At 69.7% G+C, this 449,924-nt stretch carries 429 protein-coding genes, 1 tRNA gene, 3 rRNA genes, 1 pseudogene and 1 riboswitch (2 of these 435 cut by a window edge); of the genes and pseudogenes, 180 read left to right on the plus strand and 254 right to left on the minus strand.

From position 1 onward, the window contains the following. A protein-coding gene (locus ACQPYZ_RS25710; protein WP_433160602.1) for a DUF5937 family protein crosses the window boundary here: on the minus strand, positions 1-972 show its 5' portion. 63 nt of this gene lie to the left of the window's left edge; only the first 972 of its 1,035 coding nucleotides appear in the window; its start codon is at positions 970-972; its stop codon lies beyond the left edge, outside the window. Between the two features lie 27 nt (positions 973-999). Continuing rightward, a complete protein-coding gene (locus ACQPYZ_RS25715) occupies positions 1,000-1,473 on the minus strand; it encodes a GyrI-like domain-containing protein (RefSeq protein ID WP_433160603.1) in 474 nt (157 codons plus the stop codon). 113 nt (positions 1,474-1,586) lie between these two features. Between ACQPYZ_RS25715 and ACQPYZ_RS25720 the strand changes: the two genes are divergently transcribed. After that, positions 1,587-2,897: a glycoside hydrolase domain-containing protein gene (locus ACQPYZ_RS25720; protein WP_433160605.1), complete on the plus strand. Its 1,311-nt coding sequence runs from the start codon at positions 1,587-1,589 to the stop codon at positions 2,895-2,897. On the opposite strand, the gene ACQPYZ_RS25725 is transcribed toward ACQPYZ_RS25720, so the two are convergent. Further along, positions 2,894-3,265, minus strand: coding sequence for a cupin domain-containing protein (locus ACQPYZ_RS25725; protein ID WP_433160606.1), 372 nt, complete (start codon positions 3,263-3,265; stop codon positions 2,894-2,896). The two genes, ACQPYZ_RS25720 and ACQPYZ_RS25725, sit on opposite strands and share 4 nt — an antisense overlap. A 63-nt stretch (positions 3,266-3,328) precedes the next feature. Here ACQPYZ_RS25725 and ACQPYZ_RS25730 point away from each other — a divergent pair, with 63 nt between their 5' ends. Continuing rightward, complete coding sequence (locus tag ACQPYZ_RS25730) at positions 3,329-3,793, plus strand: MarR family winged helix-turn-helix transcriptional regulator (RefSeq protein ID WP_433160608.1); 465 nt, start codon at positions 3,329-3,331, stop codon at positions 3,791-3,793. Here the strand turns inward: ACQPYZ_RS25730 and ACQPYZ_RS25735 are convergent. The 3 genes from ACQPYZ_RS25735 to ACQPYZ_RS25745 form a co-directional block, all read right to left on the minus strand. Further along, on the minus strand, positions 3,790-5,055 hold the full coding sequence (locus ACQPYZ_RS25735; protein WP_433160609.1) for a serine hydrolase domain-containing protein: 1,266 nt from the start codon (positions 5,053-5,055) through the stop codon (positions 3,790-3,792). The two genes, ACQPYZ_RS25730 and ACQPYZ_RS25735, sit on opposite strands and share 4 nt — an antisense overlap. Positions 5,056-5,171: 116 nt before the next feature. Beyond that, complete coding sequence (locus ACQPYZ_RS25740) at positions 5,172-7,979, minus strand: DEAD/DEAH box helicase (RefSeq protein WP_433160611.1); 2,808 nt, start codon at positions 7,977-7,979, stop codon at positions 5,172-5,174. 9 nt (positions 7,980-7,988) lie between these two features. Then, on the minus strand, positions 7,989-8,954 hold the full coding sequence (locus ACQPYZ_RS25745; RefSeq protein WP_433160612.1) for an alpha/beta hydrolase: 966 nt from the start codon (positions 8,952-8,954) through the stop codon (positions 7,989-7,991). Between the two features lie 80 nt (positions 8,955-9,034). Between ACQPYZ_RS25745 and ACQPYZ_RS25750 the strand changes: the two genes are divergently transcribed. Further along, positions 9,035-9,562 carry a MarR family winged helix-turn-helix transcriptional regulator gene (locus ACQPYZ_RS25750; protein ID WP_433160614.1) on the plus strand — a complete coding sequence of 176 codons (528 nt, stop codon included), beginning with the start codon at positions 9,035-9,037 and terminating at the stop codon, positions 9,560-9,562. 15 nt (positions 9,563-9,577) lie between these two features. Here the strand turns inward: ACQPYZ_RS25750 and ACQPYZ_RS25755 are convergent, their stop codons facing one another. Genes ACQPYZ_RS25755 through ACQPYZ_RS25770 form a run of 4 tightly spaced genes read right to left on the minus strand, consistent with a single transcriptional unit; the run spans position 9,578 to position 11,851 of the window. Then, a complete protein-coding gene (locus ACQPYZ_RS25755) occupies positions 9,578-10,390 on the minus strand; it encodes a diacylglycerol/lipid kinase family protein (RefSeq protein ID WP_433160616.1) in 813 nt (270 codons plus the stop codon). A gap of 59 nt (positions 10,391-10,449) precedes the next feature. Then, a complete protein-coding gene (gene tatC, locus ACQPYZ_RS25760) occupies positions 10,450-11,271 on the minus strand; it encodes a twin-arginine translocase subunit TatC (RefSeq protein ID WP_433160618.1) in 822 nt (273 codons plus the stop codon). A gap of 25 nt (positions 11,272-11,296) precedes the next feature. Next, positions 11,297-11,599, minus strand: a complete 303-nt coding sequence (locus ACQPYZ_RS25765; RefSeq protein ID WP_433160620.1) for a twin-arginine translocase TatA/TatE family subunit — start codon at positions 11,597-11,599, stop codon at positions 11,297-11,299. A gap of 60 nt (positions 11,600-11,659) precedes the next feature. Next, complete coding sequence (locus tag ACQPYZ_RS25770) at positions 11,660-11,851, minus strand: hypothetical protein (protein WP_433160622.1); 192 nt, start codon at positions 11,849-11,851, stop codon at positions 11,660-11,662. Between the two features lie 232 nt (positions 11,852-12,083). On the opposite strand from ACQPYZ_RS25770, the gene ACQPYZ_RS25775 reads away from it, so the two are divergent. Continuing rightward, a complete protein-coding gene (locus ACQPYZ_RS25775; RefSeq protein WP_433160624.1) occupies positions 12,084-13,274 on the plus strand; it encodes a winged helix DNA-binding domain-containing protein in 1,191 nt (396 codons plus the stop codon). 34 nt (positions 13,275-13,308) lie between these two features. On the opposite strand, the gene ACQPYZ_RS25780 is transcribed toward ACQPYZ_RS25775, so the two are convergent. Next, the gene (locus ACQPYZ_RS25780; RefSeq protein WP_433160626.1) at positions 13,309-14,280 is read right to left on the minus strand and encodes a helix-turn-helix transcriptional regulator; all 972 of its coding nucleotides are present in this window, start codon (positions 14,278-14,280) and stop codon (positions 13,309-13,311) included. After that, on the minus strand, positions 14,277-15,233 hold the full coding sequence (locus ACQPYZ_RS25785) for a helix-turn-helix transcriptional regulator (protein ID WP_433160628.1): 957 nt from the start codon (positions 15,231-15,233) through the stop codon (positions 14,277-14,279). Before ACQPYZ_RS25785 ends, ACQPYZ_RS25780 begins: the two co-directional genes overlap by 4 nt. Before the next feature lie 87 nt (positions 15,234-15,320). On the opposite strand from ACQPYZ_RS25785, the gene ACQPYZ_RS25790 reads away from it, so the two are divergent. Together ACQPYZ_RS25790 and ACQPYZ_RS25795 are read left to right on the plus strand one after the other, a co-directional pair. Next, positions 15,321-16,421 (plus strand): DUF3866 family protein, encoded by a 1,101-nt coding sequence (locus ACQPYZ_RS25790; protein WP_433160630.1) that lies wholly within the window; start codon positions 15,321-15,323, stop codon positions 16,419-16,421. Positions 16,422-16,452: 31 nt separating this feature from the next. Then, complete coding sequence (locus tag ACQPYZ_RS25795; protein WP_433160632.1) at positions 16,453-16,896, plus strand: hypothetical protein; 444 nt, start codon at positions 16,453-16,455, stop codon at positions 16,894-16,896. A 115-nt stretch (positions 16,897-17,011) separates the two neighbouring features. Here ACQPYZ_RS25795 and ACQPYZ_RS25800 read toward each other — a convergent pair whose 3' ends face one another. The 3 genes from ACQPYZ_RS25800 to pafA form a co-directional block, all read right to left on the minus strand. Continuing rightward, the gene (locus tag ACQPYZ_RS25800) at positions 17,012-17,977 is read right to left on the minus strand and encodes an FKBP-type peptidyl-prolyl cis-trans isomerase (RefSeq protein WP_433160633.1); all 966 of its coding nucleotides are present in this window, start codon (positions 17,975-17,977) and stop codon (positions 17,012-17,014) included. 142 nt (positions 17,978-18,119) lie between these two features. Next, positions 18,120-19,415: a GNAT family N-acetyltransferase gene (locus tag ACQPYZ_RS25805; protein ID WP_433160634.1), complete on the minus strand. Its 1,296-nt coding sequence runs from the start codon at positions 19,413-19,415 to the stop codon at positions 18,120-18,122. Positions 19,416-19,466: 51 nt separating this feature from the next. Beyond that, positions 19,467-20,828 (minus strand): Pup--protein ligase, encoded by a 1,362-nt coding sequence (gene pafA / locus ACQPYZ_RS25810; protein WP_132323127.1) that lies wholly within the window; start codon positions 20,826-20,828, stop codon positions 19,467-19,469. A 93-nt stretch (positions 20,829-20,921) separates the two neighbouring features. On the opposite strand from pafA, the gene ACQPYZ_RS25815 reads away from it, so the two are divergent. Then, positions 20,922-21,830 carry a hypothetical protein gene (locus ACQPYZ_RS25815; protein ID WP_433160636.1) on the plus strand — a complete coding sequence of 303 codons (909 nt, stop codon included), beginning with the start codon at positions 20,922-20,924 and terminating at the stop codon, positions 21,828-21,830. On the opposite strand, the gene ACQPYZ_RS25820 is transcribed toward ACQPYZ_RS25815, so the two are convergent. The 7 genes from ACQPYZ_RS25820 to ald all read right to left on the minus strand — a co-directional run bounded on the left by ACQPYZ_RS25820 (position 21,831) and on the right by ald (position 29,054). Then, positions 21,831-22,565: a pseudouridine synthase gene (locus tag ACQPYZ_RS25820; RefSeq protein ID WP_433160638.1), complete on the minus strand. Its 735-nt coding sequence runs from the start codon at positions 22,563-22,565 to the stop codon at positions 21,831-21,833. Further along, entirely contained in the window at positions 22,558-24,459 is a 1,902-nt protein-coding gene (gene scpB, locus ACQPYZ_RS25825) for an SMC-Scp complex subunit ScpB (RefSeq protein WP_433160639.1), read from the minus strand. The genes ACQPYZ_RS25820 and scpB overlap by 8 nt, the downstream gene beginning before the upstream one ends. Next, a complete protein-coding gene (locus tag ACQPYZ_RS25830) occupies positions 24,456-25,430 on the minus strand; it encodes a segregation and condensation protein A (RefSeq protein WP_433169756.1) in 975 nt (324 codons plus the stop codon). Before ACQPYZ_RS25830 ends, scpB begins: the two co-directional genes overlap by 4 nt. Positions 25,431-25,432: 2 nt before the next feature. Beyond that, entirely contained in the window at positions 25,433-25,780 is a 348-nt protein-coding gene (locus ACQPYZ_RS25835; protein WP_433160640.1) for a hypothetical protein, read from the minus strand. After that, complete coding sequence (locus ACQPYZ_RS25840) at positions 25,777-26,688, minus strand: ParA family protein (protein ID WP_433169758.1); 912 nt, start codon at positions 26,686-26,688, stop codon at positions 25,777-25,779. Before ACQPYZ_RS25840 ends, ACQPYZ_RS25835 begins: the two co-directional genes overlap by 4 nt. A 327-nt stretch (positions 26,689-27,015) precedes the next feature. Further along, entirely contained in the window at positions 27,016-27,942 is a 927-nt protein-coding gene (xerD, locus tag ACQPYZ_RS25845) for a site-specific tyrosine recombinase XerD (RefSeq protein WP_433169759.1), read from the minus strand. After that, the gene (gene ald, locus ACQPYZ_RS25850; protein ID WP_433160642.1) at positions 27,939-29,054 is read right to left on the minus strand and encodes an alanine dehydrogenase; all 1,116 of its coding nucleotides are present in this window, start codon (positions 29,052-29,054) and stop codon (positions 27,939-27,941) included. The genes xerD and ald overlap by 4 nt, the downstream gene beginning before the upstream one ends. Positions 29,055-29,593: 539 nt before the next feature. On the opposite strand from ald, the gene ACQPYZ_RS25855 reads away from it, so the two are divergent. Together ACQPYZ_RS25855 and ACQPYZ_RS25860 are read left to right on the plus strand one after the other, a co-directional pair. Then, positions 29,594-30,424 carry an LLM class F420-dependent oxidoreductase gene (locus ACQPYZ_RS25855; RefSeq protein WP_433160644.1) on the plus strand — a complete coding sequence of 277 codons (831 nt, stop codon included), beginning with the start codon at positions 29,594-29,596 and terminating at the stop codon, positions 30,422-30,424. Between the two features lie 127 nt (positions 30,425-30,551). Continuing rightward, positions 30,552-31,247 carry a hypothetical protein gene (locus ACQPYZ_RS25860; protein WP_433160646.1) on the plus strand — a complete coding sequence of 232 codons (696 nt, stop codon included), beginning with the start codon at positions 30,552-30,554 and terminating at the stop codon, positions 31,245-31,247. Here the strand turns inward: ACQPYZ_RS25860 and ACQPYZ_RS25865 are convergent. Continuing rightward, the gene (locus ACQPYZ_RS25865) at positions 31,244-31,657 is read right to left on the minus strand and encodes a cupin domain-containing protein (RefSeq protein ID WP_433160647.1); all 414 of its coding nucleotides are present in this window, start codon (positions 31,655-31,657) and stop codon (positions 31,244-31,246) included. The two genes, ACQPYZ_RS25860 and ACQPYZ_RS25865, sit on opposite strands and share 4 nt — an antisense overlap. A 105-nt stretch (positions 31,658-31,762) precedes the next feature. On the opposite strand from ACQPYZ_RS25865, the gene ACQPYZ_RS25870 reads away from it, so the two are divergent. Both ACQPYZ_RS25870 and ACQPYZ_RS25875 read left to right on the plus strand, forming a co-directional pair. Next, entirely contained in the window at positions 31,763-32,923 is a 1,161-nt protein-coding gene (locus ACQPYZ_RS25870; RefSeq protein WP_433160648.1) for an MFS transporter, read from the plus strand. A gap of 79 nt (positions 32,924-33,002) precedes the next feature. Further along, complete coding sequence (locus ACQPYZ_RS25875) at positions 33,003-33,731, plus strand: peptidylprolyl isomerase (RefSeq protein WP_433160650.1); 729 nt, start codon at positions 33,003-33,005, stop codon at positions 33,729-33,731. A 44-nt stretch (positions 33,732-33,775) separates the two neighbouring features. Here ACQPYZ_RS25875 and ACQPYZ_RS25880 read toward each other — a convergent pair whose 3' ends face one another. The 13 genes from ACQPYZ_RS25880 to ACQPYZ_RS25940 form a co-directional block, all read right to left on the minus strand. Further along, the gene (locus tag ACQPYZ_RS25880; protein ID WP_433160652.1) at positions 33,776-34,426 is read right to left on the minus strand and encodes an NUDIX domain-containing protein; all 651 of its coding nucleotides are present in this window, start codon (positions 34,424-34,426) and stop codon (positions 33,776-33,778) included. Further along, positions 34,423-36,138 carry a CTP synthase gene (locus ACQPYZ_RS25885; RefSeq protein WP_433160654.1) on the minus strand — a complete coding sequence of 572 codons (1,716 nt, stop codon included), beginning with the start codon at positions 36,136-36,138 and terminating at the stop codon, positions 34,423-34,425. Before ACQPYZ_RS25885 ends, ACQPYZ_RS25880 begins: the two co-directional genes overlap by 4 nt. A 21-nt stretch (positions 36,139-36,159) precedes the next feature. Next, positions 36,160-37,185 (minus strand): glycosyltransferase family 4 protein, encoded by a 1,026-nt coding sequence (locus ACQPYZ_RS25890; RefSeq protein WP_433160656.1) that lies wholly within the window; start codon positions 37,183-37,185, stop codon positions 36,160-36,162. Next, positions 37,182-38,819, minus strand: a complete 1,638-nt coding sequence (gene murJ / locus ACQPYZ_RS25895) for a murein biosynthesis integral membrane protein MurJ (RefSeq protein ID WP_433160657.1) — start codon at positions 38,817-38,819, stop codon at positions 37,182-37,184. Before murJ ends, ACQPYZ_RS25890 begins: the two co-directional genes overlap by 4 nt. After that, the gene (locus ACQPYZ_RS25900; RefSeq protein WP_433160659.1) at positions 38,816-39,628 is read right to left on the minus strand and encodes a hypothetical protein; all 813 of its coding nucleotides are present in this window, start codon (positions 39,626-39,628) and stop codon (positions 38,816-38,818) included. Before ACQPYZ_RS25900 ends, murJ begins: the two co-directional genes overlap by 4 nt. Before the next feature lies 1 nt (position 39,629). Continuing rightward, positions 39,630-40,577: a copper transporter gene (locus ACQPYZ_RS25905; protein ID WP_433160660.1), complete on the minus strand. Its 948-nt coding sequence runs from the start codon at positions 40,575-40,577 to the stop codon at positions 39,630-39,632. Continuing rightward, positions 40,574-41,755: a putative cytokinetic ring protein SteA gene (gene steA / locus ACQPYZ_RS25910; protein ID WP_433160661.1), complete on the minus strand. Its 1,182-nt coding sequence runs from the start codon at positions 41,753-41,755 to the stop codon at positions 40,574-40,576. Before steA ends, ACQPYZ_RS25905 begins: the two co-directional genes overlap by 4 nt. A 97-nt stretch (positions 41,756-41,852) precedes the next feature. Beyond that, complete coding sequence (recN, locus tag ACQPYZ_RS25915; RefSeq protein ID WP_433160662.1) at positions 41,853-43,583, minus strand: DNA repair protein RecN; 1,731 nt, start codon at positions 43,581-43,583, stop codon at positions 41,853-41,855. 3 nt (positions 43,584-43,586) lie between these two features. Next, positions 43,587-44,564, minus strand: coding sequence for an NAD kinase (locus tag ACQPYZ_RS25920; protein WP_433160664.1), 978 nt, complete (start codon positions 44,562-44,564; stop codon positions 43,587-43,589). Between the two features lie 69 nt (positions 44,565-44,633). Next, positions 44,634-45,449 carry a TlyA family RNA methyltransferase gene (locus ACQPYZ_RS25925; RefSeq protein WP_433160665.1) on the minus strand — a complete coding sequence of 272 codons (816 nt, stop codon included), beginning with the start codon at positions 45,447-45,449 and terminating at the stop codon, positions 44,634-44,636. Beyond that, positions 45,450-46,514: a hypothetical protein gene (locus ACQPYZ_RS25930; RefSeq protein WP_433160666.1), complete on the minus strand. Its 1,065-nt coding sequence runs from the start codon at positions 46,512-46,514 to the stop codon at positions 45,450-45,452. A 1-nt stretch (position 46,515) separates the two neighbouring features. Continuing rightward, positions 46,516-47,061, minus strand: coding sequence for a phasin family protein (locus ACQPYZ_RS25935; protein ID WP_433160668.1), 546 nt, complete (start codon positions 47,059-47,061; stop codon positions 46,516-46,518). A 377-nt stretch (positions 47,062-47,438) separates the two neighbouring features. Next, a complete protein-coding gene (locus tag ACQPYZ_RS25940) occupies positions 47,439-48,557 on the minus strand; it encodes an HAD-IIA family hydrolase (protein WP_433160670.1) in 1,119 nt (372 codons plus the stop codon). Between the two features lie 24 nt (positions 48,558-48,581). Between ACQPYZ_RS25940 and ACQPYZ_RS25945 the strand changes: the two genes are divergently transcribed. Beyond that, the gene (locus ACQPYZ_RS25945; protein WP_433160671.1) at positions 48,582-49,754 is read left to right on the plus strand and encodes a DUF1015 domain-containing protein; all 1,173 of its coding nucleotides are present in this window, start codon (positions 48,582-48,584) and stop codon (positions 49,752-49,754) included. Positions 49,755-49,779: 25 nt separating this feature from the next. Here ACQPYZ_RS25945 and ACQPYZ_RS25950 read toward each other — a convergent pair whose 3' ends face one another. The 9 genes from ACQPYZ_RS25950 to ACQPYZ_RS25990 all read right to left on the minus strand — a co-directional run bounded on the left by ACQPYZ_RS25950 (position 49,780) and on the right by ACQPYZ_RS25990 (position 63,472). Continuing rightward, a complete protein-coding gene (locus ACQPYZ_RS25950; protein WP_433160673.1) occupies positions 49,780-50,760 on the minus strand; it encodes a hypothetical protein in 981 nt (326 codons plus the stop codon). Positions 50,761-50,834: 74 nt separating this feature from the next. Beyond that, positions 50,835-51,698 (minus strand): hypothetical protein, encoded by an 864-nt coding sequence (locus ACQPYZ_RS25955; RefSeq protein WP_433160675.1) that lies wholly within the window; start codon positions 51,696-51,698, stop codon positions 50,835-50,837. A gap of 1,562 nt (positions 51,699-53,260) precedes the next feature. Continuing rightward, positions 53,261-53,842, minus strand: coding sequence for a dihydrofolate reductase family protein (locus tag ACQPYZ_RS25960; protein WP_433160677.1), 582 nt, complete (start codon positions 53,840-53,842; stop codon positions 53,261-53,263). A gap of 65 nt (positions 53,843-53,907) precedes the next feature. Beyond that, entirely contained in the window at positions 53,908-54,747 is an 840-nt protein-coding gene (locus tag ACQPYZ_RS25965; protein WP_433160678.1) for a helix-turn-helix domain-containing protein, read from the minus strand. A 349-nt stretch (positions 54,748-55,096) separates the two neighbouring features. Continuing rightward, positions 55,097-55,214 (minus strand): 5S ribosomal RNA (gene rrf, locus ACQPYZ_RS25970). A 170-nt stretch (positions 55,215-55,384) separates the two neighbouring features. Beyond that, positions 55,385-58,512: ribosomal RNA gene (locus ACQPYZ_RS25975) — 23S ribosomal RNA — on the minus strand. 474 nt (positions 58,513-58,986) lie between these two features. Further along, positions 58,987-60,506 (minus strand): 16S ribosomal RNA (locus tag ACQPYZ_RS25980). The 16S, 23S and 5S rRNA genes sit together here, the layout of an rRNA operon. Positions 60,507-61,080: 574 nt before the next feature. Beyond that, the gene (tyrS, locus tag ACQPYZ_RS25985; protein WP_433160680.1) at positions 61,081-62,385 is read right to left on the minus strand and encodes a tyrosine--tRNA ligase; all 1,305 of its coding nucleotides are present in this window, start codon (positions 62,383-62,385) and stop codon (positions 61,081-61,083) included. Positions 62,386-62,434: 49 nt separating this feature from the next. Beyond that, complete coding sequence (locus ACQPYZ_RS25990) at positions 62,435-63,472, minus strand: App1 family protein (protein ID WP_433160682.1); 1,038 nt, start codon at positions 63,470-63,472, stop codon at positions 62,435-62,437. 142 nt (positions 63,473-63,614) lie between these two features. On the opposite strand from ACQPYZ_RS25990, the gene ACQPYZ_RS25995 reads away from it, so the two are divergent. Then, positions 63,615-64,562, plus strand: a complete 948-nt coding sequence (locus ACQPYZ_RS25995; protein WP_433160683.1) for an LLM class flavin-dependent oxidoreductase — start codon at positions 63,615-63,617, stop codon at positions 64,560-64,562. 332 nt (positions 64,563-64,894) lie between these two features. Here the strand turns inward: ACQPYZ_RS25995 and ACQPYZ_RS26000 are convergent, their stop codons facing one another. The 8 genes from ACQPYZ_RS26000 to argC form a co-directional block, all read right to left on the minus strand. Beyond that, the gene (locus ACQPYZ_RS26000; RefSeq protein ID WP_433160685.1) at positions 64,895-65,713 is read right to left on the minus strand and encodes a DNA-3-methyladenine glycosylase; all 819 of its coding nucleotides are present in this window, start codon (positions 65,711-65,713) and stop codon (positions 64,895-64,897) included. Between the two features lie 110 nt (positions 65,714-65,823). Beyond that, a complete protein-coding gene (gene argH / locus ACQPYZ_RS26005) occupies positions 65,824-67,239 on the minus strand; it encodes an argininosuccinate lyase (protein ID WP_433160687.1) in 1,416 nt (471 codons plus the stop codon). Positions 67,240-67,251: 12 nt separating this feature from the next. After that, positions 67,252-67,761: an arginine repressor gene (locus ACQPYZ_RS26010; RefSeq protein ID WP_433160689.1), complete on the minus strand. Its 510-nt coding sequence runs from the start codon at positions 67,759-67,761 to the stop codon at positions 67,252-67,254. Next, complete coding sequence (argF, locus tag ACQPYZ_RS26015) at positions 67,758-68,693, minus strand: ornithine carbamoyltransferase (protein WP_433160691.1); 936 nt, start codon at positions 68,691-68,693, stop codon at positions 67,758-67,760. Before argF ends, ACQPYZ_RS26010 begins: the two co-directional genes overlap by 4 nt. Beyond that, positions 68,693-69,892, minus strand: a complete 1,200-nt coding sequence (locus tag ACQPYZ_RS26020) for an acetylornithine transaminase (RefSeq protein WP_433160692.1) — start codon at positions 69,890-69,892, stop codon at positions 68,693-68,695. The genes argF and ACQPYZ_RS26020 overlap by 1 nt, the downstream gene beginning before the upstream one ends. Continuing rightward, complete coding sequence (argB, locus tag ACQPYZ_RS26025) at positions 69,889-70,764, minus strand: acetylglutamate kinase (protein ID WP_433160694.1); 876 nt, start codon at positions 70,762-70,764, stop codon at positions 69,889-69,891. Before argB ends, ACQPYZ_RS26020 begins: the two co-directional genes overlap by 4 nt. Beyond that, positions 70,761-71,963, minus strand: coding sequence for a bifunctional glutamate N-acetyltransferase/amino-acid acetyltransferase ArgJ (gene argJ, locus ACQPYZ_RS26030; protein ID WP_433160695.1), 1,203 nt, complete (start codon positions 71,961-71,963; stop codon positions 70,761-70,763). Before argJ ends, argB begins: the two co-directional genes overlap by 4 nt. Then, positions 71,960-72,991 carry an N-acetyl-gamma-glutamyl-phosphate reductase gene (argC, locus tag ACQPYZ_RS26035; protein ID WP_433160697.1) on the minus strand — a complete coding sequence of 344 codons (1,032 nt, stop codon included), beginning with the start codon at positions 72,989-72,991 and terminating at the stop codon, positions 71,960-71,962. The genes argJ and argC overlap by 4 nt, the downstream gene beginning before the upstream one ends. 410 nt (positions 72,992-73,401) lie before the next feature. Between argC and ACQPYZ_RS26040 the strand changes: the two genes are divergently transcribed. Then, the gene (locus ACQPYZ_RS26040) at positions 73,402-73,782 is read left to right on the plus strand and encodes a nuclear transport factor 2 family protein (RefSeq protein WP_433160698.1); all 381 of its coding nucleotides are present in this window, start codon (positions 73,402-73,404) and stop codon (positions 73,780-73,782) included. On the opposite strand, the gene ACQPYZ_RS26045 is transcribed toward ACQPYZ_RS26040, so the two are convergent. Further along, entirely contained in the window at positions 73,748-74,623 is an 876-nt protein-coding gene (locus tag ACQPYZ_RS26045) for an alpha/beta fold hydrolase (RefSeq protein WP_433160700.1), read from the minus strand. The genes ACQPYZ_RS26040 and ACQPYZ_RS26045 overlap by 35 nt on opposite strands. A gap of 65 nt (positions 74,624-74,688) precedes the next feature. On the opposite strand from ACQPYZ_RS26045, the gene ACQPYZ_RS26050 reads away from it, so the two are divergent. Further along, positions 74,689-75,207 (plus strand): N-acetyltransferase family protein, encoded by a 519-nt coding sequence (locus ACQPYZ_RS26050; protein WP_433160701.1) that lies wholly within the window; start codon positions 74,689-74,691, stop codon positions 75,205-75,207. Between the two features lie 138 nt (positions 75,208-75,345). Here the strand turns inward: ACQPYZ_RS26050 and ACQPYZ_RS26055 are convergent, their stop codons facing one another. The 7 genes from ACQPYZ_RS26055 to ACQPYZ_RS26085 all read right to left on the minus strand — a co-directional run bounded on the left by ACQPYZ_RS26055 (position 75,346) and on the right by ACQPYZ_RS26085 (position 91,567). Beyond that, positions 75,346-81,132, minus strand: coding sequence for an Ig-like domain-containing protein (locus tag ACQPYZ_RS26055; RefSeq protein ID WP_433160703.1), 5,787 nt, complete (start codon positions 81,130-81,132; stop codon positions 75,346-75,348). Between the two features lie 104 nt (positions 81,133-81,236). Beyond that, on the minus strand, positions 81,237-83,459 hold the full coding sequence (locus tag ACQPYZ_RS26060) for a hypothetical protein (protein WP_433160704.1): 2,223 nt from the start codon (positions 83,457-83,459) through the stop codon (positions 81,237-81,239). Continuing rightward, positions 83,456-84,427 carry a glycosyltransferase family 2 protein gene (locus ACQPYZ_RS26065; protein WP_433160706.1) on the minus strand — a complete coding sequence of 324 codons (972 nt, stop codon included), beginning with the start codon at positions 84,425-84,427 and terminating at the stop codon, positions 83,456-83,458. Before ACQPYZ_RS26065 ends, ACQPYZ_RS26060 begins: the two co-directional genes overlap by 4 nt. Before the next feature lie 74 nt (positions 84,428-84,501). Then, a complete protein-coding gene (locus tag ACQPYZ_RS26070; RefSeq protein WP_433160708.1) occupies positions 84,502-86,049 on the minus strand; it encodes a gamma-glutamyltransferase in 1,548 nt (515 codons plus the stop codon). A 73-nt stretch (positions 86,050-86,122) separates the two neighbouring features. Continuing rightward, positions 86,123-88,714, minus strand: a complete 2,592-nt coding sequence (locus ACQPYZ_RS26075) for a phenylalanine--tRNA ligase subunit beta (RefSeq protein WP_433160710.1) — start codon at positions 88,712-88,714, stop codon at positions 86,123-86,125. Further along, a complete protein-coding gene (gene pheS, locus ACQPYZ_RS26080; RefSeq protein WP_433160711.1) occupies positions 88,714-89,823 on the minus strand; it encodes a phenylalanine--tRNA ligase subunit alpha in 1,110 nt (369 codons plus the stop codon). The genes ACQPYZ_RS26075 and pheS overlap by 1 nt, the downstream gene beginning before the upstream one ends. Before the next feature lie 223 nt (positions 89,824-90,046). Then, positions 90,047-91,567, minus strand: coding sequence for an MFS transporter (locus ACQPYZ_RS26085; protein ID WP_433160713.1), 1,521 nt, complete (start codon positions 91,565-91,567; stop codon positions 90,047-90,049). 55 nt (positions 91,568-91,622) lie between these two features. On the opposite strand from ACQPYZ_RS26085, the gene ACQPYZ_RS26090 reads away from it, so the two are divergent. After that, positions 91,623-92,330 (plus strand): TetR/AcrR family transcriptional regulator C-terminal domain-containing protein, encoded by a 708-nt coding sequence (locus ACQPYZ_RS26090; RefSeq protein ID WP_433160715.1) that lies wholly within the window; start codon positions 91,623-91,625, stop codon positions 92,328-92,330. 21 nt (positions 92,331-92,351) lie between these two features. On the opposite strand, the gene ACQPYZ_RS26095 is transcribed toward ACQPYZ_RS26090, so the two are convergent. The 5 genes from ACQPYZ_RS26095 to infC all read right to left on the minus strand — a co-directional run bounded on the left by ACQPYZ_RS26095 (position 92,352) and on the right by infC (position 95,577). Continuing rightward, positions 92,352-93,254: a CehA/McbA family metallohydrolase gene (locus ACQPYZ_RS26095; protein ID WP_433160717.1), complete on the minus strand. Its 903-nt coding sequence runs from the start codon at positions 93,252-93,254 to the stop codon at positions 92,352-92,354. Then, positions 93,251-94,063: a TrmH family RNA methyltransferase gene (locus ACQPYZ_RS26100; RefSeq protein ID WP_433160719.1), complete on the minus strand. Its 813-nt coding sequence runs from the start codon at positions 94,061-94,063 to the stop codon at positions 93,251-93,253. Before ACQPYZ_RS26100 ends, ACQPYZ_RS26095 begins: the two co-directional genes overlap by 4 nt. Positions 94,064-94,091: 28 nt before the next feature. Continuing rightward, a complete protein-coding gene (gene rplT, locus ACQPYZ_RS26105) occupies positions 94,092-94,484 on the minus strand; it encodes a 50S ribosomal protein L20 (RefSeq protein WP_131367113.1) in 393 nt (130 codons plus the stop codon). Between the two features lie 95 nt (positions 94,485-94,579). After that, on the minus strand, positions 94,580-94,774 hold the full coding sequence (rpmI, locus tag ACQPYZ_RS26110) for a 50S ribosomal protein L35 (RefSeq protein ID WP_132207807.1): 195 nt from the start codon (positions 94,772-94,774) through the stop codon (positions 94,580-94,582). A gap of 89 nt (positions 94,775-94,863) precedes the next feature. After that, positions 94,864-95,577: a translation initiation factor IF-3 gene (gene infC, locus ACQPYZ_RS26115; RefSeq protein WP_433169761.1), complete on the minus strand. Its 714-nt coding sequence runs from the start codon at positions 95,575-95,577 to the stop codon at positions 94,864-94,866. Positions 95,578-95,885: 308 nt separating this feature from the next. Here infC and ACQPYZ_RS26120 point away from each other — a divergent pair, with 308 nt between their 5' ends. Then, on the plus strand, positions 95,886-96,263 hold the full coding sequence (locus tag ACQPYZ_RS26120; RefSeq protein WP_433160721.1) for a DUF1844 domain-containing protein: 378 nt from the start codon (positions 95,886-95,888) through the stop codon (positions 96,261-96,263). A gap of 43 nt (positions 96,264-96,306) precedes the next feature. Here the strand turns inward: ACQPYZ_RS26120 and ACQPYZ_RS26125 are convergent, their stop codons facing one another. The 5 genes from ACQPYZ_RS26125 to ACQPYZ_RS26145 form a co-directional block, all read right to left on the minus strand. Next, the gene (locus ACQPYZ_RS26125) at positions 96,307-96,552 is read right to left on the minus strand and encodes a helix-turn-helix domain-containing protein (RefSeq protein ID WP_433160723.1); all 246 of its coding nucleotides are present in this window, start codon (positions 96,550-96,552) and stop codon (positions 96,307-96,309) included. Next, complete coding sequence (locus tag ACQPYZ_RS26130; protein WP_433160725.1) at positions 96,552-97,031, minus strand: DUF2975 domain-containing protein; 480 nt, start codon at positions 97,029-97,031, stop codon at positions 96,552-96,554. Before ACQPYZ_RS26130 ends, ACQPYZ_RS26125 begins: the two co-directional genes overlap by 1 nt. Positions 97,032-97,128: 97 nt before the next feature. Continuing rightward, entirely contained in the window at positions 97,129-98,043 is a 915-nt protein-coding gene (locus ACQPYZ_RS26135; protein WP_433160727.1) for a carbohydrate ABC transporter permease, read from the minus strand. Then, positions 98,040-98,918, minus strand: a complete 879-nt coding sequence (locus ACQPYZ_RS26140) for a carbohydrate ABC transporter permease (RefSeq protein WP_433160729.1) — start codon at positions 98,916-98,918, stop codon at positions 98,040-98,042. The genes ACQPYZ_RS26135 and ACQPYZ_RS26140 overlap by 4 nt, the downstream gene beginning before the upstream one ends. After that, complete coding sequence (locus ACQPYZ_RS26145; protein ID WP_433160731.1) at positions 98,918-100,210, minus strand: ABC transporter substrate-binding protein; 1,293 nt, start codon at positions 100,208-100,210, stop codon at positions 98,918-98,920. Before ACQPYZ_RS26145 ends, ACQPYZ_RS26140 begins: the two co-directional genes overlap by 1 nt. A 101-nt stretch (positions 100,211-100,311) precedes the next feature. On the opposite strand from ACQPYZ_RS26145, the gene ACQPYZ_RS26150 reads away from it, so the two are divergent. Together ACQPYZ_RS26150 and ACQPYZ_RS26155 are read left to right on the plus strand one after the other, a co-directional pair. After that, positions 100,312-101,328: a LacI family DNA-binding transcriptional regulator gene (locus ACQPYZ_RS26150; RefSeq protein WP_433160733.1), complete on the plus strand. Its 1,017-nt coding sequence runs from the start codon at positions 100,312-100,314 to the stop codon at positions 101,326-101,328. A gap of 38 nt (positions 101,329-101,366) precedes the next feature. Beyond that, positions 101,367-102,536: a glycoside hydrolase 5 family protein gene (locus tag ACQPYZ_RS26155; protein WP_433160735.1), complete on the plus strand. Its 1,170-nt coding sequence runs from the start codon at positions 101,367-101,369 to the stop codon at positions 102,534-102,536. Here the strand turns inward: ACQPYZ_RS26155 and ACQPYZ_RS26160 are convergent. Beyond that, on the minus strand, positions 102,525-103,241 hold the full coding sequence (locus ACQPYZ_RS26160) for a TetR/AcrR family transcriptional regulator (protein WP_433160737.1): 717 nt from the start codon (positions 103,239-103,241) through the stop codon (positions 102,525-102,527). The genes ACQPYZ_RS26155 and ACQPYZ_RS26160 overlap by 12 nt on opposite strands. Positions 103,242-103,374: 133 nt before the next feature. On the opposite strand from ACQPYZ_RS26160, the gene ACQPYZ_RS26165 reads away from it, so the two are divergent. Further along, complete coding sequence (locus ACQPYZ_RS26165; protein ID WP_433160738.1) at positions 103,375-103,818, plus strand: DUF1707 SHOCT-like domain-containing protein; 444 nt, start codon at positions 103,375-103,377, stop codon at positions 103,816-103,818. On the opposite strand, the gene ACQPYZ_RS26170 is transcribed toward ACQPYZ_RS26165, so the two are convergent. Next, entirely contained in the window at positions 103,791-104,282 is a 492-nt protein-coding gene (locus ACQPYZ_RS26170; RefSeq protein ID WP_433160740.1) for an SseB family protein, read from the minus strand. The two genes, ACQPYZ_RS26165 and ACQPYZ_RS26170, sit on opposite strands and share 28 nt — an antisense overlap. A gap of 171 nt (positions 104,283-104,453) precedes the next feature. Between ACQPYZ_RS26170 and ACQPYZ_RS26175 the strand changes: the two genes are divergently transcribed. Together ACQPYZ_RS26175 and ACQPYZ_RS26180 are read left to right on the plus strand one after the other, a co-directional pair. Further along, positions 104,454-104,948: a hypothetical protein gene (locus ACQPYZ_RS26175; RefSeq protein ID WP_433160741.1), complete on the plus strand. Its 495-nt coding sequence runs from the start codon at positions 104,454-104,456 to the stop codon at positions 104,946-104,948. After that, entirely contained in the window at positions 104,935-105,600 is a 666-nt protein-coding gene (locus tag ACQPYZ_RS26180; RefSeq protein ID WP_433160743.1) for a uridine kinase family protein, read from the plus strand. Before ACQPYZ_RS26175 ends, ACQPYZ_RS26180 begins: the two co-directional genes overlap by 14 nt. Here the strand turns inward: ACQPYZ_RS26180 and ACQPYZ_RS26185 are convergent. The 3 genes from ACQPYZ_RS26185 to ACQPYZ_RS26195 are packed head-to-tail and all read right to left on the minus strand — an operon-like array spanning position 105,554 to position 107,973. Further along, positions 105,554-106,381 (minus strand): class I SAM-dependent methyltransferase, encoded by an 828-nt coding sequence (locus ACQPYZ_RS26185; RefSeq protein ID WP_433160744.1) that lies wholly within the window; start codon positions 106,379-106,381, stop codon positions 105,554-105,556. The genes ACQPYZ_RS26180 and ACQPYZ_RS26185 overlap by 47 nt on opposite strands. After that, the gene (locus ACQPYZ_RS26190) at positions 106,381-107,613 is read right to left on the minus strand and encodes an RNA polymerase sigma factor (protein WP_433160745.1); all 1,233 of its coding nucleotides are present in this window, start codon (positions 107,611-107,613) and stop codon (positions 106,381-106,383) included. Before ACQPYZ_RS26190 ends, ACQPYZ_RS26185 begins: the two co-directional genes overlap by 1 nt. Before the next feature lie 6 nt (positions 107,614-107,619). Beyond that, a complete protein-coding gene (locus ACQPYZ_RS26195) occupies positions 107,620-107,973 on the minus strand; it encodes a YciI family protein (RefSeq protein WP_433160747.1) in 354 nt (117 codons plus the stop codon). Positions 107,974-108,069: 96 nt separating this feature from the next. Here ACQPYZ_RS26195 and ACQPYZ_RS26200 point away from each other — a divergent pair, with 96 nt between their 5' ends. Continuing rightward, positions 108,070-108,963: an aldose 1-epimerase family protein gene (locus tag ACQPYZ_RS26200; protein WP_433160749.1), complete on the plus strand. Its 894-nt coding sequence runs from the start codon at positions 108,070-108,072 to the stop codon at positions 108,961-108,963. Here ACQPYZ_RS26200 and ACQPYZ_RS26205 read toward each other — a convergent pair. The 4 genes from ACQPYZ_RS26205 to ACQPYZ_RS26220 are packed head-to-tail and all read right to left on the minus strand — an operon-like array spanning position 108,941 to position 111,306. Next, positions 108,941-109,402: a PH domain-containing protein gene (locus ACQPYZ_RS26205; protein ID WP_433160750.1), complete on the minus strand. Its 462-nt coding sequence runs from the start codon at positions 109,400-109,402 to the stop codon at positions 108,941-108,943. The genes ACQPYZ_RS26200 and ACQPYZ_RS26205 overlap by 23 nt on opposite strands. Position 109,403: 1 nt before the next feature. Beyond that, the gene (gene hisG, locus ACQPYZ_RS26210; protein ID WP_433160752.1) at positions 109,404-110,252 is read right to left on the minus strand and encodes an ATP phosphoribosyltransferase; all 849 of its coding nucleotides are present in this window, start codon (positions 110,250-110,252) and stop codon (positions 109,404-109,406) included. Between the two features lie 48 nt (positions 110,253-110,300). Then, entirely contained in the window at positions 110,301-110,564 is a 264-nt protein-coding gene (locus ACQPYZ_RS26215) for a phosphoribosyl-ATP diphosphatase (protein ID WP_337011548.1), read from the minus strand. Positions 110,565-110,604: 40 nt separating this feature from the next. After that, positions 110,605-111,306 (minus strand): MBL fold metallo-hydrolase, encoded by a 702-nt coding sequence (locus tag ACQPYZ_RS26220; RefSeq protein ID WP_433160753.1) that lies wholly within the window; start codon positions 111,304-111,306, stop codon positions 110,605-110,607. Between ACQPYZ_RS26220 and ACQPYZ_RS26225 the strand changes: the two genes are divergently transcribed. Next, positions 111,305-112,267: a P1 family peptidase gene (locus ACQPYZ_RS26225; RefSeq protein ID WP_433160755.1), complete on the plus strand. Its 963-nt coding sequence runs from the start codon at positions 111,305-111,307 to the stop codon at positions 112,265-112,267. The genes ACQPYZ_RS26220 and ACQPYZ_RS26225 overlap by 2 nt on opposite strands. A 112-nt stretch (positions 112,268-112,379) precedes the next feature. Here ACQPYZ_RS26225 and ACQPYZ_RS26230 read toward each other — a convergent pair whose 3' ends face one another. Then, a complete protein-coding gene (locus tag ACQPYZ_RS26230; protein ID WP_433160757.1) occupies positions 112,380-113,018 on the minus strand; it encodes an NAD(P)-dependent oxidoreductase in 639 nt (212 codons plus the stop codon). A gap of 69 nt (positions 113,019-113,087) precedes the next feature. Between ACQPYZ_RS26230 and ACQPYZ_RS26235 the strand changes: the two genes are divergently transcribed. After that, complete coding sequence (locus tag ACQPYZ_RS26235; protein WP_433160759.1) at positions 113,088-113,573, plus strand: MarR family transcriptional regulator; 486 nt, start codon at positions 113,088-113,090, stop codon at positions 113,571-113,573. Here the strand turns inward: ACQPYZ_RS26235 and ACQPYZ_RS26240 are convergent. Further along, entirely contained in the window at positions 113,561-114,529 is a 969-nt protein-coding gene (locus tag ACQPYZ_RS26240; RefSeq protein WP_433160760.1) for a helix-turn-helix transcriptional regulator, read from the minus strand. The genes ACQPYZ_RS26235 and ACQPYZ_RS26240 overlap by 13 nt on opposite strands. A gap of 61 nt (positions 114,530-114,590) precedes the next feature. On the opposite strand from ACQPYZ_RS26240, the gene ACQPYZ_RS26245 reads away from it, so the two are divergent. Beyond that, positions 114,591-115,556 (plus strand): hypothetical protein, encoded by a 966-nt coding sequence (locus ACQPYZ_RS26245; protein ID WP_433160762.1) that lies wholly within the window; start codon positions 114,591-114,593, stop codon positions 115,554-115,556. A 105-nt stretch (positions 115,557-115,661) separates the two neighbouring features. Here the strand turns inward: ACQPYZ_RS26245 and ACQPYZ_RS26250 are convergent, their stop codons facing one another. From ACQPYZ_RS26250 to ribD, 6 genes are all read right to left on the minus strand, one after another. Further along, a complete protein-coding gene (locus ACQPYZ_RS26250; RefSeq protein WP_433160764.1) occupies positions 115,662-116,846 on the minus strand; it encodes an MFS transporter in 1,185 nt (394 codons plus the stop codon). Between the two features lie 116 nt (positions 116,847-116,962). After that, entirely contained in the window at positions 116,963-117,433 is a 471-nt protein-coding gene (gene ribH, locus ACQPYZ_RS26255) for a 6,7-dimethyl-8-ribityllumazine synthase (protein WP_433160766.1), read from the minus strand. Then, positions 117,433-118,683 carry a bifunctional 3,4-dihydroxy-2-butanone-4-phosphate synthase/GTP cyclohydrolase II gene (locus tag ACQPYZ_RS26260; RefSeq protein ID WP_433169763.1) on the minus strand — a complete coding sequence of 417 codons (1,251 nt, stop codon included), beginning with the start codon at positions 118,681-118,683 and terminating at the stop codon, positions 117,433-117,435. Before ACQPYZ_RS26260 ends, ribH begins: the two co-directional genes overlap by 1 nt. A 2-nt stretch (positions 118,684-118,685) precedes the next feature. Then, on the minus strand, positions 118,686-119,354 hold the full coding sequence (gene pnuC / locus ACQPYZ_RS26265) for a nicotinamide riboside transporter PnuC (protein WP_433160768.1): 669 nt from the start codon (positions 119,352-119,354) through the stop codon (positions 118,686-118,688). Then, positions 119,351-119,956: a riboflavin synthase gene (locus ACQPYZ_RS26270; RefSeq protein ID WP_433160770.1), complete on the minus strand. Its 606-nt coding sequence runs from the start codon at positions 119,954-119,956 to the stop codon at positions 119,351-119,353. The genes pnuC and ACQPYZ_RS26270 overlap by 4 nt, the downstream gene beginning before the upstream one ends. Then, positions 119,957-120,985 (minus strand): bifunctional diaminohydroxyphosphoribosylaminopyrimidine deaminase/5-amino-6-(5-phosphoribosylamino)uracil reductase RibD, encoded by a 1,029-nt coding sequence (ribD, locus tag ACQPYZ_RS26275; protein ID WP_433160772.1) that lies wholly within the window; start codon positions 120,983-120,985, stop codon positions 119,957-119,959. It abuts the gene before it with no gap. A gap of 157 nt (positions 120,986-121,142) precedes the next feature. Beyond that, positions 121,143-121,276: riboswitch (FMN riboswitch) on the minus strand. A 141-nt stretch (positions 121,277-121,417) separates the two neighbouring features. Between ribD and ACQPYZ_RS26280 the strand changes: the two genes are divergently transcribed. Beyond that, positions 121,418-122,611 (plus strand): serine/threonine-protein kinase, encoded by a 1,194-nt coding sequence (locus ACQPYZ_RS26280; protein ID WP_433160774.1) that lies wholly within the window; start codon positions 121,418-121,420, stop codon positions 122,609-122,611. A gap of 63 nt (positions 122,612-122,674) precedes the next feature. Here the strand turns inward: ACQPYZ_RS26280 and ACQPYZ_RS26285 are convergent, their stop codons facing one another. Further along, the gene (locus ACQPYZ_RS26285) at positions 122,675-124,720 is read right to left on the minus strand and encodes a vWA domain-containing protein (RefSeq protein ID WP_433160776.1); all 2,046 of its coding nucleotides are present in this window, start codon (positions 124,718-124,720) and stop codon (positions 122,675-122,677) included. Positions 124,721-124,892: 172 nt separating this feature from the next. Between ACQPYZ_RS26285 and ACQPYZ_RS26290 the strand changes: the two genes are divergently transcribed. From ACQPYZ_RS26290 to ACQPYZ_RS26315, 6 genes are all read left to right on the plus strand, one after another. After that, positions 124,893-125,660, plus strand: coding sequence for a DNA-binding protein (locus ACQPYZ_RS26290; RefSeq protein WP_433160777.1), 768 nt, complete (start codon positions 124,893-124,895; stop codon positions 125,658-125,660). Between the two features lie 244 nt (positions 125,661-125,904). Continuing rightward, positions 125,905-126,651 (plus strand): phosphotransferase family protein, encoded by a 747-nt coding sequence (locus ACQPYZ_RS26295; protein WP_433160779.1) that lies wholly within the window; start codon positions 125,905-125,907, stop codon positions 126,649-126,651. Positions 126,652-126,863: 212 nt separating this feature from the next. Beyond that, positions 126,864-127,718: a substrate-binding periplasmic protein gene (locus tag ACQPYZ_RS26300; RefSeq protein WP_433160781.1), complete on the plus strand. Its 855-nt coding sequence runs from the start codon at positions 126,864-126,866 to the stop codon at positions 127,716-127,718. After that, a complete protein-coding gene (locus ACQPYZ_RS26305; RefSeq protein ID WP_433160782.1) occupies positions 127,718-128,482 on the plus strand; it encodes an amino acid ABC transporter permease in 765 nt (254 codons plus the stop codon). Before ACQPYZ_RS26300 ends, ACQPYZ_RS26305 begins: the two co-directional genes overlap by 1 nt. Continuing rightward, positions 128,466-129,209 (plus strand): amino acid ABC transporter ATP-binding protein, encoded by a 744-nt coding sequence (locus ACQPYZ_RS26310; RefSeq protein WP_433160784.1) that lies wholly within the window; start codon positions 128,466-128,468, stop codon positions 129,207-129,209. Before ACQPYZ_RS26305 ends, ACQPYZ_RS26310 begins: the two co-directional genes overlap by 17 nt. Before the next feature lie 115 nt (positions 129,210-129,324). Next, positions 129,325-130,053, plus strand: coding sequence for a polysaccharide deacetylase family protein (locus tag ACQPYZ_RS26315; protein ID WP_433160786.1), 729 nt, complete (start codon positions 129,325-129,327; stop codon positions 130,051-130,053). Here the strand turns inward: ACQPYZ_RS26315 and ACQPYZ_RS26320 are convergent. From ACQPYZ_RS26320 to ACQPYZ_RS26355, 8 genes are all read right to left on the minus strand, one after another. Further along, on the minus strand, positions 130,050-130,841 hold the full coding sequence (locus ACQPYZ_RS26320; RefSeq protein WP_433160788.1) for an HAD-IIA family hydrolase: 792 nt from the start codon (positions 130,839-130,841) through the stop codon (positions 130,050-130,052). The two genes, ACQPYZ_RS26315 and ACQPYZ_RS26320, sit on opposite strands and share 4 nt — an antisense overlap. Before the next feature lie 27 nt (positions 130,842-130,868). Beyond that, positions 130,869-131,531 (minus strand): ribulose-phosphate 3-epimerase, encoded by a 663-nt coding sequence (rpe, locus tag ACQPYZ_RS26325; protein WP_433160790.1) that lies wholly within the window; start codon positions 131,529-131,531, stop codon positions 130,869-130,871. Positions 131,532-131,541: 10 nt separating this feature from the next. Further along, on the minus strand, positions 131,542-132,264 hold the full coding sequence (locus tag ACQPYZ_RS26330; protein ID WP_433160792.1) for a cobalt-precorrin-6A reductase: 723 nt from the start codon (positions 132,262-132,264) through the stop codon (positions 131,542-131,544). Beyond that, positions 132,261-133,001, minus strand: a complete 741-nt coding sequence (cobM, locus tag ACQPYZ_RS26335) for a precorrin-4 C(11)-methyltransferase (RefSeq protein ID WP_433160794.1) — start codon at positions 132,999-133,001, stop codon at positions 132,261-132,263. Before cobM ends, ACQPYZ_RS26330 begins: the two co-directional genes overlap by 4 nt. 31 nt (positions 133,002-133,032) lie before the next feature. After that, positions 133,033-134,232 (minus strand): precorrin-6y C5,15-methyltransferase (decarboxylating) subunit CbiE, encoded by a 1,200-nt coding sequence (cbiE, locus tag ACQPYZ_RS26340; RefSeq protein ID WP_433160795.1) that lies wholly within the window; start codon positions 134,230-134,232, stop codon positions 133,033-133,035. After that, the gene (locus ACQPYZ_RS26345) at positions 134,225-134,605 is read right to left on the minus strand and encodes a pyridoxamine 5'-phosphate oxidase family protein (RefSeq protein ID WP_433160796.1); all 381 of its coding nucleotides are present in this window, start codon (positions 134,603-134,605) and stop codon (positions 134,225-134,227) included. The genes cbiE and ACQPYZ_RS26345 overlap by 8 nt, the downstream gene beginning before the upstream one ends. Before the next feature lie 94 nt (positions 134,606-134,699). Beyond that, entirely contained in the window at positions 134,700-136,559 is a 1,860-nt protein-coding gene (locus tag ACQPYZ_RS26350; protein ID WP_433160798.1) for an alpha/beta hydrolase, read from the minus strand. 97 nt (positions 136,560-136,656) lie between these two features. Beyond that, complete coding sequence (locus ACQPYZ_RS26355) at positions 136,657-137,340, minus strand: NBR1-Ig-like domain-containing protein (protein WP_433160800.1); 684 nt, start codon at positions 137,338-137,340, stop codon at positions 136,657-136,659. Between the two features lie 107 nt (positions 137,341-137,447). Here ACQPYZ_RS26355 and ACQPYZ_RS26360 point away from each other — a divergent pair, with 107 nt between their 5' ends. Next, on the plus strand, positions 137,448-138,143 hold the full coding sequence (locus ACQPYZ_RS26360) for a CHAP domain-containing protein (RefSeq protein ID WP_433160801.1): 696 nt from the start codon (positions 137,448-137,450) through the stop codon (positions 138,141-138,143). A gap of 39 nt (positions 138,144-138,182) precedes the next feature. On the opposite strand, the gene ACQPYZ_RS26365 is transcribed toward ACQPYZ_RS26360, so the two are convergent. Both ACQPYZ_RS26365 and ACQPYZ_RS26370 read right to left on the minus strand, forming a co-directional pair. Then, on the minus strand, positions 138,183-138,905 hold the full coding sequence (locus ACQPYZ_RS26365; protein ID WP_433160803.1) for an alpha/beta fold hydrolase: 723 nt from the start codon (positions 138,903-138,905) through the stop codon (positions 138,183-138,185). 28 nt (positions 138,906-138,933) lie between these two features. Beyond that, entirely contained in the window at positions 138,934-139,983 is a 1,050-nt protein-coding gene (locus ACQPYZ_RS26370) for a LacI family DNA-binding transcriptional regulator (protein WP_433160804.1), read from the minus strand. A gap of 101 nt (positions 139,984-140,084) precedes the next feature. On the opposite strand from ACQPYZ_RS26370, the gene ACQPYZ_RS26375 reads away from it, so the two are divergent. From ACQPYZ_RS26375 to ACQPYZ_RS26385, 3 genes are read left to right on the plus strand one after another with little or no spacing between them, the layout of a single operon-like run. Continuing rightward, positions 140,085-141,041: a carbohydrate ABC transporter permease gene (locus ACQPYZ_RS26375; RefSeq protein WP_433160806.1), complete on the plus strand. Its 957-nt coding sequence runs from the start codon at positions 140,085-140,087 to the stop codon at positions 141,039-141,041. After that, positions 141,022-141,939, plus strand: coding sequence for a carbohydrate ABC transporter permease (locus ACQPYZ_RS26380; protein ID WP_433160807.1), 918 nt, complete (start codon positions 141,022-141,024; stop codon positions 141,937-141,939). The genes ACQPYZ_RS26375 and ACQPYZ_RS26380 overlap by 20 nt, the downstream gene beginning before the upstream one ends. Before the next feature lie 15 nt (positions 141,940-141,954). Continuing rightward, the gene (locus tag ACQPYZ_RS26385; RefSeq protein WP_433160809.1) at positions 141,955-143,256 is read left to right on the plus strand and encodes an ABC transporter substrate-binding protein; all 1,302 of its coding nucleotides are present in this window, start codon (positions 141,955-141,957) and stop codon (positions 143,254-143,256) included. A gap of 63 nt (positions 143,257-143,319) precedes the next feature. On the opposite strand, the gene egtD is transcribed toward ACQPYZ_RS26385, so the two are convergent. The 5 genes from egtD to ACQPYZ_RS26410 form a co-directional block, all read right to left on the minus strand. Further along, positions 143,320-144,285, minus strand: coding sequence for an L-histidine N(alpha)-methyltransferase (gene egtD, locus ACQPYZ_RS26390; protein ID WP_433160811.1), 966 nt, complete (start codon positions 144,283-144,285; stop codon positions 143,320-143,322). After that, positions 144,282-145,013 (minus strand): ergothioneine biosynthesis protein EgtC, encoded by a 732-nt coding sequence (egtC, locus tag ACQPYZ_RS26395; RefSeq protein WP_433160813.1) that lies wholly within the window; start codon positions 145,011-145,013, stop codon positions 144,282-144,284. Before egtC ends, egtD begins: the two co-directional genes overlap by 4 nt. 11 nt (positions 145,014-145,024) lie before the next feature. Beyond that, positions 145,025-146,359 carry an ergothioneine biosynthesis protein EgtB gene (gene egtB, locus ACQPYZ_RS26400; protein ID WP_433160814.1) on the minus strand — a complete coding sequence of 445 codons (1,335 nt, stop codon included), beginning with the start codon at positions 146,357-146,359 and terminating at the stop codon, positions 145,025-145,027. Then, complete coding sequence (locus tag ACQPYZ_RS26405) at positions 146,356-147,576, minus strand: glutamate-cysteine ligase family protein (RefSeq protein ID WP_433160816.1); 1,221 nt, start codon at positions 147,574-147,576, stop codon at positions 146,356-146,358. Before ACQPYZ_RS26405 ends, egtB begins: the two co-directional genes overlap by 4 nt. A gap of 124 nt (positions 147,577-147,700) precedes the next feature. After that, positions 147,701-148,360 (minus strand): (2Fe-2S)-binding protein, encoded by a 660-nt coding sequence (locus ACQPYZ_RS26410; RefSeq protein ID WP_433160817.1) that lies wholly within the window; start codon positions 148,358-148,360, stop codon positions 147,701-147,703. Positions 148,361-148,396: 36 nt separating this feature from the next. On the opposite strand from ACQPYZ_RS26410, the gene ACQPYZ_RS26415 reads away from it, so the two are divergent. Further along, positions 148,397-149,026: a hypothetical protein gene (locus tag ACQPYZ_RS26415; protein ID WP_433160819.1), complete on the plus strand. Its 630-nt coding sequence runs from the start codon at positions 148,397-148,399 to the stop codon at positions 149,024-149,026. Here the strand turns inward: ACQPYZ_RS26415 and ACQPYZ_RS26420 are convergent. The 3 genes from ACQPYZ_RS26420 to folP are packed head-to-tail and all read right to left on the minus strand — an operon-like array spanning position 149,019 to position 151,297. Continuing rightward, positions 149,019-149,699 carry a class III extradiol dioxygenase subunit B-like domain-containing protein gene (locus ACQPYZ_RS26420; protein ID WP_433160820.1) on the minus strand — a complete coding sequence of 227 codons (681 nt, stop codon included), beginning with the start codon at positions 149,697-149,699 and terminating at the stop codon, positions 149,019-149,021. The two genes, ACQPYZ_RS26415 and ACQPYZ_RS26420, sit on opposite strands and share 8 nt — an antisense overlap. Further along, complete coding sequence (locus ACQPYZ_RS26425; RefSeq protein WP_433160822.1) at positions 149,700-150,422, minus strand: pyrimidine reductase family protein; 723 nt, start codon at positions 150,420-150,422, stop codon at positions 149,700-149,702. Then, a complete protein-coding gene (gene folP / locus ACQPYZ_RS26430; protein ID WP_433160823.1) occupies positions 150,422-151,297 on the minus strand; it encodes a dihydropteroate synthase in 876 nt (291 codons plus the stop codon). The genes ACQPYZ_RS26425 and folP overlap by 1 nt, the downstream gene beginning before the upstream one ends. 119 nt (positions 151,298-151,416) lie before the next feature. Between folP and ACQPYZ_RS26435 the strand changes: the two genes are divergently transcribed. The 3 genes from ACQPYZ_RS26435 to ACQPYZ_RS26445 are packed head-to-tail and all read left to right on the plus strand — an operon-like array spanning position 151,417 to position 154,450. Continuing rightward, complete coding sequence (locus ACQPYZ_RS26435) at positions 151,417-152,742, plus strand: L-fuconate dehydratase (RefSeq protein ID WP_433160825.1); 1,326 nt, start codon at positions 151,417-151,419, stop codon at positions 152,740-152,742. Next, on the plus strand, positions 152,739-153,491 hold the full coding sequence (locus ACQPYZ_RS26440; RefSeq protein WP_433160826.1) for an SDR family NAD(P)-dependent oxidoreductase: 753 nt from the start codon (positions 152,739-152,741) through the stop codon (positions 153,489-153,491). The genes ACQPYZ_RS26435 and ACQPYZ_RS26440 overlap by 4 nt, the downstream gene beginning before the upstream one ends. After that, complete coding sequence (locus ACQPYZ_RS26445; RefSeq protein WP_433160828.1) at positions 153,488-154,450, plus strand: aldo/keto reductase; 963 nt, start codon at positions 153,488-153,490, stop codon at positions 154,448-154,450. Before ACQPYZ_RS26440 ends, ACQPYZ_RS26445 begins: the two co-directional genes overlap by 4 nt. Positions 154,451-154,977: 527 nt before the next feature. On the opposite strand, the gene ACQPYZ_RS26450 is transcribed toward ACQPYZ_RS26445, so the two are convergent. From ACQPYZ_RS26450 to ACQPYZ_RS26465, 4 genes are all read right to left on the minus strand, one after another. After that, a complete protein-coding gene (locus tag ACQPYZ_RS26450) occupies positions 154,978-157,059 on the minus strand; it encodes a copper-translocating P-type ATPase (RefSeq protein WP_433160830.1) in 2,082 nt (693 codons plus the stop codon). A gap of 121 nt (positions 157,060-157,180) precedes the next feature. Continuing rightward, a complete protein-coding gene (locus tag ACQPYZ_RS26455; RefSeq protein ID WP_433160831.1) occupies positions 157,181-157,435 on the minus strand; it encodes a VOC family protein in 255 nt (84 codons plus the stop codon). Between the two features lie 277 nt (positions 157,436-157,712). Further along, on the minus strand, positions 157,713-159,293 hold the full coding sequence (locus ACQPYZ_RS26460; RefSeq protein WP_433160833.1) for an ABC-F family ATP-binding cassette domain-containing protein: 1,581 nt from the start codon (positions 159,291-159,293) through the stop codon (positions 157,713-157,715). Between the two features lie 207 nt (positions 159,294-159,500). Then, the gene (locus tag ACQPYZ_RS26465) at positions 159,501-160,172 is read right to left on the minus strand and encodes a FadR/GntR family transcriptional regulator (RefSeq protein ID WP_132326041.1); all 672 of its coding nucleotides are present in this window, start codon (positions 160,170-160,172) and stop codon (positions 159,501-159,503) included. 446 nt (positions 160,173-160,618) lie between these two features. On the opposite strand from ACQPYZ_RS26465, the gene ACQPYZ_RS26470 reads away from it, so the two are divergent. The 3 genes from ACQPYZ_RS26470 to ACQPYZ_RS26480 are packed head-to-tail and all read left to right on the plus strand — an operon-like array spanning position 160,619 to position 165,362. Next, positions 160,619-164,455: a multifunctional oxoglutarate decarboxylase/oxoglutarate dehydrogenase thiamine pyrophosphate-binding subunit/dihydrolipoyllysine-residue succinyltransferase subunit gene (locus tag ACQPYZ_RS26470; protein WP_433160834.1), complete on the plus strand. Its 3,837-nt coding sequence runs from the start codon at positions 160,619-160,621 to the stop codon at positions 164,453-164,455. Between the two features lies 1 nt (position 164,456). Then, on the plus strand, positions 164,457-164,633 hold the full coding sequence (locus ACQPYZ_RS26475) for a DUF6104 family protein (RefSeq protein WP_433160835.1): 177 nt from the start codon (positions 164,457-164,459) through the stop codon (positions 164,631-164,633). A 9-nt stretch (positions 164,634-164,642) separates the two neighbouring features. Beyond that, a complete protein-coding gene (locus ACQPYZ_RS26480; protein ID WP_433160837.1) occupies positions 164,643-165,362 on the plus strand; it encodes an AAA family ATPase in 720 nt (239 codons plus the stop codon). On the opposite strand, the gene ACQPYZ_RS26485 is transcribed toward ACQPYZ_RS26480, so the two are convergent. Then, the gene (locus ACQPYZ_RS26485) at positions 165,359-165,715 is read right to left on the minus strand and encodes an ArsR/SmtB family transcription factor (RefSeq protein ID WP_433160839.1); all 357 of its coding nucleotides are present in this window, start codon (positions 165,713-165,715) and stop codon (positions 165,359-165,361) included. The genes ACQPYZ_RS26480 and ACQPYZ_RS26485 overlap by 4 nt on opposite strands. A gap of 114 nt (positions 165,716-165,829) precedes the next feature. Here ACQPYZ_RS26485 and ACQPYZ_RS26490 point away from each other — a divergent pair, with 114 nt between their 5' ends. Further along, the gene (locus ACQPYZ_RS26490; RefSeq protein ID WP_433160841.1) at positions 165,830-167,065 is read left to right on the plus strand and encodes a sodium:proton exchanger; all 1,236 of its coding nucleotides are present in this window, start codon (positions 165,830-165,832) and stop codon (positions 167,063-167,065) included. A 14-nt stretch (positions 167,066-167,079) separates the two neighbouring features. On the opposite strand, the gene ACQPYZ_RS26495 is transcribed toward ACQPYZ_RS26490, so the two are convergent. From ACQPYZ_RS26495 to ACQPYZ_RS26510, 4 genes are all read right to left on the minus strand, one after another. Then, the gene (locus tag ACQPYZ_RS26495) at positions 167,080-167,379 is read right to left on the minus strand and encodes a WhiB family transcriptional regulator (protein ID WP_433160843.1); all 300 of its coding nucleotides are present in this window, start codon (positions 167,377-167,379) and stop codon (positions 167,080-167,082) included. 146 nt (positions 167,380-167,525) lie between these two features. Continuing rightward, entirely contained in the window at positions 167,526-168,029 is a 504-nt protein-coding gene (locus tag ACQPYZ_RS26500) for an N-acetyltransferase family protein (RefSeq protein WP_433160845.1), read from the minus strand. Further along, the gene (locus tag ACQPYZ_RS26505) at positions 168,029-168,997 is read right to left on the minus strand and encodes a zinc-binding dehydrogenase (RefSeq protein WP_433160847.1); all 969 of its coding nucleotides are present in this window, start codon (positions 168,995-168,997) and stop codon (positions 168,029-168,031) included. Before ACQPYZ_RS26505 ends, ACQPYZ_RS26500 begins: the two co-directional genes overlap by 1 nt. Before the next feature lie 22 nt (positions 168,998-169,019). Beyond that, a complete protein-coding gene (locus ACQPYZ_RS26510) occupies positions 169,020-169,379 on the minus strand; it encodes a MerR family transcriptional regulator (RefSeq protein ID WP_433169765.1) in 360 nt (119 codons plus the stop codon). A 98-nt stretch (positions 169,380-169,477) separates the two neighbouring features. Between ACQPYZ_RS26510 and ACQPYZ_RS26515 the strand changes: the two genes are divergently transcribed. Then, positions 169,478-170,800, plus strand: coding sequence for a hypothetical protein (locus ACQPYZ_RS26515; protein WP_433160849.1), 1,323 nt, complete (start codon positions 169,478-169,480; stop codon positions 170,798-170,800). Here the strand turns inward: ACQPYZ_RS26515 and ACQPYZ_RS26520 are convergent, their stop codons facing one another. Continuing rightward, positions 170,801-172,015 (minus strand): NAD(P)-dependent malic enzyme, encoded by a 1,215-nt coding sequence (locus ACQPYZ_RS26520; protein ID WP_433160850.1) that lies wholly within the window; start codon positions 172,013-172,015, stop codon positions 170,801-170,803. It lies immediately after the preceding gene. A gap of 314 nt (positions 172,016-172,329) precedes the next feature. Between ACQPYZ_RS26520 and ACQPYZ_RS26525 the strand changes: the two genes are divergently transcribed. From ACQPYZ_RS26525 to ACQPYZ_RS26545, 5 genes are all read left to right on the plus strand, one after another. Then, positions 172,330-173,184, plus strand: a complete 855-nt coding sequence (locus ACQPYZ_RS26525; protein ID WP_433160852.1) for an ABC transporter substrate-binding protein — start codon at positions 172,330-172,332, stop codon at positions 173,182-173,184. Continuing rightward, a complete protein-coding gene (locus ACQPYZ_RS26530) occupies positions 173,181-174,008 on the plus strand; it encodes an amino acid ABC transporter permease (protein WP_433160854.1) in 828 nt (275 codons plus the stop codon). The genes ACQPYZ_RS26525 and ACQPYZ_RS26530 overlap by 4 nt, the downstream gene beginning before the upstream one ends. After that, a complete protein-coding gene (locus ACQPYZ_RS26535; protein ID WP_433160856.1) occupies positions 174,008-174,763 on the plus strand; it encodes an amino acid ABC transporter ATP-binding protein in 756 nt (251 codons plus the stop codon). Before ACQPYZ_RS26530 ends, ACQPYZ_RS26535 begins: the two co-directional genes overlap by 1 nt. A 125-nt stretch (positions 174,764-174,888) precedes the next feature. After that, positions 174,889-175,281 (plus strand): ATP-binding protein, encoded by a 393-nt coding sequence (locus ACQPYZ_RS26540; RefSeq protein WP_433160857.1) that lies wholly within the window; start codon positions 174,889-174,891, stop codon positions 175,279-175,281. Beyond that, on the plus strand, positions 175,278-176,072 hold the full coding sequence (locus ACQPYZ_RS26545) for an RNA polymerase sigma factor SigF (RefSeq protein WP_433160859.1): 795 nt from the start codon (positions 175,278-175,280) through the stop codon (positions 176,070-176,072). The genes ACQPYZ_RS26540 and ACQPYZ_RS26545 overlap by 4 nt, the downstream gene beginning before the upstream one ends. Here the strand turns inward: ACQPYZ_RS26545 and ACQPYZ_RS26550 are convergent, their stop codons facing one another. Next, complete coding sequence (locus ACQPYZ_RS26550; protein ID WP_433160860.1) at positions 176,073-176,483, minus strand: hypothetical protein; 411 nt, start codon at positions 176,481-176,483, stop codon at positions 176,073-176,075. A 454-nt stretch (positions 176,484-176,937) separates the two neighbouring features. Here ACQPYZ_RS26550 and ACQPYZ_RS26555 point away from each other — a divergent pair, with 454 nt between their 5' ends. Continuing rightward, positions 176,938-177,189 (plus strand): WhiB family transcriptional regulator, encoded by a 252-nt coding sequence (locus ACQPYZ_RS26555; RefSeq protein WP_012922773.1) that lies wholly within the window; start codon positions 176,938-176,940, stop codon positions 177,187-177,189. Positions 177,190-177,248: 59 nt separating this feature from the next. Here the strand turns inward: ACQPYZ_RS26555 and ACQPYZ_RS26560 are convergent, their stop codons facing one another. Beyond that, positions 177,249-178,727: a sensor histidine kinase gene (locus ACQPYZ_RS26560; RefSeq protein WP_433160862.1), complete on the minus strand. Its 1,479-nt coding sequence runs from the start codon at positions 178,725-178,727 to the stop codon at positions 177,249-177,251. 104 nt (positions 178,728-178,831) lie between these two features. On the opposite strand from ACQPYZ_RS26560, the gene ACQPYZ_RS26565 reads away from it, so the two are divergent. Then, a complete protein-coding gene (locus tag ACQPYZ_RS26565) occupies positions 178,832-179,737 on the plus strand; it encodes a DUF2785 domain-containing protein (protein ID WP_433160863.1) in 906 nt (301 codons plus the stop codon). Here ACQPYZ_RS26565 and ACQPYZ_RS26570 read toward each other — a convergent pair. Beyond that, the gene (locus ACQPYZ_RS26570; protein WP_433160864.1) at positions 179,734-180,702 is read right to left on the minus strand and encodes an endonuclease/exonuclease/phosphatase family protein; all 969 of its coding nucleotides are present in this window, start codon (positions 180,700-180,702) and stop codon (positions 179,734-179,736) included. The two genes, ACQPYZ_RS26565 and ACQPYZ_RS26570, sit on opposite strands and share 4 nt — an antisense overlap. Positions 180,703-180,782: 80 nt before the next feature. Between ACQPYZ_RS26570 and ACQPYZ_RS26575 the strand changes: the two genes are divergently transcribed. The 3 genes from ACQPYZ_RS26575 (at position 180,783) to ACQPYZ_RS26585 (ending at position 183,452) form a co-directional block, all read left to right on the plus strand. Beyond that, entirely contained in the window at positions 180,783-181,064 is a 282-nt protein-coding gene (locus tag ACQPYZ_RS26575; RefSeq protein ID WP_433160865.1) for a DUF3311 domain-containing protein, read from the plus strand. Beyond that, positions 181,061-182,716 carry a monocarboxylate uptake permease MctP gene (mctP, locus tag ACQPYZ_RS26580; protein WP_433160867.1) on the plus strand — a complete coding sequence of 552 codons (1,656 nt, stop codon included), beginning with the start codon at positions 181,061-181,063 and terminating at the stop codon, positions 182,714-182,716. Before ACQPYZ_RS26575 ends, mctP begins: the two co-directional genes overlap by 4 nt. Before the next feature lie 118 nt (positions 182,717-182,834). After that, positions 182,835-183,452 carry a DUF5317 domain-containing protein gene (locus ACQPYZ_RS26585; RefSeq protein WP_433160869.1) on the plus strand — a complete coding sequence of 206 codons (618 nt, stop codon included), beginning with the start codon at positions 182,835-182,837 and terminating at the stop codon, positions 183,450-183,452. Here the strand turns inward: ACQPYZ_RS26585 and ACQPYZ_RS26590 are convergent. Together ACQPYZ_RS26590 and ACQPYZ_RS26595 are read right to left on the minus strand one after the other, a co-directional pair. Further along, positions 183,414-184,682, minus strand: a complete 1,269-nt coding sequence (locus ACQPYZ_RS26590; protein ID WP_433160870.1) for an HD domain-containing phosphohydrolase — start codon at positions 184,680-184,682, stop codon at positions 183,414-183,416. The genes ACQPYZ_RS26585 and ACQPYZ_RS26590 overlap by 39 nt on opposite strands. Positions 184,683-184,696: 14 nt before the next feature. Then, positions 184,697-186,043: an HD-GYP domain-containing protein gene (locus tag ACQPYZ_RS26595; protein ID WP_433160872.1), complete on the minus strand. Its 1,347-nt coding sequence runs from the start codon at positions 186,041-186,043 to the stop codon at positions 184,697-184,699. Between the two features lie 274 nt (positions 186,044-186,317). On the opposite strand from ACQPYZ_RS26595, the gene ACQPYZ_RS26600 reads away from it, so the two are divergent. The 3 genes and pseudogenes from ACQPYZ_RS26600 (at position 186,318) to ACQPYZ_RS26610 (ending at position 189,172) form a co-directional block, all read left to right on the plus strand. Continuing rightward, on the plus strand, positions 186,318-186,392 hold the full coding sequence (locus tag ACQPYZ_RS26600; RefSeq protein ID WP_369759046.1) for a 50S ribosomal protein bL37: 75 nt from the start codon (positions 186,318-186,320) through the stop codon (positions 186,390-186,392). 317 nt (positions 186,393-186,709) lie between these two features. Continuing rightward, positions 186,710-187,585, plus strand: a pseudogene (locus ACQPYZ_RS26605) (helix-turn-helix domain-containing protein); the annotation flags it as partial. Positions 187,586-187,753: 168 nt separating this feature from the next. Continuing rightward, positions 187,754-189,172 carry a tetratricopeptide repeat protein gene (locus ACQPYZ_RS26610; protein ID WP_433169767.1) on the plus strand — a complete coding sequence of 473 codons (1,419 nt, stop codon included), beginning with the start codon at positions 187,754-187,756 and terminating at the stop codon, positions 189,170-189,172. A gap of 16 nt (positions 189,173-189,188) precedes the next feature. Here the strand turns inward: ACQPYZ_RS26610 and rsrA are convergent, their stop codons facing one another. The 5 genes from rsrA to ACQPYZ_RS26635 form a co-directional block, all read right to left on the minus strand. Then, entirely contained in the window at positions 189,189-189,467 is a 279-nt protein-coding gene (rsrA, locus tag ACQPYZ_RS26615) for a mycothiol system anti-sigma-R factor (RefSeq protein WP_433160874.1), read from the minus strand. Next, positions 189,464-190,078, minus strand: a complete 615-nt coding sequence (locus ACQPYZ_RS26620) for a sigma-70 family RNA polymerase sigma factor (RefSeq protein ID WP_132207908.1) — start codon at positions 190,076-190,078, stop codon at positions 189,464-189,466. Before ACQPYZ_RS26620 ends, rsrA begins: the two co-directional genes overlap by 4 nt. Before the next feature lie 112 nt (positions 190,079-190,190). After that, entirely contained in the window at positions 190,191-190,832 is a 642-nt protein-coding gene (locus ACQPYZ_RS26625; protein ID WP_433160876.1) for an alpha/beta hydrolase family protein, read from the minus strand. An 80-nt stretch (positions 190,833-190,912) separates the two neighbouring features. Beyond that, positions 190,913-191,713, minus strand: coding sequence for an SOS response-associated peptidase (locus ACQPYZ_RS26630; RefSeq protein WP_433160878.1), 801 nt, complete (start codon positions 191,711-191,713; stop codon positions 190,913-190,915). A 132-nt stretch (positions 191,714-191,845) separates the two neighbouring features. Then, positions 191,846-192,658 carry a hypothetical protein gene (locus ACQPYZ_RS26635; protein ID WP_433160880.1) on the minus strand — a complete coding sequence of 271 codons (813 nt, stop codon included), beginning with the start codon at positions 192,656-192,658 and terminating at the stop codon, positions 191,846-191,848. 268 nt (positions 192,659-192,926) lie between these two features. Between ACQPYZ_RS26635 and ACQPYZ_RS26640 the strand changes: the two genes are divergently transcribed. From ACQPYZ_RS26640 to ACQPYZ_RS26655, 4 genes are all read left to right on the plus strand, one after another. Then, positions 192,927-195,182 (plus strand): sigma-70 family RNA polymerase sigma factor, encoded by a 2,256-nt coding sequence (locus ACQPYZ_RS26640; protein ID WP_433160881.1) that lies wholly within the window; start codon positions 192,927-192,929, stop codon positions 195,180-195,182. A gap of 247 nt (positions 195,183-195,429) precedes the next feature. After that, positions 195,430-196,719 carry an aspartate--tRNA(Asn) ligase gene (gene aspS, locus ACQPYZ_RS26645; RefSeq protein ID WP_433160883.1) on the plus strand — a complete coding sequence of 430 codons (1,290 nt, stop codon included), beginning with the start codon at positions 195,430-195,432 and terminating at the stop codon, positions 196,717-196,719. Further along, positions 196,719-197,588 carry a phosphotransferase family protein gene (locus ACQPYZ_RS26650; protein WP_433160884.1) on the plus strand — a complete coding sequence of 290 codons (870 nt, stop codon included), beginning with the start codon at positions 196,719-196,721 and terminating at the stop codon, positions 197,586-197,588. The genes aspS and ACQPYZ_RS26650 overlap by 1 nt, the downstream gene beginning before the upstream one ends. A 74-nt stretch (positions 197,589-197,662) precedes the next feature. Further along, the gene (locus ACQPYZ_RS26655) at positions 197,663-198,910 is read left to right on the plus strand and encodes an ArgE/DapE family deacylase (RefSeq protein ID WP_433160886.1); all 1,248 of its coding nucleotides are present in this window, start codon (positions 197,663-197,665) and stop codon (positions 198,908-198,910) included. Between the two features lie 12 nt (positions 198,911-198,922). Here the strand turns inward: ACQPYZ_RS26655 and ACQPYZ_RS26660 are convergent, their stop codons facing one another. Next, positions 198,923-199,759, minus strand: a complete 837-nt coding sequence (locus ACQPYZ_RS26660) for an aminoglycoside phosphotransferase family protein (protein WP_433160888.1) — start codon at positions 199,757-199,759, stop codon at positions 198,923-198,925. Positions 199,760-199,828: 69 nt separating this feature from the next. On the opposite strand from ACQPYZ_RS26660, the gene ACQPYZ_RS26665 reads away from it, so the two are divergent. The 4 genes from ACQPYZ_RS26665 to rsgA all read left to right on the plus strand — a co-directional run bounded on the left by ACQPYZ_RS26665 (position 199,829) and on the right by rsgA (position 203,563). Further along, entirely contained in the window at positions 199,829-200,554 is a 726-nt protein-coding gene (locus ACQPYZ_RS26665) for a DsbA family oxidoreductase (protein WP_433160890.1), read from the plus strand. A gap of 74 nt (positions 200,555-200,628) precedes the next feature. Next, positions 200,629-201,234: a DoxX family protein gene (locus ACQPYZ_RS26670; RefSeq protein WP_433160891.1), complete on the plus strand. Its 606-nt coding sequence runs from the start codon at positions 200,629-200,631 to the stop codon at positions 201,232-201,234. Between the two features lie 71 nt (positions 201,235-201,305). Beyond that, a complete protein-coding gene (gene aroA, locus ACQPYZ_RS26675) occupies positions 201,306-202,580 on the plus strand; it encodes a 3-phosphoshikimate 1-carboxyvinyltransferase (protein ID WP_433160893.1) in 1,275 nt (424 codons plus the stop codon). After that, positions 202,580-203,563 carry a ribosome small subunit-dependent GTPase A gene (gene rsgA / locus ACQPYZ_RS26680; protein WP_433160894.1) on the plus strand — a complete coding sequence of 328 codons (984 nt, stop codon included), beginning with the start codon at positions 202,580-202,582 and terminating at the stop codon, positions 203,561-203,563. Before aroA ends, rsgA begins: the two co-directional genes overlap by 1 nt. On the opposite strand, the gene ACQPYZ_RS26685 is transcribed toward rsgA, so the two are convergent. Beyond that, the gene (locus ACQPYZ_RS26685) at positions 203,564-204,058 is read right to left on the minus strand and encodes a DUF2231 domain-containing protein (RefSeq protein WP_433160896.1); all 495 of its coding nucleotides are present in this window, start codon (positions 204,056-204,058) and stop codon (positions 203,564-203,566) included. It abuts the gene before it with no gap. A 143-nt stretch (positions 204,059-204,201) separates the two neighbouring features. Here ACQPYZ_RS26685 and hisN point away from each other — a divergent pair, with 143 nt between their 5' ends. The 4 genes from hisN to ACQPYZ_RS26705 are packed head-to-tail and all read left to right on the plus strand — an operon-like array spanning position 204,202 to position 208,065. Continuing rightward, a complete protein-coding gene (gene hisN, locus ACQPYZ_RS26690) occupies positions 204,202-204,981 on the plus strand; it encodes a histidinol-phosphatase (protein WP_433160898.1) in 780 nt (259 codons plus the stop codon). A gap of 35 nt (positions 204,982-205,016) precedes the next feature. Beyond that, positions 205,017-206,303: a M16 family metallopeptidase gene (locus tag ACQPYZ_RS26695; protein WP_433160900.1), complete on the plus strand. Its 1,287-nt coding sequence runs from the start codon at positions 205,017-205,019 to the stop codon at positions 206,301-206,303. Further along, on the plus strand, positions 206,300-207,649 hold the full coding sequence (locus tag ACQPYZ_RS26700; RefSeq protein WP_433160902.1) for a M16 family metallopeptidase: 1,350 nt from the start codon (positions 206,300-206,302) through the stop codon (positions 207,647-207,649). The genes ACQPYZ_RS26695 and ACQPYZ_RS26700 overlap by 4 nt, the downstream gene beginning before the upstream one ends. Before the next feature lie 50 nt (positions 207,650-207,699). Further along, a complete protein-coding gene (locus ACQPYZ_RS26705; RefSeq protein ID WP_433160903.1) occupies positions 207,700-208,065 on the plus strand; it encodes a DUF4190 domain-containing protein in 366 nt (121 codons plus the stop codon). A 1-nt stretch (position 208,066) separates the two neighbouring features. Here the strand turns inward: ACQPYZ_RS26705 and ACQPYZ_RS26710 are convergent, their stop codons facing one another. Both ACQPYZ_RS26710 and ACQPYZ_RS26715 read right to left on the minus strand, forming a co-directional pair. After that, positions 208,067-208,492 carry a CBS domain-containing protein gene (locus tag ACQPYZ_RS26710; protein WP_433160904.1) on the minus strand — a complete coding sequence of 142 codons (426 nt, stop codon included), beginning with the start codon at positions 208,490-208,492 and terminating at the stop codon, positions 208,067-208,069. 106 nt (positions 208,493-208,598) lie between these two features. After that, on the minus strand, positions 208,599-209,234 hold the full coding sequence (locus tag ACQPYZ_RS26715) for a hypothetical protein (protein ID WP_433160905.1): 636 nt from the start codon (positions 209,232-209,234) through the stop codon (positions 208,599-208,601). Positions 209,235-209,363: 129 nt separating this feature from the next. Between ACQPYZ_RS26715 and ACQPYZ_RS26720 the strand changes: the two genes are divergently transcribed. The 3 genes from ACQPYZ_RS26720 (at position 209,364) to ACQPYZ_RS26730 (ending at position 212,781) form a co-directional block, all read left to right on the plus strand. Continuing rightward, on the plus strand, positions 209,364-211,313 hold the full coding sequence (locus tag ACQPYZ_RS26720; RefSeq protein ID WP_433160907.1) for a histidine kinase: 1,950 nt from the start codon (positions 209,364-209,366) through the stop codon (positions 211,311-211,313). Between the two features lie 10 nt (positions 211,314-211,323). Further along, complete coding sequence (locus tag ACQPYZ_RS26725; protein ID WP_433160909.1) at positions 211,324-211,959, plus strand: response regulator transcription factor; 636 nt, start codon at positions 211,324-211,326, stop codon at positions 211,957-211,959. Between the two features lie 150 nt (positions 211,960-212,109). Next, positions 212,110-212,781 carry a hypothetical protein gene (locus ACQPYZ_RS26730; protein ID WP_433160911.1) on the plus strand — a complete coding sequence of 224 codons (672 nt, stop codon included), beginning with the start codon at positions 212,110-212,112 and terminating at the stop codon, positions 212,779-212,781. Between the two features lie 10 nt (positions 212,782-212,791). Here the strand turns inward: ACQPYZ_RS26730 and ACQPYZ_RS26735 are convergent, their stop codons facing one another. From ACQPYZ_RS26735 to ACQPYZ_RS26755, 5 genes are all read right to left on the minus strand, one after another. Then, entirely contained in the window at positions 212,792-213,535 is a 744-nt protein-coding gene (locus ACQPYZ_RS26735; protein ID WP_433160912.1) for a phosphotransferase family protein, read from the minus strand. Positions 213,536-213,587: 52 nt separating this feature from the next. After that, positions 213,588-214,415, minus strand: a complete 828-nt coding sequence (locus ACQPYZ_RS26740) for a carbohydrate ABC transporter permease (protein ID WP_433160914.1) — start codon at positions 214,413-214,415, stop codon at positions 213,588-213,590. After that, positions 214,412-215,257: a carbohydrate ABC transporter permease gene (locus ACQPYZ_RS26745; RefSeq protein ID WP_433160916.1), complete on the minus strand. Its 846-nt coding sequence runs from the start codon at positions 215,255-215,257 to the stop codon at positions 214,412-214,414. The genes ACQPYZ_RS26740 and ACQPYZ_RS26745 overlap by 4 nt, the downstream gene beginning before the upstream one ends. Positions 215,258-215,380: 123 nt before the next feature. Further along, on the minus strand, positions 215,381-216,742 hold the full coding sequence (locus ACQPYZ_RS26750) for an extracellular solute-binding protein (RefSeq protein ID WP_433160918.1): 1,362 nt from the start codon (positions 216,740-216,742) through the stop codon (positions 215,381-215,383). A gap of 219 nt (positions 216,743-216,961) precedes the next feature. Further along, positions 216,962-217,993, minus strand: coding sequence for a hypothetical protein (locus tag ACQPYZ_RS26755; protein WP_433160920.1), 1,032 nt, complete (start codon positions 217,991-217,993; stop codon positions 216,962-216,964). Between the two features lie 101 nt (positions 217,994-218,094). On the opposite strand from ACQPYZ_RS26755, the gene ACQPYZ_RS26760 reads away from it, so the two are divergent. From ACQPYZ_RS26760 to ACQPYZ_RS26770, 3 genes are all read left to right on the plus strand, one after another. Continuing rightward, entirely contained in the window at positions 218,095-218,691 is a 597-nt protein-coding gene (locus ACQPYZ_RS26760) for a TetR/AcrR family transcriptional regulator (RefSeq protein WP_433160921.1), read from the plus strand. 81 nt (positions 218,692-218,772) lie between these two features. Next, positions 218,773-219,585: an ABC transporter ATP-binding protein gene (locus ACQPYZ_RS26765; RefSeq protein WP_433160923.1), complete on the plus strand. Its 813-nt coding sequence runs from the start codon at positions 218,773-218,775 to the stop codon at positions 219,583-219,585. Next, the gene (locus ACQPYZ_RS26770) at positions 219,582-222,068 is read left to right on the plus strand and encodes an FtsX-like permease family protein (RefSeq protein WP_433160924.1); all 2,487 of its coding nucleotides are present in this window, start codon (positions 219,582-219,584) and stop codon (positions 222,066-222,068) included. Before ACQPYZ_RS26765 ends, ACQPYZ_RS26770 begins: the two co-directional genes overlap by 4 nt. Positions 222,069-222,242: 174 nt before the next feature. Here the strand turns inward: ACQPYZ_RS26770 and ACQPYZ_RS26775 are convergent, their stop codons facing one another. After that, positions 222,243-222,857 (minus strand): NADPH-dependent FMN reductase, encoded by a 615-nt coding sequence (locus ACQPYZ_RS26775; RefSeq protein ID WP_433160925.1) that lies wholly within the window; start codon positions 222,855-222,857, stop codon positions 222,243-222,245. A 57-nt stretch (positions 222,858-222,914) separates the two neighbouring features. Continuing rightward, complete coding sequence (locus tag ACQPYZ_RS26780; RefSeq protein WP_433160927.1) at positions 222,915-223,589, minus strand: DedA family protein; 675 nt, start codon at positions 223,587-223,589, stop codon at positions 222,915-222,917. A gap of 132 nt (positions 223,590-223,721) precedes the next feature. Between ACQPYZ_RS26780 and ACQPYZ_RS26785 the strand changes: the two genes are divergently transcribed. Further along, complete coding sequence (locus ACQPYZ_RS26785; protein ID WP_433160928.1) at positions 223,722-224,996, plus strand: sensor histidine kinase; 1,275 nt, start codon at positions 223,722-223,724, stop codon at positions 224,994-224,996. Next, a complete protein-coding gene (locus ACQPYZ_RS26790; RefSeq protein WP_433160930.1) occupies positions 224,987-225,646 on the plus strand; it encodes a response regulator transcription factor in 660 nt (219 codons plus the stop codon). The genes ACQPYZ_RS26785 and ACQPYZ_RS26790 overlap by 10 nt, the downstream gene beginning before the upstream one ends. A 10-nt stretch (positions 225,647-225,656) precedes the next feature. Here ACQPYZ_RS26790 and ACQPYZ_RS26795 read toward each other — a convergent pair whose 3' ends face one another. Next, entirely contained in the window at positions 225,657-226,409 is a 753-nt protein-coding gene (locus ACQPYZ_RS26795; RefSeq protein WP_433160932.1) for an SDR family NAD(P)-dependent oxidoreductase, read from the minus strand. Positions 226,410-226,459: 50 nt separating this feature from the next. Here ACQPYZ_RS26795 and ACQPYZ_RS26800 point away from each other — a divergent pair, with 50 nt between their 5' ends. Together ACQPYZ_RS26800 and ACQPYZ_RS26805 are read left to right on the plus strand one after the other, a co-directional pair. Further along, positions 226,460-227,032, plus strand: a complete 573-nt coding sequence (locus tag ACQPYZ_RS26800) for a TetR/AcrR family transcriptional regulator (RefSeq protein ID WP_433160934.1) — start codon at positions 226,460-226,462, stop codon at positions 227,030-227,032. Between the two features lie 14 nt (positions 227,033-227,046). Next, positions 227,047-227,352 (plus strand): ArsR/SmtB family transcription factor, encoded by a 306-nt coding sequence (locus ACQPYZ_RS26805; protein ID WP_433160935.1) that lies wholly within the window; start codon positions 227,047-227,049, stop codon positions 227,350-227,352. Positions 227,353-227,474: 122 nt separating this feature from the next. On the opposite strand, the gene ACQPYZ_RS26810 is transcribed toward ACQPYZ_RS26805, so the two are convergent. Beyond that, the gene (locus tag ACQPYZ_RS26810; protein ID WP_433160937.1) at positions 227,475-228,098 is read right to left on the minus strand and encodes an antibiotic biosynthesis monooxygenase; all 624 of its coding nucleotides are present in this window, start codon (positions 228,096-228,098) and stop codon (positions 227,475-227,477) included. 170 nt (positions 228,099-228,268) lie between these two features. Between ACQPYZ_RS26810 and ACQPYZ_RS26815 the strand changes: the two genes are divergently transcribed. Then, a complete protein-coding gene (locus tag ACQPYZ_RS26815) occupies positions 228,269-228,979 on the plus strand; it encodes a hypothetical protein (RefSeq protein ID WP_433160939.1) in 711 nt (236 codons plus the stop codon). A gap of 40 nt (positions 228,980-229,019) precedes the next feature. Here the strand turns inward: ACQPYZ_RS26815 and ACQPYZ_RS26820 are convergent, their stop codons facing one another. The 6 genes from ACQPYZ_RS26820 to ACQPYZ_RS26845 form a co-directional block, all read right to left on the minus strand. After that, positions 229,020-229,544: a DUF3995 domain-containing protein gene (locus tag ACQPYZ_RS26820; RefSeq protein WP_433160940.1), complete on the minus strand. Its 525-nt coding sequence runs from the start codon at positions 229,542-229,544 to the stop codon at positions 229,020-229,022. Then, complete coding sequence (locus ACQPYZ_RS26825; protein WP_433160942.1) at positions 229,531-229,983, minus strand: hypothetical protein; 453 nt, start codon at positions 229,981-229,983, stop codon at positions 229,531-229,533. The genes ACQPYZ_RS26820 and ACQPYZ_RS26825 overlap by 14 nt, the downstream gene beginning before the upstream one ends. 94 nt (positions 229,984-230,077) lie before the next feature. After that, on the minus strand, positions 230,078-230,428 hold the full coding sequence (locus tag ACQPYZ_RS26830) for a VOC family protein (RefSeq protein ID WP_433160944.1): 351 nt from the start codon (positions 230,426-230,428) through the stop codon (positions 230,078-230,080). A 2-nt stretch (positions 230,429-230,430) separates the two neighbouring features. Next, on the minus strand, positions 230,431-231,252 hold the full coding sequence (locus ACQPYZ_RS26835) for a MerR family transcriptional regulator (RefSeq protein ID WP_433160946.1): 822 nt from the start codon (positions 231,250-231,252) through the stop codon (positions 230,431-230,433). 97 nt (positions 231,253-231,349) lie between these two features. Beyond that, a complete protein-coding gene (locus tag ACQPYZ_RS26840; protein WP_433160948.1) occupies positions 231,350-232,714 on the minus strand; it encodes a ricin-type beta-trefoil lectin domain protein in 1,365 nt (454 codons plus the stop codon). Continuing rightward, entirely contained in the window at positions 232,714-234,600 is a 1,887-nt protein-coding gene (locus ACQPYZ_RS26845) for a ricin-type beta-trefoil lectin domain protein (RefSeq protein WP_433160949.1), read from the minus strand. The genes ACQPYZ_RS26840 and ACQPYZ_RS26845 overlap by 1 nt, the downstream gene beginning before the upstream one ends. 234 nt (positions 234,601-234,834) lie before the next feature. Here ACQPYZ_RS26845 and ACQPYZ_RS26850 point away from each other — a divergent pair, with 234 nt between their 5' ends. Beyond that, positions 234,835-236,061 carry a ricin-type beta-trefoil lectin domain protein gene (locus ACQPYZ_RS26850; protein ID WP_433160950.1) on the plus strand — a complete coding sequence of 409 codons (1,227 nt, stop codon included), beginning with the start codon at positions 234,835-234,837 and terminating at the stop codon, positions 236,059-236,061. A 58-nt stretch (positions 236,062-236,119) separates the two neighbouring features. On the opposite strand, the gene ACQPYZ_RS26855 is transcribed toward ACQPYZ_RS26850, so the two are convergent. Further along, positions 236,120-237,307 carry an ROK family transcriptional regulator gene (locus ACQPYZ_RS26855; protein WP_433160951.1) on the minus strand — a complete coding sequence of 396 codons (1,188 nt, stop codon included), beginning with the start codon at positions 237,305-237,307 and terminating at the stop codon, positions 236,120-236,122. A 235-nt stretch (positions 237,308-237,542) separates the two neighbouring features. Here ACQPYZ_RS26855 and ACQPYZ_RS26860 point away from each other — a divergent pair, with 235 nt between their 5' ends. From ACQPYZ_RS26860 to ACQPYZ_RS26890, 7 genes are all read left to right on the plus strand, one after another. After that, positions 237,543-238,586, plus strand: a complete 1,044-nt coding sequence (locus ACQPYZ_RS26860; protein ID WP_433160952.1) for a LacI family DNA-binding transcriptional regulator — start codon at positions 237,543-237,545, stop codon at positions 238,584-238,586. Between the two features lie 164 nt (positions 238,587-238,750). After that, on the plus strand, positions 238,751-240,433 hold the full coding sequence (locus ACQPYZ_RS26865) for an ABC transporter substrate-binding protein (RefSeq protein ID WP_433160954.1): 1,683 nt from the start codon (positions 238,751-238,753) through the stop codon (positions 240,431-240,433). 83 nt (positions 240,434-240,516) lie between these two features. Continuing rightward, positions 240,517-241,554 (plus strand): ABC transporter ATP-binding protein, encoded by a 1,038-nt coding sequence (locus tag ACQPYZ_RS26870; RefSeq protein ID WP_433160956.1) that lies wholly within the window; start codon positions 240,517-240,519, stop codon positions 241,552-241,554. Then, positions 241,551-242,531, plus strand: coding sequence for an ABC transporter permease (locus tag ACQPYZ_RS26875; protein ID WP_433160957.1), 981 nt, complete (start codon positions 241,551-241,553; stop codon positions 242,529-242,531). The genes ACQPYZ_RS26870 and ACQPYZ_RS26875 overlap by 4 nt, the downstream gene beginning before the upstream one ends. A 4-nt stretch (positions 242,532-242,535) precedes the next feature. Continuing rightward, entirely contained in the window at positions 242,536-243,567 is a 1,032-nt protein-coding gene (locus tag ACQPYZ_RS26880) for an ABC transporter permease (RefSeq protein ID WP_433160959.1), read from the plus strand. 115 nt (positions 243,568-243,682) lie between these two features. Beyond that, positions 243,683-244,687, plus strand: a complete 1,005-nt coding sequence (locus tag ACQPYZ_RS26885) for an ABC transporter ATP-binding protein (protein ID WP_433160961.1) — start codon at positions 243,683-243,685, stop codon at positions 244,685-244,687. 28 nt (positions 244,688-244,715) lie between these two features. Next, the gene (locus ACQPYZ_RS26890; RefSeq protein ID WP_433160963.1) at positions 244,716-246,113 is read left to right on the plus strand and encodes a GH1 family beta-glucosidase; all 1,398 of its coding nucleotides are present in this window, start codon (positions 244,716-244,718) and stop codon (positions 246,111-246,113) included. A 109-nt stretch (positions 246,114-246,222) separates the two neighbouring features. Here the strand turns inward: ACQPYZ_RS26890 and ACQPYZ_RS26895 are convergent, their stop codons facing one another. Next, positions 246,223-248,025: a bifunctional metallophosphatase/5'-nucleotidase gene (locus tag ACQPYZ_RS26895; RefSeq protein ID WP_433160965.1), complete on the minus strand. Its 1,803-nt coding sequence runs from the start codon at positions 248,023-248,025 to the stop codon at positions 246,223-246,225. 226 nt (positions 248,026-248,251) lie between these two features. Between ACQPYZ_RS26895 and ACQPYZ_RS26900 the strand changes: the two genes are divergently transcribed. Beyond that, positions 248,252-249,844 (plus strand): beta-N-acetylhexosaminidase, encoded by a 1,593-nt coding sequence (locus ACQPYZ_RS26900; RefSeq protein ID WP_433160966.1) that lies wholly within the window; start codon positions 248,252-248,254, stop codon positions 249,842-249,844. A 51-nt stretch (positions 249,845-249,895) separates the two neighbouring features. Here ACQPYZ_RS26900 and ACQPYZ_RS26905 read toward each other — a convergent pair whose 3' ends face one another. From ACQPYZ_RS26905 to ACQPYZ_RS26925, 5 genes are read right to left on the minus strand one after another with little or no spacing between them, the layout of a single operon-like run. Beyond that, positions 249,896-251,962, minus strand: a complete 2,067-nt coding sequence (locus ACQPYZ_RS26905; protein ID WP_433160968.1) for an NPCBM/NEW2 domain-containing protein — start codon at positions 251,960-251,962, stop codon at positions 249,896-249,898. 32 nt (positions 251,963-251,994) lie between these two features. Then, positions 251,995-253,977 carry an alpha-galactosidase gene (locus tag ACQPYZ_RS26910; RefSeq protein WP_433160970.1) on the minus strand — a complete coding sequence of 661 codons (1,983 nt, stop codon included), beginning with the start codon at positions 253,975-253,977 and terminating at the stop codon, positions 251,995-251,997. Then, the gene (locus ACQPYZ_RS26915) at positions 253,974-254,795 is read right to left on the minus strand and encodes a carbohydrate ABC transporter permease (RefSeq protein WP_433160972.1); all 822 of its coding nucleotides are present in this window, start codon (positions 254,793-254,795) and stop codon (positions 253,974-253,976) included. The genes ACQPYZ_RS26910 and ACQPYZ_RS26915 overlap by 4 nt, the downstream gene beginning before the upstream one ends. Further along, positions 254,792-255,733, minus strand: coding sequence for a carbohydrate ABC transporter permease (locus tag ACQPYZ_RS26920; RefSeq protein WP_433160973.1), 942 nt, complete (start codon positions 255,731-255,733; stop codon positions 254,792-254,794). Before ACQPYZ_RS26920 ends, ACQPYZ_RS26915 begins: the two co-directional genes overlap by 4 nt. Further along, positions 255,730-257,013, minus strand: coding sequence for an ABC transporter substrate-binding protein (locus tag ACQPYZ_RS26925; protein WP_433160974.1), 1,284 nt, complete (start codon positions 257,011-257,013; stop codon positions 255,730-255,732). Before ACQPYZ_RS26925 ends, ACQPYZ_RS26920 begins: the two co-directional genes overlap by 4 nt. Positions 257,014-257,231: 218 nt before the next feature. Here ACQPYZ_RS26925 and ACQPYZ_RS26930 point away from each other — a divergent pair, with 218 nt between their 5' ends. From ACQPYZ_RS26930 to ACQPYZ_RS26945, 4 genes are read left to right on the plus strand one after another with little or no spacing between them, the layout of a single operon-like run. Continuing rightward, entirely contained in the window at positions 257,232-257,954 is a 723-nt protein-coding gene (locus ACQPYZ_RS26930; RefSeq protein ID WP_433160976.1) for an SDR family NAD(P)-dependent oxidoreductase, read from the plus strand. Next, on the plus strand, positions 257,951-258,706 hold the full coding sequence (locus tag ACQPYZ_RS26935; RefSeq protein ID WP_433160978.1) for a FadR/GntR family transcriptional regulator: 756 nt from the start codon (positions 257,951-257,953) through the stop codon (positions 258,704-258,706). The genes ACQPYZ_RS26930 and ACQPYZ_RS26935 overlap by 4 nt, the downstream gene beginning before the upstream one ends. Beyond that, positions 258,703-259,848 carry a galactonate dehydratase gene (dgoD, locus tag ACQPYZ_RS26940; RefSeq protein WP_433160980.1) on the plus strand — a complete coding sequence of 382 codons (1,146 nt, stop codon included), beginning with the start codon at positions 258,703-258,705 and terminating at the stop codon, positions 259,846-259,848. Before ACQPYZ_RS26935 ends, dgoD begins: the two co-directional genes overlap by 4 nt. Continuing rightward, on the plus strand, positions 259,842-260,648 hold the full coding sequence (locus ACQPYZ_RS26945; protein WP_433160982.1) for a hypothetical protein: 807 nt from the start codon (positions 259,842-259,844) through the stop codon (positions 260,646-260,648). The genes dgoD and ACQPYZ_RS26945 overlap by 7 nt, the downstream gene beginning before the upstream one ends. 5 nt (positions 260,649-260,653) lie before the next feature. On the opposite strand, the gene ACQPYZ_RS26950 is transcribed toward ACQPYZ_RS26945, so the two are convergent. Continuing rightward, positions 260,654-262,489 (minus strand): exo-alpha-sialidase, encoded by a 1,836-nt coding sequence (locus ACQPYZ_RS26950; protein WP_433160983.1) that lies wholly within the window; start codon positions 262,487-262,489, stop codon positions 260,654-260,656. A gap of 148 nt (positions 262,490-262,637) precedes the next feature. Here ACQPYZ_RS26950 and ACQPYZ_RS26955 point away from each other — a divergent pair, with 148 nt between their 5' ends. The 3 genes from ACQPYZ_RS26955 (at position 262,638) to ACQPYZ_RS26965 (ending at position 264,526) form a co-directional block, all read left to right on the plus strand. Beyond that, on the plus strand, positions 262,638-263,258 hold the full coding sequence (locus tag ACQPYZ_RS26955; protein ID WP_433160984.1) for a bifunctional 4-hydroxy-2-oxoglutarate aldolase/2-dehydro-3-deoxy-phosphogluconate aldolase: 621 nt from the start codon (positions 262,638-262,640) through the stop codon (positions 263,256-263,258). Between the two features lie 32 nt (positions 263,259-263,290). Then, on the plus strand, positions 263,291-264,223 hold the full coding sequence (locus tag ACQPYZ_RS26960; protein WP_433160986.1) for a sugar kinase: 933 nt from the start codon (positions 263,291-263,293) through the stop codon (positions 264,221-264,223). 96 nt (positions 264,224-264,319) lie between these two features. Then, on the plus strand, positions 264,320-264,526 hold the full coding sequence (locus tag ACQPYZ_RS26965) for a hypothetical protein (RefSeq protein ID WP_433160988.1): 207 nt from the start codon (positions 264,320-264,322) through the stop codon (positions 264,524-264,526). Here the strand turns inward: ACQPYZ_RS26965 and ACQPYZ_RS26970 are convergent. The 4 genes from ACQPYZ_RS26970 to ACQPYZ_RS26985 all read right to left on the minus strand — a co-directional run bounded on the left by ACQPYZ_RS26970 (position 264,523) and on the right by ACQPYZ_RS26985 (position 270,077). Beyond that, the gene (locus ACQPYZ_RS26970; protein ID WP_433160989.1) at positions 264,523-265,026 is read right to left on the minus strand and encodes a hypothetical protein; all 504 of its coding nucleotides are present in this window, start codon (positions 265,024-265,026) and stop codon (positions 264,523-264,525) included. The two genes, ACQPYZ_RS26965 and ACQPYZ_RS26970, sit on opposite strands and share 4 nt — an antisense overlap. A gap of 68 nt (positions 265,027-265,094) precedes the next feature. After that, a complete protein-coding gene (locus tag ACQPYZ_RS26975; protein ID WP_433160991.1) occupies positions 265,095-266,561 on the minus strand; it encodes an ATP-binding protein in 1,467 nt (488 codons plus the stop codon). Further along, positions 266,561-268,222 (minus strand): FAD-dependent oxidoreductase, encoded by a 1,662-nt coding sequence (locus ACQPYZ_RS26980; protein ID WP_433160993.1) that lies wholly within the window; start codon positions 268,220-268,222, stop codon positions 266,561-266,563. The genes ACQPYZ_RS26975 and ACQPYZ_RS26980 overlap by 1 nt, the downstream gene beginning before the upstream one ends. Before the next feature lie 94 nt (positions 268,223-268,316). Continuing rightward, positions 268,317-270,077, minus strand: a complete 1,761-nt coding sequence (locus ACQPYZ_RS26985) for a chitinase (protein WP_433160994.1) — start codon at positions 270,075-270,077, stop codon at positions 268,317-268,319. Between the two features lie 116 nt (positions 270,078-270,193). Here ACQPYZ_RS26985 and ACQPYZ_RS26990 point away from each other — a divergent pair, with 116 nt between their 5' ends. The 5 genes from ACQPYZ_RS26990 to ACQPYZ_RS27010 all read left to right on the plus strand — a co-directional run bounded on the left by ACQPYZ_RS26990 (position 270,194) and on the right by ACQPYZ_RS27010 (position 275,433). Continuing rightward, entirely contained in the window at positions 270,194-270,973 is a 780-nt protein-coding gene (locus ACQPYZ_RS26990) for a class I SAM-dependent methyltransferase (RefSeq protein WP_433160996.1), read from the plus strand. A 555-nt stretch (positions 270,974-271,528) separates the two neighbouring features. Continuing rightward, positions 271,529-272,629 carry a helix-turn-helix domain-containing protein gene (locus ACQPYZ_RS26995; protein WP_433160997.1) on the plus strand — a complete coding sequence of 367 codons (1,101 nt, stop codon included), beginning with the start codon at positions 271,529-271,531 and terminating at the stop codon, positions 272,627-272,629. 19 nt (positions 272,630-272,648) lie between these two features. Continuing rightward, positions 272,649-273,776, plus strand: a complete 1,128-nt coding sequence (locus ACQPYZ_RS27000) for a branched-chain amino acid aminotransferase (protein ID WP_433160998.1) — start codon at positions 272,649-272,651, stop codon at positions 273,774-273,776. 39 nt (positions 273,777-273,815) lie between these two features. Further along, the gene (gene ligD, locus ACQPYZ_RS27005; protein ID WP_433160999.1) at positions 273,816-274,796 is read left to right on the plus strand and encodes a non-homologous end-joining DNA ligase; all 981 of its coding nucleotides are present in this window, start codon (positions 273,816-273,818) and stop codon (positions 274,794-274,796) included. Positions 274,797-274,800: 4 nt separating this feature from the next. Continuing rightward, positions 274,801-275,433 carry a nucleoside/nucleotide kinase family protein gene (locus ACQPYZ_RS27010; RefSeq protein WP_433161000.1) on the plus strand — a complete coding sequence of 211 codons (633 nt, stop codon included), beginning with the start codon at positions 274,801-274,803 and terminating at the stop codon, positions 275,431-275,433. Here ACQPYZ_RS27010 and ACQPYZ_RS27015 read toward each other — a convergent pair. Beyond that, entirely contained in the window at positions 275,421-276,161 is a 741-nt protein-coding gene (locus ACQPYZ_RS27015) for a TetR/AcrR family transcriptional regulator (RefSeq protein ID WP_433169769.1), read from the minus strand. The two genes, ACQPYZ_RS27010 and ACQPYZ_RS27015, sit on opposite strands and share 13 nt — an antisense overlap. A gap of 92 nt (positions 276,162-276,253) precedes the next feature. On the opposite strand from ACQPYZ_RS27015, the gene ACQPYZ_RS27020 reads away from it, so the two are divergent. From ACQPYZ_RS27020 to ACQPYZ_RS27030, 3 genes are all read left to right on the plus strand, one after another. Next, entirely contained in the window at positions 276,254-277,153 is a 900-nt protein-coding gene (locus ACQPYZ_RS27020) for an ATP-binding cassette domain-containing protein (protein WP_433161002.1), read from the plus strand. 15 nt (positions 277,154-277,168) lie between these two features. Continuing rightward, a complete protein-coding gene (locus ACQPYZ_RS27025) occupies positions 277,169-277,942 on the plus strand; it encodes an ABC transporter permease (protein WP_433161003.1) in 774 nt (257 codons plus the stop codon). A gap of 296 nt (positions 277,943-278,238) precedes the next feature. After that, the gene (locus ACQPYZ_RS27030) at positions 278,239-278,472 is read left to right on the plus strand and encodes a hypothetical protein (RefSeq protein WP_433161004.1); all 234 of its coding nucleotides are present in this window, start codon (positions 278,239-278,241) and stop codon (positions 278,470-278,472) included. Here ACQPYZ_RS27030 and ACQPYZ_RS27035 read toward each other — a convergent pair. From ACQPYZ_RS27035 to ACQPYZ_RS27060, 6 genes are read right to left on the minus strand one after another with little or no spacing between them, the layout of a single operon-like run. Continuing rightward, positions 278,397-280,202, minus strand: coding sequence for an ATP-binding cassette domain-containing protein (locus tag ACQPYZ_RS27035; RefSeq protein WP_433161006.1), 1,806 nt, complete (start codon positions 280,200-280,202; stop codon positions 278,397-278,399). The genes ACQPYZ_RS27030 and ACQPYZ_RS27035 overlap by 76 nt on opposite strands. After that, entirely contained in the window at positions 280,199-280,990 is a 792-nt protein-coding gene (locus ACQPYZ_RS27040) for an ABC transporter ATP-binding protein (protein WP_433161007.1), read from the minus strand. The genes ACQPYZ_RS27035 and ACQPYZ_RS27040 overlap by 4 nt, the downstream gene beginning before the upstream one ends. Beyond that, a complete protein-coding gene (locus ACQPYZ_RS27045; protein WP_433161009.1) occupies positions 280,987-281,832 on the minus strand; it encodes an ABC transporter permease in 846 nt (281 codons plus the stop codon). Before ACQPYZ_RS27045 ends, ACQPYZ_RS27040 begins: the two co-directional genes overlap by 4 nt. Further along, entirely contained in the window at positions 281,829-282,773 is a 945-nt protein-coding gene (locus ACQPYZ_RS27050; RefSeq protein WP_433161011.1) for an ABC transporter permease, read from the minus strand. Before ACQPYZ_RS27050 ends, ACQPYZ_RS27045 begins: the two co-directional genes overlap by 4 nt. Positions 282,774-282,778: 5 nt before the next feature. After that, positions 282,779-284,401, minus strand: a complete 1,623-nt coding sequence (locus ACQPYZ_RS27055) for an ABC transporter substrate-binding protein (protein WP_433161013.1) — start codon at positions 284,399-284,401, stop codon at positions 282,779-282,781. Between the two features lie 9 nt (positions 284,402-284,410). Further along, the gene (locus ACQPYZ_RS27060; protein WP_433161015.1) at positions 284,411-285,508 is read right to left on the minus strand and encodes a C45 family autoproteolytic acyltransferase/hydolase; all 1,098 of its coding nucleotides are present in this window, start codon (positions 285,506-285,508) and stop codon (positions 284,411-284,413) included. A gap of 82 nt (positions 285,509-285,590) precedes the next feature. Between ACQPYZ_RS27060 and ACQPYZ_RS27065 the strand changes: the two genes are divergently transcribed. Genes ACQPYZ_RS27065 through ACQPYZ_RS27075 form a run of 3 tightly spaced genes read left to right on the plus strand, consistent with a single transcriptional unit; the run spans position 285,591 to position 287,808 of the window. Beyond that, on the plus strand, positions 285,591-286,478 hold the full coding sequence (locus ACQPYZ_RS27065) for a MurR/RpiR family transcriptional regulator (RefSeq protein WP_433161017.1): 888 nt from the start codon (positions 285,591-285,593) through the stop codon (positions 286,476-286,478). A gap of 3 nt (positions 286,479-286,481) precedes the next feature. Next, the gene (locus ACQPYZ_RS27070; RefSeq protein WP_433161019.1) at positions 286,482-287,468 is read left to right on the plus strand and encodes a proline racemase family protein; all 987 of its coding nucleotides are present in this window, start codon (positions 286,482-286,484) and stop codon (positions 287,466-287,468) included. 16 nt (positions 287,469-287,484) lie between these two features. Continuing rightward, the gene (locus tag ACQPYZ_RS27075; protein ID WP_433161021.1) at positions 287,485-287,808 is read left to right on the plus strand and encodes a putative quinol monooxygenase; all 324 of its coding nucleotides are present in this window, start codon (positions 287,485-287,487) and stop codon (positions 287,806-287,808) included. Here the strand turns inward: ACQPYZ_RS27075 and ACQPYZ_RS27080 are convergent. The 4 genes from ACQPYZ_RS27080 to ACQPYZ_RS27095 all read right to left on the minus strand — a co-directional run bounded on the left by ACQPYZ_RS27080 (position 287,801) and on the right by ACQPYZ_RS27095 (position 291,187). After that, positions 287,801-288,220, minus strand: coding sequence for an SgcJ/EcaC family oxidoreductase (locus tag ACQPYZ_RS27080; protein WP_433161022.1), 420 nt, complete (start codon positions 288,218-288,220; stop codon positions 287,801-287,803). The two genes, ACQPYZ_RS27075 and ACQPYZ_RS27080, sit on opposite strands and share 8 nt — an antisense overlap. Beyond that, complete coding sequence (locus tag ACQPYZ_RS27085) at positions 288,217-289,305, minus strand: flavin-containing monooxygenase (RefSeq protein ID WP_433161024.1); 1,089 nt, start codon at positions 289,303-289,305, stop codon at positions 288,217-288,219. The genes ACQPYZ_RS27080 and ACQPYZ_RS27085 overlap by 4 nt, the downstream gene beginning before the upstream one ends. A gap of 93 nt (positions 289,306-289,398) precedes the next feature. Beyond that, on the minus strand, positions 289,399-291,003 hold the full coding sequence (locus tag ACQPYZ_RS27090; protein WP_433161026.1) for a LuxR C-terminal-related transcriptional regulator: 1,605 nt from the start codon (positions 291,001-291,003) through the stop codon (positions 289,399-289,401). A 10-nt stretch (positions 291,004-291,013) separates the two neighbouring features. After that, positions 291,014-291,187 (minus strand): hypothetical protein, encoded by a 174-nt coding sequence (locus ACQPYZ_RS27095; RefSeq protein WP_433161028.1) that lies wholly within the window; start codon positions 291,185-291,187, stop codon positions 291,014-291,016. A gap of 204 nt (positions 291,188-291,391) precedes the next feature. Between ACQPYZ_RS27095 and ACQPYZ_RS27100 the strand changes: the two genes are divergently transcribed. After that, a complete protein-coding gene (locus ACQPYZ_RS27100; protein ID WP_433161030.1) occupies positions 291,392-292,129 on the plus strand; it encodes an endonuclease/exonuclease/phosphatase family protein in 738 nt (245 codons plus the stop codon). A 50-nt stretch (positions 292,130-292,179) separates the two neighbouring features. Here ACQPYZ_RS27100 and ACQPYZ_RS27105 read toward each other — a convergent pair whose 3' ends face one another. From ACQPYZ_RS27105 to ACQPYZ_RS27135, 7 genes are all read right to left on the minus strand, one after another. Further along, a complete protein-coding gene (locus tag ACQPYZ_RS27105; RefSeq protein ID WP_433161031.1) occupies positions 292,180-292,356 on the minus strand; it encodes a hypothetical protein in 177 nt (58 codons plus the stop codon). Between the two features lie 176 nt (positions 292,357-292,532). Then, positions 292,533-293,756, minus strand: coding sequence for an FUSC family protein (locus ACQPYZ_RS27110; protein ID WP_433161033.1), 1,224 nt, complete (start codon positions 293,754-293,756; stop codon positions 292,533-292,535). A gap of 32 nt (positions 293,757-293,788) precedes the next feature. After that, the gene (locus ACQPYZ_RS27115) at positions 293,789-295,138 is read right to left on the minus strand and encodes an NAD(P)/FAD-dependent oxidoreductase (protein WP_433161034.1); all 1,350 of its coding nucleotides are present in this window, start codon (positions 295,136-295,138) and stop codon (positions 293,789-293,791) included. A gap of 20 nt (positions 295,139-295,158) precedes the next feature. Next, positions 295,159-296,106, minus strand: coding sequence for an aldose 1-epimerase family protein (locus ACQPYZ_RS27120; RefSeq protein WP_433161036.1), 948 nt, complete (start codon positions 296,104-296,106; stop codon positions 295,159-295,161). Further along, on the minus strand, positions 296,103-297,536 hold the full coding sequence (locus tag ACQPYZ_RS27125; RefSeq protein ID WP_433161038.1) for a glucose-6-phosphate dehydrogenase: 1,434 nt from the start codon (positions 297,534-297,536) through the stop codon (positions 296,103-296,105). Before ACQPYZ_RS27125 ends, ACQPYZ_RS27120 begins: the two co-directional genes overlap by 4 nt. Next, a complete protein-coding gene (locus tag ACQPYZ_RS27130; RefSeq protein ID WP_433161040.1) occupies positions 297,533-298,972 on the minus strand; it encodes a sugar porter family MFS transporter in 1,440 nt (479 codons plus the stop codon). Before ACQPYZ_RS27130 ends, ACQPYZ_RS27125 begins: the two co-directional genes overlap by 4 nt. 610 nt (positions 298,973-299,582) lie before the next feature. Beyond that, positions 299,583-299,659: transfer RNA gene (locus tag ACQPYZ_RS27135), tRNA-Met, on the minus strand. A 115-nt stretch (positions 299,660-299,774) separates the two neighbouring features. Between ACQPYZ_RS27135 and ACQPYZ_RS27140 the strand changes: the two genes are divergently transcribed. Together ACQPYZ_RS27140 and ACQPYZ_RS27145 are read left to right on the plus strand one after the other, a co-directional pair. Continuing rightward, the gene (locus ACQPYZ_RS27140) at positions 299,775-300,740 is read left to right on the plus strand and encodes an N-acetyltransferase family protein (protein WP_433161041.1); all 966 of its coding nucleotides are present in this window, start codon (positions 299,775-299,777) and stop codon (positions 300,738-300,740) included. 116 nt (positions 300,741-300,856) lie between these two features. Further along, on the plus strand, positions 300,857-301,441 hold the full coding sequence (locus tag ACQPYZ_RS27145; protein WP_433161043.1) for a hypothetical protein: 585 nt from the start codon (positions 300,857-300,859) through the stop codon (positions 301,439-301,441). 149 nt (positions 301,442-301,590) lie between these two features. Here ACQPYZ_RS27145 and ACQPYZ_RS27150 read toward each other — a convergent pair whose 3' ends face one another. Genes ACQPYZ_RS27150 through ACQPYZ_RS27170 form a run of 5 tightly spaced genes read right to left on the minus strand, consistent with a single transcriptional unit; the run spans position 301,591 to position 307,067 of the window. Continuing rightward, entirely contained in the window at positions 301,591-304,572 is a 2,982-nt protein-coding gene (locus ACQPYZ_RS27150; RefSeq protein WP_433161045.1) for a UPF0182 family membrane protein, read from the minus strand. Beyond that, the gene (locus tag ACQPYZ_RS27155) at positions 304,569-305,186 is read right to left on the minus strand and encodes a PPA1309 family protein (RefSeq protein ID WP_433161046.1); all 618 of its coding nucleotides are present in this window, start codon (positions 305,184-305,186) and stop codon (positions 304,569-304,571) included. Before ACQPYZ_RS27155 ends, ACQPYZ_RS27150 begins: the two co-directional genes overlap by 4 nt. Before the next feature lie 43 nt (positions 305,187-305,229). Beyond that, positions 305,230-306,267 (minus strand): YlbL family protein, encoded by a 1,038-nt coding sequence (locus tag ACQPYZ_RS27160; RefSeq protein WP_433161048.1) that lies wholly within the window; start codon positions 306,265-306,267, stop codon positions 305,230-305,232. After that, positions 306,264-306,611, minus strand: a complete 348-nt coding sequence (locus ACQPYZ_RS27165; RefSeq protein WP_433161049.1) for a hypothetical protein — start codon at positions 306,609-306,611, stop codon at positions 306,264-306,266. Before ACQPYZ_RS27165 ends, ACQPYZ_RS27160 begins: the two co-directional genes overlap by 4 nt. A gap of 30 nt (positions 306,612-306,641) precedes the next feature. Further along, positions 306,642-307,067 (minus strand): molybdenum cofactor biosynthesis protein MoaE, encoded by a 426-nt coding sequence (locus tag ACQPYZ_RS27170; protein ID WP_433161050.1) that lies wholly within the window; start codon positions 307,065-307,067, stop codon positions 306,642-306,644. Positions 307,068-307,323: 256 nt separating this feature from the next. Between ACQPYZ_RS27170 and ACQPYZ_RS27175 the strand changes: the two genes are divergently transcribed. Both ACQPYZ_RS27175 and ACQPYZ_RS27180 read left to right on the plus strand, forming a co-directional pair. Beyond that, complete coding sequence (locus ACQPYZ_RS27175) at positions 307,324-308,601, plus strand: zinc-dependent metalloprotease (RefSeq protein ID WP_433161052.1); 1,278 nt, start codon at positions 307,324-307,326, stop codon at positions 308,599-308,601. 235 nt (positions 308,602-308,836) lie between these two features. Continuing rightward, positions 308,837-309,388: an NUDIX hydrolase gene (locus ACQPYZ_RS27180; RefSeq protein ID WP_433161053.1), complete on the plus strand. Its 552-nt coding sequence runs from the start codon at positions 308,837-308,839 to the stop codon at positions 309,386-309,388. Between the two features lie 1,060 nt (positions 309,389-310,448). Here the strand turns inward: ACQPYZ_RS27180 and ACQPYZ_RS27185 are convergent. From ACQPYZ_RS27185 to ACQPYZ_RS27205, 5 genes are all read right to left on the minus strand, one after another. Further along, positions 310,449-311,231, minus strand: coding sequence for a hypothetical protein (locus ACQPYZ_RS27185; protein WP_433161055.1), 783 nt, complete (start codon positions 311,229-311,231; stop codon positions 310,449-310,451). An 86-nt stretch (positions 311,232-311,317) separates the two neighbouring features. Then, the gene (locus ACQPYZ_RS27190; RefSeq protein ID WP_433161056.1) at positions 311,318-313,096 is read right to left on the minus strand and encodes a helix-turn-helix domain-containing protein; all 1,779 of its coding nucleotides are present in this window, start codon (positions 313,094-313,096) and stop codon (positions 311,318-311,320) included. A 5-nt stretch (positions 313,097-313,101) separates the two neighbouring features. Beyond that, complete coding sequence (locus ACQPYZ_RS27195) at positions 313,102-314,403, minus strand: MFS transporter (RefSeq protein ID WP_433161058.1); 1,302 nt, start codon at positions 314,401-314,403, stop codon at positions 313,102-313,104. A gap of 14 nt (positions 314,404-314,417) precedes the next feature. Then, the gene (locus ACQPYZ_RS27200; protein ID WP_433161060.1) at positions 314,418-315,149 is read right to left on the minus strand and encodes a 3-hydroxybutyrate dehydrogenase; all 732 of its coding nucleotides are present in this window, start codon (positions 315,147-315,149) and stop codon (positions 314,418-314,420) included. An 80-nt stretch (positions 315,150-315,229) separates the two neighbouring features. Continuing rightward, the gene (locus ACQPYZ_RS27205; protein ID WP_433161062.1) at positions 315,230-317,557 is read right to left on the minus strand and encodes a rhamnogalacturonan lyase; all 2,328 of its coding nucleotides are present in this window, start codon (positions 317,555-317,557) and stop codon (positions 315,230-315,232) included. Between the two features lie 181 nt (positions 317,558-317,738). Here ACQPYZ_RS27205 and ACQPYZ_RS27210 point away from each other — a divergent pair, with 181 nt between their 5' ends. Next, positions 317,739-320,000 carry an FdhF/YdeP family oxidoreductase gene (locus tag ACQPYZ_RS27210; RefSeq protein ID WP_433161063.1) on the plus strand — a complete coding sequence of 754 codons (2,262 nt, stop codon included), beginning with the start codon at positions 317,739-317,741 and terminating at the stop codon, positions 319,998-320,000. Here the strand turns inward: ACQPYZ_RS27210 and ACQPYZ_RS27215 are convergent. Then, positions 319,975-321,153, minus strand: a complete 1,179-nt coding sequence (locus tag ACQPYZ_RS27215; RefSeq protein WP_433161065.1) for an MFS transporter — start codon at positions 321,151-321,153, stop codon at positions 319,975-319,977. The genes ACQPYZ_RS27210 and ACQPYZ_RS27215 overlap by 26 nt on opposite strands. Positions 321,154-321,265: 112 nt before the next feature. Between ACQPYZ_RS27215 and ACQPYZ_RS27220 the strand changes: the two genes are divergently transcribed. Further along, positions 321,266-321,823 carry a CGNR zinc finger domain-containing protein gene (locus tag ACQPYZ_RS27220; RefSeq protein ID WP_433161067.1) on the plus strand — a complete coding sequence of 186 codons (558 nt, stop codon included), beginning with the start codon at positions 321,266-321,268 and terminating at the stop codon, positions 321,821-321,823. Here ACQPYZ_RS27220 and ACQPYZ_RS27225 read toward each other — a convergent pair. The 3 genes from ACQPYZ_RS27225 to ACQPYZ_RS27235 form a co-directional block, all read right to left on the minus strand. Further along, positions 321,807-322,256 (minus strand): hypothetical protein, encoded by a 450-nt coding sequence (locus tag ACQPYZ_RS27225; protein WP_433161068.1) that lies wholly within the window; start codon positions 322,254-322,256, stop codon positions 321,807-321,809. The genes ACQPYZ_RS27220 and ACQPYZ_RS27225 overlap by 17 nt on opposite strands. A gap of 153 nt (positions 322,257-322,409) precedes the next feature. Continuing rightward, a complete protein-coding gene (locus tag ACQPYZ_RS27230) occupies positions 322,410-324,599 on the minus strand; it encodes an MMPL family transporter (protein WP_433161070.1) in 2,190 nt (729 codons plus the stop codon). Positions 324,600-324,817: 218 nt separating this feature from the next. Further along, a complete protein-coding gene (locus tag ACQPYZ_RS27235; protein WP_433161072.1) occupies positions 324,818-325,354 on the minus strand; it encodes a YgjP-like metallopeptidase domain-containing protein in 537 nt (178 codons plus the stop codon). Positions 325,355-325,877: 523 nt separating this feature from the next. Between ACQPYZ_RS27235 and ACQPYZ_RS27240 the strand changes: the two genes are divergently transcribed. Together ACQPYZ_RS27240 and ACQPYZ_RS27245 are read left to right on the plus strand one after the other, a co-directional pair. Further along, the gene (locus ACQPYZ_RS27240) at positions 325,878-326,036 is read left to right on the plus strand and encodes a DUF5679 domain-containing protein (protein ID WP_012922897.1); all 159 of its coding nucleotides are present in this window, start codon (positions 325,878-325,880) and stop codon (positions 326,034-326,036) included. A gap of 127 nt (positions 326,037-326,163) precedes the next feature. After that, entirely contained in the window at positions 326,164-327,483 is a 1,320-nt protein-coding gene (locus ACQPYZ_RS27245) for an ABC1 kinase family protein (protein ID WP_433161074.1), read from the plus strand. Here ACQPYZ_RS27245 and ACQPYZ_RS27250 read toward each other — a convergent pair. The 5 genes from ACQPYZ_RS27250 to ACQPYZ_RS27270 form a co-directional block, all read right to left on the minus strand. Beyond that, positions 327,480-328,943: an MFS transporter gene (locus ACQPYZ_RS27250; RefSeq protein ID WP_433161076.1), complete on the minus strand. Its 1,464-nt coding sequence runs from the start codon at positions 328,941-328,943 to the stop codon at positions 327,480-327,482. The two genes, ACQPYZ_RS27245 and ACQPYZ_RS27250, sit on opposite strands and share 4 nt — an antisense overlap. A gap of 86 nt (positions 328,944-329,029) precedes the next feature. Next, a complete protein-coding gene (locus ACQPYZ_RS27255; protein WP_433161077.1) occupies positions 329,030-329,197 on the minus strand; it encodes a hypothetical protein in 168 nt (55 codons plus the stop codon). Between the two features lie 152 nt (positions 329,198-329,349). Continuing rightward, a complete protein-coding gene (locus tag ACQPYZ_RS27260) occupies positions 329,350-329,568 on the minus strand; it encodes a hypothetical protein (protein ID WP_433161079.1) in 219 nt (72 codons plus the stop codon). Positions 329,569-329,598: 30 nt separating this feature from the next. Then, complete coding sequence (locus tag ACQPYZ_RS27265; protein ID WP_132151798.1) at positions 329,599-329,886, minus strand: WhiB family transcriptional regulator; 288 nt, start codon at positions 329,884-329,886, stop codon at positions 329,599-329,601. A 148-nt stretch (positions 329,887-330,034) separates the two neighbouring features. Continuing rightward, positions 330,035-330,232 (minus strand): hypothetical protein, encoded by a 198-nt coding sequence (locus ACQPYZ_RS27270; RefSeq protein WP_433161081.1) that lies wholly within the window; start codon positions 330,230-330,232, stop codon positions 330,035-330,037. A gap of 427 nt (positions 330,233-330,659) precedes the next feature. Here ACQPYZ_RS27270 and ACQPYZ_RS27275 point away from each other — a divergent pair, with 427 nt between their 5' ends. Continuing rightward, the gene (locus tag ACQPYZ_RS27275) at positions 330,660-331,610 is read left to right on the plus strand and encodes a YihY/virulence factor BrkB family protein (protein ID WP_433161082.1); all 951 of its coding nucleotides are present in this window, start codon (positions 330,660-330,662) and stop codon (positions 331,608-331,610) included. A 10-nt stretch (positions 331,611-331,620) separates the two neighbouring features. Here the strand turns inward: ACQPYZ_RS27275 and ACQPYZ_RS27280 are convergent, their stop codons facing one another. Continuing rightward, entirely contained in the window at positions 331,621-333,726 is a 2,106-nt protein-coding gene (locus tag ACQPYZ_RS27280; RefSeq protein ID WP_433161084.1) for an ATP-dependent DNA helicase UvrD2, read from the minus strand. A gap of 102 nt (positions 333,727-333,828) precedes the next feature. On the opposite strand from ACQPYZ_RS27280, the gene ACQPYZ_RS27285 reads away from it, so the two are divergent. Together ACQPYZ_RS27285 and ACQPYZ_RS27290 are read left to right on the plus strand one after the other, a co-directional pair. Beyond that, positions 333,829-334,068: a mycoredoxin gene (locus ACQPYZ_RS27285; protein WP_433161086.1), complete on the plus strand. Its 240-nt coding sequence runs from the start codon at positions 333,829-333,831 to the stop codon at positions 334,066-334,068. A 135-nt stretch (positions 334,069-334,203) separates the two neighbouring features. After that, entirely contained in the window at positions 334,204-336,570 is a 2,367-nt protein-coding gene (locus ACQPYZ_RS27290; protein ID WP_433161087.1) for a hypothetical protein, read from the plus strand. On the opposite strand, the gene nudC is transcribed toward ACQPYZ_RS27290, so the two are convergent. Then, positions 336,571-337,506, minus strand: coding sequence for an NAD(+) diphosphatase (nudC, locus tag ACQPYZ_RS27295; RefSeq protein ID WP_433161088.1), 936 nt, complete (start codon positions 337,504-337,506; stop codon positions 336,571-336,573). Between the two features lie 39 nt (positions 337,507-337,545). Here nudC and deoD point away from each other — a divergent pair, with 39 nt between their 5' ends. After that, complete coding sequence (deoD, locus tag ACQPYZ_RS27300; protein ID WP_433161090.1) at positions 337,546-338,259, plus strand: purine-nucleoside phosphorylase; 714 nt, start codon at positions 337,546-337,548, stop codon at positions 338,257-338,259. Positions 338,260-338,414: 155 nt separating this feature from the next. Continuing rightward, positions 338,415-338,792, plus strand: coding sequence for a hypothetical protein (locus ACQPYZ_RS27305; protein ID WP_433161092.1), 378 nt, complete (start codon positions 338,415-338,417; stop codon positions 338,790-338,792). A gap of 3 nt (positions 338,793-338,795) precedes the next feature. On the opposite strand, the gene ACQPYZ_RS27310 is transcribed toward ACQPYZ_RS27305, so the two are convergent. Beyond that, the gene (locus tag ACQPYZ_RS27310) at positions 338,796-339,461 is read right to left on the minus strand and encodes a TetR/AcrR family transcriptional regulator (protein ID WP_433161094.1); all 666 of its coding nucleotides are present in this window, start codon (positions 339,459-339,461) and stop codon (positions 338,796-338,798) included. 156 nt (positions 339,462-339,617) lie between these two features. Here ACQPYZ_RS27310 and ACQPYZ_RS27315 point away from each other — a divergent pair, with 156 nt between their 5' ends. From ACQPYZ_RS27315 to ACQPYZ_RS27325, 3 genes are read left to right on the plus strand one after another with little or no spacing between them, the layout of a single operon-like run. Further along, complete coding sequence (locus ACQPYZ_RS27315; protein WP_433161095.1) at positions 339,618-340,424, plus strand: SDR family NAD(P)-dependent oxidoreductase; 807 nt, start codon at positions 339,618-339,620, stop codon at positions 340,422-340,424. 2 nt (positions 340,425-340,426) lie between these two features. Continuing rightward, on the plus strand, positions 340,427-341,551 hold the full coding sequence (locus ACQPYZ_RS27320; protein WP_433161097.1) for a DUF5938 domain-containing protein: 1,125 nt from the start codon (positions 340,427-340,429) through the stop codon (positions 341,549-341,551). Positions 341,552-341,561: 10 nt separating this feature from the next. After that, positions 341,562-343,121 carry an acyl-CoA synthetase gene (locus tag ACQPYZ_RS27325; RefSeq protein WP_433161099.1) on the plus strand — a complete coding sequence of 520 codons (1,560 nt, stop codon included), beginning with the start codon at positions 341,562-341,564 and terminating at the stop codon, positions 343,119-343,121. 17 nt (positions 343,122-343,138) lie between these two features. Here the strand turns inward: ACQPYZ_RS27325 and ACQPYZ_RS27330 are convergent, their stop codons facing one another. Continuing rightward, on the minus strand, positions 343,139-343,819 hold the full coding sequence (locus ACQPYZ_RS27330; RefSeq protein WP_433161101.1) for a GOLPH3/VPS74 family protein: 681 nt from the start codon (positions 343,817-343,819) through the stop codon (positions 343,139-343,141). Between the two features lie 164 nt (positions 343,820-343,983). On the opposite strand from ACQPYZ_RS27330, the gene ACQPYZ_RS27335 reads away from it, so the two are divergent. Next, on the plus strand, positions 343,984-344,571 hold the full coding sequence (locus tag ACQPYZ_RS27335) for a GNAT family N-acetyltransferase (RefSeq protein ID WP_433161102.1): 588 nt from the start codon (positions 343,984-343,986) through the stop codon (positions 344,569-344,571). 1 nt (position 344,572) lies between these two features. After that, positions 344,573-346,333 (plus strand): IucA/IucC family protein, encoded by a 1,761-nt coding sequence (locus tag ACQPYZ_RS27340; RefSeq protein ID WP_433161104.1) that lies wholly within the window; start codon positions 344,573-344,575, stop codon positions 346,331-346,333. Here the strand turns inward: ACQPYZ_RS27340 and ACQPYZ_RS27345 are convergent. Continuing rightward, positions 346,314-346,898: a TetR/AcrR family transcriptional regulator gene (locus ACQPYZ_RS27345; RefSeq protein ID WP_433161106.1), complete on the minus strand. Its 585-nt coding sequence runs from the start codon at positions 346,896-346,898 to the stop codon at positions 346,314-346,316. The genes ACQPYZ_RS27340 and ACQPYZ_RS27345 overlap by 20 nt on opposite strands. A gap of 60 nt (positions 346,899-346,958) precedes the next feature. Between ACQPYZ_RS27345 and ACQPYZ_RS27350 the strand changes: the two genes are divergently transcribed. The 4 genes from ACQPYZ_RS27350 to ACQPYZ_RS27365 all read left to right on the plus strand — a co-directional run bounded on the left by ACQPYZ_RS27350 (position 346,959) and on the right by ACQPYZ_RS27365 (position 349,784). After that, entirely contained in the window at positions 346,959-347,591 is a 633-nt protein-coding gene (locus ACQPYZ_RS27350; RefSeq protein WP_433161107.1) for a mycothiol-dependent nitroreductase Rv2466c family protein, read from the plus strand. A gap of 102 nt (positions 347,592-347,693) precedes the next feature. Then, positions 347,694-348,527, plus strand: a complete 834-nt coding sequence (locus tag ACQPYZ_RS27355; protein ID WP_433161108.1) for an SAM-dependent methyltransferase — start codon at positions 347,694-347,696, stop codon at positions 348,525-348,527. Between the two features lie 65 nt (positions 348,528-348,592). Next, positions 348,593-349,099: a Uma2 family endonuclease gene (locus ACQPYZ_RS27360; RefSeq protein ID WP_433161110.1), complete on the plus strand. Its 507-nt coding sequence runs from the start codon at positions 348,593-348,595 to the stop codon at positions 349,097-349,099. 139 nt (positions 349,100-349,238) lie between these two features. After that, positions 349,239-349,784, plus strand: a complete 546-nt coding sequence (locus ACQPYZ_RS27365) for a Uma2 family endonuclease (RefSeq protein WP_433161112.1) — start codon at positions 349,239-349,241, stop codon at positions 349,782-349,784. Here ACQPYZ_RS27365 and ACQPYZ_RS27370 read toward each other — a convergent pair. From ACQPYZ_RS27370 to ACQPYZ_RS27390, 5 genes are all read right to left on the minus strand, one after another. Beyond that, the gene (locus ACQPYZ_RS27370) at positions 349,781-353,014 is read right to left on the minus strand and encodes a UvrD-helicase domain-containing protein (RefSeq protein ID WP_433161114.1); all 3,234 of its coding nucleotides are present in this window, start codon (positions 353,012-353,014) and stop codon (positions 349,781-349,783) included. The genes ACQPYZ_RS27365 and ACQPYZ_RS27370 overlap by 4 nt on opposite strands. Then, positions 353,014-356,241 carry an ATP-dependent helicase gene (locus ACQPYZ_RS27375; protein ID WP_433161116.1) on the minus strand — a complete coding sequence of 1,076 codons (3,228 nt, stop codon included), beginning with the start codon at positions 356,239-356,241 and terminating at the stop codon, positions 353,014-353,016. Before ACQPYZ_RS27375 ends, ACQPYZ_RS27370 begins: the two co-directional genes overlap by 1 nt. A 109-nt stretch (positions 356,242-356,350) precedes the next feature. Beyond that, positions 356,351-356,650: an MGMT family protein gene (locus ACQPYZ_RS27380; RefSeq protein ID WP_433161118.1), complete on the minus strand. Its 300-nt coding sequence runs from the start codon at positions 356,648-356,650 to the stop codon at positions 356,351-356,353. 24 nt (positions 356,651-356,674) lie between these two features. Continuing rightward, entirely contained in the window at positions 356,675-357,514 is an 840-nt protein-coding gene (locus ACQPYZ_RS27385; RefSeq protein ID WP_433161120.1) for a TIGR03560 family F420-dependent LLM class oxidoreductase, read from the minus strand. A 10-nt stretch (positions 357,515-357,524) separates the two neighbouring features. Beyond that, on the minus strand, positions 357,525-357,791 hold the full coding sequence (locus tag ACQPYZ_RS27390) for a DUF2277 domain-containing protein (protein WP_433161122.1): 267 nt from the start codon (positions 357,789-357,791) through the stop codon (positions 357,525-357,527). Between the two features lie 87 nt (positions 357,792-357,878). Here ACQPYZ_RS27390 and ACQPYZ_RS27395 point away from each other — a divergent pair, with 87 nt between their 5' ends. Both ACQPYZ_RS27395 and ACQPYZ_RS27400 read left to right on the plus strand, forming a co-directional pair. Next, positions 357,879-358,514: a TetR/AcrR family transcriptional regulator gene (locus tag ACQPYZ_RS27395; protein ID WP_433161123.1), complete on the plus strand. Its 636-nt coding sequence runs from the start codon at positions 357,879-357,881 to the stop codon at positions 358,512-358,514. Positions 358,515-358,516: 2 nt separating this feature from the next. Further along, positions 358,517-359,302, plus strand: a complete 786-nt coding sequence (locus ACQPYZ_RS27400; RefSeq protein WP_433161124.1) for a maleylpyruvate isomerase family mycothiol-dependent enzyme — start codon at positions 358,517-358,519, stop codon at positions 359,300-359,302. 17 nt (positions 359,303-359,319) lie between these two features. On the opposite strand, the gene moeZ is transcribed toward ACQPYZ_RS27400, so the two are convergent. The 3 genes from moeZ to ACQPYZ_RS27415 all read right to left on the minus strand — a co-directional run bounded on the left by moeZ (position 359,320) and on the right by ACQPYZ_RS27415 (position 364,115). Beyond that, entirely contained in the window at positions 359,320-360,510 is a 1,191-nt protein-coding gene (gene moeZ, locus ACQPYZ_RS27405) for an adenylyltransferase/sulfurtransferase MoeZ (protein ID WP_433161126.1), read from the minus strand. A gap of 148 nt (positions 360,511-360,658) precedes the next feature. Then, positions 360,659-362,929: a Calx-beta domain-containing protein gene (locus tag ACQPYZ_RS27410; protein ID WP_433161127.1), complete on the minus strand. Its 2,271-nt coding sequence runs from the start codon at positions 362,927-362,929 to the stop codon at positions 360,659-360,661. Positions 362,930-363,200: 271 nt separating this feature from the next. Continuing rightward, entirely contained in the window at positions 363,201-364,115 is a 915-nt protein-coding gene (locus ACQPYZ_RS27415) for an alpha/beta fold hydrolase (RefSeq protein ID WP_433161129.1), read from the minus strand. Between the two features lie 72 nt (positions 364,116-364,187). Between ACQPYZ_RS27415 and ligD (ACQPYZ_RS27420) the strand changes: the two genes are divergently transcribed. From ligD (ACQPYZ_RS27420) to ACQPYZ_RS27440, 5 genes are all read left to right on the plus strand, one after another. Then, positions 364,188-365,114, plus strand: a complete 927-nt coding sequence (gene ligD, locus ACQPYZ_RS27420) for a non-homologous end-joining DNA ligase (protein WP_433161131.1) — start codon at positions 364,188-364,190, stop codon at positions 365,112-365,114. A 44-nt stretch (positions 365,115-365,158) separates the two neighbouring features. Further along, a complete protein-coding gene (locus ACQPYZ_RS27425; protein WP_433161132.1) occupies positions 365,159-365,365 on the plus strand; it encodes a hypothetical protein in 207 nt (68 codons plus the stop codon). Between the two features lie 158 nt (positions 365,366-365,523). Further along, entirely contained in the window at positions 365,524-366,153 is a 630-nt protein-coding gene (locus tag ACQPYZ_RS27430) for a TetR/AcrR family transcriptional regulator (protein WP_433161133.1), read from the plus strand. A 123-nt stretch (positions 366,154-366,276) separates the two neighbouring features. Next, positions 366,277-366,504: a DUF3107 domain-containing protein gene (locus ACQPYZ_RS27435; protein ID WP_132326680.1), complete on the plus strand. Its 228-nt coding sequence runs from the start codon at positions 366,277-366,279 to the stop codon at positions 366,502-366,504. Positions 366,505-366,650: 146 nt separating this feature from the next. Continuing rightward, positions 366,651-366,926 (plus strand): GlsB/YeaQ/YmgE family stress response membrane protein, encoded by a 276-nt coding sequence (locus ACQPYZ_RS27440; RefSeq protein WP_433161135.1) that lies wholly within the window; start codon positions 366,651-366,653, stop codon positions 366,924-366,926. Between the two features lie 67 nt (positions 366,927-366,993). Here the strand turns inward: ACQPYZ_RS27440 and ACQPYZ_RS27445 are convergent, their stop codons facing one another. After that, the gene (locus ACQPYZ_RS27445) at positions 366,994-367,674 is read right to left on the minus strand and encodes a ferritin-like fold-containing protein (protein WP_433161136.1); all 681 of its coding nucleotides are present in this window, start codon (positions 367,672-367,674) and stop codon (positions 366,994-366,996) included. A gap of 353 nt (positions 367,675-368,027) precedes the next feature. On the opposite strand from ACQPYZ_RS27445, the gene ACQPYZ_RS27450 reads away from it, so the two are divergent. Further along, positions 368,028-369,677: a DEAD/DEAH box helicase gene (locus ACQPYZ_RS27450; protein ID WP_433161138.1), complete on the plus strand. Its 1,650-nt coding sequence runs from the start codon at positions 368,028-368,030 to the stop codon at positions 369,675-369,677. Between the two features lie 115 nt (positions 369,678-369,792). Then, positions 369,793-370,701 (plus strand): DUF4349 domain-containing protein, encoded by a 909-nt coding sequence (locus ACQPYZ_RS27455; RefSeq protein ID WP_433161140.1) that lies wholly within the window; start codon positions 369,793-369,795, stop codon positions 370,699-370,701. Position 370,702: 1 nt separating this feature from the next. Here ACQPYZ_RS27455 and ACQPYZ_RS27460 read toward each other — a convergent pair whose 3' ends face one another. Then, positions 370,703-371,452: a ParA family protein gene (locus tag ACQPYZ_RS27460; protein ID WP_433161142.1), complete on the minus strand. Its 750-nt coding sequence runs from the start codon at positions 371,450-371,452 to the stop codon at positions 370,703-370,705. 85 nt (positions 371,453-371,537) lie between these two features. On the opposite strand from ACQPYZ_RS27460, the gene ACQPYZ_RS27465 reads away from it, so the two are divergent. After that, on the plus strand, positions 371,538-373,079 hold the full coding sequence (locus ACQPYZ_RS27465) for an MFS transporter (protein WP_433161143.1): 1,542 nt from the start codon (positions 371,538-371,540) through the stop codon (positions 373,077-373,079). Positions 373,080-373,098: 19 nt separating this feature from the next. Further along, on the plus strand, positions 373,099-373,956 hold the full coding sequence (locus ACQPYZ_RS27470) for an alpha/beta fold hydrolase (protein WP_433161144.1): 858 nt from the start codon (positions 373,099-373,101) through the stop codon (positions 373,954-373,956). 1 nt (position 373,957) lies between these two features. Here the strand turns inward: ACQPYZ_RS27470 and ACQPYZ_RS27475 are convergent, their stop codons facing one another. Beyond that, positions 373,958-375,022, minus strand: a complete 1,065-nt coding sequence (locus tag ACQPYZ_RS27475) for a hypothetical protein (protein WP_433161145.1) — start codon at positions 375,020-375,022, stop codon at positions 373,958-373,960. Then, positions 375,019-375,525, minus strand: a complete 507-nt coding sequence (locus ACQPYZ_RS27480) for an RNA polymerase sigma factor (RefSeq protein WP_433161147.1) — start codon at positions 375,523-375,525, stop codon at positions 375,019-375,021. The genes ACQPYZ_RS27475 and ACQPYZ_RS27480 overlap by 4 nt, the downstream gene beginning before the upstream one ends. Before the next feature lie 344 nt (positions 375,526-375,869). On the opposite strand from ACQPYZ_RS27480, the gene ACQPYZ_RS27485 reads away from it, so the two are divergent. From ACQPYZ_RS27485 to ACQPYZ_RS27500, 4 genes are read left to right on the plus strand one after another with little or no spacing between them, the layout of a single operon-like run. After that, on the plus strand, positions 375,870-376,514 hold the full coding sequence (locus tag ACQPYZ_RS27485) for a hypothetical protein (RefSeq protein WP_433161149.1): 645 nt from the start codon (positions 375,870-375,872) through the stop codon (positions 376,512-376,514). After that, a complete protein-coding gene (locus tag ACQPYZ_RS27490; protein ID WP_433161150.1) occupies positions 376,511-376,822 on the plus strand; it encodes a hypothetical protein in 312 nt (103 codons plus the stop codon). Before ACQPYZ_RS27485 ends, ACQPYZ_RS27490 begins: the two co-directional genes overlap by 4 nt. Positions 376,823-376,824: 2 nt before the next feature. Next, a complete protein-coding gene (locus ACQPYZ_RS27495; RefSeq protein WP_433161152.1) occupies positions 376,825-377,136 on the plus strand; it encodes a hypothetical protein in 312 nt (103 codons plus the stop codon). 43 nt (positions 377,137-377,179) lie between these two features. Further along, entirely contained in the window at positions 377,180-377,449 is a 270-nt protein-coding gene (locus ACQPYZ_RS27500; protein ID WP_433161154.1) for a hypothetical protein, read from the plus strand. A 9-nt stretch (positions 377,450-377,458) separates the two neighbouring features. Here the strand turns inward: ACQPYZ_RS27500 and ACQPYZ_RS27505 are convergent, their stop codons facing one another. The 8 genes from ACQPYZ_RS27505 to ACQPYZ_RS27540 all read right to left on the minus strand — a co-directional run bounded on the left by ACQPYZ_RS27505 (position 377,459) and on the right by ACQPYZ_RS27540 (position 386,167). Then, entirely contained in the window at positions 377,459-379,951 is a 2,493-nt protein-coding gene (locus ACQPYZ_RS27505) for a DUF222 domain-containing protein (protein ID WP_433161156.1), read from the minus strand. A gap of 55 nt (positions 379,952-380,006) precedes the next feature. Then, complete coding sequence (locus ACQPYZ_RS27510; protein WP_433161158.1) at positions 380,007-380,969, minus strand: ABC transporter ATP-binding protein; 963 nt, start codon at positions 380,967-380,969, stop codon at positions 380,007-380,009. A 3-nt stretch (positions 380,970-380,972) separates the two neighbouring features. Then, the gene (locus ACQPYZ_RS27515; RefSeq protein ID WP_433161160.1) at positions 380,973-381,788 is read right to left on the minus strand and encodes an ABC transporter permease; all 816 of its coding nucleotides are present in this window, start codon (positions 381,786-381,788) and stop codon (positions 380,973-380,975) included. Beyond that, a complete protein-coding gene (locus tag ACQPYZ_RS27520) occupies positions 381,781-382,578 on the minus strand; it encodes an ABC transporter permease (protein WP_433161161.1) in 798 nt (265 codons plus the stop codon). Before ACQPYZ_RS27520 ends, ACQPYZ_RS27515 begins: the two co-directional genes overlap by 8 nt. A gap of 227 nt (positions 382,579-382,805) precedes the next feature. Beyond that, positions 382,806-383,675: an alpha/beta fold hydrolase gene (locus ACQPYZ_RS27525; RefSeq protein WP_433161163.1), complete on the minus strand. Its 870-nt coding sequence runs from the start codon at positions 383,673-383,675 to the stop codon at positions 382,806-382,808. An 80-nt stretch (positions 383,676-383,755) separates the two neighbouring features. Beyond that, positions 383,756-384,670: a RecB family exonuclease gene (locus ACQPYZ_RS27530; RefSeq protein WP_433161164.1), complete on the minus strand. Its 915-nt coding sequence runs from the start codon at positions 384,668-384,670 to the stop codon at positions 383,756-383,758. A 1-nt stretch (position 384,671) separates the two neighbouring features. After that, positions 384,672-385,289, minus strand: coding sequence for a MarC family protein (locus tag ACQPYZ_RS27535; RefSeq protein WP_433161165.1), 618 nt, complete (start codon positions 385,287-385,289; stop codon positions 384,672-384,674). After that, complete coding sequence (locus tag ACQPYZ_RS27540) at positions 385,286-386,167, minus strand: PHP domain-containing protein (RefSeq protein WP_433161166.1); 882 nt, start codon at positions 386,165-386,167, stop codon at positions 385,286-385,288. Before ACQPYZ_RS27540 ends, ACQPYZ_RS27535 begins: the two co-directional genes overlap by 4 nt. A 106-nt stretch (positions 386,168-386,273) precedes the next feature. Here ACQPYZ_RS27540 and ACQPYZ_RS27545 point away from each other — a divergent pair, with 106 nt between their 5' ends. Continuing rightward, positions 386,274-386,678, plus strand: coding sequence for an NUDIX hydrolase (locus ACQPYZ_RS27545; protein WP_433161168.1), 405 nt, complete (start codon positions 386,274-386,276; stop codon positions 386,676-386,678). Further along, a complete protein-coding gene (locus ACQPYZ_RS27550) occupies positions 386,657-387,445 on the plus strand; it encodes a GNAT family N-acetyltransferase (RefSeq protein ID WP_433161170.1) in 789 nt (262 codons plus the stop codon). Before ACQPYZ_RS27545 ends, ACQPYZ_RS27550 begins: the two co-directional genes overlap by 22 nt. On the opposite strand, the gene ACQPYZ_RS27555 is transcribed toward ACQPYZ_RS27550, so the two are convergent. Then, positions 387,421-387,831 (minus strand): DUF4267 domain-containing protein, encoded by a 411-nt coding sequence (locus ACQPYZ_RS27555; protein WP_433161171.1) that lies wholly within the window; start codon positions 387,829-387,831, stop codon positions 387,421-387,423. The two genes, ACQPYZ_RS27550 and ACQPYZ_RS27555, sit on opposite strands and share 25 nt — an antisense overlap. A gap of 88 nt (positions 387,832-387,919) precedes the next feature. Between ACQPYZ_RS27555 and ACQPYZ_RS27560 the strand changes: the two genes are divergently transcribed. Then, positions 387,920-388,492: a TetR/AcrR family transcriptional regulator gene (locus ACQPYZ_RS27560; RefSeq protein WP_433161173.1), complete on the plus strand. Its 573-nt coding sequence runs from the start codon at positions 387,920-387,922 to the stop codon at positions 388,490-388,492. Here ACQPYZ_RS27560 and ACQPYZ_RS27565 read toward each other — a convergent pair. Further along, positions 388,460-389,038: a histidine phosphatase family protein gene (locus ACQPYZ_RS27565; RefSeq protein WP_433161174.1), complete on the minus strand. Its 579-nt coding sequence runs from the start codon at positions 389,036-389,038 to the stop codon at positions 388,460-388,462. The two genes, ACQPYZ_RS27560 and ACQPYZ_RS27565, sit on opposite strands and share 33 nt — an antisense overlap. A 103-nt stretch (positions 389,039-389,141) precedes the next feature. On the opposite strand from ACQPYZ_RS27565, the gene ACQPYZ_RS27570 reads away from it, so the two are divergent. From ACQPYZ_RS27570 to ACQPYZ_RS27595, 6 genes are read left to right on the plus strand one after another with little or no spacing between them, the layout of a single operon-like run. Beyond that, positions 389,142-390,167 (plus strand): LacI family DNA-binding transcriptional regulator, encoded by a 1,026-nt coding sequence (locus tag ACQPYZ_RS27570; RefSeq protein ID WP_433161176.1) that lies wholly within the window; start codon positions 389,142-389,144, stop codon positions 390,165-390,167. 17 nt (positions 390,168-390,184) lie between these two features. Beyond that, positions 390,185-391,477: a sugar ABC transporter substrate-binding protein gene (locus tag ACQPYZ_RS27575; protein ID WP_433161178.1), complete on the plus strand. Its 1,293-nt coding sequence runs from the start codon at positions 390,185-390,187 to the stop codon at positions 391,475-391,477. Positions 391,478-391,483: 6 nt separating this feature from the next. Beyond that, the gene (locus ACQPYZ_RS27580; RefSeq protein ID WP_433161179.1) at positions 391,484-392,449 is read left to right on the plus strand and encodes a carbohydrate ABC transporter permease; all 966 of its coding nucleotides are present in this window, start codon (positions 391,484-391,486) and stop codon (positions 392,447-392,449) included. Further along, positions 392,449-393,261 (plus strand): carbohydrate ABC transporter permease, encoded by an 813-nt coding sequence (locus ACQPYZ_RS27585; RefSeq protein WP_433161180.1) that lies wholly within the window; start codon positions 392,449-392,451, stop codon positions 393,259-393,261. The genes ACQPYZ_RS27580 and ACQPYZ_RS27585 overlap by 1 nt, the downstream gene beginning before the upstream one ends. Before the next feature lie 21 nt (positions 393,262-393,282). After that, positions 393,283-394,860 (plus strand): glucoamylase family protein, encoded by a 1,578-nt coding sequence (locus tag ACQPYZ_RS27590; RefSeq protein WP_433161182.1) that lies wholly within the window; start codon positions 393,283-393,285, stop codon positions 394,858-394,860. Positions 394,861-394,883: 23 nt separating this feature from the next. Beyond that, entirely contained in the window at positions 394,884-396,707 is a 1,824-nt protein-coding gene (locus ACQPYZ_RS27595; RefSeq protein ID WP_433161183.1) for a GH39 family glycosyl hydrolase, read from the plus strand. Here ACQPYZ_RS27595 and ACQPYZ_RS27600 read toward each other — a convergent pair. After that, positions 396,610-397,374, minus strand: a complete 765-nt coding sequence (locus ACQPYZ_RS27600) for a FadR/GntR family transcriptional regulator (protein WP_433161185.1) — start codon at positions 397,372-397,374, stop codon at positions 396,610-396,612. The genes ACQPYZ_RS27595 and ACQPYZ_RS27600 overlap by 98 nt on opposite strands. A gap of 195 nt (positions 397,375-397,569) precedes the next feature. Here ACQPYZ_RS27600 and ACQPYZ_RS27605 point away from each other — a divergent pair, with 195 nt between their 5' ends. Genes ACQPYZ_RS27605 through ACQPYZ_RS27620 form a run of 4 tightly spaced genes read left to right on the plus strand, consistent with a single transcriptional unit; the run spans position 397,570 to position 401,948 of the window. Next, complete coding sequence (locus tag ACQPYZ_RS27605; protein ID WP_433161187.1) at positions 397,570-398,844, plus strand: ABC transporter substrate-binding protein; 1,275 nt, start codon at positions 397,570-397,572, stop codon at positions 398,842-398,844. Then, complete coding sequence (locus tag ACQPYZ_RS27610; RefSeq protein WP_433161189.1) at positions 398,844-399,791, plus strand: carbohydrate ABC transporter permease; 948 nt, start codon at positions 398,844-398,846, stop codon at positions 399,789-399,791. Before ACQPYZ_RS27605 ends, ACQPYZ_RS27610 begins: the two co-directional genes overlap by 1 nt. After that, entirely contained in the window at positions 399,781-400,629 is an 849-nt protein-coding gene (locus ACQPYZ_RS27615) for a carbohydrate ABC transporter permease (RefSeq protein ID WP_433161190.1), read from the plus strand. Before ACQPYZ_RS27610 ends, ACQPYZ_RS27615 begins: the two co-directional genes overlap by 11 nt. Positions 400,630-400,652: 23 nt before the next feature. Continuing rightward, positions 400,653-401,948: an alpha-L-fucosidase gene (locus ACQPYZ_RS27620; protein WP_433161191.1), complete on the plus strand. Its 1,296-nt coding sequence runs from the start codon at positions 400,653-400,655 to the stop codon at positions 401,946-401,948. Positions 401,949-401,951: 3 nt separating this feature from the next. On the opposite strand, the gene ACQPYZ_RS27625 is transcribed toward ACQPYZ_RS27620, so the two are convergent. Both ACQPYZ_RS27625 and ACQPYZ_RS27630 read right to left on the minus strand, forming a co-directional pair. After that, entirely contained in the window at positions 401,952-402,455 is a 504-nt protein-coding gene (locus ACQPYZ_RS27625; RefSeq protein WP_433161193.1) for a MaoC family dehydratase, read from the minus strand. A gap of 124 nt (positions 402,456-402,579) precedes the next feature. Then, positions 402,580-403,119 carry a general stress protein gene (locus tag ACQPYZ_RS27630; RefSeq protein ID WP_433161194.1) on the minus strand — a complete coding sequence of 180 codons (540 nt, stop codon included), beginning with the start codon at positions 403,117-403,119 and terminating at the stop codon, positions 402,580-402,582. Between the two features lie 77 nt (positions 403,120-403,196). Between ACQPYZ_RS27630 and corA the strand changes: the two genes are divergently transcribed. Together corA and ACQPYZ_RS27640 are read left to right on the plus strand one after the other, a co-directional pair. After that, positions 403,197-404,303: a magnesium/cobalt transporter CorA gene (corA, locus tag ACQPYZ_RS27635; protein ID WP_433161196.1), complete on the plus strand. Its 1,107-nt coding sequence runs from the start codon at positions 403,197-403,199 to the stop codon at positions 404,301-404,303. A gap of 170 nt (positions 404,304-404,473) precedes the next feature. Then, a complete protein-coding gene (locus ACQPYZ_RS27640) occupies positions 404,474-405,505 on the plus strand; it encodes an ArsR/SmtB family transcription factor (RefSeq protein ID WP_433161198.1) in 1,032 nt (343 codons plus the stop codon). A gap of 67 nt (positions 405,506-405,572) precedes the next feature. Here the strand turns inward: ACQPYZ_RS27640 and ACQPYZ_RS27645 are convergent, their stop codons facing one another. Both ACQPYZ_RS27645 and ACQPYZ_RS27650 read right to left on the minus strand, forming a co-directional pair. Next, on the minus strand, positions 405,573-406,763 hold the full coding sequence (locus tag ACQPYZ_RS27645) for an acyl-CoA dehydrogenase family protein (protein ID WP_433161200.1): 1,191 nt from the start codon (positions 406,761-406,763) through the stop codon (positions 405,573-405,575). A gap of 106 nt (positions 406,764-406,869) precedes the next feature. Continuing rightward, entirely contained in the window at positions 406,870-408,351 is a 1,482-nt protein-coding gene (locus tag ACQPYZ_RS27650; protein ID WP_433161202.1) for a serine/threonine-protein kinase, read from the minus strand. Between the two features lie 120 nt (positions 408,352-408,471). Between ACQPYZ_RS27650 and ACQPYZ_RS27655 the strand changes: the two genes are divergently transcribed. Next, entirely contained in the window at positions 408,472-409,134 is a 663-nt protein-coding gene (locus ACQPYZ_RS27655; RefSeq protein ID WP_433161203.1) for a peptidylprolyl isomerase, read from the plus strand. A 7-nt stretch (positions 409,135-409,141) separates the two neighbouring features. Here the strand turns inward: ACQPYZ_RS27655 and ACQPYZ_RS27660 are convergent, their stop codons facing one another. Further along, the gene (locus tag ACQPYZ_RS27660) at positions 409,142-410,101 is read right to left on the minus strand and encodes an HpcH/HpaI aldolase/citrate lyase family protein (RefSeq protein ID WP_433161205.1); all 960 of its coding nucleotides are present in this window, start codon (positions 410,099-410,101) and stop codon (positions 409,142-409,144) included. A 98-nt stretch (positions 410,102-410,199) separates the two neighbouring features. Here ACQPYZ_RS27660 and ACQPYZ_RS27665 point away from each other — a divergent pair, with 98 nt between their 5' ends. From ACQPYZ_RS27665 to pspAB, 5 genes are read left to right on the plus strand one after another with little or no spacing between them, the layout of a single operon-like run. Then, positions 410,200-410,727: a hypothetical protein gene (locus tag ACQPYZ_RS27665; RefSeq protein WP_433161207.1), complete on the plus strand. Its 528-nt coding sequence runs from the start codon at positions 410,200-410,202 to the stop codon at positions 410,725-410,727. 30 nt (positions 410,728-410,757) lie between these two features. Beyond that, positions 410,758-412,020 carry a magnesium transporter MgtE N-terminal domain-containing protein gene (locus ACQPYZ_RS27670; protein ID WP_433161209.1) on the plus strand — a complete coding sequence of 421 codons (1,263 nt, stop codon included), beginning with the start codon at positions 410,758-410,760 and terminating at the stop codon, positions 412,018-412,020. Beyond that, positions 412,010-412,531, plus strand: a complete 522-nt coding sequence (locus ACQPYZ_RS27675) for a DUF1003 domain-containing protein (RefSeq protein WP_433161210.1) — start codon at positions 412,010-412,012, stop codon at positions 412,529-412,531. Before ACQPYZ_RS27670 ends, ACQPYZ_RS27675 begins: the two co-directional genes overlap by 11 nt. A 48-nt stretch (positions 412,532-412,579) precedes the next feature. Next, positions 412,580-413,476, plus strand: coding sequence for a zinc metalloprotease HtpX (gene htpX, locus ACQPYZ_RS27680; RefSeq protein ID WP_433161211.1), 897 nt, complete (start codon positions 412,580-412,582; stop codon positions 413,474-413,476). Positions 413,477-413,479: 3 nt separating this feature from the next. Continuing rightward, a complete protein-coding gene (pspAB, locus tag ACQPYZ_RS27685) occupies positions 413,480-414,043 on the plus strand; it encodes a PspA-associated protein PspAB (protein ID WP_433161213.1) in 564 nt (187 codons plus the stop codon). Here the strand turns inward: pspAB and ACQPYZ_RS27690 are convergent, their stop codons facing one another. Next, complete coding sequence (locus ACQPYZ_RS27690) at positions 414,044-415,549, minus strand: Fic family protein (protein WP_433161215.1); 1,506 nt, start codon at positions 415,547-415,549, stop codon at positions 414,044-414,046. It lies immediately after the preceding gene. A 200-nt stretch (positions 415,550-415,749) separates the two neighbouring features. On the opposite strand from ACQPYZ_RS27690, the gene ACQPYZ_RS27695 reads away from it, so the two are divergent. Genes ACQPYZ_RS27695 through ACQPYZ_RS27705 form a run of 3 tightly spaced genes read left to right on the plus strand, consistent with a single transcriptional unit; the run spans position 415,750 to position 418,992 of the window. Further along, on the plus strand, positions 415,750-416,895 hold the full coding sequence (locus tag ACQPYZ_RS27695) for an Mrp/NBP35 family ATP-binding protein (protein WP_433161216.1): 1,146 nt from the start codon (positions 415,750-415,752) through the stop codon (positions 416,893-416,895). 45 nt (positions 416,896-416,940) lie between these two features. Then, positions 416,941-418,041 carry a GNAT family N-acetyltransferase gene (locus ACQPYZ_RS27700; protein ID WP_433161218.1) on the plus strand — a complete coding sequence of 367 codons (1,101 nt, stop codon included), beginning with the start codon at positions 416,941-416,943 and terminating at the stop codon, positions 418,039-418,041. A 30-nt stretch (positions 418,042-418,071) separates the two neighbouring features. Next, positions 418,072-418,992: an alpha/beta fold hydrolase gene (locus tag ACQPYZ_RS27705; RefSeq protein ID WP_433161219.1), complete on the plus strand. Its 921-nt coding sequence runs from the start codon at positions 418,072-418,074 to the stop codon at positions 418,990-418,992. A gap of 3 nt (positions 418,993-418,995) precedes the next feature. Here the strand turns inward: ACQPYZ_RS27705 and ACQPYZ_RS27710 are convergent, their stop codons facing one another. From ACQPYZ_RS27710 to ACQPYZ_RS27740, 7 genes are all read right to left on the minus strand, one after another. After that, positions 418,996-419,340: a sec-independent translocase gene (locus tag ACQPYZ_RS27710; RefSeq protein WP_433161220.1), complete on the minus strand. Its 345-nt coding sequence runs from the start codon at positions 419,338-419,340 to the stop codon at positions 418,996-418,998. 107 nt (positions 419,341-419,447) lie between these two features. Continuing rightward, complete coding sequence (locus ACQPYZ_RS27715) at positions 419,448-420,989, minus strand: S1C family serine protease (protein ID WP_433161221.1); 1,542 nt, start codon at positions 420,987-420,989, stop codon at positions 419,448-419,450. A gap of 79 nt (positions 420,990-421,068) precedes the next feature. Next, on the minus strand, positions 421,069-422,124 hold the full coding sequence (locus tag ACQPYZ_RS27720; protein WP_433161223.1) for a sigma-E factor regulatory protein RseB domain-containing protein: 1,056 nt from the start codon (positions 422,122-422,124) through the stop codon (positions 421,069-421,071). Between the two features lie 2 nt (positions 422,125-422,126). Next, entirely contained in the window at positions 422,127-422,738 is a 612-nt protein-coding gene (locus ACQPYZ_RS27725; RefSeq protein ID WP_433161225.1) for an anti-sigma factor family protein, read from the minus strand. Continuing rightward, a complete protein-coding gene (gene sigE / locus ACQPYZ_RS27730; RefSeq protein ID WP_433161227.1) occupies positions 422,735-423,403 on the minus strand; it encodes an RNA polymerase sigma factor SigE in 669 nt (222 codons plus the stop codon). Before sigE ends, ACQPYZ_RS27725 begins: the two co-directional genes overlap by 4 nt. Positions 423,404-423,556: 153 nt before the next feature. Further along, positions 423,557-423,811 carry a biotin/lipoyl-binding carrier protein gene (locus ACQPYZ_RS27735; RefSeq protein ID WP_433161228.1) on the minus strand — a complete coding sequence of 85 codons (255 nt, stop codon included), beginning with the start codon at positions 423,809-423,811 and terminating at the stop codon, positions 423,557-423,559. A gap of 5 nt (positions 423,812-423,816) precedes the next feature. Next, entirely contained in the window at positions 423,817-424,362 is a 546-nt protein-coding gene (locus tag ACQPYZ_RS27740) for a CGNR zinc finger domain-containing protein (RefSeq protein ID WP_433161229.1), read from the minus strand. Positions 424,363-424,431: 69 nt separating this feature from the next. On the opposite strand from ACQPYZ_RS27740, the gene ACQPYZ_RS27745 reads away from it, so the two are divergent. Then, entirely contained in the window at positions 424,432-425,610 is a 1,179-nt protein-coding gene (locus ACQPYZ_RS27745) for an MFS transporter (RefSeq protein ID WP_433161231.1), read from the plus strand. Here the strand turns inward: ACQPYZ_RS27745 and ACQPYZ_RS27750 are convergent. Further along, the gene (locus ACQPYZ_RS27750; RefSeq protein ID WP_433161233.1) at positions 425,597-426,460 is read right to left on the minus strand and encodes an SIS domain-containing protein; all 864 of its coding nucleotides are present in this window, start codon (positions 426,458-426,460) and stop codon (positions 425,597-425,599) included. The two genes, ACQPYZ_RS27745 and ACQPYZ_RS27750, sit on opposite strands and share 14 nt — an antisense overlap. A 119-nt stretch (positions 426,461-426,579) precedes the next feature. Between ACQPYZ_RS27750 and ACQPYZ_RS27755 the strand changes: the two genes are divergently transcribed. The 3 genes from ACQPYZ_RS27755 to ACQPYZ_RS27765 all read left to right on the plus strand — a co-directional run bounded on the left by ACQPYZ_RS27755 (position 426,580) and on the right by ACQPYZ_RS27765 (position 429,144). Then, the gene (locus tag ACQPYZ_RS27755; protein WP_433161234.1) at positions 426,580-427,362 is read left to right on the plus strand and encodes a DeoR/GlpR family DNA-binding transcription regulator; all 783 of its coding nucleotides are present in this window, start codon (positions 426,580-426,582) and stop codon (positions 427,360-427,362) included. A 167-nt stretch (positions 427,363-427,529) separates the two neighbouring features. Next, complete coding sequence (locus tag ACQPYZ_RS27760; protein ID WP_433161236.1) at positions 427,530-428,231, plus strand: O-methyltransferase; 702 nt, start codon at positions 427,530-427,532, stop codon at positions 428,229-428,231. 100 nt (positions 428,232-428,331) lie between these two features. After that, positions 428,332-429,144 (plus strand): Fic family protein, encoded by an 813-nt coding sequence (locus tag ACQPYZ_RS27765; protein ID WP_433161237.1) that lies wholly within the window; start codon positions 428,332-428,334, stop codon positions 429,142-429,144. 17 nt (positions 429,145-429,161) lie between these two features. Here ACQPYZ_RS27765 and ACQPYZ_RS27770 read toward each other — a convergent pair whose 3' ends face one another. Genes ACQPYZ_RS27770 through glgC form a run of 8 tightly spaced genes read right to left on the minus strand, consistent with a single transcriptional unit; the run spans position 429,162 to position 437,111 of the window. Then, positions 429,162-429,887, minus strand: a complete 726-nt coding sequence (locus tag ACQPYZ_RS27770) for an alpha/beta hydrolase family protein (protein ID WP_433161239.1) — start codon at positions 429,885-429,887, stop codon at positions 429,162-429,164. Then, entirely contained in the window at positions 429,884-430,879 is a 996-nt protein-coding gene (locus tag ACQPYZ_RS27775; protein ID WP_433161240.1) for an amidohydrolase family protein, read from the minus strand. The genes ACQPYZ_RS27770 and ACQPYZ_RS27775 overlap by 4 nt, the downstream gene beginning before the upstream one ends. A 2-nt stretch (positions 430,880-430,881) precedes the next feature. Continuing rightward, the gene (locus tag ACQPYZ_RS27780) at positions 430,882-431,400 is read right to left on the minus strand and encodes a 3-hydroxyanthranilate 3,4-dioxygenase (RefSeq protein ID WP_433161242.1); all 519 of its coding nucleotides are present in this window, start codon (positions 431,398-431,400) and stop codon (positions 430,882-430,884) included. 3 nt (positions 431,401-431,403) lie between these two features. Beyond that, entirely contained in the window at positions 431,404-431,817 is a 414-nt protein-coding gene (locus ACQPYZ_RS27785) for a RidA family protein (RefSeq protein ID WP_433161244.1), read from the minus strand. Continuing rightward, positions 431,814-433,316, minus strand: a complete 1,503-nt coding sequence (locus ACQPYZ_RS27790; protein ID WP_433161245.1) for a 2-hydroxymuconic semialdehyde dehydrogenase — start codon at positions 433,314-433,316, stop codon at positions 431,814-431,816. Before ACQPYZ_RS27790 ends, ACQPYZ_RS27785 begins: the two co-directional genes overlap by 4 nt. After that, entirely contained in the window at positions 433,313-434,611 is a 1,299-nt protein-coding gene (locus ACQPYZ_RS27795; RefSeq protein WP_433161247.1) for an FAD-dependent oxidoreductase, read from the minus strand. The genes ACQPYZ_RS27790 and ACQPYZ_RS27795 overlap by 4 nt, the downstream gene beginning before the upstream one ends. Beyond that, on the minus strand, positions 434,608-435,858 hold the full coding sequence (gene kynU / locus ACQPYZ_RS27800; protein WP_433161248.1) for a kynureninase: 1,251 nt from the start codon (positions 435,856-435,858) through the stop codon (positions 434,608-434,610). Before kynU ends, ACQPYZ_RS27795 begins: the two co-directional genes overlap by 4 nt. Next, positions 435,855-437,111: a glucose-1-phosphate adenylyltransferase gene (gene glgC / locus ACQPYZ_RS27805; protein ID WP_433161250.1), complete on the minus strand. Its 1,257-nt coding sequence runs from the start codon at positions 437,109-437,111 to the stop codon at positions 435,855-435,857. The genes kynU and glgC overlap by 4 nt, the downstream gene beginning before the upstream one ends. Before the next feature lie 64 nt (positions 437,112-437,175). On the opposite strand from glgC, the gene ACQPYZ_RS27810 reads away from it, so the two are divergent. Together ACQPYZ_RS27810 and glgA are read left to right on the plus strand one after the other, a co-directional pair. Continuing rightward, a complete protein-coding gene (locus ACQPYZ_RS27810; protein WP_433161252.1) occupies positions 437,176-437,721 on the plus strand; it encodes a GNAT family N-acetyltransferase in 546 nt (181 codons plus the stop codon). Between the two features lie 18 nt (positions 437,722-437,739). Then, a complete protein-coding gene (gene glgA, locus ACQPYZ_RS27815; protein WP_433161254.1) occupies positions 437,740-438,903 on the plus strand; it encodes a glycogen synthase in 1,164 nt (387 codons plus the stop codon). Here glgA and ACQPYZ_RS27820 read toward each other — a convergent pair. The 3 genes from ACQPYZ_RS27820 to ACQPYZ_RS27830 form a co-directional block, all read right to left on the minus strand. Further along, entirely contained in the window at positions 438,894-439,346 is a 453-nt protein-coding gene (locus tag ACQPYZ_RS27820; protein ID WP_433161256.1) for a group II truncated hemoglobin, read from the minus strand. The two genes, glgA and ACQPYZ_RS27820, sit on opposite strands and share 10 nt — an antisense overlap. Next, positions 439,346-440,863, minus strand: a complete 1,518-nt coding sequence (locus ACQPYZ_RS27825) for a leucyl aminopeptidase family protein (protein ID WP_433161258.1) — start codon at positions 440,861-440,863, stop codon at positions 439,346-439,348. The genes ACQPYZ_RS27820 and ACQPYZ_RS27825 overlap by 1 nt, the downstream gene beginning before the upstream one ends. Positions 440,864-441,004: 141 nt before the next feature. Next, on the minus strand, positions 441,005-441,172 hold the full coding sequence (locus tag ACQPYZ_RS27830; RefSeq protein ID WP_012923066.1) for a DUF3117 domain-containing protein: 168 nt from the start codon (positions 441,170-441,172) through the stop codon (positions 441,005-441,007). Between the two features lie 164 nt (positions 441,173-441,336). Here ACQPYZ_RS27830 and ACQPYZ_RS27835 point away from each other — a divergent pair, with 164 nt between their 5' ends. Beyond that, on the plus strand, positions 441,337-442,155 hold the full coding sequence (locus ACQPYZ_RS27835) for a PaaX family transcriptional regulator (RefSeq protein ID WP_433161259.1): 819 nt from the start codon (positions 441,337-441,339) through the stop codon (positions 442,153-442,155). A gap of 33 nt (positions 442,156-442,188) precedes the next feature. After that, the gene (locus ACQPYZ_RS27840; RefSeq protein ID WP_433161261.1) at positions 442,189-442,980 is read left to right on the plus strand and encodes an enoyl-CoA hydratase/isomerase family protein; all 792 of its coding nucleotides are present in this window, start codon (positions 442,189-442,191) and stop codon (positions 442,978-442,980) included. Between the two features lie 303 nt (positions 442,981-443,283). Here ACQPYZ_RS27840 and ACQPYZ_RS27845 read toward each other — a convergent pair whose 3' ends face one another. The 6 genes from ACQPYZ_RS27845 to ACQPYZ_RS27870 all read right to left on the minus strand — a co-directional run bounded on the left by ACQPYZ_RS27845 (position 443,284) and on the right by ACQPYZ_RS27870 (position 449,819). Beyond that, positions 443,284-443,844: a DNA-3-methyladenine glycosylase I gene (locus ACQPYZ_RS27845; RefSeq protein ID WP_433161263.1), complete on the minus strand. Its 561-nt coding sequence runs from the start codon at positions 443,842-443,844 to the stop codon at positions 443,284-443,286. Further along, complete coding sequence (locus ACQPYZ_RS27850; protein WP_433161264.1) at positions 443,841-444,320, minus strand: SRPBCC family protein; 480 nt, start codon at positions 444,318-444,320, stop codon at positions 443,841-443,843. Before ACQPYZ_RS27850 ends, ACQPYZ_RS27845 begins: the two co-directional genes overlap by 4 nt. A gap of 11 nt (positions 444,321-444,331) precedes the next feature. Continuing rightward, complete coding sequence (locus tag ACQPYZ_RS27855; RefSeq protein WP_433169771.1) at positions 444,332-447,061, minus strand: DivIVA domain-containing protein; 2,730 nt, start codon at positions 447,059-447,061, stop codon at positions 444,332-444,334. A 75-nt stretch (positions 447,062-447,136) separates the two neighbouring features. After that, positions 447,137-447,943: a TIGR00730 family Rossman fold protein gene (locus ACQPYZ_RS27860; RefSeq protein ID WP_433169773.1), complete on the minus strand. Its 807-nt coding sequence runs from the start codon at positions 447,941-447,943 to the stop codon at positions 447,137-447,139. A gap of 127 nt (positions 447,944-448,070) precedes the next feature. After that, a complete protein-coding gene (gene dapE / locus ACQPYZ_RS27865; RefSeq protein WP_433161266.1) occupies positions 448,071-449,132 on the minus strand; it encodes a succinyl-diaminopimelate desuccinylase in 1,062 nt (353 codons plus the stop codon). After that, the gene (locus ACQPYZ_RS27870) at positions 449,133-449,819 is read right to left on the minus strand and encodes a VOC family protein (protein WP_433161268.1); all 687 of its coding nucleotides are present in this window, start codon (positions 449,817-449,819) and stop codon (positions 449,133-449,135) included. It lies immediately after the preceding gene. Between the two features lie 55 nt (positions 449,820-449,874). On the opposite strand from ACQPYZ_RS27870, the gene ACQPYZ_RS27875 reads away from it, so the two are divergent. Next, positions 449,875-449,924 carry the 5' end (the start) of a maleylpyruvate isomerase family mycothiol-dependent enzyme gene (locus tag ACQPYZ_RS27875; protein WP_433161270.1) on the plus strand. 625 nt of this gene lie beyond the right edge of the window, so the window shows 50 of its 675 coding nt (coding positions 1-50); its start codon is at positions 449,875-449,877; its stop codon lies beyond the right edge, outside the window.

The following is a 449,924-nucleotide window of genomic DNA, read 5'->3' on the forward strand; positions in this document are numbered from 1 at the left end:
GTAGGCGACGAAGCGGCCTTGGCGTTCGGGCGTGACCAGGCCGGCTCGGGTGAGGGCTCTGAGGTGCCGGGTGACCTGGGTGGGGTGGAGGTTCCAGAGGGCGGCGATCTCGCCGGCTGTGCGGGGTTCGCTGGCGACGGCGCGGCAGACCTGGAGACGGTCCGGTGTGGCCAGGGCCTCGAGCCTGGCGCGGATCTGCTGAGCCGTCGGTACGGCGGGCCCGCGACCGCCGGCCGGATAGATCACGGTCAGCGGTGAGCCGGGAACTTCGCCGAGGAACAGATGCGGCGCGATGTAGTTGCTGGGGACAAGCAGCAGCCCGCGCGACGCCAGGTCGATCCGCTTGTTCTGCACCTTCTGCACGATCACGCTGTCGTGATCACGTATGTCGATGGAGCCGTCCAGCGACCGCAGCATCGCCCCGACGCCGTCCCGCAACGCCAGATCCCGGTCCTGCCGACCACGGGCGGCCAACGCGTCCCGCGACTCCTCCCACACCTCCCGGAACCACTCCGACCAGCAAGCGTCCAGCACATCGACGAAACGCCGTACGGGCTCAGCCGGGTCGGTCAGCAGGCCCTCGACGAGAGCGGCCACAGCGCGCCCCCGGCTGCGTGCCCAGTGGAGTACGGCGTCCGCGTCCGGGCTGCCGCCGCGCAGAGACCGACCGCGCAGCGGCCGGACGAGCTCGGCGGCCAGGTCCTCCGGCGGGCGGGACCGCAGCGCCCCGAGTTCGTCCTCCCAGCGCGGCGCACCAACGGCATCACTCGTCGCGAAGAAGCGCGCCCGGACCGCCCGCACGGTCCACGTCCACTGCGACAGCTCCTCCCGCAGTACGGCGGGCAGCCGTACGCCGGCCGCCCACTCGACCCGATCGTGGTGTCGCGGCTCCGCCAGGACGTGGAGCGCGCAGCCGAGCTCGATCAGAGGTGAGGCGACGTGACGGATCCGGTCGGGGTCGAGCCGGCTCACGCCCGCGAGAACTGTCGGCAGAGCTGCTCAGTCCTTCAGCTTGAACTCGAGGTCGGTCTCCCAGTCGTTCAGGTCGGGGACCTCACGCGGATCGGACTTGTAGATCTCGAGCCGGGCGGTCCAGCGGTCGCCGTCGGCGTCCCACTCGAGGCCCTGCTCGGACGCCCACTCGAGCAGGTCGCGGGTGGCGCCGAGCAGGCCGTCCGGGTGCCCGTGGTGGGTGACGCTCGCGTACCGGCCGGCCGGGAGTACGCCGGTGACGATCTCCCCCTCGCCGTGGTGCAGGTCGTCGACCGGGAAGCCGATCTCCATCACCAGGCCGGCGTCCATGTCGACCACGTCGTACTTGAAGAACGGCGCGTCGTTCGGGGCGATCTCGTGGGCGGCCAGCCAGGCCACCACCTCGCCCATCCGGTCGGCGAACGCGCCGATCCCGTCCATCGCGACCTTCCCCCGCAGCGCGACGTACGGCCGCTCGTCCCGCTTCACGATCTCCGGCATCCCACGTCCTCCCGATCGGTGCTGCCTTCAACGTAACGCCTGCGTCGGCCATTATCGTCAGACCTGGCGCCCGGCCGTCCTCGGGCGTCTACTGGGACCCAGGGGTGGGCATGATGAGGCGTTTCAAAGTCGTCGTGGGGGTGCCGGCCGCGGTCGCCGCGGTGGCCGTGCTGCTCGTCGGGCCGTCGTCGACCGCCGTCGCCGAGCCGACGACGCCGATCACGTACGCCTCCGGGACGACGGCGACCCGCTTTACCGGCCTGGCGTTCGACACGTGCACGGCGCCGTCGGTCGCCCAACTGTCGGCGTGGAAGGCCTCGCCGTACAAGGCGATCGGGATCTACATCGGCGGCGTCAACCGCAGCTGTGCGCAACCCCAGCTGACGCCGAGCTGGGTCAGCAGCGTGACCCGGATGGGTTGGCGGCTGATCCCGATCTACGTCGGGTTCCAGGCGCCCTGCACCTTCCGGACGACCGCGGTGAAGATGACCGTGCCGTCCGCGACGTTCCAGGGCGGCCTGCTGGCGCGGGATGCGGTGAAGGTGGCCCGCGCGCTCAACCTGCTGCCCGGCAGCGCAATCTACAACGACATGGAGCACTACGACGCGACGGACGCGACCTGCAAGGCGACCGTACTGCGGTTCCTGTCGGCGTGGACGAAGGAGCTGCACCGGCTCGGGTACCTGTCCGGCGTGTACGCGCACCAGAACTCCGGCGCCCCGCACCTCGCCGCGGCCTACAACTCCTCGTCGTACGCCCGGCCGGACGCGCTGTGGATCGCCCGCTGGGACGGCAACAGCTCGCTGACCGGCTGGCCGACGGTGCCGAACACCTTCTGGGCCGTGGGACAACGCGGCAAGCAGTACCTCGGGGACCACAACGAGACGCACGGCGGCGTCACGCTCAACATCGACAGCGACCGCTTCGACGCGCCGGTCGCGAGCGTCTGGTACACCTACACGGCCCGGACGACGATCCACTCCTACAGCGGCCCGTCGACCGCGTACCCGGTCCGTTCGACGATCCCCGCGAACGCCGGCGTCCGCATCGTCTGCCAGACCTTCGGCCCGAAGATCGGCACCACGACCGTCTGGAACAAGCTCGTCGACGGCACCTACGTGACCGACTACTACGTCCGGACCCCGAACAAGCCCGGCTACTCAGCGCCGATCCCGGGTTGTAGCAATGCCTACCAGACGATTGTCGACAATCTGGCCAGGCGACGCGGCCCAGGGACGTCGTACGCCGCTTACCCGGGCCTGCTCCCGATCGGCTCGCTCGCCTGGGTCACCTGCCAGCGTGCCGGCTCCAAGGTCGGTACGACGGCCGTCTGGGACCGCCTCAGCGACGGCAGCTGGGTGACCGACTACTACGTCGCCACCACCAGCAAGACGACGTACACCGCCCCGATCCGGCGCTGCTAGACCGCCCACGGAGGCTGGATCGTTGTGCCGTCGGCCATCGTCCCGGTGAAGCCGGCGGTGATGGCGACGTACAACTCGGCCGGCTCCGCACCGAGATTGGTCAGCCGGATCGGCTCACCCGCCGGTACGACGACCGCGTCGCCGGGACCGAGCTTCTCGCCGTCAGGCGTCACCTGGACGGACCCGCTCAGCACCATGAACACCTCGTCCCGGTCGAGCGTGTGCGGCTCACCGCCGCCGGTGCCGGGCTCGACCGCGAGCTTCCACGTACACAGCCCCGCGGACCCGCGGCTCGGCGCCGCCAGCCCCGTGAACTCGACCCCGGGCAACTGGAACTTCGGCGCCTCATCTGCGCGAATGACCTGCATGACCCTCCCCTTCACAAATAGTCAAGCTGACTTGACCAAGCCAGCTTGACTATCATGAGCGCCATGACGCGTTCGGGCAAGCTCGATTTCGGAATTCTGCTGCTGCTCGCCGATCAGGAGTTCGTCCGCGCGCTGCGGGCCGCGACGGCCGGGCAGGGGTTCGACGACCAGGGGCGGTCGGACGGGTTCGTGCTGCGCACGTTGAGCGCCGGGCCGACGAGTATCAGCGGGCTCGCGGAGCGGCTGGAGATCACCAAGCAGGGTGCGAGTCAGATCGTCGACGACATGGAACGGCGTGGGTACGTCGAACGCCGCCCGGACCCGGCCGACGCCCGCGCCCGCCTCCTCCACCTCACGGCCCGCGGCGAGGCCGCGCTCACGGCGGCCCGGCGATTCCACCAGGCCTACGAACGAAAGCTCCGCCGCCAGTTCGGCGACGGAGCGATCGACAGCGTGCGCGAGGTGCTGACCGCGATGGCCGGCGAGGCCCAGATCAGCAACCCACACTTCCGGGCACTGATGTTCTAGCTGAAGTACTTCGGGAAGTAGTCGTGGGTGGGCCAGGACTTGACGCCGTTGGCGGCGGTCCACATCGCGCCGTCGATGTCGGCGTACGACTTCCCGCTGGCGTCGTCGCGGCGGTTGAACAGTGCCGCCCAGCTCATCCCGGAGTACGTCCGGACGAGCAGGCTGTAGCTGCCCGGCAGGCTGCCGGTGTGCCAGGTGTTGCGACCGGTGCCGCCCGACGTCGGCCGGACCTGCCAGCCGAGGCCGTAGTACCAGCCGTTGCTGACGCCGGTCTCGGGCTTGGCCCAGATCGCGTTCAGCGACGTCGCATTCAGCACCGAGGACGACGCGTCGAACATCCGCGCCCAGCGCACCAGGTCCGGGGCACTCGCGATCCAGCCGCCGTTGGCGTCGTGGATCCGCATGCTGAAGGTCCCGTACGGCGCTGCCACGGTCGCGCCGGTGGTGTCGAGCACGGTGCGGCCGGTGTACTGCGACTCGTACGGCAGCTCACCGGCGTGCTTCGCGATGCTCCAGCCGAGCGCCATCCGCTTGATCTTCAACGGGGTCAGCAACTTCTGCTGCACGTAGGTGGCGTAGCTCAGGCCACTGACCTTCTCGATCACCCGGCCGGCCAGCAGGTACCCGAAGTTCGAGTAGACGGCCTTGCTGCCCGGCGTGAAGTTCAGCTTCTGGCCGGCCATGTACTTGATCACGTCGGCGTGGTGCAGCTCCATCGGTACGCCGAGCGCCTGGGAGATCGTGGCGTCCTTGAAGTTCGGGTCGCCGGACAGGTCGCGGTCCCAGCCGCCGAGGTGCTGCAGCAGCCGCTTGATCGTGATCGCCGGCCAGCGGGTGTCCCGGCTCTGACCGGCCGGCGGGGTGATGCCGAGGATGCTGGTCACCGGCGTGGACAGGCTCAGCTTGCCGTCCTGCACGAGTTTCATGATCGCCGCCGCGGTGACCGACTTCGACAGGCTCGCGATCCGGAACAGCGACGTCGGCTGGACGTCCAGCGAGGTCGACGTACTGTAGCCGCGGGCAAGGACCAGCCGGCCCTTGTAGGTGACCGCGAGCTGCCCGCCGGTGATACCGCGGGCCTGCATGAACGACTTCATCTGGCTGTCGAAGCCGGCCAGGGCCGAGACCGCGGTCCCGGTCGTCTTCCAGGTCGCGGCGGCATCGGCGGACCGGCTGAGCACCGTTCCCGCTCCGGTGCCGGCGGCGGCGACCGCTCCGGTGGCGACAGCGAGCTTGCCGAGGTTCCGGCGGGTCAACTCCACGAACGTGTTCTCCTTCGGCTCTTACCAGGCAGGGGATCCGAAGGAGTCTCTCATCGCAAGGGTTCTAGGGTGTGTCTGACAATTCAGCGCCCGGCGATGGATTGTCAGACACGCCCTTAGTCGACGATGGTTGCGTACGAGATCACACCGCGGCGGATCTGGTCGACGACGGCCCGTGCGGTAGCGCGCAACGCAGTGTCACCGGCGGCGTCCGCGACCTGCTCGGTGAGGTCGATCAGTTGCTTCACCCAACGAACGAAGTCACCGGCGGCCAGGTCCGACTCGTACAGCACCTCGGCCAGCGACGCGCCCGACGCCCACCGGAACGCGGGCCAGCAGAACCCGAGGTCCATCGACCGCAGGAAGTCCACCCGCATGTCCCGCTCCAGCGCGGACAGCTCCCGCCAGATCGATCCCATCCGCTCCAGCGCCTGCCGTACGTCGCCGCGCGGCAACCGTGGCGAGGTCGGCTCGTCCTTCGACCGCGCCTCGTACACCAGCGCGGCCAGGCACGCGGCCAGCTCCGGCACGGTCAGGTCGTCGAAAACTCCTTGCCGGAGGCACTCGGCGGCGACCAGGTCGAGCTCGGTGTAGATCCGCGCCAACCGGTCGCCGGCCTCGGTCGTCTTGTCGCCGTCCAGGTAGTGCAGCGCGTTCAGCACCTGGCAGACCCGGTCGAACTGGCGGGCGATCGTGTTCGTCCGCGCCTCGATCTTCCGCTGCACCTCGCGGTTCTCCCGGTCGAGCCGGAAGTACCGCTCCGCCCAGCGGGCGTGGTCCTCGCGGTCCGAGCAGCCGTGGCACGGGTGCGCGCGCAACTGCGCGCGCATCTCCTGCAACTCCGGGTCGTCCGCGTGCGTGACCACGTCGCGACCGCGGGAACGGGACGGCGGACCGTCCTCGCCGAGCATGTCGGTGCGATTCCGCAGTACCTGGGCCAGCTCACGGCGCTGCTGCGGGTTGCGCGGGTTGAACTTCTTCGGGATCCGCAGTGAGTCGATCGCCTCGACCGGCGTCGGGAAGTCGATCATCGACAGCTTGCGGACCTGACGGTCCAGCGTCAGCACGGTCGGCCGCGGGCCTTCGCGCTCCGACCGCATCCCCGGGTCGAGGACGAGCGCCCAGCCGGCGCTCCGGCCGGCCGGGATCCGGACGATGTCGCCGATCCGGAGCTTCTCGATCGACTCCTGCGCCTCGACCCGCCGGTCCAGCTTGCGCCGCTTGGAGCCGGACGACTCGCGCTCACCGATCCGCCGGCGCAGGTCGGCGTACTCGAGGAAGTCGCCGAGGTGGCAGTCGATCGACTCCTTGTATCCCTCGAGCGCCTCGGTGTTGCGCTGCACCTGCCGAGCCAGCCCGACCACGGCCTGGTCGGACTGGAACTGGGCGAACGACAGCTCGAGCATGTCCCGCGACCGCGAGCGTCCCACCTGGCGGACCAGGTTGACGGCCATGTTGTACGACGGGGAGAACGACGAGCGCAGCGGATACGTGCGGGTCGAGGCCAGCCCGGCCACCGCCCGCGGGTCGAATCCCGGCTGCCAGAGGACGACCGCGTGTCCCTCGACGTCGATGCCACGTCGCCCGGCCCGGCCGGTGAGCTGGGTGTACTCCCCCGGCGTGATGTCGACGTGCGCCTCGCCGTTCCACTTGCTCAGCTTCTCCAGCACGACCGTGCGGGCCGGCATGTTGATGCCCAGGGCAAGCGTCTCGGTGGCGAACACGACCTTGATCAGGCCGCGCGCGAACAGCTCCTCGACGACCTCCTTGAAGGCCGCCAGCATGCCCGCGTGGTGCGCGGCGATCCCGCGGCTGAGCGCCTCGGCGAAGTCGTGGTAGCCGAGCACGCCGAGGTCCTCGTCGGGCAGGTCGGCGGTCCGCTCGGCGAGCACCCGCTTGATCTCGTCCCGCTCGTGCGGCTTGGTCAGCCGCAGACCCGACCGCAGGCACTGCACCATCGCGTCCTCGCAGCCCTTGCGGGAGAAGATGAAGTAGATCGCCGGCAGCAGCGCGCCGGCGTCCAGCTCCTCCACCACGTCCGAGCGGTACGGCGTGAAGTGCGTCCGGGACGGCCGGTTCTTCGGCAGGTCGCGACGCCGGCGTGGTTTGCGCGAGTCGTCGCGGAAGATCCGGTTGTCGTCCCGGGCGATCCGGACCAGCTGCGGGTTGACCAGATCCTTGATGTCGACCTGGTTCGCCTTCGCCGGATTACCTGACTTCGAGGGAGCGCCGACCCGCGCGGTCGGCGCTTCGCCGGCGAACAGGTCGTGCAGCCGCTTGCCGACCATCACGTGCTGGAACAGCGGCACCGGCCGCTTCTCCTCCAGGACGACGACCGTGTTGCCGCGGACCGTCTCCAGCCAGTCGCCGAATTCCTCGGCGTTGCTGACGGTCGCCGACAGCGAGACCACCGACACCGAGTCGGGCAGGTGGATGAGCACTTCCTCCCACACCGCGCCACGAGACCGGTCCGCCAGGTAGTGCACTTCGTCCATCACGACGTACGACAGGCCGAGCAGGGTGTTCGAGCCGGCGTACAGCATGTTGCGGAGGACCTCGGTCGTCATCACGACGATCGGGGCCTCGGAGTTGATCGAGTTGTCACCGGTGAGCAGGCCGACCTTCTCGGCGCCGTACCGGCTCACCAGATCGCCGTACTTCTGGTTGCTCAGGGCCTTGATCGGGGTGGTGTAGAAGCACTTTTGCCCACGCTGCAGGGCAAGGTGGACGGCAAACTCGCCGACCAGCGTCTTGCCGGAGCCGGTCGGCGCCGCCACCAGCACCTGGTGACCGTCCTCGAGGGCGGCACAGGCGCGCAACTGGAACTCGTCCAGCTCGAAGTCGTAGAGCGCCCTGAACTCCTTCACGGCCGGATGCTCCTGGTCCGAGCGGAACGAGGCGTACTTCTCGGACGGGGTGCTCATGGCCCCAATCTATGCGACCGCACCTACAAGAAACGTCGCGGCGCGGTCCAGAGCCTGGTCGGCCTCGTCCATCACGCCCACCATCAGCGGGTAGACGTGCGGCGCGCCGGCCACCACGTCCAGGCTGACGTCGACCTCTTGTTCCGCTGCCCGGACCGCGAGCCGGAGCGCGTCGTCGAGCAGGACCTCAGCCGATCCGACCTGGATCAGCAGCGGCGGGAGCCCGCTCAGGTCGCCCAGGAGCGGACTGGCCAGTTCGTCTTTCGGATCATGGCCGGCGAGATACGCCTCGGCGTACTCCTCCATGTGTGCGCGGCTGAACAACGGGTCGAGGTCACCGCGGCTGTCGATACTCGTTCCGGACAGCGTCAGGTCGGCCCACGGCGAGAACACGACCGCGGCTTCCGGCAGCCGCAGACCTTCGCGCCGCGCCGCGAGCATCGTCGCCAGCGCCAGCCCGCCGCCCGCTGAGTCGCCCGCGATCAAGATCGGACGGCCGGTTTCCACCAGCTCCTTGTACGCCGCCAGCGCGTCGTCGAGCGCGGCAGGGAAGGGATTCTCGGGCGCCAGCCGGTACTCCAGCGACACCGCCGGCAGCCCGGTACGGCGAGCGAGCGGGACCGCGAGGTTGGCCCCGGTCCGCGCCGACCCGACCACGTAACCGCCGCCGTGCAGATAGAAGATCACCGCCTCAGCGCCGTTGTGAGCCCGGGCGGCCGCGCCGACACCGTCCGCGCCGGCGCCGCTGTCAGCTCCGGCGGGCGCGTCGGCACCGTCAGCGCTGTCGATGCGGACGTCCAGGGCCGGGACGCCGCCCAGGGTGCGTGGCGTCAGCGTGACGTCGTCGCCGAGCGGGCGGCTCGCGAACAGCTCGTCGAACTCAGCCCGCTGCTGCGCCGGCGTCCGGCCGAGCTCGCCCTTGGTGATCAGACCGCGCGCGAACGCGCGTTGTTCCTGCGTCATCGTCGTCTCCATCGGTGATAGATTCCAAGGAATGTACTTCCTGCTAACTACATTCCGAGGAATCTAATTCCGGGGAATCTTGGAGCCGCTCTGTGACTGATCTCACAGCTCTGTTCACGGATCTGGTCCGGCTGGAGACGCGGCTCTACAACGTGCTCGACGCCCGGCTGAAGGCGGAGCACGACCTGCCACTCGGTCAGTTCGAGTTCCTGCGCTTCCTCGCGGACCGGCGGACGGCGCGGGTCTACGACCTCGCCCACCAGATGGCGATCACCGTCGGCGCCACCAGCAAGGCCGTCGACCGGCTCGAGGCCGCCGGCCGCTGCCGCCGTACGGCGAACCCGGACGACCGGCGCTCGTCCCTGGTCACGGTCACCCCGCAGGGGCAACGCGACCTCGCGGCGGCGACTCCCACGGTCGAGGCCGAGCTGCAGACGTGGATCGGCTCGGTCCTCCCGGCGGAAGTCCTGGAGAACCTCGCGGTCAGCCTCTCGATGCTGCGGCAACGCGCCGAGGCCGACCACCGGACCGACCGCCAGGAACCCGGACGCCCAGGCCATCACAACGCACCGATCCCGCCCCGGCCCACGCTCGGCCAGGACGGCGACGCGCAATTGTGATGGCCTGGCGGTCCGCTAGGCGAAGACGGTCAGGGCGCCGGGGGCGATGGTGACGTCCACCGGGAGGGCGCCGAGGGGCTCGCCGTCGGCGTACGCCGTGATGCCGGGCGACTCGATCCGGACCATCCGGCCGCGCAGGGTGCGCACCATCGGGTGGCCGACGTGGGTGCCCTTGGACAGCTTCGGGAACATCTGCAGCAGGGTCAGCCGCGACACCGGCTCGATGATCGTCACGTCGAGGAGACCGTCGTCGATCTCGGCGCCGGCCAGGATCTGCAGTCCGCCGCCGTACGTCGGGCCGGTGCCGACCGCGACCAGCATGGCCCTGGTCTCGATCACGTCGTCGTCGACGGTCACGACGTACTCGAGCGGCTTGAACGTGCGTAGCTCGGCGAGCGTGGCCAGCGTGTAGCGGGAATTGCCCTTCGGCCAGCTCATCGCGTTGGCGCGCTTGTTCACGAGTGAGTCGAAGCCGCCGGCCAGGACCGTGGTGATGTACTCGTCCTTGGCCACCGCCAGGTCGATCGCCCGCGTCCGGCCGGCCACGATCAGCTCGGCCGCCGCGGCCGGGTCGTTCAGCGGTACGCCGATCCCGCGGGCGAAGTCGTTGCCGGTGCCGGCCGGGATCACACCGAACGGCATCCCCGACTTCGCCAGCACCTGGGCGCCGAGGTGGATCGTGCCGTCGCCGCCGATCAGCGCGACCGCGTCCGCGCCGGAGGCGATCACGTCGGCGGAGATCCGGCCGACGTCCTCCGCACACGTGGTCGCGTGCACGTCGACGGTCAGCCCGGCCGCCGCCAGCCGGCCGCGCACGACCGGCGCCACCCGGCCACCAAGACCTTTGCCGGAGGTGGGATTCACCACCAGCGCGACCCGCCGCCCCATCAGTCGGCCAGGAGTTCCTCGGTCTTGCGGGCTCGCCGGCGGTCGTTGAGCCGCGAGATCACCTCCGCGACGAAGAACAGGATGCACATCGGGATCGCCAGCAGGCACATCGTGAACGGGTCACCGGACGGGGTGGCGACCGCGGCGAAGACGAAGATCACCAGCACGATGTACGGCCGGAACCTGCCGAGGGCCGCGCCGGCGACGATGCCCAGCATGTTCAGCAGGATGACGACCAGCGGGATCAGGAACGCCACCCCGAAGACCAGCATCGTGCGCAGCACGAAGTCGAGGTAGTCGGGCAGCTCGACCAGGTTCTGGATGTCCAGCGGGGTGAAGCCCAGCAGGATCTCGATGCCCTTCGGCAGCGTCCAGTAGGCCACCCAGATGCCGCCGGCGAACAGCGGGGTGGCGAGCGCGGAGAAGACGTAGGCCCACTTGCGCTCGTTGCGGTGCAGCCCGGGGGCGATGAAGGCCCACAGCTGGTACAGCCAGACCGGCGCGGCCAGGATCAGCCCGAATAGGGCCGAGATCTTGATCCGGAACGTCAACGGGTTGCCGACACCGGGAAAGGTCAGCTGCGGCAGCTTGTCGCTGCCGGCGTCCTTGGCCAGCTCCGTCACGCTGGTGAGGAACGGCTTGGTCAGGAAGTTGAAGGCCTCGTCGTAGAAGATCCAGCCGACCACGGTCCCGACCACGATCGCGAGCACACTGATCACCAGCCGGTTGCGCAGCTCGATGACGTGCTCGCGCAGGGTCATCCGACCCTCGTCGTCCTTCGGGCGGCGTTCCGGTTTCTCCTTGCGCCGTCCGATCTTCACCAAAGACACCGGCGGTGTGCTCGGCTCAGTTGGCCGTGTGCGGCGGCAGGCCGTCGCCCGGCGCCTGGCCGTTCACCTGGTTCGGCTGCTGCGCGGCCTGCGCCTGCGTCTGCGGCGCCTGCTGGGTCGGGCCCTGGGCGGGCTGGTTGGTGCCCTCGGTCAGCTCCGGGTCCTTCTTCTTCGGACCGACCTCTTCCTCCCAGATCTTCTTCGACTTGCCGAGCTGCTTCACCAGAGCCGGCAGCTTGGCCGATCCGAACAGCAGCACGACGATGGCGAGAATGATGAGCCACTCCGCGCCCTGGGGCATGCCGATGAGCGGTGCCATGTCGATCTCCCTTTCACAAAACTTCCGACTCGTGGCTCGAGCGTGAGAACTGGGCCGATACTACGCCGGAGCGCGCTCATCCTCGCGGGTCTGTCCAGACCCGGCCGGGGACATCGCGGCGTCCAGCTTGGACTGGGCGGCGACCAACTCACGCGTCAGCGCCTTGCCTTGGCCCCACAACCTCCGCGCGAGCAGGGCGAGGACCAGCGTCCACACCGCCACCACGCCGAGGAACAGCAGGAACCAGTACATACCCAGGAGCCTAGCCGGTTCCCGGTGATCGCCCACGCCCCGCGTGGCGTCTCGGCGGACAACGGTGTCGGAACGTGATGGTAAAACCGGGTGTCGCCGGGCGGACACGGCCTGCGGCTGCCGGTCGGCCGGTCAACCGGCAGACTTCTCCCTCTGGGCGCGCCCGCTGTCTGTACGGCGCGCGGGGCGCGGGACACGGACAGGTTTGGTACGGCGAGGGGGCGGCACACGGATGTTGCGGATCGGGGTCGAGGAGCGGCGGACACGGATCGGCCGGCGGCACCGGCTCGGACCGGCCGTCCAGGCGGCCGACCCGGTCGAGGCGGCCACGGCCATGGTCGCGCTACATGCCACCGACCCGGCCACGGTCCACCTGTCGGTCGCGGCACGGGTGCCAGGGAGTGAGGTGGCCGGCACGGAGCGTGCACTGTACGACGACCGGACGCTGATCCGGATGCTCGGCATGCGGCGGACGGTGTTCGTCGTACCGACGTCGTTCGCGCCCGTCGTCCAGGCGGCGTGCACGGACGACATCGCGGTCAAACAGCGGAAACTGCTGGTCAAGCACCTGACCGAGGCCGGGGTCGCTCTCGACACCGACGCCTCCGCGACCTGGTTGCGCGCGGTCGAGGAGTCGACGGCCACCGCGCTGACGCTGCGTGGGTCGGCGACGGCTCAGGAGCTGTCCGCGGACGAGCCGCGGCTGCGGACCCGGCTCAGCATGGCGGAGGGCAAGGCGTACGCCGCTCAGCCGTACGTGACGAGCCGAGTGCTGTTCCAGCTCTCCGCCGAGGGCCGGATCGTGCGCGGGCGCCCGCTGGGGACGTGGCTGAGCAGCCAGCACCAGTGGTCACCGGCGGACGACTGGCTGCCGGGTGGGCTCGGTGACAAGCTGACCGCCGATGAGGCGCGGGTGAGACTGGCGAGGGCGTGGCTGTCGTCGTTCGGCCCGGGTACGGCGGCCGACCTGCAGTGGTGGACCGGGTGGACGGCCGGGCAGACGAAGAAGGCGCTGACCGCGGTCGAGGCGATCGCCGTGGACCTCGACGGTCAGGTCGGCTACGTGCTGCCGGGTGACGAGGCGCCGGAGGTCCCGGTGGAGCCGTGGGTGGCGTTCCTGCCCGCGCTGGACCCGACGCCGATGGGCTGGAAGGAACGCGACTGGTACCTCGGCGAGCACAAGGCGAAGCTCTTCGACACCACCGGCAACGTCGGCCCGACGATCTGGGCCGACGGCCGCATCATCGGCGGCTGGGGCCAGCCCGAGTCCGGCGAGGTCCGCTTCGAACTCCTCGAGGACGTCGGCCGCGAGATCACCCAACTCGTCGAGGCCGAAGCCGCCCGCTGGACCACCTGGCTCGCCGGCGTCCGCGTAACCCCGCGCTTCCGCTCCCCCCTCGAAAAACACCTCAGCCAACCCTGACCCCGCCCCGCCCCGGCCCGCCGCACGGGGGGAGTCAGTCGTCGTAGGCTTTGAGGGCTTGGCGGGCGGTGGCTGCTATCTGGGTGGTGAGGTCGGGTGGGTCGAGGACCGTGGCGGCGCCGCCGAGGCGGAGGACGAGGCGTTGGAGCCAGCCGGTGTCGGCCACCCGGAGCCTGACGATGAGCGAACCTTCGGGGCCTTCCTCGACCGACTCGTTCGGGTAGTACTCGGCGACCCAGCGGGCCGGCGGCGCCAGCCGGACGGTCGCGAGCAGGTCGCGCTCGGACGGCTGGAACATGCCGTTCGACAGGTCGCGCGGGGTCGCTTCCGGCGGCGGCTGACTGGGCAGGTCCAGCAGCTTCACGGCGGCGATCCGGTCCAGCCGGAAGAGCCGGACGTCCTCCGCCAGCCGGCACCAGGCCTCCAGGTACGTCCGCCCCTCCGACACGACCAGGCGCATCGGATCCACGTCGCGCTCGGTGGTCTCGTCGCGCGACGGTACGTCGTACGTCAGGTGCAGCCGGCGCTTCCCGGCCAGGCCTCGGTTGACCGTCTCGGCGATCTCCGGGTCGGCCGGCTCGACGTGTACGTGGGCCGCCCGGCCCTCACTCGCGGCCGCGGCCTCCCCCGCGGCGCGCTCGAGTTTGGCGATCGCCCGGTCGACGGCGTCCCGGTCGGGCCCCGCGGTCACCTCGCGGAGGGTGCGGAGTGCGGTCAGCAGCGCGAGTGCCTCGTCGGCGGCCAGCCGCAGCGGGCGCGCCAGGTAGTCGGCGTTGTTGATGTGGATGACGCCTTCGCCCTCGGCCGCCTCGATGTCGATCTCGATCAGATCGCCCATCTGCGCGCCGGGCAGACCGCAGAACCACAGCACCTTCAGGTCCGCGATGATCTGCTTCGGCCGGACGCCGAACTCCTTGGCGACGTCGTCGACCCGGGCGCCGTCGTTCTCCCGCAGGTACGGCACCAAGGCCAGCAGCCGCTGCACCTGATCACGCGCGTTACTCATGCGTGGGCAACCGTCCTCAGCCGCCACAGCACTCCGTCGAGTACGTCGCCCGGACCCTCGACCACCGCGTCCGGGCCGTACGACGCGATCTCCTCGGCCAGTACGCCGGAGTCGCCGTACGGGACGTGCAGGAGGTCCCAGCCCTCCTCGTACGGCTCGATCGCGTTGGCACGCCGGCGCAGGCTGACACACGAGCCGGTGCGGGCCCGGACCTTCGCCTCCGACGTCGGCCGCGGCGGCGCGAGCTCCTCGACCAGTGACCGCAGGTCGGTGCCCTCCGGGACGGTGAACGCGTCCGGCTCCCCCACTGTCCTGACGTCGCCGCGGATCCGCGAGAGCCGGAACATCCGGGTCGCCTGACGGTCCCGGTCGCGACCGACGACGTACCAGCGGCCGTGCCAGGAGACGATGCCCCACGGCTCCAGGGTGCGCGTGGTCGGCTCGGACGCGCCGCTGCGCAGGTGCTCGAAGCGCACGACCTGGCGGGCGACGACAGCCGACCACAGCGGGTCGAATGCCGGCTCGGACGCGCCGACGTGCGGCTCGATCGCGCTCAGCGCGGACTGGTCGGTCTGGATCCCGGCCGCCTTCAGCTTGAGCACGGCCGACGTGGTCGCCTCGGCCAGGCTGGCGTGCTGCCAGACCCGGGCGGCGACGCCCAGCACGGCGGCCTCGTCCGGCTCGAGGTGGACCTCGGGCAGCTCGAACACGTCCCGGCGGATCCGGTAGCCGACCTCGTCGGAGAAGAACTTGTCGATCGTGCCCATCTCGATCGGGATGCCGAGATCGCGCAGCTCGTCCTTGTCCCGCTCGAACATCTTCTCGAACGCGTCGTCGGTCTGGCCCGCGTACCCCTCGACCACCTCGCGGATGCGTTCCTTGGTCACGTAGGTGCGCGCGACCAGGAGGCAGATGACCACGTTGAGCAGTCGCTCACTCTTCCGCGCCGACACCCGACCACCTTACGGCCTCCGAGCGTCAAATCCCGCCCTCCCGCACCGAAATCTTCGAACACCGGTTCGACGCACTACAGTCGGGCTGTGATTCGCTGGCGGGACGGTGTGGTGCTCGAGGTCGGCCGGAGCTGGGCCGGTGCGCTCGAACTGACTGTGACGGTCGATTCGCAGTCCGTACGCGCTCTGGCGTACCCGGAGCTCGTCGGTACGCCGCTGGCGGGCGACCGCGTGCTGCTGAACGTCGGGGCGCTCGACAAGGGACTCGGGACGGGCGGGTACGCGCTCGTGGTCGCCGTACCGGATCGGCTGCCGGCAGACCCGCCCGAGCACGGGCACCTGGTCAAGGCGCGCTACACGCCGTTGCAGGCGATGGTGCTCGGTGCGGACGAGCAGGACTCCCCGGACCACGACGTACTGCGTGATGCGGACGACCTGTTCGGTACGCCGGTCGTCGTGGCGGACCTGCACTCGGCGCTGCCCGCCGTACTGGCCGGGGTGTACGAGGCTCGGCCGACCACTCGGGTGGTGTACGTGATGACCGATGGTGGGGCGCTCCCACTCGCGTTTTCGCGGACTGTGGCGGCGTTGCGGGACAGCGGCTGGTTGAGCGCGACTGTGACCGTCGGGCAGGCGTACGGCGGGGATCGGGAGGCTGTGACCGTACACACCGGGCTGTTGACGGCGGTGCACGTGCTGGCGGCCGAGGTCGTCGTACTGACGCAGGGGCCGGGCAATCTGGGGACCGGCACGCGGTGGGGGTTCTCCGGGGTGCAGTCGGGTGAGGCGGTCAACGCGGTTGGGACGCTGGGCGGACGGGCTGTCGCGTCGCTGCGGATCTCGGAGGCGGATCCGCGCCCGCGGCACCGGGGGATCTCGCACCACAGCCTGACCGCGTACGGGCGGGTGGCGTTGCAGCCGGCGGATGTCGTCGTACCCGATCTGCCGGGTGAGTTCGGTGACGCGGTGCGGGACGCGGCCGAGCCGTTGAAGGCGCGGCATCGGGTCGTGCGGGTAGGTGTCGACGGGTTGTACGAGGCCATGCGAGCGGCGCCGGTGAAGTTGTCGACGATGGGGCGGGATCTGGACGGCGATCGCGCGTACTTCGAGGCTGCTGCGGCGGCGGGGCGGCATGCGGCCGGGCTGGTGGACGTACCTCCACCGGGGCTGGGGTCTCAGTACTCCTGATCCGGGAGGCGTTCGCGGTGAGGCTGGAAGCATGGCAACCATTGCTCCCTCCTCAGCCCCGCTGACCGCACGTTGGGCGACCCTGATGTGGTTGCTCGCCGTCGGCGCGGGTGTCGCCGAGTCCGTCGTCGGAGCCGTGCATGCGGTGGCGGACGGCATCTCCGTCCCCGGTCTGGTAGCCCAGTTGGCCGTGCGGGTGCTGGTGTACGGCGGTCTGTTCGTCGTGATCGACCGCTACTTCCGGCACGGCGTCCCCTGGTCCCGCTACCTGCTGGCCGGCCTCCTAGGCACCGTCGGGCTCGCGTCCCTCCTCTACGAACCCATCACCTGGCTCCAGGCCAACAACCTCACCGCCATCCCCTGGTCCCCCACCTTCCTCCTCACCGCCCTCCTCCGAACCCTCCACCTGACCACCCTCCTCACGGCCTTGACCCTCACCCTCCATCCAGCCACCATCCGCTGGTTCCACCGCTAGCACCACAAAGACCGGCCTCCCCGAGGGGAGACCGGCCTTCGGCACAACTCTGGAGCTACTGGCCTTGCTGCTTGGGGGCCGGGAAGCAACCCTTACTGCCCGGCCGGAGGCCGGTTTACTGGCCCTGCTGCTTGGGGGCGGGGAAGGCGTTCAGGATGTCGATGACGGCGAAGGCGTTGATGGCCTTGCCCTTGTCGTCCTTGGACGGAGGCAGCTCGACGAGCACGCGGCTGCCGATCGGGATGCCGGCGAGGCCGTCGAGGGCGCCGCTCTGGCCGTTCGGGCCGGGGCCGACCTGGAGCTGGTCGGTCGGCGCACCCGGCTGCGCGGGCTGGCCCTGCGCGGCGGGCTGGCCGTCCCACGTGCTGGCCTGCTTCTTGCCGGTGTAGTCGTAGACGACGTACCGCCCGATCAGCTGGCTGCCCTTGTCCACCGGCTTGCCCTTGCCGAGCGCGAACACGACCGGCTTGCCCGGCTTCGCCGGCGCCTTGGTGCCGGCCGGGACCGCGACCTTCGGCTCCGCGTTCAGCTCGCCGGTGACCTTGATCTTGCTCGCCGCCGAGGTGGCCGGGGTCGCGTCCAGCGGGGTGTCGTTGGCGGCCGCGCCGACCAGGTCGACGACGAAGATCAGCGTGTCGTCACCCTTGATGCCGGCCTGCTCGTTGCCGCTCTCCTTGTAGCCCTTGTCGGACGGGATGGACAGCAGCACCCGGCTGCCGATCTTCTTCCCGACCAGACCCTCGTCCCAGCCGGCGATGACGCCACCGACCCCGATCGGGAACGACGACGGCGCGCCCCGGTCGTAGGAGTTGTCGAAGACCTTGCCGTCGCGCCAGATCTGACCGAGGTAGTTCGCGGTGAGCAGCTCACCCTTCTTGACCACCGGCCCGTCGCCCTCCTTGAGGACCTCGGTCACCAGCGTCTTCTCCGGCTCGCCCTCGCGGTGGGTGACGGTCGGCTTCTGGCCGAACTCCGAGGTCACCTTGATCCCGCCGGCACCGAACTCCGGCTCCTCGGAGCCACAGGCCACCAAGCCGGCACCGAGCGCCGCCACCGCGACCAGACTCAACAACTTGCGCACGAAACGAGCACCTCGAAACATCCCGGCGCGGTCCGCGCCGCTCGACTCACGGTCAACAACGCGCCCACCCTAGCCTGCACGCGCAACAACACCAGCGTCCGCCTGCGTCACCGTTGGGTCACACCACGTACAGTCACAGCGCTCAGAAGCCGACAGCGTTGTACGGCGCCCGCTCCTGTCGCAGCAAGGCGTCCAGCCGGGACGCAGCCCCCGCAGTGTGCTCAGCAAGCCGCCCGGCGTGCAGCAACACCACAGCACTCATCCCGCCGAGGTACAGCGAGCCCAAGTCGGCCACCGACAGGCTGAGGTCCGCCGACTCCCCTGACACCGCCGTACACGTCGCTCCCTGCGGTGAAGCGTCCAGCCGCCAGCGGCCACCGTTGGAGCCGAGCAGATCATCCGCCACGTCCAGGACCAGCACATCGGCGACGGCGTACGCGCGCGCCTCGAGAGCCCGGCGTACGTCGAGGATCCGCAGCCAGAGGTTGTCACGAGTACGCGTGATCTTCGGCGCACGTGAGTTCGTCAACATCCACCGCAGTGGCTCGTCGACCGGACGCCTGGCCGCCACCACGCGATTCGTGAGGTCGAAGTCCGTCAGCAAGCCCCACAGCGCCCGATACGCAGCCAGGTTGAGCGCCTCGAACGCGGACACCTGCAACGCACCGGCCTGAGCAGGGTCCAGGGACCACGGCAGCCGGAACACCGCGGCACCGTCCACCTCACCACTCGCGTTCCGATGCAGCAGGTGATGAGCCGGACCGGTGCCGTCCGCCGGCAGTCCGGCCGACGCAAGTCCCTCCCACTTCCCCGGCAGCGCGCTGATCTCCCCCACCCGCACAGCCCGGACCTGCTCGTGCAGCGTCGCCCACACCTCGGCCGCGACCGACGCGTCGACCAACTTCAGTGACCCCGGGTCCTCGAAGTCATCCCGGAAGGCAGCGTCAGTACGGCGCATCTCCCACCGGTGCTGGAACGTCGCCGGCCCGAACCCGTACCGCCCGTAGATCGTCGCCTCACTCGCACTCAACCCGGCCAGGAACTCGCCCCGCTGCACGCAGTCCTCGAGCATCGCGGTCATGATCTTCCGCAACAGCCCACGCCGCCGGTACGTCGGCAGGACGCCGGTCGACGTGACGCCGCCGAGCGCGACCTGCCGCTGTCCGGGGATGGTCACTTGGACCGAGACGATCCCGGAGGCGCCCGCGATCGTGCCGTCCACGAACGCCGCCTGTGGCCGGTACCAGTCGCTCTGGACCTCGTCGACGTACCGAACGAGGTCGGCCTCGGTCGCCGGGACCTGCGGCGGCCAGGCGGCCTGACCGGCGTACCAGGCCGAGGGCTCGGGTTCTTCCTGCGGGAGGCCGTTCACGAACGGCAGGACGCGCAGGTACTCCTTGGTCTCGGCCCTGGTCACCGGCCGGATCTCGATCGCCATGCCGCCCGTTCTACCCGGGCGGGTCCCTACTGGCGATCCGTTTTCCGGCCGTCACATGCTGGCGATGAGCTTCTCCACCCGCTCGTCGTGCGACTTGAACGGGTCCTTGCAGAGGACCGTGCGCTGGGCCTGGTCGTTGAGCTTGAGGTGGACCCAGTCGACGGTGAAGTCGCGGCGGCGCTCCTGCGCGCGCTTGATGAACTCACCGCGCAGCCGCGCCCGGGTCGTCTGCGGCGGCACCGACTTGGCCTCGAAGATCCGCAGGTCGTCGACCACCCGGGTGACCGCGCCCTTGCGCTCGAGCAGGTAGTACAGCCCGCGCGGCCGGTGGATGTCGTGGTACGCCAGGTCGAGCTGGGCGACCCGCGGGCTGGCCAGGCCGAGGTTGTTCTGCTGGCGGTAGCGCTCGATCAGCCGGTACTTGATCACCCAGTCGATCTCGCGCTCGATCCCGCTCAGGTCGCCGGACTCGATCGCCTTCAGCGTCCGCTCCCACAGCGACAGCGCGCGCTCGACGGCCGGCGTCCCGAGCTCGCGGCGGTCGACGAAGTCGCGGGCCTTGGTGAGGTACTCCCCCTGGATGTCGAGGGCGCTCGCCTCGCGGCCGTTGGCCAGCCGGACCTCGCGGCGGCCGGTCATGTCGTGGCTGATCTCGCGGATCGCCCGGATCGGGTTGTCCAGGGTCAGGTCGCGCATCACGATGCCGGCCTCGATCATCCGCAGCACCAGGTCGGTGCTGGCCACCTTGAGCAGCATGGTGGTCTCGGACATGTTCGAGTCGCCGACGATCACGTGCAGCCGGCGGAACCGCTCGGCGTCCGCGTGCGGCTCGTCGCGGGTGTTGATGATCGGCCGGGACCGCGTGGTCGCGCTGGACACGCCCTCCCAGATGTGCTCGGCCCGCTGGGACACCGAGTACACCGCGCCGCGCGGCGTCTGCAGCACCTTGCCGGCCCCGCAGATCAGCTGCCGGGTGACCAGGAACGGAATGAGTACGTCGGCCAGCTTGGCGAAGTCGCCATGCCGGCTGACCAGGTAGTTCTCGTGGCAGCCGTAGCTGTTGCCGGCCGAGTCGGTGTTGTTCTTGAACAGGTAGACGTCACCGAAGATGCCCTCGTCGTGCAGCCGCTTCTGCGCGTCCACCAGCAGACCCTCGAGGATCCGCTCGCCGGCCTTGTCGTGCGCGATCAGGTCGGTGACCGAGTCACACTCACCGGTCGCGTACTCCGGGTGGGAGCCCACGTCGAGGTAGAGGCGTGCCCCGTTGCGGAGGAAGACGTTGCTGCTCCGCCCCCAGGACACGACGCGCCGAAACAGGTACCGCGCCACCTCGTCGGGGGTCAGTCGGCGCTGACCGCGAAAGGTACACGTGACGCCGTACTCGTTCTCCAGACCGAAGATTCGCCGGTTCACACACCCACACTACGTGCCCCCTCCGACAACCGGGCCAGGTCCCAGGCGCGCCGTTCGGGTAACTTTCCGGCGGCGGTCCGCATCGACCTGGGTATGAGGACACTTCCAGGGTTGGCCGGCACGCTGAGCGCCGTACTGCTGGCAGCGACGCTCGTCCCGACAGCAGCGGCCGCACCGGACAGTACGACGGCCGTGTGCGGGCTCCGGCTCGGGTCGGTGACGGCGTCGGGCGGTCATCGGCTGCAGCAGATCTCCGCCACCACACCACCGCGGGTCGTGCAGGCTGTGGACGGGCCGAAGGATCTGTTCCCGGACGGGCAGGTCCGGCTGGCCACCGCGGTCGGCTGGGAGCCCGTCGCAGGAGGTGAGAGCCGCTTCGCCACCGTGACGATCGGCAACAGCCTGTACGACGTCTATTACCACGTCGGCAAGAACCTGGTCGACGTCACCCCGGAGACGTACGAACAGACCCTCATCGGCGGCGGGTGGTCGCCGAGCATCACCTACCTGGAGGAGTCGTTCTACTTCCCCGACCCCGGATCCCACCGCGCCAACCATTACGCCCTGTGGTCCGGCTCGATCCACCGCTGGAACCAGGGCTGGGGCGGGCGGACGGTCTTCAAGGGGTACGACGCGGTCAAGACGATGACGCTGATCAGCCAAACCGCGACGTACGACACGTTCCTCGCCAACACCCACGGCGGCGCGCTCTACACGATCCGGATCCCGCTGTCGGGTGCACCTGTGGTCAAGAAGGTGCGGACCCGGACGTGGCAGGGGTTCGAGGTCCTGATCGCGGAGAAGTGCGGCCGCGCGAGCACGCTGCTCCTCGGCATCGACAAGGACACCGGCTCCGGCTATCTGTACGCCGTGAGCCACGCCAACGGCGCCGCCACCGTCATCAACTCGCTCGGCAAGGTGCCCGCGAGTTTCACCGACCCGGCGTACTTCCGCTTCCGCCGTACCATCACCGACCCGTCGGGGGCGTTGAACGGCGAGTAGTCACAGCTCGACGAGGTCGAGGAGCTGGCCGAGTTCCTTGGGGTCGAGCTCGCGGAGCTCGCCGGTGTGCAGGTTGCCGCGGCGGACCGGGCCGATCGCGGTGCGGGTCAGGCGTTTGACCGGGTGGCCGACGGCGTCGAACATCCTCCGGACGATGCGGTTGCGGCCCTCGTGCAGGCTGATCTGGATCAGCGTACGGCCGCGGATGCTGGAGATCACCTTGACGGTGTCGGCCCGGGCCGGACCGTCCTCGAGCTCGATGCCGTCGAGGAGCTGGCGCAGTACTCCCGGTTTCACGTTGCCGTCGACCTCGGCGACGTACGTCTTGGAGACCTCGTACGACGGGTGCGTGAGCCGGTGCGCGAACTCGCCGTGGTTGGTGAGCAGCAGCAGCCCCTCGGTGTCGGTGTCGAGGCGGCCGATGTGGAACAGGCGCTCCTGGCGGTCCTGGACGTAATCGGCGATGCACGGCCGGCCCTGCGGGTCCGACATCGTGGTGACGACGCCGCGCGGTTTGTTGAGCACCAGGTACACGTGGGCGCCGGTCGGCGGGATGCGTTCACCGTCGACCCGGATCACCGACACCGCCGGATCCACCCGCACACCGAACTCGGTCACCACCCGGCCGTCCACCTCGACCCGGCCCTGCTCGATCAGGATCTCCGCATTCCGCCGGCTCGCCACCCCCGCCTGAGCCAACACCTTCTGCAGCCGAACCCCCTCCCCCTCACCCATCCCGAGCCCCACCCCGCCACCCCGCCACCTCGGCAGCCCCGTCCACAGCCTCGGCGCGCTCGTCCGCCCCGGCGCGCTCGTCCGCCCGCTCTGCAGCTCCGTCCGACTCGGCGGCTTCGTCGTCGGCTCCAAACTCCTCCGACGGCGTCAGCTCTTCCGGCTCGTGCTCAACGTCCAACTCCACGGGTTCCTCGGTCTCCAGGTCTCCGTCGATCCCGGCGTCCTCGCCGCCCGGCTCGTCCGTCGGCCCGGCGACATCGTGGGTGGACTCGTCGGTCGGCTCGGCCGGCTCGTCCGCGTGCTCGGCCAGGTCGTCGGCCGACTCGGTGGGCCTGTCGGCTCCGAACTCCTCGGACGGCGTCAGCTCTCCTGGCTCGTGGTCGACGTCCAGCTCGGCCGGCTCCTCGGTCGCCACGTCCCCGTCGATCCCGGCGTCCTCTTCGCCTGGCTCGTCGGTCGGCTCGGCGGTCTCGTCCGGCTCGACCGCCCCGTCCACCACCTCGCCAGCGCCATTCGCCGGCTCTGCAGCTCCGTGGGCCGACTCGGCTACGTCGTCCGACCGCTCAGTGGCCTCGTCGTCGGCTCCGAACTCCTCGGACGGCGTCAGCTCTCCTGGCTCGTGGTCGACGTCCAGCTCCACCGGCTCCTCGGTCGCCAGGTCCCCGTCGATCCCGGCGTCGTCGTCGGCCAGCTCGTCCGTCCGCTCGGCAGGCTCGTGCGTCGGCTCGGTGGTCTCGGACGGCTCGTTCTCGCCGGTCTGTTCGGCGGTCGTCGGCTGCTCGGCGCCTTCGGCCGACGTACGCGCGAGCTCGTCGGGCTCCGCCGGCGTCGTACCGTCCGTCTCGGTGGGCGTCGTACTCCCAGCACCTGCGGGCGTCGTACCATCCTCGGACGACGTGGGTGGGAGGGTCTGGGCGGCTAGTTCTTCTTCGATGTCGTCCATGTCGGGGAGGTACGGCGCGAGCTCGGGGAGGTCGTCGAGGGACTGCATGCCCATGCGTTCGAGGAAGTAGGACGTGGTGCGGTAGAGCGTCGCCTGGGACTCGGTGTCCGCGCCGGCCTCCTCCACGAGACCGCGGGCGATCAGCGTGCGCATGACGCCGTCGACGTTCACACCACGGATCGCGGAGACTCGCGCCCGGCTGACGGGCTGCTTGTACGCGACCACCGCCAGCGTCTCGAGCGCGGCCTGCGTGAGCCGCGCTTGCTGCCCGTCGAGCACGAACCTCTCGACGTACGGCGCTGCCTCCACGCGGGTGTAGTAGCGCCAGCCGCCGCCCACCTCACGCAGCTCGAACCCGCGGCCCTGCTCGGTGTACTCGTCGGCCAGCGTGAGGAGCGCCGCCGACACGTCCCCGGTCGGCCGGCCCACCGCGCGCGCCAGGGTGAGCACCGGCAGCGGCTCGTCCGTCACCATGAGGATCGCCTCAAGCGCCCGCCGCATAGTCTCGTCGTCGACGACAACCTCGTCCCCCACCGGCACTTCGGTCTGCCCCGGCGGCAGGTAGTCCTCGTCCTCCCCCGCCGAAGCCCCGTCCTCCACAGCGTCAGCAGCGGACGCCTCCTGCACGGCTTCAGGATCCGCGGCCGCGTCCGCCCCAAGATCCACCGAAGCCTCCGGCGTCGCGTCCCCACCGACCTCCGCCGAGACCTCCGCGCTCGCGTCGCCGCTCTGCGCCGAGCCTTCCGCGGTCGCGTCGCCCGCAACCTCCGCCGAGCCCTCCGGAGTGGCGTCACCGCCGAGGTCCGCCGAGCCCACCGGGGCCGCCTCCCCGCCGAGATCCGCCGAGCCCTCCGGCGTCGCGTCTGCCGCGTGGTCTGCGGAGGGTTCAGGTGTGGCGTCCGGGCCGAGGTGCGTGGGGTCTTCGGTCGGGGTGTCGGGGTGGTCGGTCACTGGGTCACCGTCTCGTCGGGGCTGTCGGCGGGGTGGGCGGTGTCGTCTTCGGTCAGGGTCTCACCGGGTTCGAGGAAATCCACCTCGTCGGAGACCTCGGGTGCCTCACCGTCGCCGGACTCGGGGTTCGCGACCTCGTCGAACTCGTCGGACACGTCGATCTCGCCCTCGTCGGAGCCGGTCCACCGGATGGTCAGCTCCCCCAGCGGCGTCACCTGCTCGAACGACACCGCCGCCTCCCGGAACAACTCCAGCAGCGCCAGGAACCGGCAAACCGTCGTCACCGTGTCCGGCGAATCCGCCACCAGCGCGCGGAACGTCGTACTGCGCTGCCGCCGCAACCGGTCCACGATCACCACGGCCTGCTCGCGGACCGTCACCGCCGGCGCGTGCAGGTGCGCCAGCGACACGCCCTCGGGTACGTCGGTCTTCGGCGCGAGCGCACGCGCCGCCAGCGCCGCCAGCCCGGCCGGGTCGATCCCGAGCAGCACCTCCGGCAGGAGCTCCGCGAACCGCGGCTCCATCCCGACCGCCCGCGGGAACCGCTTCGACTCGGCCGCCATCCGCTCCTGCGTCAGCGCCGCGATCTGCTTGAACGCCCGGTACTGCAGCAGCCGCGCGAACAGCAGGTCACGCGCCTCGAGCAGCGCCAGATCCTCGGAGTCCTCGACCTCGCCCTTCGGCAGCAGCCGGGCCGCCTTGAGGTCGAGCAGCGTGGCCGCGATCAGCAGGAACTCCGACGTCTGGTCGAGGTCCCACTCCGGGCCGAGCGCCTTGATGTGCGCGATGAAGTCGTCGGTGACCTGCGACAGCGCGATCTCGGTGATGTCGAGCTTGTGCTTGCTGATCAACTGCAGCAGCAGGTCGAACGGCCCCTCGAAGTTCACCAGGTGAACGCTGAACCCCTTGCCCTCAGCAACAGCCGGGCCGCCGTCCGACCCCAGGTCCAGCGGTAACGAGTCCGAGGACACGCTCACTCCGAGGCCTTGAGCCGCCGTACCAGCACCGAGTCCGGGCCGTGGTCGACGAAGTCGGCCAGCAGCACGTCGATCGCCTCGCGGACGATCCGGCCACGGTCGGCGGTCAGGCCGTGCTCGGCGCGCAGCGCGAGTCTGGTCTGTTCCAGGCCGAGCAGCTCCTCCTCCGTCACGTACACGGTGATCTTCGTGTCGTGACGGATCCGACCACTCGACTTCCGGTCGTCGGCGACCGTCGTACGGGACCGTACAGTCGACGGCCCGTCGGTGGTGGTGCGCTTCTCGGGTCTGGTCTGCTTCGGTGCCGCACCCCCGAAGAGTTCACTGGCACCTGGCAGGCTCACCCGGCGGGACAACGCGCCAGCACCTCCTTGGCGAGATCGCGGTACTGCGTGGCCGCGGACGAGGACGGGGCGTACGTCGTGATCGGTTCGCCGACGACCGTGGTCTCGGGGAACTTGACGGTACGCCGGATGACGGTGTGGAAGACGCGTTCGTCGAAGGCCTGGACCACCCGGTCGAGGACCTCCCGGGCGTGCGTCGTGCGCCCGTCGAACATGGTGCCGAGGATGCCGACGATCTCGAGCTTCGGGTTCAGCCGGTCCTGCACCTTGCCGATCGTGTCGGTCAGCATCGCCAGCCCACGGAGCGCGAAGAACTCGCACTCCAGCGGTACGACGATGCCGTTGGACGCAGTCAGCGCGTTCACGGTGAGCAGGCCGAGCGACGGCGCGCAGTCGATCAGGATGACGTCGTAGTTCGGGATGATCGGCTCGAGCACGCGCTGCAGCGTGTACTCGCGGGCGACCTCCTGGACGAGCTGGACCTCGGCCGCGGACAGGTCGATGTTGGCCGGCAGGAGGTCGAGATTCGGCACGCTGGTCGGCCGGATCACCTCGTCGGCGGTGATGTCGCGCTGCATCAGCAGGTTGTAGACCGAGATGTCCAGGTCGTGCGGCTGCACGCCGAGGCCGATCGACGCCGAGCCCTGGGGGTCGAAGTCGATCAGCAGCACCTTGCGACCGGTCTCGGCGATCGCGGCGCCGAGGTTGATCGTGGTGGTGGTCTTGCCGACGCCACCCTTCTGGTTGCACATCGCGATCACCTGCGCCGGGCCCGTCTTGGTCGGCGGCTGCGGCACGGGCAGGTCAGGGACCGGCCGGCCGGTCGGCCCGATCTTGTTCCTCGGGCCGTGCGCGTCATTCACAGGTGCGATGTCCTCCGCGGTGAGCTTGGCCGTCGGCCGGGGCATCTCCGCATAGTTCTCGGGTGGGGTCAGGTTCCGCTGCGGCTGGGGGGCGGCAGCAGGCTGGGAGACCGTCGGCGCGATCGGTTGGGCCGGCGACGGGAACTGCTGGGTGCCCGGGAATGTCGACTCGTTCATGACTCGTCAAACCTTTCAACCGATACGGGCGATCCCAGCGACTGTAAGCGTGCATTCAAGCACTCTCAACCAGCCACTCCGCACCGGGGTGGGGTGGTTTGTCGACAAAGCTCCGAACCCGGCCGATCACCCCTTCACGATGACCAACCGTCACCAGATGATCGCACACCGTCCACCACTCCCCGGTATCGGGGTCTACAGTGCGCGAGGGTGGGAGGTGGCGTAGACCTCGCGGAGTTTGTCGACCGTTACCAGGGTGTAGACCTGGGTGGTGGTGACGGAGGCGTGGCCCAAGAGCTCCTGGACGACACGGACGTCGGCGCCGCCGTCCAGGAGGTGGGTGGCGAACGAGTGCCGCAACGTGTGCGGGGAGATTTCCTTGGCGATCCCGGCCCGTTGGGCGGCGCGGCGCAGTACGGTCCAGGCGCTCTGCCGGGACAGCCGGCCGCCGCGCGCGTTCAGGAACAACGCGGGCGTGCCGCGCCCCCGGCCGACGAGGTCGGGCCGGCCACGGACCTGGTACGCCGCCAGCGCGTCGCGGGCGTACGACCCGACCGGGACCACCCGCTCCTTGCTGCCCTTGCCGCGCAACAGCACCGCGCCGGCGTCGAGGTCGACGTCGTCCACGTCGAGCCCGACCGCCTCGGAGATCCGCGCGCCCGTGCCGTAGAGGAACTCCAGCAACGCCGCGTCCCGGGTCGCGAGTACGGCGGGCTCCGCCTCGGCGCCGGCCGCCGCGGACAGAATCCGGGAGACCTCGTCGACGGACAGGGCCTTGGGAAGGCGTTGCGGCGGCGCCGGAGGTTTCACGGCCGCGGCCGGATCCACCGCGGTCAGGCCCTCTCGCAGGCAGAACTTGTGGAACCCCCGGACCGCGACCACGGTCCGCCCGGCCGAGGACGCGGTCAGCGGCGGATGGTCGGCGTCGCCCTCCCGCAACCGCATCAGGAAGTCGCTCACCACGGCCTCCGAGATGCTTCCCAGCGACGAGATCCCGGCCGACTCGAGGTAGGCGCCGTACCGGCGGAGGTCCCGCCGGTACGACGCCAGGGTGTTCGCAGCCAGGCCGCGCTCGACCGTCAGGTGGTCGAGGTACGCGTTAACCGCCCGGGCGATGCTCAGACCAGCACCTCGTCGAGCTTCAGCTGGGACACGTCGTGGGCCTCGGCCACCGGCCCGTACGTGACGTGACCGTCGAAGGTGTTCAGCCCGAGCGCGAGGCTGTGGTCCTGCTTCAGCGCCTCCCGCCAGCCCAGGTTCGCCAGCTCGATCGCGTACGGCAGCGTCACGTTGGTGAGCGCGTACGTCGACGTGTTCGGCACCGCGCCGGGCATGTTCGCGACGCAGTAGAACAACGAGTTGTGCACCTGGTACACCGGGTCGGCATGCGTGGTCGGGCGCGAGTCCTCGAAGCAGCCGCCCTGGTCGATCGCGATGTCGCAGAGCACGCTGCCCGGCTTCATCCGGCGGACCATGTCGTTGGTGACGATCTTCGGCGCCTTCGCGCCCGGCACCAGGACCGCGCCGATCACCAGGTCGGCCTCGAGCACCGCGCGCTCGATCTCGTACGAGTTCGCGGCGATCGTCAGCAGGTGGCCCTGGTAGATCCGGTCGGCCTCACGCAGCCGGGCGATGTTGCGGTCGAACAGCTGGACCTGCGCCTGCATGCCGAGCGCGATCGCGGCCGCGTTCATCCCGGCGACTCCCGCGCCGATGATCACCACGCGGGCCGGGTGCACGCCGGAGACGCCGCCCATCAGCACGCCGCGGCCACCGCCGCTGCGCATCAGGTGGTAGGCACCGGCCTGCGGGGCGAGCCGGCCGGCCACCTCGCTCATCGGCGCCAGCAGCGGCAGCGAGCCGTCCGGGAGCTGCACCGTCTCGTAGGCGATGCCGGTGATGCCGGACTTCAGCAGCGCGTCGGTACAGTCACTGCTCGCGGCCAGGTGCAGGTAGGTGAACAGGACCTGGTCCCGCCGCATCCGGTGGTACTCCTCGGCGACCGGCTCCTTCACCTTGAGCACCAGGTCCGCGTCCGCCCAGACGTCGTCGGCGGCCGGCACGATCCGTGCTCCGGCCGCGACGTACTCGTCGTCGGGGATCAGCGAACCGGTCCCCGCGCCCTGCTCGATCAGAACCTCGTGCCCGTTGCCCACGAACTCGTGGACGCCGGACGGGGTGATCGCCACCCGGTACTCGTGGTTCTTGACTTCCTTCGGAACTCCGACCTTCACAACTCGCCCTTCTTTCACATTCCAGGTGTGCGGCCCACATCGTTGTGTCCGCGGCCCGGCGGTGAGGGGTGTGCTGCCAGGTCGCTGCCGAGTGTAAGCCCGCGAGGTTCATACCACCTGATCGGATGGTCCTATCCGGTGAAGACTCGCGGACCGGAGCCCGGCGGGTCACACTCTCGTACGACGCCGTGGCGGCCCGTGACGTTCACACCGGAATCCCTTGCCCCCACAGGCTTTGCGCAATCTTGACGCAATCTCCATTTCTCTCTTCACGCCAGTCTCGCACCGCACCGAAGTCCCGGCTTCGGGTACTTCTCGGTACCCCTGATCGAAACGCTTCATGGCCGGTCTCGACCTGGACGAGCGCCGCCGTTCATGGACTGCTCAACTACCTCGCCGGCGCAGGTCCACATACTGGTTGCGTGGGCAATGATCATTGACGGTCCCTCGGGGTCGTCAGGGATGCTTCACGTAGCACTGGAACGGAGCCCGCCCGCTCCTGGTTGCAGCCTGAGAACGGTTCGACGAGAGGAGTACGCGTGGCGGTAGAACTTGGACGCTTCGGGGTCTGGCACGGACCGCAGCACTGGGGGCCGGAGCTGGCGGCCGGGCTGGAGCAGGCCGGGTACGGCGCGCTCTGGCTGGGCGCCTCACCGGACGCCGGCCTGCGCGACGCGGAAGTGTTGCTGGCGTCAACGAACTCCGTTGCCGTCGGCACCAGCATCGTCAACATGTGGAAGTCGCCGGCCGCCGACGTCGCGGCGTCGTACCACCGGCTGGAGGAGGAGCACCCGGGCCGGTTCCTGCTCGGCGTGGGCATCGGTCACCCGGAACGCACCGGCGAGTACAGGTCGCCGTACCGGACGATCCTCGACTACCTGGACGAGCTGGACGACGCCAAGGTGCCGGCCGACCGGCGGGCGCTGGCGGCGCTCGGGCCGAAGGTGCTGCAGGTCGCCGGCAGTCGTACGGCGGGCGCGCTGCCGTACCTGACGACACCGGAGCACACCCGCGAGGCCCGTCGTACGCTCGGCGGCGGCGTGCTGCTCGCACCCGAGCAGAAGGTGGTGCTCGAGACCGACGACGAGATCGCCCGGTCGACGGGCCGCGACTACCTGGCGTCGTACCTGCAGCTGAGCAACTACCGGTCGAACCTGAAGCGCCTGGGCTTCACCGACCACGACCTCGACGACGGCGGCAGCGACAAGCTCGTCGACGCCCTCGTCCTGCACGGCTCGGCGGTGGAGATCGCGGAGGGCCTCCACGCCCACCTGGAGGCCGGCGCCGACCACGTCGCGATCCAGCAGCTCGGCCGCGAAGGCATCGACCTGCTGCCCGGTTACGAGGCCTTGGCAACCGTTCTCCAGTAGGTCGTGACGGGACCGTCCGGCGGTGCGCCTGTGCGCCGGACGGACCCCTCTTGACGACCGCTCGCGGCGGAGGAACATCAGCAGTAGGCGCACCCATTCGCGGTGCGCGCACTGGAGGTGTTTCCCCATGACTGAGCGACACGAGTTGCGTTGGGGCGGCTTCGCCGGGCTGGCCTTCGTCGTCCTGGCACTCCTGGGCAGGTTCCTGCCCGGCAACCCTCCCAGGGTCGACGAGTCCGAAGGCACCATCACGGGCTTCCTCGGCGACGCCCGGACCTCGATGCTGATCGGTGCACTGATGTGGGCCGCCGCGGCCGGACTGATCATCTGGTTCGCCGCCGCCTTCGCCGAGGCGATCCGGGAGCGCGACGAGCGCAGCGACGTCCACTTGGCGTTGCTCGCCGGATCCGTGCTGGTCGGCAGCGCTCTCTTCGTCGACGCCGGACTGACCGCCGCGACCGCGTTCAGCATCGACGGCCGGGGCGCGGCGATCACCGTGATGCTGTACGAACTGACGGCGGTGATGACCACGATGATCGGCTTCGCCGCCACCCTGCCGCTGGCCGCTGCCGGGATCGGCGTCCTGCGCACCCGGCTGATGCCGAACTGGCTCGGGTACCTGGCGCTGCTGGCCGCGGTGGTGTCGTTCGCCGGCGCGTTCGGCGTGTTCGCCACCGACGGCCCGTTCATTGCCGGCGGCACCTTGATGACCACGGTCCCGTTGCTGGTCTCCGCCGTCTGGATCGCCTGCGCCGGCGGCTACATGATCCGCGAGCACCTACCGGAGGTGAGCACGGGCGAGACGATCGTCCCGCAGACCTAACGCATCGCGAAGTCGGCGAAGTCGAAGCCGGGCGAGACGATGCACGACACCAGGACGGGCTGATCGCCGGCCGGTCTCGCCGACTGCCAGGCACCCGCAGGTACGACGGCCTGCGGGTGCTGGCCCGCGGCCACGTCCGGGCCGAGTGTCACCGTGGTCACCGGCTCCTCGCCGTACTCGAGGGTGAGCGGTCCACCTGAGTGCCACAGCCAGACCTCGGCCGACCGCACGCGGTGCGACCGGGACTCCTCCCCCGGCGCGAGCAGAAAGTAGATCGCGGTCGCGCTGGCCCGCTCGCCGTCGTACCCCTCCGGTGTGAAGGCGACCTCCGACCGCCAGGTCTCCTTGTACCAACCCCCTTCCGGGTGCGGCTCCAGGTCCAGCAACTCGGCCAATTCCGGCTTGTCCATGAGGACCATTGTCGGCAGAGTCGCGCAGCCGGTGCTGCCCGACTGAAGTGCTTCGAGCCGGCCGGCCCTGAGATTCTGTCGGTGGCCACACCTACGGTGAAACGGGTGGACGCCAAACGCTCGTTGGTGCCGATGGCCGCGGTGGTCGTGCTGCTGGGCGGCGCCGACTCGATGACCGGGACCTATCTGGTCCTCTTCGCGTCGGAGGAAGCCGGGTTGTCGCCGCTGCGGACGGGCTTGTTCATCTCCGCGATCGCGTTGGGCGGCATCGTCTTCAGCACCGTCTTCGGGCGCGCGTTCGACCGCACACCGGCGCGGCGCTGGGCCGCGATCGCCGCCGGTGCCGGAGCCATCGGCTTCGGGCTGCTGCCGGGGGTGACCGATTTCGCCGTACTGATCCTGGTCGCGCTGAGCCTGCTCGGGATCGCCGGCGCCGGCTACCCGCAGGTGTTCGCGCTGGCCGACGTCAGGTTCACCGGCCGGGTCAGGCAACGAGCCACCCCGCTGCTTCGGTCCGGCTGGTCGCTGGCGTGGGCGGTCGGGCCGTTGCTCGGCGCGTGGATCCTCGCGGAGAGCGGGTACGACGGGCTGTTCCGGGCATCGGCGATCGCCCTGCTGCTGACCGTCGCCGCGATCTTCGTCATCCCCCGGGGCGACCAGGTCCCCGATCGGACACCCGATGCACGGCCGGCAACAGCTCGGTCCGCGCACCGGCTGTCCATCGTTCTGCTCACGGCGAGCATGGTGCTCGTACACACCGCGATGTTCGCCGGATCCGTGGCCCTGCCGCTGTTCGTCACCGGCGAGCTGGACCGCACCGGCAGTGCGGTCGGCGTTCTGTTCAGCCTCTGCGCCGTGGTGGAGATCGTCGCGGCGCTCGCGCTGATCTGGCTGATGCCCCGGATGAACGGCCGGCTGCTGATCCTGCTCGGTCTCGGTCTGTTCGTCGCCTACTTCCTGCTGATCGCGCCGGCCGACGGGTTGGTACTCCTGCTGATCGGTCAGGTTGCCCGGGGGACGGCGATCGCCGTCATCGGCACCGCTGGGATCCAGCACTTCCAGGCTGTGCTCGCGCCCGCCAGCGGCACCGGCACCGCGCTGTTCGCGAATTCCGCGACTGCCGGGTCGCTGGTGTCCGGAGTCCTCGCGGGCGGTCTGATCGAGCTGGCCGGGACGCGAATCACGATGCTCGTCTGCGGCGGGCTCAGTCTGCTGGCGGTCGCGGCGTTCGGGGCTTCCCGGCGGGCAGGACACCGGTTAGCGTGACGCTGCCGAAGAACCGTGACCTGCGGATCTTCACCTTGGCCACCGGCTGATCCCGAGCGCCCCTGAAGGAGATCTCACGATGAGAGCCACCCGTGTCATCGCCGCCGCCAGTTTGACCGTCGCCGGTCTGCTGTCCGCCACCGGTACGGCGTCCGCCGCGCCGGCCACGCCGGTCACCACCGACGGGCCGTGCGGGTACACCGCGACCCCGGACGACCCGTCGCCGCGGCCGGTCAGCCTGCCGCCGGACCCGACGCCGACGCCCAGCAAGGGGATCGTGCGTGTCATCGTGGTCACGAACCAGGGCCCGATGCTGCTCACGCTCGACCGCGCCAAGGCACCGTGCACCGTCCAGAGCTTCCTGCACCTCGCCCGGAGCCGGTTCTACGACTTCACCACCTGCCACCGGCTGACGCTCTACCCGACGCTGAAGGTCCTGCAGTGCGGCGACCCGAGCGGCACGGGCGAGCGCGGCCCCGGCTACTCCTACAAGGACGAGCTCCCGACCGACCTGCCCAACTGGCCGGACGACCCGACCGGCACGCGGAAGGTCTACGCCCGCGGGACGCTGGCGATGGCCAACGCCGGTCCGAACACCAACGGCAGCCAGTTCTTCCTGGTCTTCGGCGACTCGCGCCTTCGTCCGGACTACACGATCTTCGGCTCGGTCGACCGCCTCGGGCTGAAGGTCCTGGACCGGGTCGCGGCCGGCGGCATCGTCCCCACGCCCGACGACCCGGCTCCGGTCGACGGCGCGCCGCAGCGGAAGACGGACATCCTGATCGCCCGCTCCCTCGGCGGCCGTTAGGGGAGGTCACCCGGCCAGAGCAGTCCTCAGCCGGCCGAGAGCCGTCAGCGGTCCTTGGCCGGCCAGGGGGAGTCGGCGGGGCGCAACTGGTCGAAGCCTGGACCGTTGAGCGCGGTCCAGGCCGCCAGCGCGCCCATCACCAGGATCGGGTTGTGCAGGTGCCCGGCAAGGACGGCGCCGACCACGTCCACCAACGGAGCCCATACGGTCTCCATGTCCGCCTCCTCGTGCAGGCGGTCGTACGCCTCGTCGGCCGGTGACAGGTCGCGGGCCAGGAAGATCCGCACCGCCTCGTCGGTGAGCCCGGGCGACGTGAACGCGTCGACTAGCACCCGCCAGTCGGCCGCCTTCGTGCCGGTCTCCTCCCAGAGCTCCCGCTCGGCGCCCAACCGGTACTGCTCCCCCTGGACGTCGAGCAACCCGGCCGGCGGCTCGAGCAGCCGATGCCCGACCGGGTGCCGGTACTGCCGAACCAGCAGCATCCGGTTCGCCGAGTCCAGCGCCACGACCCCGACCGCGCCCGGGTGTACGACGACGTCGCGCACGAAGCCGTCGCGACCAGGAGGATCGATGTGGTCCCGCCGTACCGAGATCACCCGGCCGGTCTCGTGCACCACCTCCGACGACGTGACCGGCCACCGCTCCGGTACGTCGGCCAGGCCCGCACCGAACCGCAGTTCGGGGTGGTCGGTCATCGAGCTTTGGCCGGAGTCTTGGCGACCGTCTTCTTCGCCACTGTCGGCTCCTCGACCGGCAGCCGGGACTCGCGCTGGCGGACCAGGGCGGCCGCGATCAGGCCGGCGAACAGCGGGTGCGGCTTGGTCGGCCGAGACCGCAGCTCCGGGTGCGCCTGGGTGGCGACGAAGTACGGGTGCTGCGCCTTGTCGAGCTCGATGAACTCCACCAGCTCGTTGTCCGGCGACAGGCCGCTGAACACCAGGCCGGCGGTCTCCAGCTTGTCGCGGTAGGCGTTGTTCACCTCGTAGCGGTGCCGGTGGCGTTCCTGCACCGACGGGGCGCCGTACAGCTCGCGCACGATCGAGCCGTCGGCCAGGTTCGCCGGGTAGAGGCCGAGGCGCATGGTGCCGCCGAGGTCACCGGAGCCGGAGACGATGTGCTTCTGCTCCTCCATCGTCGCGATCACCGGCTGCTCGGCGTCCGGGTCGAACTCGCTGGAGTTGGCGTCGACCAGGCCGGCCAGGTCCCGGGCGACCTCGATCACCATGCACTGCAGACCGAGGCACAGGCCGAGGATCGGGATACCCTGCTCGCGGGCGAACCGGATCGCGCCGATCTTGCCCTCGATCCCGCGGATGCCGAACCCGCCCGGGATGCAGACCGCGTCGACCTCGCCGAGCAGCCGCGCGGCGGCCTCGGGGGTGGCGCACTCGTCGGAGGCGATCCAGCGCAGGTTCACCTTGGCGTCGTTGTCGAAGCCGCCGGCCCGGAGCGCCTCGGCGACCGAGAGGTAGGCGTCCGGCAGGTCGATGTACTTGCCGACCAGCGCGACCGTGACCTGGTCCTTCGGGTTGTGGACGACGCGCAGCAGCTCGTCCCAGCGGGTCCAGTCGACGTCGCGGAACGGGAGGTTCAGCCGGCGGACGACGTACGCGTCCAGGCCCTCGGTGTGCAGCACCTTCGGGATGTCGTAGATGCTCGGCGAGTCGACCGCCGCGACCACGGCCTCCACGTCGACGTCGCACATCAGCGAGATCTTCCGCTTCACACCGTCCGGGATCGGCCGGTCGGCGCGGCAGACCACGGCGTCCGGGGCGATACCGATCGAGCGCAGCGCGGCGACCGAGTGCTGGGTGGGCTTGGTCTTCAGCTCGCCGCTGGGGGCCAGGTACGGGACCAGGGAGATGTGCAGGAAGAAGACGTTGTCCCGGCCGACGTCGTGCCGGACCTGGCGGGCCGCCTCCAGGAACGGCAGCGACTCGATGTCGCCGACCGTGCCGCCGATCTCGTGCAGCACGACGTCGACGTCCGGGCCGGCCATCGCCAGCATCCGTTCCTTGATCTCGTTGGTGATGTGCGGGATCACCTGGACGGTGTCGCCGAGGTACTCGCCGCGGCGCTCCTTGGCGATCACGCTCGAGTAGACCTGCCCGGTGGTGACGTTCGCGACCGCGGACAGATCGCGGTCGAGGAAGCGCTCGTAGTGGCCGATGTCCAGGTCGGTCTCGGCGCCGTCGTTGGTGACGAACACCTCGCCGTGCTGGAACGGGTTCATGGTGCCGGGATCCACGTTCAGGTACGGATCCAGCTTCTGCATGGTGACCCGGATGCCCCGTGCCGTCAGCAGACTGCCGAGGCTGGACGCTGTCAGCCCCTTGCCGAGACTGGATGCCACGCCACCGGTGACGAATACGTGCTTGGTCTGCTGGAAGTTCGAAGCCCTGTCCACGGGCCTTCAGCCTACCTCTTGTCAAGCACTCGTCGCGACGAGACCCGCGTAGATGTCCAGCAGATTCTTTGCCACCGCGTCCTCGTCCGGCCACCTGGCGGACAACTCCCGGCCCCGTGTCCGCATAGCGTTCGCCGTCTCAGGCTCCGCGAGCACCGCCCGTACGCCGTCCGCCAGCCCGTCGGCGTCCCCCGGGAACGCCAGTACGGCGCTGTCGCCGACCAGCTCGGGGACGCCGCCGACCGCAGTCGCCACCACCGGTACGCCGACCTGCAACGCCTCCTGGATCACCAGGGCCCGCGCCTCCCAGTGAGAGGTCAGCAGGAACACGTCAGCCGCCCCCAGGAGATCCGCGACGTCGTTGCGGTGACCGAGCAACCGCACCGGGAGACCCTCGGCGTCGATCCGCGCCTGGAGGGTCTCGCGCAACGGACCGTCGCCGACGACCGCGAACACCACGCCCGGGTTGGACTCGCGGACCAGCGCGGCCACGGACAGTAGCGTCGGGTAGTCCTTCTGCGGAGCGAGCCGCCCGACCGCCAGCACGAGGGGTTGTTCGGCGAGGCCCAGTGCCTCCCGGACCTCATGGCGCGGTGTGCGGACCTGAGGGATCGCTGGAGCCGCTACCGGCGCCAGTCTGGCCTGCCGGGCGCCAAGGCGCTCCGCAAGCTCCACGAGGTCGTTGGAGGCCCCCAGAGTCAGGTCTGCTCCCCTGGCCACCAGTCTTTGGCCCAGCCGCATCACGAGTCCGCGCGGACCCGGGGCGATCACCGCGTTGTGCCAGGTGACGACCAGTGGCCGCAGCCGCGACCTGTCCCGCAAAGCGGTCATCCCGGCGCGGTAGCCGTGGGCGTGCACCACGTCGACTCCGCGCAGGGCAGAGGCCTGTGTGACCACGGTCGCGGCACCGAAGTCGAAGTGCTCGGCCGTGCCAGGCGGTGCGCACACCACCACCTCGTGCCCGGCGTTCCGGAAGCGCGGCACCAGCGAGACGACGTGCTGCCCGATCCCGCCCCGCGACTCCGCGAGCAGCAGGCCGATCCTCATTGCGTCTCCTCCACAGCGTTGGGGACGCCCCGGCGCAGCAGAGCGCGGGCGTCCGCGCGGTCCAGGACCATCACGACCGCGGCGTACACGACAACGACGGCCAGCCCGGACAGCACCGAGAACACGACCGCACTTCCTACTCCGGCGTCGCCGGACGGTATCGACACCGCCCAGCCCGCCGCACCGGCCAGCACGGCAGCAGTCAAGGCGGCAAGCGTGGCACGAGGCAGCCCGGCCAGCGCGTCGGCCCCGGCGTCGCGTCCCAGCGCAAGCACGAGAACCACGGCGCCCAAGACCATCCCGATCGACATCGCCGCAGCCAACGCGGGCACCGCGTCCCACTGCGCGGTCAACACCACACCGGCGACCGCCACCACGACCCAGGCGGCCGACGTCACCACTGCGACCTGCCGACCCGCGTGCCGCGCGTACAGCACCCGGCCCACGTGCATCAGGACCGCGAACCCGATGGCTGCCGGCGCGAACGCGAACAATGCGTCAACCAGGGATGCTGCGGTCGACTCCTGCACCGCGCCGTCGTCGTACGCGAAGATCCGCGCGACGGGGACGGCGGTCCCCACCAGGAGCGCGGCGCCCGCACCACCCGCCAGCATCACCGCCCGCGTCGACGTGGCTGCAAAGTAGTCGAACCGCTCACCCGACTCGTACGCCGCCGCGAGCCGCGGGAACACCGCGGTGGTGATCGGCACCGCGAGTACGGCGTACGGCAGCAGGTAGACCGCGTTCGCCCAGGTGTAGACGGCGATGCTGCCCGGAACGCCTCGGTGGTTGGCCAGGTAGGTGGTGACCACGAACGTGAGTTGCTGAGCGATGAGTACGGCGAGGCCGGCCAGCGCGAGCCTCCGGAGGACCGGACCTACGCCGGGGTCGAGTCGAAGCGTGGGCTTGACCGGGAGGCGCAGTACCAGCATCGGAACGAGCACGGTCAGCGCGAGCGCGGCGACGCCGGCCGTCGTACCCCAGGCCAGCAGGTCGGCCGCGCCGCGCGAGGCCGCGTCGGCCTCCGGCGCGGCCGCGGCGAAGGCGAGATAGGTGCCTATGACAACAAGACTGGAGACCAGCGGGGCCAGCGCGCCGGCCGCGAACCGCTTGTGCGACTGCAGGAGCGCGGTGGCGATGACGGCGATCGCGTAGCCGAAGACCTGCGGCACGAAGATCGCCAGCATCCGGGCCGCCGTCGCGGCCGAGCCGCCGCACTCGGCCCCCGGCGCCAGCATCACGTCGGTGTAGGTGGACGCGAGAATCCAAGCCAGCAAGGCGAACGGCGCCAGCAGCACGAACGACCAGGTGAACAGGGCACCGATGATGCGGCCCTGCGCGGCCCGGTCGCCCCGCGCCACTGGGCCTGCGAGCACGGGGATGACCGCACCCGCCAACGCACCGCCCGCGACGATCTCGAACAGGATGTTGGGCAGTTGGTTCGCGGTCGCGTACGCCTCGGCGAGACAACCGGCCCCGACGGTCTTGGAGAAGACCAGCCACCGGCCGAAGCCGACGACCCGAGCCAGCACGGTGATGGCGGCCACCAGCAACGCGGCCTGTGCGATGCGTGCGCCGGTGCCTGAGCCGCCGCCCCCGGCCGGGCGCTCAGCGCCCGAGCCGTCCGTACTCACCTGGGCCTACGGCCCCACTGGTCGATCTTGTCGAGCACCGGGGTCTCGGCGATGACCTTGGTGAAGCTGACCTTCTCGCTGGCCAGGTTCAGCGCGACGACCACGCCCAGCGCCAGCACCTTCAGCGGACGCGGCAGCGCTGCCGCGAGCGCCGTACCGGTGAGAGCGCCCAGGCCGTTCGCACCGCAGTCGCCCAGCATCGAACGCTCACCCAGGTCGGACGGCGCCGCGGCCGCGGCCGCACCGACCACCGCGCCGGCCGGACCATTGACGACGGCGAGCGGCGCGTTCACGGCGGTGACCGCCTTCAGCGCGCGGCCGGGCCGCAGGTCGAGAAGGTTGGTGAGATTCGCCGTCCCGGCGATCAAGGCGCCGTCGGCAACGATCCCGGCGACTGCCTTCACCCCGGACGACTTCCGCGGCAGCATCGCGGCGGCGATCAGACCGGCGACTCCGACCCCGAGGATCTTCACCGATCCGCTGGTCACCTCGCCGCGCTGCAAGGCGGTCAGGTGACCCCGGAAGCCCTTGGCCTGCGTCGTTCCGCGCAGGTCGTCGTACGCGCCGACCGCCCCGGACACCGAACCCGCGACCAGCGCCGCGGCCTTGACCTTGCCCGGGGTCTTCGGCGACACCGCGACCCCGGCGAGCGCACCGAGCACCGCGACCGGGCCCTCGAGCAGCGTCACCGGCTCCCCGCGGTGGTTGGTCCGCTCGAACGGTTCCCGGTTCTCCTTGGGCAGTTTCGCCGTACCTCGTTCGAGCACGGCGGTGGCGGCTGCCGCGACGGCAGCGCTCAGAATTCCCACGTCAGTTGTCCTTCGTCTGTACGTCCGACGGCGCTACGCCGTTCTTCGCGTCGACCGCACCGTACTGCCCCGCCTTGCCGCCCGCCTGCTCCGCCAGCGAGAAGACGACCGTCGCCTGCCCGGCGGGGATGTCGGCCACGTCCACCGAGGAAACGATCTTGGCGGCGTCGGAGTCACTCCGCAATGCCTTGAGCAGGCCGCCGTCCTCCGCGGTCACCGGCGTACCGGCCACCACGACCCCGCTGCTGCCCTGGTCGAGGCCCTCGACGAAGTCCACCGCGTCGTTGTACGACGAGTTGTCCGGCACCGGCGTCGGCGGCTTCGCGGCCACCACGACGACCAGGCTCGCCCGGTCCTTGATCTGCGACGGCTTCAGCGACAGCAGCTTGGAACCGGTCAGCCCGCTGAGGATCTTGGTCGACTCGGCGTCGGCGGCCTTGCCCTCCTCCTTGGCCGCGAGCCCTCGGGCGAGGATCAGGCCGGCCCGCTGGTACGTCGTACTGTCCGCGGGGAAGTCGATGTCGGCGGTCACGAGCTCGGTGACCAGTTGCTCGACCAGCTGACGCTGACCGGCGTCGAACAGCTTGCTGTCCAGCGCGACCCGGGTGGTGACCTGACCGCCGGCCGTCTCCAGCTCCTCGGTCAGCGTGTTCGCCAGGTCGCCGTCGGCGTTCGGCATGGTGACGACGGCGATCTTCCGGCCGGCCAGCTTGCCGTCGGTCAGGCCGGCGGTGACCTTGGCGACGTAGTCGTCGCGGTACTTGTCCAACGCCTTGGCCTCGTCCAGCTTGGCCCGCGCGTCGGCCAGCTGCTGCCGATCCCGCTCGGCCTGGCTCGCGACGATCTCGCTGGTGGTGCCCTTCAGCGGGCCGGCCCCCAGCACCACACCGGCGCCCAGGGCGAAGAAGATCGCCACGATCGAGACGATGTGGTAGCGAAAGTCGATCACGTGAACAGCTCCCGGATCCAGTAGACGAAGTCGCTCCAGCGCGCCCGCAGGATCGACCAGAGCACATCGTCGGCACCGCTCGCGACCAACGCCATGCCGAGTGCGAACAGGCCGGCCACGGCCAGCGCGACCACCTGCAGAGTGGACACCCGGCTGCGGTACAGCCGGCCGACACCCTTGGCGTCCACCAGCTTGGCACCGACGCGCAACCTGGTGATGAAGGTGCTCGCCATCCCGGCGCGCCCCTTGTCGAGGAACTCGACCAGCGAATTGTGGGTGCCGACCGCGACGATCAGCGAGGCCCCCTTGGAGTCGGCCAGCAGCATCGCGACGTCCTCGCTGGTGCCGGCCGCCGGGAACTCGATCGACTCGACCCCGAGCCGCTCCAGCCGCTCCGACCCGGGCGCGCGGCCGTCGCGGTACGCGTGCACGACCACCTCGGCGCCGCTCTTCAACGTCTCGTCCTTGACCGAGTCCATGTCGCCGACGATCAGGTCCGGGGCGTAGCCGTTCTCCACCAGCGCGTCCGCACCGCCGTCGACCCCGATCAGCACCGGCCGGTACTCGCGGATGTACGGGCGCAGCGCGACCAGGTCCTCGCGGTAGTCGTACCCGCGGACCACGATCAGCACGTGCTTGCCTTCCATCTGCGTGTGGACGTCCGGTACGCCGACGCCGTCGAGCAGCAGGTCGCGTTCGCGCCGCAGGTACTCCAGGGTGTTCGCGGTGAACGACTCCAGCTGGGTGGACAGCCCCGACCGGGCGTCGTCCATCAGCTCGGCGACCGACGTACTGTCCTGGGAGACGCCCTTCGCGACGACCTCCTCCCCGCGGTACAGGCAGCCTTCGTGCAGCCGGACCCGCTCGCCCTCGTGCAGGATCGCGAACACCTCGCGGCCGACGCCGTCGACCAGCGGGATACCCGCCTCGACGAGGATCTCCGGGCCGAGGTTCGGGTAGCGGCCGCTGATCGAGTCGGCCACGTTCACCACCGCGGCGACCCGGCAGTCGACCAGCGCCTCGGCGCTGACCCGGTCCAGGTCGACGTGGTCGATGACCGCGATCTCGCCCGGTTTCAAACGTTTGGTGAGATTCTTGGTACGGCGATCCAGCCGGACCACTCCGGCGATCCCGGGCAGTTCAGTGGGTCGTGCTCTCCGCAGGCTGGGCAGTTTCATCGCGCTCTCATCCTGCCATGTCAAGAGCCCCCTCCCGGTCCATTTACCCAGGCGGGCCGTCGTTCACGCTGCGAAATAACGGTGACTTTGCGTCAAATCATCCTTTGGAACGAGCCTTTTTGCGCGGTGTGCGGCGTTCGGCGGCGAGTGCGAGCAGTTCCTCGGCGTGGGCCTGGGCGGCATCGGAGTGCTCCAGGCCGGCCATCATCCGAGACAGCTCCTTCAGCCGGGCGTCGTCGTCGAGCGCGACCAGACCGCTCGTGGTGACGGAGCCATCGTCACTCTTCAGCACCATCGCATGACGATCCGCGAACGCGGCCACCTGCGGCAGGTGCGTCACCACGATGACCTGGGCCTTCTCGGCCAGCCGGGCCAGCCGTTTGCCGACCTCGACCGCGGCCCGGCCGCCGATCCCGGCGTCGATCTCGTCGAACACCAGCGTCGGCACCGGATGCGTGTCCGACAGGATCACCTCGAGCGCGAGCATCACCCGGGAGAGCTCACCACCGGATGCGGCCTTCTGCAGCGGGCGGGCCGGGCTGCCCGGGTTCGCCGCGAAGCAGAACTCGACCTCGTCGATCCCGAACGGGCCTGCCGCGGCCTCGTGCACCTCGATCGACAGCTTCGCGTGCGGCATCGCCAGACCGGTCAGCTCCTCCGACACCGCCACGCTCAACCGCTCGGCCGCCTCGATGCGCGCGGCGCGGATCTGCTGACCGAGGTCGGCGAGCTTCGCGTCCAGCTCGGCCAGCTCGGCGGTCAGGTGCTCGACCCGCTCGTCACTTCCGTCCAGCTCGGCCAGCCGCGTGGCCGACCGCTTCGCCCAGTCGAGCACCTCGTCCACGGTGCCCTGCTCGGCGCCGTACTTGCGGACCAGGCTGGTCAGCAGCGACCGCCGTTCACTCACGACCGCCAGGCGTGCCGGGTCGGTGTCGACGTCCGCGGCGTACGACGAGAGCTCCTGCGCGAGGTCGGCCGCGAGGTACCCGAGCTCGCCGGCGCGGTCGGCGAGCTCGGCCAGCTTCGGGTCGTGCTGCCGCTCCGCGTCCAGCACCTGCTTCGCCAACGCGAGCAGCCCGAGTACGTCGTTGGGCCGGGTGGAGTCGAGATCCTCCGACGCCAGCGCGTCGGCGGCGGTCGTGGCCGCCGTCCGCAGACCGTCGGCGTACGCGAGCCGGTCCTCCTCGGCGGCGAGCTCGGTGTCCTCACCCGGCAGCGGCTCCGCCTTCGCGACCTCGTCCAGCCCGAACCGCAGCAGGTCCGCCTCGGCGAGCCGATCGCGCTGCCGGGTGGTCAACTCGGTGAGCTCGGCCTCGACCTCACGGTGACGCTTGTACGCGGCGGCGTACTCCTGCAGGGGCACGAGCACCGGCTTCCCGGCGAACGTGTCCAGGGTCTCGCGCTGCCGCGACGGCTGGAGCAGCCGCCACTGCTCGGCCTGCCCGTGGATCGCGACCAGGTCACCGGACACCTCGCCCAGCACCGACACCGGGACCGAGGCACCGCCCAGGAACGCCCGGGAGCGACCTTCCGAGGACAGCTCACGCGCGATCAGCAACTCGTCGTCGTCCAGCTCGCCGCCACGCTCCTCGGCCTGCCGCACGATCGCCTTCGGTACGGCGCTGGCCCGGCCCTCGACCCGGGCGCGCCGCGTCCCGTGGCGGACCAGCCCGCTGTCGGCGCGGCCGCCGAGCAACATGTTCACCCCGGTGACGACCATCGTCTTGCCGGCGCCGGTCTCGCCGGTGACCGCGGTGAACCCCGGATCGAGGTCCAGCGTGGCGTCCTCGATCACGCCCAGCCCGGTGATGCGAATCTCCGAGAGCATGCTCTAGGTCTCCTGTTGTCGGTTGCCGTTGGAGCTGGAGTTGGTCGTGCTGTTGCTATTGCCGGTGCCGTTGCGCTTTCGCTCGGCGGCGCCGCGCCAGCCGAGCACGGGAAGGTCGAACTTCGCCACCAGCCGGTCGGTGAACGGCGCCTCGTGCGCCCGCGCCAGCCGGACCGGCCGCGTCCCGCGGCGCACCTGGATCTCCGCCCCCGGCGGCACCTCGACCATCCGGCGGCCGTCGCACCACAGCACGCCGCGGCCGTGCCACGACGGCACCAGCTCGATCGACAGCTGCGACGTCGGCGCCACCACGATCGGCCGGGAGAACAGCGCGTGCGCGCTCAGCGGCACCATCAGGATCGCCTCGACCTCCGGCCAGACGATCGGACCACCGGCGGAGAACGAGTACGCCGTACTGCCGGTCGGCGTGGCCACCACCACCCCGTCGCAGCCCCAGCGCGACAGCGGCCGGTCGTCCACCTCGACCATCACCTCGAGCATCCGCTCGCGGGCCGCCTTCTCCACGCTCGCCTCGTTCAGCGCCCAGGTGTCGAAGATCAGCTCGCCGGCCAGCCGGACGTCGACCGCGAGCGTCATCCGCTCCTCGACCGTGTAGCTGCGGTCCACCACCACCTGGACGATCCGCTCCAGGTCGTCCACCTCGGCCTCGGCCAGGAACCCGACGTGGCCGAGATTCACCCCGAGCACCGGCGTACCGTGCGGACGGGCCAGCTCGGCACCGCGCAGGATCGAGCCGTCGCCGCCGAGCACCATGATCAGCTCGACGTCCAGCGCCGCCTTCTCGTGGTCGTCGACGAGCTCGGCGGGGTCGAGCTTGAGCGCCTCGGCCTCGTCCGCGAGCAGCCGGACCTGCAGACCGGCGCCGGTCAGCAGCCGGTGCGCGTCCCGCGCCACCTCGACCGCCTGCTCCCGCCCGGTGTGCGTCACCAGCAGCACGCGCCGCGGCTCGTGCTCAACCACGCTGCCTCCTCCGTACCGCTGCCTCTCCCGCCCGGTCAGGGCTGCTGCCTTCCGCCCCACCGCCGCCGGTCAGGGCGGACCGCTCTCGATCGCGGTCTGGAGCATCGTCTCATCGAGAGGCGGCGCGGAACGGCGTATCCACAGGAAGTATTCGACATTTCCTGACGGACCGGGCAACGGGCTGGCGGCGACGCCCTCGATGCCCCAGCCCAGCTCCCGCGCCTTGGCCGCGACTCCACGGACGGCGTCCGCGCGCAGCTCGGGATCGCGGACGACGCCGCCCTTGCCGAGCCGCTCCTTGCCGACCTCGAACTGCGGTTTCACCATCAGCACCAGGTCACCGTCGGGTTTCACCACCCCGATCAGGGCCCGCAGGACGAGCGTGAGCGAGATGAAGCTCAGGTCGGAGACGACGAGGTCAACCGGTTCACCACCGATGTCCTCGAGCGTGAGCGTGCGGACGTTCGTCCGGTCCATCACCGTGACGCGCTCGTCGGTCTGCAACGACCACACCAGCTGCCCGTATCCGACGTCGACCGCGATCACGTGCGCCGCGTCGTTGCGCAGCAGTACGTCGGTGAAGCCGCCGGTGGACGCGCCCGCGTCGAGGGTCCGCCGTCCCTTCACCTGGACCGCGGGGAAGGCTTCGAGGGCGCCGATCAGCTTGTAGGCGCCGCGGCTCGCGTACCCGGGGTCGTCGGCGGCGGACGTGTCGACCACGATCGCCGCATCCAGGCCGACGCCGGTGGCCGGCTTCGTGGCGACGGTCCCGGCCACCTTGACCTTGCCCGCGGCGATCAGGTCGCTCGCGTGCTCACGGGACCTGGCCAGGCCCCGCCGTACCAGCTCGGCGTCGAGCCGCGAACGCTTGACTCCCTTGGCCACTCAGACCGTCTGGCCCCGGTCACCCGGCTCGGCGTCCGCCTCCACCAGCGCACTCTGCAACCGCTCGTGCAGGTCGGCGTACACCTCCGCATGCTCCCCCACCGGCCGATCCCGCAACTCCCCCAACCGCCCCATCGTCTCCTCCACCAACGGATGCGCGCGGTCGTCGTCGCCCACCGCAACGTTCGCGACACCGTCCCCCGCCGAGTACTCCGCCACAGCTTCCCCCGCCGACTCCGCCCCGGCTGCGAAGCTCCCGACCTGCTCCGGCTCCTCCGCTTGCGCCGAATATTCCGCCACGGCCTCACCCACCGGCTCCGCCTCGGCTCCACCCGCGCCCGCGGACTCCGCCTCGGCTCCACCCGCGCTTACGGGCTCCGGGTCGACTTCACGCGCGCTTACGGGCTCCGCGTCGACTTCACCCGCGCTCGCGGACTCCGGGACGCCTTCACCCGCGCTCGCGGACTCCGCCTCGGCTCCACCCGCGCTTACGGGCTCCGGCTCGGCTCCACCCGCGCGCGCGGGCTCCGCGTGCTCCGGCACCACGGACCCGGCGGCGTACGGGTGCTCGTGCTCCTCCCCCGGCGCCCGGGCGAACTCCGGCCCGAACTCCACCTCCGCCGGATCCACATGCCCACCGGCCTCGCCAGCGTCGCCCGACTCCCCGCCCGCAGCCTCACCGGACCACGCCGGCGCCTCCTCAGCCGCACCAGCGAACTCCCGCTCACCGCGCCGCTCATCGACTTCCGACTCACCGCGCCGCTCGTCAGGCTCCCACTCACCGCGCAGGTCGCCGGCTTGCGGCTCACCGGTCTGCGCCTCGGACCCGGCAGCCGCCGGCTCGGCGGACCATCCCGCGTGCTCCGGCTCGGCCGGGTTCTCGAGGGACGCTTCGAAGGCTGCCTCGGTGTCCGCGGCCGGCTCGGCGTCGGCGGCGTACGAGAACTCCTGCGGGGCGGGCTCGGTGTCGTAGTCGGGGGTTTCGGGGGCCTCCTCGGACGGGTAGCCGGGCTCGACGTCGGGGTCGACGTCCGGCGGGAACTGCTCCCCAGGGTGCTCGGTCACGTCAGGCCTTCTTCGCCGTCTTCTTCGCCGCCGCCTTCTTCGCGGCGATCTTCTTGGCCGGCGCCTTCTTCGCCGCCTTCTTCGCCGCGGCCTTCTTGGCAGCAGACTTCTTCGCAGCCGTCTTCTTCGCCGCTCCCGGCGCCGCCTCCGCCAGCACATCACCGGCCGGCTCGACCGGCGGCGCCGACACGGACTGAGCGGGCACCGGCGCAGCGGCCGCGGCGGCCCGCGCCTCGGCCAGTTCGCTCTCCAGGTTCTGGACCCGGCGGGTCAGCGCGGCGACCTCCTCGGCGCGGACGAACCCGAGCCGCGCGACCGCACCCTCGACCTCGTTCGTCACGATCGCCTGCAGCAACTGCCGATTGCTCTTGCTGGTGGCAACGATCTCGTCGGCCAGGTCACTCACCTTGGTGGTCAGCCCGGTCGTCAGCTTGTCGGCACCGGTCTGCTGGAGCAGCGCCTTCGCCGCCGCCTCGGCCCGCTGCTTGGTCACCTCGGTCAGCCCGTTCGCCAGCTGTACGTAGCCGCGCAGTGCGTCCATCACCATGACTGCCTCCTCGCGTCGTTCCAGCAACGGTATCGCCTCACCCCCGCAATACCACCCACCCCCGCACCACCACCCACCCGCACCACCCCGCTCCCCCAGCCCACCGCCCACCCGCACGACCCCGCACCCCCGCCCCAACTTGCCTGGTGGACCCCTCAGTTCGTGGGTTCTCCACCGCGATTCCGGCTGCAGAACCCACCATTTGGCTGGTGAACCACTCAAATGGGAGCCGCGCCAAGGCGAGCCGCGCCGACGGGAAGTCGCGCCGATGGGAGCCGGGCCGAGGGGATTCGCGCCAAGGGGAGCCGCGCCGACAGGCGTCGCGCCAACGGGAGCCTCGCCACCGGGAGTCGCGTGGATCAGAGTCGCGGCCTGGGTCAGGAGTCCAGGCCGACGCGGTGCAGGGCGGCGTCGATGGCGATCGACCCCGGCTCGGCGGCCGGCTTCGGGAGCGGCCGGCGGCTGCGCCCGGCATTCTTCGCGGCCTTGGCGACCGGCTTGACCGGTTTGGCCGGCGCGTCGACCGCGGCCCACACCGCCGACAGGATCGCCCGCAGACCGTCGTACGGCGCGCCCTCGCCCTTCACGCTGACCGCATTGTTCACGACCTCCGCGGTCCAGCCCGCACACGTGTGCCGCCCGCTCTCGACCGTCACCCCGGGCTGCTTCTCCGCCAGCGCGCCGAGCCCGGCCGCGACGTACGTCGGCCGCTGGTGCCTCGGTGCCCGGGCGAGATCATGCGCGTCGTGGACGCCGGTGGCCACCCACAGGCTCGCGATCCCGACCGCGTTCGCACCCTCGATGTCGGAGTCCAGCCGGTCGCCGATCATCAACGGCCGCTCGGCCTCGAGTCGCTCGATACTCGTTTCCAGCAAGGGTTTCTCCGGCTTGCCGGCCACGATCGGATCCACCTCGACGGCGGCCCGGATCGCCTGCACGAGCGTCCCGTTGCCCGGCGCCATGCCCGCCGCGGTCGGGATCGTCAGGTCGAGGTTGGTCGCGTACCACTTCGCGCCCTCGTTGATCGCGTGCGCGCCGTCCGCGAGCATCACCCAGTTCACGTCCGGGTGGAACCCCTGGACGACGGCCACCGGGTGCGCGTCGCTGCTGCGGACCGGCTTCAGCCCGTACTCCTCCAGCGCCGACGTGAGCCCCTCGCCGCCGACCACGAGCACCGGCGAGCCCTTCGGGAACTCGCCCGCGATCAGCTTCGCGGCCGCCTGTGCCGAGGTCACCACGTCGTCGGCGATCACATCGAGCCCGAACGACGCGAGGTGCTCGGCGACGACCCGCGCCGGCCGGCTCGCGTTGTTGGTGATGTAGCCGATCCGCAGGCCTTCCTTCGCGGCCTTGCGCAGGTTCTCCGGCGCGTCCGGGACCGGGTCCGGACCGACGTACACGACGCCGTCCAGGTCGAGCAGCGCGACGTCGTACCGGCCGGCGAGCGGTTCGTCACACTCCGACAGCGGTGCGGGTGCGGTGCGTTCCGTGCTCATGCTTCCCCCCGTACGATTCCGCCCATGCCGGCAAGCGGGACGGGTCCGAACGGGAGTGTGCTGCGGCTCGAACCGCTGCGCGCCTGGCGGTTCGTGGCCGGCAAGGTCAGCGCGCTCGGCGCCGTCACGTCCCCGCCGTACGACGTACTGGAACCCGCCCTCGTCCGGCGGCTGACTGACTCTGATCTGCACAACATGGTGAGGCTCATCCTTCCACGCGATCCGGACCTCGGTCCCCGCCGGTACGACGAGCCCGCGCGACGGCTGGCGGAGTGGCAGCGCGCCGGCGTGGTCATCCAGGACCAGCGCCCCGCCCTGTACGTCTACGAGCAGCGCCTGGGCAACGCGCTGCTGTGCGGCCTGGTCGGCTCACTCGGCCTGGACCCGGCCCGGCGAGTAGTGCTGCCGCACGAGAACGTCATGCCGCACTGGGTCGACGACCGGCTCGAGCTGATGGAGGCCACGGACGCCGACCTGGAGCCCATCCTGCTCGCGTACGGCGACGGCGGCGCGGCCAGCGACGCGGTCGATCTCGCCCGGTCCGGGGAGCCATGGCTGGTGGCCGACACCGAGAACGGCGCGCAGCACCGGATCTGGCGCATCGACGACCCAGCTGTGCTGGCCACCATCGCTGAAGAGTTGGCCGGGCACGAGGCGCTGATTGCCGACGGCCACCACCGCTATGCGGCGTACCTGGAGCGTCACCGGCGTGAACCGTCTCGTGCGAGCACTGAGGTCGGTCTGGCCATGCTGGTCGACTACAACCGCCATCCACTCACGCTGGAGCCGATTCACCGCGTCGTACCGGGCCTGGACCTCGCCACCGTCTCCACGCGTACGCCGGACGGCTGGCAGGTGCTGCCTGGGCGGGTGGACGACGTACCGGACCGGATAGCGGTGTCTGACGGCTCGGACTGGGTGACACTGCGCTCCACCCGCGGTCAGGAGGCTCCGACGGTCGCACTGCTGCACGAGGTGCTACTTCCGGCGTGGGGAGTGGTGGAGGCGGACATCACCTTCCACCACGCGCTGGCCGACGCACTGGCCCTGGCTGGACCTCAGCAGGCCGTTGTGGAGCTCGCCGCACCCAAGCTGGACCAGGTACTGCGCTCAGCCGTGCAGGGCGTCGTACTGCCGCAGAAGGCCACGTCGTTCGGCCCCAAGCCCCGAGTGGGACTGCTGTTCCGGACGCTGTGACTCGACACTCCGCGGCCGACCGCCCCTAGTCGTCCTTGTCCGACCGCTCGCCCGAGGGCTCAACCTCCCCATCGAGCGCATCGTCAACAATCACCTCATCGACCGCCCGAAGCTCGTCGTCCAGCTCATCGCGCTCGTCGTCGGCCTCGTCGCGCTCATCGTCGGCCTCGTCGCGCTCATCGTCGGCCTCGTCGCGCTCATCGTCGGCCTCGTCGCGCTCATCGTCGGCCTCGTCGCGCTCGTCCTCGGCCTCATCGCGCTCATCGTCCACCTCGTCGAGTTCGTCGTCGGTCTCGTCGAGTTCGTCCTCAGCCTCGTCGAGGTCGTCGTCCGACTCGTCCTGCTGGTCGTACGGCTCGTCGTCGTAGTCGTCCTCATCGAGATCGGTGAACTCCAGGCCTTCCAGCTGAGCGGCGCGCTCAGCGGCTCCCGTGGCCCCGTCGGCGTCAACCCCGGCAGCGCGGTGGAACCAGATCAACGCCTCCTCCGTACGGCCGGCCTCCTCGAGCGCATCGGCGTACGCGTAACGCAGCCTCGGCAGCCACTCGGCCCGAGTCCGCTTAGTCAGCTCCGGCACCTCGAGCGTCTGGACCGCCGCCGCGGTCTGCTTCATGTCGCGCCGCGCACCGGCCGCCACGATCAGCAGCTCGATCTGCGTCGCCTCCGACAGATCACGGACGTGCTTGTCCCGCGTCAGCGTCAGTGCCTTCTCCGGCCGCCCAAGCGCGCGCTCGCAGTCCGCCATCATCGCGAGCACCTCATGGTTGCCCGTCATCCGCCGTACGGCGCGGAACTCCGTCAACGCCTCGTCGTAATGCTCAGCCAGGTACGCCGTGATCGCCATAGCCTCACGTACGCCGCCAAGCCGCGCAGCCAACCGCCGCGCCGTCCGCGCATGCAGGTACGCCCGCTCGGGGTCGTCGTCCAGGAACCGCCCTGACGCGACCAGGTGCTGCGCCACCAGATCCGCCAACCCACGCGGCAGCGAGCGCAGCTCGGCCTTCACCGACCGATCGAGCTCAGCCCCGGTGATCCCCTCCGGAATCGCCGGATCATCCCGCCGCGGCCCAGCCTTCTCTTCTACGTCCCGCTCACGCCGGCCGCCCCGCTCATCCCGCCGGAACCCACCGCGAGCCCCACCCCGCTCATCCCGTCGACCACCACGCTCACCAGCAGCCCCCCGCCCGGCCGCAGCCCCTGCCCCACGCCCTGCACCACGAGCCGCCCCGCGCCCGCCAACTGCCCCAGCCCCGCGCGCCGGACCACGCCCGCCAGTAGCGCCAGCCCCACGAGCCGACCCAACCCCGGATGCACCGGCCCCACCCGGCCCACGCCCACCGCCCCGCTGATCCCGCCCATACCCGCCGCCGGCGCCTCCGCGGTCGCCAGACCGATCCTCAGACCGCCGATACCCACCGGCCGACCGCTCGTCACGCCCACCAGAACGCCCGTAACCACCAGCGCGGTCGTCCCGAGACCCCCCACCCCGATAACCACCCGACCGTTCATCGCGGGAGTCCCCACCCCGATAACCACCCGACCGATCGTCCCGGGAGTCTCCACCGCGGTAACCACCAGCCCGGTCATTGCGGGAGTCCCCACCGCCATAACCACCCGACCGATCGTCGCGAGAGCTCCCACTGCGGTAACCACCAGCCCGGTCATCGCGGGAGTCCCCACCGCGATAACCACCCGAACGGTCGCTCCGGTTGTCGCCACCGCGATAGCCACCTGACCGGTCGTCGCGGCTGTCCCGACCGCCATAGCCGCTGCCGGACCGGTCGTCGCGCCTGTCTCCGCCGCGGTAGCCGCCGCCCGAACGGTCGTCGCGGCTGTCGGTACGCCGGTAGCCCCCAGAGCGCTCGTCGCGGCCGGAACCACGTCCGCCGCGGTCGTCACGCTCCCCACGACCGGACAGCTGACCACCGAACGGATCACGCTCACCCTTGTCATCCCGCCGAGAGCCCGCGAACCCACGCCTAGCCTCGCCGCGATCGTCCGACCCACCGGCGCGCGAACCACCCCGCGGCGCACCCGACCGAGGACTGTCACCCCGGCTCGACGCCCCGCGGTACCCGCCGCCAGACGCCCGGCCACCCCCCGAACCCGCTCGACCACCGGCGCCCTCGGACCGCCCGCCACCCGCACGTCCCCCGGACCCCGATTGACCAGACCCAGTTCCCCCGCCAAAACCCGAACGACCCGAGCCAGACCCCCCGCCGAAGTTCGAACGACCGGAGCCGGCGCGCCCGCCACCGTCACGGCCGGAACGGCCGCCGCCTCCGGAGGAACCGCGACGGTCCCCGGAACCGGAGCGAGGATTGCGAGGTGGCGTCGCCACGTTGACTCCTAAGGTGCTGAGGTGACTGAAGCTCGATCGAGCAACGCGCGCCACAGTCCCCTGCAGCACACGGCAAAGAACAAAGGTACCGCCGCAACCCCCGTCCCCAGACATCCACTCCCCACGCACCCACGCCGAGCCGGTCCGACGCCTACCACCCGTCACCCGTCACCCGCCACCAATTGCGTCCAGCAAGTGGTGTACGGCGAGATCCCGGCGGCGCGGGGTGGAGACGTGAGCATGAGGCGCGTGCCGCGAGCGTTGAGCGCTAGGCGCGAGCCGCGGGCAGGGGAGCCGCGGGCACGCGGTCAGCGGAGCGGCGGTCAGCGGGCGCCGGACGCTGCCGCGAGCCGCGGGCAGCGGAGCCGGGAGCCGCGGGTAGCGGAGCCGGGAGCCGCGGGTAGCGGAGCCGCGGGTAGCAGGCGCTGGCCCAGCCGCCGGCGCGAGCAGCGGATGGTGGACGCGAGCCACGGGCAGCGGGCGGTGGACGCGAGCCACGGGCAGCGGGCGGTGGACGCGGGCAGCGGAGCCGCGGGTGGAGGGTGGCGGGTGGCGGGCTGGACGCTGCCGCGAACCGCGGGCATCGGGCGCTGGACGAGTTGCGTCCAGCAGAGTGGTGTACGGCGAGATCCGGTGATGCGGGGTGGAGACGTGAGCATATGCCGCGTGCCGCGAGCATGGGGCGCTAGGGCGAGCCGCGGGCACAGGAGTCGCGAGCCGCGGGCAAGCAGAGCCGCGGCGGGGCGCTGGCCAAAGCCGCGGGCACGCGGCCAGCGGGCGCCGGGCGCTGCCGCGAGTCGCGGGCGGTGGACGCGAGCCACGGGCAAGCGGGCGGTGGACGCGGGCAGCGGAGCCTCGGGTAGCGGGCGTTGGACGCTGCCGCGAGCCGCGGGTGGCGCGCCGTCGGCGGTGGGCCTCGCTGACGATCGAGCTCATCGAGGCGGTCAGCGTCGGGTCCCTAAGGTCGCCACGCTCGGCCGCACGCTGAGCAGGCGAGCTGTCAGCCGAAGCGTTCGGCGGCCGCTGAAGCGTTTGCGCGCCTCCGCCTTTGGCTCCGCAACCTCACCAACTCCTCGCCCGATTGCTACTCGACGCGCAAACGAAGCCGGAGGCGCGATCTTGTGTCGCCGTTCGCACCGGGACTTCGCGGACTTGCTTAGATCCGTTAGCGGCGGACCTGGTAGCGCAGGTGGAGTACGCGGTTGCCTTGGATCATTACGTCAGGGTCCTCGAGTAGGTGCTGCGCGTCGACCGAGCCGAAGTAGCGCTTGCCGGACCCGAGCACGACGGGTACGACGTCCATGCGCACCTCGTCGACCAAGCCCGCGGCAAGCACTTGGCCGCCGACGTCTCCGGCGGCGACCTCGACGATGCGGTCGCCCGCAAGCTCCTGTGCCTTGGCCACGGCTGCCTCGACGCCGTCGATGAAGTGGTACGGCGCCTCGGGGTACCAGCCCTCGGGCCTGCCTCGGTGGGTCACGATGACCACATGGTCGATCCCGCCCGGAGGCTGTCCGTCCCAGCCGTTGGTCATATCGAAGACGTGGCGGCCGGCGATTGTCGCCCCGATCTGGTCCCAGTACTCCTTGGTGTAGTCGTACGACGTCTTCGACACCTTCAACACGCCGCTGTCGTCCAACGGGACGTCGCCGCTGGTCAACCAGTCGAACAGCGGACCGGGCTGGTCGTTCTCGTCCGCGATGAAGCCGTCGACCGACACCGAGTTGTACATGACTACCTTGCCCACGGGGCTCTCCTTTGCATTCGGGTGCCCCAAATTAGCGTGCTGCGAGCCGTCGCTCTTGTAAGAAATCAATCGGCCGGCAGCGGCCAGCTGTTCAGCACATGGCCGGGATGTTCGCGCAGGAACCGTCGCCGGACTTCGACGTACCGGGTCGGAGTGAGCCCGGTGAACGCCCGGAACTCGTGGCCGAAGTGGGCCTGGTCGAAATAGCCTGCCCGGGCAGCGAGCTCGCCCCAGTCGATCGGTCCGGCGGGGTCGATCGCGAACACGGTGGCGGCAAACCGGTAGCTGCGGGCGAGCCGCTTCGGCGTGATGCCGACGAGCTCCTTGAACCGCTGTGCCAGATGAGTGCCGCTGACACCGGCTGCCATGCTCAGGTCGCCGATCGCCACCGTCCCGCTGGTCGCCTCGATGAGGCTGCTCGTATGGCGAACCAGCCCTAGGCCGGCGGTCTCGCAGAGCCGTCGCATCAGCTCCTCCTCGAGCAGCGTCAGCATCTCGTGAGGTCCGTCCGCCATGGCCAGCCGGTCTTGTAGTTCAGCAATGGCGGCCCGGCCCCAGACCTGCTCTATCGTCACCGGCCGGTCACAAAGTTCGGCCGCAGGCATCGGCAGGAACGGAGCCGGTCCCCACGGCTTGAAGTGCACGCCGACGGACCGGGTCGGGAGTGGGTAGCAGAACTCGAAAGCGCGGGTGGGCATGGTGATCACGCAGCCGTCGGCGTACTCGGCCGTCTCGATGTCGATGCCGGCGCGGATGCGGAAGGGCGCGCCGAGGTTGACGATCAGCAGGGCCGACGGCGACGGCGGCAGCATCAACCGGGCGTACGGCGGCGCACCCGCCAGGTAGTAGAGGTCGTCGATCAGCCCGTTCAGCGGCGGCCGCGGCACTCTGGACACGTACTCCACGCACACAGCATCGCCGCACGCACAGCGATCGTCCACATGCGCCGCTCGAGCCATGGGCCGTGGGTTGCACCTGACCGGGCTCGCGCCGACGGGCACGGAGGGCGCAGCCAGCGCCACCTGAGGTCACGGAATCGTCGCCCGTCGGATCCACCGCGCTGGGTCACGTGTGTGGCACTCACCGGGGGCCGGCCCATGATCTCCGACGTTCCGCCGCTTCGTAGACGCTGTACTTCTTCGGTGTGCGGTGGAGGATGCTCCGGCCTGGGTCGAGGTGCGGTGGGTGCGCCGCTACGTCGGGACAAATGTTAAGGGCCACCCCCAACTGGGGGTGGCCCTTAACTGTGTGAATGTCCGGCGGCGTCCTACTCTCCCACGACCTCCCGGTCGCAGTACCATCGGCGCTGTCGGGCTTAACTTCCAGGTTCGGAATGGAGACTGGGTGTTTCCCCGACGCTATGGCCACCGTAACTCTATGAAAATATCAACCAACCCTGCTCGGGTCACAACACCCCGGGGTGGTTCCGGTGGGGTGTTGGGTTGCTGGGGTTGACCGTATTTCGGGAACCGTACAGTGAACGCGAGTGTCTTCGTTAACGCAGTGTGGTCTGTTGCCCTCACCCCGCTAGGGGTGTGGGTGTGTGACAAGCCCTCGGCCTATTAGTACCAGTCAGCTGCACACGTTGCCGTGCTTCCACTTCTGGCCTATCAACCCAGTGGTCTACTGGGGGCCTTACCCGGTTGTCCCGGTGGGAGACCTCATCTTGAAGCGTGCTTCCCGCTTAGATGCTTTCAGCGGTTATCACTCCCGAACGTAGCCAACCAGCCGTGCTCCTGGCGGAACAACTGGCACACCAGAGGTTCGTCCACCCCGGTCCTCTCGTACTAGGGGCAGCCCTTCTCAAGTCTCCTGCGCGCGCAGCGGATAGGGACCGAACTGTCTCACGACGTTCTAAACCCAGCTCGCGTGCCGCTTTAATGGGCGAACAGCCCAACCCTTGGGACCTACTCCAGCCCCAGGATGCGACGAGCCGACATCGAGGTGCCAAACCATCCCGTCGATATGGACTCTTGGGGAAGATCAGCCTGTTATCCCCGGGGTACCTTTTATCCGTTGAGCGACGGTGCTCCCACATGCCACCGCCGGATCACTAGTTCCGACTTTCGTCCCTGCTCGACATGTCTGTCTCACAGTCAAGCTCCCTTGTGCACTTACACTCGACACCTGATTGCCAACCAGGCTGAGGGAACCTTTGAGCGCCTCCGTTACCTTTTAGGAGGCGACCGCCCCAGTCAAACTACCCACCAGGCACTGTCCCTGATCCGGATAACGGACCAAAGTTAGACAGCCAGAACAACCAGAGTGGTATTTCAACGATGACTCCACCCGAACTGGCGTCCGAGTTTCACAGTCTCCCACCTATCCTACACAAGTTGTACCGACCACCAATACCAAGTTGTAGTAAAGGTCCCGGGGTCTTTCCGTCCTGCTGCGCGTAACGAGCATCTTTACTCGTAATGCAATTTCGCCGAGTCCATGGTTGAGACAGCGCCCAAGTCGTTACGCCATTCGTGCAGGTCGGAACTTACCCGACAAGGAATTTCGCTACCTTAGGATGGTTATAGTTACCACCGCCGTTTACTGGCGCTTAAGTTCAAAGCTTCGCCGGCCGAAACCAGCTAACCTGTCCCCTTAACGTTCCAGCACCGGGCAGGCGTCAGTCCGTATACATCGAATTACTTCTTCGCACGGACCTGTGTTTTTAGTAAACAGTCGCTTGGGCCTGGTCTCTGCGGCCATCACCGCGTCCCCCAGCAAGTGGGGTAACGGATCCGGCCCCCCTTCTCCCGAAGTTACGGGGGCATTTTGCCGAGTTCCTTAACCATGGTTCACTCGATCGCCTCGGTATTCTCTACCTGATCACCTGTGTCGGTTTGGGGTACGGGCGGCTCTAACACTCACTGCGAAGTTTTTCTCGGCAGCATGGGATCATCCACTTCCCCTGAACGGGTCCGCCTCGGCTCTCAGGCTTCATGAGGCACGGATTTGCCTATGCCTCGCCCTACCACCTTGCCCGCGGATCAGCTTGCGCCTACCATCGCCGCGGTTGGACTACCCTCCTGCGTCACTCCTCAGTGCACCTACTACCACCTCGGGCCGGAACATCCACACCTCAACCCGAAGGTCTCAGCACTTCAATTCCTTAGCATCAGCGGGTTCGGTCGGGTCGTGTCAGTGCCGGTACGGGAATATCAACCCGTTGTCCATCGACTACGCCTGTCGGCCTCGCCTTAGGTCCCGACTTACCCAGGGCAGATTAGCTTGACCCTGGAACCCTTGATCATCCGGCGGACGGGTTTCTCACCCGTCATTCGCTACTCATGCCTGCATTCTCACTCGTGCAGCATCCACAACTCCATCACTAGGCTGCTTCACACGCTGCACGACGCTCCCCTACCCATCCACACACCTGGACCACACCCAAAAGGGTGAGGCCGGGTACGAGTGTGAATGCCACAGCTTCGGCGGATTGCTTGAGCCCCGCTACATTGTCGGCGCGGAATCACTTGACCAGTGAGCTATTACGCACTCTTTCAAGGGTGGCTGCTTCTAAGCCAACCTCCTGGTTGTCTGGGCAACTCCACATCCTTTTCCACTTAGCAATCGCTTAGGGGCCTTAGCTGGTGATCTGGGCTGTTTCCCTCTCGACTACGGAGCTTATCCCCCGCAGTCTCACTGCCGCGCTCTCACTTACCGGCATTCGGAGTTTGGCTGATTTCGGTAAGCCGGTAAGCCCCCTAGACCATCCAGTGCTCTACCTCCGGTAAGAAACACACGACGCTGCACCTATATGCATTTCGGGGAGAACCAGCTATCACGGAGTTTGATTGGCCTTTCACCCCTATCCACAGGTCATCCCCCAGGTTTTCAACCCTGGTGGGTTCGGTCCTCCACGCGGTCTTACCCACGCTTCAACCTGCCCATGGATAGATCACTCCGCTTCGGGTCTAGAGCATGCGACTCAAACGCCCTATTCAGACTCGCTTTCGCTACGGCTACCCCACACGGGTTAACCTCGCCACACACCACTAACTCGCAGGCTCATTCTTCAAAAGGCACGCCGTCACACCCCACAAGGAGATGCTCCGACGGATTGTAGGCAACCGGTTTCAGGTACTATTTCACTCCCCTCCCGGGGTACTTTTCATCTTTCCCTCACGGTACTAGTCCGCTATCGGTCACCAAGAAGTATTTAGGCTTAGCGGGTGGTCCCGCCAGATTCACACGGAATTTCAAGAGTCCCGTGCTACTTGGGAAAACACTCGGAAGTCGCTGTCTTACACCTACGGGGCCATAACCCACTACGGCTCAACATTCCAGAAGATTCGGCTTCAACAACGATTTATAACTCCCCGACACCACGGCATTAATGTCAGAATGCTCCCACAACCCCACATGCGCAACGCACGCCGGCTATCACACACACATGGTTTAGCCTCATCCGCTTTCGCTCGCCACTACTCACGGAATCACAATTGTTTTCTCTTCCTGCGGGTACTGAGATGTTTCACTTCCCCGCGTTCCCTCCAGAACCCTATGTGTTCAGGCACTGGTAACTGGCTTTAGAATGCCAGCTGGGTTTCCCCATTCGGACACCCCCGGATCACAGCTTGGTTGCCAACTCCCCGGGGCTTATCGCAGGCTCCAACGTCCTTCATCGGCTCTTGGTACCAAGACATCCACCGATTGCCCTTAGTAGCTTGTCACAACAACAAAACACACAAAACGCTACAAAGAGATGCTCGCGTCCACTATACAGTTCTCAAAATACGGGCAGGAACACCAGCTCCACCGCCACCACCTATCGGCACCGCGAGCACCCGCCCCAGGGAAACAACACACCCAGAACAAACACCCACACCAACGGTTTGGTGAGAGCCGGCCCCAGCCACCCACCACACCAAACAAACCCAGTGTGGCCGTGACCCAGAAAAACCAGTCCACATCCCCCAACAGGGGACCCGGCCCGATTCCTCAGGACCCAACAGCGCGCCTCGACGATCCACTCGGCCACCTCAACGTTCCACACCCACCACAGTGGGTAGTACTAGCTTCAGCAGCTCCGCTGCACATCTAATGGTCAATGTTCCACAGTCCGAAGCACCATCACCCCGAGACGCACGCTCGAGCAGTGATGAATGGACAACCACGCAGAACGTGGCTGCCGCAGCGCTCCTTAGAAAGGAGGTGATCCAGCCGCACCTTCCGGTACGGCTACCTTGTTACGACTTCGTCCTAATCGCCAGCCCCACCTTCGACGGCTCCCTCCCACAAGGGGTTAGGCCACCGGCTTCGGGTGTTGCCGACTTTCATGACGTGACGGGCGGTGTGTACAAGGCCCGGGAACGTATTCACCGCAGCGTTGCTGATCTGCGATTACTAGCGACTCCGACTTCATGGGGTCGAGTTGCAGACCCCAATCCGAACTGAGACCGGCTTTTTGGGATTCGCTCCACCTTACGGCTTCGCAGCCCTTTGTACCGGCCATTGTAGCATGCGTGAAGCCCTGGACATAAGGGGCATGATGACTTGACGTCATCCCCACCTTCCTCCGAGTTGACCCCGGCAGTCTCCTATGAGTCCCCACCATAACGTGCTGGCAACATAGGACGAGGGTTGCGCTCGTTGCGGGACTTAACCCAACATCTCACGACACGAGCTGACGACAGCCATGCACCACCTGTATAGGACCCTTACGGACCTCCCATCTCTGGGAGATTTCCCTATATGTCAAACCCAGGTAAGGTTCTTCGCGTTGCATCGAATTAATCCGCATGCTCCGCCGCTTGTGCGGGCCCCCGTCAATTCCTTTGAGTTTTAGCCTTGCGGCCGTACTCCCCAGGCGGGGCGCTTAATGCGTTAGCTGCGGCACGGAGGACGTGGAATGTCCCCCACACCTAGCGCCCAACGTTTACGGCGTGGACTACCAGGGTATCTAATCCTGTTCGCTACCCACGCTTTCGCTCCTCAGCGTCAGGTAAGGCCCAGAGAGCCGCCTTCGCCACCGGTGTTCTTCCTGATATCTGCGCATTCCACCGCTACACCAGGAGTTCCGCTCTCCCCTGCCTACCTCTAGTCTGCCCGTATCGGAAGCAGGCTCGGAGTTAAGCTCCGAGTTTTCACTCCCGACGCGACGAACCGCCTACGAGCCCTTTACGCCCAATAATTCCGGACAACGCTCGGACCCTACGTATTACCGCGGCTGCTGGCACGTAGTTGGCCGGTCCTTCTTCTGCAGGTACCGTCACTCTCGCTTCGTCCCTGCTGAAAGAGGTTTACAACCCGAAGGCCGTCATCCCTCACGCGGCGTTGCTGCGTCAGACTTTCGTCCATTGCGCAATATTCCCCACTGCTGCCTCCCGTAGGAGTCTGGGCCGTGTCTCAGTCCCAGTGTGGCCGGTCGCCCTCTCAGGCCGGCTACCCGTCGACGCCTTGGTAGGCCATTACCCCACCAACAAGCTGATAGGCCGCGAGCCCATCCCCAACCGCCAGAACTTTCAACCACAAGCCATGAAGCCCGTGATGATATCCGGTATTAGACCCCGTTTCCGAGGCTTATCCCGAAGTTGAGGGTAGGTTGCTCACGTGTTACTCACCCGTTCGCCGCTCGTGTACCCCCGAAGGGGCCTTACCGCTCGACTTGCATGTGTTAAGCACGCCGCCAGCGTTCGTCCTGAGCCAGGATCAAACTCTCCGTTGAAAAATATAGACAAACCAACCCCACAAAAAGGGCCAGTATCGTCAACACATCGAGTGATCCTTTGAATCAGAAACAAACCAAAACTGGCTTGAATCCAGAAAATATTTCAAAGGAATCCGCCACAGAACACAAACAAAAACCCACACCCACAACCACAAGAGCCGGGGCCAGGAAAATGTTCAATGCCCTATGAACGGGGTTAATGCATCTATCGGCATTGACTTTCGGCACGCTGTTGAGTTCTCAAAAATCGGACGCACACCGCATCATGACCTTTCGGCCAGGATCCCGGGGCAACCTGCGCTACCTTACCGGAGCAGATCCACCGAGTCAAGCCCGACTTTTCTGGCTCCCCGCCCATCGGCGCTACCGACCCGAGTCAGACGACGCGGTTCGGCTCAGCTAGCCTTGGGGGGTTCGGAGCGACCGGCCGCTTTCGCGTCCCGCGCCTCGCTCCAACAAGAAGAACATTACGTGGCTCGCAGGTAGCCGGTCAAATCGGTTCCCGGTGGGCAGCATCACATGGTTGTAATTTGCTCTCGGCAGCCGGTCTGTGGGAGTGGAGCCGGCGCTGTCAGCTCCCCGCCGACGACGCCAGAACCCCTGCGAACGAACGCTTTCCGCGGCGCAGGACCAGCACGCCGCCCGGCAGCAGGTCGTCGGACCCCGGCACGTACTCGGCGTCCTTCACCTTCTCGTTGTTGAGGTAGCCACCGCCCTCGGCCACCGTCCTGCGCGCGGCCGACTTGCTGGCGACCAGGCCGGCCTTCACCAACAGGTCGCCGTACGTCGGCATCGGTTCGCCGGCGCCGAGCTCGACGTGTGGGGCTTCGCGGAGTGCGGCGACCAGTGTGGAGCCGTCGAGGGAGGCGAGTTCGCCCTGGCCGAAGAGCGCCTTGGACGCCTCCTGCACTCTCCTGGTCTCCTCCTCACCGTGGACGAGCGTGGTGAGTTCCTCGGCGAGGAGTCGTTGTGCCTCGCGGGCCTGGGGTCGTTCTGCCGTCGCCTGCTCGAGTGCAGCGATCTCCTCCGGCGTCCGGAAGGTGTAGAACCGCACCAGCTGCATCACGTCGCGGTCGTCGGTGTTGAACCAGAACTGGTAGAACGCGTACGGCGACGTCAGCTCGCGGTCCAGCCACACAGTGCCGGACTCCGTCTTGCCGAACTTCGTGCCGTCGGCCTTCGTCACCAGTGGGGTGGCCAGTGCGTGCGCCTTGCCGGCCTCCGTACGGCGAATGAGCTCGACGCCGGCCGTGAGGTTGCCCCACTGGTCGCTGCCACCGGTCTGCAGCGTGCAGTTGTGGCGGCGGTAGAGCTCCAGGTAGTCCAGCGACTGCAACAGCACGTAGCTGAACTCGGTGTAGCTGATCCCCTGCTCCAGCCGCGCCTTCACCACCTCGCGGCCGAGCATGCGGTTCACCGGGAAGTGCTTGCCGATGTCACGCAGGAAGTCGAGGGTGTTCAGGTCCTTGGTCCAGTCGTAGTTGTTGACGATGCGACCGGGGTTCGGCAGGGCGGGGTCGAAGTCGATGAACTTCTCCACCTGGCCGCGCACCTTCTCGACCCATTGCTGTACGACGTCCTTCGGGTTGAGCACCCGCTCGGAGCTCTCCTTCGGGTCACCGATCAGCCCGGTGGCGCCACCGACGAGCCCGATCGGGTTGTGGCCGGCCAGCTGGAGGCGTCGGAGCGTCAGCAGCTGCAGCAGGTTCCCCATGTGCAGGCTGGGCGCCGTGGGGTCGAAGCCGACGTACGAGGTGATCGGTCCGGCCGCCATTGCGGCCCGCAGGGCGTCGGGATCGGTGGAGTGCGCGATCAGGCCACGGCTCTCCAGGTCGTCGAGCACCTGGGTGCGGCGTGCGGTCCCGCTGTCGGTCACTTGTCTCTCCTCGAGTACGTCGGTCAGCTACAAGTGTCCTGTATGTAGGTCAGCCGGCGTCCGGGCGGGTCAGAACGGCCTGTAGCTGCGGCCGGAGCGCGTGGCCGTCGGGAGCGTGCACAGTGACAGCGTTGGGCCGGTGGGGGTCGTGGGCGCCCGGGTCCGCGTTCGGCACCGGGAGACCGTGGGACAGCACCTGCTCGGCAGGGGTCAGCTGACGGATACCGATCGCCCGGACGTGATCCGGGTGGGTCTGCGCGAAGTCGCCGTACAGCTGCGGGTCGTGCTGGCCGTCGTCGCCGATCAGGACCCAGCGGACGTTCGGGAACTCGGCTGCGAGGCGGCGGAGCGAGTTGCGCTTGTGCTCCTGACCGCTGCGGAACCAGCCAGTGTTGGTCGGCCCCCAGTCCGTGAGTAACAGCGGGCCGGCCGGGTAGCCGTGTCGGGCGAGGAAGCGGGTCAGCGTCGGTGCGGTGTTCCAGGCTCCGGTGGAGAGGTAGAAGATCGGCGCACCGGGGTGGTCTGCCAGCAGGGCGCCGTACATCTCGGCCATGCCTGGTACGACGCGACGCGCCTGCTCATCACGGACGAACGTGTTCCACGCGGCGATCAGTGGACGTGGCAGCATCGTCAGCATCACGGTGTCGTCGATGTCGCTGACCAGGCCGAGTGTCGCGTCCGGATCGGGCACGTAGACGCGGCCGCGGGCCTCACGCTCGCCGTGCACGCCCAGGTTGATCTCGTGCCACCCGGGCGGGAGCGCCACCGGCACGGTCAGGTCGACGAAGCCGCCGCGGTCCGTCATGGCGTCGAACGTCTCCCCACCGACGGTGACCGTCACCTTCACCTTGGTCGCCGGTGCGGTCACGAAGACGCGCCAGCCGCGGACCACCTGGTCCTCGTCGTACCGGGGTTGGCTGCGGGGGTCCCGGCTGAGTACGACGCGGGCGAGCACCCGGACGAACTGGGTGGTGCCGTAGCCGACGTGCGGGATGATCCGTTCCCGCCAGCCGCGGCGCCGCAGGATCGCCTGCACTCCCAGGTTGAACCAGTCCTCGAGACGGGACGCGTAGTGCGGACGGGCCATAGTCCGCAACCTACCCGGACACCGGGCCGATACGCCTGTCGCCCCGCGTCCTGGAAGGACCTTTACCGAACTGCGCGAAGGCCGTGGAGAACTGCGGGAAGGCGGTCGAGAACTGTCGGACGTGGCGTCTACGGTTCTGCGCATGACACAGATCGGCATGTGCTTCCCGCGGACCTACCCCGCCGCCCTGGTAACCGACGTGGCCCGCCGCCTGGACCAGGGCGGTGCGGACGAGCTGTGGATCATCGAGGACTGCTTCTACACCGCCGGGCCCTCGCTCGTCTCGGCCGCGCTCACCTCGACGGAGCGGCTGACGGTCGGTCTCGGCATCGTGCCGGCGGTCGCGCGGACGGCTGCGGTCACCGCGATGGAGTTCGCGACGCTGGACGCGCTTGCGCCTGGACGGTTCCTGCCGGGGATCGGTCATGGAGTGCAGGAGTGGATGGGGCAGATGGGGGTCCGGCCGAAGTCGCCACTGACAGCGCTCGAGGAGGTCACCACGGCGGTCACTCGGCTGCTGGCCGGCGAGAACGTGACGGTCGAGGGCAAGACAGTCCAACTGCAGGACGTGCAGCTGGACGCGCCGCCGGCCGAGGCGCCGCCGATCCTGCTCGGCGTGATGGGACCGAAGTCGATGGCGCTGGCTGGGCGGGTCGGCGGTGGGATCGTGTTGGCCGAGCCGGCCACTCCGGCGTACGTGCGGCAGTCAATCGAGTACGCCGGTTCGCCGGAGGGGTTCGTGGTCGCGGTGTTCAGCGCGTTCTGCGTGCGGGACGACCGGAAGGCGGCGTACGAGTGGACCGCGCCGTGGTTGGGGGCGCGGCTGGACGACCACCATCCGGGGTTGAAGGCGCTGCCGTTCTACGAGGACTTGCGGAAGGTGTACGACGAGGACGGGACGGACGGGCTGGTGGGGATGCCGGCCGACTGGTGGACCGCGATCGGCGCGGTCGGGACGCTGGACGATGCGGCCGCGCACATCGAGGCGCTGGAGGCGGCCGGGGTGCACCACGTCGGGCTGTTTCCGGATCCGGAGGTGGAGCACGGGATGCCGCAACTCGACCACGTGCTCGCCCTCGCCAACCGCTGAGCCACAGCTGCGGCCACGGCTGGCGGGCCGACCGCAGCTGGCGGGCTGACTGCAGCTGGTGGGCTGACCGCGGCTGGCGGACCGACCGTGGCTGCGGGCCGGCCATGGCTGGCGGGCCGGCCCCTTTGCCGGGTCGGGGCGTGGTCAGCTGCGGCGTTTGGTGACGTGGGGGCGGGGGTCAGCTGCGGCGTTGGCGACGTGGGGTCAGGTGCGGCGTTTGGCGACGTGGGGGCGGTACGGCGAGGCGTGGGTCAGCTGCGGCGTTGGCGACGTCGGGGCGTTGGTCAGCCGCGGCGTTTGGGGACGTGGGGTGCAGTGCGGCGGGGCGGGGGTCAGGTGCGGCGTTTGGGGACGTGGGGGCGGTACGGCGAGACGGTGGGGTCGTCGGGGATCCAGAAACGCCACGGACGGTCGGCGGCTTCGCGGAGGCCGACGCGCGGGCCGGTGGACGGTTCGCCGTCGAAGCCGGGGCCGGGGAGCAGCTGGATGTGGGACGCCCCGGACAGCAGGTCGACGCCGTTGTCGTCGCGGCCGATGCCGAGCGCCACGCACATGCGCGCCGGGCCGCGGGCGAGGTCGCGGTCCGGGTTCCCGTTCGCCCGCTTGGCCACCGGCCCAGGCTGCACGCCGTCCGCAGCAGCAGACCAGCCGGGCGCCACGCCTTCTCCAGGCAAGGCAGCCCGGCCGGGCGCCACGCCGTTCCCGGCAGCGGTCCGGTTGGGAGCCACGCCCTTTTCGCGCTGAGTGGCGGACAGGGCGGGCGAAGTGCCGGTGGACTGGTTGAACTTGCCGGCGGGGGTCGCGGGGATGCGGCGGGTGCGGGCCAGGTCGAGGCCTTCGACGATCTCGCCGGCGCGGAGGAGGACGGCCGAGGGTTGCCCGTCGGGGCCGGCGCTGACGTTCATGCAGAAGTGCATGCCGTAGGTGAAGTACACGTACAGGAAGCCGGGTGGGCCGAACATCACCGCGTTGCGGGGTGTCTGGCCGCGGTACGCGTGCGAGCCGGGGTCGGACGGGCCGTCGTACGCCTCGACCTCGGTCAGGCGTACGGCGACCGTGCCCTCGTCGGTGGTGCTGCGCAGGACCATGCCGAGGAGCTTCGGGGCCACGTCGAGCACAGGTCCGGCGAGCAGCGAACGGCGTACAGGCATGCCCAGCACCCTAGGCGACCCGGCGGCCAGTAAGGCGACCCGTCCGACAGTCAGGCGACCCGTCCGACAGTCAGGCGACCCGGCGGACAGTACGGCGACCCGGCCGACAGTCAGGCGAGCCGGTCGGCGTGGGCGGTGGCCCGGGCGCGGAGCTCGGTCAGCTGTTCGGCCACGCGGTCGCCCGCCGTGCCGCCGCGCGTGTTGCGGGACGCGAGCGAGCCCTCGACCGTCAGCACCGAGCGCACGTCCGGAGTGAGCGCCGGTGAGATCGCGGCCAGGTCGGAGTCGGACAGGTCCCACAGCTCGATGCCGCGCTTCTCGCATTCCTGGACGCACGCGCCAGCGACCTCGTGCGCGACCCGGAACGGCACCTTCTGGCGCACGAGCCACTCCGCGATGTCCGTGGCGAGCGAGAACCCCTGCGGCGCCAGCTCCTCCAGTCGCGAGGTGTTGAACCGCAGCGTCCGGACCATTCCGGTGAACGCGGGCAGCAGCACCTCGAGGGTGTCGATGGAGTCGAACACGGGTTCCTTGTCCTCCTGCAAGTCCCGGTTGTACGCCAGCGGCTGCGCCTTCAGCGTCGCCAGCAGCCCGCTCAAGTTGCCGATCAGCCGGCCGGCCTTCCCGCGGGCGAGCTCGGCGATGTCCGGGTTCTTCTTCTGCGGCATGATGCTCGACCCGGTCGAGAACGCGTCGTCCAGCTCGACGAAACCGAACTCCTTCGTCGCCCAGATGATCACCTCCTCGGCCTGCCGGGACAGGTCGACGCCGAGCTGCGCGGTGACGAACGCGAACTCCGCCACGAAGTCCCGCGCGGCGGTCCCGTCGATCGAGTTCGCCGAGGAGTTCGTGAAGCCCAGCTCCACAGCGACGTACTGCGGGTCCAGGCCGAGCGAGCTGCCGGCCAGCGCCCCCGAGCCGTACGGCGAGTCGGCCGCGACCCGGGCGTCCCAGTCGGCGAGCCGGTCGAGGTCGCGGATCAGCGGCCAGGCGTGCGCGAGCAGGTGGTGCGAGAGCAGCACCGGCTGCGCGTGCTGCAAGTGGGTGCGGCCGGGCATCGCGACGCCGAGGTGCTTCTCGGCCTGCTCGGCGAGCGCGTTCACCTGGTCGAGTACGAGCCGGCCGATGATGCGGCCGTGCTCCCGCAGATAGCCCTTGAACAGCGTGGCGACCTGGTCGTTCCGCGACCGGCCGGCCCGGAGCCGTCCGCCGAGCTCGGCGCCGAGCCGCTCGAGCAGACCACGCTCCAGCGCGGTGTGCACGTCCTCGTCGTCCTCGGCTGGCAGGAACTTCCCGGCCAGTACGTCGGCCAGCAGCTCGTCCAACCCGGCCAGCATCGCGGACAGGTCCTCGTCGGTCAGCAGCCCGGCGCGGTGCAGCACCTTGGCGTGCGCCTTCGAGCCGGCGATGTCGTACGGCGCGAGCCGCCAGTCGAACTGTGTCGACTTGCTCAGCGCAGCCAGGGCGTCCGCCGGCCCACCCGCAAACCGCCCACCCCAGAGGGCGGCACTTTCTCCGGTACTCAACTCAGAAGATCCCTACTTGGGTTCGCGCGCGGCCAGGGACAGGAAGCGGGTGGCCAGGGCGGGGCCGCCGGTCGGGTTGCGGGAGACGACCATGACGGTGTCGTCGCCGGCGATGGTGCCGAGTACGTCGTCCAGTCCCACGTGGTCGATCGCCGACGCGAAGTACTGGGCCGCACCCGGCGGGGTTCGCAGGATGACCAGGTTGGCGCTGCCCTCCGCGGACACGAGCAGCTCGGACGCGACCCGGGCCAGGCGGGCCTCGAACGCGGCCGCCTCGCCGGCTCGCGGCGTACGGTCGCCGCCCTCCCCTGGTACGGCGTACACGAGTTGACCGCTCGAGTCGCGGACCTTGACCGCGCCGATCTCGACCAGGTCGCGGGACAGCGTCGCCTGACCGACCACGAGCCCGGACGCCGCGAGCAGGTCGGCGAGCTCGGTCTGCGACCGCACCGGCTGGCGCCCGAGCAGGTCGACGATCCGCTGCTGCCGCGCGGTCTTCGTGGTCGGCACCACCACGCTCATACCTCGAAGCTCCTTGCCAGCAGCCACGACAGCAGCGCCTTCTGGGCGTGCAGCCGGTTCTCCGCCTCGTCCCAGACGACCGACTGCGGGCCGTCGATCACGGCCGCCTCGATCTCCTTGCCCCGATAGGCGGGTAGGCAGTGCAGCACGATCGCGTCGGCGCTTGCCTTGGACATCAGTTGCTCGGTCACGGCGTACGGCACGAACGGCGCTTCGCGGTCGGCAGCCTCGGCCTCCTGCCCCATCGACACCCACGTGTCGGTGGCAACGACATCGGCTCCGTCCACGGCCTCCAGCGGATCCGCCGTCCACGCTGCGGACCCGCCCGTCTCGGCAGCGATCTCCGCGGCACGCCGTAGCACCGCGGGATCCGGTTGATACCCCGCAGGCGATGCGACGACCAGATGCATCCCGGCGGTGACACCGCCGAGCAGGTACGAGTGCGCCATGTTGTTCGCACCGTCGCCGAGGTAGACCAGCTTCAGTCCGGCCGTCGAACCCTTGTGCTGCCGCACTGTCAGCAGGTCGGCCAGGATCTGGCACGGGTGGAACTCGTCGGTCAGCGCGTTCAGCACCGGCACCCGCGACGCCGCGGCCATCTCCTCGATCCGGGTCTGCGCGAACGTCCGCCACACGATCGCCGCCACCTGCCGGTCGAGCACCCGCGCGGTGTCCGCGATCGGCTCCCCCCGGCCCAGCTGCGACGTCTGCGCGTCGATGATCAGCGGTACGCCGCCCAGCTCGGCGATCCCGACCGCGAACGAGATCCGCGTCCGGGTCGACGTCTTGTCGAAGATCACCGCGACCGTCTTCGGCCCGGCCAGCGGCTGGTGCCCGAACCGGTCGCCCGCCAGCTGCGCGCCCAGCGTCAGCACCTCGTCCTGCTCGACCGGGCTCAGGTCGTCGTCGCGCAGGAAGTGCCGCACGGTCATCAGGCCTCCACCTGGTCCAGCAGCCCGGGAAGGGCCGCGACGAAACTGTCGGCATCAGCCTTGCTCAGGATGTACGGCGGCGCCAGCCGCAACGCGTTCGGGACCGGGTTGTTCACCACGAATCCGGCCTCCAGCGCGGACGCCGCCACCAGGTCGGAGACCGGCCGGGTGAGCTCGATCGCCAGCAGCAGGCCCCGGCCCCGGACGCCGGCCACCATCGGGTGGTCGAGCGCGATGATCGAGGACGCGAGGTGGTTGCCGACAGCATTGACCTGCGCGAGCAGCCCGTCCCGCTCGATCACGGTCAGGACGGCGAGACCGGCGATCGCGGCCACCGGGTTGCCGCCGAACGTCGTCCCGTGGTTGCCCGGCTGCAGCAGGTCGGCCGCCGGCCCGAGACCGATGCAGGCGCCGATCGGGATGCCCGCCCCGAGGCCCTTGGCCACGGTCACCACGTCCGGCGTGATGCCGTCGGCCTCGTACGCGAACCACGTCCCGGTCCGCCCGATACCGGTCTGGATCTCGTCGATCCACAGCAGCGCGCCGCGTTCGGAGGTGATTCGCCGGGCCGCCTGCAGGTAGCCGGCCGGGGGTACGACGACGCCGTTCTCCCCCTGGATCGGCTCGAGGATCACCGCCGCGGTCCGGTCGTCGACCGCGGCGGCCAGCGCGTCGGCGTCGCCGTACGGGACGAACTCGACGTCACCGGGCAGCGGCTCGAACGGCTCGCGGTACGCGGGTTTCCAGGTCACCGCGAGCGCGCCCATCGACCGGCCGTGGAAGGCGCCGACGGTGGAGACGATCTTCGTCCGGCCGGTCCGGCGGGTGAGCTTGAACGCGGCCTCGTTCGCCTCGGTGCCGGAGTTGGTGAAGAACACCTTGCCCGGGGTGTCGAAGAGGCCGAGCAGCTTCTCCGCCAGCGCGATCTGCGGCGCGGACGCGAAGAAGTTCGACACGTGGCCGAGGGTGGCGAGCTGCGAGGTCACCGCGGACACGACGAACGGGTGCGCGTGGCCGAGGCAGTTGACCGCGAGCCCGCCGAGCAGGTCGAGGTACTTGTTGCCGTCGGCATCCCACAGGTATGCACCCTCGCCACGGACGAGCACCCGCTTGGGCGCGCCGAAGGTGTTCATCAGCGCACTGGAGTACCGCTCGGTGAGCGCGCTCTGCGTACCGTCGACGGTGAGCAGTTCGGTCATGACGGGATCACCTGGGTTCCACTTCCGGCGTCGGTGAAGATCTCCAGCAGCAGCGAGTGCGGCACACGGCCGTCGATCACGGTCGCCCGGGAGACGCCGGACTCGACCGCGCGCAGGCAGGCCTCCATCTTCGGCACCATCCCGGACGCCAGCGACGGCAGCAGCTCGGCCAGCTCGGCGGTGTCGATCTGGGTGATGATCTCGTCGCTGTCCGGCCAGTTCCGGTAGAGGCCGGCCACGTCGGTCAAGACGACCAGCTTCTCGGCCCCGAGCGCGGACGCCAGCGCCGCGGCGGCGGTGTCGGCGTTCACGTTGTGCGCGAGCCCGTCCTCGTCCGGCGCGATCGTCGACACCACCGGGATCCGGCCCGCGTCGATCAGGTCGACGACGGCTTCCGGGCGTACGTCGACCACGTCGCCGACCAGCCCGATGTCGACCGACTCGCCGTCGACGATCGCCGTCCGGCGCTCCGCGGTGAACAGGCCGGCGTCCTCACCGGACATGCCGACCGCGAACGGTCCGTGCGCGTTCAGCAGGCCGACCAGCTCGCGGCCGACCTTGCCGACCAGGACCATGCCGACGACGTCCATCGCCTCCGGCGTGGTGACCCGCAGGCCGCCGCGGAACTCGCTGTCGATCCCGAGCCGGCCGAGCATGTCGCTGATCTGCGGTCCGCCGCCGTGCACGACGACGACCCGGACCCCGGCGTACCGGAGGAAGACGATGTCTTCGGCGAACGCGCGCTTCAGCTTCTCGTCGACCATCGCGTTCCCGCCGTACTTCACGACGACGGTCTTGCCGTGGAACTGCTTCAGCCACGGCAGCGCCTCGGTCAGTACGGCGGCCTTCTCGACCGCGTCCACATACGTCATGAGGAGTACGCCGAGTTCTCTTCGACGTACGCGTGGGACAGGTCGGTGGTGAGCACGGTCGCCGAGGCCCGGCCGGCGTGCAGGTCGATCACCACGTCGATCTCCGGGCCGCTCAGGTCGGCCTCGGAGCGATCGACCCCCTTGCCGCCGGCGACGCAGATCGGCGCGCCGTTCAGGGTGATGTCGAGCAGCGACGGGTCGAAGGCCGTGGGCGCGTTCCCGACCGCCATCGCGATGCGGCCCCAGTTCGGGTCCGAGGCGAAGAAGGCGGTCTTGCACAGGTTGTCCTCGGCCACGACCTTCGCGGCGGCGACCGCCTCGGCCTCGGTGGCCGCGCCCTGGACCGTGATGCTCACGTGCTTGGTGACGCCCTCGGCGTCGGCCTGCAACTGCCGCACCAGATCGGCGGCCAGCGTGGTGAGCGCGGCCTCGAACGCGTCGGGATCCACCGTCACCCCGGAGGCGCCCGAGCTGAGCAGGAGGACGGTGTCGTTGGTCGACGTACCGCCGTCGACGTCGAGCCGGTTGAACGTCTTGTCGACGGCGTTCCGCAACGCGTGGTCGAGGTGCGGCTGGTCGAGTACGGCGTCCGTCGTGATGACGCTGAGCATGGTCGCCATGTTCGGCGCGCACATCCCGGAGCCCTTGGCGAAACCGCCGATGCTCCAGCCGTCCGGATGCTGCAGCACCGCCTGCTTCGGCACGTTGTCGGTCGTCATGACCGCAGTCGCGGCGGCCAGGCCGTGGTCCGGCGTGCTGCCGAGCGCCTCGACCGCGGCGTCGATCCCGGACAGCAGCGCGGGCATCGGCAGCCGCTCGCCGATCAGCCCGGTCGAGCAGACGCCGATCTGGGCCGCGCCCACGCCGAGCACCGCGGCCAGCTTCTCCGCGGTCTTGTGCGTGTCCTGGAAACCTTCCGGACCGGTGCACGCGTTCGCACCGCCGGAGTTCAGCACGACGGCCGTCAACTTACCGGCGGTAAGTACCTGCTGGGACCACAGCACCGGCGCAGCCTTCACCTTGTTGGTGGTGAACACGCCGGCCGCCACGTCGTGCGGGCCGTCGTTCACGACCACGGTCAGGTCCGGCGTGCCGGCCGGCTTGATCCCGGCGATCACCCCGGCCGCGCGGAAGCCGGCCGGCGCGGTGACCCCGGCGCTCCGATCGACCTGGGCGTCCGGGGTGACTGCAACACTCACGGAGCAACTCCTACGAGGGGAAGGGCCAGGGTCTCGTCGAGCCCGGTGGCCAGGTTCATGCACTGCACGGCGGCGCCGGCGGTGCCTTTGGTGAGGTTGTCCATGGCGGCCACGACGACGGCGCGGCCGGTGCGCCCGTCGAGCGCGACCTGGACCTGCACGGTGTTCGCGCCGAGGGTGGCCTGCGTCTGCGGCCACTGCCCGTCGGGGAGCACGTGCACGAACGGCTCGTCGCGGTAGGCGTCCTCGTAGACCTTCCGCAACCCCGCCAGGTCGGTGCCGTCGGCAACCGGTGCGCTGCAGGTGGCGAGGATGCCGCGGGCCATCGGCACGAGCACCGGCGTGAACGAGACGCTCACCGGCCGGTCGGCGTACGGCGTGAGGTTCTGCTCGATCTCCGGGGTGTGCCGGTGGACACCGCCGACGCCGTACACGGTGGCCGACCCCATCACCTCCGCGCCGAGCAGATGCGGCTTGGGGGCCTTGCCGGCACCCGACGTACCGCTGACGGCGACGACGACCAGTTGCGCCGGGTCGACGAGCCCGTGCTGTACGGCGGGGAGCAGCGCGAGCGTGGAGACGGTGGGGTAACAGCCCGGCACGGCGACCCGGTTCGCCCCGCGGAGCTTGTCGCGTTGCCCCGGGAGCTCCGGCAGTCCATACGGCCAGGAGCCGGCGTGCTCGCCGCCGTAGAACTCGGTCCACACCTCGGCCTCGGTGAGCCGGAAGTCCGCGCCGCAGTCGATCACGGTGACGTCCTCGCCCAGTTGCTCGGCGATTCCGGCGGACTGTCCGTGCGGCAAGGCCAGGAACACGATGTCGTGACCGGCGAGGTTCTCCGCGGTGGTCTCGACCAGGAGGCGCCCGGCCAAGGGCACAAGGTGTGGATGGTGCTGCCCGAGCGGCGTCCCGGCGTTCCCGCCGGCGGTGAGCGCACCGACCTCGACCTCGGGGTGCGCACTCAGCAGCCGCAGCAGCTCACCACCCGCATAACCACTGGCCCCGGCGACCGCCACCTTCACACTCATGTGAATGAGTATGCCATGAACTGGAAAAACATCCAACCGCGCCGAGGTCTCGCAGCAGTCCCTACCCACCGTCCGGCGGTGGAACCACATGGTGTGAGCCAGGTCATGTCACACGGTCCACTCACGCGCGTGTCCGCGAGGGGGACGACGACTGGAGGCTCTGATGCGCGGAGACGTGGCTGCGCTGGTCCGGCGTCGACCACGCCGAGGTTCGCGACACCCGCGCGTACCTGATCCGGATCACCACGCGGCTCGCGCTCAACCGGCTGCGCCAGCAGAAGGCGCGGCGGGAGGTCTTCGACCTGCCGTACGACGAGATCGCGGACACCCTCGGGCGGTCGGAGAGCGCGGTCCGGCAACTCGTCCACCGAGCCCGCGGGCACGTGCACGCGCGGCAACCCCGGCACCGCGTGGACAAGGACCGGCACAACGAGCTGACCACGCGGTTCATGGCCGCGGCCGGATCCGGCGACTTCGACCAGGTGGTGTCGTTGCTGGCGCCGGACGCGCTGCTGATCAGCGACGGCGGCGGCAAGAAGAAGGCCGCGCTGCGGCCGATCCGGGGCGCGGAGAAGATCGCCCGCTGGGTGTTCGCCGTGATCGAGGAGAACCCGGGCTTCGAGGTCCGGCCGGCCACGCTGAACGGCGAGACCGCGTTCGTCGCGTACTACGCCGACGAGCCCGACACCGTCGTCTTCTTCCGGACCGCCGACGACGTCATCACCGGCCTGTACCTGATCCGCAACCCCGACAAGCTCACCACCGTCCCGACCCTCCACGAACTCGGCTGAGGAACGGCCGGACAGCGGCGACCACCTGGTCGAGGTGCGTCTCGAGCAGCCAGTGCCCACCGTCCTCGAACAGGTGCAGCTCGGCGTCGGGTACGTCGGCCAGGTACGCGCGCGCCGCCTCGGCCGGCATGTACCCGTCCTGCGGTCCCCACACGATCAGCGTCGGCGGCCGGTGCTCGCGCAGGTAGGCCTGGTACTGCGGGAAGCGCCGGACGCTGTCCTCGATCTCGGCGAAGAAGCCGATCATGACGTCGCGGTGCTCCCGCATCAGCGGCCAGGACAGGTTCCACAGGTCCGGACTGATCCGCTGCGCGACCTCGGGCGCGACCTCACCGAGGATCTCTTCGCGCAGCCCGTCGTAGGAGACCGCCTCGGCGAGCCGGTCGCGCCGCGCGTCCGACGGGTCGGCCCAGTAGTCCTGCAGCGCCTGGTACTTCGGGCCGAGGGTCTTCTCGTAGGCGTCGCCGTTCTGGATGATCAGCGCGACGATCCGGGCCGGGTTCCGGACCGCCAGCTGGAAGCCGGCCTGCGAGCCGTAGTCGAAGAGGTAGAGCGCGAACCGGTCGACGGCGAGCGTGTCCAGGAAGCGTTCGAGCAGGTCGGCGTACCCGGGGAAGCTGTAGTCGAAGTCCGCCGGCGCCTCGCTGTACCCGAAGCCGGGGAAGTCGGGCGCGAGCAGGCGCCACTCGTCGGCCAGGGCGGGCATCAGGCCCCGGTACTGGAAGGACGAGGACGGGTAGCCGTGCGGCAGCAGTACGACGGGAGCGTCCGGCGGACCGGCTTCGCGGTAGAAGATCTCGACGTCGCCGACGGCGACCGTCCGGTGCGTGACGTTGACCATGCAGACGCTGTACCCGGGCTCGGCGGTCGTAGACTATCTGCAACTCAGTCGCAGGTGGAGGTGTGGTGGAGTACCTGGTGGTAGGGCCCGACGACGTGGGTGAGCCGGGGTTGCGGGCGGACCTGCTGGACACGTGGATCGCGGCGACCGATGCGGGCGGGGCGGTCGGGTTCACGGCACCGGCTCCGGTCGGGCTGGTCGCGGAGACGCTGGACGAGGCGCTGGGTCGGGTCGCGGCCGGGCTGGATCTGCTCGGCGTCCTGCACAACGGCGAGCGGTACGTCGGCATGGGGCTGCTCGTGAGCCGGCGCACCGCGCTGCAGGCTCACTGGCGGACGGTGCTGCGGTTGATGGTGCATCCGAAGTACCAGGGCAACGGTGCGGGTCGGATGCTGATGGAGGGTTTGCGTGGGTCGGCGGTCGAGCTGGGGCTGGAGCAGTTGCAGCTCACGATCCGCGATGGGTTGGGGCTGGAGCGGTTCTACGAGCCGCTCGGCTACCGCGTCGTCGGGCGGCATCCACGCGCGGTCCGGGTCGCCCCGGACGACTACCGCGACGAAATCATGCTCGTCCAAGACCTCTGACGACGACACCGCCGCTCCACAGCCATCAGCAGTCCGGCGACCCCGAACTGCCTGCCGGACCGGCGCTCCACAGCCTCAGCCAGACCGGCGATCCCGAGCGCTCCACAGCCTTAACCGGATCGGCGCGTTCGGAGGGCGTCAGCGGGAGCGGCGGGCGAGGGCGGCCAGGGTTGCGCCGAGGGCGACCAGCAGCCCGCCCAGCGTGAGCAGGACGGGCGAGGGCCCACCGCTCGCGGGGATCTCGGCCTGACGGACCGATCGCACGTCCGCGCCCGGCCGCGCCCCGACGGTGAACTTCACCGGCGCTGCGACGGTGCCGCCGGCTGCGTCGGCCTGCTCGTAGATCGCCTTGGCGTTCCCGGTGAAGCCGGCCGCCGGCGTCAGACTGATCGTCCCGTCCGGAGCAACGGCCCAAGTGCCCGACGCGTCGGTCATCCGCTTGGAGCAGCTCGCGGGTCCACTTCGCAGACACACCGTGCGACCGTCGGGCGCGCCGCTGTCGTTCAGCAGCGGGTTGACCGCGACCGGGCTCCCAGGCGTTCCGGTCGCCGTGTCCGTGGTCGCCTTGACCAGGATCGGCGGCGCGACGGTGACCTCGACGAGCGCGGTGTTCGAGGTGCCGTTCTCATCGCTCACCCGATACGCGACGGTCCGCGTCGTACCGCTGAAGCCCTTCGCCGGCGTGAACGTGACCTTCCCGTCCGTGCCGGCCGCGAATCCACCCTCGTCCGGGACGGTCACCGACTTCTTGTCCTTGCCGTCGGCCGGATCCCGCAGTACGACGGAACCCGACACGAGCGGCGCGGACGCGTCGCCCGCCGTGTCGTTGCCGAGGACGTGGACGACGACCGGCTTGCCGTAGTCGGTCCGCGCGCTGTCGTCGACAGTCACCGGACGCACCGGCACGACCGTCACCGTGATCGTCGCGCGGGCCGCGTTCCGATTGCTGTCCTTCACGACGTACGCCGCCGGCCGCGCGGTCCCGGTGAACGTGGCGACTGGTGTGAACGTCACCTTGCCCTTGGCAACGGCCCAGTCACCTTCACCCGCAACTGTCACCTGAGTGACGAGCGCCGCGTCCGGACCGACCAGCAGCAGCGTCTCCGGATCCAGCTTCGCGCCCGGCCCAGGCTTGTCGTTCGCCAGCGGGTCGATCACCACCGCAACATGCTGCTTGGTCCGCGCCGCGTCCGGCGCCGCCACCGGCCGGGCCTGCACCGTGATCGTCAATGCAGCCGACGCGACCGTCCCGTTGCGGTCGGCCACCTGATATCCGACCGGCGTCGCCGTACCGACGAACCCGTCGACCGGCGCGAACCGGATCCCACCGTCCGGCTGTACGACGTACGTCCCCTGCCCCGCCACCTCAAGCGACGACACCGGATCACCGGTCGCCGGGTCCACGAGCCGCACCTCGTCCAGCGGCGCCGACGTATCACCCGGCTTGTCGTTCGTCAGCACCGCGACCGTCACCGCGGTGCCGTACGGCGTCGCGACCGTATCGTCGGCCACCACCGGAACGATCGCCTGCACAGTGAACGCAACCGTCGAAGCGGTCGTGTTCCGGCTCGTGTCCGTGACCCGGTAGGCGATCGAGGTGACCCCGCGGAACGTCGGCACCGGGTCGAACGTGATCCGCCCGGTCACCTCGTTCACCGTGAACACGCCCTGCCCGGACACGGTCGCCTGCCGGCCCCAGCTCCGCACGCCCACGCCGTACAACTGGACCGACGTCTTCTCGAGCTCCGCGCCGGTGCCCGCCTTGTCGTTGGCGAGCGGGTCGATCGACGCGGTGACGTTCTGCTTCGTGGTGACCGTGTCGGCGGCCGCCTCGGGGCCCTTGCCCACGGTCAGGAAGAGCAGCCCTTCGGCAGTCGTCCCGTTGTCGTCGGTGATCCGGTACGTCGCCGGCGTCGTCACCCCCTGGTAGTCCTTGACCGGCGTGAACGTGACCGACCCGTCGTCGCCCGCGGTGTAGGTCCCTTCACCGGCTTGGGTGACGCTCTTCCGATACCCGCCGGCCGGATCCTTCAGCACCAGGCTCGACCGGACGAGCGGTGCGGACGCGTCGCCGGCCCTGTCGTTGGCGAGCACGTTGACCGTGATGGGCTGGTTGTACGGCGTGATCGCGGAGTCGTCCAGGGTCACCGGCCAGACCGGGCTGACGGTCATCGTCAGGGTCGAAGCAGCGACGGTCTGGTTCGAGTCGGCGACCCGGTAGTTGATCGCCAGCGCCTTCCCGCGGAAGGCGGGTAGCGGGTCGAAGGCGACCGCCCCGCTCGGCTGGACCGAGTACGTGCCCTGGCCGGCGACCGTCACCTTCTTCAGGTAGCCGGCCGTCCGGGCCGCCGGGTCGAGCAGGCCGACGGAGGAGGGGTCGAGCTTCGCGTCGGCGCCCGGGCTGTCGTTGGACAGCAGGTTCACCGTGACCGGGACGCCCTGCAGCGTCGACGCGGTGTCCGCGACGGCGATCGGCGGCAGCCCGACCGTGATCCAGAGCTTGGCCGTGGTCAGCGTTCCGTTGCTGTCGGCCACTTGGTAGGTCAGCTGCGTCCCCGGACCGCGGAACGTCGCGCCTGGATCGAAGGTGACCACTCCCCCGGCGGCCGTGTACACGCCCTCGTTGCGGATCGTCACGGACGCCTTCAGCACGCCGTCGGCCGGGTCGGTGAGCAGCAGGCTGCCCGGAACCAGCGGCGCCGACTTGTCACCCGGCGTGTCGTTCGCCAGCACCTTGACCGCGACGGTCTTCTCGTACGGCGTCTTCGCGGTGTCGTCGACCGCGACCGGCGTGATCGGCGTGACCGTGACGGTGATCGTCGACCGGGTCGCCTGGTCGAACCAGTCGGACACCCGGTAGGTCAGCGGGGTCGCCGTACCCGTGAAGCCCGGCAGCGGGTCGACGATGACCGTGCCCTCCGGATTCACCTGATAGCTGCCCTGGCCGGGGATCTTGACCAGCTTCTTCATCGAACCGTCCGCCGGGTCGATCAGCACCAGGCTGAGCGGGTCGAGCCCGGTGCCCTGCCCGGCCGTGTCGTTGGCGAGCGGATCGAGCAGCAACCGGACGTTCTGCTTGGTCGTACCGGTGTCGGTCTTCGCGGTCGGTGGCGGCGGCTTCGCGATCGTGACCGTCAGCGTCGCGGTGGTCGGGGTGCCGTTGACGTCGGACACGAGGTAGGTGACCGGCGCCGCGACGCCGGTGTACGTCGCGAGCGGGTCGACCTCGAGCTTCCCGTCCGCCGTCACCGTGTACGTCGCTTCGCCGTCGACGAGGACCGCGGTCTTCGGCTTCCGCGTCTTCGGGTCGAGGACCCGCAGACTGCTCGGCACCAGCGGGACCGCCGGGTCACCCGGACTGTCGTTCGCCAGCACGTTGACGGTGACGTTCGCGTCGTACGCCGTACTCGCGGTGTCGTCGGTCGCGTCCGGCTGCACCTTGGTCACGGCGACCGAGAGGGTCGCCTTCCCGAGCGCGCCGTTGCCGTCGGCAACCTGGTAGGTGACCGGTTTCGCCGGGCCACTGAACGCGGGGAGCGGCTCGAACAGGATCTTGCCGTCCGGCTTCGCGGTGTACTTGCCCTGCCCGGGGACGATCAGCGTCGTGGCCGGCTCACTGCGGGTGGGCGGGATCAGCCGGACGCTGCCCGGCACCAGCGCCGAGCCGGTCGGGCCGGGCTTGTCGTTGTCCAGGACGGCGATCACGATCGAGCCGCCCTGCCGCGTCGTGATCGTGTCCGGGTTCGCCACCGGCGGACCGGGCGCGTCGACCGAGACCGTGAGCTCGGCCCGCGCGGGCGTGCCGTTCTTGTCCAGGACCTGGTAGGTCAGCGGCTTCCCGACACCCTGGAACCCGCGCACCGGGCGGAACGTCACCTTGCCGCCGGCAACCAGATACACACCCTGCCGCGCCACGGTGACCGTGTCGACGAGCTTCTTGCTGGCCGGGTCGACCAGCAGGAGGCTGGCCGGGTCGAGCGGAGCGTCCGGTGACCCGGGCACGTCGTTCGCCAGCACGGGTACGACGACGTCGGTGTCGAACGCGGTGGACACGGAGTCCCCGTGCGCGACCGGAGTGACCGGCGTGACCGTGACCGTCAGGGTGGACTCGGCGGTCTGCTGGGTGGTGTCGGTGACGCGATATCCGAGTTGCGTGCCGACGCCGGTGAAGCGAGGCAGCGGGAGGAAGTCCACGGCGCCGTTCGGCTTCGCGACGTACTCGCCCTCACCGGCGATGACGACCTTCTTCTTGAACGCGGCGTCGGCCGGATCGCGGAGGACGACCGAGGCTGGGACCAGTCTGACCCCGGGTGCCGGGCGGTCGTTGGCCAGTGGCTTGATCGCGAGGCTGACGTTCTGCGGGGTGGTCGCGGTGTCGGCGGTGGCCACCGGGCGGGCCGGGAGGGCGACGGTCAGGGTGAGCTTGGCGGTCGCTGTGGTGCCGTTGCCGTCGGCAACGCGGTACGTGACCGGCTTGGCCGGGCCGAAGAAGCCGGGCACCGGTTCGACGTCGATCCGGCCGTCCGGCTTGGCGACGTACTTGGCCTGACCGACGACGTTGACCATCGCGACGCATTGCTTGGTCTCGAGCAGGCACAGGGTGCCGGGTTTGAGCGGCGTCCCCGGGTCGCCGGGTTTGTCGTTGGCCAGCACGTTGACCGACGTACCGGTGTTGAACGCGGTGGTCGCGGTGTCGTCGGCCAGGACCGGCGGGGGCGGCGGCGCGATCTGGATCGGGTGGTCCTCGACCTCACCGGAGTCGGCGGCTCCGGTCGGCCTGTCGAGTTGGGCGTTGTTGTAGCCGACGCGGACCCGGGCGTACGACGCTCCGGCGGCCGGGCGGGCGTACTTCGCCCAGTTGAGCGTGACCGCGCTCTGGCCGGGGGCGAACGTGGTGCAGGCACGTTCGGCCGGCTCGAAGGTTCCGTCGCGGTCGAGGTCGATCCAGGCGCACGCACGGCCGGCCTTCGACGCCCCGGTCAGGGCGAGCTCGGCGGAGTACGCCGTGGAGGTCGTCCGCAGGGGCTTGAAGGTGACGCCGTCGTCGGCCTGGTCCGGCGTGGCCGGGCCGGTGGTTCCGTTGGCGACGGTCGCGTTGTCCTCGGTGACCTCCTTGCCGAGCCGTACGTCGCTGAGCACCGACCAGGCCGCGCCGTACGACGCCGGGGCGTCGCCGAAGTCCTCCCCGGTCGAGGCGAGCACGGAGAACGCGTCGCCGGAGGAGGCGGTGTTGAACGCCGGCAGCTTCGGGTGCTTGGTGAAGAACGCGGTGACGTCGAAGGTGATGGTGGTGGCCACGCCGTTCACCCGGACCGAGCCGCAGGCGGCCGTCGCGGAAGCGTTCGGACCGGTGCCGGTCTTGGTGTTGATGCAATTCGGGCCGGCGTCGTGGTTCGTCGCGGTGACGGTGTCGCTGGTGACGGTCAGGTTGTTGCCGGTGCCGACCTTGGTGAGGCTCAGGCCGGCGGTGGTCAGCTTCAGGACCGAGTGCACCTCGGACTGCGCCTTCGGCGTGCCGTTGACGGTCTGGGTGACGGAGCCGCCGAGCCCGGCAAGATGCAGGACCGGGTTGCGGACCGGCTGGCTGAACGCGATCGTCACCGTGCCGCGGTCCCCACAGGTCCCGGTCGACGCGCAGGTCCCGGTGTTGACGACGAGGTCCTGAGCCGGAGTCGTCCGGGCGATCGGCGGCGCGTACGTCGCCGGCCCGGTCCCTCGGATCCCGGCAGTCGTTGCGTCCAGCAACGCGGTCTGACCGGTGACGGTGATCGTCTGCCGGAGCCCTGACCCGGGCATGACCGCCGACGCCGAGTCGCCCTGGGTGAACGGCACCGACGGCACCTGATACGCGGCGCCGTCGACTGCTGTCAGGGTGAGCAGACCGGTGACCAGCACGATGGACAGGCTCGGTCGTGTGCCCCGCATGTTGCAGCCCTCCCGAGCGTTCACGGCGTGCGCGTGCGTCGGCCGCGGGGCGGGCGGGCCAGCGTAGAAGTAACGGTCTACGCCGACTTGATGTTACGGCCTAATCACTCTCCGAGGTCGTAGATCCGGACCCTGCCCACGCTGTGTCGCCGGACGGCGAGCCGGTCGAGCGCCGGCGACACGGTCCCGTTGCGGGCGTCGGCGTACAGCCATCGGACGTCGTACTCCGCCCGCAGTCGCCGCAGCACCTCGGGCGTCGGCGCCGCGACAGCCTGGTTCGTCAGCGCGACCCGCTCCGGCCAAGGCGACGGCTGCTCGGTGTACCGCCGGCCGCCGACGCCCTGGTCGGCCATTGCCTGGTTCGTGTACGCCCAGCCTTCGATCAACGTCCGGCGGCCCGCGATCCCGCTCACGAGGTAGCCGCGCGCGTCGCATCCCGGCGTCAGCTTCCCGGCCGGGCGGCACCAGGTGTTCGCCGCGACCACGTCGGTCGGCGCCGAGTTCCGCGCGAGCCACCTCGCCGCCGACTCCTCGTCTGGATACACCCACCACCGCGGCGCCGTGAACGTCCGCGCCCGCTCGGTGTCCCCGTGCACCGCGCTCTGCCCGACCGACTTGAGCGGCACCACGGCCAGCAGAGCCAGTACGACGACCAGCCCGGCACCCGGCCGCCTCCGGAGGAACCAGCCGAGCCCGACGAGTACCAGGAACGCCAACACCGGCCGGGCGACCAGCAACAACTGGTGTCCCGGCGACCCCGTCGGCTTCGCGTCAGCGACCAGCAGCACGCCGCCGGTGACCGCGCCGAGCACGAGACCGCCGGCCGCGGCCGTGAGCAGCGAGCGTCTTCTCGTCCGCGGGGAGAGCTCGCGCGCGAAGGTCGCGGCGAGCCAGCCGGCGGCGGCCAGCCCGAAGGGGAAGGCGGTGTGGATGAAGTAGGACTCGCTGACGGAGGGGTGGTCGATCAGGAGGTAGCCGGCCCAGCCGGCGATCAAGGCGCCGACCAGGAACCACGCGACCGGCTCCCGCCGCAGCTTCCCGAGTACCGCGAAACCGACGACCGCGGTCGCCTGATTGATCAGCAACACACAGAGCAGCACGACCGTGCCGACCACCGCGCCCTGCGCGAGCGCCGGCAGGATCAGCCCGCCCTCCCCCGCCGGGGTCGTGTCCCCGGTCGCGGCCGCGTAGTCCCCACTCGACTTCAGGACGGCGAGAAACTGCAGCCCCGACCCGCTCGTGCTTCCGGCCACCGTCAGCATCGTCCCGACGCCGGCCGCCACGAGCAGCGCGCCGCCCACGACCGCACGCATCGGCAGCCGCCGCGTCTGCACGAGCATCGCCACTGCGGCCAGCCCGACCGCTCCGACCAGGATCGGCAGGACCGTCGGCTTCGATCCGCCGCCCATGATCGCGACCGCGAAGGCGACCACCCAGAGACCGCCGCGGGCATGCCGGAAGAGCAACTCGATCAGGAACACCGCCGCCGCGACGCACGCGATCATCCCGAACGTCTGCGACGGACTGAGGAAGCTGAGGGGCGCGGACAGGTTCACGCTGGTGTCCACCAACAGGTACAGCTGCGGCGCCGCCAACGCAGCGGCCGCGAGTACGCCGGTCCACCACGCGCGGCTGACCGTCCGGGCCAGCGTCGCGCACACCAGCAAGGCGACCACGAGCCACGGCAGCAGCCACAGCCGGAACAGCACCATGGCCGGCTCCAGCCGAGTGATGTCCGCCGCTGCCGCCATGTCCGCGTTGGCGATCCAGTGGTACTCGAGCCGCTCCCCCGCCACCTGAGGCAACTCCGGCGGGACGGCCCGCATCAACTCGTTCACCATCGACAGGTGGTAGAGCAGGTCCTGGTAGTACGACGACCCGTGCGGTGGCAGCTCGTGAAACGCCATCACGCCGAGCGTGGTCGCCCCGAGCACGACCGCCGAGGCGATCGCCAGTCCCCAGGTCCACCACACCGGCAACGGCTGCGGCTCACCGATCCGCCAGTACGCACGCAAGCGTCGTACCAGGGCAAAGGCGACAAGGACCAGGGCGGGCCAGACGATCAGCCAGCGCTGCCCGCCGAACGCGGTGAAGATCGCCCAGCCGATCAGCTGCCAGGTCGCTCCGACGACGGATCCGAGTCCGAGATCCTCGGCCCAGTTCCCCGTACTCCGCCAGACCGCCCGCAGCAGCAGGGTGCCCGGAAGCGCGATCCCCAGCGCGAAGTAGGCGCAGTACTTGACGATCGGCCCGGGTGGTACGTCGATCACCGCAAGCCCGCCGACCGCGACCGCCAACGGCAGCAGCCACGGGAGGAACCGCCTCATCCCTGACGGACCGGTTCCTGATGACCGTGGTCGTCGAGGCTGTCGTAGCCGACCAGGAACTGCGGTCGGCGTTGGCTCGACTGGAAGAGGCGGGCAACGTACTCACCCAGCAGGCCGAGACACAGGAGCTGGATCGCGCCGATGATGCTCACGGCCAGCACGGTCGACGTCCACCCCGGGATGCTCCGGCCGGTCAGCTTGATGATCAACGCACCGACCACGAACAGCCCGGACATCGCACCGCCGAGCAGCCCGAGCCAGGTCGCCAGCCGCAGCGGCGCGGCCGAGAACGCAGTCACGCTGTCGAACGCCAGCCGCAGCATCTTCGACAGGTTGTACTTCGTCGTCCCGGCCGCACGCTCCGCCCGGACGTACGGCACCTCAGTGCTCGGGAAGCCGAGCCACGGGATGACCAGCCGAAACACCCGGCCGTCCTCCGGCAACGCGTTCACCGCATCCACCACTCGGCGCGAGACCAGCCGGAAGTCGGCGGCGTCGAACGGGATGTCCTTGCCGACGAGCCGGCACATCAGCCGGTAGTAGAGCCGGGCCGTCGTCCGCTTCGGCCACGAATCACTCGAGCGATCCGACCGGACGCCGTACACGACGTCGACGTCCTGCTCGCGTGCGGTCCGCAGGAACTCGGCGATCACCTCGGGCGGGTCCTGCAGGTCGGCGTCGATGGTGACGACGTACCGGCCACGGGCGCGGCGGAAGCCGGCGGACTGCGCGGCCTGGTGACCGCTGTTGCGCAGCAATCGGACGACGCGCAGCTGCGGCCAGTCATTCGCGGCCTCCAGCAGGAGCGCGGCTGTCCTGTCCCGGCTGCCGTCGTCGACGACCAGCAACTCGTAGCTGATCCCGAGTCCGTCCAGCAGCGGGTGCATCCGGTCGAAGAAGATCGGCAGCACGTCCTCCTCGTCGTACATCGGTACGACGACGGAGAGCTCGGGGTCGGTGTCCCGCATGCTGCAGACCTTCCGGTTCAGGTGGGTGTCGAAGGGATGACCTTACTAACGACGCAGGCAGTGGATCGGCACGATCAGAGCGGCGGCGAGATCGCGACCGCTCCGGTCCGCCGCGGATCGCCGACCGCGAGCAGGCCGTCGGCCGGATCCCAGAACGCGGCCGCGACGCCACCGAAGTACATCGAGTGCGGCGGCATCGGCCTCGTCGACAGGGACGTCGAGCCCGACACCGGCAGCTCGTCCTCGTAGTCGACCACCACGTCCTTGCGCACGCGGACGTGCAACCGCGGGTGCTCGACCGCCTCGGCCAACGGCAGCCCGCCATGGGTGTAGAGCGCGTAGACCTGGGCAATCGCGGTCGGGATCCGGTCCGAACCGGGCGAGCTGATCGCGAGCACCGCGCCGTCGCTGTCGCGGCGGGCGACACTCGGCGCCATGTTCGACGTCAGCCGCGTCCCCGGCGCCAGGCTGTGCGGGCCGCCGTGCAGCAACTCCTGCTCGCCGAGGGCGTTGTTCAGCCAGATGCCGGTGCCCGGAGTCAGTACGCCGGAGCCGTAGCCGGACGACACCGTGATCGCGCACGCGTCGCCCTCGTCGTCGACGACCGAGACCGTCGCCGTACTGGGTGAGCTGAGCGCGCGGAGGTCACCGGACGCGGCCAGGTCGAGCAGCCGCTGACCTTCCAGCTGGCGCTTGTCCTCCTCGTCCAGCTCGGCCAGCCGTGCCCCGAGGACGGCGTACTGCACGTCGACGAGTCGCTCGATCTCGGACTGACTCCAGCTCCCGTTCGCCGGTACGCCGTCCAGCAGCGCGAGCATCGCGGCCACGGCGACCCCGCCGACCGCGGGCGGCGGGTTGGTCGCCAGGCGCCACCCGTTCTGCCGGACCATCAGGGCCGGGCGGACGACGGCCTCGTACGCGGCCAGGTCCTCAGCCGTCAGGATGCCCTCGTTCGCGGCCATGTCGCGGATGAGCAGCTGCGCGAGCTCGCCGGTGTACATCGTCTCGGCGCCGTCGCGGCCGATCAGCTCGAGCGCGTCCGCCAGCTCCGGGATGACGACCGTGCTGCCGGCCTTGATCACCGAGCCGTCGTCGGCGTGCACCACCCGGTGACTCGGCTGGTGCCAGCCGAAGATGATCTCGTGGGTGTACTGGAGGTAGTAGCCCGACGTCCGGCTCAGCTGGAAGCCTTGCCGGGCGATGTCGATCGCTGGCTGGACGACCTCGCGCCACGGCGCCTTGCCGGAGCGCCGGTGGGCCAGGTCGAGCGCCTTCATCCCGCCCGGCGTGGCTACCGATCCGTGGCCGACGGTGGTCGTCGTCCCGCCGCCGTAGTCGGTGGTGACGTCCCAGACGCCGCGGCCGAAGTGTTCGGTCGCCAGGCCGCGGCCGGGCATCTCCACCCAGCCGTCGATGGTGACCGCATCGCCGCCGGCGACCTGCAGGGTGACGAACCCGCCCGACGCCGGCGAGACCACGCCGATCTCGTTCACCATCGTCACCAGCGTGGCCGCGATCGCGGCGTCGACGGCGTTGCCGCCCTCGGCCGCGACCCGCACCCCGGCCTCGGCCGCCGCCGCGTTCGGCGCGGCCACCGCCACCCGCGGGTGCCCGCCGCTCATGCCGCGCCCCGCCCCGGCCGCGCCGAGCCGCCCCGGCCCATGACGTCAGCCGACCCGCCCCGGCTCATGGCCGTCAGCCGACCCGCTGGACGGCGCCGAAGCGGTCGACCGCGACCTGGACGGCGGCCTGCCGCGCGTCCGCCACCTCGTTCTCCTTCAGCGTGCGGTCGGGCGCCCGGAACCGGAGCGCGAACGCCAGCGACTTCTTGCCCTCGCCGATCTGCTCGCCGGTGTACAGGTCGAACAGCCGGATCGACTCCAGCAGCGCACCCGCACCCTCGACCAGCGCCGCCTCGACCTCCGCCGCGGCCACGTCGGCCGGGACGATCAGCGCCACGTCCTCCTTGGCCACCGGGTACGACGAGAACGGCTCGGCCACGACCGACGCCGGCGCGGCCGCCATCAGTACGTCGAGGTCGAGCTCGAGCGCACCCGACCGCGCGGGCAGCCCGAACGCCTGGCACACCTTCGGGTGCAGCTCCCCGGCGTGACCGACGACCTTGCCGTCGACGGACAGCTCCGCGCACCGGCCCGGGTGCCACGGCGCGACCTCGACGTTGCGCACGACCGGCTCGACCCCGACCGCGTTCGCCACGGTCCGGGCGAGCTGGACGGCGTCCGACCAGGTGGTCGGCTGAGCCTTGCCCCACCAACCGGCCGGCGTCCGCGCACCCGTCAGCACGGCGCCGACGTGCAGCGGCTGGTCCGGCAGTGCGTCGTACAGGGACTTGATCTCGGCGTCGCTCGGGCGCTGCGCCACCGACGGCAGCGGGGCGGGCTTCGGCTCGGCCTTGGGCAGGAACACCAGGCCGGTCTGGAAGATCGCGAGGTCGGTGTTGCCCCGGCCGACGTTGCGCTCGGCCGTCCGGAGCAGCGTCGCCAGCAGCGTGGTCTGCATCGACGGCTCTTCGTCGGACAACGGGTTCACCAGCTTGACCGTCGTACGACGTGGGTCGTCGGCGGGCAGGCCCATCGCGTCGAAGTCGGCGTCCCCGGCGAACGGGTACGAGACCACCTCGGTCAGGCCGGCGCCGACGAGCGCGGTCGCGATCCGGCGGCGGCGCGTCTGCGACACCGTGAGCCCCTGACCACCCGGCGCGGGCGGCAGCACCGACGGCACGTTGTCGTACCCGAACAGCCGGATGACCTCTTCGGCGAAGTCGTTGGGATCCCGCAGATCCGGCCGCCACGCCGGCGGCGTCACCGTCAGCAAGTCATCACCGGCCAACCCCGCAAGCCCCTCCGCCGCCACACCACCAACCGCAGCAGCGCCCGCGACGACCAGGGCAGGAGCGTGGACGCCTGCTGCGAGTGGTGCGGGGGTTGCGCCGGCGGGGGCCGGGTCGACCTTGCAGCCGACGGACTCGAGGTGACGGACGGTCTCCTCGATCGTGATCGGCGCACCCGCGACCCGCGCCGCGTGGTCGGCGCGGAAGGTGACCGGCTCCGGCACCCCGTGGGTGTCGACGACGGTCTCGTCGGCCTCGATCGTGCCGCCGGCAAGCTCGGCCAGCAGGTCCGCCACGCGCTGGGCGGCGTACCGCGGCAGCAGCGGGTCGACCTCGCGCTCGAACCGCCGCGACGCCTCCGAGGACAGCTTGTGCCGCCGCGACGCCCGCGCGATCACGATCGGGTGGAAGTGCGCCGCCTCGATCACCACGTCGCTGGTCGACTCGGAGATCTCCGTGGTCGCGCCACCCATCACCCCCGCGATCCCGATCGGGCCGGAGTCGTCGGTGATCAGCAGGTCCTCGGCGTCCAGCTCCCGGGTCTGGTCGTCGAGCGTCATCAGCTTCTCGCCGGCGTTGGCCCGCCGGACGACGATCTCGCCGGACAGTCGGGCCTTGTCGTACCCGTGGATCGGCTGACCGAGCTCGAGCATGACGTAGTTCGTCACGTCGACCCCGATCGAGATCGGCCGCATCCCGGTCGCCAGCAGCCGCTTCTGCAGCCACCGCGGCGACGGCGCCTTCGGGTCGATCCCGGTCACCGTGCGGGTGACGAACACACTGCACGCCCCGGCGTCGTCCACGCGCACCGGATACCCACCGGAGCCGGCCCCCGTCAGCGTCACCGCGGCGGGGTCCTTCAGCGGTACGCCGTACGCCGTCGCGGCCTCCCGCGCCACACCCCGGATCGACAGGCAGTAGCCACGATCCGGCGTGACCGCGATGTCCAGTACGTCGTCGCGCAGCGAGAGCAACTCGATCGCGTCGTCACCGGGCTTGGCCTCACCCGGCTCGAGGACGACGATGCCGTGCGTCCCGTCGTCGCCCAGGCCGAGCTCGGAGCTGGAGCAGATCATGCCGTTCGAGACGTGCCCGTACGTCTTCCGCGCGGAAATCGCGAAACCACCCGGCAGCACCGCACCCGGCAGGACGACGACGACCAGGTCGCCGACCTCGAAGTTGTGCGCGCCGCAGACGACCCACTGCGGCTCGTCCTTGCCGATGTCGAGCGAGCACCAGCGGATGGTCTTGCCGTTCTTCTGCGGCTCGTTCTCGTACGTGAGCACCTTGCCGACCACGAGCGGGCCGGACAGGTCCGACTCGTCGACGGTCTCCACCTCGAGGCCGGCCCGGATCAGCTTCTCGGCGACGCCGCGGCCGGTCACGTCCGCCGGCAGGTCGACGTACTCACGAAGCCATGACAGTGGGACCCGCATCAGATCTCCATCCCGAACTGGCGGCTGAACCGCACGTCACCCTCGACCATGTCCCGCATGTCCTCGACGCCGTTGCGGAACATCAGTGTCCGCTCCAGGCCCATGCCGAAGGCGAAGCCGGAGTACCGGTCGGTGTCGATGCCGCAGGCCTGCAGGACGCGCGGGTTCACCACGCCGCAACCACCCCACTCGATCCAGCCCTCGCTGCCACAGGTGCGGCACGGACGGTCCGGGTTGCCGACGGACGCGCCGCGGCAGACGAAGCACTTGAGGTCCACCTCGGCCGACGGCTCGGTGAACGGGAAGAAGTTCGGCCGGAGGCGCGCCTCCAGGCCCTCGCCGAACATCGACACGACGAAGTGGTCGAGGGTGCCCTTGAGGTGCGCGAGCGTGATGCCCTCGTCGACGACCAGGCCCTCGACCTGGTGGAAGACCGGGGTGTGGGTCGCGTCCAGCTCGTCGGTGCGGAACACCCGGCCAGGGCAGATCACGTAGATCGGCGGCTTGCGGGTCAGCATCGACCGCGCCTGCACCGGGGAGGTGTGGGTCCGCAGCACGGTGCCGGAGCCGGCCGGCTCGACGAAGAACGTGTCCTGCATTTGCCGGGCCGGGTGGTCGGGCTGGAAGTTGAGGGCGTCGAAGTTCAGCCACTCGGCCTCGATCTCCGGGCCCTCGGCGACGTCCCAGCCGAGCGCGGTGAACACGTCCGCGACCTGCTCGGAGATCAGCGACAGCGGGTGCCGGGCGCCGAGGGCCGGCGTGTGCCACGGCAGGGTCACGTCGACCCGCTCGGTGGCGAGCATCCGCTCCTCGTGCTCGGCCTCGAGCACGGCGAGCCGGGCCGCGAAGGCCTCGTTGATCGCCTTCCGGGCCGCGCCGATCCGTTGGCCGGCCTCCTTGCGGCCCTGCGGCGGCAGCGCGCCGATCTCACGGTTGGCGAGCGCGATCGGCGACTTCTCGCCGAGGTGCGCGGACTTGGCCTCCTGCAGGGCGGCCAGATCGGCCGCCTTGGCAAAGGCCGTCAGTGCCTGGTCCCTGGTCCGCTCCAGCTCTTCGGCGTGCAACGGCGTCACTTCGACCGGGTCGTAATCAGTGTTGGGACCGGACATGGCTCGCTCTCGGTTTCGGAACTCCTGCGGAAGCAGTCTAGGAACCTCCGGCCCCGGAGCGTGAATCGGCTGTCCACAAGCCTGCGTGCCCGGCGTGTGGCGGCCGTGAAAGCAAGTTGAAAGTTGGTGGGGTCATGATCGGTGGCAGGGACTCCGCCTGCCTCGGCGTCCCGCGAAGCGCTGAGGCGGGCGGACCTCGCCGGGCGGGCGGAGCCCGGCGAGCTCAGACGTCCACGGGTTCAGCGGCGGCCGGCTCCTGCGGCGAGCTGCTCGCCTTCCGGCGGGGTAGGGCGAGCAGCGCGACCAGGGCGCCGGCCAAGGCGCCGATCAGGCCGGCCGTCATGGCGATCGACATCGCGTCGGTGAACGCGGCCCGCGCCGCCGTGACGAAGTCCGGGCCCAGCGCCAGCGTCTCCGCGATCGAGTTCCGCGCCGCCTCCGGCACCGAGTCAGGCAGTGACGACGAGTACGCCGCCGCCAGCACGCTCCCCAGCACGGCGACCGACAACGCCGCACCCGTCTGCTGCACGGTGTCGTTCATCGCCGAGCCGACGCCCCGATGCTCGGCCGGCACCGACTGCATGAGCAACGTGTACGCCGCCGGCCCGGCCAGACCACCGCCGACACCCATCACGAGCAGCCCGACGATCAGCAGCCCGTAGCCGGACGACGTACCGACCTGGGTGAGGATCCCGAACCCGGCCGCGATCACCACCAGCCCCGTCGCGATCAAAGTCCGGTCGGCCAGCTTCTTCCCGAGCGTCGCCCCCAGACCGTTGAACAGCATCGCGGACGCGGCGTACGGGATCAGCGCGAGACCCGCCTTCAACGGTGTGTACCCGAGCACGAACTGCAGGTACTGCGTCAACGCCAGCAGCAACCCACCGGCGGTGAAGGACAACAGCACGATCGAGAAACTCGTCCCGCTGAAGTTCCGGTCCCGGAACAGCGCCAGCGGCACCATCGGATGCGCACTCCGCTTCTCCCACAGCGCGAACCCGGTCAGGGCGACCACGCCGAGCGCCAGCCCGCCGAGCACCTTCGCGGACCCGAGCCCGTCGGCCGGAATGGAGATGATCGCCCACACGACCGCGGTCATGCCGACCATCGACAGCACCGCGCCGCCGGGGTCGACCGCCCGCGCCGGTCCCCGCGACTCCGGGATCAGCGCGACCGCGCCGATGATCGCGACCACCGCGATCGGCACGTTCAGCAGGAAGATCGAGCCCCACCAGAAGTGCTCGAGCAGGACGCCGCCGACCGTCGGGCCGGCCACCACGCCGACCATCGCGACCGTGGACCAGCCGGCCATCGCCTTGCGCTGCTCCTCCGGCGGGAAAACGGTGAACAGCAGCGACAGCGTGCTCGGCATCAGCAGCGAGCCGCCGACACCCATGAGCGCGCGGCACGCGATCAACTGCCAGGGCGTCTCAGCCAGCGTGGCCAGCAGCGAGGCCAGCCCGAACAGCACCAGCCCGAGGATCAGCATCTTCCGCCGCCCGAACCGGTCGGACAGGCTGCCCGCGGTCAGCAGCAGCCCGGCGAACGCCAGGATGTAGGCGTCGATGATCCATTGGACGTCGGCGGGAGTGGCGCCCAGGTCGCGCATCAGCGACGGGATCGCCAGGTTCAGCACGGTGTTGTCGACCACCAGCACCATCAGCGCCAGGCAGAGGATCAACAGGATCCACCAGCGTCGCGGATGACCGGTCGCCGGAGTGGACTCGAACGGTGTACTAGTCACTCGCACACTGTACGACAAACTCGTACAGTGTGCGAGCCCAGGCTAGGATGACGCCATGAAGGAGTCGATCTGGACCCGCCGGCGGGCCGCCGCACCCGCCCGGGAAACGCTCAGCCGGGAGCAGATCGTGAAGACCGCGATGGAGCTCCTGGACACCGAGGGCCTGGCCGGCCTGAGCATGCGCAAGCTGGCCGCGAAGCTGGACGCGGGCGCGACCAGCCTGTACTGGCACGTCCCCACCAAGGACGACCTGATCGACCTCCTGATCGACGAGATCTGGGGCGAGATCGACGTACCCGGTCCCGAGCTGGCCGGCTGGCGGAACGGCGCCATGCTCTTCGGCCACAGCCTGCGGTCGGCCGTCCTCCGCCACCCGTGGCTGCCCGAGGTCATGTACACCCGGCCGAGCGTCGGCCCGAACGCGATGACGCTGGGCTCCCGCGGCCTGGTGCTGTTCGGTGCCGCCGGGTTCACCGAGCGCGAGATCGACCTGGCGATGAGCGCGGTGATGTCGTACGTGCTCGGCACCGCGAACTCCGAGGTCGCGACCCGCGAGATGGTCCGCAAGTCCGGTCAGTCGCTGCAGGAGTGGGCCGGCGACATGCTCGTCCAGGCCGAAGCCGTCGCCACCGACCACCCCGAGATGCGCGCCTCGGTACGCCGCCGCGCCCACGAGGACCTGAACCAGTCCCTCACCGAACACTTCGTCTTCGGCCTGGAAGCCCTCCTCGACGGCCTCGAGTCCCGCATCACGAAGAAGTAGGGCCGCCCGGCGGACGACGGATCAGGAGCTCGGCCGGATCGGGTTGGTCCAGGCTCGGGCGCCGGCGGGGTCTTCGACGGTGACGCGGTAGTGGGTGCCGTGGAACATGGTCAGGGGGAGCTCGCACTCGGTCAGGTTGGTGCCTTGGGCAACCTCTGCGCCGGGGACGCCGCCGGTGAGCAGGATCTTGCTCACCGGGGAGCAGTGGACCGCGACCACGTCGGCCTCGATGCGTACGTCGTACAGCTCGGGGCCGGTGCTGGAGTAGAAGTGGCCGGCTTGGAGGGCGGCCAGGAGGGAATCCGGGTCGAGGATCTCGGCGCGGACCTGGACCCAGGCCTGGCACGGGGGTGGGTCCTGGGGTTGCAGGTGGGCGTCGTCGGCGGCGTACGCCGTGAGCCGGTGACCGCGGTTGAGCAGGACGTCGGTCAGGTGCCAGCTGTCGCCGCGGTTCTCGCGGTCGGCGAGCGCGTTGTAGACCTCGACCGAGTGGGCCGCGTCCAGGCTCTCGGCGTCGACGGCGGTCAACAGGGAGGCCGACGGATGCGCCATCCCCACGAAGGCCCCGGCGGCGCGCGCCCGCCGCGCCAGCTCCGGGCCGGTCTCCGCGTCCGCCGGCGGCGCGAAGTCCAGCGGGAGCCCCGCGGCCACGATGTGCCACTCCTGCCCGGCCTCGGTCCGCGGCGCGTGCAATTCGGCGCCGATCAGCGTGGTGAACCCGTCCGACCGCAACTCCCGCGTGTCCGTGACCGGGAATCCGTACTCCGGCCGGAAGTGGTCGGTGATCGCCAGGAAGTCGTACCCGGCCTCCCGATACACCCGCGCCGTCTCCGCCGGTGACAGCGCACCGTCCGAGCGGTCCGAGTGCGTGTGCAGGTTCCCGCGCCAGAACCGTCCCTGCAGGTCGAACGGCAGCCCGGTCACCGGCGTTGCTCGCGCGCCGAGGCGTAGAGGCAGATGGCGGCCGCGGTGGCCAGGTTGAGTGACTCGGCGCGGCCGTAGATCGGCACCTTCACCGAGCGGTCGACGATCGCGTCGTACCCGTCGGGCAGGCCGTGGGCCTCGTTGCCGAACAACCAGACGGTCGGCTTGGCGAGGGTGCCGTCGTCGATGCAGCTGTCCAGATCGCTGGAGCCGTAGCCGTCGGCCGCGAGGACCTGCAGGCCTTGGTCGCGCCACGACTTGGCAGCCGCGGGGACGTCCACGTCGACGGTGATCGGCACGTGAAAGACACTGCCCACGCTCGCGCGCACGGCTTTCGGGTTGTGCGGGTCCACGGACTCCGACGACAGCACGACCGCGTCCGCCCCGGCCGCGTCCGCCGTACGGATCAGGGTGCCGACGTTGCCCGGATCACGGACCTGTACGCCGACCGCGACCAACCGGGCCGTACGTCGTACCGACGCGTCCAGCGGGACGTCGACGAGCGAGCACACCGCGACCACGCCCTGGGAGGTGACAGTCTCACTCAGGGCCTCGATCGCGGCCCGGTTGACCTCGAACCACGGCACGCCCGCGGCGCCGGCCAGATCGCGGAGATCGCGATGGCGGGTGGCGACGTCGGGCTCGGCGTACACCTCGAGGACGAGTTCGCGGTGCTCGAGGGCCTCCCGGACGGTCTGCGGGCCCTCGGCCAGGAAGCGGCGCGTCTTGCGCCGGAACGCACGAGTGGCGAGCCGCCGGGCCTGCTTGATCCGCACGGACTGTGCGGTCAGCAGACCAGGGCTCGCCACTTCGGGGTGCTGTTTCAGGAAGGGGTGCTCAGGCCGCGGCGTCGGACTTCGGCGCGTTCACGTCGGCCGGCAGCGCCGCCTTCGCGACCTGGACCAGCGCGGAGAACGCGGCCGGGTCGTTCACCGCCAGGTCGGCGAGGATCTTCCGGTCGACCTCGACCTCGGCCAGCCGCAGACCCTGGATGAACCGGTTGTAGGTCAGGTCCTCGGCGCGGACCGCGGCGTTGATCCGCTGGATCCACAGCTTGCGGAAGTCGCCCTTGCGCGCCTTGCGGTCCCGGTAGGCGTAGACGAGCGAGTGGGTGACCTGCTCCTTGGCCTTGCGGTACAGCCGCGAGCGCTGGCCGCGGTAGCCGCTGGCCTGCTCGAGTACGACCCGGCGCTTCTTGTGGGCGTTGACTGCCCGCTTCACGCGTGCCATGAGGTGTTACTCCTTGTATTTCTGCGCCGGAGAGAGATGGTGCCCCCTCGGCGGGGGTGTTCGGGGGAAAGGAACGGGTGCCGAATCTCCAGCACTCAGAGGCCGAGAAGCTTCTTGGCCTTCTTCACGTGCGACGGCGCGACCTCGACGGTGCCGGACAGGCGACGCTTGCGCTTGGTCGGCTTCGCCTCGGCGAGGTGGCGCTTACCGGTCTGCTCGCGGCGCAGCTTGCCCGAGCCCGTGATCCGGACGCGCTTCTTCATCCCCGAGTGGGTCTTCATCTTCGGCATGGCTGTTGTGCTCCTGATTGTCTTTCGTTGACTCGATCGTCGGTTGACGGTGCTCCGGCAGCAGCATCGCGGCCGGCCGGAGCTGTTCGTCACTCCGGGTCGAGGTTGTCTGCCGGACCCTTCGGCTTCTTCGTGGCGCCGGCGGCGCGCTCGGCCTCGTGCGCCTGAGCCTGCTCGGCGCGCTCGGCGCGCTCCGCCTGCTCCTCGGCCTCACGCTCGGCCTTCTTCTTCGCCTTGTCGGCTTCCACGTCCACGCGCGCCTCGGACTTCTTCTTGTGCGGCCCGAGCACCATGATCATGTTCCGGCCGTCCTGCCGCGGCGAGGACTCGACGAAGCCGAGCTCGCTCACGTCCTCGGCCAGCCGCTGCAGCAACCGGAAGCCGAGCTCCGGCCGCGACTGCTCGCGGCCGCGGAACATGATGGTGATCTTGACCTTGTCCCCGGCACGCAGGAACCGGACGACGTGACCCTTCTTGGTCTCGTAGTCGTGCGGGTCGATCTTCGGCCGCAGCTTCATCTCTTTGATGACCGTGTTGGACTGGTTCCGGCGGGACTCGCGCGCCTTCTGCGCGGTCTCGTACTTGTACTTGCCGAAATCCATCAGCTTGCAGACCGGAGGCCTGGCGGTCGCCGCGACCTCGACCAGGTCGAGATCTGCCTCCTGTGCCAGCCGAAGTGCGTCCTCGATCCGGACGATGCCTACCTGCTCACCGTTCGGTCCGACCAGTCGCACCTCGGGAACGCGGATGCGCTCGTTGACGCGCAGTTCAATGGTGATGGGTCCTCCTGGGTTGTGCTCGATTCCGTGCCACCTCGCGACCGCCGCGGACCTTCGGCTTCACCTCGCCGGAAAACGACGAAGGCCCTCGTGCGATCACACGAAGGCCCAATTCCCAGATCGACGACCCACCGTCCCTCGCGGGAGGTACGCCGTACGATCGCCTCGGCACCCGGATGGCTCCGGAACCTCGGCGTGACCGGGACCCGCCGACTGTTCATCGACTGGGTGGGAGGTGGCCCTCCGCTTTGACCAGAACCGCTGGCAGCCCGCGAGTATTCCACTCAGGGGTCACCACCGGACCAGGTCGGTCGCCGTGCAAGAGTAGCAGCATGACCGACGAACTCTCCACTCCGCCGTCCGACCCGATGTCCACGGTGTCCCGCGACATCGCCGACGTACCCAGTGTGGAGATCATCTCGACCGCCGCCCTGCACCTGATGAGCGCCGCCGCGGTCAACCTCGGCCTGGCCGAGGACCTCCCCGAGCACAAGGACCTGGACGAGGCCCGCTCCCTCATCGACGCCCTCGCCGGCCTGCTCGACGCCGCCGCCCCCTCCCTCGGCCACCACCACGCCGCACCGCTGCGCGACGGCCTCCGCTCCCTCCAGCTCGCCTTCAAGGAGGCGTCCACCATCCCCGACGAACCCGGCCAAGCCCCCGGGGAGAAGTACACCGGTCCCGTCCACCCCACCGCGGCACGCAGGTAGTCCTCCCGCGCTGCGCCGGTGGCGGCCGCGGGTGCGGTCGCGGTCAGGCGGTGCGGGTGTTCGGGGGGTCGGCGGGGACGGATTCGTCGTCGACGTACTCGAGCAGGTCGCCGGGCTGGCAGTCGAGGACCCGGCACATGGCTTCGAGGGTGCTGAAGCGGACCGCCTTGGCGCGGCCGTTCTTGAGGACGGCGACGTTCGCGGGGGTGAGCCCGATCTTCTCCGCGAACTCGCCGACGCCCATCTTGCGCTTCGCGAGCTCGACGTCGATGCGCACCACGATCGGCATCAGATCACCGCTTCCATGTCGGTCCGCAGCGTCGTCGCCTGCCGCAGCAGGGCGCGCATGACCACCATCAGCAGGACCAGTACGCCGCCGACGAGAACCATCCCGAACATCAGGATCGGCAGCCCGGGGTCGTCGGCCAGGAAACCGAGGTACAGGAACACCCCGAGGAACAGCACCCAGCCGACGCCGAGCGACCAGATGATCGCGTCCACCCACGCGAACGCCTCCTCGCTGAAGATGCGGTCGGAGGCGACCAGGGTCAGGAGTTTCCAGGTGCAGACGATGACGACCTGGATGCAGAGCAGCTCGAGGATCGACCAGACGGTCAGCGGCCAGCGCAGGTACGCCAGCTCAGGCTCCTCCTTCGCCATGTGCGCGAACTGCCCCGGCATGCTCATCACCTGCGCCACCACCAGCCCCGCGAACAACATCACCAACAGCACCCGCAGCGGCACCACGACCCGGTTCACCAAGTTCATGCATCGACTATCAACCGCCATCTATCGAAAGTCAATCGACCCCGCCGACCAGCCCGGCGCGATGAGCCGGAGGGCGGGCGGAGCACGCGTGGGGTGATCAGGTTTTGACTGCGCCTTCCTCGACGCCTTTGAAGAAGAAGCGTTGGAGGGTGGCGAAGACGATGACGATCGGGATGAAGGCGATCATCGTGCCGGCGGCGATCAGGCGGGGGTTGTTGCTGAAGGTGCCGGACAGGTACTGCAGGCCGACCGTCAGCGTGTACTTGTCCGGGTCGGTGAGCACGATCAGCGGCCAGAGGAAGTCGTCCCAGGCGCCGATGAAGGCGAAGATCGCGACCACGCTGATCGTCCCGCGCACCGACGGCAGGCCGATGTACACGAACCGCTGCCACGCGTTCGCGCCGTCCACGATCGCGGCGTGGTCGACCTCGACTGGCAACGACCGGAACGCGTTGTACATCAGCAGCACGTTCAGCGCCCCGATCATGCCCGGCAGCGCGACCCCGAACAGCGTGTTCGCCAGGCCGAACTCCCGCACCGTGACGTACTGCGAGATGATCGTCACCTCACCCGGCAGCACCAGCGTGGCCAGGAACAGCCCGAGCACCAGCCGGCGCCCGCGGAACTGCAGCCGCGACAACGCGAACCCCGCCAGCGACGCCCCGATGACGTTGCCGCCGACAACCAGTACGGCGACCACGAGCGAGTTCTTCGCGTAGTCCCAGACCGGGATCGTGTCGGCCACCGCGCCGTAGTGCTCGAACGTCGGCTCGGCCGGCAGCAGCCGCGGGATCCGGGTGTAGATGTCCTCCCCCGATCCCTTCAGCGAGGTGGACAGCTGCCACAGGAACGGCCCGATCGTGATCAGCAGGACGAACACCAGGAGCACGTACCGGAGCACCTTCTCCCGGGTGGAGATGGTGTTGAAGCCGAAGGATCCACGCCGGCGGGCGGGCGGCGTACCCGGAGCTTCCACAACCGCCGGCCGCGCCGGATCGGTGACCAGACTCATGCTTCGGCTCCCCGGCGGTTGAGGCGGGCCAGGACCAGCATCGGTACGACGGTGACGAAGAACAGCACGATGGACAGCGCCGACGCGTACCCGAGATTGCCCTCGAATCCCTGGCTGTACTGCTGGATCAGCATGACGACCGAGTTGTCCCGGCCGCCCGGACCACCCTTGCCGCCGGTGAGGATGAACAGCTCGGAGAAGACCCGCAACGCCGACACCGAGATCAGGATCGAGATCAGGATCATCGTCCCGCGTACGCCGGGCACCGTGATGTGCACGAACCGCCGGAAAGTCCCGGCGCCGTCGACCGCGGCCGCCTCGTGCAGCTCGCGGCCGACGTTCCCGAGGGCGGCGAGGTAGATGATCATGTAGTACCCGAGCCCCTTCCAGATCGTCAGACTGATGGCGCTCAGCAGCAACAGCCACTGGTCGGACAGGAACGGCAGCGGCCCGGAGATCACGCCGAGCTTCTCGGCCAGGCCGTTGACCAGACCACGATCGTCCAGGATCCACTGCCAGATCAGCGCGACCACGACGGCCGAGGCGACCACCGGCGTGTAGAACGCGGTCCGGAAGAACGTGATCCCGGGCAGCTTCTTCTCCACGAGTACGGCGAGCAGCAGCGGGAGGATCGTGAGGAACGGCAGGCACACCACCATGTAGATCACGCTGTTCAGCAACGCCCAGCGCAGCTGCTCGTCCTGCAGCAGGGTCTCGAAGTTCTTCAGCCCGACGAACGTCCCACCACCGAGCGGCTTGGCGTTGGTGAACGACAGGATGACGGTGTTGACGGACGGCCAGAGGTTGAAGACCAGCAACCACGTGAGTGCCGGGATCACCAGCACCCACGGGGTGAACCAGCGTTGATACCGCATCACTGGGTGAGTAGCTGGTTGGCCTTCGCCACCGCGGCGTCGAGGGCCTGCTGCGACGAGATCTTGCCGGAGATCGCGAGCGAGATCTGCTGGCCGATGAAGTCGTTGGTCGCGCCGCTGATCACCGGCGGCTGCAGCACCTTGGCCTTGGCCAGCGACTCGAACGCGAGCACCTTCGCGTCACTCTCCGGCGTACCGTCGCTCTTCGAGAAGTACGGGTCCTCGGCGGACGCCTTGGTGGACGGGAAGATGTTCACGATCTTCGCGAACGCGGCCTGGTTCTCGGCGTTGGTGACGAACCGGGCCAGCGCGATCGCGGCCGCCTGGTTCTTGGTCTTGGCCGACACCGACAGGCCCTGGACGTACAGCGGCGGGGTGTCCAGCGCGGGCGACGGGACGATCTTGCCCTTCAGCGACGGGTTGTCCTTGACGAAGTCCTGGATCGCGTTGCCGCCGCCGGTCGTCCAGGCGACCTTGCTCTGGGTGAAGAGCTTGGAGTTGCCCAGGTACTCCTGGGTCAGGATGTCGCGCGGCAGGTAGCCGGCCTTGTACGCGTCGCGGTACTTGTCCAGCAGCGCGGCGGCCTCGGGGGTGTTGAAGACGAACTTCTTGCCGTCGTCGGAGAGGATCTTGACGCCCGCGTTGGTGAAGTCGCCGATGCCGGGCAGCCGGCTCATCAGGTACTCCTTGCCGCCGGTCTTGTCGTGCATCACCTTGGCGGCCGCGAGCAGCTCGTCGAACGTCTTCGGCGGGTTCTTCACGTCCAGCCCGGCCGCGGCGAACTTGTCGGCGTTCCAGTAGTCGATGTCGGTGTTCAGGTACCACGGGTAGCCGAACGTCCCGTTCATCCCCTGGTACTGGTACGCCTGCACGCCGCCTTCGACGTACTCCTCCTTGATCTTCGGGTCCGCGGCGCCGACGTCGAGGAGCAGGTTCTGCTTGGCCAGCGAGAGCGCGAAGTCCGGCGGCAGGTTGGTCACGTCGGGGAGCTGACCCGCCGAGGCCTGGCTGAGCACCTTCTTGTCGTAGCCGTCGCCCGGCTGGTCCAGCCAGGTGACCTTGGTGCCCGGGTACTTCGCCTCGAACGCCTTGATCACGCCTTCGACGTACGCGGTGAACTTCGGCTTCAGCGCCCAGGTCTGGAAGCTGACCTCACCGGTCACCTGCGCGTTGGCGTCGACGGTCGGCGTGGCGCCGCTGCCGGAGTCCTCGGCCGATCCGAGGCCGCAACCAGCGAGGGAGAGAGCCGCGGCGGCCAGGACTGCCACCACTGCCGGACGACGTCTACGCATGGAATCTCCTGGGTTTGATAAACCGGTATAGCTCCTGCACTATCCGGGATCGTAGAATCCGCTGTCAAGGGTTCCCAGAGACCCGGTGAAGGATGGTGGACGTGGCGAGACCGACGATCGCGGACATCGCGCAGCGGGCCGGGGTGTCCAAGGGCGCGGTGTCGTTCGCGCTGAACGGGCGGCCCGGGGTGAGCGACGCGACCCGGGAACGGATCCTGCGGATCGCCGAGCAGATGAGCTGGCGGCCGCACAGTGCCGCCCGCGCGCTCGGCGCCTCCCGGGTGGATTCGGTGGGCATGGTGATCGCCCGGCCGGCCCGCACCCTCGGCGTCGAGCCGTTCTTCGCCCACCTGCTGTCCGGCGTGCAGTCGGGGCTGTCCGCGGAGTCGATCTCGCTGCAGTTGCTGATCGTCGAGGACAGCGCGGCCGAGATCGAGGTGTACCGCCGATGGGCCTCGGAGCACCGGGTGGACGGCGTCATCCTGGTCGACCTGACCGTGAAGGACCCGCGGATCGACGAGCTGAAGGCGCTCGAGTTGCCGGCCGTGGTGATTGGCGGTCGTGGCGGCAAGGGCGCGCTGCCGTCGGTCTGGGCCGACGACCGCGAGGCGATGCTGTCGATCGTGGAGTACCTGGCCGCCCTCGGGCACCGCCGGATCGCCCACATCGCCGGTACGCCGAACTTCCAGCACACCCAGCGCCGGATCCGGGCCGTCCGCGACGCCGCCCCGCGGCTGGGCCTGGTCGACGCGCCGTCGCTGACCACGGACTTCAGCGACGCCGAAGGCGCCGCGATCACCCGCAAACTGCTGTCCCAGCCGCAACGGCCGACCGCGATCGTGTACGACAGCGACGTGATGGCCGTGGCCGGGCTCGGCGTCGCGATGGAGATGGGTGTCTCGGTGCCCGGCGACCTGTCGATCGTGGCGTTCGACGACTCGATCCTCACCCAGCTGATGCATCCGGCGCTGACCGCACTCTCGCGCGACACCTTCGAGTTCGGCCGGCAGGCCGCCGAGGTGCTGCTGGAGGTCATCGCCGACCCCGGCCAGGTGCTCAACCGCCGCAGCCCGGACCCGATCCTGACGGTCCGCGAGTCGACCGCTCCCCCGCCCTGAGTTGCCGCGGTCTCCTAAACCGATTTAGCATCGTCCGCATGCTCTCGGATCCCGTCTCGCCGCGGTTCGGCGCGAACTACGTCCCCTCGGCCGGCTGGTTCTACAGCTGGCTGGACTACGACGGCGCGGCGGTCCGGCGGGACTTCGCCGACCTGGCCGGGCTCGGCCTGGACCACGTCCGGGTGTTCCCGGTCTGGCCGTGGATCCAGCCGAACCGGGCGATCATCCGGGAGCGCGCGATCGCGGACCTGCTGGACACCGTCGACGCCGCCGCCGAGCACGGCCTCACCGTCGCGGTCGACCTGATCCAGGGCCACCTGTCCAGCTTCGACTTCCTGCCGTCGTGGGCGCTCACCTGGCACAAGGCCAGCCTGTTCGAGGATCCGGCGGTCCGGGACGGCCTGACGGCGTACGTCGACACCGTGGCGCGCGCGGTCGCCGCGAAGCCGAACGTCTTCGCGATCACCCTCGGGAACGAGGTGAACAACCTCTGGCCGGACAGCCCGACCAGCTTCGAGACCTCGACCGCCTGGGCGCAGGACCTGCTGACCACGGTCAAGAAGGCGGCTCCCGACGTACTGGCGTTGCACTCGGTGTTCGACGACGCCTGGTACCGGGCGGACCATCCGTTCCATCCGGCGGACGTGGTGGAGCTGGGGGATCTGAGCACTGTCCACTCCTGGGTGTTCAACGGGGTCTCCAGGGTGGACGGTCCGCTCGGGCCGGCGACGCTCAGCCATGCGGACTACCTGGTGGAGTTGGCCGCGGCGACGTCGCTGGACCCGGCGCGGCCGGTGTGGCTGCAGGAGATCGGCGTACCCGGGCCGGACATCCCGGACGAGCTCCAGGCCAAGTTCACCCGGCGGACGCTCGAGTTGGTGCTGCCAAACCCGGCGTTGTGGGGTGTCACCTGGTGGTCGTCGCACGACATCGACCGGCGGCTGCTGGACTTCCCGGACCGGGAGTACGACCTCGGACTGTTCACCGTGGATCATCAGCGCAAGCCGGCCGCGCAGGCGTTGGCCGACGTCATCGCCGACGTCCGCGCGCACGGCGTACCAGCGCAGGAAGCGACCACACTGACCGCGCCGGTCAACCTGCGTACGGAACCGGAGCGCCGTCCGGAAGTTGCCCCTGGCAGCGAGTTCCACCTGCAGTGGGTGGCCGCGCGAGCCGACCGTCCGGTCCGGATCGCCTTACCCGATTAGCGTCTCGATGCCGTCCAGGATGCGGGTGAGGCCGAAGTCCAGGTCGTCGTCGACCTCGTCCTCGTACTCCTGGTTGGTGTACAGCGCGGCCACCTGCTCGAGCCCGGCCTCCTGAAGCCGAGGCACCAGGAACGCCCCGACCGCCGGCGCCTGCACGGGTACGTCGACGTTGGCGGTCAACTCACGCACCATGGCCGAATAGCTGCGGGCGTACCCGGACAGCAGCACCGCACACCCGAGCGCATCGTGCTGACTGAGTGACGTCTCCGCCAGCACCCGCAGCAACACCTCCAGCCAGTGCAGCTGGTTCGGCGTCGCCGGCGCCCCCTGGATCGGTACGTCGAGCAGCCACGGGCGCTCGGCGTACCGGTCGACCGAGGCCCGCACCCAGGCGTCCGCACCGGCCCGCCACCCGTCGGTCTCGAGGATCGACCCGGGTGGCCGGCCGACGGCCTTGTCCTGGACCAGCACGATCAACTCGTCCTTGGACCGGACGTAGCGGTACATCGCGTTGGTGGTGACGCCCAACCGCGCCGCGATCCGCTGCAGCGAGATGGCTTCGAACCCGTGCCGGTCGCCGAACTCGATCCCGGTGTCGACGATCTGTTCGACCGACAAGGCCGGCTTCGGCCCACGGCGCTGCACCGGCTGCACACCCCACGACAGGGCGAGCCCGGGCGGCAGTTCCCCGTGGTCGTCGGTCATGGCTCCCATCCTCGCGTACGCCGGCCGGCAGGGGTGTTAGCACCACCTGGAAACGGGTTCTGACCACCCCGCGCCGGAACTGTGCAATCCCTACGCTTTTCAGCAGACGACCTCACGAAAGCAGGTACTCCTGATGAACACCATCCTCGACCCGCTGTTGTTGCCGGACCACGTGGAGCTCTCCGACACGGACCGCCGGGCGGCGTCCGCCAAGCTCGAGAGCGCCGTACGGCAGGGAACCCTCACGCCGCCGCAGTCACTGGACCGGCACGACCTCCTGGACGCCGCCCAGACCCGCGGCGAGCTCCGCCAGGTCTTCGCCGGCGTCGACGACGCACTCCCGCCGCGGAGCCTCACCGTGGCACTCCGGGCGACGACCGCCGTCTGGCTGATCAGCTGCGTGGTGCAGTTCGCCGTCTGGCTGTCACTGGCCTTCTTCGGCCACTTCGACTGGCCGTGGTGGCTGTACTCCGACATCGGTCTCGGCCTGGTGGTCGGCATCCTCTGGTGGATGCACGAGTCGTACCACCGCAAGAACGCGGTGCTGCGTCAGTTGACCGGCTCGATCCACCCGTAAGTGCCGTCCTCGAGGCGGACCACCTGGAGACCGGCGGCGAGACGCCGTACGTCGTCGGTCTCGATCACCCCGACCGCCGGGCCGGCCACGTCCAGCACGATCGCCGCCGCACCCTCCTGGATCGCGGCGGTCGCCACCAGCTGTGACTGGGCCGGCATCGGGCGGGCGTCCGCGCTCCACCGGGCCAGGCTCTCGGTGCCGGTGAACGCCAGCAGCGCGTTGCGGCCGTCCTGGCCCTGGAGCAGCGCGACCGCCATGTCCGACGTCTTGTCGTGCGCCAGCCCGTTCTCGTCGTACTCGACCTCGCCGAGCATGGCCACCACCGGCACCAGCAGCCGGGCCTTCGTCAGCGCGGCCAGCATCGCGCCATGGTCGCCCGCCGCGAGCGCCGCCGCCAGCGCCGGGTCGGCCGAACCGTCGTCGTTGTCGAAGCCGGTGAAGGCCAGCCGGCGTTCTGGTTGCATGCCGTCGATTCTGCCTGCGGACCGCCACGCCATCACAATCGCCCCCGCCCCGGCCCGCCAGGCTCGGCCCGGCGCCGCCCGGCCTGTTGTGATGGCCTGGGGGTCCGGTTCAGGGTGGTGTCAGGGCTCTTCCCCTCTTGGATCGGGCGCTGACTGTGCGAGCCTGGGTGTGTGCCTGACTTCAACGATCTGACGCTGCTGCCGTTCTGTGTGGGCCTCACGCTGCTCGGCCTGATCGGCTCGTGGGCCGCCTGGCGGCGCCGCGGGGCGGCGGCCGGCACCCGTGGCGTGGCCTGGTCCCTGTTGCCGGTCTCGCTGTACCTGACCGGCCTGCTCGAGCTGGTCTGGGACGTGGTGCGCTCGTCGGTGAGCTGGGTCACCCACCTGATCTTCTCGCCCACGGTGTGGGCCGGGGTCGCGCTGTTCGGCGTCTCGGTCGTGCTGTACGTCGTCTCGGGTGTGGCCCGGGGCCGGGGCGGGAACCGGGCGCCCAAGGAGAAGGCACAGTCGAAGCCCGGGGGCGAGCTGACCGCGACGGGTCCCGAGCCCGCGTCGGCCGCTACCGGAAAAGCTGCCAAGCCCGCCAGGGGGTCGAAGGCGAAGCAGCAGGAATCGTCGGAGTTCGACGAGATCGAGGACATCTTGAAGCGCCATGGAATCAACTGAGACGAACGACATCGCCCCGCTCACCATCGACTCCCTGCTGGACCACGTCCAGGCCGCCCCGCCCCGTCTCGGCGCCACCCGGCTGATCGGCATCGACGGACCGGCCGGCTCCGGCAAGTCCACGCTCGCGGCGCACGTCGCCGCCCGGGCCGAAGCCCGCGGGCTGCTCACCCGGGTCATCCACATGGACGACCTGTACGACGGCTGGGCGGGCGCCGTCCGCGGATTCGGGCTGCTGCGCGACCACGTGCTGCAGCGGATCGCCGACGGCCGCGAAGGACGGTACCGGCGCTACGACTGGCACGCCGGCGCGTACGCCGAGCTCCATGTCGTGCCGGTGACGGTCGAGCTGCTGATCGTCGAAGGAGTCACCTCGTGCGACCGCGACGTCGATCACTGGCAGTCGCTCCGGCTGTGGATCGAGACGTCGAACGAGGTGCGGCTGGAGCGTGGGATCGCCCGCGACGGCGAGGCTTTGCGCGACCACTGGCTCGAGTGGATGCGGTGGGAACGCGACCACTTCGCCGAGCAGGCGACCCGCTCCCGGGCGCACGTGATCGTCGACGGCGATCCGTCGGTCCCGCACGACCCGGCGCTCGAGCTGGTCACGAAGTCGGTGGCGTTGCCTCCGCACGACTCGGCGGCTTCCTGACCAGGATCAGCCGAGCCCGCGGGTGGTGCGTCCATTCGCCGGCCGGCGCCGCGGCGACGTACCGCTGCCTGAGCTCGGCGATGTAGGCGTCGCCGCGCGCGAGGGCGAGGGCTCGCATCGGTCCGGCGCGATCGGCGGCGTCGAAGTACGTCGCCGCGTCCGGGTGGGTCATCGGGAAGTCGACGAACTCGTCCCTCTCGACCGTCCCGGCGTCCAGCGCGCCGACGAGGCGGTCCTCCCAGGAGGAGTCGCTCCGGTCGCCGATCACCTTGGCCAGCAGGGCGAACGGCCCGTCGTCCTCGGTCTTCCCGGGCCAGTAGACGACGCACATCCGTCCGCCCGGTGCCAGCGCGTCCACCCACGAGCGCAGCGCCGCCTCGGGATCGGGCAATTGCTGCAACCCGAAGACCGACACGACGGCTGCGCAGGCGCCCGACCACCGCGGATCGAGGGTGCCGGCATCACCTTGGACGACCTCGACATCGGCGGACCCGAGCCGGGCGGCCCGCTCCCGGGCCCGGCGAACCATGCCGGCCGACAGATCGATCCCGGCGATCGCCCGTGCCGGGAATCGCTCGACCAGCAACTCGAGCTCGGGAAACGTGCCGCAACAGGGCACCAGAATCGGCCCGTCCGACAGCTGTGCGGTCCGTGAGCCGGACGTGAGGGAGTCGACGGCTGTCCGCACCCACGGCGCGAAGCGCGGCACGAAGTACTCCTCGTAGCCGTCCGCCGCCTCGTCCCAGCCTTGGGCCACCCGCGCCAGGCGCTCGTCGGTCATCAGGGCGTCTCCTCGGCGAGGGCCGCCAGCCGGCGGCGCAGGTGGTCTCGTTCGGGTTCACTGCCGGCCAGCGCGAGCGCCTGCCGGTACGCCGCCGTTGCCTCGGGCAACCGCCCTAGCCGGTGCAGCAGGTCGGCCCGGGCCAGCACGTACGGGTGGTACTCGCGCAGCCGCGGCTCGGCGGCCAGGCCGTCGAGCAGCGCCAGTCCGGCCTCGGCCCCGTCCCGCATCGCGATCGCGGCCGCCCGGTTGAGCTCCACCACCGGCGACGGGTCCATCGCGATCAGGACGTCGTACAGCGCGACGATCTGCGGCCAGTCGGTGCCAGAAACGTCCGGGGCCTCGTCGTGCAACGCGGCGATCGCGGCCTGGACGCCGTACGGGCCGGCCGGGCCGCCGGTCAGCGACGCCACCACCAGCTCGCTTCCCTCGTTGATCAGGTCGCGGTCCCAGAGCGTGCGGTCCTGGTCGTCGAGCAGAACCAGCGAGCCGTCCGCCCCCGTGCGGGCGTCCCGGCGGGCGTGGATCAGCAGCATCAGCGCGAGCAGACCGGCGACCTCGCGCTCGTCCGGGAGCAGCCGCCGCAGGATCCGGGCCAGCCGGATCGCCTCCTCGGCGAGGTCGAGTCGCTGCAGGAACGGCCCCGAGCTCGCGGCGTACCCCTCGGTGAAGACGGAGTAGATCACCTGCAGCACGCCCGGCAGCCGCTCGGGCAGCTCGTCCGGGCCGGGGACGCGGAACGGGATCCGCGCCTCCTTGATCTTCTTCTTCGCGCGGACGATCCGCTTGCCCACCGTCGCGGTCGGCACCAGGAACGCCCGGGCCACTTCCGGCGTGGTCAGCCCGGCCAGGCACCGGAGCGTGAGCGCGCCGCGATCCTCGGCCGCGAGCGCCGGATGCGAGCAGGTGAAGAACAGTTGCAACCGCTCGTCCGGAAGTTCGTCGCCCACGGCCGGCGGCCCGGCCCGGTCGGCCTCGACCTGCAGTACGGCGAGCTTGGCGGCGTACACCTGGTCGCGGCGCAGCCGGTCGACCGCCTTCCGCCGGGCCGTGGTCATCAGCCAGGCACCCGGGTTCGGCGGTACGCCGTCGGCCGGCCACTTCACCAGCGCCGCCTCGATCGCCTCCGACGCCACCTCCTCGGCGAGGTCGAGGTCACCGAACCGCCGGGCGAGCGCGGCCAGCAACCGCCCGCGCTCCTCCCGGAACACCGCCTCGACCTCCGCGTGCATGGCGGCTCAGGCCCCCGGGAACTCGGCGACCGGCCGGACGTCGATCGACCCGCCGCCGCGGGAGCCCGGGCACTTGGCCGCCCACTCGAGCGCGACGTCGAGGTCGGGTACGTCGATCACGTAGTACCCGCCGAGCACCTCGCGGGTCTCCGCGAACGGCCCGTCGGTCACGGTGCGCTTGCCGTCGTTGGCGACCTGGACCCGGGTCGAGGTGACCAGGTCGGCCAGCGACTCGGACGAGACCACGACCCCGGCGTCCTGGATCTCCTTGTCGAACCGCATCCAGTCCTCCGGCTCACACCCGACCGCGCCGCCGCTCTGGTCGAGCTCACCGGCGTTGATCAGCAGCATGTACTTCATCTCGGTACCTCCCGTTGGCGTGTGTACAGCATCTCTACGAACGGGTCAGTCCCCGATGGACACCACGGTCGCAGAAAGTTTGTGAGGATGGAGGGCATGAGCACACAGGTTCTGCCGTCCGGGGAACAGTGGGAACTCAGTGCGGGCGAGTGGTCCGCGACCGTGGTGAGCGTCGGCGGCGGTCTGCGCGGCGTCTCGCACGGCGGGCGCCAGGTCGTGCTCGGGTACGCCGAGGACCAGGCGGCGTACGCCGGGATCGGGCAGCACCTGATCCCGTGGCCGAACCGGATCACCGACGGGAAGTACACGTTCGAGGGTGTCGACGAGCAACTCGACCTGAGCGAGCCGGACCGGCAGAACGCGATCCACGGCCTCACCCGCTGGGCGAACTGGGAGCGCGTCGACGACGGCACCGACCCGGCCGTGGTCGAGGCCGGCCACCGGCTGCACGGCGCGCCCGGGTACCCGCACCAGCTCGATCTGCGCCTGCGATACCATCTCGCCGACGGCCTCACCGTGACCGCCACCGCGACCAACGTCGGCACGAGCGATGCGCCGTACGGGTACGGGATGCATCCGTACCTGAGCGTCGGCCGGGTGATCGACGACTGCGTGCTCGAGTTCCGTGCGGCCGAGTGGCTGGAGGTGTCGCCGGAGCGGATGACGCCGATCGGGCTGTCGCCGATCCACGACTCGCCGTACGACTTCAGCTCCGCGCGGACGATCGGAGAGGTGGAGATCGACAACGCCTTCACCGGACTCGGCGGGGCCTCCTGGTCGGTGACGCTGACCGACCCGGACACCGGCCATCGCGCGATGCTGACCAGCGACACGCCGTGGATGCAGCTCTACACCGGCGGCGCGGTCGACCGTACGGCGCTCGCCGTCGAGCCGATGACGTGCCCGCCGAACGCGTTCATCACCGGGCAGAACCTGGTGGTCCTGAAGCCCGGGGAATCGCACCGCACTACGTTCCGGGTGTCGGTCTAGGTCCGGCGCCCTGGGAGCGGGCGACCGCGGCCAGCTGCCTGGCCGCCTTGCTGGCCCGGGCACCCTCGGCGGCCTGGACCGCGAGGATCCCGAGACGGTTGCCGTCCGCATCGAACAGCTGCAGCCAGGCGTCCCCCGGCCGGAATCGCAGCGCGGTCACCTCGGACCACGACAGCGTGTACGACTTGAAGACGTTGCGCACGTACAGCCGGTCCGGGTACGCCGACACCCGCAGCGTCGTCATCCGGTAGAGGATCCACAGGATCACGCCGAAGAACGCCAGCAACGTCAGCCGCTGGAACCAGCTGAACGTGTCCCGGGCGTCCTCCGACAGCCGGAACCAGATCACCCCGAACACCACGATCAGCGACAGCCCCATCCCGCCGGACATCACCGCGACGATCCGCGGGTGGAAGGTGTACAGGCGGTCGCCCCTCATGTCAGATCCGGCAGGCGTGGATGTCGGTGGTGAGGATGGCACGCGCGCCCACCTCCCACAGCTGGTCCATGATCCGCTGGGCGTCGGCCCGCTGCACCATCACCCGGACGGCGACCCAGCCCTGGCGGTGCAGCGGCGACACCGTCGGCGACTCGAGCCCCGGCGCGACCGCGGTGGCGGCGTCGACCTGCTCGGCGCGGATGTCGTAGTCCATCATCACGTAGTTCCGGGCGATCAGGACGCCTTCCAGCCGGCGGACCAGCTGCTGCAGGCCGTTCGGCGGGGTCTCGACGCCGTGCCGCTTGATCAGCACCGCCTCGGACTTCAGGATCGGGTCGCCGAACACTTCGAGCCCGGCCTGGCGCAGCGTCGTACCGGTCTCGACGACGTCGGCGATCACGTCCGCGACGCCGAGCTGGACGGCCGTCTCGACCGCGCCGTCGAGCCGGACCACCGCGGCGTCGATCCCGTGCTCGGCCAGGTGGTCCTGCAGCACCCCGGCGTACGAGGTGGCGATCCGCTTGCCGGCCAGGTCCTTGATCGAGGCCGCGGCCCCGGGCCGGCCGGCGAACCGGAAGGTGGACCCGCCGAAGCCGAGCTCCATGATCACCTCGGCGTCGGCGTGCGAGTCGAGCACCAGGTCACGGCCGGAGATGCCGACGTCCAGGGTGCCCTCGCCGACGTACACGGCGATGTCGCGGGGGCGCAGGTAGTAGAACTCGACCTCGTTCGCGGCGTCGGTGAGCGCGAGGTCCTTGGCGGTCCGGCGCTGCTTGTAGCCGGCCTCGGTGAGGATTTCGATGGCGGCCTCGCTCAGCGAGCCCTTGTTCGGTACTGCGACGCGCAGCATGACGACTGCCCTTTCTCGGGGGGTGAACCGGTGTCTGCGGAGGCGTGCCTACAGATGTCGGTACACGTCGTCGAGATCCAGGCCGAGCGCGTGCATCATCACCTGCGCGTGGTAGAGCAGCTGGGACAGCTCCTCGGCGGCCCGCTCCTTGCTCTCGTGCTCGGCGGCCATCCAGGACTCGGCGGCCTCCTCGACCAGCTTCTTGCCGATCGCGTGCACGCCGGCGTCCAGCGCCGCCACGGTCCCGGATCCCTCCGGCCGCGTCAGCGCCTTCTCTCCCAGCTCGGCAAACAGTTCCTCGAAGGTCTTCATCGCGCGCCCAGCCTAGATGCCCGGCGAAGGCGGCCGCCGCTCAGGTCCGCCTACCGGGACCTCGTGGCGGTGAGTGAGCGTCGACGTACCAGGTGTGGTTCTCGGCGAGCAGGCGTTTGACCATCGCGTGGTCGATCGTGTCGGTGTCGGCCCGCAGGTGGAACGGCGGCGGGTAGAACGCGTCGCCCAGGAGGATCACCCCGGAGTCGGTCGCGACCAGCGAGTCGGACGCGTGCTTCCCGCCGACATGACGCAGTACGACGCCCGTCGGCAGCGTCAGCGTGTCGTCGAAGGTCAGGTCCGGCAGGACGATCCGGAAGTCGGTCCAGTCGCAGACGGCGAGGGCACGGGCCCGGAAGGACGGGCCGAGCCGCGGGTTCGCCTCGACCTGGTCGCGAAGGTAGCGGTGGCTCCACGGGCGCTCGGCCTCGGCGGTGAGAAGCTCGACCGCGGACGAGTGCGCGACCACGGTCACGTCGGGCCAGGCGGACGCTCCCCAGACGTGGTCCCAGTGGTGGTGTGTGTAGACCAGCCAGCGAGGCGTGGGCAGTCCGGCTTCGGCGATCGCCGCCTGGACGGTGCGGGCGTGCTCCGGACTGTTGCCGGCGTCGATAAGGACACTCCCCCGGTCGTCGGCGATCACCGCGACCGACGGCCTGACCGCGTCGGCGTCGGGATCGTGCGGGTAGAGCCACACCCGGACGTTCAGCTGTTCCAGCACGTGGCCGACGATAGCTGTCATGCAGACACCCCGGAGAGTCCGCGACCTCGGCGTGGTCGTCGGCGCGCTGTCGACCGGCCCGCTCAACGCGATCACCGACGTACCCGGGGTCCGGGTCGGTCAGACCACGATCTCCGCGGGCGAACTGCAGACCGGCGTGACCGCGATCGTGCCGGACTGGTACGCCGAGGGCCTGCCGGCCGCGGTTGCGGTCGGCAACGGGTACGGAAAGCTCGTCGGCTCCACGCAGGTGGACGAGCTCGGGGTGATCGAGACGCCCGTTCTGCTGACCGGCACGCTGAGCGTCTTCCGGGTCGCCGACGCACTCCTCACCTGGCTGCTGGACCGAGACCCGCGCGCGACCAGCCTCAATCCGGTCGTCGGCGAGACCAACGACGGCCACCTGTCCGACATCCGCCGCCGTCCGATCACCCCCGACCACGTCCACGCGGCGCTCGACTCCGCGTCTGCGGACCGTCCGGCCGAGGGCTGCGTCGGTGCGGGCACCGGCACCACCGCCCTCGGCTTCAAAGCAGGCATCGGTACGTCGTCCCGCGTGGTCGGGTCGGGGACGGTCGGGGCGTTGGTGCAGGCGAACTTCTCGGGGACGTTGACCGTCCTCGGCCGACCGGTCCCGGCGACGCCGATCGATGCCGACGGCAACTCCTGCATGATCGTCGTCGCGACCGACCTCCCGCTGGACGCGCGCCAACTCGGCCGGGTCGCGCGGCGGGCGGTGTTCGGGATGGGCAGGGTCGGCTCCGATTTCTCCCCTGGCAGTGGCGACTACGCCATCGCCTTCACCACGAACCGCTCCCCCGGCTCCGCCTTCGCCGACCGGGAGCTCAAGCCTGTCTTCCAAGCCACCATGGACTCCGTCGAGGAGGCCCTACTCAACTCCCTGACCATGGCAACAACCACCACCGGACACCGCGGCCGGACCGCCCGAGCCGTCCCCCACGACCTCATCCGCCTGGCATAGTCACCCGAGGCTCATGTACGACACTCCGGCGGACCTCCGCCACCTGCTGACTCGCGGCTTCCGGCGGGGTCACCTGGCTCGGGATCTCAGGACCCGGTGATCCTGAGTCCGGTCAGTAAGCGATGCCGACGGGCCGGTCCACGAGGGCCGGATCGTCGAGCGCCGCGAGCATCAGGTGGGCGACGTCGGCACGGGAGATGACGTAGCCGCGGGCCACCGTGCCGCCCACGACCGTGCGGTACTTCCCGGTCAGCGACCCGTTGGTGAGCTTGGGCGGCCGCACGATCGTCCAGTCGGCCGAACTCTTCGCGATGTCCGCTTCCATCGCGCCCAGATCGGCGTACGTGTCGGCGAGCACGGCGTTGATGAACGGCAGCAGCACCCGGCGGTTGAGGAAACCCTCGTCCGGCGCCTCCGGCCCGACCGGCGCCGCGCTGACGGCGACGAAACGTCGTACGCCGGTCTCCGACAGCGCCACCAGGATCGAACGAGTGCTGCCGGACGCGACCGGACCGTCCTTGCGGCGCCGCGGTCCGACACCGGAGATGACCGCGTCGCTCCCGTCCACCGCCTCGAGCAACGGCCCGGCCTCGGTCAGTCCGGGCACCCGGTACACCTCGAGCGACGGATCCTCGACCGGGTACGACGACGCCGCGCGAACCACCGCGGTCACCTTGTGCCCCGCTGCCAGCGCCTGCTGGACGACGTGTCCGCCGATCCCGCCGGTCGCCCCGAACACCGTGATCTTCATGCCGGCTCCTCCGTCGTGCGCTACCGTGAAGTCTCTTCTGTAACTCATATAGTACGGAAATCATAATATATGAAACAGACACAAAAGGGTGACCCGCGTCACCGCCGACGGACCGGCAACGAGATCAAGGCCGCGCTCCGCGACCTGCGGATCCAGCTCGCCCTGCTGAACCACCAGGTCGGCGGCAAGCTGGCACTCAAGGACGTCGACCTCGACTGCCTCGACGTCCTGGCCCGGAGCGGACCACTGACCCCGAGCGCGCTGGCGCGGCAGGCCGGGCTGCACCCGGCCACGCTGACCGGCATCCTGGATCGACTGGAGAAGGCGGGCTGGATCGCCCGGGACCGGGCGCCCGGCGACCGGCGCAGCGTGACGATCCGGGTGCTGCCCGACCGGGGCATGGAGGTGTTCCGGCTCTACCAGCCGATGATCGGCGCGGTGGACGAGGTCCTTGACGGCTACACCCAGGACGAGCTCGACCTGATCGCCGACTTCCTCCGGCGCAGCACCGAAGCCGGCCGGACCGCGAACGACAAGCTGGGTCAGGACTCGTAGAGGTCGAGCACTGTCCGGGCGAGGTTCGCGAGCTCGGCGCGGAGCTCTGGCGGTTCAAGGACCTCGAGGGCGTTGCCGAAGCGGCAGAGGGACGCGGCCGCGTTGCCGACCGACTCGATCGGGATCGTGACCACGACCGACCCGTCCTCCGCGGGCTCGGCCGCGGCGACCGCCTTCACCAGGGTCGGGAACGACACGTCGTGCATCCGCGCCGCCATCCGGGCAGACACGCGGACGACGGCCTCGGCGGTGAAGCGGGTGTGGTCGAAGTCGGCCAGGCGCTCCTGCCAGAACCCGGCGAGGTCGAAGTCCGGCGACCGGTCGAACACCTCGTCGGTCGGAGTCAGTTCCAGGATGCTCGCGACCCGGTACGTCCGCATCCCGCCGGCGGTGGCGGCGACGACGTACCAGGCACCGTTCTTGAGGACGAGGCCGTGCGGCTCGAGCACCCGCTCGACCTCGCGCGGTGCCTCCCAGCGCCGGTAGAGCACTCTGATCCGGCGGTCGTGCAGGACCGCATCGGCGACCGCGGAGAGGTGTGGCGAGTTCTCGGCGTCCTGGTACCAGGCGGGCAGGTCGAGGTGGAAGCGGTTCTTCAGCCGCCCGGCCCGGTCGCGCTGGTCCGGGGCGAGTGCCGCGAGCAACTTCAGCTCGGCCGCGCTCGTCTCCGCGGTCATCCCGAGCGCCGCGGCCGGTCCCGGCATGCCGACCAGGAACAACGCGGCCGCCTCCTGCTCGGTCAGTCCGGTCAGGCGGGTGCGGTAGCCCTCGACCAGCCGATAACCGCCGGCGCGCCCCTGATCGGCGTACACCGGTACGCCGGCCGCGGCCAGCGCCTCCACGTCCCGGTAGATCGTCCGCAGCGACACCTCCAACTCGTCGGCGAGCTCGCGCGCGGTCAGCTGCCTGCGGGTCTGCAGCAACAGCAGGATCGACAGCAGCCGGCTCGAACGCATGTCCCGAGGTTAGCCCGGAACACTGCCACTCGCTGTCAGGTATCGATCGGATGCTGGCTGGATGACGACATGGACCAAGGTGACCGGCGACTTCGACTTCCTCAACGGGTACTTCGATGTCCGGCACCGAACCCTGAAGCAGGTCTTCGCCGGGTGCGACGAGTGGAACGAGTTCGAGGGGACGACGACCGCGCGGACGCACTTCGACGGTGCGATCAGCATCGACGAGATGCGGTTCCCGACCCAGCAGCGGTACGGGATGTCGGTGCGGCTGTTCGACCCGGTCGAGCGGGAGTGGCGCATCTGGTGGATCGACGGCCGGACGATGAAGCTCTACCCGCCGGTGCGCGGCCGCTGGTCGGAGGACGGTACATCCTGCTGGCTGGTCGGCGACGAGGAGGAAGTCGACGGCGAGAAGGTCATGGTCAGCTACCAGTGGTCCGGCATCACCGAGCGGACCGCGCACTGGGAGCAGTGCTACTCCAACGACGGCGGCCAGACCTGGGAGCTCAACTGGGTGATGGACTTCACCCGCCGGGACACTCCTCCGCCGCCGCTCGACGTACCGAAGCTCACCGGCGATTTCGACTTTTTGGTCGGTCGCTGGGACATGCAGAACAGCCGACGCCGGCCGGCGCTGGGTGAGGACGCGGAGTGGTACGAGATGCGGTCCGAGATGGCAGTCACGACGTACTTCGACGGCGCGGTCAGCTTCGACGAGGGCTGGTTCCCGACCGAGGGCTTCCGCGGCGCGACCCTGCGGATCTACGACCCCTCGTCCGAGACGTGGGCGATCCACTGGATCAACAGCCTCCGCGGGCAGTTGGAGACCCCGGTCATCGGCTCGTTCGGCGACGACGGCATCGGCATCTTCGAAGGCCCGGACGAGTGGGAGGGTACGCCGATCGACGTCCGCTTCACCTGGACACCTGGCACCGACAAGGCCGCCTGGGAACAGTCCTTCTCCACCGACGGCGGCCGCACCTGGACCCCCAACTGGAAGATGCAACACACGAGAATCGGCTAGTCCGCCGCCCTCTCCTGGCCTGCGTTTTGGGGAGGATCTTGCCCCCAGGACGGGCGACGATTCTCCCCGAACCTGCTCGAGAGCGCGGAGACGAGCGGGGGGACGTCAGTGGATCGGCTCGGCGACCTCGTCGTACTTGCGGGATCGCGCCACCAGGAGGTGGAGCGTCAGGGTGAGGCCGAGTACGGCGGCGGCCACCACCAGCAGGCCGGACGGGGGTGCGCCGGCTGCGAGGGTGATGCCGCCGAGGCCGCCGCCCAGGGCGACGCCGAGTGAGATGGCGCTGCCGTTGAGCGCCATCACGATCGCCGCCGAGTCCGGCGCGAAGGACGCGAGCCGCGCTTGCTGCGGTACGGCGGCGCCGCCGTTGCCGATGCCCGCGGTAAAGAACCAGATCAGGCCCGCCACGCCCAGCACCGCACCGACCGGGACGAACCGGAACACGAACGCCCCGAGGACCGCGTCCACCAACAGGCCGGCCAGGACGATCGTCAGCACCCGCAGCGGGGTGAACCGGTCCGCCAGCCGCCCGGTGACCGCGTTGCCCAGCATGCTGGCCAAGCCGTAGCCGAACATGATCAGGATCATCATCCACTCGGCCGGGAACGCCGGCCGCAGGATCAGCGTGGCGTAGGTGAAGCAGGTGTAGCTGCTGCAGAGGATGCCGGTCGTGACCAGCAGCCCGGCGATCAGCCGAGGCTGCCCGAGCGGGCGGAGGCGCTCGGCGAGGGTCGCGGACGGCAGATGCAACCGCGGCAACTTCAGCAAGATGCCGGCCAGCGCGATCGTGCCCACCACCGCGACCAGGAGCATCGGGAATCGCCAACTCGACTGCCCGAGCAACAGGCCGACCGGCACACCGAGCGCCGTCGCCGCCATCCACCCGCCGAGCACGAACGACAACGCCTTGCCGTGATCCTTCACCGGCGTCAGCGCGATCACGTAGCCGGTGACAGCGGCGTTCAACAGGCACGCGCCGAGCGCCGCGACGATCCGCCCGCCGAGCGCGATCGCGTAGTTGGTCGCGAGTCCGACGATCAGGTTGCCCAGCACGAACACGCCGAGCGACCAGGCGATCGTACGACGCCGTTCCCAGCGGCTCGTCGCCGTACTGAGCAGCGGTGCCGCGACCGCGGACGTCAGCGCGAACGCCGACACCAGCTGCCCCGCCGCGGCTTCGACAACTCGCAGGTCACCGGCGATCGCGGGCAGCAGGCCGGCCAGCACGTACCCGTCGATCCCGGTGGAGAACGTCGCCACCGCAAGCCAGATCAGCGGTCGGTAGTTCATCGCACCTCGCCAGCCTTAACGTTTAACCCCTCCGGCAATCAGCCGATCTTAGGTGCCCGGCCCGGCACGGCGCGACGCTCTGTCCAGATGACGGCCGCGAATCTCAATCGCTGAAGCTAGAGACCACGGACGGCCACCAGGGTCGCCAGTGCGGCCTGGGTCGCCTCGTAGCCCTTGTCCTCCCGGCTGTCCGGAAGACCGGCCCGGTCCAGCGCCTGGGGGTCGTTGTCGCAGGTCAGGACGCCGAAGCCGATCGGTACGCCGGTGGTCACGCCGACCTGCATGAGGCCGTCGGTCGTGGCCTGGCAGACGTACTCGAAGTGCGGGGTGTCCCCGCGGATCACCACGCCGAGCGCGATCACCGCGTCGTACCCGCTCTTTGCCGCGTGCAACGATGCGACCGGAAGCTCGAACGATCCCGGCACCCGGATCACCGTGTAGTCGGTGACCCCGGCCTCGTCCAGGGCCCGGATCGCGCCGGCCACCAGCGCGTCGGTCACCTTCGGGTGCCACTGCGCGCCGACGACCGCGACCCGGGCGCCCTCGGCCCGCGGGGTTTCGATGGTGGGTGCTCCACTGCCCGACATCAGCCGGCTCCGTTCTCTTCGGCAAGTACGCCGCCCAGTGCACCGGCGGGCAGGTGGTGGCCCATCCGGTCGCGTTTGGTCCGCAGGTACCGCAGGTTGTGCTCGGTCGGGTCGATCGAGATGCCGCGCCGCTCGACCACGTCGATGCCGTGGCCCTGGACGCCGGCCAGCTTGTCCGGGTTGTTCGTCAGCAGCCGCGCCTCCTTGACACCCAGGTCGGCCAGGATCTGGGCGCCGGTGCCGTAGTCGCGGGCGTCGGCGGGCAGCCCGAGGTCCAGGTTGGCGTCGATCGTGTCGCGGCCCGCGTCCTGCAACTCGTACGCCTGCAGCTTGTGCAGCAGGCCGATCCCCCGGCCCTCGTGGCCGCGCAGATACACGACCACTCCGCCCTCCGCGGCGACCTGACGCAACGCCTCGTCCAACTGCGGTCCACAGTCGCACCGCAGCGAGCCGAACACGTCGCCGGTCAGGCACTCCGAGTGCAGCCGGACGAGCGTCGGCCCGTCCCCGATCTCACCGCGGACCAGCGCCAGCTGCTCCGACCCGTCGACGACGTTCCGGTAGCCGTGGGCAACGAAATCGCCGTACCGGGTGGGCAGCGTGGTGGTCGCGACCCGCTGGATCTGGCTCTCGGTACGCCGCCGGTAGCGGATCAGGTCGTCGATCGACACCAGCACCAGACCGTGCTCGTCGGCGAACTCGCGCAGCTCGGGCCCGCGCTTCATCGTGCCGTCGTCGTTCACCAGCTCGGAGATCACCGCAGCCGGCGTCAGCCCGGCCATCCGGGCCAGGTCGATCGACGCCTCGGTGTGCCCCGGCCGGACCAGGACGCCGCCGCCGCGGCCGCGCAGCGGGAACACGTGCCCCGGCTGCACCAGGTTGTACGCCTCCGACGCCGAGTCGGTCAGCACCCGGATCGTCCGGGCCCGGTCCGCGGCGGAGATCCCGGTGCTGATGCCGTCCCGCGCGTCGACCGAGATCGTGTACGCCGTCCGCATCCGCTCCCGGTTGTGCGGGGTCATCAACGGGATGCCGAGCCGGTCGAGCTCGGAGCCCTCCATCGGGACGCAGACCACGCCCGAGCTGTACCGGATCAGGAACGCCAGCAGCTCCGGGGTCGCCTTGGACGCGGCGAAGATCAGGTCGCCCTCGTTCTCGCGGTCCTCGTCGTCGACCACGATCACCGGCCGGCCGGCCCGGATCTCCTCGATCGCGTGCTCGATCGTGTCGAGTTTCAGCACGTTGCCCATCGTCATCCCACCACCACCGGCTCGGGGGGCGCGACGCGCTCCCGGTTCTGGATCCGCCACCAGGAGACGAAACCGACCACGCAGAACAGCCCGTAGACGATGTACATCGCCGCCGACGGGTAGAACTTCGCCTGCAGCAGCAGCGGTACGCCGACCACGTCGACCGCGATCCAGATCAGCCAGAACTCGACGAACCCACGGGCCATCCCGTACGTCGCCAGGATCGAGCCGGTCAGGATCCACGCGTCCCACTGCGGTCCCCACGAGCCGAGCTCGCGCAGGACGACGTACGAGATCCCGTACAGGACGACCGCGAGACCGAGCAGCTCGAGCCGCTCCCGGGCCGTCGCCCAGCGCGGCTGCACTCCGGTCGCGGCGCCGCCGTGGCGGGTCTGGTACCAGCGGTACCAGCCGTAGAGGCTGACCAGGGCGAAGAACACCTGGCGCCCGGCCTGACCCCACAGGTCCTTGTCCTGCGGGGTGTCGAAGATCCCGCCGATGAAGACGGTGAACAGCAGGATGTTGCCGACGATGCCGACCGGCCAGGCGGCGACCAGCCGGCGCATGCCGAACAGCGCGCTGCCCAGGCCGAAGACGTTGCCGACGATCTCGCGAACCAGCACCGGCGAGCCGGCGATGGTGACCTCGGAGTGCAGCAACCAGTCGATCACTTGGTGCCTCCCTTGATGAGTCGCTCGACGTACTTGGCGATCACGTCGACCTCGAGGTTGACGGTGTCGCCGACCTGGTTGCGGCCGAGCACGGTGAGTTCGAGAGTGGTGGGGATCAGGCTGACCCCGAAGGTGCCGGTCGCGTCGTCCACGTCCGTGACCGTCAGCGAGACGCCGTCGACGGCGATCGAGCCCTTCTCGGCGACGTACCGGAGGATCTCGGGGGTGGTCGCGACCCGGACGTCCTCCCAGTGCTCGGACGGGGTCCGGCTCGCGATCGTGCCGGTGCCGTCGACGTGGCCCTGGACGATGTGCCCGCCGAGCCGGGCGTGGGCGGCGACCGCGCGCTCGAGGTTGACGTGCGAGCCCTTCTCCAGGCTGCCGAGGCCGGTCCGCCGCAGGGTCTCCTGCATCACGTCGGCGGTGAAGGTGTCCTCGCCGTGCTCGACCACCGTCAGGCAACAGCCGTTCACGGCGATCGAGTCGCCGTGACCGGCGTCCTCGGTCACCTTCGGACCGCGGATGGTGAGCCGGGCCGCGTCCCCGTCGAGCAGGTCCAGGGACTCGACCGTGCCGAGTTCCTCGATGATGCCGGTGAACATCTACTTCCCTCCAAGAGGAGTCAGGATCAGCCGGACGTCGTCGCCGAGGCGGGTGACGTCCGCTAGCTTGAACCGCCGCAGGTGGTCGATCGATTCCGCGCCCAGGTCGCCCACCGCCGCGAACCCCGAGCCGAGCACGGCCGGGGCGACGTACGCGACGATCTGGTCGACCAGCCGGGCGCGGAGGAAGGCGGCGGCCAGCGTCGGGCCGCCTTCGAGCCAGAGGTGCCGGATGTGCTGGTCGTCCAGTTGCCGGAGCACCTCGGCGGGGTCGTGGGTCGGCAGCAGCAGGGTCTTGGCGCGGTCGTTGCGGACCCGCGCGGTCGGCGGGATCTCGCGGTCGCCGACGACCACTCGCAGCGGTTGCCTGGCGGCGGGTACGTCGTTCTCGTCGCGGACCGTCAACTCCGGGTCGTCGTCGAGCACGGTCTGGGTGCCGACCGCGATCGCGTCGCACTCGGCCCGCTTCCGGTGGACGTCCGCCCGCGCGATCGGGCCGGTGATCCACTTGCTGGTCCGATCCGGCGCCGCCGACCGGCCGTCGAGCGTGGTCGCGAACTTCCAGGTGACGAACGGCCGGCCCATCCGGACGCTGTGCAGCCAGACGTGGTTGACCGCCTCGGCGTCGCTCTGCAGGACCCCCTGCTCGACCTTGACGTTCTTGCTGGCCAGCTTCTCCGCGCCGCCGGCGGCCTGCTTGTTCGGGTCCGGTACGGCGTACACCACGCGGGCGATCCCCGCCTCGATCAGCGCGTCCGCACACGGCCCGGTCCGGCCGGTGTGGTTGCAGGGCTCGAGCGTCACGTACGCAGTACCGCCGCGGGCCCGGTCGCCGGCCATCGTCAGCGCCTCGACCTCGGCATGGGGGCCACCGGCAACGGCGTGGAAACCCTCACCGACCGGATGGCCGTCGCGAGCGGTGATCACACAGCCGACCACCGGGTTGGGGTGCGTGCTGCCGATGCCCTTCGCGGCCAGCTCGACCGCACGCCGCATCCAGGCGACGTCGATCGGCGAAGCGTTCTTCACTGACGGTCCCTCGTTGTCACGGACGCACTCCGGGGTTCGTGACAACCGGCTGGTGCACGCACTGCCGTCCGGGTGCTGCCGTCGAGCCCGACCACTGCTCGTCGTACTCCGCTCGCCTCGCAGGGCTCACGACCGGACGCCAGAGCACACCCGCCGATCGCGTGCGCCTCCCATCCGGACTTTCACCGTCGGTCCTGGAATTCCACCAGGTCAACCGACCGCTCAACCGCAGCGGCCGGGTCGCGGACTGTCACCGCCGGCTCGGAATTACACCGACCCCGGAGCACGCGAGTGGGTTCACTCGTGCTTCCAGTGTGCCACTGCTGTCCCAGCCCGCCACGACCCAGGTCACATCCTGAGCGTGACCGGCGTCTTTCAGCGTCGCCGGACGAGGTCGTGGATGCGGTCTGGTGGGGCGGTAGGTTCTTGCCGGTGGAGGCGTTTGCTGGGCGGTATCGGCTGATCGACCTGATCGGGACCGGTGGCATGGGCTCGGTCTGGCGGGCGTGGGACCTGCGGCGGTCGGCGTACGTGGCGGCGAAGGTCCTCGGCCAGCACGACGCGGCGACGCTGCTGCGGTTCGTCCGCGAGCAGTCGCTGCGGATCGAGCACCCGCACGTGGTCGCGCCCCACGGGTGGGCGGCCGACGACGACAAGGTCGTGTTCGCCATGGACCTGGTGCGCGGCGGCTCCGTCGCGACCCTGCTCGGCGACCACGGCCCGCTCCCCACGTCGTACGTCGCCGTGCTGCTCGATCAACTGCTGCACGGGCTGTCCGCGGTCCACGCGGCCGGCGTCGTACACCGCGACCTGAAGCCAGCCAACCTCCTGCTCGACGTCACCGGGAAAGGCCGCCCGCACCTGCGTCTGTCCGACTTCGGCGTCGCCGGGCTCCTCGACGAACCCCGGATGACGCGCCACAGCACCGTCCTCGGCACGCCCGGCTACATCGGCCCCGAGCAGCTGGCCGGCGCCGACCCCGATCCGCGCCAGGACCTCTACACAGTCGGCGCGGTGGCCGCCGAACTCCTCACCGGCGAACGACCCGGCGCTGACGGCAAGCTCCCACCCGTCGATGGGCCCTTCGCCGAGTTCATCCACCGCAGTACGGCGACCGACCCCACCCAACGCCCTGCCTCCGCCCACGCCGCGGGCCGCCTCCTGGCCGAGTCCGGGGCGCTCCCTCCCGCGTCGGCCACCCCATGGGCCACGCAACCCGACTCCCCCGAAGTCTTCGACCAACTGCCGCCCCTCCCACCCACCTGGACCCCCACCGACCCTGCCCCTCACCCCCAACGGCCCGCCACCCCGCCACGACCCACACCATCCGACCAGCGGCCCGCCACCCCGCCACGACCCGCACCATCCGACCAGCAACCCGCCACCCCGACACGACCCGCACCATCCGATCAGCGGCCCGCCACCCCCCACGCCGCCACCAACCAGGCCGCCGACCAGCCGAGCTCCGTGTCACAGCACCCCGGCCCGATCGGCCCGTCTGCACCCACGCGCACCGCATCTACCCGCATCCAGACGCGCACCCGAGCGTGGCTCGCCCTCGCGGTCCTCTCCTTCACCGGTGCATTGGCCCTCCTCACCACCGCCGCCTGGCTCCTCCTCACCTGACCCACCCGCAGCAGACTCGTCATGAAGGCAGGGCCCGGGCCATCGGCCCGGGCTCTGGGTGAGTCAGCGGTTCGGGGGCTGCTGGCCGCCGTGGTTCGGGTAATGCTGGGGCGGCTGGTTGTGGTGCGGCGGTACGTTCCCCGGATGCTGTGGAGCAGCTGACCAACCGCCAGGCTGGACGGCGGGCTTCCTGCGGAGACGGAGGACTGCGAAGACGCCCAGCAACAGAAGAGCCACGCCGCCCCCGGAGAGGCCCGCGACGAGCGCGAGCGGGGTGCTGTCGCCGGAGTCGGTGTCGTTGCTGTTGCCCTGAACAGGCCCACCGGCCTGGTTGCCGTTCTCGTCACCGGAGTCGGCCGGCTCCGACGGGTCGGCGGTAGGCGTGGGAGTGACCGAGGTGCCCGCGACGGGAGTGGCGCCATCGACGTACTCGGGCTTGCCGGTGCCGGCCGTTCCTTCCAGACCGACCGTGAGGGTCACCGGGATGGTGAACGCCCGGTCGTCGTCCTTGCGGGTCAGCGTGACCGCGAGGTAGTACTCACCCGGCATCGACGTCCCGGTGTCCTGGTTGTTGGCACCGTTGCGGTTCAGGTACCGGATCTCCTTGGTGGTGAGCGCCTGGATCGTGCCGTCCTTGGTCAGTACGCCGCGCTTGCCCGACCCACCGGGGACCTTCTTCGCGAACACGGAGTACACGTCCTCGCCGATCGGCGAGATGACGGCGGTGTCGAGATACCGGATTCCGCCCAGTGCCTTGCTCGTCGCCGCGCCGAGCTTCGGCACCGTGAACTGCGCCTGGATCCGCTGACCCCAGTCGGCCTTCACCCGGTACAACTGGAGCTCACCCGGCATCAGCGTGGTCTTGTAGCTGCCGGGCTCGAGCAGCGGCGCGTCCGGGAAGCTCGAGCCGGGAACGATCTCGCGCGGGGTCGTGCCGGGCATCGAGGTCCACGTCGGGTCGCCGGCCTCCTCGGGCAGGTTCGCCGTGGACGACACCGGCGGCTCCTCGTCGATCCGCAGCTCGAACGGCACACCCTTGAGCTCGCGGTAGTCCTTGCCCGGTGAGACGGTCAGCACCATCTGATCGGAGTCCGCGCACTCCTCCTGCCAGTCGGACCAGCTCGAAGCGGTGCCGGTGGCCAGCCCTTGGTCGCTGCCGAACACGCGCGGGTAGCTCCAGCCGCAGCTGTCACCGGCCAGCGTCTTGAGCTTCACCTCCGCCTGGATCACCAGCTCCTTGCCCGGCACCCGCCGGAAGCTGACGCCGGCCCGCAGGGTCGAGCCCTTGATGCTGCGCTTGATCAGGTAGTACTTCGCGGTCTCGTCGCCGCCAAAGGTGTCCGAGTAGTGGCCAGGGGCAACCACCGGGGCGCCTTCCTGCTGCGGGCCGCCCTCGATCGGCGTGCCGGAGATGCGGAACGGCCGGAACGCCCGGGTGGACAGGCGGTCGAGCCCGGCTTCGAGGTCGATGGTCGAGTCGGCGTCGTAGTAGTCGCCGCGACCCTCGCGGGCCACGCACTGCAGCTGGCTACGCGCCGTCCCGCCGACCCGGAAGCCGACGACGTCGATCTTCAGGTCGATGCCCTGCTTGGCGATCGACTGCGCCACCACGCACGGGTCGGGTGCGCAGGTGGCCTCACCGTCGGAGACCAGCACGATCGTGCGCTGACCGGTCGGGCCGAGATCCTTGGCAGCCTGCTGCAGCGCGTATCCGATCGGCGTCTCGCCGTACGGCTTGTACTTCGCGATGGCTGCCTGCAACTGCGGCCGGTTGTCCCTGCCGATCGGCACGGACAGCTGGGTGTCCGTGCACGCACCGGCCTGGGTGCGCTTGAACACGGTCGCGCCGTAGACGCGCAGGCCGACCTCCGCGTCCGTCGGCAGCTTGGTCACCACCTTGGTGAGCGCGGTGCGCGCGGCGGCGATCTTGGTCTGCCCGTCGCCGGCCGGCTCCTTCATCGAGCCGGACGAGTCGAGCACCAGGACCAGCTTGCCGCCCGGCTCCGGGTCGGCCTGGGCGGTGGGGGCCGTCAGACCGGCGAGCAGTGCGGTCAGCGTGATGGCGAGGATCGCCCCCACCCCGGGGCGGCGGTGTCCCTGCATCGTCATCGTTTCCTCCAGTGAGATTCGCTGCCGCAAACACTCGCAGTTTGCGATTGCAAATGTCAAGTCGCTGCCTCCAAGTCGGGGCACCCAGAGCCGAAGTGGAAATTTGCGTTCGCGACTGCGAAGATGTTTGCAGTCGCTACCGACAAGGCGGCGTCACGAGGGGATCACGCGGATGGACCAGACGGCACTCAACCTGCAGCAGCAGACCGAACTGTACGGCGAACCGCTCGGCGAGCTCGTCCGCCGGGTGATCGGGCCGCTGCAGCTGACGCAGGGTGCGCTGGCGCAGGTGATCGGGCTGTCCGCGCCGATGCTGTCGCAGCTGATGAGCGCCCAACGGGTGAAGATCGGCAACCCGGCGGTGGTCTCCCGGCTGCAGGCGCTCGACCAGCTCGCCCACCTGGCGTACATCGGGGAGATCGATCCGGACGACATCCCCGCCGAGCTCGACCGGATCCGCGGCGCGACCGGCGCCTTCACCCGTTCGGACCCCACCGCCCAGCTCCCTCGCCCGGCCCAGATCGCCCACGATCAGGCCACAACTCCGGGCCAGACCCCGGCGCCCGGCCAAACCCCCGCGTCCGGCCAGACCCTCGCATCCGGCCAGACCCCCGCGTCCGGCCAGACCCTCGCATCCGGCCAGACCCCCGCGTCCGGCCGGACGCCGGCTCCCGGGCAGGGCACACCGTTCGCCACTCCGCCGGCCATGCAGGCTCCGGCAGCGGCGCCCCAGCCCACGGTGAATACGCCGCCGTCCGCGCGCGCCGTCGTCCGCGAGATCCAGGACCTCTTCCGCGCGGTCGCGTCGGCCGACGAGATCCAGAACGCGGCCAACGCCATCGCCGCTGACTCCCCTGCCCTCGCCGACCTCCTGCTGACCTACGGCACCGGCCGGACCGCTGATGCCCTCGCGCACTACGAGCGCCACCAGGGCGGATAGATCGCGGTTGACCCCTACCCGTCCGTGTGCCAGCCTCACCGAGTGCGGGAAGGGTAGGACTTCAGATCAGGTGGGGCCGGCCGAGCGGTTGTTACGCTGGGCGGTCGGAGAGTTGGGCGGCGCTGTGGTCCGGTCCGTGCACGCGCTGCACGGCGATCAGGGTCCGTGGCGGCTGACCGTCGACGTACAGGGGCGGCGGTTGGATGTCGTGTTGCGGTCTGTTACGCCTCGGGTTGATGCGGCGATGGTGGCCACGGGGGCTGCTGCGCTGGAGGTGGCCGAGCGGCACGGGCTCGCGGCGCCGCGATTGATTGCCAAGGATCTCGATGGGCGCGTGGCCGGCGTAGCGGCGAGCCTGGAGACGTTCGTCGACGGGAGCACAGCGTGGCCAGGTGCTTCGTCGAGCGAACCGCCGGCCGGCCCTCGGTCTGGGCGAGCGGCCCGGCCGGAGGCGGTGTCTGACCGGCGCGATTGGGGTCGGGTGGCGGGTGCGGCGCTGGCGCAGATCCACGCGGTCGCGCTCGCGCCGCAGCCGCACCTGCCGTTCAGGCCGAGGCCGATCGCGGTGGACGACTTCGCGGCTGATCGGCGGGAAGGCAGGATGCCGACCACGCCTCTGCTGCAGAGAGCGGACGAGTTGATTCGGAGCATGCCCGAGCCGCGAGACGCGACGGTGTTCGTTCACGGTGACGTGTGGTTCGGCAACCTGTTGTGGGCAGGCGACCCACGCTGCGTGTTCATCGACTGGAAGACGGCCGGAGTCGGCGACCCAGGAGTCGACCTCGGGGAGCTCCGGAAGCAGTTGGCGATCACCTATGGGCCCGAGGCAACCGCCGGGATAGTGACCGGTTGGGAGCAGGCCACCGGACGACCCGCGACCGACGTCGCCTACTGGGACGCGGTCGCGGCCCTCAACACCCCGACCGATCTCGGACCGATGACCGCACGACGTGATGCGTTCCTCAGGTCGGCCCTCGCCCAACTGAGCTGACCTCGAAACGTCGGCCGTGATCCTCACCACGACGAGAGGTCCGAAAGATGTGCGCGCGGTCACTCCGGAGCACGTCGGTTAACACAAGCCCGACGAGGATTTCCGCCTGTCTCACAGGATGTCAGGCCGGAATGGCGTTCTCGGAGCCGGTGTTGGGATCGGACGGCGGAGCGGTCGCTCCGTGCTGAACCAACGGTTGTGAGGAGAGAGCTGTGCGCGCCTTCAGCGCCTTTCGACGGGTCGTCGCGGTGGGAGCCGCTGTCACGCTGGCCGTTTCGATGGTCGCCTGCGGCAGCGAGGACGACGCGGCGTCGAACGGTCCGGACCTCGGGCTGATCAAGTCCGGGACGTTGCGGATCGGGACGCTGACGGATGCGCCGCCGAACGTGTACGTGCAGGACGGCAGGTTCACCGGGTTCGACAACGACCTGATCACCGCGGTCGCGGCGAAGCTGAACCTGAAGCCGGAGTTCGTCGGCACCGACTTCTCCGCGCTGCTGTCGCAGGTGAACGGCGGTCAGTACGACCTCGGCAGCTCGTCGATCACGGTCACCGAGGCCCGCAAAAAGACGGTTGCCTTCAGCAATGGGTATGACTTCGGGTACCTCGGGCTGAACACCACGAAGGACTCCGGCATCACGACGTTCGACCAGCTTCAGGGCAAGCGCGTGGTCGTCGTCCAGGGCACCGTCCAGGACGACTACGCCACCCAGAAGGATCTCGACCCGGTCCGGGTGCCGAACTACAACGCCGCGCTCGGCCAGCTCAAGGCGGGTACAGCGGACGCGTGGGTCTCCCCTGCCGAGATCGGCGAGAAGATGGCCAAGGAGCAGGGCGGCGGCACGGTGATCCTGGCCGCGAAGGAGCTCAGCGATGCCCCGATGGCGTTCGCGGTGGCCAAGAGCAACGACGAACTGCGCGAGGCGGTCAACAAGGCGCTCGACGAGGTGATCGCCGACGGCACGTGGACCAAGCTGGTCGAGCAGTACTACCCGGGCCGCGCCGTACCGCCGAACTTCAAGCCGGGCAGCGGCACCGTCAAGTTCACGACGCCCGCAGCCGGCTGATGGACATCTGGTCCACGCTGAACGACACCTTCCTCGACTGGGGGTCGATGAAGGAAGTCCTGCCCGAGATGCTCACGGTAGGACTGGTCAACACTCTCGTGCTGGCGGCCGCCTCGGTCGTGCTGGGCACCCTGCTCGGCATGGTCGTGGCGGTCATGGCCCTGTCGCGGAAGCGCTGGCTGCGCTGGCCGGCGAAGATCTACACCGACATCTTCCGCGGACTGCCGGCCATCCTGACCATCCTGCTGATCGGCCAGGGCCTCTCGCCGATCACCCGGCACTGGTGGGGCCCGAACCCGTATCCCCTCGGCATCCTGGCCCTCTCGCTGATCGCCGCGGCGTACATCGGTGAGATCTTCCGCTCCGGCATCCAGAGCGTGGAGAAGGGCCAACTCGAGGCGGCCCGGGCGCTCGGGTTCAGCTACCCGGCCGGGATGCGGCTGGTCGTCATCCCGCAAGGAGTACGGCGGGTGCTGCCGGCGCTCGTGAACCAGTTCATCGCCCTGGTGAAGGAGTCCAGCCTGGTCTACTTCCTCGGGCTGCTGGCCAGCCAGCGGGAGCTGTTCCGGATCGGCCAGGACGCGGCCGCGACGAACGGCAACCTGTCGCCGTTGCTGCTGGCCGGCATCTTCTACTTGGTGATCACCGTGCCGCTGACCCACCTGGTGAACTACTTCGACAAGCGCCTGCGCGAGGGCCGGCCGGCCGACGAGAACCAACCAGACGTCGTACGGGAGGAGTTGGCGCATGCAGACCACCGTTGAGGCGGCGGCCAGCCTGGACGTCGAAGGGGTCGAGCTGGCGTTCGGCAGCAACAAGGTGCTGCGCGGCGTGGATCTGTCCGTGCCGGCCGGGCGTACGGCGTGCGTCATCGGGCCGTCCGGATCCGGGAAGTCGACGTTGCTGCGCGCGATCAACCGGTTGCTCGAACCGGACGCCGGGGACGTCCGGCTGGCCGGCGAATCGGTGCTGAGGACCAACCCGGACGTGCTGCGGCGGCGGATCGGGATGGTGTTCCAGCACTTCAACCTGTTCCCGCACAAGACCGTGCTGGACAACATCACGCTGCCGTTGCGGAAGATCGACAAGCTCGGCCCGGACGAGGCGCGGGCCGCGGCGCTGGCGCAGCTCGAGCTGGTCGGCCTGAGCAGCAAGGCGGCCGCCCGCCCGGGCAACCTGTCCGGAGGTCAGCAGCAACGCGTCGCGATCGCGCGGGCACTGGCGATGAAGCCCGAGGTCATGCTGTTCGACGAGGCCACCTCCGCGCTCGACCCGGAGCTGGTGAAGGGGGTCCTGGGTCTGATGGCCGAGCTCGCCCAGGCCGGGATGACGATGGTCGTGGTCACCCACGAGATGGGCTTCGCCCGCGAGGTGGCCGACCAGGTCGCGTTCATGGACCACGGGGTCGTGGTCGAGGCCGGCGTACCGGACCAGATCTTCACCGCCGCGGAGTCGCCCCGCCTCCGGCAGTTCCTCTCCCAGGTGCTCTGAACGTCCGGTATTCGTAGTTCGTTGACGCGGCAGCGGCGTGGGTGCTCGCTTTCCGGCGGATCGTGCCGATGGTGGACGGGTGAGGAAGTGAGCCCACCACCGCCCTGGGGGACACATGGCATTGACGCGCGCCGGGAACCGCTTGGTCGGACTGGCGATGATGGCGGCTGTCAGCACGGTGATCGGCTCGGTGGTGGTCGCCGCCGCCCGTACGCCGGCTCCGCCACCGCCCAACCCGGCCCCACCGGCGGCAGCGGCGGCTCCGGCCCAGGTCGCGCTGCCGGCCAAGTACGTCGTGCTCACGTTCGACGACGGCCCGGACCCGGTCTACACCCCACAGGTCCTCGACATCCTGGCGAAGTACGACGCCAAGGCGACGTTCTTCGAGGTCGGCCAGAAGGTGACGCAGCACCCGGCGCTGACCAAGCGGATCCACGACGCCGGGCACAGCGTGCAGAACCACACCTGGACGCACGCCGACCTGCGGAAGCTCTCCGCCGCCGCGCTCATCCGGCAACTCCAGTCCACGGATCGCTCGATCAGCGCGCAGACCGGGGTGGTCCCGCGGTGCGTCCGGCCGCCGTACGGCGCGATGAACAGCGCGGTCGCCCGGCACGCCAAGGCCCTGCGGAAGAAGCTGGTCATCTGGGACGTCGACTCGCGTGACTGGACCAAGCCCGGTACGGCGGCGATCGTGAAGCGGGTGCTGGCCGGCGTACGCAACGGCTCGGTGATCCTCATGCACGACGGCGGCGGGAACCGCAGTCAAACGGTGGCAGCGCTGCCGGCGATCCTGAAGGCGCTCAAGGCCAACGGGTACGGCTTCCGCACGCTGACCTGCTAGGCGAACGCCTCGACCAGCGGGACGACGTCCGCGATCGACTCGACGATCCGGGTCGGGCGGTACGGGAAGCGATCGACCTCGTGCTCGCCGGTCGAGCCGGACAGCACGAGCACGCTGCGCAGGCCGGCCTCGAGCCCGCTGATGATGTCGGTGTCCATCCGGTCGCCGATCATCACCGTGGTCTCGGAGTGCGCCTCGATCCGGTTGAGCGCGCTGCGCATCATCAGCGGGTTCGGCTTGCCGACGAAGTACGGCGCGACGCCGGTGGCGCGGGTGATCAGCGCGGCCACCGACCCGGTCGCGGGCAGCGGGCCCTCGGTCGACGGGCCGGTCGGGTCCGGGTTCGTGGCCAGGAACCGGGCGCCGGCGGAGATCAGCCGGATCGCCTTGGTGATCGCCTCGAACGAGTACGTCCGGGTCTCCCCGAGGACGACGTAGTCCGGCGCCCGCTCGGTCAGCACGTAGCCGATCTCGTGCAGGGCCGTGGTCAGGCCGGCCTCACCGATCACGTACGCCGTACCGCCCGGACGCTGGTCGTCGAGGAACTGGGCGGTGGCCAGCGCACTGGTCCAGATTGCGGCCTCGGGTACGTCGATGCCACCGGCAAGCAACCGGGCGCGGAGGTCGCGCGGGGTGAAGATCGAGTTGTTGGTCAGCACCAGGAACTTCTTCCCGGACTTCTGCAGCGAGCCGATGAACTCACTCGCCCCGGGGATGGCGCGCTCCTCGTGCACGAGGACGCCGTCCATGTCCGTCAGCCAGCTCTCCACCGGCTTGTGCTCCGACATGGGCTCATCGTAGAGGAGCGGCCGGATTCAGCCGGCGGCCTGCTGCGCGAGGGTGCGGAGCTCGTCGACCATCGCGTTCGGGTCGTCGGCGGCGTACACGGCCGAGCCGGCGACGAAGACGTCCGCGCCGGCGTCGGCGCAGCGCTCGATCGTGTCCACCGAGACCCCGCCGTCGATCTGCACCCACAGGTCGAGACCGTGCTTGTCGAGGAGCTGCCGGGTCCGGCGGATCTTCGGCACGACCACGTCCAGGAACTTCTGGCCGCCGAACCCGGGCTCGACGGTCATGATCAGGATCATGTCGAGCTCGGGCAGCAGGTCCTCGTACGGCTCGATCGGGGTGGCGGGCTTCAGCGCCATCGCCGCGCGGGCACCTTTCGCGCGGATCTCCCGCGCGGTCCGGATCGGGGCGCGGCACGCCTCGACGTGGAAGGTGACGCTCGAGGCGCCGGCCTCGACGTACCCGGGGGCCCACCGGTCGGGGTCCTCGATCATCAGGTGGCAGTCGAGCGGCGTGTCGGTCGCCTTCGCAAGCGACTCGACCACCGGCATCCCGAGGGTGAGGTTCGGGACGAAGTGATTGTCCATCACGTCGACGTGCAGCCAGTCGGCGTTCGACACGGCCGCGGCCTCGTCGGCGAGCCGGGCGAAGTCGGCGGACAGGATGCTCGGCGCGATCTGAATCCCCATGGGCGTCAATCTACCGACGGGCCCTGACCCACTCGACGACCCGGTCCACCGAGTCCACCACGTCGACGCCCGCGGGCAGCGGCGGACGGCGGATCACCACCACGGGTACGCCGAGCTCGCGAGCCGCCACCAGCTTCGCCGACGTCCGCGGACCACCGCTGTCCTTCGTCACCAGTACGTCGATCCGGTGCCGCCGCAGCACCCCGACTTCGCCGGCGACGTCGTACGGGCCGCGGTCGAGGATCAGCTCGCACCACGTCGGGACCAGCTCCGGCGGATCCACACAGCGCGCGATCGTCCACAGACCGGTCGTGCTGAAAGCGTCCAGACCTTGGCGCCCGATGGTGAGGAACACCCGGCTGCCGATCGTCGGCAGCATGCCGGCAGCTGCCGCAGCGGTGTCTGCCCAGTGCCACACGTCGCCAGGCTGCTCGGTCCAGCCCGGTCGGCGGAGCACCAGCAGTGGCAGGCCCAACCGGCCGGTCGCTGTCAACGCGTGCTCGGTCATCGTCGCGGCGAACGGATGGGTGGCGTCGACCACCGCGTCGACATCGTTGGTCCGCAGCCAGTCGATCAGACCTTCGACGCCGCCGAAGCCGCCCTGCCGGACCTGACCTGCAGGCAGTCGCGCGTCACTGATCCGCCCGGCCAGCGACGACACCACCTCAGCGTCGGTGAGCACGTCCGCCAGCTCGCGCGCCTCGCCGGTGCCGCCCAGCAGGAGCAGCTTCATCGAGATCGCGTCGTCGAGTACAGGTGGCTGTCCCGGAACGCCGTCGCCGACAGCACCTGGCCGACGATGATGACCGCGGTACGACGGATGTCCGCGGCCCGCACCTGGTCGGCGATGTCGGCGAGCGTGCCCCGCAGGACCACCTCGTCCTCGCGGGACGCCCGGGCGACCACGGCGACCGGACAGTCGGCGCCGTACGTCGGGGTGAGCCCGGCGACCACGCGGTCGATCGCCTGGACCGCGAGGTGCAGCACCATCGTCGACCGGCTGGCGCCGAGGGTCGAGAGGTCCTCGCCGGGCGGCATCGCGGACGCGCGGCCGGCGATCCGCGTGAGGATCACGGTCTGGCCGACCTCGGGGACGGTCAGCTCACGTCCGAGGGTGGCCGCGGCGGCGGCGTACGCCGGGACGCCCGGGGTCACGTCGTACGGGATGCCGAGGTCGTCGAGTCGGCGCATCTGCTCGGCCATCGCGCTGAACACCGACGGGTCGCCGGAGTGCAGCCGGGCGACGTCGAGTCCGTCGGCGTGCGCGGTCGCCAGCTCGTCGATGATCTGGTCGAGGTCCAGGTTCGCCGTGTCCACCGTGCGGGCGCCGGGCGGGCAGTGGTCGAGGAGCTCGATCGGGACGAGCGCGCCGGCGTACAGGCAGACGGGTGCGGACGCGATCAGGTCACGGCCGCGGACGGTGATCAGGTCGGCGGCCCCGGGCCCGGCACCGATGAAGTGCACGGTCACGGAGCCCCCCGATGCGCGTCGTTCGCTGCCCTCACTTGGTCACGCTCCAGATCGTCACGAGCATGGCGGGTCGCCAGCCGGTCATGGTTCCGACCGGCGCGGCCCGTTGGACGTCGAGGCGGACGAGGTCACCGCCGAGTTCGCCGTACCAGTGCGCGATCAACGCTTCGGTCTCGAGCGTCACGCCGTTCACGACCAGGCGACCGCCGGGAGCGAGGGCGTGCCAGCACGCCTCGATCAGACCCGGTGCCGTCGCTCCCCCGCCGACGAAGACCGCGTCGGGAGTCTCCAGGCCATCCAATGCGGCAGGTGCTTCGCCGAGCACGGTCCTGACGGTGACGCCGAGAGCGGCCGCGTTGCGGTCGAGGCGCTTGGCCCGGTCCGGATCGCGTTCGATCGCGATCGCCCGGCAGGTGGGGTGATGCCGCGACCACTCGATCGCGATGCTGCCGGCGCCGCCGCCGACGTCCCACAGGAGGTGTCCGGGCACCGGTGCGAGCCGTGACAGCGTGACCGCGCGTACTTCGCGTTTGGTGAGCTGCCCGTCGTTCTCGTACGCGTCGTCCGGCAGCCCGGGCACAGTCGGCAGCAGCGCAGCACCCGCGTCCGCCGCGCACAGTACGCCGATCACGTTGAGCGCATCGACGTCACCCGACCAGTCCGCAGCCGTAGTCGTCCGCACGCGCTCGGACGGCCCGCCGAGCTGTTCGAGCACAGTCATCGAGCTAGTGCCGTAACCACGCGCTTGGAGCAGTGCAGCGACCTGTGCCGGGGTGTGCGCACCCCAACTCAGCACCAGCAGCCGACGGCCCGGCTGGACATGCGGATGCACCAGCTCCACCGGGTGCCCGACCAGACTGACCACTTGCACCTGGTCCTGCGGCCAGCCGAGTCGCGCACACGCCAGCGACACACTTGACGGGTGTGGGATCACCCGTACGCCGTCCGCGCCGAGCAACCGGGTCAGCGTCGTACCGATGCCGTGGAACGTCGGGTCTCCGCTGGCCAGCACGCATACTCGCCGACTGCGGTGCTCGTCCAACAGGCCCGGCAAGGACTCCGACAACGGCGACGGCCAGGGCACACGCTTCGCATTCGAGCCCGGCACCAACTCCAACTGCCTCGTGCTACCCATCAGCACTTCAGCTGCGGACACGGCATTCCGGGCAGCCGGTGACAGCCCGTCCCACCCGTCTGCACCGATCCCTACGACGGTGACCGGCTCACGCATTGCCCAGCACCTTGGTCACGGTGATCTCGATGACCACCCGCTTCGGGTTGACCCGCGGCTCTCGGTAGCGCTTGGCGTACCGCCGTACCGCGTCCTCCACCCGCGCGGGGTCGTCGCTGACCACCGCACGTCCCTCCAGCGACGACCACCGCCGTCCGTCCACCTGCGTCACCGAAACCGCGGCAACCCCGGCCTTGCGGATCGTCCGCGCCTTGTACGACGTCCCCGAGCAGATCACCCGCACGAGCCCCGCCTCGACATCCAGCGTCGCCCCGACCGGCGTCGAGTGCACCGTCCCGTCCGCGCGGACCGTGCTCAGCACACACAGATGCCGCTCGGTCCAGAACTCCACCAACCCGCCACTCCACCGCACCCCGCGATCGTAGGCCAGCCACCACCCAGCCGGCGGAACCCACCCACGTGCAGCCGTGAAGGGCCCGGCGCGGGGGCCGGGCCCTTCTGGGCGGCTAGCGGAGGGTGCCGGCGGCCACTGTGTCCAGGGCCTGGCGGAGGAGGGGGTTCACCTTGTGGTCGGTCTTGGACTTGGGGAGGCGTACGGCGTTGCCGTCCACCGGGCCGTTGACCGCGTAGACGGACAGCTCGGCGGGCAGGGGGGACGTGCCGCAGACCTGGTTCTTGCCGGGGAGCTCGCCGGTGAACACGAAGGTGTCACCGATCTCCTCGGCGCAGGACGAGGCCGAGCCGACGTACTGCCCGTGCTGGCCCTCGTCGTCGATGGCGACGAACCGGGTGGCGCGGGCGGTGTCCTTGTGGGTCCGCAGCGCACCCTCGTACGCCGTCGCCGGGTCGAGCTCGCCCTGGATCATCAGCATCCGCGGCGAGCCCTTGAGGTCCAGCTTGCGGTCCTGCGGCTCGTACGGCCAGAAGGCGCAGAACGGTACGCCGTTCATGTAGCCGAAGAAGTCGTACTTGGCGGCCATCCGGTCCGCCTCGCGCAGGTAGAACCGCGGGTCGCTGTTCCACTTGGTGTCGTTGCAGCGGACCGTCGTACCGATCGCGCCGAGGTTGACCACGGCGTCGCCCTTCGACTTGGCCGCGGCCGCGCGGGCGTCGGCCAGGATCGACCGGGTCGAGTCGACCCGCAAGGCCGCCGCGGTGGTGGAGGCGGCCGGCGTCACACCGTACCGGGCCCGCATCGCCGCGAGTGTGTCGAAGGCCTGCAGTTCCGGCGAGATCCGGGCCCAGGCACGGTCGACGTGCCGCAACTCGATCTGCCCCGACGCCGACGGGTCCTTCAGGTACTCGTCGTGGATCAGGATGTCGAGCGTCCCCCGGATGAAGCGGACGTTGCCGTACTGGACGCTGTAGATGATGCCGTCCAGGTCGTCACCGCGGACCGACGACGTACCGGCCTTGACCCGCGCGACCAGGCCGGCGCGGATCCCGTTGTACGTCGCCCGCACCTGGCGGAACGTGCTGCCGAGGCCGGAGATCTGGTCGGCGTGCCGGGCGATCCACGGGAACAGCTGGGTGTCGCGCCGGCGCTGGCCGGAGAACGGGTCGAAGTTCACGTTCTCCCACTGGGTGTGGGTCCAGTCCATGTTCGAGTCGATCACGAACCGGCCGACCTTCGACGGGTAGGTGTCGGCGTACCAGCCGCCGAGCCAGGTGCCGTAGCTGTAGCCGATCAGGTTCAGCTGGCGCGCCTCGAACAGCGCCCGCAGGAACTCCATGTCGTACACGGTCTGCTGGCTGCTGACGAACTGGCCGAACTCGGTCGCTGAGCAGGCGTCGGCGTACAGCTTGGCCTCGGCCACCTCGACGCGATGCGTCTGCCGGGTGCGCTCCTTGTAGTCCGGCGTGGTCGGCAGCGCGTTCAGCGCCTCGGTCGTGGTCAGGCACTGCAGCGGCGTGCTCTGGCCGAACCCGCGCGGGTCGAAGCCGAGCAGGTCGAAGTCACTGAACAGCTGGGGCTTGTCGATCGCCAGCGAGGCCGACAGCGTCAGGCCGGCGCCACCCGGGCCGCCCGGGTTGGTCGTCATCAGGCCCTTCGACGTACCGGTGGCCTTGCTGTAGGCGATGGCGACCTCGACGTCGGGGTGCGCGTCCGGGTCGGCCCAGTCCATCGGGACCTTCACCTTCGCGCAGTTCGTGGTCGGCGCCTGCGGATAGAGACTCTTGACCGTGGCGTCGAACGAGCAGACCGACCAGTTGATCGGCTGGTCGAGGTACTTCTGAGGGATGGACGGGACCGGCGGGTCCACCGGTCCTTTGGCAGGGGGCGCTGCCGAGGCCGAACTGATGGCCACCTGGGGCACGACGAGTGCCGCAGCCAGGGCCAGGGCGATCTTCGGAAATCTGATCACGCTGCCTACTCCTGTTGTCCGGGCGGGTTACAGGGCAGCAACGTATTCCGGAACGGGGCGTCCGCAACACCCGTCGAACGAAGGTCAAGGGCAATCCCTAAAGTTCGTAGACGGTGAAGATCGTGCAGTACACCGGCGGCGACTCCAGTCCGGGGTAGTACAACCGCCCGGCGTCGTCGGTGATCTTGAAGTACGCCGTCGACGCGCCGACCTGCGACGGCGCCTGCAACCGCATCGCCACGGTGACGATCTCCCCCGGTACGGCGTCCGGCAGCCGGGCGCGATGCGGTGACCGCAACCATCCCGGCGTACCGGCGGCGCCCTGCCGGGTCAGCCAGCGGTCGCGCCACGGACGTTCACCGCTGTTGCGGAGCTCCCAGGTCTTGTCGAACTCCTGGTCCCGGCACACCCGGGTCCCGTCCGGCACGGTCTCCCCGACCAGCTCGGCGCGGTCCTCCGGGTGGTGGTCGACCGGCACCGATCCGCCGAGCATCACCGGCTGGACGTGCCGGCGCAGGTCCCGCTGGGACACGTCCCGGCCGGCCCGGACCGCCGCGTCCAGCTCCACCAGCTGGTTGACCAGCGCCTGGCCGGCCCCGAACGAGGCGTCGTACCACTCGATCAGCTCGCGGCTCGGCTTGGTGTGGCCGCGCTCGACCCGGGACAGGTGGCCCTTGTCCCAGCCGGACAGGGCGGCCGCGCGCGACAGCGGTACGCCGGCCGCCTCCCGGAGCTCACGCATCCGGCAGCCGATCAGGAAACGCGCCTGCGCTGGTCTCACGGCGGACTCCCGGGTCGATCGTTGCCCACTGCGACAACACCGTAACCCTCTGATTCTCTGTAAGTCAGTGCCAGTTCGCCACTGACTCAGCGAAAAGGACAAACACCATGCGTACCGCCCTCCTGCGCATCACCGCCCGCCTCACCGCCGTCACCCTGCTCGCCGCCGGCGCCCTGGTCGGCGCGGGCACCCTGCCTGCCAGCGCCGCAACCGGCACGGTCGTCACCGACAGCGGGCTCGGCGTGACCATCCGCTCCGGCAACGCGACCACCTTCAGTGCGGTCGGGACCCAGCCGAACGGCCCGGTCGAGATCGACTGCCAGATCTACGGCGAGCCCGTGACCGGCAAGTTCGGCCGCAGCCTGATCTGGGACCACATCCCGGGCAAAGGCTTCATCTCGGACGCCTACGTGAACACCGGCAGCTCCGGCCTGGTCGCGCCGCTGTGCACCAGCAACCCGCGGGCCGACAAGGCCATCGCCTGGTTCGCCGCCCGCAACGGCTCGACCGCCTACCAGGGGTACTGCGAGATGGCGGCCGAGAACTCGTACGGCAAGACCGGGATCTACGCCTCGGCCAAGGCGAACTGGAACGACGCCGTCGCCCGCGGCGCCGCCCACCGCGGCGACCTGAACCCGCCGAAGGGCGCCCTGGTGTTCTGGGACCTCGCCGCCCCCTACGGCCACGTCGGGGTGGCCCGCGGTGACGGCTACTTCTGGGCCACCAGCGTCAACGGCAAGATCGGCCTGGCCAAGCTCCCGTACTTCTCCAGGTACCTCGGCTGGGCCTGGCCGAACTTCTGAGCCGACTGATCGCGAGCACCCGGACGCGCGTTCCGCCCCTCACGCGTCCGGGTGCTCGAGCCGGTCCAGCCAGTCCGCGACCAGCGCCCGATAAAGAGCCGTGCTCCGGACCGGCAGTTCATGTCCTTCCTGGTCGAGTACGACGTACGTCGCGTGCGGGTAGTCGTCGAGGATCGACCAGGCGTCGGCGTACCCGGTGATGGTGTCCCGGCGACCGGTGACGATCAGGGCCGGGCCGTCGAAGCGGGTCGCCGGGTCCTCGCTGAGCGCATACGCGCGCACGTCGGCCTGGATCCGGCCGAGGAACTCGAGATCCGCCTGTGCCTCGGCGACGTCGTAGTACCTGCGCTGCTTCTCGTGCCAGGCAGGCGTCCTGGTGACCTCGTCGGCCGGCAGCGTCCGTCGGGTGCGGTCGACGACGATGCCGGGGACGCGGAGCAGGAGTCCGAGGACGCGGGCCGGGTTGCGTTTGACGATGCCGCGGGCGTGCAGGCCGCCGGCCGACGTACCGGCGAGGGCGAAGCGTCCGGCGCCGACGACCTCGTCGATCAACTCCAGGATGGCTGCGAGCACCCCGTCCTGGTCGGTGATAGCGGGGTCCGCGGGCGACTTGCCGGTGCCGGGTGGGTCGACGTAGATCCGCCGCCAACCGGCGCGGCCTTCGAACACCGGCTCGTGGACGTCTCTGCCTTCGCCGGCGTCCCCGCCCCAGCCGGGCAGGAAGACGATCGGCGTGCCGTCCCCGAACGATTCGTAGTGCACGGCTCGACCATAGGCCGCGCCGTCAGGGTCAGCGCGGCTTTCTCTTCGGAGCAGAATCCGGTGGCCGCTCACCCGAGCCGCGCTGGATCAGGGCGCAGGGAAGCACGATCCGCTGCGGCGGCCGCGGGTCCGCGCCGGAGGCTCGAGCCAGCAGCAGGCGTGCGGCGGACCGGCCGAGCTCGGCGATGTCGGAGGCAACGACCGTCACCGGGGTCGGCAGCATGTCGGCGAGCCGGAAGTCGTCGAACCCGACCACGGCCGGCTCCCGGCCGATCTCGCGCAACGCCCGCAGGACGCCCTCGGTGAGGAAGTTCGTCGACGCGAACACCGCGGTCGGCGGATCGGGCTGCAGCATCAGCTCCAGCGTCGCCTTCTCCGCGGCCTCGGCGTTGCCCTCGGGCAGCTGCACGACCAGCGACTCGTCGACCGCGATCCCCGCGGACCGATGCGCGCGGCGGTACCCGCGCAACCGCCGCCCGGTCGTGTAGTACGACGGGGCCAGCAGGATCGCGATCCGCTCGTGCCCCTGGTCGAGCAGGTGCTCGGTCGCGAGCCGGCCGCCGCCCTCGTTGTCGACCATCACGATGTCGGCGTCGATCCCGTGCGCCGGCCGGTCGACGAACACCACGGGTACGCCGGCACCGGCCAGGAACGAGTGGTCGCCCTGGTCGGGGACGATCATCAACCCGGCGACCTGCCGGCTGACCAGCTCCTGGATCGCCCGCTTCTCCCCTTCCGGATCCTCGTCGACACTGCCGAGGACGACGGCGAACCCCGACTGCCCGGCGACCTCGAGCGACGACTTCGCGATGGTCGCGTAGAACGGGTTGGTCAGGTCGCCGAGCACGAGCGCGAGACTGGACGACTTCTTGCCCGGCCGCAGCGCCCGGGCGACCTCGTTGCGCTGGAAGCCGAGCTCGGCGATCGCGGCCCGGACCCGCTCGGCGGTCTCGTCCCGGACGCCGTGGCCGCCGTTCACCACCCGCGACACCGTGCCGAGCCCCACCCCGGCGCGGCGGGCCACGTCGATCATCGTCGGGCGGCTCGCCTCGGCCTGCCTTGGAAACGTTTCGGTCACGGGGTTGACTTCCTTTTCACGACACGGCATCGTCCAGCCAACAGTAAATCTTGGAAACGTTACCGTCCAGGAGGCCGGATGAATCCTTCGACGAGGCCGGCATGAGCACGGCCGTCCAGGGCGCGCGCCGGCGCCCGCGGCGCAGCCGGGCCGGGATGAGCCGCAACGCGGGGTCCGACGTCAAGGCGGCGTACCTGTTCATCGCGCCGGCGATCATCGGGTTCACCGTCTTCGTGGTGTATCCGCTGATCCGTTCCTTCTACCTGTCGCTGACCCGCTACAACGGCCTGACCGACCCGGTGTTCGTTGGCCTGGGCAACTTCCGCCGGCTGTTCACGGTCGACCCGGCGTTCTGGCCGTCGCTGCGGGCGACCGGGTACCTCGTCCTGCTCTACGTGCCGTTGTCGCTGATCCTCGGCCTGGCGCTGGCGATGTTCTGCAACCAGCGGTTCGCCGGTGTACGGCTGGTCCGGACGCTGGCCTACCTGCCCGTCGTACTGCCGGCGATCGCCACCATCACGCTCTGGAAGTTCATCATGAACCCCCAGGTCGGGCTGCTGAACACGATCCTGGAACGGCTCGGCCTGCCGACCAGTCTGTGGCTGCAGAGCCCGGCGATGTCGATGCCGTCCGTCGTCATCGTGATGCTGTGGGGCGTCGGCGGCACGATGATCATCTTCCTGGCCGCATTGCAGGCGGTCCCGACCGAGCTGTACGAGGCCGCCCGGGTCGACGGCGCCGGGTCGGCCTCGGTGTTCTTCCGGATCACCCTGCCGATGATCAGCCCGATCATGCTGCTGCAGGTGATCCTGCAGACCACCGCGGCCCTGCAGACGTTCAACCAGCCGAAGATCCTCACCAACGGCGGCCCCGGCTTCAGCACCAACGTGCTGATGCTGTCGATCTACAACAACGGCTTCCCGAACCTCGGCCGGATCCCGCAGCTCGGGTACGCGTCCGCGCAGGTGTGGGTGCTGTTCGTCCTGATCATCGCCGTGATCGCCCTGACCGCGAAGTTCACCTCGCTCTGGACCTACAGTGACAACACTCCCGACTGAAGCCGCCGCCCCGGTCGTCCCGGTCACGGAACCACCGGCGCCGCGTCCCCCGAAGAAGCCCCGCCTGGTCGGTACGACGGCGTGGTACGTGACCGCGTTGTTCATCTGCGCGGTGATGGTCGTCCCGCTGCTGTGGATGATCACCATCGGGCTGAAGAGCCGGACCGCGGTCTTCGACATCCCGCCGAAGCTGCTGCCGACCGAGTGGACCTGGAGCAACTTCGTCAACGGTCCGGAGGCCATCCACTTTCCCCGGCTGTTGCTCAACTCCACCATCATCACCGCGCTCAGCGTGCTCGGCGGTGTGCTGACCGCGATGATGGCTGGGTACGCGCTGGCCCGGTTGCGGTTCCCCGGCCGGAAGCTCTGGTTCTACCTGTTCGTCGGCAGCATGCTGCTGCCCGGCGTGGTCGGCCTGATCCCGTTGTTCCAGCTCTACAAGAGCATCGGCTGGTACGACACCTGGCTGCCGCTGATCGTGCCCGCCTTCCTCGGCGGGAACCCGCTGTTCATCTTCCTCGCCCGGCAGTACTTCCTGGCGATCCCGTACTCCATCGACGAGGCCGCCAAGATCGACGGTGCCGGCCACTTCCGGATCTTCACCCAGGTGATGCTGCCGCTGACCCGGCCGGCCTGGATCACGATGGCGATCCTGGCGTTCCAGGCGTCCTGGAACGACTTCCTCAACCCGCTGGTCTACCTGTACTCGTCCGAGAAGTGGCCGCTCTCGGTCGGGATGGCGTCGTTCATCTCCGCCTTCGCCGGGCAGACGCCGGACTGGAGCTACTACATGGCCACCAACCTGCTCTACATGCTGCCGCCGCTGATCGTCTTCTTCGCCGCGCAGCGCTACTTCATCCAGGGTCTCGGCGCTCTCGGCAGCACGAACCAGAAATAGAGAGGGGATGTTCTCGTGAAACAGCTCGTCATCGGCACCGCGCTGGCGTGTGCCGGGTTGCTGACGGCAACCGCCTGCAGCGGGTCCGACTCCGGCGGCGGGTCGGGCGACGGCCCGGTCACCGTGACCGTGATGACCTGGGAGTCGGCGCAGACCAACGCGGCCATCAAGAAGGCGCTCGCCGACTTCAAGGAAGAAGGCATCACCGTCGAGTTGCTCGACACCCCGAGCGGCAACTTCGGCGACAAGCTCGCGTCGCTGACGCAGGCGAAGAAGCTGCCGGACCTGTTCTGGTGCGGCAACGACACCGAGCAGCAGTACACCACGCAGGGTCTGCTGGTCGACTGGACCGAGAAGATCAACGAGGGCGACGGCGACTTCAAGGCCGACAAGTTCGTCCCGTCCGCGATGGAGAACTGGAAGACCGCCGACGGCCAGATGGGCGGCCTGCCGTCGCTGATGAACGCGTACGGCGTCTGGTACAACGCCGACGCGTTCACGGCGGCCGGCGTACCCGTGCCGAAGGCCGGCTGGACGTGGGACGAGATGTACGCCGCCGCCGCGAAGCTGGCGAACAAGAACGGCGCGAAGTACGGCCTGGTCGCCGATCAGCTCACCGGCCCGGACGGACCGTTCACGATGAGCATGTACTCCGTCTCGGCCGGCGGGGCGCCGTTCACCGACAACGTCAACCACCCGACCAAGGCCGAGGCCGACGGCAAGTACACCGAGGGCGTGCAGAAGCTCGTCGACGCGGTCAAGAACGGGTCGGTCTCGCCGCCCGGGTACGACGCCTCGAACGTGCAGTCGCTCTTCGCGGCCGGCAAGGTGCCGATGATGTTCGGCGGGCAGTGGCTGGCGGCCGGGTTCCAGACGGACAAGCCGAAGGTGAAGTACGGCTTCGCGCCGTTCCCGCAGGTGGACACGCCGGTGACGCTGTACGACTCGGTCGGGATCTGCACGCCGCAGTACACCAAGAACCAGGACGCGACGTTCAAGGTGCTGCAGTACATCAACACCAAGGTGTGGGACGCCGTCCTGCCGGCCTCACCGGTGGCGCCGCCGGCCTACACGCCGGCGCAGGCGAGCTACTTCGACGCGCTCACCAAGGCGCAGCAGACGACCGTCGTCGACACGGTCAAGGCCGACCTGGCCGCGGAGAAGACGGTCGGCGTCCGCTTCACCACCCAGTGGGCGCAACAGGTGGGTGACCTGACGACGGCGACGTACCAGCCGATCCTGAGCGGCAAGAAGCCGATCTCCGAACTGCAGACCTACGTCACCAAGATCAACGACCTGATCAAACAGGGCGGCTGACGAACCGCGCGTCCGGCGAGCAGCGCTCGCCGGACGCGCGGGAGTAGGTCAGCCGCAGGTCTCTCAGATTGCTTGCCAGAGGGAGAGGGCGAAGCGGGCTTGGGGGTCGGTCCACCAGGCGGCGTCGGTGAAGTGGGCTCTGGCGAGCTCGGCCTGGACGGTTTGGTGGTGGAACTTGGCGGAGATCTCGGTGCTGAGCTCCTCGCCTTCGGCGAAGTCGACCTCCAGGTGGATCTCCGGGATCAGCACCCGCATCGCGCGGTCGGCGCGCAGGTGCATCTCGATCCACTCGTTCTCGGCGTCCCAGATCGCCACGTGGCTGAACGCGTCCACGTCGAAGTCCGCGCCCAACTGCCGGTTGATCACCCGGAGCACGTTCCGGTTGAACTCCGCGGTGACGCCCGCGCTGTCGTCGTACGCCGCGACCAGGGTCGCCGGATCCTTCACCAGGTCGGTGCCGAGCAGCAACCACTCCCCCGGCTCGAGGACCTCGCGGACCGATGCGTAGAAGATCTCCCGCTCGGCCGGCAGCAGGTTGCCGATGGTGCCGCCGAGGAACGCGACGATCCGCGGCGGATCGCCCGGGAGCTTGTCGAGATGAGCGGTGAAGTCACCGACCACCCCGTGGACCGCGAGCGCCGGGTAGTCGACGTTGATCGCGTCGGCCGCGTCCCGCAGCGCGGACTCAGAGACGTCGAGCGGCACGAACGTCGTCAGCGTGCCGAAGTCGCGCAGCCCGTCGAGCAGCAGCCGGGTCTTCTCCGACGAGCCGGAGCCGAGCTCGACCAGCGTGTGCGCCTTGGTGATCTTCGCGATCTCGCCCGCGCGCGCCTGCAGGATCTCGCGCTCGGCGCGGGTCGGGTAGTACTCCGGCAGGCGGGTGATCTGCTCGAACAGCTCGCTCCCGCGGGCGTCGTAGAACCACTTCGGCGGCAGCCATTTCGGGTCCCCGGTCAGGCCCGCCCGGACGTCCTCCCGCAGCGATCGCGCGGCGTAGTCCGGGGTGAGGTGTACGTCGATCTGGGTCACTGTGGTCCTTCCATCGGCGTGATCCGCAGCGTCGTCGCGGTAGCCACGAGCAGCGAGTAGTCGGGTACTTCGTCCCAGCCGCCGTCACCGAACGGCTCGGAGCTGACGGTGAGCGAGTCCGCGGTCGAGCGGACCCACAACGAGTGCGTCCAGGTGGTCGCGACCAACTGCTCGCCGTCGGTCAGCAGCACGTTGAGCCGCGAGCCCGGCGCTACCGCCTCCACCTCTCGTACGACGGACGCCACCGCGTCGGCCGGGGTTGTCCCGGCACGCAGACGGTGGGCGATGAGCGCGCTGAGCAGCGCGGAGTCGGTCGGTGCGTCGAGGCGCAGCAGGTCGGCCGCCGGGAGTTGCTCAGCCAGCTTCACCGTGGAGTCCGGATAGCCGGTGATCATCCCGTTGTGACTGAAGAACCAGTCGTCCACCATGAACGGTGCAACCGCGGACTCCCCCAGTTGCATCCCGACCGTCCCGTTCCGCACCGCGGCCACCACCGCCCCGGACCGGATGCTCGCCGCCAGCCCGGGGAGGTTGTCGTCCGCCCAGATCGGCACGTTCCGCCGGTACCGCACTGCGGTGCCCTCGGTGTACCAGGCGAGACCGAAGCCGTCGGCGTTGACGGTGCCACCACCGCGCATGTCGTTCGGCGCCCAGCTCTGTTCGTACAACGCATGCGCCGGGTCGAGGACCAGCGAGGCGAGGGTTACCGGTGGGCCCAGGTAGGCCAAGTGACGGCACACTAGGCGAGCTCCTCGGGCCGAGGATCGCGGGCGCAGCGGAAGCCGGCGAAGATCTGCCGGCGGATCGGGTAGTCCCAGTTGCGGAAGGTGCTGCGCGCCACCACCTCGTCGGCGCCGAAGGACCCACCGCGGAGCACCTTGTAGTCGCTCCCGAAGAAGACCAGCGAGTACTCGTCGTACGGGAACGCCCGGAACCCCGGGTACGGCCGGAAGTCGCTCGACGTCCACTCCCACACGTCGCCGATCAACTGCTCGACGCCCAGCGGCGAGGCGCCCGCCGGATACGCCCCGACCGGCGCCGGACCGAGGTGCCGCTGACCGAGGTTCGCGTGCTGGGGACCCGGGCTCTCGTCGCCCCAGGGGAAGCGCCGCGTCCGCCCGGTCGCCGGGTCGAACCGCGCCGCGAACTCCCACTCCTCCTCGGTCGGCAGCCGCTTCCCGGCCCACTTGGCGTACGCCTCCGCCTCGTAGAAGCAAACGTGCATCACCGGCTCGTCCAGCGGCAACCGCTCGCGGTGCCCGAACCGCAGCCGCCACCACTCGCCGTCCGCGAGCTCCCAGAACCGCGGGCCTACCAGCGACGCCTTCCGGACGTGCGCCCACCCGTCCGCGGACCACCACTGCGGATCGTCGTACCCGCCGCTCAGCACGAAGCGCAGGTAGTCGCCGTTGCTGACCGGCACGGTGTCGATCACGTACGGCGCGACCCGTACGGCGTGCGCCGGCCGCTCGTTGTCCAGGGCCCACGGCTCGACCGACGTCCCCATCTCGAAGACGCCACCCGGGACCAGGACCTCCGGCGCGGCCAGGCGCCGGCCCGGCGGTGGCGGTGGCGCGTCGAGCACCGGGACGCCGGCCCGCAACTGGTGGGTCGCCAGCATGGTCTCGTCGTGCTGCTGCTCGTGCTGGACGATCATCCCGAAGGCGAACGCGTTGTCGACCAGCTCCCGCCCGCCGTCGAACCTGACGTGGTCGAGCACGTCGAGCACCTTGTCGCGGACCTCCACGACGTACCTTCGGGTCTCCGACGGACCGAGCAGCGGCAGGGCCGGCCGATCCGCGCGCGGGTGCATGAACGCGTCGTACAACTCGTCGATGTCCTGCCGTAGCGGCTCACGGCCGCCGACGTCGCGGACCAGCCAGAGCTCCTCCTGGTTGCCGACGTGGGCGTAGTCCCAGATCAGCGGGGACATCAGCCGGGAGTGCTGCTTGACCAGGTCGTCGGTGTCGACCGCGTCGGTCAGCTGGACGGTCCGTGCCCGGGACCGCTCGAGCTGCTCGGCGACGTACGCCCGCAGCCCTTCGGCGGACAGTTCGGACAGCTGGTGGGTCATGAGGCTCGCCTTCCGTGGGTGTCGTCGACGATGCGATGCAGCCGGGTCGCGACGCGATCGCTGAGTTCGGGGTCTACGCCGGTCCGGTCCAGGACGTCGGTGCCGAGCTCCACCACCGCCCGCGCGGCCTCGAGGACGAGCTTGTCCTCGAGCCCTTCACGGGCGGCCGGGAACCAGCGCCCGGCCGCGGGCTCGGCGGCCGCGAGCACCTGGTCGAGCGGGCCGGACATCAGCGCGGTGAGCAGCAGGGTCGGGTCGATCCACCCGTCACCGGTCTGCGCGTCGAGGTACCGCACTTCGAGGTACCCGCGCGGCCGGACCGGCGGGAACAGCGTGGACAGGTGGTAGTCGAGGTCGTCGTACGTCGGTCTGTCGCCGGGCAGCGCGCCGTCCGCCCAGGCGCCGAACGTCAGCCCGGCCGGCGCGTCCCAGGAGTCACCGCGGCGGAAGCACAGCACGGGCGCCTCCATCGCCGTCCGGGCCCAGGCGGCGGCCGGGTCGCCGTCGAGCGGCGGTGGCTCGGTGAACGGGGCGCAGGTGCCGAACGTCGCCTCGGTCCGCGCGGACGCCCAGCCGGTGTCCGCGCCGGCGCGCCGGCGGGAGTTGGCGAACAGGCCGACGAGGGCCGGCCCGAGATCGTGCAGCGCGCGCCAGCGGAGCGCGGTCTGGCCGGCTTCGCCGGCGTCGAGGCAGATCTGCAGGCCCGCGGTGCTGCACATCATCCGTGGACCGTGCGGGCCGAGGCGCCGGAAGGCGGCCTCCATGGCGGCGTAGCGGGGCACGGTCAGGATCCGGCGGGGAGTGCGGAAGGCGTCCAGGCCGTGGTCGCCCGGGACGAGGTCCGCGTCGAGAAGGTGGGCGGTCAGCTCGGCCGCGTCGGCGGCGGTGTCGTCGATCAACCGCGGGATCGACGCCGAGGCGGGGCCGGAGATCTCCACCTGGCCACCCGGCTCCACCGTGACCAGTGCACCCCGTCCGAGCGGCAGTTGCGGGCTGCCGCGGACCAGGGTGGCGGGCGCGTGCGCGCCCAGGGCCTTGCGTAGTCGATCGGCGTCGAGCGGCCGCTGCGGGTCGTCCGCATGATGCACCGTCCACTCGAGCTCGACGCCGTGCAGTTGCGGAGGACCGTGCTTGAAACAGACCATCGCGACGAACCCCTCCGCCTCGGCCCGGGAGCCGATCGGAGTCGTCGCCGGAACATCACCGGACGAGGTCACGACTGCGAACCTAGCCTCGGACCTGCGGCCGGACAACCGACAGCGGGTTACCTGCCGGTGACGCCGTACACCTGGAAGAAGTCATGCCGGCCATCGTGCCCGGGCCCACCGACAGTTTTCGGCGTCAGCGGAAACGGGGGCAGGTGCTGCAGGCTTTGATGTTCGGAAGTGCATAGAAATAGCAGCACGAGATCCGGAACTTCTCATCGAGCGACACGTCGAAGGCGGCCGCGGCCTCGTCCGCGTAGGGCGCCTCCACCGGCATCCGGATCGCCTGCCGGAGCTCGTCCTTGACCACACCGAACCGCTGCAACGACCCCAGCTTCACCTCGGGCCGGTACGTCGTCAGAAACGCCCGAGTGTGCTCGTCGAGCTGCTCGGCCGCCTCACCGACCGTCACGACGCGGTCCGTCAGCAGCGCGACCTCCACCGGGTAGTGCGCGGTCGGATGCAGCCGAAAGGCCAGGGAGGAGGCCGACACATCCGGACACCTTCCGGTCACCGCGCCGGTCACGCCCGCCACGATCGAGGGCACCTGGACGTACCACATCAGCGTGATCATGGCCGCGATCTGCGCCGGCGGCTCGACGCCGTACTCACGCCCGTAGTTCTCCCGCAGCGTCCGCCGCCACTCGTACGTCGGATCACCACCGGCCCGCTGACCCGCGACTACGTCCGCGCACGCCACCCACTCCGGCCCGGGCACTCCATCGGCAACCCGCACGTCGACCCACTCCACCGCGTCCTCCACGATGGCGGCCAGGCGACGGGCGTCGTACTCCACCCGGCAAGCCTACGGTCCGCTGGGTAGGGTCGGCGTGTGACGGCTCTGACGCGGTGGCATGTCGGTCCGTGGACCACGCGAGGTAGTGATCCCGGTGTGCCGGGGCGGACCCGGACGCTGGACGAGCTGCACTTCGACGTTGTCGGGCTGGCGCGGATTCTGGGCCGACGGCTGGACGGTCGCGGTGAGCTGCAGGTGCGGCTGTGGCAGAACGAGCTCAGGCCGACGCACACCCGCCAGTGCGGGATTCACACGCTGGCTGACCCGGACGACGCGCGGCTGCTGCGCGAGACGGCTGAGCAGGCGCTCAGCTGGTTGAAGGAGCGAGCGCCCGCGGGGTACGAGTTCGTGCTGACCGATGCGGTCGAGCTGCAGCCCGTGCTGGACCTGGAGGCGGAGGTCGTGGCTGTGGACGCGGTCATCCAGCTGGCGGGCACGCACCTGACCGCAGCCCGTCTGGCGGCGTCGCACGTACGCCAATCGCCCACAACAGGTCAGTGGTACGCCGGAGACGCGGTCTGCAACTGGTCAGGGCCGCACGACACCGCCGACGATGCGGTGGCCGTCGTACAGGAGGCACGGCTGCAGTTGGTCGAGCAGTTGCGGGCGGCCGGCCGAGACGACCTCGCCGGCACCGCTGACCGGTGGCCGCCGGTCCCTAGGTGAAGCTGGCGACGAAGTAGCCCACGCCATAGGGCGCCGCGTGATAAGTCAGCTCACCGGTCAGTCCACTCTCCAGCACGCCCGCCAGCACCTGCCACGGCGCGCGACCCGCGGCCTGCAGCTCGTCAGCCAGGTCAGGATCCAGAGCAGCGAGTACGGCGGCATCCGCCGCACCCAGCGCGGTCGCGACGGTCGTATCGAAGATCTCGGCGCGCGGGTGCAGGTGGACCGGCGAGTGTTCGCTGCGCCGGGCCGAGCCGTCGCCCATTACTAGCAGCCCGATCCGGTCGTTGCCCGCAGCCAGCCCCCGCCCGAGCTCCAGGCAACGCATTGGTGGCGTGTCCGCGGCCACCGACTGGTAGGAACGTGGCAGCTCCGCCACCTTGGTTTGCTCGATCAGCCAGGCGCCCATCGCCAACGACAGCGGCAACACCGGGTCGCCGGTCCCGACCCGCACGCCGGGAGCGCCGTACGCGCCGAAGGATCCGCCGGCTGAGCCGTCGTACTGTTGGCCCGGTCCTGAGCCGACGACGAGCAGGCGGTCGGCCCCGGAGAGATGCTCGATCGCGGCCAGGCACGCCGCCCGCAGGTCGTCCAGCTCCGGCGCCGCGCCGGAGGCGACTTCGGGGACGAGCAACGGCGGATGCGGGCAGACCGCCGCGCTCACGACGGGCACTCACGCCTCCCGCAGGTAGCGGAGGAACACGTACCCGTCGTCGGCCGTCAGCACGGACGTCAGCGTCATCCGCCGGGTCACCGACGTCGGACCGGCCGTGATCCGTCCGGATCCCGGCCCGGCCAGCAGCGGCGCCAGCGTCAGGCACAGCTCGTCGACGAGATCGAGCTCCGTCAGCGACCCGAGCAGGTGCGGACCGCCCTCGCACAGGATCTGCGGCATCCCGCGCTCTCCCAGCTCGTGCACCACGGCCTTCAGATCGACCTCGGTCGTCCCCAGCACGAGCACCTCGGCCACCTCGGCGAGCGCCTCGCGCCGTTCATGCGGTGACGCGGAGTGCGTGACCACGATCGGCCGGACCGCCGACTGGAAGATCGGGTTCACCGGGCTCAGCTCGAGCCGGGAGGACACCACGACGAGGGTGGGGTTCTCCGGCAGCCCTGACGCCCGGCGCCACTCGCGGCTCGCCGCCGACAGCCGCAGCGGGTTGTAGCCCTCGTCCCGGATCGTGCCGGCACCGACCATGACCACGTCGGCGAGCATCCGGATCCGGCTGAACAGCCGGCTGTCCGACTCACTGGACAACGCCTTCGACTGCCCGTCGATCTCGACCGCGCCGTCCAGGCTGCTGACGAAGTTCGCCCGCAGGTGCGGCGCCGACCGGTCGCTCGGCTCGTAGGCCGCGGCCAGGTCCGCGTCCGTGAGGTCTTCCAGGCGGCGCATCAGGCGAGGCTCCTTCGGGTTCCGGCGGGCTGACGGGTGCCGCGCAGTACGGCGACCAGGTCGAGCGCCTGGCGGGCCGCGGGTACGTCGTGAACGCGGAACACCCGGGCTCCGAGCCAGGCCGACACCGTGAGCGCGGCCAGCGTCCCGTTGCCGCGCCGGCCGGGTGGGAGCTCGAGCGTCTCGCCGATGAAGTCCTTGTTCGACACTGCCACCAGGACCGGCCAGCCGGTGGCGGCCAGCTCGTCCAGACGGCGGGTCAGTTCAAGGGACTGCAGGGTGTTCTTGCCGAAATCGTGGGTCGGGTCGACCAGGATCCCGTCCGGCCGGACTCCGGCGGCGACCGCGCGGTCGGCGAGGGCGGTCGTCGTACGGATGACGTCGGCGACCACGTCGTCGTACGCCATCCGGTGCGGGTCGGTGCGCGGCGAGAGCCCGCCGACGTGGCTGCAGACCAGCCCGGTGCCGAACTCGGCGGCCGCGGCGGCCACCTCGGGGTCGGCGCCCGCCCACGTGTCGTTGATCAGGTCGGCGCCGGCCTCGGCCACCCGGCGGGCGACGCCGGAGCGGTACGTGTCCACGCTGATCACCAGGTCCGGGTGCCGGGCACGGATACCGGCCACGAAGTCCACGGTCCGGCGGAGCTCCTCGTCCTCGCTGACGGGCTCGCCGTACCCGGCCTTGACGCCGCCGATGTCGACCAGGTCCGCGCCCTCGGCGACCGCCTGGTCGATCGCCTGGTACGCCGCGTCGGTCGCGAAGGTCGCGCCCCGGTCGTAGAAGGAGTCGGGGGTCCGGTTGACGATCGCCATCAGCGCGAACTCACCCTCGGCGAACGACCGGCTGCCCAGTCGCAGCACCCCGCGCTCTCCCATGTGGTCGACTCTAACCGGGCACCCGATCCGGTCCGGCGGGTGACCTCCACTGCCCATTCGGCCACATATCCTATAGGATTCACCGCGTCAGACCGCCCACAGCAGCAGATCGGGTCCTCATGCCACGCTTCACCGAGCTAGAGACGTACGACGTCCGGTTCCCCACGTCGCTGGACCTGGACGGCTCCGACGCCATGAACACCGACCCGGACTACTCCGCGGCGTACCTGATCGTGCGGACCGACGCGGACGACGGGCTGGAGGGGCACGGCTTCGCGTTCACCATCGGCCGGGGGAACGACGTCCAGACCGCGGCGATCGAGGCGCTCCGCGACCACGTCGTCGGGCTCGACGTGGACGCGACCCTCAAGGACCTCGGCGGCTTCTGGCGGTCGCTGGTGCACGACTCGCAACTGCGCTGGCTCGGCCCGGAGAAGGGTGTCATGCACATGGCGATCGGCGCGGTCGTCAACGCGGTCTGGGATCTGGCCGCCAAGCGGGCCGGCGTGCCGCTGTGGAAGCTGCTCTCCGATCTCTCCCCGGAGCAGATCGTCGACCTGGTCGACTTCCGCTACCTGACCGACGCACTCACCCCGGACGAGGCGCTGGAGATCCTGCGCGCCGCCGAGCCGGGGCGGGCCGCTCGCGAGGCCCTACTGCGGGACCGCGGCTATCCGGCGTACACGACCACCCCCGGCTGGCTCGGGTACGACGACGCCAAACTCGTCCGGCTCTGCCACCAGGCCGTGGCCGAGGGGTTCACGCAAATCAAGCTCAAGGTCGGGGCGAACCTGGACGACGACATCCGCCGGATGCGGCTCGCCCGCGAGGCGGTCGGCCCGGACGTCCGGATCGCCATCGACGCCAACCAGCGCTGGGACGTGGCCGACGCGATCCCGTGGGTCCAGGCGCTGGCGCCGTACGACGTCTGGTGGGTCGAGGAGCCGACCAGTCCGGACGACGTCCTCGGGCACGCGGCGATCGCGGCCGGCATCGCGCCGATCCGGGTCGCCACCGGCGAACACGTGCAGAACCGGGTCGTCTTCAAGCAGTTCCTGCAGGCCGAGGCGTTGACGGTGCTGCAACTCGACTCCGCCCGCGTGGCCGGGGTGAACGAGAACATCGCGATCCTGCTGCTGGCGGCGAAGTTCGGCGTACCGGTGTGCCCGCACGCCGGCGGGGTCGGGCTGTGCGAGCTCGTCCAGCACCTGTCGATGTTCGACTTCGTCGCGGTCAGCGGGTCGGTCGACGACCGCGTGATCGAGTACGTCGACCACCTGCACGAGCACTTCCTGGACCCGGTGGTGATCAAGGACGGTCACTACGTCACGCCGCTGCGGCCCGGGTTCGGGGCGGAGATGGATGCCGAGACGCTGTCCGGCTACCGGTACCCGGGTGGCAAGATCTGGACGGACCTCACTAGTTCGAAGGAGAGCGGCACGTGACCGACTTCGCCGGCCTGAAGGCCGTAGTCACCGGAGGTGCGTCCGGGATCGGCCTCGCCGCCGCCACGCAACTGGCGGCCCGTGGTGCGCAGGTGGTCGTGTTCGACCTGAAGCCCGACGTCGCCGAGCCGCTGACCGGGATCGCCGCGGACGTGACCGACGACAGCTCCGTCCGGGACGCGGTCGCCGCGGCCGCGCTCCAGCTCGGCGGCGTCGACATCGTGGTGAACAACGCCGGCATCGGCGCGCAGGGCACGGTCGCGGCCAACTCCGACGAGGAGTGGCATCGGGTGCTCGACGTGAACGTCGTCGGGATCGCCCGGGTGACGCGGGCCGCGCTGCCGTACCTGCGCAAGTCGACGGCCGCGGCCGTCGTGAACACGTGCTCGATCGCGGCCGTCGCCGGCCTGCCGAACCGGGCGCTCTACTCGGCGTCCAAGGGCGCCGTCCTCGCGTTGACCATGGCGATGGCCGCCGACCACGTCCGCGAGGGCATCCGGGTCAACTGCGTGAACCCCGGTACGGCGGACACGCCCTGGGTCGGCCGCCTCCTCGACGTGGCCGACGACCCCGCGGCCGAGCGGGCAGCCCTGGAAGCGCGTCAGCCGATGGGCCGGCTCGTCACCGCCGACGAGGTCGCCGCGGCGATCGCGTACCTGGCCAGCCCACTGTCCGGCTCGACCACGGGTACGGCGCTCGCGGTCGACGGCGGCATGCAGAACCTGCGGCTCCCGGCGGCCCGCTCGTGAAACTCTTCCCCGACGACCAGCGGGTCGGGCTCGGCGGCGCACCGATCGGCAACCTGCTCGGCGAGGTCAGCGACGCCGAGGCCGTCGCCACGGTGAACGCTGCCTGGGACGAGGGCTGGCGGTACTTCGACACCGCCCCGCACTACGGCCTCGGCCTGGCCGAGGAACGGCTCGGACGCGGCCTCGACGGCAAGCCGCGGGACGAGTACGTGCTGTCGAGCAAGGTCGGCCGGATCATCTACACGGCGGACACGCCGTCCCCGGACGACGAGGGCTTCGACCTCAGCACGACCCGGCGGAGGCGGTGGGACTTCTCCCGGGACGGCGTACTGCGGAGCATCGAGGACTCGCTGCGCCGGATCGGCACCGACCGGCTCGACGTGGTGTTCGTCCACGACCCCGACGACCACTACGAGGAGGCGGTCGCGACCGCCTTCCCGACCCTGATCGAGCTGCGCGACCAGGGCGCCATCGGGGCGATCGGGTCGGGGATGAACCAGTCGGAGATGCTCACCCGGTTCGTCCGTGAGGTCGACATCGACGTGATCATGCTGGCCGGCCGGTACACGCTGATCGACCCCGACGGGCTGGACGACGTCCTCCCGGCCTGTCTGGAGAACGACGTCCAGGTGGTTGCCGTAGGCATCTTCAACTCCGGCCTGCTGTCCCAGCCGCGGCCCGCGCCCGGAGCGACCTTCAACTACGCGCCGGCCGATCAGGCGCTCGTCGACAAGGCGAACAAGCTCGCCGACGTCTGCGAGGCCCACGGCGTCACGCTTCCCGCGGCGGCCCTCGCGTTCCCGCTCGCCCACCCGGCCGTCGCCGGCATCGCCGTCGGCTGCCGCACCCCCGCCGAGGTCCACACCAACGCGACCCTCACCCGCACCGCCGTACCCCCAGCCCTCTGGACCGACCTCAAGTCCGCCGGCCTCCTCCGCGAGGACGCACCCGCGCCGTAGACGTCGTCGGGTTGAGACACCGACTGGTGGGCTGAGACACGTTATTCCTTGCCCGCGCCCACCAGATCCTGTCCCAGCCCCCGCTTCGGCAACAGTCCGTACTGCGTCGCCCGACTAGAGCGTTCCCGGACTTCGTCCGCCAGACCGTGGACTGCGGGGCGCCGCTCCCCATCGACTACCTCGAGGAGGCCTACGGTCAGCCTCGGACGGCACTGGCCGGTGCGGCGGATCCGAAGGTGCGCGCCGCGGTCGCGCAAGCCTGGTCCGACCGGCCGGTCGCGGTGCAGCTGAAGTTCCTCGCCGACCCGGATCGCTGGTCCGTGCGGTCGCCACCGAGTGCGCGCAACCGGGGGTTCCGCCGCAGTGGATGGACCGTTGCCTTGCGGACCCAGCCACACGAGTCAACGTCGCGCGCTACGTCCCGCTCACGATGGACCAGTTCGCACAGTTGTTGCGAACCCAGGACGAAGACGTCTATGAAGCTGTCGCCTGTAACCCACACCTGTCCGCGGACATGGTCGTCCGGCTCAGGTGGCAAGGGTGGCTGGGTCCAGGGTCAGGCGGCGGAGGAGTTGGGCGTTGAGGGCTACGACGATGGTGGAGACGGACATCAGGACGGCGCCGACGGCCGGGGAGACGAGGATGCCCGCGAAGGCGAGTACGCCGGCGGCCAGGGGGACGGTGATCACGTTGTAGCCGGTGGCCCAGGCGAGGTTCTGCCACATCTTGCGGTAGCTGGCCCGGGAGAGCTCGATCACCGAGAGGACGGCGCGCGGGTCGTCGGCGGCGAGGACCACGCCGGCGGACTCGATGGCGACGTCGGTGCCGGCGCCGATCGCGATGCCGACCTCGGCGCGGGCGAGGGCCGGTGCGTCGTTGACGCCGTCGCCGACCATCGCGACCTTGAGACCACGGGACTGGAGCTCGGCGACCTTGGCGTCCTTGTCCTGCGGCAGCACCTCGGCGAACACCTCGTCGATCCCGAGCTCCGTCGCGACCGCCTCGGCGACCTGATGCGCGTCACCGGTGATCATCGCGACCTTCACCCCACGCCGGTGCAGCGCGTCCACAGCCTGCCTGGACTCCTCCCGGACCTCGTCCTCCAACGCGACCGCGCCGAGCACCTGCCCGTCACGCAGTACATGAAGAACGGCCGCGCCCCGCTCCTTCCATGCGGCGACCTCGGCCGCGAGCTCGTCCGGCTCGGGTACGCCGTTCTCCCGCAGCAAAGCCGGTCCACCGACGGAAAGCTCGCTGCCACCCACCGCAGCCTGAACACCTCGCCCGGTGAGCGACCGGAAGTCCGACGCGGTCACTCCGCTCCGACCCCCGGCCGGAACGCGGTCGGCGTGCGCCCGGACGATCGCCTTTGCCAACGGATGCTCGCTGTCCGCCTCGACCGCGGCCGCCAGCTCCAGCAACTCGTGCTCGGTCACCGAACCGGTGCCCGCGACCCCGGTGACGACCGGCCGGCCCTTGGTCAGTGTGCCGGTCTTGTCGAACAGGACGACGTCGATCGTCCGCATCCGCTCCAGCGCGAGCCGGTCCTTCACCAGGACCCCGGCCTTGGCGGCGCGCTCGGTGGAGATCGCGATCACCAGCGGGATGGCCAGGCCGAGGGCGTGCGGGCAGGCGATCACCAGCACCGTGACGGTCCGGGTGACGGCCTCGTCGAGCTCGCCCAGCAGAGTCCAGACCAGGAAGGTGATCACGCCCGCGACCGACGCGAAGTAGAACAGGAACGCCGCCGCCCGGTCGGCCAGCGCCTGCGCCCGGGACGAGGACGCCTGCGCCTGCGCGACCAGCCGCTGGATCCCGGCGAGAGCGGTGTTCTCGCCGACCGCGGTGATCTCGATCCGCAGCGCGTTGTCGGTGGCAACGGTCCCGGCGACGACGGGATCCCCCACGGCCCGCGCGACCGGCCGGGACTCCCCCGTGATCATCGACTCGTCGACCTCTGCCTGACCGTCGACCACCCGCCCGTCGGCCGGCACACGACCACCCGAGCGGACGAGTACCACGTCGCCCTCGCGCAGCTCCGCCAGCGACACCTCGACCACACCGTCGTCGGTGACCTTCTCGGCCGAGTCGGGCAGCAACGCGGCCAGGGCGTCGAGTGCACCCGAGGCGGCGCCGAGCGCCCGCATCTCCAGCCAGTGCCCGAGCAGCATGATCACGATCAGCAGCGCGAGCTCCCACCAGAAGTCCAGGTCGAACCCGCCGAGGTCCAGCGTCGTCACCCAGGAGGCGACGAACGCGACCGTGATCGCCATCGAGATCAGCAGCATCATTCCGGGCCGGCGGGACCGCAGTTCGCCCCAGCCGCCGGTCAGGAACGGCTGCCCGCCGTACAGGAAGATCACCGTGCCGAGCACGGGCGCGATCAGGTTCGAGCCGCCGAACTCGGGCGGCATGTACCCGAGCAGGTCGGCGAACATCTCGCTGAAGAACACCACCGGCACCGCCAGCCCCAGGCTGATCCAGAACCGGTCCTTGAACTGCGCCGCGTGATCCCCATGCGCGGCGTGCCCGGCGTGACCGGCATACCCGTGGTCCACGTCATGGCCGGCATGCTGCCCGTGGCTGTCGTGCTTGTGCTGCTCGTCCATACCGCGCAAGATACCCCCGAGGGGTATTCCTCGACAAGCCGCGCCACCGAAACCGCCCCGCCATCCAGGACGGATGACGGGGCAGTCGCGCAGGACAGGCAGTCGGCGGCGTGCGGGCGTGCTACTCCAGGCGCCCCGTCCTCGACACGAACTGGCTGGCGGTGAACGTCGCACCCTGCGGATCGGCGATGACGGTGATCCGGATCGTGTACGTGTCCGTGGACCAGGGGGCGTCGAACGGCGGGACGAGCACCCGGCCGCCCAGCTCGACGGCCTTCGCGGCCGTGGCGTCGGGATCGGCGGAGGCGAACGTCACGCCCCAGTGTGGCGGCGTGCCGGACTGGTCGCCGGCGATCGGAATGACGCTGCCGACCACGTTCTCGAACCCCTCCGGGGCGCCGGCCGCCTGGCCACGGCGTCGTCGGCGCTGTCGATCCAGAAGTACGTCGTCCAGATCGCCATCGACGGCGCGTCCGCGGGGACCGATCGGATGGCGGCGACATCGCCGACCCGCAGGGCACCCGACATGTCGAAAATCGAGGAACTCGCCGCCTGACCTCGCGCGACGAAATACCTGCAGGCCTCCGAGCCCGGCGGCATGATGTCCTCGAACTCCCACCCGAACAGACCGCCGTGTGCGCCGGCTCCGCGCGTCAGAGCGGGTCGATGTCGGTGAGGGTCTGCGGGGTGAGCTCCACCCACCGGGTGATGCCGATGTCGCGGAGGAAGGGGAGGTCGTGACTGGCTATCACCAGAGCACCGCTGTACGACGACAGGGCGTCCTTCAACTGGGCGACGCTGGCGAGGTCGAGGTTGTTCGTCGGCTCGTCCAGCATGAGCAACTGCGGCGGGGGCTCAGCCAGTAGTAGGGCCGCCAGGGTTGCGCGGAAGCGCTCGCCGCCGGACAGCGTGCTGACCAGCTGATCCGCCGCCCGCCCGCGGAACAGGAACCGGGCCAGCCGCGACCGGCGGTCCTGGTTCTCCGTGCTCGGCGCCAGCAGGGCTAGGTTGTCGACGATCGACAGGTCGTCCTGCAGCAGGTCCAGCCGCTGCGGCAGCAGCCGGTACGGCACCAGCGGCGACTCGCTCGCGACGATCGACTCGAGCAGCGTGGTCTTGCCGGCACCGTTCGGGCCGGTGAGCGCGATCCGCTCCGGTCCCCGGATCTCCAGGTCGACGTGCGCGCCGGTCCGCAGGACGTGGTCCTCGAGGCGCAGCACGATCCGCCCGGCCGGCACGGCGGTCTTCGGCAGGTCGACCCGGATCGTGTCGTCGTCGTGCACCAGCGACTCCGCCTCGGCGAGCGCCTCCTGCGCCGACTCGAGCCGCTCGGTCTGCATGCCGAGGTGCTTGCCGGCCGACACCTGCGCCGACCGTTTGAGCCCGCCCGCGATGATCTTCGGGATCCCGCCCTGCTCGGCCGCCTTCTGGCCCCGGGCCCGGCGCTGGTCCATCTTCATCCGCGCCTCGATCAGGTCGCGCTTCTGCTTCCGGACGTCTGCTTCGGCCGACCGGACCATCCGCTCGGCCGCCTCCTGCTCGACCGCGACGGCCTCCTCGTACGCGGTCAGGTTGCCGCCGTACCAGGTGAGCTCGCCCTTGCGCAGGTCGCCGATCTGGTCCACCCGGTCGAGCAGCTCGCGGTCGTGGCTGACGATCAGCAGCGCACCGCGGAACTGGTCGACGGCGTCGTACAGGTGCCGCCGAGCGCGCAGGTCGAGGTTGTTGGTCGGCTCGTCGAGCAGCAGTACGTCGGGACGCCGCAGCAGCTCGGCGGCCAGCCCGAGCAGGATCGTCTCGCCGCCGGACAGCTCGCCGACACTGCGGTCGAGCCCGATCGACCCGAGACCGAGCTTGCCGAGCAGCGCCTCGGCGCGCTCCTCGACGTCCCACTCGTCACCGATGACGGCAAAGTTCTCCTCCGACGCGTCACCCGACTCGATCGCGGTGATCGCGCGGCGGACGGCGTCGATGCCGAGCGCCTGGTCGACGCGCAGCGTGGTGTCGAGGGTCAGGTCCTGCGGGAGGTAGCCGAGCTCGCCGCTGACGCGGATCGCACCGCGCTGCGGGGTCAGCCGGCCGGCGATCAGCCGGAGCAGCGTCGACTTGCCGGCGCCGTTGCGGCCGACGAGCCCGGACCGCACGGGTCCGGCGACGAAGCTGAGGCCGTCGAACAGGACGTCGCCGTCCGGCCAGGCGAAGAAGAGGTCCGTACAGGACAGGGAATGACTCATGTGCGTGTACTCCAGGAAGAGGTCTCGGACGAGAACGCGCACCGCGACGGGTGGCGATCACCGGCTGAAGAAAAGACCTCGGAGTTACAACGCAGACCCCTGACCTCGGGAATGGGACGCGTCCCAGCGTAGGCGCCCCGCTTCACCAGTTCAACTATTTATCCATGGTGCTTGCGCCCGGCAACTATCACCGCCTGGGCGGCGCCGCTACGGCGCCTTGCGCAGCCAGGTTTCGACGCCGGCGATGTGGGCGGTCATCCAGGCCCGGGCGGCCTCCGCGTCGCCGATCTCGATCGCGTCCAGGATCGCGGCGTGCTCCGACAGGGTCCGCTCGACCGCGCCGGCCTGGGTGACACCGCGCCAGATCCGGGCCCGCTGGGTCGCGCCGGAGATGCCGTCGAGCAGCGAGCAGACCACCTGGTTCCCGGTCGCCTCGGCGATCGCGCGGTGGAACCGCAGGTCGTTCGCCACCAGCTCCTCCACCGGCGCGTCCGGGGTCAGGTCGCTGCACAGCAGCCGTAGCTCGGTCAGCTGCTCCTTGCTGATCCGTACGGCGGCCAGGGCGGCCACCCCGGGCTCGAGCAGCCGCCGTACCTCGAAGAACTGCAGGACGGAGTCGTCCCGGTGCAGGTCGACCATGAAGTTCAGCGCGTCGAGCAGATGGGCGGAGTCGAGACTGGTGACGTAGGTGCCGTCGCCGTGGCGGACGTCGAGCACGTTCACCAGCGTCAGCGCCTTGACCGCCTCCCGCAGCGAGTTCCGTGACAGGCCGAGCCGGGCCGCGAGGTCGGCCTCCTTCGGCAGTCGATCCCCCGGACCCAGCTCCCCCGAGGTGATCATCCCTTTGATCTTGACGATCGCCTCATCCGTCAACGCCATCACGTCAGTATGCCGCCTCCCGGCTCAGGTGAGCCCAGTAGCAGGCGACTGGACTGATCCACAGCGTGAGCTTCGCCACACTTCGAGCGGCGACCGACCGCGAGCGGAGCGCTGCGCACAGTGGCCGTCCGCGCTGGATCGGTGCACCCAGAGTGACTGTGGACGGCGCCGGAATCCCACCTCTGTAAGGCGTCCCGGGCTCCGGCCGGGAACCGGTTCGCGAGCTCACGTCGCCGGGGGCGGTCTGTGAGCTGAAACACCTGCCAGCACAGTGTTTCAGGGCTCGATCGATCCAGTCGGCAGGGCCTGACCACTCGACGCACTGGTCCGGTGGTCCCGGGCTGTGGAAGTGGTCCGGGTGCTATTAGCCTTGCTCTGGGGACGCCCCCATAACATCAGCATTAACCACCGCGGTACCGGACCGATCGGAAGAGGCGAACTGCCCAGTGGCCACCGAGCCATCAGACACAAATCCACTAGCAGCCTTCGGTGCGAACGAATGGCTGGTCGACGAGCTGTACGAGAAGTACCTGCAGGACCCCAAGTCAGTGGATCCGGCGTGGCTCGACTTCTTTAAGGACTACACCCCAGGTGACGCGAAGCCGGTGACCAAGACCCCGGCCGACGCTCCCCGGCCCGACGCGGTGTCGGAGAACAAGACCCCCGAGGCGCCGAACCGCGGCACGACCGCGTCCACGCCCTCCTCGAGCGAGCCCGCGGCCGCGGCGGCCGCGGCCGCTCCCGCCGCCGCGGCTCCGGCCCCGGCGGCCGCCGCCCCGCCGGCCGCTGCGCAGGCCGCCGTACCGAAGGACCAACCCGCAGCGAAAGCGGCGCCGGCTGCCACCAGCGCCACCCCGACCGGAGGCACGGTGAACCAGCCCCCCGCCGCCCAGCCGAAGCCCGCGCCGACGACCAGCGCGGACGCCGAGCGGCAGATCCTGCGCGGCGCGCCCGCGCGGACGGCGCAGAACATGGAGACCAGCCTCCAGGTCCCCACCGCGACCAGCGTCCGGCAGGTGCCGGTCAAGCTGCTGATCGACAACCGCATCGTCATCAACAACCACCTGAAGCGCGCCCGCGGCGGCAAGGTCTCGTTCACCCACCTGATCGGCTGGGCGCTGGTGAAGGCGCTCAAGACGCTACCGGAGATGAACGCGTCGTACGCCGAGACCGACGGCAAGCCGACCCTGGTCCAGCCGGCCCACATCAACCTGGGCCTGGCCATCGACATGCAGAAGCCGGACGGTACCCGGCAGCTGCTGGTGCCGTCGATCAAGGCCGCCGAGACGATGACGTTCGCCGAGTTCTGGATGGCCTACGAGGACATCGTCCGGCGGGCCCGGGACAACAAGCTCGCGCTGCCGGACTTCCAAGGCACGACGATCAGCCTGACCAACCCCGGCACGATCGGCACGCAGCACTCGGTGCCGCGGCTGATGACCGGTCAGGGCTGCATCATCGGCGTCGGCGCGATGGAGTACCCGCCGGAGTACCAGGGCGCCGCCGACGAGACGATGGCCAAGCTCGCGGTCAGCAAGGTGATGACGCTGACCTCGACGTACGACCACCGGATCATCCAGGGCGCCCAGTCGGGTGAGTTCCTCCGCCGGCTGCACCAGCTGCTGCTCGGCCAGGAGGGTTTCTACGACGAGATCTTCCAGTCGCTGCGGATCCCGTACGAGCCGATCCGCTGGGCCGCCGACCTCCCGCACAGCCACGAGGAGGACATCAGCAAGCAGGCCCGGATCCTCGAGCTGATCCACGCGTTCCGGGTGCGCGGCCACATCATGGCCGACACCGACCCGCTGGAGTACAAGCAGCGCAGCCACCCGGACCTGGACGTGGCCACCCACGGCCTGACCCTGTGGGACCTGGACCGCGAGTTCGCCACCGGCTCGTTCGGCGGCGCGGACCGCAAGTTCATGAAGCTGCGGGAGATCCTCGGCATCCTGCGCGACTCGTACTGCCGGACCACCGGCATCGAGTACATGCACATCCAGGACCCCGAGCAGCGCAAGTGGATCCAGGAGCGGGTCGAGCGGCCGCACACCAAGCCGCCGCGCGAGGAGCAGCTGCGGATCCTGGCCAAGCTGAACGAGGCCGAGGCGTTCGAGACCTTCCTGCAGACCAAGTACGTCGGCCAGAAGCGGTTCTCGCTGGAGGGTGGCGAGACCACCATCCCGCTGCTCGACGAGCTCTGCGAGGAGGCGGCCGGGGCCGGCCTGGACGAGGTCGTCATCGGGATGGCCCACCGCGGCCGGCTGAACGTGCTGGCCAACATCGTCGGCAAGTCGTACGGCCAGATCTTCCGCGAGTTCGACGGCAACATCGACCCGCGGACCGTGCAGGGCTCCGGCGACGTCAAGTACCACCTGGGCGCCGAGGGCGAGTTCGTCTCCGAGTTCGGCGACAAGATCAAGGTGTCGGTGGCGGCAAACCCGTCCCACCTGGAGACCGTCGACCCGGTGCTCGAGGGCATCGTCCGGGCCAAGCAGGACATCCTGGACCGCGGCTCCGCGTTCCCGGTGCTGCCGGTGCTCGTGCACGGTGACGCGGCGTTCGCCGGCCAGGGCGTGGTCGCCGAGACGCTGAACCTGTCGCAGTTGCGCGGCTACCGCACCGGCGGCACGATCCACGTGATCGTGAACAACCAGGTCGGCTTCACCACCTCCCCGGCCTCGTCCCGCTCGTCGATGTACAGCACCGACGTCGCCCGGATGGTGCAGGCGCCGATCTTCCACGTGAACGGCGACGACCCCGAGGCCTGTGTCCGGGTCGCCGACCTGGCCTTCGAGTACCGGCAGGCGTTCAACAAGGACGTCGTCATCGACCTGGTCTGCTACCGCCGCCGCGGTCACAACGAGGGTGACGACCCGAGCTTCACCCAGCCGCTGATGTACGACCTGATCGAGCAGAAGCGGTCGGTCCGCAAGCTCTACACCGAGGCCCTGATCGGCCGTGGCGACATCACGGTCGAAGAGGCCGAGCAGGCGATGCGGGACTTCCAGCAGCGGCTGGAGCGGGTGTTCACCGAGGTCCGTGAGGCGAAGAGCCAGCCGGACACGCCGGCGCCGTACGTCACTGTCCCGGTCTACCCGGACAAGCCGGAGGGCCCGGACGCGACCGCGACCACGCCCGAGGTGCTGAAGAAGATCGCCGACGCGTACACCACGCTGCCGGAGGGCTTCACCGTGCACCCGAAGGTGCTGCCGCAGATGCAGCGCCGGGCGGCCGCGATCACCCAGGGCCCGATCGACTGGGCCAGCGCGGAGATCACCGCGTTCGGCTCGCTGCTGCTGGCCGGGCGTCCGGTCCGGCTGGCCGGCCAGGACAGCCGCCGGGGCACCTTCGTGCAGCGGTTCGCGGCGATCATCGACCGGGTCAACGGGCAGGACTGGGTGCCGTTGCAGCACCTGGACGAGGAGCAGGCGAACTTCCACGTCTACGACTCGCTGCTGAGCGAGTACGCCGCGCTCGGCTTCGAGTACGGGTACTCCGTGGCCCGGCCGGACGCGCTGACGCTGTGGGAGGCGCAGTTCGGCGACTTCGTCAACGGCGCGCAGTCGATCATCGACGAGTACATCTCGTCCGGTGAGGCGAAGTGGGGCCAGAAGTCCGGGGTCGTGCTGCTGCTGCCGCACGGCTACGAGGGCCAGGGCCCGGACCACTCCTCGGCCCGGATCGAGCGCTTCCTCCAGCTCTGCGCGGAGAACGCGATGACGGTGGCGCAGCCGTCGACGCCGGCGTCGTACTTCCACCTGCTCCGCCGGCACACGCTCGGCGAGGAGCACAACCCGATGATCGTCTTCACGCCGAAGCAGCTGCTGCGGCGCAAGGAGGCGGTGTCGCAGCCGGAGGAGCTCACCCACGGCACGTTCCGGCCGGTGATCGGCGACGTCGCGGCCGAGGAGGCCGCGGCCGGGATCGAGCGGGTCATCCTGGCGTCCGGGCGGATCGTGTACGACCTGCTGGCCGAGCGGAAGAAGGCCGAGCCGGACAAGCTCAGCACCGCGATCGTCCGGGTCGAGCAGCTCTACCCGCTGGCGGCCGAGGAGATCGCCGCCGAGCTCGCGAAGTACCCGAACGCGACCGAGGTCCGCTGGGTCCAGGACGAGCCCGCGAACCAGGGCCCGTGGCCGTTCATGGCGCTGAACCTGACCGAGCACCTCGGCGGCAAGCCGTTCTACCGGGTCTCCCGGCCGGCCATGTCGGCGCCGTCGGTCGGCGCGCACGGCGTGCACGTCGCCGAGCAGCAGACGCTGCTGAAGCAGGCGTTCAGCTGACGTGTACTTCACCGACCGAGGGATCGAGGAGCTCGAGGGCCGGCGGGGCGAGGAGGACGTCTCGCTGGCCTGGGTGGCCGAGCGGCTGCGTGAGTTCGTCGACCTGAACCCCGAGTTCGAGACCCCGATCGAGCGGTTCGCCACCTGGCTCGCCCGCCTCGACGACGAGGACGAATAGACTCGGCGGATGCCCTTCGCCACGCACCCCGTACGCCGGGTTGCCGCGGCGGAGGGCGTTCGTCCGTCCGGCACCTGGCCGCACACGATCCCGGCCGTTCGCCAACTGCTCACCGACGGGCTGGACCTCGAGCCCGGCGTGACGTTCCTGGTCGGTGAGAACGGCACCGGCAAGTCCACCCTGGTCGAGGCGATCGCCGTGGCCTTCGGCCTCTCTCCCGAAGGCGGCTCCACCGGCGCGCGGCTGACCACCCGCGCGACCGAGTCACCGCTGGCCGACGACCTGCTGCTCACCCGCGGCGCCGGCGCCAAGCGCGCCGGCTTCTTCCTGCGCGCCGAGACCATGCACGGCTTCTACACCTACCTGGAGCAGAACCCGGGCGCCCGCCCGGAGCCGGTCTTCCACGAGATGAGCCACGGCGAGAGCTTCCTGACCCTCATCAACGACCGCTTCACCCGGCCCGGCTTCTACTGCCTGGACGAGCCCGAGTCCGCGCTGTCGTTCTCCAGCAGCCTGGCCGTGGTCGGCGTACTCAATCGGCTGGCCGAGTCCGGCTCGCAGGTCCTCTGCGCGACCCACTCCCCCGTCATCGCCGCTCTGCCCGGCGCGACGATCCTCGAGGTCGGCGAGTGGGGCATCCGTACGACGACCTGGGACGACCTGCAACTGGTCGCGAACTGGAAGGCGTACCTGCAGGGGCCGGAGAGGTACCTGCGGCACGTCCTCTAGTCCGTGTGCGGAGGTCTGGTCCGGCGGGGTGGGTCGGGGGCGAGGGAGCCGTCGGGGGCGATGTGCTCGAAGATCTGGTCGACCAGGTTGAGGACGTGCGGGTCGTCGACGGTGTAGATGTGCCGCCGGCCCTCGCGCCGGGCGGTGATGATGCCGGCCAGCCTGAGCTTGCCGAGGTGCTGGCTGGCGGTCGCGATGCTCACGCCCGCGCGCTCCGCGAGCGTGCCGACGTCGTACTCGCCCTGGGCCGCCAGCGAGACCAGGTGCAGCCGCACCGGGGCGGACAGCATCGCGAAGGTGCCGGCGGCGGATTCCAGCTGGGCCTTCGTCGGTTCGGGCGTCGGTGTCGTCATCGCGCAGTCATTGTGACCGGTGGACCGGCCAGGCGGCAGCGCGGCAGGCCGGGGTGACGACGCTCTCATACTTTCGCAATTGCGAAAGTATCAAAACGATGGCACGCTGGAGATATGGTTCGAGCCCTGCGCCCGGTGCTGCTGTCGCTCGTGGCGGCGATCCCGGCCGTCGCCTTGCGGCTCACCGGCACGCACCCGCCGGCGCTCGCGTCGATCCTGCTCTTCGGCGCCGCCGTCGTGGCCGCGTCGTTCGTGCTGGCCTGGGCGGCGGAGGCGGCCGAGGTGGACATCTCCGGCGGCCTGGCGATCGCACTGCTCGCGGTCATCGCCGTCCTCCCGGAGTACGCGGTGGACCTGTACTTCGCGCACACCGCCGGCAGCAACCCGGAGTACGTCCAGTACGCGGCCGCCAACATGACCGGGTCGAACCGGTTGCTCCTCGGCCTCGGCTGGTCGAGCGTCGTCCTGATCAGCCTGTACGTCGCCTCGCGCCGCAGCCGGCGGACGGTCAGGGCCCTGGTGCTCGACTCCGGCTACCGCCGCGAGCTCGGGTTCCTCGCGATCGCCGCGGTGGTCGCCTTCGTCATCCCGGTGACCGGCGAGATCCACCTGGTGCTCGGGATCCTGCTGCTCGCGTTCTTCGCCTACTACCTCTACCGCGCGGCGGCGTCGGAGCACACCGACGAGCCGGACCTGATCGGCCCGGCCGCGACCATCGGCGGACTGCCGACGGTGCAGCGGCGGATCACCGTGATCGGCATGTTCCTGGTCTCGGCCGGCGTGATCCTGGCGGCCGCGGAGCCGTTCGCGGACTCCCTGGTCGAGGGCGGTCATGCGCTGGGGATCGACCAGTTCCTGCTGGTGCAGTGGCTCGCGCCGCTCGCGTCGGAGTCGCCGGAGTTCATCGTCGCGCTGCTGTTCGCCTGGCGCGGCAAGGGTGGCGCCGCGCTCGGTCTGCTGATCTCGGCCAAGGTGAACCAGTGGACGCTGCTGATCGGCAGCCTGCCGGTCGCTTATCTGCTCGGCGGCGGCCGGCCCGCGCTGGACCTGGACGCGCGGCAGGTCGAGGAGTTCCTGCTCACCGCGACGCAGACGCTGCTCGGTCTCGCCGTGCTGCTGAGCCTCCGCTTCCCCCGGTGGGCGGCCTGGACGCTCCTGGGGCTGTTCGCGATCCAGTTCGCCGTACCGGGACAGACCGGGCGGTACGTGCTGTGCGGGATCTACCTCGTGCTCGCGGTGGTCGCGATGGTCCGCAACCGGGAACACCTGCTGCCGACGATCACCTCGCCGTTCCGGCGGACCCCGAAGCCCGCCGACGCGGAGCGCGCCGACGAGCTCGTCGGGGTCTGACGGCTGTTTCCGCCTCAGCTCGCCTGCTGGGCTTCTTCGACGACGACCGGACGGCGGCGCTCCTGCGGGCCGGGACGGCCCCGGCGGCGGCCGGACAGAAACTTCTCGCCGGCCGCGGTCCCGGTGAACTTGGTCCGGCGGGCCCACTCCCGGCACTCCTCGATCACCGGGCAGGCCGTCAGACAGACCGCCTGGGCCTTGCGCTGCTCCCACTGGCTGGCGGTCTCGTCGTACGCCGGTGCCTGGCCGACGCACGCCGCCTTCGTCATCCAGCGGTCGGCGGGGTCGGCGATCACCGTCAAGATCGGCCTCATGGGCTCTCCTGGTCGCTCGTCGATCGGGCGGATCGAAACCGCGGGGGTTTCCCGCGGTAGGACCAAGACTGAGCCCCTTCGATTGCCCCGGTGAGACGCTGGTGTTTCCGGCGTGCAACGTGACCCGGCACAGCAGTGCCGTGGCACTACCGGCGGACCAGGCGGATCTCCATCAGGCCGAAGTACGGGTCGTGCTTGCGGGCGCCGTCGGCGACGAAGCCGTTGCGGCGATAGAAGGTCAGCGCGCGCAGGTTGTCCTCGAACACCCACAGACTGGCCTGGTCTTTGCCAATGGCAACCTCCAGCAACCGGCGGCCGAGCCCACTCCCCCACTGCGCTTGCCGGGTGTAGATCGCCTCCAGTTCGAGCGTCACCGGAGCGTCCTCGTCGCGTCCTGAGCCGGCTGCCGAGAAGCCGATCACCTGATCCTCGACAGCGGCTGCCGGGTCAGGGTTGAGCGCGATCCAGCGCTTCCGGCCCTCCTCGAGGTTCGTCACCCAGCGCTCGGTCCGGCGGTCGATGTCGCTCGTTCCCTCGAGCAGACGATCCGCCGGCACGAGGTCGGCGTACGCCTCCCGCCAGCAGAGCAGGTGACACCAGGCGGCGGCCTCGGCGTCCTCGACGGTGGCGGGGCGGATCTCGGGAAGCATCAGACCGTGAAGACGACTTTCCCGAACAGGTCGCCCTCGTTCATCTTGGCGAACCCCTTCCGGGCGTCGGCCAGCGGCAGCACCGAGTCGATGTGCGGCGAGAGGCCGGCGTTGGCCATGAACTGCACGAGCTCGGCCAGCTCGGTCCGAGTCCCCATGGTCGAGCCCTGCACCCGCAACTGGAGGAAGAAGATCCGGTTCAGCTCGGCCGACTTGGGCGCCTGGCCGCTGGTCGCGCCGGAGATGACCACTGTGCCGCCCTGTTTCAGTGACTTCAGCGAGTGCGACCAGGTCGCCTGACCGACGGTCTCCATCACCGCGTCGACCCGCTCCGGCAGCCGCGCTCCGGACTCGAACACGTCGTGCGCGCCGATCTCAAGCGCCTTCGCGCGCTTCGCGTCGTCCCGGCTGGTCGCCCAGACCCGGATCCCGGCCGCCCGTGCCAGCGTGATCAGCGCGGTCGCCACGCCGCCGCCGGCGCCCTGCACCAGCACGGTGTCGCCGGGCTTCAGACCGGACTGCGTGAACAGCATCCGGTACGCCGTCAGCCACGCGGTCGGCAGGCACGCGGCCTGCTCGAAGCTCAGCCCGGCCGGCTTCGGCACGACGTTGTGCGCCGGTACGGCGACCTTCTCGGCCAGCGTCCCCTGGTAGCGCTCGCTCAGCAGCGACCGCTTCGGGTCGAGCGTCTCGTCCCCCTTCCACCCCGGGTCGGAGATGACCGCGTGCACGACGACCTCGTTGCCGTCCGGGTCGATCCCGGCGGCGTCGCAACCGAGGATCATCGGCAGACTCTGCTCGGCCAGGCCGACGCCCTTCAGCGACCACAGGTCGTGGTGGTTGAGCGCGGTCGCCCGGACGTCGATCGTCACCCAGCCGTCGGGCACGGTGGGGTCGGGACGCTCGCCCACCTCCAGGGCGGCGATCGGGTCGTCGGCGTCGAACCTGGCGGCGTAGGCAGCAAGCATGCGTACCACCTTAGGACCTGGTCTACGCGGAATCAGTTACCGAATTCACGATCGGCGTCGACAGGACGCCGTCCAGCAACTGCCGGGACTCCTCGAGCGCCCTGATCGACGCGCTGATCCGGTCGCGTTCGTGCTGCAGCTTGTCGATCAGCACCGGGCAGGTCGGCTCGAGCTTCTCGGTCACGCACGGCAGCACCTGTGCGATCGTCGACGTCGACAGGCCGGCCGCCAGCAACGTCCGGATCCGCCCGACCAGGTCGACGTCGCTCGCGGCGTACTCCCGGTACCCGCTCGGCAGCCGCTCCGGCTTCAGCAGCCCCTGGTCCTCGTAGTACCGCAGCAGCCGCTCACTGACCCCCGTCCGGGCCACCATCTCCCGCATACGCACGCCCTGACTCCTCACTCCGACATCCGTGTCAGAGTTTAGCCCGCGCCGTCTCCGGCAATAACGGACTTGACCGAAATTCTCCAGGAGGACCGATGCTCCGCGCACTGCTGGCCGTCACCCTGCTGATCGGACCGGCCACCCCCTCCCCTGCCGCCCAGGCCACGCAAGTGACCGGGGCGTACCTGCAGATCACCGCCGAGGGCGTAGCCACCGGGCGCGGTTTTGAGGGCGCCTCGCACGCCCACGCCGCGCTGGCAGCCATGTACGACGTGACCGGTGACCCGCAGCAACGCCGAACCGCCGACGAGCTTCTCGACTACCTCCTGCAGCGGAGGCCGGGTCACATGAGCACGGACCTCGCCCTGCAAGTCCTTCGGAGCCCTTATCTGCAAGGCGATTCACGGCTGACCACCAATCTCGAGACCTATGTGACCTCGGTGCTCGACCTGTACGCCGCGCAGCCGGACACCGTTCTCCGCACGGGCGACATCCGCACCCTGACCGGGCGGGCCGAGCTGTTGGTCAACTACGCCGAGCACCTCGAGCGACGGTCCGGCGACCCCGCCCGGATCCAGGCCGCCGACACCGCGGCCCAGGCGATGCTCGACCGGGTCGCGGCCCTGCAGTACACCCGCTCCGAAGCGGTCGCGGCCTTCGACAACGACCGGTACGTCGGCGCCTTCCCGCACTTCGTCACCGGCGACGACGGCAGCATGGGCAGCTGGGACGTCGAGCACTGGGCCCCCGCCATGCTGTCCCTCGACCAGTACGCCGCGGTCCGCGCACTCGCCACCGGCTTCGGCCGGTTCCATGTCGCCACCTACAACAACGCCGCCGCGTCCGGGACCCGGCACCTCCTCGGTACGACGGAGATCGACCCCGGCCTGATCTACGCCGGCGCACCGGCCGGGTTTCCGCTCGACGGGGCGACGTACGAGATCGGCGAGGAGACCGGCGAACATCCCTACCTGATCACCTACGGCTGGTCGCCGAACGCGATCGCCCAACTGGGGACGGCGTTGAAGGCGGTCCGCGACAACCGGGTCAAGGTGCCGCACTCCTCCGCCTGGCTGGCGTCGTACTGGCGGGGCACTCCGCCGCGCAGCGTGCTCGCACCGGGCCTGTTCTGGCACGGGCTGGACGCGAAGGTCGCGTACACGCACCGCTCGATCGAGGCCACCCAGCTTCCGGTCCCCGCGGACTTCCCGTGGCTCGACCTGGACCGCACCACCTTCCCCGGGACCGGCGACGACGCCGTCCGCCGCGACGGTTGGTACGACGGCTCCGGCCGGGGCGCGATGTCCGCGGTCTACTCCCGCCTGGCGATGACCGGGTACGTCGAGTCCGGCGGCCGCGACCTGGACACGCTGGAGCGGGCCGGCCGGTGGTGGGAGCGCATGGTCGTCCGCGGTTGATCAGGCGCGGGCGACTCCCTCGGCGTGAGCAGCCTCCGCGACCGCGGCGGCGACCGCGGGCGCGACCCGGGCGTCGAACGGCGACGGGATGATGTAGTCCGGCCGCAGGTCGTCCGCGGAGATCAGGCCGGCCAGCGCGTCGGCCGCGGCGAGCTTCATCCCCTCGGTGATCCGGGACGCGTTCGCGTCGAAGGCGCCGCGGAAGATGCCCGGGAACGCGAGCACGTTGTTGATCTGGTTCGGGAAGTCGGAGCGGCCGGTCGCGACCACGGCGGCGTGCCGGTGCGCGATGTCCGGGTGCACCTCCGGGTTCGGGTTCGCCAGCGCGAAGATCATCGACCCGTCGGCCATCCGCGCGATCGCCTCTTCCGGCACCGTGCCGCCGGACACCCCGAGGAACACGTCGGCGCCGTCGAGCGCGTCCACCAGCCGGCCGGACAGCCCGCCGGTGTTGGTGTCCCGGGCCAGCGACAGCTTCACCGGGTTCAGGTCGGGGCGGTCCTCGTGCAGCACGCCCTTGCTGTCGACGACGGCCAGGTCGCCGACGCCGGCCTGCAGCAGGATCCGGGCACATGCGACCCCGGCCGCGCCGGCGCCGGAGATCACCACCCGGATGTCCTCGATCGACTTGCCGGTGACCCGCAGCGCGTTCCGCAGGGCGGCCAGGACGACGACCGCCGTACCGTGCTGGTCGTCGTGGAACACCGGGATGTCGAGCCGCTCCTTCAGCCGGCGCTCGATCTCGAAGCAGCGGGGTGCCGAGATGTCCTCGAGGTTGATCCCGCCGAACGTCGGCGCCAGCCGGACCACGGTCTCGACGAACTCGTCCACGGCGGTGCAGTCGAGCGCGATCGGCACCGAGTCGACCCCGCCGAACTCCTTGAACAGCAGGGCTTTGCCCTCCATCACCGGCAACGACGCGGCCGGCCCGATGTCGCCGAGGCCGAGGACGGCGGTGCCGTCGGTGACGACCGCGACCACGTTGGACTTCCAGGTGTAGCGCCGTACCAGGGCCGGGTCCTCGGCGATCGCCGTACAGACCCGGGCGACCCCGGGCGTGTAGGCCTTGGACAGGTCGGCGGCGTCGGTGACGTGGATCGACGACGTGACCTCGATCTTGCCGCCGCGGTGCAGCTCGAAGACGGGATCACCGGCGTACCGGTCGATCTCGGCAGCGGGGACGGCGGAAACGGACGGATGCGGCTGGGCGACCATGCGGGGACCCTTCGGAGAAACAGCGAGCAGGCGGTCGATTACAGTGAGTGGGCGGCTCGATCAGAGGGTGCGTCGAACCACGCCGCGGCCAGGGGGTCACCCGTCGCACCGAGTAAACCACACACCGCACTGGTCTGCTGTGTGCGGGTTCACACCTGACCCCCGGGGGATGCGGCGGAGCGGCAACAGGGTGACGATGAGGTCTCAGCCGCAGCCGGTAGCCGACACGCGCGTGGTTGCTGTGTCAGGATGCGGCATCCGGCCCGGTACCGACCGGTTCGGAGTACCAGTTCCAGTGTCGAGGAGTATCAGCGATGAACATCGTCTCCACCCTCCGCAAGAGTCGCGCCCGCACCGTCGTCGCCGCGGCCGCCGTGCTCGCGCTCACGCTCTCAGCCTGCGGCAGTGACGAGTCGGGCTCGGGCAGCAGCGGTGGAACCGAGGACAAGGCCGCCGCGGCCGGCATCACCCTGGTGAAGTCCGGCAAGCTGATGGTCTGCACCCACCTGCCGTACAAGCCGTTCCAGTACAAGGACGGCGCCGACGTGGTCGGCTTCGACGTGGATCTCCTCGACCTGGTCGCCAAGGATCTCGGCCTGGAGCAGGAAGTCGTCAACATCGAGTGGGCGCAGGTCACCTCCGGGGCCGCGTTCAAGGCGAAGAAGTGCGACATGGGCATGGGCGCGATGACGATCACGCCGGAGCGCCAGGCCGCGATCAGCATCACCGACCCGTACATGGACGCCACCCAGGTGCTGATGGTCAAGAAGGACTCCGGCATCAAGAGCCTCGCGGACCTGCGCGGCAAGAAGATCGGCGCCCAGGCGGACACCACCGGCAAGAAGTACGCCGACGACAACGCCAAGGCCAACGGCTACACGGTGATCCCGTTCAACGACCTCGCGATCCAGACCAACAACGTGAAGTCCGGCCGGGTCGATGCCGCGATCAACGACAACGGCGTGCTGTACGACTTCGTCAAGGCGAACCCGGACATGGAGATCGCGACCGAGTTCAACACCGGTGAGCAGTACGGCTTCGCCGCCCTCAAGGACGGCAGCGGCCCGAAGCTGGTGGAGAAGTTCAACGAGGTGCTGGCCAAGGCCAAGTCCGACGGCCAGTACAACGAGATCTACAAGAAGTGGTTCGGGGTTGAGCCGAAGAAGTGAGTGCGACCACCGAAACCGACACCGTTGAGCGGAAGGGGCTGAGCCCGCGGCAGCGGGCCCAGCGCTCCCGCTGGATCCAGTACGCGGTTCTCGTCGTCGTCGCCCTGGTCGCCGCCTTCAGCGCGGACTGGGGCCAGATCGGCAGCGTCTTCTTCAAGCCGGAGTTCATCGAGAGCGCGTTCCGCGACGGCCTGCTGACGGCGCTGCTGAAGACGATCGAGTACACCGCCGGCGCGTTCGTGATCGGCCTGATCGGCGGCACCGTGCTGGCGCTGATGAAGCTCAGCCAGGTGGCGCCGTACCGGTGGATCGCGACCGCGTACATCGAGTTCTTCCGCGGCCTGCCGGCGATCGTGGTGTTCATCGCGTTCAGCCTGCTGCCGCTGGCCTTCGAGGGCCTCACCATCCCGTGGGACCCGTACGGCGTGGTCTGGCTGGCGCTCGGGATCGTCGCCGCGGCGTACATGGCCGAGGTGATCCGGGCCGGCATCCAGGCGGTGCCGAAGGGACAGGTCGAGGCGGCCCGCTCGCTCGGCATGCCGGCCGGCCTGGCGACCCGGAAGATCGTGCTGCCGCAGGCGTTCCGGATCGTCCTGCCGCCGCTGACCAACGACCTGATCCTGCTGGTCAAGGACTCCTCGCTGGTGTTCATCATCGGCGTCGCCGCGGACGGGTACGAGCTGACCGGGTTCGGCCGCGACCTGGCCAACACCTACTCGAACCTGACCCCGCTGGTGACCGCGGGCTTCTGCTACCTGATCATCACCCTGCCGCTGGGCATCCTGGTCCGCAGGCTCGAGGCGAAGGCGGCGAGGGCACGCTGATGGCACTGGTCGAGATCAAGAACCTGCACAAGTCCTTCGGCAGCAACCACGTCCTGCGCGGGATCGACTTCACCGTCGACCAGGGCGAGGTGGTCTGCGTCATCGGCCCGTCCGGGTCGGGCAAGTCGACGCTGCTCCGCTGCGTCAATCTGCTCGAGCAGCCGCAGGAAGGACAGGTGTTCGTCCGCGGTGAGGACATCACCGACCCGGACTGCCATCTGGACGCCGCCCGGCAGCAGATCGGGATGGTGTTCCAGCAGTTCAACCTGTTCCCGCACCTGTCCGCGCTGGCCAACTGCACGGTCGCCCAGACCACCGTGCTGAAGCGCAAGCCGGCCGACGCCGACCGGATCGCCCGGGCCAACCTCGAGCGGGTCGGCCTGCACGACAAGATGACGGCGTTCCCGGCCCAGCTGTCCGGCGGGCAGCAGCAGCGGGTGGCGATCGCCCGGGCGCTGTCGATGGACCCGGCGCTGATGCTGTTCGACGAGCCGACGTCGGCGCTCGACCCCGAGCTGGTCGGCGACGTACTGACCGTGATGCGCAAGCTGGCGCTGGACGGGATGACGATGCTCGTGGTCACCCACGAGATGGCGTTCGCCCGCGAGGTGGCCGACCGGGTGGTGTTCATGGACGGCGGCGTGATCGTCGAGCAGGGCCCGCCGGCCGAGGTGATCGGCAACCCGTCGCACGAGCGCACCCGGACCTTCCTGCGCCGGGTCCTCGACCCGACGCACGTCGAGCCGACCGGCTGAGGTTCGCGCCGCGAAAGGCCCGGTCTTGTCCACAAGGCCGGGCCTTCGCCGTGCAAAGCGGCCTGCGAGAGTGGAAGATGTACGGCGTGGTGGGGCGATCACCCGCCGGACACGAGGGAGGCAGTGTGGGCAGCACCGGACGATCCGCCGAGGTCCGTCTGAGCATTCCGGCGGACAGTGCGTACATCGCGGTTCCGCGGTCGGTGGTCGGCAACCTGGCGGCCCGCAACGACTTCACCGTGGACGCGATCGACGACCTGCGGATCGCCGTCGACGAAGCCTGCGCGCTGCTGCTGCCGCAGGCCTCCGACGGCGTGCTGGACTGCGTGTTCGAGATCGACCCGCCGCAGCTGACGGTGCGCACGAGCGCCGTCGTACCGAACGGCTGGCGTCCGGACACGTCGTCGTTCGGCTGGACCGTGCTGACCGCGCTGGTCGAGTCCGCGGCCGCCGAGACGATCGACGGCCGGCTCACCATCACCGTGACGGCAACCGCCACCGCCGCGGAGACCGCGTGAGCGACCGACCTGTCCTGGGCGAGCCCCAGGAAACTCCAGATCTGCGTACCCGGACGGCGGAGCTCTTCCGCGCGATGGCGGCCGGCGGCCCCGGTGACCCGGCGCGGACGCTGGCCCGGGACGGCCTGGTCGCGCTGCACATGCCGCTGGTCGAGCACCTGGCCCGCCGGTTCCGCAACCGCGGCGAGCCGTACGACGACCTCGTCCAGGTGGCCACCATCGGCCTGATCAAGGCGATCGACCGTTTCGACTCCGACCGCGGGGTCGAGTTCTCGACGTACGCGACCCCGACGATCCTGGGCGAGATCAAGCGCTACTTCCGGGACAAGGGCTGGGCGATCCGGGTGCCGCGGCGGCTGCAGGAGCTCCGGCTGTCGCTGACCGCGGCCACGGCCGAGCTCACCCAGGAGCTGGGCCGGGCGCCGACGGTCGCCGAGCTGTCCGACCGGCTCGGCCTGTCGCCGGACCTGGTGATCGAGGGCCTGGAGTCCGCGAACGCCTACAACACCTTGTCCCTGGACGCCCCGGACCAGAACGAGGCGGACGCGACCACGGTCCTGGACGGCCTCGGCGGCGAGGACGAGGCGCTGGAGAGCGTGGAGTACCGGGAGTCCCTGAAACCGCTCCTGGCCCAGCTGGACACCCGGGAGAAACGCATCCTGACGCTGCGGTTCTTCCGCGGGATGACGCAGTCCCAGATCGCCGAGGAGATCGGCATCTCGCAGATGCACGTCTCCCGCCTGCTGGCCCGCACCCTGACCGAGCTCCGCGCCGGCCTGCTCAAGGAGTAGTCAGAGCACCGGGCGGTCCTTGGTCGGGTCGTCCGCGAGCGCCTCGGTCGACGACCGCTGGAAGATGCCCACGAGTACGCCGACCGCGGCCAGGGCGAGCGCGATCGCGACCGGCCGGGTGGAGCCGCCCCAGAAGCTGTACGCGACCAGGAGCTGGATCAGCTGGGCGAACACGGCCGGCCCCCGGCTCCAGGTGGACGCGCGCCAGAGGCCGCGAGCGACGATCAGCAGGCCCCCGCCGTACAGGACGAAGAAGGCGGTGGTGGTCAGTCCCAGGACCAGCCGCGAGCTCTGGATCGTAAATGCTTCGGCAATTCCGAGAACGACCAGCACAAGGCCTTCCGCAGCCACCACACCGGCGGCTAGCTTGAGCGGTCTCGGTACGGCGGTGGCTGGGGAGTCGGTCGGCACTTCGCCAGCTTAGTGCTCCGTGCCGTTGCTGTGTTTCGGGCGCAAGGGACGACCACCCGCTCTTCCCGCGAGCCCTGGGTCCGCGGGAACCCCAGCCCCACAAGGAACTGAGGTCGTGCGTAACCAAAAGGCGGTTGGATCGGTTACTTGCAGTGAACGGGTGAGTGCATGAACGATGCTCCGTCCGGTTAACGGACGGGGAGCTCCACTGCGCACCGGTTCGTAGTGTTAAGGAAGTGTTGTGATCTGATCGACAACTCCAGAACCCTTGTTTCACCCAGCTGAGATTGGGAACATGGTCTCGTTCGTGAAAACGTTCACAACACGTTCCTGCAGCGAACACCTCGCACGCCGAGACCCCCTGGTGCGAGCTGAATCACGAGAGTAAAGCCGCGCTGACTGGGCACCGACCAGATTCAGCGTACGACAACTACTGAGAGAGATGGGATCCGCCATGGATTGGCGCCACCGGGCCGTTTGCCTCGATGAGGACCCGGAACTGTTCTTCCCCATCGGCAACACCGGGCCCGCGATCATGCAGATCGAGGAGGCCAAGCAGGTGTGCCGTCGCTGCGACGTGCGTGAGCAGTGCCTCGCCTGGGCGCTGGAAGCCGGCCAGGACCACGGTGTCTGGGGCGGCCTCAGCGAGGACGAGCGCCGGGCGCTCAAGCGGCGTAACGCCCGCGCCCGCATCCGCACCGCCTGAGCAACTCTTTCGAGGCCCCGCGGACCATCCGCGGGGCCTTTCGCTTTCCCCCTGCGCCCCTAGTCCTTCACCGGGATGTCGAGGGTGACCTGGGTGCCGGGGCGGCCGTCGTGGCGGGAGCCGAAGTCCAGGGTGCCGTCCAGTTCGCCGAGCACCAGGGTGCGGACGATGGACAGCCCCAAGTTGCCGGACAGTTCGGAGTCGAAGTTCGCCGGCAGCCCGTGGCCGTCGTCAACGACGGTGACCCGCAGCCGGCCCACCGACCGCTCGGCGGACAACTCGATCGTGCCGGTCGCCTCGTCCCCGTCGCGGGACCGGAAAGCGTGCTCCACCGAGTTCTGCATCAACTCCGTCAGCACCATCGCCAGCGGCGTCGCGATCTCGGAGTCGAGTACGCCGAAGCTCCCGGAGCGCCGGGTCTCGACCGACGTGGCGACCGTGGACACGTCGGCCACCATCGCGGCCACCCGGTCGGCGACGTCGTCGAAGTCCACGTGCTCGTCGAACGACTCCGACAACGTCTCGTGCACGATCGCGATCGAGCCGACCCGGCGGACCGCCTCGGCCAGCGCGGCCTGGCCCTCCGGCACCGCGATCCGCCGGCCCTGCATCCGGAGTAACGCCGCGACGGTCTGCAAGTTGTTCTTGACGCGATGATGAATCTCCCGGATGGTCGCCTCCTTGGTGACCAGCTCCCGCTCCCGGCTGCGCAGCTCCGTCACGTCCCGGAGCAGGATCAGCGCCCCCACGTGCTGCCCGTCGGCCCGCAGCGGGATCGCGCGCAGGAACAGCGTCGCGTCGGCGTTCTCGATCTCGAGCTCCTTCGCCGCGCGCCCGGTCAGTACCGACGCGAGCACGTCGTCGACCTTGTGGCCGGCCTGCAGCAGCTCACCGGTGACGTCCTTCAGCCGGCTCCCGACCAGGTCGGTGACGAGCCCCATCCGCCGGTACGCCGACAACGCGTTCGGGCTGGCGAACGTCACCATCCCGTGCCGATCGACCCGGATACAGCCGTCGCCGACCCGTGGGGTGGTGGACAGCAGCCGCTCCCCGCCGTACGGGAAGACGCCGTCGGTGATCATCCGGGCCAGGTCGGTGGCGCTCTGCAGGTAGGCGATCTCCAGCCGGGACGGGGTGCGGACGCCGAGCAGGTTGGTGTTCCGGGCGATCACCGCGATCACCCGGCTGCCCCGCCGGACCGGGATGGTCTCGACCCGGACCGGGACGTCGTCGCGCCACTCCGGGTCACCCTCCCGGCAGATCCGGCCGCCGTCGTACGCCTGGTCCAGCAGGTGCCGGCGGCCGCGCGGGATGAAGCTGCCGACGATGTCGTCCAGGTACGCCGTCGGCCCGGTGGTGGGCCGCATCTGCGCCCCGGCCCAGAAGCCGAGACCCTCGGTGTCCGGCAGCCAGAGCACCAGGTCGGCGAACGACAGGTCGGCCAGCATCTGCCAGTCGGAGACCAGCAGCTGCAGACGGTCCAGGTCGGCCTGGTCCAGGGTGGTGTGGTTCCGGGCCACGTCGCTCAGAGACGGCACCCCTCGATGCTACCGACGCCGGCACCGGTCCCTGGGGTGGTCCGGCTTGATTGAAGGGCGCGAATGGGTGTTGATTGATCAGGCACGGATGAAAGGATGCTTCGGTGGAGTCGACGTACTGGCAGGACGTGATGGCCGCGGACTACGCGGTACCGCGCGACCGTGCGCTGACCGACCTCACCGAGGAGCTCGTCCGCGGCCTCGCCAGCACCAACCCGCAGATCCGCGACGCGCTCGCGTACCCGACGCTCGCGACCTGGCTGGAGCGCGGGGTGTACGACGATCTGCTGCCGGGGTTCGGTGACGGCCTGTGTGCCGGGCTCGCGTACGGACTGGGTGAGGACGGCACGGACACCGTGTTCCGCCGGTCCTTCACCGCACTGACGCTGGCGGAGGTGATCCACCGCGACAACGCCGAGTTCCTCGTGCACGACGAGGTGGTGATGCGCTGGGGCGACCGGCTGGCGACCTGGTTGCTGCGCGAGCGCGACCTGCGCGGCTACGTGCCGGACTGCGGCTGGGCGCACGCCGTGGCCCACGGCGCGGACGCGATCGGTGCACTGGCCCGGTCGCGGCACTGCGACGCCGGTGTGCTCCGGGCGCTGCTCGACGTACTCGCCGACCGGATCGTGAAGGACACGCCGTACCGCTGGGTGCACGAGGAGCACGACCGGGTCGCGCACGCGGTGATGACGATCCTGCACCGGAACATGCTGACCAGCGACGAGCTCGAGCGCTGGCTGAAGCCGGTCGCTGCGACCGCGGCCCAGCAGCCGTTGATGCACGACACGTTGCCCGAGTGGCCGACTCCGCCGGTGTTCAACGCCCGCGGCGTACTGCACGTCCTGCTGAGCCAGCTGGCGATCGGGGTGAAGGGCTTCCCGATCCCCGGTGACGACGAGCTGTTCGGCCGGCCGATCGAGGCCCGAGCGGACATGCTGCTGATGCTGACCGAGGCCGTGCAGGCGTCCCAGCCCTACATCTACAAGCCGGCCGCCAACCAGTCCTAGGGTACGGCGACCGTCGCCACGACTGCGCGGTGATCGCTGCCTTCGATCGCGTACGTCGTGAAGCGGCCCGGCTCGAGTTGCCGGGTGATGAGCACGTGGTCGATCTGCGTCCGGGTCACCGCCGGCCGGTCCGACGGCCAGGTGCCTTCCAGACCGGAGCCGGTGAGGGACGCGACGCTGCGGCAGTTCGTGCCGAGCGCGTACCGGAAGTCCGCGTGGTCGGTGGTCGCGTTGAAGTCGCCGGCCACGATCGTCGGCGGGTTCTGCGCGCACCACTGCCGCAGTACGCCGAGATCCTTCTTCCAGGTGGTCACTTCGGACGGCAGCGGCGGGAACCCGTGGTACGCGATCAGCCGGACCTCACCGAGGGTCCCGCCGGTGACGACGATGTGCCCGAAGGTCGTCGCGGACGCGTCCTTCGCGAACCGGACCGCACCGAGTGACGACGCCACCAGCACACTCGTCGCGCTCTCCACCGCCGCGCTCGGCTGCAGCGTGTAACCGTTGTAGGCAAGGCCCTGCAGGTGCGCCCGGATGTCCTCCCGGACGTCGACCTGGGCCTCCGGCAACGAAACCAGGTCCGGCCGGCGCTCCCGGATCACCTTGGCCACCGCTCCCGCGTCGGCGCCGCCACCGAGCACGTTGGCGACCATGATCGTCAGCACCCGGGACCCGGCCGGCACCGGATCCGCCTCCGAGAACTGCCGCGGCGCCGTCAGTGCGGCACCGACCAGCGCGAGCGACAGCACGAGTACGGCGGCGATCCGCCAGCCCCGCCGTACCAGCATCACCAGCCCCAGCGCCAGGACGACGGCCAGCCCCTGCGGGCGGAACGCCACCAGCTGCGCGAACGGCGTGACCTCGTCGAGGCCGAACAGCTCCGGGTAGAGCGGCACGGCAACGATCACCAGGAAGAGAACGGACAGCACGACCCGCCGGACGAACCATGCTCGTTCGTTATCCATGATCCACCCTGAAGATCTGGTCGCTTGTTCGGACGAACGGTAGCGTGCTCCGTTGCGCCTGTGTCCCGAGGAGGTTTGCAGTGTCCCGATTGTCCGCGGTCAAACCCGCGTACTGGATCTCCGGCGTCCTGCTGGCGGTCGCGGTCGTCGTACCGCTCCTGGTGTCCACGTACGCCAAGGACGAGCCCAGGCTGTGGGGCTTCCCGTTCTTCTACTGGTACCAGTTCCTGTGGGTCTTCCTCTCCGCCGGGCTGGTCAGCATCTGCTACAAGCTCGTGATCACCGAGGAGCGCAAGCGGCGCGCCGCCGAAGGGCTCGGCGACCCCGACAAGGCGGACCGGGCGAAGGAGGGCGACCAGTGAACCACAGTGTCGACTGGGTCCAGCTCATCATCGTCATCCTGATCTTCGGCGCCGTCACCGTGATGGGCTTCATGGCGGCCCGCTGGCGCAGCTCGGGCAGCCTGGACAACCTGGACGAGTGGGGTCTCGGCGGCCGCGGGTTCGGCACCTTCATCACCTGGTTCCTGCTGGGTGGCGACCTCTACACGGCGTACACGTTCATCGCCGTACCGGCCGCGATGTACGCCACCGGCGCGATCAGCGGCTTCTTCGCGGTGCCGTACACGATCGTGGTCTATCCGATCATCTTCGTCTTCATGTCCCGGCTGTGGTCGGTCTCGCACCGCAACGGCTACGTGACCCCGGCGGACTTCGTCGGCGGCCGGTACGGCAGCCGCGCGCTGTCGCTGGCGGTCGCGATCACCGGCATCCTGGCGACGATGCCCTACATCGCCCTGCAACTGGTCGGCATGCAGGCCGTGTTCGAGACGATGGGTCTCGGCGGCGACAACCTGCTGGCCAAGGACCTTCCGCTGCTGATCGCGTTCGCGGTGCTGGCGGCGTACACCTACTCGTCGGGTCTGCGGGCGCCGGCGATGATCGCGTTCGTCAAGGACGGCCTGATCTACCTGGTGATCGCGGTGGCGATCTTCTACCTGCCGAGCGTGCTCGGCGGTTGGGGCTCGATCTTCGACGCCGCGGAGGCCAAGCTGACCGCGACCAACCCGAACACCGGCAAGCCGGTCGGCGCCTTCATCCCGGGTGAGTCCGGCTACTCGGCGTACTGGACGCTGGCGCTCGGCTCGGCGATGGCACTGTTCATGTACCCGCACTCGGTGACCGCGGTGCTGTCGACGAAGAACCGCAACATCGTCCGGCGGAACGCCGCGATCCTGCCGGCGTACTCACTGCTGCTCGGCCTGCTCGCGCTGCTCGGCTTCATGGCGATCAAGGCAAACGTCGACGTACGGGGCCTGGACGGGCTGCCGAACCCGCAGCTGGCGATCCCGCGGCTGTTCGACCAGGAGTTCCCGTCCTGGTTCGCCGGGATCGCGTTCGCGGCGATCGCGGTCGGGGCGCTGGTGCCGGCGGCGATCATGTCGATCGCGGCCGCGAACCTGTTCACCCGCAACATCTACCGCGACTTCATCAAACGCGACGCGACCCCGGCGCAGGAGGCCAAGGTCTCCAAGATCGCGTCCCTGCTGGTGAAACTCGGTGCGCTCGCGTTCGTGCTCACGCTGGACAAGACGCTCGCGCTGAACTTCCAGCTGCTCGGCGGGATCTGGATCCTGCAGACGTTCCCGGCGATCGTGGTCGGCCTGTACACCCGGTGGTTCCATCGCTGGGCGCTGTTGGCCGGCTGGGCGGCGGCGATGCTGTTCGGCACGATCGAGGCCTACAACGTGATCAACCCGGCGACCGGGAAGCACTTCGGCGGCTCGCTGGCGAACGTGCCGTTCACCGACACCCAGTCGTACATCGCGCTGACCGCGTTCGCGCTCAACGTGATCGTGGTCGTCGTCCTGACGCTGGTGTTCCGGGCGCTGAAGGTGCCGAACGGCGTCGACAGCACCCACGCCACGGACTACCGCGCCGACCAGGGCGACCCCGGTGTGAAGGACCTGCCGGAGCTGCTCGACGAGGGCGGCGCCTCCCCGGCGAAGCCCTAGTACGCTGACGGGCGGTCCTTCCCAGGGAAGGACCGCCCGTCACTCTTTGCTGTTATGTCGACACGCTGCGGGATCAGCTTGCCCGGGATTCCGCCCGGGGCGCGGCAGAATCGCGAGGGTGTTGCTGGTCCTCCTCGTCATGCTGCTCGCCGCCGCCGCGGCCTGGGCGACCGGTGGACGCTTCACCCGGCTGGCCGACAACTCGTTGACCGGCGTGCACTGGCTGGCCGCCGCGGCGATCGGCCAGTTCCTCGGCTCACTGGTCGGAGGTACGGCGTACCCGGTCGGCCTGATCGGGTCCGCGGTCTGCATCGCGGTCTTCCTCCGCCAGAACCTCCGCCATCCCGGCGTCGGACTACTTGCCCTGGGCTTCTTCTGCAACGCCCTGGTGGTCGCGCTGAACGGCGCGATGCCGGTGTCCGCCGACGCCCTCGCCCGCGCGGGCGTCGACACGTTCATGAACTCACCACGCCACGAACTCGCCGATGCCTCGACCACGCTGCCCTGGCTGGGCGACGTCGTACCCGTGGCCCTGCCGGGCATCGGTCAGGCGGTCAGCCCGGGCGACGTACTGATCGCCGCCGGCGCCGGGCTCCTGCTGTACGCCGGAATGGGCGGAACGCACCGGGTCCCGGCCGGAACGGCGCCCGGGTGGGACGACCTCTCCCCGTGCCACGGAGCCCCGGCGATCCTCCGGCTAAAAACGGAATCCCCGGCCGATCACCCGTCGGAGTGACTCGACCACGACCGGGTCGTACTCGGCCCCGATCCCGAGCCCGATCGACTCCATCGCCTTCGCCGGCGACTGACCGTTGCCCTCCCCCACCAACTGCTCGTACGCCAGCGCCACGTTGACGATCCCGCTCTCCACCGGGATGTCCGCGTTGTTCGCCCGCCCCTGCCGGTACGGATCGTTCGAGTGCCGCACGATCTCGGCCACATGATCCAGCACCCCCGACCGCTCGATCACCGCGGCCCCGATCTCCGCCGCCCGCCGCCGTTCCTCCCGCGTCCGCAGCAGACTCGCCCCACCCGGACTCGGATCCGCCAGCGCCAACTGCCCGACCCCCGACAACAGAGCGGCGTACTCCAACGCCTCCATCCGCGCCGGCGTCAACCCCAGATCGTGGCCCAAAGCAACCGCCAACTGCGCCGTCCGCGCATTCTGCCCGGGACTACTGAACCCGGCAATCTCAGTACTCCGAGCCATCGACCGCACCGTAGTCCGATAAGTCCGCTGAGCCGAAGCAAACCGCCGAAACGCAAACTGAGTCAACAACAACGGCACCACCACCAACGGCGGCGCCCACAGGCCCAACAGCGCCGTACCGGTGGCGAGCAGGATGCCGCTGATACCCATCGCCAGCCCGATCCTTCCCATCACCGACAGTTCGTCCCGCAGCGCGGCGGGGAACGGTCTGTTGTGGCGTTCCGTCGCCTGCCCCGCGCCGATCAGGGCGTCGCTGACACCGGCACTCAGCACCCCGAGGAGCATCGCGCCGGACAGCCACAACGCATCCTGCCAACGACCCGTCCAGGCCAGGTCGGCGGGCGCCAGCAGAGAGAAGACTGCGGCCGCACAAGCGACCGAGATGCCTCGCCGGCACGACACGACGATGTCCCATCCAAGCCCCGCGATCGCTCTCGGCAAGAGCCCTGCAACGGTGGCCACCGCAGTCACTGCCACGACCTGTGCGACATCCGGAGGTACGCCGACCGACGGTCCACGGAGCATCGCGTACCCCAGGGCGGCGCTGGTCGCGATCGGTGCCCGGTTGCGGATCCGGTCGACCCGGAACTGCACCATCTCACCGATCGCGATGAGGGCTCCGAAGGTGACGGCGTACGACCACTCGGTCATCCCGTCGCGGGCGGTGAGCACGATTGCGATCAAGGCCAACGCGGCGCCGGCAGCCACGATGACGACCCCGCTGCCCATCCTCCGCAGCTCAAGGCCTTCCGTCATGCCGCCGCCGGCCATCACTCCGGGCCTGCCGCGTTGCCGGTCGCCCCGCCACCGCTGCCGAGGCTGAGGTCGTCATGGTCGATCGTCACCACCACCGAGCCGTCCGGAGCAGGCTGGTCGACGGTCTTCCAGCCCTGCTTTCTGATGACGTCGACGAAGGCGTCCACCAAGTGTGGATCGAAGTGTGTGTAGCGGTCCTGGATCAGGATCTGCAGCGTCTCCTCCACGCCACGGGCCGGCCGGTACGACCGTGTCGACGTCAGGCAGTCGAACGCGTCCACGATGCCGATGATCCTGGCGAAGTACGGGATGTTGTCGCCGCTGAGGCCGGCCGGATAGCCGGTGCCGTCGTACTTCTCGTGGTGGTGCAGAACCGCGGACTTGACCTCCTCCAGAAAGGGGATGTTGCCGATCAACTCCACTCCGCGAGCAGGATGGAGCCGGATCGCGTCCATCTCCGAGTCGTCCAGCCGACCGGGTTTGCGGATGATGCTCGTTGGCACACCGACCTTGCCGACATCATGCAGTAGACCGGCATGTTCGAGCGCGCTCTGCCGGTCGTCCGCCAGCCCCAGGTGGCGGCCGAGCATTCCGACGCCCTCGCTGACACGTTCGGAATGACCTCGAGTGTACAAGTCCTTGGCCTCGATGACCTGGATGAACGCACGCATGGTCGCGGCCTGCGCCCGCCTCTCGGCCTCGTACTGCGACAGCGCCCACCTACTGACGTACAGCGGCACGAAGATGAGAAGGATCGACAGGAAGCCGAGACCGGACAGCCATGCGACCGCGAGCAGGAGTCCGAGCAGCCCGTAGCCGAGCAGGGGTGGAGAGGTCGGCACCGCCACCTTCCGCAGGAACGTCGCCGGGCTGGGGTCGCCCGCCTCGAGCGAGAGCACCACGCACAGCAGAAGAGCGTTCACGACCAGCCAGGTCGCGTTGGCCGCGGTAGTGGTCCAGATCGCGTCCCACGGGCGCGACAGCACCTCATCGCCGGTCGGGCCGCCCGCGAAGTGGAACACCAATCCGCCCGCCGCCGCGCAGATGACCGACTGGGCGCCGTTGAAGACCTTCTTGACCATCGGATGCCGACGATCCTGCGACAAGGCACCGACGGCGCCGACAAGGATCGCGGACCCGACTCCTGACAACAAGTAGAGCGCAATGACGAGTACGTAATCGAGTGAGGTCCGGTATACCTGCCCGACACGAGGCCGGAGCACCGTCCCCGCCAGCATGAGCAGGCCCAGGCAGATGGTGGGCGCGTCAATCGTTGCGTGTGCTGCAGCCAGTACCAGAATGGCAACAGCCAGTATGGTCGTGGTGACAACCACCAGCCGAAGCAGCACCCGCCGGTTCACGCGCGCAACGCTACCCGGACAGACGTCTTTGGACTACCAGTCCCAACCGTCGGCGAGCATGTCGCACCTCCGTTCAGCGGTCGCGGTCTTGCGCCCCGCCGGCGGCGGCAGGACGCAGGGGGGCAGACAGCACATCGCTGACTGATCAGTATTTTGCTCATATGGCCTGCGCCGAAACACTGTAAGCCAGACCGTGACCCGCCGCACGACGTGAAGAGCGATGCATGGTATGAGAGACTGTGACTCTTTGCAGTTGTTTCAAGGAGGCTTAGGAATGGGCAAGACCGGCCGCAAGCGCCGCGCACGCAAGAAGAAGGGCGCAAACCACGGTAAGCGCCCCAACGCCTGACCCAGGCGGCTGCTACAGACAGCGAGGACCCCGGCTAAAACCGGGGTCTTTGCAATTTGGTTACGGGTGAGTTCAGACCAGTCCCGCCCCAGGTCTTGCATCCAGAGCGTTTGCGGCTGAATACTCAAAGCGACTTTCAAACGACCGTTTATGCGTCGTGACGTGTGATCTCCGGCACTCGCGCGATCAACGCCAAACCGGTCCAGTCGGCGTTGTGGATATCGCCTGCAGGGGATCAGGCGAGCCTCCTAGAGTTGGCCCCGATCTCCGGCACCGACCGTAGCCGGACAGTTGCCGATGCGTGAGGAAGGTAGGACGTGGCTGCACACAGCCTCAGTGATCTGCTGCGCAGATACCGGGCTCGGTCCGGTCTCACGCAGGCCGCCCTCGCCGAGAGAGCGGGCCTCAGCGAACAGGCCATCAGCGTTCTCGAACGTGGCACCCGGAGCCGTCCGCGCATCGACACCGTCAAGGCCTTGACCGCCGCCCTCGAGTTGAGCAGTGCCGAGGCCGCGGAGTTCGAGACCGTTGCACGCAGCAAAGGTCGGAAGGTCAAGGCGGCTGCCACGTCCACGGGCGCGCCAGGCGCGGACTCGCTGCCGCTGCCTTGGCAACTGCCGCCGGCTCTTTCGGACTTCACCGGTCGCGCCGCGCAGATCGAGGCCGTCCTGACCGCACTGCGCGAACCCGGACGGAATCGAACTGTCGGCCTGGTCGCGCTGACAGGGATGGGTGGAATCGGTAAGACCGCGCTCGCAGTTCAGGCCGCCCACAAGCTGGCCGACAGTTACCCCGACGGTCACCTGTACCTCAACCTGCGTGGATACGGTCCCAGCGAGCCGATGACCACCGCGGACGCCTTGCACCAGTTGCTTCGTTCCCTCGCGCTCGACCCGCAACTGATCCCCGACGGGGTGGAGGAAGCGGCCGCCTTGCTCCGATCCCAGCTGACAGGCCGCCGCGTGCTCTTGCTGCTCGACAACGCGACCGACGTTCGGCACGTGCTGCCACTCCTGCCAGGAAGCCCAGGATCGGCGGTGATCATCACGAGCCGAGGATCGATGGCGGCACTCTCGGGTGCGCGGCAGATCCGCCTCGACGCGTTGTCGGAGACCGAGTCGGTCGACCTGCTGGCCGGCATCGTCGGTGCCGAGCGGATCGCCGCCGAGCCGCAGGCCGCCGAGGATCTCTCGTTGCTGACCGGGTGCTTGCCACTGGCTGTTCGGCTGACCGGCGGCCGACTCGCCGCCCGGCCGTCGTGGCCTGTCCAGCACCTGGTAGATCTCCTCCACGACGAGGGGAGGAGGCTCGACAGCCTGGGAGCTGACGAAACCGGCGTACGGGCGAGCATTGCCAGCTCGGTGCGCTTCCTGGAGACCAGCGACCACGCCCTCGATCGTGAGGCCGCACAGGCCCTACCGGTGTTGAGTCTCCTCGACGGGGCGGACCTGATCACCGCTGTCGCCGCCGCCTTGCTCGACGTTCCGGTCCGGCAAGCCGACGCCGTGCTGGAGCGGCTGGTAGATCTCAACCTGCTCGAGTCCGTCGCGCCGGAGCGATACAGGTTCCACGACCTCATCCGGACGTTCGGCCGCGAGCTTGCTGACAAGAGTCTGACCCCGGCGGCACAGGACGCCGGCCTCGAGCGAGTCCTGCGCTTCTACACAGGCTTCGCCTGGGCGTGCCAGCGTCTCACGCACGCCACCAGTCCGCGGCTGTCCCTCGCCGAGTCCTCGACCGGTCCGATGCCGGCGCTGGACAGTGCGGCGACGGCCGTGCGCTGGCTGGACGACGAACAGCGCAACCTGATGGACCGGTTCCATCAGGCAGCGGCCTCCTCGCTGGCCGGGTCCGCGCTCTTCCCGGAGTTGGCCCTCGCGATGTTCGGCTACAACGAATCCCGCTCGCGCTGGTTGGAGATGCGCGATCTCTGCCTGACCGGAGTCGCGATCGCGCACCAGCTCGACCTGCCACTGATGGCCGCCTGGCTCGAGCACGACACCGCGATCCCCGAGGTCGAGAACGGGACTCTCGAGGTCGCAGTGGTGCATCTCTTCAAGGCGCTACAGATGTTCCGCGATCTGTCGGACGGACCCGGGCAGGCCCGCTGCTGCTCGTCGCTCACGCACGTCCTCGGTCGGCTCGGCCGGTTGGACGAGGCGCTCCAACTCGGTACCGAGGCACTGCGGCTCAGTCAGGAACTCGGCCAGCGGACCATCGAAGGCGTCTCGTACATCGCTCTTGGAGGTCTGTACGACCGTAAGGGCGATGCCGAGCAGGCCGACCAGGCGTTCGCACAGGGGATCCACTTGGCTCGCGACATGGGCGACACCCGCTCGCTGGCCAAGCGGTACCTCAACGTCGGGTTCTCGCACCTCCTGGTCGGTCGGGTGGAAGACGCGAAAGCCCCGCTCTACGAATGCTTGAAGATCGCCGAAGCAGTGAGAAACGACGATCAAGTCACCCAAAGCCTGCAATGCCTTGCTGCGGTCTTCGCGAGCCAGGGCGAGTACCCCAAAGCACAGGAATACCTCGCAAGCGCACTAGCCCTCGCCCGCCAGTTGGGCAACCGCCTGCGCGAAGGCTGTTTTCTCCTCGAGCTCGGCAAGATCAGTGCCGCGACCGGTCATCGGGATGCCGCGATAGCGCACCTCAACGCAGCACTCACCATCCTGCACGGCAAATCACCGTACTTCGAGACCGCCGCCCGCCAACTCCTCGCACTCATCGACCGAGGAGGCGACTACACCTACAACTTCGACGATTCCAACATCGTCTGAATCGAATTCACGATCCTCAGTCGGTGGTGGGGATGGTGGTTTCTACTTGGATTTGGGTTAGGCGGAGGAGGATTTTCTGGCGGAGGGCGTCGGGGGCGTGGTCGGAGCCGCAGGAGCGGTGGACCAGTTTCTTGACGCAGCGTTCCAGGTCGTACTCGTCGAGGCAGGGGGCGCACTCTTCCAGGTGCTGCCGGATCTCCTCGGTGCTGGCGTCCTCGAGTTCGTCGTCGATGAAGACGTAGACACGCTGCAGGATCTCGCTGCAGTCGACGTCGTGGTGCTCGCCGCAGCTCACGACTCCTCCTCGGTTCCGGTCTCGTCGGACGGGATCAGGCCCCGGTCGCGCGCGTAGTCGCCGAGTAGGTCACGCAGCTGGCGACGGCCGCGGTGCAACCGCGACATCACGGTGCCGACCGGCGTCCCCATGATGTCGGCGATCTCCTTGTAGGCAAAGCCCTCGACGTCGGCCAGGTAGACGGCCAGCCGGAAGTCCTCCGGGATCGCCTGCAGGGCTTCCTTGACGTCGGAGTCGGGCAGGTGCTCGAGGGCGACCGCCTCGGCCGACTTCAGGCCGCCGGGGGTGTGCGACTCGGCGGCGGTGAGCTGCCAGTCCTCGATCTCCTCGGTCGGCGACTGCGTCGGCTGGCGCTGCCGCTTGCGGTATCCGTTGATGAACGTGTTCGTCAGGATCCGGTACAGCCACGCCTTCAGGTTGGTGCCGGGCGTGAACTGGTGGAACGAGCTGTACGCCTTCGCGAAGGTGTCCTGGACCAGGTCCTCGGCGTCCGACGGATTGCGGGTCATCCGCATCGCCGCGGCGTACATCTGGTCGAGGAAGGGCAGCGCCTCGCGCTCGAAGCGCGCGGTCCGCTGCTCGGGTGTCTCGGTCGTGGTGGGAGTGGGCATCGTGATCGAGAATACCGGGGTCTTCCCGGTGGTCCTCGCCGGAGCCTCTCTCGTCGCCGTCATGTACGGCACAACACGCCCGGCCGCGGGGGCATTCCCCGTCAGCGGCCCACTATCCGGACACCTCGCGGCTGACCCATTCGAACACGGCTTCGACCAGGACGTCGTACGCCTCCTGCTGGGTCAGCTCCGCCCGCTTCGGCACCTTGAACGAGTGTTCCGCCTCCGGTACGACGGCCATCTCGGTGAGCGGCGGGAACTCCTCCGGGGTCCCGAACGGGTCCCGCTCCCCCTGGACCACCAGCGTCGGCAGCCCGGCGCCCTGCAGCTCGTCGACCCGCGACTTCTCCGGCTTCCCCGGTGCATGCAGCGGAAAGGCCAGGGCGAGTACGCCGGACGCGCCGAGACTGCTCGCGGTCCGGCAGGCCACCCGGGCCCCGGCGCTGCGGCCGCCGACGACCAGCGGAGTGCGGATCCGGAGCTGGCCGATGATCGCGATCCAGGCCTCGTCGAGGGCCTTCGGACCGGGCGCGAGTTTCCGGCGGGCGTGCCGCCAGGGCTGCTCGATCAGGAACACGTTGATGTCCTGTTTCGGCAGCCGAGCGGCCAGCGCGGCCAGGTCACCCGACTCGATCCCGCCGCCGGCGCCATGACCGAGCGCCAGCGTCGCCACCGGCCGCCGGGCCCGATGCGCCACGATCCGGGCGTCCCCGTGCGGCGTCCCCACAATCCGTTCGTCGGTCACCCGCCCCATCCTGTCATCAGCCCGCGCCAAGACGGGGCAGGAAACGGCGCAGAACGGCACGGAAACGGCGCGGGTCAGAAGAGAGCGCGTCAGAAGAGAGTGGTCTCCTCCGGCTCCTCCGGCCGGTCGATCGGGTCGACGCCGTCCGGCGGCAGCGGGTCGACCAGGTGCGGCCCGTTGTTCTTGACCGAGCTGACAGCCTTCGAGACGGCGTACGCCTCGAGCCGGCCGGGCGCGGCCGGGACCAGCAGGTCGAGCAGGTCGTCGGGGTCGGAGCTGAGCGGGTCGAGCCAGGCGTCGTACCGCTCCTTCTCGACCAGCAACGGCATCCGGTCGTGGATGCGGCCGAGGTCGTCGGTGGCCGTGGTGGTGAGGACCGTGCAGGTCCACAGCCAGGCCTCGTCGGCGTCCGCGTCCTCGACCGACTTGTCCCGCCAGATCTCGTACAGCCCGGCCATCGCCAGCACGCCGCCGTCGGCGGGGCGGATGAAGTACGGCTGTTTGACCGGTTTGCCGTTCACCTTCTGCTCGGACTTGTACCACTCGTAGTAGCCGTCAGCGGGCAGGATGCAGCGCCGGGTCGCGAACGCCTTCTTGAACGCCGGCTTCTCGGCGACCGTCTCCATCCGCGCGTTGATCAGCCGGCTCCCGATCGAGGTGTCCTTCGCCCACGACGGCACCAGCCCCCACTTGACCGTGGTCAGCTTGCGCACCGTCTCGTCCGGCACCTCGCGGTTCTTCCGCTCGACCACGGCGATCACCTGGTCGGTCGGCGCGACGTTGTAGTTGTCCGGGAGCTCCTGGACGGACTCGCGCACGTTGCCCGCCTCGATCTCGAACTCGACGACGAGATCGGACGGGTCCCGGCTGGAGGCGTATCGACCGCACATGGAGACCAGCCTAGACAGCCCCACCGACAGTGGCGACCGGCGAGCGGCGGCGGATCGCCCACCCCGTGATGGGCGATCCGCCGCCTGCGTGGTGCGTCCGGGCACCCCCCTGTTGGCGTCCGGACGCAGGTCCTACGGTCTGGCCAGCTCGTCGAGCACACGCCCGGCCATAGCGTCACTGGCCGGGAGTCCTTCGATCCAGATCCGGGCGAGCTGGGGTACGTCGGTGTCCAGCCGCCACTGCGTGATCAGGGTTCGTACCGTCTCGACCTGCTCCGGCAGGTTCGGCTCGCGGCCGACGAGCGCCGCCGCGCGGTGTGAGCCGACGCGGCCCAGTACGTCACCGCCGTAGAACACGATCCGCAGGCACTCCGCGACGTCGACGAGCCGGAGCTCACGGTCGAACGGCGTCGTCCCGGGCCGAGTGAGCGGCTCGACCACCACCAGTGCGTGGGTCTGCGGTACGGAAGTTCCACGGAACTCCGCCTCTCGGTAGAGCTCTCCCAGCCGGGACCGCAGGTGCGCCAGGCTGGACAGCCCGGTCAGCGGGTCCTCGCAGGACAGCGTGTGCAGGTAGATCAGGGAGGCCTCGGCCCAGCTGGAACTGAGTGCGCGTACCGCGGCGAAAGCCGGCTCGCCCCCGGCGATCGAGCAGTACAGCGCACTCAGCCCATCAAGTGCCTCGAGCAACGAGACTCCGTCGGCCGCCAACTGCCGGCCGACCTCGTCGCTCGCAGGCACGACGTCGGCACCGTCCTGCAGCGCCTCGGCGATCGCGAGATAGGCGCTGTGGTCGGTACCAGCTGTGCCGTGCGAGTCCCTCCACTCGCACGGTTGATCGGGGGACGACGCCTCCGGCCGGGTCCGGGCGGGCGACCCCGCCAGGTTCAGGGACTTGGCCGGACGCAGGTCGAACCGTCGGCGGATGTCCGCGAACAGCGACATGGCCCTCCTCGAATAGCCCCGTCAGTCTCCCGACCGGCCGGCCGGAAGCGTCGTTCCGGAGGTGAGACAGTGGGCGCCGGGGTTCATGACGCGGATTCGCGGAAGTTTTTCGCGTAACTTCCGCCCTACCGTTCTCGTCAGGAAAGAGGCACAGTTCCGCGTCAGGAAACGTGCGCTCGGCCGTCCCACGTGGGAGCCTTGTTCCCGGCAACAATGTGACGGACCGTGACAGCGCCGCACGGACAGTCGTGACACCACGGGGAGACAGATGGAGACGCCGGAAGGACCGAGCGACGCCGAACTGATCGCGCGTGTCCGCACCGGCGATCTCGAGGCGTACGGCGAGTTGTTCGGCCGGCACCACCACGCGGCCGAGCGGATGGCCCGCCAGCTCGTCCCGGCCAACGACGCCGACGACCTGGCCAGTGACGCCTTCGCCAAGGTGCTGGACGCGCTCCGCGGCGGCGGCGGTCCCGACGTCTCCTTCCGCGCGTACCTGCTGACGACGGTACGGCGGGTGCACGTCGACCGGATCCGGTCCGGCCGGAAGGTCCAGGCGACCGACGACATCGCGGCGTACGAGCGGGAGCCCGAGACCTTCGACGACCCGACGGTGACCGGCTTCGAGAGCGGCGCGGCGGCGAAGGCGTTCGCGAGCCTGCCCGAGCGCTGGCAGGCCGTCCTCTGGCACACCGAGGTCGAGGGCGAGAAGCCGGCGGCGATCGCTCCGCTCCTCGGCCTGACCGCGAACGGCGTGTCCGCGCTCGCCTACCGTGCCCGCGAGGGTCTGCGGCAGGCGTACCTGCAGCAGCACCTGGCCGACGTCGCCGGTGACCGCTGCCGCTGGACCACCGAGCGCCTCGGCGCCTACGTTCGCGGCGGTCTGACCAAACGGGAGAACCGCAACGTCCGCGAGCACCTGGACGACTGCGCCAAGTGCACCGCGGTCTACCTCGAGCTGGTCGAGGTCAACAGCGCGCTGCCGGCCCTGCTCGCCCCGGCCCTGCTGGGCACCGCGGGCCTCGGCTACCTGGCCGCCGCGTCTGGTGCGAAGGTCGGCCTGGTCGGCTTCTTCGTCACCGGCTGGAAGAAGGCGACGGAGAACAGCACGCGTACGGCGGTCAGCGCCGGAGCGGTCGTGGTCGTCGCAGTCGCCGCCGTGCTGGCCGCGATCGCGCTGACCGGCAACGACACTCCCCCGGCGGCGATCAACAACCCGCCGGCGCAGCAGCCGACCCAGCCGCCGGGCGAACCGCCGACCGTGCCGCCGGTGAAGCCGTCGACGGTCAAGCCGCCGTCCGCCCAGCCGACGACGGCTCCGACCACCGAGCCGCCGACCGCGCCGACAGAGCCGGAGCCGACGGAGACGCAGGAGCCGAGCCCGACCCCCACGCCGTCGGAGCCGACCGCCGCGACGCCGACGCCGACCCCGCCGGAGCCGACGACACCGATCCTGGACGAGGGCATGGTGACGATCAGCATGCCGTCCGGTGGCGGCGGGCCGTCCACCCGCGCGGTGAGCACGCAGGCCGCGGGCGTGCGGTTCGTGATCACGATCAAGGTCCCGGCGGCGAACGCCAAACCGGTTATCGTCGGCATCAAGTACGGCAAGGGCCTGAGGTGGCCGCTCAGCGGCAACCCCACCGGCTGGACCTGCGCCCCCGCGGCCGGGACCTGTACGGCGACCAACCCGGCCACCCCGGCATCACTGCCGGTCACCTTCGACGCGCCGACCGGCGGATCCGCCACCGAGCGCACCTTCACGGTCTCGGCGAAGAGCGGCCGGCTGTACGACGACGACTCGGAGACACTGATCGCCCCGCCGCGGACCGACGAGAACCTGCTGAGGATCGTCGCCGGCAAGGTCGATCCCGACGTCCACCACCGCGTCCTGACCGTTGCCCCCGGCACCGGCCGGTCGAGCGTGACGCTGAAGATCGGCTACGGCTCGTCGCTCGAGTGGCCGATCGCGGCGAACCCGGTCGGCTGGCGGTGCTCGGCCAAGACCCGGACGTGTACGGCGCTCACTCCGGCCAGGCCGGCTCCGTTGCCGGCCGCGTTCGACGTACCGGTGGACGGCTCGACGGCGGCCCGGACGTTCACCGTGGCCGCGACCGCCGGGCTGGTGAGTGACACCGACGCGCAGGTGCTGGCCGGGATCCGCCTGGACGAGACGCTGCTGCAGATCGTCACGCCGACGCCGCACACCGACCCGAACCCGTTCGTCTACAACCGGTTCCTGAAGGTGAACGGGGTCGCGAACCGGCGGGTGACACTGGAGATCTCCTGGGGGCGGAACCTGTCGTTCCTGTCCGCGCTGGACAAGGGCTGGACCTGCTCGCGCTCGAGCGACATCCGGCGCGCGACCTGCTGGACGGACGACTACCGCAAGCCGTTCAATTCCGAGTGGACCGCCTGGCTGCCCGGCACCGGCACCGGCAACCGGATCACCGTGTCCGCGCGGGTCGGTGGCCGCGAGGACACCGACACGGACCAGATCCCGCCGACCGGCAGCCGGCGCTGAAAACGGGTTGCCGCCTGCCCTAGTCTGGAACTGTTCGCGCTGACGGAACCGAGTAGCGCCGTACACCATGTCCGAGAGAGTCGCCGGTTGCTGTGAGGCGATACATGGAGCGGTGGTGAAGACACTCCCGAGCGAATGCACGGCAAGAGGCCGGGTCGACCCGATCCGGTGAAGGTGTGGTGGCACCGCGAGTTCCCCTTCGCCCACACCTCCGGGGTACGAGAAACGACCTGGAGGTGAAACAGCAATGCGCATTCTCAGCCATGAGATCCCCTCAGCAGTGGGCCAGACCGTCACGGTGGCCGGCTGGGTGCACCGAAGACGACGGCTCGCCGCCGTCAGCTTCCTGATCCTGCGCGACCGGTCCGGCCTGAGCCAGATCGTCGTGAAGACGCCGGAAACCCAGGCGCTGCTGGACGAGCTCGGTGAGGAGACCGTCGTCCAGGTGACCGGTACGGTCGCCGCCAATCCGCAGGCGCCCGGCGGCGCCGAGATCGTCGACCCGGTGATCGAGCCGTTGACCGAGCCCGCGAGGACTCCGCCGATCGAGCTCTGGCGGCCCACGGTCGGTGCCGGTCTGCCCGTCGTCCTGGACAACGCGCCGGTGGCCCTGCGGCATCCGGCGGTCCGGGCCGGCTGGGAAATCGCGGCCGCGGCGATCCACGGGTTCCGTACGGCGCTCGACGGGCAGGGGTTCACCGAGATCCAGACGCCGAAGATCGTGGGTACGGCGACCGAGTCCGGAGCGAACGTGTTCGCGCTGGACTACTTCGGCGGACCGGCGTACCTGGCCCAGTCGCCGCAGTTCTACAAGCAGACCATGGTCGGGGTGTTCGAGCGGGTCTTCGAGGTCGGGCCGGTGTTCCGCGCCGAGCCGCACGACACGGTCCGGCACCTGGCCGAGTACGTCTCGCTCGACGCGGAGTTCGGGTTTATCACCGACCACCGCGACGTCCTCGCCGTCCTGCGGTCGACGATCGCAGGCATGCTGGCGGCGGTCGGTGAGCGCGCAGCGCTGGCGCTGGAGCGGCTCGGGGTGGCACTGCCGGAGATCCCGGTCGACGTACCAGTCCTCCACTTCAGTGAGGCGCTCAAGATCGCCGGGGCGGACCCGGACGAGCCGGACCTCGCGCCGGCCGACGAGCGCGCGATCGGCGAGTGGGCGTTGCGCGAGCACGGCAGCGAGTTCGTCGCGGTCGAGGGGTACCCGATGGTGAAGCGGCCGTTCTACACGCATCCGCAGCCGTCGGACCCGCGCTGGTCGAACTCGTTCGACCTGCTGTTCAAGGGGGTCGAGCTGGTGACCGGTGGGCAGCGGCTGCATCGCTACAGCGACTACGAGGCGGCGCTGGCCGAGCGGGGCGAGTCGGCGGAGGCGCCGGCGTACAGCTCGTACCTGCAGGCGTTCAAGCACGGGATGCCGCCGCACGGCGGGTTCGCGATCGGGCTCGAGCGGTTCGTGGCGCGGCTGACCGGTGCGGAGAACGTCCGCGAGGTCACGCTGTTCCCGCGCGACCTGCACCGGCTGACGCCGTAGTGGACACCACCGCATCCGTCGTCGCCGAGCTCAACGTTGCCCTGGGCACCGATTATCGGCTGGTCCGGCAACTGCCGGGTGGTCTGCAGTCGAGTGCCTACGAGCTCAGCGACGGCGGGGCCCGGGTCGTCCTCAAGTGGAGCGACGACCCGGGCTGGGCCCCGCGGGTCCGGCGGGCGGCCGAACTGGTCCGGCGGGCGCGGGCGGCCGGGTACCCGACTCCCGCGTGGCTGGCCGTCGGGACGACCGCGGCCGGGTCGCCGTACCAGTTGCAGGAGTTCGTCGAGGGCGGCGGGATGGCCGATGCGTCGGTGATCGGGCCGTCGCTCGCGCGCGAGCTGATCGGCATCTGCGAGACCCAGCGCGGGCTCGTCCCGGACCAGGACTCGAACTGGTCGGCCTGGTCGGCCGGCGTCGTTTTCGAGGGCTGGGACGGGGTGTGGGACCGGGTCCGCGCGTACGGCGGCGAGGCCGGCGAGCTGCTCGAGCGGTACGGCGTGCTGTGCCGGCCGTACCGGGGTGTGGAGCTTCCGGGAGACGATCTCGTCCACGGTGATCTGAACGTCGGCAATGTGATTGTCGACAATGGACACATCGCCGGGATCATCGACATCGAGGCGGTCAGTGGTGGGTCGCGGGCGTACGACCTGGTCTCGCTCGCGACCTCGGCCAGCCGGGACGGCGCGCAGGCCGGCGTCGACGAACTGTTCCTGGAGGCGGCGCTGCGGGCCGGCGGGCGGGCGACGGTCGCGGTGTGTGCGGCCGCGGCGTACGCCACCATCGCCGAGTTCGTCCGCGACCGGTCGACGTACTCGCAGGACCTAGTCGCCCAGGGCGCCCGCCGCTTGCTCGAACTGCTGGACGCATGACGGGTGGATGGGCGTCTGGATCCGGTCGACGCGACGTGCCCGCGCTGCGTCGTGCGATCGAGCATGATGGGCGCATGACGGGTGGGGTCGAGGAACGGGTGCTGGGGGCGATCGACGACAAGCGGATTGTCGACGATCTGCGGGAGTTGGTGCGGATTCCGAGTGTGGACGGGACCGCGGCGGAGAGCGACGTACAGGCCTGGTGCGCGCGCCGGATGGCCGAGCTCGGCCTGGAGGTCGATCACTGGCGCATCGACCTGCCCACGCTGACCGAGGACCCGGACTTCCCCGGCATGGAGGTCGAGCGCGACCAGGCCTGGGGCTGCGTCGGCATCCTCGGTGGAACCGGCACTCCGGGTCTGATTCTCAACGGGCACGTAGATGTGGTGCCGCCCGGGAAGCTGCGGCTGTGGGTGGACGAGGACCCGTTCTCGGCGCGGATCGTCGACGGGGTGATGTGGGGGCGCGGGACCTGTGACATGAAGGGTGGGGTCGCGGCGATCCTCGGGGCGGTGGCGGCGATCGTTGCGGCGGGCATCGAGCTGCGCAAGCCGCTCGCCGTGCACACGGTGATCGGCGAGGAGGACGGCGGCGCCGGGACGTTCGCGACCCTCGAGCGCGGTCACACCGGCGAGGCCTGCCTGATCGCCGAGCCGACCGCGGGCTGCGTGATCCCCGCCAACTCCGGCTCGCTCACCTTCCGGCTGGAGGTGCCGGGTCTCGCGACCCACGGCTCGACCAGGACCCGCGGCGTCAGCGCGATCGAGAAGTTCGGCCTGATCCAGTCCGCGTTGCAGGCCCTGGAAGCCGAACGCAACCGCGACCCGCATCCCCTGCTCACCCACCTCGACCTGGCCAACCCGCTGTCCGTCGGCACGGTCCGCTCCGGCGACTGGGCCAGCACCGTCCCCGACGTACTCGTTGCCGAGGGCAGGTACGGCGTACGCCTCGGCGAACCGCTCGCCGCGGCCCGCGACACCTTCGAGGCCGCGATCGCCGAAGCCTGCGCCAAGGACGACTGGCTGCGCGACCACCCCGTCAAGGTCACGTGGCCCGGCGGCGCCTTCGCCTCGGGCATCCTCCCCGACAACGACCCGCTCCTGACCGACACCCTGCAGGCTGCCGGTCAGCCAACCCCCGGAGTCAAGGGCGCGCCCTACGGCTCGGACCTCCGCCAGTACGCCGCCGCCGGCATCCCCACCCTGCAGTACGGCCCCGGCGACGTCCGCTACGCGCACGCGACCGACGAGCACGTCCGCCTGGACGACGTACTGCATGCGGCCCGCACCTACGCCCTCCTGGCTCTGAGGCGCTGCGGCTGATCCGGGCGGCCGTCACACAAGGCGTGCCAGCGCCCGCCGCCCGGCCGGCAGCCAGGTCGGTTTGCCGCCGGGCAACCCCTTCTCGCCCGCCTCGCCGACCGAGATCAGCGCCAGCGCCTTCCCTACGGCCCAAGCGCGCGCACGAGTGATCATGGCGTCGTCGGCGAGCGCGTAGGCGTCGAAGAACCGCTCCGCCGCGCCATCCGGCAGCAGCACCCACGCGGCGGCGAGGTCGGTGGCCGGGTCGCCGATGCTCAGGTCACCGAAGTCGATCACCCCGGACAACGCACCGTCGTCCGTGACCACGACGTTCGCGGGATGCAGGTCGCCGTGCAGCCACTTCGGCGGCCCGGCCCACTCCGGCGCGGCGACACCGTCGTCCCAGACCTTGCGTACGGCGGCATCCGCGTCGGGCGGGAACCCCAGCGTCCTCATCGGGACACCGCGGTCCCGGCTGACGGGCCCGTCCGCCGGCGCATCCGTGTGCAGTGCCCGCAGGAACTCGGCCAAGGTGTCCGCGGACTTCTCCGCGCTGATCGGCGTACGGTCGGCCGGCTCGCCGTCGACCCAGGTGGTGACGAGCCAGGAGTGCGGGAATCGCTCGGTCGGCTCCCCGAGCCGCTGCGGCACCGGCACCACCAGCGGCAGCCGGGGAGCGAGCTCCGGCAGCCAGCGGTACTCCTTCCGCAGCAACTCCGGACCGCGCTCGGTCCGCGGCATCCGGATCGCGAGCTCCTCCCCGAGCCGCCAGACCTGGTTGTCCCAGCCGCCGACGACCTGCCTGAGCTCGAGCTCGGCGAGGTCCGGACACTGCTCCTGCAACAGACCGCGTACCAGTTGTTCGTCCACGAGGCGTCAGACGCGTCACACCGGCATCTGGTTGGGAATGCCACCCAATCCGCCGAGGTTGCTCCGGACATGCGAATCGATGTGTGGTCCGACGTGGTCTGTCCGTGGTGCTACATCGGGAAGCGGCGCCTCGAGCAGGCGATCGCCGAGACCGGTGACCAGGCCGAGATCGTCTGGCACAGCTTCCAGCTGGATCCCTCCGCGACGAACGACGACCCACGGGACCTACCGACCCGGCTCGGCGAGAAGTACGGCCGCGGCCGCGAGTGGGGCGTGCAGGCCAACGCGCATGTGACCGAGGTGGCCGCTGAGCTCGGCCTCGACTACCACCTCGACCAGGCGAAGTCCGCGAACACCGTCGACGCTCACCGCCTGCTCCACCTCGCCCGCGACCTGGCCGCCGCCGGCGAGGTCCCGGCCGACACCCAGGGCCGCCTGAAGGAGCGACTCCTCAAGGCGTACTTCACCGACGGCCTCCCGGTCGGTGACCACGCCACCCTCACGGCCCTCGCCGAGGAGGTCGGTCTCCCGGCCGACCGCGCCGCGGACGTGCTCGCGGGGACGACGTACGCCGACGACGTCGCCGCCGACCAGGCCCAGGCGCTCGCGTACGGCGCCAACGGCGTCCCGTTCTTCGTGATCGACGAGAAGTACGGCGTCAGCGGTGCACAGCCCGTGGAGGTGTTCCGCGAGGCGCTCCGCCGGGCGAACGCGGACCGCAAGCCGGTCACCCTGATCAGCAGCCCGGACGCGACCGACGACGCCGCCTGCGGTCCGGACGGCTGCCCGATCTGAGGCCGGCCGGCCGGGGCTGAACGGTTGAGGCCTGGGTACAGGGAGTCATCGCCAAGGTGGTGTATGAAGGAGGCATGACTGTCGTGCGTGCACTGGCCAGGCCGCTGCTGTCGATGATCTTCGTCGTGCAGGGGGCGAACTCGATCCGGAACCCCGAGCCGCTGGTGCCCAAGGCCCAGCCGGTGGCGGACCGCTTGGTGCCGATGGTGAAGCGGGTCGCCCCGCCGCAGGTCGGTGACCGCATCCCCGAGACGACCGTGAACCTGGTCCGGCTGAACGGCGCCGTCCAGGTGCTCGGCGGACTCGCGCTGGCGACCGGCAAGGGCCGGCGGCTGGGTGCCGCGGCGCTGGCGACCACGCTGGTGCCGGCGACCGTGGCCGGGCACCCGTTCTGGCAGGTGAAGGACAAGGAGGCCCGCCAGGTCCAGCGGATCCAGTTCATGAAGAACCTCAGTCTGCTCGGCGGGCTGCTGCTGGCGGCGGTCGACACCGAGGGTCAGCCGGGGATCGCCTGGCGGGCCACGCACGGCGCCCGGGCGGCCAAACGCGAGACCAAGCGTGGCGTCAAGGCGGCCAAGCGGGAGACCGAACGCGGCGCCAAGGCCGCGAAGCGGGAAGCACGCCAGCTGGCGCACGAGGCCAAGCAGGCCGCGCGCCTGGCGAAGGCTGAGCTGACCTGACGCTGACCTGAGGCTGACCCTGAGGCCTATGCCCTAGGCTCGGAGCGAGAAGTCCGAGTCGAGGGAGTGGGATGAGCGATCAGCAGGGTTGGGCGGCGCCGCGGGCGAAGGGTCCGGTCACCGGCCGGGTCACCGTGCCCGGATCGAAGTCGATCAGCAACCGCGCGCTCATCCTGGCCGCGATCGCGGACGGCCCGTCTCACCTCACCGGCCTGCTCGCCGCCCGCGACACCTCGTTGATGCGGGCCGCCCTGGTCTCCCTCGGCGTCGGCATCACCGAGAACGGCGACACCGTCACCGTCACCCCCGGCTCGCTCAAGGGCCCGGCGAGCGTCGACTGCGGTCTGGCGGGCACCGTGATGCGGTTCGTCCCGCCGGTGGCCGCGCTGGCCGACGGCGTGGTCGAGTTCGACGGCGACCCGTACGCCCGCGAGCGCCCGATGGACGTCATCCTCGGTGCGCTGCGGACCCTCGGCGTACGGATCGACGACCACGGCACCGGCCGGATGCCCTACAGCCTGTCCGGATCCGGGGCGGTCCGCGGCGGCAAGGTCACGCTGGACGCGTCCGGATCGAGCCAGTTCGTGTCCGCGCTGCTGCTCGCCGGCGCCCGGTACGACGATGGCGTTGACATCCGCCACGACGGGAAGCCGGTGCCGTCGCAGCCACACCTGGACATGTCGGTCGCGATGCTGCGCGAGCGCGGCGTCCAGGTCGACGACAGCGAGCCGAACCGCTGGGTCGTTGCCCCTGGCCCCATCCGGGCGACCGACACCGCGATCGAGCCCGACCTGTCGAATGCCGCGCCCTTCCTGGCCGCGGCCGTGCTCACCGGCGGCGCGGTGACTGTGACCGGCTGGCCGGCGCGGACCACGCAGCCGGGTGACCAACTGCGCGACATCTTCACCCGTTTCGGCGCCTCGGTCGCCCGGGTCGACGACGGTGAGCTGACGGTTCGCGGCACCGGCCGGGTGCAGGGCGTCGACCTGGACCTGGGCGAGGTCGGGGAGCTCACCCCGGTGATCGCCGCGGTGGCCGCGTTCGCGGACGGGCCGTCGTACCTGCGGGGGATCGCGCACCTGCGCAACCACGAGACCGACCGGCTGGCGGCGCTCGAGCGGGAGCTCAACGCGCTCGGCGGGGACGTGACCCAGACGGCCGACGGGCTGGAGATCCGCCCGAAGCCCTTGCGGGGCGGGCTGTTCGGCACCTACCACGACCACCGGATGGCGCACGCGGCCGCCGTCCTCGGGCTGCTCGTCGACGGCCTGCAGATCGAGAACATCGGGACCACGGCGAAGACCCTGCCGGAGTTCCCCGAGCTCTGGACCGGACTCGCCGGCTGATGTCGCGGTACGACGAGGAGGCCCGGTACGACCGGCCGAAGCGCCGGACCCGGCCCCGGACGAAGGACCGCCCGTCGTACGACGACGCCGTCACCGGATTCGTGATCACCCGCGACCGCGGCCGCTACACCTGCTGGGTCGACGGCTCCGGCACAGGTCGGCAGGTGACCGCGATGAAGGCCCGGCAGCTCGGCCGGAAGGGCGTGATCGTCGGCGACCAGGTCAAGCTCGACGGCGACGCGAGCGGCGACGACGGCACGCTCGCCCGGATCGTCGAGGTCCTCCCGCGCGCGACCCTGCTGCGCCGCTCGGCGGACGACGACGACCCGGTCGAGCGTCCCCTGGTCGCGAACGCGGACCAGCTCGTCATCGTCGTCGCGGTCGCGAACCCCGAGCCGCGAACCGGCCTGATCGACCGCTTCCTGGTCGCCGCGTACGACGCCGGCATGCGGCCGCTGCTCTGCCTGACCAAGACCGACCTGGCCGATCCCGACCCGCTGCTCTCGATCTACCGCCCACTCGGTGTCGAATCGGTGGCGACCCATCAGAACGGCGATCTGAGCGCGCTCCGCGAGCAGCTCCACGACCGCAGCAGCGTGCTGGTCGGCCACTCGGGCGTCGGCAAGTCCACCTTGGTCAACGCGCTCATCCCGGGCGCGGACCGCGCGATCGGCGTGGTCAACGAGGTCACCGGCCGCGGTCGGCACACGTCCACGAGCGCGCTGGTACTGCGGCTGCCCGACGGCGGCTGGATCATCGACACCCCGGGGATCCGCTCGTTCGGGCTGGCGCATGTCGACGCGGACAAACTCATCCACGCGTTCCCCGACCTGGCCGAGATCGCCGAGGACTGCCCGCGTGGCTGCTCGCACGCCGCCGACGCCCCCGACTGTGCGCTCGACGAGGCGGTCGCCGAAGGCCGCGCCGATGCCGACCGGGTCGCCTCCTTCCGCCGCCTGCTCGCCAGCCGCGAGGGCTCCTGACTACTTCGGCGGTAGCTGGCCGTCCCAGACCGCCTTAGCGCCGGCGTCGCCGGTGCGGACGGTCTGCCAGATGACCAGGACGCCGATGACGACGACCGCGGCGCTGGTGACGAGTTCCAGCGGCTTGCTCTTGGTTGCCTTCGCACCCTTTCCGCTGGCCAGCGCGGACGGCCCGCCGAGCAGCAGGACCGCGGCCACCGCGACCACCGCGAAGATCAGGCAGAACCAGAACAGCAGCTCGCCGCGCTCCTTGTGCTCGCGGACGGCCTGTTCCAGCGTCGGCACCGCGGCCACGAAGGCGTCCCCGCTCTCCCGCGCGACGTACGCGAGCACCAGCGCTCCCACCCCGAGCAGCAGGGCCGGCCAGCGGAGCAGCCAGCGCCAGCGCGGCAGCACGGCGAACGCGATCAGGGTGAGGGCGGCCACCGGCAGGACGACGACCGCGGCGTGGATCACCAGCACGTGCAGCGGCAGGTCACCGAAGCGCTCGAACATTGACGCCTCCAGGCAGTCGTGAACTGGACCAGACACTAACTGCACGTTCAACGACACTGTTCGGTTCAATGCGTGCCGCAACCGTTCCGCAACCTTTGCGGACACCTCCCCCGCTGAGCGGCGGGTCAGGCTAGCCTTCCGGCATGCCTTCGCACACGGATGACCTGCGGCTCGCCCACATCCTGGCCGACGACGCGGACTCGACCACGATGGACCGCTACAAGGCGCTCGACCTGCACGTGGCCACCAAGCCGGACCTCACCCCGGTGAGCGAGTCCGACCAGAAGGTCGAGGACGTGATGCGCAAGACGCTGGCCCGGGCCCGCCCGCGGGACGCGTTCGTGGGCGAGGAGGACGGCACCACCGGCTGGGGCGTCCGCCGCTGGGTCGTCGACCCGATCGACGGCACCAAGAACTACATCCGCGGCGTCCCGGTCTGGGCCACGCTGATCAGCCTGATGATCGAGGACCAGGTGGTCGTCGGCGTGGTCTCCGCCCCGGCGCTCGGGAAGCGCTGGTGGGCGTCGTACGGCGACGGCGCCTGGACCGGCCGCGCCCTGCACTCGTCCCAGCCGTGCCGGGTGAGTGACGTGAGCAGGCTCGAGGACGCCTCGCTGTCGTACGCCTCGCTCAAGGGCTGGGAGAAGCTCGGCAAGAAGAACCAGTGGGCCGACCTGATGGACGCCTGCTGGCGGACCCGGGCGTACGGCGACTTCTGGTCGTACATGCTGGTCGCGGAGGGCGCCGTGGACATCGCCGCCGAGCCCGAGCTGAACCTGTACGACATGGCCGCGCTGGCGATCATCGTCGACGAGGCGGGCGGCCGGTTCACCTCGGTCGACGGCGTACCCGGCCCGAACGGGACGAACGCGGTCGCCACCAACGGCCGCCTGCACGACGAGGTGCTCAAGCGGCTGGAGTGATCCGGGGGCTTCGCGGACCACGTAGGGTGGCTGGCATGCCCTTGACCTATCCGATCGCGGAACAGACGCTGGACAACGGCTTACGCGTCGTCGTCAGCTCCGACCGCGCCGTACCGATCGTCGCCGTGAACCTCTGGTACGACGTCGGCTCGCGTCACGAGCCGCCGGGGCTGACCGGGTTCGCGCACCTGTTCGAGCACCTGATGTTCCAGGGGTCGCGCAACGTCGCCTCGGGTCAGCACTTCAGCCTGCTGGAGACGGCCGGCGCCAGCCTGAACGCGAGCACGTTCTTCGACCGGACGAACTACTTCGAGTCGCTGCCCAGCGGCGGGCTCGACCTGGCGCTGTGGCTCGAGGCAGACCGGATGGGCTACCTGCTCGACGCGGTGAACCAGGAGAACCTGGACAACCAGCGCGACGTGGTCAAGGAGGAGAAGCGGCAGAGCTACGACAACCGCCCGTACGGTGACTCCTACGAGCGGCTGGTCGGGCTCACCTTCCCCGCGGACCACCCGTACGCGCACATGACGATCGGCTCGATGGCCGACCTCGACGCCGCCTCGGTGGAGGACGTGCACGCGTTCTTCCGGACGTACTACGGGCCGAACAACGCCGTCCTGACCATCGTCGGCGACGTCTCCGAGGACGACGCCTTCGACGCCGCCAAGCGGTACTTCGGCCACCTGCCGGCGATCCCGAGGCCGCCGGCCGCCCCGGACGGCACGATCGGCCCGCTGACCGAGGTACGGCGTGACGACGTCGTCTCCGACGTACCGTCCGACCTGGTGACGATGATGTTCCGGCTGCCGGTCGACGGGACGCCGGAGCTGGACGCGGCCGGGCTCGCGCTCGACATCCTGGCCGCCGGCCAGAGCGGCCGGCTGAACCGCCGGCTCGTCCGCGACGAGCAGATCGCGCAGTCGGTGTCCGGCGGTGCGCTGCCGCTGATCGGCGGCGTGTCGTTCGGCACGCTCACCGGGATCGCCTCCGACGGCGTCGACCTGCAGAAGGTCGAGGACGCGCTGCTCGAGGAGATCGAGAAGCTCGCCGAGGAGGGCGTCACCGAGGACGAGCTGGCCACCGTGCAGGCGCAGGCCGAGCGGGACTGGCTGGAGCAGCTGGCGACCTGCGCCGGCCGGGCCGACGAGATCTCCCACCACGCGCTGCTGTTCGGTGACCCGCAGCGGATCAACACCCGGATCGACCAGGTCCGCGCGGTCACGGTCGAGCAGGTCCAGGCCGCGGCCGCCCAGTGGATCCGCGCGTCCGGGCGTGCCCAGGTGACCTACCGCCGGACGGAAACGGCAGGAGAGGACGCATGAACCAGGTTCTGACCACTCCCCCGGCCGTCGGTGCGCCCCGGCCGTGGAAGTTCCCGGAGGCGACCACGACGTCGACGGCCGCCGGCACCCCGGTGCACGTCTTCGACCGCCCCGGCCAGTACGTCGCGACCGTCCGGGTGACGATCGCGATGCCGCTGATCGCCGAGCCGCGGGAGCTCGAGGGGGTCGCCACGATCATGTCCCGGACCCTCGACGAGGGCACCGAGCTGCGGTCGGCCAACGAGTTCGCGGCCGCCCTCGAGCGGCACGGGGCGGCGTACGGCGTGGACGTCAGCTCGGACGCGTTGCACGTCGAGATCTCCGTCCCGGTGTCGCACCTGGCACCGGCGGTCGAGCTGCTGGCCGAGGCGGTCACCCGGCCCGCGTTCAACGCCGCCGACGTCGGCCGGCACGTGACGATCCGGCTCGGCGAGATCAACCAGGAGCGGGCGAACGCCGGGTACCGCGCCCGTGAGGCGTTCGCGGCCCACCTGTTCGACCGGTCGACCCGGCGCTCCCGCCCGACCGCGGGGACGCCGGACACGATCCGCCCGCTGACGAATGTCCAGGTGGCCGAGTTCTACCGGGACAACATCGGCCCGGGCCGGGCGCAGATCCTGTTCGCGGGTGACGCGACCGGCGTGGACGTGGCCGGCATCATCGACGCCGCGTTCGGCGGCTGGACGTCGGCCGCCGGGCCCGCGCTGGACACCCCCGAGCCGCTCTACCTCCCGGGCGACCGGGTCGTGCTCGTGGACCGGCCGGGTTCCGTGCAGAGCCAGCTGCTGATCGGCTGCGCCGGGCCGGACCGCCGCGATCCTGCCTGGGGCTCGGCCGCGGTCGCGAACCACGTGGTCGGCGGCACGATCACCTCCCGCGTCGACACGGTCCTGCGCGAGGAGAAGGGCTACACCTACGGCACCCGGACGAGCTTCGCCGCGCCCCGCAAGGGCGGCACGTTCAGCCTCGGCGGCGCCGTCCGCACCGAGGTCACCGGCGCCGCCATCGGCGACGCGCTACGGATCCTGCGGGAGGCCCGCGACGGCCTGACCGAGCAGGAGGTGCAGGAGGCGAAGGACAGCCTGATCCGGACCGCCCCGCTGCGGTACGAGCAGGCCGACTCGGTCGCCCAGCAGGTCGGCAGCAACATCGCCAACGGCGTACCGATCGGCTTCGCGGACACCTACCTCGCCCAGATCGCCGCCACCACCGCCGCCGAGGCCACCGACGCCTACCGCCGGTACGTCGGAACCGACGGCCTGCTGGTCGTCGTCGTAGGGGAAGCCAAGGACGTCCGGGCCCAGCTGACCGAGCTGGCGCTGGGCGACCTGATCGAGCTGAGCTGAGAAGCACCGCTCCTCTGCTCGGCACCCGAGGGCCCGAGCAGAGGAGCAGCATGTTCACGGATCGTCCGACCGACGCGACGGACCGCACCCACACCTTCTGGTCACCGGCGTACCCGTTGCAGCCCGGCTTCCCGGACCAGCCCGCGTACGGCGTCCTGCGCGACCACGGCCGGGCCACCGTGTCCCTCGTCCTCGGTGCGATCGCGCTGTGCACCGGCCTGCTGATCGTCTCGCCGGTGGCCTGGTGGCTCGGCACCCAGGCCCTCGCCGAGATCGACGCGTCCCCGGGCGTCTACAACAACCGCGGCATGGCCCAGGCCGGCCAGATCTGCGGTCTCATCGGCACGGCCCTGCTCACCCTCGGCCTGCTGTTCCTGGCCGGTCTGGCCGTGCTGCTGTTCGTCGCGTCGGCGTGAGTCAGCTGCTGATGTAGTTCGAGAGCTGCTCGCGTTCGAACTCGAGCTCGCCGATCCGGGACTTGACCACGTCGCCGATGCTGACCAGCCCGGTCAGCGCGCCGTCGACGACCACCGGGACGTGCCGGATCCGGCGGTCCGTCATCAGCCGCATCAGGTTGTCGATGTGGTCGTCCGGCCCGCAGGTGGCGACGTCGGCCGTCATGATCGAGCTGACCCGGACGTCTCCCGCGTCCGGGGTGCCGTTCCAGAGCCGGACCACGTCACGTTCGGAGACGATGCCGGCCACGGAGGATCCGTCCGGGCTCACCACGACGGCGCCGATGTTGTGGTCGGCCAGCAGGCTGAGCAGTTCGGTGACGGTGGCTTCTGGGGAGATGGTGACGACCTGGTTGCCCTTGCCGCGCAGTACGTCGTTGATCTTCACGGAGCCTCCTGCAGATCGAGGGACCAATACCCCAAGGTAACGAAAACCGCCCCCCAGCGGCAGCCCTCGCCGATCACAGGTTGTCAATCATCGTCCGCGAATATGATCACTCCGGGTAACCAACCTCGACAGGCTCGCGCTCCGTCGTACCGACGGCGATCCAGGTCAGCCCGGCCAGTGCCAGCAGCGCGCCGCCGACAACGAAGGACAGCAACGGACCCTGCGTGGTCACCATCAGGCCGGCTCCTCCGATGCCCCACAGCAGCGCCGCTCCCCGTGGCACCTGCCGGCCGCGGTACAGACCGATCGCCAGCAGGACGGCGCCGACCGCACCCGCGAGGGTCGCCAGGAAGAACACCGTGAACACGGGTGCGTTGTACAGCCGTTCCAGCAGCGCCGCCGCGGCGCCGCGGTCGCTCTCCTCCCTCAGCCGCCCGGCCGTCAGCACGAAGACCGCATGCGCCGCGAGCCCGAACGCGCCGACGATGCTCAGCGCGGCACCGACCGTCCCGAGCCGGCTCTTCACGATCCCCGCGAGTGCGAGCGCGGACGCGACGTACAGCATCGCGCTGAGCGTGGCGATCAGCGCACCGGCATCGTTGCGAGCGCCGGCCTCGGTCAGCGCGGCGAGGTAGCGCGTGGTATCGAACTGGTCGGCGTCGTCCTGGTACTCCGGCGTCATCAGCAGGCGTGCCGCCACGGCGAGCAGTGGTGCCGCGATGAGAGCAACGGTCGTCTTCATGGTTCCCTCCCTGAGTCGGTGCCTCGACTGTGCGCCTCGGCGGCCGTCCGCCGCGTCGGGGCAGTCACCGGACTTCCGATCAGGGTCTGCCCCGAAGACCTGCGCGGCTTTCGGTGCCACCATCGGGGTGTGGGGGAACGACGAACTCGCGGTCTGGCGTTCGCGGCCTGCGCAGCCATCGCGCTGGCCGTCGCTGCCGCGTTCGTGCTCGAGCACCGGCTCGTGAGCTCTGGGCGGCTCCCGATCTCCGGGCGGCCGCTGGTCTGGCTGTTCGGCCTGGACGATCTCCTGTTCGTCGTCGCTCTGATCAGCGCCTCGGCCGTCGGTGCGGCGCTGGCATTCCGCCGACCCGAGCATCCGGTCGGCTGGTTGTTCCTCGCGCTCGGCGGCAGTCTCGCGCTGACCGGCGTACTCGAGGGGTACGCCGGTCTGTACGAGTCCGGCGTGGCCGCGGCACTGGCCGAGATCACGTTCATCACGTGGTTCGTGCTGCTGGCGCTGATCCTTCACCTCACCCCGACGGGCCGGCCCTTGTGGCGTTGGGTGCCTCCGGCGACAGTTGCCGTCGGCACCGTGTGGATCGTCACGGCGCTGCTCGACCTCCAGCCGATGCGCGCCGTCGCGGGTGTCCTGACCGCGGTCGCGCTGGTGGTCGCGGGTCTCTCGCTCCTGATCAGGTTCCGTCGTGCCGCGGGAGTCGAGCGCCGCCAACTCCTCTGGCTGGCCGTGGCCGTCGTACCGTTGCCCGTCTTCGTCGCGATCGCCTTCTACGCCGCGGACGAACACCCGGTGCTGCTGCTCATCGCAACCAGCGGATTCATCGTGGTCATCCCGGTCGCGACCGGGCTCGCGATCGCGCAGTACCACCTGTACGACGTCGAGCGCATCCTCAGCCGGGCGGTCGCGTACCTGCTCGTCTCGGGCGTGCTCGGGTTCACCTTCGCGGCCGTCGCGATCACCGCTGGCCAGGTGATCGGGGGCCGCAGCGACTCGCAGATCCCGGCCGTTCTCGGCACGCTGTCGGCGGTCGCGCTGGCCGGGCCGGTCTACCGGGCCTTCCAAGAGGCCGTCGACCGGCGGTTCAACCGGCGGCGGTTCGACACGGTGCAGCTGATCCGCGCCTTTGTGCGTTCACCCGGCGGCCGAACCGTCGAGGAGGTACTGCGGCAGGCGCTCGGCGATCCCGCGCTGCGCGTCGCCTACTGGGTCGGCGACCGCCACCAGTGGGTCACCGACACCGGCGAATCAGTTGGCCCCGGCACTGGTCATCATGTCGTGGTGCGGCGGCTCGATCAGGATGTCGCCCGGATCTCCTGGCTCGCGCGGCTCGACCGGGACCTCGTCCAGGTTGCGGCGACCGAGGCGCTGCCGGAGCTGGAGAACGCCGGTCTGCGCGCCGCCATCAGCCTGCAGCTTGTCGAGGTCCGCGAGTCCCGGGCCCGGATCGCCGCCGCCCAACTCGCCGAACGCCGCCGCATCGAACGCGACCTGCACGACGGCGCCCAGCAGCACCTGCTCGCCCTGGCGATGAATCTCCGAGCCACCCAACTCAACGCGCTGACCCGAACCACCGACAACCCGGCCAACCCCAACCGGACCGTCGGCAGCGCGACCGCTCTCAACCAGGCGATCGACTGTGCGATCGTCGAACTGCGTGCCGCGGTCGCCGAACTCCGCGAGCTCGCGAACGGCCTCTACCCGGTCGGCGACGCCGGCCTCGCGCCCGCCGCCGAGGACCTCGCCAACCGCCTCCCGCTCCTGGTCGACCTCGACGTCACCACCACCCGCCTCCCCGCCGCCGTCGAGGCCACAGCCTGGTTCATCATCTGCGAAGCCGTCACCAACGCGGTCAAGCACGCCAATGCCACGCGGCTGACCGTCGCAGCCACGGTCGAGTACGAGCGTCTCGTCGTACGCGTCGAAGACGACGGCCGCGGCGGAGCCGACCCGGACGGCCGCGGCCTCCGTGGCCTGACCGACCGCGCCGAAGCCCTCAACGGCCGCCTGACCATCGCCACCGCCCCGACCGGCACCCGACTCACCGCGGAACTGCCCGTCTCGAGAGAAGTCGAGGACTGATGTGCGAGTCGTGATCGCGGATGATTCCGTCCTGCTGCGCGAGGGCCTGGCCCGCCTGCTCGCCGAGGCCGGTCTGGAGGTCTGCGCCCTCACCGGCGACGCCGACTCGCTCGTGGAAGCCGTGGACGCCGAGAAGCCCGACGTTGCCGTGATCGACATTCGCATGCCTCCGACGTACACGCACGAAGGTGCCCGCGCGGCCACAGACCTGCGAGTTCGTCATCCCGATCTGGGCATCCTCCTGCTCTCCCAGTCCCTGGAGAGCCGGTACGCCGCCGGCCTGGCCCGCCAATCGCCCCGCGGCTTCGGCTACCTGCTGAAGGACCGCGTCGTCGACGTCTCCACGCTCACCGACGCCGTCACCCGGGTCGCCGGCGGCGGCACCGTCCTCGATCCGGACGTCGTCGCCTACCTCCTGGGCCGCCGCTCCACCCGCGACAACCTCGCCATCCTCAGCGATCGCGAACGCCAGGTCCTCGCCCTGATGGCCCAAGGCCGCTCCAACACCGCCATCTGCCGCCACCTGACCCTCACCCCGAAGACGATCGAGAGCCACATCAGCAGCATCCTCACCAAACTCGACCTCCCACCCCAGCCCGAAGACCACCGCCGAGTCCTGGCCGTCCTGGCCTTCCTCAACCCCTGACACCGCTCCGCGCGCCGTGGCGTGTCACACCCGGCCGTGATGCTTGGTCTTAGCTGTCAGAACCGGGTCCCGTGAACCAGCGGGCGGGTGCACGACCCCAGCGAACGCCCGCCCGCTGTTCCAATCCGCGAAGCTGCGTACTGTGGTCGGGTGAGCTCAATCGTTCCGGGTCCGCAGAAGAAGCTCGAAGAGGAGATCAGCGCGGCACGTTCCGGCGCCAAGCCGTTGAGCGCCGGCGATCTCAACCCGTCCGCGCCGAAGCAGGAACAACTCGCCGGCCTCGACGACTGGCCGCCGGACGTGCGTGCGGTGGTCGAGGCCGACTACGACCGCGTCACCGCCCTGGCCACCAATCGCCGCAAGACCGCGGATCTCGCGCTCCCCGCGGTAGTCAGCGGCCTCGACGTACTCCTCGATCAGCTCGCCGAACGGATCCAGGCCGACCGTCCTCGCCGGCTGCGCAAGTCGACCACGCCCGCCGACGTACCGCTGGACGACGTGGCGGAACTCCTCGGCATCCCGGCCGACGAGCTCACCCCGACGCCGGGCCGCGCCGAACACCGCACCGCCGTACGCACCATCAAACAACTCCGAGCTCAGCTGAAAGAGTCACCCGACCACTCGCGGCTGACTCGCCTGGTCACCTTCGTCGTCCGCCTGGCGCTGGTCACCGAGAGCTTGCCGGAGGCAACCGCCCGGCTAGCCCCCGTGGCGCTCGACCGCTACATCCAGGCCATGCCCGATCCCCAATGGGACTGGACGTTCGCGCAGAAGCTCGAGTTCTGGAAGCAGACCCGCCAGACCCTGACCGACCACGCCTAGTCGGCGCCCTTTACATCCGGGCTTTCAGTACGTCGACCTCGCAGCCCGGCGCGAACGGGTCGAAGCCGTGCTCGGCCAGCCAGCGAATCGCCGAGAGGCTGCGCAACGACCACCATGCGCGGATCACGTCCAGGTCGACGTCAGCGCCGTACCCGGCGACGACGTCGGCGAGGCGCTCCTCATGTCCGAGCGTCAGGATGGCGAGGTCGAAGAGGGGATCGCCCGGGCCCGCCTCGGACCAGTCGATGATGCCGGTGACCTCGTCGCCGTCGACGAAGATGTGCGTGATCTGCAGGTCGCCGTGCGTGAACCTCGGAGTCCACGGCCGGAGCGCGGCCTCGGCGACCTTGCGGTTGCGGGTGACGAGGTCGGCGGGCAGGACGCCGTTCGACACGAGCAGCTCGCACTCGGCGTCGAGGTCCGCCGCCAACTCGTCGAGATCCTTGCCCCGCCGCGGCCAGTGCGGTAACGGTGCCTCGTGCAACTTCCGGATCGCGGCCCCCGCCGCCGCCCACGCCGCTGAGGACGCGGTCGACGGCTCGCCGAGGACGCCGAGCGCCGTTCCCTTGACCGCGGCGATCGCCAGCACGTGCGGCTTGTGCCACAGCACTTCCGGGGTCGGGACCGGCGCCAGGGCCACCGCCGCGACCTCGGTGTCGAGCCGCGCCTGATCGGCGTCCACCTTCAGGAACACGTCGCCGACACGCAGGGTCGTGCGCTCGGAATGGGCGACGACGACTTCGACCTCATCCATGAGCGACCAGTATTCCGGGGATGACCGCCAACGTCGCCGGGTTTATCGAGCCCTAGCCCTTGATCGCGCCGCCGAGCGCGAACGCCCCGCCGAGCTTGCGGCTCAGCAGCAGGTACAGCAGCAGCACCGGAGTCGTGTAGATCAGCGAGTACGCCGCCAGCTGGCCGTAGTTCGGCTCGCCGTACTGGCCGAAGAAGGTGAAGATGCTGACCGAGGCCGGCAACCGCTCCGGGGACAGCAGCAGCATGAAGGGGACGAAGAAGTTCCCCCACATCCCGATGAAGGTGAAGATCAGCACGACCGCGATCCCCGGCCACATCAGCGGCAGCACGATCGACCGGAGCGCCTGCATGCTGCCGGCGCCGTCGACCCAGGCGGCCTCCTCGAGGGAGATCGGTACGCCGTCCATGAACGTCTTCGTCAGCCAGATCGCGAACGGCAACGACGAGGTCGCCATGAACATGATCGTGCCGCCGATCGTGTCGACCAGGTTGAGCTGCACGAACAGGCCGTACACCGGCACCATCACCGCGGTGATCGGCAACCCGGTCACGAACAGCACGGTCAGCAGGAACGGCCGGTTGAACCGCGACTTGAACCGCGACAACGGGTACGCCGCCAGCACGGCACAGATCATCGTGAGCAGCGCCGACCCGCCGCACAGCACGATGCCGTTGAGCACCGGCCGATAGGTCGTGTCGGTGTTCAGCACCGCCTTGAAGTTGCCCAGCGTCGGCGACGTCGGGAACTCGACCCGCAGCCCCGCGGTCCGGTTGATCGACGCGAACAGCACCCAGAGCAGCGGCAGCACGAACAGTACGCCGATCGCCAGCAGCACCACGTTCGACGTGAGCTTGCTGAGCCGGTCACGCGCAATCATGCGGCCTCCGAATTGAGTCCACGCAGGTAGATCAGCGAGAACACCGCGCCGATCGCCAGCATCACCAGCGCGATCGCCGTACCGTAGCCGATCTGGGAGAAGCTGAACGCCTGCTCGTACATGTACAGCGGCAGCGTCTGGCTCTTGGTGCCGGGCCCGCCGCGGGTCATCGCGAAGATGAGGCCGAACACGCTCAGCGTCTGCAGCGTGATCAGCATCAGGTTGGTCATGATCGCCCGGCTGATCATCGGCAGCGTGACGAACAGCAGCCGCCGGACGCCGGTCGCGCCGTCCATCTCGGCCGACTCCTCGATCTCCTTGGGTACTTCGCTCAGGGCGGCGGAGTACACCAGCATCGAGAACGCCGTACCGCGCCAGATGTTGGCCAGCGACACCGCGATGATCGGTGCCGCGTACAACCAGTCCTGGCTGGGCAGGCCGACCGCGTCCAGCATCACGTTCAGCGTGCCCTCCTCGTTGAAGAACGCGCTGAGCAGGTACGCCGCGACGACCTCCGGCAGGACCCAGGCGCCGATCACCGCGGTGCCGACGAAGTTGCGCACCACCTTGGTGGACCGGCGCATCAGCAACGCCAGGCCGAGACCGAGGGTGTTCTGGCCGATGATCGCGGAGATCAGCGTGAACACCAGGGTCAGCCAGATCGCGTTGGTGAACGCGCCGCTGGAGAACGCCTTGCGGAAGTTGTCCAGACCGACGAACTGCACCTCGTTCGCACCGGTGCCGGTGAGCGCCATGTTGGTGAACGCGGCGTAGAGGCAGTAGATGATCGGTCCGGCCAGGAAGACCACCATCAGTCCGATGGCCGGACCGAGGGGCAGCATCCGGACTACTTTGGCGGCCCGCGGCCGACCGCCCCGCCCGGCGTTCTTACCGGACGGAGCAGGAGCGGCCGCGGTGGGAGCGACTGTCGTCGTCACAGGGGCAGATCCTTCGTCGGACGGGGGCTACTGGCCGCCGCTCTCGGTGGTCGTCTTGTCCTTGCCGACGATCCCTTCGACCGCCTCGTCGTAGTTCTTCGCGGCCTCGTCCGGCGTCGACTGCCCGGTCATCACCGCTTCCATCGCGGTGATGATCTCGTTCGAGACCTTCGGGTACTCCGCGTACGCCGGCCGGTAGACGGTGACGGACACCAGGTCGGTGAAGAACTGGGTGCTCTTCGCGGACGTCTTGTAGGTCTCGTCGGCGGCGACGTCCTTGCGGACGGCGATCTGCGCGCCGTCGGTGGCGTACTTGGCCGCGTTCTTCGGGGTCTGCAGCGTCTTGATCAGGTTCCAGGCCGCGTCCGGGTTCTTCGACTTGGCCGGGATCGCCCAGGTCCAGCCGCCGGAGAGGCTGACCTTGCCCTTGCCGCCGCCGTCCTGCGTCGGCATCGCGGTCTGGCCGAGCACCTCGCTCCACTGCGGCCACGGCTTCGCACCGGTCTTCTGCCAGTTGCCGTAGATCCACGAGCCGTCGAGCGCGATCGCCAGCTTGCCGCCGGGCAGCAGTTCGGTGCCGACCTTGCTGCCCATGTTCGGGTCGAGCGCCTGCTTCGGCGTCGGCGCGAGGCCTTCGGTGAAGATCGTCTTGATGAAGTTCAGCGAGTCCTTGAAGCCCTGGCTGCCGACGACCCACTTCTGCTGGTCGTTGTTGTACAGCGAGTCCTTGGTGCCGTAGAGCAGCATCTCGAAGCCCTGCATGGCCGAGGCCTCACCCATCGGCTTGCCCGAGTAGACGTTCAGCGGGATGACACCGGGGACCTTCTCCTTGATGGTCCGGGCCGCGCTGAGCACGTCGTCCCAGGTCTTCGGCTGCCAGTCCGCAGGCAGCCCGGCCTTGGCGAACAGCTGCTTGTTGTACCACAGCGCCCGGGTGTCGGTGCCGTCCGGAATGCCGTAGGTCTTGCCGTCCAGCGCCTTCGCCGCGCCCTTGGCGGTCTCCTCGAACTGGCCCCACTGGTCCCAGTCCTTGATGTAGTCGTCGAGCGGGCGCAGGTAGCCGGCGGTGATGTCGGAGTTGATCAGGAACGTGTCCTCGTAGACCACGTCCGGAGCGGTGTTCGGCGACCGCATCATCAGCTGCAGCTTGGTGTAGTAGTCGTTCTCACTGGCCACGATCGGCAGGAGCTCGACCTTCGAGCCGGGGTTGGCCGCCTCGTACTCGGACTTGACGCCGGTGAGGAAGTTCTTCATCACCACGCCCGGGCCCCACTGCTGGTAGGCGATCTTGAGGTTCGCCGGCCCGGCGCTCTGGGAGCCGGCAGCCTCCGGCTCCTTGGTCGTCGACCCCTGACTGCAGGCCGAGACCGCCAGCAGCAACGCACTCACCGCGGCGGCTGCTCTGAAACGTTTCCTTGTCACCATCACGTCCACCTTCGGGCAATCGTTGTCATACCGGTACCCCGACCCAAACCCGCTGGGCTTTCTCGCGACCGTAGGAGTCCGAGGCCGTGCAAGTCAATGCTTGACAGACAACGTTGTCCTCGGCCGAACGCAGCCACGCGGTGACCGGCAGGTAACAATCCGGTCACCGCGTTGTCATGACAATCAGACAGTAGCTGCTTCGGCCTCTGGACGGGTGCGTACGACGCGTTGCGATCTGACCGCACCGAGTCCGCACAGGACCAGTCCGGCGAGCAACCAGCTCGTGAGTACGACGAGGGGGCCGGCTGCTCCGGCGCCGTCGAAGAAGCTCACCGAACGAAGCGCCGTACCCGCGGCTCCCGGCGGCAGCAACTGACCCAGCGCGCCCCAACCGCTCGGCAGCATCTCCGGCGCACTCGTCAGGCCCGACAGCGGGTTGCCGAGCAGCATCATCACCGCCGCGCCGAGCGCGAGCCCCGGCCGCCCGAGCAGCCACTCCAGCCCAAGCAGGGTGAGACTGACTGCCGCGATCGACAGCGCGATCACGCCCGAGTTGGCGAGGTAGCTGCCCTCGAACGATCCGAGCCAGAACTGCAGTACGGCGCCCAGCGCGAGACCGCCCGTGACCGCGAACGCCACCGCACCGGCCATGCGCTTCGCCCCGCTCCGCACGAGCTGGGTCAGCAACGCGGCCGCGGCGATCCCGCCGAGCACCAGCGGCAACGCACCGGCGGCGAGGCCCGTACCCCGGGGATCGTCGGCCGGCAGCGGTACGACGTCCGTCACCTTCGCCGGCGTCTCCGGCGACAACCGCGTCGCCAGCTGCGCCAGGATCTGGGCGACCGCGGGACCACCGGCGGACGCGGTCAGCACCTCCGGCTGCCGCGGGTCGAGCACGATGGCGCCGTACACGTCCCGGTCCTCGATCTTCTGCACCGCGGCCGCCCGATCCGGTACGGCGGTGAGCTCGAAACCACCGGGCATCGCCTGCTCGAGGCCCTGCTCGACCTGGGCGACCGCCGGCGCCGGGCCGGCGACGGCGAGCGGCACGTCCCGTGGCTCGGACCGGGCAGCCGGCCAGGCGAATGCGATCAGCAGCACGGTGAGGAGCGCGGTGAGCAATGTGACGACCACGACCACCGGCGGTTGCCGAGGCGCCTTGGCCGCGTGCTCGGGCGTATGGACCGGGCGTTGCCCGGTCAGCTGAGCGGACATGTGAACTCCTTGGAAACCGAATGACCGTTCTTTATTGACCCCCAGCCTGGCGTGATGAACCCCGACTTGTCAAGAACGGGCATTCGTTTTATGTTCCGGAGATGCCCAAGGTCACCGAGGAACACCGGCTCGCCCGTCGTCAGCAGATCGTCGACGCGGCCCGCCGCTGCGTGATCGAGGAGGGGTTCCACAAGACGACGATGGCCGACGTGATCCGGGAGTCCGGGCTGTCCGCGGGCGCGGTCTACGGCTACTTCAAGAGCAAGGAGGAGATCGTCGCGGCGATCGCCGAGCAGGCGCTCGGCACCGTCGACGAACTCTTCGGGAAGCTGCTGACCTCCGAGCAGCCGCTCAGCCCGTTCGCGGCGCTCGAAGCCGCACTGGAGCAGGTCATCGCGATCGCCGAGCGGCCTGGCGGCGACGTGACCCGGGTCGGCATCCAGGCCTGGGCGGAGGCGCTGCACAACCCCGTGATCCTGGCGATCGCGCAGGGCAAGTACTCCTACCTGCGCAGCCACTTCGAGGAGGTCGCCCGGCGCGGCCAGGCCGACGGCACGGTCGATCCCTCGGTCGACCCGCGGCACATCGCGCAGGCGATGTTCGGCGTCGTCCCCGGCTTCGTGCTCCAGCGCCTGATCATGGGCGACGTCGACCCGAAGAGCTACACCGCCGGCCTCCGCGCGCTACTACGGTCCTGAAGCCTGGGTGGACTTTCACCCACCCCCGGCGGCGGTCCAGCACCCTGGGGAGCGCGGCCCGCTCTCCGTAGCGTCAGCGGCATGAAGAAGAAGACGCGACGGTCGCAGGAAACAGTCGGCGGGACCGGGCACTCGGTCGTCCTGCACGACGTACGACGGGTCTACGGCCGTGGCAGCAACGCCGTCACCGCCCTCAACGGCATCTCCATCGGGTTCGCCCCTGGCACGTTCACCGCGGTGATGGGGCCGTCCGGCTCCGGCAAGAGCACCTTCCTGCACTGTGCCGCCGGCCTCGACCGGCCGACCTCCGGCACCGTCCACATCGACGGCCAATCCCTTGCCGACCTCAACGAACGGCGACTGACCGAGCTGCGCCGCGAGCGCATCGGCTTCGTCTTCCAGTCCTTCAACCTGCTCCCCGCGCTGACGGTCTGGCAGAACGTCTGCCTGCCGCAGGAACTCGACGGCCGCCGTCCCAACCGTACGGCGGTCCGCGACGTGCTCGACCGCGTCGGCCTCGGTGACCGCCACAAGCACCGCCCCGGCGAACTGTCCGGCGGTCAGCAGCAGCGCGTCGCCATCGCCCGCGCCCTGGTCGCCCGGCCCGCGGTGATCTTCGCGGACGAGCCGACCGGCGCGCTCGACACCCAGACCGCGGCTGACGTCCTCGAGTTGCTGCGCGAGCCGGTCCGCACCCAAGGACAGACGGTCGTCATGGTCACGCACGACCCGGTCGCCGCGTCGTACGCCGACCAGGTCGTCTTCCTCGCGGACGGCGTACTGGCCGGCAGCCTCACCTCCCCCACCGCCGAAGAGGTCGCCGATCGCATGACCCATCTCGGCGCCCGCGCGCTCACCACCGCCGGTCACGCTTTCTCGGGGGTGGCCCGATGATGCGGCTGGCTGTCCGGACGCTGCGGTTCCGCAAGGGCGGGTTCATCGCCACCTTCGTCGCGGTCGTCTTCGGGACCGCGATCGTGATGGCGTGCGGTGGGCTGATGGAGACCGGTATCCGCTCCAACGTCGAACCGCAACGCCTCGCCGGCGCACCGATCGTTGTCACCGGCAATCAGTCTCATCTTCGCCCCGGCGCCGAGGACGCGACGCCGCTCCCCGAGCGCGTCGGGGTCCCGGCTGCGCTGCTGGACAAGATCCGTTCCGTGGAAGGGGTTTCAGAGGCGGTGGGCGACTTCACCTTCCCGGCCGCGACCGTGCACGGCGGCTCGACCACACCCGCCGAGGGCCACAACTGGAGCTCCTCCGTTCTCACCCCGCTTGACCTGGCTTCGGGTCGAGCGCCGGCCGACGGCCAGGTCGTCCTGACCGCGCCGGGCGCTGAGGTCGGCGACCGGGTCACCCTCGTCGTGAACGGCAACGCCACCGAGTTCACGGTCAGCGGCACCGCCGTGGGTCCGGCCGGTCACGTCTACTTCTCCGACCAGGACGCCGCGCGGATTGTCGACAATCCGACGCGCTTCGCCGTCGTCGGCGTACTTGTTGCTCCTGGCACCGATGTGTCCCCGGTGAAGGACCGGATCGAGGCTCTCGACCCGGGCATCGCCGTCCACACCGGCATCGACCGCGGCCTGGCCGAGCACCCGGGCGGCGTGTCACAGCGGGAAGCACTGATCGCGATCGCAGGCTCTTTCGGTGGGATCGCCGCGATGACGATGATGTTCGTCGTCGCCTCCACGCTGGCCTTGTCCGCCCAGCACCGCGAACGCGAGTTCGCCCTGCTGCGCGGCATCGGGACGACACCCGGCCAGGTACGCCGGATGATCCTCGGCGAGGCGATGCTGGTGTCGATCCCGGCCGTGGTGCTCGGCGTCGTACCCGGGGTGTTCCTCGGGCGCTTCCTGTTCGAGCAGCTCAGCTCGCACGGGGTCGCGTCGTCGGTGATCACGTTCTACCAGGGCTGGATCCCGTTCGCCGCCGGCGCGGGTGCCGCCGTACTCGCGGCGATCGGCGCCGCCCTGATCGCGGCCCGCCGGTCGGCCAGGATCCGGCCGGTCGAGGCCTTGATGGAGGCCTCGCTGCAGCGGAAGTGGTTCAGCTGGCTGCGGCTGATCTTCGGCCTGCTGTTCCTCGGCGGTGGTCTGACGCTGCTGATCGTGACCGCGACTGTGATGACCGGGCCGCTCGCCGGTGCGACCGCCGGTCCGTCGATCCTCTGCTGGGCGATCGGCGTTGCACTGCTCGGACCGTTCTGGACCAAAACGGTACTGCTGCTGTGGCGCTGGCCCGTCCAGGCGCTGACCCGGGTCAATGGCCGGCTCGCGATCCTCAACGTGTCGGCGCGGTCGGTCGCCATGTCGGCCGCCGTGATGCCGGTGATGCTTGCCGTCGGCATCTCGACCGCCAACCTGTATATGCAGACGACGCAGATGCACGCCGCCTCCGAGGCGTTCACCCGCGACCTCCGCGCGGACGCCGTACTCGTCTCCGAAGCCGGCCTGTCGCCTGCGCTCCTGTCCGAGGTCCGGAACGTGCCAGGTGTCGCGAGCGCTTCGGCGTTCGTCCGCAGTACGGGCGTCATCGACGAGCCGCGCAACGCTCCCTTCGACGAAGAGGGCGCTCCCGTGCTCGGGGTCGACGCGCAGGACTCCTCGGGTACGGCGCCGGTCCGGCTGACCGCGGGATCGCTCACCGGCCTGGTCGGGTCAACGGTGGCGTTGCCGGAGTACGTCGCGTCCAAGCTCGACCGCGGGATCGGATCGGAGATCACGATGACCTTGGGCGACGGGACGTCCGTCGCGCTGAAGGTGGTCGCCTTGTTCGCAGCCGAACGCGGCTACGAGTCGGTCATCCTGCCCGCCTCACTGGTCGCGGCGCACACCACCGACGGGCTGACGAAGCAGATCCTGGTTCGTTCCGAGTCCGGCGCCGACGTACGCCCTGCGCTGGCCGCACTCGCCGCCGAGCACCCCGGCGTACAGGTCGCGGACCGCGACAGCCTGGTCGCCGCCAACGCCGAAGACCTGCAGACGCAGGCCTGGGTCAACTACCTGCTCGTCGGCATGCTGATCGCATACACCGCGGTCTCGGTCGTCAACACCCTCGTCTCGACCACCCTGCGCCGGCGCCGCGAGTTCGCCCTCCAACGCCTCACCGGCTCCACCCGGGCCCAGGTACTCCGCATGCTCACCACTGAGAGCACCCTGATCTGGCTCACCGGCATCACCCTCGGCACCCTGGTCGCCCTGGCCTGCCTGATCCCCTACACGACCACCGTCTCCAACTCCACCTTCCCCACCGGCCCCCTCTGGATCTACCTGACCATCCTCGGAGCCGCCGCCCTCCTCACCTTCACCTCAACCCTCCTCCCCGCCACCACAACCCTCCGCCACACCCCCACCCAACCCACCCACACCGACTAACCGCTGCGACCTGCGAGGTGTTGGGCGTGAGCGGGTGGCGGCTAGTCCCCGCCACCCACCTCGCCATCCCCCGGCACCCACTCCTCCACCCCCATCCCGCCACTCCACCCACCCCGCGGCGCAGCCACCAACCACCTGCCATGCATCTCGCCACCCCAGGGACGGCCGCGGCGCCTACCTCGCCGGGGTGGGCTCGGCGACGGGTTGCAGGGCGATGGTCGTGGCCTGGACGATCCCGGCTTTGCTGCGAAGCCACCCCGACAGCACCACCTGCAGATCCTCGAGGTCACGCTCCTCCAGCACCACGCCCGGCACCGGCAGACTCGCCCCGAGCTCCGCCAGCACCGGCCGCAAATGCTGATCCGCAAGCAACTTATGGCTCGCAGCCGCCGCCACCGTGACCGGCACCACGACCGCGCCGGCCAACGCCTGCGCCCGCAGTACATCCAGGAAGCTCTTCAGCAACCCCGTATAGCTGCCCTTGTACACCGGCGTAGCCACCACAACCACCGACGCCGAGGACACCAACTCAACCGCATCCTCCAACGCCGCCCGCTCCACCTCCCGCGCACGCTCGCCTTGGAAGATCGCCGGCGCGAACGTCACCAGGTCCACCAACTCATCGATCCGGTACGGCGTACCGAGCTCGGACGCCAGCAGTTCGGCAACCGACGCAGCAGCCGCCGCCGTCCGCGAGCCCGCCCGCGGATTGCCGACCACCGTGACCACGGATTGCGGCCACACCGGCGGCTCCGGCACGACCTGCGGTTCGAACGCGACTGAGGGCATCTGACCCATCTCCTGAGCTCGGCAGTGATGGATCGACCCTAGCCAAAGTCTAGCGGCTCACTTCACTTTCTCAGATTCCGAACGCCTGGCCCGAACCTTGACCACCACGAACCACGCCACCGCAGCGACCGCACCGGCGAGCACGACCCATTGGAAGACCCCCACCGACGACTCGACCACGTGCCATTGCTCGCCTAGTTGGTAACCGGCGATGATCAGGGCGGAGTTCCAGAGGAAGCTGCCCATCGTGGTGAGCAGCAGGAACAGCGGCACGGACATCCGCTCGACCCCGGCCGGCACCGAGATCAGGCTCCGCACGACCGGCACCAACCGGCCGATGAGCACAGCCTTCGGCCCATGCCGGTTGAACCAGTCCTCGGCCTTGTCCACGTCCTCGATCTTCATCAGGGGGAGCTTCGCCGCCAGCGCCCTGGTCCGGGTGCGTCCCAGCGCCGCACCCACGCCGTAGAGCGCCAGCGCCCCGATGACCGATCCGAGGGTCGTGAACACGATCGCGCTGATGAGACCCAGATCACCACGGCTGGCGGCGAACCCGGCCAGCGGCAGGATCACCTCGCTCGGCAGCGGCGGGAACAAGTTCTCGAGCGCCACCGCGATGCCGGCGCCCGGTGCACCGAGTTTCTCCATCAGGTCGATCGCCCACCCGGCCACTCCGGTCGGCTCGGGCGTCGCCTGCAGCGCGGTCATCATCACCTGTTTCGTCGTGAACATGGCAACGACGCTAGGCCTGCGGACCGGGTCCGCACATTGCGGCCAACCGCCGTCTTTTCCTGGGGTTTCCCACAGTACAAACTGAGGAAAACCGCAGTTTCTCCTTGCCCGGTGCCCACTACGCTTGCGGGCATGCAGCCACGACACAGCCTCCTGCACCGGAGCATCGCGACCCTCGCGGGTCTCATGTCCGGCGCGCTCACGGCTGTCGTCGAGCTGCTGTTCGTGCTTCTCTCCGCGCTCGCGCTGGTTCCCGTCGTCGCGACGCCGCGCGCCCGGCGTGCGGTGGAGCGGTCCGTTCATCGTTGCGCACGGCAACTTGCCGCGGTCGAGCAGCGGCGGCTCGCCACGTTTCACTCGATCCGGGACCTCGGTCCGTATACCGATCGGTCGGCGTACGACTACATCCTCAGACGCTGGATGGTCGGAGGCCTCGGCGGACTGGTGGTGCTCCTCCTCCTCTACGGGCTGGTCGTCGCGGGGACGATGATCAGCGCCTGGGCCCTGGACGGGACGTGGGGTTTCATCGAGAGCGCCGGCCGGGTCAGCACGGGGACGCTGCTGGTGGCGGCTGTTCCGGGTGCCCTGCTGCTGTATCTCAACGTGATGGGGCTCGTCGGCATCGTCGATCTGGACGCCCGTCTCGCCCATCGATACCTGGTGCCGTCCGTCGAGGAGACGCTCACCCGCCGGATCTCGGAGCTGACCGTGAGCCGCGCCGAGGTGGTCGAGGTGGTGAACGACGAGCGCCGCCGGATCGAGCGTGATCTGCACGACGGCGTCCAGCAACGCCTGGTCGCGCTCGGCCTGCTCCTCAGTCGCGCGCGCCGAACTCGTGATCCAGCGCAGGCCGCCGAGCTGGTCCGCCAAGCACACGAGGAGTCGGAGCTGGCCCTCGCCGATCTGAGGGACGTCGCCTGGCGCGTCTATCCCACCGTGCTCGACCAACTCGGGCTCCGCGACGTCATCGGAGTCCTCGCCGAACGCTCCAGCATCCCGGTCCGGCTGCACTACGACCTGCCGGATCGCCCGCCCGCGGGGATCGAGACCGCCGCGTACTTCGTCATCTCCGAGGCCCTGACGAACGCCATCAAGCATTCCGACGCGACTCAGATCGACGTGAGCGTCAGTACGACGCAGGAGGTTGTGACCACGCCTGGTGACGATGAGGTGGACCATCCGCCGCACAGTCAGCAGACAGCAGCAACCGTCAGGACCGCGGACCGGGTTCGGACCGGCACCACCACCGTGATCACTGTCACCGACAACGGTCGGGGTGGTGCCGATCCCCACGGCAGAGGCCTGACCGGCTTGGCCGGCCGGGTCGCGGCGAACGACGGCCAACTGACCATCACCAGCCCGCCCGGCGGGCCCACCACGATCCATGCGGAGCTCCCATGCGCGTGATGCTGGCGGAGGACTCGACGTTGTTGCGGGAAGGGCTGGTGCGACTGCTGCTCGAGGAAGGGCATGACGTACCGGCCGCAGTCGGCGATGGGGATGCGCTGGTCGCGGTGGTGCGAGCGGCCGCCGACGAGGGCGTACTGCCGGACGTCGTGTGCGTCGACGTACGGATGCCACCGACCCACACGGACGAAGGGCTCCGCGCCGCGCTCGCGATCCGGCAGAGCTGGCCGTCCGTGGGGGTGCTCGTCCTCTCGCAGTACGTCGAGAAGTCGTACGCCAGCGAGCTGATCACGTCGGGGCAGGATCGGATCGGGTACCTGCTGAAGGACCGGGTGATGCGGGTCGAAGAGTTTCTCGAAGCGTTGGAGCGGGTCGGATCCGGCGGAGTCGCGCTGGACCCGGAGGTCGTCCGCCAACTCCTGTCCCGCACCACACACGCGGACCCGTTGCAGAGCCTGAGCGCCCGCGAACGCGAGGTACTCGCCGCGATGGCCGAGGGTCACAACAACAATGCGATCGCCGAACGCCTCTTCATCTCGTCCAGCGCCGTCGAGAAACACGCCAACGCCATCTTCGACAAACTGAACCTCAGCCACGCCCCCGGCTACAACCGCCGAATCCGAGCCGTCGTCACCTACCTCACCAACTAGCCACCCAGGATCAGGCGACTCGCGGGCCGAGGAACAATCCGCCGGTCGTGTCGAGGGTTTGGCCGGTGATCCAGCGGGCGCGGTCCGAGGCGAGGAAGGCGACCGCGTCGGCCACGTCCTCGGCTCGACCGAGGCGGTCGAGGGCAGTCAGCGCGGTGATCGCGTCGGCGAGGCCCGGGCTGTCGAAGAGGGCTGAGTTCGCGTCGGTGCGGGTTGCGCCGGGAGCGACCGCATTGACCGTGATGCCGCGGACGCCGAGCGATTGCGCTAGCGTGAGGGTCATGGTCTCGAGCGCGCCCTTGGTCATGGCGAACGAGGTCTGAGTCGGGTTCGCCATCCGGGTGGCGACGGACGAGACCGAAATGATCCGGCCGCCGTGGCGCATGATCGGGAGAGCGCGCTGGATGAGGAAGTATGGCGCCCGCACATTCACCGCGATCAGCCGGTCGAACTGCGACGGATCGTCGGTCTCGATCGGTCCCGCCGGCGGCGCGGCCGCGTTGTTGACCAGGATGTCCAGCGGTCGCCCCTCCAGACCGGACTCGAGTTGCGCGAAGACCTCCTCGACATCGCCAGGTACACCGAACTCAGCCCCGATCAGAAATCCACGCCCGCCGATCCGATCCAAGGTCTCGGCCGCACCCGCCTTGTCCCGGTGGTAGTGCACCGCCACCTCAACCCCGTCGGCCGCCAACCGCTCCGCGATCGCCCGCCCGATCCCCCGCGACGCACCCGTCACCAGCGCGACTCTGCTGCTCTTCACGTTCCACCCCTCAAACTGTTAGAAACTATCAAGTTGTTAGAATCTAACACATGAGTAGCCGCGAGCGCCGCCGAGCCGAGACCAGGCACACGATCCAGCGGCATGCGATCCGACTGTTCGTCGACCGCGGGTACGACGCGACCACGGTGAACGACGTCGCCACGGCCGCGGGAGTCTCGGCGATGACGGTGTACCGGCACTTCGCCACGAAGGAAGACCTCGTGCTGTACGACGAGTTCGACCAGCAGGCCGCCGCGACCATCACCGAACAACCGGCGGACGAGCCACTCGTCGTACGGATCGCCCGGACGCTCGCAGCGACGTACGACCAGGCGATCGCTGATCGGGAGTTCCACCTGGCCCGGTTGCGGCTGATGATCTCGACGCCGGCGCTGCAGGCTCGGCACCTCGACAGCCAATACGCGACTCAGGAGGCACTCGTCGGAGCGATCTGCGCTGGATCGCAGGATCCCGCGCTGGAGTTCCAGGCGCGCGCCGCGGTGAGCGCGTGCCTCGGGGTCGTGCACGTGGCTCTACTCCGCTGGGCGGCCGAGGACGGTGAGCCGGAGTTGCGCGAGCTGTTCGGTGAGGCGTTCACGGCGACGTTCGGCCACGGGTTCTGACGTATATTCCTTGTATGGCAAGTACGTTCGAGGTGCTGGCGGAGGGCCGGCGGCGCGACATCCTGGATCTGCTGCGCACCGGCGAGCGGCCGGTCGGTGAGCTGGTCGAGGAGCTCTCGCTCAGCCAGCCGGCGGTGTCGAAGCATCTGAAGGTACTGCGGGACGCCGGGCTGGTGGAGGTCCGCCACGACGCCCAGCGCCGGTGGTACCGCCTGCGTCCGGCCCCGCTCGCCGAGGTCGACGCCTGGCTCGAGCCGTACCGTGATCTGTGGCGCACCCGCCTGGAGGCGCTGGAAGCCCACCTCGACACGATGGACTGACCCACATCGGATCCGCGCTCGGCCCGACCCTCACCGCGCGGAGCAGCTGCCGGAGGGTGCGGGACGACGAACGACGGCCCGGAGCATGACTCCGGGCCGTGCTGTCGAGTCGCCGCGCTGAGTCAGGTGAGTTCAGGGACTCGGAGGTGCGCCAGGGAGAGGTCGAACTCGCGGACGTCCAGGACCTTGGCGCCGGCGTCCTTCGCGGTGGCGGAGCGCATGGAGGCGGCGGCTTCGCGGCTGCTGTCCATGGCGTCGTGGCTGTCGTAGGTGACGGAGGAGACGGCGCGGCCGGAGGCGCGGTCGACGAGCAGGCTGGCGCTGCAGAAGCCCGCCAGGTCCTCGAGCCGCGGCAAGGACGCCAGCTTGTAGACGTCGATCGCCCGGTCCAGGTTCGCGCGGTCGACCTGCACCCAGGTGACCCGGACACAGGCACCTTCTCCGGAACGGTGGTCACGGTGGAGTACGGCGATCTCCCACTCGTCGACGGTCGGACTGCCACCGCCCATCATCTCGGCGACCCGGTCGCGGACCGGCCTGAGCTCTTCGTCGGAGGTCCGCATCGCCTCCTCGGACTGCCAGGCGCTCGTGGCGATGCACCGTCCGGACTCCCGGTCGGACAGCATGGACAACCCGATACAGCCGTCCATGTCCAGCAGCATCGGCATCACCTCGTCGCGCAGCTGCGCGATGCCGGCGTCGATCGACTCCGGCTTGGCGTTGATCGTGGTGGAACGCGCGTACACGGTCCACCCCCTTTGCCATCAGGGCAGCGCCCCGGCGGCGCCACCGGTCGCACCCCACATTGCTCCGCAACCCGACCTCTGGCAATGCCCCGAGGCCGACCGGCCCCGGACCCGGCACCGCGATAGCTTGACGCCCCGCCCGTTCCCGTTGCCCGACCCGAGAGGCGCCCGTGACCCACCTGACCACCAACGAGCAGCGGCACGCCGAATCGCTGACCGCCATCCGGGACCACCCGTCGCTCATCGCCACGTGCGGTGACTGCGACGAGCTCGCGGAGCCGCTCGAGAACCTCCTTCCCCTCTACGAGCACAACGAGGACTGGGACGAGATTGAGCTGGACGAGGACCTGGGGGCCTGCGCGCTGCGGTTCACCAACCTGGGCGCGCAGTGGGAGACGGCCGACGGGCTGCCCGAGTTGTACGGCGAGTTCCGGATCCTGCACTTCTACGACGTGTTCGATCAGCCGGAAGGTCCGGGGGCGATGCCGGACGCGACGGACTTCCAGCGGGAGTTCCTCTCCGAGCTGCGCAGCTTCGACACGACACCACGCTCCGGCGCCGGCATGCGCTCGTACCTCCGGATGCGGCCGGGGACGACTCCGCTCGAGATCTGGTACGCCGACCTCGCCGACGTCGGCGCCTCTCCGTATCCGGCGGGCTACCTGAAACTCGAGCTGACCTACGCCGAGTACCTCGACGCCCTCCTGCTCACCAAGGGCTCGTACGGCTGGCAGTACCTGTTCGCCGACGTCTCGCTCAACGGCCCCAGCTCCGGCAGCACGGTCAGGCAACTCGAGCACATGCTGGAGGTCCTGCCCGGCCTGTTCCCCGGCGACTACGGCGAGCTGCACGACCGGCTGGCCGAGCGCCGTTCACGGTGAGCGAGAGTTCGAGGTCTCACGCGCTGTCCTTGCTCGCCGATCAGGACCACACCCGATCAGTACGCGGCCGCCGTGCGAGCCGCCACCCGGCTGTCGCCCAGAGCGCGCCCCAGAGCAGGAAGAACGGCGACCACAGCAACAGATCCCAGGTCGCCAGCTCGCGCTCCAGCTCGGCGTGCTCGCCCGACGCGGGCCGGATCCCGGTCAGCAACAGCAGATCGCCGACGAAGCCGAACCCGACAGCGCCGAGCGACCGGGCGATCATCAGCGTCCCGAGCAGCAGGGTCGCCACCGCGAGCGGCCGGCGTGGGAGCGCCGTACCCCAGGGACGGACTGTTGCGAGCGCGACGATGACACCGACGACGGCCGCACCGGCCAAGACCCAATGGCTGGCGACGAAGAACGGGTCGCGTGCGAGCAGGCGTGCACGCAGTTCGGGAGGTAGGGGGTCCTTGTCGGCCAACGCATTGGCACCGAGTGCCTGGGCCAGCTTCATCGATCCGTAGAGCGTTGCGAGTACGGCGGCACCGTAGCCGCCGACCCGCGCTCGATCAGCGCCGGACACGGGCGCTCGCGGTCAGGTAGGAGCGGAACATCTCCAGGGCTACAGCAATCGCGAACAGACCGACGACTCCGTGGTACCACCGCCACCCCACCCCGAGGCCGACGAATCCGTCCAACGCCATCACTCCGCCACCGCCGACGACAGCCAGGGTCATCACCGCCAGCACTGCCACCATCAGCGGTCTGGGTACGGCGCGCGCCCGCGACGAGATGGATGCGACGGCGATGCACGCACCCAGTACGCCGGACAGACTGGCGAGCCACTGCGCCAGGGCAGGGTCGAGGAAGTAGTTCGCGGCCTCCGCGGCAGACACCGGCGGACCACCGGGAAACCCGAGCCTCGCCTGTACTGCGAACGTGGCCTTGCCCACCGCATAGCCGAGCATCAACACCGCCATCGCGTACGCCGGCCAGCGTCGAGCGTCATCCGATTCAGCCATGCCCCGAACGTAGGACGGGACAGCGCGCCGGCACTTCCCGACAACGGGTGATCCGGCTCCCTCGCGCGGGTGAGCTACCCCTGGCAGAGGAGGGTCAGCGGAGTTCGGCGAGGTCGAAGAGGTTGCCTTCGGGGTCGGCGAAGGTGATCCAGTGGGTGTCGAACTCGTCGTACTCCTCGAGGCGCTTGGCCCCGAGGCCGACGAGGCGGTCGACCTCGGTGGACCACTCGGCCGTGACCAGGTCCAGGTGCAAGCGGTTCTTGCCGCTGCGCCCCTCCGGCACCTTGATGAACATCAGGCCGGTGCCGCCGCTCGAGCGACCGACGGTGGCGACGAACTCGTTGCCGTAGTCGTCGACCGGCTGCTCGAGCACGGCCGACCAGAACTCGGCCAGGGCGCGCGGGTTGTCGCTGTCGAAGGTGACTTGGGCGATGGCGATAGACATGGTCAGCCTTTCGGTGCGGGGATGCGCTGGATCGGCCAGCAGATCTCGGTTCGGTAGTCGACCGGGTCGTCGACGTCGCCCGGACTGACGACGTACAGCTCCCTGATCGGTCCGGGAGCGACCTCGCAGTGTTCGGCGACGTGACTGCCGAGCGCGCCGTACGTGCGGTCGAAGTCGGTGAGCGATCCGGCGTGGACCCCGATCGCGAAGAACCCGCCGGGCAGGTCGATCAGCTCGACCCCGTCGGCCGGCTCCTGGTCCGGCGCGACCGGGAGGAACGCGACCACCTCGCCGGTGTCCTCGGCGAAGAAGTCGTCGCCGTACGTCGCTCCGGAGGTCGCGAAGATCCCGTGCTCCGCGCCGATCGCGCCGAGCCGGGCGAAGGTGCGCTCGCACCAGGGGCCGATCTGCGCGCGCTCGACCCGGTCGCGGACGCCGTACGCGCGGAACGCGGGGATGAAGCGGTAGTCGACGTCCAGGTCCGGCTGCCCGGGAGTCAGCATCTCGCGCAACGACGTCACGACGTCGCGGGTGTGGGCCAGCTCCTGCTCCATCCGCTCGAGGTGGGCCCGCAGCGTCTCCTCGCGGCGGGCGCCGTCGGAGGTCTCGACCAGGTCGCGGACCTCCGGCAGTGGCATCCGGAGCTCCCGGAGCCGCCGGATCAGCAGCGCTGTGTCGACCTGGCCGGTGCCGTACCGCCGGTACCCGGACGACGGGTCGACCGAGGCCGGCGCGAGCAGGCCGATCTCGTGGTAGTGGTGCAGCGTCTTCACGCTGAGATGCGTCAGGCGGGAGAACTCTCCCACCGTCACCAAAGCCGCCATGTCCCTAACCTCCACCCTCCGGTAACCGGAGAGTCAACCAGACGAAGAACCGCCCCCGCGACGCTGCGCGTCGCGGGGGCGGGTTGGTAGGAGGGGGTCAGCCGCGGTAGCGGCCTATGACCTTGGTGTAGTCCCAGGGTTGCTGGGGGACGCCGCTGCAGCTATCGGCGGGGCCGCCGGTGCAGGGGCGGTCGCGGTTGACGGACCAGAAGGTGAAGCGGGCGAGGTGGTGCTGGGAGGCGTAGGACAGCATCGACTCGAAGTCGGACAGGTTGACCCGCTCCCCGGCGACGTCGGTGATCCCGTTCATCGACGAGATGCCGATCTTCCGGTACGCCGCGTCGTCGCTCAGCCCGTACGCGTCCCGGACCCGGTTCTTCAGCCCGTCGGCCGCCTGCCGCGTCAGCGTGGCCATGTTCGTCGACCCGCCGCCGAAGTTGAACGGCATGATCACCCAGCCGTCCAGGTTCAGCCCGGAGGCGGCGCCGCGCCGGATCAGGTCCTGACCGTCGGCGTCCGGCCCGCTGGTCGACGTACCGAAGGTCAGGTATGTCGCGATCCCCGGGTTGTTCTGCTCGACGATCTTCAACGCGTCGATCACCCGCTGCCGCACGGTCGCGTTGGTGAACTCGCCGGCCTCGATGTCCACGTCGAACGCCTTCAGCGACAAGGCGTTGATCACCTTCTGGTACGCCGCAGCCAGCTCGCCCGCCGAGCCGCAACTCTGGCCGAGCTTGTTCCCGGACCAGCCACCGACCGAGACGACGACGTCACCGCCGTTCGCGCGGATCGCGTTGATCGCCTGCTGGTCGACCCCGCCGGTGAGCGGTCGCTGCCCGTCCCACATCGGGTTGCAGTACCCGTTCGACAGGATGAACGCCATCGTGAACCACTTGACCCCGGTCGCGTTCATCACGGTCGCCGGGTTCGGCGGGCTGCCCCAGCCTTGATAGAGGTACGGCGCCGCCGCCATCGGAGCGCCGGTGGGCGGCGGACCGTCGTCGGCCGGCGGAGCGTTCCACTTCTGGTTCGCCGCACCGGTGCACGACCACACCTGCAGCGGCGTCGAGTTCGCCGAGTTGTTGCCGGTGACATCGAGGCACTTGTTCGCCTGCGGGTTCACCAGGTCGCGACCGGACGTGTACGTCCACTGCTGGGCACCGCTCCCGTTGCAGGTCCACAGCTGCACCCGCGCGCCGTTCGCAGTCGATCCACCACTGACATCCAGGCACTTGCCCAGCGCCCGGATCGTCCCGTCCGCGGATCTGCTCCACGACTGCGCGGCCGTCCCGTTGCAGTCGTACAGCTGTACGGCGGTGCCGTCCGCACTGTTGGCCCCGGCAACGTCCACGCACTTTCCGGCCAGCCCGGTGATCGTCCCGGTCGCCGCCTGTGCCGGAGCGACCCCGGTCACGCCGAACAGCAGGACCCCGGCCACGGCGACCGCCGCCACCCGGCGCATCAGACGGTCCACTTCTGGTTCGCCGCGCCCGTGCAGGACCAGATCTGCAACGGTGTCGCGTTCGCCGAGTTGTTGCCGGTCACATCAAGACATTTGTTCGCCTGTGGATTCACGAGATCTCTCCCGCTCGTATAGGTCCATTGCTGGGCTGCGCTGCCGTTGCACGAGTAGAGCTGGACGCGGGCACCGTTCGCGACGGACCCCGCGTTGATGTCGAGACACTTGCCAAGGGCCCGGATCGTCCCGTCACCAGGACGGGTCCACTGCTGCGCCGTCGTACCGTTGCAGTCGTAGAGCTGTACGGCGGTCCCGTCCGCGCTGCTGGCTCCGGCGACGTCGACGCACTTGCCGGCCAGCCCGGTGATCGGCCTTCCGCTGCCGCCGCCCTCCTGCGAACCGGTCCAGGTGAACGTCGCGGACGTCTTGGTCGGCAACGTGTAGATGAACGACTGCGAACCCCAGTTGACCCGCACCGACTGCGAGCTGCCGGTGGTGTTGAACGCGATCAGCGCCTTGGAGCCGTCCGGGTTCTTCCAGGCGACGTTCTTCACCGCGTTGTTCGCGTTCGACTCGATCCGGACCGCACCCGGCTTCACGAACTTCGTCAGGTGGCCCATCGTGTAGTACTCGACGGTCTTGTCGACCTGACCCGCGCGGCTGCCGCCACGCTGCACCGTCACCAGACCCGTGCACACGTTGCAGCCGGCACCGACGTACGGCAGGTGGTTCTGATCGAGCGCGAGGCTCCACTTCACCCAGGACTTGCTCCAGTTCCGGGTGTAGTCGATCAGGTTGTTCATGTCCTCGACCTGCTGGTTGGCGATCCAGGTCCCGCCCGAGTGCTCGGTCATGTAGTGGTTCACGGCCGGGTACTGGTTGTGCACCTGGGTCTGCAGGTTCACGTCACCGCCGTACCCGTGCCAGGCGATGCCGCCGAACAGCGGGTCGTTGCGGAGCGCGGCGTCGGCCAGCGGCACCGAGCCGAGGTCGTCGTAGTTTCCCCAGTTGTAGTCGAGGATCATCACCTTGGTGGTGATCCCGGCCGCCCGGAACGCGGGGATCAGGTGGTTCTTGGTGAACTCGAGCAGGCCGGAGCCGTTCCAGTTCATCGACGCGTAGCCGGTGGCGTCGGTCCCGCAGCAGGTCGGCTCGTTCTGTACCGACACGTAGTCGATGTGGTTGCCCTGGGCCTCGTTCTGCTGGACGTACTTGACGAAGTACTGGGCGTACATCGGGTAGTACTCCCACTTCAGCCAGCCGCGGTTGGTGAACTTGTTGTTGTCCTTCATCCAGGCCGGCGAGCTCCACGGCGCGCCCTTGACCTTCAGCGCCGGGTTCAGCTGCCGGGCCTGCTTGGTCAGCGGTACGACGTCCGCGAGGTCGTGCCCGATGCTGAAGTCGTTCAGGTCGCAGCACGTGTCGTCGTAGGAGTAGTTGAACCGGGCCAGGTCGGACGCCCCCATCGGGTTGCGCACGAAGGCCAGGCCGATCCCGTTCACCGGGTCGAACAGGTCCTTCATCACCTGGTTGCGGGTCGCGGCGGTGACCGTGTTGCTGCTGTTGAGCAGCCAGGCGGCGCTGTCGGTGAACGACGCGCCACCGCCTTCGAAGGATTGGTACGTCGTGTTCTCGTTGACCGTGATCGTCTGGTTCGCGGTCCCGCCGGCCGGGCCGAAGGTGACCGGCGTCTGCTGCTGCAGGCCGCGGGTCACGTTGCGGCCGGCGGAGTCGTTGGTGGTGGTCAGCCAGATGTTGACCTGCTCGCCGGCGGCCTGGGCCGGCGAGGCGGTGCCGAAGCCGATACCGGCCGCGGCCACGCAGAGGGCGGCGACCGCCAGGGGCAGGAGGCGTCGTCGGGCACGACGAAAGGTCCCGTTCGCGGGCATGGGGCGGTTCTCCCTTGTTCTAAAGGGTTCTGGGGACGTCGGGGTTGACGGCGTCTGCCCGCGCCGCAACAGGTGGTCAGCACGAGGTAACCATCCGTGAGAACCGGTGTCAACGCCGTACGGACACTTTTTTCACGTCTTTTATTTAGTCCCGGCCTTGACGTGAAAGCGTTCTCACAGCAGGCTGCGGCCCGAGCCCTGTCTCCGACCGCCCCCGCGAGAAATGAGGCATCCATGAAGCGTTCCCGCATCACGGCGCTCGTCGCGATCGGCGCCGCCGCACTCGTCGGCTCCGCCTTGCTGCAGTCGCCGGCCACCGCCCGTCCGGAGGCCGCGGCCGCGCCGACGGCCGTCATCTGGGAGGACAACTTCGACGGCCCGGCCGGCCAGGCCCCTGACCAGTCCAAGTGGCGCTACGACATCGGTGGCTCCGGCTGGGGCAACAACGAGCGCCAGTACTACACCAACAGCACTCGCAACTCCGCCCTCGACGGCAACGGCAACCTGGTGATCACCGCCCGCCGGGAGAGCGGCGGCCACCAGTGTCACTACGGCACCTGCGAGTACACGTCCGCCCGGTTGCTCACCGCGCAGACCTTCACCCACACCTACGGCCGCTACGAAGCCCGGATCAAGATCCCCCGCACGCAGGGGATCTGGCCGGCGTTCTGGATGCTCGGCGGCGGCAACTGGCCGAACGACGGCGAGATCGACATCATGGAGAACATCGGCCGCGAGCCCGCGACCGTGCACGGCACGATCCATGGTCCGGGGTACTCCGGCGCCGGCGGCATCGGCGCGTCGTACAACCATCCGAACGGCTGGGCCTTCGCCGACGACTTCCACACCTTCCGGGTCGACTGGGAGCCGAACTCGATCAAGTGGTTCGTCGACGGCGTGCAGTTCCAGCAGCGGACCCCGGCCGACCTCGGCGGCCGGACGTGGGTCTTCAACCACCCGTTCTTCATGATCATGAACGTCGCGGTCGGCGGGAACTGGCCCGGTTACCCCGACGGTACGACGGTTCTGCCGCAGACCATGACGATCGACTACGTCCGCGTCTCCACGATCGGCAGCAGCTCCGGCGGTACGCCGATCACCGGGCTGGCCGGCAAGTGCGTGGACGTCGCCGCGGCCGGCACCGCGGACGGTACGCCGGTCCAGCTGTACGACTGCAACGGCACCAACGCCCAGCAGTGGACCCGTCCGGGTGACGGCACGATCCGGGCCCTGGGCAAGTGTCTCGACGTGAACGCCGGATCCGTTGCCGACGGCGCCAAGGTTCAGCTGTGGACCTGCAACGGGAGTGCGGCCCAGCACTGGGTCCACACGTCCGGCCGGGACCTGGTGAATCCACAGGCGAACAAGTGCCTCGATGTCAGCGGCAACAACTCGGCGAACTCCACCCCGTTGCAGACCTGGACGTGCACCGGAGCAGCCAACCAGAAGTGGACCGTCTGAGCCACCTTCGCGGAAGGTTGCTGCCACCTGGTGGCAGCAACCTTCCGGAAACAGCCGGCTAGCGCGGTACGGCGCCGCCTTCTCGGAGCAACCGCAGGACCGGGAGCGTCGCGGCGCCGAGAGCGACGGCGTCACGCCCGAGCTCGCACAGCTCGATCCGCACCTGTGAGTACGGCTGGCGCAGTGCGTGCTCGCCGACGGCGGACCGCAGCTCGGTCAGGTAGCGCTCCCCCAGCAGCAGGCCGGCCCACCCGCCGAGCACGATTCGCTCGGGGTTGACCAGGTTCACCAGATTCGCCACTCCCGCGGCCAGATACCCGATCGTGTCGGCCACGCTCGTCGCCGCGACCTCCGACGTACCGACGGCATCCAGTAGTTCTACGAAGGCCGCCTCCTCGTCGACCGCTGAGACGACTCCACCGGCCTCGCGATAACGCTCGAGCACCGCTTCGGCGCCGATGTACGCCTCCAGGCATCCGATCGCTCCACACCGGCACCGGCGGCCGCCGTACGCGATCGTCATGTGGCCCCATTCACCCGCGGAGCTTCGGGTTCCGCGGTAGCTGGAGCCGTCGGCGACCAGCGCCGCGCCCACGCCGGAACCGATCAGCGCTACCACGGCGTCCGTCGCGCCGCGACCGGCGCCGAACCACATCTCCGCCTGACCGAGCATGTTCGCACCGTTGTCCACCTGGATCGGAATGTCCGTGCCCTCGGCAAGCATCCGCCGCAGCGGTACGGCGTCCCACCCGAGCGTCTGCGCGTCGACGACCTCGTTGCCCTCGACCACGCCGGCGACCGCGACCCCGATGCCGAGCACGAGCTCAGGCGGTACGCCCGAGGAGGCGATCACGGCCGAAAGCCCTTCCAGCACGTGCTTCACGACCACCGCCGGCGTCGGCGTGCCGATCGGATGGTCGGCCCGGGCGAGTACGTTCATCGTGAGGTCGAACAGTTCGACCCGCACCCGGGTCTCGCCGACCTCCGCGCCGACGACGTACCGGAACGTCGGGCAGACCCGCAGCAGGATGCGCGGCCGGCCGCCTTCGGAGTCCACCGATCCGGCCTCCTCGACCAGGCCCTCGGTGATCAGTTCGCTGACCAGGTTGCTGACGCTAGCGGCACTCAGCGACGTCCGGTGGCCGAGCTCGTGCCGGCTGAGCGGGCCCTCCCGGAAGATGGTGGTCAGCAGCGCCGACCGGTTGGACCGCCGCATGTCGCGCACAGTGGTCCGCCGAACGTCCATGCCCCTACCCCTGCCCCTACCTGGTCCGGCCTCAGGCAGGCCGCTCCCGCAGAGTTCATCACGCGCCGCTGCCGGCCGGAAGACGCGCCTTCCTCCAGGTCGTGAACTAAGACCTGTTTCGTTACCGTCCCGTGATTGACGACCCCGGTCGCGCTCGGCTTCACTCTACGGAACCGCTTCCGAAACCGGTTCCGGCGAGATGCTGGAGCCACACCCGCCCGAGGGGAGCTGTGCGGTGTCGATCACGATTGCCGATGTCGCGGCACGCGCCGGCGTCAGTAAGACGACGGTCTCGCGCGTGCTCAACGGCAAGGGTGAGCTCGATCTGCGCACCGCCGAGCGCGTCCGTCAGGTGATCGCCGAGCTCGGCTACGTGCCGAGCGCGCGTGCGGTCGGCCTGGCCCGCGGCCGCACCCGGATCGTCGGCATGCTGGTCCCGTCGCTGACCTGGCCGTGGATGGGCGAGGTACTGCAGGGCGCCGTCGACGTGGTCGAGAGCCAGGGCTACGGCCTGCTGCTCTTCACCTTCAACCGGGGTGAGGAGTCGATGCAGCAGTTCGCCTCGCAGGTCTCGGCGCAGTCGTTCGACGGCCTGCTGGTGATCGAGCCCGAGGGCACGCTGACCTACATCGAGCAGCTGCACGCCCGCGGTCTGCCGGTGGTCCTGATCGACGACCGCGCCAAGCGCCCGCAGTTCCCGTCGGTCGCCACCACCAACCGGGCCGGCGGTGAGTCCGCCGCCCGGCACCTGCTGGAGCTGGGCCGCCACCGGCCGCTGGTGATCACCGGCGTCGAGCGGTTCGGCTGTACCCACGAACGCCTGGACGGCTTCCGCGACACCTACGCCGAGGCCGGTATCGAGCTCGACCCGGAGCTCGTGTTCGAAGGCGACTTCACCCATGAGAGCGGCCGCCGCGGAGTGCAGTACGCGCTCGAGCGGCGGCTCGGGTTCGACGCGATCTTCGCCCACAACGACCTGTCCGCCGGCGGCGCCATCCAGGCCGTCCGGGAGACCGGGCGGAACGTGCCGAACGACGTCTCGGTGGTCGGGTTCGACGACATCCCGTACGCCGAGCACACCGAGCCTCCGCTGACCACGGTGCATCAGCCGATGCGCCAGATGGGTCAGGCGGCGGCCCGGATGCTGATGGGGTACTTCGGCGGCACCCCGCTGCCGGAGGACCCCCAAGTGCTGCCGACGACGCTGATCGTCCGCAGTTCAACCGCCCCGAAAGCCCCGACCAGGACCAAACCCGCCCCGAGACACCGGTCCCGCTGAACTCCGGCGGCGGGGCAGCTGCCCCTGTCCCGCCGCCGGCGAACACCCCCGATATCGATCCGTTAAGGCGTCAGCTCTTCCCATGAGAGCGTTCTCACGCCACGATGCACTCGCTCGCGCGGCTCAGGCGTGAGCATCCGCCAACAGATACACAGGAGGAACCGATGCGAGCACGACGCACTGTCGCGCTGGCCCTTTCGGGCCTGCTCGCGGCAGCCACCCTGGCTGCCTGTAGCAGCGGGGACGGGAACACCACGAACACCGGGTCCGGCAGCGCCGCGACGGTGCTGAACGTCGGGATGCCGAACGGCCCGCAGACCGAGAACCACAACCCGTTCCTGGGCTCCTCCTCGGGTGCCGCGCTGGGGTACCGGTGGATGATCTTCGAGCCCCTGGTGATGATCAACCCGATCAAGCCGACCGAGGCCGGCAAGCCGTGGCTGGCGACCGAGTGGAAGTGGGCGGACAACTTCACCAAGCTGTCGCTGACCGTCCGCGACGGGGTGAAGTGGTCCGACGGCAAGCCGATGACGCCCGAGGACGTCGCCTACTCGTTCCAGCTCCGCAAGGCCAACGAGGGCCTCAACCCGGAGGCGATCCCGTACGGCGCCATCACCGTCGCGGGCAACAAGGTCGACCTGACCTTCCCGCGGTCGCAGTTCGTCAACCAGAACAAGGTGCTCACGACGTTCGTCGTACCGAAGCACCAGTGGTCGACGCTGAAGGACCCGACCCAGGACACGCTCAAGAGCCCGGTCGGCACCGGCCCGTACACGGTGAAGTCGTTCACTCCGCAGACGACCACGCTGACCGTCCGCGACTCGTACTGGCAGGACCTGCCGAAGGTGAAGGAGCTGCGGTACACGTCGTACAACGACAACAACGCGCAGACCACCGCGCTGGCCAACGGCTCGTCGGAGTGGAGCTTCGTCTTCGTCCCGAACGTGAAGGCGGTCTACCAGGACAAGGACCCGGAGCACCACAAGCTGTGGTTCCCGGCGAACCTCGGCATCCACGGCCTGTGGATCAACACCACCCGCAAGCCGTTCGACAACCCGGCGCTGCGGCGGGCGATGGACAAGGTGATCAACCGCGACGACATCTTCATGCAGGGCGAGGCCGGCTACTTCTACCCGAAGGTCGAGTCCGTCACCGGCATCCCGACCCCGGCCGGTGAGTCCTTCATCGCACCGGAGTTCAAGGGTGTGAACCACAAGGTCGACGTCGAGGCGGCGAAGAAGGAGCTGGCCGACGCCGGGTTCAAGCTCGAGGGCGACGTCCTCAAGGACCCGACCGGCAAGCCGGTGACGATCACGCTGACCGACCCGGCCGGCTGGTCCGACTACATCACCGACCTGGAGATCATCAAGGACAACCTGTCCACGATCGGCATCAAGGCGACCGTCGACAAGGCCAACCAGGACGCCTGGTTCAAGGCGTTCGACGAGGGCAACTTCGACGCCGGGATGCACTGGACCAACGGCGGCGCGACGCCGTACGACATCTACCAGAACATCATGGACGGCAAGATCCTCAAGCCGGTCGGCAAGGGCGGGATCAGCGGCAACTACGGCCGGTTCAACAGCCCGGAGGCGACCAAGGCGCTGGACCAGTACGCCAACGCCACCGACGACGCGACCAGGACCGCGGCGCTGAACACGCTGCAGAAGATCATGGTCGAGCAGATGCCGGTGGTGCCCACCTCGGCCTCCAACGTCGGCGGTCTCTACAGCACGAAGAACTGGGAGGGCTGGCCGGACGAGCAGAACCAGTACGCGCCTGCTCAGCCGACCCAGCAGAACGCGCTGCAGATCGTCCTCAACCTGAAGCCCGCCGGCGCTCAGTGACCACCGTGCCGCGGCGCCGGCCCCCGGCGCCGCGGCACCACCAACCACAGCCGGCGAGCGGAGCGAGCCGTGATTGGAGTTTCATGACGGTCACCGACTCTGAGGTGGTCCTCGAGGCCGAAGGCCTCACCAAGCATTTCCCGGTACGGCGGGGAGTCCGCGACCTGCTCACCCGCGAGCGCAAGGTCGTGCACGCCGTGGACGGCATCCGGCTCACGCTGCGCCGGGGACGCGTGACCGCCCTCGTCGGTGAGTCCGGCTCGGGGAAGTCCACGGTCGCCCGGCTGCTCGCGCAGTTGTACGGCCGGACGTCGGGAGACATCCGGCTGCACGGCGAGTCCGTCACCGTCAAGGGCGGCCGCCGGTTCCGCGCGTACTGCCGCCGGGTGCAGATGATCTTCCAGGACCCGTTCGCGTCGCTGAACCCGACGCACACCGTGCGCTACCACCTGACGCGCTCGCTCAAGATCCACGGCCGCGCGGGCAAGTCGGCCGCCGAGCTCGAGGCGAACCTGCGCGACCTGCTGCTCCGGGTCCAGCTCACGCCGCCGGAGCGCTACCTGGACAAGTTCCCGCACGAACTGTCCGGCGGTCAGCGCCAGCGGGTGTCGATCGCCCGCGCCCTCGGCGCGGATCCGGAGGCACTGCTGGCCGACGAGCCGGTGTCGATGCTGGACGTCTCGATCCGGCTCGGCGTCCTGAACCTGCTGCGGGACCTGAAGGAACGCCTCAACCTGGCCATCCTCTACATCACCCACGACATCGCGTCCGCCCGCTACTTCGCCGACGAGACGCTGGTGATGTACGCCGGCCGGATGGTCGAGGGCGGCGACTCCGAGACGGTCACCCAGAACCCGGCCCACCCGTACACCCGCCTGCTGATCGAAAGCGCCCCGGATCCGGACCGCCTCGACCGCGTCGGCGACCTGCAGCCTCCCGAGGAGCGAGGGACCGGTGAGCCGCCGAGCCTGATCGCCCCGCCGACCGGCTGCCGGTTCCACCCGCGCTGCGTGCACGCGATGCCGAAGTGCTCGACCGACCTCCCACCCCGCTTCGAGCTGCCCACGGCTGACGGCCACTGGGCGGCCTGCTGGCTCTACGAGGAAGGAGCCGCCAAGTGAAGTTCCTGCTGCAGCGGATCGCCTTCTACCTGTTCACCGCCTGGGCCGCGCTGACGATCAACTTCTTCATCCCGCGGATGATCCCCGGCGACCCGGTCACCTCGCTGATCAACAAGTTCCAGGGCCAGATGAGCACCGAGGCGATCAACTCGCTCTACGTGCTCTTCGGCCTCGACAAGGACGCCTCGCTGTGGGGTCAGTACGTCGACTACTGGGGTCAGGTGTTCCGCGGCGACCTCGGGTTGTCGTTCACCTTCTTCCCCACGCCGGTCGCGGACATCCTCAGCCAGAGCCTGCCGTGGACGATCGCGCTGGTCGGCATCACCACGTTCGTCAGCTTCATGATCGGTACGTCGCTCGGCGTCCTGGCGGGCTGGCGCCGCGGCTCCTGGCTGGACGGACTGTTGCCGGTGACAACGTTCCTGTCGTCGATCCCGTACTTCTGGCTCGGGCTGCTGGCGATCACGTTGCTGGCCGGACCGGACAGCATCTTCCCGTCGTCGGGCGGGTACGAACCCGGTCTGGTGCCGTCGTGGAACGGTGAGTTCATCGGCAGCGCGATCCAGCACAGCCTGCTGCCGGCGATCACGATCCTGATCTCGTCGGTCAGCGGCTGGATCCTGAGCATGCGGAACATGATGGTCACGGTCGCCTCCGAGGACTACATCACCGTCGCCCACGCCAAGGGTCTGCCCGAGCGCCGGGTGATGGTCAGCTACGCCGCCCGGAACGCGCTGCTGCCGAACGTCTCGGGCTTCGCGCTCTCCCTCGGCTTCATCGTCGGCGGCACCCTGCTGGTGGAGATCGTCTTCTCCTACCCGGGCATCGGCTACAACCTGTTCCAGGCCGTCGGTGCCAAGGACTACCCGCTGATGCAGGGCATCTTCCTGGTGATCACGCTGTCCGTCCTGGTGGCCAACCTGATGGCCGACATCGCCTACCTGCTGCTCGACCCGCGTACCCGGAAGGAGGGCTGAGCACGTGTCCGCACCAGCCAGCACCATCACAGCCGTCACTCCCGAAGGTCCCGAGGTCGCGGCGGCCCCGGTCAAACGCCGCCGGTTGCGGTTCGTCGCCAACCCGAAGGCGGCCACCGGCCTGATCGTGCTCGGGTTCTTCTGCGTGATCGCGGTCATCGGGCCGTGGATCGCGCCGTACGACCCGTCCGCCCGCAGCAGCGACCTGATCCAGCCGCCGTCCGGCAAGCACTGGTTCGGTACGACGCACCTCGGCCAGGACATCTTCAGCCAGGTGCTCGTCGGCACCCGCGGCGTGATGTTCGTCGGCCTGCTGGCCGGCATCGTGGCGACCGCGCTGTCCATCCTGATCGGGGTCAGCGCCGGCTTCCTCGGCGGCGCCGCGGACGAGAGCCTGTCGGCGTTGTCGAACGTGTTCCTGGTGATCCCGGCGCTGCCGCTGATCATCATCGTCGCCTCGACGATCCCCAGCGCCGGTGACCTCATGGTTGCGCTCGTCATCGGTCTGACTTCGTGGGCCTGGGGTGCCCGGGTGCTGCGCGCACAGACCCTGTCCTTGCGGCGCCGCGACTACGTGGAGGCCGCGCGAGCCACCGGGGAGAGCACCTGGCGGATCATCACCGCCGAGATCATGCCGAACCTGACCGCGATCATCGCCTCCGGCTTCGTCGGCACGGTGATCTTCGCGGTCATGTCCGAAATCACCCTGGCGTTCATCGGCATCTCCACCATCTCCGAGTGGAACTGGGGCACGATCCTGTTCTGGGCGCAGAGCCAGCAGGCTCTCGCCCAGGGCGCCTGGTGGTGGTTCGTCCCGGCCGGTCTGGCGATCGCGATCCTCGGTACGGCGCTGTCGCTGATCAACTTCGGGATCGACGAGTTCGTCAGCCCGCGGTTGCGCAGCAGCGGTCACACCCGGGTGAAGACCAAGGACGGTCACTCCGTCCGGATGCGGGTCGGGTTCACCCCGGTCCTCGGCTCCAAGGAGCTGCCCGCGACCCCCGTCGTACGGCGCACGAAGGAGGACGCGGCATGACTGTGCACATTGCCTCGCTACCGCTCGGCGGGTCATTGGGCTGGAACTCCCGGCCTTCCCTCGTCGCTCCGGTCGCTTCGCTCCCTCCGCTCCTCAGTCCAGGCCGGGAGGCCCAATGACCAGACCGGTGCTGGAGATCAAGGACTTCTGCGTCGACTACGGTCTGGGCGACCAGGCGGTGCAGGCGGTCCGCGACGTCACGCTGACCCTGCATCGCGGCGAGGTGCTCGGGCTGGCCGGCGAGAGCGGCAGTGGCAAGTCGACGCTCGCGTACGGCGTCACCCGGCTGCTCCCGCCACCGGGTGTGATCAGCGGCGGCTCGGTCGTCTACCACCCGCCGGCCGGTGATGCGTACGACGTGATGGCGCTGACCGATGCCGAGTTGCGCGCGTTCCGGTGGGCGGAGACGTCGATCGTCTTCCAGGGCGCGATGAACTCGCTGAACCCGGTCCACAAGGTCTCGACCCAGATGCTCGACGTGATCAAGGCGCACGAGCCGGGGCTGACCCCGCAGGCACGGATCGCGCGGGCGCAGGAGATGCTCAAACTGGTCGGGATCTCGGCCGACCGGATGGACGCGTACCCGCACCAGCTGTCCGGCGGCATGCGGCAGCGGGTGATGATCGGGATGGCGCTCGTCCTCGAGCCGCAGATCGTCATCATGGACGAGCCGACGACCGCGCTCGACGTGGTGATGCAGCGGCAGATCCTCGCCCAGCTGGTCGAGCTCCGCGAGCGGCTCGGGTTCTCGGTGCTGTTCATCACCCACGACCTCTCGCTGCTGGTGGAGTTCTCCGACCGGATCGCGATCATGTACGGCGGCCGGATCGTGGAGGAAGCGCGCTCCGCGGACCTGTACAAGGACTCGTTGCATCCCTACTCCGAGGGCCTGCTGAAGTCGTTCCCGGCGTTGCGCGGGCCGCGGCGGGAGCTGGCCGGGATCCCCGGTTCGCCGCCGGACCTGCGCGGGATGCCGTCGGGGTGCTCGTTCCATCCGCGGTGCCCGCACGCGTTCGACCGGTGCTCGGCGGAGATCCCGGTGCTCGGGGTGCCGTCGGCGCGCAACGACCCGAACCGATCGGTCGCGTGCTGGTTGCCCGGCCGCGTTCCGGTCGGCTGAATCCTCCCTCACGTTCTGAAAGGCGAATATGAGCACTACTTCTGTCTCGGGGGACGCCGAACTCGTCGCGGGCCTGCCGGCCGGATTCCGGTGGGGGGTCGCGACGTCGGCGTACCAGATCGAGGGCGCCGTCGCGGTCGACGGCCGGACGCCGTCGATCTGGGACACCTACTGCCGGGTCCCGGACGCGATCGACAACGGCGACACCGGAGACGTCGCCTGCGACCACTACCACCGGATGCCGGCCGACGTCGCCCTGATCAAGGAGCTCAGGTTCGACACGTACCGGTTCTCGGTGGCGTGGCCGCGGGTCCAACCGCGCGGGAAGGGTCCGGTGAACCTGGCCGGGATCGCGTTCTACGACCGGCTGGTCGACGAGCTGCTTGCCCAGGGCATCGACCCGTGGGTGACGCTGTACCACTGGGACCTGCCGCAGGAGCTCGAGGACGCGGGCGGCTGGCCGGTGCGCGACACGGCGTACCGGTTCGCGGACTACGCGATGCTCGTCTTCGACGCGCTGAGCGACCGCGTCGACACCTGGACCACGCTGAACGAGCCGTGGTGCTCGGCGATGCTCGGCTACGCGTACGGCGCCCACGCGCCGGGCCGGCGGGAATACCCGGCCGCGCTGGCCGCCGTACACCACCTGCTGCTCGGGCACGGGCTGGCCACGGTCCGGATGCGTGAGGCGGCTCCGCGGAAGCTCGACATCGGCATCACCTTGAACGTGGCCACGGCGTACCCGGCGTCGGACGCGGAGCCGGACGTCGAGGCCGCGCGACGGGCGGACGGGATGGGCCGGCGGATCTACCTCGATCCGCTCGTGCACGGTCATTACCCGGCCGACGTGGTCGCGGACCTCGCCGCGGAAGGCGTCGAGCTACCGGTCGAGGACGGCGATCTCGAGCTGATCTCTGCGCCGATCGACGTCCTCGGGGTGAACTACTACTTCAGCCAGAAGTTCACCGGGTACGCCGAGGACGGTCGCACGGTCGACGACGACGGCCTGCCGATCAGCCGGACCCTGCCGCTCGACCGCCCGCGGACCGCGATGGACTGGGAGATCGTGCCCGAAGGCTTCACCGACCTCCTCGTCGGCATCGCCCGCGACTACCCCGGGCTGCCGATGGTGATCACCGAGAACGGCTCCGCCTTCGACGACCAGCCCGACGCCACCGGCTTCGTCGACGACACCGACCGGGTCGCCTACTTCACCACCCACCTGGCGGCGGTGGCGGCCGCCATCGAGCAGGGCGCCGACATCCGCGGCTACCTCGCCTGGTCCCTGATGGACAACTTCGAATGGGCCTACGGCTACGCCAAACGCTTCGGCATCGTCCGGGTCGACTACCAGACCCAGACCCGCACCCCCAAAGCCAGCGCCCTCTACCTCAAACACCTGGCCGAGCAGCACCGTAGCGGGTGAGTTGGGGTACCGAAGGACAGGAGGTGCGGCCCCGCGGCCGGTTCCCGCGGCGAGGCTCCCGCGGTGAGCCGGCCGACCGAGCCGACTACCTCCTGTCCTTCGGTACCGATCACCCCTTCTGCGTGACGCGGGTCAGGGGTGCTGGGGTCAGCGTCTTGTGGGTCCGGAGGTAGGACGCGAAGGTTTCGTGGTCGGTGTTGTTGCGGACGGGGTTGGTGTAGGCCTTGAAGGCCGGGTAGCCGTCGGCGCCGATGACGGTGTAGGCCAGGGCGGCGACGCGGTAGGTCTTGGCCGGATCGAGCGCGGTGCCGTTGATCATCACGTCGGCCGGGTCGACGCGGTCACCGGCAGGGCGGCCGGCGTCGAAGGCGTAACGCACGTTGCCCGAGACTGCGAGCGGCGCGAACTTCACCGTGCCATCGGACTGGGTCTGCCACTGCTGCTCGAGGACGGCGTCCAGCTGCGCACCCGTCAGGCTCACCGTCAGCACCGGGTTCCCGTACCCGTACGCGTCCCACGACTCCCCCAGCATCACCCGTCCGTCCGCATCGCCCGGCTTGTTGCTCTTGGCAACCAGCAGGTCACCGCGCAGGGCAGTGGACCCGGTGGCGGGCTTGGCGGCGATCAGGCCGAGGTCGGCCCGCCCGTCCTTCCGCGCGGTCCATAGGTGTACGTCGGCCGCCAGGTCGCCGAACGTGCTCTCGCCCACGGCGTTCGCCGTCCGGGTGAAGTCACCGGTGACGGTCGCGACCGGCTCGGCGTACTTGCGCTCCCCCGCGGTTGTCCAGTAGTCGACGATCCGCTGGATCTTCGGGTCCGGCGTGACGTCGCGGGTGACCGGGTGGTTGGTCGACGTGGTCTTGTCCCGCAGGACCTCTCCGGTCCGGCGGTCCAGCTGGACGTTGATCTCGTTGATCAGGCGGCCGTGGTTCGCGGCCTCGACCACCGGCCGGGGGTTGCCGGCCGGGTCCGGGATGCCGCAGTTGAACGCCGCGTGCCAGTGACCGGTGACGATCGCGTCGATCTGCGGCGTCACCTGCCGGGCCAGCTCGATCGCCGGACCGCTCGGGTTGACGCAGTTGTCGTACGTCGCCGACGCGTCCGTCCCGCCGTCGTGCATGTTCAGCACGATCGCCTTCACGCCGCGCCGGGTCAGCTCGACCGCGGCCGCGTTGGCGGACTTCACCGGGTCGAGCGCCCGCAGCTCCGGCTGGAACGACGTCGAGCCGACCGGCGTGTCCGGGACCGTCAGGCCGATGAACCCGATCGGGTACGCGCGACCGTGGTCCCGCACCCAGCGGATCGTGTACGGCGCGACGATGCGGCGACCCTTGGAGTCGACGATGTTGGCCGACTGGAAGTCGAAGTCGGCACCGCGGAACCGGCGGCCGGTGGAGTCGGTGAAACAGCTGTCGACACCGACCCGGCCGAAGCACTTGCCGCGGGCCATGTGGTCGACCAGGAAGCTCTTCGAGACGTCCAGCTCGTGGTTCCCGACGCTGGAGAACTCGACGCCGAGCGCGTTCAGCACCTCGATCGTCGGCTCGTCCGCGTGCGCGTCCACCTCGAACGGCCAGCCGGAGAAGCTGTCACCGTCGGCGAAGAAGATAGAGTTCGGCTTCCCGGCGCGGATGCTCTTCAGATGCGTGGCCAGGTACGCCGCTCCCCCGACGACCTGTGGCTGGCCGTCGGGACCGGCGATGGTGCCGCCGTCCGCAGGCGACGGTGGCCGCAGGTACCCGTGGAAATCGGTGATCGAGACCAGCTGGACCGGGACGCCACCGGCGGCGGAATCCGGTACCGATGTGGTAACGGCCCCGGCGGCCGAGGCCAGTGCGGCGGGGGTCAGACCGGCGGCGAGGACCGCGGCGAGAGTGGCGGCGATAGCTCGTGGGCGGCGGGCTCTGCGCACAATTGTCTCCTCGGGTGTCTGAGCAAGCACTTTCCGACAGGATGAGACTGCCCTACGATGAACACGAAGTCACTACCGAACGGCGTTTCGTCGAATCCGGAAAGAATGTGACGACCCGGATCTGAGACCGCCGCTGCCCACCGGCGCCTGGATCTGATCAAATACGACCGTGGTGGCCGGCGGTCCCGCGAAGCCTCCGGCCACCACCCGCCACGACTGGAGTGTCATGAACCTCCCCGTGATCCCCGCCCCCGCTGTCTCCGCCACGCACACGGGCACGCTGACCGTCGGACCCGGTTTCGGAGTCGCGGCGCACTCGCCCGAGCTCACCGACCTCGCCGCGCGCTTCGTCGAGGACGTCCGGCTCGACACTGGCCTTGCACTCTCGCCCGGATCAGGCGGCATCACGGTGCACCTCGACGCCGACGGCCTCGACGACGTCGTACCGGCCGCGGGTCTGCGGGCCGATGGTCAGGCGGTCGACGAACGGTACGGCCTCGAGATCACCGGCGAGGGTGCGCGGGTCTGGGCCACGACCGCGGAGGGCGTGCATCGCGGGCTGACCTCGCTCCGGCAGTTGATCTCGGCGGGCGCCGACGACGGCACCGCTGTCCTGCCGTTCGCGCGCATCGTCGACGGTCCTCGCTTCGGGTGGCGTGGGCTGTCGCTGGACGTCGTACGGACGTTCCATGCGCCGGACGTCGTACGCCGGGTCGTCGACATGTGCTCGCTGTACAAGCTCAACGTCCTGCACCTGCATCTCACCGACGACCAGGGCTGGCGGTTCGAGGTGCCGTCGAGGCCGGCGTTGACCGAGGTCGGCGCGACCGGTGCGATCGGCGATCGTCCGGGCGGCTTCTACTCACTGGCCGAGCTGGCGGAGTTGGTGGCGTACGCCGCCGAGCGCTTCGTGACCGTGGTGCCGGAGATCGACATGCCGGGCCATACGTCGGCCGTGTTCCGTGCGTACCCGGAGCTGGCGCCGGACGAGATCCGCACCGTTGAACTCGGCAACGGTGCCAGCCTCCAGCTCAGCACCCTCAACCCGGATCGCGCCGAGACGTGGTCGTTCGTCGAGGACGTGCTCGACGCCGTGATCCCGCAGTTCCCAAAGAGTGCGTACCTGCACCTCGGCGGCGACGAGGCCTGGGGCATGTCCGACGAAGCCCACGCCGCCTTCGTCGACCGGGCGGCCGCTCTGGTTCGCGAGCGTGGACGGCGCGTGGTCGGCTGGCAGGAGACCGCCCGCGCCGACATCGGGTCCGACGACGTAGTCCAGTACTGGATGGACGTCACCGAGCCGCCGGACGACGACACCACCAACTCGGTGCTGCCACCTGACCTGCTCCCGATCCTCCTGGACGGCATGAGGAAGGCGAAGCTCGACCTTCCACGCGCCCTTGAGCGCGGAGCCCGGGTGCTGGTGTCACCAACCCGTCGCCTGTACTTCGACTGCCCGCACGCCGACACGTCGTCGGACCCGGCACAAGAGGAACTCCGGAAGCGAGTGGGCCTACCGATCTACCCGCCCGCGTCGATCGAGGACGGCGTTGCCTGGGACCCGGTCGAGAGCCTCCCCGGCGTGGAGTCGGAGACCCAGCTCGCGGGAGTAGAGGCCGCCATCTGGTGCGAAACCATCACCACCCCGGACGAGCTGGAATTCATGCTCCTCCCCCGCCTCCCCGGCGCCGCCGAGAAAGCGTGGTCCCGGCAGCCCACCGACTGGCCCGACTACGCCGCCCGCCTGGGCCGGCAGTCACCTGCCTGGGCCCACCGCAACTGGACCTGGCTCCGAGCAACCACCGTCACCTGGTCCTAACCCAAACGACCACCGGCCCGCTCGAGCTGAGCGGGCCGGCGAATCTGGGGTTCAGCAGGTGATGGTGGGGGCGGCCCAGTCGGCGCGGTCGTTGTAGCCGCCGTCTCCGGCGTCGCCGACGGTCAGGTCGAGGACGCGTACGCCGGTCAGGTCGACGTCGATCGCCTTCGGGTTGTCCCGGTCGACGACGCCGCTGTCGTACAGGATCTTCCCGTCACCGATCACCTGGAACGTCGCCGTCCCGCCCTCCGGCCCGACGTTGCGTACGGCGTCGTCGATCCCGACGGTCCCGGTCAGCCGGCTGCATTCCTTCCCGACGTAGTACCGCACGGTCGACGGCGAGGCCACTCCGATCCCCGTCGGGTACGTCGTCCCGACCAGCTGGATCGGCGATCCGCCACCGACCGCCTCGTCGATCGTCGGCGACATCCACCCGCTGGTCGCGCTGATCCAGTCGTGATGCGACAGCGCCACGGTCCCGGCGGGTGGCTCCGGCGCAACCACGACCGGCGACACGGTCGTCAGCCGCTTCACGCCGTACCCGACTGTCTGGTACGACGTCGTAGCAGTCAGACTCGCGGATCCGACGGCTGCTCCCACCGGCAGCTTCACCTGGAAGACGAACGTCGCCTGCCGGCCGCCGAGGAGAAGGGCCGGCGCCTTGGTCAACGCCCGAACCGTCCATCCGGCTCCACCGGCGACCTTCACCAACGGCTTGAACACCGGCAACAACCCGTCGTTGCGCACGGCAACCTGCACGGTCAGCTCGTCGCCGCCGGCAACCACCGGAGCCACGCCCTCGGGCTGTGCGTCGCTTCCCACCTTCGTCACCTGCGGAATCCCGGCCGTCACATGCGGCGCCCCGGGCACCCCACGCGCCGGCTCCACCCGGAACAACGCGGTACCGTGCGCCGGCACCGCCGCACTGATCGTCCCCGCGCTTTCGGTGACCGCATTCGTCCAGGCGTTCTTCACCGTGAACCGCGCACCGGACAACCCGATCGCGCCGGCCGTCGTCGTGAGCGTCCGCGCACTGTCTCCACGGTTCAGCAGGACGACGGCACGCCCGCCGTCGGCGAGTCGCTTCACCCACGTCTCCGTCGTACCGGCCGCACCGACGCGGACGGCCTGAACCGCGGCCCGGTCCTGGTTGATCGCGATCACGTCCGGATCGGTCAACGTCGCGATCGTCTTCGCGCTCAGCTTGCGGACGTCGCTGCCGATCACGAGCGGCGCCGCCGCCACGGCCCACAGCGAGAACTGGCTGCGGAACTCCTCGTCCGACATCCCGAGCTCCGGCCCGAGGTAGTCCGGGTCGCTGAACGCACCGGGCTTCACGACCTCGGGATGACGCGCGTTCGCGTCGTAGTTGCGCAGCACGTCCTTGAACTTGATGTCACCGAGGAAGCCGACGTCGGTGTACGTGCGCCACGACTGCGCGATCCCGGGCGCGTACGACCACGAGTAGATCGACTGCTGGGACTCGGGGTAGTCGCCCCAGTCCGGCGAAGTGACCGGGTTGCACAGGTTGAAGATCATCGGCCGCTTGCTCGCGTTGTTCCGCAGCGCCTGGGCGAACTCGGTGAACACCGTCTTCGGGTCGAGGTCGGCCGCGATCCCGCACAGGTAGTCGACCTTGACCGCGTCGAAGCCCCAGGCTGCGAACTGGTCGGCGTCGCGCTGGTAGTAGCCACCGCCACTGCCCAGACCGCACTTGCCGGGGATGTATGGACCCGCGTCGGTGTAGATGCCGGCCTTCAGCCCCTTGCTGTGGATGTAGTCCACCAGCGGCTTGAGCCCGTTCGGGAACTTGGCCGGGTGCGGCTGCAGGTCACCGGCTTCACTGCGGGGTACGTCGGCCTGCCAGCCACCGTCCAGCCAGACGATGTCGTAGCCCGCCTTCGCCAGCCCGCGGCTCACCAGCGAGTCCGCGACCGACTTGATCGTGTCCTCGGTGAAGTCGCCGGCCAGACCGTAGTACGTGTTCCAGCCCATGTACGGCGTGGGGCTGATCACGTCGGCCGGCTGCGCCGGGGTCGCACCGGCCGACGGCGTACCGGTGACGAGTGAGACGGTCACCAGGGCCGCCGCCGAGAGCAGGGCGGATAGTCGCTTCATCTGTTGTCCTTTGCTGCCGTTGAGCGGAACGGTCAGTCGAGGGCTTCGACGACCAGGCAGTTCGAGTCGGTCGAGCCGTCCCAGCGGACGCCGACCTGCAGCAGGTAGCTGCCCGGGTGGGCCTCGTCTCCCACCCGGTAGTTCGTCGCGGGATCCAGGCGGACGAGCGGCACGCGGCGCGGCCTGGTCGGCAGCGTGCCGCGGACGTTGCCGTCACCCGTCTCCCACAGGAAGACCACGGACCGGTCGGCACCGACGTACTGCAGGCCGGCCGACAGTTCGTGGACGTTGCCGGTGGCAACCACCTCACGGATCGACTTGTACTGCACGAGGTGGCGCTGGGCCGTCTTCAGCTGGTCGTCGGTCCACCGGGAGAGGTCGGCGCCGATCCCGAGTACGCCGGACATCGCCACGTGGAACCGGAAGTCGAGGGACCGCTCGCGGCCGTCATGGGTGCCGACGGCATCGGTCACCCACGAGCTCATCAGGTGCGGCGCGTACCCGGTCAGGAAACCCCGCTGGATCCTGAGCCGATCCAGCGGGGCGGTGTTGTCGCTCGGCCAGAGCGTATCGACCCGCGCGGCCATCCCGAGATCGACCCGCGCGCCACCTCCGGCACAGCCCTCGACGTACACCTCGGGATGCTCGGCGCGCAGCCGGTCGAGGATGGCGTACAGGTTGGCGACGACCCGGCCGTCGAGGTCGCGCCGCTGATCGCCGGCATCGAGACGCGGCCGGTTCGCGTCCCACTTGAGGTAGCTGATCCGGTACGACGACAGCAGCCGGTCGAGCGTTTCCCAGACGAACTCGGCGACGTCCTCCCGGCTGAGGTCGAGGAGCCACTGGTTGCGGACTTGGAGCGGTTCGCGTCCGTCGGTCCGGAGGATCCATTCGGGGTGCTCGGTCGCCAGCGCGGAACCGGGGCTGACCGACTCCGGTTCGACCCACAGGCCGAAGTCGAGGCCGAGCTCACCCAGCTGGTCGATGAACGCGTCCAGCCCGTCCGGGAACTTGGCGGGATCGACGTCCCAGTCTCCGAGTCCGTGACGGTCATCCGCCCGGCCGGTGAACCAGCCGTCGTCGAGGACGAACGTCTCCACGCCGATCGCCGCGGCCCGCTGCGCGAGCTCCAACTGGTGGTCCACGCGGACGTCGAACTCCGTGGCGAACCACGAGTTGTAGAGCACCTTCGGCGTACGTCCGCGGCTGAGCGACCGCTGGTAGTCGTGGAAGACCCGAGCCAGTCCTTCGGCGCCCTCACTGCTGTAGGCGCCGACGGCCTTCGGAGCTGTCCATGACTCCCCTGGCGCGAGTCGGAGCCCAAGAGTAGACGGGGCCCGACCGGCCTGGATCCGCGTCTGTCCGGTGGTGTCGACGTCGGCCGACATCTCCCACGACCCGGTCCACGCGAGTTGTACGCCGTACCCGTCGACCGAGAGGAACGGCGAGTAGGAGTGCCCGGTGATGCCCTGCGCGCTGCCGATGGTGAGACGGCCGCGGTCGAGCATCACCTCGGCCTGCTGGAACTCGCTGTTCCACTCACCCCAGAGGTACCGGATCGGCCCACGAGCCGGAATCACGAACGCCGCCGAGTCGTGCCGATGCAACGTCAGCTCGTCGCTCCCGTCGTTGTGCACGGAAACCCACCGCTCCACCGCGTCCCCGACCATCCGGTAATGCAGAACCAGCCGGACCGACCGCACGTGGTCGCGGAACTCCAACCGCAACTCGTCCCCGGACTGCTCCCCCACGAACGTCGGGCGCAGTTCGTCGGAACCGTCAGGTCCGGAGACGACCAACTCTGTCGGTGCGGTGTACCGCACGCCGCGCACCGCGTACTCGAGCGGCTCGACGTCCGCCCGGGGCAGGAAGTGTTCGGTGCCGACCGGCGCGACCGTCGACGGGCCGTCGGCAACCGCATGCGGGCCCCAGGCAACCAGTTCGACCCATCGGCCGTGCTCCGGTACGCCGACGACGTACGACGTACTGTCTCCACGCAGCGTCCACGTCTTCACTTGACCGCTCCGATCGCGAGACCGCCGACGAAGTGCTTCTGGAACCGGAGGAACACCGCCACCGTCGGGATCGCGGCGATCACCGTGCCCGCGGCGATCACGTTCCAGGACGAGACGAACAGCCCCTGCAGACCGAGCAGCGCCGGCGTGACCGGCATCTTCTCGCCGGAGCGGATGACCGTGATCGACCACAGCAGGTCGTTGAAGATCCAGGTGAACGACAGCGCACCGAGCGCCGCCATCGCCGGCCGGGTCAACGGCAGGATCACGGTGGCGTAGATCTTCCCCGGCCCGGCGCCGTCGATCGTCGCCGCCTCCTGGATCTCCCGCGGCAGATCCCGCATGAACCCGTGCAGCACGAAGGTGTAGAAGCCCAGCCCGAAACCGACATGCACCGCGATCAGGGCGACCAGTGTGTCGTAGTACCCGATCAACTCGACGAACCGAGAGATCGGGATCAGCAGGATCTGCGGCGGCAGCAGGTTGCCCATCAGCATCAGCAGCAGCACGGTCCGCCGGAACGGGATGCTGTACCGCGCCAGCCCGTACGCCGCGATCGACGCGAGCCCGAGGCTCAGGATCACCGCCGGGATCGTCACCAGCAGGCTGTTGATCAGCGCCCGGAACTCGTCCGCGTCCTCCCAGGCCGACTGGTACGTCGAGAACGTGAACGAGTGCGGCAGCGAGCCGAGCCCGTTCGCGGCGACGTCGTCGAAACTGCGGAACGAGATCACGATCACCCAGAGGATCGGCGCCACCCACAGGAACGAGATCAGCCCCATCGCCACGTGGTAGCCGGACGTCTTGAGGCGGTTCATGTCTCCTCCCGGAAGGCCCGGATCAGGTAGCCGAGGATCACGGCCAGTGCGAGCAGGAAGATCACCACAGCGAGAGCGGAGGCGTAGCCGAGCTGGGTGGACTGGAACGCGGTCGAGTACATGTACGTGCTGAGAAGCTCGGACGAGTGGTACGGACCGCCCTTCGTCATCGACCAGACGATGTCGAACGACCGCAGCGAGTCGATCACGATCACCGACAGCACGACCGAGTTGACGCCCTTCAACTGCGGGATGGTCACGTACAAGGTCCGCTGCCAGGCGGAGGCGCCGTCGACCCTGGCCGCCTCGTAGAGCGCGGGGTCGACCGCCTTCAGGCCGGCCAGGTACAGCACCATCACGTAGCCGATCTGCCGCCACAGTGCGGGCACGATCACGGCGTACAGGGCGGTGTCGGGGTCCGCGAGCCAGGGCCGGACGAAGTCGCCCAGGCCGATCGTCCGCAGGATGGTGTCGACCAGGCCGTCCGGCTGATAGAAGACGCGCCAGATCAGCGCGGTGACGACCAGCGAGAACACCACCGGGGTGAACAGCGCCGCGCGGTAGATGCCGACGCCGCGACGCTCCCGCTGCAGCAGCAACGCCATTCCGAACCCGCCGATCACGCTCAGCCCGCCGAACAGCACGAGCCAGATCGCCGTGTTCTTCAACGCCGTCGCGAAGATCGGGTCCGACACCATGTCGCGGAAGTTGCCCAGCCCCACGAACGTCGGCGCCGACAACCCGTCCCAGTCCGTCAAGGCCAACCAGAACCCCTGCAGCGCCGGCCAGAACACCCACACGGCCTCGACCGCGAACGGCACGAAGACGAACACCAGGATGAGCGGGGAGAAGCGCCGCTGCCTGGTACGGCGGGACGGGCCCCCGCCGGCCCGTGGTGCGGACCGGCCGGGGGCTGTCTCGGTCAGGGTGGACGTCACGCCTTGAAGACCTTCTCGGCGGCGGTCTGCCAGTCCTTGAGGATCTGGTCGAGCTGGTCCGGCTTGTCCAGGAACTTGGTCAGCGCGGTGTCGGCGGTCGGCTGGAGCGCGTCACTCGAGTCGCGGTTGAAGAACTGCGTCAGCTCCGCCGCACCCTCGATCATCGCCTTGCCCTTCGTCACCAGCGGCGTGTCCGCGGCCTTCCCGTCCGGGTTCGCCGGGATCGCCGTCCCGGAGGAGTTCTCGACGTACAGCTCCTGCGCCTCGGCCGTCGCCAGCCAGGCCATGAACTTCTTCACCGCCTCCGGGTCCTTCGCCTTCTTCGACGCGAAGTACCCGTCCGTCGGCGCCTCCTCGGCCACCGGCACGGAGGGGTCGATGATCGGGAACTGGAAGAAGTCGATGTCGTCCAGCGCGTCCTTCGGCGCGGAGTCGGCGAAGAACGTGCCGATCAGGAACATCCCGGTCTTGCCGGCCAGCAGCGCGGAGGTCGCCTCCTGGAACGGGAACGACTTGCCCTTCGGGTCGAAGTACGGCAGCGCCTCGCGCCACTTGGTGAAGACCGCCTTCACCTTCGGGTCGTCGAACCGCCCCCGCCCGGCGAGCAGGTCGCGGTGGAACGGCGCCCCGTTGATCCGGATGTTCAGGTAGTCGAACCAGGCCGACGCGACCCACGGCGTGTCACCGAGCCCGATCCCGATCGGCGGGACGCCCTTGCCCTGGATCGTCCTGCACACCTGCAGGAACTCGTCCCAGGTCTTCGGCGGCGTCACGCCCCACTTGGCGAAGTTCGACTTCCGGTAGAACATGCCCCACCAGTAGTAGCTGGTCGGCACGAAGATCTTCTGCCCGGTGCTGCTGGTCGACAGCGTCTGCATCGACTTGGGGTAGTTCTGCAGGCCGTCCCACACGCTGGTGACGTCGAGCAGCAGGTCCTTCTTCGCGTACGAGTCCGCGACCGAGCCGGCGTACCAGGTGTAGACGTCCGGCGGGTTCGCCGAGGTGAGGTACGTCGGCAGCTGCGTCCGGAAGATCTCCGACGCGACCGTGTTCAGCTTGACCTGTGCGCCGCCCGTTTTGTTGTATGCGGCAACTACCTTCTCCATCGCGGCCTTCGCTTGCTCGCTGGAGAGGTTGGACTGCAGTGAGAGCTCACCGGTCGCCGCGCTCCCGCTGCCCGGACTGCTCGTCGAGGTCGCGCAGCCGGGCACCAGGGCGGCCGCCCCGAGCACTCCGAGCCCCTTGAGGAACGTCCGCCGATCTGCTGCCAGACCCGTCATGCCAACTCCTGGAATCGCCGCGCCGGCCGTTCGCTGAAGCAGACCGGTCGCGTGAGTGGTGTGTTGCGGACGATCTTGCGGCGAGCCGCTGCGAGTGTCAATATTAATTCGTAAATTACGAGCAAATCGCTTGACGGGACGACGGCGTCACGGTCAACTGGTGCCTCGTTCATCGATGCAGGGCCCGGCCGTGCGGTCGGGGGGTTCAGGAGGCGCGGGTGCGGTTGACGGGGCGAGTGATCGTGGTGACCGGAGCCGCGTCCGGCATCGGTGCGGCCTGTGCCGAGCGGCTGCTGAGCGAAGGCGCCTCGGTGGTGCAGGTCGACGTCCAGCCGTGCAAGGAGGTGCCGGGCCGGGCCATCGCCGTACTGGGTGACGTCTCGGCGCCCGACACCTGGGCCGAGGTCCGGTCCCGCGGCCGCGACGAGCTCGGCCCGATCGACGGACTCGTCAGCAACGCCGTCGTGGTCGAGGTGAAACCCGCGCACGAGTTGTCGCCGCCGTCCTGGCAGCGACAGCTCGACGTCAACCTGACCGCGGCGTTCCTCGGCTTCCGGACCCTGTACGACGACCTCGCGGCCGGCTCCGGCTCCGTCGTCCTGGTGTCGTCCGTGCACGCCCTGGTCGGACTGCCCGGGCATCCCGCGTACGCGGCGACCAAGGGCGCCCTGGTCGCGCTCGGCCGCCAACTCGCGGTCGAGTACGGCGGCTCGATCCGGGTGAACACCGTGTTGCCCGGCCCGATCGACACCGCGATGTGGGACCGTGTCGACGCCGAGGGGCGGGAACAGAGCGCGAAGGCGACCGCGGTCGGGCGACTCGGCCGGCCTGACGAGGTAGCCCGGGTGGTGGCGTTCCTGTTGTCGGAGGAGGCTTCGTACGTGACCGCCGCCAGTCTGGTGGTCGACGGTGGGTGGTCCGCGGTGAAGGACTCGGCATGAGGGAGAACGGTGTGGCGGGGATTCAGCGCGGCGTGACGCGGGGCCTGCACGGTCAGATCGTGGAGGTGATGGCGCAGCGCATCCTGTCCGGGCAGATCCCGGAGGGCGCGACCATCAACGTGCCCGACTTGCAGGCCGACCTCGGTGTCAGCCTGACCGCCGTCCGCGAGGCGCTCAAGGTGCTGACCGCGAAGGGCCTCGTCGACGCGCGCCAGAAGCGCGGCACGTTCGTCCGCCCTCGGTCGGACTGGAACCTGCTGGACGCCGACATGATCCGCTGGCACTTCGACGACGACGTCCGTCCGGAGCTGCTCGAGGAGCTGCACGAGGTCCGCGGCATCGTCGAGCCGGCCGCCGCGCGCCTGGCCGCGCTGCGTGCGCAGCCGGCGCACCTGGATGCGTTGGACGCGGCCCTGGAGCAGATGGCGTCCGCGACCGACGACCTGGCCGCGGTCGACGCCGACCTGCGCTTCCACCGGGCGCTGCTGGCAGCGACCGGGAACGAGCTGCTGACCAAGATGGAAGTGATCATGGAGACCGGGCTGGCCGATCGCGACCGCCTGGTGCACAAGGTGAAGCCGTCCGACGATCCGGTGCCGAGCCACCGGCGCGTGGTGGACGCCGTCCGCGCAGGTGATCTGGCGGCGGCCGAGCTGGCGATGCGGGAGCTGCTGGCGAAAGCGGCCGAGGACCTGACCGAGGTGCGTGGGTCGGCCCAGTCTGCCCGCGGCCGGGGGAAGCGTCGCTCGTGAAGATCGAGAGGATCGAGACGTTCCTGGTTCCACCCCGCTGGTTGTTCTGCCGGATCGAGACGAGCGACGGCGTCGTCGGCTGGGGCGAACCCGTGGTCGAGGGACGGGCCGAGGTCGTCCGGACCGCGATCGACGTCCTGTCGGAGTACCTGATCGGCCAGGACCCGCTGCAGATCGAGCGGCACTGGCAGGTGCTGTCGAAGGGCGGCTTCTACCGCGGCGGCCCGGTGCTGAGCAGCGCGGTCGCCGGGATCGACCACGCCCTGTGGGACATCGCCGGCAAGGTGTACGGCGCTCCGGTCGCGTCCCTGCTCGGTGGACGGGTGCGCGACCGCGTCCGCGTGTACGCGTGGGTCGGCGGCGACGAGCCGGCCGAGATCGCCGACCAGGTCGCGGAGCAGGTCGAGGCCGGGATGACCGCGGTGAAGATGAACGGCAGCGGCCGGATCCAGCCGTCGCCGTCGGTTGCCGAGATCAACGACATCGTCGTCCGGCTGACCGCGGCGCGGGAGGCTGTCGGCGACAGTCGCGACGTGGCGATCGATCTGCACGGGCGGGTGGGGGTCGCGGGTGCGCGACGGATCCTGCGGGCGGTCGAGGAGCTGCAGCCGTTCTTCGTGGAGGAGCCGGTGCTCCCCGAGCACATGGGTCATCTCGCCGAGGTGGTCGGTGCCTCGACGGTGCCGTTGGCGCTGGGCGAACGGCTCTACCATCGGTCCGAGTTCGTCGCGCCGTTGAACGCCGGGGTCGCGGTCGTGCAGCCGGACGTGTCGCACGCCGGTGGGATCTCGGAGCTCCGGCGAATCGCCGTGCTCGCCGACACCCATGGGGCGATGGTGGCGCCACACTGCCCGCTCGGCCCGATCTCGTTGGCGGCGAGCCTGCAGGTCGCCTTCGCCACGCCGAACTTCCTCATCCAGGAGCAGAGCCGGGGCATCCACTACAACCTGGCGAGCGACCTCACGTCGTACGTGACGGACCCGACGCCGTACGCGTGGGTCAACGGTCACGCCGAGTGGAATCCTCTGCCCGGCTTGGGGATCACGGTCGACGAGGCGGCCGTCCGCGCCGCCGACAAGACCGGCCATGCCTGGCGCAACCCGATCTGGACCCACGAAGACGGCTCCTTCGCCGAATGGTGACGGCTTCCGGCGGCAGCGCGGCGGTGACGATCGATCCGGTGGACGGCGGCCGCTGGACCTCACTTGTGCTCGCAGGTCGCGAGTGGCTGTGGGCGGGACCGGGTTTGCTGTCCGGCCCGCGCACCGGCCGCCGCGACTTCGTCGACGCCGGCGGCCTCGACGAGTGCTTTCCCACCGTCCGCGGCACCCCGGACCACGGCGGCCTGTGGAACCAACCATGGGACACCACCGTGTCGTTCGAGGAAACGACTCTCACCAGGACCTTCACCGCAGGCGCCGACACCGTGGTCGCCGACTACACACTGCAGGCACCACCCGGCTACCGCTTCATCTGGGCCGCCCACGCACTGCTGGACTGTGCGGTCGGAGCGACCATCTCGGCCCCCTTCGCGCCGACCTGCCGCCTCTACCCCGAAGCCGCCGCGCACTTGCCCGAGCCCTGGCCGGCCGATGCCCCTTGGGTCGCCGACACCTGGCCGACCACCCTCGGCCTGGACACCTACGGGCCGTCCGACGGGACCGCGGTCGGCGCCGTCCTGGTCGACTGCCCGACCGTCTCCGTTCAGGACCGTGATGCCCTGCTGACGTGGGAGTTGAGTTGCCCGGGGCAACCAGTGTCCACCGCGCTCTGGCGCAACCAGGCCGGCTTCCCCGACGGGGCGCCGTACCGGAGTCTCGGGGTCGAGCCGATGCTCGGTCGGGTGTTCGACCTCGCCGAGGCGGGTCCCGGTGACGCGGCCGTCGTACCGGCGAACGGTGAACTGACCTGGCGGCTGACCGTCACCGCCAGGCCGGTCTGATGGCGCTATCCGAGCGGCAGATCGAGTACGACGTTCGGCACGGTGGTGCTGTTCGTCGTACGGATGCTGTTGAGCTCGGTCGCGGTCAACGCCCGCTTGTAGATCCGGACCTCGTCCAGCGCGCCGTCGAAGTGGTGCGCGCCGTCGAGCCGCTGACCGACGTACATCTTGAACGGCCTTCCCGGGCTGACCGATCCCGTCGGGGCCGTAACACTGGCTGCCTGGACGCCGTCGACCCAGATCGAGAGCGTCCCGGCCTTGCGTTGCAAGGCGACGTGGTGCCAGGCGTTGTCGTTGTACGCCTTGGTGGTGGCGACCGACGCAGTGTTGCCGTTGGTGGTGATCAGCCCGCGGATGCGGCTGCTCGCCGGCTCGGCCCGCAGCCAGAACTGCGAGAACTCGTTGATGCCGTAGCCCCAGAAGATCGCCTGGCTCGCCGTACTCGCGCCGTACTTGATCCACGCCATCGCGGTGAAGTCGCCGGACCCGACCGCGAGCGACTCCGCGAACGGCAGCTGGATCGCGTCGTCGACCCCGTCCAGATCCCGCGCCTGCCCGAACTTCCCGGCGACCGCGGTCGTCCCGCCCCGCAGGTAGCTGTCGTTGTCGAGCCCGGACACGTCCGGCGTCGTGGTCCCGAGCGGCGCGTCCGGGTGACCGATGTCGCTCTCGGTGAACCGGGCGAAGCGGATCTGGTCCCGGGCGTCGACCGTGCCGCCTTCGTACAGCAGCCCGATCTCACCGGTGTCCAGGATCGCCATGTCGGAGTACCCGGACCAGTCGCTGGTGATCCGGGTGCCCTCGGCCACGGACTGCCACGTCTTGCCCTCGTCGAAGCTGGACCGGATCGTCATGTACCGACGCCGCTCCGGATCCGCCGGTCCGGCGAACAGCAGCCGGTTGTAGCTGTCCCCCTGGTCGACCGCACGCAGCCGCTGCAACGACGTCTGCACCACCGGCGTGGTCAGTCCGGGGATGGTCGCGTACGGCGCCGCGTACGTCTGACCGCCGTCGTTGCTGACCGCGGACATCCGGCTCGCTCCCGGACCGCCGGCGTTGTTGCGGGCGATCGCATAGATGCCGCCGTCAACCTTCTCGACGACACTGATCTCCTGCGGCACCGCACCGTCGGTCCGCAGATCGGTCGCACCCTTGTGCCAGGTCTCGCCGCTGTCGTCGCTGTAGACGAGCTGCCCGGCCTGACCACCGGCGCCGTTGTCGTAGTTCGTGCCGGCCACCAACCGGCCCGCGTGCGCTCCCCGGGTCAACTGGATGCCGTGCACCGGCCCGGTCGCGTACCAACCCCAGCCCGGGTCGTCGATCTGGGCGCCGATGTTCTTCGCCTTGCTCCACGTCCGGCCGTCGTCGTCACTGACCTGCACGTACGGCGTCCGCGGCCGGGTCGTCGTTCCCGGGTCCATCGTGCTGAGCAGAACGATCCGCCCGGTCTCGTAGTCGACGATCGGCGCCGGGTTGCCGCGGGTCGCGACCGCGTTCGGGTCGGCGTCCGTCCCCGACAGCACCGTCTGCGTGGCCGACCAGGTCCGTCCGTCGTCGTCGGACCGCTTCATCACCAGGTCGATCTCCTGCGAGTCCCCGCACCACGCCCGTCGCGCCTCGGCGAAGGCCAGCAAGGCTCCGCTCTTCGTGCGGACGATGGCCGGGATGCGGTAGCACCCGTAGCCGGCATCCCCCTTGTTGAACAGCACGGTCTGGGTGATCGCTGCGGGTTCGGCGTCCTGCCCGGCGTCAACTGCGGGCCGGGCGGCGGCGGGCGTGGTCGGTATCAGGAGTACCAGGGCGAGTGCGAGGGCGAGCAGCGGTGGACGGCGTGTGGGCATGAGCGGATGCCTCCTTGCGAACAGAAAGTAACCAACTGGGCGGGCTGTTCAGTCCGTAACTTATCCACCCACCAGTGTGCTGAAACCGATGACATGGGACGTCCTATGTCTTTATCAATCGAATAGCGTGGACCCCGAGGAGGAGCCCATGGATCTGCTTGCCGAACTCCGTACCCGGAAGGTGCTCGCGATCGTCCGTGCCGACGGCCCGGAGACCGCTCTCGCCTGCGTCCGTACCCTGGTCGACGCCGGCATCACCGCACTCGAGATCTCGCTGACGACGCCTGGCGGGGTGGAGGCGATCGCCAAAGCGCGGTCCGAGTACGACCCGTCGATCCTGATCGGTGCCGGCACGGTGATCACCCCCGCCCAGGCTGACGAGGTCGCGGCGGCGGGTGCGGGCTTCGTGGTCACGCCGGCGATCACCCGCGGAGCCCATCGCAGCGTCGAGCTCGGCCTGCCCGTCCTGTGCGGCGCGCTCACTCCCACCGAAGTCGTGGCAGCCCTCGAGCTGGGCGCGACCGCGGTCAAGATCTTCCCCGCGAAGGTCTACGGACCCGGCTACTTCCGCGAGCTTCGCGCACCCCTGCCCGGTGCGCCACTCATCGCGGTGGGCGGAGTCGACGCCGAGACGGCCCCGGAGTACCTGGCCGCGGGTGCGCTGGCCGTCGGCGTCGGATCCCCGCTGCTCGGCGACGCCGGAACCGGCGGATCGCTCACCGACCTCGCGAACCGCGCCCAGACCTTCCGCACCGCCCTCGGCATCTGACTCAGGACACTAGACCAGCTCGGAGCCCGGATATGACTGATCTTCTGACGATCGGCGAGACGATGGTTTCGCTGCGGACCGCCCGGCCGATGCGGCTGGGCGGGGACGCGCACCTGTCGATCGCCGGGTCCGAGAGCAATGTCGCCATCGGGCTGGCCCGACTCGGCCACCAGGCCGCGTGGGTCGGCGCCGTCGGTGACGACGAGCCAGGGCGGCTGATCCAGCGCACCCTGCGAGCCGAGGGCGTCGACACCAGGTGGGTCCGGTTCTCGGAGGAGTCGTTCACCGGGTTCATCGCGTTCGACCAGCCGTCGCACGACATCACCCGGGTCAGCTACCACCGGCGCGGTTCGGCCGGGTCCACCCTGACGAGCGAGGAGTGCGTCGCCGCTCTGCAGGCTGCCACACCCCGTCTGCTTCACGTCACCGGAATCACCCCGGCTCTCTCCGACTCAGCCCGGATCGCGACGCTGGACGTCGTACGTGCGGCTGCGGAGTCCGGCGTACTCGTGTCCCTCGACGTCAACTACCGTGCTCGCCTCTGGTCCCGGGCCGAAGCCGTGGTCCTGCGTGAGCTCGTTCCCCACGTGCACACGGTGTTCGCCTCCGACGACGAGCTCGACATCCTCTCCGACGGGGCCGAACCGGTCCGCGACCTCCTCGACAACGGCATCGCCGAGGTCGTCGTCACCGCGGGCGGCAAGGGTGCCTGGTCACACACCGCCGACGGCACGCTCCACCGCCCCGCCCTTCCTGTCACCGTCGTCGACAGCATCGGCGCCGGTGACGCCTTCGTCTCCGGGTACCTCTCCGCCACCCTCGACGGCCTGTCTCCCGACCAACGTCTCGACCGCGCCACCACCTCCGGCGCCTTCTGCGTCACCGCCACCGGCGACTGGGAATCCCTTCCCACCCGCGAAGACCTCACCCTCCGCACCCACCCCCGGGGCACCGCCCTCCGCTGACCGCCTGGTCTCATCCCGCAACGCAGTGGCACAGGACTGAGCTGGCAGACCGCGGGGCACCGGGCGGGTGACAGCTCCCAGGAACGGAGGACGGTCATGACGAGTCCCAGCGGTCCGTACGAAGGTCTGACGCCGACAACCCACGAGGACCCGGCCGAAGTCACCGACACCGACGTCAACGAGGCCCTGGAACGCGGCGGCGACGTCGACCTGAGCGGCCAGGACATCCGGCACGACGCCGGCGCCCCGCCGGACTCCGAGCGCAACGACGCACCGCAGCCCCCCACGGAGGAAAGCCGCTAAGTCGCGCCGGGGAGGGTGAGGAAGTTCAGCTCGACCTCCCACTTCGTCTTGCGCGGTTCGGTCCGCGGGTCGGTCCGGAACGCCTCGTACCGGCACGCGAACTTGTCGCCCTCGGGAACGTCGTACCGGTCGAACCTCACCCCGTTCTCCTCCGCCCAGTCGATCAGGGCCCGATTAGCCCGGAGCGAATGATTCCGGTACGTGAGCGTGGCGTAGGCACCGGCCGGGAGTACGTCGGGCCGGACGCGATCGTCACCGTCGAGCCGCCCCTGCGTGACGACACCGACCTCCAGGTCCATCGGCCCGCTCATGTCGATCACGTGCAGTCGCAGGAAGAACGGACCGACGTCGTCGATGCCCTGCTTGGTGAGCCAGGTGTCGAGCTCGGTCAGCAACTCGTTGCGCTTGCTCAACATGCCGCGGAACGGCGTGACGACCCGGATGCCCAGGTAGTCCTGCTGGGGTCGCTCGACGACTCGAGGTGGTTCGAGGAGATCCATCCGCGCCTCCCACGGGCTTGTCCAGCTTCCAGGCTCGAGGCTGCCCTTGGGGCAGCCTCAAGCACCCATCAGGCGAGGAGGTCCGCCTCGGACTCGAACTCCTTGGAGGGATCCAGCGGCAGGACGATCCGGAAGCGGGTGTCCCCCGGCGCCGACTCGACGCGGAGGTCACCGTGATGCTTCTTGACCACGATCCGCCAGGAGATGTCCAGTCCGAGCCCCGTGCCCTCGCCGATCGGCTTGGTGGTGAAGAACGGCTCGAAGATGCGGCTGCGGATCTCCGCCGGAATGCCCGGCCCGGTGTCCCCGATCTCGACGACGGCGTACTCCCCGTCCTTCTTCGTCCGGATCGTCAGCGTGCCCGATCCACCCATCGCACTGACCGCGTTGTCGATGATGTTGGTCCACACCTGGTTGAGCTCGGCCGCGTACGCCGGGATCGGCGGCAGCTCCGGATCGAAGTCCTTCACGACCTCGAGCCCCTGCAGCTTGCCGGACATCATCACCAGCGTGGATTTCAGCAGCTCGCGCAGATCGATGACCTGGTACGGCGCCCGGTCGATCTGCGAGTACTGCTTCGCGGCCCCGACCAGCGTCGAGATCCGGGTGACGGAGTCATCGATCTCGTTCATCAGCGACTCGGTGTCGATCGTGTACATCAGCCAGCGAACGGCACCCTCGAGGTACTTCGGCCCGACCGCGGCCAGCACGTCCTCCATCCACGGGACGTCGAGGCCGGCCGCGGCCAGCACGGGCGCGACGTCCCAGCTCGCCTGCACGTCGTGATCGTCGAGCCAGTCGGTCAACGAGTCCTCGGCGTCGGACTGCTCGATCGGTGAGACGTCCTTGTCCTTGGTCTTGTCCAGCCGCTCGACCGCCGCCTCCTGCAGCTCGACGATCTGGTGCAGCTTGGTCGCGTCCAAGGTGCCGTCGGCAAGCATCGCCAGCTTCGAGCGCATCCCGGCGACCCGCTGCCGCAGGGTCGCCGCGGCCCGGACCGCCGCCGCGGCCGGGTTGTTGAGCTCGTGGGTGAGGCCGGCCGACAGCGACCCGAGGGCGAGCAACCGCTCCCGCTCGCCGATCGTCTCGTTCGTCCGCCGCGTGCCCATGACGAAGCCCTCGATGAGATGCACCGCCATCGGGAACCAGGTCCCGATCATCTGGGCCATCGTGGCCGCGTCGATCACGTAGAACTCCGACGGCTCGGTCACCCGCAGCGTCGCCGTGTACAACTTCTTCTCGTCGGCACCGAAGAACGCGTTGAACGCACCGGCGTACACCCCGCGCTGCCGGGTCCGGTTGATCTCCACCTCTTCGCCGTGCGAGAGCTTGCACAGGCGGAGCTCACCCGACAGCAGCATGTAGCAGCACGTGGCCGGCTCACCCTCGCTGTAGACGATCCCGTCCTGGACCGACTCGACGTACCCGGCGTCGGACAGCCACTGCAACTGCTCGTCCGTCAGCGACTCGAACAGGAAGAGCGTGCGCAGCTCGTCCGGCGTCAGCCGCCGCACGTCCTCGGTCTGGTCAGTCATCAGAGCATCTCCAGGTATCGGTGCACCAGTGTCACGGCCATCGCTCCGTCGCCGACCGCGGAGGCGACCCGCTTCACCGACTCGGCCCGTACGTCGCCGGCGGCGAACACGCCCGGCATACTCGTCTCCAGGTGGTACGGCTCCCGCTCCAGCGTCCAGCCCGGCGGCCGTCCGCGCAGATCGGGCCCGGTGAGCACGAACCCGCGGTCGTCGCGCAGCAGGTCACCCGGCAGCCAGTCCGTGCGTGGGGCCGCTCCGATGAACACGAACATCCACTCCGTGTCCACCTCACGGCTCTCGCCGGTCGCGTTGTTCCGCAGGGTCGCCCGCTCGAGATGGTCCGAACCCTTGCAGTCGACCACTTCTGTGCAGGTGTGGACCTCGATGTTGTCGATCGCCTCGATCTGGTCGATCAGGTAGGTCGACATCGTCGCGGTCAGCGACGGCCCTCTCACCAGCATATGCACGCGTTCGGCATGGTTCGAGAAGTACACGGCGGCCTGGCCGGCGGAGTTGGCGCCGCCGATGATGTAGACGTCCTGGCCGGCACAGCTCGGCCCCTCGGTCGTCGCCGAGCCGTAGTAGATCCCGCGCCCGCAGAGGTCGACCACGCCCGGGGCGTCCAGCGTCCGGTAGGACACCCCGGTCGCCAGGATCACCGAGTGCGACGAGATCTCGCTGCCGTCGGAGAACCGCAGCCGGCGCGCCGACCCGAGCGTCTCCAGGCCGACGACCTGGCGGGCGGTGAGCAGCTCGGCACCGAACCGGACCGCCTGCCGGCGCGCCCGGTCCGTCAGCTGAGCCCCGGACACCCCGTCCGGGAAACCGAGGTAGTTCTCGATGCGGCTCGACTGGCCGGCCTGTCCACCGGTCGCCAACTGCTCGACCAGGACGGTCCGCAGGCCCTCGCTCGCGCCGTACACCGCGGCGCCCAGCCCGGCCGGGCCGCCGCCGACCACGACCAGGTCGTAGAAGTCCTTGGCCGGCGAGGTGGTCAGCCCGACCTTGTCGGCGAGCTCGGCCTCGCTGGGCGCGACCATCACCGTGCCGTCCGGGGTGACGACGACCGGCAACCTCGAGCCGTCCACACCGGCCGCGTCGAGCAGCCGCTTCGCCTCGTCCTCGTCCACTCCGAGCCACTGGTACGGCACGGCGTTGCGGGCGAGGAAGTCGCGGGCGGCGAATGACGGCGCCGACCAGCGGTGCCCGATCACCCGGGTCTCGTCGGTGGACGGCGCCGGCGTGGACTTCCACAGGTCGAGCATCGCGTCGACCACCGGGTAGAGCTTCTCCTCCGGAGGATTCCACGGTTTGAGCAGGTAGTGGTCGAGGTCGACCACGTTGATGGCCTGGATCGCCGCGTCGGTGTCGGCGTACGCCGTCAGCAGGACGCGCCGGGCCAGCGGGAACAGGTCCATCGCGGCCTCGAGGAACTCGATCCCGGACTGCTGGGGCATCCGGTAGTCGGCCAGCAGCAGGGCCACCGGCTCGCCGCGCAGCTTCAGCTCGCGCAACGCGTCCAGCGCCTGGCCCGGGCTCTCCGCCCGGACGATCCGGTGGTCCTCGCCGTACCGGCGGCGGAGGTCGCGGGCGATCGACCGGGAAACGCCGGGGTCGTCGTCCACGGTGAGGATCACCGGGCGGGTCGTTGACGCTGTCATGCCTCTTTCATACCAGCGCCACACCAGGATCCGGGAAGGGTAATTCCCGCACACTTCCGCTGCGGCTTCCCCCATCCCGGAACTGTGGGAAACCTCAGGGCAACGCGTCGAGGTACGGCGCGTGACTGTTCTTGAACTCCCAGCCGTAGTACCTGTCCCAGTTGATCGACCAGGTCATCAGCCCCCGGAAGGCCGGTGACGCACCACCGCGGAGGGTGTACCCGCCGCAGTTCTGGCCTTTGACCAGGCAGTCGAGCGCCTGGTGCACGGCCGCCGGTGCGGTGTACCCGTTGCCGGCGCTGACCGCCGCGGGCAGCCCGAACGCGATCTGGTCCGCTCGCAGTCCGGGGAACGTGTGACCGGTGCTCGCGACCGGGAAACCGGCCTTGACCATGTCGGTCATCGCGATGTGGAAGTCCGCACCGCCCATGGTGTGGTACTGGTTGTCCAGACCCATCACCGGACCAGAGTTGTAGTCCTGGACGTGCAGCACGGTCAGTGCGTCGCGCAGGGCGTGGATCACCGGCAGGTACGACCCGGTCCGGTTGTCGCCACCGCCGGCGCCTCCGTAGAACTGGTACCCCACCTGCACGAAGAACGTCTCCGGCGCCATCGTCAGCACGAAACCGGCGCCGTACTTCGCCTTGAGCGACTTGAGCGCCGAGATCAGGTTGACGATCACCGGTGTGGTCGGGTTGCGGAAGTCGGTGTCGCCCGCGTTCAGGTAGAGCGAGTGTCCCTCGAAGTCGATGTCCAGCCCGTCCAGGCCGTACCGGTCGATGATCGCGCTGACCGAGGTGACGAACGCGTCGCGGGCCGCGGTTGTCGTGAGCTGCACCTGTCCGTTCGCACCGCCGATCGAGATCAGCACCTTCTTCCCGGCCGCCTGCTTGGCCCGGACCGCGCTGACGAACTCGGCCTCACTCTCTACGTTCGGGCACTCGGCCACCGGACACCGGTTGAACCGGATGTCGCCGGAGGTGACCGACGTCGGCTCGCCGAAGGCCAGGTTGACGATGTCCCACTCGGCCGGTACGTCGGCCATCCGCACGTACCCGGACCCGTTGGCGAAGCTCGCGTGCAGGTATCCGATCAGCGCATGCTTCGGCAACCCCGTGCTCGTGCAGCCACCCGTCGTACCCGTTGCCGCTGTCGACTTGGCCGACTCACCCGAGCCGTTGTACGCCGCCACGGAGTAAGTGTGACTCGTACACGTCCCGAGCCCGCTGATCGTCGCCGACGTACCAGTGACGGTCTGTACGACGCTGGACCCTTCGTACACGCGGTAGCCGGTCACTGTGCCCGTGGACGCGCCCCAACTCAACGAGATGCTGCTGTTCGTCGTACCGGTGACAGATGGTGGGCCAGGGACGCCCGGACCGGACGGATTGCCGCCAGGACCGTCCAGGCTGATGTCATCGGCCTGGTACGCCGGCTGGCCGTACCAGCCGTGCACGTAGACCTGCACCGACGTCTGACTCGCACCCGTCGTGAAGGACACGGTCAACTGCGTGAAGCTCGTGGCGGACGGCGTCCAGGTGGACGATCCGCCCGTGACACCTAGGTACACGTAAGACCCACGGACCCAGCCCGACAACGTGTACGCCGTGTTCGGCTGCACCGGCACCGTCTGACTGCACTGCGCGAAGTCCGAACTCGTCACCGCACCGTTGAGGGCGTGGCCGCCAGAGCGGACCGGGCTGCTGACCACAGACCCGCCAGAGCACGTCCAGCCGCTCAGCGAGCCGGTCTCGAAGCCTGGATTGGACAGGACGTTCGCCGCCTGCGCGGTCTGCGTGCCGCCGACCAGCACCAGGATCAGACCGAGGACGACAGCAAGGCACCGTGCACGCATGGTGGACCTCCGGGGCGGTTGGGTCCATTTAGTAGAGACGTTCCATAACTGTCCGGTCAATGCGCCGTACCTGTCGGTTTCCCGACCGTGTCGGATCGCCGCCTACTGTTGGGGCCATGATCGACTGGAGCCAGGGCAGCTACGAATCGACCGCCGCGGATCTGCGGCCCGCAGCCCGGGAGTTGGTCGACGCGGCCCGGATCCGGCCGGGTGAGCACGTGGTCGACCTCGGCGCCGGCACCGGCAACGTCGCCCTGCTCGCCGCGGACCTCGGCGCCCGGGTGACGGCCGTGGAGCCCGCCGCCCGCCTGCGTGAGGTGATCCAGGAGGTCTCCGGCGCGCGCGACCTGACGGTCGTCGACGGGACCGCCGAGTCGATCCCGCTGCCGGACGGCTCGGCCGACGTACTGCTGTCCAACTTCGCCGCCATCTTCGCGCCGGATCCCAAGGCCGCCATCGACGAACTGGCGCGCGTGACCGCGCCGAACGGACGCATCCTGCTCACCGCCTGGTTGCCGGGCGGTGTCGACGAGCTCGTCGGCATCATGGTCGGCGCGGTCCGCGAGGTCACCCGCAAGGGCAGCGACGAGTCCACGGAGGGTCGCTTCGACTGGCACGATCCCGGGACCCTGGCCGCCCACCTCGGCCCACACGGCTTTGCCCTCTCCGCCACCCCCAGGGACCTGACGACGGTCACCGCTTCGGCGGAGGAGTACTGGTCCACGCGGATCGCCAATCATCCACTTGGCGTGGCGACGTTCCCGATCCTGGAACAGGCCGGCCGGCTGGACGAGGTACGCACCCGGGTGTTCGACCTGATTGCCGAGAGGTGGACGGAGCCGTCCGGAGAGGTCCGTCTGCCGGCGCGGTACCTGCTGGCGGAAGCCACGCGCTGACCGGCCAGCAGGAGCCGTCAACTGGAGCTATCCGGTCGAGCAGAGCGTCGGGCACGGCCAGGGGTGACCGCAGCGGGCGCAGCAGCCGTCGGGGGTCGGCGCCGGCAGCCAGAGTGGGGTGATCCGGGGCGCGGTCGCGGCTACCGGCCGCACCGCGCTCGGAAGCCAGTGGACCTGGGTGCGACCGCCCGAACCGTGCCGGGCCAGTAGAGCCTGGACGTTGTCCCAGGTGGAGGTATGGGCCGAGGGGCCGCGCCATCTGAGGGCTACCGTGCCGTCGGACCATTCGACGCCTTCGGCGAGGGTGCCTGTGTCGCGGACGCCGGATGCAGCGGTGTGGCGCACCAACCGGAAGAGGCGAGGCTGCCGCTGCATCGTGTTCACTGCTCCACAGTGCTCGGCGCCCGGTGTCTGCAACAGGTGTGGGCTGTGGGCTGTGTGAACAGCCCACACAGCCCACATGCCTTTGCCTGCAAGGGTTCTGGGGCGTTTTGTCGGCGAGGGCTTGTACTGTCCCTGGCACGCACCGCAGTACTAGTGAGCGGGGGTGATCCTGTGGCTGAGGCGGCGTTCGGCGCTCGGTTGCGGCAGTGCCGGCAGGCGGTCGGGTTGAGTCTGCGGCAGCTTGCTGCGCGGGTCGGGTACGACCACAGCTATCTGTCGCAGGTGGAGCGTGGGCAGCGACCGGGGTCTGCCGAGTTGGCGCGGCTCTGTGACCGTGAGCTCGGCACGGGGACCGAGCTGAGCGACGCCTTCGCGCGCCGGCGGTCCACTCCGCCGGCGCCCGATCCGTTGGCGGTGGCGTGGCAGAAGGTCGCCGCGGCCTTCGGGTGCACCGGTGTGAGCAGGGCGTTCGGGGAGGCCGCCAGAGTTCCACCCGGACGGCTGTTGCCGGCGTTGGTCGCGGAGTTGCAGGTCATGCAGTCCGATTCGGCCGTCGAGGCGGCGCAGTTGAGCGCGCTGACCGCACAGACCCTGACGGCTCTGGGACAGGCGCCGGCGGCTGGGCGGTGGTGGCTGGCCGCTCGGGGCGCTGCGAGCAGCGCGGGCGGAGCGGTGCACAGCCAGGTGCTTGCGCAGGAGGTGCTCAGTGGCTTGGCGGAACGACGGCCGTTGCCGCAACTGCTTGAGAGCGCAGAGCAGGCAGCGGGCGACGAAGCCGTGGCGCAGGCGCATGCGGCTCGCGCCCTGGTGCTGGCAGAGCTGGGGCGGCACGGTGAAGCCCATCGAGCCCTGCAGGAGTTGATCGGGGTCGCGGACGGCTTGCCCACGGCAAGGGCGTACGAGGTGCACGCCGTCGAGGGCCGAGTGTGCGCACGACTGGGGTACGGCGCCGCCGGGTGCGTGCTGCTGGCCCGGGCGCTCGAGCTGTGTCCGGAGGAATGGGTCGGCGAGCAGGCCCGCCTGCGGATGGCGTTGGCAGAGTGCCTGGCGGTCGACGGTGAGATCGCCGCCGGGGTGGCGCTGGCTCTCCGGGTCCTGGTCGAGCTGCCGGACGAGTGGCACACCTACTACTTGTACGACGACGGCGCGCGCGTGCTGAGCGCCGTACAGGACCGGCGGCCCGGTGCGGCCGCGACGCTGCAGGAGCTCTTGCGGCGTACGCCGTACCTCGACAGCCGGAGTGTGGGCAGTGGGTCGAGCGCAGCGCGGTGACGGGAGTAACGTGCCCGGAGTGAGTAGTGAAGCGACAGTGACAGACGCGTGGGACTTCGCGGTCGAGTTGCGGAGTGATCCGGCCACTGCGGAGGCGCGGGCGGCTGTGTTGGCCGATCCAGCGTTCGGGCAGGAGTTCACCGACCACATGGTGGTGGCGACGTGGACGGTCGAGCGCGGCTGGCACGACCAGCGGGTGACCGGCTATGCGCCGCTCAAGCTGAGTCCGGCGGCCGCGGTGTTCCACTACTCGCAGGAGATCTTCGAAGGCCTCAAGGCCTACCGGCACGCGGACGGGTCGGTGTGGGCGTTCCGGCCCGACCGCAACGCGGCCCGGTTCGCTGCCAGCGCCGCACGGCTCGCGCTGCCGCAGGTGCCCGAGGACGCGTTCGTCTCCGCGCTCCGGGCGCTCGTGACGGTCGACGAGCCGTGGGTGCCGTCGGCCGACAGCGGCGAGACCAGCCTGTACCTGCGGCCGTACATGATCGCCACCGAAGCGGCGCTGAGTGTCCGGCCGGCGCACGAGGTGCTGTTCGGCGTGATCGCCTCTCCGGCCGGGCCGTACTTCGACACCGGGCCGCGGCCGGTGTCCATCTGGCTGACGACGTCGACCATCCGCGCCACGCCGGGCGGGACCGGGGCGGCCAAGTGCGGCGGCAACTATGCGGCCAGCCTCGCCGGGATGGCCGAAGCGGTCGCCAACGACTGCCAGCAGGTCGCCTTCGTCGACGCGGTCGAGCACCGGTGGCTCGAGGAGATCGGCAGCATGAACCTGTTCCTCGTGTACGCCGACGGCCGCATCGTCACGCCGGAGCTGAACGGCTCGATCCTCGAGGGCGTCACCCGGGCCTCGGTCGTCGACCTGGCGGCGGATCTCGGTCACAAGGTCGAGGAGCGCCGGATCTCCGCCGACGAGTGGAAGGACGGCGTCCGCAGCGGCGAGATCACCGAGGTGTTCGCGTCCGGGACGGCCGCGGTGATCACCCCGATCGGCCGGCTGGCGTGGCCCGACGGCGACCTGACGATCGGCAACCATGACGTCGACCACGGCGTCGGGCCGGTCACCAGGTCCATCCGCTCGACGCTGCTGGACCTCCAGTACGGCCGCATCCCCGATCACCGCGGCTGGCTGACCCGGATGGCGTAGTTCCTGCCGGTTGTCCCCGTGGCCGGTTAAGTTGAGGTCATGGCTGAGTCCAAGGCGGGGAAGTCCAAGACTCCGGCGATCGAGCTCGAGGTCGGCGAGCGCACGGTGCGGATCTCGAATCCGGACCGGGTGTACTTCCCGGCCCGCGGGGAGACGAAGCTCGACCTGGTCAAGTACTACCTGTCCGTCGGCGACGGCATCGTCAACGCCCTGCGGGAGCGGCCGTGCATGCTGCACCGGTTCCCGGAGGGCGTGTCCGGCGAGAAGGTGCACCAGAAGCGGCTGCCGCACGGCGCCCCGCCGTGGATGGAGACCGTCCGGGTCAAGTTCCCGCGCTACAACCGGACCGCGGACGAGCTGTGCGTCACCGAGGTCGCGCACGTGGCCTGGGCGGTGCAGATGTCGACGGTCGAGTTCCACCCGTGGAACTCGCGGCGCGCCGACACCGAGAAGCCGGACGAGTGGCGGATCGACCTCGACCCGATGCCGGACTGCCCGTTCGACCGGGTCCGCCGGGTCGCGCACGTCGTCCACGAGGTCCTCGACGAGCTCGGGGCCGTCGGGTATCCGAAGACCTCCGGCGGCAAAGGCATCCACATCTACGTCCGGGTGAAGCCGGAGTACGGCTTCACCGACGTACGGCGGGCGGCGCTGGCGTTCGCGCGGGAGGTCGAGCGGCGGGCGCCGGACGACGTGACGACGACGTGGTGGCGCAAGGACCGCGACCCGAAGAAGCTGTTCGTGGACTTCAACCAGAACGCCCGCGACCACACGATCGCGGCCGCGTACTCGGTCCGCGGGAATCCCGAGGGCACGGTGTCGACCCCGATCCGCTGGGACGAGATCGACGACGTCGACCCGAAGGCGTTCACGATCGAGACCGTCCCCGCCCGCTTCGCCGAGCTCGGCGACCTGCACGCCACCATCGACGACAACGTCTACACCCTCGACACCCTGCTCGAGTGGGCCGAACGGGACGAACGCGAAGGCGCCGAGGAGCCCCCGCCACCGGAAGACTAGGAGGGTGGAGCTTCTCGACCCGGCCGCCGCGTACGAGCGCGCGGTCGGGCTGGCAGCCGGTCGGCGCCGCGCGCTGCTCGGGATCACCGGCGCGCCGGCGGCCGGGAAGTCGACGTACGCCGAGCAACTGACGGCGAAGCTGACGGCCGACAGGCATCAGGTCGCGCTGCTGCCGATGGACGGATTCCACCTGGCCCAGTCGGTGCTGGAGGAGTTGGACCAGGCCGACGTGAAGGGCGCGCCGCACACCTTCGACGGCTACGGGTACGTCGCCTTGCTGCGCAGACTCAAGGAGACGCCGGACGAGCAGATCTGGGCGCCGCGCTTCGACCGCGGCATCGAGGACTCGATCGCCGCGAGCATCGGGATCGCCCCCGACGTCACGCTGGTCGTGACTGAAGGCAACTACCTGCTGCTCGGCGAGCAGCCGTGGGCGACCGTGCGCACGCTGCTCGACCAGTGCTGGTACGTCGAGGTGCCTGAGCAGCTGCGGCACGAACGGCTCGAAGCCCGGCACCGTCGCTACGGACGATCTCCCGAGGAAGCTCGCGCACGGACGTACGGCACGGACGAACGCAACGCCCGGCTGATCGCCGCGAGCGCGTCACGGGCGGACGCGATCGTTCAGCCGGCCTGACAGACGCGGTCGATGAAGCCGGCCACGCCGTCCAGGTAGAGCTGCAGGCCGAAGTCGAAGTCCTCGTCCGACTCGACCTCGAAACTCCCGACCGACTCGAACACGCCGGCGTCGATGACCCGGGCGAGGGCGGGCAGCTGGCGCGGATCCACGACCCGGGACAGGACGGCGCCGTACCGGCTGAAGGCGTTCGGGTTGTCGGCGTAGCCGGCGGCCAGGTCGAGGGACAGCCGGATCTCGCCGTGGACGAACGTCATCAGGCCCATGACCACACCGACCTTGGCCTCCTCCGGCAGGCCGGTGTCCTCGAGCGCACCGAGGGCGGAGTCGAACCAGGCGAGGTTGTTCGGCCCGGCCGGCGGGCCGGAGATCGGGAGCTTCGAGTACCAGGGGTGTTTGCGGATCGCGACCATCACGCCCTCCGCCCAGAACGTCAGCCCGGTCCGCCAGTCGACGCCGTCCGGCAGCGCCGCGGGTCGCTCGAGTGCGGCGTCCGACATCAGCACGAGCAGCTCGTCCTTGCTCTTCACGTGCCGGTAGAGCGCCATCGTCGAGTTGCCGAGCCGCTCGGCCACCCGCGCCATCGAGACCGCGGCCAGCCCTTCGGTGTCGGCGAGCTCGATCGCCGCCCGGGTGATGTCGTCGACGGTCAGCGACGGCTTGGGCCCGCGCCGGCCGGCGTCCCGCAGCCGCCACATCAGTGCCACGTCCGCCGGCAGTTCGCTCATCTCCTCCACCGCCTCAGTCTAGGGCTTGCGCAGACATATAGCGTACCTGCTACGCTATTTAGCGTATCGAGTACGCAATAAGGAGGGGACCGATGATCGTCGAGGCCACCGGCCTGCGGAAGTCGTTCGGCGCGACCGAGGTGCTCACCGGTGTCGACCTGCAGGTCGCGGAGGGCACCGTGCTCGCCCTGCTCGGCCCGAACGGCGCCGGCAAGACCACCACCGTGCGGATCCTGACCACGCTGACCAGACCGGACGCGGGCCGGGCGACCATCGCCGGGTACGACGTCCTGCGCGAGCCGGCCCGGGTCCGCGGAGTCATCAGCCTGACCGGGCAGTACGCCGCGGTCGACGAGAACCAGACCGGCCGGGAGAACCTGGTCATGGTCGGCCGGTTGATGCATCTCGGCCGGCCCACCGCGCGCCGGCGTACCGGCGAACTGCTCGAGCGGTTCGGCCTGACGGACGCGATGGACCGCCGGGTGAAGACGTACTCCGGCGGGATGCGGCGGCGGCTCGACCTGGCGATGAGCCTGATCGCGCAGCCGCGGGTGATCTTCCTGGACGAGCCGACCACCGGCCTCGACCCGGCCAGCCGGTCGACCATGTGGGACGCGATCGGCGAGCTCGTCCGCGGCGGCACCACGATCCTGCTGACCACGCAGTACCTGGAGGAGGCGGACCGGCTGGCCGACCGGATCGTGCTGCTCGACCGGGGCGGGATCGTCGCGACCGGCACCGCCGACGCACTGAAGGCGCAGATCGGCGGCGAGCGGATCGAACTGCGTTTCGCCGACGAACCGCAGTTGCTGAAGGCCACCGGCGTACTGGACGGGATCGTCGACCAGCTTGTGCTGAACATCCCGTCCGACGGCACGGCGGCGCACCTGCACCACGTGCTCGACGTCCTCCGGGACAACGGCGTCGTGCCCGAGCGGGTGTCGTCGCACCGGCCGACGCTCGACGACGTCTTCCTGGCCCTGACGGCGTGAGAAGGAGCTGATCACATGTCACACCAAGGAGCCGCCGCCGCGATCTCCGACACGGTCACGATGATCGACCGCTGCGTCCGGCTGATGCGCCGCAACGTGGACACGCTGTTCGTGTCGATCCTGCTGCCGATGCTGATGATGGCGCTGTTCGTGTACGTCTTCGGCGGCGCGATCAGCACCGGCACGGAGTACATCAACTACGTGGTCCCCGGGATCCTGCTGCTCACCACCGGGTACGGCGCCTCGAACACGGCCATGGCGGTCGCGGACGACATGACCAGCGGGATGATCGACCGGCTGCGGTCACTGCCGATCCGCAGCTTCGCCGTCCTGACCGGACACGTCACCGCGAGCATCGCGCGGAACGCGGTGTCGACGGCGATCGTCATTGCGGCCGCGCTGGCGATGGGGTTCCGGCCGAGCGCCGGCCCGGGCGACTGGCTGGCCGCGGTCGGGTTGATGCTGCTCTACGTCCTCGCGCTCTCCTGGCTCGCGGCCGGGCTCGGCGTGGTCGCGAAGTCGGTGGAGTCGGCGAGCACGCTGAGTTTCTTCATGTTGTTCCTGCCCTACCTGAGCAGCGCCTTCGTTCCGACCGAGACGATGCCCTCGTGGTTGCGGCCGATCAGCGAGCACCAGCCGATCACGCCGGTGATCGAGACCGTGCGCGGCTTCCTGATCGGAGCGCCAATGGAGAACAACGGCTGGATCGCGCTCGCCTGGTGTACCGGTCTGCTCCTGTTCTCGTTCACGTTGGCGACCTCGCTGTACCGGCGTCGCACCAGCCGCTGAGCGCAGTTTTCGCACCGTTCGCCTTCTGAGGGTTGATCCGGTGCGGAGGTGACCCCTCGTCCGGGTTACCGTCTAGGTCCCCCCCAACGTGTGGAGGTCCCACTCCCCCCGGGACCCACACGGACAAGCGCCCCGATCTCTGCGATCGGGGCGCTTCGTTTTCTCTTGTGCAGCAGGGGATTCCGGACTGGACCGGACGGCCGCGGAAAATTTCTCGAGGAAATTCCGGCGGTGGTGTCAATTTCGGCGGGGTTGCTCCGACGTATCAGTGAGAGCGACCAAAGGAGAGGGTCAGAATGAACACCACCGCCACCGCCACCGCCACCGCCACCGTCGACGCCGCGACCACCACGATGATCGTCACCATGCTGGCCGAGGGCAGCCCGGTCTGGTACGTCGCCGGCATGGTCAAGATGCGCAGCCACGACGTCTACATGATCGGCCGCGCCGCCGGCTACCCGGACAAGGCGAAACTGCGCCGGGCCGTCTGGGCGCAGAAGAACCGCACCCGAGTCCCGCAAGCTGCCTGACACTCCTTCAGGTCGCTTCGCGAACGAACGTCAGCCGCTGCTGCCCACCCGGGCGGCAGCGGCTGACGTCTGTAGCGGTCCTTACACCGCCGCGGCCGGTTCTTCAACTGGTCGGCGATGAACTTCTCCACCGTCGGCAGGATCAGCCGGCCGGAGTGGGCCGCGCCGGGGACGACGTCGAAGGTGACGTCCAGACCGTGCGAACGGTAGTTCCGCTCTAGGGTGCGCAGGCGCTCGATCCGGGTGGTGCCGGTGAGCTCCAGGCCGTCCATCCAGTTGGACTCGCCGCGGTTCATGATCTCCCAGGTCTCCACGTCCTCGGCACCGACCACGAGCTGGATCGGCACCCGGCGGAGCGCGTCGAGGTCGATCGGCTGGCCGAACTTCTCCTCGAACCCCTTCGTGCCGAGCCACCACTCCAGGCTGTCGTCCAGCTGGGTGATCCGGCCGGGCGCACCGATCGACGCGGCCGCCAGCCGGTCCGGGTGCAGGTAGAGGAACCGGTGGGTGAACTGACCGCCGCCGGAGAAGCCGTGCAGGTAGAACTTCTCGGCCGCGACCGGGAAGCGGTCCGCGACCTCGTCCACGATCGACAGCAGCATCCGGTCGAACCGGATCCCGTGGTACTCGATGAACTTGAAGTTGTGCAGGTCGGACGGGTCGACCAGGCCGGCCGGGAAGATCGGCGTCAGGACGACGACCCCCTGCTCCTCGGCGAACTCCTTCAACTGGTTGCGGTAGTTCGTCGCCGACCGGGCGGTGCCGTGCTGGACCACCAGCAGCGGCGCGCGATCGTCGTCGGCCAGCTGGTGCGGGACGTAGAGGCAGTAGTGCAGCCGCGGATCGGCCTGGGCCGCGAAGATCGGGGTCGCCCCGCGCTGGTAGAAGGTCGAGGTGTGCGTCATGGGCGTCCTTCGGTGAGTGCGAAAAGCCGCTCTCAGTTCGCCGACCCGCTCCGGCTGCCAGCCGGGTCCGGGTGCGGACGAGAGCAGCATCTGGGTGTAGGGGTGCCGGGGCCGGCGCAGCAGCGCGGCGGTGGCGTCCTGCTCGACGTCGGCTCCGCGGTACATCACCACGATCCGGTCGGTGACCTCGCCGACCACGGCGAGGTCGTGGCTGACGAAGACCAGAGCGATCCCGAGGGACTCGCGGATCTCGTTGAGCAGGGCGAGGATCTTCGCCTGGACGGAGACGTCCAGGGCGGAGACGGCCTCGTCCAGGACCAGGACCTTGGGACGTACGGCGAGCGCCCGGGCGATCGCGACCCGTTGCCGCTGACCGCCGCTGAGCTCGTGGGGTCGCGAGGTCAGCAGTCGTTGCGCGAGCCCCACCTGGTCGAGCAACCCGGCGATCTCGTCCGCGCCCGCATCCGGCCGGTGCCGGCGGAGGACGTCGCGGAGGCAGGACTCGACGGTCAGCCGCCGGTCGAGCGAGGTGTACGGATCCTGGAACACCATCTGGATCGCGCGCGCCCGTCGCAACCGCGCCGCCCGGCCCCGGCCGGACCGGTGGAGCTCGACCCCGTCGATCGTCACGCTGCCGGTGTCGGGCGCGGTCAGCCCGACGAGCATCCGGGCCACGGTCGTCTTGCCCGAGCCGGACTCGCCGACGACTCCGAGCGATCCGCCGGCCTCGACGGTGAAACTGATGTCCCGGGCGGCGACCGTCGGCGCGGCTCCACGCCGGCCGCCGTACGTCTTGCCGAGACCGTCGACCTGGAGCAGGCTCATGACGGCACCTCCTCACGGTCGGGCAGCATCGGTACGGCGTCCGCCAACGCGCGGGTGTACTCGTTCTGCGGGTTCTCGAAGAGCGTGGTCCCGGGCTGGTGGTCGACGATCAGCCCGTCCTTCATCACGTAGACGCGGTCGCAGTACGCCGCCGCCAGGTGCAGGTCGTGGGTGATGAACAGCACCCCGAGCTCCCGCTCGGCCCGCAGCCGCTTCAGCAGCGCGAGCACCTCGGCCTGCGTGGTCACGTCGAGTGCGCTCGTTGCCTCGTCGGCCAGCAGCAGCCGCGGGTCGATGCTCAGCGCGGCCGCGATCACGACGCGCTGCAGCATGCCGCCGGACAGCTGGTGCGGATACAACCGCAGCAGCCGTTCCGGATCCCGTAGGCCGACCTCGCCGAACAGCTCCACGAGTTTGCCGCGGGCAACGTTCTTCCGGAGGCCGTGCACCTGGACGAGCCGTTCGGTCGCCGAGTCCCCGATCCGCCGGACCGGGTTGAGCGCCGTCCGCGGGGCCTGGAAGATCATCGCGGCGCGGTGGGCGCGGACCTGCTGGACCTCGGCCGGTGTGCAGCCGAGCAGATCGGTGCCGCCGACAACGACCGATCCGGACGTCACGGCCCGGTCCGGGAACAGCTTCAGCGCCGCCCGGGCGGTGGTCGACTTCCCGGACCCGGACTCACCGACCAGACCGACCGTCTCGCCGGTCTCGACCGTGACCGAGATGCCGCGCAGGATCTCCGTCGTCCGGACGGCCACGGTCAGCTCGTTGATCTCGAGCAGGCTCATCGTCGCACCGCCAACTTGTCGGAGAGCCGGACGCCGACCACGTTGGTGGCGACCACCACGAGCGCGATGGTGAGGCCCGGGACGAGGGCCGGTCCCAGCACGCCCTGGATCACTCCGGTCCTGCCCTCCTGCACCATCAGGCCCCACTCCGAGCTCGGCGGCTGGGAGCCGAACCCGAGGAAGTTCAGCGACGCGAGACTCATCAGCCCCTCGCCGAACAGCACGACGAGATACCCGACCAGGGTCGGCAACAGGTTCGGCAGCAGGTAGCGGACGCACAGCACGAACCCGCCGACCCCCTGCAGCCGGTACGCGTCGACGTACGGGCGAGCCATCTCCTCCAGCGCGATCGACCGGGTGAACTTCGCGATCGCGGGGGCGTACGCGAGCGCCATACCGAGCACCGACGTGAGCTCGCCGCGGTCGAACACGGCGATGCACAGCACCACGAACAACAGCCCCGGGAACGCGAACATCACGTCGGTGACTCGGCTCAGCGCGGTGTCGACCCAGCCGCGCTTCCACGCCGCGGTGATGCCGATCAGCACGCCGAGGAACGTCGCCACGGCCAGCAGGGCGATCGCCCCGAGCAGACTCGGCCGGGCGCCGTGGATGATCCGGGACAACAGGTCCCGGCCGAGCTGGTCGGTGCCGAGCCAGTGCTCGGCACCGGCCGGCTGCCAGATCGCCCCGAAGTCGGTCTTCGCCGGGTCGTACGGCGCCACCCACGGCGCGAACACGGCCGCGAGTACGGCGACCACGAGCACGCCGGCGCTGAGGTAGAACGGCCACTCGTGCTTGCGGCGTACCCCGGTCGCATCGGTCAGTACGGCGACTGTCATGAGGCGCTCCTGGCCAGGACCCGCGCGTCCAGCAACGGGTAGACGAGATCGACAATCACCGTGACCGCCATGTACGCGATCACCATGTAGAGCAGGATCGCCTGGACCACCGGGAAGTCGTGGGTGTTGATCGCCTCGACCAGCAGACTGCCGATCCCGTTGAGCCCGAAGACCCCTTCGACCACGACCGTGCCGGCGAGCATGCCGGCGACGATCAGGCCGCACATCGTCACGATCGGCCCGAGCGAGTTCCGCAGTACGTGCCGGAGCACCGTCTTGCGCGAAGCCAGCCCGTAGCTGCGCGCGGCCTCGACGTGGTCGAGGCTCTGCTGCTCGACCATCGTCTGCCGGGTCACCCGGCTGACCACCGCGACCGCGCCCAGGGAGAGCGCGATCGCGGGCAGAGTCAGGTGGTGGATCCGGCCGAAGAACCCCTCGCCCGGACCCGACACCGCGAACCACCGCAGCTTCACCGCGAACACCGAGATCAGCACGACCGCGACGACGAAGTTCGGGATCGACGTCGCGAACGTGGTCACGCCGGTGATCAGCGCGTCCGCGGTGCTCCCCCGGCGCAGCGCCGACCAGATCCCGAGGAGTACGCCGACCACGACGAACAGCACCGACGCGTACACGACCAGCGAGAGTGTCACCGGCAGCCGGCTGCCCAGCAGCGTGGTGACGGATTGCTGGTAGACCATCGACGTGCCGAAGTCACCGTGCAGCAGGTCCTTCGCCCAGGTCAGGTACTGGGTGACGAACGGGTCGTCCAGGTGGTACTCGGCGCGCACCGCGGCGATCCGCTCCGGCGTCATATTCTCCGGGTTCCCGATCAGGAACGACACCGGATCCCCGGGCGCCGCGTACATGCCGGCGAAGATCACGAACGAGCTGATCACCAGGGTGAGCACCATCGCGCCGAGGCGCCGCAGTGCGACCATTGTCGTCAGGCCCCCTTGGTCCCGAGGTCGGCGGCCCACGGGTAGTAGCGGTAGCAGCCACTCGCCGGTACGCCGGTCACCTTGGTGGACAGCGCGACCGTGCTCGGGCTCTGGACCAGCGGGATCCACGGCATGGCGTCGTTCCAGCGCTTGGCCAGCTCGATCGCGACCGTCGCCCGCTCGGCGTCCTCCAGCGCGGCCCGGCCCTCGTTCACCAGCTCGTCGTACGCCGGGTCACGCAGCAGCCACTGCACCGACGACTTGCTCGCGCCGTTCTTGTAGAAGCCGACCGGGTCGTTCTTGGAGATGAAGTAGTCGTCGCTGAACAGGTCGGCGGTCAACCGGACCGACTCGTCGGTCATGTCGTAGCCCTGGGTCGGGATCTGCGTGATCGACGCCTGCAGCCCGATCTTCTGGGCGGCGTCGACGACCGCGTTCGCGATCACGTTGCGGACCGGGCTGCCGTCGCTGGCGACCACTATCGGCTGCGTCTGGCCAACCTCCTGGACGAGTTTCTTGGCGGCGTCGAGGTCCGTCTGCTGCGGCGACGCGGGCAGACCACCGATCTCGTCGTACGCCGCCTGGAACTTCTCCTTCTCGTAGCCCCAGGCACCGGAGCCGACCGGCTCCTTCCAGGGCTGGCCGAGACCGGAGAGCGCGGCCTTCGACACGCCTTCGCGGTCGATCGCCAGCGCGAGCGCCTTGCGCAGCCGGACGTCCTTGAGTGCACCCTTCTCGGTGACCATCAGGTTCCAGACCCGAGTGTCGGGGCCCTGGCTGACGGTGGTGACGCTGCCGCCCGCCAACTGGGTCGCCGAGGACAGGTTCTCCAGGTAGGAGCCGGTCGCGGCACCGGTGACGAGCGAGTTGACGATGACGTCGTCACTGCCCCACTTGAAGGTGATCTTGTCGGTCTTCGACGCCTTCTCCGGGTTCCAGTACGTCGCCGCCTTGGTCAGCACGATCTGCTTGCCGGGCGACCACTCGGACAGCTCGAACGGACCTGTGCAGGCGTCCTTGCCGTCCGGCGTACCGAACCTCTTGCCCTGCGACTCGACGCCCTTGCGGCTCCAGACCACCCCGGCGTCTCCGGCGATCGCCTCCACGAAGACGGCGTCCGGCTGCTTGAACTTCACCGTGACCTCGTTCGGCCCGGTCTTCGACACTCCGGTGACGTTGACGTACTCGTCGGACTCGGAGGCACCCTCGGCCGAGTGCCGCTGCAGGCTCCACAGCACGTCGTCGGCGGTCATCGTGCTGCCGTCGTGGAACGTCACGCCCTGGCGGATGGTGAAGACCAGGGTGTTCTTGTCCTTCCACTCGTACTTCTCCGCCAGGCCCGGCTTGAGGGTCAGATCCGGCTGGAGCTGCAGAAGGCGGTCGCAGACGTTCGCCATGATCAGATCGCTCTGCGAGTTGGCCGCGTCCGCGTCCAGGTCGAGCGAGCGCGGTTCCTTCGGCATGAACCAGGTGGCCTGGTCGAGCTGCCCGGCCGCGGCCGGCGTGCTGTCGACGAGCTTGACCTGGTCCTTGACGGGTGACTGGGCGGCGTTCTGACCACCGCCGCACCCGGCGACGACGAGTACGGCGGAGGCGCAGAGCGCCGTACTCACTAGCTTGGCGGACATAGGGGACTCCTAGTCGTAAAGATTGAACGGGACGAGCTCGTACTCGTGCTCGCAAGGGGTTCCGGGAGCCACGGAGTACTCACCGGTGGTCAGGTCGACGCAGCTGGACAGCAGCGTCGACCACTGGCGCAGCGGGTGCAGCCGATCGTCCGCGTGGGCGCAGAGCGAGTCGGGGTGTCCCAGGTGGTCCGACATCGCGGTGCGGATCGCCTTGCGGACGTCGGTCGAGGTCTGGGCCTCGCGCAGACCCTGTTGGGCGCGCGGGACCCGGAGCAGCGAGTCCGGCGACATCGGGCGGTGGTCCGCCGCCAGTTGCGGCGGGACGAACGCCTGGTAGTGGTTGCCGTGGACCAGCAGCCCGTCGGTGGGGTACTCCCAGCCGTGGGCGCCGGGGGTGGTCTCCAGGTCGATGCTGTAACCGGATCGATCGGTCAGCAGCGCGTTGCTCGCGATGTGCGCGCGAGTCCTGACCAGGACCTTGAGTGCGTCGGAGATCGAGGCCGAGTCGAGGACGAGCCGGCGGACGACGGTCTGCGGCACGCCGACGGTGTCGTCGAACCGGCCGCCGAGTCCGTTGGCGTTGAGCGCGAAACCGCGGTCGTTGGCGCCGTGCCGGCCGATCTGGCCGGCCTCGACCTGCATGATCACGGTCGGCTTCGGCGGCTGGACGATCCGCAGGATGACCACGGTGTCGCGGACCGCGTGCCGCCAGTCCCAGTTCTGGCCGGTGTAGACGTGGCCGTCACCGGCCGTCAGCGAGTACGACGTACAGCCGTCGGGGGCGTCCTGCGCGGACCGGGTCTCGTCCGGCAGCGGGGCGTCGTACACGATCTCGCCGCGGCAGTTCAGCACGACGATCTCGCGGACCGCGACACCGGCACCGTCGGCGATGCCGCGCATCTCGTCGTACAGCTCGGGGAAGTCGCGGCGGATCAGCTGCTCCCAGGGCGCGGACTGATCGACGATCTGCTGCCAGGTCAGCCCGGTCTGCAGCTCGAACGCCCGGCCGTAGTACTCGATCGACGTGCCGATCAGGTCGGCTGCGGCGCGACCGTACTGTCGTCCGCGATCATGGGCCGAGGGGCTGGACACTTCGAGGATCCGCATCAGCTTCCTTTTGACGATGTGTTACAGAAGTGGTGAGCTTGGATGAACTGTTACAACCGCGATGGAAACGGATGATACACAGATGGTCGATGAGGTAACAGGGGTTACGAGAAATCCGGCGATCGCCGAACTCCGCCGCCGCATCCGGGACCACTGGGACGAGTTCACGCCCGCCTCCCGGGCGGTCTGCCGGTCGCTGTCGGAGATCTCGCCCGAGCGGCTGCTCTACCTGTCCGCCGCCGAGCTCGGCCAGGCGAGCAAGACCAGCAACGCCACCGTGGTCCGCACCCTGCAGTCGCTCGGGTACGCCGGTCTGGCCGAACTGAAGGACCGGGTCGCGGCGCCGTTCCAGTCGAACCGGCGGGAGGAACGGCTGCGGAACCGGATGGAGCTCACCGGCGGCGACCCGAAGCACGTCTGGGACCGGGTGATCGCGGAGGCGATCGAGCGGATCGAGTTCCTCAACCAGCACATCTCGATGGACGCCTACCAGGAGGCCGTCCGGCTGATGCTGGACGCGCGCGAGATCACCACGTACGGGTTCGGGGCCAACTTCGTCGCGGCCGAGCACCTGACGCTCAAGCTGCGCCGGTTCGGCCTGCGCAGCCGCTGCATCCAGACGGCCGGCTTCCGGCTGGCCGACGACCTGCTGGCGATCGAGTCCGACGACGTGGTGATCGTGATCGCGCCGGGGCGGGTGATCGTCGACGCGGAGATCGTGATCGACCGGGCCCGCGCGGTCGGCGCCGGGATCATCCTGCTGAGCGAGCGGCTGGTCGGCGAACGGCTGGCCGACGACGTGACGGTCGCGATCCACGTCCCCAACACGGTCACCGGGATCACCGCGGAAGTGCTCACCACGATCGTCACCACGGACGCCCTGGCGCAGGCGGTGGCGGCCGCGGACACCGAGCGGACCCTCGAGTCCGCGCACACCCTGGAGTCGCTGCGCCAGCAACTAGGCTTTTGAGGTATGGACGAGGTCCGCGTTGTCGACTACCACACGGCCGGCGAACCGTTCCGGATCGTGACGTCGGTGGAGGTCCCCGGCGCGTCGGTGCCGGACCGGCGGGTGTTCGCCCAGTCCTCCGCGGAGGTCGACGCCGTCCGGCAGTTGCTGGTGAACGAGCCGCGCGGACACGCCGACATGTATGGCGGCTTCGTGGTGCCGGGCAACGATTCCGACGCGGACTTCGGCGTACTGTTCTGGCACAAGGACGGGTACTCGACGGCCTGCGGACACGGGACGATCGCGCTCGGCGCCTGGGCTGTGGAGAGCGGTCTGGTGTCCGCTCCGGCCGACGGCGTGACCGAGGTCGTCATCGACGTACCGTCCGGCCGGGTCGTTGCCCGGGTCACCTGTGTTGGCGGTTCGGTGTCCAGCGTTGCCTTTCGCAACGTTCCGGCGTACGTCGATCGTCGTGGGGTGCCGGTGTCGACGTCACGTGGCTCCGCCCTTGCGGACGTGAGTTTCGGCGGTGCGTTCTACGCTTCCGTGCCGGCGGCTTCGGTCGGGCTCGCGGTCACGCCCGCCTGCTACACCGACCTGATCGCGGTCGGGCGGGAGATCAAGTGGGCGCTCGACTCGTCCGCCGTACACCCGGTGGATCCGCGGCTCAACGGCATGTACGGGACGATCTTCTACGACGATCTCGGCTCCTGGGACGGCGGGCCGCACCAGCGCAACGTCACCGTCTTCGCCGACGGCGAAGTCGACCGGTCCCCGTGCGGTTCGGGTACGTCCGCCCGCTTGGCCCTGCTGTACGACGAGGGCCGGCTGACGGACGGTCGGGTGCTGCGGCACGACTCGATCGTCGGCTCGACGTTCCTCGGACGGGTCGTCTCCGAAGCGGACGGCGGCGTGATCACGGAGGTCGAGGGCACGGCGTACCGCACCGGCACCGCCACCTTCACCCTCGACCCCCGCGACCCGCTCGGCACCGGCTTCACCCTGCGCTGAGGATTAGCATCAGCGCATGATCTTCATCACCGCGAAGTTCCGGGTCAAGGCCGAGCACGCCTCGGACTGGCCGTCGATCAGCGCCGAGTTCACCCAGGCGACCCGCGCCGAACCGGGCTGCCTGTGGTTCGACTGGTCCCGCTCGATCGACGACACCGACGAGTACGTCCTGGTCGAGGCCTTCGCCGACGACGACGCGGCCAGCGCCCACGTCACCTCCGACCACTTCAAGACCGCTCAGCAGCATCTACCGCAGTTCCTCGTCGAGACCCCACGCATCGTCAACTTCAAACTCCCCGAGACCGACTGGTCCGAACTGACAGAACTCGCCGTCAAGTAACCACCACGGTGTTCTGCGCGGCGGCGATCTTCCAGGTGCCGTCGTCTTTCGCCAGGAAGTACACCGGGCTGCCGTGCTCGACCGGGAGCTCGGGAGCTGACTCGTCGCGCCGTACGTAGGTCTGATTGACGTTCACGACCGCGATGTCCGGCCGGACGAACAGCAGGTGGTCCGGCACGTAGGTGGCGTACGAGTCCTTCGTCGCCCCGGGCAGGACCTGGGCGGTGAACTCGGCGATGGTGTCCCGCCCGTACAGCCGCTTGCCGTGCCCGGTCACCCACAACGCGTCCTTGCGGAACAGCGCGATGAACCCGTCCACATCTTCCGTGCTCTGCGCCTCTTGCACGGCGTCGACCAGCGCCAGGATCGCGTCGACGTCGGCCTGACTCGGGATCTGTCCTTCGATCTTCATGACGCCGATCGTGCTCGTTCAAGGCCACTTGAGGTCAAGGCGATCTGCTTGACGATGTAGGCCGCATCCTTGCCGACGCCGCCGGTGGTGTGCGAGTTGAACATGTACTGGAACTCCTGCCCGAGCACGTACAGCCCCGGCTGCCCGACGACAGCCCCACGCTGACTGGCGATCCGGCTGGACGCATCCAGCCCAGGCAGGTCGATCCAACCGAAGTCGGGCAGGAAACCCGTGCACCAGATGACGTTGGCGACGTCGAGCAGTACGCCGTCCTCGGTCTGCGGCCGGCCGTCGACGACACCGGTGATCCGCGGGACCCGCTCGATGCCGACGGCAAGCAGGTCCTTCTCCTTCTGCCGGATCAGGAACTGGCCGTGCTCCTTGAGCGCCTCGGCCTGCACCTTCCGGCCCGGCTTCTTGGTCTCGGTGAGGACGTGCTCCCACACCCACCAGATCAGCGGGAACATCACCTTCCCCTGCCAGCTGCGCATCTCGATCGGCAGGTAGCCGACGTTCCGCCCGGCCAGCAGCACCTTGTGCGTCATGCCGACCTCCACCCCGATCTCCGCACCGGAGTTGCCGGCGCCGACGATCAGTACGGTCCCCGGCTGCAGTTGGTCTGGATTCCGGTAGCCGGCGGTGTGCAACTGGACGATGTCCGACGACAGTTCCCCGGCGAAGTCCGGGATCTTCGGCACCCGATGGACGCCGGTCGCCAGGATCACGTTGTCCGCCTCGAACGACTCCGTGCCCGCAGTGACGCGGAAGCCGTCGCCCTCCCGGAACAGCCCGTCCACGCGGGTGTCGAGTCGGACCGGTAGCTGGTGCTGCTCGGCGTACCGCTGGAGGTAGGCAACCATCTCGTTCTTGGACGGGAACGTGTACCCACCGCCGAACTTGGTGCCTGGCAGGTTGTCCCGGCCGGCCGGGGTGAACAGCCTGAGCGAGTCCCAGCGGTTGAGCCAGGACCCTCCGACCTCCTGCGCACCATCCAGGATGATGAACGGCTTCCCGCGTTTCGCGAGGTGGTATCCGGCCGACAGACCGGCCTGTCCGGCCCCGATCACTACTGTCTCGTACCTCATGGTCCCCTCCTTCGTCGGTGCTTCTTCGTCGAAGGTAGGAATTCAGGCCGTCCGCCCGCGTCGGTGATTTCACCCAACAGGCCGGATGGGTACTCAGACCAGCTTGTGCTCGAAGCCGTACGCCGTCGCCGCCGACCGCGACGAGACGCCGAGCTTGGTGAAGATGTTGCTCACGTGCCGGTCGACAGTGCGCTCACTCAGCACGAGTTGCGCGGCGATCGCCCGGTTGGTGGCTCCGGTGGCGACGAGCCGCAATACCTCGATCTCACGAGGCGTCAGCTGTCCGTCCGGCCCCTTGGACTCTGTGACCGCTCCCAGCCTCTCCAGTACTGCGTTGGCCGTAGCCGTCTCGCTCTCCGCCGACTCGGTGTCGCCGAGCGCCCGACAGGCCTCCGCGATCAGCAACCGCGTCCGAGCCTCCTGGTACGGCGCTCGCAGCTCGACCCACCGCCGGAGTGCAGCCCGGGCCGGCGTCAGCGCTGCCTCCGGACTCGGCGCGACCATAGCTTCGGCTTGGTCCCGGAGTGCGTACACAATCGAGCTGCGGCATCTCTCGGCAAGCTGTTCGAGGCGGTCTGCTGCCGCGGTGGCTCCCTCGAGGTCGCCGGCCGACATCAAGATCTCGATCGCAGCGAACGTGGTTTCCACCCGCTTCGCATCGTCCTGCGACTCCGAGACACAACGGCGGATCATCGCGGCCGCCGCCTGCACGCTGCCCTGCTGCAGCCGCAGCAGCGCGAGTCCCGGCTGTGGGTCGTAGCTCAGCCGGCTCGCCTCCGCGAAGTTGGCGTCCGCGTCGTCGTACCGTCCCTGCAGCCGATCGATGTCTCCGCGTACGTACGCCGCGCACCCGGCCGCCCACAGGTCGACGTCGGCCGGGCTGACCTCGGCCAACTCCTTCCGCGCGTCGGTCCAGGCACCACGCAGTTGCTTGAGCTCGGCCCGTCGTACCTTGCACTCACCGGTGAAGTTGCCCAGCTCCGGCTGCGCGTCGCACCAGCGCGTCATCGCGGCAGTCCACTCCTCCGCGCGACGTAGCTCGTACACCGTCCAGCAGCCGGCGATCGCTCCGCAGTACACGATGCCGGTCACCATCGGGGACAGTGCTCCGGAGGCGAGCTCGACCATCGCCTCGTCCAGCTTCGCCAGGCCGTCCGTGGTCCGTCCGGCCTGGAGCAGGAACAGTCCCTGCTGGTGCAGAGCCAGCGCGACCAGGTCCCGGCTGCCGAGCCTGCGGCCCGCGTCGACCGCCTCACCGCTGATGGCTACCGCCTGCTCGACCTCCTCCGCTTGGAAGGCCGCACTCATTTTCAGGACGGCCGCGGGCACGGAGTCGGTGCCGTCCTCTTCGATCAACCGGGCAGCGCGGCCCAACCACCCGCTGCCGACGACCACGTCACCCGACACCATCCGCTGTATCCCCGACCACAGCGCGGCGCTCGCCGCACCCAGCAGGTCACGCTCCGCGAGCAGCTGCTCGTACGCACGCTCCCGGATCGCGTAGTAGTCGTCCATCCGCCCGACGAGCATGGCGGCGACGGCGTACTCGTCCAACGCGTCCGCGTCCAGGCGCTCCCCGTCCAGGCTCTCCGCGTCCAGGCTCTCCGCGGCCAGCTTCTCCGCGGCCGCGTACAGCTCGTACGCCCGCGCCCACGCCTGCGCGCCGTACGCCCGCCTCGCCTCCGCAACACCACCCACGACCCCAGTATCAGCCGCGACGCTCGATCCGGTACTGCTCCGCCAACTCTTCGAACTGCCCAACCGCCGCCGCGGTCAGCACGACCTCCCGCCCACCAACGACGCCCCGCACCCGCTCGACCACCTCCCGCGCCTTCTCCGCCGACGCGTAGATCCCCAGCGCGAGGTCTCCCTCCTCACTCACCGAGAACCCCCACGGCACCTCACAAGGCCCGTCATGCTCCTCCACCGGACACAACACCCGCCCGACCGACTCCTGCAACCCCAACCCACCACCCCGAACAACCACCACAAAAGTCATCACGCCCCGAAACTACGCACTCCGCCACACCCCAACATCCGGGCCCAACCCGACCCGTACCCTGACCCGGACTACGACTGGAGACCGATGCCCCACCTCACCCTCGCCACCCTGAACACCCGCGGCATCCCCGTCGTCGGCTCACAGCTGCCGGCGCGGTTCCGCAAGATTGCAGGCTTCTTCGAGGAATCGGATGTCGAGGTCGTCAACCTGCAAGAGGTGCTCACCTACTACCACCTGCGGCTGTTGGTCAGGCGCCTGCGCTCGTATCCCTTCGTCAGCTACCGCCGCTCGCTCGTCGGTCCGGCCGGCGGCCTGGTGACCTTCTCCCGTCGCCCGATCGAGGCCTCGACGTACCACCGCTTCCGTGCGCTGAAGGGCACCTTGGTCACCCGCTTCTCCTTCGGGTACGTCGTCAACACGCACCCGACCGCCAACCCCGACGGCGACTGGTCGGAGTCCAACCGCTTCTACAAGCTGCATCGCGAACAACTCGCCACGCTCACCGACGTGATCGACGCACTACCTGGTCCTGCTGCCGTTGGCGGAGACTTCAACGTGGCACGTGACAGCAAGCTCTTTCACGACTTCATCACCACAACCCACCTGACGGACGCCTTCGCCGGCGCCTGTCCCCCGACCTTCCATGCCGCCTACCTACCGCCGGGACGCACCGCCCACTGCATCGACTTCGTGCTGGTGACGGGCACCGTCCGGGTCGAGTCGACCGATCTCATCCTCCCCGAACCGCTCGCCACCTCCAGCGGTCCAGTGCACGTCTCCGACCACCTCGGCCTGCGCGCCACGCTGCTCGTCGACACCTGAGAGGAGCGCCCGGCCGGCATTGGCCCGGGCGCTCCTTCAGGTGTGCTTGGTCAGCGGCGGCGTCCCCAGCGGCGGGTCGACGTACCGAGACCGGCCAGGTGCAGTGCGATGCAGAGCAGGCCGGCGGTGAGAAGGGTCTGTGGAGTGAACGCGTCGCTCGCGCGAACGTTGGCCCAGTCCAGAATGAGCGCGAGGCCGAAGATGACGGCGGCGATGATCGCGAACATCGAGTGCTCCTTGTCGTCGGGCGGATACCTGTCTTGTACCCACCTACGACTCCCCGCAGCAAAGCGAAGGCCAGTGGTGTGGTTCAGGACATAGGAAGCGTTTGGGTGGTTGAGACCAGATCGCGCTGATAACGGCTCTCGACGAGCTGGCCCGGGCTGGACGGGCAGTCACGCAATCAGTGAGCCCTCCAGCGCCTTCTCCGGATCCATCGGCTGGGTGCTCCGACGGCCTTCGCGCCGGCGCTGGTGATGCCCTCCCAGAGCCGGCGTGCCCGGTCGAACGGTGCACCCACCGCGGCCGCGGGCGTGGAGACGCTCGGGAGTGACTCACCGATGCGTAGGATCGCCGCTGCTGCGTCGTCCGGATCGACGCCCGCGAAGACCATCACGTCGGCAGCTGTTGCGTTCATCGCAAAGACCGTGGCGGTGAGCGTGGAGTCAGGCGCCGCCTCCCTGACATCACGCTCCGACCTCAGCCGACGTGCGCGCTCGAGCAGCCTGTCGACCACGCGTTGACGCACCGCGCGGTCACCCGGATCCTCTGCAAGGTCGCGGACGTCGTCGGCGAGCTCGCGAATCGCCGGCGCCAGGATGAGGCGCTCCCCTCCGGTAGCGGCCGTCGCGTACCTGACGACCATCAACGCACTCCCACCGAGCAGATCGAGCTGGCCGGCCTTCTCGCTCTCCTCCACGACTGGCGCCATCTGGGTGCGCCAGACGGCTGACCGGCGCGCCATCAGTGGGCCCGCCCGCCTGGTCCGTCCCAGCTCGACCAGCCGAGGGGAAACCTCGCGGAGACTGTCGATGGCCTGGGCAGCCAGCTCTCGGTCGTCCCGCTCGATCGCGGTTGCGGCCAGGTCGAACCCGTCGGCGATCACGAGGAGAACACGAGACTCGGAGCGCCGCAGCAGCCGAGTGGGCTCTGGGGTGAACAGGACCTGGCTGAAGAGGAGGGCGATGCCACCTCCGATCAGGGCGTCGATCAGCCGGCCGGGTCCGACGTCGCTGTCGCCCGTGGCGATGGTCAGGATCGCCGCGGAACCGGCTTGAGCCAGCACGAGAGGCGTGCCGCCGAGCGCTCGGGATGCCGCGATGGCGACCAGGGTCGCGAGGAAGAGGGACGCGGAGGACGTACCAAGGATCCCAAGACCGATTTCGCCGGCGACGATTCCGATGAGGACGCCCTGTGCGAGGCGCACCGCGTTGCCGCCGCGCTCACCCAAGGGAGCATTGAGCGCGACCAGCGCGGCCATCGGCGCGAAGAACGGCTCGCGGTGGTCGATGACGTAGGACGCCAGAACCCATGCCACCGTCGCTGCCACCGCCTGCTGGATCAGCAACCATCCGCTCGCGGCGGCTCGGCTGCAGGAACCCACGACTGCCGCCAGCGCGTCCCTCATGCACTCTCATCCTCGAGCGCCCTCACGCTGCGTCATTCCTCGTCACTCGGTCGTTCGAGCGCGCGCATCCGGGCGAAGACCTGCTGCTCGGTGATCGCGCGTTGCCGCCGGCCCCGCCCCAGGAACGCGACTCCCCAGTTGAGGAGCGCCGCAGCGCGGTTCTTGAAGCCGGTCAGGAAAACCAGGTGCACGAACAGCCACATCAGCCAACCGACGATTCCGCTGACGCGCACCCGGCCGATGAAGACGACGGCGCGGAACCGCGCGATCGTCGCCATCGTGCCGAGGTCGCGGTAGCGGAACGGATGCGCGCTGGTGTCGCCCGCCAGTCGCCGCTCGACGGTGCGCGCTGCGTGGATCCCCGACTGCATCGCCACCTCGGCCACGCCGCCCAGGTGGTCGAGACTCATCAGGTCGCCGATCACGAAGACCTCGGGATGCCCGGGGAGCGTGCAGTCGGGCCGCACCGACACCCGTCCGGCGCGGTCGGCGACGGCATCGCTCCGGCCCGCCAGGACGGCACCCAAGGGCGATGCCTGCACGCCTGCTGCCCAGATCTTGGTGCGGGCCGGGATCCGCTCGGTCGAGCCGTTCTCGAGCGCGACGACCAGTCCGCCGCTGTCGATGTCGGTCACCCTGGTCCCGAGCCTCACCTCGACTCCCAGATCAAGAAGATCGCGATGAGCGCGGCGCTGAAGCTGCTCGGGGAACGGCGGGAGCACCGCGTCGGCGGCCTCGATGACGATGACCCGAGCTGTGCGGGGATCGAAGCTGCGGTAGTTGCGCTCGAGCGAACGACGTGAGAGCTCTGCGATCTGCCCGGCGAGCTCGACACCGGTCGGGCCGGCGCCGACCACCACGAAGGTGAGCCAGGGATCGCGCCGCGCGGGCTCGGACTCGAGCTCGGCCATCTCGAACGCGCCGAAGATCCGACCACGCAGCTCCAGCGCGTCGTCGATCGACTTCATCCCGGGCGCGTGGACGGAGAACTCGTCGTGGCCGAAGTAGGACTGCGCGGCTCCCGCTGCCACGATCAGCGTGTCGTACGGCACCCGGACCTGCTCGCCCTGCTGGGGTGGCGCGAGCACGACTTCCCGTGCCTCGAGCTCGATGTCCTTGACCTCGCCGAGCAGCACGCGTGTATTGGACTGCCTGCGCAGTACGTCGCGGATCGGCGGCGCGATGTCCCCCTCCGACAGCACACCCGTCGCCACCTGGTAGAGCAGCGGCTGGAACAGGTGATAGTTCACGCGATCCACGACGGTGACGTCCACGGGTGCCCGGCGCAGGGCCCGGGTGGCGAACAGCCCTCCGAACCCCGCCCCGATGACCACGACGCGATGCCGAGCCGTGGGTGCGTGGCCGTCCGTGGTGTTGGTCATGCCGTGCCCTCCCAGCAGGATCAGTGGTCGGTGAGGCGAGCCCCCCAAACGGTCACCTGCGACTGCCCGGGCTCGAGGCGGATCACATCCTCACCGCTCGCGAAGCCGTTCGGGGGACAGGTCATCGGCTCGGTGCCCAGGCCCCGACGCGCGCGTGCCGGGGCGAGTGTGTCGCCGGTGTAGGTCTCGACGTACGCGTAGGTCCCGTCGACCCAGAGCTCGGCGCACCCGCCGTCGGGTCCCCACAACCGTGTCCACGCCAGGCCGTCGGGATCGCGGACCAGGTCTGTGAAGGCGTGGTCGATGCGCGTCGCCTCGAGCCGCCGTGGCTCCAGGAAGTCATAGGCGGTCCCGGCCACGGGTTCACGGTCGGTCGGGAGCTGGCGTTCGTCCGTGCGGATCCTGGTGCGCCCGGCGAGTTGCAGGGTGCAGTCATCGATCAGACCCGTTCCCGGGGAAAGATACGGGTGCTGACCGTGCGCGTAGGGACACGGGCGCTCGCCGACGTTCTCGGCGGTGGTGGTCACGGCGAGTCCCCCCGGCCCGAGCTCGTAGGCAACGCGGACGTCGAGTGCGAACGGGTACCCGTCCAGAGGATGCAGCATCGTTCCCATGACGACGCGGTCCGCCTCGTGCTCGACGGCCCGCCACGGTCGCCACAGCAGAAAGCCGTGGATCGCGTTCCGCTTCTCCGGTTCGGTCCAGGCGACCTGGTACTCGCCGCCGTCGAAGGAGTACCGACCGTCGCCCAGCCTGTTCGGCCACGGGATGAGCGGCGCTCCATGAGCCCCGTCCCGCATGCGATCGACGTCGTACGGTTCGAGCACCGGGCGGCCGTCGACTTGGTACTCGCGCAGCCCGCCGCCGACCTCGACGATCACTGCGCGTTGACCGCCGGCGCTGATCTCGAACTGCTCGCCGGACGGACGCACCACCGGTCCGCGGGCTCGTTCGGCGGTCGCCGTCATCCGATGAGCCTCGGGGCAGTGGGCTCCGACGACGACGGGGACACTCCGGAGAGCGGCCAGCCGTCCGGGCCGGTGGAACCCGCCGGGTACTCCTGGAGCGGCACGTCGTCTCGTCGCCAGCTGTCGAGTACGCGGTCGACGATCCGCCAGCACTCGACCACCATGTCGCCGCGCACCGACAGGATGGGGTCCGACTCGAAGACGCTCTTCAGCACTTCGCCGTACTCGTGCAGCTCGCCAGGTCCCAGTGCGGCCTGAAGCGTCACCGGGTCGATGACGCGCGGGTCTCCGGGGCCGTTGACGTTGAGGTCGAGGCCGACCTTGCCGGCGTCGAGGGCGATGCCGATGTGCATCCGGTCGGGCTGGTCGGCGCCGCTGAAGCCTTCGGGGAGCCGCGACGGCGGCTTGAAGGTGATCACAATCTCCTGGCGTGGGTTGCTCAGGGCCTTGCCCGAGCGCAACCGGAACGGCACACCCGCCCAACGCCACGTGTTCACTGCCAACGTGACCTCGGCGAGCGTCTCCGTCGTGCTGTCGGCCGGGATGCCGGGCTCGTCCGCATAGGACCGCAGTCGTCGTCCGTCGAGCTCTCCGGCGGTGTAGCGGGCCCTATAGCTGTGGGCGCTCGGGTCGTCGTCCCATACCGATGTCGCGCGCAGTACGGCCGCCCGAGCGGCGCGTACGTCGCGCGCCTGGATCGTGCTCGGAGGCTCCATCGCGACGATCGACAACACCTGCAGCAGGTGGCTCTGGATCATGTCGACCAAGGCACCCGCTCTGTCGTAGAAGGCGGCCCGTCCCTCGAGGCCGAGTGTCTCGTCGAAGACGATGTCGACGCTCTCGACGTGCTCGGCGTTCAACACCGGCTCGAAGACGCGGTTGGCGAAACGCAGCCCGACAACGCCGAGCACCGTCGATGTACCCAGGAAGTGATCGACACGGTGCACCTGCTCCTCGGGTACGAGCCGGTCAACCGCTTCGTTGAGGGCCTGGGCACTCACAGCGTCGGTGCCGAACGGCTTCTCGAACACAAGCCGCGTGTCAGAGGGGAGCGGGACACCGGTCAGGGCCTCAACGGCGCGCACGGTGATCGCGGGGGGCAACGCGAAGTAGATGAGGACTTGACCTTTGCAGGCCTCGAGCAGTCGACGCCAGTCGCTGTCGGCGGTGACGTCCGCGCGCACGTAGCGACTGGAGCGGGCCACGGCTACTGCCCGCTCGCCATCCGCGTGTGCGTCGGCGAACGCCTCCATCACCCGGACGCGCCAGCTCTCGTCGTCCCAGTCCTCGACGTCGCTGCCCACCAGGGACACGCCTTCGGCGTATCCGTTGGCCAGCAGCGCTCCCAGACCGGGCAACAGCAGTCGCGCCGCGAGGTCACCGCGGGCACCGACGATCAGCAGTGTCTGTTCCGCCCTGGCAGTGGTCATGATGCTTTCCTCGAATCACGTCGGTAGGTGCCGTTCCACCGGGCCTGGAGCTCGGAGTCGATCGTGAGGAAGCCACGACCGCGCGTCTCCGGCACGTAGCGGCCGACGAACCAGACGCCGAACGCGCAGACCACCCCGAAGACCCAGAACGTCTGACCCGTCCCGATCGCGTTCAGGACGGGCAGGAACGCAAGGGACACTGCGAAGTTGGCGGTCCAGTTCGTCGTCGAGCCGGCGCTGACGCCAACGGCGCGATCCTGGGACGGGAAGATCTCGCCGAGGAGGACCCAGAAGACCGGCCCCATGCCGATGGCGAACGCCACGATGTACAGGAGGATGAAGATCAGGATGATCACCGAGCTCATCTCGGCGACGAACGCGAACCCCAGCGCCACGAGGGAGACGAACATGCCGAGCAGGGAGCCGAGCAGCAATGGTCGGCGCCCGACCCGGTCCACCAACCGCAGCGAGACAACCGTCATCGCGAAGTTGACGAGCCCGATGAACACGGAATAGAGGATCGAGTTGGACGCGGAGAGTCCGGTGTCCTGCATGATCGTCGGCGCGTAGTAGATGATCGTGTTGATCCCGGCGAACTGCTGGAGCACTGCCAGCGTCAGGCCGACCACGACGGCCGCCCGAAGACGAGGCTCCGTCAGCACCCGCCACCCGGTGCGCTCACCCGCAGGGGTGGCGCGCTTGCGTTCCTCGTCCTCCAGTCGATGCCGCTCGATCGTCTTGTCCGCGGCGTCGGCGCCCGCTACCGAGACGATCTCCGCCCTCGCCTTGTCGACCTTTCCGTGGTTCATCAACCACGACGGCGATTCCGGAAGGCGCGAGGTGGCGATCGCGAGCCCGACAGCGGGTAGCAGACCGACCGCGAACATGGCACGCCAGTTGCCGGCATCCGCGAGCGCCAGGTCCACCAGGTACGACACCAGCAGCCCGATCGTGATCAGGAGCTGGTTGTAGGTGAGCACCCGCCCGCGGATCTGCGCGGGTGTTATCTCCGAGAGATAGAGGGGGACGAGCGCTGACATCCCGCCGACGCCGAGCCCCATGACGACGCGACCGAGGAGCATCATCGCGTAGCCGTTCGCGGCAGCAGCCAGCGTGATCCCGATCGCGAACGTGATCGCCACCATTCCCAGCGTGATCCTGCGTCCGAAGCGATCCGCGACGCGGCCGACCGTCAGCGCTCCCGCAATCGCGCCGATCAGCAGCACACTGACGACGGTGCCCTGCTGGAATGCGCTCAGGTCGAAGTCCTGCGTGATGAACAGCAGCGCTCCCGAGATGACGCCGGTGTCATAGCCGAACAGGAAGCTGCCGACCGCGATCACCAGAGCCCAACGCTTGACCTTGTGCAGGGCCTCGTCCGGCCAGTCCACCAGCTGGGTGTCAGCAATGTGTGTCGTCGGGATCCCGGTGGGCATGGTCAACTCCCTCGTCGCCGTTGCCGGCGCCTCCCGCGTGATCGCGCGCCCCGTGCGCGACGTGCGGTCGCGGGGACAGGCCAGTCTGTTTACTTCGTGACAACACCCAAGTGGCTGACCGGGGCAGCGTCGTTCAAGACCTGCAACATCGGGCCGCGGGAGGGGCCTGGCCACCATCGACTCGAGCGTCGACTTCCCGAGAACTGCTTCCTTCGCGAGAGTACGTCCGCCCCCCGCCGGATGGCAAGGAGCGAGCGGCTCACGAAAACTGGCTCCACGACGCGGCACTCATACGCGACCGCCGCTCTCTAGGCAGGGATCGCACGCAGGGACACTGACGATCAAGGACACCCGAGTGGTGGTGCGCGGGTGAGCGGCCGAGTCTGACGGCAAGTCCGACGCGGGCGAGGGGGACGCATTCGAGGGGAGCTGGACCCGCTGGTCACAGCTCTGGTCACAGACCGCCCGAACAGTGACCCCGATGACGGAGATCCTCTCCGCTCGCGGTCGTCGGCTGAAGCCAGACGCTGAGCTAAGACGGTCGTACAAAGCCGCAGGTCAGACCCCACAGAGAAGACGAAGGCCCGGACCAATGGTCCGGGCCTTCGGGTGGTAGCGGGGGCAGGATTTGAACCTGCGACCTCTGGGTTATGAGCCCAGCGAGCTACCGAGCTGCTCCACCCCGCGTCGTTGTGGTTTTAGTTTAATAGATCGCGGCTGAGCAACCAAATCGGCTCCCGGTGCGCCTGTCGGCAGGCTAAAACGCGTGTCGGCGGTGGCCGGGGCGGCGTACCGTCCGGGTATGTCCCGACACGTCATTCGCCCGTTCGAGGAGGCGGATCTGCCCGCCGCCGGGCGCCTGCTCGCGGACCGGCACAAGGAGCATCGCAAGCGGCACCCTCTGCTCCCGGCCGAGTACGAGGACGACCTGCTCGCCGTGGTCGAGGTCACTGCGCTCTGGGAAAGCGAGAGCGCATCCGGCGCCGTACTGCTCGAGGGCTCCGAGCTGACCGGGTACGTGCTCGGGGCGCCGAAGCCGTCGCCCGTCTGGGGACCCAACGTCTGGGTCGAGTCCGCCGGCCACGCGGTACGTGAGCCCGAACACATCCGCGACCTGTACGCCGCTGCCGCCGCCAAGTGGGTCGACGACGGCCGAACGGCCCAGTACGTCGTGGTCCCGGACGACGTCGACCTGATCGACGCCTGGTTCCGCCTCGGCTTCGGCGCCCAGCACGCGCACGCCGTACGCCCTGCCCCGACCACTCGCCTACAGGTGCCCGCCGACGTGAAGGTACGGCGTGCGACGCGCGACGACATCGCCGTACTCGCGGAGCTCGATCTCGTCCTCCCACAGCACCAGGGCCGGTCACCTGTCTTCTCCGCCGGGGAGCTGCCCACGCTGGAGGAGGCGCTGGCCGACTGGGAGGAGTCGATCGACGACCAGGACTACGCGACGTTCGTTGCCGAGTACGACGGTCGCGTGATCGGCATGTCCGTCGGGTGCTCGGTCGAGAAGTCCAGTGCGCACAGCGGGCTGGCTCGTCCGGACAACGCCGGCTTCCTGGGGTACGCCGCCGTACTGCCGGACGCACGTGGACACGGTGCCGGGCGCGCGTTGGGTGAGGCGGTCGTGCAGTGGTCTGCCGACATCGGGTACACCGCTGTGGTGACCGATTGGCGGGTCACGAACCTGCTGTCGTCGCGGACGTGGCCACGGCTCGGCTTCCAGCAGACCTTCCACCGGCTGCATCGGACGATCGGGTACTGATCCGGCTTTTCCACAGCCTCGGAGATCGTGGCCGAATCGACGCGGTGATCGGTGCACCTTCTAGGGCAAGAAGGCGTTCTGCAGCGGGCGGGACGCCGAGGCCTCAGGAGGCAGCCATGTCGTGTTCGTTCCTTGGTTCCCGATTCGTGCCGTCGACCCGTCGTATCGTGATCGGGAGCGCGATCGTCCTCGCCGCCCTCGGCGCCTGGACGACCACCCCGGCCTCGGCCGGCGAGATCGAGCCGCGATCCGGGACCGCGGTGGCTCCTCCTTCGACCGAGCAAAGGGCCTGCACTTTGGACGGCTTCGTGATCGACCACCTGCCTGACGGCCTCGGTTCGCCGTCGGACTTCGAGTACGAGTGGGAGGAGGTGCGCTTCAAGAGCCGGGTCTGGGAGACCGGGCCGGATCCCGACGGTGCCTTCAAGGTGGACCTGACGATGAAGACCCTGCGCGGCGAGAAGCTGACGGATCTCGAGGCGCTCAGGGCCTTCATGGTCGAGTACCAGGAGAAGGACCCGGAGACCTGGGAGCTCCGCGCGGTCAAGGTCGGCGCGTACGACGGTCTCGCGGCCGACAACGACGTGTTCTACCTCGTCTCACCGGGTCTCGCGGCCGAGGTGTCCATCGACCGCGAGCGCTTCTCCGAGCAGGACCTGCTGGACACCGCCAACGGCTTCCATCCGGAGATCACCGGCTGATCGGTGCCCTCGGCAACCTGCTGGGAGAACACTGACTGACCGGTGCCTTAGGCAACCAGCTGATAGTTCGGGCTTCGGGCGGGCAACGGCGCGGGGCGGCGACGCCGACGGGTGGTCGGTGTCGCCGCCCCGGGCGAGCAGCCGCTGGATCAGCCTGTTGGCGAACTCGGCGGAGTCGATGGCGCCGGCGTCGAGGGTGTCGGCGTACCACTCGGCGTCGGGGTGCCCGGCGTCGTCGTGCCGGCTCCTGCCGCCACGGCTCGGTCGAGCGCCGCCTTCATGAGGTTGACCTGCTTCTGGTACTCGGCCAGGTTGCCGGCTCTCAGCGCAGCCTGGGCCCGGTCGTAGGCGGTCTGCGCCTGCGTCAGCGCCTCCTTGACGGTCTGGTTGGCCGGTGGCTGGTTGGTCGGTGGCGGCTGGTTCGGGTTCGGCTCGCCCGTCTCTACCCGGGCCTCGAACACCTTCTCGAGCGCCTCCTGCAGCGTGGCGCCAAAGGCGACCCGCTCGCCGAAGGACACCAACACGTACCGCAGCACCGGATAGCTACCCGGTCCACTGGTCCGGACCGAGTACACCGGCTGTACGTAGAGCAGACCACCGCCGAGTGGCAGCGTCAGCAGGTTGCCGAACTGTGCACGGGCACCGCTGGTCGGCTGGTTGATCGGCAGCAGCGCCGTTCTGATCCCGTCGTCGGTCTGGAACTTGTTGAACACCTGTCCAGGACCGGGGATCTGCACGTTGCCCGGCAATCGCAGGATCCGGAACTTGCCGTAGTCCGGTGAGGTCGCCTCGGCATCGACTGCCATGAACGCGGTCAGGTTCTCCCGTTCCGCGTTCGGCACGTACACCGACGTCAGCGAGAACCTCGGTTCCGTCTGACCGGGCATCCGCAACGAGAGGTAGAAGGGAGGCTGGTTGCTTTGCGCCGACGAGTCGGCGCCGGCGGACACCGCGGTCGGGTCCGCCGGGACACGCCACAGGTCGCTGTTCTGGTACCAGGTGGTCGAGTCGGTCACGTGGTACTTGGCCAGCAGGTCACGCTGGACCTTGAACATGTCCTCCGGGTAGCGCAGGTGCGACATCAGCGCGGGCGAGATGTCCGCACGCGGCTTGACGGTGTCCGGGAACGCCTTCATCCACGTCTTCAGCACCGGGTCGTTCTCGTCCCAGGCGTACAGCTCGACCGATCCGTCGTACGCGTTCACGACGGCCTTGACCGAGTTGCGGATGTAGTTGATCTCCTCGCTCGGCTGCTGCGCGATGGTGCCGCGGCCGGTCGTGGTGTCCCGGGTGCTGTCGTCCAGGGCGACCTTCTCGGAGTACGGGTAGTTCGCCGAGGTGGTGTAGCCGTCGACGATCCAGACGACCTGGCCGTCCACGATGGCCGGGTACGGGTCGCCGTCCGGGGTCAGCCAGGGAGCGGCCTTCTCGACCCGCTCGCGCGGGCTGCGGTCGTACAGGATCTTCGAATCGGAGTTCACCCGGCTGGACAGCAGGATGTTCGCGTCCCGCATCTTGGTGGCATACAGCAACCGGTTGAAGAACGAACCGACCGGTACGCCGCCCTTGCCGGCGTAGGTGTTCAGCGTCGGGTCGCCGCCGTTCGTGCCTTCCGGCGTGTCGAGCTCGACCGGCTGACCACCCTTCGGCCCGCCGACGATCGAGTAGTCCGGGGACTGCTCGCCGAAGTAGATCCGCGGTTCATAGTCGCCGAGCTGGCCGGTCGGAGGCAGGTCCTTCTCCGACCAGACCGGCGTACCGTCGGGGGCCCGCTGGTTGCCGTTGGCGGCGACGACACCGTAGCCGTGGGTGTAGACGGTGTGGTCGTTGTTCCAGTTGCGCTGGCCGGCCGGCAGGCGGTCGACCTGGACCTCGCGGACCGCGATCACGGTGTCGTTGACATTGTTGCCGATCCGGTAGCGGTCGACGTCGAGGTCGGTCGGGAACGAGTAGAAGCCGCGGACCTGCTGCAACTGCTCGAACGTCGGCCCGACCACGCTCGGGTCGATCAACCGGATGCCGGGGAGGACCTCGGCGTCCGCGGCCAGGTCGCCCGGGGTCGCCGTCGACTTCGCCGGATAGTTGATGACCTGCGTGCCTTCCAGCCCGTAGGCCTGCCGAGTCGCCTCGATGTTCTTGGTGATGTACGGCGCCTCACGCACCGGCTCGCTCGGCCGTACACGCAACTGCTGCAGCGCCGCCGGCCACAACGCACCGAGCAGGATCGCGGACAGGATCAGCACGACCGTGCCCACGCCCGGCAGCAGCCAGGTCCGGCGCACCACGTTGGCGAAGAACAGCACGGCACACAGGACGGCTATGACCGCCAGGATCTCCTTGCTGGGGAGGACCGCGTTGTCGCCTGTGTAGGAGATACCGGTGAACAGCCGGCTGTCGGAGGTGGTCAGTCCGTAGCGGTCCAGCCAGTAGCTGAACGCCTTCAGCAGGACCAGCAGGCCGAGCAGCACGGAGAACTGCACCTGCGCCGCGCCGGAGGCCTTCTGTCCCTTCGCGGACGGCCGGAAACCGCCGTACAGGTAATGCGTGATGACTGCCGCGACCAGCGAGAGGAGCACGATCGAGTAGCCGAAGCCGAGCAGGACGCGCAGCCACGGGTAGTCGAAGACGAAGAACGCGATGTCCTTGTTGAAGTGCTTGTCGGTGACGCCGAACGGAGTCCGGTTCCGCCAGGCCAGGAAGACCTTCCACTCCCCCGACGCGGCCGATCCGCCGAACACCAGCATCAGGGTCGCGATCACGCCGACGGCGATCTTCCCACGCTGCTGCAGCAGGTCGCCGTACCGCTCGAAGCCGGGGCTCGGCGACGGCGCGAGAGCGACCCGCGGGCGTGTGCGGAAGGCGACGATGATGTTCGCCACCACAGCGGCCGCCATCAGCAGACCGACCACCAGGAACAGCACGACCCGCGTCCCGAGGACGGTGCTGAACACCGAGCCGAGGTCCACCGACCGGTACCACAGCCGCTGGGTCCAGACGTCGGTGAAGACGCTGAACAGGATCAGCAGGACGATCAGCGTCGCGATCGTCGGCAGCAGGGCCCGGGGCCGTCCTCCGGACGTTCGCCGCGTCCGCCGCGGCTCCTCCGGCATGTCGTAGACGCCGTCGCTCATGGTCGCTTCTCCTCGTCGTCACTCATGCCGTCGACCCCAGGACCTTCACCCGGCCGGCTGTCGGCCGAAGGTTCGAATGTCAAAGACAGTACTTCGCACAGCGTAGGGACCAAGTCGGTGCCGGTGAGCACGGCACTGTCCTCGTCGTGTGAACGCAGCCGGACGGCCCCGAACCGGTCACCTTCGCGCAGGACCGCCGCGACCATCCGGACCTCGTGGCGGCGTGGGTCGCTACCGGCCATCCGGGCGAGCTCGGCGTCGGATTCCGCGCTGGACAGGCCCGCTTCGGCCGAGGGCGGCAGCACGACCCGCTCGATCGCGAGCGCGCAGCCGCTGACGCCGTCGGGCCATTCGATCCGGCCCAGTGCGTCGGCCAGGTGCTCGTCCTCGAGGCCGCCCGGCAGCTCACCCTGGGCGACCGGAGTGAGCGGCTGGGACGCGTCCTCGGCGCCCAGCTCGGCGGCCAGTTGCGGTTCGGCGCGCAGCAGCTCCGCGGTGGGGACCAACGCGAACAGCTGCGCGGGCTGGTCCCAGCCCGCGCCACTGACGTGCTTCTCGATCTCGATCACCGCGCGACTGAGCGCGTCGGGAGGCAGGGTGCCTACGGAATCCATGCCGCCAGATCTCCCCTTCGGCCGGCCAGTACGTTCGGGTGGCTCACGGCGTACATGTCGGGACTGCTCCGGTTCCGCCGGCGATGGCCTTGAGAGCACCGATCGCCTCGCTCAGAGTGGTGATCTTCACCAGTTGGATGTCCTTGACGCCCGCGTGCAGTGCGGCTTCGCAGTTCGGTCCGGGGACCAGGAAGACGGTCGCGCCGTCCTCCTTGGCGCCGGCGATCTTCTGCTGGATCCCGCCGATCGCGCCGACCTGGCCGAGCGCGTCGATGGTGCCGGTGCCGGCCACGTGCTTGCCGTTCAGCAGCGCACCCGGCGTCAGCTTGTCGTAGATCGCCAGCGCGAACGCGGTCCCGGCGCTCGGGCCGCCGATGTCCTGACCAAGATTCACGGTCACCTTCACCGGCGACTCGATGCCGATCGTGATGCCGACCATCGGACGGGTGTCCTCCCCCGGCGTGGCCGCGGTCGTCAGCTGCACAGTCAGTTCAGACGTGCCGCGCCGGACCAGGAAGACGACGCTCTCGCCGACCTTGTGCCTGCGGACGAGTTCGCCCACCTGTGGGACCTGCGACACCGTCGTACCGTCGACCGCGAGGACGACGTCGCCCGGCTTCAGCTTGCCGTCCGCCGGGGTGTCCTTCGCCACCGTCGAGACCTTCGGGTGGTACGGCACCTTCGCTTCCTGCAGCGCGGCAGCGATCGCGCTGTCCTGCGACCCGGTCATCTCCGCGGTGTTCTGCTCCTCGACCTCGTCCGCTGTCTGGTCCGGCGGGTAGATGATGTCGCGCGGGAACAGGTCGTGGTCCGGGTCGAGCCAGTTGCGCATCGCCTGCGGCAGCGTCAACTCACGCTCGGGAGAGGTCACCGAAACCGTGGTCAGATCGAGCCGGCCGGAGGTCGGGAACGTCTGGTGCCCCTTGATCTCGATGACCGGCTTGCCCTTCGACTCGCCGAGGGTGTCGCGCACCGGGCCCGGGCTGAACGAGACGAACGGCACCGGGAAGGCAGTGACCAGCCCGAGCGAGATGACGAGCACGACGATCGAAGCGACCAGCGTGGCGGTACGACGTGTCACGAACCCTGCCCTGCGATCTTGGTGGAACCGAACGTCTCGGCCGAACCGAGCTTCCTGGTGACGGCAAGCGTCCCTGCCGACTCCAACGCTCCAGCGCCCCCGACCGTCCCGGACCCGCTCGGGTCCGCTGAGTCCTTCGGAGTACGACGGAGGCGGCGACGGCGCTCCGGGACGGCTCGGGGGCCCGGTGCGGCCAGAGCCTCGTTGAAGCGGCGGAAGTCCTCGACCGACGCGAAGGCACCACCGGAGCGGCGCGGACCGCGGCTCCGCCCGCGCCACGCGGCCCAGCACATCGCCAGGAGCGTGGCGACCAGCGGGAACGCCAGCCACGCCAAAACCTTCATCCGGCCACCTTCATGCGCCCAGAGTACGTGTCAGTGAGCGCCGACCCACTCGCTGGCACCGTCGGTGAAGTGCTGGTGTTTCCAAATCGGGACCTCGGCCTTGAGATCGTCGATCAACCGCCGGCAGGCGGCGAAGGCGACGTCCCGGTGCGAGGCGGCGACGGCCACGATCACGGCGGCATCACCGATCTTCAGGTCACCGGTCCGGTGCACGGCGGCCAGCGCGGTCACCGCCTGGTCGTCGCAGACACGCTCCGCGACCTTCCGCAGGTGCTCCAGCGCCTCCGGGTGAGCCTCGTAGCTCAGCCGATCCACCGGCTTCGCCTGGTCGTGGTTGCGCACAGTGCCGATGAACAGAGCCGTCCCGCCGGCGCTCGGGTCGGCGACAGCGGCCAGCACCTCGTCGCTGGTCAGTACACCCTCACGGATGTCCAGCAGCCTGATCGCGTCGCTCATAGTCCCTCACTCCCGGCCCAGCACCCACCACGGACAACCCTCGACCCGACCAATTCTCCCCTCCCCGCCCCTCGGCCCCACCTCGCCCTCCCGATCCACCCCGATGATCGCGCCCGACGTACCGGCGGGCTCAGGGGAAGGTCAGGGGTCTGCCAGGGGCGAAGTGCAGGTGTAAAGCGTTCGCCGGGGGCGGAACCGGGCGGTAGAACCAGTACGTTGGAGTAGTACGCCCCACCCGCACAGGAAGGCTCCTCCGATGAGCGACGAACCGGACAACCCGTTCAAGGGAACTCCGTTCGAGGCCATGTTCCAGCAGTTCTCCGGAGCGGCCGGCGCGGGCGGTGCCCCCGACCTGAACGCGATCTTCGCCCAGGTCCAGCAGCTGCTCAGCGGTTCCGGCGACGGCAAGCCGGTCAACTGGGACCTGGCCAAGGACATCGCCCGCAAGACGGTCTCCGTGTGCGGGGACCGTTCCATCACGCCGACCGACTCGGATCGCGTGGCGGACGCCGTCAGGCTCGCCGAGCACTGGCTGAACGAGGCCACCACCCTGCCCGAGGCGTCGACGACGTCCGCGGCCTGGAGCCGCGCGGAGTGGGTCGAGAACACAATGCCCGTCTGGCAGACGATCGTCGACCCCGTCGCCGAGCACGTCGCCGGTGCCATGGGCAACGCTCTCCCGGCCGAGGCGGCGCAACTGGCCGGCCCGATGGCCGGGATGCTGCGCCAGCTGGGCGGCTCGATCTTCGGCGCGCAGGTCGGCCAGGGGCTCGGCGAGCTCGCGGGCGAGGTCGTGAGCTCCTCCGACATCGGTCTTCCGCTCGGTCCGACCGGCCAGGCGGTGCTGCTTCCGGACAACGTCGCGAAGTTCGCCGAAGGGCTGGGGCTGGCGGACGACGACGTCCGGCTGTACCTGGCGCTGCGCGAGGTCGCCCACCAGCGGCTCTACGCCGGCGTGCCGTGGCTCCGCCAGCACGTACTCGCGGCGATCGCCGACTACGCGGCCGGTATCGAGGTCGACACCGGCAAGATCGAGCGGGCGATGGCCGACATCGACCCGCAGAACCCGGAGGCCATGCAGGAGGCGCTCGCCGGCGGCCTGTTCGAGCCGGAGGACTCCGAGCAGCAGAAGGCGGCCCTGGTCCGGCTCGAGACCAACCTCGCGCTGGTCGAGGGCTGGGTGGACGACGTCGTACGCGAGGCAACCAAGGACCGGATGCCCGCCGCGGTGCAGTTGGCGGAGACAGTACGGCGTCGCCGCGCGGCCGGTGGGCCGGCGGAGCAGACGTTCGCCACGCTGGTCGGTCTTCAGCTCCGCCCGCGCCGCCTCCGCGACGCCGCGAACCTGTGGGCCGCCGTACGCGACGCCCGCGGAGTCGAGGGCCGCGACGACCTCTGGTCGCACCCCGACCTCCTCCCCAGCGCCGCCGACCTCGACGACCCCATCGGCTTCGCCCAGCACGCCGGCGAACTAGCCGACATCGACATCACCGACTTCCTCCCCAACGAAGGCAACAACCCCGACCCCAAGTAGCCGACTCACGACCGCCGTACGACGCTCCCACAACCGTCGTGCGGCGGTCGCTCGTTTAAGGTCGCGATCGCAGCCGCGCCGGGTGCGAAGCCACGGCAGGAACCGGAGCGGGTGCCAGGCCACGGCAGGAACCGGGCCGATTGTGAAGCCGCGGCCGGAGCCGAGCCGGGTACGAAACCGGGGCGGGTGTGAGGCCGTGGTCCGGGCCGGGGCCGGTGTGAGGGAGACTTGCCGGATGCTGCATCGGGATGCTGTCGAGGTTCTGGAGGCGTGGGTTCCTCCTGATGCGGAGCAGGAGGCGTTGCGGCAGCATTACCTGCGGCATCTGCGTGAGCGGCCGGACGGCATGTGGCGGAGTTGTCGCCCGGAGCATGTGACGTCGAGTGCGCTGGTGGTCGACGCGTCCAGCGGCCGGGTCCTGCTGACGTTGCACACGGTCGTTGGCCAGTGGCTGCAGCTAGGCGGCCACTGCGAGCCCGGCGACACCACCCTGGCCGGCGCCGCCCTTCGCGAAGCCACGGAGGAGTCCGGCCTCACCGGCCTGACCATTGACCCCAACCCACTCCAACTCTCCCGCCACCAACTCCTGGCCGGCGGCTGCACGGGCGCCTACCACCTGGACGTCCAGTTCCTGGTGACCGCCGCCGAAACCACGACCCACGTCATCAGCGACGAATCCGACGACCTGGCCTGGTTCCGCCTCAACGCCCTCCCACCTGGCGTAGACCGAACCGTCACAGCCCTAACCACCAAAGCCCACACCCGCCGGTCCCCCGCCCACCCCTAACACCACCCGAAACAGTCCCGGACCGTGCTTCCTGCTCGGTAGAGCCTCGGGGCGCGTGACCGCCCCGCGTTCCACCTATGGCCCGCGCCGTGCTGCGAACGCCCCGAGTCCCCATCGTGCTCACCTCGCCCGACGCCCCCCCAAGGCTGGCCTGTGCTTCGGGCGCCGGCACTGTGTGTCCCACGCGACACCGTGTTTCCCCACGCGGGACGGCGTCTCCCACGCGGGGACGGCGTTGCACGCGGGCACGGTGTCTCCCACGCCAACACGGTGCTCCACGCCGGCGCGGTGTTTCTCACGCCGGCATTGCGATCCACGCGGCAGTGCGATCCCCGTGGGCTGTGTGGTCCCGGTGATTTCCCCACGCGGCAGTTCTGCTGCGCCCCGTCGTACTGATGGTCGGTCGCGCTGTCGTCCCTCTCGACAGCGCGACCGGCGCCCCCATCGTGCTTGCTGCGATTGCGTTCCCCGTGATTCACGTACTGCGGATCCCCCGTGATGTCTCCGCATTGTGTTGCTGGCTCGCAGCAGCTGTTCGTTCTAGGGCTGTGCTGCGAGGTCCCCCATGGTGTTGCGAACCCCCGTGCTACTGCGATTTCCCCGTGATCCACCGTGCCGCGGGTCCCCCGTGACTTTCCCGCGTTGTGTTGCTGGCTCGCAGCAGCTGTTTGTTCCAGGGCTGTGCTGCGAGATCCCCCGTGGTACTGCGTTCCCCGTGATTTCCCGTGCCGCGGGTCCCCCGTGACTTTCCCGCGTGGTGTTGCTGGCTCGCTGCACAAGTCTGTCCAGGTGTGCTGCGAGATCCCCGTGTGTTGTCGTCCCCCGTGTGTGGTGCTTCCTCGGTGCGTTGTCGGCCCCAGGACAACGCAGGTGAGGCCCCCGTGGCGTGGTTGGTGCGGTCCCCCGTCGTACTGGTGTTGCTGTCCCCGTGTCCCCCGCTTCTCGTTGACCCGCGGCCTTGGTGGCGGGTACCGCCCCTGAACGGCATCGGCACCGGGCCGGGGTCTTCGAGAAGTTTGCTGCTGCCTGGTGAACGAGTCAGGGTCGGGAAGGTGACGGGTTAGTTGTGGCGAAGTAGGGATTTTGTGGAGTGCCAGCCTTCGAGCCCGGGATCCAGTTGCGCTATGTCAGCGGGTGATCGCAGACGGTGCCAGCCGGGTCCGATGGCCAGGGCGTGGCGCCGGGGTTTGAGGGATTCGAGGGTTGCCAGCGGGGTGTCGAAGGTTGGGGCGGCGGCGGTTACCCAGTCGGCGGTGGGGAGGTTGACGCCGATGGCGGCGAGGGTTCCGTCGGAGGCGGGGGTGACGGCGAGGTCGGCTGAGCTCAGGGCTCGGAAGAGTTTGCCGATGAGGAGACCGGGGAGGTCGGGTACGTCGTGGGAGACGGCGACCACTGCGGCGGCGGGGCCGGCGAAGGCTATGGCGTCGAGGACCGGTTGGGTGCTGTCGACGGAGTAGACGGGTGTGCCGGGCCAGGTGAGGGCCGCGATTTCGGCCACGGCTGCGTCAGCGGCCCGACCGTCGGCAGCTCGACCATCAGCGGCCTGATCGTCGGCGGCTCGACCGTCGACGGCTCGATCGTCGGTGGTTCGAGCGTCGGTGGTTCGAGCGTCGGCGGCTTGAGCGTCGGTGGCTCGGTCGTTTGTGTGTACGACGGCTATGGCGACGTCGACGCGGTCGAGGGCGGCCAGGACTTCGTAGGTGTCTTCGGCGAGAGCGAGGCGCCAGGCTTCGGGGTCGCGGCCGGGTGGGGCCCAGGTGCCGGTGGCGGGGACGACCAGTACGACGACCCGCCGGTCGTCGGCGCCCGGAGTACTCGAGCGAGGTGCGTCGTGGGCTGGCAACTGTCTCTCCGGAGGTGGGAACTCAGATGAGCTTCGCAAGCGAGACTAGCTCGACCCCTGGCAACGAGCGGTGGCAGACGGAAGCGTTAGCCGAGAGCCGCCTGCAGGCGGAGCGCTACCTGGACGTCGAGGGCGCGGTCGGGGTGCAGCCAGCCATCCCCGAGCAGGACGCCGACACGGTCGAGCCGCTGCTGGACCGTGTTGGGGTGGACGTGCAGGGCCTCGGCTGCGCGGGTCGGGCTCTGGCCGGCGGCGAAGTACGCCCGCAGGGTGCCGATCAGGTCCGTACCGCGCTGCGCGTCGTACTCGATGACCGGGCCGAGCACGTGGTGGACGTGCCCGGCGATGTCGGTCTGCGCGGCTCCGACGAGTCCTGCCAGGCCCAGATCGTCGGGTGTCGCTGCCTGGGCGGTACGGCCGAGTCGCTGCATGGTGGTGACCAGTCGGGCCGCTTGGCGGTGTACGGCGATCAGCTCGCTGCCCCAGGCTGCCGGGCCGGCGACCGCGATCGTCACCCCGGTCTGACGAGCCACCGCGCCCAGTTCGGCCACGACCTTGACCGGGTCGGACGACGCGAACAGCAGCACGAGATCACCGGCGTACGGACCGGCCAGGGTGAGCTTGTCCTCCAGAGGCGCGGTCAGGCGGGCCAGTACGCCGCTGTGGTCGCCGCGACAGACCGCGACCACCAGACGGTCGTGATGACGGCTCGGTGCGAGCAGTCGAAGCCGGTCGGTCAGAGTCCTCGGGTCGGCGCTTCCACTGAGTACGTCGGCCAGCAGGTCGGCCTGTGCTCGTTGGGACTGTTCGGCGGCCTGTCGGCGGAACAGGAGGACCAGCGCGGTCACCACGGCCGCCCGCTCGACGATGCGCCGGTCTGCGCCGGACAGGTCGTCGACGCCACCGATCACCAGCGCGCCGAGCCGCTCGCCCTTCGCGGTCGCGGCGACGACCCAGCAGTCGCCGATGCGGGTCAGCCGGCCGGACTCGGACTCCTGCCACGGTACGGCGGCGCGGTCGGGCGACCCGGCTACCGCCAACTCGTTGCCAACGGCATCGACAAGGACCACCCACACGTCCAGGAGCTCCGCCAGTGCGGCGGCGACCGCGTCGACGTCGCCGCCGGACAGGACGATGTCGGCGAACCGGTCGTGTGCGGCGGCCGCGTGTTCGGTGCCGGCGTGGGCCTCAGACAGCTGCGCGAGCGCGGCCGCGGTCTCGGCGGCCGCACGGACCTGGACGATCGTCACGGCCGCGAGGGCGGCGAGTGAGCCGAGCAGCGACACCTCTTCCCGGCTGAACGGCCGTCGGCTCCGGTTGGAGGCGAACAGTACGCCGACGAACGCGCCGTCGACGATGAGCGGCGTACCGAGGATGGCGACCAGCCCCTCCTCCCCCACCGCCTGGTCGATGTGAGTGGTGTGCCGGAAGCGCCGGTCCGACGGGTAGTCGGCGGTCCAGTAGGGCTTGTGGGTCTCGGCGACCAGTCCGCCGAGTCCGGCGCCGAGTGGCAGCCGGACCTGCTGGAAGGCGGCCGACACCGAGCCGTCGGTCGCCCGCATGTACGTGTCGCCGCGGGCGTCGTCGTACAGCGTCAGGTAGGCCACGTCCGTGCCGAGCAGGGTCCGCGCCCGGTGGACGATCGTGTCGAGGACCCGGCCGGGATCGCGGGCCGAGGCGAGTTCACGGGCGACGTCGACCAGGGCGGACAGCTCGGCCTCACGTTTCTTGCTGGCGTCGATCCCGGCGCGGATCCGCAGAGCGAGCTCCCGGGCGACGGAGTCATCTCCCGCCGCCCGGGCCAGCTCGCTACCGGGCGCGTCCTCGGCCAGTAGCCGCAGCAGCTCCTCCACGCCGGCGATCATTCCACCTACACGTTGGTCAGGTCTCGCCTGCGGGTTTCGGAGTACGACGTGACCGCGACGATGGAGATGACCGCGCAGGCGGCGACGTACACGGCGATCGCGTATCCGGAGTCGTACGCCTTGAGCAGGGCGACCGCGATGAACGGGGCCAGACCGCCGGCGATGATCGAGGCGAGCTGGTAGCCGACCGAGACGCCGGAGTAGCGGACCCGGGTGCCGAACAGCTCGGTGAAGAAGGATGCCTGCGGCCCGTACATCGCGCCGTGCAACACCAGACCGACGGTCACTGCCAGTGTGGCGAGGACGAAGCTCTTCGTGTCGACCAGTGCGACGAAGACGAAGGCCCACACGCCCACCCCGACCGCACCGATCAGATACACGGGCTTGCGGCCAATCCGGTCAGATAGCGCACCCCACATCGGGATCGCGAAGAAGTGCACGGCCGCACCGATCAGTACGGCGTTCAGCGCGAACGACTTGCCCAGACCCAGCTGCTCCTTCGCGTACGTCGCGATGACGATCGTGAAGATGTAGTAGCTGACGTTCTCGGCCATCCGCGCACCCATCGCGGTCAGCACCTCACGCGGGTACCGGGTGATCACCTCGAGCAGCGGCAGCTTGTCGGTCGGCTGCTGCTTGGCGCGGGCCTCCTTGAACACCGGCGACTCCTCGATCCGCAGCCGCACCCACAGACCGACCAGCACCAGCACCGCGGACAGCAGGAACGGAATGCGCCAGCCCCACGAGTTGAAGGCCTCGTCCGACTGGAACGCGGCCAGACCGGCCAGGACGCCGTTGGCGAGCAACTGGCCGGCGGGAGCGCCCGCCTGCGGCCAGGACGCCCAGAAGCCACGCCGTGCCGGATCACCATGCTCCGACACGATCAGTACGGCGCCACCCCATTCACCACCGAGTGCGAAGCCCTGGATGAGCCGCAGCACGGTCAGCAGAATCGGAGCGAGCGCACCGACCTGTGCGTACGTCGGCAGCAGGCCGATGGCGAACGTGGCCAGGCCCATCATCAACAGGGAGAGCACCAGCAGGTTCTTGCGGCCGAGCCGGTCGCCGTAGTGGCCGAACACCACGCCACCGATCGGACGCGCGAAGAAGCCGACCGCGAAGGTGGCGAAGCTCAGCAGCGTCCCGGTGAGCTCCTCGCCCTTGGGGAAGAAGAGCTCACCGAACACGACCGACGCGGCCACGCCGTACAGGAAGAAGTCGTACCACTCGACGGTCGTGCCGACGAGACTCGCGCCGACCACCCGGCCGATCGGCGTACGGGTGTGGACCGGTTGTGTTGCTGTCATGACGGGCTCCTGAGCTAGTGGGCGGTCCAGCCGCCGTCGAGTACGAACGAGCTCCCCGTGATGGAGGCGGACGCCGGGCCGCACAGCACCGCGACCAGTTCCGCCACTTCGTCCGGCTCGATCAGCCGCTTCACCGCGACCGGTTCGAGCATGACCTTCTCCAGCACCTCCGACTCGGTCAGGCCGTGGGTGGCGGCCTGATCCGCGAGCTGATCGGTGACGAGCGGCGTACGGACGTAGGCCGGGTTGACGCAGTTGCTGGTCACCCCGTGCGCCGCACCCTCCAGTGCGACCACCTTGCTGAGCCCCTCCAGCCCGTGCTTGGCCGCGACGTACGCCGCCTTGAACGGGCTGGCCCGCAGTCCGTGGACCGAGCTGATGTTGATCACCCGGCCCCAGCCGCGGCCGTACATGTGCGGAAGGGTCTGCCGGATCAGCCGGAACGGCGACTCGAGCATGAGCCGGACGATGTAGCTGAACCGCTCCGGCGGGAACTGCTCGATCGGCGCGACCTGCTGGACCCCGGCGTTGTTGACCAGGATGTCCACGTCCGCCGGGAGCTCCGCCAGCCGGTCCAGGTCGGCCAGGTCGGCGACGACCGTCTCGACACCGTCGAGTGCTTCGAGCGCGTCCCGGTCGTAGTCGACCGCGACCACCTGGACGCCGTCGGCCGCGAGCCGCCGGGCACACGCGGCGCCGATGCCGGACGCGGCGCCGGTGACGAGAGCTCGACGTGGGGTAGCCATGCCGGAACCTTAGGAATCCGGCCGAGCGCCAGCTATGGGATGGAGTCACACAAGTCGCGGTCGCGACGTGTGGCATGGAGCTACCGGGGCACTGTGGACCAGTCGGTGTCCGAGGCGAGGTAGAAACCCGGGTACGACGGCTGGTTGTACGCCGTGTTCTGCCGCGCCACTTCGACCCGGTACTGCGGGTCGTGCATCAGCGTGTACAGCTTCCGGTCGGTAACCTCGGTGCTCAGGTAGATCCGGATCGCACTGCTGTCCGCCGTACGCACCAGCAACTCCTCCCGCCAGTCGCCGAACACGTCCGCGACCAGCGACGGATTGCCCTTCGTGCCGTTGTTCGTCTGCGTGCCGGTGGCCTCGAGCAGGGTGCCGCGCTGCCAGTCCTTGATCGTCGGCGTGACCGTGCCGGCACCGTCGACAATCTGCGTGGTCAGGTCGGCGGCCCACCGGATGCTCTGGTTGGTCCCCGGCTGAGCGGTGCCCAGATCGTCGCCGTCCGCGGTCCGTAGCCGCATCGCCCAGGTCTCCAGCCCCGGCTCGGCCGGAACGATGTCCCCGACCATGCCTCGCCCGGTGTCCCGGCCGGAGTACTCGCCGTAGATCACCTCGCCGGTCTTCGCGTCCCGCAGCGCATAGCCGTACGGCGCGGACGTCGCCCCCTCGTGCACGGTGAAGATCTCGAGCCCGGGCCGCTGTGGATCGATGTCGGTCACGTGCATCGCGTCGCCGTGACCGAGCCGGGCGACCGCGCCCGGGTCGGCACTGCCCGGCGGCAGGACATCGGTGGAGCTGTAGAGCACGCTGCCGTCGTCGTCGATCGTCGCCGAGCCGTAGACGATCTCCTGCTTGCCGTCGGCGTCGACGTCCGAGGCGCTGAGCGAGTGGAACCCCTGCGTCGTGATCGAGCCGTACTCCGGGTCGGTGCCGTCGCGGCCGTGCGGGCTGTCGTTGAACGGGTTCGTCATCGGTGTCCAGCCGCTGTCGACGTACCACCGGGTGATGATCCGCCGCCCGTTCCAGTCGTACGCCGCCATCGTCGTCCGGGTGTAGTAGCCGCGGGCGAAGACCGCGGACGGCCGGGAGCCGTCGAGGTACGCGACGCCGGCCAGGAAGCGGTCGACCCGGTTCCCCGGCTCGATCCGCGCCATCGCGTAGTCGCCCCACCGGAGTCCGTCGTCCGACCGGCCGGGCTGGTAGTGGACAGTCTGCAACTCACGGCCGCTGCGACCTTCGAAGACGGTGAGGTACTCCGGCCCGCTGAGGATGAAGCCTTCGAACGAGCGCAACTGGTTGCGAGTACTGCGGCTCGGCGCGTAGACGTCCATGAAGTAGTCCACCAGCGCGGAGGCGTCGGCGCGGGTGAGCGGGTACTCGTACCGCGGCTCGATGCCGAACGCCGCCTCGAGGGTCGACGGCCACTGTCCACGCACGACTTCGGGCTGCCGGTGCCACTGCTGGAACAGATCGACCAGGTGGTCGTAGTAGTCGGCCGCACTGACGCGGTAGTCGTTCCGGTGTGAGTAGCCGGCCCGTCGATCCGCGGCAGGCATGGTGATGTAGCGCCCGGACTTCACCCGCCCGTCACGGTGATAGGTGATCACCTTGGTGCCCGGTGCGGTCTTGAGCATCAGCTCCGAGCGGCCGTCGCCGTCGAAGTCGTACACGAGGAACTGCGTGTAGTGCGCGCCCGCACGGATATTCACGCCGAGGTCGAGGCGGTACAGCAACGTGCCGTCGGCCTTGTACGTGTCGAGGTAGACGTTGCCGGTGTAGCCGACCTGGGACACGTCCTTGGCGTTCGACGGGTTCCACAGCACGACGTACTCGTACTGCCCGTCGCCGTCCACGTCGCCGACACTCATGTCGTTGGCCGAGTAGGTGTACGCCTCACCCGCCGGCGTCACGCCGTCAGCCGGCTTGCGGAGCGGCAGTTCGGTGTAGCCGGCGGCCCATGGCGACACGGAGTCGCTGCGATCGGCCTCGCGACCCTTCACCACCGACACGACCCGATAGCGCGAACTCAGCGAGCGAGACCGGTCCAGGTAGTTGGTGCTGTCGGTGACGGTCGCAATCCGCTTCCCGTCCCGGTAGACGTTGAAGTCGGCGCCGGTCAGGCCATGGTCGCTCGCGCCGGTGGCCTCCTTGCGCAGCAGCCGCCAACTGAGGAACACACCCTCGCTCGTGGTGGTTGCGACCAGGCCGCGATCAAGGCGCTCCAGTTGTGGCCGGCTGGGCCGGTCGCCGGCCGGGGCGGAACCGGCGGCGGCCAGGGCGGGAGCGTCGGCGGCCGGGGCGGGACTGTCGGCGGCCGGGGCGGGGCCGGCGGCGGCGTACGTCGTACCGCCGAGAGCGGTCGCGGCGGCGAGGACAACGGCGGCGAGGCGCCGACTCCGGGAGCTGGACATGGGCGGATCCTTCACGGAGGGGTGGCAAGCGTTTTCCCAAGCACGGTAGGACGCTGCCTCGAAGCTGTCGAGGGATCTGTCCGCAACCGGTCGCGGGCCGGTTCGATAGCTGCCGTCAACCGCAACGCAGGCGACATCTATCAACGCGGCCTGAACTGATAGCGCGAACTATGGTTGAAACATGGTCGATATCGAGCAGCCGAAGAAGAAGGCCGCCGGCGTCCCGGCGGTGCTTTCGTCGTTCAGGTTCGGTTTCCGCGAGATGGGCCCGGCCCGGACCGGCAAGGTGTTCCTGAAGATGAACCAGGACGGCGGTTTCGACTGCCCGTCCTGCGCGTGGCCGGACCCCGACCACAAGCGCAAACACGCGGCCGAGTTCTGCGAGAACGGCGCCAAGGCGGTGGCCTGGGAGGCGACCCGCAAACGGGTGCCGCGGGACTTCTTCGCCAGTCACTCGATCGACCAGCTGAACCGGATCTCGGAGTACGAGCTCGGCAAGCTCGGCCGGATCACCGAGCCGATGCTGCTCCGGGCCGGCGCGACCCACTACGAGCCGGTCGGCTGGGAGGAGGCCTTCCAGGTGGTCGCCCGGCACCTCGAGGGTCTCGACGACCCCGACGACGCGGTCTTCTACACCTCCGGCCGGACCAGCAACGAGGCCGCGTTCCTCTATCAGCTCTTCGTCCGCGCCTACGGCACGAACAACCTGCCCGACTGCTCGAACATGTGCCACGAGTCCTCCGGTACGGCGCTGTCCCGGGTGATCGGCAGCGGCAAGGGCGCGGTCACGCTGGAGATGCTGGAGGAGTCCGAGCTGATCGTCGTGGTCGGCCAGAACCCGGGCACCAACGCGCCCCGGATGCTCAGCCACCTCGAGCTGGCCAAGCGCAACGGCGCCGAGATCGTCTCGGTGAACCCGCTGCCCGAGCCGGGCCTGATGAACTTCAAGAACCCGCAGCGCCCGAGCGGCTGGGTCGGCAAGGGTACGACGCTCGCCGACCAGCACCTGCAGATCCGGATCGGCGGCGACCAGGCGCTGTTCCTTGCCGTCGGCCACCTTCTGCTCGAGGCCGAGGCGGCGAACCCGGGGACCGTGCTGGACAAGGAGTTCGTCGAGTCGCACACCAGCGGCTTCGAGCTGTACGCCAAGCACAATGCCGAGCTCGACTGGGCCACCGTCGAGCTGGCCACCGGGCTGCGCCGGGCCGAGATCGAGGAGTTCACCCAGCGGTTCATCAGGTCGAAGGCGACGGTGATCTGCTGGGCGATGGGCCTGACCCAGCATCGCGAGGCGGTCGCGACGATCAGCGAGATCGTCAACGTCCTGCTCCTGCAGGGCAACATCGGCAAGCCCGGCGCGGGCCCGTGCCCGGTGCGCGGCCACTCGAACGTCCAAGGCGACCGCAGCATGGGCATCTGGGAGAAGATGCCGGACGCGTTCCTGGACAAGCTCGACCACGAGTTCGCGTTCACGTCGCCGCGTGCGCACGGCGTCGACGCGGCCGAGACGGTGAAGCGGCTGCGGGACGGGACTGTCCGGGTGTTCTTCGCGATGGGTGGCAACTTCGCGTCCGCGACCCCGGACACCGAGGTCGTCCATCGCGGGCTGCGGCAGTGCGACCTGACCGTGCAGGTGTCGACCAAGCTGAACCGGTCGCACACAGTCGTCGGCCGCGAGGCGCTGATCCTGCCGACGCTCGGCCGGACCGACCACGACCACACGCCGGCCGGTCCGCAGTCGGTGACGGTCGAGGACTCGCAGGGTGCGGTGCACCTGTCCACCGGCAACCTGATCCCGCCGGGACCCGAGCTGAAGTCGGAGATCGGCATCATCTGCGGGCTCGCGCAGGCCGTCGTACCGTCGGTCGGGCAGATTCCGTGGGCCGACTTCGCCGACGACTACAGCCTGATCCGGCGGCGGATCGGGCGGGTGGCCGACGGCTACGAGGACTTCGAGGAGCGGCTGCGCGCGAACGACGGCGGCTTCCTGCTCGCGCATGCGGCCCGGGACCGGCGGGAGTTCCGCACGTCCGACGCGAAGGCGCAGTTCACCGCGAACGACCTGAGCTGGTTGCCGACCGAGCCAGGCCGCCTGCTGCTGCAGACGATGCGCAGCCACGACCAGTTCAACACCACGATCTACGGTCTGGAGGACCGCTACCGCGGCATCCACGGCACCCGCGAGGTCGTCTTCGTCAACCCGGACGACCTGGCCGAGCTGGGTCTGCGGGACGGGGCGTACGTCGACATCGTCAGCGAGTTCGCCGGCGTTGAGCGGCGGGCGTCCGGGTTCCGGCTGGTGTCGTTCCCGACCGCGCGCGGCTGCGTGGCGGCGTACTACCCGGAGACCAACGTGCTGATGGCGGCCGACGACGTGGCCAAGGGCAGCAACACCCCGGTAGCCAAGGGCCTGACGGTCAGGCTGGAGCCAGTCTCCGCCTGAACCACGGCTGAGCTGCGGCAAGCAGGCCGGCGACCGCCGCGGTAGAGAGCCAGAGTCCGGCCGCACCGAAGGACTCGAGCAATCGCGTGACCGTCAGCGGCGCGATCGCGGTGGCGAAGCCCCAACTGAGACCGAACACGGCCAGGTAGCGGCCGCGGGCGTGGTCGGGCGCGAGGCTCGACGCCAGCGTGAGGTAGCGGGTCAGCAGGAAGAGTTCGCCGAGGCTCCACAGGACCGCGGCGGCCAGGAAGACGGCGAGGGTGTGCGCGAAGGCGCTGACCAGGAGACCGGCGCCGACCACGACGTACCCGATCGTCAGTGCGCTGAAGTCGTCCAGGTGTCGCAGACGCAGGAAACGCTGGGCGACGATCATCGTGACCGCCGAGACGGCCAGGATGAAGCCGGCGCCGGACTCGGGTAGGCCTTGCTCGACCAGCGTCAGCGGGATGCCGATGACCAGTTGCATGTAGATGGTGGCGAAGACCGTGCCGCCGGCGAGCAGGAGCAACAGGCGGCGGTCACGCCAGACCTGGGTGCGGGTCGGTTGCTCGCGGTCGCGGCGTACGTCGGCCGGGAGCGCGCGGGCGACCAGGATCGCGCACGCTGCGCACGTGATCGCGTCGGCGACGAACAGCCAGCGCAGATCCCAATGACTCAGGGCTGCGGCGAGGAGCCCGGCGAGCACTCCGGCGGCTGCCATCGCCGCGCTGAGCAGGCCGTACGCAGCCGGTCGGTCGATCGGATCGGTGACGTCGGCGATCGTCGCCTGGCTGGGTGGTTCGTAGATCTCGAAGACCAGGCCGAGCAGGACGGTCGCCACGATCGCGGACCAGAGCCCGCTCGAGAGCGCGATCCAGGTCTGCGCGACGGCGCATCCGGTCAGCCCGAGCACGATCGTCCGGCGACGACCGAGCCGGTCCGCAAGGTGCCCGCCGAGCAATCGCGACGGGATCGTCGCCGCCCCGAACAGCGCCAGGATCAGGCCGGTCTGACTCAGAGACGCGCCGAACTCGACCGTGAGCACCACCCCAAGGAACGGCAACGTGAACGCGCCGATCCGGTTGACCGCCCGGGCCGCCACCAGCACCCACACCACCCGCGACACCCCGCGCCACAGCGTCCTGGGCGTGCGCCCAACTGCTGCGGTGGACACGACCGCCTCCTCCGGCGTGACTATCTAAAGGGATATGGTTAGTCACGCGAGGTCGACTGTACGGAGAGAGCCTGTGACCGGTCAAGTGTCTTTTGATAGTCATGCGCGCAGCGTGCTGGCTGCTGCCGTGGAGTACGTGAACCGGCTGACGCCCGGGTACTCCGGCGGCTCGCCGGTGGCCGCGCCGGCCGACGAGTCACAGGCTGTCGGGGATGCCCTGGCCGCGATCGGTTATCCGCGTCCCGACGTACCACCGGCCGATGCGCGGCGGCTGACGATGCTCGCGGGCCAGATGCGGACCGTCTTCGAGGCGGCGCACACCGGCGACCTCGACCGGGCCGCGACGGAGGTCAACGCACTCCTGCTCGACACCAACGCCCGTCCCCAGCTGGACCGGGGGAAGGACCGTCCGTGGAGCCTGCACTTCCACGGCCCGGACGACGAACTCGCCAACGGCTGGGCCGCCGGCTGCGCGGCCGGCCTCGCGATCGCGCTCGGCAGTGACCTGGCCGGTCGCCTCGGCGTCTGCGCCGCCCCGCAGTGCGACCGCGTCTTCGTCGACGTCTCCCGGAACGCCCAGCGTCGCTTCTGCTCGCCTCAGTGCCAAAGCCGGGTCAAGGCGGCAACCCACCGCGCCCGGCAGCATCCCCGGCCTACCGGCGGAAAGTGAGGACCGGGTTGGCCGGATCCTGATTGTCGACGAGAACCTGGGCGCGGGTCTGCGGCCGGACCTGGTCGACGTAGAGCCGTTCGCCGGGGATGTACTTCGTCCGGTAGCGCTGCTCGGCGGCCTCGGCCGACGACATCCACTGCTGGTCCCGAGCCGTGCCGCGACGGAGCACCTCGTCGAAGGTGATGTCGACGTACACACGCAGCTCCCAGCAGTCGTCGAGCTCGGGCCGTTGGAGGAACACCCCGTCGGCCAGCAGGATCGCGTCATCCGCCGCCCGCAGGGCCGGCCGGTCGAGTGCAGCTCGGGCGGACGGGTCCATCACACCGGTGGTAGAGCGACGGTCGCCTCCCGGGCCCAGCGGGACGAGCAGCCGAGCGCGGATCGCCTCGTTGTCCCACGTCTCGAGGTAGTAGCCCTCCGGCGAATCCACCGGGTACGTCGTCCGCAGCTCGACCGCACGCTTGAAGTAGTCGAGGCCGCCGGAGCATCGACCGAGAAAGCGCCGAGCGCTCCACCGTTGTTCGGTGGAGCGCTCGTGCTGACGCGTTGCCGACCGTGGTCGGGTTGCGTTCTGGTCGAAGGGTCAGCCGACCGGGGTGAGCTCGCGCTCGGGGTCGGCGGGGGCGGCAGGGGCCGCGTGCTTGGCGGGACGGCCGCGCAGCCACCTCGGTGCCCACCAGTTGGCGTTGCCCAGCAGGATCATGATGCTCGGCAGGACGACCGCCCGGATGATGGTCGCGTCGATCAGGATTGCGACCGCCAGGCCGACACCCAGCTGCTTCATGTCCAGCGTGCTCAGCGTGGCGAAGACCGCGAACACCCCGATCATCACCGCGGCCGCACTGGTGACCACCCCGGCGGAGCCGGTGATGCCTTCGGCAACGGCCTGCCGGGTCGGCACCCCGCGCTGCACGGCCTCGCGGATCCGGCTGACGACGAACACGTGGTAGTCCATCGACAGCCCGAACAGCACCACGAAGAGGAACAGCGGCAGCCAGGAGACGACCGCGCCGTTCGAGCGGAAGTCGAGGATGCCCTCGGCCCAGGTGTTCTGGAAGACCGCGGTCACCACGCCGTACGCCGCCCCGGCGCTCAGCACGTTCAGGAAGATCGCGGTGAGTGCGACCACCACGGACCGGAACGTCACCATCATCACGATCATCGTCAGCAGCAGCACGAACCCGATCACCAGCGGCAGCTTCGACTTCGTGTGGGCCGCGTAGTCGACGTCCGCGGCGACGAAGCCACCGACGGCGTACTCGACTCCCGGCACGGTGCCGACGGTCTGGGGCATCAGCTCCTTGCGCAGCTTGTTCAGCGAGTCGCGGGCTTCCTGACTCCCGCCGTCGTACGGCGTGGCGACCTCGACCACCGTGACCGTGCCGTCCTTCGAGACCCGCGGCTCCTCGAGACCGTCCTGTGCGTAGAGCTTGTCGCTCTGCGTGCGCTTGCCCAGCTCGGCCAGGGCGGCCTGCACCGCCGGCTGCTGGCCGGCCGGCGCGCGGACGGCGACCTGGTGGCTGGTCCCGGTGCTCGGGAAGGCCGCGGTGAGCCGGTCGTACGCCTGCATCACGGCGGTGTCCCGCGGCAGGTCCTCGGTGCCGGGGAACTTCAATGTCATCCCCAGGGCGGGCGAGGCGACCGCGAGCAGCGCGGTGACCGACACCAGCAGGGTGGCGATCGGGTGCTTCAGCGCCGGCTTCAGCACGGCCGGCCAGAACTTCGGCTGCCCCTTGCTCGCGGTCAGCCGCCAGACGAACGGGATCCGCGGGCGGTCCACCCACCGGCCGAGCTTCGCCAGCACGGCGGGGAGCACGGTCAGCGAACCGACGACGGCCACCGCGACGACCAGGATCGAGCCGACCGCGAAGGACGAGAACACCGCGTCCCGGGCCAGGAACAACCCGGCCATCGAGATGATGACCGCCGTACCGGAGACGACGACGGCGTGCCCCGAGGTGGCCGCGGCGACCTCGACCGCGTCGACGTGGCCGCGTCCCTTGGCGCGTTCCTCCCGCTCACGGCGGAGGTAGAACAGCGAGTAGTCGACGCCGACCGCCATGCCGATCAGCAGGATGACGCTGTTGACCGCGTCGACCGCCGGGACGAACTGCGATGCGGCCGCCGACAACCCGATCGCCGCGGCGACCGCCGACAGCGCGAGCAGCAGGGGCACGGACGCCGCGATCAGCGCGCCGAAGGCGATCAGCAGGATCGCCAGTGTCACCGGCAGGCTGAACATCTCCGCGCGCTTGAAGTCCTCGCCGAGCGTCTCGTCCAGGGCCTTGCCGATGGACAGGTTGCCGACCTCCTCGATCCGGAGGTCCGGATACTGCTGCTGGACCTGGGCGGTGGTGTCGAGCAGCGGCTGTACGCGGTTGTCATCGTCGCCGTCCTTCAGGGTGACCCTGACGATCAGGGCGTCTCTGCTCGGCGACGGCATCGGCTGAGCGACCTGCGCGACCCCACCGAGGGCGCGCATCCGCTCGATGACCACACCGGCCGCCTCGGTCGCCTCCGCCTGGTCGAGCTGTCCTGACGGCGACGTGATCAGCACGCTCTCCACATCCGGATCGGCGAAGTTGCCGGACTTGACGATGGTGTCGGCCCGGGTCACCTCGCCGATGTCGCCGTCACCCTCGGACTCCTTCGTGCCGGTCGCGGAGCCGAGCGCGAAGCACGCGATCACGACGACCACCCACATCGCGATCGCCCGCCACGGATGGGTGGCACTCCAGCGCGCCATCCGCACCGTGATCTGTCCCCTGGCCATACCTTCCCTACCCCTCTGCGCCCCCTCCGGCGCCCCACCCAGCGCACCTGGCGTGGCGCTGGCTACGGGTCAAAAGCCTCGCTGGAGGAGGGTGGTCGCCACCATGCAGGAAGCCACCGAGTTCACCCTGAGGAGAACCCCACCCCGCCCCTGCGGAAACCCACACCCGAGGCGAGGGTGGATGCCGGAGGGTGAGCGGGTGGAGGCGGAGGGTGGGGTCAGAAGTCTTCGAGGTCGAGGGAGGAGGCGGCGGAGATGCCCTCCAGGTAGCCTTCGGCGCGCTCGGCCTTGGGGTAGCGGTGGACCAGGGCCCAGAAGGCGGCGTTGTGAGCCGGCTCGACCAGGTGGGCCAGCTCGTGGATCAGCACGTAGTCGACCACCCAGCCCGGCATCGCCTGCAGCCGGGTGGACAGCCGGATGGACCGGTCCGCCGGAGTGCAGGATCCCCACCGTCTGTTTTGGTTCGAAACCCACCGCACGGACGCAGGTTCGGGCACTTCCGGCAGGTGACGACACGCGAGTTCGTGTGCTCTGGCCAACAATTTTTCGTCGGACACGCGGGACCGGCTGCGCTGCTTCTCCAGCCGCGCCAGCATGGTCTCGACCCAGCGCGCCTCCTCCGCGGCGGACAGCCGGTCGGGCATCAGCACGACCACCCGCTCACCGTCCCGGTAGGCGCTGACGGTCCGCTTGCGCCGCTTGCTCCGGCGGATGTCCACATAGGGCGGGATCGGGCGCGGTGGAGAGTCGGCCATGGGTCAGAAATGTACTCCCCGAATCCGACAACTTTCTTGCGTCCACATCCTGTGCATCGACGTTTCCGCAGGTCAGACGCCAGATCTTGAGCCCGGCGCCGCCGGTTGTTCACATCCTGTTCCCCCGGCCGTCCACAGCGCCCGGCGGCGCGTCCCACAGGTTGCACACAGGGTTATCCACAGGCGTGGACAACGCCCTCTTGCCTGCGCGGCGACGGGCTCCTAGCGTCGGGGTCAGCAGGCTCCCGGACCGCCTCCGGGGCCGTTCGGAGGGGAAGCCGAGCGGTTCCGAAGGCGGACCCCCGGGAGCCTGCTCTGTGCTGCCGGCAGGTTCGGAAAGGGCTTTCCTCGGGTGCTCCCAGCGGCGCGCGGGCCGGGAGGTGCGCTTGAGCGTGCGCCCGGCTGCCGTAGGGTGAATCCCGACTGGGCCGAACGGCCTACGGCAGGACGGTCTGCCGTTAGCATCCACGACTGCCTGGGGTGGGAACCCCGGGCTGGTATTCAGAGCAAGGAGAGGGCCCTCATGGCAGAGACCTGGAGCGGCGAGTTCTACTGCGTCAAGTGCAAGGCCAAGCGCACCGCCGACGGCGAGGTCAAGGTCAACGACAAGGGCACGCGCATGGCCAAGGCCAAGTGCCCCGAGTGCGGTACGAACCTGAACCGGATCCTCGGCAAGGCCTGACGCACCAAGTCGTAGGGGCGGTGGTGGACCACACGGTCCACCACCGCCCCTCGTCGTTCCCGCCGTTCGCGACCGGCACCGGCGACCCCCGCGGGGGTGCGCTTGGGTGACCGGACAGAATGGAGGAGTGTCGGACCTTCCCCGCAAGGCGCTGAGCCGGACCGCGAAGCTCGCCAGCCTGCCCATCGGTGCCGCCGGCCGGGCGACGGTCGGCCTCGGCAAGCGGATCGGCGGTGCGCCCGCCGAGGCCGTGATGGCCGAGTTCCAGCGCCGGACCGCCGACCAGTTGTTCGCCGTGCTCGGCGAGCTCAAGGGCGGCGCGATGAAGTTCGGGCAGATGCTCAGCCTCATGGAGTCGGCGATGCCGGAGGAGCTCGCGGCGCCGTACCGGGCGACGCTGACCAAGCTGCAGGACTCCGCCCCGCCGATGCCGGCCTCGACCGTGCACACGATCCTGTCGCGGGAGCTGGGCAGGCGCTGGCGGGACCGGTTCGACGAGTTCGACGACCTGCCCGCCGCGGCCGCCTCGATCGGCCAGGTGCACCGGGGCACGCTGAAGGACGGCCGTGAGGTCGCGGTCAAGCTGCAGTACCCGGGCGCCGCGGAGGCCCTGCGCGCGGACCTGCGCCAGCTCGGCCGGTTCGCCCGCACTTTCGGCACGCTCGTACCCGGCCTGGACATGAAGCCGCTGGTCGCCGAGCTCCAGGAGCGGATCGGCGAGGAGCTCGACTACGACCGCGAGGCCCAGGCGCAGCAGCAGTACGCCGACGCCTTCAAGGACCACCCGGAATTCGTCGTCCCCCGGGTCATCAAGCACTCCCCCAGCGTGATCGTGTCGGAGTGGATCGAGGGCCGGCCGCTGTCGTCGTACATCACCGGCGGCACCAAGCAGGAGCGGGACGACATCGGGCTGAAGTACGTCCGGTTCATGTTCAGCGGGCCGAAGCTGGCCGGGCTGCTGCACTCCGACCCGCACCCGGGGAACTTCCGGGTGATGCCGGACGGCCGGCTCGGCGTGGTCGACTTCGGCCTGTGCGCCCGGCTGCCCGACGGCCTTCCGCCGGCGATCGGCCGGCTCCTGACGATCTCGCTCCAGGGCGACGGCATCGCGGTCCGCGACGGCCTCCGGGCCGAGGGCTTCATCAAGCCGCGGATGGACATCGACCCCGAGCAGCTGATGGACTACCTCGCCCCGTTCGCCGAGCCGGCCAGGACGGAGACGTTCCAGTTCAGCCGCGAGTGGATGCGCGCCCAGGCGAACCGGACCAGCGACTTCCGCAGCCCGAGCGCGTCCCTCGCGCTCAAGCTGAACCTGCCGCCGTCGTACCTGCTGATCCACCGCGTCTGGATCGGCGGCGTCGCCGTCCTGTCCCAGCTCGAGGCCGAGGCGCCGTTCAGCTCCGTCCTGGACGAGTTCCTCCCCGGCTTCACCCGCGTCGAGAGCTAGTCGAGCGCCGGCTCGGAGCGGAGCGTGCGGGCCAGCAGGACGCTGATCACGGTCAGTACGACGGCGGTGATCCCGGCGGCCAGGTGCAGCCCGTCCGTGAAGGCGTCGCGGGCCGCGTCCAGTACGGCGGCCGGCACCCCGCCGCTGACGGCCTCACCCAGCGAGCTCCCGCCCTGCCCGTCCATCTGGCTGCGGTACGTCGCGGTGACCACGCTCCCCAGGACCGCGATCCCGAGCGCATACCCGAACTCGTTGCTCGTCTGCGTCAACGCCCCCGCCGAGCCGGCCTTCTCCGGCGGCACCGAGCCGATGACCAGGTTCGTGCCCAGCGTCACCAGCGGGGCGACTCCGGCGCACTCGATCGCGAAGGCGACGACCAGTACGGCGGTCGACGTCGCCTGAGCCATCACCGCCATCCCGACGATGGTCAGCGAGATCCCGGCCGGGATCAGCACGCCCGGCCGGATCCGGCGGGCCAGCCGCGGCGCGACCTGGAAGGAGACGGTCGAGGTGATCATGCCGGGCATCAGCGCGAGCCCGGCGGCGAGCGGGGTCAGGCCCTGCACCAGCTGGAGGTACTGCGCGACGAACACCATCACCCCACCCGACAGCATCGAGTACGTCATCATGCTGCCGAGCGTCACCGTGAACGTCCGGCGGGTGAACAGCCGTACGTCGACCAGCGGGTCCGCCAACCGCTGCTGACGCCGGACGAAGACCCAGCCGAAGGCCGCGCCCACGACCAGCCCGCCGACGGCCGTCGTACTCGGGCCGTGGGACGCCAGGTCCTTCAACCCGTGGATCGCCGGCAGGATCGCCGCCAGCGACAGCAGCACGCTCGGTACGTCGATCCGCCCGGCCTTCCGGTCGCGGTACTCCGGCAGCAGGAACGGACCGACCGCCAGGAGCACGGCCATCGCGGGTACGCCGATCAGGAACGCCGAGCCCCACCAGAAGTGGTCCAGCAGCACCCCGCCGACGATCGGCCCGACGATCGCCCCGACCGTGAAGCAGCCGGCCCACACGCCCAGCGCTGACGCCCGCTGCCGGGCGTCCGGGAACAGCGTGGAGATCAGCGACAGCGTGGTCGGCGCGATCGCGGCACCGGCGATCCCGAGCACCGCCCGCGCACCGATCAGCATCCCGGGACTCGTCGAGTACGCCGCGACGACCGAGGCGGCACCGAAGACGGCGGCCGCGGCCAGCAGCAGGCGCCGCCGGCCGATCCGGTCGCCCAGAGTGCCCATGGTGATCATCAGCCCGGCCACCATGAACCCGTAGACGTCCAGGATCCACAGTTGCTCGCTGCCGCTCGCGCCGAGGGCCTCGGTCACCGCCGGCACCGCCAGCAGCATGACGAACAGGTCCAGTGACACCAGCAGGGTGGCGAGCGACAGCACGGCCAGCCCGATCCACTGCCGGCGGCCGGCCCTTGCGGGCGCACTCTCGGTGACGGTCATCGATCCGGTCCTTCCGCTGGGGGTTCTTGCCTTCACCCCTGCGTCGGACGGATCAGCGCCGGATCGACATCCGGTTCAGGACTTTCTCACCAGTAGACCGAGTCCAGCTTCCCCTCGATGTTGCGGACGTTCTCCCGGGTGCAGCGGTCGCAGTACAGCAACTTCCGGCCGTCCTCGACCGAGGTCAGCCAGGTCAGCGGCGCCTCGTCGGTCTCCGCCTGCTGACCACACAACGAACAGGTAGCTCTGGTCACGCGGACAGTGTGCCCCGCGCCGGCCGGACAACCCAAAGGGGCGGCATCGCAGTGGATGCCGCCCCTCGGCGATTCAGCTGGTCAGGCTGGTGCCCCGCGGGCCGGTCCTCCCTTGCGGACCGGCCGGCCAGGCGTTCAGTTGTGCTGGTGGATCAGACCAGCCGGGCAAGCGCGAGGCGCGCACGTGCGCTGGCCCTCTCCGCTCGCCGGGCGGCCCGCTCGGCCCGCTTCTGCGCGCGCTCCATCGAGAGCGCGAGGTAGAAGCGCCGGTTCTGCTCTGCGTCGTTCAATTTGGAACGACAATGAGCACGGGCGAGATCTTCGTTGAGTAAATGCATCTCAGTTCTCCTACAAGAAATCTGGTTCGTCATGATCTGGAGTCTCGATTCGGATCTGGATCGTCAGGCGGCAGTTACGGTGTCGCTCTTGCGGGGACGCCCACGGGGCCGCTTGCGCGGAACCACCACTCCCTGGACGAACAGCTCACCGCCCCACACTCCCCACGGCTCGGAACGCTCGAGCGCTCCGGCCAGGCACTCGGCCTTCAGCGGGCAGGTGGTGCAAAGAGACTTTGCGTACTCGACGTCGGCCGGCGATTCGGCGAAGAAGAGTTCTGGCGCGTAGGACCGACAGGGCAGGTCCTGCGACGAGGCCACCTCGGTGAAGACATCGAGGAAGCTCACGCTCATTCCGGTCACCTCCCAGTGACTTGTGGTGCTGATCTCTTGTCGTCGGTGACAGCCGCCGGTTGACGGCCGCCAGAATCAGGGACAAACAAAAGGGCCGCGGGACCCTTTTCGGGTTCCGCGGCCTTGGAGGTGCCGGCGCTGACGTCTGTCAGACCGGTGGACTCCATGCTCGAGAACCCGAACCGCCGTACTTCACATCGCCGACAGCTCCGCCCTGGAAGTGGGCAGCGCCGGAGGCCATGAGCACAACGGTCGCGACACGCAGGCGCGGCGAGGCACCCTGAATCAGGGCGCACGGCAGCGCGGCAGTGTCGCTGAACGGCTTCTTGACCGTGTTGGTGATCATTCCAGGGCACCTCCTCTCGTTGTGGCGAAGCGGGCGGTTAGCTCGATCGCTATGGTGGTTTGAAGTTTTCGGCCAGCCTTCGACCGCAGAAAGAACAGTACGCCGTCCCCGGCGGGCCCCGCAAACTATTTAACGCCAGTTCGCGAAGTTGGCCGGAAGTTGCCGCCGCGGTGGCCGGAACTGGCTGCCACGACAGGCTCCCGGCACGCTCCGGGACGTCGTCCGCACGCTCCGGGATCGTTGCCTCTGTCACCTATATGCCACGTCTGCCGTGAGCAGAACCCGGCACGTCCTCCACCATGCGCCCCCTCCCCATGTGACCGCAACAGCTTTTCCCGGGCACCGGCCACGAACTCGGGCGACGCGGAAGGTTTGCAAGGCCCGGCCCGGGTTACCTCCAGGGCAGCCTGGGGAGAGAGGGGCGGAGATGGCCGGCAAGCAGGCGAACGACGTACCGGGGGTGGAGGCCGAGCGGCCGGCCCAGATCCCGGCGGCGGGCTGGTGGCAGGTGGTCAAGCGGGCGTGGGCCGAGGCGAAGGCCGACCAGGTCCCGCTGCTGGCCGCGGGTGTCGCCTTCTTCGCGTTCCTGTCCCTGTTCCCCGCGATCGTCGCGGCGGTGCTGACGTACGGGCTGGTCGCGGATCCCGCCCAGATCAGGACCCAGGCGGAGGACCTGGCGGCGGCCATGCCGGCGTCCGGACGCGATCTGCTCCTGCAGCAGATCGACGCGCTCACCTCCGCAGCCAGCCGGAGCCTGGGCATCGGCGTCGCGATCGCCGTGGCCACCGCGCTGTGGAGCGCCTCGGGCGGCGTCGGCTACCTGCTCACCGCGGTCAACCTGGCGTACGACGAGGAGGAGACCCGCGGGTTCGTCCGCCGGAAGCTGCTCGCGCTCGGGATGACGCTCGGAGCGATCGTGTTCGTCCTGCTCGCCGTCGCGCTGTTCGCCGCCGGCGCGGCCATCGGCGAGGACGTCCCGGGACCGGTCCGGATCGGTCTGCAGGTCGCCCGGTTCGTGCTGGCCGTCGTCCTGATCACCGTCGCGCTCGCGGTCATCTACCGGGTCGGGCCGTCCCGGGACGCGCCGCGGCTGCGCTGGGTCTCGGTCGGCGCGACCGTGGCGACCGTGATCTGGCTGGTCGCGTCGGTCGGGTTCTCGATCTACGTGGAGACGTTCGGCAACTACGCGAAGACCTACGGCAGCCTGGCCGCCGTGGTCATCCTGATGCTCTGGCTGTGGCTGACCGCATATGCCATCCTGCTCGGCGCCGAGATCAACGCCGAGTCCGAGCAGCAGACCGCGCGGGACACGACCAAGGGCGAGCCCCGCCCGCTCGGCGAGCGGAACGCGGTCAAGGCGGACTCGGTCCCCCAGTAGTTCGGTGGGCTCAGCGGGCGCAGAGCCCGAGGATGCTGTCCGCGTACTTGGTGAGCTTGGTGTGCCCGACACCCGGGATCCGGCGCAACGCCTGCTCGTCCGTCGGCCGGGTCTCGGCGATCGCGGTCAGGGTCGCGTCGGTGAGGACGACGAAGGCGGGCATGCGTTCGGTGGCCGCCTGCTCGGTGCGCCAGGCGACCAGGGCGTCGTACAACTCCTGGTCGATCGACGACGGGCAGTCCTCGCAGCGGCCGAGCTTGCGGGCGCCGGGCTCCAGCAGGCCCCGGCCGCAGATCCGGCACTTCGGGATCGGGCGCCCGGCCCGAGAGGACCGCTCGGCCCGGTCGGACGGCTCCCAGGCCGTCGGCCGCGGCGAACGGACGTGCAACGGGTCGAGGAAGCGGGTCGGCCCGCGCTGACCACGGCCGCCGGGCGAGCGGGAGGTGGACCAACTGACGAACAACTGCTGCTTCGCCCGGGTCACGCCGACGTAGAACAGTCGCCGCTCCTCCTCCACCTGCGCCGGCGTCTGGGCGTAGCTGATCGGCAGCGTCCCCTCGTGTGCGCCCGCGATGAAGACACAGTCCCACTCCAGGCCCTTCGCCGCGTGCAGGGTCGCGAGCGTGACCCCCTCGGCCAGCGGCGCGTGCTGGATCGACGCCCGCCGGTCCAGCTCGGCCATCAGGTCCGCCAGCCGGGCCGACGGGTTCTCCCGGGCGAAGTCCGAGGTCATCGTCACCAGCGCGCTGAGCGACTCCCACCGGTCCCGGACCGCGCCCGTCCCGGTCGGCGGCTCGGGTGTCCAGCCGGCCCCGCCGAGCACCCCGGTCACCACCGACACCAGGTCGTCGCCGCCGTCCCCGGCCTTCGCCTGACCGCGCAGCAGGACGGCGGCCTGCCGGATCTCGGCCCGTTCGAAGAACCGCTCCGCGCCCTTCAGCACGGTCGGGATCTTCCGCTCGGCCAGCGCCTGCTCGAAGTTCTCCGACTGCGCGTTCGTCCGAAACAGTACGGCGATGTCGCGCAGCGCCACGCCTTCGTCCTGCAACCGGACGACCGCCCGCGCGACCGCGTCCGCCTCGGCGACCTCGTCGGAGTACTCCCGGTAGACCGGCGCCGGACCCGGGTCGCGCTGGGACCGCAGCGTCACCCGGCCGGGCAGCCCGGACGGACCGGTCGCGTCCAGGATCTTGTTGGCCACGTCGACGATCTGCGGGGTGGACCGGTAGTCGCGGACGAGCTTGATCACGGTCGCGGAGGGATGCCGGGACGCGAAGCGCACCAGGTTCTCCGGCTCGGCGCCGGCCCAGGAGTAGATGGTCTGCGCCGGGTCGCCGACCACGCAGACGTCCTCGCGGCCGCCGAGCCACAGGTCGAGCAGGCTCTGCTGCAACGGGCTGACGTCCTGGTACTCGTCGACGACGAACGTCCGGTACTGCCGGCGGATCTCGGCCGCGACCCGCTCGTCCTCGGCGAGCAGCGCGACCGCGCAGAGCAGGACGTCCTCCAGGTCGATCCGCCCGCGCTCGAGCTTGACGTCCTCGTACGCCGCGAACACCCGGGCGATCGTGGCCGGGTCGAAGGCCGCCAGCGTCCGCCCCGACTTCGGCGCCAGCTTCGCGTAGTCGTCCGGGCGGACGTTGCTCACCTTGGCCCACTCGACCTCGCCGGCCAGGTCGCGCAGCGCCGGGGTGTCCACCCGGATCCGGCAGCGGGAGGCGGCCTCGGTCAGCAGCGGGAACTTGCGGTCCGCGATCGGTGGCAGCTCCCCGCCGTACACCTTGGGCCAGAACCACCGGGCCTGCCGCAGCGCGGCGGAGTGGAACGTGCGCGCCTGCACGCCCTCGACGCCGAGCTGGGTGAGCCGGCCGCGCATCTCCCCCGCGGCCCGCTGGGTGAACGTGACCGCGAGCACGCGGAGCGGGTCGAACGTGCCGGTGCGCACGCCGTACGCGATCCGGTGGGTGATCGCCCGCGTCTTCCCGGTCCCGGCGCCCGCCATCACTACGACCGGCCCGTGCAGCGTGGTCGCGACCGCGCGCTGCTCAGGATCGAGCGCCTCGAGGAGGTCATCCGCAGAAGCGGAGCGTGTGAGATCGCTCACCGACGGGGACATACGGGAACAGCACCACCTGCGAAACGGTTCGGATACGTCGACAGCAACCCTAGACGGGCGGCCGGACAGAATTCCCCTCCCACTGCACGAAGGAGTCAGCCGATGGCGGCTTTCACGATGTACTCGACCCCCTGGTGTGGCTACTGCCACCGCTTGAAGGGCCAGCTGAAGCGGGCCGGGATCGAGTTCGCCGAGGTCGACATCGAGCAGGTGCCGGAGGCCGCGAAGCTGGTCGAGAAGATCAACAACGGCAACCAGACGGTGCCGACGGTGGTGTTCCCGGACGGGACCGCGATGACGAACCCGTCGCTGGCCCAGGTGGCCGAGAAGCTGGCCGCCTGACCCTCGGTACGCCGGACGGCGCCGTACCCACGACCCGGGTGCGGCGCCGTTCTCATGCTCATAGGGCGTGAGTTATGGACTTTACGGTCATGACCGTTATACCTTCCTCGGAACAACGCCGCGAGGAGCCCGCCCATGATTCCGCGCCGTCATCTCCGCCGTGCCGTGTCCCGTGCCGCCGCCGTCCTGGCCGTCACCCTCGGTCTGCTCGCCACCGGCGGTCCCCCCGCCTCCGCGGCCCCGGACCCGAAGCGACCTGATCCGTTCCCGTCCGAGGTCGGTCCGATCCGGCCAGACGCCGGGCGGATGGGCCCACACGTCGAGGACCCGGTCCGCGACCTCGGCCCGCCGATCAGCTCGCTCACCGTGATGGAGGGCGCGGTCGGCCGGACGCCGGACGGCCGCGACGTCGTGTACGCCGTACCCGCCGGCGAGAACGCCCAGCTCAACGTCGTCGACCTGCACACCCGTCAGCTGATCCACGCCCTGCCGCTGGCCGGCGCCGCGGGCGCGTGGGCGATCGTGGTCGCGCCCAACGGCCACCTGTACGTCGGCACGTACCCGAACGCGCACCTGTACCGCTACGACCCGGGCGCGGGCACGGTCACCGACCTCGGCCAACCGATCCCGGGCGAATCCGTCATCTACGGCCTCACCGCCGACCCGAACGGCAACGTGTACGCCGGCACCTATCCGACCGCGCACGCCTTCAAGTACGACCCGTCCAACGGCCAGGTGACCGACTACGGCTCACTCGACCCGGTGCAGCAGTACGCGCGCTCGACCGTGTACGACCCGGACCACAACAAGCTGTTCGTCGGCATCTCCACCCCGAACGCCAGGCTGCTCCGGATCGACGTGGAGACGCGGCAGGTCGACGACCTCACTCCTCCCGGTACGACGGCCAAGGACTTCATCGACCTCGACTACGCGACCGGACGGGTCTTCGCCAACGCCAGCAGCCGGCTGGTCGTGGTCGACGCGGTCACCGGCGAGCAACTCAAGTACACCGACGCCGCCACCGGCAGTCAGGTGATGGACTATCCGATCGCCGCCCGTGGTGTGTCCGCGGCTGGTCCCGGCGGCGTGTACTTCACCAACAACACGCTGGACCTCATCCGCTACGACCTGGACACCAACACCGTCGCCACCACCGGCTTCAAACTCACCCGCGGCGCCTCGATCGGCTATGGCTGGGTCACCGAGAACGACCAGCAGGTCCTCTACGGCCTGGCCGGCAACTACTCCGGCGGGACCTTCCGGTACGACCCGCAGGCCAACACGCTCGCGCAGTGGAGCTCGCCGTTCCAGTACGTCCCGGTCGCCCTCATGCACGCGCTGGCCGACCCCTCGACCGGCAAGGTCTTCGTCAACGCCTACCTGAACGGCTCCACGTCGGTCTACGACCCGGCCACCGGCAAGGCGACCGTCACCACCCGCCAGGGCCAGGTCGAGGACTGGGCCTGGGACGGCAACGGCAAGATGTACGTCGGCATCTACCCCTACGGCCGGCTGTCGCTCTGGGACCCGACCGCCCCCGCGAGCCCGACGAACCCGAAAGAGCTCTTCAGTCTCGTCGACAGCCACCACCAGAACCGGCCGGTCGCGGTCGTCCCGGCCGGCGACAAGGTGTACGTCGGCACTACCCCGGCGTACGGCGAGTACGGCGGAGCCCTCACGGTGTACGACGTACCGACCGGAGCCTTCACCGTCTACCGCAACGTGGTGCCCGACCAGACCATCTCCTCGCTGCTGCCGGTCAGCACCGGGGTCTGGGCCGGCTCCGGCATCGAAGGCGGTCAGGGCACCGAACCGATCGCGGACGAGGCGCACCTGGTCAAGGTGGACCCGTCGACCGGCACCGTGCTGACCGACGTCGTTCCTGTGCCCGGTGCGGCCAGCATCAACGGGCTGACCATCGGACCCGACGGCAAACTGTGGGGCCTGGCGGACGGCATCGTGTTCGTGGCCGACCCGACGACGGGCGCCGTACTCCGCCAGATCCCCGTCTTCAGCGGCCGAGCCGGAGCGAACGACGGTGCGCTGCAGTGGCGCGACGGCTACCTGTACGGCGTGACCGCCGGGCGACTGTTCGTCGTGGACAGCCTCGGCGGCGTGTCGACCATGCTGCGCGACCACGGCCTCAACCGGCTCACGCAGACCCCGGACGGCACCTACTACACGCTCCTGCGACCGGACGGCTGGACGAACCCGACCAACCTGGCCTCCTACACGCCACCGGTCGACGGCTGTCCGCAGTCCGATCTCCGGGCGATGGTGTGGACCGGGAACGTGAACAGCTACGTGACGAACCGGCACGTGACGTACGGCTGCACGCTGACCGACGTACTGCCAGACGCGGAGGCGGACTGGCCGAGCCACGCCGCGTACGTCATAGCCGTCGACCGGAAGCTGAGAGAGCTGGAGCGGGCGGGCACCGTGCAGCGCTGGGAGGGCATCCTCATCCGGATCGCGGCCGCCCGGTCCGACGTCGGCCGGTGATCACCAGCTGCCGGTGAGCTCCTCGCCGTACCAGCCTTCGATCAGGCGACGGGAGATGGAGATGCTGCCGGGGAGGGCCATCGTGCCGGCTTCCACCAGCGCACGAAGGTCCTCCCGGGTGAACCACTTCGCCTCGGCGATCTCGTCGGCGTCCACCTCGATGTCGGTGCTCGCCGCCTTGGCGTAGAACCCGAGCATCAGGCTGGACGGCAGCGGCCACGGCTGGCTGCCGGCGTACTCGACCTCCGGCCCGACGACCACCCCGGTCTCCTCCAGCACCTCCCGCCGTACGGCGGCCTCGAGCGACTCCCCCGGCTCGACGAAGCCGGCCAGGGTCGAGTAGCGCCCTTCCGGCCAGGCCTCGTTGCGGCCCAGGAGCGCACGGTCCTGGTCGTCGGTGACGAGCACGATGATCGCCGGGTCGCTGCGCGGGAAGTGCGACAGCCCGCACTCCGGGCACTGCCGCACGTGTCCTTCCTCGACCACGACCGTGTGCGCGCCGCAGTTCGCGCAGTGCGTGTGGATGCCGTGCCAATTGGACAGCCCGACCACGTGGACCGCCATCCCGGCCTCACGGTCGTTCAGCACGGCGCCGACCTCGCGCAGGCCGGCATACGACTCGCCCTCCTCGGCGTCGGCGTCCGCGTCGACGATCACCGCGAACACGGCGCGCCCGTCGGCCGTCTGGCCCGCACCGGACACGCGGTCGATGCCGAGGAAGACACGTATCCCGTCCGGCGCCTCGGCCGGCGACACCAGGCGCAGAGCGGTGCGCTCGTCGTTCACGAGCAGTTTGTCCCCGGCCACCACGGCCACCTGGGTGTCCGGCGCGTCCCACGCCTTGTCCAGCCACTCGTCGTCCCGCCTCCGATCGGCGGCGCGGTCGAGCACCGCACGGGAGAGGGCTAGCGAACCGGGAGCGATGGAGTAGGCCACATGCCTCAACATATCCCGGCACCGTGAGAGCATCGCCGCATGAGTATTCACATCGCCGCCGAGAAGGGGCAGATCGCGCCGCGCGTGCTGTTCCCCGGTGACCCGCTGCGGGCCAAGTGGATCGCGGAGACCTACCTGTCCGACGTGACCTGCTACACCGAGATCCGCAACATGCTCGGGTTCACCGGCACCTACAAGGGTGAGCAGATCTCCGTCCAGGGGTCCGGCATGGGCCAGGCTTCCGCCTCCATCTACGCGCACGAGCTGTTCGCCGAGTACGACGTCCGGACGCTGATCCGGGTCGGGACGTGCGGCGCGCTGACCGAGGCGGTCCGGGTCCGCGACGTGATCGTGGCGATGTCCGCGAGCACCGACTCGCAGATGAACCGGTTGCGGTTCCACGGCATCGACTACGCACCGACCGCCGACTACCAACTGCTCCGCGCGGCGGTGGACGCGGCCGAGGCGGCCGGGCTGAACGTGCACGTCGGCCAGGTGTTCTCCGGCGACCTGTTCTACAACGACCGCCCCGAGCTGGTCTCGCAGACGGCGGGGTACGGCGTCCTCGGCATCGAGATGGAGGCCGCCGCGCTGTACACGCTCGCGGCGAAGTTCGGCCGCCGGGCGCTCGGCATCATGACGGTGTCGGACCACCTGATCACCAAGGAGGAGACGACCGCCGAGGAGCGGCAGACGACCTTCTCCGAGATGATCACCATCGCCCTCGACGCGGCGATCGAGGTGCCGGTCTGAAGCGGGTAGCCACCGCCCTGGCAGCCCTGCTCCTGCTCACCGCCTGCTCCGGCGGGAACGAGCCGACGGCAACGGAGTCCGCCACCGGGCCGTCCGGTGCGACAACGACCGCGGCGACGCCGACAGTGCTTCCGGCTCTCAGTGCCAGGCAGGTGATGGGCGCGCTGACCGGCGCCGGCTACGAGTGCACGACGGACGTGGCCTACGCCATCTGCCGGCTGGGCGCCGCCTCGGTCTGGGTCCTCACCGGGGACCACCCGCGGCCGCCGGTGGTGTCCGTGCACGCCGCCGGTCCGGTGGACGTCGCGTGGGCCGAGATCTCCAACTCGCTCCAGCGAATCCTCGACCTGGCGCACATCAACGGGGGCGCCGAGATCGCCGGCTGGTTCGACCAGCAGAAGGGCAAACAGGTCGCCCAGCAGATGTTCGGCGACTGGCAGGCCGCCTACTCGGCCGAGGTGGACACCGACGAACCAGGTGTGCATCTCACGCTCACCGACACGCTGTGCAAGACCAAGTGCCAGGCGGAGTAGGACCTACCCCGTGACGAGTTTCGGCAGGACCTGCTTGACCCGATCGGTCAACAGGTCCGCCGACTTCTCCGGGGCCGCGGCGTACGCGACGACCGCCTGCTCGAAGAGGCCGTCGATCAGCGCGTAGGCGGTCGGGGCGTCGACCGTCGGGGTGCTCCCGGTCAGGTCGGCGTACCGGGTGAGGATGCGCCAGATCATCTGCTCGAGCAGCTGGTCGATGGCGGCCACGTCGTCGCGGAGCTGCTCCTCGAACATGCTCTGCGCGCGCAGGTCGTACCAGAGCCGGTGCATCGCGGTCTCCTCGACCAGCGTCTGCGTCATCTTCCCGAGGAAGCCGGCCGCGAGCTGGTCGGCCGAGGTCGCGGTCTCGACGACCTCGTCGTACCGCTGGGCGCACTTGGTCTTGTAGTAGCGCACGCAGTAGCTGATCAGGTCGATCTTGTCGCGGAAGTAGTAGTGCACGACGCCGTGGGTGAACTCGGAGTTGTTCGCGATCTCCCGCAGGCTGGTCCGCGCGTACCCCAGCTCGCCCAGCGTCTTCAGCGCGGACTCGGCCAGCTCGACGCGCCGGCGCTCGGTCTTGTCGATCCCGGACACCCGGGCGGGCCGGACCGGCTCCGCGGCCGCTGCTGCTGTTGCTGCCGCTGTCGTTGCCGACGTCAACGCCATCGCACCTCCCTGAGGACTTCGTCAGCCTACCCGCCGCGGACCCAGGCGCGATCCGCGGCGGGAGATTTCTTGACAAGTGTCAAACAAAGTCTTGACGATTGTCAAAAGAATCTCCAGAGTGAAAACGCAGCGGTCCTTCGAGCAAAGGAGCTTCAGATGGGCGGACTCGACCTCTCCGGCCGCAAGGCCCTCGTCACCGGCGGAGCCCAGGGGCTCGGCGAAGGAATGGCGAGAGCACTTGCGGCGGCCGGCGCCAAAGTGGTGATCAGCGACATCCAGAAGGACACCGGCGAGGCGGTCGCCGACGCACTCGACGGCGAGTACGGCGAAGGCCACGGGTTCGTCGCCCACGACATCACCGACGAGGGCAGCTGGGAGAACGCGGTGATCGCCGCCAACGACATCCTCGGCGGCCTGGACATCCTGGTGAACAACGCCGGGATCGAGATCACCAGCCTGCTCACCGAGGTCACCGCCGACGAGATCCGCCGGATGCTCGAGGTCAACGTGCTCGGCACCACGCTCGGCATCAAGTGGGGCCTGCGGACGATGCGGCCGGACGGTCTCGCCGGGCAGGGCGGCGCGATCGTCAACGTCGCCTCGGTCGCCGCCACCATCGCCTTCCCCGGGATCGCGGTCTACTCCGCGACCAAGTCGGCGGTCGACCGGCTCACCCGGGTGGCCGCGATGGAGTCCGGCAAGCTCGGGTACGGCGTCCGCGTCAACTGCATCTACCCCGGCCTGGTGCCGACCGCGATGGGGGCCGGACTGGCCAACGACGTGGCCGAGCTCGGCCTGTTCGAGTCGCCTGAGGCAGCCGTCGCCGCCGTGGTCGGGCTGACCCCGGCCGGCCGGCTCGGCGAGGTCACCGACATGGCCGACGCGGTCGTCTTCCTGGCGTCGGACGAGGCCCGGTTCATCACCGGCATCGGCCTGCCCGTCGACGGCGGAATGGGGATGTGACCATGACCGACAAGCCTGTCGTGGTGTACGGCGCCTCCGGCTACACCGGCCGGCTGGTCTGCGAGTACCTCCGCCAGTACCACGTCCCGTTCGTGGCCGCCGGCCGCAGCGAGGAGCGGCTGATGGAGTCGATGGAGTCGCACGTCGCCGGCATCGAGACGGCCGACTACGAGGTGGCCGTGGTGGACCACGACGTGGCCGCGCTGACCGATCTGTTCAAGGGCGCCTCCGTCGTACTCAACACGGTCGGCCCGTTCAGTGAGCTCGGCCCGGCCGCGGTCGAGGCGGCGCTCGCGGCCGGTGCGCACTACACCGACACGACCGGCGAGCAGGACTGGCTGATGACCTGCGACGAGACGTACGGTCCGCAGTTCGCCGAGGCCGGTCTCCTGCTGGCCCCCGGCATCGCGCAGATGTACACGACCAGCGAGATCGCCGCACAACTGTGCCTCGAACAACCAGGCCTGGACACCCTGGACATCGCCGTCTTCTGGGGCGGCAGCCCGACCATCGCCTCGACCCGCACCATCCTGGTCAACGCGGCCACCTCCAAGGCGCACTACCTGGAGCGGAACGCGTACGTCGAGTTCCCGGAGCAGGGACTGGTGCCGCTGGTGGTCCCCGGTCACCACGAGCTGGCGCTGTCCCTGCCCTGGGGCGGTATGTCACACCCGGTCTGGTTCAAGCGCGATCCGCGCGTCGCCAACTGCAAGGCCCAGGGCGGTGTCTTCAACGCCGCGCTGATGAACGGCGTACCGCAGATCGTCGCCGGCGCGCTCGAAGCAACGAAGGACATGGCGCCGGACGAGCGCAACGCGGCCCTGACCGAGACCGCGCGCCAGGTGATGAACCAGATGCCGCCCCGGGAGAACCCACGGGTGAACAAGACGCTGGACTCGGTGCACGCCTCCGGTCCACTCGGCCGGGCGCACTGCGTCATCCACGGCAACAACAACTACCAGCAGACCGGTCTGCTCCAGGCGTACGCGGCGTACTCGCTGCTGCAGACGCCGCCGAAGCGGGTGGGTTTCGCCAGCGGTTGCCAGGCCTTCGGCCACCGCGAGCTGCTCGGCGTACTGCGCAGCTTCGGCCTCGTCACCGAACCACAGCTCACGGTCCTGCACTGAAGGAGGAGCAGTGCGACTGGTCGACTACCTGGACAAGGGAGCCTCGCTGGGTCCGGACGCGCCGTGCCTGACCACCGACGGCGAGACCCTCTCGTACGCCGACGTCCAGGAGTTGTCGTACCGGATCGCGGCCGGTCTCGCGGCGGCCGGCGTACGGCCGGGCGGCAAGGTCGCGATCCTGTCGGCCAACGACCCGGTCGCCTTCGGTTGCGTGTTCGGGATCAGCCGGGCCGGTGCGGTCTGGTGCCCGGTCAACCCGCGCAACGAGGCGGCCGAGAACCGCGAGCTGCTCGACCAGTTCGACTGTGAGGTGCTGATCTACCAGGCGGCGTTCGCGCCGCTGGTGGAGCGGATCCGGGACCGGCTGCCGAAGGTCCACACCTTCGTCTGCCTGGACCGGGATCCGGGCTCCGGCCAACCCCCTCACCTCCACGGCCGGAGCGTCGGCTGGGACGCGTTCTGCGGGGGCGTGTCCCAGCCGGCACCCGATCTCACCGGTCCCGACGATCTGGCGTTGATCGTCGGTACCGGTGGGACCACGGGTCGGCCGAAGGGGGTGATGCTGACCAACGGCAACCTGGAGACGATGACGGCGCTGACACTGATGAGCTACCCGTTCGGCGACCGGCCGGTCTACCTCGCGCTCGCGCCGCTGACCCACGCGGCCGGGGTGCTGTGCTTCCCGGTGCTGGCCTGCGGGGGCGAGATCGTGATCATGCGGACGCCCGACGTCCACGAGTTCCTCCGGCTGATCCCTGCGCACGGCGTCACCCACACGTTCCTGCCGCCGACCCTGATCTACATGGTGCTCGCGGCCGAGGAGCTCGACGCAACCGATCTCTCGTCGCTGCGCTGCTTCTGGTACGGCGCCGCGCCGATGTCGGTCGCCCGGCTCGAGGAGGCGCTGCGAAGGATCGGCCCGGTGATGGCCCAGCTGTTCGGCCAGACCGAGGCGCCGATGATGATCTCGACGATGGCACCGGCCGACCATTTCGATGCTGACGGCAACATCGCGCGCACCCGGCTGGCGTCGGCCGGACGGCCGTCGCCGCTGGTCACCACCGCGATCATGGCGCCGGACGGCGCACTGCTACCGCGCGGCGAACGCGGTGAGATCGTCGTCCGCGGCTCACTGGTGATGCGCGGGTACTACCACAACCCCGAGGCGACCGCCGAGGTGTCCCGGCACGGCTGGCACCACACCGGCGACATCGGCTACCTGGACGAGGACAACTTCCTCTACATCGTCGACCGGGCCAAGGACATGATCATCACCGGCGGCTTCAACGTGTACTCGACCGAGGTCGAGCAGGCGCTGATGGCGCACGCGGCCGTCCGGGACTGCGCGGTGATCGGCCGGCCCGACGACAAGTGGGGCGAACGGGTGGTGGCCGTCGTCCAGCAGCAGCCCGGCGCCGAGGCCGATCCCGGCGAGCTGATCGCGTTCGTGAAGGCTCGGATCGGGAGCGTGAAGGCACCCAAGGAGGTGCTGGTCTGGCCGGACCTGCCGCGGTCCAAGGTCGGCAAGGTCCTGAAGGCCGACATCAAGGCCCGCCTGGCCGCCGGCTAGGCGGGCCTCTCGCCGGATCAGTTGCTGCCGGCGGTCGCGGCGGTCGAGGACACGACGATCGCGGTGGTGACCGCGGCCTGCATCTCCGCGACGGCCTTCTTCACCGCGTCCGCCGCCCAGTCCGACTCGGCGATCTCCTTCGCGCGCTGCTTGAGCGCCTTCTTGTCGACCGCGTCGGTGACGACCTTCGGTACGACGTTCAGCGCGCTCAGCAGCGCGATCAGCGCCCCGGTGCGCTCGTTCGGCGTCGTACCGACCTTCAGCACGCTCTCCAGCGCGGCCCGGACCTCGGCCTCGTGCCGGGCGTCCTTGGCCGGCCAGCGGGTCACCGGGAAGATGCCGAGCACCTTGTTCTCGTCGGCCTCGAGCACCCCGCGCTCGGCCAGCCGGGCGAGCAACTGGTCGCGCAGCTTCTTGGAGAGCCGGCCGAGCTGGTCCTTCGGTCGCTTGCCGGGCTTGTCGGCCACGTACGCCAGCCGCTCGTCCAGGACCGGGTCCCCGGTCGGGCTCGGGTCCAGGACCTTCAGGCGGCCGCGCTTGACCTGCTCGCCCTCGCCGGCCACGTCCAGCTTCCCGAGCAGGGTCAGCTCGATCAGCACGGCTCCGGCCAGCGCGTAGTCCAGGCCGGGCGATCCGGCGATCGGCTTCCCGCTCTCGTCGTCGTACAACAGCAGCAAGAGATCTTCGGCAATCAACATGTCTCCAACGTAGGCAGGCCGGCGTCCGGCGCACATCAGCCGCGCGGGCTACCCCGGATCTCCGACTTCAGTCGTGGGTGACCGACCCCACGTCCGTGCCGGGTCAGCTATCAAGTAAGGTAAGCCTTAGCTAACAGGTTCGCCCACCTCGAAAGCAGACCGCCATGACCACAGCACTGCCCGAGCCGCTGTACCGGCGCTTCTTCGCCGGCATCGGCACCCTCAGCCTCCGGCCGTTCGACCTGACCGAGGATGTGCCCACCCTGCACAGCTGGGTCACCCAGCCGTACGCGCGGTACTGGGGCCTGCTGGAGGCCTCGGTCGAGGACGTGCACGCGGAGTACCTCCGGATCGAGCGCACCGGTCACCACCAGGCGTTCCTCGGCGAGCACGACGGCCGGCCGGCGTTCCTGATGGAGCGCTACGAACCGGCGTACGACGCCGTCGGCACTGTGTACGACGTCGCGCCCGGCGACATCGGGATGCACGTGCTGGTCGCCCCGCCGCGGACCCGGGTCCCCGGGTTCACCGGTGCGGTCTTCGAGACGATCCTGGACAGTCTGTTCACCGACCCGCTGGTCGACCGGATCGTGGTCGAGCCCGACGTCCGCAACGCCAAGATCCAGGCGCTCAACGAACGGATGGGGTTCCGCAAGCACAGCATCGTGGACCTGCCGGACAAGCAGGCCTGGCTGAGTTTCTGCACCCGCGACCAGTACGCCGAGGCGACCCGGATGAACGAGGCAGGCTGAGATGACGACCGACCACCTGACCCCCGAGACCTGGGCCGTCGCGAACCGGGCCCTGGTCCGCAAGGCGATCGCCGAGTTCACCCACGAGCGGATTCTCGAACCGGTTGCTGCTGGCAACCTGTACGAGCTGGTCAACGACACCAGCCGGTACACGTTCGCCGCCCGGCTGTACCCGCTGAACCACTGGGACGTCGACGGCGCGAGCATCACCCGGGAGCGGGCCGGCCAGGACGCACCGGTCGACGCGCTCGACTTCATCACCGAGTTCCACCAGCAGCTCGGCATCGGCGCCGAGATGCTGCCGGTGTACCTCGAGGAGATCAGCAGCACGCTCGCGAGTTCGGCGTACAAGCTCACCAAGCCCGAGCTGACCGCCGAGGACCTGGTCGGCGCGGACTTCCAGGCGATCGAGGCCGCGATGACCGAGGGCCACCCGTGCTTCGTCGCCAACAACGGCCGGCTCGGGTTCGGCGTCACCGACTACCGCGCGTTCGCGCCCGAGACCGGCGCCGCCGTCCGGCTGACCTGGATCGCCGTCCGCAAGGACCGGACGACGATCTCCCACAGCAGCACGATCACGTACGACGACCTGCTCCGGACCGACCTGGGCGACGACGTACTGCGCCGGTTCGCCGACCGGATCGTTGCCGTCGGCGCCGATCCGGATGAGTACGTGTATCTGCCGGTGCACCCGTGGCAGTGGGAGAACAAGACGTCGATCACGTTCGCGGCCGACATCGCGCAGCGGCACATCATCCACGTCGGCGCCAGCGACGACGAGTACCAGCCGCAGCAGTCCATCCGGACGTTCTTCAACCGGTCGCACCCGGAGCGGCACTACGTCAAGACCGCGCTGTCGGTGCTGAACATGGGCTTCATGCGCGGCCTCTCCCCGGCGTACATGGAGAAGACCCCGGCGATCAACGACTGGGTGTACGGCGTGGTCGAGAACGACGTCGTGCTGAAGCGCTACGGGTTCTCCGTGCTGCGCGAGATCGCGGCGGCCGGCTACCACAACGAGTACTACGAGGCCGCGACCGAGAAGACGTCGCCGTACCGGAAGATGCTCGCGGCGCTGTGGCGGGAGAGCCCGGTCCCGGCGCTGGAGCCGGGTGAGCGGCTGGCGACGATGGCGAGCCTGCTGCACGTCGACCGCAACGGCGCGTCCCTGGCCGCGGCGCTGATCCGCGCCTCCGGGCTGGCGCCGGCCGACTGGCTGCGGGCGTACCTGGACGCCTACCTGATCCCGGTGCTGCACAGCCTCTACGCGTACGAGCTCGCCTACATGCCGCACGGCGAGAACCTCATCCTGGTCCTGCGGGACGCGGTGCCGATCCGGGCGATCATGAAGGACATCGCCGAGGAGATCGCGGTGATGAGCCCGGACACCCCGCTGCCGCCGGACGCCGAGCGGGTGCGCGCCGTCGTACCGGACGCGGACAAGCTCCAGGCGGTCTTCACCGACATCTTCGACTGCATCTTCCGGTTCCTCTCGCCGCTGCTCGACCGCGAGGGGCTGCTGACGCCGGCGGAGTTCTGGTCGGTGGTGGCCGCGGCGATCCGGGACTACCAGTCGCTCACGCCGGAGCTGGCCGACGCCTTCGCGAAGTACGACGTCTTCGCGCCGACGTTCGAGCTGTCCTGCCTGAACCGGCTCCAGCTCAAGAACAACCAGCAGATGGTCGACCTGACCGACCTCGCCGGCTCCCTGCAGTACGCCGGCCTCCTCGACAACCCCCTGGTCACGGAAGCAACTGACTGACCAGGGTGTCGCCCAGCCAGGCTTCGTAGTCCTCGACCGGCCAGCTCCGGTCGAGGACCAGGATCTGGTAGACCTCGGCCGCCGTACAGGCCAGGAAGATGTCCAGGGCCCGCGGCTTCAGCTGCCCCTTGAACGACTGCAGGAAGAGCTCGAGCTCGTGCTCACGGGCCGCCCAGACGCGCTGCATCTCCGCGGCCATCCGCGCGTCCGCGCGGGCGGCCTCCTGGTAGATCCGGATGACGTCGATCCCGGTCTCGAACTGGCGCGTATGCCAGTGCGCCGCGCTGCGGAGCCGCTCGGCCGGGTCGCTGATGACGAGTGACTCCTGGGCCAGCCGCCGGGTGTCCGCCTCGGCGATCCACAGCCGGGAGATCTCGCGCAGGATGGCCGGCTTGTTCCCGAACGCCGAGTAGATCGTCTGCGCCGGGATCCCGGCCGCCGCGGAGATCGCCGCGATCGTCGTGACGACGTACCCCTGCTCGGCGAACAGGCCGCGCGCCGCCTGGGCGACCTGCTCCTTGGTCGCGCGAGCCTGGCGTTCGCGGTGCGACTCCTTGACATCCACGGCGGCAATCTAGCACTCTGTTCATCATAGTCTTACTTTGATGAGCAGATGGAGAGTCTGATGAGATCGCTCGACCTGTACGTCGACCCGGCCTGCCCGTGGACCTGGCTGGCCGTCCGCTGGCTCACGTCGATCGCGCCCCACCGCGACCTGCGACTGACCTTCCGGTCCCACAGCCTGTGGATGCGCGACGGCGCGACCGCCCAGCCGCCCGGTATGCCGGAGTTCGTCCGCGCCATAGCGGTTGCCACAAGCAAAGAATCGACCCGGGTCCTGCGCGTCTTCGAGGCGCTCCGGGACGCCGGCCACGCGGCCGCGATCGAGCGGCTCTACCTCGAGTGGGGTTCGCGGGTCTTCGTCCCGGGACCGCCTCAGGCACCAGGCCCCGGCGTACTCGACGAGGCCCTCGCGGCCGCCGGGCTGGAGCGTTCCTGGCTGGCCGCGGCCGACGACCCGCGGTGGGACGCGGTGATCGAGAGCTCCACCGCCGCCTTGTCGGCCCTGGTCGGCACCCCGGTCGTGCCGACCCTCGCCGCCGGGCCACGAGTGCTGTTCCGTGGAGCCGTGGTGTCGGCGCCGCTGCCGGTCGACGGCGGGCTGGAGATCTGGGACGCGTTGGAGATCCTGGCCGCGGAACCGTCGTTCATCGGGCTGTCGCCGGCGTCACCGCCGGTGCCGAGTTTCGCGGTCTGACCTTCGATTCCGGCAAAGGTTCGGGCCGGACTGGTCACGTACTGTCGCATATCAGTTACCATCTCTCTGCCGCGGGGATCAGCACCGGAGTAGGGAGCAGCAGTGGCCGACAACGAAGTACCTGCCATGTACGAGCGACTCAGGCTGGACCGGCCGCACGGCGCCCGCGTCTACGACTACTTCCTCGGCGGCAAGGACAACTTCGAGATCGACCGGCAGGCGGCCGAGCACCTGCTGCAGGCGTTCCCCGGCTTCCGGACGGCGGCGCTGTCGAACCGGATGTGGATGCACCGCTCCGCCCGCTACGTGGCCGAGCAGGGCGTCACCCAGTTCCTCGACATCGGCACCGGCATCCCGACCAGCCCCAACCTGCACGAGGTCGTCCAGCAGATCGTGCCCGAGGCGCGGATCGTCTACGCGGACAACGACCCGATCGTGCTGGCGCACTCGCGGGCGCTGCTGAGCAGCCGGCCGGAGGGCAAGACGGCGTACCTCGAGGCCGACGTGACCGACCCGCAGTCGATCATCAACTCCGAAGAGGTCAAGGAGACGCTCGACCTGAGCAAGCCGGTCGCGCTCAGCCTGGTCGGCGTGTTCCACTACCTGCCCGACGAGCTGAAGCCGTACGACCTGGTCAGGCAGCTGGTCGAGCCGCTCGCCTCCGGGTCGTACCTGATCTTCTCGCACTGTACGCCGGATTTCGCGCCCGACCTGTGGGAGCGGGCGATCCAGGTCTACAAGGCCGACGGCGGGGACGCGCAGGTCCGCAGCAAGGAAGAGGTCACCCGCTTCTTCGACGGCCTCGAGCTGGTCGAGCCCGGCGTCTCCGCGCCGTTCCGCTGGCACCCGGACGAGGAGACCACCAAGCTCGTCGAGAAGGGCGAGTTCACCGACGTCATGTGCAGCCTCTGGGTCGGCGTCGCCCGCAAGCCCTGACCCACCCGTCGTGCCGTTGTGGATAACTTCCGCGGCGGCACGACGACTTCGGTCAAGCTGAGGTGGTGACCCAGCTTGCCACCGTCCCGCGCGACGGGCGTCGGTACGAGGTCGTGGACGGACGTCTGCTGGTAACAGGCGTCCAGCCACCGGCCCACCACGCCGCCGTTGTCGCGCTGATGATCCAACTCAAACAGGCCTGCCCACCGCACCTCCTGGTCGCCGTCGGCTCCGTGGACTTCCGGCCCACCCGCGGCGTCTCCCTCCGCCCCGACCTCCTCGTCTGCCACCGCGCCGACGCCGGCCCCCACCTCGTGAGCACCCCACCCGTGCTCGCCGTCGAGGTCCTCTCCCCCACCACCCGCACCACCGACGTGGTCCTCAAACGAGCCCTCTACGAAACCCACGCCGTCCAGTCTTACTGGCTCCTGGACCCCACCCACGCCGAACTCACCGTCCTCGAGTTGACCCCCACCGGCTACACCTGCCAAGCCGTCGTCCAGGCAGAAGAAACCTTCCACACGACGACTCCGTTCCCCATCACCCTGTCCCCCGCCACCCTCACCCGATGAGCCGCAACGCAGGGCATCGCAGGGCAGATCGCGGGCAACCCGGGGCAGATCGCGGGGCAACCCGGGGCAGATCACTGAAATGGCGAAAACCACCCCGCCGGCACCCTCATGCTGGTTGTGTGACCAAGAAGGAGGCACCATGGGGTACGTGGAAACACTCGAGCCGGGAACATTCACCTTGGCCGATCTCGACACTCTTCCCGATGACGGGATGCGGTACGAGTTGGTCGACGGGGTGTTGCTGGTGACACCTGCACCGTTGCCGATCCACCAGACGGCGGCGCTCGAGCTGGCGATCAGGCTGAGGGCCGCCTGCCCGGTCGAGCACAAGGTCTTCATCGCGCCACTGGACTTTCAGCCGACGCCGCAGCGTTCGCTCCAGCCGGATGTGCTGGTCTGCCGGCGGGCGGACGTCGGTCCCAAGGCGATCGAGAAGCCGCTGCTGCTCGCGGTCGAGATCCTCTCGCCGGCCACTCGGTCGAAGGACCTCGTCCTCAAGCGCCGGTTGTACGAGGAGGCCGGCGTCACGTCGTACTGGATCTTCGACCCGGCCAAGGAAGAGCTCACCGTGCTGGAGCTCGCCGGTGGGACCTATGAGCAGCGCGCCGTCGTCACCGGCAAGGAGACGTTCGACGCCGAACTCCCCTTCCCCGTAAGGATCGTGCCGGCCGACCTGGTCGACTAACCGCCGTTGAGCAGTTCGGTGAGTTGTTGTTTGTCGGGGAGGTTTTCGGGGCGGACGATGTCGGCGGTGCGGACGTAGTAGAAGGCGGCGGTGACGTGGGTGAGGGGGATGTTGTGGAGCTCGGCCCAGGCCACGCGGTAGATGGCTAGCTGGAGGGGGTCGGCGGTCTCGGAGCGGCTGGTCTTCCAGTCGACGACCTCGTAGCCGCGCGAGCCGTCGGGGCGGACGACCTGGTAGACGGCGTCGATGCGGCCGCGGACGACGCGACCGGCGATGGCGAGGGCGAACGGCGCCTCGATCTCGTACGGCATGGTCTCGCCGAAGGGACCGGTGCGGAACGCGTCCATCAGCTCGGTCAGGTCGGTGTCGTCGACGATGTCCTCGTCCGCGGCGCCCGGCAGGTCGTCGGGGTCGAGCAGCAACTGCTGACCGAAGTAGCTCTCCACCCAGGCGTGGAAGCGGGTGCCGAACCGCGCGGCCCGGTTGGGTTTGCGCGGCATCGGGCGGGCCAGCTCGGACGCGAGTCCATCCGGGTCCTTGGCCAGCCGCATCACCTGGGTCGCCGACAACGAGGCCGGCAGCGCCACGTCGTAGGCCTTCCGGCTCCGGCTCTCCCTTGCCTCCGACAACAATCGTTCCAGCTCGGAGTCCCAGCGCGCGACCGTCGCCTGCTCGTCCAGCAGCAGCGAGTCCTCCGCGTCCTGCGACCGGCCTTCGGCTCGCGCCTGCTGCACCAGCGCCACCGCGTCCAGGCGTCGCTGATACGCCGCGGCGTCGTACGGCGCCGGCCACGGTGCCTGCGTCTGTTCGGCGAGCTCCGGATTCTCCTCGGTCAGCTCCGGCTGGTCGGCCCAGGCGATCACCCGGTCGCCGGCGTGCTGCTTCAGCATCGACAGGTACGACGACGGGCCGCGCGGGCGCTTCTGCGTCGGACCCCACCAGTGCCCGGTCGCGACCAGGATCTCCTTCGCCCGGGTGAAGGCGACGTACCCGAGCCGGCGCTCCTCCAGCGCGTTCACGTCCTTGCACTCGTCCGCGAACGCCTTCAGCCCGGCGTTCGACAGGTCGTGGAAGTCCGGCAGGGTGTCGGCGTCACCGCGCAGCGGCCACGGCAGGACCTTCGCGTTGGTGGTCCACTTGTCCCGGCCGCGGTCCGACGGGAACACCTTGTTCACCAGCGTCGGCACGAACACGACCGGCCACTCCAGCCCCTTCGACCGGTGCGTGGTCAGCAGCTTCACCGAGTCGGCCTCACTCGGTACGGCGAGGTCGAGGCCGGCGGCGTACTCCTCCTCGGCGGCCAGGTACGCCAGCAGGCCGTCGAGCGAACCGTCCGACTCGGTGGACACGAAGTTGCCGACCGCATCGAGGAACGCGGCCAGGTGGTCGCGGCGACCGGAGTCGACGTGGTCCGGCGTCGCGGTCAGCTCGACGTCCAGGCCGATCGTCGTGATCACCCGGCGGACCAGGTCGAGCAGCGGCTCGCCCGCGTGCGTACGCAGCTCGCGGAGCTCGGCCGACAGCTCCTTGAACCGGACCAGCGCCTCCGGCGAGTACCCCCAGGCATCCGGGCCCGGATCGTCGACGGCCTCCGCGAGCGAGATCACCTCGGTCGAGTCCATGCCCGCGACGGCGGCATCCAGCGCGGCGACCAGATCGTCGGCGTCCGGGCGTTCACCACCGTCGGCGAGCGCGCGAGCCCGGTTCGCCAGCAGGGCGAGGTCGCGGTGACCGATGCGGTAGCGCGGACCGGTGAGGATCCGGAGCATCGCGGCGTTCGCGGTCAGGTCGTTCACCGCCTGCAGGGTGGCGACGACGTCGACGACCTCGGGCAGCGCGAGCAGCCCGCCGAGGCCGACCACCTCGACCGGGACCTTGCGCGCGATCAGGGCCTCGTGCACAGCGCTCAGGTCGACGTTCGTCCGCATCAGGATGCCGATGTCCTTCCACCGGCGGTTCGGCGTGCGGTGCGCGGCGACGATCGAGTCTGCGATCCACTCGATCTCCTGCGAGCGCGTCTCGAACAGGCCGACCGTGATCGCACCCTCCGGCGCATCGGCCGGCGCTTCGAGCGGGATGACGCCCGGATGCTGCTCGTACAGCTCGGCCGCGTGCTGGTTGGCGGCCGCGAGGATCCGGCTGCCGCAGCGGCGGTTGACGCTCAGCACGTAACGCCGGGCAGGCGTGCCGTCGGCCTGCGGGAAATGCTCCGGGAACTCGTCGAGATTGGCGACCGACGCACCCCGCCATCCGTAGATCGCCTGGCAAGGGTCCCCGACCGCGGTCACCGGATGACCGCGGCCCCCGGGACCGGCGAACAGCGCGGTCAGCATCCGCCGCTGGGACACCGACGTGTCCTGATACTCGTCGAGGAGCACCACCTTGTACCGCGCCCGTTCGGCGACCGCGACCTCCGGACACTCCTCCGCCAGCCGCGCACCGAGCGCCATCTGGTCGGCGAAGTCCACGACTCCACGATCGACCTTGTACGCCTGATACTCCTCGACCAGTTGCAGGATCTCGCCACGCTTCAACGCGGTCTCGGCGAGCTTGCGGACCTCGACCGTCTGCTTCCGCGCGGCCGCGACCTCCCGGCGTACCGCCTCGTCGTGCTCGCGTACGTCGTCCGCCCGGAGCAGGTGGTCCGCGAGCTCACCGTCGAGTGCGAGCAGGCTGTTCACCAGCGTCGGCACGTGATGCGACGCGAACCGGATCGGACCCGCGGACCGCCGTACGACGCGGCCGGCCAACTGGAACCTGGTCGCGTCGGCGAGCACGCGCGCATCCGGCTCCAGACCGAGCCGCAGCCCGTGCTCGGCGATCAGCGTGCCGGCGAACGCGTGGTACGTCGACACGACCGGCTCACCGGGCTCCTCGGGCTCCCAGTTCGGGATGTTGCTGCGCAGGTGGGCCGCCAGGATCGGGTGCTGGTCCTTCGGCAGCGTCGACCCGAGGACACCGGCCTTCGTCAGGTCGTCGCGGATCCGGACGTCGAGCTCGTTGGCCGCCTTCTTGGTGAACGTCAGCCCGAGCACTTCCTCCGGCTTCACCTGGCCGGTACAGATCAGCCAGACCACCCGGGCCGCCATCGCCGTCGTCTTGCCGGACCCGGCACCCGCCACGATCACCCCCGGCTCCAGCGGTGCCGTGATCGCCGCCAGCTGCTGATCGCTGAACGGAATCCCGAGCAGCTCCACCAGCTCGGCGGTGGACGTCAACTGCGCGCGCATCAGACGATCTCCCGGCCTTCAGGCTGGATCGGGCAGAGCGGACGGGCCTCGCACCGGCTGCATCCGTCGTTGCGTTTGGCAACGAACTCCTCCGACCGGACCATCGCCTCGGCGTCCTCGACGGCCTCGTCGAGCCAGGTGCGGCCGTCGTCACCGGACTCCAGCGGGCCCTGGTGCTGGACCTTGGGGAACCCGCTCTCGTCGTGCCGCAGCTGGACCAGCTCGGCACCGCCCGCCACCGGGTCCTCGCCGAGCTGCTTCAGCTGCCGGGACGCGATCGCCCGTTGGTAGATCGCCAGCTGGACGTGCCGCTCGAGCGCCGGCTTGGTCGGCATCGACCGCCCGGTCTTCAGGTCGACCACCCGGATCGTGCCCTCGGAGTCCTGCTCGATCCGGTCCATCCGGCCCTTCACCCGGACCGCGGGTTTGTCGGCGTCCGGCAGGAGTACGTCGAAGTCGACCTCGGTCCCGACCAGCCGCCGGTCCGGGCGGCCCTGGTGCCAGGCGACGAACCGCCGCAACGCCTGCTCCGCCTCCACGCGTTCGCGGTCGGAGATCCAGGTCGACTCGAACTCCAGCTGCGTCCACACCTTGTCGAGCCAGCCGTTCAGCTCGTCCACGTCCGGCGGCAGCGTCCCCGTCGCCACCGCGTCCGCGAGCGTGTGCAACACCATGCCGAACCCGATGGCCGACGTACTCGGGGTTTCGCCGCCTGCCCGGCGCTGCAGGAACCACCTCAGCGGGCAGTCCACGATCGTCGTCAGCGCACTCCCGGACAACGGCACCGGCAGCTCCGGATCGGCGATCGGCCGCTCCGAGCGGGTCCGCTCGCGCACGCCCCACCAGCGGTCCGGGTTCGCCGTCGGCACCAGCACCTGGTCGCGGTCGTCCACCGCGTCCGCGAGCTGGGCCAGCCGATCCGCGGCGACCCGTTTCAACGCCGGCGACGACGCCGGATCCGCCAGCACGCACCGCAGGTCGGCCACGAGACCGTGCAGCGACAGCGGTCGCCGCGGCCGCCCCGCGACCAGCTTCAAAGGAATGTCCAGCTCACCCAGCAATCGTGACGGTTGGTCGCCGTCGGCCTCGGGGGCCTGCACCGCCGTCACGATCAGCCGCTCCCGAGCCCGGGTGATCGCGACGTAGAAGAGTCTTCGCTCCTCCGCCAGCAACGCGCCCGCGGACAACGGATCGACCAGGCCGTCCGGCCCGAGCCGGTCCGGCTCCAGCAGTGAGCCGCGTCGCCGCAGATCCGGCCACTGCCCTTCCTGCACACTCGCCACCACCACGAGCCGCCACTGCAGGCCCTTCGACCGGTGCGCCGTCATCAGTTGTACGCCGGCCTCGCGGTACGTCCCGTCGAACCGGTGATCCGCGGCGATGTCCAGCGACTCCAACTCGGACAGGAACGCGGACACGCCCTTGAACCCGACCTGCTCCTCGGCCCGGCTCGCCGCGTCGAACAGCGCGCACAACGAGTCGAGATCGCGGTTCGCCGCCCGGGCGAGCTCACCGCCGGCGTTCGCCTGGCCGCGGAGCCGCCGCAACCAGGGCGAGTCCGACCACAGCGACCACATCACCTCGTCCGGCGCGGCCCCGGCGGTCACGATGTTCCTTGCCTTCAGCAACCGCTCGCCGAGGGCGGCGAACCGGGCCTCGGCCGGCGACGCCTGCTCGTCCAGCAGCAACGGGTCCATCAGCGCGTCCCGCAGCAACTCGTCCGACGACCGTGGCAGCCGCCGGCCACCCGCCGCCTCGCGGTCGCGTCGCCGCAGCACCCGCGCCAGCCGCCGCAGCTGCCCGGCATCCATCGCCCCCAACGGCGACAACGCCAGCGCCCGCACCACGTCGACCGTCAGCGTGGACGGATCCGCGACCGCCCGCAGCGCCAGCAACATCGGCCGTACGGCGGGCTCGCGCGACAACGGGAGCTCGTCACCGGCCACGTCCACCGGGATGCCCGCGGCGGCCAGCGCCCGACGCAGCGGCGGGATCGACCGGCTGCCCGACCGCACCAGCACGGCCATCTCGTGCCAGCCGACGCCGTCCTGCACGTGCGCCCGGCGGAGCAGGTCCGCGATGTGCTCGAGCTCGGCGCCGCTGGTGGAGTACAGGTTCGCCTCGACCTTGCCGGGCCCGTACACACAGCCGCTCGCGTCCGGGTTGCGGAACCGCTCGAAGGTGTCGCGGTCCAGCGATCCCGGCACGCCGAGCCGGCTGACCACGTTCCGGGACACACGCTGGAGCGTCGTACCGAAGCGGCGGGTCGTGCCGAGCGCGATCTGGGCGGCTTCGGCGCCGTCCGCCGTCCGGAACTCGTCGGTGAAGCGCAGCAGACCGCGGACGTCGGCGCCGCGGAAGGTGTAGATCGACTGGTCCGGGTCGCCGACCACGACCAGGTCGCCGCCGTTGCCGGCGATCGCCTGCAGCAATTGGGTCTGACCGGGGTCGGTGTCCTGGTACTCGTCGACGAAGACCGCCTTGAACTCCTTGCGCAGCTTCGCCCGCACCTGCGGCTGCTGGGCCAGGATCACCGCACGGTGGATGAGCTCGGAGTAGTCCAGCACCTGCTCGTGGTCGAGGATCTGCAGGTACTCCTCGAAGAAGTCGCCGACCGCCACCCATTCGGCCCGGTCGGCGGACCGGCCGATCGCGGACAGGTCCTCCGGGTCGAGCCCGAGCTGCCGGGCCTTGCCGATCACGGCCTGCACCTCGTCGGTGAAACCGCGCGTCTTCAGAGCCGGATGCAGACTGCCCGGCCAGTGCACCGCGCCGACCTCACGACTGCCGGCCAGCGCCTCGCTCAACCGCAACGACTGCTCGGGCCCGGACGGCAGCCGCAGCGGTACGTCGAACGCGTCGGCCGGCGTGAACCGTCGCAGCAACGCGTAGCAGAAGGAATGGAACGTCATCGACGGCATCACCCGGGTCGTCCGCCCGAGCCGGCCGGTGATGCGGTCGCGCAACTCGGTCGCCGCCTTGCGCCCGAACGTCAGCACGAGCACCTCGTCGGGACTCAGCCCGCGGTTGCGCACCCGGTCGACGACCGCCTCGACCAGAGTCGTCGTCTTCCCGGTCCCCGGACCGGCGAGCACCAGCAACGGTCCGCCGGGATGATCGACGACGGCCTGCTGATCCGCATCCAGAACAGGGGCTTCCGCGCTCCGCGCCTCGGCCCGGACCAACCTGTACCGGCTGGGGTTCCGGGCGCCCTGTCTGCTGACCATCGCCACATCCCATCAGACCCCACCGACAATCCCCGAAGCACACTCCGCCGGCCCGGCACCTGGCCGGACTGCGGACACCTTGCGGTCCCGTCAGGGCCGCCGGTGCGCTTCAGCGCTCGCCCGGATGCCAGCGGTCCCGGCGGAGATCGACCCGGCCGTTGGTCACCCGGACTCCGTCCGAACGGAGCCGGTGCAACTGCTCGTCGCCCACCTCGTCGGCCGGTACGCCGCTCGCCCGGATCACCCGCCACCACGGCACGCTCGCGCCGTACTCGCGCATGATCGCGCCGACCTGGCGAGGTCCGCCCTGGCCGACGTACTCGGCGATGTCGCCGTACGTCGCGACGCTGCCCGGCGGGATCGACTCCACGGCCCGCAGCACGGCCTCGACGTACTCCTCCCGGTCCACGAGGCCAACCCTAGTGTCGGCCCGTCAGGCCAGTGGCTCGAGTGCCTTCGCGAGCGGCTCGACGACCGACGGCGGGGCGTCGAGCGGGAGGTTCATCACGACCAGGTCGACGCCGGCCTCGCCGTACGCCGCCGCGGCCGCGACCGCCGCGTCGAGGGGCTGGTCGGGCTCGATCCGCACGTTCACGGAGCAGGTGATCTCGCCGACGTCCCGGCCGACGTCCTCGCAGTGCCGGACGAGGATGTCCTTGAGCGGCTTCCACTCCTCCGGGTTCGCCACGATCACGTTCCAGTGCTGGGCCCAGCGGGCGACCGCGCGCAGGGTCCGCTTCGGGCCCTTGCCGCCGATCGTGATCGGCGGATGCGGCGTCTGCACGCCCTTCGGCTCGCAGTACGCGTCGGTGAGCTTGACGTACCGGCCGTCGAAGTTCGCGACCTTCTCGGTGAGCAGCGCGATGATCGCCTGCACGCCCTCGTCGAACCGGTCGAAGCGCTCCTTCAGCCCGTACAGGTCGATGCCGTACGCCGCGGTCTCCATCTCGTTCCACCCGGCGCCGAGACCGAGCTCGAGCCGGCCGCCGGAGATGATGTCGGTGGTCGCGGCCATGTTCGCCGTGACCGCGGGATGGCGGTAGATCATGCCGTTCACCTGGCACCCGATCCGGATCCGCCGGGTCGCCTGCGCGAGCGCGGCCAGCGTCGTCCAGGCCTCGAGGTTCGGGCCGGCCATGTCACCGCTCAACGGGTAGAAGTGGTCCCAGTGCCACGCGGACTCGAAGATCTCGAACTCGTCCGCGGCGACCCACACGTCGCGCATCTGCTGCCAGGTGGTGTGCTCCGGCCTGGTCTTGATCCCGAACCGCATCCCGGCCTCCTCAGTCCAGGCCGAGGCGGGCGCGGACCTCGGGACGGCGCAGCGGCGGCACCGTCTGCGGCGGATTCCGCCGCTGAGGCATCTCGGCCAGCAACTGCTCGGTGATCCGGGCGACCTCGGCGGCCGCCCGCTCGATCGGCTCGCGGGTGGTCGCGCTCAGCGAGCCGACCCCGGTCACCTTGCGCACGTACTGCAACGCCGCCGCGTAGATCTCCTCAGAGGTCGCGGCCGGCTCGAGTCCACGGAGAACGGTGATGTTTCTGCACATGGTCCGACCCTACGTGCCCGGACGGACAACCGGGTCGGAAACTACGAGGTATTGACTTCCCTAATGCCTTTAGGTTTTCCTCAGAGCATGAGTACTGCGGGACTGGACCGCCGGACGCGTCGCCGTCAGGAGACCATCGAGGAGATCCTGGGGGTCGCCATCGAGTTGATGGAGGCCGAGGGCGTCGCGGCGCTCAGCCTGTCCGCGGTGGCCCGGCGGCTCGGGATGCAGCCGCCGTCGCTGTACCAGTACTTCCCGTCCAAGATGGCGATCTACGACGCGCTCTTCCAGCGCGGCCACGAGCTGCTGCGCGACGAGTGCCGGGCCGCGTACGCCGCGGCCGGCACCGACGACCCGTTCGAGGTCGGACTGATCACGTCGACCGCCTTCTGCCGCTGGTGCCTCGGGCACCAGGTGTACTCGCAGTTGCTGTTCTGGCGGACGGTGCCGGGCTTCGAGCCGAGCCCGGAGGCGTTCGCTCCGGCGCTGGACTCCATGCAGGACCTCCGGGACGTCCTGCAGAAGCAGGTGGAGGCGGGCCACCTGCACCCGGACGCGGCCGGTGACGAGGGCGTCGCGCTCCACAGCTCACTGATCGCCGGACTGCTGTCGCAGCAGATCGCGAACCAGCCGGACGCGTCCTTCGAGGACGGACGGTTCAGCCGACTGCTGCCCGTCGTACTCGAGATGTTCTATCAGCGATACGCACCAACCAGGGGGTAGTCATGACCGCAGTACTCGCGGGGGAGATCGGCCGGGCCGGACGGGAGCGGTGCCGGGCGCACCGGGACGCGGAGCTCCAGGCGTGGCACGAGTTGCTCGCGTCGATCGACGGGGCCGAGTGGCATCGCCGGACGGTCTGCGACGAGTGGGACGTCGCCGACATCGCCGGACATCTGATCGGCCAGGCGGAGGACGTGATCAAGCCGTGGTCGTTCCCGCGGCGGTTCCGCAAGGCGAAGCGGGTCTACCCGGACAAGCCGCGGTTCGACGCGCACATGATGGTGCAGGCCGAAGAGCACCGCGGTACGCCGCCGGCCGAGCTGCGGGCGTCGTTCGACCGGGTGTGGGGCAAGGCGACGCGGACGATCTCCCGCAACCCGGAGCTGATCCGGCGGATCGCGATGCAGGTGGAGGACGCTCCGCGGATGGCGCTCGGCTACGTGCAGGACATCCTGCTGGCGCGGGACCTGTGGATGCACCGCGACGACGTGTGCCAGGCGCTCGGGCGGACGTTCGACCCCGGCCCGTACGCCGGCGAGCTGATCGCGCAGGTGGTGTACGACCTGGAGGCGTCGGGACCGTTCTGGGATGAGCGGCCGGCCGTCGTACTGGAGCTGACCGGAGCGGGCGGCGGGACCTACCGGCTCGGGAGGGACGAGCCGGTAGGCCGAGCCGCCGTGGACGCCGTCGGCTACATGCGCACCCTCTCGGGCCGCGACGACGATCCGCTGGTCACCGGCGACCCGCAGGCCGTCCAAGCGGTCGCGAGCTGTCGGATGCCTTTCTGACCATTCAAACCAGCGAGCTAGTACGCCGGCTGGCTCGGGTCGATCTGGTCGACCCAGGCGACCACGCCGCCGCCGACGTGGACGGCGTCGGCGAAGCCGGCGCCCTTGGCGATCGCGAGCACCTCCGCGGAGCGGACACCGGACTTGCAGTGGAACACCAACTGCTTGTCCTGCGGCAGCTTCTCCAGGGCGACGCCGGTCTGGAAGTCGGCCTTCGGGATCAGCACCGAGCCCGGGATCCGGTTGATCTCGTACTCGTTCGGCTCGCGGACGTCGATCAGCACGAAGTCCTTCTCGCCGTTGTCCTTCAGCTTGATCCACTCGCTCAGCTGCTTCACCGAGATGGTCGAGCCGACGGCCGCGTCGGCCGCCTCCTCGGTCAGCGCGCCGCAGAAGCTCTCGTAGTCGATCAGCTCGGTGACGGTCGGGTTCTCACCGCAGATGGCGCAGTTCGGGTCCTTGCGGACCTTCAGGGTGCGCCAGTTCAGGTCGAGGGCCTCGTAGATGTTGAGCCGGCCCAGCGACGGGTCGCCGATGCCGGTCAGCAGCTTGATCGCCTCGGTGACCTGCGCGGCGCCGACGGACGCGCACAGCACGCCCAGGACGCCGCCCTCGGCGCAGGACGGGACCATGCCGGGCGGCGGCGGCTCGGGGTAGAGGCAGCGGTAGCACGGACCGTGCTCGGCCCAGAACACGCTGACCTGGCCGTCGAAGCGGAAGATCGAGCCCCAGACGTACGGCTTGCCGAGCAGGACGGCGGCGTCGTTCACCAAGTAGCGGGTGGCGAAGTTGTCGGTGCCGTCGACGATCAGGTCGTACTGCTCGAAGATCTGGAACACGTTGTCGTTGTCGAGGCGTTCCTCGTGCAGGACGACGTTCGTGTACGGGTTGGTCTCGAGGATCGACTCCTTGGCCGACTGCGCCTTGGACTTCCCGACGTCGGACTGGCCGTGGATGATCTGGCGCTGCAGGTTCGACTCGTCGACGGTGTCGAACTCGACGATGCCGAGCGTGCCGACACCCGCCGCGGCCAGGTAGAGCAGCGCCGGGCTGCCCAGGCCGCCGGCGCCGATGACCAGCACCTTGGCGTTCTTCAGCCGCTTCTGCCCGGCCATCCCGACCTCGGGGATGATCAGGTGCCGCGAGTACCGGCGAACCTCGTCGATGGTGAGCTCGTCGGCCGGTTCGACCAGGGGTGGCAGTGACACGTGTCGACTCCTCGTGAACGATGTCTGTCGGGATCTCCGGTTTTCAACCATCCGTCCCTCCCCCATGTTCCCGCACATCCCCAACCCGCCCCGCCGGAGTCCGCATCCCGGAACCGCTGTCTCATCCCGGGATGCGGACCACAGACGCTCAGCCGCCGGCCGTGAGCTCCGGCGCGCCGTCGTCCTCGAGCACGAGTCCGTGCCCGAAGGATCGGTTCAGCAGGCCCTCGCGCGGCGCGGACAGCACCAGGTCGAACGGCACGTCGAAACCTTTCTGGGTGTTCCCGGTCACCGGAACACTCACCTTCTGCCGCACCTGCCCCGGCTTGAACACCACCTGCCGCGTGACGTCCCCCACCGTCTCACCCAGGTCGCCACTCGTCTCGACGTACACACTGACCGGACGGATGCTCGGGCGCGACAGCGTCACCCAGAAGTCCATCGCCCTCGTACCCCGGTCTCCCTCCTGCACGGTCACGTTCGACGCGGACAACTGCGGCAGCAACCGCGCCGGCGCGGACAGCCCGACCCCAGGCGACGAGAACGCGACATCGCTCAGGTACGCCGACCCACGCGCGACCCGATCGGTCCGCACCTCGACGGCACGCACGTCACGCAGGTCCACGCCCTTCAGCGACCCCACCGGAATCCGGACTGTCCGCAGCAGGTTCTTCGGCAGCCCACTGTCGTTCCGCCCCGGCATCCGCACCAGCGCGTCGCTGACAGCGGACACGGGTACGTCGGCCGCCCGGCCGCGCCCATCGACGACCCGGACGCTCAGGTCGGTCTTCGGCGCTCCGGCCGGGTCCGGCGCCGCGCGGAACGTCAGGGCCGCATAGCGCCGGACGTCCCGCTGCCAAGCGGGCAGGTCGAGGTGCAGCACCCCGTCGGTCCCGGTCCAACTCAGCTTCGTCACCGCAGTGGTCGGCGTGCGAGCGGCGTACCAGGCAGCACCCCAGTGCGGCGCGTTGGCCCAGTCGTCCGTGGTCATGCAGGTCGGTGTCGCAGCTAAACGACCGGACGGCTGGCTGACGCCTGCACACACCTCCGCGGACGCCTTCCCACGGACCGCTCCGGCCGGCAGCGCCCGATCGAGCGCGTTCACGTCCCGCCGCGACAGCAGAGGGACCTGCGACACCACGCGTACGACGGCCCGTCCTGCCGAGGCAGCCCGGGCGTCGGACCCGTCGAACTGCGGTAGGAACGTCGTCTCGCGCCCCAGGTGCAACCGGAAGAACCCGGCGACGTACGCCGTACCGACGGCCTGCTGCTCCTTGGCGGTCAACCGGCCCGCGTACTTCGCACCGCACGGCGACTCGTTCTCCTCGCCGAACCAGTCGTCGCCTGAGGGCGCCTCGGACTGCCCTGGGGTCCACTCGGTGTTGAAGAAGTTGTGGTTGGCCCCGAGCACCGTCACGGTCGACCGTGGCGCGGTGTCGCCGGTGACGGAGTGCCGGGTGTCGTCGTAGAACTTCTGGCCCTGCAGATCCGACACGTCGCCGTCGCAGTACGGCAGCAGCACGCTCATCGCCACGCCCGGCACGGTCGCCCGGGCGAAGTCGGTCGGCGCGAGCGGCAGGACCGCGCGGATGCCGTACTGCCCGCCGCGGTCGGCGTTGAGTACGGCGGCCCGCGCGACGCCCTCGCCACCCCGGGAGTGGCCCATCAGGCCGACGTTCCGCAGGTTCACCTTGCCGACGAACGCGCGACCGAAGGGCCCGCCGCCGATCGTCGACCACTTCTTCCACAGTGCCAGGTGGTGAAGGATCAGCTCGGCCCGCGCCTGCGCACCCGAGTCGTAGACGTCCCCGTCGTACGCGTTGACCGCGTTGGCACTGATCGACACGACCTGGTAGCCGTTGCTGGCCAGTGCCTCGGCCGGGCCGTCGTACCCGCGGAAGCTCGGCACCGGCTGGGTGCCCGGCGGGCACGGCCACGGCTTGTCCGGCGGCGTGACGTCGTCGCCGTAGCAGAACTGGTGCCGGCCGTGCAGGAAGATCACCAGCGGCCGTGGCCCGATCGCGCCTCGCGGCGTGTACACCTTCCCGCGAACCTCGGCCCGCTGCTCGAGCCCGGGGAGGTAGACGGCCTCGTCACCTAGGTCGTACTCCGACGTGCCGACCTGGTACTTGCCCCGGGCACCGGGATCGACCGGCAGCAGCGGTCCCTGCCTGGCCTTCAGCCAATCGGCGTCGGTCGTCCCGGTCGCCTGACCGCGGCTCCGGCCGGTGGTCTTGCCGAGGTCACCCGACCAGACCAGCCGGACGTCACGCGCCGTCAGCGCGGCCGGATCGGTCGTGACCAGGGTCAGCGTCCGCTGGTCCGGTGACTGCCGGGCCACCCCGATCGGTACGCCGTTCACGGCCAGCAGCGGCAGCGACGCCCGCATCGGCGCCGGCGCTTCCAGACGAAGCGTCACCTGATAGCCGGCAGCTACCCGCCGGACGTCCCAGTTATTGCCTTGAGCAACTGATGATGGCGGACGTGGTGGTGCGGCGGTTGCGGTCAGCGACCCCACACCGAGCAGTGCGACCATCCCCAGCAACAGGCTTCTGGCAAGTCTGCCCGTTACCCGCACAGTGGTCCTCTCGTTCGACGAAGCCGGCGTTGGTCCGACCTCGTGGGCGAGAGGAAAGTTGATCCGACCGGCCGCTCGACTGTGTCTCGGTCCGGACACAGCTGTGACTCGATCAGCTGATCAGCTGCCGGAACGCCCGCTCGACCTGCTCGGGGTGTTCCATCTGCGCGACGTGACCTGACTGCGGCAGGTAGAGCAGCCGCGCGTCCCGGAAGCTGCGCTGGGCCTTGGTCCGGATCCGTGCGTCGACCAGGCGGTCCTTGCCGCCGTAGATCAGCAGCACCGGGCACTCGACCCTGGCCGCGACCGTCCACAGCGACTGCCGTGGCAGTGCCAACGACGACCGCAGCATGCTCCGGGCGCCGTACACCGTCGCCTGCATGCCCCAGGGATCGGTGTCCCGCCGGCGGAGCTCCGCCTCGTAGGAGGCTCGTACCTCGGCCGGCAGCGACCGCGGGTCACCGAACACCATCGCCAGCCCGATCTTGAGCCGCCGCTCGAACGGCAGCCGCCGGCTCCGCTCCAGCACGACCGTCCCGAGCCGCGGAGTCGCGACGGCCGCGAACCACAGCGCGGTCGCGGACGCCCGCGGATGCGGCAGCGCCGGCGAGATCAGCGTGAGCGAGGCGACCAGGTCCGGCCGGCGGGCGGCCAGCGCCACGGACGTCGCTCCGCCCATCGAGTTGCCGAACAGGTGCACCGGCCGGTCGGTCTCCTGCTCGATCAACGCGATCAGTACGTCGACCTGCTCGCGGATCCCGACCACCCCGGCCAACGGCGTACGCCCGAACCCGGGCAGGTCCGGCGCCATCCCGCGGACGGTGTCGTTGAGCAGCAGGCCGAGCGCGGTCCAGTTCAGCGAGGACCCGCCGAGCCCGTGCACGAACAGGGCCGGCGGGAGATCCGCTGCCGCGCCCGGGACGTCCCTGACCAGGAGGTCCACGCCCGCGACCGGCACCCGCCGGGCCGGCCACTCCTGCGCACCCAGCCGGACGGATTCACCGGTTACTGCCGCGTAACGTTCCACGAGAACCATGGTAGGACGCCACCCTGGCGGTGTTCACCCGTTAGGACCGCTCCGGGGTGGAGACTGGGAGGCATGGCAGCCGCGCCGAAGCAACTGACCACCGAGGTCGACGGGCAGACGATGAAGCTCACGAACCTCGGCAAGGTGCTGTATCCGCTGACCGGGTTCACCAAAGCCGAGGTGATCGACTACTACCACCAGGTCGCGACCCTGCTGCTGCCGCACCTGTCCGACCGCCCGCTCACCCGGAAACGCTGGCCCGACGGCACGGAAGCGGCGTACTTCTTCGAGAAGAACGCTCCGCGCGGTACGCCGTCCTGGGTGCGGACCGTGACGCTGCCGACCCCCGGCAGCTCGACCGGGCGGGACGAGGCCGACTTCGTGGTGGCCGACGACGTCCAGACGGTGGTGTGGCTGGCCAACCTGGCCGCGCTCGAGCTGCACGTGCCGCAGTGGCGGATCGGTCTGTCGAAGAAGGGCAAAGAGCCGCAAGCCGACCTGATCGTGTTCGACCTCGACCCGGGGCCGGGAGCCACTATCGTCGAGTGCTGCGACGTTGCCCTCGCCCTGCGGGAGCTGCTCAGCCACTTCGGGCTGGAAGGCTGGCCGAAGACCTCCGGCAACAAGGGCATGCACCTCTACGTGCCGATCGAGCCGGCGTCGTCCAGGGAGACCAGTGCGTTCGCCAAGCAGCTCGCGGAGCAGCTGGCCGAGGCGCTGCCGGAGAATGTGACCGCCAACATGACCAAGGCGCTCCGGCCTGGCAAGGTGTTCATCGACTGGAGCCAGAACAACAGCGCGAAGACCACGCTGGCGCCGTACTCGCTGCGTGGGGCCGAGGAGCCGCGGGTGTCCACCCCGATCGACTGGGACGAGGTGGCCTCGGCGACGAAGCCCGAGGAGCTCAGGTTCCTGCCGCACGAGGTGCTGGCCCGGATCGAGGAGTACGGCGACGTGCTGGAAGGCATGTACGACGACCCCAAACCGCTACCGTCGTAACCCGTGGCATCCGTCCCGTCCGTCGTACCGAGAGGAGCAGGCGCATGACCAGCGAGCCCGACTACGAGGGCCCCGGCTTCGACAGCGTGCCCGACGACGCGCCCGAGGCCGACGTCCTGGAGCAACGCCTGAGCCAGACCGCGACGGACCGGCGCGCGGACGACTCCGGTGTACCGATCGAGGCCGATCCGGCCGACGTGGACGACCAGCGCCGCGAGGTCGGCGACGCCGACGAGGACGACTATCGCTGACCGGCGGCCGGAACAGTACGCCGGGCCGACGGCCAGTACGACGATGGAACGCCACCGGGTGCCGAAGCTACTGGCCGGGATGACCGCTGGGTAGGATTCGGGGAACCACCCGGCGGTCGAGCCCGCGCCGCCGGTGCCGCACCACCGAAGGAGCCGACGTGTCGACGACACCCGAGACCGCGCCCAAGCGCGGAAGCCGCCTGCCGCGGCTGGCCCGCCGCGCGCAACTGCTCGAGGCGGCGCAGGAGGTCTTCGTCGCGAACGGTTACCACGCCGCCGCGATGGACGACATCGCCGACCGCGCCGGCGTCTCCAAGCCGGTCCTCTACCAGCACTTCCCGGGCAAGCTGGAGCTCTACCTGGCGCTGCTGGACACCTCCTGCGACGCGATCGTCGCCTCCGTCCGGGACGCGCTGAAGTCGACCGACGACAACAAGCAGCGGGTCACCGCGACCATGCACGCGTTCTACGACTACGTGGCGAACGCCCAGGGCGCCTTCCGGCTGGTGTTCGAGTCGGACCTGACCAACGAGCCGTCCGTGCGCGAGCGGGTCGACCGGGTCACCCACGAGTGCGCCGAGGCCGTCTCCGAGGTGATCAGCGCGGACGCCGGGCTGAGCCGGGAGCAGTCGATGGTGCTCGCCGTCAGCCTGGTCGGCATGGCCCAGGTCAGCGCCCGCTACTGGCTGGCCGCCGACAACCCGTCGCTGCCGCAGGAGCACGCCGCCGACCTGGTCGCGTCGCTGGCCTGGCGCGGCATCGGCGGCTTCCCCCGCACTGAGTCCTGACAACGTCCTGACGCCCGGGCCGGTTCTGCTCTCGGCGGACGGGTGAGAGCTGACGGGCGGCAGCGGATAGGCTCGAACCGTCACCGGCGAGAGCCGCCGGTCGGAACGTGCCCGGAGGGTTTCGTGGAGGTCAAGATCGGCGTGCAGCACGCCAATCGCGAGTTGGTGCTGGAGAGCGAGCAGAGCCCGGACGAGGTGCAGCAGGCCGTCGCCGACGCGCTCAGCGGGAAGTCCGGGCTGTTGCAGCTGACCGACGACAAGGGCCGCCGGGTGATCGTGCCCGCCGACCGGCTCGCGTACGTCGAGATCGGTGAGGTGTCGATCCGCAAGGTCGGGTTCGGCGCGATCTGATCCCGGTCCGGACACAGTCGAGCGTGTCCCGGTTGCGGAGTGCCCGGCAAGGGGCACGATGACGGGTAGGACCTGCGTTGCGGTGGTCTGGTTTGGTCACGGAGCACCGGACGAGGCGCAGGTCAGCCATCCCTCAAGGAGGAACCGTGTATTGGGTCTGGATGATCATCGTCAGCCTCATCGCGGGCATCATCTTCGGGCCGTTGGCCCGGCTGGTGCTCCCCGGCAAGCAGAACATCAGCCTCGGCTGGACCATCCTGGGCGGCGGCATCGGCGCCTTCCTCGGTGGTCTGATCGCCTACTTCCTCGGCGTCAAGGACACCAGCGGACCGGACTGGATCCAGTACCTGATCCAGATCGTCTGCGCAGCGATCGTCATCGCCATCATCTCCGCCCGCAACACCCGACCATCGAACGTCTGACCGCACCCGCACCACAACGGCCGCCCGCCCCTCCCCAGGGGCGGGCGGCCGTTGTGTGCGGGGTGGGTCAGGCCTGGAGGCCGAGGGCGGTCATGCGGGCGGTGTGGGCCTCTGTGAGGCGGGTGAACATCCGGCCGATCGCGGCCAGGTCGAGACCCGGGCGGTCGACGCTGCCGGCCAGCAGTGCGGCCAGCGAGTCGCGGTCGGCGGCGATCCGCTGCGCCTGGCTGAGCGCCTCGCCGACCAGCCGGCGGCCCCAGAGCGCGAGCCGGCCGCCCAGCTTCGGGTCCTCGTCGATCGCGGCCCGGACCCGGTCGACCACGAACTCGGCCTGCCCGGAGTCGGCGAACACCTCGAGCACCAGGGCCCGGGTGTCCGCGTCCACGAACGACGCGATCTCGCGGTAGAAGTCGTTCGCCAGGCCGTCGCCGACGTACGCCTTGACCAGGCCCTCGAGCCAGTCCGACGGCGCGGTGTGGTCGTGGAACGCGTCCAGCGGGGTGACGAACGGCTGCATCGCCTCCATCGGGTCCACGCCGAGCGCGACCAGCCGGTCCCGCAGTTGCTGGAAGTGGCCGAACTCGGTCGTCGCCAGCGCGGCGAGCTCCGCCTTGTCGTTCAGCGTCGGCGCCAGCTTGGCGTCCTCGGCGATCCGCTCGAAGGCGGTCAGCTCGCCGTACGCGAGCACTCCCAGCAGATCCACCGCCGCGGCCCGGTAGGCGGGATCATCAAAGGCCGTCTGCTCCATGCCCGGCACCCTATCGGGACCCGGCCGCGAGTGGCGCACACCACACTTCCCGGCCAGAGCCGCGAGTGGCGCAAACCACACGAGGCGGCGTTGACAGGTCTTGCGGTTACACTGGTGGGCGATTCGCCGGTGACGCGCCCAGATGGGCAAGCTGGTGCGAGGTGCTTGCACAGTGTCCCCGCGCCTCCCGATGGAGCTGGAATGCTCTTGGCGCCCGGCCACCTGATGCAACTGTCCGTACAAGCATGTGAGAGGCGATCAGCCTGACCACCTTCAGAGAGCTCGGGGTGCTGCCCGAGATCTGCGACGCGCTCGACCGCGTCAACATCGTAGAGCCGTTTCCGATCCAGGAGATGACGCTCCCTGTCGCCCTGATGGGCACCGACCTGATCGGCCAGGCCCGCACCGGGACCGGCAAGACGCTCGGCTTCGGCATCCCGCTGCTGCAGCGCACCATCTCCCCCGGCGAGCCCGACTACGAGGAGCTCGCCGCGCCGGGCAAGCCGCAGGCGCTGGTCGTCACCCCGACCCGCGAGCTGACCATCCAGGTCGCCAAGGACCTGACCACCGCGTCCACCGTCCGCACCGTCCGGGTGCTGACCGTGTACGGCGGGGTGGCGTACGAGCCCCAGCTGGACGCGCTGAAGAAGGGCGTCGACGTCGTCGTCGGCACGCCCGGCCGCCTGCTGGACCTGGCGAACCGCGGCGTCCTCGACCTGAGCCACATCAAGGTGCTGGTGCTGGACGAGGCCGACGAGATGCTCGACCTCGGCTTCCTGCCGGACGTGGAACGCATCCTGCGCAAGACCCCCGAGCTGCGCCAGACGATGTTGTTCTCGGCAACGATGCCGTCGGCCGTGATCGCGCTGGCCCGCACCCACATGCGGCACCCGCTGAACATCCGGGCGGAGTCGCACGAGGACACCCAGATGGTGCCGACGACGGCACAGTTCGTCTACCGGGCGCACGAGCTGGACAAGCCCGAGGTGGTGGCCCGGATCCTGCAGGCCGAGGACCGTGGCCGGGTGATGATCTTCTGCAAGACCAAGCGGGAGGCGTCCCGGCTGACCGACGACCTGCAGGACCGCGGCTTCAAGGCGGCCGCGATCCACGGCGACCTGAACCAGCAGGCCCGCGAGCGGGCGCTGATGCGGTTCCGCGGTGACAAGATCGACGTCCTGATCTGTACCGATGTCGCCGCCCGCGGGATCGACGTCGAGGGCGTGACCCACGTCATCAACAACACCTGCCCCGAGGACGAGAAGGCCTACATCCACCGGATCGGCCGGACCGGCCGGGCCGGGGCGAGCGGGATCGCGGTGACCTTCGTCGACTGGCCGGACGTCACCCGCTGGAAGACGATCAACAAGGCGCTCGACCTGCCGTACGACGAGCCGCAGGAGATCTACTCCACCTCGCCGGAGCTCTACCACGACCTGGGGATCCCGACCGAGGCGAAGGGCCGGATCAAGCCGATCCGCGAGCCGCGTGAGGAACGGCCGGCCCGCGAGCGGCGGCGTACCGGGGAAGGGACCGAGGACACCGCCGAGAGCGGCGAGCGGCCGGCGCGCAAGCGGAGCCGGACCCGGAAGCGGACCCGCAGCGGCCAGGTCGTCGACGGTCCGGCGACCGAGCAGAAGTCCGAGGCGGACGTGACCGCCAAGACCCAGGTCCCGCCGACGGCGGAGTCGTCGACCGAGGCCGCCGAGGCACCGGAACGGAAGCCGCGCAAGCGCACCCGCACCCGGAAGACCGCCGAGACCCCGGCCGACGCGGCCGGCACGGAGGCTTCCCGTGACGCCGTGGCTGACGCTCCGGCCAAGCGGACTCGGACTCGGAAGTCCGCCGCCGAGGAGGCTTCGGTTGAGGCTGAGGCTGCGGCGGGAGATGCGGAGAAGCCGGTGAAGCGGAGTCGGGCGCGGACGCGGAAGAGCGCGGAGGCGCCGGCCGCACCGGAGCCGGGGACCGGTCCGACGGTTCCGCTGTTCTCGGCGCCGGAGTGATCGAGCCGGAGTGACCGTGCCGTCGCCCGACCGTGGCTGAACGGTGATCTGAGCCTGCAACGCCCTGCCCCTGCGTGGCCGTCCTAGCGACAACCACGAGAGAGGGGCATGGGTGATGAGGCGGATCAGGACTGCCGCGGCCGGGGTGGCGTTGCTGGGGATCGTGCTGCTGGCGGGGTGTTCCGGAGAGGGCGCCGACAGCACGAGCGAGTCCGGCGGGTCCGGCGCGGCCGCACCACAGGGCCCGGGCGAGGCGTCGGACGGCAAGGCCACCGGGAACGCGCCGCAGTCGCAGGACAAACCGGCCGCACAGCCGACGCTGACGCGGGCGATCATCAAGACCGGCTCGCTGACGATCGAGGCCGACGACGTGGACGCCCAGCGGCAGAAGGCGATCACCGTCGTGGCCGGTCTCCGCGGCCAGGTCGCGTCCGAGGACACCGGCAGTGACCACGACGGCCGGATCACCCGGGCGAACCTCGTCCTCAAGGTGCCGACCGCGTCGTACGAGACCGCCATCCAGCGGCTGTCCGAGCTCGGCAAGCGCAGGCAGATCCACCAGGAGTCCAGTGACGTCACCGAGCAGGTGGTCGACGTCGAGAGCCGGATCGCCTCCCAGCGCGCCAGCCTCGAGCGCATGCGCACCCTGCTCGCCAAGGCGAACACGATCGGCGAGATCGTCTCGGTCGAGACCGAGCTGACCCGGCGCGAGGCCGACCTGGAGTCGCTGCTCGCCAAGCAGAAGAACCTCGCCCTGCAGACCGAGCTCGCCACCCTCGCGCTCACGTTGACCGCGAAGGGCGACTCGCCCGCACCCCAGGACCCCGACGGCTTCCTCGCCGGCCTGAAGGGCGGTTGGGACGCGTTCACCGCGACGTTCTCCGCACTGGCGACGGCATTCGGCGCGGTGCTGCCGTTCCTGGTGCTGCTGGCGCTGATCGGCGTACCACTGTGGAGGTTCCGGAGCCGGCTGCGCCGTCAGCCGGCGCTCGCGCCGAGTCGGGCACCCGACGGCGGGCAGTAGGTCAGAGCAGCGCGCCGGCCAGCGCCCGGTAGGCCTTCGCACCGGGCGAGGCCGGCGCCGTGCTGAGCACGGTCTCGCCGATCGCCGGAGCCTCCGCGAACCGGATCGACTTCGGGATCGCCGGCTCCAGCACGTCGAGCGAGTACGTGTCCGCGATCGTCTCCAGTACGGCGCGGGCATGCGTCGTCCGGCCGTCGTACAAGGTCGGCAGGACGCCGAGCACCCGCAACTGTGGGTTCGTCAGCCGCTGGACGTCGTGGATCGTGTCCAGTAGTTGCCCTACGCCACGATGTGCCAGCGTCTCGCACTGCAGCGGGATGAGTACGTCGGACGCCGCGGACAGCCCATTCACCGTCAGCAGCCCGAGGGTCGGCGGGCAGTCGACGAGCACCCAGTCGTACGACGTCCGCAGCGGGCGCAACGCGGTCCGCAGCACCTGCTCCGGGCCGCTCTCCCGAGCCAGCTGGACCTCGGCGGTCGCGAGCTCGATCGTCGCCGGCAACAGGTCGACTCCGTCGTCGAGCGCAATCAGCACGTCGCGCGCCTTCACGCCGCCGAGCAAGACGTGGTGGATCGACTTGTCCAGGTCCTCGGGGTCGGTGCCGACCGAGAAGGTGAGACAGGCCTGCGGGTCCAGGTCGACCAGCAGCACCCGTTGACGACGCTCCGCCAGCGCAGCGCCGAGCGTCGCGACCGTGGTCGTCTTGGCCACGCCGCCTTTCTGGTTGGCAACCGCCATCGTGCGAGGCACCCGGACATTGTGCCGCACCCCGGCACGCCCGGTCGCACCCCGGGGGGTTGACCTCAACCTCGGTTTAACTTTCAGCATGGTGGGCATGACCGGAACCACAGTGTGCCCCGATCCTCCGACTCCTGACTGTGACGACCGCGACGGCCTGACCGCCGCGGACGGCCAGGTGCCGCTGCGGGCCGGCCGGCGGGAGTGGCTGGGGCTCGCCGCACTCGCGTTGCCGACGATCCTGATCGGTATGGACGGGACCGTCCTGCACCTCGCGGCTCCGGTGCTGAGCGCCGACCTGGCGCCGACGTCCTCACAACTGCTGTGGATCATCGACGTCTACGGCTTCGTGGTGGCCGGCCTGCTCGTGACGATGGGCACGGTCGGTGATCGCATCGGCCGCCGCCGGCTGCTGATGATCGGTGCCGCCGGCTTCCTGACCGCCTCGGTCCTGGCCGCGTTCTCCACCAGCGCGGAGCTGCTCATCGCCGCCCGCGCACTGCTCGGCCTGGCCGGCGCAACGCTGATGCCGTCGACTCTCTCCCTGCTCAGCAACATGTTCCGCGATCCCGGTCAGCGACGCCTGGCGATCGCGATCTGGATGACGAACTTCATGATCGGCGGGATGGCCGGTCCGCTCATCGGTGGCGTGCTGCTCGAGCACTTCTGGTGGGGATCGGTGTTCCTGATCGGCGTACCGCCGCTGATCGTGCTGCTGGTGGCGGCGCCGTTCCTGCTGCCGGAGTTCCGGGACGCGCGGACCGGACGGATCGACCTGCTCAGCGTGGCGCTGTCGACCGGGGCGATCCTCGCGGTCGTGTATGCGATCAAGGAGACCGCGAAGGACGGCTTCCACCTCAGCAGTCTGGGCATCGCGCTGGTCGGCGTACTGCTGGGCTGGGTGTTCGCGCGCCGGCAACTGGGGCTCACCGACCCGCTGATCGACCTGCGGCTGTTCCGTCGGCCGACGTTCCGCGCGTCCCTCGGCGCACAGACGTTCGGCCTGTACGTGCTCGCGGCCATGCAGTTCCTGACCGTGCAGTACTTCCAGCTCGTGCTCGGCATGTCGCCGCTCGAGGCCGGTCTGTGGATGCTCCCGATGATGGTCACCGGCATCATCGGCACGCTCGGCGCCCCGTGGGTGGTCCGCCACCTCCGGTCCGGTACGGCGATGACGCTCGGCTTCGCGGCCGCCGTACCCGGACTGGCCCTGATGACCATGGCCGGACGCCTCCCGGTGGTGGTCGGGCTGGCGATCACCAGCGCGGGCATCCAGGTGGTGCTGGCGCTCACGTACGACGTGATCGTGAGCAGCGCGCCGCCCGAGCGGGCCAGGGTGGCGTCCGGCATGGGTGAAACCGGCACCGAGCTCGGCATGGCGCTCGGTATCGCGATCGCCGGCAGCCTCGTGACCGCGGTCTACCGCGCGGCGATCCCGGTCGGCGCGCCCGAGGCGGCGCGCGACACGCTGGGCGGTGCAGTGGCGGCCGCCGAGCGTCTGCCCGGGCCGGTCGGACAACAGCTGCTGGAGCTCGCCCGGGACGCGTACACGAACGGCGTACAACTGGCCGTCGTCGTGAGCGCCGCCATCGTCGTTCTGCTCGGGGTGGCCACGGCCACACTGGTTCGGACGGACTGAGCGGCTACCCTCGGTACCTGTGAGTACGCCACGTTCGCTGACGTTGCCCGACGGGGTTCACCGCGCGACCCTCGACACCGACCGTGGGTCCTTCGCCACCCTGATGGCGGTGCCGGAGATCGGTACGCCGCTGGGGACGGTCCTGCTCGTCCCGGGCTGGACCGGCAGCAAGGAGGACTTCACGCCGCTGGTCGACCACCTGTGCCGCTACGGCTGGCGGACGGTCGCGGTGGACCAGCGCGGTCAGTACGAAACACCCGGGCCGGCGGACCCCTCGGCGTACACCTTGGCGGAGCTCGGCGCCGACGTGGTCGCGATGAGCGTGGCTCTGGGCGGCTACAGCCAGCTCGTCGGGCACTCGTTCGGCGGCCTGGTCGCGCGGGAGGCTGTGCTCACCGATCCGTCGGTGTTCTCGACGATCAGCCTGATGTGCTCCGGTCCGGCGGCGTTCACCGACGAGGTGAAGGTGCAGGGGCTGCAGATGCTCGCCTACGGGCTGGACAACCTGCCGATCGAGCAGGTGTACGACCTGAAGCTGCAGCACGACACCACAGGACCGGCGTACATCGCGCCGCCGGAGGAGATCGCGGCCTTCCTCCGCAAGCGCTTCACCGGCAACGTCCCGGTCAGCCTCGCCGAGATCACCCGGCGACTGGTGGACGCCCAGGACAAGACCGACCAGCTCGCGAAGACCGGCGTCCGCGCGCAGGTCCTGTACGGCGAGGGCGACGACGGCTGGCCGATCGAGAGCCAGCGTCAGATGGCCGCGGAGCTGGGCGTGGAGCCGCAGGTCATCCCCGAGGCGTTCCACTCCCCGGCCATCGAGCAGCCGGCCGCGACCGCGCGCCTACTGGTGAAGTTCTTCCACGACCGCTGAGTCACCTGACCGGCTTGACCGCCGGCTCGACCCGCAGGAGGTCGAGGCCGATCGGGGTCAAGGCGGTCTTGACCTCCTCGGTGTAGGCCACCAGTTGCACCGGCGAAGGACCGCCGTCCATCCCCGTCCCGCCGCCCATCGTGATGCCGAGCTCCTTCCGAGTCGACATGAGGTCACCGACCTGGTTGGAGATGCGCTCACTGTCGGCCCGGCTCAGCAGGACCGGGGTTACGCAGAGGTTGCCGTCGTACACCTTCTCGAAGGCCGCCTTGAACGCGTTCAGGTCGCCACGGGCGACGCCGATCATCACCACCACGGGCGCGCCGCGGGACGAGCCCTTCGGATAGTGCAGGACCGGGCCGAAAGCCTGGTCGGCGTGCGCGGCCAGGAAGCTCGTCACCGCGGCCGAGTTGAGGTTGCTCGGCTTCGACACCCAGCCCCCGGCCGGCGCGGCACACGGCAGCGGCGGCAACGGCTCCTCCACCGGCGCGGCCGGTGCCTCCTGCTCCTGTACTTCGATCGAGCGGTCCGCACCCCAGATCCCGATCAGGGTCGCCCGGCCGACGCGAACACCCTTGGTCGTCGTCATCCCGGCGATGCGGTCGAGGTCGACACCCTTCAACGTGACCCCGAACCCTTCGGGGCAGCTGGGCGCCGGCGCCTTCCCGGGCAGGTAGCCGACCAGCGTCGTGACGTGCGGCGTACAGAAGACCGGAGCCTTCCCCGGCTCGGCGATGATCTCGCCACTGACCTGGACGCGATCACCCGGACGGACCAGCAGGTCGTCGTTCGACGGCGCCGCCTGCGCGGTCCGGAGCTGCGGAGTCTGCGATTGATTGCTTTCAGCAACTGGTGGAGTGGGTTCCCGGCCGCCGGGCAGCACGGTCAACGCGGCCGCCGCGATCGCGGCCACGCTGGCCGCGGCCAGGGCGGGAACCCACGCGCGCGGACGGCGCCGGCCCGCGAGCATGCGATCCAGGTCGGGCTCGGGCGCCGAGGGCTGGTCGGCGCGCCAGCGCGCACCGGCCCGCCGCAACAGGTCGTCGACCTCGTCGGTCGGGTTCATTCACTGACCTCCAGCAGGGTGCGCAGGCGGGCCCGCGCATCGGACAGAGTGGACTTGACGGTGCCTTCGGAGCAGCCCATCACCGCGGCCGTGTCGGCGATCGACAGGTCGGCGAAGTAGTAACAGTCCACCGCGAGACGTTGCCGGGCCGACAGGGTGCCGAGCGCGTGGTCGACGTCCATCCGGGCGTCCAGATCCGGCCGCGCCACCGCGCCATCGTGCTCGTCCAGCTCGCCGACCGGCCGCAACCGCCGGACCGCCTTCCGGGCCTGGTCCGCCGTGATCGCGAGCAGCCAGGCCGACGGGGTCCCGCGGCTCGCGTCGTACTGACTCCGCTTCGCCCACGCCCGCGCGAGCGCCTCCTGCACGATGTCGTCCCGGTCCGCCCCGACGGCGAGCCGCGCCGCCAGACGAGCCATCGCCGGCAGATGCGGCCGCACCCACTCCGCGAACCCGGCCCCGTCCGAAGGCGGCCCCACTACCACCACCGGCTCATCCGTCATCGTCGGCATACCTCGTCTACCCCCGAATCCCACTTCCGGTTGGGTCCCTACCCGATTTCCAACGACCCCACCCACCCCAAGTCACACCCCCGACTTATCCACAGATCCCCGAACCCACCCCACAACCCCTCCCCCACTAACTACCGTCGAACCACCACGACCTGGGGAGACCAATGCCACCCGCACCAGACCACCCACCCGACCCCACCACCCTCCACCAAGCCTTCAACCGCACCCGCCCCCTCGACTGGGGCACCGGCTTCCCGACATCGGCAGAGATCGCCCGGCGCCATGGCGCAAGGGCGACCCGAGAGAGCCTTCGTCTGATCCAGCAGGCTCTTCACGTGGAACCGCAGGTCACAGCACAGTTCCTGGCTGCACTTCCACCGGGCAGTGCGCCGTACCAACTGGACCGACGGGTCAAGGCACCTGAGTCACTCGCACGCAAGATCCGGGACTCCACATCCCAGCGCCGCCGGGTGCCGCTGGACGACGTACTCCGCTACACAGTGCTCGCCACCTCGCCCGATGATCTGGTCAGTTCCGCACGCCACACCATCGACTGCCTGACGGATCAGGACTGGAGGGTTACATACGCCATGCATTCGTACACTGATGGATCCCGTTACAAGGGCCTCCACGCCTACGTCGCGGTGCCAGGCGTCGACCGGGTTGAGGTCCAATTCCACTCACCCGAGTCAGTGAGGATCAAGGAACAGACGACTGCGTGGTACGAGATCGAGCGCGGTGCCGGCTTCTCGACCGACGAACGCGCCGCCGCACGCCAGAAGTGCATCGAGTTGTCGGCGAGCCTGTCCGAACCTGCCGGTATCGGCCGTCTGACCACGCTGGGCGGCCGACCTGTTGCGGTCAACAACTACAGTGACTCCCGGCAACAACCGCCGCCGGCAGCCCGGCTGCGGACCAATGAGCCGCACACTGTCGATCAGGTATCACGGATGAGGACGAACGACGGGATGACGCGATGAAGCTCTATCTGGTGGAGGAAGAAGGAGAGCCGCGCTGGTTGGCAGCCCTGGCGCACGAAGTGATGTATGCCTACGTCGCGAACACCGGCAAGTTCCACAACCACAACGCTCTGCGCAACGACTACTACATGGAACGGCACTTCACCTACGAGCAGATTGGCCCGGCGGAAGCGCGGCGCCTGATCGACGACGACCTCGGTCGGCTCGACGAGATCGAAGAAGCTGAGGACCTCGCCATCTGGCAAGCAGACCCCAAGCCACTGGACCCGGCCGACGTACTGTCCATCGCAGCCGGATACAACCGCTGATCATGCTGCTGTACCTGGTGTCGGAGGACGAGCGGCGGGTCTGGGTCGCCGCGTTGGCGCACGAGACGATGTACGCCTACGTCGCGAACACGGGGAAGTTCCACGACAACAATGCCTTGCGCAACGACTACTACATGGAGCGCTGGTTCACGTACGAGGCGATCGGGCCGGCCGAGGCTCGGCGGCTGATCGATGAAGGGGTCGGAACTCTGGACGACGACGACCACACGGACGCGCTGGCCCAATGGCGGTCCGATCCCAAGCCGCTCGACCCGGTTGACGTGCTGTCCATTGCGGCTGGTTACTACCGCTGATGACTCGGTTGTACGTCGTCAGGGACGGGGAGCGGGTGCTGTGGTGGCGGCGTTGGTGGATGAGGATGTCTGGACTCATGTGGTGAACACGGGGAAGTTCCATCGCAATGAGGGCGCCCGGCATGACTACTACTTCCTGAACGAACTGGAGTACGCCGAGATCGGCATCGCCGAGGCGCAGCGGCTGATCCGCGCTGGGGTTGGGACGGTTGACGAGCAGGAGTTCCCTGACTCGGCACGCAGGTGGCTGGAGGATCGTGACGCGATGGATGCCGAGGTGGTGTTCGCGTCGGTGGTGGCTGATCTCGCCTAGTGTCCTGAGTCAGACGTTCGGCGCGAGATCCAGGTGGTCAGGTGTGCCTGGGCGTTCGGAGACGCCACCAAGCTTCTGGGTCAGGACGCTGGATGTCGGCTGGTTCAGGTGAAGATCGGTCGTTGGCGTTGCTGCGCCGCGGATCGGGTTGCCTGGCGGGCGGTCATCCGACGGTTCGTTGTCCCAGACTGCGAAGTGTGCGGCCTGCCTGAGCTTCTCGTCGTCGGCGATCCAGCGGGACGGTCTGCGTGGCGGCGGGGTGGATGTGCCCGACGCGTTTGGGCTGTGGTCGGGCTCGGGGGGTGACGCCGCCCAGGCTGACCGGGCTGCGTCTGGGGGCGCGGACGTGGAGGCTGCCGAGGGTGCGGCCGCAGAGGTTGGGACCGCCGGGGCTGAGTCCGCAGAGGTTGGGACCGCCGGGGCTGAGTCCGCTGAGGTTGGGACCGCCGGGCCTGAGTCCGCAGATACAGGAGGCGCACAGGCTGAGTGCGCCGAAGCTAGAGGTGAAGGTCCTGGACCCTCAGAGCCTGAGGGTGCCGGAACTGACCACGCGGAGTCCATGCCCGAGGCCGTGCGAGCTGCGGGCGCGCACGCTGTGGAGTTCGGTCCGGCGGCTGCCGGTGCGGACGCTGCCGGTGCCGAGGCTGCCGGTGCGGAGGCTGGGGGCGCGGAGGATGGCGGGGCCTGGTGGTCCTTCGAAGCGTCGTTGGGCAGGGGTGGGTGGCTGCGCGAGGGGCGTGGGGGTGGTGGGTTGGTGGTGCGGTGGAGGGTTGGGGGTGGTGGGTCGGCCCAGGTGGGGCGGGTGACGTGGACTGTGCCGTTGGTGATGTGGATGGTCCAGTGGCCGGAGTGGAGGTCGCGGTGGTGGCGGCGGCAGAGCAGGACGAGGTTGTTGATGGCGGTGGGGCCGCCGTCGAGCCAGCTGTGGAGGTGGTGGGCGTCGCAGTGGATGGGTGGGGCGGCGCAGACGACGCAGCCTTTGTCGCGGGCGTTGAGAGCGCGGCGCAGGTGGCGGTTGACGAGGCGTGCGGCGCGGCCGATGTCGAGGGGTTCGGAGTTGGTGCCGAGAACGAGCGGGATGATGTTGGCGTCGCAGGCCAGGCGGCGGATGGCGGCCGCGGACAGGTCATCGCCGTAGACGAGTTGGCCCGTGGCATCCGCGGTGGCGGCCTTGAGGTCGTTCAGGTCGATGGTGACGGTGATGTTCGCCTTCGCCCCGAACCCCGGCACCCAATGGTCCCCGCCGGACCGCCCGCCGCCGGCCCCGGTCAGGTGATCGGCCGCCGGACTTCCGGTCGGCTCGGCGGCAGGGCGATCACGGTCGGTCGAGGTGGTTCCGTCGCCGGCGAGGGCGGTGCCGACACCAGCCGAACGGCGGTCGGTGGTGGGGCGGTCGTCGCCGCGGAGACCGCTGCTGGTGGCCGCGGGAAGAGGCGGGTCGCCGGGGAGTTCTTCGCCCCGCAGGTCGGTGTCCGTGGGTGTGGCGCGGGGTGGCTGGCTGGGGCGGTCATCGCCGCGATCGGCGGTGTCGGCGGGTGCGGGGCGGGGCGGGTCGCTGTGGCGGTGGTCGCGGCGGGGGGTGGTGTCGGTGGTTGTGGCGGCGAGGGTGAGGGTGGTGGTGAGGGCGTCGGCCTGGCGTTTGGCGCGGGGGCGGGGGTCGGGGTCGCCGTCGACGGTTTTGTGGGGGCGGGCGTTGGCGTGGATGAGGGCGCGGAGGAGTTCGGCGTTCTCGTTGGCCAGGTAGCCGCGGAAGGTCACGCCGTTGTCGGCGTCGCTCAGGGTCAACGATTCGCGGGCGTAGGCCTTGTGTTCGTCGGGTTCGGGGCCGTCGGTGTCCAGCAGGTCGCGGATCTGTTTGCCGGCCCGGCGGAGTTCGGCCGGGGACAGGTGGCGGGCGAGGCTGACCAGTTGCTGTTCGGCGACCTCGAGGTCCTCGACCGGGACCGTTGCCGGAACTCGTTCGAGGGAGGTGACGATCGCCTCGGCCTGGGCCGGGCGCAGCAGCCAGGGCCGGTCGGCCGCGGAGTCAGCAGCGGGGCCGGCCGCAGGGTCGGCCGCGGGGTCGGCGGAGTCGGCTGTGAGGTCAGCGGGGTCGGCCGCGGAGTCGACAGCAGGTGCGACTGTGGAGTCGGCAGCGTCGGCTGCGGAGTCGGCGGCAGCGTCGGCTGTGGGGTCGACAGCGGAGTCGGCGGGGTCGGCTGTGGTGGGCGGGGTTGGGTTTGGATCGGGGAGGGCTGTTGAGACGGTGGCGTACTTGGGGAGGGCGCGGGCGAGGCGGACGTCTCGGTGGGCGTCGGTGCTGTTGAGGCGGTAGCGGAAGGTCAGCAGTCGGGCGGTGTCGTGGGCGCCGACTTCGTTCGCGTAGCCGACATCCTCGAGACCGGCGATCACCTGGAGGCGGTAGGTCTGCAACCGGGCCAGCTCAGCATCCAGCAGGTCGAGAGTCGACAGCATCTCGCTGCCGCTCATCGACCACACCGGTCGCTGTCCCAGATCTTCCATGCACCAACTCTAGACACCCCCTCCGACAGTTTCCGAAGGCCAATCACCCTTATTTTCAAGACGTTCCGGGTGGCACGCTTGTGTAGAGCTGGGTGATGACTGACTCGATGGTGGGTTCGGCGATGGTCAGGTCGATGAGGGGGTAGTTGGCGGCGATCTGGGCCAGGAGCGGGGCCGCTTTGGTGGTGGTAGGGAAGGTCAGATGCTGGCGGGGTCCGTCGACCTTGATCACGGTGGCGCCTTCGACCTGGATGGCTGGGAGGGAGGTGGCCAGGTCGACGACGAGGGTTCGGGGGGCGGACTGGCTGGACTTGAGGCGGTCGAGGGTGCCGTCGAAGATCTGGCGGCCGTGGTCGATGACCATGACGCGGGTGCAGAGGGCCTCGATGTCGTCGAGGTCGTGGGTGGTGAGGATGACGGTGGTACGGCGTTCCGCGTTGACCTGGGCCAGGAACTCGCGCAACCGGGCCTTGCTGATCACGTCCAGGCCGATCGTCGGCTCGTCCAGGTAGACGATCTCGGGGTCGTGCAGCAACGCGGCCGCGATGTCGCCGCGCATCCGCTGCCCCAGCGACAGTTGGCGGACCGGGACGTCGAGCAGGTCGCCGAGGTCGAGCAGTTCGACGAACGTCGCCAGGTTCTCCGCGTGCCGTGCCCGCGGGACGTCGTACATCTTCTGCAGGACGGCGAAGGAGTCCTTCAGCGGCAGGTCCCACCACAGTGTGGTCCGCTGGCCGAAGACGACGCCGATCCGCTTGGCCAGCTTGAGCCGGTGGCGGGACGGGTCCACGCCGGCGACCCGGATCGAGCCGCCGCTCGGGACCAGGATGCCGGTGAGCATCTTGATCGTGGTCGACTTGCCGGCGCCGTTCGGGCCGATGTATCCCATCACCTCGCCCGGCTCGACCGTGAACGACAGGCCGTCGACGGCGCGGACGACCCGGCGGGTACGGCGGAACCCGGCCCGCGAGGACACGGTGAAGGCCCGGGACACGTTGTCCAGCTCGATGACTGCCACTGCTCAACTCCCTGTACTGCGGTAACGACGGAGACCGCCCCGCCAGGCCAGCGACGCCAGCGCGATCATCACCGCGGCGACGACCGGCGACAGCAGGCCGATCCAGGACGGCAACCCCAGCGGGGCCGGTTTGCCCAGCACGAAGAGCACCGGGTAGTAGTTGACGAAGGCAAGCGGTACGACGAACGTGACTGCCCGGACGATGTCCTTGCCGAAGACGCTCAACGGGTACTGCGTCAGCGTCTGACCGCCGTACGTGAACGCACTGGCCACCTCGGCCGAGTCGACCGAGATGAACTGGAAGGCCGCCCCGAGCACGAAGATCGCGGCGAAGATCACCGACCCGGTGACCAGGGACAGCACCAGCATGATGCCCTTGGCAACGGTCCAGTCGACGTCGAGCCGGCCGAGCGCGAACACGAGTACGACGCCGGCCTGCAGCGGCCGGCCGATCCGGCGCAGGGCGAACCCGTCCGCGGCGGTCTGGATGAACGCGGGCATCGGCCGGATCAGGTAGACGTCGAGCGAGCCGTCGCGGATCCGCTGACCGATCCGCTCGATCGACCCGGTGATCAGGTCGGCCACCCCCAGCGTCATCGAGGCCGTTGCGTAGAGCAACGCCATCTCCCCGAGGGTGAACCCGCCGAACGCGTCGATGTGGCTGAACATCAGCACGATCGCGGCGAAGTCGGTGACCGTGATCATCATCCCGGTGAACAGCATCAGCACGAACGACGCCGGGTACGCCAGCGCGGACCGGATCCACATCAGCACCAGCATCCAATACTGCGCCGGGATCCGGCGGAGCTGCTCAACCACCCTGGATCACCACCTTCCGGGTCGCCAGCGAGGTGACGAGTTGCCCGGCCAGCAGCAGCACCAGGATCCAGCCGAGCTGGAACATCAGCGCGGACCCGGTCTCGCCGGGGTTGCGGCCGAGCCAGATGTCGATCGGCACCTGCAGGGTCGCGGCCCACGGCGTCGCCCGGGCGAACTCGCCGATCCAGCCGGGGAAGACCACCAGCGGCAGGATCGTCCCGGAGAAGAACAGCGACAGCATCAGCCCGAGGGCCTCCATCCCACGCGAGTCGGTGATCCAGAACCCGGACAGCGCGACCAGGTACCGGATGCCGAAGCTCACCAGGATGCCGAGCGTCAACCCGGTCGCGACCGCGAGCCAGGTGAGGGCGCCGGAGGGGAACTTGAGGTCGAAGACGAGCGCACCGACGAGCAGCGGTACGCCGCCGCGGACGATCAACTGGAACGTCGCCCGCCCGAAGTCGACCGACAGCCACCACAGCATCAGGTGTGTCGGCCGATACAGGTCGACCGCGATCTCGCCGGTGCGGACCCGTTCACCGAGCTCGACGGTGGTGCTGGCGCCGAAGATCCCGATCGGCATCAGCAACCCCTGCTGCAACCACACGAACGTCAGTGCGTCGGTCGCGTCGTACCCGCCGAGACCCGGCCGCTCGTGCCAGAGCGTCAGGTACACGCCGCAGAGGATGAACCCGAACACCGTGTTCGTGAACGCGCCGGACGCGGTGGCGATCCGGTACGTCGAGAACCGGCGGAACGACCGTACGCCGATCGCCCAGTAGACGCCCACGGCAACCTCCTCTCATCGCTCGAGGTGGTGTCCGACGGTCCAGCGGCACGCAGAACTACCCCGGATCTGACAGGACCCGGGGGGTTCGGACACCACTGTGACAGGCATGGCTGACCCACACCATTGTCAAGGAAAGGGTTCGGACAGTACGCCGCCCGGCCGACAAGCGTCAACTGGATAACCGGGCCGGGTGCGGGACCCCTCAGACCCGCACCCGGACCGGTGGTTCAGGAGCCTTCGGTCTCCAGGAGGCGGGCGAGGAGAGTGGCGAAGGGAATGGGGTGGGTGGCGTAGCCGGTGTGGGCCCCGGGGAAGGTGACGACGGGCCAACCGATGTGGGTGGCGATGTGGTGGACGGGGCGGGCCGGGAGGTGTTCGGCGGAGGTGAGACCGGCGGCGGGGACCAGTTTGTCGGCGACGAGCTTGAGGGCGTCGAGGTCGGGCTGGTAGCGGGTGAACGGTAGGAGCTTGTGCTGGTAGAAGGTGGCCGCGTTCGCCTGCATGCGTTCGGCGAGGTCGCGGTACTCCGGCAGCAGGTCCTCCGCCGGCGGCATCGCGTCGTCGTCCAGACCGGTGCCGATCGTGAACAGCAGGTCGGCCGCCTCGACGCCGTCCCGGGTATACGTGTCGTGCACGTCCTGGAAGAACGCTCGGGCGTCGACCACGTCCGGGAGCAGCTCGACGCACGGCGGCTCGTGGGCGACGAGCAGGCGGACTCGATCCGGCCAGCGCGTAATCAGCTCCAGGCCGGTGATCGCGCCGGAGCCGCTGCCGAACACGTACGCCGGTCCGTCGCCGGAGACCTCGTGGATCAGCGCAAGCGCATCCTCGGCCGACCGCGCGACCTCCTCGTCAACGGTCCCGACCGGTCGCCGCCCAGGAAACACGGCCGAGTCGTCCGGCCGGCTTCGGGAGTTGCCGCGGGGGTCGTAGGTCACCACGGTGTAGTCGGCGGCGAGCCGGCCGACGATGCCGTCGTACACCGCCGCGTCGGTCGCGCCGCCCGGGATCAGCAGCAGCACCGGCCCGGAGCCGGTCACCTCGTAGTGCAGCGTGGCCCCCGGCACGGCCAGCTTGTTCACGGTCTTCGCGCCCATCAGGCAACCCCTCTCTCGTTGCCCTCAGCCTCCAACCACCCGCTGGCACCCCACGCACACCGCGCTGGCACGGCAGGATCTCAGCCGTCGTCCTCCATCGCTACCGGCACGCTGTCGTCCAGTCCTGCCCAGGACTCGCGCGGCGGCGCGACCCGGCGCCCCTGCGGGCAGATCCGGGCGAAGTCGCACCACCCGCACAACGCCGACGGCTCCGGCGGGAACACCTCGTCCGCCTCGGCCGGAGTCAACCCTCCGTGCCACCGGGCCTCGGCCGCGGCGGCGTCGTCCGCGATCGACTCGGCCCGGCGCTGGTGCCGTGCCAGGGAGGCGTCGTCGTGGTCCGCGGCGGCGACCGTGTTCGTCGGCAGGTGGTGCAGCTCGACCCGGGTGCACGGCCGGTGGAGCACCCGGCGCGCACCCAGCACGTACAGCGCCATCGCCAGCGACGACCGCGCGTCCGTCGGCGTCAGCGGACGGCGGCCGGTCTTGTAGTCGACGATCGCGAGCTCGGTCCCGCCGCTGCCGTCACGCGCCGGCCGCTCGTCGATCCGGTCCACCCGGCCGCGCAGCGACGCCCGCTCGGTCGTGAACGCGACCGTGCGCTCCACGCCGCGCGGCTCGTAGTACGGGTCGGAGTCGCGCAGGTAGCCGAGCACCATCGACGTCGACCGCTCGCGCCAGTCCAGCGACTGCACCTCGTCCCGGAAGCCCTCGCTGCGCCAGCTCGACCGCATCTTGGCGACCACTTCGTCCGGCGTACGACGGGAGGCCGGCCAGCGGCCGAAGAAGTCGGCGAGCACCTCGTGGACGACCGCCCCGACCGTGTTGTGCGCCCACGGCGGACCCTTCGGCGGCCGGGGCGTCTCGAGGTAGGTGTAGCGGTACTTCCGCTTGCAGTCGGCGAAGGTGAGCAGCTTGGTCGGGGTCGCGACGAACAGCCGGGTCGGCATCCCCGGCAGCATGTCGGGCGTCCCGGCCCGCCCTGACTCGGACATGTCAGCCCGCCTTGATGAAGTCGGCCACCGCGTCCGCCACCAACTGGACGGCGATCGCGCTCAGCAGCAGGCCGGCGATCCGGGTGACCAGGAGTACGCCGTTCTCCCCGAGGACGCGCATGATCACGCCGGAGAACCGCAGGGTCAGCCACATCACCAGGTGGATCAGCACGATGCCGACCGAGATCGCCACCACGTCCGGCACCGCGCCGTCCGCCCGCTGCACGAAGACCATCGTGGCCACGATCGCGCCGGGACCGGCGAGGAGCGGAGTCCCGAGCGGGACGAACGCGATGTTCACGTTCTTCGTCTGGACCGGATCCTCGGCGGTGTCGGTCAGCAGTTGGAGCGCGATCAGCAGGAGCAGCAGGCCGCCGGCGCACTGCAGCGCCGGCAGGGTGATGCCGAGGTGGTGCAGGATCTGCTGGCCGAACGCGGCGAACGCCACGATCACGCCGAAGGCGACCAGCACCGCCTGCCAGGCGGCCTTCTTCCGGACCGCGCGGGACTGGCCGGCGGTCAGCGAGATGAACACCGGCACCGTGCCCGGCGGGTCCATGATCACGAACAGCGTGACCACGACCTCGCTGAGCAGTCCCCAGTTGATGACGTCGTTCACGGCAGGTAGACCTCGGGCACCTGGGCCTCGGAGGCCGCGGCGTTCGCCTTGGCGATCTCGAGGAGCCGCTCGAACTGCTCCGGCTCGGTGGAGTTCACCCCCAGGTCGTGGTCGATCTTGCCGGCGCCGTGGTGGTCGCTGGACCCGGTGTAGACGATGCCGAGCTCCCGGGCGATCCCGCGCAGCTCGGCCCGGGACTCCGGCGAGTGGTCCTGGTGGTCGACCTCGATCCCGGCCAGGCCGTGCTCCTCGACCAGCCGGGCGATGGTGTCCGCGGTGATCACCTTGTAGCTGGACCGGCCCCACGGGTGCGCGATCACCGGGACGCCGCCGGCCGCGCGGACCAGGTCGATCGCGCGCCCCGGATCGATCGCGTAGTGCGACACGTGACCGGGTTTGCCGTCGGCGAGGAACCGGTCGAAGGCCTCGCTCCGGTTCGCGACCGTGCCGTTGGCGACCAGCGCGTCGGCCACGTGCGGCCGGCCGACCGACGGCGTACCGGTCGCCTGGGCGAGCACCTCGTCGACGGTCAGCGGTACGCCGAGGCCGTTCAGGCGGGCCACGATCGAGGGGATCCGGTCGGTGCGGCCGTCGCGGACGATCCGCAGCTCCTCGGCGAGCCCGGGGTACGACGGGTCCGGCAGGTAGCCGAGCAGGTGGACGCTGATGCCCCGGAGTTTGCAGGAGATCTCGATCCCGGGAACGAACCCGATCCCGAGCTCCTCCGCGGCGCGCCGGCCGTCGGCCCACCCGTCGGCCGTGTCGTGATCCGTGAGCGCGATCACGTCCAGGCCGGCCCGCTTGGCGTGCCCCATCAGGACGTCCACCGGGTCGGTGCCGTCCGAGCGGTTCGAATGGGTGTGCAGGTCGATACGCACGAGCGGTGCCGGATCCCTTCGATCGAGGACTGTCAGGCCTGATGCTATCCGTGACCGCCCCCGGAACCCGTCCGTTGTCCCCAGGCACCGCCTAGGCTGTGGAGGCATGGAAGCGCACCGGGTCGACTGTGTCGGGGCCCTCGTGTACGACGACCAGGGCCGGCTGCTCGTGGTCCGGCGGGCCAACGAGCCCGGTCGCGGCCTGTGGTCGCTGCCGGGTGGGCGGGTCGAGCCGGGTGAGGACGATCAGGCCGCGGTCGCGCGTGAGGTCGCGGAAGAGACCGGACTCACGGTCAGGGTCGGCCCGTTGGTCGGCGAAGTCGAACGCGAGGGACCGAACGGCGTGCTGTACGTGATCCGTGACTACGAGGCGAAGGCGGTCGGCGGCGACCTGCGGGCCGGTGACGACGCGTCGGATGCCAGGTTCGTCACCCGCGCGGAGTTCCTGGCACTGCCGACCACCACGCTGCTGGTGTCGACCCTCGATCAGTGGCAGGCGCTGCCCGGATGATCGTGCGCGCGATCGAAGAGAACGCCGCCGAGCTCCTGATGGCGATGGGCGCTGCCGGCGGTGGGGTGCAGCGGGACGACGGCACGGTCCGCTGGACGATCGGCGGTTCCCCGCTCGACTACCACAACGCGGTCGTCGCGGCCGATCTGCCGGACGCCGAGGCCGATCGAGTGATCGCGGAATCCGTGCAGGAGTTGAGGGATCGGGCCGTGCCCGGGTGCTGGCACGTAGGGCCGTCGATGCGCCCGGCGGATCTCGGCCGGCGACTGCTCGCCGCCGGTTTCCGGGACGGCGGCAGCGAACCGGGCATGGCGGTGGAGCTGGCCGGGCTGCGACGGCCGGCTGCGGTCCCCGGGCTCGAGATCACGCGGGTGGACACCGAGGACCAACTGAACGTCTGGGAGAACACGCTCGGTCGTGGCTTCGGCGAGGGTGAGCGGGAAGCCCGCTGGGTCGCCGGCGTCTACCGCCGCCTCGGCCTCGCCGACCCGTGGCGGCACTACCTCGGGCGGCTGGACGGCGCGCCGGTCGCGACGATCACCGTCTTTCTCGCGGCCGGTGTCGCCGGGGTGTACTTCGTGATGACCGTCCCCGAGGCCCGCCGACGCGGCATCGGGGCCGCGGTCACGTACACCGCGCTACGAGAGGTGCACGACGTCGAGTACGCCGTACTCGGCTCGTCAGCCGCCGGACGGTCGGTCTACGCCTCTCTCGGGTTCCAGCAGCACTGCACGATCGACCTCTACGAGTGGGCGGGGACGGGCTGAGCAACCGCTGTGCGCTCGCGGAGGAGCAGGACGGCGTTGACGAGTACGACGACGCCGGTGAGCGCGTGGACGCCGAGCGCAGTCGCGACGGTGCCGCCATGGGTCAGGACGACGACCATGTCGACGAACGGGATGATCGCCAGGACGGCCAGCACGACACCGGTCGCGCGCCGCTCACGCAGGGCGAGCAGGACCAGGATGATCAGCCCACAGGCGATGTCGCGGATCCCCTTGACGGCGAGATAACCGGCCGCCGCGCCGGTGGGCCAGGACTCGGTGCCGAAACCCGCGGCGGCACCCTGCGGATCGAGCAACAGGAACCGCACGCCGAACGAGATCGGGAACAGGCCGAGCAGGATGGTGAGGACAGTGGTGAAACGGCGCATGACAGGCTCCTGAATCTAGCGTTGCTAACCTTTCTAGTGACGCTAGCACTGCCATCGCTAGATTGTCTAGCAGTGCTAGAGTTCGGTCATGCCGAGTGAGTCACGCAGAGAGCGGGCCCGGGCGGAGCGCCGGGAGCTGATCGTCCGGACCGCCCGGGAGCTGGCTGAGGCCGAGGGCTGGGAGGCGGTCACCACGCGGCGGCTCGCGGAGCAGGTCGACTACAGCCAGCCGGTGCTCTACGGGCACTTCGCGAACATGGACGCGATCGCCGCGGCCGTCGCGTTGCAGGGGTTCGAGGAGCTGGCCGTCGTACTCCGGGAAGGGCGTGCGGGCGACGGGTTGCGCGGGCTCGCGAAGGCCTACCTCAGGTACGCCGAGGAGCACCCGGCGATGTACGACGCGATGTTCGTCCGGCGGACCGACCTGGTGTTCGGGGCGACGGAAACGCCGGCCGTGCTCCGGCAGGCGTTCGCGGAGATCCTGGCCGCGGTCACGCCCCACGTGACGACGGATGCCGAGACAGCGACCGAGGTGTTCTGGGGCGCGCTGCACGGGCAAGCGACGCTCAACCGGGGCGCCCGGATGCGGCCGGAACACCGGCAGGCGCGCGCGGACCTGCTGGTCGACCTATTCGTTGTTCCAGCGGTGGACGGCGGGTGAGCCGCGTTCCCAGCCGAGCACCGAGATCGTGGCGGTGTCGAGCACGAAGTGGCGACCCTCGGTGACGTCGAGCTCGAGCCACCGGGCGGTGAGCGCGCGCAACGCGTGTGAGTGACCGAAGACGAGTACGTCCCCGTCGACCGCGGCGATCCGGGCGTTGACCCGGTCGAGGCGGGTGGCGACCTGGGCCGGCGTTTCCCCGTTGGGTACCGGATGCGACCAGACCGTCCACCCCGGAACGGTCCTGCGGATCTCCGCGGTGGTGATGCCTTCGTAGTCCCCGTAGTCCCACTCGACCAGGTCGTCGTCGACCTCGGCCTCGGGGAAGCCCGCGAGTTCCGCCGTCCGGCGCGCGCGTTCCCGCGGTGACGTCAGCACCAGCTCGAAGGACGCTTCGGCCAACCGCGCCTTCAGTGAGGCCGCGACCTGCTCGCCCTCCGCGGTCAGCGGAAGGTCGGTCACCGACGTGTGCCGGCCCGACCTGCTCCACTCGGTCTCACCGTGCCGGATCAGGAAGAGCTGGTCCTTCCGTTCCTGTGTGGTCACGGTTTCATCGTCGCAGATGACACGCGAGCCCTTGACCAACCCGCCCCGGACAAGGCAGGGTCGAAAACTGTAAGCGCTTCCACTCCGACCCCAGGAGCCAGCAGTGCCCTCCGGACCCAGCGGACGGCCGCCGACGATCTACGACGTCGCGGCCCGCGCGAAGCTGTCCATCGCGACGGTTTCGCGGGTTCTGCAAGGGACCGGACCGGTGTCGGAGAAGGCGCGGACGCGGGTCGACCAGGCGGCACGCGAGCTCAACTACGTACCGCTGCGCGCCGCCCGAAGCCTGGCGGTACAACGGCACGAGGCGCACGGGCTCGTGCTGCCCGACCTGGCCGGCCCGTTCTACGGCGACCTGCTGATGGGGTACGAGCGCTGGGCCGGCGAGCACGGCCAGAGCGTGATCATCACGGTCACCCACGGCAACCCCGACCCCCGCCGGACGATCCGCGACCTGGCCGGCCGGGTCGACGGGATCGTTGTCCATGGCAACGCTCTCGACCTGCCGACGATCCAGAGCCTACGCCGCGCCGACGTACCGATCGTGCTGATCGCCCGGCCGCCGGTCACCGGCTGCGACTCGGTCCGCAGCGAGAGCGCGGCCAGTGCCGAGCAGCTGACCACGCGGCTGCTCGACCACGGCCGCACCAGCCTGCTCTTCGTCGGCGACCCGGCCACGTCGTACGACGTCTCCGAGCGGTACGCCGGGTTCGCGAAGGCGCACGAGGCCCGCGGACTGCGCGCCCCGAAGCCGGAGCAGGTGCCGCTGACCGAGGAGGCCGGCGCCGCGGTCACCGAAAGGGTGCTCAAGGCAAAGAAACGTCCCGACGGGCTGGTCTGCGCGAACGACGAGCTCGCGCTCGCGGCCGTGGACACGCTGACGGCGAACGACGTCGACGTACCCGGTCAGCTCGTGGTGACCGGGTGGGACGACGTGATGGCGGCACGGTACGTGTCGCCCGGGCTGACCACGGTGCGGCAGCCGATGACCGAGCTCGGCCGGCTGGCCGCGCAACGACTCCACGAGCGGGTGACCGGCGAACGGACGCGCGCGCGGAACGACGTACTGGCGACACAACTCGTGCTGCGGGACAGCTGCGGCACGGGCTCCACGGGGCTGCAGCAGTAACCGACTGAGGAGAACAGATGATCACCCACAGCATCCGCCGCCGGCTGGTGATCGGCAGCGCTGCGATCACCGCCACCGCCCTTGCCCTGGCAGGGTGTGGCCGGTCGGAGGACACCCCCGCGGGGGGTTCGCAGCCGACCACGACGGTCAGCGAGGGGCCGGCCACCGGCAACCTGACCGTCTGGGCGATGGGCACCGAGGGCGAGAACCTGCCCAAGCTGATGCAGCAGTTCCAGCAGGCGAACCCGGGTGCGAAGGTGACCGTGACGCCGATCCCGTGGGACTCGGCCCACAACAAGTTCACCACCGCGATCACCGCGCAGACGCTGCCGGACGCGGCCATGGTCGGCACCACCTGGATGGGCGAGTTCGCCGACCTGGGCGCGCTCGACCCGACCCCGGAGGGCTTCGACAACGAGGGCTTCTACCCCGGCGCCCTGGACACCACGAAGGTCGGCGGGACGCAGTACGGCGTTCCCTGGTACGTCGAGACGCGGTTGGTGTACTACCGCAAGGACCTGGCCGCGAAGGCCGGGATCACCGAGCCGCCGACCGACTGGGACGGCCTGAAGGCGATGGCCAAGGCGATGAAGGAGAAGGCCGGCGCCAGGTACGGCATCAACCTGCAGCCGGGCGGCAGCGGGTCCTGGCAGACGGTCATGCCGTTCGCGTGGTCGGCCGGCGCCGAGCTGACCACCGACGACCAGAAGGAGTTCACCTTCGACACGCCGGAGATGCAGGAGGGGCTGGAGTACTACCAGAGCTTCTTCACCGAGAAGCTGGCCGGCACCGACCTGCCGCCGAACCAGACCGAGGCGCAGTTCGTCAACGGCCAGGTGCCGATGTTCATCTCCGGGCCGTGGATGGCGGGCTCGGTCGCCAAGCTCGGCGGGGACGCGATCAAGCCGAACATCGGGGTCTTCGAGATCCCGAAGAACAAGACGTCCACGTCGTTCGTGGGTGGCTCCAACTTCGTCGTGTTCAAGACGTCGAAGAACAAGGACAGCGCGTGGAAGCTGGTCAAGTTCCTGTCCGACCCGAAGACGCAGGCCGAGTGGTTCAAGATGTCGTCCGACCTGCCCGCGGTGAAGAGCGCGTGGGAGGACCCGAGCATCGCGTCCGACCCGCTGCTGCCGGTGTTCGGCAAGCAGCTGGAGTCGGCCAAGGCGCCGCCGGCGATCGTGAACTGGGAGCAGGTCGCGAACGCCTTCGACACGGAGATCGAGAAGATGGCGAAGGCCGGTCAGTCGCCGGCGGACACCGCCAAGGCCACGCAGACCAAGGCCACGTCGATCGGCACCGGTAGCTGATCCCCGATGAGTCAGAAGACGGCTCCCGCCGGGGCGCGACGCGTCCCGGCGGGCGGACCCCCACCGGTGACGGACTCCGGCAAGCGACCGCGGCGGGGGCGGTTGGATCAGCAGACGGTGACGGCGTGGATTCTGGTGTTGCCGTTCGCGGTGCTGTTCCTGGCGTTCACGGCGGGGCCGGTGCTGGGGTCGTTGGCGACGAGTTTCACCGACATGCGGCAGCGGGACCTGCGGACGCCGTTCGCGGTGAACGGGGTCGGGTTCGAGAACTACGTGAAGGCGTTCCAGGACGAGACCTTCCGCAAGGCCGCGTTCAACACGGCGTACTTCGTCGTCCTCGGCGTCCCGCTGACGCTCGTCGTCGCGCTGGCCGCGGCGGTGCTGCTGGACCGCGGGCTGAAGAAGTTCCAGAGCGTGTTCAAGGTCGGCTACTACCTGCCGGTGGTGACCTCGATCGTCGCGATCGCGGTGATCTGGCGGTTCGTGCTCGCCCCGGAGGCCGGGCTGCTGAACACCGTGCTCGGCTGGGTCGGCGTCGAGGGACCGAACTGGCTGGCGTCGAAGACCTGGGCGATGCCGTCGCTGATCGCGATGGCGGTCTGGCGGAACTTCGGCGCCGCGATGATCATCTTCCTGGCCGGGCTGCAGGGCATCCCGCAGACCGTCGAGGAGGCCGGCCAGATCGACGGTGCGGGGCCGTGGCAACGGTTCCGCTACCTGATCCTGCCGCTGCTGCGGCCGACCGTGCTGTTCACCAGCGTGACCACCGGCATCGGCTACCTGCAGTTCTTCGAGGAGCCGTTCGTGATGACCGAGGGTGGTCCGCTGAACAGCACGATCTCGGTGTCGATGTACACCTACCAGCAGTTCGGCTTCGGCAACTACGGCCTGGCCACGTCGATGGCGTACATCCTGTTCGTCGTCATCGCGGTGGTCACGTTCATCCAGTTCCGGCTGCTGAGGGAGAAGTGATGCGCCGCACCTGGTGGATCTACCTGATCGGAGTCCTCGGCCTGGTCACGGTCGCGGCGCCGTTCGCCTGGATGGTGCTCGGCAGCTTCAAGACCCAGGGCGAGCTGCTCCGGGTCCCGCCGACGTGGTGGCCGGAGCAGCCGACCGGCCAGAACTACGCGGACCTGTTCAACAAGGCGAACTTCCCGCGCTACTTCCTCAACTCGACGCTGGTCGCGCTGGCGGTGACAGCGGGGAACCTGGCCTTCTGCTCGATGATCGGCTACGCGCTGGCCAAGCTGCGGTTCAAGGGCCGCAACGCCCTGTTCGTGCTGGTGATGGCCACGCTGATGATCCCCGGCATGGTCACGTTCGTGCCGCTGTTCGTGCTGGTCACCAACGCCGGGCTGGCGAACAGCTTCCCCGGCCTGATCCTGCCGTTCCTGGTCTCGCCGTTCGGCGTGTTCCTGATGCGGCAGTTCTTCTCCGGTCTGCCGGACGACCTGATGGACGCCGGCCGGGTGGACGGCAGCAGCGAGCTCGGCATCTTCGCCCGGATCATGCTGCCGCTGACCAGACCCGCCCTGGCCACGCTCGGCATCCTGACCTTCCTCGGCTCGTGGAACAACTTCCTCTGGCCGCTGGTGATCGCCCAGACCGAGAACATGTACACCCTGCCCGTCGCCCTGGCGCTGTACTCGAAAGGCCAGAACGCGCAGAACTTCGGCCTGCTGATGGCCGGCGCGGTCGTGGTCGTCGTACCGGTGCTGGTGATGTTCCTGGCCTTCCAGCGGCACGTCACCAAGGGCATCGCGATCACGGGCATCAAATAGACCCCCTTCTCTGGAGACAAGATGACCGCCAACATCAGTCGCCGCACACTGCTCGCCACCACCGGCTCCGTCGCTCTGATCGGTGCCACCAGTGGTACGACGTACGCCGGAAAGCCTGACCCCGGCGCATTGCTCAAAGGGAACTGGAAGCCCAGCAAGGCAGATCGCGCGCTCGTCGGCCGCTGGGCCCGGGACACCTGGCGCAGCCTGGTCGCGATGACCGACGAGAAGACCGGGCTGCCCGCCGACAACATCGGCGCCTCGGTCACGGACCCGGTCCGCAGCCGCTACACCTCCCCCACCAACATCGGCGGCTACCTGTGGAGCACGGTCGTCGCCCGGCACCTCGGCATCATCTCGCCGCAGGAGTCGTACCGCCGGATCACCCAGACCCTGACCACGATGACCAAGGTCGACCACCACGAGCCGAGCGGCATGTACTTCAACTGGTACGACGAGTCCACTGGCGAGGTGCTGTACACGGACCCGGACGGCACCCGGCCGATCACGCCGTTCGTGTCGAGTGTCGACAACGGCTGGTTCGCGGCCGCGCTGATGGTGGTCCGGAACGCCGAGCCGCGGGCCCGCGCGCTCGCCGAGCACCTGCTGGGCAAGATGAACTTCGCCTTCTACTACAACCCGGCGGCCCGGCCCGGTGGGCTGATGCGCGGTGGCTTCTTCGAGACCTCGCCGCCGGACGAGGAGACCGACAAGGGCAACCACGCCGGCGTCGGCCCGGACGTGTACTACCGCAAGTTCCACTACGACACCTGCAACACCGAGGCGCGGATCGCGCCGTACATCGGGTTCGCGCTCGGACAGGTGCCGCACACGCAGTACTTCGCCACCTACCGGACGTTCCCGGACTCGTGCGACTGGTCCTGGGTCGAGCAGCGGCCGAAGGGGGTCCACCGGACGTACCTCGGCCTGGACGTCTTCGAGGGCACGTACTCGTACCGCGGGATGCGGCTGGTGCCGTCGTGGGGCGGCGACATGTTCGAGTCGCTGATGCCCGACCTGTTCGTGCCGGAGTCGCGGTGGGCGCCGCGCAGCTGGGGCATCAACCACCCGCTGACCGTGCGCGCGCACATCGAGCACGGTCTCGAGGACGCGAGGTACGGCTACTGGGGCTTCTCCCCCGCCTCGAACCCCAAGGGTGGGTACTCCGTCTACGGCGTGGACGCGATCGGGATGGATCCGGGCGGCTACCCGTCCGACCTGGAGGCGACCAACTACGACGCCGGCTTCGAGGGCTGCCGGGAGGGCACGAACCCGAACCCGACGTTCGGCGACGGCGTGGTCACCCCGCACGCCGCCTTCCTGGCGATGCAGTACGCGCCGCGGCAGGCGATCGACAACCTCGCGAAGATCGAGAAGAACCTGAAGGCGTACGCCGGTGGCGGCTTCTACGACTCGGTTGCGGTCCGCTCCGGCCTGATCGCCAAGCGGTACCTGTCGCTCGACCAGGCCATGGTGATGGGTGCCATCGGCAATGTCTTCGCCCACGACGTGATCCGGCGGAACTTCAGCAGCCGGCAGGTCGAGCGCCGGATCCGGCCGCTGATCGCGATGGAGAAGTTCGAGTCCGGCCTCGAGTAGGACGACACGGGAGAGAGTTCTTGATGCAGCACGACGACGCCAAGGCCGACTGGGACGCGCGGATCGCGGTCCGCAGCGACGAGGACCGGGAGTTCACCTTCCCCGACCTCGATCCCCCCAAGGAAGTCACCGCGGTCGGCGGGGCCGGCCAGGTGACGATCGACTGGTCGCCGGTGGACGGCGCCTCCGGGTACCTGATCCTGCGCGGGACGGGTGACCACGGTCCGCTCGAGCCGGTCGACCACCACAGCGGCGATGTCCTGTCGGTCCCGGCGCCGCCGTACGTCGACACCACGTGCACCTCGGGGACGCCGTACCGGTACGCGGTCGCGAGCGTTCCCGAGGTGACCGTGGCCGGGCGGCCGAGCGCGGTCGTCGGCGCGGTCCCACTGGTTGCCGACGGCACCGTGCCGGTCGTGTCGGTGACCGTCGACGCGCGCGCCGAGGGCACCGAGCTGCCCATGCCGTGGGTGCCGATGATCGGCAGCGAGCGGCTCAGCCAACTGCTCTGCACGGACCTCAGCGGCGGCCACGAGATCGGCGTCGAGCTCGAGCAGGCGCTGCGCCGGATGCACGACGAGATCGGGGTCCGCACGGTCCGGGCGCACGCGATCTTCCACGACGACACCCGGGTCTACACCGAGGTCGACGGCGAACCGGCGTACGACTTCTCCGTGGTGGACGCGATCTACGACAAGCTGCTCGCGATCGGCCTGCGGCCGGTGGTCGAGCTCGGGTTCATGCCGCGGGACCTGGCCAGTGACCCGTCGAAGACGGTGTTCGCGTACGGCGCGATCATCTCGCCGCCGAAGTCGTACGAGCGCTGGCACGACCTGGTCCGCGCGCTGGTGCGGCACCTGGTCGAGCGGTACGGCCTCGACGAGGTGCTCACCTGGGACTTCGAGGTCTGGAACGAGGCCAACCTCGAGGTCTTCTGGTCCGGCACCAAGGCCGAGTGGCTCCACCTGTACGACGCCACCGCGGCGGCCGTGAAGTCGGTCGACGCCCGGCTCGCGGTCGGCGGTCCGTCGTCGGCCGCCGCCGGCTGGGTCGACGACCTGCTGGCGCACGCGGCCGCGCACGGCACCCCGGTCGACTTCGTGTCCACGCACACCTACGGGAGCCCGCCGCTCGACGTCCGGGCCTCGATGGACCGGCACGGCTTCAGCGACGCACGGATCCTGTGGACCGAGTGGGGCGTGACGCCGACCCACTTCAACCCGATCAACGACTCGGTGTTCTCCGGAGTGTTCCTGCTGCGCGGGATGCGGTCCGCGGCGGGCCGGGTAGACGCGCTGGCCTACTGGGTCGCGTCGGACCACTTCGAGGAGCTGGGCCGCCCGCCGCGCCTGCTGCACGGCGGCTTTGGGCTGCAGACGGTGGGTGGGTTGGCGAAGCCGCGGTACCACGCGATGACCATGCTGAGCCGGCTCGGTCCGATCGAGCTGCCGGTGAGCTTGACCGGTGACGGTGGTGGGAGCCTGGTGGAGGCGTGGGCGTCCCGTGCCGACGACCGGATCGCCGTACTGGTGTGGAATCTCACCCTCGACCAGACGAAGGCCGACGGCGCGCCCGAGCTGTCCAGGACGGTCCGGGTCGAGCTGCCCGGCGTGGACCCGTCCTGGCAGGCCACGGCGACCACGCTGGGCATCGGGGCGGGTGATATCGCGACCGCCGCCGCCGAGCTCGGCCTCGGCGACTGGCCGACCGACGAGCAGCTGACCGAGCTGGCCGAACGCAGCCGGCTGGTCAGTACTCCGCTGGCACGGGACGGGTCAGCCGTCGAGCTGACGCTGCCGATGCCTTCCGCCGTCCTGCTGGAGCTTGCGCCACCTCGTCGAGGTTGACCGCCTCCTGGATCCAGCGTTCGACGCCCGCGATGTGCACCGTCGCCCAGGACCTCGCCACCTCCGGCTCGCGCCCCTCGATCGCGTCGAGGATCGCCCGGTGCTCGGCCAGGGTCCGGGCGACGGCGTCGTTCTGGGTCAGGCCACGCCAGATCCTGGCCCGGTACGTCGGCTGGCGCAGGCTGTCGATGATCGAGGCCAGCGCGCGGTTGCCGCTGCCGACCGCGAGCAACCGGTGGAACTCCACGTCACTGGCGAGCAGGTCCTCCACCGACGGCTCCGGACCGAGCTCGTCCAGTAGCTTGCGGAGCGCGGCGATGTCCTCGTCGGCCATCCGCAGGGCGGCCCGCGCGGCCGCGGCCGGCTCGAGGATCCGCCGTACCTCGAAGAACTCCAGCACCGAGGCGTCCTGGTGCAGGTCGAGGACGAAGCCCATCGTCTCCATCAGCAGGGCCGGGTCGAGGCTGGTCACGAAGGTGCCGTCACCCTGACGGACCTCGAGCACCCGGATCAGCGCGAGCGCCTTGACCGCCTCCCGCAGGGAGTTCCGGGACAGGCCGAGCCGCGCCGCCAGGTCCGGCTCGCGCGGCAGCCGGTCGCCGGGCCGCAGCTCACCGGCCACGATCATCTGCTTGATCCGGTCGATCGCCTCGTCGGTGACCCGCACGCGCACCTCCTGACCTGCCGGGTGGAAACATCCGATGTCAGCCTGACACACATCGGATGTCTGGGCGAGTTTTCCGCCTGATCGACGACTTTCTGCCCTGAAATAAGGCCACGAGCTGTTGACTCATGTCAAGGGGACGACATATAGATCGGATGAATCACTCGCATTTCTTCGAGGTTTCCCCTGGAGGTCAGGATGTACCGAACACCAGCGCGAGCCCGCCGCTGGGCGATCGCGACCCTGTCGGCTCTCGCCCTCACGGCCGTGGCCGCGTGCGGGGGCAACGACGGCAGCGGCGGTGGCGACAGCTCCGGGTCGGCCGACAAGGCGGACCTGACCTGGTCGTTCTGGGTCGGCGGCACCGAGGACCAGGCGGCCTGGCAGAAGGTGGCCGACCAGGCCACCACCGACCACCCCGGCATCACCGTCAAACTCCAGGGCACCGACTGGAACAACTACTGGGCCAAGATCGGCACGCTGCTGGCCAGCGGCAAGGCGCCGTGCATCATCGGCATGCAGAGCCTGCGGCTGGCGTCGTACGCGAACGCCATGCTCCCGCTCGACGAGCTGATGCAGAAGTACGGCCTGAAGACCGAGGAGTTCGACAAGCCGATCATGGACGGGCTGAAGTCCGACGGGAAGCAGATCGCGATCCCGTACGACTCCGGCCCGATGGTGATCTTCTACAACAAGAACCTGTTCAAGGCCGCCGGTGTCGCCGAGCCCAAGCCGGGCTGGACGATGGACGAGTTCAAGGCCGCGGCGAAGAAGCTCACCGGCGCGGGCCGGACCGGGCTGGTGACGACCCCCGGTGACCTCAGCGTGGCCGCCTGGGTCCGCACCCAGACCGGCGCGGAGCCGCTCGCCGACGGGAAGCTCGCGCTCACCGAGCAGAAGTTCGTCGAGGGCTTCGAGGGGTACGCCGACTTCGTCCGGACCGACAAGATCGCACCGCAGGTGCCGTCCGGCAGCACCGACTTCGAGACCACGCAGTTCGTCTCCGGCAAGTCGGCGATGCAGCTGAACGGGCCGTGGTCGCTGATCGACACCAAGGGCAAGGTCAAGTTCCAGCTCGGCGTCGCGCCGATCCCGGCCGGCCCGGACGGCTCCAAGACGTACACCGCCGGCTCCGGGTTCGGCATCTCCCGGTCCTGCAAGACCCCGGACGCGGCCTTCCAGGCGATCATGTCGATGACCGGTGAGAAGCCGCTGACCACGCTGGCCGCGGCGGGACGCGCGTACCCGGCCCGCACCGCCGCCCACGACGCCTGGTTCGCCGCGGCGAAGATCGACGGCGCGAAGGAGACCCTGGACTACGCCTCGGAGAACTCGGTCCCGCTGGTGACCTCGAAGAACTGGGTCCAGGTGGCCGACCTGCTCAACCGCTTCGGCACCCAGGCGCTGAACGGCGAGGTCCCGCCGGACCAGGCGCTGAAGACCATCCAGGACCAGGCGGGCGCCGGATCCTGATGGCCGCCGTCAACACCACCACCGTCGCTCCGCCGGGTGCGCCTCCGGGTGCCGCTCCGGCGGGGCGCCGGCCCGGCCTGCGGCGGGACGGCCGGTACGCCGGGCTGTTCCTGGCGCCGAGCCTGGCCGGGCTGGCCCTGTTCACGCTGTTCCCGACCGCGATGGCCCTCGGGATCAGCCTGTTCGACTGGCCGGTGTTCGGCGAGCGCACGTTCCTCGGCATCGACAACTACACCCACCTGCTGAACGATCCGGTGTTCCGCCGGGTGGTGCTGAACACCACGCTGTTCGTGGTCCTGTACGTGCCGCTGAACGTGGTCGTCTCGCTCGGGCTCGCGGTCTGGCTCGGGCCGAAGATCCGCGGCCGGCAGGCGTTCCGGGTGCTGTTCTTCATCCCGGTGATGACGCCGATGGTGGCCAACGTGATGGTCTGGCGGCTGCTGTTCCAGCCGGGCGGCCTGATCGACACCGGGATGCAGAGCTGGTTCGGCGTCAACGCCCCGAACTTCCTCGGCTCGTCCAACTGGGCGATGCCGGCGATCGTGGCGATGTCGATCTGGCAGGGCTTCGGCTACAACTTCCTGGTCTTCTCCGCCGCCCTCGACCAGGTGCCGCAGTCGCAGCTGGAGTCGGCGCAGATCGACGGCGCCGGCCCGCTGCAGCGGTTCCGGTACGTGACCTGGCCGATGATCACGCCGTCGATCTTCTTCGCCACCACGATGACGCTGATCACCTCGTTCCAGGTGTTCGCGCAGCCGTTCATCCTGACCCAGGGCGGACCGGGCGTGTCCACCCAGACCATCGTCATGTACGTCTACAACCAGGGCTGGCAGTTCCTCACCATGGGGCTGGCGTCCGCGGCCGGCTGGGTGCTGTTCGTGATCATCATGGGCATCACCGCGATCCAGTTCTTCGGTCAGAAGCGGTGGGTGCACTATGACGTCTGAAACCAACGCCGTCAGCCGCCGGGTCCGCAGCGGCGTCTCACACGTGCTGCTGATCGTGGTCGCCATCCTCTTCCTCGGTCCGCTCGTGTACGCCGTCTCGACGTCGCTGAAACCGGCCGACGAGGTGTTCACCCCGACCCCGGAGCTGTTCGGCTCGGAGATCCGCTGGCAGAACTACGCCGACGCGTTCGCGTTCGCGCCGTTCGGCCGGTACTTCCTGAACAGCCTGTTCGTGGCGGTGGTCGGCACCCTGGTCGTGGTGGTCGCGTCGAGCATGTCGGCGTACGCGTTCGCCCGGCTGAAGTTCAGGGGCCGGGAGCAACTGTTCGTGCTGTTCCTGGGCACGCTGATGGTGCCGCAGGAGGTGCTGATCGTGCCGATGTACTGGCTGATGCAGTCGCTGGGCTGGGTGGACAGCTACTGGGCGCTGATCCTGCCCTGGGCGTTCACCGCGTTCGGCACCTTCCTGCTCCGGCAGTTCTTCCTGACCGTCCCGGCCGAGCTCGAGGAGGCCGCCCGGGTGGACGGGTGCGGGCCGATCCGCTCGTTCCTGCGGATCATGCTGCCGCTGGCCCGGCCGGCCATCGCGGTGCTGACCGTGTTCACCTTCATCAGCTTCTGGGGCAGCTTCCTGTGGCCGCTGATCGTCGTCAACAGCATCGAGGACAAGGGCACCGTGCCGCTCGGCCTGGCCCAGTTCATCGGCCAGCAGGGCACCCAGTGGAATCTCATGATGGCCGCGTCCGTGCTGGCGATGCTGCCGACCGTCCTGCTCGTCGTCCTGCTGCAGAAACACCTCGTCCGCGGCCTGCTCGTCACCGGTCTGGGCGGCCGCTAACAACCCTCCGAAGGAGATCTGACATGACCGACGCGCCTCCCGCGCACTCCGTCGAGAAGTTCCGCGACTGGCGGTTCGGCCTGTTCGTCCACTGGGGCCTGTACGCGCTGCCGGCCCGGCACGAGTGGGTGAAGAACCGCGAACGGCTGACCGACGAGGACTACCAGCCGTACTTCGACCACTTCGAGCCCGACCTCTACGACCCGCGGAAGTGGGCCGCCGCCGCCCGCGGGGCCGGCATGAAGTACGCCGTACTCACGACCAAGCACCACGAGGGCTTCTGCCTGTGGGACTCCGCGGTGTCCGACTACACGGTCGCCAAGACCGCCTGGGGCAAGGACCTGGTCGGGCCGTTCGTCGAGGCCTGCCGGGCCGAGGGCCTCGGGGTCGGCTTCTACCACTCGCTGATCGACTGGCACCACCCTGAGTTCCCGATCGACCTCGTCCACCCGCAGCGCGACGACGAGGAGGTGATCGCCAAGGCGGCCGGCCGGGACATCCAGGTGTACGCCGACTACCTGCACGCGCAGACGCGCGAACTGCTGACGAACTACGGCCCGATCGACATCATGTGGTTCGACTTCTCCTACCCGGGCCGGACGTACGACGACGGCCGGGACGGGCACGGCAAGGGCAAGGACGACTGGCGCTCCGAGGAACTGATGGCGATGGTCCGGGAGCTGCAGCCGGACATCCTGATCAACGACCGGCTGGACATCCCGGGCGACTTCGTCACGCCGGAGCAGTACCAGCCGGACGGACCGATGACCCGCGACGGGCAACCGGTGCTGTGGGAGGCGTGCCAGACGCTGAACGGCAGCTGGGGCTACGACCGGGACAACCTGGACTGGAAGTCACCCGAGCTGCTGGTGAAGATGCTGGTCGACTCGGTCTCCAAGGACGGCAACCTGTTGCTGAACGTCGGTCCGACCGGACGCGGCGAGTTCGACCCCCGGGCGCTGGCGACGCTGAGCGCGATCGGCGAGTGGATGCGGCTGCACGAGCGGTCGGTGCGCGGCGCCCGGCCGAGCGAATTCACCGCGCCGCCCGACTGCCGCTACACGCAGAAGGGTGACCGGCTCTACCTGCACCTGTTCTCCTGGCCGATGGGCCACGTCCACCTGCCCGGGCTGGGCGGCGGACAGGTGAAGTACGCCCAGCTGCTGAACGACGCGTCCGAGATCAAGCGGATCGTCAACGACCCGCATCAGCAGGCCCAGAACACCACGATGGGCGGCATCGGCGCCGACGTACTGACCCTGCAGCTCCCGATCCAGCGCCCGGACGTCCTGGTGCCGGTGATCGAGATCTTCCGGTAGGGCCTACGAAGCCGGGGTGGGGCGGCCGGGTTGCTCTCCGCCCCGGGCTTCCAGGTAGCTGTTCTTCGGGACCATCACCTTGCGGCGGAACAGGCAGACGACCGTCCCGTCCTGCTTGTAGCCCTTGGTCTCTACGTAGACGACGCCCCGATCGTCCTTCGACTTCGACTCCCACTTGTCCAGGACGACGGTCTCGCCGTACACCGTGTCGCCGTGGAAGGTCGGGGCGACGTGCCGCAGCGACTCGATCTCCAGGTTGGCGATCGCCTTGCCGCTCACGTCCGGGACCGACATCCCGAGCAGGATCGAGTAGATGTAATTGCCCACCACAACGTTCTTGCCGAACTGGGTGGTCTCGCCGGCGTAGTGCGCGTCCAGGTGCAGCGGGTGGTGGTTCATCGTGAGCAGGCAGAACAGGTGGTCGTCGTACTCGGTCACCGTCTTGCCCGGCCAGTGCTTGTAGACCGCGCCGACCTCGAACTCCTCGTAGCTGCGCCCGAACTGCATCCCTCGGCTCCTCTCCGGTAACCCCGGGCCCCATGCTGCCGAAAGACGACGTGACTGGGCAGTAGCCCGCGCGTGGGCTAGCTCTCAACCGGGCGAGACGTTCGTCACCCAGGCGTCATCCAGCTCAGTCGTGCGGCTGCTGGAGCGGCGTCTGCAACGGCTGCTCGGGCATCCGCGGGCTCACCTCGCCCTTGAGCGCCAGCTTCGCCAGGTGGTTGCGCGCCTCCTCGGCGAACTTGAAGTCGCACAGTACGTCGTACGTCGTCGCGACCACCGCGGTCCGGGAGGTGAAGTCCCGCCGGCCGGCCGACTGTGCGTAGCCGAGGCCGCCGAACACCAGGCCGAAGAACGCACCGAGCACCACACCGGTCACCAGCGCGGCCAGCCAGTTACCGGACGTGAACAGGCCCAGCAGCAGACCGACGAACAGGCCGAACCAGGCACCGCTGGCCACCCCCGCGGCCAGCGCCCGGCCCCAGGTCAGCCGGCCGGTGATCTTCTCCACCTGGCGCAGGTTGTTGCCGACGATGGTCGTGTGCTCGACCGGGAACTTCTCGTCCGAGAGGTAGTCGACAGCTCGCTGCGCCTCCCGGTAGGTGTCGTAGATCCCGATCGTCAGGCCGCTCGGCCGGGGGTCCATCGAGGGCATGCCCTGCGTGGTCATCGTCGTTCCTCTCCACGTGCTTCCACCCCCCATCATTGCCGACGCCTGGTTACCGCGCCTTGATAGCCTCGCCGGTGATGACCGGACGACGCTGGGACCTGGGCGCGACACGCCGGATGGGCCGGGTTTTCGCCCGGCGCTCCCCCGGCGTCCCGGAGCCGATGGACCTGGTCGCCAGCGGCAAGCTGGACGGGGCTCTGGTCGACTGGGCCTTCTACCGCGGCGGCCGGCGCGACACCAGGGTCAACTCCTACACCGAGGCGCTGTCGCGGGCCGAGCGCGGCCAGGGGTTCGTCTGGATCGGGCTGTTCCAGCCGACCGGCCGGCAACTGGCCATCATCGGCGCGGAGTTCGGTCTGCACCCGCTGGCCCTGGAGGACGCGGCGGAGGCCCACCAGCGGCCCAAGCTCGAGCGGTACGACGACACGCTGTTCGCCGTACTCAAGACGGTCACCTACGTGCCGCACGGGGAAATGACGGCCACCAGCGAGGTGGTGGCGACGGGTGAGGTGATGGTGTTCTGCGGACCCGGATTCGTCGTCACCGTGCGCCACGGCGAGCACAGTGAGCTGACCGGTCTGCGGCAGCGGATGGAGCAGCGCCCGGAGCAGTTGGCGGCCGGGCCGGGCGCCGTACTGCACGCGATCGCCGACCACGTGGTCGACCGGTACCTGGAGGTCGCGGACGCCGTCCAGGCCGACATCGACCTGATCGAGAGCGAGATGTTCACGCCGCGCGGCTGGCGGCACATCGACCGGGTCTACCAGCTCAAGCGCGAGGTGCTGGAGCTCAAGCGGGCGGTGGCGCCGCTGGCCGGGCCGATGCGGACGTTGTCCACGCTGCGGCACCCGCTGATCGGCGACGAGACCAGGAAGTACTTCCGGGACGTGGACGACCACCTGCTGCGGGTGAAGGAGCAGGTGATCTCGTTCGACGAGCTGCTCAGCTCGATCCTGCAGGCCGGGCTGGCCCAGGTGCAGGTGGCGGAGAACGAGGACCTGCGCCGGATCTCCTCCTGGGTGGCGATCCTGGCGGTGCCGACGATGATCGCCGGGATCTACGGGATGAACTTCGACTACATGCCCGAGCTCCGGCTGAAGTACGGGTACTTCGTCGTGCTCGCGCTGATGGCCGCCGCGTGTACGGTCCTGTACCGGCTGTTCAAGCGCAATCACTGGCTCTGATCCCTGCGCTGGCAACCTTCTGCCACGGCAGGCACTGCTGACCTTTTGGAATGTTCCAACGGTTGTGCGGCGATTGTGGCGCTTGATTGAATGCGACCATCGCTTTCGGTCAGCGGTCCGCCACGATCTGCGACCGGCGAGGTAGTCAGCATCACCAGGGAGGGCCCGCCGTGCTCCGGATTCACTTCACGCCGAGGGATCTCGCACGCGTCACGGTCGCCGCCACGCCCGCCCCGCTGTGGGAGGTGCTGCTCAGCCTGCACATGCTGCAGCACTCCGACGGCCGGCTGGTCTTCGAGGACTGGCGCCGGCACGTCCGGGCCACGGTGGCGCCCGACCAGATGCGCCTGCTGCTGGAGCTGACCCCGCCGAAGGGCTACTCCCCCGACTTCCTCACCCCGGCCGAGTCCGGCGCGGACTTCGAGACCATGCTGGAGCTCATCCTGGCGACGCCGCGCCAGCAGATCCGCGACCAGCTCGAGCTGCTGAGCAAGTACCGGCCGATGTCGCCGTGGACGCGGGAGCTGGCGAAGGGCGAGCGGACCTCGCTGCACAAGCTCGGCCGGGCGATCCGGACGTACCACGACGCCGCGATCGCGCCGTACTGGAAGTCGATCGGGACGCATGTGTCGGCCGACCAGTCGCATCGCAGTGAGGCGCTCTCGCAGTACGGCGTCGACCGGCTGCTGTCGACGCTGCACCCGCGGGTGCGGTGGGTGGCGCCGGTGCTGCAGGTGCTGGACATGCACGACCGCGACTTCTACCTGGACGGGCGCGGCATCCAGCTGCAGCCGTCCGCGTTCTGCTGGCAGGTGCCGACCAAGCTGCGCGACCCGGAGCTGAAGCCGATCCTGGTGTACCCGATCCACCACGCGCCCGGCATCCTCCGGCAGCAGTCCGCGGAGGCGGCCCCGTCGAGCGACCCGCTCGGCTCGCTGCTCGGTTCCACCCGGGCGGCCGCGCTGGAGGCAACCGTCGCGGGCTGCACGACGACCGAGCTGGCCAAGCGCTGCAAGATCTCGCCGGCCGCGGCCAGCCACCAGGCGACGGTACTGCGCGAGGCCGGGCTGATCACCACCCGCCGGGCCGGTGCGTCGGTCCGCCACGAGATCACCCAGCTCGGCATCTGGCTGCTGTCGGGCTACGGCTCCGGCCAGACGGCCGGCGCCACCCGCGACGTGCCGTCCCGGATCACCGCCTAGACCCTGCCCCGCCGCGTGTTGGGCCGACCGGCACCGCCCCGCCTGTCGACCCAGCACGCCGGCCGGTTCACAGCTTGTAGTCCTCCAGCAGGCGGCGGCCGATGATCATGCGCTGGATGTCCGCGGTGCCCTCGCCGATCAGCAGCATCGGGGCCTCCCGGTAGAGGCGCTCGATCTCGTACTCCTTGGAGAACCCGTACCCGCCGTGGATCCGGAACGAGTCCTCCACGACCTGGGCGCAGTACTCACTCGCCAGGTACTTCGCCACCCCGGCCTCGAAGTCGTTGCGGGAGCCGGCGTCCTTCTTCCGGGCCGCCTTCACCATCAGCTCGTGCGCGGCCTCGACCTTGACCGCCATGTCGGCCAGCCGGAACAGCACCGCCTGGTGGTCGGCGATCTTCTTCCCGAACGTCTCGCGCTGCTGCGCGTACGCGATCCCCAGCTCGAACGCCCGCCGGGCCACCCCGCAGCCGCGCGCGGCCACGTTCACCCGGCCGACCTCGACCCCGTCCATCATTTGGTAGAACCCCTTGCCCGGCACACCGCCGAGGATCTGGCCGGCGTCGATCCGGTAGCCGTCGAAGACCAGCTCGGTGGTGTCGACGCCCTTGTAGCCCATCTTCTCGATCTTGCCCGGCACGCTCAGGCCCTGGTCGACCTCACCGAACCCGGGCTCCTTCTCCACCAGGAACGTGGTCATGTTCCGGTAGACCGAGTCGGCTCCCTCGTCGGTCTTCACCAATACGGCGACCAGGTTCGCCGAGCCGCCGTTGGTCAGCCACATCTTCTGGCCGGTGACCGTGTAGGTGTCGCCGTCGCGGACCGCCTTGGTCTTGATGGCGGACACGTCCGACCCGCAGCCCGGCTCGGACATCGAGAACGCGCCGCGCACCTCGCCGGTCGCCATCCGGGGCAGGTACTTCTGCTTCTGCTCGTCGGTGCCGTGCTGCAGCAGCATGTACGCGACGATGAAGTGCGTGTTGATGATCCCGGACACGCTCATCCAGCCGCGGGCGATCTCCTCGACACAGAGCGCGTAGGTGAGCAGCGACTCGCCGAGACCGCCGTACTGCTCGGGGATCATCAGGCCGAACAGGCCGAGCTCCTTGAGCCCCTCGACGATCTCGGCCGGGTACTCGTCGCGGTGCTCGAGCTCGGTCGCGACCGGGAGGATCTCCGCCTCGACGAACGCGCGGACCGTCTTCAGGATCTCCTCCTGAACGTCGGTCAGCCCGTCGGTCTGCTGCAACCTGCTCATCGTGCGTCTCCTTCGGCCGGCTTACCCGCGAGTATCGCGGTTCCCAGCATCCCGGCACGAGGGGACACCCGCTGTGACACCGGCCACCCGACGGAGGTCGTGTGGCTCACTCGGAGTCGCGCTCGCCGTCCCCGTCCCCGTTGCCGTCGCCGTTCCCCTCGCCGGCCGGCGGCAGGACGTGGCTGACGGCGGCGAACATCGCCGCGATCTGCGGGGTGGTCTGCCAGCGGCGGTTGCGCTGGGCCTCGGCCAGCCGGCGGCGGGCGTCGTAGAAGTTCTTGGACGCCGACTCGAGGTTGCCGTTGTCCACGGCCACCGCGGCCTGATCCAGGTCGCGCGCGGCCTCCCGCGGCGCCTTGGTGCGGGAGTCCTGCTCGGTCTGCCGGACCTGGGCGGCGAGGGTCCGGAGCGTCTGCACCAGCGCGCCGCGCGGGTTCTGCTGCGTCGTCTCCTTCGGCGTCGGCGTCGGGCTCGGCTTCTTGGTCGGCGTCCTGGACGGCGTCGGCGTCGGCTTCGGCGTGGGCTTCGGTGCTGTCGACGCCTTCACCGCCGGCGCCGACGGCGTTCCGCCCGCCGCGGCGGTCGGCGGGTCGGTGGCGAGGCCCTGCCGCAGCATCAGGCCGCCGACCGCGGCCGCCAGTACGACGGCCATCGCCACCAGCACCTTGGCGAACGGGAACGCCCTCTTCGGCGCCCGGTGCGTCCCGGTGGCCTCCGGCTCCTCTTCCTGCCAGTTCCCCACGTCGAGGACGCCGTCGGCCGGCAGCAGCGGCAACACCTGGGTGTTCGGGGCCGCGGTCAGCAGCGCCGTCACGTCCGACGCCGACGACGGCCGGTCCTCCGGGTCCTTCGCCAGCAACTGCAGGACCAGGTTGGCGAGCGGCGGCTCCACGTCCGCGCGGTGGATCGGCTCCGGTACGGCGTCCAGGTGTTGCCGCATCACCGCCTCCACGTTGGGCCCGGTGAAGGGCGGCGTACCGGTGAGGAGTTCGTAGAGGACGCAGCCGAAGGAGTACCAGTCGCTGGCCGGCGTGGCGGACTGACCGCGGACCTGTTCGGGCGAGACGTACGACGCCGTGCCCAGGAGCACACCGACACCGGTGGTCTCGGTGCCGGCGCCCTTCGCGATGCCGAAGTCGGTGATCTTGAGCGTGCCGTCCGGCGCGAGCAGGAGGTTCCCCGGTTTCACGTCCCGGTGGACGATGCCGGCCGCGTGCGCCGCGTCGAGGGCGCGGGCGCCCTGGGTGGCGATGTCGGCGACCAGCGTGCCGCTCGGCAGGCCCGCCGTACGCATCAGCTGGGCCAGATCCGGGCCGGACACCAGCTCCATCACCAGGAACACGTGTTCGCCGGCCGTGCCCACGTCGTACGTCGCGACGACGTTCGGGTGCATCAGCCGCGCGGCCGCCTGCGCCTCGGCCCGGAACCGCACGACCGCGTCCATCGGGTCGCCCTCGAGCCGGCGGAGCAGTTTCACCGCGACCTGCCGGGCCAGCACGGTGTCCTCGGCCTGCCACACCTCACCCGCGCCACCTCTGCCGAACAGGGTCAGCAGCCGGTAGCGACCTGCGAGTACCTCGCCGTTCACACAACACACCTTCCGCAGCGGACCGCAACACCTTAGGAGAGGCACGCGCCGAAGAGCGAGTTCTGGGCCGATTCCTTGAAGAACCTCTGCACAGAGCGATCGACGTACTACGTTGAGCGCATGAAGCGATCACTTACCGCCCTGATCGCGGCCACCCTGGTCGCGAGCACGCTGACCACCACGACAGCCACCGCTGCCCCCGCACCGGCCCGGCACCCGAAGCCGGTGGTGAAGTGCGAGTTCACGCCGACCCCGGAGAACCCGGCCGCCAAGCCGGTCCGGCTCCCGTCCCCGGTCGCCCGGGCGAAGGGCACGGTCGACGTGTACTTCGTGACCAACTACGGACCGTTCGTCGTCCGGATGGACCGCGAGAACGCGCCCTGCGGCGTGCACAACTTCGTGCACCTGGTGAAGAGCCGGTTCTACGACTTCACCCAGTGCTTCCGGCTGACCAACTCGGCCCGGCTCGGGGTGCTGCAGTGCGGCGACATCTACCGGCAGGAGGAGGGCGGTCCGGGGTACAAGTTCCCGGACGAGGTCACCGGCCGGGAGACCTACCCGCGCGGCACCGTTGCCTACGGCAACCAGGGCCCGGGGACGAACGGCTCGGAGTTCTTCGTGGTCCACTCGTTCGCCAACATCGCTCCGAACTACACCGTCCTCGGCCGGGTGATCTTCGGCATGTCCACCTTCGACCGCATGGTCGCCGCCGGCATCGCCGACCCCGACCAGGACGGCCCGCCGGTCCGCCCGATCCGCATCTACAAGGTCTGGGCCCGCTGACCCGGTCCTAGTCCGCCGGCTGCCAGATGTCGGTGCGGGTCATGCCCGCGGCGCGGCCCTTGGCGGAGATGACGTGGGCCATCTTGCGGGAGGCCTCGTCGATCATCTCGTCGCCGAGCATGACCGCGCCGCGGGCACCGCCGGCCGCCGACGTGTAGTGGTCGTAGGCGTCGAGGATGTTCTCGGCGTGGTCGTAGTCCTCCTGCCGCGGCGAGTACACCTCGTTCGCGGCGGCGATCTGGTCCGGGTGCAGCACCCACTTGCCGTCGAACCCGAGGGCGGCCGACCGCCCGGCGACCCGGCGGAAGCCCTCGACGTCCTTGATCTGCAGGTACGGACCGTCGATCGCCTGCTTCCCGTGCGCCCGCGCGGCCATCAGGATCTGCATCAGGATGTAGTGGTAGGCGTCACCGACGTCGTACCCGGGCGGCTGCTCGCCGACCACCAGCGACTTCATGTTGATCGACGCCATGAAGTCGGCCGGGCCGAAGATGATGGTCTCCACCCGCGGCGACGCCTGCGCGATCGCGTTCACGTTGGTCAGGCCGAGGGCGTTCTCGATCTGTGCCTCGATCCCGATCCGGCCCGCCTCCAGGCCGTGCACCTTCTCGAGCTGGGTCAGCAGCAGGTCGAGCGCGACCACCTGCTCGGCGGTCTGCACCTTCGGCAGCATGATGCAGTCGAGGTTGGCCCCGGCGCCGCCGACGACCTCGATCACGTCGGCGTACGTCCACTCGGTGGTCCAGTCGTTCACCCGGACCACGCGCAACTTGTTTCCCCAGCCGCCCTCGTTCAGCGCGGCGACGACGTTCTTGCGTGCGTCCACCTTCGCGATCGGCGCGACCGAGTCCTCCAGGTCGAGGAACACCTGGTCGGCGTCCAGCCCCTTCGCCTTGGCCAGGAACCGCGGGTTCGACCCCGGGGTCGCCAGGCAGGACCGTCGGCTGCGCAGAACCTGTTCCGTCATTCCGGACCTCCACTCGGTTACTCACCGGTCACCGGCAGCGTACGGCGAAACGCACGCGTCCTGCCCGGTGACATCGCTCACTGTGACACCCTTGGCCCGTGGACACGGAGCAGGCTGTGACCGAGATCGCCGCCGTCATGAAGAAGGCCGGTCTCGTCTGGCTGTCGTGGAACGGCGGCCGCCCGGCTCCGGCCTGGTTCGCCACGGTCGACGGCCGGTACGTCGTCCTCGCGGACGCTGCCGACGGTGCCGAGCAACCGCTGCCCGGGCTGGCCACGGCCGGCTCCGCGGAGGTCGTCGTACCGGCGAAGCCCGCGACCAACCGGCTGGCGAGCTGGACGGCGACCGTACGACGGCTGGAGCCCGGCAGCGCGGAGTGGACCGAGGCCGCGCAGGTGCTGCGGACCGAGCGGCTGAACGCGGCCGAGCTGGACCAGCAGCTCGAGCGCTGGACGACCGAGGCGGACCTGCTCGTCCTGGAGCCCACGGGCGAGATCACCGAGGCGGCCGGGCGCTTCGACGACAGTCCGCGGGCCGAGGCCCCGGTCGGCACCCCGGCGACCACCCGGGGCAAGCCGCCCCGGACCCTGCACCGCCCGATCCGCCGCCGACCGCGCCTGAGCTGAGAGTCCCCGTCGGCGGGTTAGCCTTCGAGCATGACTGGATCACCGTCGCGCGTGTACGTGGCCCGGCTGGCTGGTCTCCCGGTGTTCGCCCCGAACGGGGACCAGGTCGGCAAGGTGCGCGACGTCGTCGTCATGCTGCGGCAGGGCACCCAGCCGCCGCGGGTGCTCGGGCTGGTGGTCGAGGTGTTCACCCGGCGGCGGATCTTCCTGCCGATGACCCGGGTGACCTCGGTCGACGCCGGGCACGTGATCACCACCGGGCTGGTGAACATGCGCCGGTTCGAGCAGCGCGCGACCGAGGTCCTGGTGCTCGGCGAGATGCTGGACCGCACGGTCACCATCCGCGAGACCGGTGCGACCGCGGTCGTGTTCGACATGGCCATGGAGCAGTGGCGGACGCGGGACTGGGTGCTGTCCAAGGTGGCTGTCCGCGAGGGCAACAAGCGGTTCCGGCGGCGGGGGCAGTCGCACGTGCTCGACTGGGCCGACGTGAGCGGCTTCGCCCAGGTCGAGGAGGGCCAGGGCGCCACGCACATCCTGGCCGCGTTCGAGTCGATGAAGGCGGCCGACCTGGCCGGCGTCCTGCACGACCTGTCCCCCAAGCGCCGCAAGGAGATCGCCGCCGCGCTGAACGACGAGCGGCTGGCCGACGTCCTCGAGGAGCTGCCCGAGGACGACCAGGTGGAGATCCTGGCCGGCCTGGACACCGAGCGCGCCGCCGACGTCCTGGAGGAGATGTCCCCGGACGACGCGGCCGACCTGATCGCGGAGCTGCCGACCGACACCGCCGAGCGGCTGCTGACGCTGATGGAGCCGGACGAGGCCGAGGACGTCCGGCGGCTGCTGACGTACGAGGAACGCACGGCCGGCGGACTGATGACGTCGGAGCCGGTGATCCTGCCGGCCGACGCGACCGTGGCGGACGCGCTGGCGCACGTCCGCAACGCCGAGCTGAGCCCGGCGCTGGCCGCGATGATCTACGTCTGCCGGCCGCCGCTGGAGACGCCCAGCGGCCGGTTCATCGGGGTCGGCCACATCCAACGGCTGCTGCGCGAACCGCCGTCCGAGCTCGTGTCCGCCGTACTCGACACCGATCTCGACGGTCTCCGGCCGGACGACAGTCTGCACACGGTCAGCAAGTACCTGGCCACGTACAACCTGGTGGCCGCGCCGGTCCTGGACGACGAGGGCCGGCTGCTCGGAGCGGTGACGGTGGACGACGTCCTCGACCACCTGCTTCCCGAAGACTGGCGCGAATCCGGACAGCAGGAGGTGGACCGCCATGCCCCGTGACGACCGCAGCACCGACGACCGCCGACTGCTCCGCAGTACCTCCCGGCTGGACGTTCCGCGCGAGCTGCGCCGGACCTTCCGGCCGGTGTACGACGCCGACGCGTTCGGCCGGCTGTCGGAACGGATCGCGCGCTTCCTGGGGACCGGGCAGTTCCTGGTCTACATGACCGGGACGATCCTGTTCTGGGTCGCCTGGAACATCTTCGCGCCGGCGAGTCTGCGGTTCGACGAGTACCCGTTCATCTTCCTCACGCTCGCGCTCAGCCTGCAGGCGTCGTACGCCGCGCCGCTCATCCTGCTCGCGCAGAACCGGCAGGAGGCCCGCGACCGGGTGCAGTACGAGCGCGACCGCGACGTCGACGCCCGCACCCGGGCGGACATGGAGTTCCTGGCCCGGGAGATGGCGTCGCTGCGGATGGCGGTCGGCGAGGTCGCGACCCGCGACTTCCTCCGCTCCGAGCTGCGCTCGCTGCTCGCCGACCTGGACACCCGCGAGGACGACCGGGTCTGACTTCGGGATCGAGCTAGGCTCGCTAGCAGGTGAGGAAGGGTCGATGCCGTGAAGAGTCGCTTCAAGCCTGATCGCGGGCTGACCAGCAGGATGGTCGTCACCAGCTTCCTGCTCGGCCTGCTGTACGTCGGATTCGTCGGCCTGCTGATCGCGTTGACGAAGAGCGCCGTGCTGGCCGTCGTGATCGCGGGTGGCGCGCTTTTCGTGCAGTACTGGTTCTCCGACCGGATCGCGCTCTACGCGATGCGCGGCCGGATCGTCAGCCCGGAGGAGGCGCCGCAACTGCACGGCGCGATCGACCGGCTGTGCGCGCTGGCCGACATGCCCAAGCCGAAGGTCGCGATCGCCGACGTCGACCTGCCGAACGCGTTCGCCACCGGCCGCAACCCGGACAAGGCGGTCGTCTGCGTGACCACCGGGATCCTGCGCCGGCTCGACGCCGACGAGCTCGAAGGCGTGCTCGCGCACGAGTTGTCGCACGTCGCCCACCGGGACGTGGCGGTGATGACGATCGCGTCGTTCCTCGGCGTACTCGCGGGCCTGATCACCCGCTTCGGCCTGTACGGCGGCCTCGGCCGGAACCGGGACCAGAACGCCGCCATGGTCGTGCTGACCATCATCCTGGTGTCCGCGGCGGTGTACGCGATCTCGTTCCTGCTGACCCGGGCGCTGTCGCGGTACCGCGAGCTCGCCGCCGACCGGGCCGCGGCGATCCTGACCGGGCGGCCGTCGACGCTGGCGTCCGCGCTCACCAAGATCAGCGGCGACATCGCCCGGATCCCGTCGCGCGACCTGCGCCAGGCCGAGGCCTTCAACGCGTTCTTCTTCGCGCCCGCGGCCGCGGGCGGCTTCAGCCTGTCGTCGCTGTTCTCCACCCACCCGCCGCTCGAGCAGCGACTCGAGCGGCTCGGGATGCTGTCCCGCGAGCTCGGGGAGCAGGCTTAGCCCATGGGCCTTCTCGACATCCTGTTCGGCCGAAGCAAAGCCGTCCCGCCGAACCTCGACCAGCTCTTCGCACTCCCCTCGGCCGCCATCACCTTGGACACGGCCGCCGGCTACCGGGCGACCGGCAGTGGCTCGGTCTGTTTCAAGGCCGCGGAGGGCGGTGGGTTCTCCACGTTGCGGGCGGAGGTCGACAAGTTGCTCGCGCTCGACGGCGACAAGTTCACCAGCCACACCGACTCCTACGGCTTCACCTGGCTGGTCCGGGAGACCTCACCCGACGACCTCGAGGGCCTGGTGACCGACCTGCACGCGGTCAACACCTCGCTCGTCGACGCCGGCTTCGGTACGTCGCTCCTGTGCACGCTGGTCGCCTTCACCAACGGCACGAAGTCGCTCGGGCTCGTGTACCTCTACAAACGCGGCTCCTGGTACCCGTTCGTCCCCGTCGGCCCCGACCGCCGCGACAACGCCACCGAACTCCAGATCAAATCCGTCATCGGCACCGACCTCCCCTTCGAACCCGACCTCTCCCGCTGGTTCCCCATCTACGGAGCCCCCGGCCTGTGATCAGGTGGTCAGCCGGAGCCTGATTCCACTGGATTCAGCGACACCCGCGTCGAGATATGCGTTGGCGCTCCGGAGTTCTGCGTCGGCCCGTTCGTAGCTGCTCCAGTCGATCGTCGCCGTCCAGCGCTGGGCGAAGTCCAGGACCGAGTACAGCGTCTGACCGTCGCCCGCACCGTTGCTCACGCCTACGAGACCGGCCAGGTAGTTGTTGCGGTAGACGGTCGGAACGATGATTCGCACCTGCCCGGCCGCGGCCAGCTCGGCATTCGCGAAGAGGCGCGCGATCCGTCCGTTGCCGTCGTCGAAGGGATGCACCTCGGTCAGGAGCAGCATGACGGCGACCGCTCGGTGAAGCGGGTCGGTGAGCGGCGCCAGCGCATCGAATCCTCGCGCCAACGTGCCCCGAACCATCTCCGGCGCGACGAACGCGTAGCCGCCGGCATAGTTCTGGACGAGTTTGAACTGCCCCGGGCGTTTGTCGTCCCGGGCGGCCATCAGCGTCGAGTGCCGTTCGACCAGTAGTTCGAGGAGTTGGTCCGCGGATGCCGGCACGGTCCTCGAGAGGACGGGGTCGGATGCGATGCGGTAAGTCGCAGCGACATCGTGTGCGTCCTGCGGCCGGGCAGCAGGTACTTCGCCGTCGATGGCGATCCTGCGGGCTTCCTCGACGCCGAACTGGGTGCCCTCGATGAAGTTCGAGAAGTACGACTCGAAGAAGGGCAGCCACTCCCACCGGGTCGACCCACCGACGGCCGGACGCGGTACGGGCGCGACCGTCTGCAGGTACCGGGCCAGACGTTCGAGCATGTCCAGCCGATGTTCGTCGTACGGGTCTCCGGCCAGTCTGGCGGCCAGCCGGGTCGAGGTCAGCCGCGTGTCCGCCGCGGTGCCGAGCAGGGCCGCCAGTCGCGAGCGGACGTCCTCGACCTGACGTTCGCCGAAGTATCCCGAGACGACGTCGAGCTGTGCCAGCAGACGACGGATGCGGCCGGCGCCTCCGGTCCGGGCCTCCTCGTCCATCCGGTCTTCCACCGCACCGAGTCCGGCGTACCTCCTGGGCTTACCTTCCCGAGGCCGGCCACGGCTCATGGCGTTCTCGACCAGACCTCGTGCCGGGCCGGACAGATGCAGCCCCTCGGGCATCGACATGTCACCGGGCAGTGCGCCGGGTCCGAGGCGCACGGAGACGGTCAGGCCGGGAAGGGACAGATCGGCAGCACGCGGTGGCTCCGGATGACAGATGAACAGCCAGCCGTCGACCGGCTCTCCTCCGTTCAGCGCGGATCTGTCGCAGATCACCGCGCCGGGCCAGATGTGGGCCACGACGGCGAACCGGTGGTGATGCGCGACCTTCTGCGGCGGCAGCGTCGCGTCGACGGCGTACAGCCCTGGCGCCAGCCTGATCGCGCGCCCAGACTTGTGGCGACGAGACAGCGAGGCGCGGTTGGTCGCGGTGGCGAACACGAGGCGGCCGGCCGGGTGCGGGGCGTTCTGAGCAACATTCATCGCGAAACCTCGACCCTCCTCGACGCCTAGGCAACGTTTGTCAGATAAATCTAGGCATAGAAGCAACAAATCTCCAATAAATACTTCCCTGTCAGGGACGTGCATGGACGGTTCGTGTAGGCGGGTAAGGGTCGCCTTGCCGGAGGTACGTCACACGGACCGTGGTCGGTGGGTTTCGGCTGAGCACGTAGCCTGGGGGCATGGCTCCTACTGCTGATCAGGTGACCACGGCGCTCGGTGGTGTGCTGGATCCGGAGATCAAGAAACCGATCACGGACCTCGGGATGGTCGAGTCGGTCGTCGTCCGGGAGGACGGCGTGGTCGCCGTCCGGATCCTGCTGACCGTCGCGGGCTGTCCGATGAAGGACACGCTGCGGCGCGACACCACGGCCGCGATCAGCAAACTCGACGGCGTCGCCGGGGTCGAGATCGACCTTGGGGTGATGTCGGCCGAGCAACGGGCCGCCCTCCAGACCCAGTTGCGGGGCGGCGTGGCCGAGAAGGAGATCCCGTTCTCCCGGCCGGACTCGCTGACCAAGGTGTTCGCGATCGCCTCCGGCAAGGGCGGCGTCGGCAAGTCGTCGGTGACCGTCAACCTCGCGGTCGCGATGGCCCGGCAGGGCCTGTCCGTCGGCGTGCTGGACGCGGACATCTACGGGCACTCGGTGCCGGCCATGTTCGGCGTCGCCGACGAGCGGCCGACCGCGGTGGACGACATGATCATGCCGGTGCCCGCGCACGGCGTGAAGGTGATCTCGATCGGCATGCTGAAGCCGAAGCGCGACCAGGTGGTGGCCTGGCGCGGCCCGATCCTGGACCGCGCGCTCGTGCAGATGCTGGCGGACGTGTATTGGGGCGACCTCGACGTACTCCTGCTGGACCTCCCGCCCGGCACCGGTGACATCGCGATCTCGGTCGGCCAGCGGCTCACCAGCGCCGAGGTGATCGTGGTGACGACTCCGCAGGAGGCCGCCGCCGAGGTGGCCGAGCGGGCCGGCACGATGGCGCAGATGGTGCATCAGCGGGTGGCCGGCGTGATCGAGAACATGTCCTACCTGCCGTGCCCGCACTGCGGTCCGGAGCACCGGATCGAGATCTTCGGCACCGGCGGCGGGACGCGGGTGGCGGAGACGTTGTCCGCGCGGCTCGGGTACCAGATCCCGCTGCTGGGCGAGATCCCGCTGGACGAGCGGCTGCGCAGCGGCGGCGACCTCGGAAACCCACTCACGATAGCCGATCCGGACACCCCGGCGGCCCAGGTCCTCGACCAGATCGCGGCCAAGCTGGGCGGGCGCCCGCGCGGGCTCCTCGGCCGGCAACTCGGCCTGTCCCCGGTCGGTCGCTGACGCTAGAGGCTGCCTCCGGCGGGCGGTTGCTGTTGACTTGGCAGGGTGCCGATTCCTGCTGAGCATCCGGTCCTGACCGACGGTGTGGTCACGCTGCGCGGTCCCCGACCGGACGACGTACCCGGGCAGGCCGCGCGTCACCTCGAGGACCCGGACCGCGGGTACGACGAGGAGGACGCGCGCCGATGGATCACGTACGGGATCACCGAGGCGTGGAAGACGGGCGAGCGGCTCGCGTTCGTGATCGAGTACCAGGGCCGGTACGCCGGGACCGCGTCGCTGCAACCTGATCCGGACGGCAACGCGCGGGTGCACTACGGCCTGTCTCGCTGGGCGCGCGGCGCCGGGGTGGCGAGCCGGGCGGTGCGGTTGCTGCTGGAGTTCGGGTTCGGCACGTGCGGGTTCCACGTCGTCCACTGGTGGGCGCGGGTCGGGAACTGGCCGTCGCGGCGGGTCGCGTGGGCGACCGGCTTCCGGTTCGGTGCGACGATCCCCCGGCTCGCCGAGGAGAGCGGCCGCCGGGTGGACGCGTGGACGGGCTGGATCGGGCCGTCGGATCCGCGCCGGCCGCGCGGGCCGTGGTTCGTCCATCCGGTGCTGGAGACGCCGCGGCTCCGGCTACGGCTGTGGCGGGAGGACGAGATGCCGCGCATCACGACCGGCCGTACGAACCAGGCAACCGCGCACTTCCTCCCGTTCGTCCCGCAACCGTTCACGGCCGAGGACGCGCGGTTCTGGCTGAAGGACCTGGCCGAGCAGGCCGCCTCCGGTGTCCGCTACAACTGGTGCGTGGCCGACGCCGCGACGGACCTCGGTCTGGGCAACGTCACCCTGTTCAACCTGCGCGAGGGCCGCAGCGGCGAGCTCGGCTTCTGGCTGCACCCGGACGCCCAGGGACGCGGCATCATGCCGGAGGCGATCACCCGCCTCATCCGTTGGTACTTCGCCCCGGAAGACGCCGGCGGTCGAGGCGGCCACCGCCTCGTCATCCGCACCGCTGCCACCAACCTGGCCGCCCGCCGAGTCGCCGAGAAGCTGCACTTCCACCTGGCCGGCACCGAACGCGCCGCCTTCCCCCTCGGCAACAACACCCACGACGCCCGCGTCACCTACGACCTGCTCTCCACCGACCAATTCCGGAAGTGACTCGACCGGAATGTGGTGTAGACAGCGTGCATGGCCCTTCCTGTCGAGGTCGTCGCGCCCGAGCTGGTCGAAGTCAGCCCGGGGCATCGCCTCGCCGTGCGTCGGCGTGGGCACGGCGGCGTGCCGCTGCTGCTGATCCACGGATTTCCCTGCACGAGCCGGATCTGGTCGCACAACCTCATCCCGCTGGCGTCGGCGGGGTTCGACGTGGTTGTGCCGGACCTGCGCGGTTACGGCGACTCAGACTTCGCGCCGGACGACTTCTACGACCTCAACGCGTTCAACGCCGACCTGGTCGGCCTGCTCGACCTGCTCGGCTGGGACCGCACCGTTGTCGCCGCGCACGATCTGGGCGCGGCGGTCGCCATCGATCTGGCCAATCGCCACCCCGGCCGCGTGGACCGTCTGGTGATCCTGGACGATTCGATGCCTGACCTGGCTGAGGCGTTCGCCGCCGCCGGCATCCCGGCGAACCGTCCGAAACCCGCCGTCTACGACTACCACCGCCTCCAAGGACGCCACGCCGACGCGTTGATCGCCGAACTGCGAAGCCCGGAACAGCGGCAGCGCTACATCGGCGAGTTCTACGGGCATCGCCTGTGGTGTCCGCCCGACGCCTTCGACCACGAGGACCTGGCCTTCCTCACCGAGCCGTACGGCGACGCCGCCCGACTGCGCGCCGCTTTCGCCGACTACGAGGTCGTCATGGGCGAACGTCGACTGTCGGCACCGGAGATGCTCGACCGGCCCGTGCGGCAGCCGGCCTTGATCCTGATCGGCACCGAACAGGCCACCCTCGGTGACCACATCGAGCAGCGGTGCGCACTGGCCTTCCCCGAAGCGGTCGGCCCGTTCTGGGTGAACGGCGCAGGCCACTTCCTGCCCTGGGAGCGACCCGAACTCGTCAACCGCGCCATCCGCTCCTTCTGCGGCGATCTCCTGGCTTTCTGAGGGTCAGGTGGATTCGGGGTCGTAGGGGGGTTTCTGGCCGGCGGGGAGGCGTTGGGGGGGGTCGGTGAAGTCGGGGGTGGAGACGGGTTTGTCGTCGTCGTACTCGTCGGTGCCCTCGAGGAGATGCTTGCGGACGAAGTTGCGCGGGTTCAGGTCCTGGATGTCCAGGTCGGCGAACTCCGGGCCGAGCTCGTTGCGCAGGTCGGTCTGGGCGTTGGTGACCATCTGGCGGACCTGGCGCAGCAGCCGGCCCGCGGTGCGGGCGAACTCCGGCAGCCGGTCCGGGCCGAAGACGAGCACGGCGACGATCGCGATCACCACCAGCTCGAAGGGCCCGATGCCGAACATGTCCCCACCTCTCTGTACGTCGTTCCCGCGCAGGTCCGCGACGGCGACAAGCGTAGCCGCACCCTGGTCACACCGCCTGCCGGGTCAACCGGATCCGGACAGCCAGGTCAGCCGGTCTGCTGGCCGAGCGAGACGGAGGCCTGACGCGCCTTGCCGCCGCGCTCGTACACGAGCTTCACGCTCTCCCCAGGCTGGTGCGTGCGGATCGCCACGATCAGCGCCTCGGCCGAGAGCACGGGCTGGCTGTCGATCGCGGTGATCACGTCACCGACCCGCAGGCCCGCGCGCAGCGCCGGTGAGCTGGGACTAACCTTGCTGACCCGCGCACCGCCCTCGAACTGCATGTCGACCTCGGCCCCGATCACCGGGTACGACGCCACGCCGGACGCGATCAGCTGCTGCGCGGTCCGCCGGGCCTGGTCGATCGGGATCGCGAACCCGAGCCCGATGTTGCCGCTCTGGCCCTCGCTGGCGCCGCGGACGGTGGCGATCGCGGAGTTCACCCCGATCACCCGCGCGTTCATGTCGACCAGCGGACCGCCGGAGTTGCCCGGGTTGATCGCGGCGTCGGTCTGGAGGGCGCTGAGGTACGAGTTCGGGTCGATGCCGTCGCCGGTGGTGACCGGGCGGTTCTTCGCCGAGATGATCCCGGACGTCACCGTGCCCGCGAGCCCGAGCGGTGAGCCGATCGCGACCACGTCCTGCCCGACGATCGCCAGGTCGGACCGGCCGAACTGCACCGACGGCGCGTCCAGCCCGACCACCTGGACGACGGCCAGGTCGTACGCCGGTGAGCGGCCGACCAGGCGGGCGGTCCACGACTTGCTCTTGTCGTTGATGACCTGGATCGACCCGCCCTTGGCGGCGCCGGACACCACGTGGTTGTTGGTCAGGATGTGACCGGCGTTGTCGATCACGAAGCCGGAGCCGGTCGCGTTCGAGTTGTCCGAGCCCTCGACCTTCAGTTGGACGACGCTCGGCAGGAGGGTGTTCGCGACCGCGGACACCGAGCCGCTGCGGATCTTCGGGTCCGCACCCGTACCGACGGGCGGACCGGGCTGCTCGGCGACCGGCCCGTTGTCGTCGAGCGCGACGACCGTCGCGGCCGCGCCGGCACCGGCGACGATCGCGACGATCAGGGCGACCGCGGCCGCGATGGCGATCAGCCGGTTGCCGGTGTTCTTCTCCGGCGGAGGCGGGGTGTACGCGCGGGCCTGCTGGTGGTGCCAGTCGATCGGCGGAGGCGGCGTGTACGTCGGCTGGTACGTCGGCCGCTGCGTCGGCCACGCCTGCCCCTGGTACACCGGCCGGAAGCCCGGCTCCTGCGCCTGCGGCCGGCCGAAGCTGCGCTGTGTGACGGACCGAGACCCGTTCTGCACGGGCGGCGCGACCGCACCCTCCGGAGGTTCCGTACTGCCGTTCTGCGAGGCAGCCAGCCCGTCTGACTGCCGGTAGGCCTGGTCAGTACTCGGCGTCGGCAGCGGCGTGGTCCCCGAGCCCGCCGGCGGCGGCACAAGCGCGGTCAACGGGGAGTCGGCGGACGCGTCCGGGGAGGACGGGGCGGGAGGGCTCGAGGGCTCGGCCGGCAGGACACGGGTCGGCTCCGTGCTCGGAGTCGGTACTGTCGGCTCGGCGTCGTCGCTGGTCACGGTGCCCGCCTCACGTCGTCGTCGTGGTCGTCGGTCGGCGGCCGCTGCCCGGGTTCCGGAAAGGGACCACCGGATTCGATTATCCCAGCTTCCCGGAAAGCGCACCCATCGGAGTGAGCCAGGTCGCGATTCGGGCCAGCCCGGCACCCATCCGCTGGACCGCGGTCAGCTCGACCGGTACGTCGTGCGGGAGCGCGTCCACAACCTGCTCGAGCAGCTCCGGGGGCAGGTCGCCGATCAGCGTGTAGACGATCCCGCCCGAGGACCAGACGACGTACGACGGCATCCCGTAGCGGACGTGCACACCCGGCGTCCCGGTGGGGGTGAAGCCGGCGACCGCGGCCGGGTCGAGCGCCCCGCGCTGCTCGAACAGCGAGACGTTGAACAGCCCGTCGGAGTACGAGAACTGCAGCGACCCGTTGGCGCGGTCCTGGTGGACGTCGTACAGCTTGAGGGACGCGGGCAGCTCCGGGGCGCAGACCCAGCCCTCGTCGCGGAGGTGGTCGACCTTGCCCATCCCGAGCGACTGGACCCCGTTCGGCGCCATCGGCGGCAGGTGGCCGAGGAACTCCGACTTCTCGATCTCCAGCTCGGTGAACACGGTCGCCCGCACCAGAGTCTTGCCGTCCGTGCCGAACAGCTGCCGCTGCAGCAGCAGTCCGGTCGCCTTGTCGATCCAGAACCGGGCCGCAAGCGTCCGGTCGGCCCGCAGCGCCTCCACCAGCACGGCGGCCCGGCCGATGGTGTTCGTGCAGCACTTGTAGACCAGCTCGTACGTCGCCTGCAGCAGACTCAGCGGTCCACCGTCGACTGTGGGGCCGTGGTGGTTCGCACGCTGTACGAATGCCTTGGCCCCGGGTGACGACGAACCGACCACACTGATCTCGGAGCCCTGTGAGGCAGCGTGGACGATGTCGAGCATCGCCGAGCTGGCGCCCTGCGGTCCCCACGAGGTGACGATCTGGGTGCCGTGGTACGAGACGTGGTCCGGAGCCGCGGCGGCGCGGGTCAGCCAGCTGATCGCCAGCGGCGAGTCCTCGCGGGGCGTGGTCGGTGCCACCGCGACAGCGGGCGCGGGCAGGCCGAAGCCGATCAGTGCGGTGCTGACCAGTACGGCGAGCCGGGAGAGGCTCACGGTCAGCGTCCTGTCAGGGCCACCGGCTGCAGCGACGGGCTCAGCCCGGCGTACCCAGCCCCGTTGTACGAGTTCAGCACGGCGACCGGGTCGGCGAACGGCGCTCCGCCCGTCGTGCTCGCGTGGTCGGACGAGAAGCTCGCCACCGGCGGCTGCAGCGCGGGCGGCTGCTCCTGCCGGGACGGATCGCCGACGACGAACGCCGTCCCGAGCAGCGACGCGACGGCCGCAGCCGAACCGGCCGCCCCGAGTACGCCGGCGCGACGGCGACTGCGCGTACTGCGAGGCGCCCCGGGTCGGGTAGCCCCCGTGCGGGCGGCGGGGAACGCGGAACGCTGCGGGAAGAGCGACACCGCCGGCGTCAGCACCGGACGGACCTCCTCGCGCGGCTCGGGCGAGAACGACGAGACGCCCATCAGGCGCTGCATCAGGTCGGTGGAGGGGTCAGGTGTCTCCAGGGCCGCCATCCGGGCCTTCAGCCGGCGCTGGGCGTCCACCTCGGCCCGGCAGGTGTCACAGCCGACCAGGTGGCTGAGGACCTTGTCCCGGGAGTCGTGGTCGAGCGCGCCGTCGACGACGGCGCTGAGCTTGTCCAGCGGGTGCTGCAGGGTCACCGGAGCTCACCTCCGTCACCGAGGAGTCCGTCGGCGGGCGGGCCGCCGACCCGGGTCTGGCCGGAGCGCGGCGCGCGGTGCTCGAGGTGCTTGCGCAGCATCGAGCGGCCGCGGTGGATCCGGCTGCGGACGGTGCCGAGCTTCACGTCCAGCACGTCGGCGATCTCGTCGTACGTCATGCCCTCGATGTCGCAGAGCACGACGGCGGCGCGGAAGTCCTCGGGCAGCGCGTCCAGCGCGTACTGCACGTCGTGGTCGAACTGGTCGGAGTCCAGCTTCTCGGCCGGGCCGACGCCCTTGGCCGGCAGCCGGTCGTGCGCGTCCTCGGGCAACCCGTCGAAGCGGATCCGCTGCTTGCGCCGGGCGCCGTCCAGGAACAGGTTCGTGGTGATCCGGTACAGCCAGCCCTCGAACGTGCCCGGGGTGTACGACGACAGCGAGCGGAACACCCGGACGAAGACCTCCTGGGTCAGGTCCTCGGCGTCGTGCTTGTTGCCGGTCAGCCGGTACGCGAGCCGGTAGACGCGGGCGGAGTGCGTGCGGACGATCTCGTCCCACGACGGCAGCGCGTCCGGCACCGGCTGAGGCGCAGGGGCCACGGAGATGTCGGCCGGCTTCACCGCAACGCCTCCCAGGGTTGGTTCGGCAATGAGCGTGAAGGCCATGGTGCCGCGGTCACCGTCCTCTGCGCACGTCGGGAACACCCGGGTTCGACCCTGAGTTGCTCGTACGACGGCTCAACGCGGCGCTCCGGACGGAAGTTCCCGGCCGGTGCCTCCACAGAACGAGACGCGCTGACAGTCATGTTCGTTGCGGTCCTACTTCTCCTCGATCACCGCGATGGGGTCGCCGTCCCGGACGACTTCCCCCTCCACGACCTTCAGTTCGGCGACGGTGCCGGCCACCTCGGCCAGCACCGGGATCTCCATCTTCATCGACTCCAGGATGACCAGGGTGTCGTCGGGTCCCACCTGGTCTCCGGCCCTGGCAGTGACTTTCAGCACATTCGCCACCAGTTCGGCCACCACGGTGTGACTCAACGCGCGCTCCTCGGTTCCGGGACGTCTCGCCATCGATCCTAGGTCGCCGCTGCCGCGCTCCGGCGGGCGCGGTACGACGCGACCCGGGTCCGGCTCGCGCAGGTCGGCGTACAGAACCGTCGTGGGCGGCGCTCGGCCGGGTTCGCGAAGACGCGCTCGCAGTCCGCGGCCGCGCACGACCCGAGGGCGCCGAATCCGTGGCCGGCCGCGAACCCGGCCAGCCCGAGCGCCGTGGTCGCCGCCATCCACCGGCTCCAGGTCGCGTCCGGCTCGGCGACGTGCAGATGCCACGGCGACCCGTCGTGATCGGACAGGTACGGGCGTACGGCGTACTCCGCGAGCAACTCGTTCAGAAGGCGGGCCGCCTCGGCGGGCTCGCGGTGGAAGACCGGCCGGATCCGCTCCCGGACCGCACGCACCTCGGCCAGATCATCCTCGGCGAGCTCGATCGGCTCGGACTCACCGTGCTCGAGCAGGAAGGCGCGGAGGTCGTCGGTTGTCGACAGCTTCTCGGGCTCGAGGGTCCGCGTGTTCACGAGGTCGACGGCCAGCCGCACGAGCCGGTCCGGCGTCTGAATATCCACTGGACTCCTTCCGTAACGCCTTTGCTAGCGTAACGCGTAACATCCAGGTCAGCGTTACCGGAGGTGGGCGTGTCCAGCTACTACCTGTCGGCGACGCTCGCCCGGTTCGCCGACGAGATGGTCGCGTTCACGCTCGTCCTCCTCGTGCTGGAGCGCACCGACAGTCCTGCCCTCGCCGGTATCACGGGCGCTGCCTACGCGCTGCCGGCCGTGGTCACCGGTCCGTTGCTCGGCGCTTGGCTCGACAGAACGCCGTACCGCCGGGCGGCGCTCGCACTGAACCAAGCGGTGCTGGCTCTCGTCATGCTCACCTTGCTGGCCGTTGTCGGCCACAGCGCGCACTGGGTCACGCCTGCGCTTGCAGCTGTGGCCGGAGCGACACTGCCGATGGTCAGTGGTGGCTTCACCAGCATGCTCCCCACTCTCGTGTCCGCCGACCGGCTGGCCCGGGCGAACTCCTTCGAGGCCGCCAGCTTCGGCGCTGCCACCATCGCCGGTCCGGCGACCGCGGCGACGCTTGCCTCGGTCGTCTCGGTCGAAGCCGCCGCACTGGTCATCGTGGTCGCCGCAGCGCTGAGCATCGTCGCCATCACTCGCCTACCGGCGCTCCCACCGGCGCTGACGCACCACGAGCCCTTCATGGCGTCTGTCGTCGGCGGTCTGGCTCATCTGATCCGCACACCTCGGCTACGCGCCTCCACCGTCACGACCACGTTGCTCCTGGGCGCGTTCGGCGTACTGCTGATCGCACTGCCACTGCACATGGCCGCGGTGGACATGCCCCGGTCCACGGCCGGCTATCTCTGGACTGCGCTGGAAATCGGCAGTGTCGTCACCGCACTGCTACTCGGGCGTCTGCAGACTCGCTGGCGCCCCGAGTACGTCGTCATCGTGGCGGCAGCCGCCTCCGGCCTGGTCATGGCGTCCTGGCCGCTGGCCACGAGCTTCGTCGTACTCCTGCTGCTCGCCGTCGTCACCGGACTGGTCGAGGGGCCGATGCTGCCGGCGATGTTCGCCGCGCGGCAGCAGTACAGTCCAGAGGCTCGGCAGGGACGGGTGAGCACGACAGCCGCCAGCCTGCGCGTAGGCGCCTCAGCTCTCGGTCAGGTCACCGCCGGGCTCCTGGTCCCAATCATCGGCACCCACAACGCCCTGCTCGCCGTCGCCGGGACCGTGGTCGTCGCTGCCGGGCTGGGCCGGCTGGCGGCGGTGGACCGCCGGCCGGTTGTTGCGGTCAGTCGAGGATGACGGATCGGCTGAGGCTGCGCGGCTGGTCCGGGTTGAGCCCGAGCGCCAGCGACTTGGCGACAGCGACCCGTTGGGCGACCACCAGGGACGCCATCGGGTCGAGGTCGCCGTGGTGGACGATCGTGGCGCCGGTGGCGGTGACGTCGTCGAGCAGGCCGGCCGGCGGCTCACCGAACACCCAGACGCCGCGACCGGGCTGGGCGATCGCGATCGGGCCGTGCCGGTAGTCCATCGCCGGGTACGCCTCGGTCCACGCCGACGCGGCCTCCCGCTGCTTCAGGGCCGCCTCGTGCGCCAGGCCGACGGTCCACCGCGTGCCGACGTACGTGACCTGCTCCAGCTTCGCCAGCTCGTCCACGTCCACGGTGAGCGCGGTCTCCGCGTCCGCCGCCGCCTGCCGCAGGTCCTCCCCCAGCGACGCGCGCAGCAGCGCCAGAGTGGTCGTCGCGAACCGGGTCTGGACGACGGACTGCTCGTCGGCGAAGTCCAGCAGGATGGTCCGGTCCGCCAACTCGACGATCGGGGACCCGGCGGTCGCGGTGATCGCGACGGTCGGCAGGTCGGTCGACCGGATGAGGTCGAGTACTTCGGTCGTCGTCCCGGACCGGCTGATCACGACCACCGCGTCGTACGAGCGGCCGGGCGGGAACTCCGAGCCCGCGAACGCGTCCGTCTCGCCCTGACCGCGGTCCTCGCGCAGCGCGGCGTACGCCATCGCCATGAACCACGACGTGCCGCAGCCCACCGCCGCGACCCGTTGACCCGCTGTCGGCGATGCGCCACCGTACTGCGCGAAACCGTCCGAGACCTGCCGCCACAGCTCGGGCTGAGTGGCGATCTCAGTGCTCACAAACGGCGTTCCGGTCATGTTGTCTCCGCACTTGTCGTGGTCGAAACTGCTCGAACGTGATCGAATGGTGCCAACCAGCCGCCATCCGGCTGACCGATTGTGTGAAGGAGGAGCCCCGGGTGAAGCGTTATGAACGCCTGAACACCTTGCTCGAGTCGCTCGCCGAGAAGGGCGCCATCGACGTCGACGAGCTCGCCGAGCAGTTGCACGTGTCCGCGGCGACGATCCGGCGCGACCTGGACCACCTGGGCAAGCAGCAGCTCCTCACCCGGACCCGCGGCGGCGCGGTCGCCAACGCCGTCTCCTACGACCTCCCGCTGCGCTACAAGACTGCGCGTTTCGCGTCGGAGAAGCAGCGGATCGCGCAGGCCGCGGCCACGCTGGTCCGCCGCGGCATGGTGATCGGCATGAACGGCGGCACCACAATCTCCGAGGTCGCGCGCACCTTGGCGACCCGGCCGGAGCTGTCCGCCGAGCACGGTGAGCCCGCGTTCACCCTCGTCACCAACGCGCTGAACATCGCGAACGAGCTGATCGTCCGGCCGCACGTGAAGATGGTGCTCACCGGCGGCGTCGCCCGGCCGCAGTCGTACGAGATGATCGGCCCGCTGTCGCACCGGATCCTGTCCGACCTGTCGCTCGACATCGCGTTCATCGGCGTCGACGGGATCGACGAGACCGGCGCCACCGCCCACCACGAGGGTGAGGCGAACATCAACCAGCTGATCGTCAGCCGGGCCGCGAAGGTGGTCGTGGTCGCCGACTCCTCCAAGCTCGGCCAGCGCGCGTTCGCCCGGATCTGCGAGCTGAGCGAGATCGACACGCTCGTCACCGACGCGCAGGCCGACGAGGCCCAGCTGGCCGTGTTCAAGGAAGCCGGCATCGACGTCATCCGCTCCTGACCTGGCGGTCGGACACCGCAGCACGCCGTACCTCCTCTCCGGGGACGAGTCTTGCCTGTTGAGGACGATCATATCTGACTTAACGCCGCGCGTTATGAGCAAGAGTGCGCAGTCTCCGCGCGGGAGACACGGAAATCGGACCGCGTGACGCTAGGCTTCGGGTCAGGATGAGTAGCGCAGCGCCAGAACAGTGGGCAGGAAGCACAGCAGAGCTCCGGGAGGGCATCATCGCCAGCGGTATCGACCCGACGTCCTGGGCGTACGCCGAGGACTACACCGGTGAGGACGAGGTCGTCACCGGTGCGCGGGCGAGCGCGGCGGACAGCGGCATCGCCGCGATCGGGCCGGGCGCGGCCGCGGCGCTGAGCCTGCTCGCCGCCAGCGTGAACGCGAAGGCGGTCGTCGAGATCGGCACCGGCACCGGCGTCTCCGGGCTGGCGCTGCTGCGCGGGATGCGCACCGACGGCACCCTCACCACGGTCGACATCGACGCGGAGAACCAGCGGCTGGCCCGCAAGACCTTCCTGGACGCCGGCATCCCGTCGAACCGGTTCCGCCTGATCGCCGGCGCCGGCCTCGACGTGGTCACCCGGCTGACCGACGGTCACTACGACCTGGTCTTCTGCGACGCCGACCGGCGCGAGAACACGGCGTACCTGCACGAAGCCCTCCGGCTGCTCCGCCCCGGCGGCGTGGTCGCGTTCGCCGGCCTCCTCACCGGTGGTCGGGTCGCCGACCCGGCCCACCGCGACCCCGACACCAACGCGCTGCGCGACCTCATCCGCGCCGTCCGCGACGACGACGACCTCGTCTCCGCCCTCCTCCCCACCTCCGAAGGCCTCCTCACCGCCGCCAAACGCCTCACCTGAGGCGCGCGCCCACGCCGGCGACCGTCAGAAAACGCGCTAAAGAAACCGACAAACATACTAAGATGAGCAGTGATTAGTATGTTTGTCGGTTCTTTGGAGGATGCGCAACCGCAGCGAGCAAGAACTCGCCGGCTACCGCAAGGCGCTCGACTACCTCTTCCAGGACGACTGGCACCCGCTGAACCTCGGTCTGCTGTTGCATCTTCACCGCCTGCTCTGGTCGGAGACCGCGTACCCGGGTGGGCAGCTGAAGACCGACGACAACCTGGTCGTCGACCGCTCCCCTGACGGGACCACCACCGTCCGCTTCATCCCGGTCCCGGCGTCGAAGACCGAGGCGTACCTGAGCGACCTCATCGACCGCTACCTGGCTGCCCAGCGCGAGGGCAGGCACCACCCGGTGCTCCTGGTCGGGCTGATGGTGCTCGATCTCCTGGTCATCCATCCCTTCGCGGACGGCAACGGGCGGATCGCCCGGGCCCTGACCAACGCCCTGCTGTGCGACGCCGGATACGAAGTCTGTCGCTGGGTCTCGCTCGAGCAGCTCATCGCGGACTCCGCGGACTTGTACTACGACGCGCTGCTGCGATCGACCCACGACTGGCACGAGGAAGCGTCCGATCCCTGGCCGTGGTTGTCGTACTTCGTCTCCACCCTCGCGGACGCCTACCAGACGTTCGCCCGGCGGGCAGCATCGGATCGTTCAGCCGGGACGAAACAGGAGCGCGTCAGAGAGCACGTCCTCCGGCACGCGGCGCCGGTGTTCCGGCTCGCGGACGTCCGGTCAGCGTTACCGGGAGTGAGCGACCAGACGATCCGGCTGGTCCTCGAACAACTCAAGTCCGAGGGAAAGGTCAACCCGGAAGGCGCGGGCCGAGCAGCCGTCTGGCGCCGCGTCCCCGACCTGTTCTGACACTTCGTGTGGCCGGGCTAGTGGCCGGTTAGGCGGGTTAGTTCGGCGGTGACGTCGTGCCAGGCTTCGGTTTGGGGGTCGATGAGTTCGTAGTGGCCGGCGCCTTCGACGCGGGTGAAGTGGGCGGTGGGGTGGGCGGCGAAGTAGGACTCGGTGACGGTGATCGGGACCCGGAGATCGGCGGTGCCGTGGATCAGGCTGACCGGGGCGATCGAGGCGGGCAGATGCACGGGATCCAGGTCGTTGCGCACGCCGCCGCCGATGAAGTCCTGTACGGCGCCGTCGTCCAGCCCCAGGCGGTCGGCCATCAGCAGGTCGGCGACCGGGGCCAGCGCGATCACTCCGCGGAGCCGGACCGGGTTGAGCGTCGCGGCCGCCCACAACGCCAGTTGACCGCCAGCGGAGTGGCCGATCAGCACATAACCCGCGTGGACGTCGACCAGGTCCGGCAGGCGGTCGAGCGCCGTACGGACGTCCGTCGTACTGGCGTCGGGGTCGCCGGACTCGCGGCGGTACTCCAGGGAGAGCACCGGCCAGCCGAGGTCGGCGAGCGCTTCACCGAGCGGCCGTGCGTGCTTCCGGTCGTACTCCGGCCGCCAGAAGCCACCGTGGACGAAGACGACCAGCGGGCGGTACTCCTTCGCGTGCCAGTAGTCGATCACGTGGTCCGCGTGCTCGCCGTACCGCAGCTCCTCGTCCGGCTCGCGCGCGTCGCGCGAGAGAACCGATCGGTCTTCGCTCATCCAGCCCTCCCGAGATAACTCAGGGCGTTGGTGACCAGCAGCTTGTGCTGCTGCTCCGCGGTCAGGAAGCCGGCCTTCCGTACCACCTCCCCGACCGGCCGCTCACCCAGTGGATAGGGATAGTCACTGCCGACCAGAACGCGGTCTTCCCCCACGGTATCGACAAGAAGCCGCAATGGCGCTGATTCGAACACCACTGTGTCGACGTAGAACCTGTCCAGGTAGTACGACGGTGGATGCTGCGAGCAACCACGGACGAGGTCGCCGCGCCGATGCCAGGCGTTCTCGACCCGGCCCAGCCAGAACGCGAAACTCCCGCCGCCGTGGGCGAAACAGATCCGCAGCGACCGCGGCAGCGAGTCGAACGCACCGCCCAGGATCATCGCCAGCAGCGACAGGTGGGTCTCGGCCGGCATGCCGGTCAGCCAGCGCGCCATCCAGCGGTCGAGCCGCGGCCCGCCCGGCATGTCCCAGGGATGCACCAGGACGGGCGTCCCGGTCTCGGCGCAGTGGTTGAGGAAGGCAACGATTCCGGCGTCGTCGAGGTCCTTGTCGCCGACGTGGTTGCCGATCTCCACGCCCGCGTGCCCGGCCTCCCGGCACCGGTCCAGCTCGGCGCATGCCGCGTCCGGGTCCTGCAACGGCACCTGGCAGAACGGCACGAACCGGTCGTCCCCGGCGAGCGTCTCCAGGGTGAGGTCGTTGAAGATCCGGGCGACCTTCACCGCCTGGTCCGCCGGCCGGTCGTAGGCGAAGAACACCGGCGTCGGCGACACTACCTGGACCTCGACGCCGTCGGCATCCATATCGGTACGGCGGACCGCCGGATCCCACGTCTGCGGGCCGATCGGGCGGAACTCCTCGGCGCCGACCATGATCATCGCGGACCGCTCGGAGTCGACCCGCAACCACGGCCAGCCGTCCCCGCCGCACGCTACCGACAGATCCGGCCAGCCCTTCGGCACCAGGTGAGTGTGAACGTCAACCGCCATGCCTAGCCTTTACCGCGGTGCAGTTCCCCGCACTTCGGGCAGGTGCGCGCTTCCTCGCTCTCGTAGAACGCGTTGAACACCGGCGGGAGGTCGGCGACGATGTCGTTCACCTGCAGCTCGACCTCGTGCACGATCTCGTGGCAGTTCTCGCAGTACCAGCGGAACTTCTCCAGCGTGCCCTGCTCCCGGACCCGCTCGATCACCAGGCCGATCGAGTCCGGACCGCGCTGCGGTGAGTGCGGCATGTTCCGGGGCAGCACCCACATCTCGCCGGCGTTCACCTCGACGCTGGCCGGCCCGTCCTCGGTGACCACGTTGACCACCAGCTGACCCTTGATCTGGTAGAAGAACTCCTCGTACGGGTCGACGTGGAAGTCGGTGCGCTGGTTCGGCCCGCCGACCACCATCGTGATGAAGTCGTCCCCGGTCGGGAACATCTGCTTGTTGCCGACCGGCGGCTTCAGCAGGTGCTTGTTCTCCTCGATCCACTGCGGAAAGTTCGTCGACTCAAGGTTGACCATGACCTACTCCTCCTTCAGCGGGATCGCCGCCACGGCAGATATCTCGATCAGCAGCTGGGGATGCGGCAGCTGATGTACTGCGACGGTCGTCCGGGCCGGCCCGGACTCGTCGAAGAATTCGGCGTACACCTCGTTATAGCCCCCGAAGTCGTTCATCGACACCAGGTACGTCGTCACGCTGACGAGATCCTCGAGTCCGGCACCCACCGCGCCCAGGATGTCGCGGAGGTTCTCCAGCACCGCCCGCGTCTGCTCCCGGATGTCCAGCGAGACCGTGCCCATCGAGTCGACCGAGGCGCCGGCGATCGAGTTGTCCGGCCGCCGGCTCGACGTACCGGACACGAAGGCGAACCCGCCACTGACCTTCACGTGCGGGAACCGACCCCGCGGCACCGCCTTGCCCGGGACGACGGTCATGTGAGCTCCACGCAGACGTTGGTGGTTTCGGAGTAGAAGTCCAGCGAGTGCCGGCCACCTTCGCGGCCGACGCCGGAGAGCTTCATGCCGCCGAAGGGCGTGCGGAGGTCGCGGAGGAACCAGGTGTTGACCCAGACCAGACCGACGTCCAGCGCTCCGCCGGCCCGGTGCGCGCGGCCGACGTCCCGCGTCCACACGGTCGCCGCGAGCCCGTAGTCGGAGCCGTTAGCCAACCCATACGCCTCGTCCTCGGTGTCGAACGGCGCGACGTGGCAGATCGGCCCGAAGATCTCCTCGGTGTTCGTCCGGGCGCCGGCGGGCAGTCCGGTGACCACGGTCGGTTGCACATAGCAACCACCGTCGCGGGTGTCGCCGAACGACGGCACGCCGCCGCCCGCGAGCACGTCAGCGCCTTCGGCCCTGGCCAGGTCGTAGTACGAGAGCACCTTGTCGCGGTGCTGCTTGGAGATCAGCGGCATGTTCATCGTCGCCTCGTCCGACGGCCAGCCGTAGGTCAGCTCGGACGCGCGCCGCGCCAGCAACGTGCAGAACTCGTCGTACACCGGCCGCTCGACGTACAGCCGCTCCGTGCACAGGCACACCTGCCCACCGTTGGTGAAGACCGACCGGACCGATCCCTCGACCGCCGCGTCCAGGTCGGCGTCGGCGAAGATCAGCCCCGCGTTCTTCCCGCCGAGCTCGAACGACACCGACTTCACCCGGTCCGCGGCGACCTTCGCGATCGCCGTACCGGTCGCGGACTCGCCGGTGAACGTGATCGCGTCCACACCCGGGTGCTTCGTCAGGTGCTCCCCCGCCGACGCCGGGCCGAACCCGTGCACCAGGTTGAACACCCCGGCCGGTACGCCGGCCTCGGCCATCACCTCGGCGAGGACGGTCGCCGACGCGGGCGTCTCCTCGGACGGCTTGACCACGACCGCGTTGCCGCAGGCAAGCGCCGGCGCCACCTTCCAGGTGAGCAGCAGCAGCGGCAGGTTCCAGGGCACGATGATCGCGACCACGCCGATCGGCTTGCGGACGGCGTAGTTCAGCGCCCGCCGCCCGTCCGGCAGCACGGTCGTGTACGACTCGGTCGGCACGGTGGTGGCGAAGTCCGCGAACGCCCGGAAGTTGGCCGCACCGCGCGGGATGTCGAGGGTCCGCGCCTGGCTGATCGACTTCCCGGTGTCGCCCACCTCGGCCGCGACCAGGTCCTCGAACCGGCGCTCGAGTCCGTCGGCGACCCGGCGCAGGACGACGGCCCGCTCCTGCTCGCTCATCCGCCCCCACGGACCCCGCAGCGCCGCGCGGGCGGCCTGGACGGCCGCGTCCACGGTGTCCGCCGACGCCTCGCAGACGTCGAAGATCTGCTCCCCCGTGACCGGGCTCAGCTTCGCGAACGTCGACCCGCTCTCGACGAACTCACCGTCGACGAAGTTCCGCAGCATCCCGACCGACGTAGGCTGCCCGGTCAGCAGCTCGGGTGTCCACAGGCTCATCGCCGCCTCCTGCGTGCCAGCCCCGTCACCACGAGTCCGAGGCCGGCGGCGACCGCGCCGACGACCTGATGCTGACGCCGTACCCGGCGCTGGACCTCGGCGTACGGCGTCGTCGAGAACGACACCAACTCGTAGCGGGACACGTACCGCCCCGGCAGGGCGCGTTCCAGCGCGTGCTCGATCCGCTTGGTCAGCCGGAACACCGGGGAGGCCACCTTGTCGCGCATCTCGACGAAGTTCGCCAGCGCCATCTCCGCGATCGCCTCGGTGTTCTCCCGCCGGCGCGCCTCGAACAGCGGCAGCGCCCGCGGCCAGGAGCCGCCGGTGTCGTCGAGGCAGCGGTCCAGCTCGACCACGTCCTCGAAGGCACAGTTCGCGCCCTGCCCGTAGAACGGCACGATCGCGTGCGCCGCGTCGCCGAGCAGGGCCGTCCGCCCGTGTGCCTGCCACGGCAGGGTGTGCACGGTGCCGAGGACACCGACCGGGTTGTTCAGGTAGTCGTCCACGAGATCCGGTGCCAGCGGCAACAGATCCGGGTAGTGCTGCCGGAAGTGTGCCTCGATCCCCGCGGCGTCGGTGAGCGCGTCGAAGGAACCGGACGGCCAGAAGAGCGTGCAGGTGAACGAGCGGTCCGGGTTCGGCAGGGCGATCATCATCGACGTGCCGCGCGGCCAGATGTGCAACGCGCCCGGGTCGAGCGCGAACTCGCCGACGGCGGCCGGGATCGAGAGCTCCTTGTACCCGTAGTCGAGGAAGTCGACGTCCTCGGCGACGACGCCCTCGGCCAGCAGTTGCTCACGGACCGCCGAACCGGCTCCGTCGGCACCGAGGACGACGTCGGCCTGCGCCGACACCTTCCCGGACGGGGTCGCGAACACCATCCGCCCGGCCTGCGAGTCCAGCTCCACCAGCCGGTGCTCGAACTCCACGCTCACCCCGGGCGCCGCCGACGCCGCGGTCAGCAGGGCGTTGTTCAGCGCACCCCGGCTGATCGAGTTGATCGCCCGGTCGCCGGCGGCGGAGTACTGCTGGAAGTCGAGCGGCCCGTCCACCGGGTGGATCATCCGCCCCTTCATCGGCAGCGCGTCCGCCATCACCTGGTGGACCAGGTCGATCCGCCGCAGCGCGTCCAGCCCGCGTTCGGAGATGGCCAGGTTGATCGACCGGCCACGCTCGGCCTGCCCGGTCCGCGGGTCCGGGCGGCGCTCGTACAGCGTCACCTCGAGACCGCGCCGGGCCAGGAAACACGCCAGCAGGCTCCCGGTCAGCCCGGCTCCCACGATCGCGACGTTCACGTCGGCATCACCTCGGTCAGGGCCGACGCCGCGCGCCAGCAGTCGTGGTACGTCGAGTACAGCGGGACCGGCGCCAGTCGCAGGACGTCGGGCTCGCGGGCGTCCGCGATCACGCCGTACTCGAACCGGAGCCGCTTCGCCAGCTCACCCGCCCGCAGCGAACCACCGATCCGCAGCGATAACTGCGCGCCACGCCGGGCCGGATCGCCCGGCGTGATCACCCGCCCGACCGTCACCCTGGCCAGCAGCTTCTCCAGGTACGCCGTCAGCCGCAGACTGCGTGCACGCAAGGCGTCCATGCCGATCCGGTCGAAGATCTCCAGCGATGTCCGGACCGGGCTCATCGAGAAGATCGGCGGATTCGACACCTGCCAGGCGTCCGCGGTCGCGGGCGGCCGCGACTCCGGCGCCATCTCGAACCGGGTCGCCGCCTCGGTGCTCCACCAGCCCTCGAACCGCGGCAGGTCCCCGCCCAGGTGCCGCTCGTGCACGAACGCGCCGGCCAGGGCGCCCGGCCCGGAGTTCAGGTACTTGTACGAGCACCAGGCCGCGAAGTCCACGCCCCAGTCGTGCAACGACAGCGGGACGTTGCCGGCCGCGTGCGCGAGGTCCCAGCCGACGACCGCGCCGGCCGCGTGACCGGCCTTCGTGATCGCCGGGATGTCCATCAGCTCGCCCGTCAGGTAGTTCACGCCGCCGAGCAGGACCAGGGCCACATCGCTGCTCAGCTGCTCGACGACGTCCGCCGTCCGCAGGCTGTCCTCGCCGGGGCGGGGTCGGAGGCGGATGACCGCGTCCTCGGCGTCGTACCCGTGGAAGCGGGCCTGCGAGCGGACGGCGTAGCTGTCGGACGGGAATGCGGTGTCCTCGATCACGATCCGGTGCCGCGAGGTCGTCGGGCGGTAGAACGAGACCATCAGCAGGTGCAGGTTGACCGTGAGCGAGTTCATCACCACGGTCTCGGTCGGCAGCGCCCCGACCAGGCGCGCGGCCGCACCGGTCAGCAGCTCGTGGTACGGCAGCCAAGGCCTGGCCGCGTCGAGGTGGCCTTCGACGCCAAGCGAGGCCCACGCGTCCAGGTCCTCGAGCAGCTCGGTCCGGGTCGCCTTCGGGCGCAGGCCGAGCGAGTTCCCGGCGAAGTACGCGACCTCGGGATAGTCGCCACCCTGCGCCGGCGGTACGTCGAACAGCTCCCGGTGCCCGGGGTCCGTGGCATCGAGCTGGAGCGCTTCGGCCTCGGAGCTCACGCCTCGGCGGCCTCCTGCTTCGCCTCGGCGGCCGGGATCACCTGCCCCTTGCCGAGGACGGTCACGCCGCCCTTGGACACGATGAACCCGCGCTCCCGGTCGTGGTCCGGGTCGACGCCGATCTCGACGCCGTCCGGGACGACCACGTTCTTGTCCAGGATGACGTTCTTCAGTACGGCGTTCGCGCCGATCCGGCAGTTGTCCATGATCACCGAGCGCTCGATGGTCGCGCCCCGGTTGACGACCACGTTCGCGCCCAGCACCGAGTGGTCGACGCAGGCGCCGGACACGACCGAGCCCTGACAGACGATCGACTCGCCGACGGTGGCGTTGTCGGTGAACTTCGCGCCCGGCAGCTGCGGGTGCGAGGTGAAGATCGGCCAGTCGGAGTTGTACAGGTTGAACACCGGCTGGATCGACACCAGGTCCATGTGCGCCTCGTGGTACGAGTCCAGCGACCCGACGTCGCGCCAGTACGAGCGGTCGCGTTCGAGCGCGCCGGGGACGTCGTTCTCCTTGAAGTCGTAGACCCCGGCCTTGCCCTCGGCAACCAGCATCGGGACGATGTCGCCGCCCATGTCGTGCCGCGACGCCGGGTTGGCGGCGTCCTTGCGGAGCGCCTCCACCAGGACGTCGGCGCTGAACACGTAGTTGCCCATCGACGCGAACGTCTCGTCCGGCGCGTCCGGCAGTCCCGGCGGGTCGGCCGGCTTCTCCAGGAACTCGTCGATCGTGTGCCCGTCCGCGCCGGTCTTGATCACGCCGAACTCGGTCGCCTCCACCCGCGGCACCCGGATCCCGGCCACGGTCACGCCGTTCCCGCGCTCGAGGTGCGCGGCGACCATCTGGGAGGCGTCCATCCGGTACACGTGGTCGGCGCCGAAGACCACGATGATGTCCGGGCGGTGGTCGTTGATCAGGTTCATCGACTGGTAGATCGCGTCCGCGCTGCCCTGGTACCACTGCGGGCCGAGCCGCTGCTGGGCCGGGACGCAGGTGACGAAGTTGCCGAGCAGCGTCGACATCCGCCAGGTCAGGGTCACGTGCCGGTCCAGCGAGTGGGACTTGTACTGGGTGAGCACGCACAGGTTGCGGTACCCGGCGTTGACCAGGTTCGACAGCACGAAGTCGATCAGGCGATAACTCCCGCCGAACGGCACGGCGGGTTTGGCCCGGTCGGCCGTCAGCGGCATCAGCCGCTTCCCCTCGCCACCCGCCAGCACGATTCCGAGAACTTTGGGCGCCTTTGCCATGTCCGCACCTTAGTCTCCGATCCCCGGTCGCATAAGCGTTTGCGAGTGTCGGGACACTGGGAGGATGCCAGAGCTCGTTGCGCCGACCGTTGCCGTTCACCGTTCGTTCCTCGCCGCGTGGGACGAGCTGGGTCCGGACGACAGTCACTGGATGGGAGTGCGGGCATACGCCGGCGGCGACCGGGAGTGGACCCGGGACCAGGTGGCGGATCCGGCCGGGTTCGCCCGGCTGGTCGAGGCACTCGAGGCCGACGCGCGCCCGGAGTCGGTGATGCCGCCGGACATCGTCCACCAGACCATGCTCTGGTACGTCGACGGCGCCGAGTGGCTCGGCCGGGTCGCGATCCGGCACCGGCTCACCCCGGCCCTGACCGAGCTTGGCGGCCACATCGGGTACGTCGTCCGCCCGTCGGCCCGCGGACAGGGCCACGCGACCCGAATGCTGGCCGAGTCGCTCCCGGTCGCGGCCGGGCTCGGCATCGACCCGGCCCTGGTCACCTGCGACACCGACAACGTCGGCTCGCGCAAGGTGATCGAGGCGGCCGGCGGTGAGCTGGAGGACGAGCGACACGGAAAGCTCCGCTTCTGGGTACCCACCCGCACGTCGTGATGTCCTAGTGTCGGCTGCATGAAGGTCGCCATCCTGACGCGTGAGTTCCCTCCGGACGTGTACGGCGGGGCGGGGGTGCACGTGGACTTCCTGGTCCGCGAGCTGCGCCGGCTGCTCGACGTGGACGTGCACTGCATGGGCGAGCCACGCCAGGGCGCGACCGCGCACTCCGAGGAGGACGACCGTATCCCCGGGGCGAACGCCGCGCTGCGGATCCTCTCCACCGACCTGACCATGACCGCCGCGGTCGGCGAGGCCCAGCTCGTGCACTCGCACACCTGGTACGCCAACATGGCCGGCCACTGGGCCAAACTCCTGTACGACGTACCGCACGTCGTGACCGCGCACTCGCTCGAGCCGCGCCGCCCGTGGAAGGCCGAGCAGCTCGGCGGCGGCTACCGGCTGTCGAGCTGGGCCGAGCGGACGGCGTACGAGGCGGCCGACGCCGTGGTCGCGGTCAGTCGCGGCATGCGGGACGACGTACTCGACTGCTACCCGGCGATCGACCCGGCCAAGGTGCACGTGATCTCGAACGGGATCGACGCCGACTTCTACCGGCCGGACCCGGCGACCACCGTGCTGGAGCGGCTCGGCATCGACCTGAACCGCCCGTACGTCACCTTCGTCGGCCGGATCACCCGGCAGAAGGGTGTCCCGCATCTGCTCCGGGCCGGGCTCCGGCTGGACCCGTCGGTCCAGCTCGTGCTGCTCGCCGGCGCGGCCGACACGGTCGAGCTGAAGGCCGAGACCGACGCCCTGATCGACGACCTCAAGACGGCCCGGGACGGCGTGTTCGTGGTCTCCGAGATGCTGCCGCGCGAGGAGGTCCGGCAGGTGCTGACGCACGCGCTGGCGTTCTGCTGCCCGTCGGTCTACGAGCCGCTCGGCATCGTCAACCTGGAGGCGATGGCCTGTGAGACGGCCGTCGTCGCGAGCGCGGTCGGCGGCATCCCCGAGGTCGTCGACGACGGCGTCACCGGCACGCTCGTCCGGTACGACGAGAACGACGTCGACGCCTTCGAACGCGGCCTCGCCGACGGCATCAACGAGCTGATCGACAACCCCGCCAAGGCCGAAGCCATGGGCAAGGCGGGCCGCGAACGAGCGGTCACCCAGTTCGGCTGGAACGCCGTCGCCGACCGCACGGTCGAGCTTTACAGCAGCCTAGCCTCTCACCCCTGAACGAGCCCGTTCCAGGACCACCGGGGGATCCGCAGGTTGGCCGGTACGTCGTCCGCCGAGGCGTGGTACCTGGACATCGACACGGTCGTCGCCCAGCTGAAGTAGTCGTGCAGCACGGCACGGAGGCGGTCGTCGCCGTCCAGGCCGGTGTCGGTCAGCGCCTGGTCGAAGCACGCGATCGCCCGCCGGTCCATCTCGTCGTGCTGGCCGTTCCCGCTGTGCATGCGGACGACGGACGACTCGTCGCCGTACGCTTCCGTGTACGCCGTCGGCCCGCCCAAGGCCTCACCCCAGTACGCCGCCAGCCGCTCGGTGTGGTCCGGGTGGAACCCGTGGCTGAACGCGTGGCTCACCACCTCGTCCGCCAGCACGCGCACGTGCCAGGCGTGCGCCAGCCGCCGCATGCCCTCGGCCCCACCCGCGGCCTCGAACACGCTCGTCATCAGCCGATCCCAGCGGTCGGGGTCGGGGACGTCAGCCAGGTGGTGAGCAGGCGGGCGCCGGCGCCGGTGGCGCCGGTGGTGTACTCGAAGCGGTCCGCCGGGGACTCGGCGATGGACGAGAGGTCGAGGTGGGCCCAGGGGACGTCGCCGGCGAACGGCTTCAGGAAGAGCGCCGCGGTGATCGAGCCGGGCCCCTTGGAGCTGTTGACGGAGTCGGCGATCGGCGTCGCGATCAGCTCCTGGTACTCCGCCGGCAGCGGCATCCGCCACAGCTTCTCCCCCGACACCCGGCCGGCGTCGGCGAGATTGTCGGCGAGGGCGTCGTCGGTGGCGAACAGGCCGCCGTACAGCATCGAGCCGAGCGACACCTTGATCGCGCCGGTGAGCGTGGCGATGTCCACGACGACGTCGGGCTCGAGCTCCTTGACGGCGTAGGCGAGCCCGTCGGCGAGCACGAGCCGGCCTTCGGCGTCGGTGTTCTTGACCTCGGTGGTGCGGCCGCCGTAGTGCCGGATCACGTCGTCCGGCCGGTACGCCGTCCCGGACGGCATGTTCTCCGCCGCGCAGACCAGCCCGGTGACCCGGACCTGCGCGCCGAGCTCACGCAGCGCGGACAGCGTCGCGATCACCGAGCCGCCGCCGGTCATGTCGCGCTTCATCGAGACCATGCTCTCGCGCGGCTTCAGCGACAGGCCGCCGGTGTCGTAGGTGATGCCCTTGCCGACCAGGACGACGTACGGCGTGTCGTCGGTCGCGCCGGACGGGACGTAGTCGAGCCGGATGAACCGCGGCGGCCGGGTCGACCCTTTGCCGACCGCGAGGATGCCGCCGAACCCGTCGGCGGCGAGCTGCTTCTCGTCCCACACCGTGACCTCGAGGCCGGTCTCCGCGGCCAGCTCGGTGGCGCGCGCGGCGAGCCAGGCCGGGTCCTTCTCGTTCGACGGGGTGGTGGCGAACTGCCGCGCCAGCCAGCCGGTCCGCCCGATCACGACCCCGCGGTCGAGCTCGACCTGCCGGTCGTCGTCGGAGCCGTCGGTCACGGTCACCCGGCCGACCACCGGCTTGCCCGGGTCGACCGTCTTCAGGGTGTAGGTGAACGATCCCAGCACGACGCCCTCGGCGAACGCCTGCAGCCCCGCATCATCGATGCCGTCGGCAACAACGGTGGTGAGCTCGTCCTTGCCGCGGCCGAACCGCGCGACCGCCGCCCCGGCGTGTCGCAGGTCCGCGGCGCTGCCGTCGCCGGCACCGACCAGCAGGATCTCGGTCACCTCGCCGCTGAGCAACGGGTACGTCGCGGTCGCGCCGGCGGTCGGGCTGAAGCCGGTCGCCTGCTGGACCTCGAGCAGCCGGCCGAGGTCGACGCCGAGACGTTCGCCCGCGTCCTTCGCCGCGGCCGGCAGGCCGCCCTCACCGACCACGATCACCCAGGTCGGGGCTCCGTGCACCGGCAGGCCGGGCTGCCAGGCCACGGCCGGAAGAGTCGGGAAGGCGAACTTGCTGCTGCGGCGAGCCACGAGAAGGACCTCACTGTGTGATCAAAAGTTGGAGAAAGCGCCCGGGTAACCGTAACGACCCCGGCCGGTGCCGCAAAGAGGCACCCACCGGGGTCGCAAGGATCTGTGGGAGTGCGGGGTGCACTCCCGGAAGAGGATCGCTCAGCCGACGACGGCCTTGAGCGCGTTGCCCAGCTCAGTCGCTTCGTCGGCGTTCAGCTCGACGACGAGCCGACCGCCGCCCTCGAGCGGAACCCGCATCACGATCCCCCGCCCCTCCTTGGTGACCTCGAGCGGACCATCGCCCGTCCGCGGCTTCATCGCCGCCATGCGCGCACCCCTTCCCAGTGTCGGTGTTGAGCGACGACACCGCACTGGGTACCGTCGCCGGCGCCGTGCGGTGATGCGCCGTCGGCGCGTATCGCAGTGTGTATCAGAACCCATTATTCCCGATCACAGGCCAGAGCCGTGCACCATACGGCAGACTCAGGCACGTGCACGCCCGTTCTGCCCTCTTCGACCTGTACGGCGACCACCTGCGCCAGCGTGGTGCGCGGGCCCCGGTCGCGGCCCTCGTCCGCCTGCTCGCGCCGCTCGGCGTGCACCCTCCGGCGGTCCGGACCGCGGTGTCCCGGATGGTCCGCCAGGGCTGGCTGGAGCCGGTCCGGATCGACGGCCAGCCCGGATACGCGCTGACCGCCCGGGCGCGTCGCCGGCTGGACGACGCGGCCGCCCGGATCTACCGGACAGGGCCCGAAGGCAACGGTTCCGGAGCCGACGGCAACGGCTCCGGCGACTGGGACCGACACTGGCACCTGGGCATCCTCCGCGAGGTGCCGAACGCGCGCCGCCGCGAGCAGCTGGCGAGCCAACTCGCCTTCCTGGGGTGGGCTCCGCTGTCCGACGGCGCCTGGGTCGGGCTGCGCAACGACGCCGAGGTCGACCAGATCCTCGGTGTCGAAGGCATCGCCACGGACCGCTTCCGGGCGCCGGTGGACGACGGCGCGATCGAGTTCGCCCGGCGGGTGTGGCGGCTCGACGAACTCGGCGCGTCGTACGACGCCTGGCTGATCGAGGCGAAGGCGCTGGTGGAGACCGCCGGCGACGACACGTCCGACGAGCAGGCGTTCGCCGTCCGGTCGGAGCTGGTGCACGAGTGGCGCAAGTTCCTGTTCCGGGACCCGGGGCTGCCGGCCGAGTTGCTGCCGCACGACTGGGCCGGGACGCGGGCGGCCGCGTTCTTCGATTTCCACGCCGAACGACTGAGCCCCGCGGCCGGGCGTTTCGTCGACGACTGCCTGACCGATCACTGAGTTTCTTCACCGAATGTCTAGGAGCTGACCACGATGAGTGACTCCGTCACCTACGCCCTCACCGATGGCGTCGCCACCATCACGCTGAACCGGCCGGACGCGATGAACGCGCTGGACACGCCGACCAAGGTCCTGCTCCGCGACACCGTGCTGACGGCCGCCGAGGACGACTCGGTCCGGGTCGTCGTCCTGACCGGGACCGGCCGGGCGTTCTGTGTCGGGCAGGACCTGAAGGAGCACATCGGCCTGCTCGAGGCGGACGACACGGACGCGCTGTGGAGCACCGTGCCGGAACACTTCGCGCCGATCGCGCAGGCGCTGGCCGAGATGCCGAAGCCGGTGATCGCGGCCGTCAACGGGGTCGCGGCCGGGGCCGGCGCGTCGATGGCGTTCGCCTGCGACTTCCGGGTCGTCGCGGACACGGCAGGATTCAATCTCGCCTTCACCGGGATCGCGCTGTCGTGCGACACCGGGATCTCCTGGACCCTCCCCCGGCTGATCGGGCACGCGAAGGCGCTCGAGCTGCTCTACTTCCCGCGGACGGTGCCCGCCGATGAGGCGATGGCGCTCGGTCTCGCAACGAGCGTCGTACCGGCGGCCGAGCTGTCTGCTGCTGTCGGCGAGCTGGCCGCGAAGCTGGCGGCCGGACCGACGGTCGCGTACGGCGCGGTGCGGCAGTCGCTCGGGTACTCGGCGACGCACACGCTGGCGGAGTCGCTGGTGTTCGAGGCCGGGAAGATGCAGCTCACCGGCGACACCGAGGACCATCGCAACGCGGTCGCGTCCTTCGTCGCCAAGGAGAAGCCGACCTTCAACGGGCGGTAGGTGCCATAGGCAACCTTTGATGCTGGCGGCGGAACGTTTGGTGGGCTCCCCGACCGCGTTCCGGCCGGGCGAGTCACGGCCGGACAACCACCTGACAGACCGGGGAGCCCGCTGAACACCTCATCACGTTCAGTGCCCGGAACACAACTCGTTCAGCCGTTTGTCTTCCCTTATTTTCGGGATTCCTGAGCGCGGCTTGCAGATGCACAAGCTCGCTGCACGTGCATCCGCCAGCGGCGTCTGTAAGCCCTTCCACCGCATGCCCGATCGGGTCACCGGGCTATGCCACTCCAGCCGTGATCGTCAGCGCGCGATGCAGGTGGAGAGGTGGTCGTTGACGATGCCGGTCGCCTGCATCAGCGCGTACGCCGTGGTGGGCCCGACGAACACGAAACCCTTCTTTTTCAGGGCTTTCGACATCGCGACCGACTCCGGCGTGGTCGCCGGCACGTCGGCCAGTGTCTTCGGCGCCTTGTGCTCGGCCGGCTGGAACGACCACAGGAGCTCGGTCAGCTCGCCTTCGTCCAGCTCCAGCAGCGCCCGCGCGTTGTTGATGGTCGCGTTGATCTTCAGCCGGTTGCGCACGATGCCGGGATCCGCCATCAAACGCTCGAAGTCGTCGGCGTCGTACTTCGCGATCACCGCCGGGTCGAACTGCGCGAACGCAGCCCGGAAGTTCTCCCGCTTCCGCAGGATCGTGATCCACGACAGCCCCGACTGGAACCCCTCCAGCGTCATCCGCTCGAACAGCCCGACGTCGTCGCGGATCTCCTTGCCCCACTCGTTGTCGTGGTACTCGACGTACTCCGGCGCCGAGGTCGCCCACCCGCACCGCGGCTGCCCGTCGGGCCCGATCACGGTCATCGCGCGACCTCCCGCACCAGCCGCCGCAACGACATCCGCAGGAACATCTCGAACGGCGCGCGGATCAACGGCCACACGGCGACCCCGAGCTTGCCCAGCGGCAGTACGACGTCCTCGGACCAGATGAAGGTGCAGACGTCCGACTGCAGGCCCGCGTCGTCGACGCCCCGGCGGCCGGGGACGATCGCGAACGTACCGGTCCCGCGGACGACCGTGCCCAGGTGCTTCACCGTGCACTCGCGCGGCGGATCCCAGTGCGTGATGACCATGTCATCAGTGAACCCCACGCCACCGACAGAAGTCCGCGCCGCGACCCCGCCGCCGAGGCCGACCCCGTCGTTCTCGGTCGCCCAGACGCGAGTGAGCACCATCCACCGCGACTGCCGATCCCAGTCCATCACGATCTCCCACGCCACCTCCGGCCCCAACGGCAACTGAACCGAGGCCTCGGCATGGCAGGTAGGCGCGGCATTCATCGGTGCAACGCTCAACTCGGCCGCTGCTGCGGCGCGTGCTGCTGCGGCGGGTGCTCCTGATGAGGCGAGTGCTGCTGAGGCGCATGTCCGTTGGCCGGCTCCGCAGGTGCCTGCTGAACCGGCCACTGAGGCGTAGCCGGCTGCTGATCCGCCGGCGGCCAAAACTGCCACCCCTCCTGCGCCTGCTCCGCCTGCTGCGGCTGCTGCCCGTACTCCGGCGGCTCGGGCTGCTGCTGCTCCGGCTCGTGCTGTGTGTAGTGAACCTGCTCCGAGGCCGGCTCGACCTGCTGCTGAGCCTGCTGGCTGTACTGCGACTGCTGAGCCTGCTCCGGCTGACGCTCGGCGTACTGCGCCTGCTCTGCCCGCCCCTCGGCGTACTGCGCCTGCTCCGCCCGACCCTCGGCGTACTGCGCCTGCTCCGGCCGGTGCTGTGAGTGCTGCACCTGCTGCTGGGCCGGCTCCGGCTGCTGCTGAGCCTGCTGGCTGTACCACGACTGCAGAGCCTGCTCCGGCTGACGCTCGGCGTACTGCGCCTGCTCCGGCTGACGCTCGGCGTACTGCGCCTGCTCCGCCCGACCCTCGGCGTACTGCACCTGCTCGGGCTGGTGCTGAGCCTGCTGGTTGTACTGCTCAGCCTGCTCCGGCTGACGCTCCGCGTAATGCGCCTGCCCCGCCCGACCCTCGGCGTACGGCGCCTGCTCCGGCTGGTGCTCGGCGTACTGCGGCTGCGCCGACTCGTGGTGTGGGGTTGGCGGCTGCTGTTCTGCGTAGGGGTCGTGGGTTGGCTGTTGCCACTGGGGAGCTGCGGCTGGGAGCGTCCAGTGGGGAGTTGGCGCCGACTGGGTGCTTTGTGCAGATGGAGCCTGCTGAGGCTCGGGGGGGAGCGGCTGCTGGGCCGGCTGAGCGGGCTGGTGGGCGTCGGCGGGCAGGTCAGGCTCGGTCGGGAACCACGGTGTGGGCTCGGGCTGTCCGTACGGGTCCGGCTGTTGCGTGTACGCCTGCTCGTAGGACTGTTGCGGCGCAAAGGCCCCCGCCTGACGCGAGCCGTAGTCCTCGGACTGATGCGGGTTGTAGTCCTGCTGACCGATCGCCTCCGGGTGCTGACCGAAGGGCTCCGACTGTTGCGGGCTGTACGGCTCTGGCTGTTGACCGATGTACGGCTCCTGCGGGGCGTACGCGTCCGCCTGCTGCTGCAGGTAGACGTTGGACTCGCGCGGTGCTTCCGCGGGATGGTGCGGCGGATAGGCGTCGGACTGGCGCGGTGCTTCCGCGGGATGCTGCGGCGGGTAGCCGTCTGACTGGCCAGGTGATTCCGCCTGCTGGTGGTGAGGCGGGTGAGCGTCTGAGTAGAGCGATGCTTCGGGATGCTGCACCGAGGGGTTGGAGGTGGGCCCGGCCTGGGTGCGCGGGGCGGGCGGCTGGGACTGGGCGTCCAGCATGGCTCGGGCTTCTGCTTGGAGGCGTTCGTACTCGTTGGCTGCCTCGGAGGTGTCGCGGACCGGCACCTCGAGCGTGTCCGGCTCCGAGTCGTCCTCGGCCGCTTCCGCACGCGCCCGCTCGGTCTGCTGGACGGTCACCGCGGGCTGCGCCTCGGCAGGCCGAGCGTCCGAGAACGCCGACTCGCCGGCCTGCGCGTCAGCGGACTGTGCGTCGCCGGGCTGTGCGTCGCCGGGCTGTGCGTCGCCGGGCCGCGCGGCCGTGGGCGGGGCATCGGCGGACCCCGGCTCGGTGTGCGTGGCGGCCGTGGGCGGCGTGTCGGCGGACCTCGGGTGGGCTGGCTGGGCGCCGGCTGCCGGTTGCTCGGCGAAGCCTGCGTCCGCGGGCTGTACCCCGGCCGAGTGAGATCCCGCGGGCAGGGCGTCGGTGGGCTGGGCGCCGGCTGCCGGTTGCTCGGCGAAGCGTGCGTCGGCGGGCTGGTCCGCGGCTGAGCGAGACTCCGCGGGTGGGGCGTCGGCGGCCGGTTGCTCGGCGAGGCGTGCGTCGGGGGACTGCTCCGCGGCCGAGCGAGACTCCACTGGCTGACCGTCGGTGGACTCCGGCTCGGTGGGCTCGGCGGCGCTCTGTGGCTTGTTCGAGCGGGGGTCGGCGGGGTGTTCTTCGGGCGGGCGAGACGCCGCGAGCTGGTCGTCGGCGGGCAGGCCCTCAGCGGCGGGCGTGGTGGCGAGGGCGTGGGCCGACTGCTCCTCGGCCGAACGAGATGCCGCGAGCTCGTCGTCGGCGGGCGCGGCGTCGGCTGCGCGGGTCGACTGCTCCTCGGTGAGGTGCGTGGTTGCGGGGGCCGAGTGCTCCTCGGTGGGGGACGCTGCGGCGGTTGGGTCGGCGGGGGTTTCAGTGGGGGGTTGGTCGGTGGGGGTGGAGTCGGGGAAGTTGCCGCCTACGAGGATGGGTTTGTGGGTGCCGGTGTCGTCGAAGTCGGCGGGGTCGTAGTCGGTGCCGGAGGTGAAGCCGGGGCCGTCGACGATCGGGGAGACGGCGCGTTCCAGGTCGGCGATGCGGCGGTCGCGTTCGGCGACCTCACGGGCGACGCGTTCGAGCAGCGAGTCGACCTCGTCCATCCGGTAGCCGCGCAGGCCGACGCCGAACCGGGCCGACTCGATGTCGGTGGCGGTGAGCGTCTGCCTGGCCGGGACGCTCAGGTCGGGCCGGTCGTCGTACGCCGTACTCATGGCACCCCAACGACCCGAGGCCACCACTGCGACAGCCCCGATCAACAGCACCACGACCAGCCCGAAGAACCACATCACGGGACCGATCGTGCCATGCCGACGAAGTCACCCGCACAACCGGAGCGCGATTCGGCCCTCCGCGAAACCGGGTCAGCTGCCGTCCGACCCGAGCCGGTGCGCCTCCCGCCGCTCGCGGGCTTCCGGGTTGTCCGCCTCGGCCACGTCGCGGGCGGCCGCGGCCGCTGCCTCCTCGGCGGCGGCGTCGGCCAGCTCACCGGCCTTGACGATGTAGCTGATCGCCTCGGCCACGTCGTCGGTGACCACGAACATGTCCAGGTCGGCCGGCGAGATCTTCCCGTCCGCGAGCATCGTCTCCCGGAGCCAGTCGACCAGGCCGTTCCAGTACGACGTGCCGAAGAGCACGACCGGGAACGACGTGACCTTCCGGGTCTGCGCCAGCGTGAGCGCCTCGAACAGCTCGTCCAGCGTGCCGAACCCGCCCGGCATCACCACGAACCCCTGGGCGTACTTCACGAACATCGTCTTCCGGGTGAAGAAGTAGCGGAAGTTCATGCCGATGTCGACCCACTCGTTCAGGCCGTTCTCGAAGGGCAGCTCGATGCCGAGCCCGACCGACACGCCACCGGCCTCGGAGGCACCCTTGTTCGCCGCCTCCATCACGCCCGGTCCACCGCCGGTGATCACCGCGTAGCCGGCGCCGACGAGTTTCCGCCCGAGCTCCTCCGCGGCGGCGTACATCGGGTCGTCCGGCTTGGTCCGGGCCGACCCGAACACGCTGATCGCGGCCCCGAGCTCGGCGAGCATGCCGAACCCCTCGATGAACTCCGACTGGATCCGCAGCACGCGCCAGGGGTCGGTGTGCACCCAGTCCGACGGGCCGCGGCTGTCCAGCAGCCGCTGCTCCGAGGTCGAGTTCTGCACCTGGTTGCGCCGCATCACGACCGGGCCGCGCTGCTGTTGGCCGGCCGGCCGGTCGGGGTGGATCGAGGGTTCTGCCATACCTCCACAGTAGTGCGGACAGTGAACACCGGCCCGCTGACGCGGACCCGGCCACGAGGAGTACCTACGCCGTCAACCAGGCTCTCAGCCGCTGTTCACACTGCTCGATGTCGGCCTCCGGCACGAACTCGTCCTGCTTGTGCGCGTACAGCGGGTCACCGGGCCCGTAGTTCACCGCCGGTACGCCGAGCAGCGTGAACCGGGCCACGTCGGTCCACCCGAACTTCGGCCGCGGCTCACCCCCGACCACCTCCAGGAACGCCGCCGCGGCCGGCCGCTCCAGCCCCGGCAGTCCCCCGGGCGCCGAGTCCGTGACGACCACGTCGTACCCCTCGAAGACCTCCCGCAGGTGCGCCTCCGCCTCGGCCTCGGACCGGCTCGGCGCGAACCGGTAGTTGATCTCGACCGTGCACAGGTCGGGTACGACGTTGCCGGCGACGCCGCCGTGGATGCCGACCGCGTTCAGGCCCTCGCGGTACTCGAGGCCGTCGATCGGCACCCGGCGCGGCTCGTACGCCGCCAGCCGTTCGAGGATCCCGCCGGCCGCGTGGATCGCGTTCGACCCCATCCAGGAGCGGGCCGAGTGCGCGCGCTCGCCGCGGGTGGTGATCTCGACCCGCATCGTGCCCTGGCAGCCGGCCTCGACGACCGCGTTCGACGGCTCCATGACGACCGCGAAGACGCCCTCGAGGAGCTCCGGATTCGACCGGGTCAGCTTGAACAGGCCGTTCCGCTCGGCCTCGACCTCCTCGCAGTCGTAGAAGACGTAGGTGACGTCCCGGTTCGGCTCGGTCAGCGTGGCCGCCAGCCGGAGACCGACCGCGAGGCCGCCCTTCATGTCGCAGGCGCCGAGCCCGTGGATCAGGCCGGCCGCGCGCCGGGCCGGGAGGTTGTCGTTCAGCGGGACGGTGTCGATGTGGCCGGCGATCACGATCCGCTCGTCCCGGCCGAGGTCGGTCCGGGCGACCACGGTGTTCCCGTGCCGGAATACCTTCAGGTGGCCGAACCCGGACAGCGCCCGCTCGAGCTTGTCCGCCAGCTTCTCCTCGGTGCCGCTGACCGAGGAGATGTTCACCAGCGTCTCGGTCAGGTCCGGACTCGGCTGGGTCAGGTCGAGCTTGGCCATTCAGGATTCCTCTGCCGGTGGTAGGAACACGCAGAACTCGTTGCCCTCGGGATCGGCGCAGACGTGCCACCCGATCTCGTCGTCCTTCGGCCGCAGCAGGGTCGCGCCGGCGTCGAGGACGGGCTGCAGGGCGGGTGCGGTGACGTCCCAGTGGATCCGGTTCTTCACCTTCTTCGGCTCCGGGACAGGGACGAACACCCAGTACGGGAACGGCAGGCCGGGCACGTTCTCGAGCCAGTAGTACGGCGTGCCCGGGCGGCTCATGAAGTCGCCGCCGACCAGCCCGGCCCACCAGCGCGCCTGCGCCTCCGGCGCGGCCGAGTCGACGATCAGCTCCATCAACCGGTACGCCGGAACGGTCTCGCGGACGAAGCCGCAGAACTCACCGCCTTCCGGGTCCGCCATGACCGTCCACGGCAGCTCGTCCGTCGCGGGTGTCTGGATCGTCGCGCCCTCGCGGATCAGGTCGTCGATGGAGCCGGTGTGCACGTCCAGGTGGACGCGCTGCTTCACCGTCCGCGGCTCGTCCACGGTGTTGAACCAGATGGTCTTCTCCGGAACGTCGCCGACCAGCACGTCCGGGTTGTCGGCCGGTGCGGTCAACCCGAGCACGCGGCCCCAGAACGCGACCATCGCGCTCGGCGAGGTCACGTCCACACAGAGATCCTTGAACCGGGCGACACTCATGCGGCCAACCCTAATCCGCGCGACCGACAAACACTTGCTTCGCTAGGGTGCGCCCATGCGCGACATCCGGCCCGAGGTCACAGCAGCTGCCCAACGCGTCAACGA

Source organism: Kribbella sp. CA-247076, from assembly GCF_050942445.1.
In the GTDB taxonomy this organism is placed as follows: domain Bacteria; phylum Actinomycetota; class Actinomycetes; order Propionibacteriales; family Kribbellaceae; genus Kribbella.

Bases quoted from the DNA above. Each gene is read 5' to 3' on its own strand.
- ACQPYZ_RS25715 (WP_433160603.1), bottom strand. From the start codon at position 1,473: ATGCCGGAGATCGTGAAGCGGGACGAGCGGCCGTACGTCGCGCTGCGG.
- ACQPYZ_RS25720 (WP_433160605.1), top strand. From the start codon at position 1,587: ATGAGGCGTTTCAAAGTCGTCGTGGGGGTGCCGGCCGCGGTCGCCGCG.
- ACQPYZ_RS25725 (WP_433160606.1), bottom strand. From the start codon at position 3,265: ATGCAGGTCATTCGCGCAGATGAGGCGCCGAAGTTCCAGTTGCCCGGG.
- ACQPYZ_RS25730 (WP_433160608.1), top strand. From the start codon at position 3,329: ATGACGCGTTCGGGCAAGCTCGATTTCGGAATTCTGCTGCTGCTCGCC.
- ACQPYZ_RS25740 (WP_433160611.1), bottom strand. From the start codon at position 7,979: ATGAGCACCCCGTCCGAGAAGTACGCCTCGTTCCGCTCGGACCAGGAG.
- ACQPYZ_RS25745 (WP_433160612.1), bottom strand. From the start codon at position 8,954: ATGGAGACGACGATGACGCAGGAACAACGCGCGTTCGCGCGCGGTCTG.
- ACQPYZ_RS25765 (WP_433160620.1), bottom strand. From the start codon at position 11,599: ATGGCACCGCTCATCGGCATGCCCCAGGGCGCGGAGTGGCTCATCATT.
- ACQPYZ_RS25770 (WP_433160622.1), bottom strand. From the start codon at position 11,851: ATGTACTGGTTCCTGCTGTTCCTCGGCGTGGTGGCGGTGTGGACGCTG.
- ACQPYZ_RS25775 (WP_433160624.1), top strand. From the start codon at position 12,084: ATGTTGCGGATCGGGGTCGAGGAGCGGCGGACACGGATCGGCCGGCGG.
- ACQPYZ_RS25780 (WP_433160626.1), bottom strand. From the start codon at position 14,280: ATGAGTAACGCGCGTGATCAGGTGCAGCGGCTGCTGGCCTTGGTGCCG.
- ACQPYZ_RS25795 (WP_433160632.1), top strand. From the start codon at position 16,453: ATGGCAACCATTGCTCCCTCCTCAGCCCCGCTGACCGCACGTTGGGCG.
- ACQPYZ_RS25805 (WP_433160634.1), bottom strand. From the start codon at position 19,415: ATGGCGATCGAGATCCGGCCGGTGACCAGGGCCGAGACCAAGGAGTAC.
- ACQPYZ_RS25815 (WP_433160636.1), top strand. From the start codon at position 20,922: ATGAGGACACTTCCAGGGTTGGCCGGCACGCTGAGCGCCGTACTGCTG.
- ACQPYZ_RS25820 (WP_433160638.1), bottom strand. From the start codon at position 22,565: ATGGGTGAGGGGGAGGGGGTTCGGCTGCAGAAGGTGTTGGCTCAGGCG.
- ACQPYZ_RS25840 (WP_433169758.1), bottom strand. From the start codon at position 26,688: ATGCCCCGGCCGACGGCCAAGCTCACCGCGGAGGACATCGCACCTGTG.
- ACQPYZ_RS25860 (WP_433160646.1), top strand. From the start codon at position 30,552: ATGACTGAGCGACACGAGTTGCGTTGGGGCGGCTTCGCCGGGCTGGCC.
- ACQPYZ_RS25865 (WP_433160647.1), bottom strand. From the start codon at position 31,657: ATGGACAAGCCGGAATTGGCCGAGTTGCTGGACCTGGAGCCGCACCCG.
- ACQPYZ_RS25875 (WP_433160650.1), top strand. From the start codon at position 33,003: ATGAGAGCCACCCGTGTCATCGCCGCCGCCAGTTTGACCGTCGCCGGT.
- ACQPYZ_RS25880 (WP_433160652.1), bottom strand. From the start codon at position 34,426: ATGACCGACCACCCCGAACTGCGGTTCGGTGCGGGCCTGGCCGACGTA.
- ACQPYZ_RS25890 (WP_433160656.1), bottom strand. From the start codon at position 37,185: ATGAGGATCGGCCTGCTGCTCGCGGAGTCGCGGGGCGGGATCGGGCAG.
- steA (WP_433160661.1), bottom strand. From the start codon at position 41,755: ATGAAACTGCCCAGCCTGCGGAGAGCACGACCCACTGAACTGCCCGGG.
- recN (WP_433160662.1), bottom strand. From the start codon at position 43,583: ATGCTCTCGGAGATTCGCATCACCGGGCTGGGCGTGATCGAGGACGCC.
- ACQPYZ_RS25935 (WP_433160668.1), bottom strand. From the start codon at position 47,061: ATGGTGATGGACGCACTGCGCGGCTACGTACAGCTGGCGAACGGGCTG.
- ACQPYZ_RS25940 (WP_433160670.1), bottom strand. From the start codon at position 48,557: ATGAGCACGGAACGCACCGCACCCGCACCGCTGTCGGAGTGTGACGAA.
- ACQPYZ_RS25945 (WP_433160671.1), top strand. From the start codon at position 48,582: ATGCCGGCAAGCGGGACGGGTCCGAACGGGAGTGTGCTGCGGCTCGAA.
- ACQPYZ_RS25990 (WP_433160682.1), bottom strand. From the start codon at position 63,472: ATGGCCCGTCCGCACTACGCGTCCCGTCTCGAGGACTGGTTCAACCTG.
- ACQPYZ_RS25995 (WP_433160683.1), top strand. From the start codon at position 63,615: ATGACACAGATCGGCATGTGCTTCCCGCGGACCTACCCCGCCGCCCTG.
- ACQPYZ_RS26000 (WP_433160685.1), bottom strand. From the start codon at position 65,713: ATGCCTGTACGCCGTTCGCTGCTCGCCGGACCTGTGCTCGACGTGGCC.
- ACQPYZ_RS26010 (WP_433160689.1), bottom strand. From the start codon at position 67,761: ATGAGCGTGGTGGTGCCGACCACGAAGACCGCGCGGCAGCAGCGGATC.
- argF (WP_433160691.1), bottom strand. From the start codon at position 68,693: ATGACCGTGCGGCACTTCCTGCGCGACGACGACCTGAGCCCGGTCGAG.
- ACQPYZ_RS26020 (WP_433160692.1), bottom strand. From the start codon at position 69,892: ATGACCGAACTGCTCACCGTCGACGGTACGCAGAGCGCGCTCACCGAG.
- argB (WP_433160694.1), bottom strand. From the start codon at position 70,764: ATGACGTATGTGGACGCGGTCGAGAAGGCCGCCGTACTGACCGAGGCG.
- argC (WP_433160697.1), bottom strand. From the start codon at position 72,991: ATGAGTGTGAAGGTGGCGGTCGCCGGGGCCAGTGGTTATGCGGGTGGT.
- ACQPYZ_RS26045 (WP_433160700.1), bottom strand. From the start codon at position 74,623: ATGGTCAACGTCACGCACCGGACGGTCGCCGTCGGCGACGTCGAGATC.
- ACQPYZ_RS26055 (WP_433160703.1), bottom strand. From the start codon at position 81,132: ATGCGGGGCACACGACCGAGCCTGTCCATCGTGCTGGTCACCGGTCTG.
- ACQPYZ_RS26060 (WP_433160704.1), bottom strand. From the start codon at position 83,459: ATGAGGCGGTTCCTCCCGTGGCTGCTGCCGTTGGCGGTCGCGGTCGGC.
- ACQPYZ_RS26065 (WP_433160706.1), bottom strand. From the start codon at position 84,427: ATGCGGGACACCGACCCCGAGCTCTCCGTCGTCGTACCGATGTACGAC.
- ACQPYZ_RS26070 (WP_433160708.1), bottom strand. From the start codon at position 86,049: ATGAGCGGCGGGCACCCGCGGGTGGCGGTGGCCGCGCCGAACGCGGCG.
- ACQPYZ_RS26075 (WP_433160710.1), bottom strand. From the start codon at position 88,714: ATGCGGGTCCCACTGTCATGGCTTCGTGAGTACGTCGACCTGCCGGCG.
- pheS (WP_433160711.1), bottom strand. From the start codon at position 89,823: ATGTCCGGTCCCAACACTGATTACGACCCGGTCGAAGTGACGCCGTTG.
- ACQPYZ_RS26090 (WP_433160715.1), top strand. From the start codon at position 91,623: ATGAAGGAGTCGATCTGGACCCGCCGGCGGGCCGCCGCACCCGCCCGG.
- rplT (WP_131367113.1), bottom strand. From the start codon at position 94,484: ATGGCACGCGTGAAGCGGGCAGTCAACGCCCACAAGAAGCGCCGGGTC.
- rpmI (WP_132207807.1), bottom strand. From the start codon at position 94,774: ATGCCGAAGATGAAGACCCACTCGGGGATGAAGAAGCGCGTCCGGATC.
- ACQPYZ_RS26120 (WP_433160721.1), top strand. From the start codon at position 95,886: ATGACCGACGAACTCTCCACTCCGCCGTCCGACCCGATGTCCACGGTG.
- ACQPYZ_RS26125 (WP_433160723.1), bottom strand. From the start codon at position 96,552: ATGCCGATCGTGGTGCGCATCGACGTCGAGCTCGCGAAGCGCAAGATG.
- ACQPYZ_RS26130 (WP_433160725.1), bottom strand. From the start codon at position 97,031: ATGAACTTGGTGAACCGGGTCGTGGTGCCGCTGCGGGTGCTGTTGGTG.
- ACQPYZ_RS26135 (WP_433160727.1), bottom strand. From the start codon at position 98,043: ATGAGTCTGGTCACCGATCCGGCGCGGCCGGCGGTTGTGGAAGCTCCG.
- ACQPYZ_RS26140 (WP_433160729.1), bottom strand. From the start codon at position 98,918: ATGCGGTATCAACGCTGGTTCACCCCGTGGGTGCTGGTGATCCCGGCA.
- ACQPYZ_RS26145 (WP_433160731.1), bottom strand. From the start codon at position 100,210: ATGCGTAGACGTCGTCCGGCAGTGGTGGCAGTCCTGGCCGCCGCGGCT.
- ACQPYZ_RS26155 (WP_433160735.1), top strand. From the start codon at position 101,367: ATGCTCTCGGATCCCGTCTCGCCGCGGTTCGGCGCGAACTACGTCCCC.
- ACQPYZ_RS26160 (WP_433160737.1), bottom strand. From the start codon at position 103,241: ATGACCGACGACCACGGGGAACTGCCGCCCGGGCTCGCCCTGTCGTGG.
- ACQPYZ_RS26165 (WP_433160738.1), top strand. From the start codon at position 103,375: ATGAACACCATCCTCGACCCGCTGTTGTTGCCGGACCACGTGGAGCTC.
- ACQPYZ_RS26170 (WP_433160740.1), bottom strand. From the start codon at position 104,282: ATGCAACCAGAACGCCGGCTGGCCTTCACCGGCTTCGACAACGACGAC.
- ACQPYZ_RS26180 (WP_433160743.1), top strand. From the start codon at position 104,935: ATGGAATCAACTGAGACGAACGACATCGCCCCGCTCACCATCGACTCC.
- ACQPYZ_RS26185 (WP_433160744.1), bottom strand. From the start codon at position 106,381: ATGACCGACGAGCGCCTGGCGCGGGTGGCCCAAGGCTGGGACGAGGCG.
- ACQPYZ_RS26190 (WP_433160745.1), bottom strand. From the start codon at position 107,613: ATGCACGCGGAGGTCGAGGCGGTGTTCCGGGAGGAGCGCGGGCGGTTG.
- ACQPYZ_RS26195 (WP_433160747.1), bottom strand. From the start codon at position 107,973: ATGAAGTACATGCTGCTGATCAACGCCGGTGAGCTCGACCAGAGCGGC.
- ACQPYZ_RS26200 (WP_433160749.1), top strand. From the start codon at position 108,070: ATGAGCACACAGGTTCTGCCGTCCGGGGAACAGTGGGAACTCAGTGCG.
- ACQPYZ_RS26205 (WP_433160750.1), bottom strand. From the start codon at position 109,402: ATGAGGGGCGACCGCCTGTACACCTTCCACCCGCGGATCGTCGCGGTG.
- hisG (WP_433160752.1), bottom strand. From the start codon at position 110,252: ATGCTGCGCGTCGCAGTACCGAACAAGGGCTCGCTGAGCGAGGCCGCC.
- ACQPYZ_RS26215 (WP_337011548.1), bottom strand. From the start codon at position 110,564: ATGAAGACCTTCGAGGAACTGTTTGCCGAGCTGGGAGAGAAGGCGCTG.
- ACQPYZ_RS26225 (WP_433160755.1), top strand. From the start codon at position 111,305: ATGCAGACACCCCGGAGAGTCCGCGACCTCGGCGTGGTCGTCGGCGCG.
- ACQPYZ_RS26220 (WP_433160753.1), bottom strand. From the start codon at position 111,306: ATGACAGCTATCGTCGGCCACGTGCTGGAACAGCTGAACGTCCGGGTG.
- ACQPYZ_RS26230 (WP_433160757.1), bottom strand. From the start codon at position 113,018: ATGAAGATCACGGTGTTCGGGGCGACCGGCGGGATCGGCGGACACGTC.
- ACQPYZ_RS26235 (WP_433160759.1), top strand. From the start codon at position 113,088: ATGAAACAGACACAAAAGGGTGACCCGCGTCACCGCCGACGGACCGGC.
- ACQPYZ_RS26240 (WP_433160760.1), bottom strand. From the start codon at position 114,529: ATGCGTTCGAGCCGGCTGCTGTCGATCCTGCTGTTGCTGCAGACCCGC.
- ACQPYZ_RS26245 (WP_433160762.1), top strand. From the start codon at position 114,591: ATGACGACATGGACCAAGGTGACCGGCGACTTCGACTTCCTCAACGGG.
- ACQPYZ_RS26250 (WP_433160764.1), bottom strand. From the start codon at position 116,846: ATGAACTACCGACCGCTGATCTGGCTTGCGGTGGCGACGTTCTCCACC.
- ribH (WP_433160766.1), bottom strand. From the start codon at position 117,433: ATGTCGGGCAGTGGAGCACCCACCATCGAAACCCCGCGGGCCGAGGGC.
- ACQPYZ_RS26260 (WP_433169763.1), bottom strand. From the start codon at position 118,683: ATGGGCAACGTGCTGAAACTCGACACGATCGAGCACGCGATCGAGGAG.
- ACQPYZ_RS26270 (WP_433160770.1), bottom strand. From the start codon at position 119,956: ATGTTCACCGGCATCATCGAGGAACTCGGCACGGTCGAGTCCCTGGAC.
- ACQPYZ_RS26285 (WP_433160776.1), bottom strand. From the start codon at position 124,720: ATGACGATGCAGGGACACCGCCGCCCCGGGGTGGGGGCGATCCTCGCC.
- ACQPYZ_RS26290 (WP_433160777.1), top strand. From the start codon at position 124,893: ATGGACCAGACGGCACTCAACCTGCAGCAGCAGACCGAACTGTACGGC.
- ACQPYZ_RS26295 (WP_433160779.1), top strand. From the start codon at position 125,905: ATGGTGGCCACGGGGGCTGCTGCGCTGGAGGTGGCCGAGCGGCACGGG.
- ACQPYZ_RS26305 (WP_433160782.1), top strand. From the start codon at position 127,718: ATGGACATCTGGTCCACGCTGAACGACACCTTCCTCGACTGGGGGTCG.
- ACQPYZ_RS26310 (WP_433160784.1), top strand. From the start codon at position 128,466: ATGCAGACCACCGTTGAGGCGGCGGCCAGCCTGGACGTCGAAGGGGTC.
- ACQPYZ_RS26315 (WP_433160786.1), top strand. From the start codon at position 129,325: ATGGCATTGACGCGCGCCGGGAACCGCTTGGTCGGACTGGCGATGATG.
- ACQPYZ_RS26320 (WP_433160788.1), bottom strand. From the start codon at position 130,841: ATGTCGGAGCACAAGCCGGTGGAGAGCTGGCTGACGGACATGGACGGC.
- rpe (WP_433160790.1), bottom strand. From the start codon at position 131,531: ATGGGGATTCAGATCGCGCCGAGCATCCTGTCCGCCGACTTCGCCCGG.
- ACQPYZ_RS26330 (WP_433160792.1), bottom strand. From the start codon at position 132,264: ATGAAGCTGCTCCTGCTGGGCGGCACCGGCGAGGCGCGCGAGCTGGCG.
- cbiE (WP_433160795.1), bottom strand. From the start codon at position 134,232: ATGCGTGAGCCGGTCACCGTCGTAGGGATCGGTGCAGACGGGTGGGAC.
- ACQPYZ_RS26360 (WP_433160801.1), top strand. From the start codon at position 137,448: ATGCGTACCGCCCTCCTGCGCATCACCGCCCGCCTCACCGCCGTCACC.
- ACQPYZ_RS26375 (WP_433160806.1), top strand. From the start codon at position 140,085: ATGAGCACGGCCGTCCAGGGCGCGCGCCGGCGCCCGCGGCGCAGCCGG.
- egtB (WP_433160814.1), bottom strand. From the start codon at position 146,359: ATGACCCACCAGCTGTCCGAACTGTCCGCCGAAGGGCTGCGGGCGTAC.
- ACQPYZ_RS26425 (WP_433160822.1), bottom strand. From the start codon at position 150,422: ATGCGCCGCCTGGAAGACCTCACGGACGCGGACCTGGCCGCGGCCTAC.
- folP (WP_433160823.1), bottom strand. From the start codon at position 151,297: ATGGGAGAGCGCGGGGTGCTGCGACTGGGCAGCCGGTCGTTCGCCGAG.
- ACQPYZ_RS26435 (WP_433160825.1), top strand. From the start codon at position 151,417: ATGCCACGCTTCACCGAGCTAGAGACGTACGACGTCCGGTTCCCCACG.
- ACQPYZ_RS26450 (WP_433160830.1), bottom strand. From the start codon at position 157,059: ATGGACGAGCAGCACAAGCACGACAGCCACGGGCAGCATGCCGGCCAT.
- ACQPYZ_RS26460 (WP_433160833.1), bottom strand. From the start codon at position 159,293: ATGAGTCATTCCCTGTCCTGTACGGACCTCTTCTTCGCCTGGCCGGAC.
- ACQPYZ_RS26465 (WP_132326041.1), bottom strand. From the start codon at position 160,172: ATGGCGTTGACGGATGAGGCGATCGTCAAGATCAAAGGGATGATCACC.
- ACQPYZ_RS26480 (WP_433160837.1), top strand. From the start codon at position 164,643: ATGCCCTTCGCCACGCACCCCGTACGCCGGGTTGCCGCGGCGGAGGGC.
- ACQPYZ_RS26485 (WP_433160839.1), bottom strand. From the start codon at position 165,715: ATGACGACACCGACGCCCGAACCGACGAAGGCCCAGCTGGAATCCGCC.
- ACQPYZ_RS26490 (WP_433160841.1), top strand. From the start codon at position 165,830: ATGGTTCGAGCCCTGCGCCCGGTGCTGCTGTCGCTCGTGGCGGCGATC.
- ACQPYZ_RS26495 (WP_433160843.1), bottom strand. From the start codon at position 167,379: ATGAGGCCGATCTTGACGGTGATCGCCGACCCCGCCGACCGCTGGATG.
- ACQPYZ_RS26500 (WP_433160845.1), bottom strand. From the start codon at position 168,029: ATGCTTCCCGAGATCCGCCCCGCCACCGTCGAGGACGCCGAGGCCGCC.
- ACQPYZ_RS26505 (WP_433160847.1), bottom strand. From the start codon at position 168,997: ATGCTTGCTGCCTACGCCGCCAGGTTCGACGCCGACGACCCGATCGCC.
- ACQPYZ_RS26510 (WP_433169765.1), bottom strand. From the start codon at position 169,379: ATGCGGGAGATGGTGGCCCGGACGGGGGTCAGTGAGCGGCTGCTGCGG.
- ACQPYZ_RS26515 (WP_433160849.1), top strand. From the start codon at position 169,478: ATGCTCCGCGCACTGCTGGCCGTCACCCTGCTGATCGGACCGGCCACC.
- ACQPYZ_RS26520 (WP_433160850.1), bottom strand. From the start codon at position 172,015: ATGGTCGCCCAGCCGCATCCGTCCGTTTCCGCCGTCCCCGCTGCCGAG.
- ACQPYZ_RS26525 (WP_433160852.1), top strand. From the start codon at position 172,330: ATGAACATCGTCTCCACCCTCCGCAAGAGTCGCGCCCGCACCGTCGTC.
- ACQPYZ_RS26535 (WP_433160856.1), top strand. From the start codon at position 174,008: ATGGCACTGGTCGAGATCAAGAACCTGCACAAGTCCTTCGGCAGCAAC.
- ACQPYZ_RS26555 (WP_012922773.1), top strand. From the start codon at position 176,938: ATGGATTGGCGCCACCGGGCCGTTTGCCTCGATGAGGACCCGGAACTG.
- ACQPYZ_RS26570 (WP_433160864.1), bottom strand. From the start codon at position 180,702: ATGGATAACGAACGAGCATGGTTCGTCCGGCGGGTCGTGCTGTCCGTT.
- ACQPYZ_RS26590 (WP_433160870.1), bottom strand. From the start codon at position 184,682: ATGACGGAAGGCCTTGAGCTGCGGAGGATGGGCAGCGGGGTCGTCATC.
- ACQPYZ_RS26620 (WP_132207908.1), bottom strand. From the start codon at position 190,078: ATGCCCACTCCCACCACGACCGAGACACCCGAGCAGCGGACCGCGCGC.
- ACQPYZ_RS26625 (WP_433160876.1), bottom strand. From the start codon at position 190,832: ATGGGGCGGGTGACCGACGAACGGATTGTGGGGACGCCGCACGGGGAC.
- ACQPYZ_RS26630 (WP_433160878.1), bottom strand. From the start codon at position 191,713: ATGTGCGGTCGATACGCCTCCAGCCGGGACCCGTCCGATCTCGTCGTC.
- ACQPYZ_RS26635 (WP_433160880.1), bottom strand. From the start codon at position 192,658: ATGTCGCTGTTCGCGGACATCCGCCGACGGTTCGACCTGCGTCCGGCC.
- ACQPYZ_RS26640 (WP_433160881.1), top strand. From the start codon at position 192,927: ATGGAGACGCCGGAAGGACCGAGCGACGCCGAACTGATCGCGCGTGTC.
- aspS (WP_433160883.1), top strand. From the start codon at position 195,430: ATGCGCATTCTCAGCCATGAGATCCCCTCAGCAGTGGGCCAGACCGTC.
- ACQPYZ_RS26655 (WP_433160886.1), top strand. From the start codon at position 197,663: ATGACGGGTGGGGTCGAGGAACGGGTGCTGGGGGCGATCGACGACAAG.
- ACQPYZ_RS26665 (WP_433160890.1), top strand. From the start codon at position 199,829: ATGCGAATCGATGTGTGGTCCGACGTGGTCTGTCCGTGGTGCTACATC.
- ACQPYZ_RS26670 (WP_433160891.1), top strand. From the start codon at position 200,629: ATGACTGTCGTGCGTGCACTGGCCAGGCCGCTGCTGTCGATGATCTTC.
- aroA (WP_433160893.1), top strand. From the start codon at position 201,306: ATGAGCGATCAGCAGGGTTGGGCGGCGCCGCGGGCGAAGGGTCCGGTC.
- rsgA (WP_433160894.1), top strand. From the start codon at position 202,580: ATGTCGCGGTACGACGAGGAGGCCCGGTACGACCGGCCGAAGCGCCGG.
- ACQPYZ_RS26685 (WP_433160896.1), bottom strand. From the start codon at position 204,058: ATGTTCGAGCGCTTCGGTGACCTGCCGCTGCACGTGCTGGTGATCCAC.
- hisN (WP_433160898.1), top strand. From the start codon at position 204,202: ATGCCTTCGCACACGGATGACCTGCGGCTCGCCCACATCCTGGCCGAC.
- ACQPYZ_RS26695 (WP_433160900.1), top strand. From the start codon at position 205,017: ATGCCCTTGACCTATCCGATCGCGGAACAGACGCTGGACAACGGCTTA.
- ACQPYZ_RS26700 (WP_433160902.1), top strand. From the start codon at position 206,300: ATGAACCAGGTTCTGACCACTCCCCCGGCCGTCGGTGCGCCCCGGCCG.
- ACQPYZ_RS26705 (WP_433160903.1), top strand. From the start codon at position 207,700: ATGTTCACGGATCGTCCGACCGACGCGACGGACCGCACCCACACCTTC.
- ACQPYZ_RS26715 (WP_433160905.1), bottom strand. From the start codon at position 209,234: ATGAAGACGACCGTTGCTCTCATCGCGGCACCACTGCTCGCCGTGGCG.
- ACQPYZ_RS26735 (WP_433160912.1), bottom strand. From the start codon at position 213,535: ATGGATGAGGTCGAAGTCGTCGTCGCCCATTCCGAGCGCACGACCCTG.
- ACQPYZ_RS26740 (WP_433160914.1), bottom strand. From the start codon at position 214,415: ATGATTGCGCGTGACCGGCTCAGCAAGCTCACGTCGAACGTGGTGCTG.
- ACQPYZ_RS26745 (WP_433160916.1), bottom strand. From the start codon at position 215,257: ATGCTGCCCCTCGGTCCGGCCATCGGACTGATGGTGGTCTTCCTGGCC.
- ACQPYZ_RS26755 (WP_433160920.1), bottom strand. From the start codon at position 217,993: ATGTCCGCTCAGCTGACCGGGCAACGCCCGGTCCATACGCCCGAGCAC.
- ACQPYZ_RS26760 (WP_433160921.1), top strand. From the start codon at position 218,095: ATGCCCAAGGTCACCGAGGAACACCGGCTCGCCCGTCGTCAGCAGATC.
- ACQPYZ_RS26765 (WP_433160923.1), top strand. From the start codon at position 218,773: ATGAAGAAGAAGACGCGACGGTCGCAGGAAACAGTCGGCGGGACCGGG.
- ACQPYZ_RS26770 (WP_433160924.1), top strand. From the start codon at position 219,582: ATGATGCGGCTGGCTGTCCGGACGCTGCGGTTCCGCAAGGGCGGGTTC.
- ACQPYZ_RS26775 (WP_433160925.1), bottom strand. From the start codon at position 222,857: ATGCCCTCAGTCGCGTTCGAACCGCAGGTCGTGCCGGAGCCGCCGGTG.
- ACQPYZ_RS26780 (WP_433160927.1), bottom strand. From the start codon at position 223,589: ATGTTCACGACGAAACAGGTGATGATGACCGCGCTGCAGGCGACGCCC.
- ACQPYZ_RS26785 (WP_433160928.1), top strand. From the start codon at position 223,722: ATGCAGCCACGACACAGCCTCCTGCACCGGAGCATCGCGACCCTCGCG.
- ACQPYZ_RS26790 (WP_433160930.1), top strand. From the start codon at position 224,987: ATGCGCGTGATGCTGGCGGAGGACTCGACGTTGTTGCGGGAAGGGCTG.
- ACQPYZ_RS26800 (WP_433160934.1), top strand. From the start codon at position 226,460: ATGAGTAGCCGCGAGCGCCGCCGAGCCGAGACCAGGCACACGATCCAG.
- ACQPYZ_RS26805 (WP_433160935.1), top strand. From the start codon at position 227,047: ATGGCAAGTACGTTCGAGGTGCTGGCGGAGGGCCGGCGGCGCGACATC.
- ACQPYZ_RS26825 (WP_433160942.1), bottom strand. From the start codon at position 229,983: ATGGCTGAATCGGATGACGCTCGACGCTGGCCGGCGTACGCGATGGCG.
- ACQPYZ_RS26830 (WP_433160944.1), bottom strand. From the start codon at position 230,428: ATGTCTATCGCCATCGCCCAAGTCACCTTCGACAGCGACAACCCGCGC.
- ACQPYZ_RS26835 (WP_433160946.1), bottom strand. From the start codon at position 231,252: ATGGCGGCTTTGGTGACGGTGGGAGAGTTCTCCCGCCTGACGCATCTC.
- ACQPYZ_RS26840 (WP_433160948.1), bottom strand. From the start codon at position 232,714: ATGCGCCGGGTGGCGGCGGTCGCCGTGGCCGGGGTCCTGCTGTTCGGC.
- ACQPYZ_RS26845 (WP_433160949.1), bottom strand. From the start codon at position 234,600: ATGCCCGCGAACGGGACCTTTCGTCGTGCCCGACGACGCCTCCTGCCC.
- ACQPYZ_RS26850 (WP_433160950.1), top strand. From the start codon at position 234,835: ATGAAGCGTTCCCGCATCACGGCGCTCGTCGCGATCGGCGCCGCCGCA.
- ACQPYZ_RS26855 (WP_433160951.1), bottom strand. From the start codon at position 237,307: ATGGACGTTCGGCGGACCACTGTGCGCGACATGCGGCGGTCCAACCGG.
- ACQPYZ_RS26865 (WP_433160954.1), top strand. From the start codon at position 238,751: ATGCGAGCACGACGCACTGTCGCGCTGGCCCTTTCGGGCCTGCTCGCG.
- ACQPYZ_RS26870 (WP_433160956.1), top strand. From the start codon at position 240,517: ATGACGGTCACCGACTCTGAGGTGGTCCTCGAGGCCGAAGGCCTCACC.
- ACQPYZ_RS26885 (WP_433160961.1), top strand. From the start codon at position 243,683: ATGACCAGACCGGTGCTGGAGATCAAGGACTTCTGCGTCGACTACGGT.
- ACQPYZ_RS26890 (WP_433160963.1), top strand. From the start codon at position 244,716: ATGAGCACTACTTCTGTCTCGGGGGACGCCGAACTCGTCGCGGGCCTG.
- ACQPYZ_RS26900 (WP_433160966.1), top strand. From the start codon at position 248,252: ATGAACCTCCCCGTGATCCCCGCCCCCGCTGTCTCCGCCACGCACACG.
- ACQPYZ_RS26905 (WP_433160968.1), bottom strand. From the start codon at position 251,962: ATGAAGCGACTATCCGCCCTGCTCTCGGCGGCGGCCCTGGTGACCGTC.
- ACQPYZ_RS26915 (WP_433160972.1), bottom strand. From the start codon at position 254,795: ATGAACCGCCTCAAGACGTCCGGCTACCACGTGGCGATGGGGCTGATC.
- ACQPYZ_RS26925 (WP_433160974.1), bottom strand. From the start codon at position 257,013: ATGACGGGTCTGGCAGCAGATCGGCGGACGTTCCTCAAGGGGCTCGGA.
- ACQPYZ_RS26935 (WP_433160978.1), top strand. From the start codon at position 257,951: ATGAGGGAGAACGGTGTGGCGGGGATTCAGCGCGGCGTGACGCGGGGC.
- ACQPYZ_RS26945 (WP_433160982.1), top strand. From the start codon at position 259,842: ATGGTGACGGCTTCCGGCGGCAGCGCGGCGGTGACGATCGATCCGGTG.
- ACQPYZ_RS26950 (WP_433160983.1), bottom strand. From the start codon at position 262,489: ATGCCCACACGCCGTCCACCGCTGCTCGCCCTCGCACTCGCCCTGGTA.
- ACQPYZ_RS26955 (WP_433160984.1), top strand. From the start codon at position 262,638: ATGGATCTGCTTGCCGAACTCCGTACCCGGAAGGTGCTCGCGATCGTC.
- ACQPYZ_RS26960 (WP_433160986.1), top strand. From the start codon at position 263,291: ATGACTGATCTTCTGACGATCGGCGAGACGATGGTTTCGCTGCGGACC.
- ACQPYZ_RS26965 (WP_433160988.1), top strand. From the start codon at position 264,320: ATGACGAGTCCCAGCGGTCCGTACGAAGGTCTGACGCCGACAACCCAC.
- ACQPYZ_RS26970 (WP_433160989.1), bottom strand. From the start codon at position 265,026: ATGGATCTCCTCGAACCACCTCGAGTCGTCGAGCGACCCCAGCAGGAC.
- ACQPYZ_RS26975 (WP_433160991.1), bottom strand. From the start codon at position 266,561: ATGACTGACCAGACCGAGGACGTGCGGCGGCTGACGCCGGACGAGCTG.
- ACQPYZ_RS26980 (WP_433160993.1), bottom strand. From the start codon at position 268,222: ATGACAGCGTCAACGACCCGCCCGGTGATCCTCACCGTGGACGACGAC.
- ACQPYZ_RS26985 (WP_433160994.1), bottom strand. From the start codon at position 270,077: ATGCGTGCACGGTGCCTTGCTGTCGTCCTCGGTCTGATCCTGGTGCTG.
- ACQPYZ_RS26990 (WP_433160996.1), top strand. From the start codon at position 270,194: ATGATCGACTGGAGCCAGGGCAGCTACGAATCGACCGCCGCGGATCTG.
- ligD (WP_433160999.1), top strand. From the start codon at position 273,816: ATGGCTGAGTCCAAGGCGGGGAAGTCCAAGACTCCGGCGATCGAGCTC.
- ACQPYZ_RS27015 (WP_433169769.1), bottom strand. From the start codon at position 276,161: ATGAGCGAACTGCCGGCGGACGTGGCACTGATGTGGCGGCTGCGGGAC.
- ACQPYZ_RS27020 (WP_433161002.1), top strand. From the start codon at position 276,254: ATGATCGTCGAGGCCACCGGCCTGCGGAAGTCGTTCGGCGCGACCGAG.
- ACQPYZ_RS27025 (WP_433161003.1), top strand. From the start codon at position 277,169: ATGTCACACCAAGGAGCCGCCGCCGCGATCTCCGACACGGTCACGATG.
- ACQPYZ_RS27030 (WP_433161004.1), top strand. From the start codon at position 278,239: ATGAACACCACCGCCACCGCCACCGCCACCGCCACCGTCGACGCCGCG.
- ACQPYZ_RS27035 (WP_433161006.1), bottom strand. From the start codon at position 280,202: ATGAGCCTGCTCCAGGTCGACGGTCTCGGCAAGACGTACGGCGGCCGG.
- ACQPYZ_RS27040 (WP_433161007.1), bottom strand. From the start codon at position 280,990: ATGAGCCTGCTCGAGATCAACGAGCTGACCGTGGCCGTCCGGACGACG.
- ACQPYZ_RS27045 (WP_433161009.1), bottom strand. From the start codon at position 281,832: ATGACAGTCGCCGTACTGACCGATGCGACCGGGGTACGCCGCAAGCAC.
- ACQPYZ_RS27050 (WP_433161011.1), bottom strand. From the start codon at position 282,773: ATGGTCGCACTGCGGCGCCTCGGCGCGATGGTGCTCACCCTGGTGATC.
- ACQPYZ_RS27055 (WP_433161013.1), bottom strand. From the start codon at position 284,401: ATGTCCGCCAAGCTAGTGAGTACGGCGCTCTGCGCCTCCGCCGTACTC.
- ACQPYZ_RS27060 (WP_433161015.1), bottom strand. From the start codon at position 285,508: ATGCGGATCCTCGAAGTGTCCAGCCCCTCGGCCCATGATCGCGGACGA.
- ACQPYZ_RS27065 (WP_433161017.1), top strand. From the start codon at position 285,591: ATGGTCGATGAGGTAACAGGGGTTACGAGAAATCCGGCGATCGCCGAA.
- ACQPYZ_RS27070 (WP_433161019.1), top strand. From the start codon at position 286,482: ATGGACGAGGTCCGCGTTGTCGACTACCACACGGCCGGCGAACCGTTC.
- ACQPYZ_RS27075 (WP_433161021.1), top strand. From the start codon at position 287,485: ATGATCTTCATCACCGCGAAGTTCCGGGTCAAGGCCGAGCACGCCTCG.
- ACQPYZ_RS27080 (WP_433161022.1), bottom strand. From the start codon at position 288,220: ATGAAGATCGAAGGACAGATCCCGAGTCAGGCCGACGTCGACGCGATC.
- ACQPYZ_RS27085 (WP_433161024.1), bottom strand. From the start codon at position 289,305: ATGAGGTACGAGACAGTAGTGATCGGGGCCGGACAGGCCGGTCTGTCG.
- ACQPYZ_RS27100 (WP_433161030.1), top strand. From the start codon at position 291,392: ATGCCCCACCTCACCCTCGCCACCCTGAACACCCGCGGCATCCCCGTC.
- ACQPYZ_RS27105 (WP_433161031.1), bottom strand. From the start codon at position 292,356: ATGTTCGCGATCATCGCCGCCGTCATCTTCGGCCTCGCGCTCATTCTG.
- ACQPYZ_RS27110 (WP_433161033.1), bottom strand. From the start codon at position 293,756: ATGAGGGACGCGCTGGCGGCAGTCGTGGGTTCCTGCAGCCGAGCCGCC.
- ACQPYZ_RS27115 (WP_433161034.1), bottom strand. From the start codon at position 295,138: ATGACCAACACCACGGACGGCCACGCACCCACGGCTCGGCATCGCGTC.
- ACQPYZ_RS27120 (WP_433161036.1), bottom strand. From the start codon at position 296,106: ATGACGGCGACCGCCGAACGAGCCCGCGGACCGGTGGTGCGTCCGTCC.
- ACQPYZ_RS27125 (WP_433161038.1), bottom strand. From the start codon at position 297,536: ATGACCACTGCCAGGGCGGAACAGACACTGCTGATCGTCGGTGCCCGC.
- ACQPYZ_RS27130 (WP_433161040.1), bottom strand. From the start codon at position 298,972: ATGCCCACCGGGATCCCGACGACACACATTGCTGACACCCAGCTGGTG.
- ACQPYZ_RS27140 (WP_433161041.1), top strand. From the start codon at position 299,775: ATGTCCCGACACGTCATTCGCCCGTTCGAGGAGGCGGATCTGCCCGCC.
- ACQPYZ_RS27145 (WP_433161043.1), top strand. From the start codon at position 300,857: ATGTCGTGTTCGTTCCTTGGTTCCCGATTCGTGCCGTCGACCCGTCGT.
- ACQPYZ_RS27150 (WP_433161045.1), bottom strand. From the start codon at position 304,572: ATGAGCGACGGCGTCTACGACATGCCGGAGGAGCCGCGGCGGACGCGG.
- ACQPYZ_RS27155 (WP_433161046.1), bottom strand. From the start codon at position 305,186: ATGGATTCCGTAGGCACCCTGCCTCCCGACGCGCTCAGTCGCGCGGTG.
- ACQPYZ_RS27165 (WP_433161049.1), bottom strand. From the start codon at position 306,611: ATGAAGGTTTTGGCGTGGCTGGCGTTCCCGCTGGTCGCCACGCTCCTG.
- ACQPYZ_RS27170 (WP_433161050.1), bottom strand. From the start codon at position 307,067: ATGAGCGACGCGATCAGGCTGCTGGACATCCGTGAGGGTGTACTGACC.
- ACQPYZ_RS27175 (WP_433161052.1), top strand. From the start codon at position 307,324: ATGAGCGACGAACCGGACAACCCGTTCAAGGGAACTCCGTTCGAGGCC.
- ACQPYZ_RS27180 (WP_433161053.1), top strand. From the start codon at position 308,837: ATGCTGCATCGGGATGCTGTCGAGGTTCTGGAGGCGTGGGTTCCTCCT.
- ACQPYZ_RS27190 (WP_433161056.1), bottom strand. From the start codon at position 313,096: ATGATCGCCGGCGTGGAGGAGCTGCTGCGGCTACTGGCCGAGGACGCG.
- ACQPYZ_RS27195 (WP_433161058.1), bottom strand. From the start codon at position 314,403: ATGACAGCAACACAACCGGTCCACACCCGTACGCCGATCGGCCGGGTG.
- ACQPYZ_RS27200 (WP_433161060.1), bottom strand. From the start codon at position 315,149: ATGGCTACCCCACGTCGAGCTCTCGTCACCGGCGCCGCGTCCGGCATC.
- ACQPYZ_RS27205 (WP_433161062.1), bottom strand. From the start codon at position 317,557: ATGTCCAGCTCCCGGAGTCGGCGCCTCGCCGCCGTTGTCCTCGCCGCC.
- ACQPYZ_RS27210 (WP_433161063.1), top strand. From the start codon at position 317,739: ATGGTCGATATCGAGCAGCCGAAGAAGAAGGCCGCCGGCGTCCCGGCG.
- ACQPYZ_RS27230 (WP_433161070.1), bottom strand. From the start codon at position 324,599: ATGGCCAGGGGACAGATCACGGTGCGGATGGCGCGCTGGAGTGCCACC.
- ACQPYZ_RS27235 (WP_433161072.1), bottom strand. From the start codon at position 325,354: ATGGCCGACTCTCCACCGCGCCCGATCCCGCCCTATGTGGACATCCGC.
- ACQPYZ_RS27240 (WP_012922897.1), top strand. From the start codon at position 325,878: ATGGCAGAGACCTGGAGCGGCGAGTTCTACTGCGTCAAGTGCAAGGCC.
- ACQPYZ_RS27250 (WP_433161076.1), bottom strand. From the start codon at position 328,943: ATGACCGTCACCGAGAGTGCGCCCGCAAGGGCCGGCCGCCGGCAGTGG.
- ACQPYZ_RS27260 (WP_433161079.1), bottom strand. From the start codon at position 329,568: ATGACGAACCAGATTTCTTGTAGGAGAACTGAGATGCATTTACTCAAC.
- ACQPYZ_RS27265 (WP_132151798.1), bottom strand. From the start codon at position 329,886: ATGAGCGTGAGCTTCCTCGATGTCTTCACCGAGGTGGCCTCGTCGCAG.
- ACQPYZ_RS27270 (WP_433161081.1), bottom strand. From the start codon at position 330,232: ATGATCACCAACACGGTCAAGAAGCCGTTCAGCGACACTGCCGCGCTG.
- ACQPYZ_RS27275 (WP_433161082.1), top strand. From the start codon at position 330,660: ATGGCCGGCAAGCAGGCGAACGACGTACCGGGGGTGGAGGCCGAGCGG.
- ACQPYZ_RS27280 (WP_433161084.1), bottom strand. From the start codon at position 333,726: ATGTCCCCGTCGGTGAGCGATCTCACACGCTCCGCTTCTGCGGATGAC.
- ACQPYZ_RS27285 (WP_433161086.1), top strand. From the start codon at position 333,829: ATGGCGGCTTTCACGATGTACTCGACCCCCTGGTGTGGCTACTGCCAC.
- ACQPYZ_RS27290 (WP_433161087.1), top strand. From the start codon at position 334,204: ATGATTCCGCGCCGTCATCTCCGCCGTGCCGTGTCCCGTGCCGCCGCC.
- deoD (WP_433161090.1), top strand. From the start codon at position 337,546: ATGAGTATTCACATCGCCGCCGAGAAGGGGCAGATCGCGCCGCGCGTG.
- ACQPYZ_RS27305 (WP_433161092.1), top strand. From the start codon at position 338,415: ATGGGCGCGCTGACCGGCGCCGGCTACGAGTGCACGACGGACGTGGCC.
- ACQPYZ_RS27310 (WP_433161094.1), bottom strand. From the start codon at position 339,461: ATGGCGTTGACGTCGGCAACGACAGCGGCAGCAACAGCAGCAGCGGCC.
- ACQPYZ_RS27315 (WP_433161095.1), top strand. From the start codon at position 339,618: ATGGGCGGACTCGACCTCTCCGGCCGCAAGGCCCTCGTCACCGGCGGA.
- ACQPYZ_RS27320 (WP_433161097.1), top strand. From the start codon at position 340,427: ATGACCGACAAGCCTGTCGTGGTGTACGGCGCCTCCGGCTACACCGGC.
- ACQPYZ_RS27330 (WP_433161101.1), bottom strand. From the start codon at position 343,819: ATGTTGATTGCCGAAGATCTCTTGCTGCTGTTGTACGACGACGAGAGC.
- ACQPYZ_RS27335 (WP_433161102.1), top strand. From the start codon at position 343,984: ATGACCACAGCACTGCCCGAGCCGCTGTACCGGCGCTTCTTCGCCGGC.
- ACQPYZ_RS27340 (WP_433161104.1), top strand. From the start codon at position 344,573: ATGACGACCGACCACCTGACCCCCGAGACCTGGGCCGTCGCGAACCGG.
- ACQPYZ_RS27350 (WP_433161107.1), top strand. From the start codon at position 346,959: ATGAGATCGCTCGACCTGTACGTCGACCCGGCCTGCCCGTGGACCTGG.
- ACQPYZ_RS27365 (WP_433161112.1), top strand. From the start codon at position 349,239: ATGGGGTACGTGGAAACACTCGAGCCGGGAACATTCACCTTGGCCGAT.
- ACQPYZ_RS27370 (WP_433161114.1), bottom strand. From the start codon at position 353,014: ATGCGCGCGCAGTTGACGTCCACCGCCGAGCTGGTGGAGCTGCTCGGG.
- ACQPYZ_RS27375 (WP_433161116.1), bottom strand. From the start codon at position 356,241: ATGGTCAGCAGACAGGGCGCCCGGAACCCCAGCCGGTACAGGTTGGTC.
- ACQPYZ_RS27385 (WP_433161120.1), bottom strand. From the start codon at position 357,514: ATGCGGTTCGGGATCAAGACCAGGCCGGAGCACACCACCTGGCAGCAG.
- ACQPYZ_RS27390 (WP_433161122.1), bottom strand. From the start codon at position 357,791: ATGTGCAGAAACATCACCGTTCTCCGTGGACTCGAGCCGGCCGCGACC.
- ACQPYZ_RS27395 (WP_433161123.1), top strand. From the start codon at position 357,879: ATGAGTACTGCGGGACTGGACCGCCGGACGCGTCGCCGTCAGGAGACC.
- ACQPYZ_RS27400 (WP_433161124.1), top strand. From the start codon at position 358,517: ATGACCGCAGTACTCGCGGGGGAGATCGGCCGGGCCGGACGGGAGCGG.
- ligD (WP_433161131.1), top strand. From the start codon at position 364,188: ATGGCAGCCGCGCCGAAGCAACTGACCACCGAGGTCGACGGGCAGACG.
- ACQPYZ_RS27425 (WP_433161132.1), top strand. From the start codon at position 365,159: ATGACCAGCGAGCCCGACTACGAGGGCCCCGGCTTCGACAGCGTGCCC.
- ACQPYZ_RS27445 (WP_433161136.1), bottom strand. From the start codon at position 367,674: ATGGAGCAGACGGCCTTTGATGATCCCGCCTACCGGGCCGCGGCGGTG.
- ACQPYZ_RS27450 (WP_433161138.1), top strand. From the start codon at position 368,028: ATGACGCTCCCTGTCGCCCTGATGGGCACCGACCTGATCGGCCAGGCC.
- ACQPYZ_RS27455 (WP_433161140.1), top strand. From the start codon at position 369,793: ATGAGGCGGATCAGGACTGCCGCGGCCGGGGTGGCGTTGCTGGGGATC.
- ACQPYZ_RS27465 (WP_433161143.1), top strand. From the start codon at position 371,538: ATGACCGGAACCACAGTGTGCCCCGATCCTCCGACTCCTGACTGTGAC.
- ACQPYZ_RS27475 (WP_433161145.1), bottom strand. From the start codon at position 375,022: ATGAACCCGACCGACGAGGTCGACGACCTGTTGCGGCGGGCCGGTGCG.
- ACQPYZ_RS27480 (WP_433161147.1), bottom strand. From the start codon at position 375,525: ATGACGGATGAGCCGGTGGTGGTAGTGGGGCCGCCTTCGGACGGGGCC.
- ACQPYZ_RS27490 (WP_433161150.1), top strand. From the start codon at position 376,511: ATGAAGCTCTATCTGGTGGAGGAAGAAGGAGAGCCGCGCTGGTTGGCA.
- ACQPYZ_RS27495 (WP_433161152.1), top strand. From the start codon at position 376,825: ATGCTGCTGTACCTGGTGTCGGAGGACGAGCGGCGGGTCTGGGTCGCC.
- ACQPYZ_RS27505 (WP_433161156.1), bottom strand. From the start codon at position 379,951: ATGGAAGATCTGGGACAGCGACCGGTGTGGTCGATGAGCGGCAGCGAG.
- ACQPYZ_RS27525 (WP_433161163.1), bottom strand. From the start codon at position 383,675: ATGGGCGCGAAGACCGTGAACAAGCTGGCCGTGCCGGGGGCCACGCTG.
- ACQPYZ_RS27530 (WP_433161164.1), bottom strand. From the start codon at position 384,670: ATGTCCGAGTCAGGGCGGGCCGGGACGCCCGACATGCTGCCGGGGATG.
- ACQPYZ_RS27545 (WP_433161168.1), top strand. From the start codon at position 386,274: ATGGAAGCGCACCGGGTCGACTGTGTCGGGGCCCTCGTGTACGACGAC.
- ACQPYZ_RS27555 (WP_433161171.1), bottom strand. From the start codon at position 387,831: ATGCGCCGTTTCACCACTGTCCTCACCATCCTGCTCGGCCTGTTCCCG.
- ACQPYZ_RS27560 (WP_433161173.1), top strand. From the start codon at position 387,920: ATGCCGAGTGAGTCACGCAGAGAGCGGGCCCGGGCGGAGCGCCGGGAG.
- ACQPYZ_RS27575 (WP_433161178.1), top strand. From the start codon at position 390,185: ATGATCACCCACAGCATCCGCCGCCGGCTGGTGATCGGCAGCGCTGCG.
- ACQPYZ_RS27580 (WP_433161179.1), top strand. From the start codon at position 391,484: ATGAGTCAGAAGACGGCTCCCGCCGGGGCGCGACGCGTCCCGGCGGGC.
- ACQPYZ_RS27585 (WP_433161180.1), top strand. From the start codon at position 392,449: ATGCGCCGCACCTGGTGGATCTACCTGATCGGAGTCCTCGGCCTGGTC.
- ACQPYZ_RS27590 (WP_433161182.1), top strand. From the start codon at position 393,283: ATGACCGCCAACATCAGTCGCCGCACACTGCTCGCCACCACCGGCTCC.
- ACQPYZ_RS27595 (WP_433161183.1), top strand. From the start codon at position 394,884: ATGCAGCACGACGACGCCAAGGCCGACTGGGACGCGCGGATCGCGGTC.
- ACQPYZ_RS27605 (WP_433161187.1), top strand. From the start codon at position 397,570: ATGTACCGAACACCAGCGCGAGCCCGCCGCTGGGCGATCGCGACCCTG.
- ACQPYZ_RS27610 (WP_433161189.1), top strand. From the start codon at position 398,844: ATGGCCGCCGTCAACACCACCACCGTCGCTCCGCCGGGTGCGCCTCCG.
- ACQPYZ_RS27615 (WP_433161190.1), top strand. From the start codon at position 399,781: ATGACGTCTGAAACCAACGCCGTCAGCCGCCGGGTCCGCAGCGGCGTC.
- ACQPYZ_RS27620 (WP_433161191.1), top strand. From the start codon at position 400,653: ATGACCGACGCGCCTCCCGCGCACTCCGTCGAGAAGTTCCGCGACTGG.
- ACQPYZ_RS27625 (WP_433161193.1), bottom strand. From the start codon at position 402,455: ATGCAGTTCGGGCGCAGCTACGAGGAGTTCGAGGTCGGCGCGGTCTAC.
- ACQPYZ_RS27630 (WP_433161194.1), bottom strand. From the start codon at position 403,119: ATGACCACGCAGGGCATGCCCTCGATGGACCCCCGGCCGAGCGGCCTG.
- corA (WP_433161196.1), top strand. From the start codon at position 403,197: ATGACCGGACGACGCTGGGACCTGGGCGCGACACGCCGGATGGGCCGG.
- ACQPYZ_RS27645 (WP_433161200.1), bottom strand. From the start codon at position 406,763: ATGAGCAGGTTGCAGCAGACCGACGGGCTGACCGACGTTCAGGAGGAG.
- ACQPYZ_RS27655 (WP_433161203.1), top strand. From the start codon at position 408,472: ATGAAGCGATCACTTACCGCCCTGATCGCGGCCACCCTGGTCGCGAGC.
- ACQPYZ_RS27660 (WP_433161205.1), bottom strand. From the start codon at position 410,101: ATGACGGAACAGGTTCTGCGCAGCCGACGGTCCTGCCTGGCGACCCCG.
- ACQPYZ_RS27670 (WP_433161209.1), top strand. From the start codon at position 410,758: ATGACTGGATCACCGTCGCGCGTGTACGTGGCCCGGCTGGCTGGTCTC.
- ACQPYZ_RS27675 (WP_433161210.1), top strand. From the start codon at position 412,010: ATGCCCCGTGACGACCGCAGCACCGACGACCGCCGACTGCTCCGCAGT.
- pspAB (WP_433161213.1), top strand. From the start codon at position 413,480: ATGGGCCTTCTCGACATCCTGTTCGGCCGAAGCAAAGCCGTCCCGCCG.
- ACQPYZ_RS27690 (WP_433161215.1), bottom strand. From the start codon at position 415,549: ATGAATGTTGCTCAGAACGCCCCGCACCCGGCCGGCCGCCTCGTGTTC.
- ACQPYZ_RS27695 (WP_433161216.1), top strand. From the start codon at position 415,750: ATGGCTCCTACTGCTGATCAGGTGACCACGGCGCTCGGTGGTGTGCTG.
- ACQPYZ_RS27705 (WP_433161219.1), top strand. From the start codon at position 418,072: ATGGCCCTTCCTGTCGAGGTCGTCGCGCCCGAGCTGGTCGAAGTCAGC.
- ACQPYZ_RS27710 (WP_433161220.1), bottom strand. From the start codon at position 419,340: ATGTTCGGCATCGGGCCCTTCGAGCTGGTGGTGATCGCGATCGTCGCC.
- sigE (WP_433161227.1), bottom strand. From the start codon at position 423,403: ATGGCCTTCACGCTCATTGCCGAACCAACCCTGGGAGGCGTTGCGGTG.
- ACQPYZ_RS27735 (WP_433161228.1), bottom strand. From the start codon at position 423,811: ATGGCGAGACGTCCCGGAACCGAGGAGCGCGCGTTGAGTCACACCGTG.
- ACQPYZ_RS27760 (WP_433161236.1), top strand. From the start codon at position 427,530: ATGAGTAGCGCAGCGCCAGAACAGTGGGCAGGAAGCACAGCAGAGCTC.
- ACQPYZ_RS27765 (WP_433161237.1), top strand. From the start codon at position 428,332: ATGCGCAACCGCAGCGAGCAAGAACTCGCCGGCTACCGCAAGGCGCTC.
- ACQPYZ_RS27770 (WP_433161239.1), bottom strand. From the start codon at position 429,887: ATGAGCGAAGACCGATCGGTTCTCTCGCGCGACGCGCGCGAGCCGGAC.
- ACQPYZ_RS27775 (WP_433161240.1), bottom strand. From the start codon at position 430,879: ATGGCGGTTGACGTTCACACTCACCTGGTGCCGAAGGGCTGGCCGGAT.
- ACQPYZ_RS27780 (WP_433161242.1), bottom strand. From the start codon at position 431,400: ATGGTCAACCTTGAGTCGACGAACTTTCCGCAGTGGATCGAGGAGAAC.
- ACQPYZ_RS27785 (WP_433161244.1), bottom strand. From the start codon at position 431,817: ATGACCGTCGTCCCGGGCAAGGCGGTGCCGCGGGGTCGGTTCCCGCAC.
- ACQPYZ_RS27790 (WP_433161245.1), bottom strand. From the start codon at position 433,316: ATGAGCCTGTGGACACCCGAGCTGCTGACCGGGCAGCCTACGTCGGTC.
- glgC (WP_433161250.1), bottom strand. From the start codon at position 437,111: ATGGCAAAGGCGCCCAAAGTTCTCGGAATCGTGCTGGCGGGTGGCGAG.
- ACQPYZ_RS27810 (WP_433161252.1), top strand. From the start codon at position 437,176: ATGCCAGAGCTCGTTGCGCCGACCGTTGCCGTTCACCGTTCGTTCCTC.
- glgA (WP_433161254.1), top strand. From the start codon at position 437,740: ATGAAGGTCGCCATCCTGACGCGTGAGTTCCCTCCGGACGTGTACGGC.
- ACQPYZ_RS27820 (WP_433161256.1), bottom strand. From the start codon at position 439,346: ATGACGAGCGTGTTCGAGGCCGCGGGTGGGGCCGAGGGCATGCGGCGG.
- ACQPYZ_RS27830 (WP_012923066.1), bottom strand. From the start codon at position 441,172: ATGGCGGCGATGAAGCCGCGGACGGGCGATGGTCCGCTCGAGGTCACC.
- ACQPYZ_RS27840 (WP_433161261.1), top strand. From the start codon at position 442,189: ATGAGTGACTCCGTCACCTACGCCCTCACCGATGGCGTCGCCACCATC.
- ACQPYZ_RS27845 (WP_433161263.1), bottom strand. From the start codon at position 443,844: ATGACCGTGATCGGGCCCGACGGGCAGCCGCGGTGCGGGTGGGCGACC.
- ACQPYZ_RS27850 (WP_433161264.1), bottom strand. From the start codon at position 444,320: ATGAATGCCGCGCCTACCTGCCATGCCGAGGCCTCGGTTCAGTTGCCG.
- ACQPYZ_RS27855 (WP_433169771.1), bottom strand. From the start codon at position 447,061: ATGTGGTTCTTCGGGCTGGTCGTGGTGCTGTTGATCGGGGCTGTCGCA.
- ACQPYZ_RS27860 (WP_433169773.1), bottom strand. From the start codon at position 447,943: ATGCGGCGCAACCAGGTGCAGAACTCGACCTCGGAGCAGCGGCTGCTG.
- dapE (WP_433161266.1), bottom strand. From the start codon at position 449,132: ATGGCCAAGCTCGACCTGACCCAGCCGAGTCCGGACCTGACCGAGACG.
- ACQPYZ_RS27870 (WP_433161268.1), bottom strand. From the start codon at position 449,819: ATGAGTGTCGCCCGGTTCAAGGATCTCTGTGTGGACGTGACCTCGCCG.